This is a genomic window from Actinoplanes xinjiangensis, from assembly GCF_003148685.1.
Lineage (GTDB): Bacteria > Actinomycetota > Actinomycetes > Mycobacteriales > Micromonosporaceae > Actinoplanes > Actinoplanes xinjiangensis.
This window is the reverse complement of record NZ_QGGR01000001.1, coordinates 230,687-692,059: the sequence shown is the minus strand read 5'-3', so window position 1 is coordinate 692,059 and position 461,373 is coordinate 230,687. Positions and strand designations below refer to the sequence as shown.

Sequence of the window (461,373 nt, the reverse complement as noted above, 5' to 3'; positions counted from 1 at the left end):
ACCTGCCCGCCGGAATACTGCAAGGAATCCTGTGATCAACGACCTGACCCAGCTGCTGGACGGCTTCGGGCACGTCCTCACGCCGATGAACCTGCTGGTCGCGTTGATCGGCGTCACGGTCGGCACCGCGGTCGGCGTGCTGCCCGGCATCGGCTCGGCGATGACCGTCGCCCTGCTGCTGCCGCTCACCTACGGGCTGGAGCCGACGCAGGCCTTCATCATGTTCGCCGGCATCTTCTACGGCGGCATGTACGGCGGCTCCACCACCTCGATCCTGCTCAACACCCCCGGCGAGTCGTCCTCGGTGGTCACCGCGATCGAGGGCAACAAGATGGCCCGCTCCGGCCGGGCCGCACAGGCGCTGGCCACCGCCGCGATCGGCTCGTTCGTCGCCGGCCTGATCGGCACCCTGCTGCTGGTGCTGATCACCCCGGTCATGGTGGCGTTCGCGATCGACCTGGGCGCCCCCGACTACCTGGCCATCATGATCCTCGGGTTCATCGCGGTCAGCGCCGTCCTCGGCTCGTCCCGGGTCCGCGGCTTCTCCGCCCTGCTGCTCGGTCTGGTCATCGGCCTGGTCGGCATCGACCGGGTGACCGGCCAGCCCCGCCTCACCATGGACATCCCGCAGCTCGCCGACGGCATCGACGTGATCGTGGTGGCGGTCGGCATCTTCGCCGTCGGGGAGACCCTGTGGGTGGCCGCCCACCTGCGCCGCCGCCCGGTCGAGGTGATCCCGGTCGGACAGCCGTGGCTGGGCCGCGACGACTGGCGCCGCTCCTGGAAGCCGTGGCTGCGCGGCACCGGCCTCGGTTTCCCGTTCGGGGTGATGCCGGCCGGTGGCGCCGAGCTGCCCACCTTCCTCTCCTACGCCCTGGAGAAACGCCTCAGCCGGCATCCGGAGGAGTTCGGGAAGGGCGCCATCGAGGGCGTGGCCGGGCCGGAGGCCGCCAACAACGCCTCCGCGGCCGGGACGCTCGTGCCGATGCTCGCGCTCGGGCTGCCCACCAACGCCACGGCCGCGGTCATGCTGGCGGCCTTCCAGACCTACGGCATCCAGCCCGGCCCGCTGCTGCTGGAACGCGAGGCGACCCTGGTGTGGACGCTGATCGCCAGCCTGTTCGTCGGCAACCTGATGCTCCTGCTGCTCAACCTGCCGCTGGCGCCGGCGTGGGCCCGCCTGCTGCGGATCCCGAGGCCCTATCTGTACGCCGGGATCGTCTTCTTCGCCTCGATGGGCGCCTACGCCGTCAACGCCCAGCCGTTCGACCTGTTCCTGCTGCTCACCCTGGGCCTGCTCGGGTTCGCGATGCGCCGCTTCGGACTGCCGGTGCTGCCACTGATCGTCGGTGTCATCCTCGGGCCGCTGGCCGAACGGCAGGGCCGGATGGCGTTGCAGCTCTCCGGCGGCGACCTGTCCGGCCTGCTCGGCGGCGCGGTGTCGTACGTGGTCTATACGATCGTCCTGATCATCCTGGCGTGGCCCCTGATCCGGCGGGTGCTGCCGGGCGGTGTCAGCAACCGTCGGGGGCGTACTCCGGCCGTACCCCGACCGTGAAACGGCAACCGAATGTCGCGGAAGCCACCGTGCGCCGGTCGAGGATCGCGTCGCCCGCCGGGCGCCGGCCCCGGTCGGTCCAGGCGATCAGGTCGTCGAAGGCCCGGCTGAGTTCGGCCCCGGTGAAGCCGCAGTGCGCCACGGTCCGGATGGCCCGCGAGACGAACAGGCGGGAGCGCCCGTTGGCCCACGCGCGACGGGCGTACTCCTGCTCCATCGAGAACGGCACGAACAGGTCGCCGACGCCGTGCAGCGAGAGGACCGGGACGCCGGGGCGGCCGTCGATGCGGGGGACACCGGCAAGACCGCGATCCGGGTACGCCGTCCGCGCGACCCGCGGGACCGACGCGTTGAGCCGCAGTTCCGCCGCTGTCGGCCACCGGCGGTCGGTCGACCGGTAGACGGTGTGCCGGTTGTCGGTCAGGTTGCCGGGCGCGATGCCGGCCGTTCCGCCGCTGAGCCCGGGGTAGACGCTGAACAGGAACGGCAGCCCACCCTGGCTCGCCGCGTTCCAGTAGGCGAACGCCGCCGGGAAGCCGGGACGCTCCCCACCGCTGCGGCGTTCCAGCACGTCGGACCAGGTCCGCCCGGCCGGCGTGCCGGTGAGCGCGGTGGTGATCCGGGCGACCTGGCCGGCGAACCGGGCCGGATAGGCGGCGTCCGGCTGCAACGGGAACTCGATGCCGACGCCGGCCAGGGCGGCCGCCGTCACGTTCGCGTCCAGGAAGTAGTCGAACAGTTCCGCGTCGCCGAGGACCCCGCAGTACGGCATCGCCCCGGCGAACGCGCGCGGGTACTCCTCGATCGCGACCGCGGTGACGTGCCCGCCCATCGACGCGCCGGAGATGTAGACCTTCCCGGCCGTCCTGCCGGTGACCTGCCGGAACACACCAATCAGCGCGTACGTGTCACGCACCCCCTGACCGACGTCGTAGCCGTTGGTGGCGTAGCTGGACGCCGCCCACGCGTAGCCGCGGTCGACATAGTGCCGCCGCAGCTCGGGATTGCTGACGTAGACCGTCGAACCCGTCCCGCGGTAGCCGTGCGCATAGACGACGAGCCGCCCGTTCCACCGCTGCGGCACCTCGATGCGGTATGCCGCACCCGCCTGGATTCCGGTGTGCACGGTCGCGCCGGGCAGCGCGGTGAACGGGGTTCCGTCCAGCTCACAGTCCGGGTCGGCGACCAGATAGCCGGGTCTGGTGTCACTCGGCACCGGCGCCGCGCACGACGGCGGGGCGGCGGCGGCCGGGGCCCCGGTCAGGATCCCGGCGGTCAGCGTGGCAGCGAGCAGGGCACGGCGGACGATCATCACGTTACCTCCCGGTAACACTCAACGGTCGTCATCGATCCGTGTCAAGTGTCCCCTTCAGCGCCGCCCACTGGAGCAGCATGATCGTCTTGGCGTCGGCGATCTCCCCGGAGTCGACCATCGCCAGCGCCTCGTCGAACGACAGCTCCACCGCCTCGATGTCCTCCCCGTCGTCGGCCAGGCCCCCGCCCACCCCGGTGCGGGACTCCACCGAGTACGGCGCGGCGAAACAGTGCAGCCGCTCGGTCACCGAGCCCGGGCTGGTCCACACGCGGAACACCGGCGTCAGTTCGCCGATCGTGACGCCCAGCTCCTCGGCCGCCTCCCGCCGGATCGCCGCGGCCGGGTCGTCGCCGTCGAGCAGGCCCGCCGCCGTCTCCAGGAACATGCCGTCGGGGTGGCCGTTCACATACACCGGGAAGCGGAACTGCCTGGTCAGCAGCACGGTCCGACGGTGCGGGTCGTAGAGCAGGACGGTCGCGCCGTCGCCGCGGTCGTACGTCTCCCGCTGCTCCCGCGTCCAGGTGCCGTCCCGTCGGCGGTAGTCGTACGTGGTCCGCCGCAGCACGTGCCAGGCGGCCGCGATCAGCTCCACGTCCCGCACGATCACCGACGGGTTCCCGCTCAGGTCGCGGCCCACCCGGTCCAGCCCGGTCCGCCCGCGTGCGTCCGGAACGTCGATGCCCGGCCTTGATTCGCTCATGATCGGGAACTTACACTCGGAAACACGCAACAGTCGACAACAATGAGGAGAAACACGGAATGCTGGCCGCGGAACGTCGTGATCTTCTCCTGGCCCGGCTCGCCGCCGAGGGCAAGGTGGTCGCCAAGGACATCGCGGCCGAGCTGGGCGTCGCCGAGGACACCATTCGCCGTGACCTGCGCGAGATGGCCGCGGCCGGGCTGTGCCAGCGGGTCTACGGGGGAGCGCTGCCGGTCTCGCCGGCCCTCGCCGACTACGCGACCCGGGCCACCGTCGCCACGTCGAGCAAGGAACGGGTCGCGGCCGCCGCCGCCGCACTGATCCGGCCCGGGCAGACCGTCCTGCTCGACGGCGGCACCACGGCACTGGCCGTCACCGCGGCGCTGCCCCCCGGCCTGCGGGCCACCGTCGTCACCCACAGCCCGACCGTCGCCGCGGCCCTCGTCGAGCATCCGTCGGTCGACGTGTTCGTGCTGGGCGGCCGGTTGTTCAAGCACTCGGCGGTCACGTGCGGGGCGGCGGCGGCCGAGGCGGCGCAGGGCGTCACCGCCGACCTGTTCCTGCTCGGCGTGACCGGTGTGCACCACGAGGCCGGCCTGACCACCGGCGACCCCGACGAGGCGGCGATGAAACGCGCTCTGGCCGCCCGCGCCGCCGACACCTACGTCCTGGCCAGCACCGAGAAGATCGGCGCCGCCTCACCGTTCCTGGTCCTGCCCTGCACCGCCGTGACCGCCGTCGTCACCGACGCCCCACCCACCCATCCGGCCCTCGCCGGCATCCCCGTCCACCCCGCCTGACCCCGGTCGGGCAACAGACCTGTGGGGTCGTCACCGCTGTCTCAACGCCCCGGAGACAGCGGTGACGACCCCACAGGGGTCAGCAGCATGACGACCCCGCCGGGTCAGCGTCGTTGACGACCCCGCCGAAGACAGCGGTGACGACCCCGCCGGGGTCGGCGGCGGTGGTCGGTGCGAGTCGGACGTGGGGTGGGCGGGGTCAGGCCCGGCGGAGGCGGAGGGCGACGGTGTCGCCGTGGTGGATCAGGGTCGCGGCGTAGCCGGGGGTGGTCACCACGACTCGGGCGAACCGGCCACGGACCCGGCGGGCCTTGAGCACCGGGACCGGCGAGTCGTACCTGCCGGCCTGCGCCACGGCGACCTTGAGGACCGCGTTCGCGCCGATCACCACGTCGTCGCCCACGGTCAGCGGCGGTGCGCCGTGCGGGCGGACCGTCAGGGACAGGGTGCCGGCGGACAGCCGGGCCGAGCCGCTGACGTGTACCTTCGGCGCGGTCAGGCGCAGGGTGCCGCCGCTCACGGTGACGTCGCCGGCGCCGAGGGCCTTCCGGTGCGCGGCGACCAGCGTGCCCCGCGCGACCGTGGTGCCGCCCCGGTAGCAGTTGTCGCCGGTCAGGGACAGCGTGCCGGTGCCGAGCTTCAGCAGGCCGCCACGGCCGTCGATGTCGTTGCGCCAGGTGTCGGCGGCGGCGAACCCCGTCGCGGCCGCGTCGAGGGTGACGGCGACGGTGGCGTCGAAGGCGCCGTAGCCGTCGGCGGCCGCGAACAGGTTGATCCGGCCCCACTGTTCGGGGCCGTCGAGGATCGGGTTGCCGGCGGCCAGGGCGGTGGTCCGGAGCACTTCCCGGCGCTGGGCGGCGTCCAGGTACGGCAGCCGGGTCTCCAGCAGGACCTCCGCCCCGGTGGGGACCTCGAACCTCAGGTTCGACCGGCGCGCGGGTAGCCCGTACGTCTGCTTGGGTTCGACGATCGCGGCGTTGGCGTCCCGCTCGGCGCCGGACCGCGCGGCGGCGGTGACGTCCGGGCCCACCTTCGCCTGGAAGTAGGCCAGTGCCTGGGCCCGCGCCTCGGTCTTGAGGGTCGCGTTGGCCGGGTCGTTGAGGATCGCCGCGGTGAGCGCGGTGCCGAGGACCCGGCCGCCGATCACGTCGGCGGGGGAGTGCATGCCGCTGACGATCCGGGTGTGCGCCAAGTCGTAGGCGGTGGTGACCAGCTCCTGGAAGCGTTCCGGAACGGCGTACGCGAACGCCAGCGCGGCCATGTACAGCGCGTTGGTGTGACCGCTGACATAACCGCCATCCTCAGCCGGGTTGGTGCTGCGCTGGCGCAGCAGCTGCGGGGTGACGACGACGTCGGAGTCGTAGACCGGGTAGCCGAACTCGTCGACCGCGCCGGTGTCGACGACCGTGCTGTCCCCGGTCATCCGCCACGGCCGCGGGTACTGGTAGGCGAACTTGCTCGGATTGCCGGACGACCAGGTCCCGCGCACCGTGTTGACCAGGGTGACGACCTTGCCGAGGGCGGAGGCCGGACTGCCGGCGCCCAGTGCCGAGCCGGCGGGGGAGCCGGCCGGGACGGTGTCGCTGACGGTGGTCGCCGGGGTGGTCTCCGGTGCGGTGGTGATGCCGGTGACCGCGAGTGCGCCGGCCTTGTAGATGTCGGCGAGCGGGCCGAGGCCGGCGATCACCGAGTGGCTCTGGTGCTGCCGGTCGACGATGAACGACCGGGCGGCCTCGGCGGCGGTGCGGTGGCGTGTGGTCCGCACGACGTAGCGGATGTTCGCCCGCAGGAACGCCTCGTCCCGTGCGGTACCGGTGTTCCAGGCGGTGCCGGTGCTCCACACCTTCGCGAAACCGGAGAGGATGCGGACCGCGGCGTTGGTGTCGGCGGTCAGGTTCGCCGGGAGGTTCGTCCGGTAGGAGTCGACGAACGCCGTGACCGCCGCCGCGGCGGCGGGACCCCCGGAGGAGGCCGATCCGGCGACGAGGCCGGCGGCACCGGCGAGCAGGAGACTGCGGCGGCTGACGTTCACGAGGACTCCACGAGGCGCAAGGGGGCGAGTGCGCCGCCCAGCTTTGGTGGATCAAACGACCTAAAACGTAACGCGCCCTGATGTGAACGTGAACAAAACTCGACGGAGCTTTCGCTAGGCATCGATGGATGACTACTGTCCGGTAACCCGTTCCCTCCGTCCGCCGGAAGGTTCCCCCATGAAACGCGCTCTCGTGGTCCTCGCCACCCTGATGAGCCCGCTCCTGCTGGCCCCCACCCCCGCCCACGCCGCCGACGGCACGTTCACCGTCCTCACCTACAACGTCGCCGGGCTGCCCGACATCATCTCCAGCGCCGAGGTCGACCGGCAGACCGCGCACACCGCGATCGGCCGGCGGCTGACCCCCTACGACGTCGTGCACGTGCAGGAGGACTTCAACTACCACGCCCACCTGTACGCGGCCGACACCACGCACGCCCACCGCACCCCGACCAGCGGTGGCGCCGGCATCGGCTCCGGGCTCAACAGCCTGTCGAAGCTCGCCTACGACACCGACGACTTCGAGCGCGGCGACTGGAATTCCTGCCAGCTGGACTCCGGTGACTGCCTGACGCCCAAGGGCTTCACCTTCGCCCGGCACCGGCTCGCCGAAGGCGCCTACGTCGACTTCTACAACCTGCACACGAACGCCGGGACCAACGCCGGCGACCAGCAGTCCCGGGCCGACAACCTGAGCCAGCTGACGGCGTTCATCGCCACCCACTCGGTCGGCAACGCGGTCGTCGTCATGGGCGACACCAACACCCGCTACACCCGTACGGCCGACACCATCCGTGCCTTCGTGGCGACGAACGGCCTGACCGACGCCTGGGTGAAGCTGGAACGCGGCGGCACCCCACCGGCGGCCGGGTCGGACGCGCTGGTCTGCGACGCGGCCGCGGTCACCGACACCTGCGAGGTCGTCGACAAGATCCTCTACCGGAGCAGCCGGTTCGTCACGCTGAACGCGACCGGCTACCACAACGAGGACGCCGGGTTCCGGACCGACGACGGGAAGATGCTCTCCGACCACTTCCCGATCAGCACCGCGTTCACCTGGTCGACGAACACGGCGTACGCGTTCAGCGACCAGTTCGGCGGCCCGCACGGCGGCCACTACAACGACATCGACGCGATCAGCGGGCGACCCGCCACCGTCGGGCTGCGCGCCGGAACCCGGGTGGACCAGGTCAGCCTCGGCGCCCTGGCGCACGGCGGCACCGGCGGCACCGCGCAGTCGCTGACGCTCGGCTCGTCGGAGTACGTGACCAGCGCGTACCTGTGCCGGGGCCAGTACAACGGGCGTACCCGGATCTTCTATGCCAGGTTCACCACCAACCTGGGCAACAGCATCGCCGGCGGTACGACCACGTCCGACTGCGTCACCCGGACCGCACCGGGTGGGTACCAGCTCGCCGGTTTCCACGGACGTTCCGGGACCGCCGTGGACAAACTGGGCCTCATCTACAGCCGCCGCTGACTCGTAGGTCTCATCTCCGCGTGGGGCGGCATCCGGCCGGGTACCCGGCTGCCGCCCCAATCGAGCGCGGGAGGCGCACATGAAACTGTGGCGGCGGGTATTTCTGACCGGCTTCGCACTCTGGCTGCTGACCGTGGTGGTCACGTTCGCCACCGGCAACCCCAACCTCATCCCCACCCTGGTCCTGCTCGGCAGTTTCCTGGTCCCGGTCACGTTCGTACTCTGGGCGTTCACCAGACGGCACAGCGGCGAGGTCACCTCGGAACTGCTGTTCAGCACGTTCGTCACCGGCGGAGTCCTCGGCGTGCTGGCCGCGTCGCTGCTCGAGACGTACCTGCTGCACCCGAGCCCGCTGTTCTTCCTCGGCGTCGGCCTGATCGAGGAGGCCGCGAAACTCGCCGCCCTCGCCTTCCTCTGCCGCCGCCTACAGCACAAGTACGCGGTCGACGGGGTGATCCTCGGCGCCGCCGTCGGCTTCGGGTTCGCCGCGTTCGAGTCGGCCGGGTACGCCTTCACCGCCCTCTTCACCCAGCAGGGCATGTCGCTGATGACGCTCGTCGAGACCGAACTGCTGCGCGGGGTGCTCGCCCCGGTCGGTCACGGGCTGTGGACGGCGACCCTCGGTGGTGTGCTCTTCTCGGCGAGCGGCCGGCGGCACTTCGCGCTGACCGGGCGGCTGCTGGTCACGTACCTCGGCGTCGCGGTCCTGCATGCCCTCTGGGACGGCTGGCAGAGCATCGCGCAGGTGATCACCGACGTCGCCCGCGACCCGCACCTGTTCACCCTGCTCTCCTGGGGCGGACTGGTCGGCGTCTCCCTGATCGGCGTCGCCTGGCTGCTGGTGGTCCGCCGGCAGGCCGACCGCGAGATCGCCGCGCCGCTCTGGCGGGTCCCGATCACCTACTGAGGCCAGGACCGCCGAAGTGGCCCGCGACGGGCGGCCCGGTCGTCTCCTACCGTGCTGGTGTGACATCACCACTCGCCGACGACCTGGCCGCCCTGCCGGAACTGTTGCAGGCCACCCGTGACTACGCGGTCTCCGTCCTCGCCGGCCTCGACGAACGGCCGGTCGCACCCACCCCGGCCCGGGTACCGGCCGCCCCGCTGCCGGTGGCGGGGGTCGGCACGGCCGGGGCGCTGGCCGCATTCGAACGTCGCTGGGCACCCGGCTTCTCCGGCAGCGCCGGACCCCGCTACCTGGGCTTCGTCACCGGCGGCACGACGCCGGCCGCGCTCGCCGGCGACTGGCTGACCAGCGCCTTCGACCAGAACGTGTCGAACCGGTCCGGCTCGTCGGCGGCCGCGCTGGAGGACGAGACGGTGGCCTGGCTGGGCGAGATGTTCGGCCTGACCGGGCACCACGGCGCGTTCGTCAGCGGCGCCACCATGTCGAACCTGGTCGGCTTCGCCATCGGCCGCGAGTGGATCGGCGCCCGGCGCGGGGTCAGCGTCGCCCGGCAGGGCCTGGCCGCCCTCGGCGAGGTCACCGTGCTCTCCGGCGCCGCCCACTCCAGCGTCCACAAGGCGCTGTCGATCCTCGGTCTGGGCCGCGACGCGCTGCGCCCGGTGGCGACCCTGCCGGACCGGGAGGCCGTCGACGTCGCCGCCCTGGAATCGGCGCTCGCCGCCCTGGACGGCCCGGCGATCGTGGTCGCCAACGCCGGAACGGTCAACACCGTCGACTTCGACGACCTGCGGGCGATCCTCGCGCTGCGGGACCGTTACCCGTTCTGGTTGCACGTCGACGCGGCGTTCGGCGGCTTCGCGGCCCTGTCACCCGAACACGCCCACCTGGTCGCCGGGCTGGCCGGCGCCGACTCGGTCTGCATCGACCTGCACAAGTGGCTCAACGTGCCGTACGACGCGGCGGTCCAGTTCACCCGGCATCGCGATCTGCAGGTCGCCGTGTTCCAGAACTCGGCCGCCTACCTGCCGGCGATCACCGGCGACCCGGACTTCTTCCACCTAACTCCGGAGAACTCCCGCCGCCTGCGCGCCCTCGCCGCCTGGTTCACCCTCACCGCCTACGGCACGGACGGTCACCGTGCGATCGTCACCGGCGCCATCGCCGCGGCTCACCGGCTCGGCGAGCGCCTCACCGCTCTCCCGGGCGTGCGACTGCTCGCTCCGGTACGCCTGAACGTCGTCTGCTTCCACGTCCCCGGCGATCCCGCGGCCGTGGTCCGGGCCATCGCCGACTCCGGTGAGGCCTTCCTGACGCCGACCGTCTATCAGGGGGTTCCGGCGCTGCGGGCGGCCTTCAGCAACTGGCGCACCGCCCCCGCCGACGCCGACCGCGTCCACGACCTGCTCCGCGACATCCTGACCCCCCGCCCATAACCCCACACCCCCACCACCCACCACCCACCACCCGCCGCCCGTCCCCGCCGCCGATCCCGCCCGGCTGGCCCTCACCGCTGTCTCAGCCACGCTGAGACAGCGGTGAGAACCAGCCCAAAAGACCCGGCTGGCTGTCACCGTTGTCTCGCGGCCTCCGAGACAGCGGTGGGAACCAGCCCGAAAGACCCGGCTGGCTGTCACCGTTGTCTCGTGGCCTTCGAGACAGCGGTGGGGACCAGCCCGAAAGATCCGGCTGGCCGTCACCGTTGTCTCAGCCACGCTGAGACAGCGGTGGGGACCAGCCGGGTGGGTTAGGCCGGGCCGGGCCGGAGCACAGGGTGCTCCGGCCCGGTGGGCAGACGGCGCGCGGGAGCCGGGGGACGGTGTCGGCTGTCGTCGGGGACGACCATGGCGCGCACATCTGCGGGAGGGGGTGGCTCCCCGCCTTCGGGTGACGGGGAGCCGGTGGAGGGATCAGGTGGTGATGTTCCACTGCTGGCAGGCGTTGCCCAGGGACGCCCACTGCCGGACTGCGACGCCGTCGGCGGTGCCGCAGTTCGTGACGTCGAGGATCAGCCCGTTGCCGCGGTTGGCGATCAGGTAGCCGCCGTTGACCGGGGTGAGGCTCCACTCCTGGCAGGCGTTGCCGAGCGACGCCCACAGATTGAGTGCCGTGCCGTTGGCGGTGCCGCAGTTGACCGAGTCGAGGACGGTGCCGCTGTTGACGTTGGTGATCCGGTAGTAGTTGCTGGTCGTCTTCGTGAACGTCCATTTCTGGCAGGCGTTGCCGAGCGACGTCCACTGCTGGATGGCGGTGCCGTTGGCGGTGCCACAGTTCTGGGCGTCGAGAACTTTGCCGCCGGCCTGGTTGACCAGGCGGTACTGGGTGCCGGCCACCGGGAAGGAGACCGTGCCGCCCGGGTCACCCGAGGGGGCGGTCAGGGTGGTGGAGAGCTTGTCCGGCGTACCCAGGTTGGGGCTGTCGTCGCTGTTGAAGTTGACCTTCTTGATCCGGGTGGTCCGGGTGCCGCCGCAGCCCTGGGCGGTGGTCTCGTTGGCGTGGTAGGCCATCCACGTCTCGGTGCCGTCGGGCGAGGTGAAGAACGAGTGGTGGCCGGGGCCGTAGACGCTGTTGGCGTCGGAGCGCTGGAAGATCGGGGTGCTCTTCTTCGTCCATGACGAGGCGGCCAGCGGGTTCGAGCCGGTCAGCGTGAGCATGCCGATCTTGTAGTCCGGTGTGTTGCAGGAGCTGGCCGAGAACGTCAGGAACGTCTTGCCGTTGCGCTGCAGCACGTAGGGGCCCTCCTCGGTGTTGCCGCCCTGCTTCTCCCAGTCGTGGGTGGGGTACGAGATCCGCGTGCCGTAGGCGGACACCGTCCAGGGGTTGCTCATCGGCGCGATGAACAGGCTCTGCAGGTCACCGACCCACGACGAGTAGAGGAAGTAGTTGGCCCCGTTGATGGTGGCCACGCTGCCGTCGATCGCCCAGCCGTTGCCGGCCTGCACGTTGAGCTGACCCTTGAAGGTGTACGGCCCCATCGGGTTGTCGCCGGAGCTCTCCAGCACGAACGACCGCTGCCCGTCGCAGCACGCCGCGGTGCCGGCCGAGTAGTAGAAGTACCAGCGGTACCCGTTCGGGCCGTTCAGCCGGTGCATCGACGGCGCCCACACGTTGCAGCAGCTCGCGGCGGCGGTGCCGGTGAAGATGACGTTCTCGGTGGCGCCGGGCAGGGCCGCGACCGAGGTGGCGCGCTTGATGACGATCTGGTTGTTCCAGGTCGTGGCGGCCAGGTAGTAGTAGCCGTTGTAGTACCCCATCCACGGGTCGGCGCCGTAGGGGGCGGACGCGACCGGGTTGGTGAAGGTGGTGGCGGCGCGGGCCGGTGCGGCCGAGCGGGTCTCGACGGCGACGACGATCGCGAGCAGCAGGAGCAGAGCGGCTCCGGCGGATCTGAGGCGTGCAAGAGACATGGCAGTCCCTCCGGGGAAAGGAACGCGGGGTGAGGGGATGTCCGCCGGTGGGCGGGGCACGGCGATCCGTCCTGGACGGTGGGGGATGGACGGCCGGTGACTCACGTGTTGCCGCTATGTTAACGATCACAAATATGGTGTCAAGGGCGCCGGCGCCGCTGGGTGGCCCGGCCGGGATCGCTCCGCACACTCCGACACTTCCGGCAGACGTACGCCACCGGAGGACAGCGGCGGCCCGGACGTACGGGGCACTCCGTCGGGGCCTTACATACCTGTCGGGGGGGGGTTGGGTAATATCGTCGTCCTGCGGCCGGAGTCGACGACACCGGCGCACCAGCGTCAAGCAGCGGCGCAAGTCCGTGGGCCGTCCGGCTCCCGGGACGACACCGATCGACTGGCACGGCCGCCCGGGGTGGCTCGTGTTCCGCTGCGGGGATTCTCTGACGTTGAAGGCGTACGACCCGACCGACGCCGCTGCCGCATTCGCGGAGTTCGGTCGCATCAAGCTGGGTGAGACCGATCTCGACGGGGTGCTGTCCCGGTCGTGGCCCTGGCGGGGCGGACCCTGCCGGGCGCCGCGCAGGTGTCGATCACCCTCCTGCGTGAGCGGGGCGCGGCCACCGCGGCCCACACCGGGGAGGTGGCGCTGCGACTCGACGAGTTGCAGTACGAGCGTGGTGCCGGCCCGTGCCTGGAGGCGGCCGCGACGAGGACCACCGTCGAGGTTCCGGACACCGCGCACGACGGCCGGTGGGACGGCTGGGGCTCCGAGGCGGCCCGGGCCGGCATGGGCAGCGTGCTGTCGCTGAGCCTGCCGATCGGCGAGGCGGTGAACGGCGCGCTGAACGTCTACGCCGAGGTGCCGCGCGTCTTCGGCCCGGCGACGGTCGCGGTGGCACAGACCTTCGTCCGGTACGCGGCGGTCGCGCTGGCCAACGCGCACCTCTACGACGCCACCGCCGACCTCGCCCGGCACCTCCAGGCCGCGATGGAGAGCCGTGCCGTGATCGAGCAGGCCAAGGGCATCATCATGGGCGAGCGCCGGTGCACCGCGGACGAGGCGTTCGCCATCCTCACCCGGGTCTCCCAGGACACCAACCGCAAGCTGCGGGACGTGGCCGCCGCGCTGGTCGAGCGCACCCAGCGCGGCTGACCCGGGCTACGCCGTCACGTCGAGACGGCCGCCGCCGGAGCCGCTCTGCGCCAGGTGGCGCAGCGCCGGCTCCAGGTAGCCGGCGATCGGGTTGCGGCCGGTGGGGCTCTGGTCGTACCGGCGGAACAGATCATTGAGATAGAGCGCGGTGATCTCCTGCGTCGGGGCCAGGCGCCCGCTGGCCCGGTCCGCCGCGATCGCCGCGGCCAGCGAGTTGATCCAGCCGGGGTTCGTCTCACCGGGCCGGATGCGCTGGCCGGTGGCCTGGTAGATCAGCTCCCGGTCACGGTCGGTGAGGGAGGCGGCGTCCTCGCGCGCGTGCTGGTTGCGGTCGCGGGTCACCGGGCGGTTCACGGTGGCAGGCGGGGTGAGCGCCGAGCGGTACGGGTTCAACCGGGGAATGGACATGGGCGGCAGGACCTCCGTCCGGGAGCGTTCGACGTTCTCCAGATCGGTGCCGGACGGGTGCTGCTGAGGGGTTTTCCGGTCTACCAGCGGGTATCCCTCATCACGGCGAACCGTCCCCCGCCGACGGATCAGACGGGACGGATCGGCCCGGTGCGCCCGTCGCACCCGACCGCCGCGATGATGAGGTGAGCGGCATGATCTTCCGCGACCGCGCCGAGGCCGGGCGGGCGCTCGCCGACCGGCTGGCCGCTGATCTCGGCGACCGGGCCGATCCGCTGGTCCTGGCGCTGCCGCGGGGTGGCCTGCCGGTCGCCGAACCGGTGGCGCGGCGGCTCGGCGGTGAACTGGACATCGTGGTGGCCCGCAAGATCGGGGCGCCCGGCCGGCCGGAGTTCGGGGTGGGCGCGATCGCCGAGGACGGGCCACCGGTCTACGACCCGGACAACCTGCTCTGGGCCGGGGTCACCGAGGACGGGGTGGCCGGGGTGCTGGCCGCCGAGCGGCAGGAGTTGCGCCGCCGGATCCGGCTCTACCGGGGCGACCGTCCGCCCCCGCGGCCGGCCGGCCGCACGGTGCTCGTGATCGACGACGGCCTGGCCACCGGGGTGACCGCGCACGCGGCGCTGCGCTGGGTGCGCGGGCATGCCCCGGCCCGGCTGATCCTGGCCGCGCCGGTCTGTGCTCCGCAGGCCCGGGACGCCTTGGCCGGCGAGGCGGACGCGGTGGTGTGCCTGAGCGCGCCCGACCCGTTCCATGCCGTGGGCCGTTGGTACGAGGACTTCGACCAGCTCACCGACGCCGACGTGGGGAATTTCATCATGTGTTGAGTTTGCTGCTTCCCCGCGGCCGGAAACTCATCTAGCGTTGAGTTCAACACTTGATGAGTTTCTGGGAGGCACCATGCAAACCGCGATCGAGGTCCGCGACCTCGTCGTGCGACGCGGAGCGAGAGCTGTTCTCGACGGCTTCTCCTGCGCCATACCGCAGGGCAGCGTCACCGGCCTGCTCGGCCCGAGCGGCAGCGGCAAGACCACCCTGATGCGGGCCATCGTGGGCGTGCAGATCGTCGCGTCGGGCACGGTCACCGTGCTCGGCCATCCGGCCGGGTCGGTGCCGCTGCGCCGCAGCATCGGCTATCTGACCCAGGCGCCGAGCGTCTACGCCGACCTCACCGTCGCGGAGAACGCCCGCTACTTCGCCTCCCTCTACCGCCTCAGGCCCGCCGACGCCGACGCCGCGGTCGAGGCCGTCGGGCTGACCGGGGCACGGCATCAGCTGGTCGCCGACCTCTCCGGTGGCCAGCGCAGTCGTGCGTCGCTGGCCTGCGCGATCGTCAGCCGGCCCGAGGTGCTGATCCTCGACGAGCCGACGGTCGGGCAGGACCCGGTGCTGCGTGACGAGCTGTGGGACCACTTCCGCCGGCTCGCCGCCGACGGGGCCACGGTCCTGGTCTCCAGCCACGTGATGGACGAGGCGAACCGTTGCGACCGGCTGCTGCTCATCCGAGAGGGCACGCTGATCGCCGACGACACCCCGGCCGCGGTGAAGCGGTCGGCCGGCACCGACGACCTCGATCAGGCCTTCCTGACCCTGATCCGCCAGCGGAAAGGTGTGACGGCATGATCCTCGCCAGCACGGTCAGGCGGATCCTGAGTCAGCTGCGGCACGACCCGCGGACCATCGCGATGATCATCGTGGTGCCGACGCTGCTGATCACCCTGATCTACTTCATGTACGAGGGACAGCCCCGGGTCTTCGACCGGATCGCCCTCACCATGCTGGGTGTCTTCCCGTTCATCGTGATGTTCCTGATCACCAGCATCGCCATGCTCCGGGAGCGGACCACCGGCACCCTGGAGCGGTTGTTCACCACCCCGGTCGGCAAGCTGGATCTGCTGTTCGGCTACGGCATCGCCTTCGGGGTGGCGGCCACCGCACAGGCCGCGGTCGCGTCCGGGTTCGCCTACTGGGTGCTGGACATGCACACCGCGGGCGGGGTCGGCCTGGTCATCCTGATCGCCGTGGCGAACGCCGTCCTCGGGGTCGCGCTCGGCCTGCTGTGCAGCGCGTTCGCCCGGACCGAGTTCCAGGCCGTGCAGTTCATGCCGCTCGTGGTGGCACCCCAACTGCTGCTGTGCGGGCTGTTCGTGCCGCGGGACGACATGGCCGGCTGGCTCCAGGCGATCAGCAACGTGCTGCCGATGTCCTACTCCGTGGAGGCGCTGACCGAGGTGGGCATGCACACCGAGCCGACGGGCATCATGTGGCGGGACCTCACCGTGGTGGTGGGCGCGATCGTGGTGGCGCTCATCCTTGGTGCGGCCACCCTGCGCCGTAGGACTGCCTAGGGCGTGGCGGAAACTGCTCAGGACGGACGGGAAGACCGCTCCGGGCGTACAGGAGAATGAGGTTGAAGCGATGGTGCGACGGACCGGACGCCGGCCCGGCAACCCGGACACGCGCGAGGCGATCCTCTCGGCGGCGCGCGGCGCGTTCGCCGAGAAGGGTTACGACGGAGCGTCGATCCGGGCCATCGCGACCGGCGCCGGGGTCGATCCGGCGCTGGTGCATCACTACTTCGGCACCAAGGACAAGCTGTTCCTGGCGACGATGAACTCACCGGTCGATCCGGTGGACCTGATCACCGAGGCGACCGCGGGGGACCGCGACGAGATCGGTGTCCGGTTCGTCCGCGCGTTCCTGGCCATGTGGGACGGCCCCCGGGGCGCCGCGGCGGTGGCGCTGCTGCGCTCGGTGGCCGGCACCGAGTGGACGGCGAAGTTGTTCCGGGAGTTCATCATCACCCAGATCCTGCGGCGGGCCGTGCCCCGGCTGGACCTCGACCCGGACCAGGCGCATCTGCGGATCACCCTAGCCGGCAGCCACCTCGCCGGGCTGGCACTGGCCCGCTACGTGATCAAGGTGGAGCCGCTGGCCTCCACGCCGTCGGAGACGCTGGTCGCGGCGGTCGGCCCGGCGGTGCAGCGCTATCTCACCGGCGACCTTCCCGGTGTCTTCCCCGCATGAAACCGGCCCTTCGGGGGCATGCAGCGTCTCGTGCGACGGGCGACGTTGTTGATCACGATGCTCCTGCTGGCCGGCTGTTCCTCGGTCGAGCAGCGATCCGGCGCTGCCGAGGAGACCGCCCGGCGGTTCCTCCAGGCGGCCGCGAACGGTGACGGGCAGGCCGCCTGCGGCGTCCTCGCCCCGTCAACCGAGGCGGAGATCGACGCACCGTGTGCGGAGGGCATCGTGGACGAGGCGCTCACCGCGCCGTCCGATCAGGCCGAGACGCAGGTGTACGGGCAGCGCGCCCTGGTGCGGTTCGCCGATGACACGGTGTTCCTCGCCGTGTTCCCGGACGGCTGGCGGGTGGTGGCCGCCGGTTGCGAGCCCCGCGGCGAGCGCCCCTACGACTGCACCGTCCAGGGCGGGTGACCATGCGCTTCCAGTATCTGCTGCTCCTGCTGGTGGTGACCGCCGGCCTGCTGTACTTCGCCATGCTGGGGGTGCTGCACCGATGAGACGATTCCTCCGGGAGAACTCGCTCGGGCTGGTCTTCGGCACCCTGTTCCTGGTGGTGCTGGTCGCGCAGGCGTTCGCCGGGCACGCCGACTTCAACCAGCAGCAGCTGGCGTCCGGTATGGAGCCGGTGTCGCTGGGCCGCTATCTCACCTCGGCGTCGTTCGCCGCCGACGTGGCCGAGAACTGGCAGTCCGAGTACCTCCAGTTCTTCCTCTACATCATCCTGACCGTGTGGCTGGTGCAGCGCGGCTCGCCGGAGTCGAAGAAACCGGGTGAACAGGGCCTGGGGTCCGACGAGAAGCAGAAGGTCGGTGCCTACGCCACCGACGAGTCGCCGAGCTGGGCACGGGCCGGCGGACTGCGCCGGAGCCTGCTGTCGAACTCGCTGGGCCTGGTGATGGGCCTGCTCTTCGTGGCGTCCTGGCTCACCCAGTCGATCGCCGGCGCGGCCGCCTACAACGAGGAGCAGCTGCGCGACCTCCAGGAGCCGGTCACGTGGGCGCAGTATCTGACCGAGCCGGACTTCTGGAACCGTACCCTCCAGAACTGGCAGTCCGAGCTGCTGGCCGTCGCCTCGATGGTGATCCTCTCCATCTACCTGCGGCAGCGTGGCTCGCCGGAGTCCAAACCGGTCGGCAGCCCGCACGCCGCGACCGGCGTGGAGGGTTAGACGTCCGCCCCGATCCGCGCCAGGTACCGGTTGATCTCCTCGCGGACGTGGTCGGGCATGCCCTGGAACTCCAGGCCGATCTCGGCGGAGGTGCCACGCTCGACCCGCCGTGCCACCCGGGCGTCGGCCGCCGTGGTCAGGCCGTCGACCGTGATCTCGGCCCGGACCAGGTCGCCGACGACGATCCGGGCGCCGGCCGGTACGTGGCAGCCCAGACCGTCCGAGCTGAGGTCGGCCATGTCGGCGGTGATCTGCGGCCCGGTGGCCGTCTGCAACCGGACCGCGCCGTCGACCCGCAGCCGGTCGTTGCGGCGGCGTTCCAGGCGCTCGGCCACATCGGAGAGGTCGCCGATCTGGGCCATCGTGGCGTCCACACTGCGGTGCAGCTGCCCGACGATGTCGTGCTGCCGGTCGGCGATCCCGCCGAGATGGCGCATCGCGTCCTCGATGTCGCCGACGTCGGAGATGATCGCGCTCATCGTCTGGCCCATCTGCGCCACGTCCGCCTCCAGGACGGCGATCGTGCTGGTGATCTGCTCGGTGGACCGGGCCGTCGTGTCGGCCAGGCTCTTCACCTCGTCGGCGACCACCGCGAACCCGCTGCCGGCGACCCCGGCCCGGACCGCCTCGATGGTGGCGTTCAGTGCGAGCAGCCGGGTCTGTGAGGCGATCCCGGAGATCACGCTGGCGATCCCGGCGACCTGGCGCAGGCTGTCGTTCAGCGCGGTGGCCGCCTCGTCGGCGCTGCGGGCCCGCTGGACCAGGGCGTTCGCCGCGTCGCTGGTGACGCTGACCCGCTCGTGGGTGGCGGCCGCCGCGTCCCGGGCCGCGCCGACCTGCACCACCACGTCCTCGAGCTTGCCGCCGATCACCTCGGCGGTGTCGTCGATCGCCTCTTTGGCCCGGCGCCGCAGCCGCTGATTGAGTTCGCGCTGGTACGCCTGGGTGCTCTCGGCCTGGGCCGCCAGCTCGGCCAGCAGCCGCTCGATCTCGGTGTCCCGCTCCCGCAGCGCGCCGGCGGACGCGCCGGGCTCCCGGCCGTCACCGTCGGCCGGCGGTACGGCGCCGGCGCGGCGGCCCAGCCGGAAGGCCACCAGTGCGCTGAACACCATCGCGATCAGCGTTCCCAGGACAACCAACCAGGTCGGCATAATGCTCAGACCGTACCGCGCCCGGAACGCGCCCGTGCGGCGTTTTATCCCTCCGCCAGCAGGTCGTCGATCTGGCCCATCGCCAGCCGCATACCCTCCTCCATGCCCATCGCGGCCATCCGTTCCAGCTGCTCGGCGCTGCGGAACGTCGACACCGTCGTCATCCGGGTGCCGCCGTCCATCGCCTCGAGGGTGACCACCCCGTGCGTGATGTCCTCCGGGTCGACCGGCTCACCCTGATCGTCGGCGAAACCGTCGTCGAACTCGAGACGGTGCGGCTCCTCGATGTCGGTGATCACCCACCAGGCCCGCGCCTTCGTCCCGTCCGGCCCGGTCATGTGATAGCGCACCGCACCGCCCGGCTTGAACTCGAACCGGTCGACGGTGGCCGGCCACGTCGGCGGGCCCCACCAGCGCTCCAGCTTGCGCGGGTCGGCCCAGACCTGCCAGACCTGCTCGACGGGGGCCGCGAACTCGGCGACGAACGTCAGCGTCAGTGCGCTGACGTCCTTGGTTGAGCTGATGACCGTCATTGCTCCTCCTCGAGGATCCGCTCGATACCGGCGGCACGCTGCCGCCACAGGTGCTCGTATCCGTCCAGCAGCCGCGCCACCAGGCGCAGCGCCCCGACCTCACCCTGCACGATCTGTTCCCGTCCGCGCCGCGTCTTGCTGACCAGCTCGGCACGCTCCAGCACCGCGACGTGTTTCTGCACCGCGGCGAAACTCATCGGGTACGCCCGTGCCAGCTCCGACACCGACTGCCCGGACCGGATCACCCGCATCAGGATGTCCCGCCTGGTCGCGTCCGCCAGCGCGTGGAAGACGGCGTCCGGATCTACAACCATGTGGTTGTACGTTAGTCGCGACCGGGCCGTTCGGCAACCCTTCACACCTTCGAGGGTTCCGCCGGTTTCCTCTTCAGTCCCGGGCCGGGCCGCCGATGGTCGGGGTCAGTAACGCCGCGATCAACACGGAGGGCCTCATGGCCATCAGCATCGGTACGTCGCAGACGCCATCGGTCCGGGACACGCACGCCGCGTGGCTCCGGCTGCGCGAGGACGGCAACCGCCCGGCGGTCGACGCCATGGCCGGGACCGCCGACGGGCCGGCGCACGCGGACCGCACCGCGGTTCTGGAGCGCCGGGACGTCGTCGCGCGGATGATCCCGCGCGGTATCGCGGGCGCCCTGATCTGATCGGGCGGGCCGGCTCGCGTCCGGCCGGCGGCGTCAGTGCAGGACGGTCAGGGCCTCGGCGAGCACGTCGGTGGCGTCCTTGACGTCGACCTCGCGCATCCGCAGCGGCCCGCCGGTCTCGGTGAGCAGGGCGGCGTGCGCCCCGCCGGCGTAGACCGGTGCGAACCCGAGGTCGCGGATGATCATCGAGGTGGCCTCCCGGGCCACCCGGTCGTCGGTGCAGACGTATTCGGTGAGCAGCGGGTCGTGCCCGCGCCGCCGGCTGAGCACGTCGGTCGAGACGGTGTTGAACGCCTTCGCCCAGTGCGCCTCGGGCGCCCAGTCCATCAGGGTCTCCAGTCCCGAGATGTCATCCGGGACGTCCGGGTTCGTCGCGTCGATCATCACCTTGTCGGCGATCACGCCCCGGGTCAGATCGATCGCCTCGTGTGCGGACGACCAGTTCGGGCTGAAGATCACCACATCGCCGAAGGCGGCCGCCTGGGGGACCGACATGACCCGCATGCCGTCCATCTCCGCCCGCAGGCGCTCCGGATGCCGCGAGGTGACCGCGACGTCGTGCCCGCTCTCGGCGCACCACCTGGCGAGTGTGCCGCCGAGCTGACCTGCTCCAATGACACCGATACGCATGCTCCCAGGGTGCGCCCGGGATCACCCGGCCGGGTGGTGATCGCCGAAATCGCCGTAGATCATCCGCAACTCGACCGTGACCAGGTCGTCCACCAGGGCCTCCGGGTCGGCGCTGCCGGCCAGGGCGGCGGTGCGCAGGTCGTCGATCAGCCCGGCCAGCACGCGGGGCTCCGGCCCGTCCGGCGCCAGGCCGGCCGCCCGGTCCCGGGTGATGCGGGCGGCGAGCCGGTCCACGTGCGCCGCGCGCAGTCGTTCGCGCCACTGCGCGAGCGGCGGGCAGCCGGGTGCCGCGGCCAGCGCACCGGCCAGCATGCGGCCGTGCTCCCGCCAGAGCCGGGCGAGCGGGATCAGCGCCTCGCGCAGCGCCGTCGTGTCCGGCCCCGCGCCGTCGAGCCAGGGGCCGGCGTCGCGGCCCAGCTCGCCGGCCATCCCGTGCAGCAGCGCCACCAGCACCGACAGTTTGGAGTCGAAGTAGAAGTAGAAGCTGGACCGGGAGATCTCGGCGCCTGCCGCGAGCTCGTCGATGGTGATGTCGGCGAGCGGCTTGCGGGCCAGCAGGGCCCGTGCGGTCTCCAGGATCGCCCTCTCCCGGCGGTCGCCCTTACTGGGGCCACGGCGCCGGCCCGGAGGTGTGCTCATCCGGACACGGTAACGCGGTGTCGAGTTTATCGACGTACTGTCGAGAAGTAACGACGACTCGTTGGGAGACTTCATGAAAGAGATCCGCCTCGCCGCCCGTCCCGTCGGCTGGCCCACCGCCGAGACCTTCGAGATCGCCGAGACGGCGGTTCCCGAGCCGGGCCCCGGCCAGGTGCTGATCCGCAACGTCTACATGTCCGTCGACCCCTACATGCGGGGCCGGATGAACGACGTGAAGTCCTACATGCCGCCGTTCCAGGTGGGCGAGCCGCTCGACGGCGGCGCGGTCGGCGAGGTCGTCGCGTCCCACGCCGACGCCGTCCCGGTCGGCGCGTACGTCGTGCACAGCCTGGGCTGGCGTGAGTTCTCGGTGACCGACGCCGAGAGGGTGCGCGTGGTCGACCCGGCCGCGGCGCCGTCGCTCTCGGCATACCTCGGCCTCCTCGGCATGACCGGGCTCACCGCCTATGCGGGCCTGCTCGACATCGCCCGGTTCCGGGAGGGCGACACCGTCTTCGTCTCCGGCGCGGCCGGCGCGGTGGGCAGCGTGGTGGGCCAGATCGCCCGCCTGCGCGGCGCGAAGCGCGTGATCGGCAGCGCCGGCTCCGCCGAAAAGGTCCGGCACCTGATCGACGACCTGGGCTTCGACGCGGCGTTCAACTACAAGGACGCGCCGGTCCGCGACCAGCTCAGGGCCGCCGCGCCGGACGGGATCGACGTCTACTTCGACAACGTCGGCGGCGACCACCTGGAGGCCGCGATCAGCGTGATGAACAAGTTCGGGCGGATCGCCATGTGCGGCGCCATCGCGCACTACAACGACGTCACCCCGCCGGCCGCACCGCGCAACCTGGCCTCCACCATCGGCAAGGAGATCAATCTGCGCGGCTTCCTGGTCGCCAACCACTCGCAGCGGATGCCCGACTTCGTGGCCGAGGTCGGCGGCTGGCTCCGGGCCGGGCAGATCACCGCGCGGGAGACGGTCGTCGAGGGCATCGAGAACGCGCCGGACGCGTTCATCGGCCTGCTGCGCGGCGAGAACACCGGCAAGATGGTGGTCAAGCTGCGTTAACCGGGGATTCAGTTCGCCCGGCGACCATTTCGTACGGGTCGCCGGGTATCTCCGGTAACTGAACGGTAACTCAGTAGCTCTGCCGAGTGGACCGGATACGGAACGTACGGATGATCGCCCTCGTCCGTACGGGTGAGGTGACTGACGGAAAGCAGACACTAGCGTTCCCGTGTGGCGAATCGGTTCCCCCTTTGGGGACAAGCGGGCTGGGCTAGTGCCGAAGTGGTCGGCGAGACGCATTACGCGAAGGCGATACGTGCGCTCTTCGGCAGTGACTTCGACCCCCGCGGAACCGACATAACCCTCCCCGTGCAGCTCATCCCCGACCGCAACAACCGGCACGACCGTAACGCCGTCGGGGTCTGGTCCGGGAGCAGCCTGCTGGGACACCTCCCCCGCCCGGAGGCCGCCCGGTACGTCACCGTCCTCACCGAACTCAGCAGCCGCGGCCTGGTCCCCGAGGTCAACGCCCGGATCACCGGCCGCGAGTGGGGCGCCGCCGACGGCCGTCCCGCCGCCTTCGACAGCACCATCCGTCTCGACCTCGCCGAGCCGCACCTGCTGGTCCCGGTGAACGCGGCCCCGGTCCAGGAGCACCGGCTGCTGCCGTCCGGGTCGGCCGTGCAGGTCATCGGCCAGCAGCAGGCCCTCGAGGTGCTCGTCCCGCTGCTGCGCCCGGAGGGTGAGTGCTGGGCGTACGTGACCCTGCACGAGACGGCCGACCACCTGGTCGAGGTCCGCATCGGTGACACCCGGGTCGGCGACCTCAGCCCGAAGATGAGCGGCGAGCTGTCCCCGGTGCTGCGGCACCTGGCCGAACGCGGCCTGGTCACCGCGGCCCGTGCCGTACTCAAGGGCAACAGCGGCAAGACCGAGGTCATGCTCTACATCGCCCGTGTCCAGGACCTGCCGGAGATCTGGCAGGCCGGCCCGAGCCGCCCGGCCACCGCGTCGGCGGCGGGCCGTGGCACGGCGAGCGTCCCGGCCCCCGGCGTGGCCAGTACGGGACCGGTCACGCCGGGCCCCACCCCGATCTCACCGTCGCCGCCGCTCGCACCCGCCGCGACCGGCGGCTCGGCGGTGCCCGGCATGAGCATGCCGGGTGGCCTGATGACCGGCGGCCCGGCCACCGGCGGCCTGGTGCCGAACTGGGTGACCCCCGCCGACGCGCTGCCCAGCTGGGCCTCGCCGCCCTCGTCCATGCCCGCGGTGGCCCCGTTGCCGCCGTCCACCCTGCCGGTCAACCCGGTCTCGCCGGCCGTCCCGGCCCCCGGCTCCCCGGCCGCCCCGCCCGCATGGAACAACGTCAGCCCACCGGCCTGGAATGTCGGCAGCTACCCGGCGCCGTACGTGTCCGGGTCCCGGTTCGAGCCGCCGGCCACCACCCCGGTGCGGCAGACCGAGGGATCGGGGTCGCTGCTCACCGACCCGTCGGTGGGCGCCCGCCCGGTCAGCCCGGCGCCGCCGTCGTACATCGCGACACCGTCGTACACCGAGGCGCAGGAGCAGCAGTCGATCGCCGAGACCACGGTGATCCCGGCGCTCGCCGCGGTGGTGAAGGCGAACTCCGGAGGTCTGAACAGCCTAGCCCCGGTCTCCGCCGCCCCGGCCGAGGGCAACCAGCATCCGCCGATCCCGTCGGCGCCGACCGGCATCCGATTCGTGGTGCCGCCGGGCTGGCCGCTCCCGCCGGACGGCTGGTATCCGCCGGAGGGCTGGCGGCCCGATCCGTCCTGGCCGCTGGCTCCCGCGGGCTGGCAATTCTGGGTCCCGGCCTGGGACTGAGCCCTCTGGTGGGGGCTTTCTGAGCCGGATACGTCGGATTAACCCGGAAAACCACCACGGTGACCCACCTCGCCTTGCTGGAATGGGCGAATGCGGTGGGATGAAGCTGACGGGTTGACCGGCCGGCCGGACGCACGCGTCCGGGGAGTGCTCGAAAGCTGGCGTGCCGGTCTGCTCGACCTCACCGCCTCCAATCCGCTCATCCACGCGGATCCGTGGGGTCCCGGCGTGGTGGCGATCGACAGTCCGTCGCCGCGCGGCGTCCTGGAGGCCCTGCAACAGGGCCGCGAGTGCGGTTTCCTCGGCGTGGAGGAACAGGAGGAGGGCCCGCGCCCGCGGACCGCCAGCGTGTTCCAGACGCACATGACCGACGCCGAGATGGACGCCACGCTGCGGTCGCTGCGCCGCACCGACCACCGCGACCAGCTCGAGTACGGCATGTCCGCGCTCTACCTGGCGCTCGGCACCCTGCACTGGAAGGACGACGAGCAGGAGTACGCCAGCCCGATCCTGCTCATCCCGGTCGACCTGGTCGACTCCGACCCGCTCGACTACCCACGGCTGCGCGCCCGCCCCGACGACCCGCTCGTCAACCCGGCCCTGGCCGTCCGCCTCAGGTCGCACGGCGTCGAACTGCCCGCGGTGGAGGGCCTCACCGGGCTCGACGTCACCGTCTTCTGGGCCCGCCTGGACGCGGCGATCGGCGACCACCCGGAATGGCGTACCGACGAGGCGATCCTGCTGTCCCGGTTCACCGTGCACCGCGAGGTCGTCTATCACGACCTGGTCGACAACGAGAGGCAGATCCTGGCCCACCCGGTGGTCCGCGCGCTGGCCACCGAGGCCCGCTCGCAGATCGACGCGTTCAAGTTCGAGCCGATCACCGCCCGCCGGATCGACGACGTGGCCTCGCCCGACGACATCCCGCTGGTGCTGGACGCCGACGCGGCCCAGCGGTCGTGTGTCGCGGCCGCCCTCGCCGGGCGCAGCTTCGTCATGCGCGGGGCGCCCGGCACCGGCAAGTCGCAGACCGTCGCCAACATGATCGCCGCGCTGATCCACGCCGGGAAGCGGGTGCTGCTCGTCTCCGAGAAGGCCGCCTCCCTCGACGTGGTCAAGGACCGGCTCGCCCACGCCGGGCTCGACGACTACCTGCTCGAACTGCACAGCGACCAGACCGGGCGCGACCACGTGGCGTCCACCCTGGCGGCCGCCCTCGACTTCATCCCGCTGCCACCGCCCAGCCTGTCCACCGACGAGCGCCAGGAACTGCGCGACCACCGGGAACGGCTGAACGCGTACGCCGAGGCGATGAACGAGGTGCGCGAGCCGCTCGGCCACCGGCTGCACGACGTGCTCGGCATGTGCGCGCAGATGACCGACGTGCCGGCCGCCCCGGTGCCGCCGGTCCTGCCGATCCCGCTCACCACCCAGTCCCTCCAGAAGGTCCGGGACGCCGCCGAACGGCTCGGCCGGGCCTGGCGCCCGGCCGTCCAGGGTGACGCCTTCCTCTGGCGTGACGTCGTCGACCGCAACCGGCTCGACGCCCGCCTGCATCAGGCGCAGACCGCCCTGGAGAACCTGGTCGAGGCGGCCGGCGCCGACCCGCTGGCCGCCGCGTTCCGGGCCCGGCACCTGGCCGACGCGATCGCCCTGACCACGCTGATCGGGCACGCCGCCCGCCGGCCGCCGGAGGCCGCCGACGAGTGGCTCACCCTGGACAGCCTGGAACCGGTGGCCCGCGCCGCCGAAGGCCTGCTGCGCCATCTCAAGTCGCTGCACCAGGCCGAGGACGCGGTCCGGTCCCGGGCCGGCGTCACCTGGTCGGCGCTGCCCACCCCGGGCAAGCTGCCGGTCGTACCGAGTCTCGTGCACCTCGACCCGCCGGCGGTGGAACTGCTGCCGCTCACCGCCGCGCAGGCCCGCGGCCTGGCCCGCCGGTTCGCCGACGACGCCGACCGGCTCGAACAGCATCAGCACAGCCTGGACCGGGTCACCGCCCGGCTCGGCCTGCCCAACGTGGTCGCCTTCTCCGACATCGGCCGGGTCGCGGACATCGTCGACCTGCTGTCCCGGGCCGACAAACCGGAGGCCGGATGGTTCGACGCCGCCGGGATGGCCGCCGCGCACACCGCCACCCGGATGCTCCAGCGTGCCGTCGAGGTGGTGAAGACCGCCGAGGCGAAGGCGCGGGAGCATTTCAACGACAGTGCGCTCGCCCACCCGGTGGACGAGCTGGCCGACCGGTTCGCCAGTGTGCACAAGGGCCTGCGCAAGCTGCGGGCGCCGTACCGGCGGGACAAGAAGGCGGCCGCCGAGATCGCCCGGCCGGACGTCAAACGCAAGCAGGCCGTCGCCAACCTCGCCGCCGCGGCCGCCTGGAAGAAGGCCCTCGCCGAACTCGACGAGACCGAACGCGAGTACGGCCGGATCCTCGGCCGGCACTGGCAGCGCCTGGACACCGACTTCGACGCGATCCGCAACGCCCTCGGCACCGCCGAGGAGGTGATGCGGGTGACCCCGCCGGAGGCCCTGCCCGCGGTCATCGAACGGGTCAGCGCACCCACCCCGAACAGCGCGATCATCCGGATCGTCTCGGAGGCCCGCAAGGAGTTCGACCGGTGGACCGCGGCCCTGCGGCCACCACCCGAGCCGGCCCCGCGCCCGCAGCTCGCGGCCGGGCCCGTCCACGACGCGGTCACCTGGCTACGGGCGCACGTCGAGCCGCTCACCGCCACGGCCGAGCTGGTCCAGGCGTACAGCGTCGCCGCCGGACGGGACTTCACGCTCGCCGAGTCGGCCGCCGTCGGGCTGCTCCGGGAGACCGCCGCCGACGCCGCCGCGGCACTGGCCGCCAACGCCACCGAGTACGCCAGGGTGCTCGGGAACGCGTACCGCGGCACCCAGACCGATGTGGAGGCCCTGGCCACCGCGATGGCCTGGACCTCGGAGGCGCGCCGCATCCGGGTCGGCGTCGACACCGCGCTCACCATCGAGCAGGTCGACGCCCTCGGCCGGTCCCGGCCCACCGACCCGCTGCCGTCCCGGGTCGCCGAGTGGCAGGCCGCCCGCGACTGGATCCTGCGCGCCTTCGCGCCGCGCCGGCACGCCCAGCTCACCACCGCCCTCGACGACTACGACCACGCCCGGCAGCTCCTCCAGGCACTCCTCGAGGACGGCCGGGGCCAGCAGGAGTGGTTCGACCACCAGGCGGCCCGTACGATCCTCGCCGAGCACGGACTCGATGCGGCCGTCGACTTCTGTGCCCGCGAGGACCTCGCGGTCGAGCAGATCCTGCCCGTCCTCGGCCGTGCCCTCTTCCAGTCCTGGGCGGACACCGTGATCCGCGAGGACGACCGGCTCCCCCCGCTGGACGCCGTCGCCCGCGACCGGCTCGTCGAGGAGTTCCGGGTGTGGGACGCCCGGCTCCAGCGGGCCGCGTCCGCCGACGTGATGAACGCGGTCGACGAGAAGCAGCCCTCCGGCACCGCCGCCGCCGAGGCCGCGCTGCTCCGGGCGTCCGCCGCCCAGCAGGGCCGCAAGCTGCCGGTCAGTGAACTGATCGGCCGGACCCGGCACGCCACCCTCGCGGTCAAGCCGTGCTTCCTGACCGTGCCCGCCGACGTGAGCCGCCTCGTCCCGGCCGACCTCACCTTCGACGTGGTGATCATCGACGAGGCCTCGCGGGTACCCGTCCCGGACGCCGTCACCTGCATCTACCGAGGCGCGTCGTTCGTGGTCGTCGGTGACGACCGCCAGCTCACCGCGCTGCCCACCCCGGGGGAGGGCCGGTCCGTGCTGGACCTGGCGATCAGCTGCGCCGCCTTCCCGGTGCTCGACCTGACCACCCACTACCGCAGCCGGCACGAGTCGCTGATCGCGTTCGCCAACCACACCTTCTACCAGGGGACACTCAGCACCTTCCCGCCCGCCGGACCGGCCGGCCCGGACACCGGGGTCCAGCTGTTCCCGGCGATCGCGGAGAACGGGGACGCCGGCATCGCCGACCTGGTCGCCGGCCGGGTCGCCCACCACTTCGTCACCCGCCCCGAACTCAGCCTGGGCGTCATCGCCTGCACACCCGACCTGGCGATGCGGATCGAGGCGGCGGTCGCCGACATGGTCGTGCCGCCCGACGACGACCGGCTGCGCGGCTTCTTCGTCAAGGACCTGGAGACCGTGCAGGGCGACGAACGCGACGTGATCCTGCTGGCCATCGGCGCGGACCTGGGCGGGCTGGCCGGGCCGGACGGCTGGCGGCGGCTCAACGTCGCCAGCACCCGCGCCGCGCGCCGCGTCGAGGTGATCTCCACGATCCGCGGCCGGGACCTGCCGGACACCGAGGAACTACGGCCGCTCGCCGCCTACCTCGACTACGCGACCCGTGGCGAGGCGGCGCTCGGGCTCGACGACTCCCGGCCGGAGGCGCAGACACCGTTCGAGGACTCGGTCCGCGACGTCATCCGGGCCTGGGGCTATCGGGTGCGTACCCGGGTCGGCACCGGCGCCTTCCGGATCGACCTGGCGGTCCGCCGCTCGGCCCGTCGCAACGCCCCGTTCGCCCTCGGCATCGAGTGCGACGGCACCAGTTACGACTCGGCGCCCGCCGCCCGCGATCGGGACCGGCTGCGCGAACAGGTGCTGGAGAGCCTCGGCTGGACACTGCACCGGATCTGGGGCACCGCCTGGTACCTGGACCGCGAGCACGAGGAACAGCGGCTGCGCGCGGCCATCGAGGACGCGCTCGCCGAGTTCCCGCCCGAGGAGCAGGCCGCCGAACTGGACGGGTCCGCGATGCCGGCGACCGCCGAGGAGGAGCAGCGCGAGCCGATCACGCTGGTGCAGACCGAGGACGGGTACGCCACCGCCGAGCCGGAACCCGAACGGGAGCCGGAACCCGAGGTGATCCAGGCGGCCGAGACGGTGGAACCGGAGACCCCGGAGGAGATCGCCGAGCCGGAGGAGGAGGTCGTCCCGGTCGACGCGCTGGGAGCCCTCGACGACGAGAACGACGCCTACCTCACCGGTGTCGACGAGGCCGACGCCTACGTCACCGGTGTCGACGAGGCCGACGCCTACGTCACCGGTGTCGACGAGGCCGACGCCTACGTCACCGGTGTCGACGAGGCCGACGCCTACGTCACCGGTGTCGACGAGGCCGACGCCTACGTCACCGGTGTCGACGAGGCCGACGCCTACCTCGCCGGTGTCGACGACGTGCAGGAGCACATCGTCGAGGAGTGGGCGGCGGAGGCCGTACCCGCCGAAGAGGGGGCGGAGGAACCGGAGACCTGGGCGGCGGCACCGGCGTCTCCCGACGCGGACGGGGCGGCACCGGGCGTTTCGGAGGAGGAACACGAACCTCGGGTGCGGACCGCGATCTTCGAGCGGGTGACCAGGACCGAGATCGAGGAGATCGAGGAGGAGGGGCCGCGGGTCACGGCGGCCGTCTTCGAGCGGGTGACCCGGACCGAGCGGGTCGAGGACCCCGAGGAGCCGCGGGTGCGGCCCGCCGTGTTCGAACGGATCACCCGGACCGGAGAGGCCGAGGAGCTCGACCAGTTCGAGGAGTTCGACGAGCCGCGGGTCGTGCGGGCCACGTTCGAACGGCTCAGCCGTGCCGACGTGGAACGCGCCGAAGCCGAGCGGGTCGAAGCGGTCCGCGCCGCGACGGCCGCCGTCGAAGGGCTCCCGATCGCCGAGCCGGTCTTCGTCTCGCCCGAGTTCACCACCGAGGCGCCGCCCGCGCCGAAGCGCACCCGGGCCAAGCCGGCGAAGAAGACCACGACGAGGACCGCCCCGAAGGCCGCCCCGAAGGCCGCCCCGAAGGCCGCCCCGAGCACCGCCCCGAAGGCCGCGCCGTCGCACGGGCCGGAGGAGTGGGCCCAGCCGTACCGGAAGGCCAGACTCACCGCGCTGCCGGACGGGGCCAACCTGGCCGCACCGGACACCACCCGGCGCATCTCCGACGCGATCCGCCGGATCGCCGCGGTCGAGGGACCGGTGCACATCAGCATCGCCCTCCAGCGGATGCGCGAGGAGTGGGCGATCACCCGGATCACCAAACAGGCCCGCGCCGCCATCGACGCCGCCATCACCAGACTGGCCGCCAAGGGTGACGTGACCTGGGCGGACGACTTCCTCGGTGACCCCGGCCAGCTGGTACCCACGGTCCGGCTCCGGGCCGAGGGGGTGGCCCGCAAGGCCGACCAGATCGCCGGCGCCGAGCTGCGGGTCGCGATGGAACACCTGGTCGCCGATGCCGGCGCGATCGATGTGGACGGTCTGCTCGCCGCGACCGGCCGGCTCTACGGCTGGGCGTCCCGGCGCTCCACCGAACTGGACGCGCGGCTCACCGCCCTGATCGCCGACCTGGTCGCCGAGGGCCGGCTGCACCGCCGGGCCGACGGGCTCAGCGCCGCGCACGGCCTGCCCGACCCGCTGACCCTGCCCCGGCACGACACCGCTTCCACGCCGTCCAGGAAAGTGAGGAGCTGACGCCACCACCCGGCCGATCTCCACGGCCGGCAAAGGGGTGGATCACCATTGAGCGGCGCTCCGCAAAGCGCATATGTCCAGCTCACAGCCGGTGAATAAACGAATAGTGAACGAACGGGAAACGATCGGGCGCGCTGTCGCGCAATTGCGGTAATGGCTTACCGTGACGGCGTGCCCGCGATAGAAATCCGGCGCGACACACCCGGACTCCTGCGTTTGTTCACCGCCCTCACCGCCGTCGTGGCGGTCGTGCTGCTGACCGCCCTCACCGTCGTCATGATCAGCGTCCGCGATCAGGTACGGCTCATCGGCCGCGACGCCGCACCGCAGGCCGCCACCGCCGCCGACCTGTACTTCGCCCTCAGCGACCTCGACGCCCAGGTCACCCGGATCCTTCTCGCCGGAGACGGCGACGAGTCGGCGAGCAGCCGGATCGACGCGCTCGGCGTCTACCGCGACCGCGGCTACCAGGCCGACCGGGACCTCCAGAGCTCGACCGCCGACAGCGCCGTCACCCTGCGCCTGATGGACGGGCTGGCCGTCTACCGTCAGCGGGTCGGCCAGGCCCTCGCCGCCCCGTCCGCGGCCGACCGGCTCGGCTACTGGACGCAGGCCACCAACCTGCTGCACCAGCGCCTGCTGCCGGACGCCCAGCGGTTACGGGAGCAGAGCCAGCGGCGCCTCGACGACGCGTACGCCCAGAAATCCGCCACCGAGACCACCGGAACCGCCGTCGCCGTCCTCCTCGGTGGCGCCCTCGTCGCGCTCCTGATCTTCCTTCAGATCTGGATGGCCCGCCGCTTCCACCGCCTCTGGAACCCGGCACTGCTCGCCGCCACCGCGATCAGCCTGCTACTCGCCCTCTCCGCCACGGTGGTGCTGCAACTCCAGTCGCGGCAGCTCGCCGACGGCCGCGACGCCGGGCTGGGCCCGCACCTCGCCCTGTCCGAGTTGCGGGCCCTCGGCTACGACGCCGCCGCCGACACCGGCCGCTACCTGGTGTCGGCCAACCTCTCCTACTACCGCGACGACTTCACCGCCAAGTCGGACTGCCTGACCGGCGACCCCGCCTGCAAGATCCGATCCCTCGACCGGGCTCTGTCCTCCGGCTCCGCATCGGTGACCGCCGCCGCCTCCGCCCGCGGCGGCCTCGCCCAGGTCGCCGGACCCGTCGCCGCCGGCCGCTGGGCCGCCTACCAGGCCGTCCACCAGCGAATCCTCGCCCTCGCCGACAGCGGCAAGACAGCCGAGGCGGTCGGTCTGCTCACCGGAATCCGGCGCGGCGACGCGGCCTTCGACTTCGCGTACTTCGACGCGTCGGTCGCCGACGCCACCGAGACCCGCCGGCAGCACTTCGACCGGTCGCTGCGCGCCGCGGAGACCACGCTGACCGGTTGGTCCTGGTTGCCGACCCTCTTCCTGACGGCGGTCCTCTCCTTACTACCTCTGGCGGTACGCCCACGCCTGGCCGAATACCGATGAGGCGTCCACCCGCTCGGCGCTTCCGCGCAGGCCTCCCTCCCCGTGGCACCTTCCCTTACGCGCCCCCACACCATGCGCCTTCGCGCCGCTGTGGGTTTGCGTGCCACCGTGCGTCTTGGTCGCACCGTCCTTCTTTGCGCCGTCGTCCGCCGGAGTGGCGTCTCGCCTGCCCGCCGCCCGTACCGGTGGTCCGGGAGCCTCTCCGGTCGAGAGCGGGAGGTTCTCCAGTTGAGAGGTAGGAAGGTATGAGGCTGCGAGTTCTGGCAGTCCTGGCCCCGCTCGTCCTCGCCCTGACCGCCTGCGACACCCCCGCCGAGCCGGAGCCGCCGATCGCCTGTGCCTCCGGTGCCGTCTCCGGGCAGGGCTCCTCGGCACAGACGAACGCGGTCAACGCCTGGATCAAGGCCTACCAGATCGCCTGTGCCGACGCCGCCGTCGCCTACACGAGCACCGGTTCCGGCGCCGGCGTCCGCGCGTTCATCGAGGGAACCGGCGACTTCGCCGGCACCGACACCCCGCTCGCCGGGACCGACCTCCAGCGCGCCGGCACCCGGTGCGGCGGCCCGGTCGTACACCTGCCCCTGGTGATCGGCCCGATCGCGCTCGCCTACAACGTCGCCGGAGTGGGCGATCTCCGCCTGACACCGCAGACCATCGCCGGGATCTTCAGCGGAACGGTCACCGCCTGGAACGACCCCGCCATCGCCGGGGACAATCCCGGTACGGTCCTGCCCGCCACGAAGATCCGCACCGTCCACCGCTCGGACGGCTCGGGCACGACCGCCAACTTCCTCCGCTACCTGACCGCGGCGGCCCCGTCCAGTTGGCCGCACGGCTCCGGCAGCGACTGGCCCCTCCCCGGCGGCGACGGCCTGCGCGGCAGCCACCGTGTCGTCGCCGCGATCGCCCGAACCGACGGCGCCATCGGCTACGTCGAATCCTCCTACGCCCGGGTCACCGACCTGCCGACCGTCCGGGTCGGCACCCCGGACGGCAGCTGGGCCCAGGCCACCGACGAGGCGGCCGCCCAGACGATCGCCTCCGCCCAGGTGTCCGACGACCTGCGCCTGGAGATCGACTACACCGCCGCCACCGCCGGCGCCTACCCGATAGTCCAGGTCACCTACGAGCTGGTCTGCCGTACCAAGATCACACCGGTGACCCGCAGCTTCCTGACCTACGCCGCCGGAAGGGCCGGCCAGCAGGCCGCCGAACAGGCCGGATACGCCCCACTGCCACCCGCCCTCCAGACCCAGGTGACCCAGGCGATAGCCACCCTCGGCTGACCCCGCCCCGCTCCCCAGCACCGGCCCACCGCACCCCAGCGCCCGCCCGTTACGCCACAGTCGGCCGAGGGGCAGCGGTGGTGGAAGCGCACAATGCGCGATCGTGTGTCCTGGCCGTCGTGATGACGATGGTGGACGCTCACGCAAGGCCGCCCGTGTGCTCGCATCGCGGTAATGGCGACGGTGCGCGCTCACGATCGCCGATCGTGTGCCCGCATCGTCGCCAGTTGTCGCCTTGCTGGTTCGGCCACGACGAACCGGCTGGCGCTCACCGCTGTCTCGGCACCCGGGAGACAGCGGTGAGCGCCAGCCGGACGAGACCCGCTAGCAGGTGGGACGCCACCCGGCGCAGTTCTGTGGGAGCCGGAAAGCGCGGCTCGGGTTGACGAAGCGCGGGCAGCCGAGCGCTGCGCCTGCGGGCAGGGCCGGGGAACGGCCGAGCGAGGGCCTTCAGCCGGGACATCAGAGCAGTCGCGCCCCGACTGCCGGTACGGTTGCCGGGCCGGATGGGGAGCACACCGAGCGTGGTGCGCCTGCCCGGCCGGGCGGAGGTGCCTTTCCGGACCGGGGTGGGGTCGGGGCAGGTGGGCGTACCCGATGAGGGGTTTAGGGGCGGGGGTTGCCGTAGTAGGCGCCTGGGCCGTGTTTGCGCTTGAAGTGGCGTTCCTGCAGGTGGGCAGGGGTGCTCGCGGTCGGGTTGAGGGCGAGCGTCTTGAGGGCCATCTCGGCGACGGCTTCGAGGATGATGCCGTGTTCGACGGACTTCTGCGGGGTGGCGCCCCACGTGAACGGGCCGTGGTTGGCGACGATGGCCGCGGGCATGGCGGCGGCTGCCTCGTCGTCGCCGATGTGTTCGATGATGACGCGGCCGGTGTTGAGTTCGTAGTCGGTGGCGCACTCCTCGGGAGTGAGGGTGCGGGTCACCGGGACCGGGCCGTTGAACGTGTCGGCGTGGGTGGTGCCGAGGACCGGGATGTCCCGGTTGGCTTGGGCGAAGGCGACCGCGTTCGTGGAGTGGGTGTGGGTGACGCCGCCGATCGAGGGCCAGGCCAGGTAGAACGCGCGGTGGCTCTCGCTGTCGACGGACGGGCGCAGGTCGCCGGCCAGGACCTTGCCGGTCTGCAGGTCGACGGGGACCAGGTGGTCCTCGGTGAGTTCGTCGTAGGCCACCCCGGACGGCTTGATCAGGTAGAAGCCGCCCTCGCGGTCGATACCGCTGACGTTGCCCCAGGTGAGCTGGGCCAGGCCGGCCTTGGGGATGGTCTGGTTGGCCAGCAGCACGGCCCGGCGCAGGGCCGGCGAACCGTAAGTCACGTCGTCTTCTCCTCGACCGCCGGATGTTAGCGCTCACGATAACCGAACCGATGTGCTTCGACACAAGGCCGAAACGCGCCGAACTTGACCGCCGGACGGCATGTTAGCGCCAACAGGCCGGGTCCGTGGGGGCCACCTCGGAACTGACGCTACCCGTAATTCAGTGGCGGGTGGCCTGGGTTACCACACGGACCATGTTGCGCAGGCGGGAGCGCAGACCACCGTCCGCGACCGGTTCCGAGCGGGCGTTGGAGGAGCGGGCCGGAGGCGTACGCAGGTTGCGGGGCAGGCCGTTGGGTGCCGTTCGCTGACGTGGGACGGTGTTGGCCGGGGCGCCCGGGGTCCGCCAGGTGAAGGTCACCCCGTCGAGGACGATCGTCTGGCCGGCGGCGCAGAGCCCGGAGGACAGGTCGGTGGTGCCGCCCCGGCTGGGCGGACCGGTGGTGCGGCCCTGGCCGGACAGGTCGGTGGTGCCGCCCCGGCCGGACAGGTCGGTGGTGCCGCCCCGGCCGTAGATGATCATCAGGCTGGTCTCGGCGGCGGGTGCGGTGGTGTGCACCGCCCACACCTCGCCGTGCCCGCGGAGCCGGGTGGCGCTCGTGGTCAGAAGGGACGCCCGGCCGCGCAGCGGGACCACCAGCTCGCGGCCGTTGGCGTCGCGGATGTGCAGGGTGCCGGAGAGGCGGGGTGATCGTCGGCGGAACCATCCGTTCGATCCGGGAGCCACGTGCTCACCGTCCCTTCACGACCGCGTCATGGGCAGGGGCGCGACGTGACCGCCCGGCACCGGGGCACCGGGAATCCGCGAACGGTGTGTCGTCGTCGAGCACTCCTCGGACTGTAGTGGCGTGACGCCAGAGCGCAATGGGTCTCACCGGCGAGGATGAGCCCGGACGAGGGAGCGGCGGCACGCAAGAAAGACGCGGCGGAGAGGAAGCGCGGCGCGCAAGAAGAGGCGGCGCGCAAGAAGACGCGGCGCGCAAGAAGACGCGGCGCGCAAGAAGAGGCGGCGCGCAAGAAGACGCGGCGCGCAAGAAGACGCGGCGCGCAAGAAGACGCGGCGCGCAAGAAGAGGCGGCGCGCAAGAAGGCACGGCGGGGGAAGGCGGGCCGGAAGAAGGCGCGGCGGGGAAAGGCGCGGCGGGGGAGGAGACGCGGCGGGGGGAAGGCGGGGCCGGAAGGGGGGCGCGGCGTGGACCCGCCCCCGGACCGGGGTGCTGGCGCCGGTCCGGGGACGGGAGTCAGTCCCGAGGGGGTGCCGCGCTGGCCCGGGGGTTCAGGCGGGGCGCCACCACCACGTCCTCGGGCGAGTCCCCGTCCGGCAGGCCGAGGTTGTGCAGCAGCAGGGCGAGGGCCCGCCGGCCGAGTTCGGCGAAGTCCTGGTGGACGGTGCTGAGTGGGGGCATGAAGTAGCCCGAGTCGGGCATGTCGTCGAACCCGACGACGCTGACGTCGTCGGGTATGCGGCGTCCGGCCTCGTGGAGGGCGCGCAGCACGCCGAGGGCGATGCGGTCGTTGGCGCAGAAGACCGCGGTGACCGACGGGTCCCCGGCGAGCTTGCGGCCCTGCTCGTAACCGGCGGCGGCGTCCCACCACCCGGTGGTGATCGGCGGTACGACGGCGCCGGCCGCGTACAGCGTCTCCCGCCAGCCGTCGACGCGGGCCTGGGCCTCCGGCCAGTCGAGGGGGCCGGCCACGTGGTGCACGGTGGCGTGGCCGAGGTCGAGCAGGTGCTGGGTGGCGATGCGGGCGCCGGCGGCATTGTCGACCCGTACCGTCGGGAATCCGGCCTGGCTGTCGCCGCCGACCGCGACGCAGGCCATCCCGGTGGGGGCGTGGGTGAGTGCCGTGGTGACGGCGGGTTTGGGCGCGATCGCGATGATGCCGTCGACGCCGTGCTGGACCAGCCGGTCGACGGCTTCGAGTACGGGCCGGTGCGACAGGTCCCGGACGGTGGCGACGCTGACCAGGTAGCCGGCGGCCCGGGCGGCGCTCTCGATGCCGTAGAGCATCGACTCGGGGCCGAACAGGGTGGTCTCGAAGCCGACGATGCCGAGGGTGCGTGACTCCCGGGTGGCGAGGGTGCGTGCGGCCAGGTTGCGCCGGTAGTTGAGCGACCGCATCGCGGCGAGCACCCGTTCCCTGGTCTCGGCGCGCACGTTGGGATGCTCGTTGATCACGCGCGACACGGTCTGGTGCGAGACGCCGGCGAGTTTGGCCACGTCACGCATGACGCTGCCACGCTCTATGCCGGATCTCGGCCGGGGCGCAGTCGCGGGTGGTTCGGGGGCCGGATCAGTGCTCGGCACCTGTTCAGATGTCGCCATTGGACGATTCCTAGCAGCTTCGGTTCGATCACCACGGGTGAGGAGGGGCGTTCTGCAACAGATCCGAAACGTTGATCCGGATCTCTTGACGAGCGGGATGAGAACGGTAACACTCCAGAAACGCAAGCTGTGACGGCGGTCGCAGAAGGACGCCGATCTCCGCGGATTTGGGCTGGTAGCCCTACCCGCTGCTTAATTTGTGAACGGTAACAGTTTCTGGAGGTTGTAGTGCGTAGGACCTTGTCTGTGGCGGTGTTCGGTGGCCTGCTGGCCGTATCCGCTCTTGCCGGTTGTGGTGACAGCGACGGCGGCGCCGAGGGTGGTGGCGGCGACGACGGTCAGATCGTCCTCGGTTTCTCCCAGGTGGGTGCCGAGAGCGGCTGGCGTACCGCGAACACCGAGTCGATCAAGGCGTCCGCCACGGCCGCCGGGATCAAGCTCCAGTTCTCCGATGCCCAGGGCAAGCAGGAGAACCAGATCAGCGACATCCGTGGCTTCATCACGCAGAAGGTCGACGTCATCGCCTTCTCGCCGGTGGTCACCTCCGGCTGGGACGCGGTGCTCAAGGAGGCCAAGGACGCCGGCATCCCGGTGATCCTGACCGACCGCGCCGTCGACTCGCAGGACACCTCGCTGTACCAGTCGTTCATCGGCTCGGACTTCAAGGTGGAGGGCACCAAGGCCGGCGAGTGGCTGGTCAAGGAGTACGAGGGCAAGACCGGTGACGTCAACATCGTGGAGCTCCAGGGCACCACGGGTTCGGCTCCGGCGATCGACCGGCAGACCGGTTTCGCCGACGCCATCAAGGCCAACCCGAACCTGAAGATCGTCAAGTCGCAGACCGGTGACTTCAAGCGTGCCGACGGCAAGACGGTCATGGAGACCTTCCTGCAGTCGGTCCCGAAGATCGACGTGCTCTACGCCCACAACGACGACATGGGCCTGGGCGCGATCGAGGCGATCAAGGCGGCCGGCAAGAAGCCCGGCCAGGACATCAAGATCATCACCGTCGACGCGGTCAAGGACGGCATGACGGCGCTGGCCGCCGGCGAGATCAACTTCATCGTCGAGTGCAGCCCGCTCCTCGGTGACCAGCTGATGGAGACCGTCAAGGCGGTCAAGGACGGCAAGCCGGTGGAGAAGCGGATCCTCACCAAGGAAGGCACCTTCACCCAGGAAGAGGCCAAGGCGGCTCTGCCCACCCGCAAGTACTGATGGATTGCCCGCAGGTCGCCCCGGTTCGCCGGGGCGGCCTGCGGAGCTCGAAACGGAGCCATAATGGGCGAGCAGTCCCCGGTCCTCGAGATGACCGGGATCAGAAAAGTCTTCCCCGGCGTCGTCGCCCTCGACGGCGTCGATTTCCGTTTGTTCCCGGGTGAGGTTCACGCCCTCATGGGCGAGAACGGTGCCGGCAAGTCCACCCTGATCAAGACGCTGACCGGTGTCTACGAGATCGACGGTGGCGAGATCCGGCTCGGCGGCGAGCCGGTGCGGATCTCCGGGCCGCTGGCGGCCCAGCAGGCCGGCGTCAGCACGGTCTACCAGGAGGTCAACCTCTGCACCAACCTCTCCGTCGCGGAGAACATCTTCATCGGCCGCGAGCCGCGCAGGTTCGGCAAGATCCAGTGGGGCAAGATGCGGCAGCGCGCCGCGGAGCTGCTCGCCCGGCTCGACCTCGACCTCGACGTGTCCGCGCCGCTCAGCTCCTATTCGCTGGCGATCCAGCAGATGGTCGCCATCGCGCGCGCGATCGACATCGACGCCCGGGTGCTGATCCTCGACGAGCCCACCTCCAGCCTGGACACCGCCGAGGTGGCGCAGCTCTTCCGGGTCATGCGCCGGCTCAAGGAGTCCGGCGTGGCGATCCTCTTCGTCTCGCACTTCCTGGACCAGATCTACGAGGTCTCCGACCGGCTCACCATCCTGCGCAACGGCCAGCTGATCAGCGAGCACCGGGTCGACGAACTGACCCAGGTGCAGCTCGTCGAGAAGATGATCGGCAAGGAACTGGCGGCGCTGGAGGACCTCGAGGACAAGGCACAGAGCAACCGCGAGCGGTCCGCCGAGGCCAAACCGGTCCTGGAGGCGAAGGGCCTCGGCCGTACGGGTGCGATCGCACCGTACGACCTCACCATCCACGAGGGTGAGGTGGTGGGGCTGGCCGGCCTGCTCGGATCCGGTCGTACCGAACTGGCCCGCCTGCTCTTCGGCGCCGACCGGGCCGACACCGGCGAGGTGCTGGTGGACGGTAAGCGGATCAACCTGCGGGACCCGCAGGTGGCGATGAAGCACCGGATCGCCTTCTCCTCGGAGAACCGGCGTGCCGAGGGGATCATCGGCGACCTCAGCGTCCGGGAGAACATCATCCTGGCGTTGCAGGCCTCCCGCGGCTGGACGCGCCCGATCCCGCGCAAGAAGCAGGACGAGATCGTCGACAAGTACATCAAGGCGCTGCAGATCCGGCCCGCCGACCCGGAGCGCCCGGTCCGCAACCTCAGCGGCGGCAACCAGCAGAAGGTGCTGCTCGCCCGGTGGCTGATCACCGAACCCCGGCTCCTGATCATCGACGAGCCGACCCGCGGGATCGACGTCGGCGCCAAGGCCGAGATCCAGCGCCTGGTGGCCGAGCTGTCCGACGGCGGCATGGCGGTGCTCTTCGTCAGCGCCGAGCTGGAGGAGGTCCTCCGGCTCAGCCACAAGATCGCGGTGCTGCGGGACCGGCGCCTGGTCGAGGAACTGGAGAACACCGCGGACGTCGACGCCGACCGCATCATGCAGACCATCGCCAGCGGAGCAACCTCATGACGACCATCCTCAAGAACCGGCTGTTCTGGCCGGCGCTGATCCTGGCGGTGATGCTCGGGGTCAACGCCTTCACCTCCAACCAGTTCATCGCGATCCAGGACGGCCACCTCTTCGGCACCCTGATCGACATCCTCCGCGGCAGCGCGCCGCTCATCCTCGTGGCCCTGGGCATGACGCTGGTCATCGCGACCGGCGGCATCGACCTGTCGGTCGGCTCGGTGATGGCGATCTCCGGCGCGGTCGCCTGTCTGCTGATCAGCGACCTGGACAACCAGAACAGCCTCGGTGGCGTGTTGATCGCGATCGGTGCGGCGATCCTGGTGTCGCTGGCCGCCGGTCTGTGGAACGGCACGCTGGTCGCCGTGGTCGGCATCCAGCCGATCATCGCGACGCTGATCCTGATGGTCGCCGGCCGTGGCCTGGCCCAGCTCTTCACCGAGGGCCAGATCATCAACGTGCAGTCCGGGCCGTACTCGACGCTGGCCTCCGGGTTCTTCCTGGCCCTGCCGGTAGCCCTGCTGATCGCCGCCGCCGCGGTGGCGCTGACCGTCCTGCTGACCCGGCGCACCGCCCTCGGCCTGCTGCTGGAGTCGGTCGGCGGAAGCCCGACCGCCAGCCGGCTGGCCGGCATCAGCGCACGCCGGATCACCGTGATGGTCTATGTGGTGGCGGGCGCGTTCGCCGGTCTCGCCGGCCTGATCGCCAGCGCCGACATCAAGAGCGCGGACAGCATCTCGGCCGGCAACCTGATCGAGCTCGACGCCATCCTGGCCGTGGTCATCGGCGGCACCGCGCTCATCGGCGGCCGGTTCTCGATCGCCGGCACCGTGCTCGGCGCGATCATCATCCAGACCCTCAAGGTCACCGTGGTCGCGGTCGACATCCCGGCCGAGGCCAACCTGCTGTTCAAGTCCGTCGTGGTGGTGGCGCTCTGCCTGTCGCAGTCGCCGGACTTCCGGGCGAAGGTCTTCGGGCGTTTCACGTCGCGCCCCGCTGCTGAGAAGGTTGGTATCCCGGCATGACCACCATGGACATGACTCCGGTCACCAAGGACGGTGGCGGCCCCGAGCTGAACAAGCGGCGCCGGGTCTACAAGCCGAACACCAAGTACATCCCGATCCTGGCGACGCTCTTCCTGCTGGTCGTCATGTACAGCACCGGCGTGGCGAACTACCGGAACTTCGACGACCCCAGCGTGATCGTCAACCTGTTCCGGGACAACGCGGTGCTGCTGGTCGTCGCGGTCGGTATGACCTTCGTGATCCTGACCGGCGGTATCGACCTGTCGGTCGGCGCGGTCATCTCGCTGACCACGATCCTGACCGCCACGCTGCTCAAGGCCGACTGGCCGCCGCTGGTCGTGCTGCCGGCGGTGCTCCTGCTGGGCGCGCTGATCGGGGCCGGACAGGGAGCGGTGATCCACTTCTTCAAGGTGGAGCCGTTCATCGCCACGCTGGCCGGGCTCTTCCTCGCCCGCGGCGCGGCCCTGACCATCAACGACGAATCGGTCCCGATCCGCGACGACATGTGGCGGGAGATCTCCGACTTCCGCATCGTGCTGGCCGACGGCGTGGTCACCAAGCCGATCGCCATCATCGCGATCCTGTCGGTGCTGGCCGCGGCCGCGGTGCTGGCGTGGACCCGGTTCGGCCGCAACGTCTACGCGATCGGCGGCAACGCCGACTCGGCGCTGCTGATGGGTCTGCCGGTGGGCCGGACCCGGATCGCCGTCTACACCCTCAGCGGCTTCTGCGCGGCGCTCGGCGGTGTGCTCTTCAGCATCAACTCCACCTCCGGCTGGGCCCTTCAGGGCAACGGCATGGAGCTGGACGCGATCGCCGCCTGCGTCATCGGTGGAGTGCTGCTCACCGGTGGATCCGGCTTCGTGTGGGGCACCCTGCTCGGTGTTCTGGTCACCGGCCTGATCCGGACGATCATCAACTTCCAGGGCGATCTGAACGCGGCCTGGAGCCGGATCATCATCGGTGTGCTCCTCTTCGCCTTCATCGTGATGCAGCGGCTCGTCACGAGGAAAGCGAAATAACGGCATGACCAACAAGTACGAGAAGGGCGACCACATGAGCAACGGGGAAATCTGGTTCCTCACCGGCAGCCAGGGTCTCTACGGGCCGGAGACCCTGGAGCAGGTCGCCTCCCAGTCCCGCGAGATCGCGGGACAGCTGGACGCGCAGCTGGACGCGGACGTGGTCTGGCAGCCGGTGCTGACCAGCGCGGAGCAGATCCTGGAGATCTGCCGGCGGGCGTCGTCGACACCCGGTGTGCTCGGCGTCGTCACGTGGATGCACACGTTCTCCCCGGCCAAGATGTGGATCGCCGGCCTGGACGCGCTGCGCGCCCCGCTGCTGCACCTGCACACCCAGCACAACGTCGAGCTGCCGTGGTCCGAGATCGACATGGACTTCATGAACCTCAACCAGGCCGCGCACGGCGACCGGGAGTTCGGGTTCATCGAGGCGCGTCTGGGCGTACCCCGCAAGACGGTCGCCGGGCACGTCAGCAACCCGGCCGTGGTCGCCCGCATCGCCACCTGGGTCAAGGCCGCCCGCGGCTATGCCGCGATGCGCAGCCTCAAGCTGGCGCGTTTCGGTGACAACATGCGCGACGTGGCGGTCACCGAGGGCGACAAGGTCGAGGCTCAGCTGCGGTTCGGCGTCTCGGTCAACACGTACGGGGTGAACGACCTCGTCGCGGTGGTCGACCAGCAGCCGGACGCCGAGATCGACAAGCTCGTCGAGGAGTACAAGGACACGTACGACGTCGCGCCGGAGCTGCTGGGGGAGCGGCTCGAGTCGCTGCGCTACGGCGCTCGGATCGAGCTGGGCCTGCGGCAGTTCCTCACCGAGGGTGGTTTCCGCGCGTTCACCTCGAACTTCGAGGACCTCGGCGGTCTGCGGCAGCTGCCCGGTCTCGCGGTCCAGCGCCTGATGGCCGACGGCTACGGGTTCGGCGGTGAGGGCGACTGGAAGACGTCGGTCCTGGTGCACACGCTCAAGGCGATGGCCCCGGGTGGCGGTACCTCCTTCATGGAGGACTACACCTACGACCTCACCCCGGGCAACGAGGTGATCCTGGGCGCGCACATGCTGGAGGTGTGCCCGTCCATCGCCTCGGCCAAGCCGAAGCTGGAGATCCACCCGCTCGGCATCGGCGGCCGGGAGGACCCGGTGCGCCTGGTCTTCGACGCCGCCCCGGGCAAGGCGATCGTCCTCGGCCTCGCCGACCTGGGGGAGCGGTTCCGCCTGGTCGCCAACGAGATCGAGGTGGTACCGCCGACCGCGCCGCTGCCGAAGCTGCCGGTCGCCCGGGCCGTCTGGAAGCCGGCGCCGTCGCTGTCCACATCGGCGGAGTGCTGGCTGACCGCGGGCGGCCCGCACCACACCGTGATGTCGTCGGCGGTGGGCGCGGAGGAACTGGCCGACCTGGCCGAGATGGTCGGCACCGAGCTGCTGATCATCGACGAGGCGACCACCACCCGGTCGTTCGTCAAGGAGGTGCGCTGGAACCAGGCGTACCACCGGCTCGCCCGGGGCTTCGGCCGCTGAGTCACCGGTCACCCCGCCCGGATGGTGTACCGGGCGGGGTGACCGGGAATGCTCGTCGGCATGCCCGGTTGGTTGGAGGCGGGCGGTTGGGGTCTGCTGGCCGGTTCCGCGCTGCTGCTCGGCGCGGCGGTCGGCTACCTGGCCGACATCTCGCGACGGATCATCGCGTCGATCATGGCGTTCGGCGCCGGTGTGCTGCTGTCGGCGGTCGCGTTCGAGCTGGTCGGTGAGGCGTACGAGCAGGCCGGTATGGAGTGGACCGCCTCCGGGGCGATTGCCGGCGCCCTGATCTACACCGGGTGCAACGTGCTGCTGGCCCGCCGCGGGGCACGTAACCGGAAACGCTCCGAGGATCGCAAGGACGACGGCTCCGGGCTGGCGCTCGCGCTCGGTGCCCTTCTCGACGGCATCCCCGAGTCGATCGTCATCGGCACCAGCCTGCTCGCCGGCGGCGGGGTCGGTACGGCCACCGTGGCGGCGGTCTTCATCAGCAACGTTCCCGAGGGGCTGTCCAGTGCGGCGGGCATGCGGGCGGCGGGGCGGAGCCGGGCGTACGTCTTCGGGCTCTGGGGCGGGATCGCGCTGATCAGTGGCCTCTCCGCGATCGCCGGCTACACGATCTTCGCCGACGCCCCGGCCGCCCTGCTGGGCTGGATCACCGCGCTGGCCGGCGGCGCGATCCTGACCATGGTCGCCGACACCATGATCCCGGAGGCATTCGAGGACGCCCACCTGCTGATCGGCCTGATCACGGTGACCGGTTTCCTGCTGTCCTTCGCCCTGTCGCACCTCTGATCCCGGCCGGTCCGGTGCATTCGTGGTGACCGGAGGATCCGTCAGGCGGCCTCGATCGTGATCCAGTCCAGGTCGCCGGCGTAGTAGTCACAGCCGACCTCGACCTGGTCGCAGTCCAGCTTGCCGCCGATCGTGACCGGCCAGCCGTTGCCGATCGTGCCGGTCCAGCCCTCCCGCGACGCGGCCGGGAAGCCGTCGATGGTGAGCAGGACCCCCTCGCGCAGCCGGACGCAGCGGACCACATGCCACTCACCATCATTGATCTTGTACGGGGCGCGCAGCTCGATGGTCCCCCGGCTACCGCGGTAGGTGCAGGTGGCGCGGCCGTCGGGGATCTGCACCTTCCAGCTCCCGCCGGAGACGGTGGCCTGTCCCTTCTGGATGACGTTGCCGAACTTGTGGGTGGTCCGCAGCCGGACGGTCACGGCGAAGTTCCGGTCGCCGGGGTCGAGGTCCGAGTGGTCGGCGACGCTGACCAGATGGCCGGGCCGGGCGGGCGGGGTGTCCGGTTCCCGGCGTGCGAACCGGTAGCTCATCTCGTACCCCGCGGACAGACCTGTGCCGACCTCCGGTCCGATCTGCCCGTGGTGCCCGCGGCCGCTGGTGTCGGTCATCCAGGTGCTGCCGGCCGTCTCCTCCATCGGCCAGACCGCCATCCGGAGGTCGTCGCCGCTCGCGGCCGCCGCTTCCGGAGTGGCGGCGACGAGGAAGAGGCAGCTCAAAAGGGCGGTACGCATGGATCGTCCTCCGATGGGCCGGACACAAGATCCAATTCAGGCTAATACGCCATCTGTCGTAATTGGACTCGAATGGCCGAAATGTAATCGTCCGCGGACCCTCGCAAACCGGCAGCTCAGCTTGGTAGCATCCGCCGATCATGGCCACGCGCCGGCCACCCCACTCTGCCGGTCGTCGACCTCACCCCTCGAGTAAGGATCGTGTCGAAGTGCTGCTCAATGGGACGGACAGTCAGACTTCGGAGCACGCGGTGATCGCCCCCAACCCCGGCCTGCCCAACCAGGCTCTACAGGTTCTCGCCCTCGCGCAGCGCACTGCCGAGGAGCACGTCGCGAGCGCGCAGCACCACGCGGACAAGATCCGTACGGATGCGCTCGCGGCGGCCGAGCAGATCGCGCGGGACGCCCAGGCCCACGCCAACAACGTGCGCCGCGAGGCGGACCGGGTGCTGGCCGAGGCCCGTGCCGGCGCCGAGCAGATGGCGCGCGACGCGCAGGCCCGCGCCGAGGAGGCCCGGCGTTCCACGGAGAAGATCGTGGCCGACGCCCGCGCCCGGGCCGAGACCATCGGCGCCGACGCGATCGCCGGTGCCGAGCAGCTCCGGCACCAGGCCCAGCAGCGCTACGACGACGTGGTCGGCAGCCTCGGTGTCAAGCGCGAGGCCCTCCAGCAGCAGATCGAGGCGCTCGAGCAGTTCGACCGCGAGTACCGTGGCCGGCTCACCGCGTTCATGCAGAGCCAGCTGCGCGCCCTGTGGGTCGACGCTCCCCAGATGAACGAGTACGTCGAGGAGGAGCCGGTCGCCGAGGTGATCGAGGCGGCGCCGCGGCACGCGCAGCCGGCCGGCGAGGCCGAGCGTGACGACGACGGCGAGCAGGACGACGAGGACGACAAGAACTGAGGTGAGGGGGCCCGCGGGCCCCCTTTCGTCAGATGTCCTGTCCGGGGACGGCTAGGCCGCGTACACCTGCCGGCCGTCGATCCAGGTGCCGGCCGCGGTCGCCGAGGCGATCTCGGAGGCCGGTGCCGCGAACGGGTCCCGGTCGAGAACCACCAGGTCGGCCCGGTTGCCGGGGCGGATCGTGCCGGTGTCGTCGAGCCGGTTCACGTAGGCCGACCCGGCCGTGTACGCCGTGAGCGCCGTCGCCAGGTCCAGTCGCTGCGCCGGCAGGAACGGCTCGTAGTCCTCGCCCTGGTGCACCCGGTTCACCGCCACGTGGATCGCCTGGAGCGGGTCCGGCGTGCTGACCGGCCAGTCACTGCCGGCCGCCAGGTGCGCCCCGGACCGCCACAGGTCACCGAACGGATACTGCCGTGCGGCCAGCGCCGGATCCAGGAACGGGATCGTCAGGTCGTCCATCTGCGGCTCGTGCGCCGCCCAGTAGGCCTGGAGGTTCGCCGTCGCGCCGAGCTGCCGGAACCGGGGCACGTCGTCCGGGTGCACCACCTGGAGGTGCGCCAGGTGCGGCCGGGTGTCGGTGAAGCCGTTCGCCGCCCGCGCCGCGGCGACCGCGTCCAGCGCGTCGCGTACCGCCCGGTCACCGAGGGCGTGGAAGTGCACCTGGAAGCCGAGTGCGTCCAGGTCGGTGACGTACCCGCGCAGCAGCGCCGGGTCGATGAACGACAGCCCGCGGTTGCCGGTGGCGCAGCCGCACCCGTCCCGGTACGGCTCGGTCATCGCCGCCGTGAAGTTCTCCGCCACCCCGTCGAGCATCAGCTTGACGCTGTCGCAGCGCAGCCGGCCCACGGTGAGCCGCTCCCGGTGGGTCACGATCTCCGGGAGCTGCTCGGGCCCACGGTCCCGGTCCCACCACAGCGCCCCGACCACGGTCGCGGTCAGCCGGCCCGCGGAGGCGGCGGCCAGGTACGCGTCGGACACCTCCGGATAGCCGTTGGTCGCGCACACCATCGCGTCCTGCCAGGCAGTCACGCCGAGGGAGTGCAGCAGTCGCTGGGCCCGCTCCAGACCGGCGATCCGGTCGGCCGTGGTCACCTCCGGCAGGAGCGGGGTGATCAGCTCCATCGCCCCCTCCTGGAGCCCGCCGGAGGGACTGCCGTCCGGGGCCCGGTCGATCCGGCCGTGCGCCGGGTCCGGGGTGTCGGCGGTGATCCCGGCCAGCTTCAGCGCCCGGCTGTTCACCCAGGCGCCGTGATGGTCGCGGTTGGCGAGGAACACCGGACGGTCCGGGACGACCCGGTCGAGCAGCTCCCTGGTCGGCACCCCGCCCGGGAACGTCTCCATCGACCAGCCGCCGCCGACGATCCAGGCCGCGTCCGGGTGCTGCTGCGCGTAGACGGCGACCCGCCGCAGGTACTCGTCGAGGTCGGTGGTCTCGGTCAGGTCGCACTGGTTGAGTTCGACACCGCCCATCACGGCGTGTACGTGCGCATCCTGGAATCCGGGCAGCAGCAGCCGGCCGGCCAGGTCGACCACCTCGGTGGACGGGCCGGCCAGGGCACGCAGATCGTGGCCGACGGCGATGATCCGGCCGGCACGCACCGCCACCGCGGTGGCCGGCCCGCCGCCCGCGGTGAACACCGGCCCTCCGGTGAAGAGCAGGTCGGCGAAGGGGTCAGACATCAGCGCATCCGATCTGTGCGGCAGGGTCGTCGCCCCATTCAATCGTGGCCGGCGCGAGGCGCGGCAGGGGCACATGACGAGGCCTCGGCTACGGTCCGATCCGTACCTTTTGCAGGTTTATTCGGATTGCGCTGGGGAACCAGATTCTCACGTTCCGCATTGTGGGGACCGCCACGGTCCCTGACGGACCAGTCTGGTCCATAACGGTCTACGGTGGTCCGCATGCCCCGTCCCACGAAGCAGCAGATCGATGACGAGATCCTCGAGGCCGCGGCGCACCTGTTCGCCCGGCACGGTTTCAAGGAGACCTCGGTCCAGCGGATCGCGGACACGGTCGGCTACTCCAAAACCGGGCTGCTGCATCGTTTCCCCACCAAAGAGGCGCTGCAGACGGCCGTCATCGACCGGTGCGTGGAGCAGATCCGCGACACCGGCGCGGGCGTCGCCGGGCTCCCGGCCGGCCCGGAGCGGGACCGGGTGGTGCTGACCGGCCTCGCCCACCTGGCCGTCGCCCAGCCCGGCATGGTCGCGCTGCTGCTCTCCTCGATGCTGGCCGAGCCGGAGAGTGAGATCGGCCAGGCCCTCGCGGTGATCGGCCAGGCCCTCGGCGAGGCCTTCGGCGACGACCCGCACCCCGACACCACCCGGGCGCTGCGGGTCACCGGCGCGCTCGGCGCCGTCGCGGTCGCCAGTCTCGCCCTCTGCGACCAGCTCACCACCGACGCCCCGGGCCGCCTCGCCGCGATCGGCTACGACGCCCTCGGCCACTGATCCCTCGGCCCCACCCCTCGGCCGACACCTGGATTCGTACCGAATCCGCTTGTCCGGCATGTCGATTCATTGTGAGAAAAGGACCTCTGATGGCAACGCTGCTGCACCGGCTCGGGCTGGCGTCAGTACGGCACCGGCTACTCGTCACGATCGCCTGGCTGGTCACCCTCGTCGCGGTCGGCGTCGGCGCGGGCACCCTCTCCGGCGCCACCGCGAACAGCTTCAGCATCCCGGGCCAGGAGTCGACCACGGCCCTGTCGCTGATGAAGGAGAGGTTCGGCGAGGCGTCCGCGGGCGCCACCGTGCAGGTGGTGTTCGAGGCCCCGGCCGGCCAGAAGATCACCGACCCGGCGAACGCCGCCAAGGTCGCCGAGATCGTCGCCGGGCTCGGCAGACTGCCCGGCGCGGCCGCCGCCAGCAATCCGCTCGACCCGAAGTCGCCGACCGTCTCCCGGGACCAGGGGGCGGCGTACAGCTCGGTCACCTACCCGGTGCAGCCGTCCGAGGTCACCGACGAGCAGCGCGAGGCCGTCACCGCCGCGGTCACGCAGGCCCGCACGAGTGGCCTCACCGTCGAGGCCCGCGGTGAGGCGCTGAGCAACCCGGCCGACATCGGCGGCGCCTCCGAGATCCTCGGCGTCGTCGTCGCCCTGATCGTCCTGGCTCTCACCTACGGCTCCCTGATCGCCGCCGGCATGAACCTGCTGACCGCGATCGCCGGCGTCGGCATCGGCGCGGCCGGCATCGTCACCCTGACCGGCTTCACCGAGTTGCAGTCGACCACCCCGATCCTCGCCGTCATGCTCGGCCTCGCCGTCGGCATCGACTACGCGCTGTTCATCGTCACCCGCTTCCGGCACGAGCTGCGCCGCGGCCTGTCCGTGGAGGCCGCCGCCGCGATGAGTGTCGGCACCGCCGGCGCGGCCGTGGCCACCGCCGGCCTCACCGTGGTGATCGCCCTGGCCGGACTCTCCGTCGTCGGCATCCCGTTCCTGTCCGAGATGGGCGTCGCCGCCGCGGCGACCATCGTGATCGCCGTCCTGGTCGCGATCACCCTGGTCCCGGCCATCCTCGGTTTCATCGGCCGGCGCGCCCTGCCCCGTAAGCAGCGTTCCCTGCCGCCGGTCGCCGCCACCGCACCGGCCGTCACGCCCTATCCGGCGCCCGCCGCCGCCTCCACCCATTCCGCCGCCACCCCTGCCGTCACGTCCGCCTCCTCCGCCGACGAACTGCCGGTCGGGCGGGGCTTCATCCGTGGCTGGGCGCGGCTGGTCAGCGAGCAGCGCTGGCTGAGCCTGATCGGTGCCGTCGCGATCCTCGCCGTCATCGCGATCCCGTTCTTCTCGATGAAGACGACACTCGCCCAGCGGGCCGCCGAGGGCACCACCCAGGCCCGTGCCCAGGCGATCATCGACACCCGGTTCGGTCCCGGCATCAGCAGCCCGCTGATCGTCCTGATCGACGGCCCCGACGCGGTCCGGTTCGCCCCTCAGGTGCAGAAGCACCTCACCGAGGTTCTGCCCGAGGGCACCCTGGTGCTGCCGCCGCGCCCCGACCGGGCCGGCACCGCCGCCCTCGTCACGGTCATCCCGACGACCGGCCCGGAGGACGCGCGCACCCTCGACGTGGTCCACGACATCCGCGACTCGGTCGACCCCGCGGACGGTACGCGCGTCTACGTCACCGGCAGCACCGCGATCAGCATCGACGTGTCCCAGAAGCTCAACGACGCCCTGCCGGTCTACCTGGGCCTGGTCGTCGGGCTGGCGTTCGTCCTGCTGGTGCTGGTGTTCCGCTCGCTGCTGGTGCCGGTGGTCGGTGTGCTGGGCTTCCTGCTGACCATCGGTGCGGCCTTCGGTGCCACGGTCGCCGTCTTCCAGTGGGGCTGGGCCGCCGACGCGGTGAACGCCGGATCGACCGGCCCGATCCTGAGCCTCGCGCCGATCATCATCGTCGGCATCCTGTTCGGCCTGGCCATGGACTACCAGGTCTTCCTGGTCTCGCGCATGCACGAGGCCCACGCCCACGGCGCCGCACCCCGCGCCGCGATCGTGACCGGCTTCCGCCAGGCCGCCCCGGTGGTCATCGCCGCGGCGACCATCATGTTCGCCGTCTTCGCCGCGTTCGTCCCCGAGGGCAACGACACCATCAAGCCGATCGCCTTCGCCCTGGCGGTGGGTATCGCCTTCGACGCGTTCATCGTCCGCATGATCGCCGTACCCGCGGCCCTGGCCCTGCTCGGCGGCGCCGCCTGGTGGCTCCCGTCGTGGCTGCGCTGGCTTCCGGAACTCGACGTCGAGGGCGCCGCCCTGGAACGCCGGCCCCCGTCGGTGGACGACAACGTCACCCCGTCCGACCAGGTCCCCGCGGGCGTCTGACACCACTCACCCGACCGTACAGAACACCGGCTGTGGGCCCGGCCCGGGGGAACCCGGGCCGGGCCGTGTATCAGGAGGTCACGCGGTCCACCTGATGTGGGGGTTGACCTTGCCGCCCCAGTCGAAGGTGGCCATGTTGTCCCAGCCGTCGCCGGTGCCGTTGATGTTCGCCGGGTCCCAGCCGTTGCCCTTGATGGCGTACCAGGTGGGTTCCCAGTAGAAGACGCCGACGGCGCCGGCGTTGCGGGCCGTGTTCTGCACCCAGGTGAACTGCTGGGCCTGGCCGGCCGAGGTGGCCGGGATGTTGTCGCAGAGCACGGTGCCGGGGATGGAGTTCTTCTCGCTGTCGGCGTCCGCGCTGGTGAACTGGTACGCCGTCTCGACGATCACGACCGGTTTGCCGTAGCGGGTCCGGGCGTCGACGATCACGTTGTACAGGTTCGCGAGCGTGCCGTGCCACATGCAGTAGTACGACAGGCCGGTGAGGTCCCAGGTCACGCCGGCCGCCCGGATGCCGTCGTAGAACCAGCGCATGTTGGACATGCTGTCCGCGTCCGCGACGTGGATGATCACCTGGGTGCCGCTGTTGCAGGCCTTCGTCGCGTTGTAGCCCTGCTTCAGCAGCGACGCCAGCGGGGCGAAGTTGCTGTTCACGACCTGACCCCGGGGCCACAGCATGCCGACGTTGATCTCGTTGCCGATCTGCACGCTGTCCGGGGTGAGCCCGGCCGCCTTGAGGCTGGTGCAGACGTCGTAGGTGTAGTTGTAGACGGCCGTCTGCAACTGGGTGAGCGAGTAGTTCGCCCAGGCGGCGGGGGGATACTGCTTGCCGGGGTCGGCCCACGTGTCGGAGTAGTGGAAGTCGACCATCAGCTTCAGGCCCTTGGCCTTGATCGCCGCGGCCTGCTGGAGCACCTTGGCCTTGTTGTTGTAACCGCTGGCCGGGTTGTTCCAGACGCGCAGCCGGGCGTAGTTGACGCCGGCCGTCTTCAGGATGTCGTAGGGGTTGGCCTGGACACCCGAGGCGTTGTAGTACCTGCCGCCGAGGTCGAGCGTGCGCTGCAGCGACGACACGTCGGCGCCGAGCATGGTGAGGGGGGCTGCTTGTGCGGGGGCGGGTGACACCACCAGCGCGACCGCGAGGACCGCGGCCGAGAAGGCGGCTCGGAGGGACGGTTTCATGGCGCTCCTTCAGGGGATGAGGAACGGGGATTTCCTTCGCGGCGAGGCCGCGAGGCCTGTCAACGGCGCCAGCGGACGTACGGGTTGATCTTCCCGTTGTCGTCGAAGGTCGCCATGTTCTCCCAGGCGTTGCCGGAGTTCTCGATGTCCTCGGTGTCCCAGCCGTTGCCGGCGATGCAGGTCCACGTGGGCTCCCAGTAGAAGACGCCGATCGCACCGGCGGACCGGGCGGTGTCCTGCACCGCGGTGAACGCCTGGGCCTGGCCCTGCTGCGTGGCGGGGATGCCGTCGCAGGGGGCCGCGGACAGCATGATGTTCTCGAGGTGGTCGTAGTTCTCGGTGGTGTACGGGTAGGCGGTCTCGGCGATGACGACCGGTTTGCCGTACCGGGTCTTCACGTCACCGATGACCGTCGACAGGTTCGCCAGGGACCCGTGCCACATGCAGTAGTAGGAGAGCGCGGTGATGTCCCACTTCGCCCCGGCGGCGGTGATGCCGTCGTAGAACCAGTGCGCCGCGTCGATGTTGCCGGCGAGCGCGGTGTGCACCATGACCTGGGTCCGCCGGCTGCACGCCTTGGTGGCGTCGTAACCGGCGTTGAGCAGACCGGCCAGCGGCGTGAAGTCGCTGTTGTTCACGTAGCCGGTGGGCCACAGCATGCCGACGTTGATCTCGTTGCCGATCTGCACGCTGTCCGGGGTGGTGCCCTGCCGCTTCAGGCTGGTGCAGATGCCGTACGTGTAGTCGTAGACGTCCTGCTGGAGCTGCTCCAGCGAGTGCCCCTCCCAGGCCTTCGGGATGAACTGCTTGCCCGGGTCGGCCCACGTGTCGGAGTAGTGGAAGTCGATCAGCAGCTTGTGCCCCGCCGCCCTGGCCGCGCGGGCCTGCTTGAGCACCTTCTCCTTGTTGGAGTAGCCGCTGGTCGGGTCGTTCCAGATGCGCAGCCGCACGTAGTTGACGCCGGCGTCCTCGAGGATCTCGTACGGGTTGGCGCGGCGGCCGCGGGCGTCGTAGAACTTCTGCCCGAGTTCGACCGACCGCTGCAGGGTGGAGACGTCGGCGCCGCGCATGGTGAGGCCCTGGGGATGGGCCTGCGCGGGGGTGGGGGACAGGGTCACCGCGAGAAGGGCGGCGACGACGAGGGGGAGCTTCCTCATGACACTCCTCATGATCTTCCATCACAAAAGGGGTGTTTCATTCGACAGCGCCGGCCTTCGGCCCGATCCGGACGGGGCTTCAGGCAGGCGACGAGGCCCGCACCACCAGGCTGGTGGGCACGGTGATGGAGAGTGGGGTACGCCCGGCGATCACATCCGTGAGCAGCCGGACCATCTCTTCGCTGATCCGTTCCAGCGGATGCCGGACCGTGGTGAGCGGCGGTTCGGTGGTGGCCGCCAGGCCCGAGTCGTCGAAACCGACCACCCGCACGTCACCGGGCACGTCGCGCCCGGCCTCGCGCAGCACCGGCAGGGCGGCCGCGGCCATCGCGTCGGACGCGGCGAACACGCCGTCCACGTCCGGCACCCGGTCGAGCAGTGTGCGCATCCCGTCGGCACCGCTCTTCCGGCTCCAGTCGCCGTGCACCACGTACGCCGGGTCGACGGTGATCCCGGCCGCGGCCAGCGCGTCGGTGTAGCCGCGCAGCCGGAACACCCCGCCGAAGGTGTCCTGCGGACCGGTGATCGTGGCGATCCGCCGGCAGCCGCGGGCGAGCAGGTGCTCGACCGCGGACCGGCCGCCGCCCCAGTCGTCGGCCGACACCGAGCTGATCCGGTCCTCGAAGCCGAGCACCTGGCCGCACGCCACGATCGGCACCTCGGCCTCGACCAGCTGCCGCAGCAGCGGGTCACCGGAGTGCGGCGACACCAGCAGCACCCCGTCGACGTGCCCGCCGGACAGGTAGGCGATCGCCCGGCTGCGCTCGTCCGGGGTCGACGCGATCATCAGGATCAGCGTCAGCTCCCGGTCGGAGAGCGCCTGGGCCACCCCGCGCAGCAGCACCGAGAAGTTGGGGTCCTCGAAGAGCAGGTGCTGCGGCTCGGTGAGCAGGAACGCGATCGACCCGGACTTACCGGTGGCCAGGGACCGGGCGTGCGGGTTCGCCGTGTACCCGGTCCGGGAGATGGCGTCGCGGACGGCCCGGATCGCCTCCGGGCTGACCCAGTCACGTCCGTTGAGCACCCGGGAGACCGTCGCGTACGACACGCCGGCCTCTCGTGCGACATCACGGATGGTGGGCCGTTTGCGCGACACGTTCGGGATCATAGTCGTCAGGCCTTCACGCCACCGGCGGCCAGGTCGACCTGCCAGTAGCGCTGCAACGTGAGGAACAGGGCGATCAGCGGGATGATCGACACCAGCGCGCCGGTCACCACCGAGGTGTACATGGACGGCTGGTTGGCGCCCTGGTTGAGCAGCCCGTTCAGGCCGACCGTGAGCGGGTAGAGGCGGTCGTCGCCCAGCATGATGTACGGCAGCATGAAGTTGTTCCAGATCGCCACGAACTGGAAGAGGAACACCGTCACCAGGCCGGTCCGCATCATCGGCAGCACCACCGTGCCGAAGGTGCGCCACTCCCCGGAGCCGTCGATCCGGGACGCCTCCAGGATCTCGGTGGGCACCGCCGCGGCCGCGAAGATCCGGGCCAGGTAGATGCCGTACGGGCTGATGAAGCTGGGCAGCAGCACCGCCCAGTAGGTGTTGGTCATCCCGAGCTTGGCCAGCAGCAGGTACTGCGGGATGGCCAGGATGACGCCGGGCACCAGGACGCCGGCCAGGATGATGTTGAAGACGGTGGCCTTGCCCCGGAAGTCGAACTTCGCCAGGGCGTACCCGGCCATCGCCGAGATCAGCGTGGAGACGGCCGCGCCGGCCCCGGCGTAGACGACCGTGTTGCCCATCCACCGCCAGTACAGGCCGTCCCGGTAGCCGGCCAGGTCGGCGAAGTTGTCGAACAGGTGGGTGCTCGGCGCCAGCGTGAACGTGGAGAACAGCTCGGCGGAGCTCTTCGACGACGCGATGAGCACCCAGAGCACCGGGAGCAGGCAGTACGCGGCGCCGAGCAGCAGGAGCGTGGTGGCGATCGGGCTGCGCCGCAACGTCGTGGTCATTCAGTCCTCCTGGTTGAAGGCCCGGCGCCCGACGAGCTTGAGGAAGCCGAAGGACAGGATGAACGTGGCGAGCGCGATGATCACCGAGGTGGCGGCGGCCGCGTAGAGGTCGTTGCGGGCGAACGCGTCCCGGTACACCTTCATCAACGGCGTCCAGGTGGTCGAGATCGTGTTGGCCAGCGGCCGCAGCGTCATGGGCTCGGCGAACACCTGCAACGTGGCGATCAGCGAGAACACGAAGGTCATCACCAGCGACGGCATCACGATCGGGATCTTGATGCGCCAGGCGATCGCCAGTTCCGAGGCGCCGTCGATGCGCGCCGACTCGTACAGGCTGGTCGGCACCGCCCGCAGTGCCGTGTAGATGACGATCATGTTGAAGCCGGTGCCGCCCCAGACCGCGATGTTCGCGACCGCCCACAGGGTCAGGTCGGTGGAGAGCAGGTTCGGTGCGGTGAAGCCGAGCGCCTCGATGGCGTCGTTGATCGGGCTGACCCGGGGCAGGTACAGGAAGCCCCAGAGCAGTGACGCGACCACGGCCGGCACCGCATAGGGCAGGAAGATCGAGATCCGGGCGAACTTGCCGATCGACTCACGGGTGCGGTTCGCGTCCAGCAGCAGCGCGAACAGCAGGGCCAGGCCGAGCATGGCCGGGACGACGATCAGGCCGTACGCCCCGACCCGGTACACGCTGGGCAGGAAGTCGGGGTCGGACAGCGACCGGGCGTAGTTCTCGAAGCCGGCCCAGATCTCGGTGCGGGACTTCGCGCCCAGGCCGAGGCCGCTGACCTTGACCTTGCGCAGGCTCAGGTAGCCGGCGTAGACGATCGGCGCGGCCAGGAACGCGGTGAACAGGATCAGCGCGGGAGCGAGGAAGGCGTACGGAGTGCCGGCCTTCCTTCCGGCGCGCCGCCGGGGTGCCGCGGCCGGCGGTGCCGCGGTCCTGGTCGGGGCGGTGGTGGTGAGGGACATCGCCGAACCTCCTTTCCGAACGCTCCGGGCGGGCCGGGGGGCCGCCCGCCCGGAGTCGCACTCATCCGGTGACGTTGAACCCGGCGTTCTTCAGGTCGTCGACGGTCGTCTTCTGCATGGTGGCCAGCGACTCGGTGAAGGCGGTGGCCTTCTTCGCCTCGGCGGCCTTGGCGAAGGCGTCGTTGAACGCGCTGTAGGCGACGTTGACGTTCGGGCCGTAGGTGAACGGCTTCATCGCCTTCGAGGCGTCGGCGGCGATGGTGTAGAAGTCCGGCTGGTCGGCGAAGAAGGCCGGCGGGCTGGTCAGGACGCTCGTCGAGTCGTTCGCGGCCGGGTAGACGAAGGACTCGGTGGCCAGCAGCTTCAGGGCCTCCGGGTCGCTGTTGAGCCACGACACGAACTGGGCGGCCTGCTTCTTGTGCTTGGTCTGGGTGGTGACGCTGGTGGCCGAGCCGCCCCACGCGCCGGTCGCCGGGCTCGCCGCGTCCCACTGCGGCATGGTGGCGGCCTTCCACTTGCCCTTGGTGTCCTTGGCCGAGCCGTCCAGGACGCCCGGCGCCCAGACCGCGCTGACCCAGCCGACCTGGGTGCCGTCGTTGAGGGCGGCGTTCCACTCCGGGGTGTACATCGGCTTGTTGTCGATGACGCCCTTCTCGACCAGTCCACCCCAGTACGCCGCGACCTTCTGCGTGGCAGCGTCGTTGATGTCGACGGTCCAGGAGTCCCCGTTCACGCCCCACCAGGAGGCGCCGGCCTGCTGGGCGAGGCCGGTGAACAGGCCGGCGTCGTTGGCCGAGAAGGTGCCCAGGTACTGCTTGGGGTTCGCCTTGTGGATCTTCTCGGCGGCCGCCGCGTAGTCGTCCCAGGTCTTCGGGGCCGGCAGGCCGTTGGCCTCGAAGACGTCGGAGCGGTAGAAGAACATCAGCGGGCCGGAGTCCTGCGGGACGCCGTAGACGGCCTCGGAGCCCAGGGTCACGCCGTTCCAGATGCCGGCCGGGAACTTGTCCTTGACCGGGCCGACCTCGGCGGCGATGTCGGCGATCGCGTCCGAGGAGACCAGGGTGGGGATCTTCTGGTATTCGGCCTGCATGATGTCCGGCGCGCCGGAGCCGGCCTTGATCGCGGTCAGCAGCTTGGTGACGGCCGGGTCGCCGCCGTCCTGCTTGTTGACGGTGACCTGGATGTTCGGGTTCTTGGCGTTCCAGGCGGCGGTGACCTTGTCCATGTTCGGCGCCCAGGTCCAGTAGGTCAGCTCGACCTTCTCGGTGGGGTCGCTCTGGTTCTCGGTGCCGGTGTCGGAGCTGCACGCGGTGGTGGTGAAAAGGGCCGCTGCGGTCAGAGCCGCCATGAACGGGGCGAATTTAATCTTCATCGATCCTCCTTGATCGGCTTGGCCGGGAAACGCAAAGCCGGGGACGGGAACCGGCCGGGAAGCGTGTGCTCCGGCCAGCCCCTGTGACCGGTTACAGTGCTGGTGTTACGGCCGTGTGTCAAGACCTTGCGTCCCACCCGTTACGCCTGTGTATCGTGCGGGACTGCCGGCCTGTGACCGGTTACAGTCAACACCGCAAGGAGTGACCATGTTGTGGCCCGAGCCGCTCTCCGTTCGCCACCAAGCCTGGGCGACTCCGCTGCGCCGGCCGCGGATGAGCAACGACGAGGACGCGCGGCCCGGCCTCTCGCTGACCAACCGCTACCTGAGCCGCGACGGCGTTCCGGTCATCCCCGTCTCCGGCGAGCTGCACTACAGCCGGGTGCCCCGCGAGCGCTGGGCGGAGCGACTGCGACAGATGAAGGCCGGCGGCGTCACCGTGGTGGCCAGCTACGTCTTCTGGCTGCACCACGTACCGGCGCCGGGCCGGGCCCGCTTCGACGGCGACCTCGACGTCGCCGCCTTCGTCGACCTGGCCGTCGAGACCGGCCTCGACGTGGTGCTCCGGATCGGCCCGTGGTGCCACGGCGAGGCCCGCAACGGCGGCTTCCCGGACTGGGTGCAGCACGCACCGGTCCGGCACCGCACCGACGACCCGGCCTATCTCGCGCTGGTCACCGAGTGGTTCGGCCAGATCGCCGCGGCCGTCGGTGACCGGTTCGGCAGGGTCCTCGGCATCCAGCTGGAGAACGAGCTGTACGACCAGCCGCGGCACCTGGTCACGCTCAAACGCCTGGCCCGCGAGGCCGGCATGTCGGCACCGCTCTGGACGGCCACCGCATGGGGCGGCGCCGACCTGCCCGCGGGGGAGGTCCTACCGCTCTACGGCGGTTACGGCGACGGTTTCTGGGTGGACGCCGACGCCCCGTGGGACCCGACGTTCCGTGACCACTACTTCTTCTCGCACGTCTGGGACGACCCGGGGATCGGTGCCGACGTACGTCGCGCGCAGGCGATCGAGGCGTCGTCCGGCGGCCCGCGCACCCCGTCGGAGGAGTTCCCGCCCGCGACCTGCGAGCTGGGCGGCGGCATGGCCACCGCGTACCACCGCCGGCCCCGGCCGACGGCCCCGGACGTCGCGGCCATCGCCCACTGCAAGATCGGCAACGGGTCGGCGTGGCAGGGCTACTACATGTACGCCGGCGGCACCAACCCCGGCCCCGACCTGCACGAATCGCACGCCACCGGCTACCCCAACGACATCGCCCGTCTCGGCTACGACTTCCACGCCCCGATCGGCGAGGCCGGGACCCTGGCTCCCAGCCATGCCGAACTGCGCCGCCAGCACGCCTTCCTGTCCGCTTTCGGTCACCGCCTGGCGGAGATGCCGTCCAGCCTGCCGGACCAGCGCCCCGCCGATGTCGAGGATGTGACCGCGCTGCGGTGGGCGCTGCGCAGTGACGGCGAGAGCGGATTCCTGTTCCTCTCCTGGCATCAGCCGCACGTCCCGCTGCCCACCTATCGCGGCGCCCGCTTCCGGATCGCCCTGGACCACGGGGACGTCGAGCTCCCGTCGAAGCCCGTCGACATCCCGCCGGGCACGCTGGCCCGGTGGCCGCTCCGGCTGACGGCCGGCGGCACCACGATCACCTACGCCACCGCGTCGGCGCTCACCCTGCTGCCCGGCGACGTACCCACCCTGGTCCTCGTCGCCGAGCCGGGCATCGACGTGGAGATCGCCGTGTCCGAAACAGTTCAGACGGTGACGCCCGGCCTCACGCCGGTCCGTTTCGGCGGCCTCGACGTGCTCGTCCTCCCGGCCGAGACGGCCGCCTCGGTCTGGGTCACCGAGGACGGCGGACGCCGCCTGCTGCTCACCGACGACGAACTCCAGTGGGACGCCTCGGGAACGCTCACGGTCAAGGCGTCGAAGACCGCTGAGGTACGGCTGTACGACCCTACGGCCGGAGCCTTCACCACCCTGACCGTTCCCCAGTCCACGGCACCGGAGCGCCGGCCGGTGACCGTCGAGCGGTTGCGCCCGGCCGCCCCCACGGTCCCGGTCAGCTACGGCAAACACGACGGCCGTCCGTCCGCCCCGGGCCCGGAGACCCTCGACGAGCTGGCCGCCGTCTACCGGCTGCATCTGCCGGAGTTCGCCGCCGACCCGGGCCGTGACCCGCTGCTGCACATCACCTGGGCCGGCGACGTCGGGGAGCTGCGCATCGACGGCCGCCCGGTCACCGACCGGTACTGGGACGGCGCCGTCTGGACGGTCAACCTGACCGACGCCGGTTACCGCCCGGGTGCCCAGGTGACCCTGCACCTGCTGCCCCTGGCCGCCGGCTCCCCGGTGTCGGTGCCGGCCGAGGCCCGTGCCCGGCTCGCCGCGACCGACACCCAGCTGCTCACCCTGGACTCGGTGGAGGTCGTCGCCCGGACCGTCTCCACCGCCGCGATCCCCTGAGAGGGGTGGGGGAGCGCGGCTCCGCCAGGGCCGCGCTCCCCGGTGCGCCACACCGGGGCTCCCGGACCAGGCGTACGACTGCCGGCCGTCGCTCGTTGAGAGTGCGTGACGACGCGGCGCGGACTACCGGACGGGATGGCGCATAGTACTGTCCGATCCATGGGCGATGATCGATCTTCGGCCGGGGCTGCGCAACGCCTGGCCGAGGCGGAGGCCGGGGCGCCCGCCGTGCACTACGACGATGAGGAGCGGCCGGCCCGGCAGCTGAGCGGACGGACCGGGGCCGCCGTGTCGATCGCCGCGTTCGCGGTGGCGCTGCTCGTGCTGTGGCAGGTGTTCCGGCCGCTCGCGCAGGGCAGCCAGTATTACCTGATCATCTTCCTGGCGGGCACGCTTCCGCTCGTCTTCCTGGCGTACCGACCGGGCTGGGGTAAAGGGCGGGAAACGCCCGCCGTGAGTGACTGGATCCTCGCGGCCGCCGCTCTGCTGGTCTGCCTCTATCCGCTGAATCCGTTCGACGGCGGCTACAACGGATTCCTGCTCCGGCAGGGTCTTCTCGCACCGGTCGACGTGGTTCTCGGCGCGATCCTCCTGGTGCTGCTGATCGAGGCGTGCCGGCGCACCACCGGCTGGGCGCTGCCGGTCGTCTGCCTGATCTTCCTCGCCTACGCCTACTACGGCGGCCTGCTGCCGCAGACCTGGCCGATCGCGCATGCGGGGCTCGACTTCGGCCAGATCGTCGATGCCCTCTACAACTCCGGCAGCGGTTTCTACGGCACCCCGCTGGATGTCGCGGCCACCTACATCGTGCTGTTCACCATCTACGGTGCGGTCCTCGACCTGTCCGGCGCGAGCCGGTTCTTCGTCGACCTCTCGGTCGCCGCGTTCCGGCGGTCGCGCAGCGCGGCGGGACGCACGGCGGTCGCCGCCGGGTTTCTTCTGGGCACGGTCTCCGGATCGGGTACGGCCACCGCCGTCAGTGTCGGCGCGGTCACCTGGCCGATGCTCCGCCGCGCCGGATATCCGCCGGAGCAGGCCGGTGGCATGCTGGCCGCGGCCGGGGTCGGCGCGATCCTGTCGCCGCCGACGCTGGGTGCGGCCGCGTTCATCGTCGCCGAGTACCTCAACGTCTCCTACCTGACCGTCCTCGGCTGGGCGATGATCCCGACGGTCCTCTACTACCTGGGCATCCTGCTGGCCGTGGAGATCGACGTGCGCCGGTTCGCGGTCCGCGCGATCGACGCCCCGGAGACGAGCGCGTGGCGGCTGCTGGCCCGGTTCGGCTACCACTTCTCGTCACTGATCGTCATCGTGGTGCTGCTCGCGCTGGGGCAGAGCGCCACCCGGTCGGTGGTGTACGCGACGATCCTGGCCGGCGCACTGTCCTTCCTGGACCGTACCGCCCGGCTCACCCCGCCACGGATCTTCGCGGCGCTGGCCGCCGGGGTCCGCGGGGTGCTGCCGGTCGTCGCCGTCTGCGCCGCGGCCGGCGTGATCACCGCGACCACCACGAAGACCGGGCTCGGCGCACAACTCGCCTCGCTGCTGGTCAACGGGGCGAAAGCGATCACCGACGAGCCGGCCGCGGTGCTCGCCCTGACCGCGGTCCTGGCCGCGTTCGCGCTCGCGCTGCTCGGGCTCGCGGTCCCGGTCACGGCGAGTTTCATCATCGGCTGGGTGATCATCGGACCGGCCCTGCTGGCGCTCGGTGTGCCGGCACCGGCCGCGGCCATGTTCGTCTTCTACTACTCGGTGCTGTCCGAGGTGACCCCACCGACCGCGCTGGCCGCCGTCGGCGCGAGCGCGATCACCGGCGGCCGGACCATCCCGACCATGTGGCAGGCCTTGAAGTACGCGCTGCCCGCCTTCCTGGCGCCACTCGCCTTCGTCCTCACGTCGAACGGCGAGCACCTGCTCGCCCGCGGATCGTTCACCGGCATCGTGTGGACGACGGCGGTCGCCGGGCTCGCGGTGTTCGGGCTGGCGATCGCGACCGGCGGCTGGGTGCCGGGTGTCGGGCCGGCCGGGTGGGCGAGCCGGGTGGCGGCGGGACTCGCCGGCCTGCTGCTGCTCTACCTGGCGCCGGTCAGCATCGTCGCGGGCCTGGTCGCGCTGCTGGTGGCCGTACTCGTGGCCGCCCTGGAGAGAAAACGCAGACCCCCCTTGAAGATTCGCTCCTTGCCGCACCACCCTCCTGGAGGAGAAGCATGAGACGAATAGTGGGAATAGCGCTGGTCAGCACGCTCGCGGCCGCCACCGCGGCGTGCGGCGGCCGGCAGGACACCGCCAGCACCGACACCGGCGGCGCCGTCACCTGCGAGGTGGCCGCCGCCACCCGTGTCGGCATCGCCACCGGCAACGCCATCGGCGTCTACTTCGCCGTCGGCAACGCCTACGCCGAGCAGATCAACTCGGCCGGCAAGAACGTCCAGGCCACCGCGGCCGAGACGGGCGCGTCGGTGCAGAACATCCAGCAGCTGGTCGCGGGCACCTACGACGTGGCGTTCTCGCTGGCCGACACCGCCGCCGACGCGGTGAACGGCACCGGCAGCTTCACCACGAAGCAGCCGGTGCAGGCACTGAGCCGGATCCACACCAACTACACCCAGGTGATCGTCCGCAAAGAGGCCGGGATCATCGATGTCGCCGGGATGAAGGGTAAGCGGATCTCGACCGGCTCCCCGAAGTCCGGCACCGAGGTCATCGCCAACCGGGTGCTGACCGCGGCCGGGCTCAACCCGGAGACCGACGTGCAGGCGCAGAAACTGGATCTGACGAAGACCGTCGACGGGATGAAGGAAGGCACGATCGACGCCATGTTCTTCTCCGGCGGCCTGCCCACGCCGGGGATCACCGACCTGCTCACCACCAATGCCGACAAGGTGCAGTTCCTGGACATCTCGGCGCTGCTGCCGCAGATGCAGAAGATCAACGAGGTCTACCAGGAGGGGGTCGTCCCGGCCGCCGTCTACCAGACGCCGGCCGACGTGAAGACGATCGTGGTCCCGAACGTCCTGCTGGTCCGCGAGAACCTGGACCCGAACGTCGCATGTGTGCTGACCAGGACACTCTTCGACCGCCGGGCGCAACTGGAACAGGCCAACGCGGCGGCCGCGGAGATCAGCCTCGACACGGCCCGTAAGACCAGCCCGGTGGTCGTGCACCGCGGCGCGGCGAAGGCGCTCGACGACCTGGGCGCCCCGAAGTGACCCGCTGAGCGAGAGCGGGGAGGCCGGTCCGGCGGCCTCCCCGCTTTTTTCTGTCCGGGCCGTGCAACCCTGCGGGGTGGTCGCCTCGTGTTTACGCGGACCGACAGGATGGGGGACCGGCATGAGCGACCGCGACAGCGCGTTCGCCGAGTATTTCGCGGCACGGTCATCCGCTATGCGGGCGACCGCCTTTCTGCTGTGCGGGGACTGGCATCGGGCCGAGGACCTGACGCAGAACGCCTTCACGAAGCTCTATCTGCGCTGGAACCGGGTGCAGCGGCACGAGTCTCTGGACCCGTACCTCCGCAAGGTTCTGATCTCGTCCTTCATCGACGAGGGCAGGTGGGGCTGGTGGAAGCGGGAGCGGCCGCACGACACCCGGATCGAACGGGCGGCGGCCCCGGAACCCAGCGAGGACCGGGTGACGCTGATCCGGGCGCTCGCCCAGGTGCCACCCCGGCAGCGGGCCGTGCTGGTGCTGCGCTACTGGCAGGACCTCTCGGTGGAGGACACCGCGGCGGCGCTCGGCTGCACCGCGGGGACCGTCAAGAGCCAGGCGGCGCGCGGCCTGGAGACGCTGCGCACCCTGGTCGCCCATCCCGTCACCGCCGACTGAGGGGAACCGACATGGACGAGAACGAACTGCGCGCCGCGCTACGGGACACCATCACGCACCACCCGGAGCCGCCACCGATGGAGTCGAAGTCCGCGATCGCCGCCGCCCGCCGCAAGGCGTCCCGGCGCAACCTGCTCGCCGGTGTGGGCTCCGCCGCCGCCATCCTCGGCATCACCCTCGCCCTCATCCCGGGGCAGGGCAAAGTCGGCGGGGGTACGGGCATGCAGGTCGCCGCCGAACCGTCGGGCGCGGTGCAGCCGTTCCCGGTCGAGACACCGAGCTGGGCCGGCACGACCCCGTCCGGTCTCGCCAAGACCGAGCCGTCGTGGCCGGCCGAGAACAGCGGCGACGCCACCGCCGACAGCGGGCAGCACTACCAGAACGGGAAGAAGCTGCTCACCTCGGTGCTCGGCGTGGTCCCGGACGGGTACACGGCGAAGTCCGGCAACACCACCGACGGGGTCCCGTTCCGCTCCCACCAGTCCACCATCGAGGGTGACTTCTGGCGCAACATGGCCGCCGTCGCGATCGGCAAGGGCGCCGGTGTCGGCGAACTGCTCGTCGAGGTGAGCGAACCGGGCAACGGCCTGCCGAAGGACGCGTGCGCCCTCACCAAGCAGTTCTGGGGCCGCGGCGGGAACTGCACACCGGTGACCGTCGGCAACGCGAAGGTCGGCGTGATCCACGAGGGCGCCGGGACGGCCTGGGCCGGATACCGGCACTCCGACGGCACGGTGGTCTACGTGATGCAGTCGACGTCGCCGACCTACGCCGACCCGACCGCGAACGGGCTCCGGCCGCTGGCCGGGCTGCCGCTGACCGACGCCGCGCTGGCCGAACTGGCGACCCACCCCAGCTTCCGCTGACCGTCTCCACCCGCCTCGCCTGCCACCGCCCGCCTCCGCTTCCCGGAGGCGGGCGGTGCCGTTCCCTCTGTCGTGAACCGGATGGCGTCGATCCCGGTACAACGCTGAAGATAGGGGTCCATCAGGGGAGACCGTAGTGACTCAGCCGCTCGTCGCGCGCGCCGCGATCGGGACGTTCCTCATCGTCAACCTCACGCTGATCCATGCGATGTTCCTCATCGCCGGACCGCCCGCCCACAACACGTTCGGCCAGGTGGGCCGGCTGCTCGGCCTCTATCTGGCGTTCGCGATGACCGTACAGGCGCTGCTGGTGGCCCGGCTGCCGCTGCTGGACCGGGCGATCGGCATGGACCGCCTGACCGGCTGCCACCGCCTGACCGGCTTCGCCGTCTTCTGGCTGGCCGTCCTGCACCCGACGTTCGTGATCCTCGGCTTCGCCCGATACGACCGGGTCTCGTTCCTCGCCACCGCCGCCACCCTGTCGAAGCAGCTCCCCGTACTCCTGGGCCTGATCGCCGTGTCGTTGATCGTCCTGGTCGTGGCCCTGTCCGTGCGGATCGCCCGGCGCCGCCTGTCCTACGAGGCCTGGCACACCGTCCACCTGCTGCTCTACGTCGTCCTGGTACTCGGCATCGTGCACCAGATCTACGAGGGCACCGCCTTCACCATCACCGTGCTGACGCAGATCTACTGGTGGGGGCTGTGGGCGTGCGCGATCGGCGCCCTGATCACGTACCGCCTGGCCGTCCCGCTGACCCGCAACCACCGGCACCGGATGCGCGTCGCCGCGGTCGTCCCCGAGTCCGGCGACGTCGTCTCGGTCCACGTCACCGGCCGCGACCTGCACCTGCTCGGGGCGAAGGCCGGCCAGTTCTTCCTGTGGCGTTTCCCCGGCCACAACCGCTGGTGGCAGGTCAACCCGTTCTCCCTGTCGGCGGCCCCGAACGGCCGCTCGCTACGGCTCACCGCGAAAGGCGTCGGCACGACCAGCGCCGGTCTGCGGGACCTTCCGGTGGGCGCGCGGGTCTTCGCCGAGGGCCCTTACGGTTCCTTCACCATCGACCAGCGCAGCGGTACGGCCACCCTGCTCATCGCCGGCGGTATCGGCGTCACCCCGATCCGTTCCCTGCTGGAGGACCCGAACCTGGGCCGCGACGTGATCGTCCTCTACCGGGTCCGTTCCGGCGCCGACGCCGTCCTCATCGGTGAACTCCGCAACCTGGCCCGCGAGCGCGGCGCCCGCCTGCACGTCCTGACCGGCCGCACCTCCGACACGAACCAGCCCTTCACCCCGGCGAACCTGCACGCCCTGATCCCGGACATCACCAGCCGTGACGTCTTCGTGTGCGGCCCGGCCGCCCTCACCGACGCCGTCCTGACCACGCTGCGCCACCTCAAGGTGCCCACCCGCCAGATCCACGCCGAACTCTTCCGCCTGGCCCCCTGACCCGCCACCCGGCCCGCCCGCTGGGTCCGCCCGCCCAGTCCCGCCGCTTGGCCCGGCCGCTCGGTCCCGCCGCCCCGTCCTGCCGCCCGTCCCGCCGCCGTCCCGCCGCCGTCCTGCCGCCCGTCCCGCCGCCGTCCCGCCGCCGTCCCGCCCGCCGGCCCGGCCGGCCCGTGCTCGGCCGGGTCCGCCCTTCGGGTTCGGCTGGTTCTCACCGCTGTCTCAGGCGCCCTGAGACAGCGGTGAGAACCAGCCGGATGCGGCGGGGCGGGCTCAGTGCTCGTTCTCGACCAGGGCGATCAGGCCGGCCAGATCGGCGGCGAGCACCTCGCCGAGGCCGGCCATCCCGGCCGCCAGGTCCGCGGCGCGCGGGCCCTCGATGCGGGCGTGCAGTTCCAGGCGGCTGCCCGTGCCGTCGGGGTGCGACTCATGCCGGACGGTCAGCTCGCCGCCGTCGAGCAGGACCGTGTCCTGAAACGCCAGCCCCGGAACCAGGTCACTGACGACGAACGCCGTCTCCTGCCCGGCCCGCGTCTTCATGACCCCGCGGGCTCCCACCCGCAGCGGCCCGTCGAGCCGGAGGTACTCCATTCCCGGCGCCCATTCCGGATGGGTCGCCACGTCACACCAGCGGGCGTGGAAATGCTCCGGAGCAACCCGCGAACTGGCTCTGACCACCGGCAATTCGATCATGCCGGCCATCCTAGGAGCCGCCGCCCGGGGCACTGCCGGGCGGCGGTCAGGGGCGGACCAGGCCGCACTCGTAACCGAGGATGACCGCCTGGACCCGGTCGCGGAGGCCGAGTTTCGCCAGAATGCGACTGATGTGGGTCTTCACCGTCCCCTCGGAGACGCTCAGGTCACCGGCGATCTCCGCGTTGGACAGACCACGCGCGATCAGGACGAGCACCTCCCGCTCGCGGGCGGTCAGCACGGTGAGCCGGCTGTCCGGCCGGGCGGGCGGGACCGTCGGCGCGTTGACGAAATGCGCGATCAGCCGCCGGGTGGCGCTCGGCGCGGTGACCGCCTCCCCGGAGACCACCACCCGGAGCGCGGTGATCAGGTCGTCGGCGAGCGTGTCCTTGAGCAGGAACCCACTGGCCCCGGCCCGCAGCCCGGCGAACAGGTAGTCGTCCAGGTCGAACGTGGTCAGGATGATCACTTTCGGCGCGGGGCAGAGCGCCCGGATCCGCTCGGTGGCGGTGATCCCGTCGACCCCGGGCATGCGGACGTCCATCAGCACCACGTCCGGCCGGGTCCGGGCGGTCACCTCCATCGCGGCGGCCCCGTCCCCGGCTTCCCCGACGACCTCGATGTCCCCCGTCTCGTCAAGGATCATCCGGAACCCGGTCCGCACCAGAACCTGATCATCCACCAGCACCACCCGGATGCTCACGAGTCGCCCCCGGTCCACCCGGACGGACCGTCCCCGGCCCCCGTCGCCGCCCGGATGTTCATGAGTCGCTCCCCGTCCGCGCCGGTGGACTGTCGCCGGAGTCCGTGATGGGGGGTGGGAGGGTGGCCGGCCGGAGCGGAAGACAGGCCAGGACGCGGAAACCGCCGGTGGTGAGCGGGCCGGTCTGGAGGGTGCCGTCGAGGAGCCGGACCCGTTCGGCGATGCCGCGCAGGCCGTTGCCGGTGGCGTCGAACAGGGGGGCCGGTGGCCGGCGGCCGTCGTTGGAGACCTCGATCTCCAGCAGATCGGGGTGGAAACCGAGCCGCACCCGGGCGGCCGCGCCCTCGCCGGCATGTTTCAGGGTGTTGGTCAGCGCCTCCTGCGCGATGCGGTAGGCGGACAGGTCGACACCTGCGGGCAGCGGAGCCGGGTCGCCGTCGACGGTGAACGTGACGGTGGTGCCGGCCGCGCGGATCCGGTCGATCAGTCCGGGCAGAGCGTCGACGCCGGGTTGCGGGGCCAGTTCCGGCTCCTCGCGGACGATGGCGAGCAGGCGCCGCATCTCGGCCAGCGACGACCGGCCGGTGGTGACGATGTCCCGCAGCGCCGTCTCCGTCCGCTCGGGATGCCTTTTCAGCGCCGCCGCCGCCCCCTGTGCCTGGACCACCATGACGGACAGGCCGTGGGCGACGACGTCGTGCAGCTCGCGGGTGATGCGGGCCCGCTCGGCGGCGGTGGCCAGCGCGACCCGCTGCTGCCCCTCGCGTTCGAGGTCGGTGGCACGCCGCTCCAGGGTCCGCAGGTGGATGCGCCGGCCGCGCAGATTGTCGCCGAGCAGATAGGTGACGGCGAGCGCGAGCAGCAGGCCACTGCTCTGCAACAGGCGGTCGCCGATGCCGCGTTCCTCGCGCTCGGTCATCATCACCCGATCACCCTGGACGGCGATGACCCGTGTGTCGATCGGCATGCCGGGCACGTCACCGGCCGGCGACGGCAGTGCCAGGCTCAGCACGGCGACCGCGGCCATCAGGACGCCGCAGACGACCGCACCGGTGCGCCGTCGCCGGTCGTCGGCGGCGGCCAGCGCGAACAGGGCGATCAGCACGGTGAGGTCGAGCGCCTCCACCCCGGTCGGCTCGGGCACGTGGTGGCCGAGAGTGCCGATCGTGGTGAGGACGACCGCGGCGAGCGGCCTGTGCCGGCACAGGAGCAGGCCCACCACCATGAAGAGCGTGAACGTCCACCACCGGTCGACTTCGTCGCGCAGCTCCTCTGCCGACGCGACGGTGAGGACGGTGGCGACCACCAGGTCGACCGCCAGCCACCTGAGGCCCTTCATCCGGGACATTCGTCCAGTTTAGAGACCGCGAGGCCCGCTGCCGTCGGTCCGCGGTATGACCTGCCCGTCATACCGTGGGCATACGGGGGCCGGGGAGAATCCGACCGTTCGCGGACGATCGGGGCCGCCCCGAGGACCAGCCTGACTGCCATGAGAATCGTCATGAGATGCGTGGCGGCCACGATGCTCGTCGCGCTGGCCGCCTGCTCACCCGGTGCGGGCGGGGAACCGTCCGCCGCTGCGTCGTCGTCGATGTCCGATGAGGACCTGCTCGCCCTCGGCAGGCAGATCGTCCAGTGCATGCGTGACAACGGCATCCCGGACGTGCCGGAGCCGTTCGTCGAGGAGCATCGTCTCCAGTTGCCCGCGGGCGAGCAGGAGGCCCTGGAGGAGAAGTACACCGACGAACAGTTCGACGCCGCGCGGACCGCCTGCCAGGGCCTTTACGACCAGGTGCCGCAGGGCGCCATGGGCGACGGGGAGACCGACGGCGGCGAGCCGGATCCGCCGGGCCCGGAGGACGTCGACGCGCTGCGCAAGTTCGCCCAGTGCCTCCGCGACAACGGTGTCGCCGAGTGGCCGGACCCGAACTCGGAAGGCGCATTCCCGTTGGCCGGGACCCCGCTGGAGAAGGAGAACCCGGAGAACTCGCCGAGGCTCAAGGCCGCGTTCGACGTCTGCCGGGAGCACTGGTCGGGCGCGATCATGATCGGGAAATGACGGTGCGGCGCAGAGGCCGGCTGATCGCCGGCTCGCTGACCGGCGTGGTGGTCGCTGCGGGGGTGCTGGTCACCGGCTGGACGCTGACCGCCGAGCCGGAGGCCGCCGCGGGTGCCACGGAGGTGCCGACGGAGACCGCCGAGGTGACCCGCGGATCGGTCAGCGAGCGGTTGCGGCTGTCCGGCACGTACGGCTTCGACGGCTCGTACGACGTCGTGCACCGCGGCCCCGCCGGCGTGCTGACCGCGACCGCCGCGGCCGGTTCGCGGGTGGGCCGCGGCGGTGTCCTCTACCGTGTCGACGGCACGGCGGTCCGGCTGCTGTACGGCACCGTCCCCGCCTACCGTGACCTCGACCGGTGGACCACCGACGGCGAGGACGTCCGCCAGCTGGAACGCAACCTGCGGGCACTCGGCATGGACCCGGATCACGAGATGACCGTGGACACCGACTTCACCGCGGCGACGGCGGCCGCGGTGCGCCGCCTGCAGACGTGGGGCACCACCCGGACCGGCGGCCTGGCCCTCGGGTCGGTGGTGTTCCTCTCCGGTGAGATGCGGGTCGGTGCGACGACGGCATCGGTCGGTACCAGCACCGGGCCGGACCGGTCGGTGCTGACCGGCACCACCACGAGGCGGGTGGTGACGGCGCAGGTGACGGCCGAACGGCAGAACCAGCTGAAGGCCGGCGACGAGGTGGCGGTCACCCTGCCCGGCGGTGTCCGGGCGGAGGGCCGGGTGCTGCGGGTCGGCCGGGTGGCCACCGCGGCGACCGACGACGACGGCAGCGCCCGGCAGGCCACCGTCGACGTGACCATGAGCATCGGGGTACCGTCCGGCTCGCCCGACTGGGACCAGGCGGCCGTGCAGATCAGCCTGGCCACCGCGGTCCGCGACGGCGTGCTCACCGTCCCGGTGTCGGCGCTGCTGGCCCGGCCCGGCGGCGGCTACCGGGTGAAGCTCGCCTCCGGGGCGTACGCGGACGTCAAACCCGGACTGTTCGACGAGGCCACCGGACTGGTCGAGGTGACCGGCGGGGTCCGGGCCGGGGACCGGGTGGAGGTGCCGGAACAGTGACCGCCGCCCTGGAACTGGTCGACGTGCGGAAGACGTACCCGGGAAGCCCGCCGGTCGAATCGGTCCGCGGTGTCGACCTGGCCGTGCACAGCGGCGAGATGGTCGCCGTCGTGGGCCCGTCCGGCTCCGGCAAGAGCACCCTGCTCAACCTGGCCGCCGGCCTGGACCGGCCCACCTCCGGGTCGGTACGCATCGCCGGCGAACCCCTGGAGAAGCTGAGCGAACGCCGCCTGGCCGGCCTCCGCGCGCACCGCCTCGGCGTGGTGTTCCAGCAGTTCTTCCTCCTCGATCACGCCGACGCCCGGGACAACGTGGCGGCCGGGCTGCTCTACCGCGGCATACCGGCCCGGCAGCGCAGGGCCGCCGCCGAGCACGCTCTGGAGCAGGTCGGGCTCGGCCACCGGATGCGGCACCGGGCCCGGCTGCTCTCCGGTGGGGAGCGGCAGCGGGTGGCCATCGCCCGGGCGCTGATCGGCCGGCCGGCGGTCCTCTTCGCCGACGAGCCGACCGGCAATCTGGACTCGGCGACCGGTGACGCGATCCTGGAGCTGCTGTGCGAACTGAACCGGGGCGGCGCGACGATCGTCGTGATCACCCACGACACGCACGTGGCCTCGGCCGCCCGCCGCCGGGTGACCCTCCGGGACGGGCGGGTGGCGCCATGAGACGCCCGCCGGCCGGCCCGCTGTCCCGGCTGCGGCTTGCCGACCTGCTGCCGGTCGCCACCATCGGGCTGCGCACCCGCCCCGGGCGGGCGGCCCTGTCGGTGCTCGGCGTGGCGATCGGCATCGCCGCGATGGTGGCGGTGCTCGGCGTGACCCGGTCGAGTCAGGCCGAGGTGCTCGCCCAGCTGGACCGGCTCGGCACCAACCTGCTGACCGTGGCCAGCTCCGATCCGCGCGGCGGTCAGGAGACACAGCTCCCGGACGGTGCGGCGTCGTCGGTACGCCGTACCGAAGGGGTGCTCGCCGCGTCGGCGACCGCGCAGCTCGACGACCTCGCCGTGTACCGTTCGGACCTGATCCCGGACGCACACGGGGGCGGCCTCGACGTCCGGGCCACCGACACCGCGCTGTTGTCCACCCTGGACGCCAGCCTCCTCAACGGCGTGTTCCTGGACGAGGCGACCGCGAACTATCCGGTGGTGGTCCTCGGGTTCAAGGCGGCGACCGTACTCGGCGTCGCGGATCTCACCGGTGACGACCGGATCTGGCTGGGCGACCGCTGGTTCGTGGTGGTCGGCATCCTGCAGCCGGTGGAACTGGCCCCGGAGATCGACCGCGCGGCGCTGATCGGGTTCGGCGCGGCAGCCTCCGGGCTCGGTTGGGACGGGCACCCCACCAGGGTGTACGTCCGGACCGACACCACCCGCACCGAGGAGGTGGCGAGCATGCTCCCGCGAGCCGCCAATCCCCAGGCCGCGAGCCGGGTGGCGGTCAGCCGGCCGTCCGATGTGCTCTCCGCCCGGCTGACCGTCGCCGACGCCACCACCTCACTCTTCCTCGGCCTGGGCGCGGTGGCGCTGCTGGTCGGCGGTATCGGCATCGCCAACGTCATGGTGATCTCGGTGCTGGAACGGCGCGGCGAGGTGGGCCTGCGGCGGGCGCTGGGCGCGGCCCGGCGGCACGTGGCCGTGCAGTTCGTGGTCGAGTCGGTGCTGCTCGGCGCGGTCGGCGGCGGCGTGGGTGTGCTGCTCGGCGCCGCGGTCACCGTGGTCCTCGCCCAGAACCGGGGCTGGCAGCCGATCATCCCGCCGGCCGCGGCCGGGCTCGGCCTGGCCGCCGCGGTGGTGGTGGGCACGGTCGCCGGCCTCTACCCGGCGCTGCGGGCCGCCCGCATGCCCCCGACGGAGGCCCTGCGGACGGCGTGACCGGGACGGCGGTCAGGGCGAGGCGACACGCTGCGGGACCAGACCGAGCAGCGTGTCGCTGAGCTTGCCGATCAGCGCCAGCAGGATGATGGCCAGCAGCATCACATCGGTACGCCCGGTGTTCTGGCTGTCGATCAGCAGAAAGCCCAGCCCCATCGACGAGGCGATCAGTTCCGCCGCGACGAGGAACAGCCAGCCCTGTGCCAGCCCGAGCCGCAACCCCGACAGGATCGCCGGAGTGGCGGCCGGGAACAGCACGGTGCCGAGGGAGCACCGTGGTCCCGGCCTCGCGCTGCACCTCTGCGAGCAGGTCCTGCATGCGCAGCCGGGTCAACGCGTCCAGTGCCGCGAAAGGCTCGTCGAGCAGCAGTACGCCCGGGTATTTACTAGACTGAGCGGGTCTTACCGGACGGTGACGGAGATCATCCGAAGGAGAGCGCGAGGGCCACCGCGGTCGCCGCGCAGTAGAGGGCGGTCGCGACGCCGACCACCCGCAGGCGCTCCCGCTCCGGCCGGCCCAGCCCGCGCAGGACGGCCGCCAGCAACGGCAGCACCAGCACGGCGTGCAGCGCGACACCGTGCACCGGTTTCAGGAAACCGCCGGTCTCGTACGCCGCCTGCGCGCTCACCGTCCGGACGAGGACCGTCCCACGTGCCACCATCGCGACGCCGGTCGCCAGACTGACCAGGAGCAATGCGCACCCGGCCCGTACCGCCAGCCGCATGTCCGCCGGTCCGCGCACCCGCCCCCGGAGCGCCACCACCGCGTACGCCCCGAGCGTCACCACCAGGACCGCCCCGCCCACCGCGAGGATCATCGCCACCCCCCGGTCGAACGGGGTCTCGGTGTTGAAGTGCGACGGCACCCCGCGCCACGCCTGCAGGGTGATCCCGGCGACCTCGACGACGCAGTCGGCGGTGAACACGCCCAGCAGCCACGCCTGTGCACGGTGCCCGACGAACAGGTACCGGGTGATCCAGGCGACCGTGATCAGGGTCAGCCCGAACGACAGCCCGAAGGTGGCCGGTTTGCGCCACGACACCGGACCGGTCCACGGCACGTCGTCGGCGAGGAACACCCCGAGGTGCACGATCCCGGAGACGATAAGCGCCAGACCGATGCCGTACGCCGCACTCTCCACCGGCTTTCTCATCGTCGGAGCATGCTCCGTGCGGGGTGCCGGTGTCGTCATGTCCCGGTCGTACCGTCGCGTACGCCCGGGGGCGTAGGCGCGGCGAAAACGCGTGGAGTCGCGGGCGCCCGGTGCGCCATGATCAGTGGCGTGAGCGGCAGGTTGCGGGCGATCGCCCAGGAGACGGTGTCCATCGTGGAACGCGGGTGGTACGAGGGTCCCGACGGCGTCGTCGACATCGCCCGGGACGTGGCCCACGCGGTGCAGGGCACCCGGCTGCACCTGCCCGGCGATGTGCTCGCCGAGCCGGTGGCCGTGGCCGGGCCGCTCGCCGTCGAGGTGACCGGGGAGAGCAGCCTCGACGCCGCCCGCCGGCTGGCCGCCGAATCCGGCCGGGTGGCCTGTCTGAACTTCGCCTCGGCGCGCAACCCCGGCGGTGGGTTCCTCAACGGCGCACAGGCGCAGGAGGAGAGCATCGCCCGTGCCTCGGCGATCTACCCGTCGCTGCGGGCGGCCGGCGACTTCTACGCCTTCCACCGGGCGGACCGGGGACTCCTCTACACCGACCGGGTCATCTGGTCGCCGGCGGTGCCGGTGTTCCGCGACGACCGCGGGCGGTTCCTTGCCCGTCCGTACCCCGTCTCGTTCCTGACCTCGGCCGCGCCGAACCGTGCCATGATCGCTCGCGACCAGCCCGGACTGCTGCCCGAGGTGCCCGGCGCGCTGAGGCGCAGGGCGGAGCGGGTGTTGCGGGTGGCGGCCGCGCACGGCTGTCGTGAGCTGGTGCTGGGCGCGTGGGGCTGCGGGGTGTTCGGCAACGACCCGGCGCAGGTGGCCGCCGTCTTCGCCGCGGCGCTGGCCGATGCGCCGTGGTTCAACCGGGTGGTCTTCGCGATCCTGGACCGGCGCGAGACGGTCCGCGACGACTTCCGGGCCGCCTTCGCGATGTCCTGATTTCGCCTCCCGTTGGTGATCTCCCGCACCGGGGTCACGGAAGGTAGGGTGTTGTTCACCACCCGTCCGTGGATCGTGTCCGGCTGGAGTGCGCATGACGACGGCTACCGAGGATCCGTTGATCCGTGTCGGCCGCTGGGCACTCGCCAAGGTGTGGTTCGGAGTGGTGCTGTCCGGCGGCTGGGTGCTCGGCCGGCACTTCGACTGGCCGCAGGCGTTCCTCACCGCGGCGGCCGTGCTGGGCGCGGTCACCCTGGCGCTCGCCTCGTCGTTCCTTCCGGTGTGGACCAGACAGCGGCCCAGCGGCATCCCGGTCGCCGACGTGGGGCTGCGGGTGATGGTCTGGGGCGGCCTGGTCGTCTCGGTGATCGCCCTGCTGGTGGGCATGCCCGCGGTCGGCATGGTGTCGGCCGCGCTGCTGCTCAACACGGCGGCCCGCACGTTCGGTGACCCGTTCGCCCCACTGCTGCGCCGCCTGCGGATCACCCCCGCCGTCCGGCACGCCGTTCCCGGGCGGCGTCTTCGCCCGGAGCCGCCGGCCCGGCCCGCGGCCCGGCCCGATCAGACGCGGTCACGCCGCCCGGCGCCTGCGCGCCGGGCGGCGTGACCTCCCACCCCGCTCAGTCCTTCTGCGACTGCCGCCAGTCGCGGACGGCGTCACGCGTCTTGTCGAAGATCGCCAGCGGCGGACCCGCGATCAGGTTGGCCACCGGGTTCTCTCCGGCGTTCGGATGCGGCCGGGTCGGGGAGACGGCCTCCGCGGCGCGGACCGCCCCGGCCATCCGGACCAGCCGGTCCGGGTCGGTCTTCGTGCGCAGCAGGGGAAACTCCTCCTGCTCCTCGTGCAGGGCATGGCTGAGCACCGCCGCCTCGAACTCGGCGAACCGCGTGTCGAAGTCCGGCGAGTCGACGCCCATGTCGTAGAGGGCGGCGAGGGCGCGTTTGGCCATGTTCTCCTCTTCGAGGCGAGCCTCCACCACCGCGTCGCCGGCATCGTCCCGGGCGGCCGGGTGAACCACCTGCTCCTCGGCGCTCTCGTGCACGGCGAGCAGCCGGGTCAGCTCGTGGAACGCGTCCCGTTTCTGGTCCCCGGTGGACTGGTTCACCCGGGTGAAGAGGGCCTTGATCTGCTGGTGCTGACTGAGCAGCAGCTCGATGACATCCTGTTCCTTCTGCACCGTGGTCATGTCATCGCCACTACCCGGCTAATCCCGCCCGTAACGTCCCTCCGGTGCCTGGCGAGTGATCTGAGTTTTTCCTGGTTCAGGCGGGTTGCTCAGAGGTTGCCCCCAGGTGCCGACCTGAGTAGGTGCGCGCATCGCGTGCCATCCGGACCAGGGGGAACAGGATGACCGAAGTGGCTGCTGAGGTCGGGGGCCGGCGGTTCTGGGCCGATCTCAGCGTGAACCTCAAGATCATGATCGCGATCATGGTGGCAGCCGTGGTCGCGCTGCTGATCGGGATCCTCGGACTGCGTGCACTCGCCTCGGCCAGCGACTCGGCCCAGTGGATCTACCGCAGCAACGTGGTCGGCGTCTCCGCCCTCGGCGAACTGAAGGCCGGCATCAACCAGTCCCGGATCGACATGGTCAGTCACGTCATCTACCCGGACATGGCGACCAAGCAGAAGTACGAGACGGCGTACGAGAAGGATCTCGCCGAGGTCAGCGCGGCGATGGCCGCCTACGAGGCCACCACCCCCGCCGCCTCCGCGGAACTCGTCGCGAGCGTCAAGGACGGCTGGCAGCGGTTCATCGGCATCGCGAACGACCAGCTCTTCCCCACCTCCCGGCGCAACGAGATCAAGGCGTGGGGCGCCATCCGGGATCAGCAGATCGCCCCACTGATCACCGAGCTCCGGCAACAGCTCGAAGACATCGACGCCGCAGAGAACGCCGCGGCCGCCGCCACCGCCGCCGACGCCCGGTCCGCGTACGAGTCCAGCCGTCTCCAGTCGATCCTCCTGCTCGTCCTCGGCATCGCCTGCGCTCTCGGTCTCGGTCTCCTGGTCGCCCGCGGCATCGTCCGCTCCCTCAGCCGCGTCACCACCGTCTGCGAAGGTCTCGCCGACGGCGACCTCACCCAGCAGACCGGCCTGACCAGCCACGACGAGCCCGGCCGGATGGGTCGCGCCCTCGACGCCGCGATCACCCGGCTCCGCGACACCGTCAGCACCATCGGCGGTTCCGCCGTCACCCTCGCCAGCGCCTCCGAGGAACTCTCCACCGTCAGCGCCCAGCTCCAGAGCGGCGCCGCCGATGTCGCCGACAAGGCCGGCTCGGCCAGCGCCGCCAGCGAGAACGTCAACGTCGGCGTCCAGTCGATCGCGGCCGGCGCCGAGGAGATGAGCGCCTCCATCGCCGAGATCGCCTCCAACGCCGCCGACGCCGCCCGTGTCGCCCAGGAGGGCATGGCCGTCGCCGAGCGCACCAACAACCAGGTCGCCGAACTCGGTGCGGCCAGCGCGGAGATCGGTGACGTGGTCCGGCTGATCACCAGCATCGCCGAACAGACCAACCTGCTCGCCCTCAACGCCACCATCGAGGCCGCCCGCGCCGGAGAACTCGGCAAGGGGTTCGCCGTCGTGGCCGGCGAGGTCAAGGAACTGGCCCAGCAGACCGCCAAGGCGACCGAGGAGATCACCGGCCGGATCGGCGCCATCCAGGAGTCCAGCGACTCCGCGGCCACCGCCATCAGCGAGATCACCCACGTCATCCAGCGGATCGGCGACTACACCACCACGATCGCCTCGGCCGTCGAGGAGCAGACCGCCACCACCGGTGAGATGAGCCGATCCGTCGCCGAGGCCGCCACCAGCAGCGGGGACGTGGCCCGTACCGTCTCCGGCGTCGCCGAGGTGGCCACCGCGACCGCCGACGGCGCCCTCGCCACCCAGCAGGCCGCCTCCGACCTCACCCGCCTCGCCGGTGACCTGACCAACCTGGTCGGCGGATTCCGGCACTGACCCCTCGAAACCCGGCCGGGGAGGACCGGCCGGCGGTGCGCCCTCGCCCCGCCGATCCGCGTCACCGGACCCAATCAGCTGTCACTTCTCGCCAAGGAGGCGTCGTGAACACCGACCTGTTCGACCGGCTCGGCGTCCCGGAACGCATCCGGGAGATCGCCGGCTACGACCTCTTCGACCCCGACCTGCGGACCAGCCTCGACGCGATCTGCCAGCGCAGCGCGGGCCTCCTGGAGGCGTCGGTCTCCCTCGTGTCGGTCGTGCTCGACACGTCCCAATTCATCATCGGCTCGCACGGCGTCGCCGGATGGGTCGCCGAGGCCCAGGGCGCCCCCGCCGAATGGGCCCTGTGCACCCACACCGTGCTCACCGGCGAGCCGTACTGCGTGGTCGACGGGATGACCGACCCGCGGCACCTGGACAACCCGTTCCTCCAGATGACCGGGCTGCGCAGTTATCTCGGGGTGCCGCTCATCGGGAGCGGTGGGCACACGCTCGGAGCACACTGTGCGGTCGACGCGCGGCCCCGTATCTTCAGCGACGTGGATCTGGCGGTCCTCACCGACGGCGCGGAGAAGGCGATGAAGCTGCTCTGCGCCTATCGATACCGATAGCCGTACCGCGATCGCCGCCGCCCGGCGCCGTCCGGCCGGCGTCGCGTCCGTCCTTTTCCGGCTGGCGGCGCGCCGGTCCTATTCCGGCCGGGCGCCGCGCCGGTCCTATTCCGGACGGCGCGCCGGTCCTTTCAGGCCGGTGTTCCGTCCCACTTCCAGTCGGTGCGACGGGGGTGGCCCGGCAGGTCGCCACGGCCGGTCGCCCACAGCAGCGTCGGCCAGCGGCCGGTCGTCGTCGGCGCCTCCCGGAACAGGCGGCGCAGCGCACGGTCGCACAGCTCCTCCGGCGGCGCCCACGGCAGATCGAGTGCCACGGCGACGTCGTGCAGATGCACCAGCGTCTCCACCACGCCCATCGCCGCGAACCCGGCCGGATCCGAGGCCCCGTAGGGATGGAACGCCCGGCGCTCCGGCGGCGCGACCGTGACCACGGCCGCGAGCAGCCCACCCGACGACTCCAGCACCTGGACGAGCCCTTCGGCGTTCTTGGTGTCCTCGCTGTAGATCGTCAGCGCCGGCCCGTCCGGCCGGCTGCGCCGCCATCCGATGGGGACATGGCTGTCCGGCGGCGTGTTCTCCGAGGCGACCTGAGCGGCGTACGTGAAGAGGTCGTCGGCGATGTGCTCCACCGTCTCCCAACAGGACCAGGTGAGGCCGTCGGCCGGCACGTGCCAGTCCCGGCCGACGGCCGTCCGGAGGGTGGCGGCAGCGAGAGAGACGGCGGTGCGCACGTCGTCAGCGGTGGTCATGGCGGGAATCTATCCGTACGGGTGACCTGCGGCCCACGCATTTTTGTCATACCCCCGGCGCATCATCGTGGTATGGGAGAACCAGCAACGCCGATACGCCGTCGGATCGAGCTCACGGTCGCTGAGGCTCGCCTGCGGTTCCAGCAACTCGTCCGGGTCACCGGGCTGACCGGCCAGGTCACCGTCGTGGTCGACGGGGGCCGCCCGATCGCCGCGATCGTCCCGGTCTCCGAGGTCCTCGGAAGCGGCCCGGCCGCGCCGGGCGGCGCCTTCCCACCCGCCGGCACCGCTCCACCTGCTGCCCGCACCGTTCCACCTTCCGGCACCGTTCCACCTTCCGGCACCGTTCCAACGTCCGGCATTGCTCCAACGTCCGGCATTGCTCCACCGGCCGGCACCGCTCCTTCCTCCTCGCCCGCGCCGTATTCCCGGTCCGGGGCGCAGACCTCGCCCGCGCCGCATTCCCGGTCCGGGCCGCCATCCCCGTCCGTGCCGGAGCCCCGTGGCCCCGTGCGGCCGGGTGCCGCGCCGCCGGCCGCCAGCGCGGAGGGATGGATGCGGCGGATCGAGAAGGTCCGCGAGGACGTTCGCCGTCAGCACGCCCAGCGGATCGGCGAATTGTCCCAGGCTCTGGACGAGGCCTGGCGTCTGCTCGACACCGTCCGCCCACCGGGCACCGACCGGGCCGTCGACACCCTGCGTGCCACCCACACCGACCTGCGAAAGGCGGGCTGATCAATCACGACTTGGCCGATAGGAGCGGGGCTAAGATCGGACGATGGCGCGACCGCTCGACCTCTTCGTCCCGGGAGTCGTCTATCTCGACGTGATCTTCACCGGCCTTCGTGAGCTGCCCGCCCCCGGCGAGGAGGTGTGGGCGAGCGGCATGGGTTCCTGCCCCGGTGGGGTGGCGAACCTCGCGGTCGCCGCGAGCCGGCTCGGCCTGCACACCGGCCTGGGCACGGCGCTCAGCTCGGATGCGTACGGTGAGTTCTGCCATCGGGTGCTCAGCCACCAGGAGGGCATCGACATGTCCGCGTCCCGCCGGGTCGACGACTGGCACTCCCCGGTGACCGTCTCACTGGCGTATGACCGGGACCGCAGCATGATCACCCACGGGCATCCACTCCCGACCGATGAGGACGGCCTGGTCAACGGCCTCCCGGCGGCCCGCAGCGCGGCGGTGAGCCTGTCGCCGGAGGGCACCGGCTGGGTGCGACGGGCCAGGGCGGCGGGCACGATGGTGTTCGCCGACGTCGGGTGGGACGAGACCGAGCAGTGGTCCGGCGACGTGCTGGGCTACCTGTCCGACTGCCACGCCTTCCTGCCGAACCAGGTGGAGGCGATGCGCTACACCCGCACCGATGACCCGCGTCAGGCGCTGGAGAAGCTGTCCGCACTGGTCCCGGTGGTCGTCGTCACGTGCGGCGGCGACGGGGCGATGGCGGTCGACGGCCTCACCGGTGAGGTGGCGACGGTTCCGGGCGTACCGGTGGAGGCCCTCGACCCGACCGGCGCCGGTGACGTCTTCACCGCCGGTTTCATCGCCGGCACCCTGGGCGGCTGGCCGCTCGCCGACCGGGTCGCCTTCGCCACCCTGGTCGGTGGCCTGTCGGTCCAGCATTTCGGCGGTTCCCTGTCCGCCCCCGGCTGGGGCGACATCGCCGACTGGTGGCAGGCCACCCGCCGGGCCGCCGCCGACCCCGACCTGATCACGCGCTTCGGCTTCCTCGACGACGTCATCCCACCGGGCAGCCGCAACGCCGTCCACCGGGCGACCGCCACGATCGCCCGCCTGTCCGACGCCCAGCCCGACCGCTGACCACCCGCGCCCGGGGCTCCGCTGCACCTCAAGCACCGCGCCACCCTCCCGTACCTTGGCACCCCCAGGCATCTCCGGTGCTGCCGGCAGCTCTCCCGCGCCTCCTGCCCCGCCCCACCCCCGCGCCGCCGGCACCCCCACGCACCGCGGCCCCGCAGCCCTCTCCCGCACCGCTGGCCCACCTCACCCCTACACCCCGGCACGCCCGGCGTCTGCGGATCCGTCTGGTCGTGCCTGCTCCCACCGGCGCCGGTCGGCGTTCCCTCCACGTGCGGTGTCCACCGGCCCACTGGACTGTGATCGGATGGCGGGTAGCAGAGTCAGGGAGACCGAATGCGACTGACGATTCTCGGGGGTGGCGGGTTCCGGGTGCCGCTCGTGCATCGGGCGCTGCTCGCCGACCGACTCCGGACCGGGATCACCGAGCTGGTCCTGCACGACGTCGACCGTGGGCGCCTCGATGCGATCGGCCGGGTGCTCGCCGCCCAGGCCCGCGACGTGCCCGGCGCGCCGGCGCTCCTCACCACCACTGACCTGGACGAGGCGGTGACCGGCGCCGACTTCGTGTTCTGTGCGATCCGGGTCGGCGGACTCCGCGGCCGGGTCGTCGACGAGCGGGTCGCTCTCGGTGCGGGAGTGCTGGGCCAGGAGACCGTCGGCGCGGGCGGCATCTCGTACGGTCTGCGGACCGTCCCCGAAGCCCACCGCATCGCCGCACGGATCGCCCGCTTCGCCCCCGGCGCCTGGACCATCAACTTCACCAACCCGGCGGGTCTGGTCACCGAGGCGATGGCCGCCCACCTGGGTGATCGCGTGATCGGCATCTGTGATTCCCCCTCCGGCCTGGTCGACCGGGTGGTCCGCGCGATCGGCGCCGACCCGGCAGCGGTCCGCGTCGACTACGCCGGTCTCAACCATCTCGGCTGGCTCTACGGCGTCCACCCGCTCGGCGCCGCCGGCCCCGCTGACCCCGCCGACCGCGCTGACCCCGCCGACCGCGCTGACCCCGCCGTCCGCGCTGGCTCCGCCGTTCCCGCCGGCTCCGCTGGCCCAACGCCCCGCCCGGCGGCCGTCGCATCCGGTGGGCCGCAGGGCGCGTCCGCGGAGAGTGGACCCGGCGGTGCGGGGCTTCTCGGCGAGCTGCTCGACGACCCGGAGCGGCTCGCGACGTTCGAGGAGGGGCGACTCTTCGGGGCCGGCCGCCTGCGGGAGCTGCACGCCGTACCGAATGAATATCTGCACTATTACTACGACGCCGCCGGGACCCTGGCCGCGGTGCGGGATGCCGCGCACACGCGCGGTGAGTTCCTGCTCGGCCAGCAGCAACGTTGTTATGCCGAGATCGCCGCCCGGGAGCCGTTGGCGGCCTGGCTGGAGGCGTGGCGGGAGCGCGAGGCCACCTACATGGCCGAGAACCGGGAGCTGACCGGCGCGGGCGACCGCGAACACGACGAGTCCCGCCCGGCAGGCTACGAGGGGGTGGCGCTCGCGGTCATGCGGGCTCTGGCCCACGACGAGCCGGCGACCCTGATCCTCAACGTCCGCAACCGCGGCACGCTCGGTGTCCTCGACGACGATGCGGTGGTCGAGGTGCCCTGCACGGTCACCGCGGCCGGTGCCGCTCCGCAGCGCGTCGCTCCGCTGCCGGCGCACGGCACCGAGCTGATCAGGGCGGTCAAGACGTCCGAGCGGCATGTTCTGCAGGCGGTCGTCTCCGGTTCGAGGACGTCAGCGGTACGGGCGATGGCCGCGCACCCCCTGGTCGGCCCCGAGGTGGCCGCCCGCCTGATCGACGCCTACCGCTCGGAGTTCCCCGAACTGGCGTATCTGCGTCCTGACCAGGCCGGCCAGGCGCCTTGACCAGGCCGGCCAGGCGCCTTGACCAGGCCGGCCAGGTGTCCTGACAGGCGGCGGCCGATGCCGTCGGGCGGGGGCACCGTCGGCCGGGCGGGAATCGTCGTGGGCGGGAAATGCCGCTGCCCGGCCGCAAACGGGCGACCGGGCAGGAGACGGACGGCGGGATCAGCGCCGTCGAGGGCGCGTCAGACGGAGACCTCGGCCGGGTGCCGCGGCGGGACCGCGTGGTCGATCGGGCGCGCCGGCTTGCGGTTCGGGAACGCCAGACGGAAGACCTTGGACCACGCCGAGGCCACCTGCACGACGAACGGCCCGGTTACGTACTTCAGTTCGTACTTCTCGAAGAGCGCCCGGACCTTCGGCGCGATCTCCGCGTAGCGGCTGGCCGGCAGGTCGGGGAAGCAGTGGTGCTCGATCTGGTGCGACAGGTTGCCGGTCATGATGTGCATCAGCTTGCTGCCGGAGATGTTGGCCGAGCCGAGCATCTGGCGCAGGTACCACTCGCCGCGGGTCTCACCGGTGATCGAGGTGCGCTCGAAGGTCTCGACGCCGTTCGGGAAGTGGCCGCACATGATCACCGAGTGGCTCCACAGGTTGCGGACCACGTTGGCGACCACGTTCGCGGCCAGGGTGCCGAAGAAGGCGCCGAACGGGTTACCGAAGGCCAGGCCGACCGGCACGGACAGGGCCGGGTGCGCCACGTAGTCCTTCAGCATCTGGTTGCGGATCTTGCGGCCGACCTGACGCAGCCGGGCCCGGAAGTCGGGGTTGTTGCGGCGCCTCTTGCTCGACAGGTTGCGGCCGAGCTCCAGGTCGTACGCGGCGATGCCGTACTCGAAGAGGCAGGCGTTGATGAAGTTATAGAGCGGCTGGCCGAGGTGCGCGGGCGCCCACTTCTGCTGCTCGTCGACGCGCATGATGCCGTAGCCGAGGTCGTTGTCGCGGCCGATCACGTTGGTGTACTTGTGGTGCAGCTCGTTGTGGGAGTGCTTCCACTGCTCGGCCGGCGCCGCGAAGTCCCACTCCCAGGTGGTCGAGTGGATCTTCGGGTCGCGCATGAAGTCGTACTGGCCGTGCAGGATGTTGTGGCCGATCTCCATGTTCTCCAGGATCTTGGAGATGGAGAGGCCGATCGTGCCGAGGATCCAGGCGGGCGGGAAGACCGAGAACAGGAGCACGGCCCGGCTGCCGACCTCCAGGCGCCGCTGAATGGCGATCACGCGGCGGATGTACTTCGCGTCCTTCTCGCCGCGGACGGCGAGCACCTCGTCCCGGATGGCGTCGAGTTCGCGGCCGATCTGCTCGATGTCCTCGGGGGAGAGGTGGGCGATCGGGTTGACTTCCTTGCGCTGCAGCGTCGTCACGGAACTTCCTCGTCTTTCGTGGAGCCGGCTCGGTGGGGAGCCGTTCGGGCAGGGCTCCGAGGGTTGCGGCCTCGGAGAGGAAATCGGTCTGTGGTCAGGCGTCGATCCGGCACGGGCCGGCGGCGGCCGAAATGCAGGTCTGGATCAGCGGTTTGTCGCCGTCCACCTCGGAGGCAGTGGTGATCGTGCCGTCCCGCAAGTCACGGACGATGCCCTCGCGCATCGGCAGCACGCACTTGTAGCAGATGCCCATCCGGCAGCCGGATTTCATCAGCTGGCCGGCGGCCTCGCCCGCTTCGAGGATCGAGGTGCCGCCGGGGGCGTCCACGACCAGGCCGGACTTCTCGAAGGTCACCGTGCCACCGTCACCGGCGACCAGCACGACCGTCCGGAAACGCTCGATGTGCAGCCGATCGGCGACACCGGCGTCGGCCCAGTGCTCCTCGAGGTCGTCGAGGAGCTGGCCGGGGCCGCACGCCCAGGTCTCCCGCTCGAACAGGTCGGGCACCAGATCGGCTAGCCCGTCCGGCTTGAGCCGCCCGTCGGCGAGGGTGTGTCGCTCGATCAGCCGGATCCGGCCCTGAGCGGCGAGGTCGCGTAGCTCGGCGCCGAAGACGACGTCCTCGGCGGTCCTCGCCGAGTGCACCACGACGACGTCGCTCAGCTCGTGCAGGGCGCTGCGCAGCATGCCCATCACCGGGGTGATGCCACTGCCGGCGGTCACGAAGAGCGCCTTGGCGGGCCGCTGCTCGGGCAGCAGGAATTCGCCGTCCGGCAGGTCCAGGTGGACGAGCATGCCCTTGCGGGCGTTCTTCAGAAGGTACGAGCTGACGACACCGTTCTCGACGGCGTTGACCGTGACCGTGAACCTGCCGTCGGCACGGCCGGCCGCGCTGCTCACCGAGTAGGCGCGCCACAGGCGTACCCCGTCGACGTCCACGCCGAGCCGGACATACTGTCCCGGCCGGTGCGGCTGCCAGCCCCGACCGGGGCGCAGCACCAGAGTGACCGCCTTGGCGGTCTCGGGGCGCACCGCGTCGATCCGGGCACGCAGGACGGTCGGGTTGCGCAGGGGCGCGATCACGTCGAGGTAGTCGGCCGGCACCACCGGGGTGGTGATCAGCTCGACTACGCGCCACGCGCCGTCGCGCACCTTCTGTGTAACAGCCACGTGACCAAGACTGCTGCGCGGCGGCCGCAAAGTCATGACCAAGGGAAGTGAATCCCGAGCCGCATAATTGTTCGGAGAGAACAAGGATGCTGGTTCACGGCCTCTTTAGAGTCCCTGATTGCATGGAAACGTGAACAAGCCTTCCTGATCAAGCGGGACTTACGGCCGGAATGTGAGGTGATCGTGTGAAACAACCGTTGCGCGACGTACGGTCCTATCGCCTGCCGACGGAGGTGATCGGTCCACTCCGGCACGGCCTGCCGCAGGTGTCCGCACAGACCATCGCCGCGATCATCCGGGAGGTGCCGGCGTACGCGGAGCCGTTCTCGGGCGTGCTCGGCCACAAGATCGCACGCGCGGTACGGGCGGCTCTGGGCACCTTCCTCAACCTGGTGTCGCGGCCGGGCGCCGACCCCGGCACCCCGATGTCGTCGGCGATCGAGGCGGCGTACGCACTGGGCCGTGGTGAGGCCCGCTCCGGCCGCAGCCTCGACGCGCTGCTGGCGGCCTACCGGGTGGGCGCCCGCGTGGCGTGGCGCGGACTGGCGGCGATCAGTGTCGAGGCGGGACAGCCGGCCGCCACCATCGCCGACTTCGCGGAACTCGTCTTCGCGTACATCGACGAACTGTCCGCGGCGAGCGTCGCCGGGCATGCCGACGAACTCGCGGCCTCCGGCCGGATCCGCCAGCGGCGGCTCCAGGAACTGGCCCAGGCGCTGGTCGCCGGGGAACCGGCGCACGTGCTCCAGGGCCTGGCGGAGCAGGCCGAGTGGGCGCCGCCGCAGACCCTCACCGCGCTGCTGCTGCCGGAGCGTGCGGCACGCTGGGTGATCGACCTGCTGGATCCGCGTACGTTGCAGCTCGCCGACGCCGTACCCGATCTGCCGGGGTTGACCGTGCTCTTCGTGCCGGACCCGCAGGGTTGCTCCCGGCCGACCCTGAACCGGCTGCTCACCGGTCACAACGTGGTGATCGGCCCGGCCCGGCCGTGGATCGAGGCGCGCAGTTCGCTGGACCGGGCGGTGCGGGTGCACCGGCTCAGCCCGCCGGCGGACGGTGCGGTGACCGACACCGAGGATCATCTCGCCGCCGTGGTGGTGACCGCCGACCCGAGTGCCCTTGCGGACCTGCGCGCCTGGGCGCTGACGCCGCTGGCCGGCGAACGCGGGGCCGCCGCCGCCAAGATGGTCGAGACGCTGCGCAGCTGGCTGCTGCACCACGGCCGCCGCGAGGACATCGCCGCCGAACTGTTCGTGCACCCGCAGACCGTCCGCTACCGGATGGCGCGGCTGCGCGAGCTGTACGGTGAGCGCCTGCGCGACCCGCAGTGGGTCCTCGCGCTGACCATCGCCCTGGCCATCCCCGAGGAGTGACCGGCATATACCAAAGTCTCGAAGGGTCGACTTTCGGCAACTGGCCGGCTCCGGTGAGGCGGGCATAGCGTCGGGGCAGCGGTACGGCGGAACGGGGGCGGGGATGGGCGGCGACACATCGGGCCGGGAGCCGACGGTGCTCGCGTTCTCCCCGGCCGGCCGGCTGCTGGTGCTGCTCGGTCCGGCGCTCGCCGGTGTGGTCCTGGCCGTGCTGGCGCCGATCCTCGCGCGCTGGCTGGTCGACGTCCACTTCCCGGTGCTCGGGGTGGTGTGGCGGGTGGTCGCGTCCGTCGACACCTGGTGGAAGGTCGCTGTCCAGGCGGCCATCCTGGCCGTGCTCGGCGCGCTCGCCAGTGTGGAGATCCTACGCCGCAGCACCCGGGTGACCGTCGGCGCCGGTGAGGTGCGCCTGGAGACCGGTGACCGGGTGGTCGCCCTCACCCGCCCGCAGATCGACTTCGTCTTCATGGACGGCAGCTTCCTGGTGATCCTCGACCGCGAGTCCCGGCAGCTGTTCCACGGCGAGCCCCAGGCCGACAGCGGCCCGCTGGAGCGGACCTTCACGGAGTACGGCTACCCCTGGAGCGACGAGGATCCGTTCACCGGCCTCTACCAGCCATGGGTTCCGGAGACGGGCCTGCTGCCGGTCGCCGTCGAGGCGGTGCTGTCCGCCCGCGCCGTGGCCCTGCGCAAGAAGGCCGCCCGCGAGGCCGCCGAGCTGCGCGACTCGTTGGAGAAACTCGGCTACGCGGTCCGCGACGACGGCGGCCGCCAGCTCTGGCGCCCCCTGGTCCGCTCATGACCACTCCCGACAGCCGCGTCGCCGCTACGCCAGACCTCCCCGCACCCGCATCCGCGCCCACGCCTACGTCCGTGCCCGCATCCGCGCCCACGCCTACGTCCGTGCCCGCATCCGCGCCCACGCCCGCACCCGCGTCCGCACCCACGTCTGCGTCCGCGTCCGCACCCACGTCCGTGTTCGTGCCTGGGGGCACGTCTCGGTCCGGGACCGGGAGCGCCGTGCCGACCGGGAGCCTGACTTCGGCCCGGAGTGTCGCGGTGGCCGACCGGCCCGAGATGGTGCCGGCCGGAGCGGAGCCGGCCGCGGCGACGTCGTCCGGCCGGTGGAGGCGACTGACCAACGGCCGCGCCTGGGATGTGGCGGCGATCCTGGTGTCCTGGTTCGGCGGGCTTCTGCTGATCGGCGACGCCGCGTCGATCCGCGGGCTCTCCGACGACGCCGTCTTCCTGCATTTCGTGGCCGGGTGCGCGCTCTCGCTGGCGCTGTGGTGGCGGCGCAGCCGTCCGATGCCGGTGGCGATCTTCCTGATGGTGGTCTCGGTGGTCGCCGACGGAGCCGGGATCGCCGGGCTGATCGCGCTCTACACCGTGATCTCCCTGCGGCGTGGCCGTCCGGTCGTCGTGATGACCGTGCTCAGCCTGGCCGGCGGGATGGCGTACGCGCTGATCTACCCGGATCCGACCCTGCCGCTCGCGGTCAGCTCGATGGTGAGTTTCGTGCTGAACGTCGCGGTCCTCGCGGCCGTGGTGGCTCTCGGGGTGGCCGCACGATCCCGTCGGGAACTCGTCGAGTCGCTGCGGGAGCGGGCCGTCCGCGCCGAGACGGAGGCGCAACTGCGGGCCGAGCGGCTGCGCGCCCGGGAACGCGAACGGATCGCCCGGGAGATGCACGATGCCCTCGCCCACCGGATCTCCATGGTCAGCCTGCATGCCGGGGCTCTCCAGATCCGTCCCGACCTGACCCCGGAGGAGGTGGCCAAGGCGGCCGCGACCATCCGGGACAGCGCCCACCACGCCCTGGAGGATCTGCGGGAGATCCTCGGCGTCCTGCGAGCCGGCCCCGGTGACGCCCTGCGCCCACAGCCCGACGTGCGTCACCTCGACCAGCTGATCGCCGACGCCCGGGCGGCCGGCATGGACGTGACGGCGGCCGTCCGCCTCGACGGTCCGGCGCTGAGTGCCTCGCTGGGCCGCACCGCCTACCGCCTGGTTCAGGAGGGACTCACCAACGCCGGCAAGCATGCCCCGGGCAGCCCGGTGACCCTCCTGCTGGAGCGGACCCCCGCCGGCGAGCTGCACATCCGGGTCTCCAATCCCCTCGCGCCCGTCAGCCGGCCCCCCGCCGACGGCCGTCCGGGCCTCCGTGGCGGCCGTGGTGCCGAGCCGGGCGACATCGGTTCTGCCGGCCGGGTGTCCCCGGTCTTTCGAGGTGGCCGTGACTCCGGGTCCGATGACGTCGGCTCGGCCGGCCGGGCGTCTCCGGGCGGCGGGGCGGGCACGCCGGTTCCGGGAGCCGGAAGTGGGCTGCTGGGGCTGGCCGAGCGGGTTGAACTCGTGGACGGGCGGCTGCGGCACGGCATCCACGGCGACCCGCGAAACGGGTTCACCTTCGATCTGGAAGCCTGGGTGCCATGGCCGACTCCATCCGGGTCCTGATCGCCGACGACGACCCGCTGGTCCGGGTCGGCCTGTCGCTGGTGCTGGGCGCCGCGCCGGAGGTCGAGATCGTCGGTGAGGCCGGTGACGGCGCCGAGGCGATCGAGATGGCCCGCGGCCTGCGGCCCGACGTCGTGCTGATGGACGTCCGGATGCCCCGGATGGACGGCCTCGCCGCCACCGAAGTGCTGCGCCGCGACGGGCCGGAGCCCGCGATCATCGTGCTGACCACGTTCGACACCGACGAGTATCTGCTCGGCGCGCTCCGGCTGGGCGCCAACGGTTTCCTGCTCAAGGACATCGCGCCCGTCGAGATCCTGAACGCGGTGCGCCGCGCGGCAGCGGGCGAGTCGATCCTCGCCCCGGCCGTGCTGCCCCGGCTGATCGACTACGCGGTCGGCCGCACCGGCACCGGGCGGTCCGGCCCGGCAGGCCACGGTGACGGTGATCCGGCCGGCGGCGCCCAGGCGGGCGAGTCCGCACGGCGGGCTCGTGCCGTGACGACGCTGCGGCGGCTCTCCGAGCGGGAGCGGATCGTCGCCGAGGCCGTCGCGACCGGGCGATCCAACGCGGAGATCAGCGCTGAACTGCACATGAGCGTCCCGACCGTGAAGGCCTACGTCTCCCGGCTGCTGGACAAGCTGGGCTGCGCCAACCGGGTCCAGATCGCGATCCTCGTCCACGAGGCCCGCTGACCATTCGCGCGCCGGCCCGGCATGGCCCGGCCGGATGGCTTGCGCCGTGACTGCGCGGCCGCGGCGCACAGAGCGGGGGCCGGCCCGGGTGTGGCGTGGCGGTTGCATGGCTGCGCCGGGACCGCGGCCGGCAGCGCGCGGAGCCGAAACGGCCCGGTGCCGGTATGGCCCGCGATCCCCGCGCCCGGCGCTGGCTGGCGGATGGGCTCGGCGCTCGCCGGCGCACACGCTCGGCGCTCGCCGGCGCACAGGCTCGGCGCTCGCCGGCGGACGGGCTCGGCGGGTTGTCCGGCGGCAGCTGTCCCCAAGGGACGGTGAAAGTAACGAAAGTCGTGAGGGTCGTTACACGAAGTGGCCTGGAGCCGTAACAGAGGCTAGCGTGGGCCCTGCCGCAAATGCCCACTGAGCCGGTAGGCATTGCGACGCTCGTCACAACTGCTGACCAGGGTGTTTACGTGATTGAAATAAGCGGTCTTCGTAAGACGTACCGCTCCAGGAAGGGTTCCGTCACCGCCGTCGACGGGGTGGATCTGCACGTCGGCGAGGGTGCGGTCTTCGGGGTTCTCGGGCAGAGCGGCGCCGGTAAGAGCACGCTGCTGCGCTGCGTCAACATGCTGGAGCGGCCGGACGCCGGCACCGTGCGCGTCGGCGGCCAGGAGATGACGAGCCTGCGGCGCAAGCAGTTGCGGATCGCCCGGCACGGGATCGGGATGATCCACCAGCATTTCGCGCTGCTGTCGTCGCGGACCGTCGCGGGTAACGTCGCGTTCGCGCTGGAGGTCACCGGAGCCCCGCGGGCCGAGCGCAAAGCCCGCGTCGCCGAGCTGTTGGAGCTGGTCGGGCTGACCGGGCGCGCTGACGCGTACCCCGCTCAGTTGTCCGGAGGCCAGAAGCAGCGGGTCGGTATCGCCCGCGCGCTGGCCGCCCGGCCGAAGGTGCTGCTCTCCGACGAGGCCACCTCGGCCCTGGACCCGGAGACCACCGACTCGATCCTGCGGCTGCTGCTCGACCTCAACCGGCGGCTCGGCCTGACCATCCTGCTGATCACGCACGAGATGACCGTGGTGAAGCGGATCTGCACGTCGGCCGCGGTGATGCGGGACGGGCGGTTCGTCGAGTCGGGTGCCATCGCGGACCTGCTGCGGGCGCCCGGGTCGGAGCTGGCCCGCGACCTGTTCCCGCTGGACGGGCCGACTGCGGTGGACGGCGCGACGGTCGTCGACGTCACGGTCAGCGGGCCGGAGGCGGATGAGCCGATCATCGCCGAGCTGGCCCGGCGGTTCGCTGCGGACGTACGCATCCTGGGTGGGTCGGTGGAGACGCTGGCCGCGACGCGGGCCGGGCGGTGGCGGATCGCCCTGCCGGGCGGCGCCGAGGACAACCGTGAGGCCCTGGAGTTCCTGCGCGAGCGCGGAGTGTTGTCATGACCTGGTCCGAAGTGTTCGAGCTGCTCACCGGTGGCCTACGGGAGACGGCCTGGATGGTGGGGGTGTCCGCGCTGCTCACCGCGGTCGGTGGCCTGCTCCTCGGGGTTCTGCTGGTGCTGACTGACAAGGGCAGGTTGCGGCCGGTCAACGTCGTGCTCGGCGCGATCGTCAACGTGGGCCGGTCACTGCCGTTCATCATTCTGCTGGTCGCGGTGATCCCGTTCACGCGGGCGATCGTCGGGACCACGATCGGGACCGACGCGGCGATCGTGCCGCTGACCATCGGCGCGATCCCGTTCTTCGCCCGGATCGTCGAGTCGGCCCTGCGTGAGGTGCCTCCGGACGTGGTGGCCGCGGCGACCGCGATGGGTGCGACCCGCCGGCAGATCGTCGGCAAGGTGCTGCTGCGTGAGGCGCTGCCGGGTCTGGTCGCGGGCCTGACGATCACGGTGATCGCGCTGGTCGGCTACTCGGCGATGGCCGGGGTGGTCGGGGGCGGCGGTCTGGGTGACCTGGCGATCCGCTACGGCTATCAGCGGTTCGAGACCGAGGTCATGATCGCCACCGTCATCGCCCTGGTGGTGTTCGTCCAGCTCGTCCAGATGGTCGGTGACCTGCTCGTCCGTAGGCTGTCACACCGCTGAGCCGTACGGCGGGCCCGGTCTCCGACCGTCCGAATTCATGCATTGCCCATAGAGATGAAAGGTCCCCGAGAATGCGCCGCCGCTCCTTCGCTGCCGTCCTGACCGCCGCCGCGCTCACCCTCGGCCTGGCCGCTTGCGGCTCGGGTGACGACGGCGAGGCGAAGTCGACCGACACCCTCAAGGTCGGCGTCAGCCCGGTCCCGCACAGCGAGATCCTCAAGTACGTCAAGGACAACCTCGCCGCCGCCGAGGGCTTGAAGATCGAGATCGTCGAGTTCAACGACTACATCCAGCCGAACGTCGCGCTGAGCGAGAAGCAGCTGGACGCCAACTACTTCCAGCACATCCCGTATCTGGAGGAGGAGGTCGCGGCGAAGGGCTACAAGTTCACCGCGCTCAAGCCGGTGCACATCGAGCCGCTCGGCGTCTACTCCCGGACGGTCAAGGCGATCGCGGACGTGCCGGCCGGTGGCGTCGTCGGGATCCCGAACGACCCGTCCAACTCGGGTCGCGCCCTGAACCTGCTCGCCCGCAACGGCCTGATCACTCTCAAGGACGGCGTCGGGGTCAAGGCGACCGAGAAGGACATCACCGCGAACCCGAAGAACCTCCAGTTCAAGGCGCTGGAGGCGGCCCAGCTCCCGCGGAGCCTGGAGGACACCGCGATCTCGGTGATCAACGGCAACTACGCGATCGAGACCGGCCTCAAGCCGGCCACCGACGCTCTCGCGCTGGAGACGGGGGACGACAACCCGTACGCGAATCTGGTCGTCGTCCGCACCGGCGACGAGGCCGACGCCCGCGTGGTCAAGCTGGAGAAGCTGCTGCACTCGGCCGAGGTGAAGAAGTTCGTTCAGGACAAGTACCAGGGCTCGGTCCTGGCCGCGTTCTGAAAGGTGCCGGGGCCGCGCTCGCGGGAGCGCGGCCCCGGGCTTCTCAACAGGCGCCCTGGTCGGCCCATACGTCGGCGGCCCCGGGCGTCTCGCCCTGCGTCCACCACTTGGCCCGCCAGGTGCGGCTGTTGTGCGACGCCAGGTTGCCGTTGACGTAGACGGCGCCGGCGCTCCAGGCCGGTGCCGTGCACGATCCGGTCGGCGGGGGAGTGGTGCCGCCGCCACCGGTGCCACCGATGTTGACGTCGATGCACGAGTAGAACGCGTTGGCCGTGTCGGCGATGGTCCAGACGGCGAGCACCTTCTGCCGCCCGGAGAACCCGCTCAGGTTGACGGTGTGGGACAGCGTCGCCGGCGGCTGCTGGCTGTTGCCGGCGAAGTAGCCGACGCGCGTGCCGCCGATGAAGTACTCCCAGCTCGCGGTCGCGTGGCGGGCCGTGTTGATCCACGTGAACGTCTGCGAGGTGCCGACGTTGGTGGCCGGCCAGCCTTTGCTGTCGTCGTTGAGTTCGGCGAACACCGCGTTGTTGCCGTGGCAGGTCCGCAGGTTCTTGGCGCCTTCGACGCTCTGCGGTTCGTACTTGATCTGGCCGCAGGCGACCCGGCCCTGGGCGCAGAGCGCCTGCCGGCTGGGCGGTGCGGAGACGTAGCCGTGTGCCGAGGCCGGCGACACGACCAGGAGCGATCCGGCGGCGCCCAGCAGGGCTACCGCGAGGAGGGTGATGAGTCTGCGCATGTCACTCCCCAAAGATGAACGTCTATCGATGGATGTGACAAAAATATAAAGCAAGGTTTCCTAATAGAAAAGCGCTCTCGCCATGAAACGGGCGCGCCCTCCGTCATGTGAACAGAAGCCACACGGACGGAGGGCGCGCGGGAGTGGCCGGATCAGGCCAGGACCGAGCTGACGGTCTCGGTGGGGAGCCCGAGGGCGGATCCGACCAGTTCGTTGGTGAGGGTGCCGGCGTGCACGTTGAGCCCGAGCGCCAGTGCCGGGTCGTCCCGCAGTGCTTCCCGCCAGCCCAGATCGGCCAGGCGCAGCACGTACGGCAGGGTCGCGTTGGTGAGCGCGAACGTCGAGGTGTTGGGAACCGCGCCGGGCATGTTGGCCACGCAGTAGAACACCGACTCGTGCACCCGGTAGACCGGATCCTGGTGGGTGGTGGGCCGGGAGTCCTCGAAACAGCCGCCCTGGTCGATCGCGATGTCGACGAGCACCGAACCCGGCTTCATCCGCTTGACCAGGTCGTTGCTCACCAGCGTCGGGGCCTTCGCGCCGGGCACCAGCACCGCGCCGATCACCATGTCGGCGGCGAGCACCGACTGCTCGATCGTGTACGCGTTCGACACCAGCGTCTTGACCCGCCCGCCGAACTGGGCGTCGATCTGCCGCAGCCGCGGGAGGCTCAGGTCCAGGATGGTGACGTCGGCGCCGAGGCCGAGCGCGATGGTCGCCGCGTTCACCCCGGAGACGCCGCCGCCGATGACGGTCACCCGGGCCGGCGCGACCCCCGGGACACCGCCGGGCAGCACGCCGCGCCCACCGCTGTTACGCATCAGGCTGTACGCGCCGACCTGCGGAGCGAGCCGGCCGGCCACCTCGGACATCGGTGCGAGCAGCGGCAGCGATCCGTCGGCGAGCTGCACCGTCTCGTACGCGATCGCGGTCGTCCCGCTGTCGATCAGGGCTTTGGTCCCCTCGGCGTCGGCCGCGAGGTGCAGATAGGTGAAGAGCACCTGCCCGGCGCGCAGCCGGTGATACTCGGAGGCGATCGGCTCCTTGACCTTGAGGATCATGTCGGCCGAGCCCCACACGGCGTCGGCGTCCGGCAGGATCTGGGCGCCGGCGGCCACGTAGTCCTCGTCGGTGATGGCGGATCCCACTCCGGCGCCGGTCTGCACCGACACGGTGTGCCCGTGTCGTACCGCCTCCACCACGCCGGCCGGGGTGATGGCCACCCGGTACTCGTGGTTCTTGACCTCTGCCGGCACGCCGATGTGCATGGGACTTTCCCTCCGTCACCAAGTGATGGCGATAGGGTGGAACGATGTGCAGCAGACCGGCAAGTCGAGCGAAGAAGATTCTGTCCGTAACGGTCATCGGGCAGATCCTTCGCGGCGACGGCCGAAAGTGACCGATCCGCCGAAGGATGTTCGAGGCCTCGACAACATCGATCTGGAACTGCTGAGCCTGCTGCAGGCCGACGGCCGGATGCCCAACAACGCCCTCGCCGACCGGGTCGGCATCGCCCCGTCGACGTGCCTCACCCGCATCCGCCGGCTTCGTGAGCTGGGCGCCGTCCGCGGTTTCCACGCCGACGTCGACCCGGCCTGGATCGGCCGCCCGATCCAGGCGATGATCGCCGTCCGGGTCCGCTCCGACGCCCGCGAGGCGATCGGCCGGTTCGCCGAGTCGCTGGCCGGTATCCCCGCGGTCCGGGACGTCTACTTCGTCTCCGGCTCCTACGACTTCCTGCTGCACGTGGCCTGCGCCGACGTCGACGACCTGCGCGCCGTGATCACCGAACGGCTGAGCGGCACCCGCCTGATCGCCGGCACCGAGACCTACCTGATCTTCGAGCACCGCCGGGGCGGCGCCACCTGAGGCCCGCCTCGACGGCCATCACCCGCTGGCCATGATCATCTATGCTCGGCGCGCCGTGTACGGGGCACGGTGAAGGGGAGGACTCGATGCCCTCAGGTGACCTGCCGGTGTGGACCGGGCGACTGGCGAAGGCGGCGGCGCTGACCGCGGCCCTGACGACGATGGTGTTCTGCTGCGGGTGGGGCGGCCTGGCGTTCGAGTGGCACGGGTTCGGCGGCTCGTCGACGGCGGCGCACCAGGGCGCGGCCACGTTGCCGGCCCGGATCGGCGCCCCGTCGCCGTGGACGCCGGACGCCGCCGAGGCACCGATCGGTGCGGCGTCCGTCCTGTACACCTCCAACACCTGGTACCCCGACGAGTCGGACTGGCTGGCCGGCCTGGTCGCCCGCAGCGACGACACCTACCGGGTGGGGCAGTGGAGCGGCGCGGCCGGCATGTCGTCGGTGCTGTCGCCGGACGGCGCCCGGCTCGCCTTCGACAGCGGGATCGCCGACCTCGCCACCGGCGAGGTCACCGCCTGGGGCGCCCAGTGGGGTGATGACATCCTGGTGGAGCCGCAGGCCTGGGCACCGGACGGCGGCACGGTGGCGCTGCTCGCCGGCGGCTGGCCGGATCCGGGCATGAACAACGGCACGACGGGCCTGTTCCTCTTCGACGTGGCCACCGGGACGCCGCGCGAGGTCGCCCGGCTCGGCCGGGTCGGCGCGCTGAGCGGCTGGACGGCCGCGTTCTCCCCGGACGGCGCCCGGCTCGCCTATCAGAACGGCGACCGGCTCAGCGTTCTCACCCGGGCCGACGGGACGACGGCGGACGTGCCGCTCCCGGCCGGGGCCCGGCTCGCCGGCAAGGGCGCATGGACCCGGGACGGCCGGGGCCTGCTGGTGGTGTCCGGTGCCGAGTGCGACTGCGGCGACCACCCGATCCGCTGGACGGTCACCACGATCTCGGCGACCGACGGCGCGCAGACCGGGACGGCGTACACCCGTGACGGGATCTACGCGCTGCGGGTGCTGGGCTGGTGGCCGTCGGGAGAGCCGGTGGCGGTCGAGTACACACCCATCGAGGACGCCGCGCCGACGGTCTTCGACAAGCCGGACTCGCAATACGACCTGACCAGCCAGAACAACATCGAGGCGGCCCGGCTGATCAACCTGGGCACGGGTGCCCGGCTGACGGCCGGCGACGAACTGGGCCTCGCCGGGGACGTCGAGTCGATCGACGTGGCCGACGACGTCCTGGCCCGCGGCGAGATCCGGCCGGGCTCCCCGCCGCTGCTCGACGTGGACGGGATCGTCCTCGCCCTCCTCGGCATCCTCACCCTGGCCATGCTGGTGCTGCTCTCGCTGGGGACGTGGCAGCTGGCCGCCGGGCGGAGGTCGCGGCTTTGAGGGCGGGACTTCGCGGTCGGCCGCCGGGCGGAGGTCGCGGTGCTGACGGACGGGCCGAAGTGGCCGGACGGCGGGCAGCGGGCGAGCACCGTCCGCCGTAGCATCTGCCGGTGGTTATCAGACGGATCGCTCTGCCCCTGCTCCTCGCCGGTAGCCTGGCCGCCTGCCAGTCCGGCGAGACGCCACCGGCCGATCCGGTCGCCGCGACGCCCGCGCCGGTGACGGAGGGCGCCGCGTCGGCGCAGGCGGCGGCGTCGGCGGGCCCGTCGGTCTCCGCACCCGCGGCGCCGTCCGGATCACCCTCCCCGAAACCGTCGAAGCCCGTCGTCAAGACCCTCCCGAAACCCGGCAACACGTCGGGCCGGGCCGCGATCCCGGCGGCGGCGAAGCCGGTCGACACGAGCGATCCCGACCGTACGATCGGCGACGGCACCCCCGCGAGCTGCACCTCCGCCGCGGTGGTGAAGGCGGTCGCGGCCGGCGGTGTCATCACGTTCGACTGTGGCCCGTCGCCGGTGACGATCACGATGGCCGCGACCGCGAAGGTGCGCAACCCGGTGGCGAAGGTGGTGCTCGACGGCGGGGGCCGGGTGACCCTGAGCGGCGGCGGGAAGCGGCGCATCCTCTACATGAACGTCTGTGACACCGCGCAGGGCGTCAGTTCGGCGAGCGGGCACTGCCACGACAAGGTGACCCCGTGGCTGACCGTGCAGAACATGGCCTTCACCAAGGGCAACGCCACCGACCCGACCGATGAGCTGGGTGGCGGCGGCGCGATCTTCGTCAACGGCGGCGGCCTGCGGGTGATCAACTCCCGGTTCACCGACAACCGGTGCGCGGGTACGGGCCCCGACATCGGTGGCGGTGCGATCCGGGTCCGGCTGCAGGGCGGGAACCAGCCGGTGTACGTCGTGGGCAGCACGTTCTCCGGCGGCGTCTGCTCCAACGGTGGCGCGCTGAGCAGCATCCACGTCTCGTGGACCGTCCTGAACAGTGTCTTTTCCGGCAACGCGGCCGTCGGCAACGGTGCCAACCCGGCCCGCGACGGCACACCCGGCGGTGGTAGTGGCGGGGCGATCTACCAGGACGGCGACACCTATCAGCTGACGCTGAACGGGACCGTGGTGGAGAAGAACCGGGCCAACGAGGGTGGCGGTGCGATCTTCTTCGTCAGCAACGACCGGACCGGCACGCTGACCATCCGCAACTCGACGTTGCGCAGGAACGTGAGCGAGGGCTTCGAGACCGACGGTCTGCCCGGCATCTTCTACCTGGGCAGCGGCGACCCGGTGACGAGCGGCTCCCGGCTCAGCTGAGCCGGGAGCGATCGGCCGCCCCGGCGACGGCTCAGAAAAGACGAGCGACGGGCTCGCGAAAGACGGGCACGGGCTCGCGGAAAGCGAGCGACGGGCTCACGAAAAACGGGCACGGGTTCGCGGAAGGCGAGCCTCTAGCGGTAGCCGGAGGGGCACTGCGGGGAGGCCGGGCGGCGCGGGGGAGGCGGTGGCCGCCGGGGCCGCGACGGGCCGGGGCGGCTGAGGCGGAAGGCGGAAGTCCGGTGCACACGTTCCTCGGGGGCGGGGTGGTCGGGCCGATCGGCCCCTAGTCTCCGCACCGGCCCCCGAGGTTGCCATATTGTGACCGGCGTCACGCCGTCGGATGATGGCCGCCCCGGATCGACGACGACGAGGCCAGCCGGTCGCTGATCACGTGCGCGGCGAACAGGTGGAAACCGATCACCAGCGGGATCGTGGCCGGCACCGACAGCGCCAGGAAGAACGCCAGCACCCCGGCCAGCGCGGGCGCGAGCGCCGACCACAGGCGCTGCGAGGTCCGGCTCCACGACCAGGCGAGAGCGGCCCGCCACGGGGTGCCCGGGTCGCGGCCGACCGCCACCAGGGCGAGCGTGGCCATCCCGGCCAGCAGGCACGCGACGCCGCCGGTGAGCAGCAGGACGGGCGTGCCGCCGGGGACCAGGCCCCGGCTCAGCGCCATCAGATCGACCAGCAGCAGTACGGCCACCAGCACGAACGGGATGCCGGGCAGGATCGAGCGGCCGTACTGGCGCAGCAGCGGCCGGAACGCGGGCAGCCGGCCCTCCCGGTAGCGGTGGTGCACGGCGGCAGACCCGGCGGCGAGCGCGGCCGTGAGGGTCAGCACCGGCAGGGCGGCGACGGTCACCACGACCCCGATCAGGGCCAGGTCGGTGCCGAGGGCGAACCGTTCCCGCCAGTCCGGGCGGTACTCCGGCTCGTCCTCCCGCGGCCAGTCCGGCGCCGCTCCGTCCGTACCCGTGGAGGAGGAGACCGTGAGGGGCGGGCCGCCCGCCGCCGAAGCGGCGAGCGGGCGGCTGAACAGGCGTGTCATCCCTTGAGTCCTGACGTGTTGATGCCTTCGACCAGCAGGCGCTGGAAGGCCACGAAGAACAGGAAGACCGGGGCCAGCGAGAGCACCGACATGGCGAACATCGGGCCCACCGAGGACTGGCCGCTCGAGTCGATGAAGAGCGTCAGCGCCACCGGAGCGGTGTACTTCTCCAGGTCGGAGAGGTAGACCAGCTGGCGGAAGAAGTCGTTCCAGGTCCAGATGAACGAGAAGATCGCCGTCGACACCAGGGCCGGCCGCGACAGCGGCAGGATGACGTGCCGGAACACCCCGAACGGGGTGCAGCCGTCGATGATGGCGGCCTCGTCGAGTTCGCGTGGGACGCCACGCATGAACTGGACCATCAGGAAGACGAAGAACGCCTCGGTGGCCAGCAGTTGCGGGACGATCAGCGGCGCGTAGGGCCAGTCGCCGCCCACCCAGCCGAACGTCTTGAACATCACGAACTGCGGAACGATCAGGACGTGCCCGGGAAGCAGCAGTGTCCCGATCATGATGGCGAACCAGAACCCGCGCAGCTTGAACTTCAGACGGGCGAACGCGTACGCCGCCAGCAGGCAGGAGACGCAGTTGGCGACCACGGTCAGCCCGGCGACGACGGCGCTGTTGACGAAGAACCGCCCGAAGCTGACGTCGAAGTTGCTCCAGCCCGCCGCGTAGTTCCCGGGAGTCCAGACGTTCGGCAGGATCGCCATGTTGTTCAGGACTTCCTCTTGGCTCTTGAACGAGCTGCCGAGCATCCACACCAGCGGGTAGAGCACCACCGCCGAGAGCAGGACCAGCGTGAGAGGCCGGGCCAGGCGCTGGAGGGTCATCAGTCTTCTCCGTCCGAGTAGTGCACCCAGAACCTGCCGGTCCGGAAGACCACGGCGGTGACCAGGCCGATGAAGAGAAGGAACACCCAGGCCATCGCCGAGGCGTAGCCCATCTGGTACTCGTTCCAGCCCTTGATGTAGAGGTGCAGGGTGTACATGAGGGTCGAGTCGACCGGGCCACCGGTGCCGTTGCTCAGCACGAACGCCGAGGTGAAGCCCTGGAAGCCGTTGATCGTCTCGAGCACCAGGTTGAAGAAGATCACCGGGGACAGCATCGGCAGCGTGATGTTGAAGAACTTCCGCCACGGGCTCGCGCCGTCCACCGACGCCGCCTCGTACAGCTCGACCGGCACCTGCTTCAGGCCGGCCAGGAAGATCACCATCGGGGCGCCGAACTGCCAGACCGCCAGCAGGATCAGCGTGCCCAGCGCGAAGTCCGGATCGTTGACCCAGGCCTTGCCCTCGATACCGAACCAGCCCAGGAACGAGTTGAACGCGCCGTCCCGGTTGAACATGTTGACCCAGACGATGGCCAGCGCCACGCTGCCGCCGAGCAGCGACGGCAGGTAGAACAGGCCACGGAACAGGCCGGCACCGGAGAACGGCCGGTTGAGCAGCATCGCCACCCCGAGCGCGGCGGCCAGCTTCAGCGGTGTGGCGACCAGCGCGAACATCAGGGTGGTCTGGACCGCGTGCCAGAAGGACGGGTCCTCGGTGAACATCGTGCGGTAGTTGTCCAGCCCCACCCACTCCATCGACTCCCAGTCGGAGAGGACGTCGTAGTTGGTGAAGCTGAGGTACAGCGACATCAGCATCGGGACGGCGGTGATGGTCAGCAGCCCGAGCAGCCAGGGCGAGAGGAAGAGGTAGCCGGCGATGCCGTCGGTCCGGTGCTTGGCGGGGCGGCCCCGCCGCTGAGCAGCGGCGGGGCCGGCCGGCGGCCGGGTCGACGAGGGCCGGGCCGTTGTTGTTGCCATCGGGCTCACCGCTTGATCGCGGCCTGGCTGGCGGCGAAGAACTGCTCGGCGGCCTGGGCGGGAGTGGCGCGGCCGTACTGGGCCTCCTCAGCCGCCTTGATCAGTTCGGAGCGCACCGTGCTGTGGCCCTTCGGCGGAACCGTCGGCGCCGGGCCGAAGTTCTTGCCCAGCTCGTCCATGACCTGGATGGTCTCCTTCATCGCCGCGTTGTCCGTCGACGCGGCGACCTGGGACCGGATGTCGAGGTTCGACGGCAGACCACGGTCGGTGCCGAGGATCTTGCCCGCCTCCGGGTCGTTGACCAGGAAGTTGAGCACGTCGGCGGCGACGTCCTTGTGCTTGCTGCCGCGGTAGACCGAGAAGTACATCGAGGCGCGGGCCCACTGCTTGGTCGCGTCACCCGGGTAGGCGATCACGGCCAGGTCGTCCTTGGTGTTCTTCTGCAGCTCGGGCAGCTGGTTGGCCCACACCCAGGAGGTGAGCGCCTTGTTGGTCACGACCAGCTGCTTGGTGACGTCGGTGGCGTTGCCCTCGTGGATCACGTCCGGGGTCGGGGTCGACTGGCCGTCGCGGGCGCCCTTCCACAGCTCGAACCAGGCCTGCACGTCCGCCTGGGTGAAGCCGAGCTCGCTGCCGTTGTACAGCTCCTTGCCCTGCTGGCGCAGCCACAGCCAGAACGCCTTGTAGTCGGCGCTCGGGTCCATGGTGCCGGCCACCTTGGTCTTCGCCGCGGCGTCCTTGGCCCAGGCGATGTGCTCCTCCCAGGTCTGCCCGGTGGTGGGCAGCGCGACTCCGGCCGCGTCCAGCTTGGCCTTGTTGTAGACCAGGCCCTGGGTGTTCTCACCGGGTGCCAGGCCGGCCAGCTTCCCGTCGACCGTGCCGTACTCGACCAGGCCTTTCTGGAACTTCGAGGTGTCGATCTTGCCCGACTTGGTGTACTCGGCGAGGTCCGCCGTGACGTTCCGGGTGGCGTACTCGGCCAGGTAGTTGTCGTCGATCTGGAAGATGTCCGGAGCGTCGTTGCCGGCCGTCAGGGTGGCCAGCTTGTCGAAGTAGCCCTGGTTGGCCTGCCACGTCTTCTTGAACGTGACCTCCGGGTGCTTCTGGGTGTAGAGGGCGAGCGCCTGCTCGGTGAGCTGGGCACGGGCCTCGCCGCCCCACCAGAAGAAGCTCAGCTCGATCTTGCCGTCGTCGGCGGCACCGTCGTCGCTGCTACAGGCGCCCAGGGCCAGCGGAAGGGCCAGCATGGCGGCCACGACACCGCTGAGCACACGGCGGCGGGGAAGGGGGTGGTATGCGGTCATGGGGTCTCGTCACTCCTTGACGGTTGCGGCAACCTCAGCGTTGAGCGCGACGGCCGGGGCGTACGGCCCCGGGCCGGTGGAGTTGCGAATGATCAAGTCGGTCCGGAGGGTGACCTGTCCGGCCGGCCCGTCGTCGCCCTGCTGGAGCAGCATGTCGACGGCGGTACGCCCGGCGGTCGCGGTCGGGTTCGCCACGGTTGTCAGCCGTGGCCGGACCAGCCCGCTGTACGCGATGTCGTCGATGCCGACGACACTCACCTGCCCGGGAACGTCGACACCACGGTCCTGCAACGCCTGCAGCAGGCCGATCGCCATCAGGTCGTTGTAGGCGAGCACCGCGGTGGCACCGGTGCGCAGCACGGCCTCGGCGGCCGCGGCACCGGTCTCCTCGACCGGCTGGTTCGGGCCGAGGACGGTCAGTTCCGCGCCGGCTGCCCGGGTGGTGGCCCCGGCGGCCCGGCGGATCTCCCGGTTGGTCCATGAGCCACGCGGCCCGGCCAGGTAGACCAGGTGCCGGTGGCCCAGATCGAGCAGGTGGCGCACGGCTTCCCGGGCACCGTGTCCCACGTCCATGACCACCGCGGGCAAGCCGGTGATCATGCGGTTGATCACGACCAGCGGCACCTCGCGGCGCACCTGTTCTATCTGGTCGTCACTCATCCGGGGACTGCACAGCAGGATCCCGTCGACCTGCTTGGCCAGGGCCTGCACCAGGTCGAGTTCGACGATCGGATCCTCGTCGGTGTCGGCGACGAAGACGTGGTAGTCCCGCCGCCGGGCGTGGGTCTCGGCCGCCTTGATCAGAGGCGGGAAGAACGGATTCGCGATATCGGCCACGATCAGGCCGATGTTGTGGGTACGTCCGGTGATCAGTGCCCGGGCCGCCCGGTTGGGGCGGTAGCCGAGCTGCTCCGCGGTGGCCAGCACCCGGGAACGCGTCTCGGGGTTGACCAGGTGCGGGGCGGAGAACGTGCGCGACACCGTGGAGATGTGCACTCCGGACGCTCTGGCGACGTCCCGGATCGTCACGGCCACGGTGCCCTCCTTGATGGCGATCCGGTGTGACCCGGATCTCTCGGTGAGAGCCATTAATGCAAACGGTTGCGGTGGTGTCAACGCCTCTCTATGTCACTCGTGTTTCTGGATCATGATCGGGGTAGGTCAAACACGGACAAATACGTGTTACGCATTGACTTCGCTCGTGCTTCCGCCGCTAATCTGTTGCAAACGTTTGCCGAATGGAGGCGACGGAATGCCCCCGTCACACCGCCGCCGGTATGCCCTCGTGGGCGCCGGCGCACGGGCCGGGATGTTTCTCCGGGCGATCACAGGCGACCACGCGGACGTGGCCGAGCTGGTCGCCATGGCGGACACCAACCCGGCCCGGCCGGCCGTCCACAACGAACGCCTCGCACGCCTCGGCGTGGAGCCCGTCCCCGTCTACGACGCGGCCGACTTCACCGGGATGCTCAAGCGCGAGCGCGTCGACGTCGTGCTGGTCGCGACCGTGGACCGCTATCACGACCACTACGTGGTGGCCGCGCTCGAAGCCGGCTGCGACGCCATCACCGAGAAACCGATGACCGTCGACGCCGCCGGTTGCCGCCGCATCCTGGACGCGCAGCAGCGCACCGGGCGCGACGTCCGGGTCACCTTCAACTACCGCTACAACCCGCTGCACGAGGCGGTGAAACGGATCCTCGCCTCCGGTGAGATCGGCGAGATCGGCTCGGTCCACTTCGAGTGGCTGCTCGACGTGCGGCACGGCGCCGACTACTTCCGCCGCTGGCACCGCGACAAGCAGAACTCCGGCGGCCTGCTCGTGCACAAGGCCGGCCATCACTTCGACCTGGTCAACTGGTGGCTCGACGATGCCCCCGACCAGGTGTTCGCCGCCGGGCGGCTGTTCTTCTACGGCGACCAGGGACGACGGCACGGGTACGCCCGCGACTACGACCGGGCGCACGGCGCGGCCGACGCCGAGGGCGACCCGTTCGCGCTGCGGATGACCGACGAACCGGCCATGCGCGAGCTGTACCTGGAGGCCGAGAGCCACGACGGCTACCACCGCGACCGCAACGTGTTCGCCCCCGGCGTGACCATCGAGGACGACATGGCGGTGCTGGTCCGCTACGCCGGTGGCGCGTCGATGAGCTACCACCTCACCGCGTACGCCCCCTGGGAGGGCTACCGGGTGATGTTCAACGGCAGCCGGGGCCGCCTCGAACTGGAGGTGGTGGAGAGCGACCACGTCGCCCCGTCCGCCGCCGCCGGTGTGAAGGGCGAGCCGGGCGCCGAGTCGACCGCCGAGAAGGGCTTCAAACGGCTGCTGGTCCGGCCGTTCTGGGCGCCGCCCCGGGAGATCGCCGTGGACGGGCTGTCCCGGCACGGGCACGGCGGAGCGGACGTACGCATGCTCGCCGACCTGATCCGCCCGGACGCACCGCCGGACCCGCTCGGGCGTAAAGCCGGCGCCGTCGACGGCGCCCGCGCCCTGCTCACCGGCCTCGCCGCCAACGAGTCCCTGGTCCGGGGCCAGGCCATCCGCGTGCAAGAACTCCTAGATCTCAAGGACAACAGGTGACCGACGAGAACCATCTCCTCCCCGCCGAGCCGATCCAGCGGCAGATCGCCCGCGAGCTGTACCAGCATGCGAAGGACCTGCCGCTGATCAGCCCGCACGGCCACGTCGACCCGCTGCTGCTCGCCGACGACCAGCCCTTCCCCGACCCGGCCCGCCTGTTCGTGGTCCCCGACCACTACGTCACCCGGATGCTCGCCAGCCAGGGCATCCCGCCGGCCCGCCTCGGCGTGCCCAGTGTGGACGGCTCCGCGGTGGAGACCGACGGCCGCGCGATCTGGCGGCTGCTGGCGGAGAACTGGAAGCTGTTCCGGGGCACCCCGTCGCGGCTCTGGACCGAGAAGGTCCTCGCCGACGTCTTCGGCATCACCACGACCCTCGGCGGGGGTACGGCCGACGAGATCTACGACGAACTCTCCGCCCGCCTGGCCGAACCCGAATACCGGCCGCGTGCCCTGTTCACCCGGTTCAACATCGAGGTCCTCGCCACCACCGAGAGCCCTCTGGACGAGTTGCAGGCACACGCCAAACTCGCCGCCGACGGCTGGGGCGGCCCCGGCGGCCGGGTGATCACCACCTTCCGCCCGGACAACCTGGTCGACCCGGACTGGCCGGGCTGGGCCGAACGCGTCGCCGAGCTGGGCGTCCTCACCGGCCAGGACGTCGGCACGTACGCCGGTTTCCTGGCCGCGTTGCGCAGCCGCCGCGAGGCGTTCATCGCCGCCGGCGCCACCAGCTCCGACCACGGCCACCTCACCGCGAAGACGCTGGTGCTGGACGACGCCGACGCCGCTGTCCTCTACCGCAAGGCCCTCGGCGGCGGCGCGGGCGAGCAGGACGCCGAGGCGTTCCGGGCGCACATGCTCGTCGAGTTCGCCCGGATGTCCCTCGACGACGGCCTGGTCATGCAGTTGCACCCGGGCTCGGTGCGCAACCACAACCGGGACCTCTACCAGCGGCACGGCCGGGACACCGGCGGCGACATCCCGTCGGCCACCGACTACGTGCACGCGCTGCGGCCGCTGCTCGACGCCCACGGCACCGATCCCCGCCTGCGGGTCGTGCTCTACACCCTGGACGAGACCGCGTTCAGCCGGGAACTCGCCCCGCTCGCCGGCGGCTACCCGTCGCTCTACCTGGGTGCGCCGTGGTGGTTCCTGGACAGCCCGGAGGGTCTGCGCCGGTTCCGGGAGACGGTCACCGAGACGGCCGGCTTCTACAACACCTCCGGGTTCGTCGACGACACCCGGGCGTTCTGCTCCATCCCGGCCCGGCACGACGTGGCCCGCCGCGTCGACGCCGGATACCTCGCGAAACTGGTCGCCCAGGGCACCCTCCCGCTCGACGAGGCCGCCGAGACCATCGCCGACCTGGCGTACCACCTGCCGAAGCGGGTCTTCCGGCTGGACGGGCAGGCATGACGGTGACCCACCGCCTCGGCCGCGGTGCCCTGGCGTCGCTGCCCGCCGCGAGCCGGCCGGCCGTCGTGCCCGGCTCGGTGCGGCCCGGCATCGTCCACGTCGGACTCGGCGCGTTCCACCGGGCTCACCAGGCCGTCTTCACCGAGGCCGCGGTCGCCGCGTCCGGAGGTGACTGGGGGATCATCGGGGTGGCGCCGCGGTCCCGCGACATCCTCGACCGGCTGCGCGCACAGGACGGTCTCTACAGCGTCCTGACCGTCGGCGACGGGGCGGACCGGGCCAGGGCCGTCGGCATCCTCGGCGGATTCGGGCACGCGGCCGGCGATCCCTACGGCGTGATCGCGGCGATCGCCGACCCCGGGGTGCGGATCGTGTCGATGACCGTCACCGAGAAGGCGTACCGGCTCGACCCGGACGGGCGGCTGCTGCTCGACGACGAACTGCGGGCCCAGCTGACCGGGCACGCGCCGCCGACGACCGTACCGGCGTTGCTGGTCCGTGGTCTGCTGCGGCGGCAGGCCGCCGGTGGTGGACCGCTGACCGTGCTGTGCTGCGACAACCTGATGGGCAACGGACCGCGCATCCGCGGTCTCGTCGAGCAGGCGCTCGACGTCGCCGGCGCGCAGTTGCCCGGCGGGGTGGCGTTCCCGGCCACCATGGTCGACCGGATCGTGCCGGCCACCAGCCCCGACCACATCCGGCGGGCCGCCGTCGCGCTGGGCGCCGGCGACGAGGCCCCGGTCGTGGCCGAGCACTTCAGCCAGTGGGTGATCGAGGACGACTTCCCCGGCGGCCGCCCGGCCTGGGACGGCGTCGGCGCGATCATGACCGACGACGTCACCGCGTGGGAGAAGCTGAAACTGCGGGCCCTCAACGCGGTCCACTCGGCGTGCGCTTATCTCGGGGCACTGGCGGGCCGCGAGCTGATCGCCGACTCGCTGGAGATCCCCGGACTGCCGGCGGTGCTGCGCCGGTTCATCGCCGAGGACATCGCACCGACCTTCGCCCCTCCGCCGGGCGTCACCGTCGCCGGTTACGGCGAGACGGCCCTCGGCCGGTTCGCCAACCGCGAACTCGGCCACCGCAACCTCCAGGTGGCGATGGACGGCAGCCAGAAGCTTCCGCACCGGCTGCTCGGCACCATCGCCGACCGGCGGAGAAGCGGCGCCACTCCCGGTTGGGCGATCCTGGTCCTGGCCGCATGGATGCGCTTCGCGAGGGGGTACGCCGACGACGGCACCCCGGTGCACCTGGACGACCCGCTGGCCGGCCGGATCCGGACGGCCCTCGCCGCCGCCCCGGACACCGCGCCCGGCGTGGTCGGCGCCCTGCTCGCCCTGCACGAGATCTTCCCACCGCACCTGGCCGCCGACGACGACCTGCGTGCCGAGCTGATCCGCTGGTACGGCGAGCTGGAACGGCACGGGGTCGAGGCGACCATCGCGGGTATCGCACGATGACGAGGGTCGCGCTGATCGGGGCCGGCGGGCACGGGCTGTCGCACCGCCGGGTGCTGCAGCGGCTCGCCGGTGAGGGGCGGATCGAGGTTGCCGGGCTGTGCGACCGGCGGCCGGTGGAGCCGCATCCGGACGCGCCACTGGACGGGGTGCCGTTCTTCACCGACCACACCGAGCTGCTGGCGGTCACCCGGCCGGACGTCGTGGTGATCTGCACGCCACCGCACACCCACCTGGCGATCGCGCTGGACGTGTTCGCCGCCGGCGCGGACCTGCTGCTGGAGAAGCCGCCGGTGATGTCCCTGGCCGAGCACGAGCGGCTGGCCGAGGCGGCGGCCCGTACCGGGCGGATCCTGCAGATCGGCTTCCAGGCCCTCGGTTCGGCGGCGCTCGCCGAGCTGTGTGCGACCGCACCGTCCGGCGACATCGGGGTGACCGGGGCCTGGTGGCGGCCGGACACCTACTACCAGCGGGCGCCGTGGGCCGGGAAACGTGTGGTCGACGGACGGCCGGTGCTGGACGGGGCGCTCGTCAACCCGTTCGCGCACGCGCTGATGCAGGCTCTGGTCGTCGCCGGGGGATTCCGGCCGGTGACCCTGGAGATGGAGCGGTACCGGACCCGCGCCATCGAGACCGACGACACCACGTTCGTACGCCTGACCGGCGAGGACGGCCGCCGGATCACCGCGGCGGTGACCCTCGTGTCGCCGGTCTTCATCGCCGGCGAGATCCGGGTCGGCGACGCCGTCCTGGAATACCCGACCGACCGCCTGCGGCTGCCCGGCGAAGCGGTGCTCCGGCACGTCCCGGGCCGGACCGGGCTGCTGGAGAACCTGCTCGACCACCGGCGGGACCCGGCGGTGCCGCTGGTGGCGCCGCTCGCGCGGACCGCCGGCTTCACGGCTGTGGCCGAGGCGATCGTGGCCTCGCCCGCGCCCGCGGAGATCGGCCCGGCATGGCTGACACCGCACCCGGACGGGAACGGCTCGGTCGTCACGGGCATCGACGCGCTGGTCCGGGAGGTGGCCGATACGGGGCGGCTGCCGTCCGAAGCCAGTGTGCCGTGGGCGCGGCCCGGCCACCGGGTGCCGCTCGGCGGCGTGCCGGCGAGCCGGTGACCCGGGCCGCCCGGCGGGACACCTGATCCAGTCCGCAGACCGCGGGCCGGCCCGGTGTCTCGCCGGGCGCCCGCACGCAAGCCACGGGAGGGACCGGCCCGCGTCGGTGGGCCTTTCCCTGCCGTACCGGAAAGGGTTCGTCATTCAACGAAAGGGATTCTGATGTCAGACAGTGTTCTGCCGGACCGGGAATTGGCCGGGTAGGCCGTGCGTACCGCTCTCGCCGCGACCATCGGCCTCGTCCTCGCCGCCGGTGTCGCCACCGTGCCCGCCTCCGCCGCACCGGTGACAACACCGGCCGGTGCGCGGCAGGTCCTTCCCGCCAATGACGGGTGGGCCGCCTCGACCACCGGAACAACCGGTGGTTCCGCGGCCGACGACGCGCATGTGTTCGTCGTCCGCAACCGCGCCGAATTGGCCGCCGCATTGGCCGGCGGCACCGATCCGACGCCCCGGATCGTGCTGATCAAAGGCACCATCCGGGCCAACGAGGATGACGCCGGTAATCCGCTGACGTGTGCCGATTACGCGGATCCGGCCTACAGCCTGGACGGTTATCTCGCCGCCTACGACCCCGCGGTGTGGGGCCGTGCCACCCGGCCGAGCGGGCCGCTGGAGGAGGCGCGGGTCCGTTCCCAGCGCAATCAGGCGGCCCGGATCCAGTTCCGGGTGGGCGCGAACACGACCGTCTACGGCCTGCCGAACGCGCGGCTGATCGGCGGCAACCTGCTGATCCAGAACGTGGACAACGTGATCGTGCGCAACGTGCGGTTCGAGGACGCGGCCGACTGTTTCCCGGCCTGGGATCCGACCGACGGTTCGCTCGGCAACTGGAACTCCGCCTACGACCTGGTCACCCTGACCGGGGCCACGCACGTGTGGGCGGACCACAACACGTTCAGCGACGGAAACAACGTCGACGCGGATCAGCCGCTGTATCTCGGGCGGCCCTATCAGGTGCACGACGGCGCGCTCGACATCATCCGGGCGTCCGATTACGTCACCGCCTCCTGGAACGTCTTCCAGGAACACGACAAGACGATGCTGATCGGGTCGAGCAACACCGTCGGTGCGGATGTCGGAAAACTGCGCGTCACCCTGCACCACAACAAATTCGCCAATGTGGGCCAGCGGGTCCCGCGGGTGCGTTTCGGTCAGGTCGACGTCTACAACAACTACTACTACCAGACCGATGAGGACGCCTATTCGTACTCATGGGGTGCAGGGGTCTACTCGGCCATTCACGCCGAGAACAACTTCCTGCAGCGCAGTGCGGATCTGGCCCTCGAGGACTTCGTCTACGACTGGGGCGGCACGGCGATCACCGAGATCGGCACGCTGACCCGGGTCGGTACCGGGCCGGTGCGGGCGGTCAGTCTGGTCGGCGAGTACAACGCCACCCATGACCCGGACCTGGGCACCGACGCGGGCTGGACGCCGGCCCTGCGAGCCGGTCCGGTCACCCCCACCGCCGCGGTTCCGGCGCTGGTCGACAGGGGCGCCGGCGCGGGCCGGGCCTGAACCGCCGATTCCCGGCCCGTCGGTGACGGGCCGGGAATCGGTTCCCGCACGGATTCGGGAACACCCGGACCAGCGAGTCGGCCTCGACTACGCTGACGCCTATTCCCGACATTTCCGTATTTGCGGAGTGGTTCTCATGAAATCAGCTGTCCGCCGCCTGGCGGCGGTCCCCGTCGGAATCCTTCTTCTCAGCAGTCCCGCGGAACCCGCCGTCGCGGCCGGTTCCACCGCGCTTCTCACCCCGTCCGGCGGCGGCTCGGCCCCGCTTCTCAGCCCGCCCGGCGGCTCGACCGCGCTTCCCGGTTCGCCCGGCGGCTCCACCGCGCTTCTCACCCCGCCCGGCGGCGGCTCGGCCGTGCTCGAACGGATGCGCCGCGACGTCGCCGCCGTCACCGGAGCGGCCGACGTGCCGTGCTGGCGCGATCTCACCATCAAGTCGACCGCCAACAACCGCTACGTCTCCGCGGAGATCGGCTGGAACGGCGGCGACCACGCCGCCCTGCGGGCCCGTGCGGCGACACCCGGCAAGTGGGAGAAGTTCCTCGTCTGCCGGGACGCCGGCACCGGCGTCACCAAGATCCGCGCCCAGGCCAACAACGAGTTCGTCTCGGCGGAACTCGACTACGCCGGCGCCCGCTACGGCATGCTGCGCGCGCAGGCCGAGAAGGTCGGCGGCTGGGAGCGCTTCTACTCCAACAGCGCCCCCGGTGGCCAGTTCTCCTTCTACACCAAGGACACCAAGCGGTGGGTCGCCGCGGAGACCGGCTTCACCGGCCGGCTGTACGGCGTCCTGCGTGCCCGGGCCACCAGCGTGAGTGCCGAGGAGACCTTCGTATGGTGAGGTTCCTTTAAAGTGGAAGCCCCTGAACCTTAAGTTTTTCTTTATTTCGATCAAGGGTGATCCGCCCCTGGGAGCGTTCCCGTATGGACCGGCGAGAAGGTGGTCCAAGAGGAAGGCACGCAGATGAAGCGGTACCAGAGCTACCGGAGCAACGCCGGGGGATCCAACATCCGACGCTGGCGTGTGGCCGGTGTGGCGGGTGTCGCGGTGGCCCTGGTCGGTGTCGGTCTGGGTGTGGCGGCGGCCGCCGACAGTGCCGTACCGACGGTGAACTGCCCGACGGTCGCGGACAAGCTGGGCGCCGTACCGGCCCAGGCACAGGCGGAGATCTCCCGCAACCTGCAGCTCCTGAACACGCAGATCCAGGAGGCGAACAACCGGATCCGCACCAGCCAGGGGCAGGGCGGCGCCAACTTCGTCCAGAACGCGATCCTCGGCCCGCTGAAGGACAAGCGCTTCGCCACCATCAACCGGATGGAGACGGCGATCGGCCGGACGCTGGCGAAGCCGAACCTGAACGCCGAGGGCCTGTCGGGCTGCTCGCTGAACGCGGGCGGCGGCGGCAACGCCTCGCCGGAGCCGGCCAACGTACCCGCCGCCGCCGTCTCGGCCGGTGCCGCCGCGGTCGCGAACGTCGGCACGGTCAACTGCCCGAACGTCGTCATCAACGTGGTGGTCCCGGCGCAGGCCCAGGCCGAGATCGACCGGAACCTGGCGCTGCTGCAGACCCAGATCAACGAGGCGAACACCCGGATCAAGAACACGGTCGGCCAGGGTGGCGCCAACTTCGTCCAGAACGCGATCCTCGGCCCGCTGAAGGACAAGCGCTTCGCGACCATCAACCGGATGGAGACGGCGATCGGCCGTAACGCCGCCAAGCCGAACCTGAACGCCGAGGGCCTGTCGACCTGCTCGCTCAACGCCGCTGGTGGTGGCGGTGCCGCGGAGACCCCGGCCGCTCCGGTGAACAACGGCAACAACGGTGGCAACGGCAACAACGGTGGCAACGCCGGCGTCAACGACGGCACCGCGACCGTGAACTGCCCGAACGTCGTCATCAACGTGGTGGTCCCGGCGCAGGCCCAGGCCGAGATCGACCGGAACCTGGCGCTGCTGCAGACCCAGATCAACGAGGCGAACGCCCGGATCAAGAACTCGGTCGGCCAGGGTGGTGCCAACTTCATCCAGAACGCGATCCTCGGCCCGCTGGAGGACAAGCGGTTCGCCGCCATCAACCGGATGGAGACGGCGATCGGCCGCAACGCCGCCAAGCCGAACCTGAACGCCGAAGGCCTGGCGCCCTGCTCGCTGAACCAGTGATTCATCCCGCCTGATCCGACGACGGCCCGGCTGCCTGGCAGCCGGGCCGTCGCGGCTTCCGCCGGGTGGCGCCGATCCACCACAATCGACGTCATGGCGAAGCCCGAAGTCCTGGCCAGAGTGGACGCCGATCTCGATCGCGGTCACACCCACCTCGCCACCCAACGGCTCAACAGCCTGATCGCCCAGGACCCGTACGATCTCGGGCTGCGCGCCCGGCTCGCCGCCGTCCACCGCCGCACCGGAAACCATGCCGGAGCCGGCCGCTGGGGATACCTCACCGAGGACGTCAGCGAAGCTGAGCTCACCGCGTTCGCCAAGGCGTACTACTGCTCCGCGGCCGACCAGTTGCGGGCCCTCGTCCTGCGGGGCGAGACACCGCCCGGTCTGGGTCCGCTCGCCGGCGCCCGGCTCGCCGCCCTGACCGCGAAGGCCCGCTCGACGGCGGCCGCCGGGTCGCCCCGCACGACGGCCCGCTCCGGCGCCGCCCCCATCGCGGGCATCGCCGCCTACGTGCCGCCGCCGGCACCCCGCCCGAAGCCGCCGCCACCCGACTCGCCGTCGCCGCGCGGTGACGCCGTCGTCGGCGCGATCATGATTCTGATCCTCCTGGGCTTCACCGTGATCGGAGTGGTCACGGTCATCCGCTGGATCCTCTGAACCCCGGGCGACCGTGGCGCGGGGCGGACGGCGGCGCCCCGCCGGTCACGCGTTCTCCTCCTGGAACAGCTTGTCCAGCGTGGGGCGGGCGGCCTCCCGCGCCTCCCACGCCTCCAGCACGTCCACCTCGGCGTTGTGCGCCTCCTCGACCAGCACCTCGGCCGCCACCGACGCCACGTGCACCTGCTCCCGCGACTGCACGGTGTCGGCCACCGCCTCCTCGTAGGCGCGGCGGGCATCCCGGACCCGCCCGTCGTCGAGCTGCTCCGCCGGCGGGCCGGCGTGATGCCAGATGCCGTTGAGCTGCTCCACCGACAGCTCCCCGCGCCGGTAGGCGGCCAGCGCCGCACGCTGCACCAGCAGATGCGCCTCGTCCGCCGTCGCCACCCGGGCCTCCCAGCGCGCCTCCAGGTAGCGGTCCTCCGCCCGGTCCCGTGCCCCGGCCGCCCGCTCCGCCTCCCGGCGCGCCTCCTCGGCGGCCTCGGCGGCCCGCTCCGCGGCGGCCCGCACCGCTTCGGCGTCGGCCAGTAACTGCTCGACCTCACCCGGGCCGGCCGCCTTCCGCGGCCGCTGCCAGACGGCCACCGCCGCGACGCTCGTCAGAACGGCTACGACGGCCGCGGCCGCGATGGCGGCCCATGTCCAGACCATCGCCTGTTACCCCTCCCCGTGCACGATCCCCATCGATTCGACCGTAGGTGGACGAATGGATCTTCGCCACCCGGGCCCGGAGCACGGGACGACCACCACATCGCAGAGGGATAGCACTATCCGATAGCCTCCACTCCCGCGCGTGGCACTTCGGGTCCGTAACGCGGACGTGGTAGAAAGCCCGCCGACACCGATCGATACGGGGAGGGCCGGCCGTGCCAGGGAGTACACACACGATCACCGACGGCGGGAACGGGGCCGTTCGCGCCGGCGGCAGCGTGGTCGTCTACCTGCCCGTCGGTGTGCGCTCCCGGCTGCGCGAACGCGCCGCGGCCACCGGCCGGTCCCACACCCAGCTGGTGTTCGATGCGCTCAACGCCACCCACACCCGGCTCGCCGAGGTCGTCGGTGGCGCCGAACCCGACGGTGAGACCGACGGCATCTTCCTCAGCCAGCGCTCCGGCCGGCGCCGGCACCGCGAGGACCGGGTGCAGGTGTCCATCCGGCCGCACCCGGCCAACCTCGCCGTCATCGACGAACTGGCGGCACGGCACACTACCGGCAATCGCTCCGCACTGATCGCCGCGGCGCTCGACGAACACCTACCGGCTGTGAAAGGCATCACCTCGTGAAGCAGTTCAACGACATGGTCGCCGGCTTCTGGGGCGACTACGCCGCCCTCGTCCTGCTGGCCGGCGGTGTCCTCGGCATCGTGCTGCTGATCGGCTTCGCGATCTGGGCCAAACGATCCAGGAAGCCACTACGGCCGATCGCCCTGGCCTTCAGCATGAACCTGGCGCTGCTGCTCAACGCCGAAGGCATGTGGGTCATCGCCATCGACCAGCTCCGGCTGCCGCCGATCTTCGCGGTGCTGGTGTTCGCGGTCTTCGAGATCTGCTTCCTCACCGCCACGTCCCTCGCCGCCGAGCAGTACCGGCGCACCTCCACCTATGCCGCCGACGGCACCATCGTCACGCCCGGTCACCCCGGGCCGATGCTGTGGATCGCGGCCCTCATCGCGGGACTCTCCGGTGTCATCGTGGCCAGCAACGCGGTCACCTTCACCGAGAAACTGCTGCGGCTGGCCGTACCCTGCATGATCTTCCTGATGTGGTGGGCGGCGCTCACCGCCGCCGGGCAGCGGGTGCGGCGCGGTCGCTTCGCCTACAGCCCGCGCCGCCTCGCGGAGCGCTGGGGATGGCTCATCCCCGACGACGACCCCGATCTGGTACGGATGGCGGCCGAACGCCAGGTGCGCCGGATGGTCGTCAACTACCACCGGGTCAGCGCCGGGCGGTTCCCCAAGCCGTGGTGGCGCAACCGGCTCCTCAAGGACGCGCGCACCGCCGGGGAACCCGTCGTCGACGAGGTCATCGAACAGCTCGCCCGCATCCAGCGGGTGATGGACCTGCTCGTTCCGGGTGCGGTGCGGATCAGCGTTCCGGTCCGGACCCCGGTGGCCGCGCCCGTGGAGACGCCGGCCACCACCGTCCTCGCCGGAATCCCGGAGCCGGTGCCGTCGCTGGAAACCGTGGCCGCGGTGACCCCGGCGGGTGCCTCCTCGGCGCCGCAGTCCGGGCAGGCCGTCCAGTTCGTGGAACCGGTCCAGTTCGTCCCGCCCGCTCCGGTGATGGCCGACGGGTCCGGCGAAATGGTGGGAGTCAACGGGTCGGCGTCGCAGCGTGAAACCGCGGCTCGGGATGCCGTGGTGAGCCCGAACGGCATCGGGGCCGCCGACCTCGGGACCACTACCGACACCTTGCACGTCATCCGGTCCGCTTCCGTTCCCGCCTTCCCCTCGGATGAGCGGGCCTCGGGTGGGCGTGCCTCCGACGAGCGTGCTTCGGGTGAGCGTGTCTTGGACGAGCGTGTCTCGGGTGAGCGTGTCTTGGACGAGCGTGTCTCGGCTGAGCGGGCCTTGGACGAGCGTGTCTCGGCTGAGCGGGCCTCGGATGGGCGGGCCTCGGATGGGCGGGCCTCGGGTGGGCGTGCTGAGCCGACCTCGCCCGCCGGTGCCGGTGACCCGATTGTCACGGGCCGGGCCACCGTGGTCGAGCGTGCGGTCGCCGCCGGGGCCGGGGTGCTGCCGATCCCCGTCCAGCGTGGAGTCGGCCGCGACGGCGCACCCGTGCCCGGCTCGCCGGCGCCGGCCGCCACCCCCGCCTGGGCGGCCACCCCGACCGGGGCGCGCCCGGCCGTCAGCATCGCCGGATCGCCCTGGTGGCGGCTCGCCGTCGACCGTCTCAGCAAGATGGTCGCCGAGGAGATCACCGCCGAGGACCTGCCCGAGATGAACTACATGCGGCGCACCGAACTGGCCCGCAAGCTCGCCCCGCGCGTCCAGGAACTCGGTGAGGGCGTGGTCCGCACGTTCATCAACGAGTACATCAGCGAACTGGACGGCGAGCACGTCGAGTCGGCCTACCCGTGGCGGGACTTCCTGCCCGCCCCGGCACTCGCCCCCGAAGGCTCCGAGGCCTGGCACAATGCCCTCCTCGACCTGCGCGCCGCCCTCGAAGAGGAACTCGGCGACGGCCAGCCCCTCGACCCGGAGGAACTCGCCGACCTGCTCGCCCCCAGCGCGCCCCGTCTCGACGAGGCCACCATCCGCCGGTTCGTCGGCGACTACGTGCTCGCGCTCAGCGGCATGCTCGCCCCCGGAAGCGGCCAGCCCTGGGCCGAACTGCTGCCCCGCCCGCAGAGCATCCGCCCCGCCAGCGACGAGGACCTGCTCGAGATGCACGGCGCCGAACTCTTCGAACACCTGCGCAGCACCGGCCGGCTGAGCCGCTACAAGGTGCAGGCGGTGACCGGGATCAAGAGCCGCGTCCAGGCCGACCGCATCAAGATCCTCGTCGAGGAACGAGCCGCCGAGACGGCGACCGCCTGACCGTTCCCCGAAACGCACACGGCCGGTTTCCGGTGCTGTCCCGCAGGTCGCGCGGGCGCCGGGAGCCGGCCGTGCACGATCTGGCGGCGGATGGCGATCCAGGCCGACCGGCTGTGATCTAGCGGAGGGTGGCGATCCACGCCGACCGGGTGCTGTGGACCCGGAGGTCCGAGCGGGTGCGCAGGGCACGGGGGCCGTCGTCGGCAAGCAGGTCGTCCAGGGTGGAGGCGTCCTCGGGCGTCAAGCGGTCGGCCAGGGCGGAGCGGATGCGGCTCAGGGTCGCGTAGGCGTAGCGGATCGCGGCCTCCGGAAGCGGTGAAGCCATGTCCACGGTCAGGACCCGGGACTCCAGGATCGTGAAACCGGCGCCGGTCAACCGGGCCGGCCAGTCCGACCCGATGTGCGGCAGATGCTCGGCGCGGGCCTCGTCCAGCAGGACGTGACAGCGGGCCTCCGTGCCGGGACGGCCGAAGCCCAGATCGTCGGGCAGGAAAAGGGGCATCCGCTCCATCTCGATCACGGTGAGCAGGCCGCCCGGGCGCAAGGTGGCGTGGATGTCGCGGAGCACCCGATCCGGGTCGGCCATGTGGTGCATCGACGACGAGGCCCAGACCAGGTCGGCCGGACCGGTGCCGGGCCAGCCCTCGTCGAGGTCGGCACGCAGCGGCCGGATCCGGTCGGCGAGGTCGAGACGGGTGGCGCTGTCCCGGAGGTGCTCCAGCATCTCCTCCGAGGTGTCGATCGCGGTGACGGACGCCTCCGGGAAGCGGCGGAGCAGGGCGAACGTGCCGGTTCCGGTGCCCGCCCCGATGTCCAGGATGTCGCGGACCGGGTGATCGCCGGCCAGCTCGGCGGCCCGGCTGGTCAGCTCGGCCAACTGGGTGGCGGCCACCTCGGCGTCCAGATCGAGCATCTCCTGAAGGCCTTCGCTGTGCCCGTGCCCACCGCCGTGCCCATGGTCTCTGTGCTCGTGCCCGCCGTGTCCTTGGTGGTGATCGCCGTGGCCGTGGCCCTGTTCGGCGTGTCCGTGATCGCTGTGGCCGTGGCTGCTGTATTCGCCTTCCTGCTGACCGTGGTCGGGGAGAGCGCTGTGCGGGGGACCGGGGTGATGAGCTTGTGCCATGGGACGACTGTAGGTCGCGTTTGCGGCTGACGCATACAATCTTGCGTATGACGCAAGATGCTGAGGTGGATGCGATCGTTCGGGCGCGTATCCGGGGGCTACGGATCGCCAAAGGCTGGTCGCTGGATGAGCTGGCGGGGCGGTGTTATCTCAGTCCGTCGACGTTGAGCCGGATCGAGACGGGGCATCGGCGTATCGGGCTCGACCAGCTCACGGCCATTGCCCGCGCCCTCGGGGCGAGCCTCGATCAGCTTGTCGAGACTGCGGGGGACGCTGTCGTCATCAAGCCGCACCACCATCCGGAGCGGGGGATGACGACTTGGGTGCTCAGCGGGGACGACGCGCGCAACGGCCTGACTGTCGCACGGATCAGGGTCGCCCGGCCGGCGTCGCGGCGGCCCGAGGATCAGCGGGTGCATCCGGGGCGTGACTGGTTCACGGTGTTGTCGGGGACCGTCGAGTTGCTGCTCGGGGAGCGGGAGGTGCTGGTCCACGAGGGGGAGGCGGCGTCCTTCTCCACGATGACCCCACACGCGTTCGGCGCCCGGGGCGGGCCGGCTGAGGTGATCGCGGTGTTCGACCCTGACGGCGAGCGCAACCACGTCGACGCCTGACGGTGGCCGAGGGGATGATCTTCGGGTGGCTCATGAACTTCGGCTCTTCGCGGACTATCACCAGATTCACGTCACTGACTCGGCGCTCGCGGGGGACCTCGAAGAGGCGTGGACCGAGGAATCGGTTGCTGATCAGCTGGCTGTCGCCGACGGCGTGGCCGGGGTGGGCACCGTGGTCAACGTGTTCGTGGCGGTGACCGTGGAGATTCTGGAATCGGCGCCGGTTGCCGAGTTCGACGGCTTCGATCATGTGGTCGAGGGGGCGTTCGAAGTGGGCACGGGGCGGGTTCTCGTGCTGGGGTGCACCGATGAGGTGGCCGATGCCGCCGGGTTCGAGGTTGCGGTGGGATGGACCCGGATCCGGGTGTCACGGTCCAACCTGGAGGCGGCCTGGCGTGCGGACATCGACTCCGCTGAGGATCCGGAGACGACCGAGCGCGTGCTGATCCAGTTGTGGCCGGGGGAGCCGGGGCCGGTCACCGTGCTCAAGCGGTGGACCGAACCCGTCTCCTGAAGGAGGCGTAGACACCTCTTGCGCGGATCGGGGCATGCGTGGCCGTATCAAATGAAAAACCGGCCGAGGACGAGCCCGCCGGAAAGCGGAAGTGACGCGGCGTGAACGTGAACGGCTGCGGTGAGCCCGCCGGAAAGCGGAAGTGACGCGGCCTGAAGGTGAACGGCTGCGGTGAGCCCGCCGGGAAGCGGAAGTGCCGCCGGGCCCAGGCGGTGGGTTGACTGCGGTGAGGCCGGGGAATCGGGTGGCGGAACGCGCCGGACGGAGGTCGCCGGCCGGCGTCAGCGAGGCGGCGGCGGTACGCAGGAGGCGCGCCAGGCCAGGGTGGCGTCGGCGGGTTCGGCGTGCGGAACGTGGTCGTCGTCGAGGGCCAGGGCCATGGCCCGTTCGCCCATCTCGACCAGCGGTAACCGCACGGTGGTGAGGGCGGGGGTGACGTCGCGGGCGATGGGCATGTCGTCGAAACCGGTGACCGAGACGTCCTCGGGGACGCGGATGCCCCGCTCGCGGAGGGTGGCCATCGCGCCGACCGCCATCGAGTCGTTGAGGGTGATCAGGGCGGTGAGGCCGGGCTGGGCGTCCATCAGGGTGCCGGCCGCGGCGGCGCCGCCGTCCCGGGTGAAGTCGGAGTAGATGAGACGTGCCGGTGGCAGGTCGACGCCGGTGTCGGCGAACGCGCGGCGGAAACCGGTGAGGCGGTCCGTCGTCGTGGTCAGGTAGCGCGGGCCGGCGATCACGCCGATCTCGCGGTGACCGAGTTCGAGGATGCGCAGGCCCAGCGCGTGGGCGCCGGCCTCGTTGCCGGGCAGGACAGCGGTGCCGACCAGGCGGTGCCGGCCGATCACGGCGACCCGGCCGCCGGCCTGCTGGTACGCCTCCAGCTCCCCGTTGAGGCGGGCGGTGAACTCGTCGTCGTGGTAGCCGGAACCGGCGAGGATCAGTGCGTGCACCTGCTGGGCCCGCAGCAGCGCCACGTAGGCGAGCTCGCGTTCCGGCTCCCGGTAGCTGTTGCAGATCACCAGGAGCCGGTCGTGTGCGCCGGCCTGTCGTTGCAGGCCGCGGGTGATCTCGGCGAAATACGGGTCGGAGACGTCGTGGACGATCACCCCGACCGCGGACTTGCGGGGGCGGGCCACGTTCTGCGCATGCGCGTTCGGCACGTAGTGCAGCTGGCGCACCGCCGCGAGGACCCGCTCCCGCAGGTCCTCGTTGACCTTTTTCGCACTGTCGTTGATGACGCGGGAGACGGTCGCCGGGGACACCCCGGCGAGCCGGGCAACATCCGCCAGGGTGACCGCCATCCGCACAGGTTAACGGGCCAGCAGCGTCAATGTGTCGACGACCCGGTTCGCGAAGCCCCATTCGTTGTCGTACCAGGCCACGACCTTGACGAGGCGGCCGTTCGCGGCGGTCAGCAGCGAGTCGAAGATCGAGGACGCCGGGTTGCCGGTGATGTCCGACGACACCAGCGGGTCGGTCGAGTACTCCAGCACGCCGCGCAGCGGGCCGGCCGCCGCCGCCGCGAACGCCGCGTTGATCTCGTCGGCCGTGACCAGGCGGTGGACCAGCGCGTTCAGTTCGACGAGCGAGCCGACCGGGACCGGCACCCGGACCGAGTAGCCGGACAGCTTGCCGTCCAGGCGGGGCAGGACGGTACCGATCGCGGTCGCCGCTCCGGTCGTCGTCGGGGCGATGTTGACGCCGGCCGCCCGGGCCCGGCGCAGGTCGCGGTGCGGGCCGTCCTGGAGGTTCTGCTCCTGCGTGTAGGCGTGCACCGTGGTCATCGAACCGGCCTCGATCCCGGCCAGGTCGTCGAGCACCGCCGCGACCGGGGCCAGCGCGTTCGTGGTGCACGAGGCGTTGGAGACCACGCGGTGACGGTCGGGGTCGTAGGCGTCGTGGTTCAGGCCGTACGCGATGGTCACGTCGGCGCCCTTCGCCGGGGCGGTGACCAGGACCTTCCGGGTCACGTGCACGCCGGCGCCCGCGGTGAACCGGCCGGTGGACTCGATCGCGACGTCGACGTCCTGCCACGGGAGCCGGGCGGGGTCGGCCTCGGCCGTCACGGCGATCTTGTGACCGTTGACGATCAGGTGATCGCCGTCGGTTTCCACCGAACCCGGGAAGCGGCCCAGAGTGCTGTCGTAGCGGAGCAGGTGGGCGAGAGTCCGGGCGTCGGTCAGGTCGTTGATCGCGACGATCTCGAGATCGTCGCGGCCCGCGGCGGCTCGGAGTACATTTCGCCCGATACGGCCAAAGCCATTGATAGCAGCTCTCATGCCGTCAATTGTTCGCGTTCGACGGGAGTGGCGGCAGGGCCGGCAGCGCCGGATCCCGCAAGTTTTCCGCCAAACGCGCGCCGGTACTCGGTCGGCGTCATGTCCAGGATGCGCTGGAAGTGCAGCCGCAGGTTCGCGCCCGTACCCAGGCCCACCCGGGCGGCGACCTGTTCCACGCTCAGCGCGCTGCCCTCCAGCAGCGAACGCGCCAGATCGATCCGCGCCCGCAGGATCCAGTGCATCGGCGTGTACCCGGTGTCCTCGACGAACCGCCGGCCGAACGTGCGCGTCGACACCCCCGCGTGCCGGGCCAGGTCGGCGACCCCGATCGGTTCGTCCAGCCGGTGCAGGGCCCACTCCCGCGTCGCGGCGAAGACCTCACCCAGCGGCTCCGGCACGGTACGGGGCACGAACTGCGACTGGCCACCACTGCGGTACGGGGCGGCCACGATCCGCCGGGCCACGGCGTTGGACGCCTGCACCCCGTGATCGCGGCGGATCAGGTGCAGGCACAGGTCGATCCCGGCCGCGACCCCCGCCGACGTCAGCACCCGGCCCTCGTCGACGAACAGCACCCGGGGATCGACGGTGACCTTCGGGTACTCCCGGGCCAGCACCGGGGCCATCGACCAGTGCGTCGTCGCCCGCCGCCCGTCCAGAATCCCGGCCGCGGCCAGCGCGAACGCACCCGTGCAGATCGACACCATCCGCGCGCCACGGAACGCCGCCTCCCGCAGGCCGTCGAGGATCCGCCGGTCCAGTCGCCGTAGCGGGGTGTTGTAGCCGGGCACGATCACGGTGTCCGCGTGGTCGAGCGCCTCCGGGCCGTACTCCACCACGAATCCCAGCCCGTCCCGCCCGGTGACCGGCCCGGCCGCCAGCGAGCAGTGCAGCAACTCGTAGGGCAGACCGTGCTTCGGGGCGAAGATCTGCGCGCTGATCCCGACGTCCAGAGGCGCGGCGCCCGGCAGCACCAGGACCGCGATGCGGTGAGGTTTCACGCCGACAACTCTGCCGCAGCGCCGCCACCACCCTGGAAAGCCGCAGGCCGCACGTGTACCGTGGGTCGGTCGCGGAAAGGACGGTTCAGCGATGAATCAAGATCGGAGCCGCTCCACCGGGCGGCCGACTCTGGAAGAGGTCGCGGCCAGGGCCGGCGTCGGCCGTGGCACCGTGTCCCGGGTCGTCAACGGGTCGGCACAGGTGAGCCCCAAGGCGCGGGAAGCCGTCCAGGAGGCCATCGATGCGCTGGGCTATGTCCCGAACCGGGCGGCCCGCGCGCTCGTCACCCAGCGAACCGATTCGATAGCCCTGGTGATCTTCGAATCCGGTGAGCGGTTCTTCGCCGAACCCTTCTTCGGCCGCATCGTGCAGTCCATCTCGTCGGTGCTGGTCGCCCGCAACCTGCAGATGGTCCTGATGATCGCGCAGGCCCCCGAGGAACGCCGCCAACTGGAGGGCTACCTCACCCGCCAGCACGTCGACGGCGCCCTGCTGCTCTCCCTGCACGGCGACGACCCGCTCCCGGCCATGCTCGAGGAACGCGGCGTTCCCACGGTCCGGGCCGGCCGTCCGTATCATCCCGAGCCGGTCAGCTTCGTCGACGCCGACAACCGCGCCGGTGCCCGCGCCGCCGTCGCCTACCTCCGCGACCAGGGCCGCCGCTGCATCGCCACGATCACCGGCCCGCTCGACATGGCCGTCGGCATCGCCCGCTACGACGGCTACCGCGACGTCGTCGGTGAGGGCCCCGCCGCCCGCGGCGACTTCGGCGAACTCTCCGGTGCCGCCGCCATGGAGTGGCTCCTCCAGCAGTACCCGCAGATCGACGCCGTCTTCGCCGCCTCCGACATGATGGCCGCTGGTGCGCTGCGCGTGCTGCGCCGGGCGGGCCGCCGGGTGCCCCAGGACGTCGCCGTCGTCGGCTTCGACGACTCCGTCATCGCCCGCCACACCGACCCGCCGCTCACCAGCGTCTACCAGCCGGTCGAGCAGATGGGCCAGGAGATGGTCCGCCTCCTGCTGGCCAAGATCGACGGCGACGAGCCGTCCGACTTCGAGACCGTCCTGCCCACCCGCCTGATCCTGCGCGGTTCGGCTTAAACCTCCCCTTTCGTACGGTCTACGCCGGCTCCCGTGGCTGTCGGCCGCGACGCAGGCGTCCGGTCCCGCCCGACAGCGCACCTCTCGGGCGGAATCCGCCGCTACCACTTACCGCCACGCCCACCCCGTTCCGCCGCCGCCTGTTCCGCCGCCGCCGGTCCCGCTGCCGCCCGTCCGGTGGCGTCCGCCGCCGTCCGCCTGGTGGCGCCCGCCTGCCGTCGCCCGGTTGCGTCCGCCTGCCGCCGCCCGTCCCCAGTGCCGCCTGTCCCGCCGCCGCCTGTCCCGCCGCCGCCCGTCCCGGTGTCGCCCGCCCTGCCGCCGCCGGTCGCGGTCCCGCTGCCGCTGCCGCCGCCCGCCCCGCCGCCGCCCGCCCCGCCGCCGCCCGCCCCGCCGCCGCCCGCCCCGGCGCCGTCGGTGCCCGGGTATGCCATTGCCGTCGTCGGGTCGGGGACCGTCCGCGTAGCAGTGGATCACGCTCGGCTGGTGCTCACCGCTGTCTAGGGCGCGCTGAGACAGCGGTGACAGCCAGCCGGATCTTCTCGGCTGGTTCCCACCGCTGTCTCAAGGGCCGTGAGGCAGCGGTGGGAACCAGCCACGCAAGATCGGCGGCCACAGGCATACAGGCGCTCCCTCGTGTCGAGGTTGCGCTTTCGGGGTTGCCGTTCGCGGTGGTTGCGGTGGGCTTGCCAAGCGGCGGAGGTGGCGCTCAAGGTCCATGGCGCCGGTCTCGGTGCGATGGACTCCGGGCTTCGGTGCGGCGAGGTCGTTGGGTGACCCGTGGCAGGAGCACACGTTGGGCGATTGTGTGCTCGGGTCGTCGTCATGACGTGGGTGGGAGCGCACGGTCTGCGGATCGTGTTCGTCTGTCGCTGCTATGGCGTGGGTCGGGGCACACGTTGGGCGATCGTGTGCTCGGGTCGTCGTCATGGCATGGGTGGGAGTGCACAGTTTCGGTGCGGTGAGGTCGTTGGGTGACCCGTGGCAGGGGCACACGTTGGGCGATTGTGTGCTCGGGTCGTCGTCATGACGTGGGTGGGAGTGCACGGTCTGCGGATCGTGTTCGTCTGTCGCGGCTATGGCGTGGGTCGGGGCACACGTTGGGCGATCGTGTGCTCGGGTCGTCGTCATGGCATGGGTGGGAGTGCACAGTTTCGGTGCGGTGAGGTCGTTGGGTGACCCGTGGCAGGGGCACACGTTGGGCGATTGTGTGCTCGGGTCGTCGTCATGACGTGGGTGGGAGTGCACGGTCTGCGGATCGTGTTCGTCTGTCGCGGCTATGGCGTGGATAGGAGCACACGTTGGGCGAGCGTGTGCTCCGGTCGTCGCTGCTATGGCGATCGACAATGCCACATGAGATTCGAGGTGACGCCGCGCGCGATTCGACGTGACGCCGCGATTCGAGGTGACGCCTCGGCTCGAGGTGGCAGGGACGACGGTGAGGGGTGCGGCCGGGGGAGGCGGTGCCGGTTCGGGGCGGGAATGGGTGGGGTCAGGGGGTGGAGGCGGTGCGGAGGTCGTTGAGGCGCTGGCGGAGCAGCGTGGCCCGGCCGTCGGTCAGGGCCTCCTCGGCGAGGCGCTGGCGGACCTTGCCCAGCAGTTCGTCGACCTGATCGGTGACGTCGTCGGCGCCCGGATCGATGAGGCGTAGCAGGTTCTGGAAGTCGAGGGCCACGTCCTCGCGGATCTCGCCGGCCTGTTGGCCCTGTTCGACGGTGTTCTTGACGCGGGTCAGGGCGGCCTCGACGGTCAGGATCGGGTCGGTGGGGGTGATCGTGGTCGGTTTCGGTGGGGACGGCGGTGGGGTGGCCTCGGGGCTGGGCCCGGCCGTCTCGTCGGGGATCACCGATGCGGTGCGGGCCGTCGCCGGTGACGAGGCGGGCGGCTGGGCGATCTCGGCCGGCTCGTCGGGGGTGTTGGCGGCGTAGAGGATCGCCACGAAGATGGCGGCGACCCCGGCCAGAGCCGCCCCGAAGGCGACGCGCCGGGCGCCGGGGGAGGTGGCGCGCGGCTGGGCGGGCAGCACCTTGGCGTGGCCGGTGGGCGGGGGCTGGGGCAGCGGGATGGTGAGGCGGGCCGGCGCCGACGGAACCAGGCGGGTGAGGGCGCGGCGGGCCTGGGCGGCGGTGGGGCGGCGGGCCGGGTTGTCGTCGAGGCAGCGGAGGATCAGCTCCCGCAGCCGGTTCGGCAGGGTCTCCGGCAGGGGGGTGGGGCCGTGCGCCTGGGCGGTGGCCAGCTCCTCCCAGGTGTTGACGTCGTACGGCGGCTCCCCGGTCACCATCTCGAACAGCAGCACACCCAGGCCGTAGAGGTCGGTGGCCGGTTCGGCGGGCTTGCCGTCGAGACGCTCGGGCGCGGCGTAGGCGGGGGTGCCGAAGCTGACCCCGGTGTCGTCGTCGTCGGGCTCACCGGCGGCGGCACTGATCCCGAAGTCGAGGAGCTTGACCCCGCCGGGACACAGCATCACGTTGCCGGGCTTGATGTCGCGGTGCACCACCCCGGCGGCGTGGGCGGCGGCCAGCGCCTCGGCGACGGCGGCCCCGATCGATACGGCCTCGCCCCACGGCACCGGGCCGTCGGCGTCGGCCAGCCGGGCCGCGACCGTCTCACCGCTGAGCAGTTCCATCACCACGAACGGGGCGACCGAGCCGTCCGGGCGGACCGCCTCCCGGTAGTCGTGAACTGCGGCGATGCCCGGATGCGACAGCCGGGCCGCGAGCCGCGCCTCCCGCCAGGCCATGTGTGCGGCGCGGGTGTCACCGGCCGGCAACTTGACCGCCACGGGCCGGTCCAGCAGCTCGTCGGTGGCTCGCCAGACCTGCGCCATGCCACCGGTCTCGAGGAGCGTGACGAGGCGGTACCGCGAGGCGAGCAGCACTCCCGAGTCCGGCCAAACTTCGTGCATCCCAGGACATTCGCCCAGTGCGGCACGGCATGTCAACTCCCGCATTCGCGGGGCACGGCGCATCTCACCCTCGGTGAGAAAACCGGTGGCAACTGATCCGCAACCGAGGGTGTCCCGGGCTGAACCCGACGCGGCGAACGATGACATCACCCCCGAGTTGAGGAGTACCCCCGATGCGTATGCGCCGTAGCGCCGCAGCCGTCGCCCTGGCCGTGGCGGTCGCCGTTCCCACCGCGGTTACCGGAGTGGCCGCCTATGCCCAGGGCTCGCCGACGGCCGCCGTGAGTGTGGCCGCCGCCAAGAAGCCGAAGCCGGACAAGAAGAAGACGCCGTTCCAGGCCAGTGGCACGGTCACCGCGGTCGACGCGGCCGCCGGGAAGTTCACCGTCGTGGCGCGCAGCGGCACCAAGGACGTCCGCGGGAAGACCGTGACGATGAGTGTCGCCGCCGGTGCGCGGATCGTGCTCAACGGCAAGAAGGTCAAGCTGGAGGCCCTCGCCGCCGGTCTGAAGGTGTCGGTGACCGGCACCCGGGTCGACACCGTGTACACCGTCGCCAAGATCCAGGCGTCCGGGAAGGCGAAGCCGGCACCCGCGCCGTCCGCCCCCACGACGTCCCCGACCGCTGCGCCGTCGCCGAGCGAGACGTCGGCTCCCGAGCCGTCCGATTCCGCGGAGCCGACCGAGTCCCCTGCGCCGACCGAGTCCCCTGCGCCGACCGGGTCCGCCGAGCCGACCGGCCCCGCGGAGCCCACGCAGGCCCCGGAGCCCTCCGAGGACGACTGAGAAGACCACCGGCGACCGGTACGCCCCACCCGCCATGACAAGCCGGGGCGTGCCGGTCGTCGGCGTTTAAGCCTAAGACCGGGGCCCCGCCAGCCGATTCCTGGCGAGGAGGGACCGGAGCAGGACGGAGAGTGGCATGCCACCAGCGGTGCGCTTGTGGCGCGATCCGGTGCTCATCACGCTGGCCGTGTCGGCCGTGATCGTGGTCGGCGCCTTCCTTGCGGACGTGGGGACGCCCCGGGCCCAGATGATCACCGGCAGCATCGCCACCCTGATCCTGGACTTCGCGCTGTTCTCATTGTCGCTCCGGGTGTGCCGTGTCCCCGGCCTGCCACCGCACGCGCGCCGGTTCTGGGCCGCCGTCGGTGTCGGCGGTCTGCTGTTCTGCACCGGCGACCTGGTGCAGCTGGGCACGGTCGTCGCCGACCCGGCCATCGAGCGGTTGCAGTTCCATCCGGTGCAGTCGGCGTCGATGATGCTCGGCGTCGTGGTGATGATGGGCGGTCTGCTGCTGCCGCAGCGGGTGGTGAGGCGGTCCGGCCGGGAGCGGACCCGTCTGCTCCTGGACGTCGCGATCCTGATGTCCGCCTCGGCGGTGGTCGCGTGGTGCCTGATGACCCGCCCCGGGATGGCGGAAGCCGGTCCCGCGGCGTTGTTCCTGGCGCTGTTCGGCTGCGGTGTGGTGCTCTGCGCGATCTTCGCGGCGGTGCGGGCCGGCCTGACCGGGGTGTCCCCGATGAGCCGGGTCGCCGCCGTCCCGATGGTGATCGCCCCGATCGGCCTGGCGGTGTCCAGCGTGCTGCTGCCCAGCGGCGGTGTGCAGAACACCGGCGTGCAGATGGCGGCGGTGCTGCTGCCGTGCTTCCTGGTGCTGGCCGGTCCACGCCTTCAGGTCCTGCACGGGACGGACGGCCTGGACGGGCGGGAGTGGTTCCACCGCCGCCGCCGGTTCAGTGTCCTGCCGTACACCGGCACGCTGGTCTGCGCGGTCGCGCTGGTTTATGTGCTGACCTTCCGGGGCCTGGGGGTGTCGGCGTGGGGCGCCCTGGCCGGACTGTTGATCAACGTCGGTCTGGTGATCGCCCGGCAGGTGCTGGCGCTGGCCGAGAACGACACCCTGGTCGGTGAGATCCGGCACCGCGAGCATCGCCTCGCGTCCCTGCTGGAACACTCCTCGGAGATCATCTCGATCGCGGAGGCGGACGGCACGTTGACCTATGTCAGTCCGGCGGTCGAGCGGATCCTCGGCTTCCCGGTCGCGGAGGTCCTCGGCCGGTCCTCGCTGGAGATGATGCACCGCGACGACCGGGCGCGACAGATCGCCGCTCTGACGGCCCTGTACGCGACCCCGGGCGCCCGGTTGACCTTCGAGGGCCGTTACCGGCACGCCGACGGGTCGTGGCGCTGGCTGGAGGTGGTGGCGGTCAACCTGACCCGGGAACCGGGCATCGGCGGCGTGGTGTGCAACTCGCGGGACGTCACCGAGTCGCGGGAACTGCACGAGCGGCTGCGCTACCAGGCCGGACACGACGACCTGACCGGGCTGGCGAACCGGCGCGAGTTCACCGCGGCGATGGACGCGTGCCCGGACGAGGCCACCGTGCTGCTGATCGACCTCAACGGCTTCAAGCACGTCAACGACACGTACGGGCATGCCACCGGCGACGCGGTGCTGAGGCATGTCGCGGACCTGCTGCGCGACTGCACCGGTCCCGGCGACGTGCCGGCCCGGCTGGGTGGTGACGAGTTCGCGGTCCTGACAGGTGGCGACCGTCCCGCGGCGGAGCGGATCGTGGCGCGGCTGCGGTCCGCGTTCGCCGCCCCGGCGGTGATCGACGGCCGGGAGCTGACGGTGGGCGCCAGCATCGGCCTGGCGACCGGCCCGGCGGGCGGCGGCGATCACCTGCTCAACAGCGCCGACCTGCTGATGTACGAGGAGAAGCAGCGCAGCCGGACGTTGACGTCATGAGGCGATACGTCGTCACGAACGCCCTGATCTGTCTGGCCGGCACCGTCTGGTACCTGCTGTGGCTGACCGCGGCCCCGGGCCCGGTGGTGCTCGGCTACCTGTTCATGCCGGCGGCGATGGGTGTCGGCGGGCTGGCGGTGCACGCGCTGCGCCGGGCGGTGCCGCTGGCCCCGGCCGGCCGCCGGTTCTGGCTGCTGCTGGAGATCTGCTGCTACCTGTTCGCGGCCGGGTTCGGCGTGCTGGCGGTGGACGCGGTCCGGACCGCCCCGGAGCTGCCGGCGATGCCTCCGCTGGGCGCCGCGCTGATCGGTGCCGGGGTGCTGGTCGCGATGTGGGGCGTGGCGCAGGTCCCGCTCGGGGTGTCGAGCTGGTACGAACGCGGCAAACAGTGGCTGGACCGGACGATCGCGTTCCTGGGCTGCGCGACCGTGCTGTGGCACTTCGGCATCTCGCCGATGTTCTGGGCGCCCGAGCCGTGGACCCCGTCGGCGCTCGCGGTGCTGCTGCTGGCGTGCCTGTTCGCGGCCGGTTCGGTCACCAAGGTGTCGTACATCGCCGGTGGCCCGGTGGACCGCCGGGCGATGCGGCTGGTCGCCTCGACGGGCCTGATCGCGGCCGCGGTGGCGCTGCTGGCGGTCCTCGGCGGCTATCACGGGATCCTGCCCGGCCAGGCGGTGTGCATGCCGGTCAGTGGCCTGCTGATCGCGCTGGGCGCCCGCCGTCAGCTGTCCGCGGCCACGAAGCCGCGGAGCGTGGGCAAGGGCAACGTGTGGCTGCCGTATCTGGCGGTGCTGGCCGTCGACGTGCCGGTCGCCGACGTGCTGATCCGCCCGTGGCACTGGGCCCCCGGCATCTGGGAGGGGCGGCTGGTGGTGCTGGCGGCAGTGGTCGTCACCGCCCTGGTCGCGCTGCGCCAGTACGTGGTCTACCGGGAGAACACCCGGCTGCTGCGGGAGAAGCAGGAGTCGGAGGCCCGGCTACGGCACGAGGCCACCCACGACCCGCTGACCGGCCTGGCCAACCGGGCGCTGTTCCGGTGCCGCCTGGACCGGGCCCTGGAGACCGGCCCGGCGACCGTGCTGCTGGCCGACCTGGACGAGTTCAAGACGGTCAACGACTCGCTCGGCCACGACGCCGGCGACGGCCTGCTGGTGGCGTTCGCGCAGCTGCTGCGGGCGGCCGCCGGCCCGGGCGCCGAGGTGGCCCGGCTGGCCGGTGACGAGTTCGCGGTGCTGCTGACCGGGGACGCCACCGGTGAGGAGCTGGCCGGGCGGATCGCCGCCGCGACCGCCGTGCCGATCAGCGACCAGCGGCTGCTGGTGAAGTTCAGCGCCGGGCTGGCGACGGCCCCGCCGGGCACCCCGGCCAGCGCCGTGCTGCGCCAGGCCGACGCCGCCCTCTACGCCGCCAAGGAGCGTGGCCGCGGTAACTGGCTCCGCTACGCCGACGGCATGGAACGCCCGGCGTCGGCGCACGCGCGGCTCGGTGGTGACCTGCGGCGTGCCCTGGACGAGGGCGAGTTCCGGATCGTCTACCAGCCAATCGTCTCGCTCGACGACGGCGGCATCGTCGGCGTGGAGGCGCTGGTCCGCTGGGAGCACCCGGACCGCGGCCTGGTGTCGCCGGCCGACTTCATCCCGGCGGCCGAGCGGACCGGCCTGATCGTGCCGCTGGGCCGCTGGGTGCTGCGCGAGACGTGCCGGCAGGCGGCGGCCTGGCTCGCCGAGTTCGGCCCGGACGTGCTGGAGAAGGCCGCGCCGAACGTGTCGGTGCGGCAACTGCACGACCCGGACTTCGTCGCCGACGTGGCGGCCGCCCTCGCCGACTCCGGCCTGCCGCCGCACCGTCTCGTCCTGGAGCTGACCGAGTCGGCGGTACTGCGCGGCCAGCACGTCTCCCGGGTGCTGCACGAGCTGCACGACATGGGGGTAAGGCTGGCACTGGACGACTTCGGCACCGGCGAGTCGTCACTGAGCCTGCTGCGGGCCTTCCCGGCCGCGATCGTCAAGCTGGACAAGTCGTTCGTCGACGGCATCGAGCTCGACGAGCCGGACACCCCGGCGGCGCACGCCCGGCAGGCCGTGGCCCGGGCGGTGGCGCAACTCGCCGACGCGCTCGGCCTGGAGACGGTGGCCGAGGGCATCGAGAACCAGGTGCAGGCCGACCGGTTGCTCCGCCTCGGCTACCACGTCGGCCAGGGCTATCACCTGGGACGGCCGATGCCGCCGGAGCGGCTCACCGAGATCTTCGCGGCCCGGCGGGTGCGGGCCGCCGCCTGAAAGCCCGATATCGTACGGCGATGAGCGTGGCCGACGACGGAACAGGAACCGCCCGGTCGCTCACCGAGTGGCTGGAGCGGCTGGCGTTCGCCGACCTGGCGGAGGGCGACGCCGCCACGCGGATCGCCGACTCGGTGTCCCGGTGGGCGCAGTGGCAGGGCTGGCGGGTGTACCGGCGGGCGCCCAGTGTGTTCCCGCTGCCGGCCCCGCTGCGGGGCAACTCGGTCATCGACGTGGCCTGCGCCCGGCCGGACGGCCCGCCGCTGGCGATCGAGATCGACCGCACCGACCGTCAGCGGACCGTCGACAAACTCCTGGCCGAGGCCGCCGCGGGCCGGGTCGCGATCTGGGTGCGCTGGGGGACCGGCCCGTTCCCGCCGCCGCCGCTGCCGGTGCACCTGGTGGTTCTGGAGGCCGCCCGCCGGTCCGGTCGATGGCATACGGTGTCCGCGGCGCCGCCCGCGCCACGCCACTCCGGGGCCGTCGGCTCCGGAGACGCCGTCCACGCCGAGGAGCTGCCGTGGCAGACGTGACCGAGAGCCCGTTCCGACTCGCCTGGCGGGTCACCGAGCCGCTGCACGCGATGATCTACTTCGTGCCGGAGGCTGCGGAGCGTTACGCGGCGTTCGGTATCCGCCCGATGGACGGCTACTTCGCCTCCCGTGGCGCCGCGTTCGGTCCGGTGGGCCCGGCGATCGTGGCCGCCACGTTCTACAACTTCAACCCGGCCCGGGTGGCCCGGGCTCTGCCGGCCGTCTGGTCGAAGGCGTCGCCGGAGCAGCTCCTCGCGGCCCGCCTGGAAGCCGCTGACGCCGCTCTGACCCGTGGCCTGGGTGCGGAGGTGGTGGACGGGCCGGAAATCGCCGAGGCGGCCGCCCTGGCCCGCCGGGCAGCGGAGAAGGCGGCGACCCTGCCGCACGGCCGCCCGCTGTTCGCCGCGCACGCCGCCCTGCCCTGGCCGGACCGCCCGCACCTGGTGCTCTTCCACGCGCAGACGCTGCTGCGCGAGTTCCGCGGCGACGGGCACGTGGCGGCACTGCTGGCGAACGGGATCAGCGGCCTGGACGCGATCGTGATGCATGACGCGAGCGGCCAGTCGCCGGCGGGCTTCCTGCGGGGCTCCCGCGGCTGGAGCGCCGAGCAGTGGGCCGAGGCCGAGGACGACCTGCGCCGCAGCGGCCTGCTGGACGCCGACGGCCGGCTGACCGAGGCCGGGGTGGCGCTGCGGGCCCACGTCGAGGACCGCACCGACCAGGTGACCGCGGTGGCCTACCGGGCGATCGGCGAGGAGGGCTCCCGCCGGCTGGCCGAGCTCACCCGTCCGTTGAGCCGGGCCGTCGTGAAGGCGGGTCTGCTCGATCCCAAGACGCTTGTCACACATTCCTCTCGGCCGAATCATTTGCCGGAGAGTGATCGGTAGGTCACGCTGGGTGCGTGACACAACAATTGCGGAGACACCCGGCGTCCTGGTGGGCGCAGTTCCAAGAGGCCTCCGAGCGGTTCGACACCGCGTACCTGACCGAGGGCCTGGGCGACCTGATCAATCCGAGGATCGGGTCACCGCTGCTGCGGCGGGAGGCGGAGATCGCCACCGACATCGTGGTACGGCACCTCAACAAACCGCAGGCCGACGAGCTGGCGGACCGGGCTCGCAAGAGCACCCAGCGGCTCGTCGAGACGGTGGCGCGGCTGGAGGAGCGCTCCGGTGACGGCTTCTCGCTCACCGAGGCGTACGCGGTCTGTCATCTGCTCGAGGGCCGCTTCGGCGAGGCTGCCAACGCGGCCGAGGAGTTCGTCAAGACCCAGCAGATTCTGCGGATCTTCGTCGGCGCGATGCGGATGGAGCGGTTCGACGCGGACCTGGCGGTCAAGATGCTCGCGGCCGGGCACCAGCCGGCCGCGGCGATGCAGTCCGGGCTGGTCGTCGGCAAGTACAGCTGGTGGCCGAGCTGGCTCGTCAAGATCGTCACGGAACGGGCGATGGACGGGCAACTGGATCAGGAGACCGTCGAGGCGCTGGACAAGTGCGCGTACGCGGAGCTGAGCCCGGCCCAGTCGCGGATCGCACGCCGCCTGCTGTCCGGGGAGGACGCGCTGATCGACGCCTCGGCCGTCCGCCTGGAGGGCCTGGGCGAGACCGACGCGGCGCAGAAACTGCGCAAGGGCGACCTGACCGCGGTCGCCCTTGCGGCTCGTCTCATTCCCGTGTGACTCAGGCGCCGCCCTCGGTGAGCGTCACCGTGGCCGGCTGGAACCCCGATCCCGTCACGTCCACGCCCGCGGCCCTGGCCTGCTCGATCGCCTGGTTGATGTAGTCGTTCGTGTAGGCCAGGCCCTCCGGGGCCGCCTTCAGGACCGTGTCACCGGTCTGGTTCTTCGTGGTCTGCGAGATCTCCACGGTCTGTTTCCAGGCCGCGTCGTCGATCACCCCGACGCCGGCGCCGGCGGCCGGCCAGACCAGCTTGTTGACCTCGTTCATCTGCCACAACTGGTGGCTCTTGCCGAGCTTGGAACCCTTGGCGACGACCAGGTCACGGCACTTCTCCGCGTTGTCCCGGCAGAACGCCCAGCCCTTGATGGTGGCGGTCAGGAACTTCACCGTCTGCGCCTGGTAGTTCGGGTCGCCGAGCTTCGCGGTGTTCGCCCACACCGCGTCCTGGAGCATCGACGAACCCTCGGTCTTCCAGTCGATGATCACGAAGTCGTCGGCCGTGTAGAGCTGCCCGGTCGCCGGGTTCTTCGCTTCCAGGAGCTGGGCGTACTCGTTGTAGCTCATCGCCTGGGCGGCGTCGATCTCCTTCTTCAGCAGCGCCTGCATGTCGAACTGCTGCTGCACCAGGGTGACGTCCTTGCCCGGGTCGATCCCGGCCTTGGTCATCCCGGCGAACAGCTCGAACTCGTTGCCGAATCCCCAGTTGCCGACCTTCTTGCCCGCAAGGTCCGCGGCCTTGGTGATGCCGCTGTCCTTCCAGGCGACCTGGTAGGTGCCGGAGCGGGCGAAGATCTGCCCCACGTCGGTGATGCCGGCGCCCTGCTCGCGTGACGCCAGGGCCTTGGGCACCCAGGCGATCGCGTAGTCGGCCTTGCCGGTGGCGAGGACCGTCTGCGGGACGATGTCGACGCCGCCTTCGAGCAGTTCGACGTCGAGGCCCTGTTCCCGGTAGAAGCCCTGGTCGACGGCCGCGATGTAGCCGGCGAACTGGGCCTGGAAGAACCACTGGAGTTGCAGCTTGACCGGGGTGAGGGCGCCGCTCGCGCCGGGGGCGGGGGTGCTGGGCGTATCGGCGGTGCCGCAGGCGCTCAGAGCGAGCACCGAAGCGAGAAGGATGCGGGAGAGCTTCAAGGCGAACCCCTTAACTGACTAACTGATCAACCGTTGTTTCCAGGGCATGGCCAGGCGCTCCAGCAGGAGCGTGACCAGGTAGAAGGTGAGTCCGAGCAGGCAGGCGCCGGCCACGAAGGCCCAGGCGCGGGGGTAGGCGGTGAACGCCGCCGCGGAGGTGATCCGAGCGCCGAGCCCGTCCTGGAGCCCGCCGAAGTACTCGGCGACGACCGCGGCGATCACGGCCAGCGACGAGGCCTGCCGCAGGCCGGTGAAGAGGTGGGGGAGCGCACCGGGCAGCCGTACCTTGCGGGCGAAGGTCCAGCCGGAGGCCGCGTACGTGCGCATCAGCTCCTGATGCACCGGGCTGACCTCGCGCAGCCCGCGCAGCAGGTTGAGGAAGACCGGGAAGAACACCACGATGCCGGTCACCAGCCGGCGCGGGACACTGCTGGTCGACTCGAACATGTTGTTGAGAATCGGGGCGAGCGCGATGATCGGCAGCGCGTTGACCACCGCCGCGAACGGGATCGACACCTCGCCGAGGAACCTCGACCGGCTGGCGGCCAGGGCGGCCAGGACCGCCAGAAGTGTGCCGCCGATCAGTCCGGCCAGCGCGTTGGCACCACTGGCCAGCGCCGAGTCCCAGATGTTCTGCTTCTGCTCCAGGATCTGCGCCCCGATCGCCGAGGGGGCCGGGAGGATGAACGGGGCGACCCGGCCGAGCGTGACGAACAGCTCCCACAACCCGAGCGCGAGAACCCCGAAGAGCACCGGCGGGAGTACGCGTCTCATGCGCGCAGCGCCTGTCGTACCTCGGTGATCTTCTCGAAGTAGGCCGGCGCCTGCCGTCCCGCCTCGTCCCGGGAGGGCAGGCGTACCTCGATCGACGCCGTGATCCGGCCGGGCCGGGCCGACATGACGACCACCCGGTCGGAGAGGAACACCGCCTCGGAGATCGAGTGCGTGACGAACACCGCGCTGGTCCCGGTCGTGGCGCAGATGCCGAGCAGTTCCGACTGGAGGCGTTCCCGGGTCATCTCGTCGAGCGCGCCGAACGGCTCGTCCATGAGCAGCAGTGGCGGCTGGACGGCCAGGGCCCGGGCGATCGCGACGCGCTGCTGCATGCCACCGGAGAGCTGGCCGGGGTAGTGACCGGCGAAGTCGGCGAGACCGACCAGCTCCAGCATCCGCTCGGCCCGGGCCCTACGGTCGGCCCTGGACATGCCGCGCAGTTCGAGGGGGAGTTCGACGTTGCGCCGCACGGTCCGCCACTCGAAGAGGCCGGCCTGCTGGAAGGCGATGCCGTACTCCTGGTCGCGGCGGGCCTGCGCGGCCGGCTTCCCGGCGACGGTGACCGTGCCGGTGGTCGGCTCGATCAGGTCGGCGATCAGCCGCAGCAGGGTGCTCTTGCCGCAGCCGGACGGCCCGATCAGCGACACGAACTCCCCGTCCCCGACGGTCAGGTGCACGTCGGACAGGGCCGTGACCTCGTCCGGCCGGCCCCGGTTGAAGACCTTCGTCACGCTGTCGACGACCACCGAGGCGGTGCCGCCGCGCTCCGGTACCGGGACGACGTCCGGGCTTGCGAGCTCGCTCACAGGGTCACCACCTCCACGTGGCGCCGGTGCCGCATCAGCGGCAGTTCGAGAAGGGAGACGGTGCCGGCGACGAGTAGACCGAGCAGGGCCGCGCCGAGCATCGCCGTGTAGACCTTGGCGGGATCCGAGGTGGCCTCCCGCGAGTATTCGATGATCAGCCGGCCGATGCCGCCGCGGGTGCCGGTCGAGATCTCGCCGACCACCGCGCCGACCACCGCCGCCGCCCCGGCCAGGCGCAGTGCCGGGAACAGGTAGGGCAGCGCCGCCGGGAAGCGGAGTTTCATCAGCGTGCGCCACCATCCCGCCGCGTAGCTGCGCATCAGTTCGGCGCCGGCCGCCGACGGCGACTGGAGCCCGCGCAACATGCCCACGGCGACCGGGAAGAACGCCAGGTAGGCGGCGATCACCGACACGCACGCCCAGGGCGGCATCAGGGTGCCGCCCCAGCCGGCGATCAGCGGCGCGAGCGCCACCAGCGGCACGGTCTGGGAGAGGATGACGTACGGCAGGAGCCCGCGCTCGACGATCCGGAACCGTTGCATGGCCGCCGCGAGGACGAGCCCGATCGCCGTTCCGGCCAGGAACCCGGCCGCGGTGATGCCGAGCGTGAACAGGCAGGCGTCGAGTACCACGATCCACACCGGCCGGCCGCCGGTCATCTCCGGGTCGGCCAGCCGCTGCACGATCGCCGAGAGGTGTGGCATGGAGAGGTCGTCGGCGCGCGGGAGCACCCGCACGCCGAACAGCACCGTCCCCTCGGGATCACCGGCCGCCTTGTAACCCTCCCAGGCGAGGGCGGCCGCGATCAGTCCGGCGATCACCGAGAGGACGCGCCTCACGAGAACGCCGGGATGATGTGCTCGCCGTACGCGGCGAGCGTCGATGCCTTGCCGTCGTGCTGGAGGTAGACCGCGAACTGGTCGACGCCCAGTTCCCGCAGCTCCTTCAGCTTCTTGACGTGGCTCTCCACGGGACCGAGGACACAGAAGCGGTCCACGATCTCGTCCGGCACGAACGTGGTGTGACTGTTGCCGGCCCGTCCGTGCTCGCTGTAGTCGTACCCCTGCCGTGCCTTGATGTAGTCGGTGAGGGCCTGCGGCACCGCACCGCCGTCGCCGCCGTAACGGGCCACGATGTCGGCGATGTGATTGCCGACCATCCCGCCGAACCACCGGGTCTGCTCCCGCTGGTGCGCCAGGTCGTCGCCGACGTAGGCCGGGGCCGCCACACAGAACCTGATCGCGTCCGGGTCCCGTCCCGCCCGGACCGCCGCGGCACGGACCGCCGTGATCATCCATTCGGCGATGTCCGGGTCGGCGAGCTGCAGGATGTACCCGTCGCCCACCTCACCGGTGATGGCCAGCGCCTTCGGCCCGTACGCCGCCACCCAGACCTCCAGGCGGCTGTCGGCCGCCCAGGCCAGTTGCAGCTCCCGGCCCCGGACCGTGACCTTCTCGCCGTTGCCGAGGCCCTTGATGGCCAGGACGCTCTCGCGCAGCTGGCCGAGGGTCTGCGGGGTGAGCCCGAGCACGCGCAGCGCCGAGTCGCCCCGGCCGATGCCGCAGACGGTCCGGTTGCCGTACATCTCGTTGAGGGTCGCGAAGGTCGAGGCGGTGACCGTCCAGTCCCGGGTGCCCGGGTTGGTCACCATCGGGCCGACGATGATCCGTTCGGTCGCGGCCAGGATGGCCGAGTAGACGACGAACGGTTCCTGCCAGAGCACGTGCGAGTCGAACGTCCAGAAGTGGCTGAAGCCGGCCGCCTCGGCCTTCTTCGCCCACTCGACGATCTCCAGCGCGGGTGGGTCGTTCTGTAGCACTACACCGATGTCCAAGTGGCCCACCCCTTTCTAGATCAGGTAGTCGCTGAGGCCGCGCTTCAGATACCGGCCGCGGCCGGCCCGCCCGGTGTACTCGCCGCCGGCCGCGATCACCTCGCCGCGGGACAGGACGGTGTCGACCTTTCCGGCGATCTCCCAGCCCTCCCAGGCGGAGTGGTCCATGTTCATGTGGTGCGTCTCGGCGCTGATCCGGGTGCGCCCGTTCGGGTCGTAGAGCACGATGTCGGCGTCCGAGCCGGGCGCGAGGACGCCCTTGCGCGGGTAGAGGCCGAACATCCGGGCCGGGGTGGTGGCGATCGTCTCCACCCAGCGGGCCAGCGACAGCTTCCCGTCGACGACACCCTGGTAGAGCAGGTCCACCCGGTGCTCGACGCTGCCGATACCGTTCGGGATCTTCGAGAAGTCGCCGAGGCCCAGCTCCTTCTGATCCTTGAAGCAGAACGGGCAGTGGTCGGTCGACACCACCGACAGGTCGTTGGTGCGCAGGCCCTGCCACAGGTCGGCCCGGTGCGTCTCGTGCCTACTGCGCAACGGTGTCGAGCACACCCACTTGGCGCCCTCGAAACCGGGCGCGCCGAGCTGGTCCTCCAGGGTCAGGTAGAGGTACTGCGGGCAGGTCTCGGCGAACACGTTCTTACCCAGGTCCCGGGCGTTGCGGACCTGCTCGAGAGCCTTCGACGCGCTCAGGTGCACGATGTAGAGCGGGCAGTCCGCGGCCACACTCGCCAGCCAGACGGCCCGGCTGGTGGCCTCCGCCTCCAGCTCCTGCGGGCGGGTCAGACCATGGTGGATCGGGTCCGTCTCGCCGCGTTCCAGAGCCTGCTTGACCAGGACGTCGATCGCGGGACCGTTCTCCGCGTGCATCATGATCATGGCGCCGTTGTCGCGCGCCTTCTGCATCGCGCGCAGGATCTGGCCGTCGTCGGAGTAGAAGACGCCGGGGTACGCCATGAACAGCTTGAAGCTGGTGATGCCCTCGTTGTTGACCAGGTGGTCCATGGCCTTGAGGGACTCGTCGTCCACGCCGCCGAGGATCTGGTGGAAGGCGTAGTCGATGTGGCAGTTGCCGTCGGCCTTGCCGTGCCAGGCGGCCAGGCCGTCCTGCACGACCTCGCCGGTCCGCTGCACCGCGAAGTCGATGATCGTGGTGGTGCCGCCGATCGCCGCCGCCCGGGTGCCGGTGTCGAAGGTGTCACTCGCGTGGGTGCCGCCGAACGGCAGTTCCATGTGGGTGTGCGCGTCGACGGCGCCCGGGATCACGTACTTCCCGGTGGCGTCGATGACGTCGGGTCCGTCCGGGGCCCGGCCGGGAGCGAAGATCGCGGCGATGGTCTCGCCGTCGACCAGCACGTCCGCCTTGATCGCCCCGGTGGGACCGACGACGGTCCCACCCTTGATCAGCAGGCTCACGGCGCCACCAGCCCGTCGTAGCTGTCCGGCCGGCGGTCCCGGTAGAACTGCCACCGGTCGCGGACCGTGCCCAGCAGGCTCAGGTCCAGGTCACGGATGATCAGCTCGGGGTTGTGGGTGTCCGCGACGTCCCCGACGAACTTCCCCTCCGGGTCGACGAAGTACGTCTGCCCGTAGAAGTCGTTCTCCCCGAGGTCCTCGACGCCGACCCGGTTGATCGCGCCGATGAAGTACTCGTTCGCGACGGCGCTGGCCGGCTGCTCCAGCTGCCACAGGTAGGAGGAGAGGCCCCGGCTCGTGGCCGACGGGTTGAACACGATCTGCGCCCCGTTCAGGCCGAGCGCACGCCAGCCCTCCGGGAAGTGCCGGTCGTAACAGATGTAAACGCCCACCTTGCCGACCGCGGTGTCGAAAACCGGATAACCCAGGTTTCCCGGACGGAAGTAGAACTTCTCCCAGAAACCCTTCACCTGGGGAATGTGGTTCTTCCGGTATTTACCGAGGTATTTGCCGTCGGCGTCGACCACGGCGGCGGTGTTGTAGAGGACTCCGGGCTGTTCCTGCTCGTACATCGGCAGGACCATGACCATTCCCAGTTCCGCGGCGAGCGCCTGGAAACGCTCGGTCGTCGGGCCGGGGATGCTCTCGGCGTACTCGTAGTAGGCGGCGTCCTGCACCTGGCAGAAGTACGGGCCGTAGAACAGTTCCTGGAAGCAGATCACCTTCGCCCCCTGGGCGGCGGCCTCACGAGCGTAATCCTCGTGCGCCTTGATCATCGATTCCTTGTCGCCCGTCCAGGTGGTCTGGACGAGGGCGGCACGGACGACTCCGGTCGTCATTGCGGCCCCTCTCTTTTTGATCTTCTACGCACGCGCAGTGCGCCGGGAAGCGCCTGTGATCGTGTGTTTACTCCTCGTTATAGGTCCTGCGCCAGGTCTTGCTTGTCGGCGCCGGATGCCGTAGGACACTAACGACACAGATTGAGGCGAACAATTGCCCGTACGTTACGGAATGTTTCGGAGACGATAATTTGCTGACCCTGATCACCGGGGCGGTTCAGGACAGAAGCGCCCGCGGCATAGCGGCGGCGGTGAGCCGGTTGATCACCTCCGGTCACCTGGCCGCCGGCGCACGCCTGCCCACCGTCCGGTTGGTCGCCGGCTCGCTCGGCGTGAGCCCGACGACGGTCAGCGAGGCGTGGCGCAACCTGATCCTCGCCGGAGCGATCCAGACCCGTGGGCGTTCCGGCACCTTCGTGTCGGGGCCGCTGCCACCCCGGGCCCGGCTGCGGTACGCCCAGCTCAGCGGCGCCCGGGTGGACCTGCCGCAGGACCTGTCCACCGGCGTGCCCGACCCGCTGCTGCTGCCCGACCTGACCCCGGCGCTACGGCGGATCGGGGACGGGCGATGGGCCGGCAGCTACCTCGACGCCCCGGTGCTGCCGGAGCTGGAGGCGCTGCTGCGGGAGCGGTGGCCGTACCGGCCGGAGAGACTGACCGTCGTCGACGGCGCGATGGACGCCCTCGACCGGGTGGCCGGGGCGGTCCTGCGGTTCGGCGACCACGTGCTCGTCGAGAACCCGGCCTTCCCGCCCCTGCTCGACCTGCTCCAGGCCGTCGGCGCCACCGTCGTCGGCGTGCCGATGGACTCCGCCGGCATCGTCCCGGACGCCCTGCGGCAGGCCATCCGTGACTACCGGGCGGTCGCCCTGTTCCTCCAGCCGCGTGCCCACAACCCCACGGGTACCAGCATGGACGCCTCCCGCGCGGCGCTACTGGCGAATGTCCTCCTGGACGCGCCGCACCTGCTCGTGGTGGAGGACGACCACGCCGGCGGCATCGCCACCGCCCCGCCCGTCAGCATCGGCCGCTACCTGCCGGAACGCACCGTCCACGTGGCCGGGTTCTCCAAGAGCCACGGGCCCGACCTGCGGCTCGCGGCGGTCGGCGGCCCGGCCCACGTCCTCGACGCGCTCGCCGACCGGCGCCTGCTCGGGCCCGGCTGGTCCAGTCGGCTGCTCCAGGGCGTACTCCTCGATCTGCTGACCGACCCGCAGGCCGTGGCGCGCGTCGCGGCCGCCCGGGACGCCTACGCCGCGCGCCGGTCCGCCCTGCTCCAAGCCCTGCACGAGCGCGAGGTGGTGGCCACCGCCGCGGACGGCATCAACCTCTGGATGTCGGTCCCCGACCAGCAGAACGCCATGGTGGCGCTCGCCGCCCACGGCGTCGCGGCCGCGCCCGGGGCCCCGTTCTGCGTCACCCCGCTCGACGGCGATCACCTCCGCGTCACCGTCGGCCTGGTCGCCGGCGGCTACGGCGAACTGGCCGACGTGCTGGCGGTCGCCACCGTCCCGAACACGCTGCGAATCCGAAGGAGAACCCCGTGAGCGAACTGCTGGACCGGCACCGCGCGGTCATGCCCCACTGGATGCCCGTCTACTACGGCGACGACGCGCTGGAGATCGTCTCCGGCAGCGGGCGCCGGGTGACCACCGCCGACGGCCGCACCTACCTCGACTTCTTCGGCGGCGTGCTGACCACGATGATCGGTTACGACGTGGCCGAGATCAGCGACGCGGTCCGCCGGCAGATCGGCACCGGCGTCGCGCACACCTCGACGCTCTACCTGATCCGGCAGCAGGTCGAGCTGGCCGAGAAGATCGCCCGGCTCTCCGGCATCCCGGACGCGCGGGTGTTCTTCACCAACTCCGGCACCGAGGCCAACGAGTCCGCCCTGCTCATGGCCACCAACGTGCGGCGGTCCAACCAGATCCTGGCGATCAAGAACGGCTACCACGGGCGGACCTTCGGCACCATGGCGATCACCGGTCACCGGACCTGGTCGTCGAGTTCGCTGAGCCCGTTCACGGTCAACTGGCTGGCGTCGGCCGACCGGCTGCGCGGGCGGATGGCCCGGCTCGGTGACGCCGACCTGATCGACGCGGCCGTCGACGACCTGCGCGAGGTGCTGGCCACGGTCACCGCCGGGGACGTGGCCGCGCTGATCGCCGAGCCGATCCAGGGGGTGGGCGGGTTCGTCCACGGGCCGGACGGGCTGCTCGGGGCGTACCAGAAGGTCCTCGGGGAGCACGGGATCCTGCTCATCGCCGACGAGGTGCAGACCGGCTGGGGGCGCACCGGCGACCACTTCTGGGGCTACCAGGCGCATGACGTCACCCCGGACCTGATCACGTTCGCCAAGGGGATCGGCAACGGGTTCGCCCTCGGCGGGGTGGTCGGCAGCGCCTCGGTGATGAACGCGGTGCCGGCGATCAGCTTCTCCACCTTCGGCGGCAACCCGATCAGCGCGGCGGCCGGCAACGCGGTCCTCGACTACGTGCTCGACCACGATCTGCAGGGCAACGCGCGGCGGGTGGGCGCGATCCTGCTGGGCAGATTGCGGGCCCTGACCCACCGGATCATCGGCCAGGTCCGCGGCCGGGGACTGATGATCGGCGTCGAGTTCGTCCGTCCCGGTACGACCGAACCTGATCCGGCCGCCACGCTGCGGGTCTTCGACCTCTGCCGGGCCGGCGGTCTCCTGGTCGGCAAGGGTGGACTGCACGGGAACGTCCTGCGGATCGGGCCGCCGCTGACCCTCACCGAGGAGGAGGCGCGTGAAGGTTTGACCGTTTTAGCCGATGCCATCGCCGCCGCTGACACGGAGAGTGTTTTCTAGGTGTTAGCTGTTCATCCGCCGTTTGTTGACGACTACTCTAAGTAGTTACCTGACTACTATGTGGTGATGTTTGGGAAACGGGAGGTTAACGAGGGCGGAACCTTGTACATGTCCCGTTCCGCCTATGGCAGTGGGCGTCCAACTCGGTCACGATCACGGCGTGACAGAAACATCCGTGATCTTGGCGCTGGTGGTCATCACTGCCCTGGCCTTCGATTTCACCAACGGGTTCCATGACACCGCCAATGCGATGGCGACCTCCATCGCTACCAAGGCGCTACGGCCCAAGACCGCCGTCGCCCTGTCCGGTGTGCTGAACCTCGTCGGCGCGTTCCTCTCGGTGGAGGTCGCGCTGACCGTCACCAACGCCGTTGTCAAGATCCAGGACAAGACCGGCGCCCCCAAGGCGGAACTCCTCGCCGGCGGCGGCAGCGTCCTGTTGCTGATCATCCTGGCCGGCCTCGTCGGTGGCATCGTCTGGAACCTGGCGACCTGGCTCCTCGGCCTGCCGTCCAGTTCCTCCCATGCCCTCTTCGGCGGCCTGGTCGGCGCCACCCTCGCCGGCCTGGGTGTGGCCGGCGTCAACTGGAACGGCGACGGCTCGAAGCTCGACGGCGTCGTCGGCAAGGTCCTGCTCCCCGCCGTGATCTCGCCGGTCATCGCGGGCGTCGTCGCCGCGGCCGGCACCTGGATCATCTTCAAGATCACCACCGGGGTCGCGGCCCGCTTCACCGAGCAGGGCTTCCGCTGGGGCCAGATCGGCAGCGCCTCCCTCGTCTCCCTGGCGCACGGCACCAACGACGCGCAGAAGACCATGGGTGTCATCACGCTCGCGCTGATCGCCAGCGGTCACTGGAACGACCTGGAGAACATCCCGCTCTGGGTGAAGGTCTCCGCGGCCGTCGCCATCGCGCTCGGCACCTACCTCGGCGGCTGGCGCATCATCCGGACCCTCGGCAAGGGCATCACCGACATCAACCCGCCGCAGGGCACCGCCGCACAGTCCGGCGCCGCCGCCGTCATCCTCGCCTCCAGCCACCTCGGCTTCGCGCTCTCCACCACCCACGTCGCCACCGGCTCGGTCATCGGCTCCGGCCTCGGCCGGCCCGGCGCCACCGTCCGCTGGGCCGTCGCCGGCCGCATGATCCTCGCCTGGCTGATCACCCTGCCCGCCGCCGGCCTCGTCGGCGCGGTCATGTTCTGGGTCGGCGACGCCGTCGGCGGCATGGCCGGCGCCCTCGTCGTCTTCACCCTGCTGGTCCTCGCCTCCGGAGCCATGTACCTCCGCTCCCGCACCGGCCGCATCGACCACGAGAACGTCAACGACGACTGGGACGCCGAGACCGCCCCCGTCGCCCCCACCCCCGTCCCCGCCGCTGCGGCGAACTGAAAGGGCCCCCGACCATGCACAACCTCGGTTTCGCCCTCGACGGCGCCTGGCAGGTCCTCCTCGCCGGCCTCGCCCTCGGCGCCGGCCTGCCCGTCCTGTTCGCCCTCGGCATCCGCTCCCTCGCCTGGGCCTCCGGCGGTGTCGGCGTCCCCGCGACCGTCACCGGCCCCTCCGCCGCCACCGGCCCGCGCCGGCCGATCGGCGCGGTCGTGGGCTACGCCCTCTTCACGGTGGTCGTCGTCGGCGTCCTGCTCGGCCTCACCTTCATCGTGGCCAGCGGGTTCGGCTACAAGCTCGACTTCTCCCACGTCTATCCGACGCTGATCGCGAAGTAGAACCAGCAGGTCTGCGGACGGGTCCGGCGCCTTCGGGGTGCCGGGCCCTTCTTTTCTGTACGGCCACACCTTCCACCACCGCAACCACTTCGTCCGCACCTACGGCGCGGCGCAGGCTTCGGGTCCCGCCCACCAGTGCGTCTCTCGGGCGGAAGCCGCTGCCCACCGACCCGCGCCGCTGCCGGCCGTTGCCCACCGTCCCGTGCATTCTTTGCCGCTGCCGGATCGGCCGTCCGTGCCCGTTCCTACCCGTCGCCCGCCCTCCCGCCCGCTCCCCACGAGCGGACGGGCCGGGCCGGGACGGGGGATCAGAGCAGCGAGCGGGCCAGCACGCCGATGTCCGGGTTGTCGGTGAACAGACCGTCGATGCCGGTGCGCAGGAACGTCACCTGCTCGTCGATCGACCGGCCGTAGGCGGTGGCGTCGGCGCCGACCCGGAGTTCCGCCGGCAGGAACGAGTTCTCCGCCCGGAAGGTGTACGGGATCACCTTGAGACCGACCGCATGCGCGTCGGCGACCAGGCGAGTCGGGGAGCCCAGGGTGCCGTCCGCCGTACGCGGGATGATCTGCCCCTTCTCCGGTCCGATACCGTCGACGAACGTCGACAGCTCCTTCAGCCCGGCCGGGGTCAGGTAGTCGGCGTACGTCCGCGGGTCGTTGAACGGCGTCCCGGCGACGCTGCTCAGGAAGACCAGCGGCACCTCGACCCGGTGACGGTCGGCGAGGTCACGCAGGTTCGCCGCCTCGAACGACTGCACGAACACCCGGGCGCCCCGCCTGTCGAGACCGTTGCGGCGCAGCGTGCGCACCAGCGGCGTCTCCAGCTCCAGGCCGATGCTCCGGAAGAACGTCGGATGCTTCGTCTCCGGGAACACGCCCAGGTCACGCCCCAGCTCCCGGGAGAGCCGCTTACGCAGGTCCAGCACCTCCTGGAAGGTCGGGACCTCGAAGTAACCGTCGTACACGGTGTTCTGCTGCCGGATCGCCGGGATCCGCTCGGTGGCACGCAGCGTCTTCAGCTCGGCGAGGGTGAAGTCCTGCGTCCACCAGCCGGTGACACTCACCCCGTCGAGGATCACGGTCCGCCGGCGCGACGCGAACTCCGGCCGGGACGCGACATCGGTGGTACCGCCGATCTCCGGCTCGTGCCGGCACACCAGGACACCGTCCTTGGTGATCACCAGGTCCGGTTCCAGATAGTCGGCGCCCAGTCGCGCGGCCAGCTCGTACGACGCGAGGGTGTGCTCCGGCCGGTAGCCGGAGGCGCCCCGGTGGCCCACCACCAAGGGCCTGGTCCGGCCCCCACCGTGCCCACCGGCCCAGGCGGGCGCGGAAACGGCCCCGGCCAGCGCCGGAGCGGCGGCGGCGACAGCGCCGAAGCGCAGCACCTGACGGCGATCTGCCACGTCTTCCTCCAGAATGCTCGGATCCGGCGGCCATCACCGGACGTCCGCACAGAGTCGACGTGACCGAACCGACCCGCAGGCGACGCTTCCATGGCGTTTCCGCGAACGAGGGGTCAATGATCTTTCCTCGCCCCGGGTGGCCGGCCGCCCCTTCCGTATCGCCCGGCGCCTGTCCTTCGGCTCTACCCACCCGGTTCGGTTTCTCTCCGCGGTGGTGCACCGCTCACCCGGACGGATTCGGCTGACCGTTCGCATCCGTGGCAGCTCTCTCCCGTGCCTCACGGGTGAAGACGGCCTTCTCCGTCCTTCAGCGGGAGGCTTCTTCCGCCTTCGGCGGGGTCTCTTCTGCCTCCGACCGGGATGGGGCCTCCTCTGCCCCCGGTCGAGGGTGACGCCTCTTCTGCCTTCGGCCGGGGATGGGGCCTCTTCTGCCTTCGGCCGGAGGTGGGGCCTCTTCTGCCTTCGGCCAGAGGTGGGCCCTTGCTGCCTTCGGCGGCGGTGGGGCTCTTCTGCACTTCAGTGCGAGTGAGGGAGCCTTTCGTCCTTCAATGGGCGAGGACGGCCTGGAGGCGTTTCGCCTCGCGGACCAGGCGTGTGCCGCCACCGCGGGCGGCCACTTCCGGCAGACCGGGCACGGCGTCCCGGGCGTGGATGGCGGAGGCGACGCGGGTCGCGAGTTCCAGCAGGTCGGGCAGGCCCCGGGGAACTGCCGGCAGGAGCGGGGGCAGCGCCGCCCGGAGTACCTCCCAGACCGTGGCGGAGGCACCCGCCTGGTGGGCGTCACGTAGGGCGGGCACCACCCGGGCCAGTTTGATCGTGCCGTCGGCGGCCAGGTCGCCCAGTTCGGTGCCGAGCGCGGCGGCGAACGATTCGGTACCGGCGGCGAAACCCAGGAACGCGTCCACGGCGGCCACCCGGTCCGCCTCGTGGCGGGCGGCCAGACCATACGTCAGCGCGAGGACGGTGGCCGGGCCGATCGGCCCGCCCGCGTCGGCGAGCAGGGGGAGCAGACGCGCGTCGCGACTGTCCTGATCGGCCAGCGCCACCAGATCGGTGAGCGCCCACGCCGCCACGGCCTCACGGTGATGCGGCAGCACCATCGCCAGGACGTCCGGCTGGAAGTTGGTGATCACGTGATACTCCGGGCGGGACCGCGGAGTGAGGTTGACCAGCGCGTCCTCGAGGATGATCCGGTCACCGCCGGCACGCCCGGACTCCAGGGCGGCGACGACCCGGCGGGCGACGACCTCTCCGGTGGAGTCGCGGCTCTGCTGTTCGAATCGGGTACCGACCGGGTCGGGCAGCCCTCCGGACCGGAGCCAGCCGGCCACCGGTTTGCCCGCCGGAAGGGTCAGTGCCTCGGCCCGGGCCAGCACGCCTGCGTCGACGTCGCGGCTCACCCGGATCATCGCCTGCTGGAGGTCGAGCGGCCAGGGATCCACGCCCACCTCCTCATACCGGGCGAGCCGGTCGACGAGCTCACCGGCATCGATGCTCCCGGTGACGCTGGTCGGGGTCGCCAGCAGCACCGGAACCGGCGCCTGCGTGACGTGCACGGCCGCCTCAGCGACGCGCAGGCTGAGGATTCCGGAGGGCGTGCTGACCAGGGACCGGTCCATTCCGCCGCTGACGTCGGTGAGACTCCGCCAGACCGCGGCCCGGAGCCGCTCCCGCATGACGTGGCCACGCTCGCGGCCGAGCCGGGCCGCGATCACCTCTCCGAGGAACGGGAACCGCCCCCACCGGTCGCCGAAGACACCCGGATGCCGGTCGAGCACGGGTGCCAGCGACTCCGCGAAGCCCTCGTCCGGCAGCGCGACCAGGGCGGCCAGGATCCGTTCCCAACGCACAGCGGCCGGGTCCTGGATGAGCGCGGTCACCTCCTCCGCCAGCTCCGCGGCGCCACCGATCGCCGGTGGCATCATTGCCGTCGCCGACTGCCCCGGCGACGCTGGTCGCCGTGGCGACAGCGTCTGCCCGGACGGTGGCGATTGCCGTGGCGACAGCGTCTGCCCGGACGGTGTCGATTGACGTGGCGACAGCGTCGGCCCCAACGGTGCCGATTGCCCGGGTGGCTCTGCTGGCCCCGGTGGGATTGGTCTGTGCGGCCCCTCCGCCGATATCGGTGAGGCTGGTTGCCGCGGCGACTCTGGCCGTCGCACCGGGATCGCCCGGCCGGCGGGGGTCGGCGTCATGGGGTCGCCGGGTGCCGGGCCGGGCGAGGCACCCCGTTCGGCGGCCACCCGTGCCGCCACCTCGGCGGGCGCGTGGGCCAGATGGTGGCCGACCACGGTGATCGCGTGCTCCTGGATGTCCAGCGACTGGTGATCGAAGGCCGTCGCGATCGTCGTCAGGATCTCGCCGGCCTGCTCCGGCGAGCGGCGGGCCGTCTCGTCGAGCCAGGTCAGCGCGGCCATCACCAGGCCCTTCTCCTTGCGGGCGAGCGCTCCGGCCCCCGCCTCGAGCGCCGTCGGCACATCCAGAAGGTCGCCCTCGCCGAGGGTGCGCAGCGCGGCGAGGGCGATCCGGGCGACGGGCGACGGCGCGTCGCCGGCCAGCCGGGCATAGGCCGACGCGTGCCGGGACAGCTCGGTGGGGGTGGGCGCGAGCGCCTCGTGCAGCAGCGCGAACGGCCGCAGGGCGCCCGGCCGGTCACCGCGGGCCAGCCGGTCGACGGTCGCGTCGACGACGGCCCGGCGCTCCAGGCGACCCTCGGCCACCAGGCGTGCGATCGCCGCCGGGAAGGACGTCTCCTGATCACCGAAGTCGGCCGAGGGCAGCTCACTGCCGAGACCGTCGATCTCGAACACCGACGGCAGCAGCAGGTCCAGCCAGGGGCTGCCGCGGAGGGCGTCGGCGAGCGGAACGCTCCACGAGTGCTCCTGGACGGCCTGCACCCAGCCGCGGACCACACCCTCGGTGACCGGCGGCCCGGCGCCGCCCTCGATCAGAAGGGCCTCGACGAACCGCCAGTCGCCTCCCCAGACGTCGCGGGGCGACAGGCCCCGGGCCAGCCGGACCCCGAGGTCACCGATCCAGGGCAGCTGCCGGATCCGGGCGATCCGAAGGAAATGGGCGGTCGAGATACCGTTCCAGCCCCGCATGTCCCTGCGGTTGAGCAGGGTGGCCGCCCGCGCCGCGGTGGAGACGCAGGCGATCACGAGGAGCGCGAACAGACCGGCCGGACTGTACGACCCGGCGGCCCACCCGCCGGCACCACTGCGGACCCGCCGCTCCACCTCACCGGCGAACTCCAGCCGCTCCTGCTCGGTCGCGTCGAGCAGGAGCGTCGTCAGCGCGGCGCTGTCGGCGCGGCGCAGCGGCCCGGCGAGCCCGTCCCAGCTGAGTGGCATGGGCACACCCTAGGAGCGGGGTACGACAGAACCTCACATCCGCAGGTGGTCCCAGTCGAGCAGCCCCGTTCCGATGTCGCGGACCGTCGCGAGCAGACCCAGCCGGGCGGCCCGCAGCACCGGGTCCTCGTCCATCACGAACACCTCGTCGAAGAACCGCCCGACCGGCTCGACCAACGGCCGTACGGCGGTCACGAACCCGGCCACGTCGGAGAACCCGGAGACCGCGGTCACCGCCTCGTGCAGGGCCACCTCGGCGGGCTCCTTGAGAACCGCCGGGTCGTAACCGGCCACGGTGCCCGCGGGCACGATCCGGCGCGCCCGCTGGATGGCCGCCGCGACCGCCCGGAACCCCGGGTCGGTCACCGCCGTGCCCAGCTGCGCCAGCAGGACGTCGACGAGTGCCGGCCGGCCCGCGTGCGGCAGGACCGCGCGTACCCGGTCGACCGGTTGCCCCTCCTCGACGAGCAGTTGCTCCAGCCTCCGGGCCAGGAACTCCCGGCTGTCGGCGAGGACCTGTTCGGGTACCGGCACCGGCTGCTCCGCCAGCGACAGCCCGTCGAACAGGTCGAACGCCGCCAGCGCGGGTGTGGCCCGGTGCACCGCGAGCAGGCCGAGCACCGCCCGCCGTACCGCGAAAGGGTCGCTCGACCCGGTCGGCAGCCCGACCGTCGCGGCGAGACCGGCGACCAGGTCGAGCCGGTCGGCCAGGGACAGCACGGCGCCCGCCACCGAGGCGGGCAGGGCGTCGCCGGTGTTGCGGGGCAGCTCGGCCTCGTAGACGGCCTGCGCCACCGGCCGGTCCTCACCGGCGTGCAGCGCGTAGTCGCGGGCCATCACCCCGGCCAGGCTGGTCATCTCCGTGACCAGCTGCGACCCGAGGTCGAATTTGACCAGCTCAGCTGCCCTCTTCAAAACAGGTGAACCGATTCCGAGGCGCTCGGCGATAGAGAGTGCAAGGGCCTCGATCCTCCGGGCCCGGTCAGCCATCGAGCCGAGTCTGTCGGTGAAGGTGAGGCGGTCCAGATGGGCTTTCATCTCCGCGAGCGACTTCTCGCGGTCCGCGCGGTAGAAGAACGCCGCGTCCTCGTAACGGGCCCGCAGCACCCCCTCGTTGCCTGCCCGCACCAGCTCCACGTCGACCGGCCCGTTCGCCACGGTGACGAACATCGGCAGGAGGGCCCCCTCCTCGTCACGCACCGGGAGGTAACGCTGGTGTTTGCGCATCACCGTGGTGAGCACCGCGTCCGGCAGCGACAGGTATCCCTCGTCGAAGGTGCCGAGCAGCGGCAGCGGCTGCTCGACCAGGTCGGTGATCTGGTCGATGAGTGCCGCCTCGCCCTTCACGTCGATCCTCCCGTCCGGGTAGACGAGGTCCTGGGCGCCGATGACGATCAGCTCACGGCGGTCCTCGTGGTCGGCGACGATCCCGTTCACCCCGAGCGTCTCGAGGAAGGTCTCGGCCGACGCGATCTCGATGACCGGCTGCTCGGCGGTGCGCAGCAGTCGGGTGCGGCGCCCGGCGGCGAGCGTGGAGACGGCCACCGGCACGACGTCGTCACCCCAGAGGGCGGTCAGCCAGCGGACCGGCCGGCTGAAGGCGAGTTTCGGGTCGTTCCACCGCATGTTCTTGGCCGCGCGCAGACCGGTGACGACCTGCCCGAGTACGGCGGCGAGCACGGCAGGCGCCGCGCGCCCGGCTTCATGCTTCCTGACCACCACATGGGGTGTGCCGGCAAGCTCTTCCGTCTCCACGTCGGCGAGCGTGACGCCCTGCCCACGGATGAAGCCCTCGAGGGCTCTCGTCGGCGTGCCGTCCGGGCCGTATGCCTGCTGGACCTTGGGGCCCTTGACCGTGCGGACGTGGTCCTCCTCGCGGGCGGCGACCGCCGGCACGACGGCGATGAGCCGGCGCGGTGTGCCGAAGACCCGGACCTCGCCGTGCCCGAGCCGGGTGGCCGCGAGCCCTTCGGTGACCAGCCGTCCGACCTGTTCGCGGGCGGAGCGCAACTCGGCCGGTGGCAGCTCCTCGGTGCCGATCTCGAAGACCAGGGTGCGTTCGCCGTCACCGGTCTGGACCGTGGCGGCGGGGCGGGCCGGTGCGAGCGGGTCGACGGTGCCCAGCGGCAGGCCGAGTTCGGTTCGGCGGTCGATCCAGAGCTTGGCGACCTCGCCGGCGAGCCGCCGCATCCGGGCGAATTCGGCGGCGCGTTCGGCGGTGGAGACCGCGCCACGGGAGTCCAGGACGTTGAAGGTCTGCGAGCATTTCAGTACGTAGGAGTGGGCCGGCACGGGCAGCCCGATGTCGATCATGCGCTGGGCCTCGGCGGCGTAGATCTCCAGCAGCCGCCGGTGTGCCTCGACGTCGGCGTCGTCGAGGTAGTAGCGCGACATCTCGTACTCGGACTGGCCGAAGACCTCGCCGTAGCTGACCCCCGGGGCGTACTCGATCTGCTTGAAGTGGGTCTTCTCCTGAAGCGCCATGATGATGCGCTCGATCCCGTAGGTGATCTCCACACTGACCGGATCGAGGTTCACCCCGCCCACCTGCTGGAAGTAGGTGAACTGGGTGATCTCCAGCCCGTCCAGCCAGACCTCCCAGCCCAGACCCCACGCGCCGACGGCCGGGGCGGCCCAGTTGTCCTCGACGAAACGCACGTCGTGCGCGGCCACGTCGATACCGAGCGCGGCCAGGCTGCCGAGGTAGAGCTCCTGCGGATTGCCGGGGTCGGGCTTGAGGATCACCTGGAGCTGGGTGTGGGTCTGCAAGCGGTTCGGGTTCTCGCCGTAACGGGAGTCGTCGGGCCGCACCGACGGCTCGGCGTAAACGACCCGCCACGGCTCCGGCCCGAGCACGCGCAGGAGGGTCGCCGGGTTGAGGGTTCCGGCGCCGACCTCGGTGTTCATCGGCTGGACCACCAGGCAGCCCTGATCTGTCCAATACGCGGTCAACCGGGTCAGCGCGTCCTGCATGGTGAGCATGGGTCCGAAGTCTAGGTGTGCCCACACGGGGGTAGGTACGCAAATATGCTCGTCGGAGATCTTTACGCCTTTCAGGACCTCCTATCGGATGAGGAGGCCGCGACCGTCCACCGGGTACGCGAGTTCCTCTCGGCCGAGGTCGTGCCGATCGCCAATGAATACTGGGCGCGGGCCGAGTTCCCGTCCCACCTGATCAAGCGGTTCGCCGGGCTCGGGCTGGCCGGGGAGGAGCGGTCGTCGCTTCTGGACGGCTGGCTGGCCCTGGAGATGGGCCGCGCCGACGCCTCGATGGCCACCTTCTACGGGGTGCACGCCGGCCTCGCGATGGGCAGCATCCAGGAGTGCGGCTCACCCGAACAGAAGGAACGCTGGCTGCCTGCGATGGCGTCGTTCGACCGGATCGGGGCCTTCGCGCTGACCGAGCCGACCGGCGGCTCGGATGTGGCGGCCGGCCTGCGCACCACCGCGCGGCGCGAGGGCGACACCTGGGTGCTCAACGGCAGTAAACGCTGGATCGGTAACGCCACCTTCGCCGATCTGATCGTCGTGTGGGCCCGCGACGAGGCCGACGGCCAGGTCAAGGGTTTCGTGGTGGAGAAGGACACACCCGGGTTCACCGCCGTCAAGATCGAGAACAAGATCGCGCTGCGGATCGTGCAGAACGCCGACATCGAGATGGTCGAGGTGCGGGTGCCGGAATCCCACCGGCTGCAACTCGGTCACTCCTTCAAGGACACCGCGCGGGTGCTGCGGGCGACCCGGGCGGGGGTGGCCTGGCAGGCGGTCGGGTTGATGATCGCCGCCTACGAGATCGCGCTGCGCTACGCCGGGGAGCGTCAGCAGTTCGGCCGCCCGATCGCCAAGTTCCAGCTGGTCCAGGACCTGCTGGTGCGGATGGCCGGCAACGCGACCGCGTCTCTGGGGATGTGTGTGCGTCTGGCCCAGTTGCAGGACGCCGGGGTTTACAAGGACGAGCACTCGGCGCTCGCCAAGGCGTACTGCACGACCCGGATGCGCGAGGTGGTCGGCTGGGCGCGGGAACTGCTGGCCGGCAACGGCATCGTCCTCGACTACGACATCGGCCGTTTCGTGGCCGACGCCGAGGCCCTGTACTCCTACGAGGGCACCCGCGAGATCAACTCGCTGATCGTGGGCCGGGCCATCACCGGCCACGGAGCCTTCGTCTGACCCCCCACCACCTGCCCGAAAAGCAGACCCGCGGCGGCCGTCCGGAGGCCGGTGGCCCTCCCCGAAGCGGCGGCCGTCCGGGAGCGGTGGCCGCCTGGAAACGGTGGCCGCCTGGAAACGGTGGCCGCCTGGAAACGGCGGCCGCCTCGAAACGGCGGCCGCCCGGCGATCGCGCCGGGCGGCCACCAGCTGTGCTCAGACGTACTTGCGCTCGATGTGCTGCTGGGTGGCGCTGAAGGCCAGATTGCAGGCGGTGAGTTCCATGTCGCTGGCCGGCGCCCCGCTGGTCCACTCCAGGTAGAAGTGGCCACGGGTGATGCCCGGTTTCAGTTCGAACTCGGTCGGGCCCTCGCCGTTGGGGAAGTCACGCCAACCGGCAGCGCCCGCCTTGTAGGTGTTCGCGGCATCGTTGGTGAAACCGATCCGGCCGCCCGACTGGGGACGCAGGCACTCCCGGGTCAGCTTGACCTTGATCGGCCCGGTGCCGACGAACTGTTCCGGCCCCGCGGTGCTGCATGTCGGCAGGCAGGACAGATTCTCGGCGGTCCACGAGTAGAGGAACCGGTCCACCGGCCGGTCGACGTAGACGTTCAGGGAATCGGTGCCGTCCGCGGTGATGTCGAGTTTCCGGTGCTTGTAGTGGGCGGTGTACTCGCCGCTGACGGTCGCCTTCGTCGTGTAGCGGAATTTGCCCGAACTGCCGGCCTCGGTCGAGCCGATGACCACCGCCTTGTCGGCCGGGGTCTTGCGGAACCGGAATTCCACCCGGCCGGCGTTTCCGGTGTCGCGGCCCTCGATGCCGGCCCAGCCGCTGAGGACGACCTGGCCGCCCGGTGTCGTCTCGTCCGGGCCTGCCGCGAACTGCATGCCGGTCTGGAGTGCCGTCTTCGGCGGCGGCGGTGGTGGCGCCGCCGCGGCCGGAACCGAGCCGGCCAGCGTGGCGACCAGCGCGGTGCCGATCGTGAGCAAGCGGGTACTGCCCACCGTGCCTCCCCCTGGGATAGTTTTCGTGACGTTTCAGCACGAAAACTACCAGTCCACGATGGGGCTTTCGTCGCTTCTGACGGGTTGGCGGCGCGTCCCCGCGAAAGGCGGTACGGCCAGACCCGGAACACGACGGCAGCCGACGCCCCGAGACGGGACGTCAGGCAGGTTCCCGGCGGGCGGCGCCGGATGAGGGTGGACCCGCCGGATCGGGCCCACCCTCAGCTACCGGCCAGACGAACTCCGCCGCCGCCACGTTTCGCCTGGTACATGTAGGCGTCCGCCTCACGCATCAGGACGGCGAAGTCGGTGCCGTGGTCGGGGAAGAGGGCGACCCCGATGCTGGCGCCGATCCGTACCGGCTCGCCTTCGATGTCGAACGGCTCGCGGAGCCGTTCACAGATGCGGTCACCGACGGTGATCGCCGCCCGCTCGTCCGGGTCACCGGTGAGCAGAACGGAGAACTCGTCGCCGCCGAGACGCGCGACCAGGTCGGGCCGTCGGACGAGGCCTTGCAGCCGCTTGGCCACCAGCTGCAGCAGTACGTCACCGGCGTGGTGCCCGACGGTGTCGTTGACCTGCTTGAACCCGTTGAGGTCGAGCAACAGCAGGGCCATCCGGGTGCCGGTGGCGGCGGCGATCTCGACGGCGGTGGTGGCCCGGTCGAGGAGCATCTTGCGGTTGGGCAGGCCGGTGAGCGAGTCGTGGAACGCCTGCCTGGTGAGTTCGTTCATGTGCACCTCGGCGGCCTGCCGCATCCGGGCGCTGTCCATGATCAGGGTGCCTTCGACGGCGAGCTGCTGGGCCAGGATCCGGTCCTGGGCGGTCCAGTCGCGGGTGCGGCTGGAGTCGCCGCACATCACCATCCCGACCGGCCCCTGCGCGGAGAGCAGCGGCATCGCGATGAACGACTGGAGCCCGATGGTCTGGGTGAGCCCACCGGTCCGTACCTTCGCCGTGCTGGCGTCGGCGACCAGCATCGGCTCACCCTTCTCGGCGCTGTTGCGCCAGACCGGCGATTCGGCGGCCGGCTTGCCGAGCAGGTTGTCGGTGAGGGCGCGGTGGATCTCGTCGGAGAAGCCGACCCCGTGCACGTACCGGATCCGTCCCTCACCGTCGATGAGGTGCATCGCGGCGTGTTCGGTGCGGAACGCGGTGGCACACGACCGGGCCAGCAACTCGGCGGCGGTCTCCACGTTCCCGGCGGACATGCCCTGTTCGAACAGCTCCCGGATGGTGGCGCTGCTGTGCGCGACGAACTGCCGCTGCTTCTCGGCGGCCAGCCCCTGGAGGGTGGTCGCGAAGTGCAGGGCCATGGTCGAGATGGTGTCCAGCTGGAGCTCGGCAAGGGCGGTGCCGGTCAGCAGGAGCACGCCGACGGTCTGCCCGCCGATGCGCAGGCGGACCGACATCTGGTCGCCGTTGACGACGGGCTTGCCGCCGGCCGGGGCGCGGAACACCTTGCCGGCGACCAGGTGGTCGCGCCGGCCGGGCTCACCGACGCGGGCGCTGACGGTCATCATGCCGGTCTCCGAGTCAAGCTCGAAGACGGTCGCCGCGGTCAGTCCGGCGACCTCGGCCAGGTGCGGTGCCGTCAGATCCAGCACGTGCTGGACCGAGGGGGTGTCCTTCGTCATGAACGCCACCAGCTCGGCCAGAATCAGCCCCTGCCGGTCCGGCGTCATTCCCTCGCCGGCCCCTTCCAACCCGGGACCGGCTGTGTGCATCTCGCTGCCCACGCTCATGGCACTAGGGTCGGCACGCCAGGGCCCCGGTTGAGCCGCCGACGGCCGGTTCGAGGTCGCAAATCGGGTGCGCTCGGGTGCCGTTCATAATCCCCGGATGACGATCAAGGCGTTGATCTTCGACTTCGACGGTCTGCTGATGGACACCGAGACCACCCTGCTCGACAGCTGGCGTGCCGAGTGGCGCCGGCACGGCCTGGAACTCGACGAGTCGACGTTCTTCGCCGACCACGGCGGCGACACCACCGACGAGAAGTATGAGCTGCTCGCGGGCGCGGTGGGACCCGGCTTCGACCGTGCGGCCAGCCACGCCCGGCGTACGGCGTACCGCGATGAAAGACATCGCACGCTGGGCCTGACCGCCGGGCTGGACGCCTGGCTGAGGGAGGCCGAAGGCCTCGGATTGCGGCTCGCGGTGGCGAGCAGCTCACGGCGCGACTGGGTGGCGGGCAATCTGGCGCGGACCGGCGATCTGGCCCGCTTCGAGGTCCTGGCCTGCGGCGACGAGGTGCCGGCGCACAAACCGGACCCGGCGGTCTACCGGCTGGCTCTGCAACGTCTCGGCCTGCCGCCAGAGGCGGCGGTGGCCTTCGAGGACACCTCGCACGGCGTTTCGGCCGCGGTGGCTGCCGGGTTGCGGTGTGTCGCAATCCCCAATCTGTACGCCCACAACGCCCGTTTCGACCAGGCGACCCTACGGCTCCCGTCCGCAGCCGGAACCACCCTGACCGAGGTGCTGACCCAGGTAGAAGCCGCCCCCATCTGACCTCCCCCCAAGGGCCGCGCGTCCATCCACCCCGCTAGCCCTCAGCCCCCGCCCGGATGCGCTGAGCCCGACGGCAGTACTGAGCCGGCCCGCCCGGCAGTGCTGACCCCCACGGGCCGCAGCGTTGAGCGCCGGGCGCAGGTGCGTGATCAACCCGGCTGGATGTCACCGCTGTCTCGGGCCGCCCGAGACAGCGGTGACGACCAGCCGGTCACGGGTTCCAGGCCTGGGCGGGCAGGCAGTCCCCGTCCGGAACGCCGGGGGAGCCGCCCGGATCCGGTGCGGTGTCGACGGCGGGATAAACGACGTTTCCGGCGGGATCGGCCCAGCACCGGCTCGGACCCGGCGCTCCGAAGAACGGCCGCCGCCAGATCTCCGTGCCCCGCGCGTCGTAGGCGACGAGCGCCGCGTCTGGTCCCACTTCGGTCGTGCTGAGCAGGCCGAACGTTCCGCCCACGATCCGGGCCCGGGTGGTCCCGCCGTCGCCGTGTTCCAGTTCCACCCGGGAGACGCGCGGGCTGACCCGGCCGGACGCGTCGACGGCGCCCGAGTCGATCTCGGTGGACGTGCGCATCAGGAGCTGGACCGGACCGGGCAGCCAGTCCCGGGTGCCGTTCCATTCCTGGATGGAGAACCCACCCGTGGGCTCGTCGCCGGGCAGCAGCCCCTCGGTCCGTTCACACGCCAGGTAGCCCTCCTCGGTGAGGAACACGGCGGTGGTACGGCGTTCGTGGTGGACCGCAACGGCCAGGTCGTCGTCGGTGACCGGGAACCGCGCCCCGTCCCGGAACATCGGCCCGTCCGGGTAGCCGTTCAGGCAGGCGGCGACCTCCCTGCTCAGCGGCCGGTTCAGCTCACCCGGCCCCATCGCCACGGTGTCCGGCGCCTCGGCAGGCCGCAGAAGGGGGACGGCAGCGACCGCCGCGACGGCCACGGTCGCCACACCGGCGAGAGCGAATCGGCGGGCGCGGCGCGGGCGAACCGGCGCGGCCATCTCCCGGCGCAGGCGGGCCCGCATACGGGCGGCGCGGGCGGGCGGCAGGTCGCGCTCGGCGGGCGGCTCCAGCAAGTTGATCATTTCTTCTCCTCAGAGGTACGGCCGGAGACACCAGCCGCGGCGGCGGAGGTACGGACGGGGGCGTCGGCCGCGGCGGTGGAGGTACGGACGGAGGCGCCAGCCGTAGTGGTGGAGGTGCGGCCGGAGACACCGGTCTCGGCGGCGGAGGAACGGACAAGGGTGCCGGTCTCAGGGGCGGAGGTGCGGACAGGGGCGCCGGTCACGGCGGCGGGGGAGCGGACCTGACCGGCCGCGGCGTTGCCGGGCGCGCTGGTCGAGACGGCTGGGGCGCCGCCCGGACCGGCCGCGGCGGGAAAGCCGTCCGGCCCCGGCGCCGCCGGTGGACCGGGGCCGTCGAGTTGGCGGGACAGGCGGGCGCGGGCCCGGCTGACCCGGCTGCGGACGGAGGACTCGGCCACGCCGAGGATCGCGGCGGCCTCGGGGTAGGACAGGCCGGACCAGAGGCAGAGGGCGACGGCCTCGCGTTCGGCGCGGGGCAGGCGGCGGACGGCCGTGAGTACCTCCCGCATGCGGGTCTCGTCGTCGAGGCGGCCGGCCACGTCGTCGGCCGGGTCGGCGACCGTGTCGTCGGTGGGGGCGCGGAACAGGCGGTGACGCCAGCGGGTAAGGGTGCGCTGTTCGGTGCGGGCGTGGTGGCCGGCGGTGACGAGCAGCCAGGGCAGTGGCGAACCGTCGACGAGGCGCACGTCGGCGCGCCGCCGCCACGCGGTCAGGAAGGTCGCCGATGTCACGTCCTCGGCCACCGACCAGGAGCCGGTCAACCGGAACGCGTGGTTGTAGACGGCCCGGGAGTGGCGCTCGAAGACGGCGGCGAAATCGTCCTCGTCGCCGTCCCGCCAGGGGGTCTCGCGGTGGATCATCACGCCTCACTATGGCCGTGACCGGCCACGATGTTGCGTCATGAACTCCGGGTTGCCCTGCTGTTTCGGAATGATTGCGCTGGGAGCGCTCCCATGGAATGCTGTCCATATCGTCCAACGATCCCCACCGATGTGTTGGGCGACCGTTCCCCGGCGTGCTCCCACGCCGTCCCCGTCTCGAGGAGCCCTCATGAGACCCATCCCCACCCGCGCTCGCGCCCTGACGGCAGCCGCCGCCGTGGGTGTCGTCGCCGCCACCGGTGCCGTCGCCGTCGCGACCAGCGCCAGTGCCGCCGCCGGCTGTAGCGTGTCCTACTCGGCGAATTCCTGGAGCACTGGTTTCACCGGCAACGTGACCGTCACCAACCTCGGCGACGCGATCTCCGGTGGCTGGCGCCTGACCTGGACCTGGCCGGGCAACCAGCAGGTCACCCAGGGCTGGAGCGCCACCATCGCCCAGTCCGGTGCGAACGTCACCGCCACCAGCCCGAGCTGGGCCGGCTCGCTGGCCACCAACGGCACGGCGAACTTCGGCTTCAACGCCAACTACTCGGGTACGAACACCGCTCCGGCGTCGTTCTCGCTCAACGGCACGGTGTGCAACGGCTCGACCGGCTCGCCGTCGCCGTCGACGTCCACCTCACCGTCCACGTCGACGTCCCCCTCGCCGTCGACCTCGGTGCCGCCGGGCGTCAAGGTCGACAACCCGTACGCCGGGGCCAAGGGCTACGTGAACCCGGAGTGGAAGGCCAAGGCCGAGTCGGTGGCCGGCGGCAGCCGGGTGTCCAACAACCCGACCGCGGTGTGGATCGACCGGATCGCCGCCATCAACGGCTCCACGGACAGCAGCTCGAACGGCGCGATGGGCGTGCGTGCCCACCTCGACGCGGCTCTGGCCCAGGGTGCCGGCTACATCCAGTTCGTCATCTACAACCTGCCGGGCCGGGACTGCGCGGCGCTCGCCTCCAACGGTGAGCTCGGCCCGAACGACCTGCCGAAGTACAAGACCGACTACATCGACCCGATCGCGGCGATCCAGTCCGACGCGAAGTACGCGAGCCTGCGGATCATCAACATCGTCGAGATCGACTCGCTGCCGAACCTGGTCACCAACGTCGGCAGCAACCCCGGCGCCACGGCGACCTGCGACACGATGAAGGCCAACGGCGGGTACGTCCAGGGCATCGGTTACGCCCTGAACAAGCTCGGCGGCCTCGCCAACACCTACAACTACGTCGACGCCGCCCACCACGGCTGGATCGGCTGGGACTCGAACTTCGGCCCCACCGCCGACATCATGCTGCAGGCGGCCCAGGCCTCCGGCAACGTGAAGAACGTGCACGGCTTCATCACCAACACGGCCAACTACTCGGCCCTGAAGGAGACCTTCTTCACGGTCGGCACGACGGTCAACGGCACCTCGGTGCGCCAGTCGAAGTGGGTGGACTGGAACCAGTACGTCGACGAGCTCTCGTTCGCGCAGGCCTTCCGGGCCAAGCTGGTCTCGGTCGGCTTCGACTCCGGCATCGGCATGCTGATCGACACCTCCCGTAACGGCTGGGGCGGCTCGGGCCGGCCCACCGCGGCGAGCACCAACACCAACGTCGACACCTTCGTCAACGAGTCCCGCATCGACCGCCGGATCCACGCCGGCAACTGGTGCAACCAGTCCGGCGCCGGTCTGGGCGAGCGTCCCACCGCGGCCCCGGCCGCCGGTATCGACGCCTACGTCTGGGTGAAGCCGCCGGGCGAGTCCGACGGCTCCAGCAAGCTCATCCCGAACAACGAGGGCAAGGGCTTCGACCAGATGTGCGACCCGGCCTACACCGGTAACGCCCGTAACGGCAACAGCCTCTCCGGCGCGCTGCCCGACGCCCCGATCTCGGGCGCCTGGTTCGCCGCACAGTTCGCGCAGCTCATGGCGAACGCGTACCCCGCTCTCTGAGTGGTGTGACACAGCTGCCGGCCGGTGCTCAGCACCGGCCGGCAGTGCTATTGCAATACAAGTGCATCGTGACCTACCGTGGTGCCCGTGATGAAGGTATGGGGTCTCGCGCGTTTCGTGGTGGTCTATGAGCTGCGGCTCTGGGCGGCGCTGTTCCGCTGGGTGTTCCGGCGGCCGGTTCCGGTCGAGCCGGGCACGAGCCGGTTCGGGTACATCGGCGCGGTCCGGATGATCCTCATCGCGTTCATCGCCGTCTCCGCGATCGAGATCCCGATCCTGGAGCTGATGATCCCGTGGGAGCCGGTCGCGAACGTCCTGCTCTTCGCCGGTGTCTACGGCCTGATCTGGATGTTCGGCCTGTACGCCAGCATCGTCGTCCACCCGCACCTGGCCGGCCCGTCCGGACTGCGCATCCGCAACAGCCTCACCCTCGACGTCGGCCTCGCCTGGGACCGGATCGCCGCGATCGAGGTACGCCGCCGGTCGATGCCACCGGGCGGCCAGACCCAGCTCGAGGACGGCGTGCTCTCCCTCGGCATGGCGAGTCAGACCAGCATCGACGTACGCCTCACCGAGCCCCTCGTGCTCCCGGTGCGCAAGGCGAAGGGGCAGCCCGTGACCACCGTCCGCTTCCACGCCGACGACCCGGAGGCCCTGGTCGGGGCGGCCCGGGAGTTCCTCGGTCAGGCCGCGACGAAGAACCGGTAGACCGCCCGGTACGGCACCGCGACCGTCCCGTCCGTGCATGCCCGGGCCGGCGCGAGACCGCCGACGGTGTCGATCCGCTGTACCCAGGTGACCCTTCCGAACGTACCGGTGCCGCGGGTGCTCTTCGCCCGGATGCGCAGCTGCTGGATGCTGCCCGGATGCTCGGACGGCACCCGTACGGCACCCTCCGGGTCGCCCTCCAGCAGGGAGCCGTCCTGGTCCGACTGCCAGCTCGGGCCCCGGAGGTGCAGGGCACTCACCTTCTTGACCGGGCGCACCGTGACGCCGATGAGCGAGGCGGCCGGTTCGAGCAGCGCCCAGGCGCCGGACCGGCACTCGTAGACCTGCACACCACGGGCCTTGAGGACGGCGTGCAGCACGTGACCGGCGGGCGGGGCCAGCTCGTCGGGGACCCGCGGGTCGACGCCGTAGCCGCCGTCCGGCGCGGCGGGCCTCTCCGGTGCGGCCGGGACCCGGTCGGTCCCGGCGAACGAGACCCCGGCCGGCACGGCGACCGACACGACGGCCAGAGCGCCGACCGCGGCGGCGATCCGGGCGTGGCGCTGGACGAGAAAGCGTACGGCGGGCTGGCGCTGAGCCACGGAGTCCTCCCCTATGGACGGTGACGCTGCGCCATCACGCTAATCGGCGCAGCGTCCCATCCGGCCCGTCGTGCCCGGATTTCACCCGGAGGAAGTGCTCCTATCGGCGGTGTGGCATCCGGTAGAAGCCGGTCGGCAGGGTCTGCTCCTCGACCCGGGCCACCCGCGACCGGACCCGCAGCCGGAGCAGCAGCAGGACCCCCAGGAACACGCAGATGCCACCGATGACCAGGCCCGGCCCGAGCAGCGAGGTCTGATCGGCGACCAGGGCGGTCTGGGTGTCGCCTCCGGCCTGGTCGATCACCTTGTCGTCGTCGCCGGCCGCCCCGCCGTCGCCCGCGTCCTCGTCCTGCTCGTCCGTGCCGTTGCCGGCCGGCGACTCGGACGGCTCGGGCGACGGGCTCGCGGTGCGCTGACCGCGGACCGTGGCCGATGCGCCGGCGGTGGTCAGGAGCGTCTCCTGATCGTCGAACGCCTGCGCCTCGAACCGCACGTCGCCGCCGTCCGGGCCGTCGAAGGTGATCTGCCAGCGGCCGGTCACCGTACGGCCCCGGCACAGCGTGCCCGGGTCGAGCGCCTCGTCGATGATCGTGGTGGTGTCACCGTCGGTGTCGGTGCTCGTGTCGAACTCGCCGTCCTCCTCCACGCGGGTCACCCGCAGCTGGCCGGGGTCGACCTCCGAGCGCACGATCAGCACCCAGCGGACCTTTCGGCAGCGGCCGCTCTCCGAGGTGACCACCGCGGTCACCGTCTCCGCGGACCGGGCCGCCGTGAACGTGTCCGGCGCCGTCACCCGCACACTGAATCCCGGCACGTCGGCGGCGGCCGGCGCCGCCCATGTCGGCGCGCTCAGCACCGCACCCGCGACGACCGCGCCGATGAGCGCGGTGATCCGGTGACGCATGACGATCCCCCTTCCCGAGTCGTGCTCTCGAAACGTCATCACTACTTAGTTCGCCCGCCAGGCGAGAATGGTTCACCGGGTGGCCCGCGTCACCCACCCCGCGATCCTTATTTTTTCCTTACGCGAGCAACGTTTCTGTTATTCGTGCAGCTCAGCGGGCCTGCGCGGACCGTAGCCGCGCGGCTACGGAAAATTTTGAGCGAGCGTTCATCCGATCCCGCCCCCGGCACGTAATCCGGGGAGGACACCGACCGGAGCACGCAGGGGAAAGCACCGCCGAGGACCGGGTCCAGCAGCAGCGCTTGAGCGCGGGGCGTTCCCCACGGACGCCGGCGTCCCACCGCCCACGGGACGTGACCGCACCAAGGAAAACGAGGAGTCCATGGCCCGCTCGAAGAACAACAAGGCGACCGCCGCCCCCCGGGTGGCGGTCGACGTCGGATCCACCGGCACGCGTCCGGCGTCGAGAACATCGGTGGCCCTGCTCATCCTGAGCATCCTGGCCGCCCTGTGGGCAGTGGCGATGATGACCGCTCCGGGTCGCGTCGCCTACTACTACTTCTTCGCCTACGCCGACTACTACGTCGGCGTCATCAGCCTGGTGTCGCTCTCCATCACGATCATGGTGGGCCTGGTCGCCACCGACCGCCTGGTCCTCAGCATCCGCCAGCGGGTGCTCCTGCAGTCCGCGCACCGCACCACCGGCGTGATCGCGGTCGGCGCGCTGTTCCTGCACGTGTGGACGAAGTTCGCCAAGGACTTCATCACCGCGATCGACATCTTCGTCCCGTTCCTGGTGGAGGGGAACAACCTGTACGTCGGCCTCGGCACCATCTCCGGCTGGATCATGGTGCTGGTCATGTGGTCGGGTATCGCCCGTGCCCGCTTCATCGGCCGTGGCCGGCCCTGGATGTGGCGCGGTATCCACGCCATCTCCTACCTGATGTGGCCGATCGCCCTGACCCACGGCCTCTCGGCCGGCCGGCCCGCCGACGCCTGGGTCACCGTCAGCTACGTCGTCTGCGTGCTCGGCGTACTCGTCGGCCTCGCGGTCCGCCTGTCGGTCAGCCTGAACCGGCGCAAGGACTTCGCCTCACCGGCCGGTGTCGGCGCGGTCAAGTCGCAGGAGACCGGCGCGCTGCTGCCCACCGCCTCGGCGCCGATCCGGCGTACGTCGCGTCAGCCCGCCGTCGACCTGCTCGCCCCGGCCGGTGCCGAACCCGCCACCATGGCACCGCCGGCCTGGAACCAGCCGACCGGCGGCCCGTCCGCTCCGGCCTGGAACCAGCCGTCGGCGCGTCCGGTCAGCCCGGCGGCCGCCCCCGCCGCCCGTCCGGTCAGCCCGGCCCCCGCGCCGATCGAGGACGACTACCCGCCCCGCCGCCGGCCCGAGCTGGAGGCGCCCGCGCCCCGGCCGCGCCGGGCCGTCGAGGACGACGAGCGTTACGACACCCAGACCCGGATGTCACGGCGCGACGTCGAGGACGATCGCTACCGGTACGACGAGGAGCCGGTCCCGCGTCCCCGTGCCCCCCGTGCGCAGGAGATCTACGACGACGGCCGTGCACGTGGCCGCCGCTTCGAGGACGACGAGCCGGCCCCGCGGCCCCGCCGCGGTGACGACATCGAGACGACCGGCGCCCGGATGCGCCGCGACGACCTGGAGGCCACCGGCACCCGGATGCGCCGCGACGACCTCGAGACGACCGGTGCCCGGATGCGCCGCGACGACCTCGAGACCACCGGCGCCCGGATGCGCCGGTTCGAGGACGACGAGCCCACCCCCCGGGCCCGGCGCCGCGAGCCGGAGTTCGACGAGCGCCCCCGTGGCCGCCGCCGTGCCGAGGACGAGTACGAGGAGGTCCCGCGCGGTTACGAGGAGACTCCGAGCGTCTACGAGGACGCCCCGCGCGGCCGTGGCGGCCGCTACGAGGAGGAGCCCGCCCCGCGTACCCGGGCCGAGCGCTACGATGAGCCCCGCTACGAGGAGCCGCCGGCCCGGCGGCCCAGCCGCAGCGAGTTCGTCGACTTCGCCGAAGGCCCCGCCTACCCGGTCGACGACACGCCGACGCTGGTGGACAGCGGCACGCGCCGCAACCGGCGCGGCGAACCCGGCCCCGCCCGCGGTGCCGGCCGCCGGGGCCGCGACGAGACCGACGACGGTTACTTCTCCCAGCTCCGCGGTGACACTAGGGACACGAATTGAGCACGGCACAGGTTCCACCGGTCACGGCCATCGGTACGCCCCGCATCACCGCCGGCTTCGACGAGTACGGCCGTCTCGACCTGCTGGCCCACCAGGAGGTGCACGGCGGGTTCGCGGCGCTCTCCTCCGGTGAGCTGATCGGCCTCGCCGACCGTATCGAGCTGCGCGGCCGCGGCGGCGCGGGCTTCCCGTTCGCCCGTAAGGTGCGCGCGGTGGTCGACTCCTGCCGCCGTCAGGACCTGCCCCCGGTGATCGTGGTCAACGCCACCGAGGGTGAGCCCCCGTCGTGGAAGGACAAGGCGGTCCTGACCCGTGGCCCGCACCTGATCCTGGACGGCGCGGCCCTGGCCGCCGCCGCCCTGGACGCAGAGGAGATCGTCATCGGCGTGGCCGACGACGGCGTCGGGCAGAACTCGCTGGCCGCCGCCCTGGCCGAGCGGAAGATGCCGTGCCCGACCCGGATCGTCGTGGTACCGCACCGGTTCATCTCCGGTGAGGGTGGCGCGCTGGTCCGCGGCATCAACGGCGAGGCGCACATCCCGCCCGGCCGCAAGGTCCGGTCCAGCGACAACGGTGTGATGGGCCTGCCCACCCTGCTGTCGAACGCGGAGACGTACTCGCAGCTGGCGATCGCGGCCCGGCTCGGCCCGTGGGAGTACAACTCGGTCGGCATCCCGGAGGAACCGGGCACGGTCATGCTGACCGTCGGCGGCTCCGCGACGGCGCCGGCCGTGGTCGAGGCACCCACCGGCACCCCGCTCATGGAGGTGCTCGAGATGTGCGGCGCCGACCTGGGGCCGGGCCTGCTGGTCGGCGGTTACCACGGCAAGTGGGTCACCGCCGAGCAGGCCAAGACCATCAACATCTCCCGCAAGGGTTTCGCGAAGGTCGGCGGCACCCTGGGCGCCGGCATGCTCATCCCGATCGGCTCGAAGACCTGCCCGGTCGGCGAGGTCGCCCAGGTCGTGCAGTATCTGGCCGGCGAGTCGGCCGGCCAGTGCGGCCCGTGCCGGATCGGCCTGCCCGACCTGGCCCGCGCGGTCACCCTGGTGTCGCTCGGCGGCAACGCGGTCGAACAGGTACGGCAGGCGGCCGGCATGGTCAAGGGCCGCGGCGCGTGCAGCCACCCGGACGGCAGCTCCCGTTTCGCGCTGTCCGCGCTGGAGGTCTTCCAGGACGACGTGCGGGCACACGCCAACGGCGAAGGCTGCGGCAAACAGGTCCGTGGCATCCTGCCGCTGCCCTACACGGCCGAGAAGGGCGCCCGCAAACTCGCCCTCGACTGGTCGCGGTGCGACGGGCACGGCCTGTGCTCGGCGGTCGCCCCGGAGATCATCCGGCTCGACCACAACGGCTTCCCGGCGTTCCCGCAGACGCCGCTGCCGCCATGGCTCGAGGACGGCGCCCGCAAGGCGGTCAACGTGTGCCCGGCGCTCGCGCTGCGGCTCACCGAACCCACCCCGAGCACATGATCGGCGGGCCCCGCGTACCCCGGCTGCTGTTGCCCCTCGCCCTGACCGCCGTGCTCGCGGCAGCCGGGTGTGGCAGCACGCCGGCCGCGTCCCCGGAGGCGCCGGCGGCCGGACCGTCCCCGGCCGCTGCCGCGCCTCCGGCCTCCGGGGCGGCCACCGCGGAAGCGGTGACCGTCCCGAAGACGCTGACCTTCACCGGAACCACGCTGGACGGCGAGAAGTTCGACGCCGCGTCGATGGCCGGCAAGCCGGCCATCCTCTGGTTCTGGGCGCCGTGGTGCGCGACCTGCGCCAGCGAGGCGCAGTCGCTGTCCGACATCCACGACGAGTACGCCGACCGTCTGGGCATCCTCGGCATCGCGAGCCTCGGCAGCGTCCCGGAGATGGACGACTTCGTCGCCGACTTCGGGCTGGCCAAGATGCCGCATCTCAACGACAAGGCCGGCAAGCTGTGGAAGCGGTTCGGCATCGCCCAGCAGAGCTGGTACGTGATGCTGGACCGCACCGGCAAGGTCGTCTACAAGGGCTACCTCGACGACCTGCAGCTGACCGGGAAGGTTCGGGAGCTGACCGCCTGAGCCGGCCGCTCAGGCGGGAGCGGTCAGAGGGTGGTCGGGGCGGGAGCCTGCCAGGCCGGCTTCTCGGCCGGCATCAGGATCCAGGCCAGCGGGTAGACGAGGATCTGACTGCCCGGGACGACGAAGAGGATCAGCACGAACAGCATCCGGGCGATCCACGGGTCGATGCCGAAGCGGCGGCCGAGGCCAGCGCACACGCCGGCGATCATCCGGCCGTCCTGCGGGCGAACCAGGCCCTGACGGGCGAGCGAGTCGTGCACGGCGTTCATGAGGGAATCCCTGCCTTCACTGGTGGTGAACTGATGACTCCATGGTGTCGCCGGACAGGGGTCGGTCGCATCGGGCATGGCCCGGATCCTTATCTCGGGGATCTCCATGAGGCCGCCACCTGTCGGGGGAGAGACGCGGCCCTATACAGTGCGAGCGCATACGTAAGGGGGCGCTCCGGGGGGCAGCGGAATGGTCGACGGCGCAGTGCCGGGTGAGCGGACGCAACCGCTGCGCACGGGCGATCCGCAGACCCTCGGCGACTACCGGCTGATCGGGCGGCTCGGTGAGGGCGGAATGGGTACGGTCTATCTGGCCCGTACCGCCGGCGGGGTGCTGGTCGCGGTCAAGATGGTGCGCGCCGACCTGGCCCACGACGACGAGTTCCGGCGGCGGTTCCGCAGCGAGGTCAACCGGGCCCGGCAGGTACCGCCGTTCTGCACCGCCGAGGTGATCGACGCCGATCCGGACCACGAGTCGCCCTACCTGGTCGTGGAGTATGTCGACGGTCCCACCCTGGCCGAGGTGGTCGAGCAGCGCGGGCCGTTGACCAGCGCCAATCTGCACGGTGTGGCGATCGGGGTGGCGACCGCGCTGACCGCGATCCACGGCGCCGGGGTGATCCACCGCGATCTCAAGCCGCGCAACGTGCTGCTGGCGCCGGGCAGCCCCAAGGTGATCGACTTCGGGATCGCCCGGGCCATGGAGGCGACCAGCGCGAACACGCGGACCGACCAGATGGTCGGCACGGTGGCCTACATGGCGCCGGAGCGGTTCTCCTCGGACGAGGACACCCCGCTCACCCCGGCCGCGGACGTGTTCGCCTGGGGCGGTGTGGTGGCGTACGCGGGGACCGGGCAGACCCCGTTCTGGGCCGACTCGCCGCCGGCCATGGCGGCCCGCATCCTCACCCAGCCGCCCCGGCTGGACGGGCTGAGCGGCCCGCTGCGCGACCTGGTGGCGCACGCCCTGGAGAAGGATCCGGCGAACCGGCCGAGTTCCCGTGAGCTGCTCGACCTGCTGATCTCCGGCAAGCAGCGCCCGACGGCCACCGCCGCCGCCTTCGCCGACCAGCCGGACCTGCGCAACGCCGCGGTCGAGGCGCAGGCGGTCACCGGTGTCGCCCCGGAGCCCTCGGTGAGCCTGCCGACCCTGGCCATCCCGCCGGGGCTGGTCGGTTACGACGAGAACTCGATCGTCACGGTGCCGATCTCCTCGGTGCCGGCGGACCCGGCACCCGCCGGGGAACCCTTCGCCCAGGGCCGCCGCTGGGCGATGCCGGCCCTGCTCGCGGTGTTCGTGACGGCCCTGGTCGTCGGTGCCGTCCTGGTGGCCCTGGAGTTGCGCAACGACGACGGCCGCCGGGCCGGGGCCGTGCCCCCGCCGTCACCGACGCCGGTGGTCACCATCAGTACGCCGACCGGCCCGGCCCGGCTCCAGGACACCCTGCACCGGCAGGGGCTGTGGACCGCCAAGGACTACCCGGAGGAGACGGCGAAGTGCTACTTCGCCGGGAACGCACTGGTGGCCCGCCGGGAACGGGCCGGCGTCTTCAAATGCTCGGGCCCGCTCGACGAGATCCCGGCGGACATGCGTGTCGAGGTGACGGCGCGGCTCAACACGCCGGGCAGTTGCGCGGCCATCTGGTTCCGCAACAGCGGGCAGGTCGGCTATCAGGCCCGGGTGTGTGAGAGCGACATCTACATCGGGCTGCACAACCGGGACGGCGACGGCAAGATCAAGGTGATCAAGACGCTTTCGCTGGGTGACACCCCGATCGGGCTGGCCCCCGCCTCGGCCCGGATCGGGCTGATCGCCAAGGGCGACACCGTCGAGGTGTACCGGGACGGGATCCTGGTCGGTACGGCCGCGCTGGCCGAGAAGCGGCTCCAGGAGGGCCGGGTGCTGCTGGGCGTCTACAACGCCCGCGACATGCCGGAGGTCGGGCCCTACGAGGTGGCCTACAACGACATCAAGATCTGGGACGTGAAGTGAGGAGGCCCGGGCCGCCGCCCGGGCCTCGTCACGTTCAGTCGCGGGTCAGCCCGGCCCGGCGCAGGGCGTCGGCCATGGCGCTGTTGCCGAAACTGTTTCCGCCGCCGCCCTGACCGCCCCGCTGGCCGCCGCCCTGCCGGGGCTGCCGCTGAGCGCCCTGGCCGCCCTGGCGCTGGCCGCCCTGACCGCCGCCGCCCTGGCGCTGGCCGCCCTGGCCGCCCTGACCGCCGTCCTGGCGCTGCCCCTGGCCGCCGCCCGGCCGGCCCTGACCGCGGTCCTCCCGCGGCTGGCGGCCCTTGTTCGGCTCGTCGCTCAGGCGCATGGTCAGCGAGATCCGCTTACGGACCGGGTCGACCTCCAGGACGCGGACCTTCACCACGTCACCGGACTTCACCACCTCGCGCGGGTCCTGCACGAACTTCTCGGAGAGCGCCGACACGTGCACGAGCCCGTCCTGGTGGACGCCGATGTCGACGAACGCGCCGAACGCCGCCACGTTCGTCACCTGGCCCTCCAGGATCATGCCCGGCTTCAGGTCGGCGATCTTCTCGACGCCCTCGGCGAAGGTGGCCGTGGTGAACGCCGGCCGCGGGTCACGGCCCGGCTTCTCCAGCTCCTTGAGGATGTCGGTGATGGTCGGCAGGCCGACGGTGTCGGTGACGAACTTGTCCGGCCGGATGCCCTTGAGCAGCGGGCTGTTGCCGATCAGCGTCTTCACGTCCGATCCGGCGTCCGCCGCGATCGTCCGGACCAGCGGGTACGACTCCGGGTGCACGCTGGAGAAGTCGAGCGGGTCCTCGCCGTCCCGGATCCGGAGGAAGCCGGCGCACTGCTCGAACGCCTTCGGGCCCAGCCGGGCCACGTTCCGGATCTCCTTGCGGTTGCGGAACGGGCCGTTCTGGTCGCGGTGCATCACGATGTTCTCGGCGAGACCGGCGGTGATCCCGGAGACCCGGGTCAGCAGCGGCGCCGAGGCGGTGTTGACGTCGACGCCGACGCCGTTCACACAGTCCTCGACCACCGCGTCCAGCGAGCGGGCCAGCTTCACCTCGGACAGGTCGTGCTGGTACTGGCCGACGCCGATCGACTTAGGGTCGATCTTCACCAGCTCGGCGAGCGGGTCCTGCAGGCGGCGGGCGATGGAGACCGCGCCGCGCAGCGACACGTCCATGCCGGGCAGTTCCTGCGATGCGTACGCCGACGCCGAGTAGACCGACGCCCCCGCCTCGGAGACGACCACCTTGGTCAGCTTGGCGTCCGGGTGCCGCTTGATCAGCTCGGTGGCCAGCTTGTCGGTCTCGCGGGACGCGGTGCCGTTACCGATCGCGATCAGCTCGACCTGGTGCTTGGAGGCCAGCGCCGCCAGCCGGTGGATCGACTCGTCCCACTTGTTCTGCGGCACGTGCGGGTAGATCACGTCGGTGGCCACGCATTTTCCGGTCGCGTCCACGACGGCGACCTTCACCCCGGTGCGGAAACCGGGATCCAGACCCATCGTGGTACGGGTGCCGGCGGGCGCCGCGAGCAGCAGGTCACGCAGGTTGGCGGCGAAGACGCGGACCGCCTCGTCCTCGGCCGCCTCCCGCAGCCGGACCCGCAGGTCGGCGCCGAGGTGGATGAGGATCCGGGTGCGCCACGCCCAGCGGACCGTGTCGACCAGCCACTTGTCGCCGGGCCGGCGCAGGTCGGTGATCCCGTTGCGGAAGGCGATGCGGCCCTCGAAGTAGCCCTCGTCCTCCTCCGGGTGCGGCTCCATGGTGAGGTCGAGGACGTCCTCCTTCTCCCCGCGCAGCATCGCCAGGATGCGGTGCGAGGGCAGCTTGGAGTACGGCTCGGCGAAGTCGAAGTAGTCGGAGAACTTCGCGCCGTCGGTCTGCTTGCCGTCGCGGACCTTGGCGACCAGCCGCCCCCGCGTCCACATCTGCTCCCGCAGCTCGCCGATCAGGTCGGCGTCCTCGGCGAACCGCTCGATCAGGATCGCCCGCGCGCCGTCCAGGGCGGCCTGTGGATCGGCGACCCCCTTCTCGGGGTCCACGAACGCCGCTGCGGCCGCTTTCGGGTCGACCGTGGGGTCGCCCAGCAGACCGTCGGCGAGCGGCTCCAGGCCCGCCTCACGGGCGATCATCGCCTTGGTCCGCCGTTTCGGCTTGAACGGGAGGTAGATGTCCTCCAGGCGGGCCTTCGTGTCGGCCTCGAGGATCTGCTGCTCCAGGGCGTCGTCGAGCTTGCCCTGGGAGCGGATCGACTCCAGCACCGCGGCCCGCCGGTCCTCGAGCTCCCGCAGGTAACCCAGGCGCTCCTCGAGGGTCCGCAGCTGGGCGTCGTTCAGGGTGCCGGTCACCTCCTTGCGGTAGCGGGCGATGAACGGCACCGTGGCCCCGCCGTCGAGCAGCTCGACCGCGGCGGTGACCTGCCCTTCCCGTACCCCGAGCTCCGAGGCGATGCGCTGATGGATAGCTGTCGTCACGTCGACGATTGTTACCGAGCCCGCGCCGCCGTGTCGCCCCACCCCGCACTGTCACCCTCGCGCGACCGTCCGGCGGGCCTCCGGCCGCGTGCCGGCGAACGCGGGGTACCGCTTGCGAGGGACGCCCGGAACGTCCCGTGAACCGTGCGCCGGGCCCGCCCGTACCCCGATGTCGCGAATGTCACGTCGGTCTTGCACGGCGTGTCGCGGTGGCGCGGGCGCCGCCGATCGTGACCGCGCACGCCAAGATCCGGCGCCGGACCGCCCGGAAACCCGGCCGCAAGGGCTGTGACCTGCGCCATCATCCCGTCGAGGGGGGTTGCCGCCCGGGTCGGCCTCACAGTGGCATACCAGGGATCCGCCGACACTTGGTAGGAGGTACTAGAGACAACGGATTTGGGCTTTGGCACAGTTGTCACATGACGCTTGCTGTCCGGGCGGTCGCCGCCACTGATCAGGGCCTGGTCCGGTCCAACAACGAAGACGCCGTCTTCGTCGGTAATCGACTCTTCGTGGTGGCGGACGGCATGGGTGGGCTCCCCGCCGGAGAGCTGGCGAGCGACATCCTGGTGCAGAGCCTGAGCGTCGTCGACACCGCTCCGGACAACGGCGAGCCGCTCCAGGATCTGATCAACGCCCTCCAGACCGCCAACCAGCGGATCGAGGCCTCCGTCGCCGAGGACGACGCCCGTGACGGCATGGGCACCACGGTGACCGCCCTGCTGCTCTCCGGCGACCGCCTGGCCGCCCTCAACGTCGGCGACTCCCGGTGCTATCTGCTGCGCGACGGCGACTTCCAGCAGCTCACCCGGGACGACACCTACGTGCAGGCCCTGGTCGACCAGGGTGTTCTCACCCCCGACGACGCCCGCCGCCACCCGCAGCGGGCGCTGGTCACCCAGGCCGTGCAGGGCGGCCCGTTCCGCCCGGCCGGCCGGATGATCCCGGCCCGGGTCGGCGACCGCTACCTGCTGTGCAGTGACGGGCTCTCCGACTACGTCGAGGACACCGTGATCGCCCAGACACTGCGCGACGTCGCCGACCGCAAGAGCTGCGCCGCCGAATTGGTCAACCGCACCCTCGAGAACGGGGCGCCGGACAACGTCACGGTCATCATCGCCGACGTCGTCGAAGCCTGACGACGATGATCAGCCGCCGCGTCCCCACCGGCGCGGCGGTTGCCGTCCGGCATCCGGCCCGCGCCGCCGCCCGCCTTCGCGCCGCCACGGTGGCCGCCGGCCCGGCCGTGTGCCGCGCCGGCCGTCGTCTGCTCGCGGGAGCGGCGGCTGCGGGCCTGGTCGTGTGCCGTGCGGGCCTTCGTCTGCTCGCGGGAGCGGCGGCCGTTGGCCTGGTCGTGGCGCTCGGCGGCTGCGGTGGTGGCAGTGCTGAGCCGCCGTTGCCGGAGTTGCGGTTGCGGGCCACCGCCGAGCAGTGGCGGCAGGACGAGGTGGCCCGGCAACTCGGGATCGCTCTGCACAACGACGGTGCCGCGCCGGTCTGGGTCTCCCGGGTCGAACCGGACCTGCCGTCCTTCGAGGGCGAGGCCCCGGTCGACACACCGGCCCTCCTGCCGCCGAACGGGCTCCGGGTGGACGTCACCGTGCCCTACGGCACCGGAGGCTGCACAGCGGCCGCTGAGCCGTCCTACGTGACCGTCGTGGCGCGCGCCGAGGGCGACACCCGCACCCAGCGGGTCCGTCTGGCCCTGCCGCACCCCAACGAGCTGCTGAACCGGCTGCTCGCCGACGACTGCGCCGCCGAGACCGTCCGCAACAGCGTGACGCTGCGCTTCGGCGACTGGACCGACCTGGGTGCCGACGGGGTCCGCGGCAGCCTCGTCGTCGAACGGACCGGCGCGGCCACCGGCACGGTCCGCCTGCACTCCTTCGACGGCAACGTCATGTATCGCCTCACCTACCGCCAGGCCACCCCGCTGGCCGAGGTCACCGCCGCCGCCCCGGCCGCCACGCTGCCGTTCGTCGCGTCGCCCCTGCGCTGCGACCTGCACGCCTTCGCCGAGGTGAAGAAACCCTTCGAATTCCCGGTACGGGTCTCGCTGGACGGGGGCAGCCGGCTTTACACGACCGTCCCGGTCGACGACGACGACCGCACGGCATTGGACACCATGCTGCGCCGCAACTGCGGCGTCCCGCCCGCCGGATCCTGACCGGCGCTCAGCTCCCGGCCTCGTCGAGCCGGGCGAGCAGTGTCTTCGGGGCGACGGCGCGGAAGGCGTCGGTGCAGAGCTCGGCGATCTCGGACCAGTCGGGGTCCCGGTCGAGACGGACGCCGACCCAGCCGCGGTGGCCCACATAGGGTGGCCGGAAGAAACGGGCCGGATCGGCGGCGATCAGCTCCGCCTGGGCGCCCGGTGGGGCCGCGCACCACAGATGCGGGAAGTCGTCGTCGTGGTGGCCGTCCGGCCAGAGCATCACGAACTGCTTCGCACCCCGGACGAAGAACGCCGGAGCGCCGTGGCTCAGGCGCTCGGTCGCCTCGGGCAGGCGCAGGCAGACGGCCCGGATCCGCTCGGTCGTCGAGTCCATGCCCCGCATTCTGCACCCGGGGTGTGACATATTCTCGGGCGCGTGCTGATGGCTACCGAACGGCTGATCCTGCGGCGGTTCCGGGCGTCCGACGCGCCGGCGCTGGCGGCCTACCGATCCGATCCCGAGGTGGCGCGCTACCAGTCGTGGGACGCGCCCTTCCCGATCGAGAGGGCGCGGGTCGCGGTCCGCAACTTCGCGGCGAGTTCACCGGCGGCGGCGGGCTGGTTCCAGTACGCGATCGAGCTCGCCGCCGAGCAGCGCCTGATCGGGGACGTGGCGGTGCGGCTGCACGACAACCTGCTCCAGGGGGAGATCGGGTTCACGCTGGCCACGGCGTACCAGCGGAGGGGTTTCGCGACCGAGGCGGTGGGCGCCGTGCTGGACCGGCTGTTCCGGGTGCAGGGCCTGCACAAGGTCACCGGGGAGTGCGACGCGCGCAACATCCGGTCGGCGGCGCTGATGGAGCGGCTGGGATTCCGCCGCGAGGGCCTGCTGCGGCAGCAGACCTACATCAAAGGCGAGTGGACCGACGACCTGCTGTACGGCCTGCTGTCCACCGAGTGGACCGGCCGCTGATCGGGCGCAGCCCTTCGGGAGAAGGCCGGGGGAGTGGCGGTTCCCCGGCTGCGCGTGCTGTCTCCGCACAGCCGGGGAGGAAACGGTGGTCAGCTCTCGTGGCGCAGCCAGACGGCGCCCAGCGGCGGGATCCGCAGGGACACCGAGGCGTCGAAGCCGTGCCAGGCGAGGTTCTCCGCCTCGACCTGGCCCAGGTTGCCGACGCCGGAGCCGCCGTAGAGCTCGCTGTCGGTGTTGATCACCTCGGTCCAGCGGCCGGCCCGGGGGAGCCCGATGCGGTAACCCTCGTGCGGGACGGCGGCGAAGTTGACGATGCACGCCAGGGTGTCGCCGTTCGGCGCGAACCGGACGAACGAGAAGGTGTTGTGTTGCGAGTCCTCGCTGGTGATCCACCGGAAGCCGGACGGGCTGGTGTCCTGCGTCCACAGGGCGGGCGTCTCGCGGTAGACCCGGTTGAGGTCCTTGACCAGGCCGCGGATACCGCCGAACTGCGGGTCGTCGAGCAGTCCCCAGTTCAGGCCGCTGCCCTCGTTCCACTCGGCCAGGTCACCCATCTCGGCGCCCATGAAGATCAGCTGCTTGCCGGTGAACGCCCACATGAAACCGAGCAGCGCCCGCGTGTTGGCGAGTTTCTGCCACAGGTCGCCGGGCATCTTGCCGGTCAGCGAGCCCTTGCCGTGCACCACCTCGTCGTGGCTGATCGGCAGGGTGTAGTTCTCGCTCCACGCGTAGACGGTGGCGAAGGTCATCTGGTGGTGGTGCCACTGCCGGTGGACCGGCTCCTTCTCCATGTAGGAGAGGGTGTCGTTCATCCAGCCCATGTTCCATTTGAAGCCGAAACCGAGCCCGCCGAGGTGGGTGGGGCGGGTGACGCCCGGCCACGCGGTGGACTCCTCGGCGATCGTCATGACCCCTGGGTGGTTCTTGTAGACGGTCGCGTTCATCTCCTGGAGGAAGCTGATCGCGTCCAGGTTCTCCCGGCCGCCGTACTGGTTCGGGGTCCACTCGCCCTCCTTGCGCGAGTAGTCCAGGTAGAGCATCGACGCGACGGCGTCGACCCGCAGGCCGTCGGCGTGGAACTCCTCGCACCAGTAGAGCGCGTTGGCGACCAGGAAGTTGCGGACCTCCTTGCGGCCGAAGTCGAAGACGTACGTACCCCAGTCGGGGTGCTCGCCGCGCCGCCAGTCGCCGTGCTCGTAGAGCGGGCTGCCGTCGAACCGGGCCAGCGCCCACTCGTCCTTCGGGAAGTGGGCGGGCACCCAGTCGAGGATCACGCCGATGCCGGCCTGGTGCAGCTTGTCGACCAGGTGCCGGAACTCGTCAGGGGAGCCGAACCGGGAGGTCGGCGCGTAGTAGCCGGTGACCTGGTAACCCCACGAACCGCCGAACGGGTGCTCCATGACCGGCATCAGCTCGACGTGGGTGAAACCCGTCTCGACGACGTAGTCGACCAGCTGGGTGGCCAGCTCGGTGTAGGACAGGCCGGGCCGCCACGAGCCCAGGTGCACCTCGTAGACGCTGATCGGCTCCTGGTGCCACGACTTACGGGCCCGCTCACGCATCCACTGCTCGTCGTGCCACTGGTACGACGACTGGTAGACGACCGACGCGGTGGCCGGCGGCACCTCGGTGTGCTGGGCCAGCGGGTCGGCGTGCTCGCGCCACACCCCGTCCCGGCCGAGGATCTTGAACTTGTACTTGGTGCCGATGTGCGCGCCCGGGATGTACAGCTCCCACACGCCGCTGGAGCCGAGTGACCGCATCGGCCATCCGTCGTACGGCCCCCAGCCGGCGAAGTCGCCGACCACCTGCACGCCGCGGGCACCCGGCGCCCACACCGCGAAGCCGACACCGGCACCCCGCGGCTGTGCGCCGAGCACCTTCCACAGCTTCTCGTGCCGGCCCTCGCCGATCAGGTGCAGGTCGAGTTCGCCGAGCGTGGGCAGGTGCCGGTACGGGTCGTCGCACTGCGTCCCGTCCACGTCGATCCGGTAGTCGAGCACGGTTCCGGGCAGCTCGGCCGCGAAGATGCCGCCGGGGTGCACCTGGGTCGCCTCGTATCGCTCGCCCTCGTGCAGGACGGCCACCGCCGTGGCGCCCTTGCGCAGCGTGCGGACGACGGTGCGGCCGCCGTGCGGGTGTGCACCGAGGACCCCGTGCGGATCGTGGGAGTCCCCGGCGATCACGCTGTCCATGGCGCGTTTGTCGGCGGCGAGCCGTGCGGTGGTGGTCTGACCGATCATGGTGTTGGGGTGCCCTCCGGGATTCATCCGACGAGCCGGGCGATCGACCGCAGGGGGATCCGCAGCCAGCCGGGCCGGTGTCGGGCTTCGTAAGCGGCTTCGTAGACCGCCTTGTCCAGTTCGTATGCCGCCAGCAGCGCCGCCCGGTCACGCGGGTCGGAGCCCGCGACGTGCGTGTACCCGTCGCAGAACGCCGCCCGGTTGCGGTCCACCCACTCGCGGGCCCGCGCCGCCAGGGGCTCGTCGTCGTCCTGGTCGACCAGCAGCTGGTAGGCCGCGTACTCGTAGGAGCGCAGCACCCCGGCCACATCGCGCAGCGGCGAGTCGGGCAGCCGCCGCTCGTCCAGCGGCTGGCCGGGCTCACCCTCGAAGTCGATCAGCAGCCAGCTCTCCGGGGTGCGCAGCACCTGCCCGAGATGCAGGTCGCCGTGGATGCGCTGGACCTCGACCTGCTCGCCGGTGAGAGAGTTGAACCGGTCGGTGATCGCCGGGACGTACTGCTGGAGTTCCGGCACCGCGTCGGCGGCGGTCCGCAGCCGGGCCAGGACCGCGTCCAGCGGGAACGGCGCCGGGCCGCTGCCGAGTTCCTCGGCGAGCGTCAGGTGGACCGAGGCGACCGCCTCGCCCAGCCGGTACGACTCGCCCTGGAAGTCGCCGCCCACCTCGTCCGCGGCGAACGCGGCGTCGGCGAACAGGTCCCGTGCCGAGGCGGTGGCCATCGCCCAGCCCTCGGCCGAGTTGACCGCGTACTCGGTGACCATGCCCAGCGAGCAGTCGTCGGCGGCCTGGAACGACCCGAGCAGCCGGGCCACGTGCGAGTTGCCGGCCCGGCCGAGGACCCGGTTCAGCTCGATGTCCGGGTTGACCCCGCACGTCACCCGCCGGAACAGCTTGAGAATGGCGTCCTGGTCGAAGATCACGCTGGTGTTGCTCTGTTCCGCGTCGAACACCCGCGGCCAGGCCTCCAGGGGCAGTGTGACGTCCGGTTCCTTCTCGAAGGTGATGTCACCGGCCGTCTCCGACCGGTCGACCAGGCCCAGCAGGTGCCGGGCGGCCGCCGGATCGTAGAGGGCGTCGTAGCCCACCCGGCCGTCGTCGGCGGTGCCGATCGTGGCGACCTGGCTGTACTCCGGGATCGGGCCGGCACCCCAGCCGACCAGGACCTGGTATCGCTCTGAGCTACCGTCGGTGTACTCCGCGTCGACGAGGATCAGCTCGAGATCCTCGCCGAGCGTGGTGGCGGACGCCTCCTTGACCGAGGACAGGACTCGGCTGCGCCCGGCGTACCAGCGCTGTTTCGGTAACCACTCGGCGAAAGGCAGCGTCATTGCTTCTCCTCCGACCCGCACAACTGGAACCAATAGAACCCGTGCCCCGGCAGCGTCAACAGATACGGCAGTTGACCGATGCGGGGGAAGTTGACGTGCCCGGTCAGCTCCACCGGGGTGTACCCGTTCCAGTGCTGCAGGTTCAGCTCGATCGGTTGCGGGAAGCGTGACAGGTTGTTGACGCACAGCACCACGTCGTCGCCGTGTTCGCGCAGATAGGCGAGAACCGACGGGTTCGAGCCGCCCAGCTCGCGGAACGTGCCGACGGCGAACGCCTCGTGTCTGCGGCGGACGGCGAGCATGGTGCGGGTCCAGTTGAGCAGCGACGTCGCGCTGTCCCGCTGGGCCTCCACGTTGACCGCCTGGTAGCCGTACACCGGGTCCTGGTTGACCGGCAGGTAGAGCCGGCCCGGTGTGGCCGTGGAGAAGCCGGCGTTACGGTCCGGGGTCCACTGCATCGGGGTGCGCACACCGTCACGGTCACCGAGCCAGATGTTGTCGCCCATCCCGATCTCGTCGCCGTAATACAGCACCGGCGAGCCGGGCAGCGACAGCAGCATGGCGGTGAACAGTTCGATCTGGTTGCGGTCGTTCTCCAGCAGCGGGGCGAGCCGGCGGCGGATACCGACGTTCGCCTTCATCCGCGGATCCTTGGCGTACTCCGAATACATGTAGTCGCGTTCTTCGTCGGTCACCATCTCGAGCGTCAGCTCGTCGTGGTTACGCAGGAAGATGCCCCACTGGGTGTTCTCCGGGATCGGCGGCGTCTGGGCCAGGATCTCCGAGATCGGGAAACGCGACTCCCGGCGTACGGCCATGAAGATGCGTGGCATCAGCGGGAAGTGGAACGCCATGTGGCACTCGTCGCCGCCACTGCGCGGATCGCCGAAGTACTCCACGACGTCGGCCGGCCACTGGTTCGCCTCGGCCAGCAGGACCCGGCCCGGGAACTCGTCGTCGATCACCTTGCGGCAGTGCTTCAGGAACGCGTGGGTGGCCGGCAGGTTCTCGCAGTTGGTGCCCTCCTCCTCGAAGAGGTACGGCACCGCGTCCAGCCGGAACCCGTCGATGCCGAGGTCGAGCCAGAACCGCAGCACGTCCAGCATGGCCTCCTGCACCTTCGGATTCTCGTAGTTGAGATCCGGCTGGTGCGAGAAGAACCGGTGCCAGTAGAACTGCCGCCGCACCGGGTCGAACGTCCAGTTCGACTCCTCGGTGTCGACGAAGATGATCCGCGCGTCCTGGTACTTCTCGCTGGTGTCGTTCCAGACGTAGAAGTCGCCGTACGGACCCTCCGGGTCGTGCCGCGACGCCTGGAACCAGGGGTGCGAGTCGGACGTGTGGTTCATGACCAGGTCGGTGATCACCCGGATGCCGCGCTTGTGTGCCGCGTCCAGCAGGGCCACGAAGTCGTCGACCGTCCCGAACTCCGGCAGCACCTTGTAGAAGTCCCGGATGTCATACCCGCCGTCGCGCAGCGGCGAGTCGTAGAAGGGCGGCAGCCAGAGACAGTCCACACCGAGCCATTGCAGGTAGTCGAGCCGCTCGATGAGACCTCGCAGGTCGCCACCGCCGTCGGAGCCCGAGTCGTAGAACGCCCGCACCAGCACCTCGTAGAACACGGCCCGCTGGAACCAGGTCCGGTCCGCCGGAAGCGCGCGGGCGTGCCCGAAGTCATCGGAGGTCGGATGCTCGACCACCCCGCCCTCGTTGTGGCTTCCCTCGGCCGGGTCGTGCTCGCTCGACAGCTCCATCTGTTCCCCCTACCCCGCCTTGACGACGAAGATGCCTGTCCCGTCTTGACGACGAAGTGCCTTATCCCGCCTTGACGACGAAGTGCTTTTACCCCGTCTTGACGACGAAGATGTGGGCCGGCTCGACGAACGGGTCGATCCGGACCGGGTTGTACTGACCCCACTCGTAGGTGGCGCCGGTGATCTGGTCGACCACCGTGAACCGGTCGTGCCAGTCCAGGCCCAGCGCCGGCATGTCCAGAGTGGTGTTGCCCCACTGCACGTTGTGGCTGTCGAACGAGCAGATGACCAGGACCGTGTTGCCGGTGTCCGGATCACGCTTGGAGAAGCAGAGCAGCGCGCCGTTGTCGACCTCGTGGAACCGCAGGTTCCGCAGCCAGTGCAGTGCCGGGTTCTCGTCCCGGGTGCGGTTCAGCTTGGTCAGGTACGGCGCGAGCGAACGGCCGGCCCGCTCGGCGGCCGCCCAGTCGCGCGGCTTCAGCTCGAACTTCTCGTTGTCGATGTACTCCTCGGCGCCCGGCCGCGGCACGTGCTCGAACAGCTCATACCCGGAGTAGAGGCCCCACGACGGGGTGAGCATCGAGGCCAGCACCGCGCGGATCTTGAACATCGGCGGGCCGCCGACCTGGAGCGACTCGTGCAGGATGTCCGGCGTGTTCGGCCAGAAGTTCGGCCGCATCCAGTCGATCGAGGTCAGCAGCTCCTGCATGTACTGGCGCATCTCCTGCGCGGAGGTGCGCCAGGTGAAGTAGGTGTACGACTGGGTGAACCCGATCTTGCCGAGCCCGTTCATCATCGCCGGCCGGGTGAACGCCTCGGCCAGGAACAGCACGTCCGGGTCGGTCTCCTTGACCTTGGGGATCAGCCACTGCCAGAAGTTGATCGCCTTGGTGTGCGGGTTGTCCACCCGGAAGATTTTGATGCCGTTGTTCACCCAGTGCATCACCACGCGATAGACCTCGTCGCGCAGGGTGCGGTAGTCGTTGTCCCAGTTGATCGGGTAGATGTCCTGGTACTTCTTGGGGGGATTCTCGGCGTACGCGATGGTGCCGTCCGCCTTGGTCGTGAAGAACTGCGGGAACTGCTTGACCCACGGGTGGTCCGGGGCGGCCTGGAGGGCGAGGTCCATCGCGACCTCCATGCCGAGCTCCTCGGTCCGCGCGATGAACGCCTTGAAGTCGTCGAGCGTGCCCAGCTGCGGGTGGATCGCGTCGTGACCGCCCTCGTCGGAGCCGATCGCCCAGGGCGAGCCGACGTCCTCCGGCCGGGCCACCAGCGTGTTGTTGCGGCCCTTGCGGTTGATCTTGCCGATCGGGTGGATCGGCGGCAGGTAGACCACGTTGAAGCCCATCGCCGCGACGGCCGGCAGGCGCTCCGCGGCCGTGGCGAAGGTGCCGTGCCGGATCGGGGTCGCGTCCGGGCCGACCTCGGCGCCCTCGGAGCGCGGGAAGAACTCATACCACGCCGAGTAGAGGGCCCGGACCCGATCCACCCAGATCACGAACGACCGGGTCGTCGTGACCAGGTTGCGCACCGGGTTGTGCCAGAGCAGCTCCTCCAGGTCGAGTGCCGGGGTGACCCGGGCGAACAGCGACCGCTGCTCGTCGCGCAGCGCCGCCGCGGCCTCGCGGACCCGCTCCTCCTGCTCGGCCGGGACGATCTTGGTGGCCAGATCGAGCACGTCCGCGCCCTCGGCCAGGTCGTTGAAGAGATCCTCCGAGCCCTGCCCGGCGCCGATCTTCTTCACCACCGCGTCGCGCCACGTCCGATACGGATCATCGAACGCCTCGACGGTGAACGTCCACCGGCCGACCGAGTCCGGCCGGATCGCGGCATGCCACTGGTCGAGGCCGGGCTCGCCCGGGGTCATCCGGGTGAACGGCTTCGTCTCCCCGTCGGGGCCACGCCATACCACATTCACGCCGAGCGCGTGGTGACCTTCGCGATAGGACACCGCCGAGACCGGGACAAGCTCGCCGACCACCGCCTTCGCGGGGTAGCGGCCACCGGAAACAGCCGGTGTCACGTCTTCGATGGGGAAGCGACCGGTCATGATCTCCACCGTAGTCAGAGGGGCGCAGGAGGACTCGGCGACCGGGAAAACCACCGCCGGCGTCTCTATGACTTCTCCGCAGTGGAGGTTTTGAAACGGCCGATCGCCGCTGTGTCCCAACCTACCGGAGGGGCTGCCCCGCGGCGCATCCGGACGCGGCCGCGCGCCGCCGGAGAACACGACAATTTCACCTGTTCGCAACAGGCGGTCATCTGGCGCCGGTCGCATCGCCGGAACCGCCGTCCCCGATCCGGCGAGCAGGATCACATTCCCGGCCGGTCAGCGGGGCCGCGCCGTGCCGGTGGTGATCGCCGCGCCCACGGGAGTGTGACGGTTGCACTGCGTTGCCATCGAGGAACCCTGCTCAAGAGCGCGCCCGAGCCACCGAGTTAATCCTCGACGCGAGCCGACGACCCGGCAAGCGCACGAAGGGAGGAGCACGATCGTGGCCGGACCGTCGACCGCATTGTCCCCGGTGATCGCCGCCAGCACCCACTGGCTGGCACGGGCCTACCCGGGCGGGGAATCCAACACGGTGGCGCACACGCTCGCCGAGCTCCAGGCCCGGCAGGCCATCACGGTCGCCGCCTGGCTGCGCTACCCCACCGAGATCGACGCCGCGCTCGTCGCCATCGCCGGCCCCGGCGGCTCCGCCATCCTCGACTGGAAGGCCGGCAGTGAGCCCGACGACGAGTTCGCCGACGGCGAGGGCTGGCGCACCTGGGTCGACGAGGTCGTCGTGAGCTGGGCCGCCTGCCTGCTCGCCGACCCGCTCCTGGCCCGCCGCGGCGTCGACGCCGTGGTCGCCGCCCTGCCCGTTCCCGATCAGCGGCCCCGCCCGCACTCGCGGCGCACCGCCACCACCGGCATGCCCGCCGAGTTCCGCCGCCTCCTGCAGCCCGACGCCCGCGACCGCGAGGCCGCCGCCCTGCTGCGCCACCCCGACCTTCTCGAGCCCATCGCGGCCATGCACCGCGACACCCTTCTCTACCTCCTCGACGCTGAGCAGGAGCGCGCCCCCCTCGCGGCCTGACCTCAGCAGACCCCTCCCGAGGGGCCGGGCACACGCGGGCCCGGCCCCGCCGGAACGGGAGGGTACGAAGGCCGCAAGGCCGGCACCTCCCATGTCCTCCTGGGTGCCGGCCTTGCGGCCTCACCTCGTCTGCGGCCGGGCCCGGTCAGTCGGCCAGGCGGGCCGGGAAGCCGCCGGTGGCGATCGGCCCCCAGGACTCGATCGTCACGCGGATCAGGCATTTGCCCTGGTCACGCATCGCCTGACGGTACTCGTCCCAGTTCGGGTGCTCGCCGGAGATGCAGCGGAAATACTCGACGAGCGGCTCGACGGCGTCCGGCAGGTCGATGACCTCGGCCACGCCGTCGACCTGGACCCACGGACCGTTCCAGTCGTCGGACAGGACGGTGACGGTGACCCGCGGGTCGCGGCGGATGTTGGCGACCTTGGCCCGCTCCGGATAACTGGAGATGACGATCCGGCCCTCGGGGTCGACGCCGCACGTGTTCGGCGAGGACTGGGGACGGCCCTCCTTACGGGTGGTCAACAGGATCGCGCGGTGCCGCGGCCGCAGGAACTCGACCAGCTCCGCCCGGCTGACGCGGTTGTTCGTAGCGATGCTCCGTGCCATGACGGTGATCCTCTCAGGCCTGGCCGGCCGGTGCGGCGGCGTCGACCGGGATGGCGCCCGGGTCCTGCCCGCCCGGGCCGGCGGCAGCCTGGCCGGCGGCGATCGCGGCACCGATGATGCCGGCGTTGTTGAGCAGTGTGGCCGGGACGATCGGGGTCCGGATGTCGAGCAGCGGGAAGAACTTCTCCGACTTCTTGCTGACCCCGCCGCCGACGATGAACAGGCGCGGGGAGAGCAGCATCTCGACGTGGCGCAGGTAGCGCTCGACCCGGGCCGCCCACTGCTCCCAGCTCAGGTCCTCGGTCTCGCGGGCGCGGTCCGAGGCGAGCAGCTCGGCGTCGGCGCCGGCGATCTCCAGGTGGCCGAACTCGGTGTTGGGCAGGAGCGTGCCGTCCAGGAAGAGGGCACTGCCGATGCCGGTGCCGAAGGTCAGCATCATGATGAGCCCGGACTGGTCGCGGCCCGCGCCGAACGCCACCTCGGCCACCCCGGCCGCGTCGGCGTCGTTGAGCACCGTCACCGGCTTGCCGAGCCGCTCGGTGAACAGGCGGGCGGCGGGTGCGTCGAGCCAGGACTTGTCGACGTTGGCGGCGCTGCGGGTCACACCGTCGACGACCACGCCCGGGAACGTGACGCCGATGCTGTCGAACCCGTCGAACCGGGCCGCCACCTCGGCGACCGCCTCCACGACGCTGCCCACGTCGGCGGGCTGTGGGGTGGGCACGCGGAACCGCTCGGCGAGTAGCTCGCCGCCGGCCGTGTCGACCGGCGCTCCCTTGACTCCGGAGCCGCCGATGTCGATGCCGAGGATGGTCATCCGTCTTCCTTCTTCAGGTTTCGTTCGCTGTTGGTGTGTACCACGTGGGGCCGACATCGAATCCAGCGTCTCCCGGTGGCCGTCGGGCGGACACCATAGGATGAATTCGCAGCGTGATTGCGTCGTTCACGCAATGTCACTCATCCTTTCAGCTAGGCATCGCTAGGCTTTCCGGTTAGCGTTGCACTTCAGAACGGTCGCCGCGTGCGGGCACGGCTCTCTGCCCGTCTGATGGAGGACCACTCATGACCCTGTTGGAATCACCTACCGTCGATACGTTGCCGACCGGCCCCCGGCATCCCGCGTATGCGGTGCCCGCGGCCAGTGCGTCCGATCTGCTCACGGCCATGGCCGCGGCGCCGTCCGGACGACAGCGTTCCCTGCTCCGAGACCGGGCGATCGAGGCGTGGCTGCCGCTCGCCCGCCACCTCGCCCACCGCTACTCCGGCCGCGGCGAACCCACCGACGACCTCGTGCAGACCGCCACCGTCGGCCTCATCAAAGCCGTCGACAAATTCGACCCCGAACGCGGCGTCGACTTCGCCGGCTACGCCATCCCCACCATCATCGGCGAGATCAAGCGCCACTTCCGCGACCGCACCTGGTCGGTCCGCGTCCCCCGCCGCCTCCAGGAACTCCGCCTCGCCATCACCGAGGCCAACGCCACCCTGACGCACTCCCTGGGCCGCTCCCCGCAGGTCGCCGACATCGCCGTCCACCTCGGCATCACCGAGGAAGAAGTCCTCGAAGGCCTGGAAGGCGCCCGCGCCTACAACGCCACCTCACTCTCCACCCCGATCAGCGCCGACGGCACCACGGAACTCGGTGAGACCCTCGGTGGTGAGGACCACGAATACGAGATCGCCGAGACCCGCGTTGCCCTCGGCCCCGCCCTGGCGACCCTCGACGAGCGCGAGCAGAAGATCCTGACGCTGCGCTTCTACGGCAACCTCACCCAGAGCCAGATCGCCGAGGAGATCGGCATCTCTCAGATGCACGTCTCCCGCCTGCTCACCAAGGCGCTGACCAAGCTGCGCCGCCAGATGGCGGACTGAAGGCGATCCTGCCGGGCTGGCTGTCACCGCTGTCTCGGGTGCGTTGAGGCAGCGGTGGGGACCAGCCGGGATTTGTCGATCTTGTCCGGCTGGCTGTCACCGCTGTCTCGGGTGCGTTGAGACAGCGGTGTGGACCAGCCGGGGTTTGTCGGTCTTGTCGGGCTGGCTGTCACCGCTGTCTCGGATGGGTTGAGACAGCGGTGTGGACCAGCCGGGGTTTGTCGGTCTTGTCGGGCTGGCTGTCACCGCTGTCTCGGATGGGTTGAGACAGCGGTGGGGACCAGCCGGGGTTGTGGGGTGAGGGTTACCGATCGCCTCGGCCCGGCGGTCGCGTTTCGGTCGTGCGCCGGGATCGCCTCGCGCGGGAGCCACGGGACGCCGTGGTGCTGCCGGGGGCGGTCCGGTGCGTACGAGATGAGGTTGAAAAGGGCCCGCGAACCGGGAGGGTCCGCGGGCCGGGCCGTTACTGGGCGCCGCTGGCGCGCCAGTTCAGGCTGATCAGAAGGGTCCGGGCCTCGTCGGCGACCTCGCTGTCGGCGTGGACCTCGTAGGTGGCGGCCTGGAGCGAGCTGCGGGACGTGAAGTCGCGGCGGCCGCCGGTCGCGGCGTGGGCGATGGCGCCGAAGATCGCGCCCCAGATCGCGCCGATGATGACCGTGGTGAACAGGACCGCCAGCCAGCTCGAGTCGCTGAAGATGCCGAAGAAGAGGCCGATCAGCAGACCGAACCAGGCGCCGCTGGCCGCACCCGCGCCGGCTGCCCGGGTGACGGTGAGGCGGCCCAGGACGTTCTCGACCAGGCGCAGGTCGGTGCCGACGATCGACGTCCGCTGCACCGGGAACTTGTTGTCCGACAGGTGATCGACCGCCTGCTGGGCCAGCGCGTATTCGGGGTAGGTGCCGACGACGACGGTGGGGCCGGTCGCGAACCCGGTCCCGGTGGTCTGGGCCGGCAGCGAGGGCACCGAGCCGCCGGGCCCGGGCGGGACCGCGGTGCCGGCCGGACCGGCGGCCCCGCCGGCGGCCCCGCCGGCGGCCGGGTCCACGGGCGGCGGCGTGGCGGGTGCGACGGCGTGGCCCGCCGGGGCGATCGAGCCGGTCGGACCGGGCTGCGGCGGGATCGGCGCCGTCGGGGACTCGGCCGGGGCGATCGGCGCGGTCGGGAAGTCGGTCGGGTCGGTCGGGGACTCGCCCGCGGGAATCCGGGTGGTGGGCGAGTCGCCCGCGGGAATCCGGGTGGTGGGGGAGTCGCCCGCCGGGATCCGGGTGGTGGGGGAGTCGCCCGCCGGGATGGGGGCCGTCGGGGAGTCGTGGGGTGACGTGCTCATTCGGTGCCTCCCTGAAGGGGTGCGGGCCGGTCCGCGGGCTCCGCGGCGGTCAGCCTCACCCAGACGATGAACGTTGCGGCCGTGGCGGCCACGATGCCGGCCGTGCCGGTGAGAAATGCGAAACGCTCGGACACCAGGTCGGGAAGGGCGCGTTCGGAGAGGGCCACCGAGGCCATCCCGAACACCCCGGCCGCGGTGGCGAGCAGGCCGCCGACCCACAGGGCGACGATGACCACGCGGTTCGGCAGGTGGATGGCGCGGTACGGCCCGGTGCGGCGCAGGCGCACCGCGAAGACGGCGAGCGCACCGCACGCCAGCACGATCAGCAGGGCGGCGATGACGTCGCTGGGGCGGTGCCACTCGGCCCACACGGTGGCCACCGCGACGATCGCCACATAACCGGCGCCGACCAGGCCGACCATGCCCCGCAACGCCCGCGGGAAGACCAGGACCAGCACGAACGCGACGGACGCGGCGGCGGTGGCGTGGCCGCTGGGCCACGAGTTGGGTGCCGGGAAGTCGTCCAGCAGCGGCCGGTCCAGGTTGGCCTTGAGCTGCTGGGTGATCAGGTTGGCGGCGACGACCACGAACACCGACGCGAGCGCCAGGTCGAGGCGGCGGCGGATCGCGCCGAAGGCGGCGGCGAGGACGCACACCAGCGCGAGCGAGGCCAGACGGGTGGCGTCGAGGGTACGGGTGAGCACCTCACTGACCCGCGGATGGTCGAAGTCACCGCCCCGTAGCGCCGCCGTGTCGATGGCCTGACCCAGTGGTGTGCCGATGAACAGGCGGTGCACGGCGTACACCCCGCCGGCGGCCAGCGCCGCGACGAGAAGTGGGCTGACGGTGTGCCACGTGCTCCCCGGTGGGCGTCTGGTGGGTTCGGTGGGGACCGGGCGGGACGCGACGGCCGTCATCTGGGACCTCCTGCGGGCTGGCGATGCGGACACGCCTTTCCCCGTCCGGCCGGTTTCCAAGCACACCCGCAACGAGAGCGCACCCGATCCGCCCCGGCGGGCGCAACGACCAGGGCGGACCTTCGAATCCGATGCCGACGGATAACTCCGGCTCTGCCGGAACGAAGGGGACGTCTTCATGAGGCACACGACCCGACGACTGCTCACCGGCACGCTGCTGGTGCTTGCCGCCGGGGCCGGGCTGGCCGGTTCACCCGCCGCCGCACAGGCGGCCGGGATCTCCGCGACGATCGACGTGCACAGCGAACTCAAGGTGCGGTCGGCGCCGAGCTGGAGCGCGAGCGTGGTGGGCACGCTGAAGGACGGCCGGAAGGTCAGCGTCGACTGCGCGGTGACCGGTCAGAAGGTGAGCGGCAAGGTCCGTACCACCACGCAGTGGGACCGGCTGACCGACGGCCGCTACGTGTCCCACGCCTACGTCCGGACCTCGGCGGCCGTCCCGGCGTGTGACACGACGGCCGGCTCCCGGGCGTACGTCTCCGGGAAGATCCGGACCGGCGACGGCGCGGTGAACGTGCGCAGCGGCCCGTCGACGTCGAGCACCGTGGTCCGCAGGGCCGCCGACGGCTCACCCGTGAAGATCGTCTGCGCGGTGACCGGGCCGAAGGTGAAGGGCACCGTGCGCACCACCGCACTGTGGGACCGGCTGACCGACGGCCGGTACGTGTCGCACGCCTACGTGATCTCCGGAACCGTGCGGGCCTGCCCGCCGGCGGCGCCCGCCCCGGCCGTTCCGGCGCAGACGCCCGAGCAGTTCATCGCGGCCGCCGTGCCGGGTGCCCAGCAGGGCTGGCGGGAGTACGGGGTGCCGGCGTCGGTCACCATCGCCCAGGCCGTCCTGGAGTCGGGCTGGGGCCGCAGCAGCCTGTCCGCGGTGGACCGCAACTACTTCGGGATCAAGTGCCAGAACGGCGCGTTCGGGCCGCACGCCACCGGCTGCCACGTCTACGAGACGACCGAGTGCGACAAGGCCGGCAAGTGTTTCGCCACGTCGGACGCGTTCCGTACCTACGCGTCGATGGCCCGCTCGTTCCGCGACCACGGTCATTTCCTGCGCAGTAACAAGCGGTACGCCCCGGCGTTCACGCACACGAAGGACGCGAACAAGTTCATCATGGCCGTGTGGAAGGCCGGGTACGCCACCGACCCGAAGTACTACACGAAGGTCACCGGGATCATGACGAACTACGATTTGTACCGGTACGACACCTGGAAGTAATTCGCGGCTTACGCTCCCTATGGTGGAGCAACGGGAGAACGGAGCGCGGCGGGCCACCGGTCCGCTGCTCTCCGTCTCCGTGCTTCTGATCGGCCTGGTCGCCACCGTCCTCACCGCGGCAGGCCTGTACTCGGCCCAGCAGGACAGCGCCGCCCGTGAGATGACCAAGCGGCACGAGACGGCCCTCGCCGCGATCCGCACCGAGACCCAGCGGTACCGCGGCCTGATCGAGACCCTGGCCGCCGGGATCGTCAACGACCCCGACCTGACCTGGGAGGACTTCGACACCGCAACCGGACCGCTGGCCGAGGCCGACCTGCTCGGCGCGGCACCGGTGGCGTTCGTCGTCGCGGTACCGACCGCCGAGCTGGGCCGGACCCAGCGGTTCTGGCGCGACCACGGCGCCCTCGGCCTGACGTTTCGTCCCGATCCGTCCGTCGACGAGCACTTCTTCGCGGTGTTCGTCCGCAAGCTCGACGAGAACGAACAGGGCATGCGCTCCGGGGCCGACGCGGGTGCCGTCGAGCCGCTGGCGACCACCCTGCGTACCGCGCGCGACAGCCACCGGCTGACCGTGTCGGACGCCTACGTGCTGATGCGTGACCGGCAGAAACCGGTCGCCGAACAGCAGCAGTCGTTCATCTTCGCGGCCCCGGTGTGGACCCGCGAGAACACGCCGAGATTCCGCGGCTGGGTCGCCTCCGGACTGCGCGGTGGCACGTTCCTGGACCGGATCCTGGGCCCGCTCGGGCAGATCTCCGGCGAGCTGATCTCGGTCGACGCGGATCAGACCCGGCACACCGTCGCCGAGTGGACCGGCGAGGGCGACCGGGACCTGACCCGTACCGGCACGGTCGAGGTCGGCCCGGACCGGAACTGGATCCTGGAGACCCACGGCGACTCCCGTCAGCTGGCCGGCAGCGGGTGGTACCTGCCGGCCGTCGCGCTCGGCGGCGGGCTCGCCCTCACCGCGCTGCTGGCCTGGCTGGTGCACGTGCTGGCGACCGGCCGGGCTCGCGCCCGCGCCCAGGTCGAAGCGGCCACCGCCGACCTGCGCGAGACCGAGGCCGCCAGCCGGCGCCAGGCCGAGCTGCTCGGCGCGATCATGCTGACCATCAGCGACGGTGTCACCGTGGTGGACTCGCGGGGCTCGGTCCTGCTGGAGAACCCGGCGGCGCGCCGGCTGCTCGGCGTCACGCAGCAACCCGACGGCCCGCACGCCTGGCAGGAGCACTACGGCGTCTACCGGCCGGACGGCCGGACACCGTTCCCGCTGGCGGAGATGCCGCTGATCCGCGCCCTCGACGGCGAGTCCACCGACGGCGTCGAGGTGGTCATCCGCAACCCGAGCCGGCCGGAGGGGGTGCTGCTCAGCATCGACGGGCGGCCGCTGGACCCGAGTGCGGGCGAGCACGGTGCGGTCGCGGTCTGCCGGGACATCACCGACCTGCGCCGCTACGAGTCCGACCTGGCGATCTTCGCGGGTGTGGTGGCGCACGACCTCAAATCGCCGCTCGCCCTGGTCCGCGGGTACGCCGAACTCGTCCTGGCGGACGTGCCGGACGGATGGCCGGAGGCCGCCGAGATCCGCGACGGACTGCACCGGCTCGTGCGCGCGGTGGACCGGATGGACGTGCTGATCGAGACGATGCTGGCGTACACCACGGCCCGGGACGCGCCGCTACGGCCGGTCGCCGTGGACCCGGCGGCGATGATCCGGGAGATCATCGACGAGCGGATCGCCGGGCTGGGCACCGGCCGGCCGGCACCGGACTGGTCGCTGGGCCCGTTGCCGCCGGTCCACGCCGACCCGGCGATGCTGCGGCACGTCCTGGACAACCTGATCGGCAACGCGATCAAGTACGTCCGGCCCGGCGGCACACCACGGGTCGAGGTGACCGGCGGCCCGGCCGGCCCGGGACAGGTCCGGATCGAGATCGCCGACTCCGGCATCGGCATCCCGGACGCCGACAAACCGCACGTCTTCGAGACCTTCCACCGTACCGAGGCGGCCGCCGGCTATGCCGGAACCGGCCTCGGTCTCACCATCTGCCGGCGCATCGTCGACCGCCACGGCGGCGAGATCGGCGTCCAGGACAACCCCGGCGGGGGTACGCGCTTCTGGTTCACCCTCCCCGCCGCCGAGACCATGGAGGACAGTGACATGACCGGTGACGACACCAGTGGGCCCCAGGACGACGAGGCCGTCCGCGAAGCCCTGGAACGTGCCCTGGCCGAACGGGCCGCGCTGATGGAGGCGGCCCGCCTGCCCGGGCTCGCCCTGCCGACCGGCCCGGCACCGTCCAGTGAGCCCGCACCCGGCCGGCTGCGCGCCCCCATCCCGGAACGGCAGCGCCAGGACCAGGGCTGATCAGCTCTCGGACGGCACCCGGGGTGGCAGCAACCGGGCGATCAGCGCCAGCAGTTGCGCCGGGACGAACGGTTTGAGCAGCGTGGCGGAGGCACCCGCGTCCTCGGCCAGGTTGTCGCCGGGCATCAGCGAGCCGCTGGCCACCACGATCGGGATGTGCCGCAGCGCGTCGTCGGCGCGGATCGCCCGGCACAGGTCGAGGCCGGTCATGTTCGGCATGTCGACGTCGGTGACGACCAGGTCCGGCTGGTGCTCGCGGATCGCCGCCAGGGCGGTCCGCCCGTCAGCCGCGGCCACGACCCGGTGCCCGGCCCGTTCCAGGGAACGTTTGAGCACGTAGCGGATGTCGTCGTGATCCTCCGCAACTACGATCACTGTCGGCCCCGTTCTCTCATCCTGCGTGTGGCGTCCATCCGATATATCGAGACACGGTGGCCCCGGGACACGGGGCGGCGTTAATCACCAGGCGTTCCCGGCCGCTTGCGCCTATCCTTGGCCCGCCATGTCGATAACGCCTGTCGCCACCCTGCGTGCCCAGATCTCCGAGCTGCTACCCCGTGACCAGCGGCGGCTCCAGCGCCGCCTCGACGGGACCAGGCGCATCCGGGACGACGACGCCCGGTCGGCGGCGCTCGCCGAGATCGCCGCCGAGACCGAGCGGGCCCGGTTGCGGCTGGACAGCCGCATCGCGTCGGTGCCGCGCATCACCTACCCGCAGAGCCTGCCGGTCAGCGCCCGCAAGGACGACATCGCCGCCGCCATCCGTGACCACCAGGTGGTCGTGGTGGCCGGCGAGACCGGGTCCGGCAAGACCACCCAGATCCCGAAGATCTGCCTGGAGCTGGGGCGGGGGATCCGCGGCCAGATCGGGCACACCCAGCCGCGGCGGATCGCGGCCCGCACGGTGGCCGAGCGGATCGCCGAGGAGGTGGACCGGCCGCTCGGGTCGACGGTCGGCTACAAGGTGCGGTTCACCGACCAGGTGAGCGACGACACCATGATCAAGGTGATGACCGACGGCATCCTGCTGGCCGAGATCCAGACCGACCGGATGCTGTACCGGTACGACACGCTGATCATCGACGAGGCGCACGAGCGCAGCCTCAACATCGACTTCATCCTCGGCTACCTGCGTGACCTGCTGCCGAAACGGCCCGACCTCAAGCTGATCATCACGTCGGCGACGATCGAGACCGGCCGGTTCGCCCAGCACTTCGCCGCGGCCGGGGGCGAGCCGGCGCCGGTGATCGAGGTGTCCGGGCGGACCTACCCGGTCGAGGTGCGCTACCGGCCGCTGGTGACGGTGACCGAGGACGACACCGAGGAACCGCAGGACCAGATCGACGGGATCGCGGCCGCCGTCGACGAGTTCCCCACCGACGGCGACATCCTGGTCTTCCTCTCCGGCGAGCGGGAGATCCGCGACACCGCGGACGCCCTCAACAAGAAGAACCTCAGGGGTACGGAGGTGGTCCCGCTCTACGGCCGCCTCAGCGCCGCCGAGCAGCACCGGGTGTTCGAACGGCACAGCGAGCGCCGGATCGTGCTCGCCACCAACGTCGCCGAGACCTCGCTGACCGTCCCCGGCATCAAGTACGTGATCGACCCCGGTACCGCCCGGATGAGCCGGTACAGCCACCGGCTCAAGGTGCAGCGCCTGCCGATCGAGCCGGTCTCGCAGGCCAGCGCCAACCAGCGCAAGGGCCGCTGCGGCCGGACGTCGGACGGCATCTGCATACGCCTCTACTCGGAGGAGGACTTCGAGCAGCGGCCCGAGTTCACCGAGCCGGAGATCCTGCGGACCAACCTCGCCTCGGTCATCCTCCAGATGACCAACCTGGGGCTCGGTGATCTCCAGAAATTCCCGTTCATCGACCCGCCCGACCGGCGCAACATCACCGACGGCGTCAAGCTGCTCGAGGAACTCGGCGCCCTCGACGACCGGAAACTCACCCCGATGGGCCGCCAGCTCGCCCAGTTGCCCGTCGACCCCCGGCTCGCCCGCATGGTCATCGAGGGCGACCGGCAGGAGTGCGCCGCCGAGGTGATGGTCATCGCGGCCGCCCTGTCGATCCAGGACCCGCGGGAACGGCCCGCCGAGAAACAGCAGCAGGCCGACGAGAAACACGCCCGGTTCGTCGACAAGGAATCGGACTTCTTCAGCTATCTCAACCTGTGGCGCTATCTGCGGGAGAAACAGCAGGAGCTGTCCGGCAACCAGTTCCGCCGGCTGTGCCGCAGCGAATTCCTGAACTATCTGCGGGTACGGGAGTGGCAGGACATCTACTCCCAGCTGAAGCAGGTCGCCCGTACCCTCGAACTCTCTCTCAAGGAGGACTGGGAGGCGGGAGTCGCGGCACAGGCGGTGCACACCGCCCTGCTCGCGGGCCTGCTCAGCCACGTCGGCATGAAGGACCAGGAGAAACGCGAATACATCGGCGCCCGCGGCGCGAAGTTCGCGATCTTCCCGGGTTCGGCGCTGTTCAAGCGGCAACCGCGCTGGGTGATGTCGGCCGAACTGGTCGAGACCAGCCGGCTGTGGGGCCGGGTGAATGCGCGGATCGAGCCGGAATGGGCCGAGAAACTCGCGCCGCACCTGGTGAAACACAGTTACAGCGAACCGCATTGGGACCGCAAGATGGGCGCCGTCATGGCGTTCGAGAAGGTGACCCTCTACGGTCTGCCGATCGTGCCGCGCCGCCGCGTCGGATACAGCCGGGTCGATCCGGTCGCCTCCCGGGAGTTGTTCATCCGGCACGCGCTCGTCGAAGGCGACTGGGAGACCCATCACAAGTTCTTCGCCGAGAACAGACGGCTCCTCGAACGCATCACCGAGATCGAGAACCGGGCCCGCCGGCGGGACATCGCCGTCGACGACGAGACGGTCTACGCCCTCTACGACGCGCGGATCCCGGGCGACGTCGTCTCATCGCGGCACTTCGACGGCTGGTGGAAGAAAGCCCGCGTCGAGACCCCGGACCTGCTCACGTTCACCCGCGACGACCTGGTCAACGCCGGGCGGGACACGATCGATCCGCAGCAGTTCCCGGACGCCTGGCTGTCCAACGGCGTGAAGATGCCGCTCTCCTACACGTTCGAGCCCAACACCGCGGCCGACGGCGTCAGCGTCCGCATCCCGCTCGACCTGATCAACAAGGTCGACGCCGACGACTTCGGCTGGTCGGTACCCGGCTTCCGCAAGGAGGTCGTGATCGCGCTGATCCGGGCCCTGCCCAAACATCTGCGCACCAGCTTCGTGCCCGTGCCGGACTGGGCCGAGGCCGTCCTCGACCGGGTCCCGGCCCGGCGCGGCCCGCTGCCCGACGCCATCGGCAACGAGCTGCGGCGGCTCACCGGCACCGTGGTCCCGCGCGACGCGTGGCGGCCCGACCAGGTGCCCGACCACCTGCGGATGAACTTCCGGATCGTCAACGAGGCCGGCGAGGTCGTCGCCGAGGGCCGCGACCTGGAGGTGCTGCGCCGTCAGCTCGCCCCCAAGGTGCAGGCCACCATCTCCCGGGCGGCCGGCAACATCGAACGGCGCGGCATCACCGCCAACGACTTCGGCGCGATACCCCGGCGGGTCGCCCAGGTGCGCGGCGGCTACGAAGTCAACGTGTGGCCGGCGCTCGTCGACGAGGGCGACAGCGTGGCGATCCGCGTGTTCGAGGACGAGGCGTCCCAGCGGGTCGCGATGACCGCCGGGACACGCCGGCTGCTGCTGCTCACGCTGCCCCCGGCCGCCCGGTTCCTCCAGGGTCGGCTCGACAACCGGGCCAAGCTGGAACTGTCCCGGGCCAACCCGTACCGGTCGATCGCCGAGCTGCTCGACGACTGCGCGGGCGCGGCCGTGGACCGGCTCGTCGCCGAGGCCGGTGGACCGGTGTGGTCGTCGGTCGAGTTCGCGTCGCTGCGCGACACCGTCCGGCAGGACCTCGTCGACGCGGTCGCCAACCTCGTCGGCCAGGTGCAGGCGGTGCTGTCCACGGCGTACGACGTCGAGCAGCGCCTCAAGCAGCTGCGCGACCCGGCGATGCTGCCCGCCCTCGCCGACGTGCGGCAGCAGCTCAAGGGACTGGTCCATCCCGGGTTCGTCACCGAGACCGGGTGGCGGCAGCTGCACCACATGCCCCGCTACCTGCGCGGCATCGTGCACCGGCTGGACCGGCTCGGCGGCAGTCTCGGACGCGACCGGCAACTCACCACGCAGATCCACGAGATCGAGGCGGAGTACCGCGAACTGAGGAACTCGGCACCCGCGAACGGTCCCGCCGAGGAGGGTCTGCGGGAGATCCGCTGGATGATCGAGGAGTTGCGGATCAACTACTTCGCGCAGGCTCTCGGTACCGCGTACGCCGTCTCTGACAAGCGCATATTCAAGGCCATGGACGCTCTTCCGCTGTAGTCGGTTGCGGTTCGGTGCGCCCCCGGTGCCGTTCGGTCACGCCCCTGTCGTGGCCGAACGGCGCACATTAGGTTTCTCGGCATGACGAATTTCGCCGCCCCGATCGCCGCCGTTTCCGCCGTCCGTTCCGCCGGTGCCTACCTCGACGAGATGATGGCCCGGGTCGGCGTCGACGGTCTCACCGCCGCGTTCACCGAGCCCGCCCTGCTCGCCCGCCTCGACCAGCACGCCGCCGCGATCCGGGAGGCCCTCCGCGGCGCCGGCCGGATCGCCGACGCCGGCGGTCTGGCCTCCTACGCCCGGTCGATCGCCGCCGGGAGCATCCGGGCGGGCCGCCCGCTGCCGGAGCCCGGCTTCGCCCCGATGTCCGGCGCCGAGTGGCTGGCCGCCGGTTTCCCGCTGCTGCGCCTGGTCGCGGTCTGCCTGATCGCCGAGTCCGAGGGTCTTCTCTGACCCCGTTAGATCTACTTTTTCAGGCAGTTAATGCACCAAAACGCCCAATAGTCCATCTTTCTCTCATGAAGATCCTCAGGCTCTCGACCCTGACCGCACTGTTCACCATGCCTCTGCTCGCCGCTCCCGCCATGGCGGCCGTCGAGCCCACCGGCCCCGCCCTCGTCGCCCGCTACAACTTCGACGGTGGCGTCACCGCCGGCAAGATCTCCGACCTCTCCGGTCGCGGCGCCGCCCTGCTGATCCGCGGTGCCGCCAACGGCCAGATCGCCATCGCCTCCGAAGGCGTCAACCGGTACGCGACCTTCCCCGGCGTCTGCGCCGCCACCACACCCACCTGCGCCAAGGCCCTCCTCGAAGCACCCGACGACGCCGACCTCGACCCCGGCACCCGCAACTTCAAGTGGGCCGCCAGCGTCCGGGTCACCACCGCCCAGCTCAGCGGCAACGCCAACATCATGCAGAAGGGCGTCGCCAACACCGAGAGCCAGTGGAAGATGCAGGTCACCGGCCGCAGCGGGCGCGCACAGTGCGTCCTGGTCGCGCGTACCACCAAGCAGACGTTCTCCGTCCTGTCCGCCCGCCCGGTCGCCGACGGCAACTGGCACCGCATCGTCTGCGAGCGCACCAACGGCACCCTCTCCGTCTCCGTCGACGGCACCGCCGGCGGCCGGACCGCCGTCCCGGCCACCGTCACCATCGACAACGCGATGCCCCTGCGCGTCGGCGGCCCGAACCTCGCCAAGGACGGCGACATGTACCACGGCCAGCTCGACGACGTGTACGTCCAGCTCGGCTGACCCCACCCGCACCGATACCCGGCACCGCTTCGCCTCGATGGCGCTGTCCGGTGCCGGTACCGGTTTCTCATGCAGATGCCCGGCGCAGCTCTCGCGGCGCCGGGCATCGGGGTGGGTCGGCTCAGCTGCGGCGGAACGCGTAGGAACGGCCTCCGGACGCATTGCCGGCCCGGCCGGCGCGATCGCGGCCGGAACGGTCCCGGGCAGCCTGGCGGGCGTCCCGCGCACCGTGATGCGTCGCGGCGGGAACGGTCTGCTGATCGTCCGCGGCACCGGAACCGGCGGCCGGGCGCAGCGCGGCGGCGATGTCCCGCTGCGCGATCTCGTCGAGGTTCAGGTGCACAGAAAACGGTTCGGCAGGCATGAAGCGACTCCTTGCGGCTCCCACGGGGGAGCGGGAAGCGACCGCGCGCCACGGGCACGGCCGGTATGAATGCGCATTTCGGTGACGGCGGAGAACCGCGACGTCGACCCGGGCACCCGAATGACGAGTGCCGTCGGACGGCGGATCATCGGCCGTGGGCCCGGGCGAGCGGAAAGCCGCTGCCCGGACGTGCCACAACCGGAACGGGGAACCTGTGGACCATCCCACTCCGGCCGGGCTCGGCATGCGGAGAGCAACGCGGCCCGCGGCCCCGGCACGAATGCGACGGGCTGCAGGCGGCGGTCGGGATGTCATCACAGCATGGCGCTCACGGTAATCCGGCCCTCTCCCGACCACCACCCATTTATTCGTACGCTCGCCGCCACCCCGACCGCAACCATCCCGCCCCGGACTACGACGCGACGTCCGCCCAGCTCACGACCGCACCGCGCCGCACGGGCGAGGCCCCCGCCCACCACCCTCCCCGCCAGCCACCATCCGAGCCCCCACCCCGACGGCGACTGCCACCGCCCACCCCACCCACCGTCACCGCCCCATCGCACCCACCCACGCCGACCGTTACCGGTCCGTCCGGCCGCCCGTCGCTGATTTGTCACGCCCGTCGTCGCCGAGCGCTCGCGCCTATCGGCGCCGGTCCGCCCCGCCGACCGTCGCCGATACGGGACTGTCCAGGCCGTGGATCATGTCCGGCTGGTCCTCACCGCTGTCTCGGGTCCGTTGAGAGAGCGGTGACAGCCAGCTGGATCTACCCGGCTGGTCCTGACCGCTGTCTTGGGACCGTTGAGACGGCGGTGGTAGCCAGCCGGATCTTCCGGGCTGGTCCTGACCGCTGTTTCGGGTCCGTTGAGACGGCGGTGGTAGCCAGCCGGATCTTCCGGGCTGGTCCTGACCGCTGTTTCGGGTCCGTTGAGACGGCGGTGGTAGCCAGCCGGATCTTCCGGGCTGGTCCTGACCGCTGTTTCGGGTCCGTTGAGACGGCGGTGGTAGCCAGCCGGATCTACCCGGCTGGTCCTGACCGCTGTTTCGGGACCGCTGAGACAGCGGTGGGAGCCAGCTGCACCAGAGCGGCCATGTGGCCGGCCGAGAGTGGCGTTTCGGTCGTGAGGTCGCATGTGCCTGGCGGTGCCGTCGGGTCTGCAGGGACACGCGCTGTGGGCGGCGGGGCCGACGGGGACGAGGCGTCGCCGGGGGCGGCGGGGCTGGTGGGTGCGGTTGGGGGAGCGGTGGCGCGTACCGGGGGAGGAGGGGTGAGGGTGGGCGGCTCGCCTGTCAGGTGCGGGGGAGGGTCCGCAAGGCGGTGTCCAGCATCGTCGTGGCGGCGGGGAAGTCGATCAGCTGGTCGCGGATCAGGGTGAGGCCCAGGCGCAGCGCGGTCGGTGGGACGCCGCGGGAGCCGAGGACCGCGGTGGTCCAGGTGATGAAGTCGAGGAAGACGTCGGGTTCGCCGACGTAGAGGGCGGACGCCAGGAAGTCGGCGATGTGGCCCATGTCCTCGCTGGTGGCTTCGGCCTGTGCCTGGTCGTAGTCCCGGGCCGGCGGGTAGATCTCGGGGAGCCGGTCCATGGCGGTCGCGATCAGCTGGGGGCGGGAGCGGACCAGGTGGGTGTACTCCTCGTCGCCGATGAAGGCCTCGCCGTCGGGGAGGGGGAGGTCGGTGACGTTGCGGGGTGGCCAGTCGGTCGCCAGCCGGGTGACCGCCTCCTCGCCGGTGGCGGCCCAGGCGTGCGCGCCCAGACGCTGGGCCCAGCGGCCGCCGGGGCCGAAACCGGGGCCGCCGGCGATCACCGGGAGGCCGGCGGCGCGGCAGGCGGTGATCGCGGCGTGCGCCCGGGGCAGGCGGGTGGGGAGCATGCAGCTCAGCGCCACCGCGTCGGGACCGGTCTGGTGCAGGTGGACGATCAGGTGCCGGCCGGGGACGCTCGCGCCGAGGAAGTCGACCCGCCAGCCGTCCAGGCGCAGGAGTTCGGCGAGCATGCGGGCGGGCAGGCCGTGCCATTCGCCGTCGACGCAGGCCAGGGCGATCCGGCCGCGGCGGGGACGGACCGCGGTGCGGGCGGCCACGGCGGCCAGGGCGCGTTCGCCGACGGCGGTGGCGGCGTGCTCGCGGGCCACCGACCACTCGTTGGCCGCCCACAGTTCGCCGACACGCCGCTGGGCGCCGCCGATCAGGTCGACGATGATCCGCTGGGCGGGTACGCCGTCGTCGAGGAGGGCACCGACCAGCTCGGTCGCACCCACCTCGTCACCGTCGGCGACCAGCTGAAGGTAGTCGTCGGAGAGGTGCGCGGTGATCGGCGTGAGGGTGCCGGCGGGCGCCGTCATGATCGGTCTCCACGGGATACCGCCCGTCGGGGGCGCGGTGCGGAGGCGGTCATGAGCGGTTCCGGGGGCGGCGGTCGGCGCGGCGGGCGGCCGCCACGTACGGCGACGGGGTGGGCGCACCACCACCGCGCAGGCTCAGCGGGGTACGGGAGGGGGCACGGACCGCGAGCATCGCGATGTCGTCGGAGTTGCCGCCGCGCACCCAGTCGGCGACGAGCTGGCGGATCCGGTCGACGGTGGCGGCGCCCGGCATGCCCCGGCACTCGGCGAGCGCCTGGTGCAGCCGGGCCTCGCCGAACTGCTCAGTGCCGGACGGGCCGCCGCGCGCCTCGGTCAGGCCGTCGCTGTAGAGCAGGCACAGCTCCCCGGGGGCCAGCTCGACGGTCGCCGGGCGCACCACCGTACGCGGAAGCACACCGATCAGGGTGCCGCTGGTGGGGACCTCCTCCACGCGGCCGTCGGTGCGCAGCACCAGTGGGGCCGGATGGCCGCCGCTGGCCAGGTCGAGCCGGACCCGGCCGTGGTCGGTACGCCGGACCGAGCCGACCACCATCGTCACGAACCGGGGCTGCCGGGCGGACTGGAGCAGCGCCTCGTTGAGCACCGTGAGCATCGCCGCCGGCTCGGTCCGCACCAGGCACAGCGCGCGCAGCGTCTGGCGCACCTTGCCGGTGAGGACGGCCGCCTCGGGGCCGGTGCCGCAGACGTCGCCGAGGGCGATGACCGTGTCGGCGCCCGCTCCGGCCGGGGCGAACACGTCGTAGAAGTCGCCGCCGACCCGCAGCGCGTCGCTGGAGGCCTGGTAGGAGCCGGACAGCTCGAAACCGTCGGTCTGCGGCAGCTCCGGCGGCAGCAGGTCGGCCTGGAGCACGGCGGCGGTGTCGACCTGCTCGCGGTAGAGCGTGGCCGCGGAGATCGCCGCACCGGCGCGGGCCGCGAACATCCGGGCCAGCGTCTCGTCCTCGGTGCTGAACACGGCGGACGGACCGCAGCGGGCCAGGATCAGCGCCCCGGCCGGCTCGGCGTTGCCGGGCAGCGGGATCACCAGTAGCGCACCGACCGGCCCGAATCCGGCCGGCACCAGCCAGGCCGGCGCCTGTGCCGGGTCGAGCCAGCGGCTCGGGATGGGCGGGAAGCCGCCGAGCGCCTCGATCAGGCCGGGCACCTCGCCGAGGGTGGGCTCACGCAGCGTGCCCTCCTCGGCGGGCAGGCCGGGCAGCAGCCGCACCCATTCGCTGTGCCGCCGGTGCGGGGGCAGCACCACCATGGCGGCGTCGGCCAGGTGCGCGGCGGCCAGCTCGACCGTGGTCCGCACGCAGCGGCGCACGTGCAGCGACGCGGACAGCCGGCGGCCCGCCTCGGCCAGGAACGCCGTCCGGGAACGCTCCAGCTCCAGGGCGGCGGACTCGGTCCGGTCCCGCAGATACCAGGCGTAGTGCCCGTCGCCGACGGGGCGGCGCATCCCGTACAGCCGGCGGCCCTCGTGCTCGGTCTGGAAGGAGTCGGCGCCGTCGGCGGGCAGCGGGGCGGCGACCGGCCCGCCGGGTTGCATGCCGGGCAGCAGACTCCGGGCCGCTTCGTTGGCCAGCACCACCGTGTCGTCGGCCGTGGCGCACAGCACCATGGCCTCCGAGGCGGCCTCGAAAACGGCCGTGAGCAGTGCGGGTGCCGGCGCGATCGCCGGTGTCGAAGCCGCTGTCATCGCCGCCTCCCCTCTCACCCCGTGTAACCGTCAGAGCCCCGTGTAACCGCCAGAATCGACACCAGCCTACGTGCATTCATGGTCAGTCGGTCAGGTCGACCACGATCGGGGCGTGGTCGGAGGGCCCTTTGCCCTTGCGGGCCTCGCGGTCGACGTAGGCGTCCGACACCCGGCCGGTGACGTCGGCGCTGCCGTAGACCAGATCGATGCGCATGCCCTTGTTCTGGTGGAACATCCCGGCACGATAGTCCCAGTACGTGAACGGGTGGTCGCCCTTGAGCGGCCGGGCCGGGACGTCGGCCAGACCGAGGTCGCGGATCGCGGCGAGCGCGGCCCGTTCCGGCGGGGTCACGTGGGTGGATCCGGCGAAGAGGGTGACGTCCCACACGTCGGCGTCGGTGGGTGCGACGTTGTAGTCGCCGGCGACCACCAGCGGGCCGGCCTCCAGGTCCGGGATCAGGGCGTCGCGGAGGGCGGCCAGCCACTGCAACTTGTACGTGTAGTGCGGGTCGTCCGGGGTGCGGCCGTTCGGCACGTACACCGACATGAACCGGATGCCGCCGCACCGTGCGCTGATCGCCCGCGCCTCGGGATCGGGGAACCCGGGCTCCCCGGCGAAGCCGCGGCGCACGTCGTCGAGGCCGATCCGGGAGAGCACGGCGACGCCGTTCCAGCGGCCCTGGCCGTACGCCGCCGTCGCGTACCCCAGCTCGGCGACCTCCCGCTCGGGGAAGCCGTCGGCGGTGACCTTGGTCTCCTGTAGGCACACGACGTCGGGGGCGGTGCCGGCCAGCCAGTCGAGCAGACGGGGCAGCCGGGCCTTGACCGAGTTGACGTTCCAGGTGGCGAAGCGCATACCCGCTTTCTACCCGGTGAATTGCCGGAGTTGCCCGCACGGGGCCGGGCGTCCTGACAGGTTTGTCTGCGGAGAGAGGGGGCGACCAGATGCGCTTGGAGATCATGCCCGAGCTGCCGGCCGAGCTGTTGGACGAGTCGTGGGACTTCTACCAGGACTGCTTCAGCGACCTGCAATATCTCGCGGTCAACCGGCATCTCATGTACCGGAGCGAGTTCGACGAGGTGATGGCCGACAGACGAATCGGCAAGTACGTGGCGCTGGACGACGAGGACGGCGCGGTGATCGGCATGGGCACGCTGACCAACGACCTGGAGTCGATCCCGCTGATCTCCGCGGAGTACTTCCGCTACCACTTCCCGGAGATGTACGAGCAACGCCGCCTGTTCTACTGCCTGTTCGCGGGCTCCGCGCTGGGCCACCGCGGCCAGGGTGTGTTCGTCGCGCTGCAACGGGCCATGTACGCCCCGATCGGCGAGGTGGACGGCAAGGTGTTCTTCGACATCTGCTCGTACAACGAGGAGCGCCACCAGCTGCCCCGGATGATCGCGGTGATCCTGAGCCGGGCCGCCGAGGCCGGGCGGGCGCAGCCGACCCGGCTGGACGCCCAGTCGTTCTGGATGTACGAGTTCCCGAAGAGCGACGCCCCGTTCCGGCGGGAGGAACGGCGTTCCGGGTTCAACCGGGGGCGCCCGGACGGCGGGGACGACCGCCGGGGTTCGCGGGTCTGACGAGGATCTCAGTCGGGCCGGCGGTGCCGGCCCGACGGGTCCGAGAGGATCGCCGGGAGATGCGAGGACCGTACGATGGCGTCCCGCCAGCGATGGGCGAACTCGGCCGCCGGTACCGCCGCGCCCCAGAGCCAGCCCTGCCCGTTGACCACACCGACCGCCCACAGCGCCTCCCGCTGCAGCGGCGTCTCCACGCCCTCGGCGATCACCGACAGGCCCAGGGCGTGACTCATCGCCACGACCGCGCGGACGATCTCGTCGTCCTCGTGGTTGACGCCGAGACCGGTCACGAACGACCGGTCGATCTTGACGCCGGTGACCGGGAAACGGCGCAGGTAGCCGAGCGCCGAGAAGCCGGTGCCGAAGTCGTCGACGAGCAGTTTCACGCCGAGTTCGCGCAGTTCGAAGAGGACCCGTGAGGTGACGCTGGACCCGTCGACCATCACCGACTCGGTCATCTCCAGGGCCACGCACTGCGATGGCACCCCGTAGCGGAGCATCTCGCCGGAGACGATCAGCGGCAGCTCCGGGTCGGACAGCTGACGTGGCGAGACGTTGATCGACAGGTAGAAGTCGTCGGTGACGGTGCCGTCCGACCGCCAGACACCGAGCTGGCGCAGTGCCTCCTTGCGCACCCAGGTGCCGATCGCGTTGATCAGGCCGGCGTCCTCGGCGATCGGGATGAACGTCATCGGCGGGATCGGGCCGCGTTCCGGGTGCACCCACCGGACCAGCGCCTCGGCCCCGACCGGAACCCCGGTCTCCAGGCGGACCAGCGGCTGGTACGCGACGTACAGCTGATCGTCGGCCAGGGCCTGCCGCAGCGCCACCTCCAGCTCGATGCGCTCCCGGACCTGGGCGTGCATGCTGGTGTCGAAGATGGTGGACCGGCCGGGCCCCTCGCCCTTGGCCCGGTACATGGCGGTGTCGGCGTCGCGCATCAGTGCCTCGGCGGTGACGGCGGCGTTGACCGGGTCGGCCGCGGCGTGCGAGATGCCGATCGACGCGCTGATCACCACGTCGTGGTCGCGCACCGGGAACGGCCGGGCGAAACAGCCGCGGATGTCGTCCACCAGGCGCAGTGCACCGCTCTTCTCACCGATGAAGCCGAGCAGGAACTCGTCGCCGCCGACCCGGGCCACCGGGATGTTCATCGGTACGGCCGCCCGCAGCCGCCGCCCCACCTCGATGACCAGCTGGTCGCCGGTGTCGTGGCCCCACGAGTCGTTGACCCACTTGAAGCCGTCCAGGTCGAGCATGTAGACCCAGACCCGGTCGTGTCCCTCCGGGTCGACCACGGTGACCAGGCGTTCCACCTCCGACGACATCGACTGCCGGTTCGGCAGCCCGGTGAGCGGGTCGTGGGTGGCCTGGTGCTCCGAGCGCAGCTGCGCGGCGACCTGGGCACGGACCGCGGAGATCGCCCGGATCAGCAGCAGCGCGACGGACAGGGCACCGGCCACCGCGATCAGGACCCGGCCGGTGATCGACTCCGAGACCGGGGTCGGCAGCAGGGCGAACGGTACGGCCAGGGCGGGCAGCAGCAGCGACAGGCGGGGCCACGACCAGGCCTGGGCCGGCGGTTTCGCGGCCCGGCCCATGTCCACCACGGACGGGTGCAGCGCGGCCACCCCGAGTGCCGTGTAGGCGAGCATGAACGGCACGTTGAGCATCGGTGACGCGTAGACGTGGCCCTCCACGCCCTCGATCGCGTAGGCCAGGTCGCCGGCGAAGATCCCGATCATCATGCCGATCAGCGCGATCAGGCTGACCGGCCAGTGCTTCGCGGTGAAGGTGAGGTTCACCATCAGGAGCACCAGCATCACGTCGACGAGCGGGTACATCCCCTGGATCACGGAGAGCAGCCCGGGCCGGCCGGGGACCTCGGCGGCGGGCAGGGCCAGCAGCAGGGCGCTGGCGACGCCGGCGGAGAGGCAGACGGTCAGCCCGTCCAGTGCGGCGTGCCGGTCCAGGCTGCCCCGGCGGTGCAGCAGGATCAGCACGAAGGCGGCGAGCAGCAGGTAGCCGCTGAACGAGGCGACGTCGGCGAGCAGCGGCCAGGGCATGGCCATCTCGGAGACCGTCGGGCGGATCAGTACGCCGACCATGAAGAGGATGGCGGCCGCGGCCATCGACCGCCAGGCCGACGGCGGTTCGGCGTCCCAGCGCAGCGGCCCGATCACGCAGGCGGCCATCACCGTGACGGCGAGCAGCGCGAACGCCGTGTCAGCGGTCGTCGTGGACGGGAAGATCGCGTAGAGGATCGTGGCGATGACGCCGACCACGGCCATGATCTGCCAGAGTCGGCGGGCGATTCCCGGCGGGAGTACCGATCGCACCGGGCATTCCTCCCGTATAGCCCGAAGACCTATGTAGGCGTCAACGGTAGCAATACGGGCACCTCGTCACCGGGCTTCACGAAACCTGCCGGGTGGCGCACACCGTGCACGAACACCGCCGGACCGGCCGCCCGGCGCAGCACCTCGTCGGCCACCGTGCCGAGCCGTGCGGAGGTGTGCCCACCGCGCGGCCCGAGCACCAGCAGACCGGCCCGGCGCGACACCCCCACCAGCGTCGCCCCCGGAGACCCGATCAGGAGCCGGCGGCGTACGGCCGTCGCGCCCGCCCGCGCCGTCACCTCGTCGAGCACCCGCTCCCCGTCGGCCTCCCGCCCCGGCTCGGTCACGTGCACCGCGTGCGCCGTACCGCCCCGCCGGCCGGCCGTCTCGACCGCGAACCGCAGCGCCAGCACCGCGTAAGGCGAGGCGTCCACGGCGGCCACCACCGGCCCGGACGGCGTCCGCTGGGCGCGGGTCACCGCCACCGGGCACCAGGCCCGCGCCACCACCTCGACCAGTGGGCCGCCCAGCACCACCAGGACGGCACCCCGGCTCAGGCGCAGAAGAAGCCGCCCGGGGGATCCATCCACCAGATGCGGCCGCGCGTCGACCCCCGGTGTGGAACGCTGAGCCGTGGAGACCGCCTCGTCGACCAGCTGGGCGGCGATCCGCCGGGCCGGGCCCCAGCCCGCGTCGCCGGGCCCGGTGAAAGCGTGCACGACCTGCAACACCCGCCCGCGGGAGCGCGCCTCCCGCGCGGCGAGACGGACCGCGGCCGCGTCGGTCACCGGGTCACCGACCCCCACGACGACGGGTCCCTGACTCGGGATCTGCATGGGCCCTCCCGTAACGAAGTCGCAATATACCGACCATTGTCTATGGCGCAACGACCCATACGTACTGGTGACCAATGCCTCAACAGGTGGCCACCTGATGACCCATTCAGGTTGAGGGTTTACGGTGAACGGCAAAATCCTTGGGACATCTGCCGGTGAAGTGAGGGAAATACATGACGGATGTCAAGCTCGACCACCCTGGTGGTCAGTTGTCGATGGCGGTCCGCAAGGCCGTCGACGGGCCGGGCGGCATCGACGTCAGTGCTCTGCTGAAGGAGACCGGTTACGTAACCCTGGACCAGGGTTTCGTGAACACCGCGTCGACCACCTCGGCGATCACTTACATCGACGGTGACCAGGGCATTCTGCGCTACCGGGGCTACCCGATCGAGCAGCTTGCCGAGAAGAGCACGTTCCTCGAGGTCTCGTACCTGTTGATGAACGGGGAGCTGCCCACCGCGGCACAGCTGCAGGACTTCGCGGACAAGATCCGGGTCCACACGCTGCTCCAGGAGGAGATGCGCACGTTCTTCTCCAGCTTCCCGCGTAACGCGCACCCGATGTCGGTGCTGTCGTCGGCGGTCACCGCGCTGTCCACGTTCTACCAGGACGCGCTCGACCCGCTCGACTCCGAGCAGGTCGATATCTCCGCAATCCGCCTGATGGCGAAACTTCCGACGATCGCGGCGTACACCTACAAGAAGTCCATCGGCCACCCGCTGCCGTACCCGGACAACTCGCTGGACTACGTTGAGAACTTCCTGCGCCTGACCTTCGGGCTGCCGACCGTCCAGTACAACGTCGACCCCAAGGTCGCCAAGATCCTGGACATGCTCTTCATCCTGCACGCCGACCACGAGCAGAACTGCTCGACCTCGTCGGTGCGCCTGGTCGGCTCCTCGCAGGCCAACCTGTTCGCCTCCATCTCGGCCGGCATCGGCGCGCTCTCCGGCCCGCTGCACGGCGGCGCCAACGCGGCGGTCCTCGAGATGCTCGAGCAGATCCGCAAGGACGGCGGAGACGTCAACTCGTTCGTCACTCGCGTGAAGAACAAGGAAAAAGGCGTCAAGCTGATGGGCTTCGGCCACCGGGTCTACAAGAATTACGACCCGCGTGCCGCCATCGTGAAGAAGGCCGCCCAGGAGATGCTGTCGACTCTCGACAAGCCCGACCCGCTCCTGGAGATCGCCTTCAAGCTCGAGGAGATCGCGCTCTCCGACGAGTACTTCATCTCGCGCAAGCTGTACCCGAACGTCGATTTCTACACCGGCCTGATCTACAAGGCCATGGGATTCCCCACCGACATGTTCACGGTCCTGTTCGCGATCGGCCGGCTCCCCGGCTGGATCGCCCAGTACCGCGAGATGATCGCCGACCCGGCCAACAAGATCGGCCGCCCGCGGCAGATCTACACCGGCTCGCCGGTGCGCGACTTCGTCCCGGTCGAGCAGCGCTGATCCACCGCACGTCCGCGAACACCCCGCCGTTGTCCCCGGCGGGGTGTTCGCGTCTTGCGGGCTCGCCGGCGTCGGCGGGGGTGTTCGCGTTTGCGGGCTCGCCGGCGTCTCCGGCGGGGGGTTCGCGTTTGCGTCCCGCCGGGAATGAAAGGCTCGCAGCAGCAGGCGGGACAGCGGAAGGACACACATGGACGTCGTGATCGGCATCGACACCGGGACCACCTCGACCAAAGGGATAGCGGCCGGGCCCGACGGTGAGATCCGCGCCCTCACCAGCGTCCACTACCCGCTGTCGGTGCCCGGTCCCGGCCGCGCCGAACTCGACCCGCGGCAACTCACCGACGCTGCCGTCCGGGTGCTCACCGACGTCGCCACCGCCTGCCGCGACCGGGGTGACCGGGTGATCGGGATCGGTCTCAGCTCGTTCCTGCACGCACTGGTCCCGATGGACGCCGACGGCAGACCGCTCGGCCCGGTGGTGACCTGGGCCGACAACCGGTCCGCCGCCCAGTGCGAGCGGATCGTCGCCGACGGCCACGCCAAGCGGCTGCAATCGCGGACCGGCACGCCCGTGCACCCGATGTCCCCGCTCACCAAGCTGGCCTGGTGGGCCGAGGACGACCCCGCCGCACTGCGCGCCACCGCCCGCTGGGGTGGCGTCAAGGAGCTGCTCGTCGCGGCGCTGACCGGCGGGCCGTTCCTGGTCGACCTGTCGATCGCCTCCGGGACCGGCCTCTACGACATCCACTCCCGCCGCTGGGACGACGAGGCCCTGGGACTCGCCGGGGTACGCCCGGAACAGCTCGCCGAGGTGGTGCCCACCACACACGCGCTGCGGCTGCACGCCGACGTAGCCAGCGCCGCCGGACTGCCGGCCGACACCCCGCTGATCATCGGCGCCGCCGACGGACCGCTCGCCAACCTCGGGGTCGGCGCCACCCCGGCCGGCGTCGGGGCGGTCTCGCTCGGCACCAGCGGCGCGCTGCGTACCGTCGTCGCAAGCCCCACCAGCGACGAGGCCGGCCGCTTGTTCTGCTACGCCCTCACCGAGGACCGCTGGGTGATCGGCGGCGCGGTCAACAACGCCGGCTCGGTGGTCCGCTGGGCCGGCCAGACGTTCTTCCCGGACGCTGCCGGCGGTGAGGACGCCGACGACCGGGACGCCCAGCTGCTGGAGGAGGCGGCCGGGATCACCGCGGGCAGTGAGGGCCTGCTCTGCCTGCCGTACCTGCTCGGCGAGCGCGCCCCCTGGTGGCGGTCCGGCCTGCGCGGCGGCTACCTCGGGCTGCGCCGCGAACACGGCCGGCCGCACCTGGTCCGCGCCGCCGTCGAGGGCGTCTGCCAGCAACTGGCCCTGGTCCGGGACTCGTTCGACGCCGAAGGACACCCGCTCACCGAGATCCGGGCCACCGGCGGGGCCGCCGCCTCGAAACTGTGGATCACCGTTCTCGCGTCCGCTCTCGACCTTCCGGTGACCGTCGCCGACGTACCCGAGGGCACCGCGCTCGGCGCCTGCCTGCTCGCCCGGCACGCCCTCGGTGAGCTGCCCGACCTGGACCGGGCCGCCGCCCTCGTCCCGACCGGCGAGCCGACCCGGCCCGACCCGCGCGACGCCGACTTCTACCGGCGGCTGCGCCCCCTGGTGGAGAAGTCCGCCCTGGCCGTCCTGGACGTGGTCAGCGAACTCGACCGGCTCGCCCCCGAGCCGCTGCCCGGCACCGAGAAGGCGGTCGGTGCCTGACCGGACGCCGCCGGCGGTGCCCCGCGCCCGCCTGTCCGGCACCGGGACGGCGGGTCCGTGCCTGACCGGACGTCGCCGCCGGTGCCCCGCGCCCGCCTGTCCGGCACCGGACGGCGGGCCGTGACCGGCCGGCCGTCGCCGGCGAGGGCGCGGACGAGCGTGACGGACCCCGCGTTGACGGGTCACCGGCCGGTAGGAAAGAGTGACCGCGAGCGGTAGCGGAGGAACCCGGTGCGAATCCGGGACGGTCCCGCCACTGTGACCGGACGCGATCCGGGAGCCAGGAACTCCGGCCGCTCGTGACAACCGACGCGCGGGCGTGGACACCCGCCGGAAGGGATCCTCTTGACGACTCCGTACCCGTTCTCGGCCGTCGTCGGCCTCGACGACCTGCGCCTCGCCCTGCTGCTGACCTCGGTGTCACCGGCTGTCGGCGGGGTCCTTGTCCGGGGCGAGAAAGGCACCGCCAAGAGCACCGTGGTCCGCGCCCTGGCCGGCCTGTTGCCGCAGGTGGAGGTCGTGCACGGCTGCCGGTTCGCCTGTGACCCGGCGGCACCCGACCCCGGCTGCCCCGACGGCCCGCACACACTGGGCGGGCCGTCGGTGGCGCGACCCGCGAGCCTCGTCGAGTTGCCGGTCGGCGCCACCGAGGACCGGGTCGTCGGCACCCTCGACCTCCAGCGGGCCCTCAGTGACGGCGTCAAGGCGTACGAGCCGGGCCTGCTCGCCGCCGCCCACCGCGGGGTCCTCTACGTCGACGAGGTCAACCTGCTCCCCGACCACCTCGTCGACCTTCTGCTCGACGCCGCCGCGATGGGCCGCGCCCACGTCGAACGCGACGGCGTCTCGGTCAAGCACGCCGCCCGCTTCCTGCTCGTCGGCACCATGAACCCGGAGGAGGGCGAACCCCGCCCCCAGCTCGTCGACCGGTTCGGCCTGGTCGTCACGGTCGCCGCACCCCGCGACGCGCGGCTGCGGGCCGAGGTCGTCCGCCGGCGGCTCGCCTACGAGGCCGGCCCGGACGCGTTCGCCGCCCGTTTCGCCGAGCACGAACGTGACTACGCCGCCCGGATCGCCGCGGCCCGTGCCGTGCTCCCGTCGGTCCAGCTGCCCGACGCCGAACTCGACCGCATCGCCCGGGTCTGCCTCGCCTACGGCGTCGACGGCATGCGCGCCGACATCGTCGTGGCCCGCTGCGCCGTCGCCCTCGCCGCCTGGCACGGCCGCGACCGGGTCACCGCCGGTGACGTCGCCGACGCCGCCCGCCTCGCCCTGCCGCACCGCCGCCGCACCGACCCGCTCGACCCGCCCGGCACCGACGAGCAGAAACTCGACGAGGCCCTCGCCGAAGCCGAACGCCAGGCCGAAGAGGACCGGGCCGCCGGAGACCCACCCGATTCCTCCGGTGAGGATGACGACGACCCGGATCCGGGCCCGGACGGACCCGCCGGTGGTGACGGCCCGAGAGACGGCGGCGGCCCCTCCGGCGGTGACAACCCCTTCAGCGGTACGGACCAGAGCACGCCCCCGCCCGGCGGCTCCCCGTCACCGCCCGGCCCCGGTGGCGGGTCCACCGACGCGCTGCCCGACGACGGCGCACCGTCCGACCCGCGCGAGGCCGGCGCCCAGCCCTCCGGCGACGCCGCCCAGTCCGGTGCGATCGCCGTCGCCGGGCCCGCCTACCGCCCCCGCACGCTGCGCATCTCCGCCCGCGGCGAGGGTGGCCACGCGGGCCGCCGTTCCCCGGCCTTCGCCCGCCGCGGCCGCGTGGTCGGAAGCCGCCCTCCGCAGGGCAAACTCACCGGCGCCCCGCACCTCTTCGCCACCCTCCGCGCCGCCCTGGACCGTGCCGCCCTGGACCGTGCCGCCCTGGACCGTGCCGCCCTGGACCGTGCCGCCCTGGACCGCGCCGCCCTGGACCGCGCCGCCCTGGACCGCGCCGCCGTGGTGCCCGGTGGGTGGCGGGCCGGTGACGTGCCGGGGAATGCGGTGCCGGAGCGGGGGATCCGGGTGCTGCCGCGGGACCTGCGGGAGTCGGTTCATGTGGGGCGTGAGGCGAATCTCGTGCTCTTCGTGGTGGACGCCTCCGGCTCGATGGCCGCCCGCAAGCGGATGACCCTGGTCAAGACGGCGGTGCTGTCGCTGCTGCGGGACGCCTACCAGCGGCGCGACCGGATCGGGATGATCACCTTCCGGGGTGCCGGCGCCGACGTGGTGCTGCCGCCCACCTCCAGCCACGAGGTCGGCGTGCAGCGGCTCGCCGCCCTGCGCACCGGCGGTCGCACTCCGCTGGCCGCCGGACTGCGGGCGGCCGCCGCCACGATCGCCACCGAACGCCGCCGCGACCCCCGTCGCCGCCCCCTCCTGATCATCGTCACCGACGGCCGGGCCACCAGCGGCCCCGACCCGCTGCTGCTGGCACCGGCCCTGTCCGGTGTCGCGAGCGTCGTCGTCGACTGCGAGTCGGGCCCGATCCGCCTGGGCCTGGCCCGTAGGCTGGCCGCCGCCCTGAACGCCGACGTCATGCCCCTGGACCAGCTGGAGGCCGCCACCGTCCGCCCCGGTTCGTCCCCGGCCCCCGGATCCGCCCCGGCCCCCACCACCGATCGCGCCTACCGGCGCGCTGCGTGACGTCCCCCGGCCGAGCCCGGGCCGTGGGGAACGCCCCGACCGCCGCCGGTGGGCCGCCCACCGACCGCGAGCCGCTGCGCGACGGCCGCTGGGAGCCGGGTGTGGGCGACGTGGTGGGTGACGGCGGGCGCCGAGGGCGGTGAGAGGCGGGAGCCGCGCCGGGACCGTATGCCGGATGGGACGGGACCGGGTCGGCTTCGGCGGGAGCAGTGGGCCGTACCGGAAAGGGAGGTTTTCGTGCCGCAAGGGAAAGTGACAAGCGTGCCCGCTGACGGGCTGACGACACGGCAGCGGCGGCGGCAGGCGGTGTTCGCCGTGCACACCGGGCCGGGTAAGGGCAAGTCGACGGCCGCGTTCGGGATGGCGCTGCGGGCGTGGAGTGCCGGGTGGCCGATCGGGGTGTTCCAGTTCGTCAAGTCGGAGAAGTGGAAGGTGGGGGAGGAAGCCGCCCTCAAGGCGCTCGGTGACCTGCAGAAGACCCCGGTCACCTGGCACAAGATGGGCGAGGGCTGGTCCTGGATCCAGCGGGCCGGAACCGAGCGGGACCACGCCGTGGAGGCCGCCGAGGGCTGGGCGCAGATCAAGCGGGATCTGGCGGCCGAGACGTTCCGGTTCTACGTGCTGGACGAGTTCACCTATCCGATGAAGTGGGGCTGGGTGGACGTCGCGGACGTGGTCGAGACGCTCGCCAACCGGCCGGGTACGCAGCATGTGGTGATCACCGGACGGGACGCGCACCCGGATCTGATCGCCGCGGCCGACCTGGTGACCGAGATGACCAAGGTGAAGCATCCGATGGACGCGGGCCGCAAGGGGCAGCAGGGGATCGAGTGGTGAACCGGGTCGTCATCGCGGCGCCGGCCAGCGGGCACGGGAAGACGACGGTGGCGACCGGGCTGCTGGCGGCGTTCGCGCGGCGCGGGCTGCGGGTGGCGCCGTTCAAGGTCGGGCCGGACTACATCGACCCGGGCTATCACGCGCTCGCCGCCGGCCGGCCGGGCCGCAACCTGGACCCGGTGATGGTGGGGGAGCATCTGGTCGGGCCGCTGTTCGCGCACGGCTCGGCGGGTGCCGACCTGGCGATCGTCGAAGGCGTGATGGGTCTCTACGACGGGCGGACCGGAGCCGGTGAGGCCGGATCGACGGCGCAGGTCGCCGCACTCCTGGACGCCCCGGTGATCATGGTGGTGGACGCGGCCGCGCAGGGCCGCTCAATCGCGGCGCTGGTGCACGGCTTCCGCAGCTTCGGCAACGTGCGGATGGCGGGCGTGATCCTCAACCGGGTCGGCTCGGACCGGCACGAGCAGATCCTGCGGGACGCCTGCGAGGAGGTCGGCACACCGGTGCTCGGCGCGTTGCGGCGGGCCGACGCGGTCGCCGCGCCGTCCCGGCACCTCGGGCTGGTTCCGGCGGCCGAACGCCGGGCCGAGGCGCTGGCCTCGGTGGACGCGCTCGCCACGCTGATCGCGGCGTCGGTCGATCTCGACGCGGTCGCCGCGGTGGCACGGTCGGCGCCGTACTCCACGACGACGGCATGGTCGCCGAGAACGCAGGACCCGGTGCCGGGCCGCCCGGTGGTCGCGGTCGCCGGTGGTCCCGCCTTCTCCTTCTCGTACGCCGAGACGACCGAACTGTTGACCGGGGCCGGGGCGACGGTCGTCCCGTTCGACCCGCTGCACGACCGATCCCTGCCGCCGGGCACACGCGCGCTCGTGGTCGGCGGCGGTTTCCCCGAGGTGCACGCCGGTGCTCTCTCCGGCAATGCGGAACTGCGGGCCGATGTGGCGCGATTCGCCGCGGCCGGCGGCACCATCGCCGCCGAGTGCGCCGGGCTGCTCTGGCTGTGCCGCACCCTCGACGGGCTGCCGATGTGCGGGGTGATCGACGCCGAGGCGGTGATGACACCGTCGCTGACCCTCGGCTACCGGGACGCGGTGGCGCTGTCGGACAGTCCGCTGGCCCCGGCCGGCACCCGGGTCACCGGGCACGAGTTCCACCGTACGACGGTGCACCCCCGGTCGGGTCTGCTGCTGTCCCCGGCGGGCGGCGCGGCCTGGGCGTGGCGCGGCGCCGACCCGGAGGGCTTCGCGACCGGCTCGGTGCACGCGTCGTACCTGCATCTGCACTGGGCGGGCGTACCGGCCCTGGCCCGCAACCTGGTGGCCGCGGCGGCCCGGTGATCGTGCTGGGTCTCGGCGCCCGCAGCGGTGTCCCGGTGCGGGCGCCGGTTCTCGCCGTACTGGCCGCGGCCGGGGTCCGGCCCGCTGACATCACGGTGCTCGCCACCCTGGACCGGCGGCTGGCCGAGCCCCGGGTCCGGGAGCTGGCCACCGAGTTCGGGTGGCGGCCCGCCGGGTTCACCGCGGCGCAGCTGGCCGCCTGCCCGGTCCCGCATCCGAGCCCACGGGTGGCCGCCGCGACCGGCACCCCGGGCGTCGCCGAGGCCGCGGCACTGCTGGCCGCCGGCCCGGAGGCGGCGCTGCTCATGCCGAAGACCGCCCGGGACGGGGTGACCGTGGCGATCGCCGCGTCCCGGGCGGACCGAGTCCGCGGTCAGGCCTTCGCGCCGGCCGGCCACTCGTGTACGGGGATGTTGTCGTGCATCAGCGGCAGGTAGCGGCGGACCATCTCGTGCAGGGCGCGGTCCCGGTCGTACCCCTCCGCCTCCAGGGCGTGCAACGTCTCGATCTGCCAGGCCGCGCCGTTGCGGTGCCGTAGGCAGCGTTGCTCGATGATGCCGAGCAGCCGGTCCCGCTGGGCCGGGGCGACGCCCCACAGGTCGAGACCGGCGGACGCCTGAGGCAGCAGCCACCGCAGCACCAGCTCGGTGACCGGCAGGGTGCCGTGACCCGGCCAGAAGACGGTCGCGTCGATGCCGTGCCGGGCGCAGTTGTGGAAGTTCTCCTCGGCCGCCCGGAAGCTCATCTGTGTCCAGAGCGGCCGTTCCGCCTCGGCGAGCGTGCGCGTCAGCCCGTAGTAGAACGCGGCGTTCGCGATCGTGTCGGCGACCGTCGGCCCGGCCGGCAGCACCCGGTTCTCCACCCGCAGGTGCGGCCGCCCGTTGACGACGGCGTAGATGGGCCGGTTCCACCGGTACACCGTGCCGTTGTGCAGTCGCAGTTCGCTCAGCTCCGGGATCTCCCCGCGTTCCAGTATCTCGGCCGGGTCGTGGATGTCACAGATCGGCAGGAGTGCCGGGAAATACCGGACGTTCTCCTCGAACAGGTCGAACACACTGGTGATCCAGCGTTCCCCGAACCAGACGCGGGGGCGTACCCCCTGCGCCCTTATCTCCTCCGAGCGGGTGTCGGTGGCCTGCTCGAACAGCGGGATCCGGGTCTCCCGCCAGAGTTCCCGGCCGAACAGCAGCGGCGAGTTCGCGCCCAGCGCCACCTGGATGCCGGCGACGATCTGTGACGCGTTCCAGTACGGGGCGAACTGTGCCGGGCTCACCTGGAGATGGAACTGGGTGCTCGTGCACGCCGCCTCGGGCGCGATGGTGTCGGTGGTGACGGCCAGCCGGTCCACCCCGTCGATGCGGATGTCGAGGTCCTCGCCGCGCGCCGCGAAGATCTGCTCGTTGAGCAACTGGTAGCGCGGGTTCACGGTGAGCGCCTCGCCGGTGAGGTGCTCGCGCCGCAGCGTCGGCAGGATGCCGATCGTGATCATGTGCGCGCCGGCCGCCCTGGCCCGCCGCTCCGCCTGGTTCAGGCTGGACCGCAGGCCGCGCTCCAGCTCGGCGAAGTCGTCGCCGGCCAGCCGCCGCGGTGGCAGGTTGATCTCGATGTTGAACTGTCCCAGCTCGGTCTGGAAGTCCGGATCGGCGATCGCCCCCAGCACCTCGGCGTTGCGCATCGCCGGGTCGGCGTTGTCGTCGATCAGGTTGAGCTCGATCTCCATACCGGTCAGCGGGCGTTCGAACTCGAAGCGTGCCTCGCGCAACATCGTCGCGAACACGTCGAGGCTACGGCGGATCTTCTGCCGATACCGGGTCCGGTCCTCGCGGGTGAAATTGGTCTGGTCGACTTTCTCGCCCACCGCGCACCACCTTTCGAGCCGTCAGAGACGCCAGGGGAGCGCGCGGCGCCGTAGCCGCCGTCCCCCATCGTCATGATGACGGCTGTCGATGGCGGAGCGCCCCGTGCGGACCGTCCATTCTCGCCAGATGTCCAAACGATCTTTCATGGGCGCAGTTCGTACCCCGCTGGGCGCAAAATCATCCCAGCCAGACGGCCATCACGGCGCCGAAGATCGTCACACCCACGGCGGCCTGCAGCAGCAGTGCCGGTCCCAGGTGCGACCACTGGGTCGGGATGCGCGGGGTCAGCGGCTGCATGGTCGTCAGGTTCACCAGCTGCAACAACCGCACCGGAAGGGTCGGGTCGGACTGCGGCTCGGTGCGCACCTGAACCAGATCGCCGCGGTGCAGCGCCGACTGCGGCAGCTGCCCGTGCATCTCGATCTCGTAGGTCTGCCCCAGATCGTCGCGCAGCCGGACCGGCGTGACCAGGAACTCCGGGCCCTTGCGCAGTTCCTTCAGCGTGCGCCGGGCCGGGCTCATGCGCAGCAGTGCGCCGATCATCTGGGCGATGCCGGCCAGCACGAAGACGGTGAGGGCGACCGGCCGGCCGATGCGCACCTCACGGGTGTAGGACGTCTGGAAACCGACGAAACGGCCGGTGATGATCGGACTGACGTGCCGGAGGATCCGCTCGCGATGCAGCTCGGTGTCGTCCATGGGGGGTCACCTCCTGGAAGTACCTTCATGCTACGGAGCGAACACGGCTCAATACCGTGAGTGAATTTCCTCTCACTCATACCGCCTGTTCCGGCAACCCGTCCCGATTTCCGCCTACCCGCCCCCGGATCCGCACTGATCTGGGGAAATCCACCCTCCGGGGACCCCCGAAGGGGTGAACTGGAAGGGAGCCGAGACAACCGGCGGGGCCATCGTGTCGTCCCGGCAGGTGGACAGGCCGGGATGGGGGCGACAGGGCGATGGCATCGACTTACGTCAAACCGGAGAGTGTGCTGGCCCGTACCGCGACCAAGATGGTCGAGGCACACGGCGGCGGACTAGGCCCCCACGACGGGATCACCGAATGCCCCGCCTGCGGCGAGCCGCTGCCCTGCCGTACCGCCCAGGCCGCCGCCGAGGTCCTCGAGGCCGCCGGCCTCGCCGAAGCCTCCGGCCTGGTCGCCGCGACCCGCCCCGCCTGGACCGAATCCACGACCGGCCTCATGCCGCCCGGCACACCCACCCCACCGCCGCCCTGGGTGGTCCAGGAGTCGTCATATGGCGAGACACCCGCCGGTCCGGCTTCCCACCCCTCCTCCGGTACGCCCACCGGCCCCCGCGAATCCGCACCGCCCTTCGGTGACGCGGCGCCCGGTGCCCCCGGCGGAACGCCGTTCGGCCCGCCCTACACGCCCGGCGCGTCCGGTGGCTCTGCCGGTGTCGGCTTTCCTGGCGGTTCCACGGCTTCTTCGGGCAGTTCCCCGGCAGGCCCCGCCGGTCACCGGGCGGCCCCTGATCAGCCCGCATTCGGGAGGCCTTCGTTCGGGGACGATCCGGGCGGCTCTGCACCGGGCTACGGAGGCGCCATCTCCGAAGGGGCCGGTCCCGGGTCTGTCTCGTCTGCGCCGGGTGACTTCGCCTTCGGGAATACCTTCGGTGGGGATGCTGCCGGGTCCGGGTCCGGCGGATCCGCGCGGGGAACGGTCCCGATGCCCCCGCCGCCGGGGCCGATGCCTCCACCGCCGACCGACCTCCTCGACGGGATATCCCGCGCAGCCGGCGGATGGCCGCCGCCCGGCACGGGCGGTACCCCCGGAACGCCGGCCGGCACCGCAGAGGGACTCCGGCCCTGGCCGGAGGCCGAGCCGCGTTCCCCGTTCACCGAACCGTCCACGCCTAGTTGGGCCACCGAGGAGACCGGCTCCTGGCAGACGGGCGGCTCCGGGCCACCCGAGGGCTCCCGCCCACCGTGGCTGATCGCCGAGAACGAATCCGCAGCCTTCCCGGCGTCCGAGGCCGACCTGTCCGCGCCCGGCGTGAGCCGCGCGGCTTCCGGTCTGGCCGGCGACACGGCCCCGGGAATCCCCGCAGGCCCCTTCGGTCTCGGTGCGCCGGGCTTCCGGGCTCCTTCCTCCGGTACGACGGGACAGTCCGACTCGGCCCCCTCCGAAGCGGTTTCGGGTGCCGCTCAGGGCGGTCCCGATGCAGAGCAGGGTGGGCCGGGTTACGGCGGTTCCGGTCCGGGTGAGGGCGGCCCAGGTTACGGCGGGTCCGGCTCGGGCTACGGCGGTTCCGGCTCGGACCAGGGCGGCTGGGGTAACGGCGGTTCCGGTCCTGGGCAGGGCGGTGGCGGATCGGCCCAGGGCGGTGGCGGCTCCGCCCAGGGCGGCGCGTCGTTCTCCGGCTCGGCTTCGCCACGGACCGGTCTGGCAGCTCGTGCCGGGCTCACCAGCCCTGGTACCGATTCTCCTGTCCAGGCCTCCGGTAGCCCGTCGGCTTTCCCGCCGCGTGTCTTCCCCGGCGACCAACCGCATGGCGCAGCCACACCCGGCGGAAGCGGGCCGTTCCCGGGCGCCTCGCCGGGTGGCGCCCCGTTCTCCGGGAACTTCTCCGGTGGCGCTTCGTTCTCCGGTCCGACTTCGGGCACCGCCTCGGTTCCGGGCAGTGCTGCCGGAGTCGCCGCTGTTCCCGGCGCCTATCCGGGCGGTGACCGGGACGGCGGGATGGGCGCCGGGCAGGGCTTCCCCTCTTCGGGCAGCGGCGGTCCCGGCGGCACGTTCCCAGGTGGACCGCTCCCGGCAGGCGGATTTCCCGGTAGCGGCCCCGCAGACAGCGGCGGGCCGGGTGGTGCGATCCCCGGCAGCGGCTTCTCAGCCGGCTCCGGTCCGGCCGGTGCGGCTCCGGACATCCGTGCCCCGTTCGGCCAGACCGGCATGACTTCGGCCGACCCGCAGCAGGGCGAGGCGGTCCAGGGCGGCTACGGCCAGGGTGGTTACGGCCAGGGGCCTTCTGCTCAGGGCGGTTTCGGTCAGACCACTCCAGGCCGAGGCGGTTCCGGTCAGGGCGTTCCGGGCTATGGCGGTCCGGACCAGGCGGCTGCGAATTACGGTGCTCCGGGCCTCGACGGTCTGGGCCAGAGGGCTGCGAATTACGGTGCTCCGGGCCCCGGCGGTCCGGACCAGGTGACTCCGAATTACGGCGCTTCAGGCCCCGGCGGTCTGGGCCAGGGCACTCCGAATTACGGCGGTCCGGGTCAGGGCGTTCCGGGCTATGGCGGTCCGGGTCAGGGGGCTTCGGCTTACGGCGGCCCTGATCAGGACACTCCGGGCCCCGGCGGTCCGAATCAGGCGGCTCCGTCTTACGGCGGTCCGGGTCAGGGTGTTCCAGCCTATGGCGGTCCGGGTCAGGGAGCTCCGACGTACGGCGGTTCGGACCAGGGAGTTCCGACTTACGGCGGTCCGGGTCAGGGATCTCCGAATTACGGCGGTCCGGGCCATGCTGTCTCGGGCTACGGCGGTTCGGGCCAAGGGGGTCCGGGTTACGGCGGTTCCAGGCAGGACGTTCCGGATTACGGCGGTTCCGGGCATGGTGCTCCGGGTTACGGTGCGCCTGCCGAGAGCGGGTTCGGTCCGAACCGGATGATGCCCGGTGACCAGGGCATGCCGGGACAGGGTGGCTTCGAACCGGGTCGATCGGAATATGGCGGGTTCCCGCAAGGCACGCCGAGCCCCGGCGAGGCGCCTCAGGGCGGTTTCGGTCAAGGCGGACCCGGCCAGGGCACGCCGAGTGGATCGTTCCCCACGAGCGGGGTTCCCGACGGCATGTATGGCGCTGACGTTCCAGGCGGCGCCGCCCCCGCCGGACCGAACAGCCCGGCCGACGGTGGTTTCCCGGGCGTTGCCGCTCCCGCCGCGAGCCTGCCCGGTGGTTTCGACGCCACCGGGATGATGCCGGCCGTACCGGTGACACCGGGACCGGGCGGCCCGCCGCCTTACGGTCCAGGACCGGCGGCATACGGCGCGATGCCGCCTCCGGCCACGCCGCTCACCGATGACGTGGACGAGTTGATGCGGCGGCCTCCGCTCTACAGCCAGCAGAACAGCCCCCTCGACGCGCCCCGGTTCACCCGTTCGGCCCGCCCGGCATCGCAGGCCGCCGCATCGCAGCTCCCGCCGGTGCCCGGCACGTTCGGGGCCGTCCCACCGTCCACTCCGCCGGAGCGGGCCGCAAGCTTCGCACCGCCGGCCATACCGGCACCGCAGGGCGGCGACGCCCACACCATGCCGCCGTTGCCCTCACCGAACGCGTCACAGTTCAGCGCTGCCCAGCCCGCAGACACCCCGCAGCCCCAGCCCGCGTCCCTCCCACCGAGGCAGGCGCCGGACACGGGCCAGCCGGCCGCTTCCGTTCCACCCGCCGGGACAGCGCAGCCACCGGCCGCCGCCCGCTCACCGCTTCAGGCTCCGGACATGGGCCAGCACAATGCGCCGCGCCCGTTGCAGGCCCCGGACATGGGTCAGCACAATGCCGCGCCGCAGGCCGTATCGCGGTCGCCGTTGCAGGCGCCGGACATGGGTCAGCACAACGCGGCGCCGCAGGCCGTATCGCGGTCGCCGTTGCAGGCGCCGGACATGGGCCAGCACAACGCGGCGCCGCAGGCCGCATCCCGTTCGCCGTTGCAGGCGCCCGACATGGGCCAGCACAACGCGCCGATGCCACCCGCGGACGGCGCTCAGCCTCCCGCCGCGCCCCGGTCACCCTTGCAGGCGCCGGACATGGGGCAGCACAACGCGCCGCGCCCGTTGCAGGCCCCGGACATGGGTCAGCAGAATGCGCCGCGCCCGTTGCAGGTGCCGGACATGGGCCAGCACAACGCGCCCCCGCCGGCGTCCGGTGAGAAGGCGCCGGGTGACGGGGCCCCGGCGGACGAGAGCAGAGCTCCGTCAGGTCTCCCGTCCCGAGCCGGGACGGGCACGGCCCGCTCGGCTCCCGCCGGCGTTCCGGAGGTGCTGAACGACCCGTCGCAAGCCCCCAGTGGCCTCCCTGGTCGCCGCCCGCAGCAGTAGGCCGTCCCGTCACCACCGAAATCGCCGGTCGATCAGGTCAGGCGACGACAACCGTCGCCGGGAGCAGCCGACCCGGCACCGGCACCGGTCCCGCTTGCTGCCCCACCACTGAGGGACCGAGAGCCGCGACGACGGGCGGACCCGAGGGCTGTTGTCGCGCTTTGGGCTGACGTTGCCGATCCCGGCCCCCGGAAGGACCGGACCGCGCAAAACTGGAATCACGACCCGGCGAAGGGCATCCGGAGCGGTACGCCGCAACCGCGGTGCCGCTGGACACGGGATATGCCCGGACTGGGTGAACGAGGTTTGGAGTGGGGGCGGAACGGGCAATAGCTTCCGCTGGCGGGGCGGTGGCCGGGTCGGCCGTGCTGCCCCGGGACCGCTTCCGGAAGGGGTGACATGCCCTCGCGAGGTCAGGTCGGGGAACCGGCCGACAGCATGCTGGAGGATCTCGACGTGGCCGCGCTCGCCTACGCGGACCGGCGGGAAGGTGCGACGCCCGCGGAGGCCGAGGCATCGCGGGAGCAGTTGATCCGCTACTGCCTGCCGTTCGCGGCGCGGCTCGCCCGCCGCTACCGCGGCCGGGGCGAGTATCTGGAGGATCTGGAGCAGGTTGCCCGGCTGGGGCTGGTCAAGGCCATCGATCGGTACGATCCGGAGCGCGGTTCCTTCACGGCGTACGCGGTGATCACGATCTCGGGTGAGTTGAAGCGCCACTTCCGGGACCGCACCTGGGGTGTGCACGTGCCACGCCGGGTGCAGGATCTGAGTCTGGAGGTCGGTCACGCCGCGATGCTGTTGACGAGCACCCTGGCCCGTACCCCGACGACGGGGGAGCTGGCGGAGCGTCTGGGGGTCTCGGAGGCCGCGGTGCAGGAGGCGGTGGAGTCGGCCGCGGGTTATTCGCCGGCGTCGCTGAACGTTCCGGTCGCCGAGGACGGGGCGATGGAGTTCGGTGACCTGCTGGGCGATGTGGACGCCGATCTGGAGTCGTTGACCGACAAGCTGACCGTCACCGATCTGCTGTTGCGGATGCCGATGCGGGAGCGCCGGATGCTGGCGATGCGTTTCTACGGCAACCGCACGCAGGCGGAGATCGCCGACGAGCTGGGTATCTCGCAGATGCACGTGTCGCGCCTGCTGAGCCGGGCGCTGACCTGGCTGCGGGAGGCGATGCTGAGCGACGAACCGCCGCACTGGGACGGCGAGTCCCGGGGCAGCCGGCCGGGCATGCAGGTGTCGGTTGCCCGGGAGGGTGACGGCCTGGTGGTGCGGGTGCGCGGCGAGGTGGACCGGGACACCGCGGATCGGCTGCGGATCGGTCTGCGGCACGCGATCGCCGGCAAGGGTGTGCCGTCGGTGCTGGTCGACCTGACGGCGGTCCCGCTGGTGGACGCCGCCGGGGTGTCGGTGCTGCTGGAGTCCGCGCAGACGGCGGCGACGGCAGGGGTCGGATTCGGGGTGACGGGCGCTCAGCCGTACGTCGCGAGGATCCTGGCGGTGTCGGGTCTGGCCGGCGTGCTGCGCCGCGCCTGACCGCGTCGGGCGAGGCCGGGTCAGGTGCGGCGCAGGGCCGCCCAGACCACCTTGCCGCCGTTCGACGGCAGATGACCCCAGCGGTACGCGAGTTCGTCGATCAGGAGCAGTCCGCGTCCACTCGCGATCTCCGGCCGTAGCCCGGCCGCCGACACGGGCGGGTGCGGCGATCCGTCGCGGACCGCGATGTTGAGGTAACGCTGCCGCAGTGACAACCGCAGCGTCATCATCGTGTGCGCGTGGTCGATGACGTTGGCGACCAGTTCGGTGACGATGAGGCTGGCGGGGGCGACCAGGCCGGGTAGTTCCCAGCGGGCGCAGGCCTCGGTGGTGACGTCGCGGGCGTGCCGGGTGGAACCGGTGACCGGGAGCAGGTCCTCGCTGATCGACGGCACGGTACGGGGCTCGCCGTCCAGGTGGGCGAGTGCCGCCTCGACGGTCGGGTAGAGCGGCAACCGGCCGTCGGCGGTGGACAGCAGTTCCCGCGTGCGGGGGCGGGGCGCGCAGAACAGGACCGGCGTGCCGGGCCACTGGGCGGCCTGCCGCAGCACGACCGTGAAGCTGGACAGGGCGGGCGGCTGGTCGACCCACATCGCCGACAGGTCAACGAGCAGTGCCTCGGGCTGGTCGGCCAGGCACTTGAGCAGCTGTTCCTGGAGGGCCGGACGGTCGGTCAGCCGGAGACCACCGGCGAGCGAGGCGACCAGATTGGCGCCGTCGACGCTCACCGCACATTGGATCGCCATGGCACCGCCTTCCGACGAGAGGCGGTTTCCCCGCTTGGGACGTGGCAAACGTCAGGCCGACGCCATCACGATGATGGCCCGGCCGGACCCTCGGGGCCACCGTCCGGGCGGTCAGAGTGCCGCGCCGGTGGCGAGTTGCGTCCACACCACCTTGCCGTCGGTGACCGGGAGGACGCCCCACGCGTCGGAGAGGTCGCGGACCAGGCGCAGTCCGCGGCCGCCCATGTCGGTGACGGCCGGGTCGAGGGCGCGGGGCATCAGCCGGCTGCCGTCCCGCACGGCGACGACCATCCGGCCGTCGCGCAGCCCCATGGTGAACTCCATGGTGGTGTGCGCGTGCCGGACGACGTTGGCCACCAGCTCGGTGGCGACCAGGGTGGCGGTGGCGGTGACGTCGCCACGCTGCCACGTGGTGCAGGCCTGGGTGACCAGGTGCCGTACCTGCCGGCACGCCTCCGGGACGGGCCGCAGCCGGACCCGCACGGTGGGCCCGCCGGGTTCCGCCTCGGCCTCGGTCAGTGCCTTGTCGCAGTCGTCGGCGAACTCCAGGCCGGCGCAGTCCCGGTCGGTGGCCAGGGCGTCCCTGGTCCGGGGGTCGGCGCCGCACACCACGATCGGCACGGCCGGGAACTCCTCGGCCTGACAGACCACGGTGCCCAGCCCGGCCAGGGCTACCGGGTCGCCGACCCGTAGCCGGGTCATGTCGAGCAGGACCTTGGCCGGCTGCACGGCGAGGCTGCGGCGCACCGCCGCGCCGAGCGCCCCACCGGTCTCCCGGTCGAGGGTGCCGCTGACCCGCAGGACCGCCACCGGAAGATCGCGCTCCGGCCGGCAGACGAGTTGGCTGGGCATGCCACTCCCTCCGGCGGTCCGCGACGCCCGGCGGACGTCAGGCACACTGGTGCCCGGCGTCCGGCCGGGGCAAACGTCAGCGGAGCCGTTCGTAGAGACGTAGGTACTCCGAGGCCATCACGGCGGGGGTGAAACGGCGTTCGGCCTCCGCCCGGCATTCCGCCGGATCGATCGTGCCCGCCTTGTGCACCAGGTCGCCGAGCGCCTCCTCGTCAGTGGTGAGCAGCCCGGTACGGCCGTCCTCGACCAGCTCGGGCAGACAGCCGCGGGCGATGCCGACCACCGGCGTGCCGAGGGCCAGCGACTCCACCATGGCGGTGCCGCCGGGCTCCTCCCACCGCAGCGGGAACAGCGCGACCCGGGCTCCGGCCACCAGCAGGTCACGGTCGCGGCCGGTCACCGTACCGACCCAGCGCACCCGCACCCCGTCGACGTGCGGCGCCACCTGTTCGTCCCAGAACCGCACGTCCGGGTTCTCCCGGTCGGCGCGGGCGAGAGCGGCGGCGTCATGGTACGGCCCGACCGGCCCCGCGAGCACCAGATCGAACCCGTGCTCGTGTGCCAGCCGGACCGCCAGGTCCTGTCCCTTGCCCGGGTGGATCCGGCCCAGGACCACGGCGTACGACCCGCGGCTCACCTCCGGCAGCGGCTCGGCGGCCAGCGGCGTGGCCAGGTGGACGTGCCCGATCGAGTGCCGCCGCAGCGCCTCCGGGGCACGGGCCACCTGCGACGCCGACACCCCGTTCACGCGTACCCGGTCGCCGCCGTCGAACGTCCCGTACAGCTCGGGGTGTTTGTGCAGGTCCCAGTGCAGGGTGTGGAGCACCGGCGGCGCGCCGTCGCCGAGGGCGGCGGCGGTGACCAGCCCGGCCGCCTCGACGTGGTCGTGGATCAGGTCGATGTCGCCGCGCGCGGCGATCGCCCGGGTCACCGCGTGCTGGTGCGCCTGGACCACGCCGACCGCCTGGTTGTACGGCCGCTGGATGTGCGCGAACTGCCCCTGCTCGAAGACCGACACCCGTCCGTCGGCCTCGATGGTGCTCTCGCCGACGCTGGCCAGGATCACCTCGACGCCGAGGGCACGCAGTTCCGGGACGAGGGTGGCGATGACGTTCTCGATCCCGCCGTATCCCGCGGGCGGCACCGGCAGCCAGGGGCCGGCGTTCATCAGTACCCTCATGCCGCGACGGCCCGCTTCAGGGAGGCCAGCGGCGGCCGCTCGGTGACGCCCGCGTCGGTGACCGCGATCTGCCGTTCCAGGTTGGGCAGCGCCTCCTGCCCGCCCCGGCGGAACTGGGTGAGCAGCGTCGACGGCGGCATCGCCTCGGTGGCCAGGCCGCGCCGGTGCATCCGTGACCAGGCGGTCACCATGATCTGCGCGGCCATCCGGCCGAGCGCCTCGGTGCCCTGGTGCCGGTGCTTGCGCTCGCCGAGGTCCACCTGGGCGAGCGCGTCCAGGCCGACCAGGTCCACCAGGTCGATCAGCATGCCGATCTCCACCCCGTACCCGGAGACGAACGGGATGCTCTCCAGGGTGCGGCGGCGTCCGGCGTATTCGCCGGCGAGCGGTTGCACGAACCCGGCGAGCTCGGGGAAGAACAGGTTGATCAGCGGCCGCGCGGCCAGCTCGGTGACCCGGCCACCGCCGTCGGTCTCCACGGCCGCCGGTCCGGCCAGCGGCCGGTGGTAGAAGCCCTTGACGTACTCGACGGACTGGTCGGTCAGCAGTGGGCCGAGCAGTCCGGTGACGAAGTGTGAGGAGAACTCGTGCAGGTCGCCGTCGACGAAGGCGACCACGTCTCCGGTACTGGCCGCGAGCCCGGCCCAGAGTGCGTCGCCCTTGCCCTCCATCCGGGGCAGCCCGCGGGTCATCCGGTCCTGCCCGACGACCCGGGCGCCGGCCTGGCGGGCGATCAGTGCCGTGGCGTCCGACGAGCGGGAGTCCACCACCACGATCTCGTCCACCAGCGGTACCCGTTCGACCAGGTCACGGCGGATCGTCGAGACGATCGCGCCGATGGTGGCCTCCTCGTTGCGGGCCGGGATGACCACGCTCACCGTGCCCCGGCCCTTCGCGGTGGTCAGTTCTTCGGCGGTCCACCTGCCGGCGTGGCCGGTGCGGTAGGTCGTCCACGCCTCGACGACCGGTGAGACGGTCGCGTGCGAGTGCCACATCGGCTTACCCCCCAGTTTCGCGATCTTGTCGACGCGGGCAGCTTTCCCCATGTTGGCGTCCGTCAATCCGACTGGAACGTGATGAAGCCCATGTTTGTGTTTCGGGCACCGGGTTACAGAACCGGCCGACGGCACGATCGACAGGGGAGCGGATGAGTACGACGAGGATCGGCCTGATCGGTGCGGGCGGGGTGGCGGCCCGGCATGCGCGGGTGCTGTCCGGACTGCCGGGTGTGCAGGTCAGCGGGGTGACCGACGTGGTTCCCGAGGCGGCGCAGCGGCTCGCCGGCGAGCACGGGGCGCAGGTGTACGCCGACACGGCCGCCCTGCTGGACTCGGCTCCGGACGCCGTCTACGTGTGCGTTCCGCCGTTCGCCCACGGCGACACCGAGCGGGCTGTGATCGCGGCCGGCCTGCCGATGTTCGTGGAGAAGCCGATCGCCATCGACCACGGCACCGCGACCGAGATCGCCGGCCTGGTCGAGAGCGGCAAGGTCCTCACCGCGGTCGGCCACCACTGGCGCTACCTGCCAGTGGTGGAGAAGGCCCGCGAGGTGCTGGCCGGCCGCCCGGTCCGGCTGGTCACCGGCTCGTGGCTGGACAAGACGCCGCCGGTGGCCTGGTGGCCGATCGGTGCGCGGTCCGGCGGCCCGGTCGTCGAGCAGGCGGCGCACGTCCTGGACCTGGCCCGGCACCTGGCCGGCGAGGTCGACGAGGTGGTGGCCTACGGCAACGGCACGCCCCCGGCGGTCGAGGGCGCGGACGTCGACGGGGCCACCACGGCGGTGCTGCGGTTCGCGAGCGGCGCGGTCGGCAACCTGGCGGCCACCTGCGTGCTGGGCTGGAAGCACCGGGCCGGGCTGGAGGTCTACGCCGACGGGCTGGCGCTGGCGCTGACCGAGACCGAGCTGGTGATCCGCGACGCCGACGGCGTCGAGACGGTCCGCTGCGAGCCCACCGACGGGCACGTCGGGGTGGACCGGGCGTTCGTCCGCGCCGTCCGGGGCGAGGAGGACGACATCCGGGTGCCGTACGCGGAGGCTCTCCGTACCCATGAACTCGCCCTTGCCGTCGCGCTCTCCGCGGCCGAGGGCCGGGCGGTGACCCCGGGTGCCGTCCGTGTCTGACCGCAATCTGATCGTCGCCGCCCCCGGCCGTGTCGAGATCGCCGACGTCGCCGACGTCGACGTGCCGGCCGGTGGCTTCCACGCCCGCACCCTGTTCAGCGGGGTGTCCGCCGGTACCGAGCTGACCTTCGTGAAGGGCACCAACCCGGCGCTGCACGCCGGCTTCGACACGGCGCTCGGCCTGTTCGGCGCTCCGCCGGAGCAGGCGTGGCCGGTCACCCGCGTCGGCTACATGGAGGTGGCCCGGGTCGAGCGCAGCCGGACGCCGGCGTTCCCGGACGGCACGGTGGTCGCGATGACCTACGGGCACCGGACCGGCTGGCCGGCCGACCCGCTGCGGGACCGGGTGGTGCCGTTGCCGCCGGAGCTCGACCCGGTGCTCGGCGTCTACGTCGCGCACATGGGCCCGATCTGTGCCAACGGCCTGCTGCACGCGGCCGCCGACCGGTTCGGACCGGACGTCCGCTCGCTCGCCGACGGCGTGGCGGGGCTGCGCGTGGCGGTCGTCGGCGCCGGTGTGGTCGGGCTGCTGACCGCTCTGTTCGCCCGGCGGCACGGCGCCGCCTCGGTGGTCGTCGTCGACCCCACCGCGGAACGCCGCGCGGTCGCCGAGGCGCTGGGCCTGGCGACCCTCGACCCGGAGGCGGACGATCCCGCGGTCGTCCTGAAGACCCGGTGGCGCCACGCCGACGGCGACCGCGGCGCCGACGTGGTCTTCCAGTGCCGTGGTCAGGCCGCCGCCCTGCACCTGGCGCTGCGCCTGCTCCGTCCCCAGGGCACGGTGATCGACCTGGCGTTCTACCCGGGCGGTGCGGACGCGGTGCGGCTCGGCGAGGAGTTCCACCACAACGGCCTGGCGGTACGCTGCGCGCAGATCGGCCGGGTGCCGCGTGGACTGGCGCACGCCTGGGACCGCGAGCGGCTGTCCGCGGCCACTCTGGACCTGCTCGGCGCCGACGGCGACGCCATCCGGAAACACCTGATCACCGCCCTGGTGCCGTTCGATGAGGCGCCCGCTCTGCTCACCGATCTGGCCGAGCGGCGGCGGCAGGAGTTGCAGGCGGTCATCACCTTCTGACGGTCCGGTGGGAGTCCGTCGCCTGGGATCGGGCAAAATGAAGTACCGTTGCGCGCCATGGGTGTGTCGCAGCGGCTGAAGAGCCGGTTCCGCAAGTTTCTCCAGCGTCCGGGCACGACGGTGGACCTGGGCCCGTTGTCGAGGCGGCTCGGCTCGATCGAGGCGCGTGAGGATTCTCTGCAGGAGCTGGACGACGCGGCCCTGACCGAGGCCGCGCGCGAGGCTGACGACTACGTCGAGATCTGTGCCGTCGGCCGTGAGGCGGCCCGACGCGCGATCAGTCAGCGACCGTATGACGTCCAGCTCCTCGGCGCCATGGCACTGCTCGACAAGCGGGTCGCCGAGATGGCCACCGGTGAGGGCAAGACGCTCACCGCGGCCGTCGCGGCGTACGGGCACTGCCGCCTCGGCAACGGCCCGGTGCACGTGCTCACCGTCAACGACTACCTCGCCAAGCGCGACGCCGAGTGGATGGAGCCGATCTACACGCTCCTCGGCCTGACCGTCGCCTCGGTGACCGAGCTGATGACGCCGGAGGAGCGCCGCGAGGCGTACGCGGCGGACGTCACCTACGTCTCGGTGAGCGAGGCCGGCTTCGACTACCTGCGTGACCAGCTGGTCACCGACGTCGCCGACCGGGTCCAGCGCGATCTGGCCACGTGCATCGTCGACGAGGCCGACTCGATCCTGATCGACGAGGCCCGGGTGCCGATGGTCCTGGCCGGCAGCACCTCGGTGGAGAGCGACCCGGTGCACGAGGCCGCCGCCCTGATGCGCACGCTGCGCAGGGGCAAGGACTACGAGGTGGCCGAGGACGGCCGTTCGGTGGCCTTCACCGAGGACGGCCTGAAGAACGTCGAGGAGCAGCTCGGCGGCATCGACCTGTACGCCGACGACCAGGTCGAGAAGCTGTCGGCGATCAACGTGGCGCTGCACGCGCACGCCCTGCTGCGCCGCGACGTCGACTACATCGTCCGCAACGGCGGTGTCGAGCTGATCGACGAGATGCGCGGCCGGGTCGCGCAGCGCCGTCGCTGGCCGGACGGTCTGCAGGCGGCCGTGGAGGCCAAGGAGGGGGTGTCGGCCACCGCCGAGGGCGAGGTGCTGGACACCATCACCGTGCAGGCGTTCATCGCCCTCTACCGGACGGTCTGCGGCATGACCGCGACCGCCGTGCACGTCGGTGAGCAGCTCCGCGAGTATTTCAAGCTCGAGGTCGCGGTCATCCCGCCGAACACGCCGAACATCCGTGAGGACGACGTCGACCGGATCTATTCCGCGCACGACATGCGCGACGAGGCCCTGGTCGAGGAGATCAAGATCGCCCACGAGTCGGGCCGGCCGGTGCTGATCGGCACGCTCGACGTGAAGGCGTCCGAGCGCCTGGCCCGGCAGCTCGCCGACGCCGGCGTCCCGTCCCACGTGCTGAACGCGAAGAATGACGCGGAGGAGGCCTCGATCATCGCCGAGGCCGGCGCGCTCGGCGCGGTCACCGTCTCCACCCAGATGGCCGGCCGTGGTGTCGACATCCGCCTCGGCGGCAGCGACGAGAAGGACCGCGACGCCGTGGTCGAGCTGGGCGGCCTCTACGTGATCGGCTCCGGCCGGCACGACAGCCGCCGGGTCGACGACCAGCTGCGTGGCCGGGCCGGCCGGCAGGGTGACCCGGGACGCTCGGTGTTCTTCGTCAGCCTGGAGGACGAGCTGGTCCAGCGGCACGCGGGCGACATCATCCCGGCCTCCCCGCGGATGGACATCGACGGCGTCGTGCACGACTCCCAGGTGGAGTACGCGGTGGAGCACGCCCAGCGGGTAGCCGAGGGCGTGAACCACGAGATCCACAAGAACACCTGGCGCTACAGCGTGGTCATCGAGCAGCAGCGCCTGCTGCTGGCCGAGCGCCGCGAGCGTCTGCTGACCTCCGAGGTCGCCGCGATCATGCTGCTGGAGAAGTCCCCGGAGAAGGCCAAGGAGACCGACGAGGACGTGCTGTCCGACGCGGCCCGGGCGATCGCCCTCTTCCACCTCGACAAGCTCTGGGCCGACCACCTGGCGTACCTGTCGGAGGTCCGGGAGGGCGTGCACCTGCGTGCTCTGGGCAAGCTGGACCCGCTGGACGAGTTCCACCGCTCGGCCGTCCCGGCGTTCCAGGAACTGCTGACCCAGGTCGAGACCAAGACGATCGAGACGTTCGATGAGGTCGACCTCACCGACGGCTGGGAGCCGGACCGGGCCGAGATCGTCCGGCCGAGTGCCACCTGGACCTACCTGGTGCACGACAACCCGTTCGGTTCCGAGTTGGACCGGCTGATCGCGGCGGTCGGCCGCCGCCTCACCTCCGGCGGCTGAACTCACACTTAAAAATCGTTTCACACCGGGGGTGTCGCCTTGACGGCGGCACCCCCGGTTGTCTTCTCATGCCCATGACGTTCGGCAATGTTTAATGAGGCTGACAGAAAGCGTTCCCGGAATGAATTAGCGGCCCACGACAATATGGAACATCTTTCCCACAGTGTGGTTGGCGACTTGACCCGCTCACCGGCGTACCGGAAATATCGTTCGGGCAATTACGCAGAGTGAAAAATCGTATTCGCTTGCTGCAGCAAATTCTGGGGGATGAATCAATGCCGGTCAGCGCATTGTCGCCGCGTGCCGATCGTCGTTCTGCCGGACCGGGTCGGAGTTCCGGTCGCCGAGCCGCCGAACCCGCGCTGACCGTGACGCTCGCCATTCCACTCACCGGGGACGTGGTGTCCCCACAGGCGCACCGGCTGCTCGCCGCCGTCCGTGAGCTGGTCGAGATGAGCCGGGGGACGGTGACCGTCGAGCAGGCCCCGGCGGTTGAGCCCGAGACGGGCGAGGAGGCCGCCGAGACCGCGCTGGACGGCCCGGAGGTGCGTCTGCTCACCTCGTCGCGCCAGGCGCTGCTGGAGGGCGAGACGCTGCCGCTGACGCGGCTGGAGTTCGACCTCCTCCAGTATCTCGCCGAGCGCCCGCGACGGGTCTTCACCCGGGCGCAGCTGCTCGCCGCCGTCTGGGGCTACGAGCGGGCCGGGGAGCGCACCGTGGACGTCCACGTGCGCCGGCTGCGGCTCAAGCTCGGCGGGCACCTGCCGCTGATCACCACCGTCTACGGTGTGGGCTACCGGCTGGCCGACGACGCGCGGATCAGCATCCTGCCGCACGATTGATCCATGCGGGTACGACCGGTCTCCTTTCCCCTGCTCGTCGAGGACCTCGCCGACCGGCTGGCGAGTCGGGAATCCGACAGCCGGCTGCGGGTGGCCGTCGACGGCGCCGACGCGGCCGATCCGCGCCGTCTCGCGGACGCCCTCGTCGGCCCGCTGCGGGTCCGCGGGCGCCCCGCCATACGTGTCGACACCAGCGATTTCCTGCGCCCGGCGTCCCTGCGGCTGGAGTTCGGGCGCACCAATCCGGACTCTTTCTACACCGGCTGGTTCGACGAGGCCGGGCTGATCCGTGAGGTTCTGGCCCCGGCGGGTCCGGACGGGTCGGGGCGCATCCTGGAACGCCTCTGGGACGCCGGCATCGACCGGGCCGCTCGCGCGCCGTACCGGGAGCTGCCGCCGGGTGCGATCGTGCTGGTCAGTGGCCCGTTGCTGCTCGGTTCCGGGCTGCCGTTCGACTTCTCCGTCCATCTTGAGCTGTCCTCGGCGGCGCTGGCCCGCCGCACGCCCGCCGATCTCGCGTGGACGCTGCCGGCCTACCGGCGCTACACCGGCGAGGTGGCCCCGGAAACCTTCGCTGACGTGGTCGTTCGTCTCGACGACCCGCGCCGTCCGGCCCTCGTCGTCAGCGGCTCGTGACGCTCGGCACAAGACCCGCGTGCCGAGTCCGTGGCGGATTCGAACACCGACAGTTATGCTCCGGTTACTTTTTCGCGGGGGTCCCGTTTGGGATCTCCGGCGGTGGGTATCGTCCGGCTCCACATGCCGAGCCGGCCGGGACGAGGGTGACCCGGGGATGGCCACCGGTCGGGGCTTAGTGAAGGGCAGGGGGACTGCATGCTCGTCAACGGAGCGGTTGTTGCGGGTAAGGGCGCGAGCACGGCCAAGGGGCGCTCGGCCGAGGAGTTCGAGCAGATCCGGGTGATCCTCCAGGGCCGGTTCGAGGATCTCGACCGCGAGTACGAGGAGGCCGTCGCTCAGAACACCCGGCTGCGGCTGGTCGAGATCGGCGACGCCGCCGGTGACGACCAGGCCGACAGCGGGTCGAAGACGGCGGAGCGCGACGCTGCGACCTCACTGCTGAGGACCCTGCTGGACAGGCGCACGCAGGCGGAGCACGCGCTCCAGCGCCTCGACGACGGGACGTACGGCAACTGTGAGGGTTGCTCCAATCCGATCCCGGTGGAGCGGCTCGAGGTCTTCCCGTCGGCCACCACGTGTGTGCACTGCAAGCAGGTGCGCGAGCGCCGGGCCAGTTGAGGTCCACCGGGCCCGCCTCGCCGGACGGGCCCGGTTATCGCAATTCGGCGCGTGGAGCGAGACGCGCGCCACATATTCATTACTGAACAATTGTTTTATCCGGCCCGGCGGACGGCGAATTCCGCCGGGACCGAATCCGGGGGACCGGCCCGATCGGGATGCCGCGACGGTCGGCCTCCGCCGCCATCACACCGGCGTCGATCACCGCGGCGCCACCCGGGTCATTGTTGAAGAAGACGAGCATTTCCGGTATGCCGCTGCGATCGAGCCACGATCGCAGCGCCGCCCTTCCGTAGCGCGGCCACGGTTTTCCGGCTCCCTCGTGCAGTCGCAGGTAACCGAAATCGGCGGTCCGCCACAACGGAGTCACCGGCCGGCCGCGCCGATCCGCCCAGCAGAGTGCCGCCTGATGCCGGCGCAACAGTTCCTCGCACTCGGGCGTGAACCAGCTGGGGTGCCGCGGTTCGACGGTGACCCGTACCGTTTCCGGGAACTCCCGCAGGGTCGCGTCCAGCGCCGCCAGGTCGGCGCGCAGCGTCGGCGGCAGCTGCAACAGCACCGGCCCCAGCTTGTCGCCGAGCGCCTCGGCCCGGCTCAGGAACCGGGCCACCGGCTCGGCCGGCTCCCGCAGCCGCTTGATGTGCGTCAGGTAGCGGCTCATCTTCACCGCGAACCGGAACCCGTCCGGCGTCTGATCCCGCCACCTGGCGAACGTGTCGCGCTCCGGCAGCCGGTAGAACGCGTTGTTGACCTCCACGACGCCGAACCGGGCCGCATAGTGCTCCAGCCAGGCCCGCTGTGGCAGCCCCGCCGGATACAGGTATCCCGTGCCGTCGGCGTCCCGTCCCGGCCGCCAGTCCCGGTACTGCCACCCCGATGTGCCGATTCTCAGCATTCCGATGCCATACCCGGGTACAACCGATCCATGACCGACACAGCGGACGAGCCGCGCGAGGACGACCGTGCCGACGACTACGAGTACGACGAGGCCCACGGCGGTGGTGACAGCGGGCCCGGTGTCCCGGCCGCCCTCGAGGACGAGGCCCGGCGGATGAAGGACCTCAGCCCGCACTGAGGTCCACCGGAGCCCGGACAGCTCACCGGGGCTGGGCGACCAGCACCGCGGTGAACAGCAGGCCGGCCGTGACCAGGCCGGTCGCCAGCACCGTCACGACCGCCGAGGTGTCCAGCGGGGCGTCCCGGCGGTCGGCGATGAGTTTCGCCGTCACCACCGCCAGCACCGGGAACAGCAGCATCACCAGCAGTGCCACCACCGGCGCCGCCTGCTGCCAGTCCCCGCCCGCGGCCGTACCGGTCCGCCGGACCATCAGGTTGGCGATCACGCCGAGCAGCCCGCCCGCGAAACCGAGCATGCCGAAGAGGATCTTCGTGCCGAGGGTGATCGGCCGGGCCGGCGGCGTGTACCGCACCCGGTTCTCCACCTCTTTCAGGTAGTCCTCGGCATCCCGGTCCGGCGGGTCGTCGCCGCGCTGCCGGGGAATGCTGGCCGGCGGCAGGGTCCGCCCGAACCGTTCGGCCACCGGGCCGACCCGGTGCACGAAGTCCGACCACAGGCCGGCCGCCCGCGCGTCCACCTCCTCCAGGCCGCGCTGGGCGGCCCGGACCGACCGCTCGGCCGCCTCCAGCCGGCCGGCCGCCTCCTGGACGGCGACGTCGGCGGCGGACAGCCGGTCGGCGTACCAGCGGCGCGCCTCCTCCCGGAGCTCGGCCGCCTTCGCGTCCAGGCTGGTCAGCCGGCGCAGGACGGTACGGTAGTCGGCGCGCTCGAAGTCGGCCGGTTGCAGTTCGCTCATGAGGTTCCGTAGGGGATGATCACCTCGGCGCCGCGATGCACCGAGCGGTCGAAGTGCAGGGCACGCCACGGCCGCGGATACCAGTTCGGCGCCCCCTGCCCGGGGTAGTACGGCGTCAGTTCGCTGCCGTGCACGTCCAGGGCCACCCACGCGCCGATCGGGTCGGTCCGTGACGCGTGCCCGCCGAGCGAGTCGCGCAGCAGCCCGGCCCCACGCCACCAGCCCAGCACGTGCAGGCGCCGCTCCGGGCCCTGGCGCAGCACGGTCCGCAACTGGTCGGCGGCCTCCCTGCCGCCGGGCAGCGCGTCCGCCGCGTAGATCAGGATGAAATGCGGCCGGTCCGCCGGCCACGACGCGGTCGCCTCCGCGGCGGCGTCCTCCAGCAGCCAGTACACGTCGTCCGGCAGATAGAAGCCGGACCCCGGGATGCGGGCGTGCAGCGCCTCCGCCGCGGCCCGGGCGTCGGTGTCCAGGCAGACCACCGAGAACCGGGCGCCCGTCGGGGTGAACTGCGCCGCCAGCGAGCGGCCCGCCGTCGCCAGGATCGCGCACGCCTCGTCCGTACGGGTGCCCAGCACCGCCAGGTTCCGGCCGGGCGCACGCCGCAGCACCGTCTGTGCCGACCGCGACGCCACGTCGATGGTCTGCCCCAGCAGCATCACCGGCGCCGTGGTCGACTCGCCGGCCCGCAGATCCCGGTAGTCGGGGCTGTCCGCGAGCCGCGGCACCACGTCACCGTCGAACAGCCGCGGCGGCCCCAGCTCCGGCGGCCGCCGCCGCCACAGCCGGTGCTGCAGCGAACTCCACTGCTCCCGGTCGCCGGCGGCCGGCACCCGGACGATCCGGTTCGCCTCCGGCGCACCCGAGTCGGCGTTGACCACCGCGTGATAGCGGGGCAGCGAATCGGCGGCCGCGTTCGTCTCGGCCAGCACCCGCCGCGCCCGGGGCAGGGCGATCCGCAGGCTGAACTGGGCGACGAGCGCGGGCCGGCCCCACAGCGCCTCGATGCCGGACACGTCCTGACTGGCCAGCACCAGGTGGATGCCCTGCGACCGGCCGCGCCGGGCCAGGTCCTCCAGCAGGTCGACGGCCTCGGCGGTGACCGAGTCCCGCCCGCCCAGCAGCACCTGGAACTCGTCGACCACGGCCACGATCCGCGGCCACGACCCGTCGGGATCCTCGGCGCGCAGCTCGGCCAGGTTCGTCACCTCATACTGCTTGGCGGCGTCGGCCCGGCGTTTCAGCTCGGCACCGAGGAACCGCAGCAGCGCCAGCCCGAACTCACGGTCGGTGTTGACGTTCACCCCGACCAGCCGGACGTGCGGCAGCCAGCTCGGGTCCCGCCGGCCCGGAGCGAACCGGGCGAACGACACCCCCTCCTTGAAGTCGAGCAGGTAGAACGCCAGCTCGTCGGGGGAGTAACGGGCGGCCAGCGCCCCCATCCAGGCGTAGATGAAGTTGGTCTTGCCGGTCCCGGACGGCCCGGCGATCAGCGCGTGCGGCGGATAGTCGCTCAACGTCACCTGCACGCGCGGCCCCTGTGGGCTGTCGCCGAGCGGCGCGGTCAGCCCCGCCGCGGAACTCTCCTGCCATTCCGCGCCCGCCTCCGGCAGGAGACTGTCCAGCGCCACCGGCGCCGGCCCGGCGGCCACCGCCTCGGCGATCTGCCGGCACGTCGCGGTCACCACACTCGGCGTCGGAGCGGGATCCAGCCGTACGGGCAGATCACCCGCACTCTCGATGCGGGCACCGTCGCCCGGCGCCGCCACCACGAACTCGATCCCCGGCCCCGGCTCCACCGACTGCCCCCGGATCACCAGGTGCACGCCACACGCCGCCCCGGTCCGCAGCAGCCGGTCCAGCTGGGTCCGCTGATGACGGGACAGCTCCCCACCGCCGAGCAGGACCGCCACCCGCCACGGCTCCGGCCGCCGTTTCGTCGCCGCGTGCAGCTCCCGCACCGACGAGTACTCGCCGGCCAGCACCGTCTCGTTGATCCGCCGGACATGCCCGACCAGCTCGTCGAGCAGCTTGTCCAGGTCACCCGGCCCGACGAAGGTGAGCACACCCGCGGTCGCCAGCGGCGCGAACCCGGCCAGCCCGCCACCGAGGTTCTCCGGGTCGTACCCGATGATCTGCACCTGCCCCGGCACACTCGTGCCCAGCGCCCGCAGCAGCAGCCCCGCCAGCACGTCGTCACCGGTCCGCCGGTCGCCCTCGATCACGATGTGCCCGTGGTCGAGCAGCCGCACCAGCGCCGGCACCTCCGGCGTCGCCTCGTCGACGACCGGCCCCGCGGCGCTCTCCGGCGGCTCGCTGTCCGGCCCGGCCCACGCCTCGGTGACCTCACCGGGCGCCCCGGCCCACGCCCCGCCGATCCGGTCGTCCCCGCCGCCGTCGCGGTGGGCGGACGGCCGCTCGGCACGCGCCGGCGCCGGCAACGGCGCCTCCGGCAGCATCAGCCGCCCGATCCGCAGCTCGGCGGCCCGCTCCAGGGGGGTCGGCTCCCAGCTGTGCCAGGGCTCGCCGGCCGCCCCGGGCGCCGCCCGGTCAGCCGCACCCGCCGCCGCACCGGCCAGCGCCGCCAGCTCGGTGTCGTGCCACGCGTCGATCTCGTGGATCCGCTCGTCCCGGGCCACGGCGAGTTTCCGCCGCCGGGCCGTCGCCGCCGCGACCATCCGCCGGTACCGCGCCTCGGCCGCCTCCCGGGCGTCGAGCGCCCGCTCCAGGGCGATCTGCGCGGCACCGAGCGCGTGCGACAGCCCGGCCCGGATCTCCATCACCCGGTTTCTGGTGGATTCAGCCATGACCCGCCGGCATCGTCGCAGTTGTCATCGAACTCTCGCTCCGCCCCCGAACAGCCCGGCCCGCCCCGGCACGACCGCTGCCGGCCGCCTCCCCCCAGCTCCGCCGCGCCACCGTCCCGGCCCACCTCAGACGCACCACGAAGGGCACCCCGCCGTCCCGGCCCCCGATGGCGCCGGCAGGCGCCGGGCGCGCTTCCTGGATCCCGGACGGCGTTCCGCCGTTCAGCCCCGCGGTGGCGTCGGTGGGTGCCAGGAGCGCCTTCTGGATCGCGGGCGACTTTCTGTGGTTCAAGCCCGCGGTGGCGTCGGTGGGAGTCAGGAGCACCCGCTGGGTCGCGGGCGGCCTTCCGCCGTTCCGGCCGTCGGCGGGCGCCGGGCGTGCCCCGGGCGTCATCAGCGGTCCTCCGCGGTGTCGGGGCGGGGCCGCACCGGCTCCGGGGCGTCCGGGTCCAGCGAACCGGCGTCGCGGCCCAGCCGGGCGAGGAGCACCCCGGTGAGCACGCTGGCGGTGACCGCGGTGTCGGCCGGGTGACCGGCCGGCTGGTCACCGCGCCGCTCCTGCTGCCGGTGCAGCGGAACCCGGCAGATCCGGTCGAGCAGGGTCTCCAGCACGTCCGGCCGGGTGCCCGGCAGCAGCGCCTTGACCCGGCCCTCGGCGGCGGTCCGCAGCCTCGGCACGTCCTCCGGGCGCGGCTCGTGCCCCAGCAGGTCACCGGCGAGCCGGTGCAGCAGCTGCGGGGTCACCGCGGACAGCCCCAGCCCGGTCGAGGCGTTGACGGCGTGCAGCTCCCGCCCCAGCCGCGCCCGGTCACCGGCACGCACCCCGGCGGCGATCCGCCGCAGCAGATCGGAGGGGTCGGCCTGCTCACCCATCTCCGGACGGTCCGCACCACCCGGCGGTGACTCGCCGGTCAGCTGCGTCACCCGCTGCTGCCACCACGGGCCGAGGCTCTCCACCGTCTCCCGGGCCGGCTCGTCCGGCTCGGCCGGACGCTCCGGCTTCTCCTCGCGCCGCATCTCGGTGCGCCACTCCTGGCCGGGCGCGGCGCCGGGCGTGCCGGAGAGACCGAGGACCATGAGGTACGCCTCGATGGCGTCCTGCGTGACACGCAGCGCCGCGGCCGCGGTCTCGGCGTGCTCGGTCGCGTGGCCGAGACGCAGCACGCCGAGATCCTTGCTGGACTCCTCCTGCACCCACCGGAGCAGGTCGGTGGCACTGCGCAGCTTGTCCATCGCCGCGGCGACCAGCCCCGTGGGCAGGTCGTCGGAGGTGGCGCGAAGCTGGGCGCCGAGTTCCTGCAGCAGCGACATCGCGTCAGAGGCTCGCCGTGTAGGTGTGGGCCTGCTCGACGGCGGCGAGGGTCGCGCTCATCGAATCCTCTAACTGCTGGTCGGCCTGTGACAGCGAGGCGTGCGCGGCCCCGACGGCGTCGTTGGCGCTGCCGTCGAGAGCGGCGGCCAGGCTCTGCTGCGCCTCACCGATCTTCTCCCGCGCCGCCTGTATCGCCTGCTGTCCCTCGGTGACCTGCTGGAGCGCGGCCTCCACGGCGGCTCTGAGTTCGGCGACACTGGCCACCCGGGCAGCCTCCTGAACGGGGTCTACGTTGCGGCTCCAGCCTAGCGTCCGGTTCCCGCCCGGCCGTCCTCGCATGCCCCGTTTTATCAGAGCCTGCCAGGCCCGGCACGACAAGGTTTTCCCGACGACGGCCGAAGATCGCCCTGGTGAGATCCTATCCGAAGCCCGTCCACAGTGGATCTTCGGGTTCCCCCTGCTCGGCGGGTGAATGTGCCATCGGGTGACGAAACGCCCTCGGCAGAGGGTCAGCCCCGCGGGTAATCCGCCCATGATCGCCGGCCGGTCATGGGCGGTAGGGTCGTAGTCGGAGAGCGCTCCGCCCGTCGCGCGAGCCGTGCATTCGGGGCGGAGCGTCCATCGGCGGTCTCGTCTGACCTCTTTGCCCAGGTCAGGCGGGACCGTTCTCCATCAGGGCCGCGATCAGTGACGCCACCGCTGCCAGAAGCGTCGCGACGGCGATGATCGTCGCGTTGCCGGGCACCCACTGCGGGCGGCGGCGCCGGTTCTCCTGCGACATGTTGCAACCTCCCCATCCGGAGCCGGGGTGGCCCCTGCAGGAAGTCACCTGCCTCCGGGGTGGGTCGTGCTCTGCCCACAACGTACCGCCCGGAAATCGCCCGGCCGTCCAGCCATGCCCGTTTTCGGCGGCCCGTCGACCCGCTTGCACGCCACGTTCCTGAACGTCATGGCGAGCGTGGCGGCGGATACCCACGCCAGTCGATCTACGGGAAGGTCGCCGCGGTGAGATCGTGGCCCCGGCAGGTCCACTCCGGATCGCCGGCGAGCCGGTCCTCCCGCAGGGCGCGCTCCGCGCGAAGGCCTCCGCCAACCCCGTTCCCAGAGGAGTGGCGCCTGTCAGCGGGGGACCACGGAGGGGCCACGGACCTCGGCGCCCAGGGCGGTGACGCGCTCCCGGAGACCACGATCGGCGGTGACGACGATGGTCCGGCGGGTCGCGGCGGTGTCCCGTACCAGATCAACGATCTTGTCGTCGCCGGAGCCGGGCGCGCGCTCCACCCGCACGCCCCCGGGGTCCTGCGGGATGTCGCGGGCCTTGCCCTCGACCACCAGGACCACCTCGACCGGCGCCGGAACGTCGGGGAGGCCGGCGGCGGGAACCGCTGCCAGGCTGTCGCGGAGCCGCACCGCAGCGCCGGCCCGATCGCGCCACCACCCGTCCGGCACCGAACCGACGACGTTCGCGCCGTCGACGATCACCAGCACCAACGCGGCGGAGGCGCCGGACGCAGCCGGTTGCGAGGTGCCGGAGACCCCCGGGCTGACGGTGTCAGAGGCCACCGGGTGGGGAAGGCCGGAGGCCGGGGCGCCGGGATGGCCGTCAGCTGCCGGGTCGGAAGAGCCGGAGGGCGGCGAGAAGGCGAGGTCGCCGGCCGGCGGGCGGGCGCGGCCGGGGTCTGCTGAACGGACCGGCTCGGGCGGTTCCGGCTCCTGGAAGAGCGGCGTGAGGGAGGGTGGATCGGGAGGCGCGACCATGAAGTTGAGTGTAGTCGTGTCAACTTTTTCGGCGATTCGGGAATCGGCAGGGGGTTCCGCGCGCTGTTGACATGCGGACGGCTCACGTTTGCCGCCCACCAGGCCGGGTAGCCCCCGAGGGCGACCCCGGCCCGAGGTACCAGGAGAAGGAAGACAGATGAGCATCGGACCGTTCGGGCCGGCGGGGCCCGGTCAGTGGGACGACCTGTTCGCGCGCTTCTTCGGTGCGGCCGAGCCGCGCCGTCAGGCGCAGCGTTTCGACATCGCGAGATACATGAGCAACGACGCCCGGCAGGTGCTCGCCGATGCGGCCCGCCGGGCCGCCGAGGTCGCCGACGGCGACCGGCCGCTCGCCGACCTCGACACCGACCACCTGCTGTGGGCGCTGCTCCAGCAGGAGCAGATGAAGGAGACGGTACGCCGTGCCGGCGCCGACCCGGACCGGCTGCTGACCGAGTTGGGCCGGCCCGCGGCCGTGGCTCCCGACCTGCCGGAGAGCATCGCGCTGACCCCGGCCGCCAAGCGCGCGCTGCTGGACAGCCTGCAGATCTCCCGGGCGGTCGGCGCGTCGTACATCGGGCCGGAGCACATCCTGATGGCGCTGGGCATGAACACCGACTCGGCGGCGGGACGCCTGCTGGCCGGGCGGATCGTCGACCCGCGCACCATCCCGCACCACAGTGAGCTGCCGAAACCGAATCAGAGCGGACCGGGCGGGCCACGGCCCAGCAGCGCGCCGACGCCGACGCTGGAGCAGTTCGGCGTCGACCTGACCGAGTCGGCGCGGCGCGGTGAGATCGACCCGGTGATCGGGCGTGCCGACGAGATCGAGCAGGCGATCGAGATCCTGTCCCGGCGTACCAAGAACAACCCGGTGCTGATCGGCGAGGCGGGGGTGGGCAAGACCGCCGTGGTCGAGGGGCTGGCACAGCGCATCGTGGACGGTGAGGTGCCGCTGACCCTCCAGGACAAGCGGGTGATCCAGCTGGACCTGGCCGGCCTGGTGGCCGGCACCAAGTACCGCGGCGACTTCGAGGAGCGGCTGAAGAAGGTGATCGAGGAGATCCAGGCGTCCGGTGACGGCCTGATCGTGTTCCTCGACGAGATCCACACCCTGGTCGGCGCCGGTGGTGGCGGCGAGGGCGGCGGTATGGACGCCGGCAACATGCTCAAACCGGCTCTGGCCCGCGGGCGGTTGCGGGTGATCGGCGCGACCACCCTCGACGAGTACCGCAGGCACATCGAGAAGGACGCCGCCCTGGCCCGGCGGTTCCAGCCGGTGCTGGTCGGCGAGCCGAGCGTCGAGGACACCGTGGCGATCCTGCGCGGGCTCCGCGACAACTACGAGGCTCACCATCAGGTACGGATCACCGACGCGGCCCTGGACGCCGCGGCGGTGCTGTCCGACCGTTACATCACCGACCGCTACCTGCCGGACAAGGCGATCGACCTGATCGACCAGGCCGGGGCGCGGGTCCGGTTGCGCACCAAGACGCCGGACGCCAACCGGCGCGAGCGGGAGCGCCGTCTGGAGCAGTTGTCCCGCGACCGTGACCAGGCGGTCGCGGCGGAGCACTACGAGCAGGCGTCCGCGCTGCGCGACGAGATCAACGCGCTGCGGTCGCAGTTGGCGGGTACCGGTTCGTCCGCCGATGGGGTGCCGCAGGTGACCGAGGAGGAGATCGCCGCGGTGGTCTCCCGGACCACCGGCATTCCGGTCGCCCAGCTCACCGAGGCCGAACGGGACCGCCTGCTCCGGCTGGAACAGAACCTGCACGGGCACGTGATCGGCCAGGACGACGCGGTGACCGCGGTGGCCGAGGCGGTGCGCCGGGCCCGCGCCGGGCTGGGCGACCCGGACCGGCCGGTCGGCAGCTTCCTGTTCCTCGGCCCCACCGGGGTCGGCAAGACGGAGCTGGCCCGGTCGCTGGCGGAGGCGTTGTTCGGCGATTCGGACCGGATGATCCGGCTCGACATGAGTGAGTTCCAGGAGCGGCACACGGTGTCCCGGCTGGTCGGGGCGCCCCCCGGATACATCGGTTACGACGAGGCGGGGCAGCTCACCGAGGCGGTGCGGCGGCGACCGTACAGTGTGGTGCTGCTCGACGAGATCGAGAAGGCCCACCCGGACGTCTTCAACATCCTGCTGCAGGTGCTCGACGACGGGCGGCTCACCGACAGTCAGGGGCGCACGGTCAGTTTCCGCAACACGGTTCTGATCATGACGAGCAATCTGGGCTCCGACCTGATCAACGGCAGCACCCGCAGTGTCGGGTTCGCCGGAGCCGAGAACGGGCGCTCCCCGGACGAGGAGCTGCGCGACCGGCTCGACCGCCGGCTCAAGGAGCAGCTGCGGCCGGAGTTCATCAACCGGATCGACGAGATCATCATCTTCCGGCAGCTGGAGGACGACCAGTTGCACCGGATCACCGAGATGATGCTGGAGGAGACCCGCCGCCGGCTGCAGGCCCAGGACGTCGCCCTGGACATCACCCCGGCCGCGGTGGACTGGCTGGCCGAGCGCGGGTACCAGCCCGAGTTCGGGGCACGGCCGCTGCGCCGGACCATTCAGCGGGAGCTGGACAACCGGCTGTCCACGATGCTGCTCGCCGCTGATCTGGCGCCGGGCCGGACGGTCCGGGTCGACGCCCAGGACGGCGCGCTCGTCTTCGACGTGGAGATGACCGCCGCCGCGCGGTGATCACTTTTGTGGAGGGGGCGCCCGGCGCCCCCTCCGCGAGTCTCAGGCCGCGGCCAGGTGGCTGCCGCCGGCGCCGGGCAGGCTCTGCGCCCACTGTGTGTAGTGCTCGTTGCGGGCCAGGATCTCCTGGTACGCCTCCTGCGCGTGATCCATCAGCTTGGGTGCGCTGCGGGAGGCCTGGGAGTCCGGGTGCCAGCCGAGCACCAGCCGCCAGCGCAGCGGGGCACCGCGCAACGGCCGGCTGGTCAGTCCCGCCGGTGGGCGGAACGTGGGCTGGCACAGGCCGATGGCCAGGCCCAGCTCGACCATGTCGACACAGTTGCGCACGTCCGACTCCAGGACCCGCCGGGGGGCGAAACCGGCCCGGGCACACGCCGCGGCGAAACAGTCGCCGAAACAACCGTCACCGGCGCCGGCCACCCACTGCTCGTCGGCCAGCTCCGCCAGATCGACCGACAGGTTCTTGGCCTGCGGGTGGTCGTCCGGCATCAGCACACAGACGGCGTCCATGCCGATGGTCTGCCAGACCAGTCCGTACTCCGCCGACGGCAGCGCATCGCCGCAGACGCCGACCTGGGCGTAGTCCAGCTTGCCGGCCATCACCATGCCGGACAGCTCGGAGATGTAGTAGGACGCGTGGGTGGAGATCTGCGCCTCCGGCTGGGCAGCCGACAGACGGTGCACCAGATGGGCGACGACGGGTCCGCCGACCGCTCCGATCCGGTACCTGCTCAACGTGTCGTGATCGCCGCCGGCGGCGAGCCGGGCCGCTTCGTCCTGCAGGCCCTTCATCGCGGGCAGCAGCACTCTGGCGCGGGACAGCACCAGCTCTCCCAGGGCCGTGGGGCGCGCGCCCCGGCGGTCACGGTCGAACAGCGGGCCACCCAGTGTGCGCTCGATCCGCTGAAGTTGGGCGGTGAGTGCAGGCTGGGCAAGGCCGAGTTGTGACGCGGCCTTGGTCACGCTGCCGGTCTCCGCGATGGCGCAGACCACCTTCAGATGCCGCAGCTCGAGGTTCATAGCGTGACGTTAGGACTAGAAAGGGATCGAACGCTAGTCCACAAGCCGTGGAATGATCGGCAACCTGTGACAAACGTATGAACGAACAGGACGTTCGTCGCTTACTTGCCGTAACTAGGATTTAGTTACAGATCGCGCGCGTATGTGGCACGCGAACCGATCACATCACGAATCTTGTCGGCCACTCCGACCAGCGGATCCACCACCTTGTTCCAGGGTGGCGTCGACGGCGTGGACGGGTGCGGACGGGTCGGTGCCGCCTCCTCGGCCGTCTCGAAGCGATTGCCCAGCCGGACCAGATCCTCCGCCGGCACCATCTGCTCCAGCAGCGGCAGCAACTCCTCGGCGTCGGCGGCCACGTGCCGGCGTACCGCCTCGGCCAGCCCGTCGCGGCCGTCACCGGTCCGCTCCAGATCACGCAGCCGCTCCAGGATGGCCTGGTCCTCGGCCAGCTCCCGGTCGGCGAGCTGCTCGCCGCCCGGCACCGCGGTCCGGACCGCGGGGTAGAGGTACTGCTCCTCGGCGCACAGGTGCCGGGACAGCGTGGCGACCAGCACCGACGCGACGTCACGGTCCTCCGGGGACTCGGTCAGGCGCTCGGTCAGGCGGAGCAGCTCGCGGTGCTGGGCGGCGACCACATCGACGATGCTGCGCCCAGGGATCTCGCCGCCGGTCGGCGGCAGCGGGGGGAGATTCACGTCAGACACGGCCCCGAGGTACCCACCGGCCGGTTCCGATCAAACCCCGCCCCCGCCGGGCGGGTTCCTCCGGCTGGTCGTCACCGCTGTCTCAGCGCCGCCGCTGAGACAGCGGTGACGACCAGCCGGTGACCGCCTTTCCCCTCCTGCTGATAAGAAGGGCGGATGGAGAACACCGCCGAGAGCGAGGTCGTGGACCTGTGCCGCGACCTGCTCCGCATCGACACCACCAACACCGGCGACCCGCGGACCACCGTGGGGGAGCGGGCCGCCGCCGAGTACGTCGCCGAGCGGCTGGGTGAGGTCGGCGTCGAGACCCGTCTCCTCGAGTCCGCGCCGACCCGGGCCAACCTGATCGCCCGGATCCCCGGAGCCGACTCCTCCCGCGGCGCACTGCTCGTCCACGGCCACCTCGACGTCGTCCCCGCCGACGCGAGCGAGTGGTCGGTCGACCCGTTCAGCGGCGAGATCAAGGACGGCTACCTGTGGGGCCGCGGAGCCGTCGACATGAAGGACTTCGACGCGATGGTCCTCGCCGTCGTCCGCGAGTGGCGGCGCACCGGCTACGTGCCGCCGCGCGACATCGTCCTGGCGTACACCGCCGACGAGGAGGCCGGCATGGAGTACGGCTCCCAGTGGCTCGTGCAGAACCACCCCGACGCGTTCGAGGGCTGCACGGAGGCGATCGGCGAGGTCGGCGGGTATTCGTACACGGTCAATGACGATCTTCGCCTGTATCTCGTGCAGACCGCCGAGAAAGGGCTCGACTGGCTGCGCCTGCACGCCACCGGCCGGCCCGGCCACGGCTCCTTCATCCACGACGACAACGCGGTCACCACCCTGGCGGAGGCCGTCGCCCGGGTCGGCCGGCACCGTTTCCCGACCGTCCTCACCCCGACCGTGCGCTCCTTCCTGGAACAGGTCAGCGACGCCCTCGAGATCGAGCTCGACCCGGACGAGCCGGAGCTGGCGGTGTCCAAACTCGGCCCGATCGCCAACCTGATCGGCGCCACCCTGCGCAACACCGCCAACCCGACCCGTCTCGCCGCCGGCTACAAGGACAACGTGATCCCCGGCCGGGCGTCGGCCACCATCGACTGTCGCACCCTGCCCGGGCACGCCGACGCGTTCCTGCGCGAGCTGCGCGAGGTGATCGGGCCAGACCTGGAGATCGAGCACGTCCACCAGCAGCCGGCCGTGGAGACCGCCTTCGACGGCGACCTGGTCGACGCCATGGGGGCCGCCCTGCGCGCCGAGGACCCGGGAGCGCGTACCGTGCCGTACCTGATGTCCGGTGGCACCGATGCCAAGGCCTTCTCCACTCTCGGCATCCGGTGCTTCGGCTTCGCGCCGCTGCGGCTCCCGCCCGACCTCAACTTCAGTGCGCTCTTCCACGGCATCGACGAGAGAGTTCCGGTGGAGGGACTAAAGTTCGGCGTGCGTGTGCTCGACCGCTTGCTCCGAAACAGCTGAGATCGGAAGGACCCCCAATCCCATGACTGACCAGAACGCCGAACTCGACGTCGCCCTCGACCGGGTGATCGAGGCGGCGCGGGCGCACCTCGCGGCCGTCAAGGCGGCCGCCGGCCGCATCGACGACGACGACGTCTGGCAGGCGTACGTCGACCTGAACAACGCCTCTTTCGCGTACGACGAGCAGCTGCTCGACGCTTTCGGCGAGGTGACGCCCTGGGACGTCGAATCGATCGACCCGGACGAGGCGGACCGCCGGTTCGGCCAGCACACCGAGGCCGGCGGCGCGGCGGGCGCCGACCCGTACCCGCAGGTCGTGTCGGTCCGGCAGCGCCGTGACTACCGGGTGCCCAGCGTGTCCGCCCTGCTGCGGGTCGCCGAGACCGCCCGGCGCAGCTCGGTGCCGGAGGACGAGGACGCCGGCCCGGTCGAGTCGGTCGGCGAGGCCGTGCTGGAGCTGCTGCAGGCCGGCGACGGTTCGCTCGCCTCGCTGGACGTGCCCGAGCTGGAGCCGCTCGACGGCCTGCTCACCGTCACCGAGGTCGCCGAGCCCCTCGATCTGGAGGCCTTCGACGACGCCGACGGCGACGGCCCGTTCGCCCCGGTCGAGACCGACGTTCTGGTCGGCCGTCTCGACGAGCACCCGTTCCTGCCCGACGAGGACGACCACGACCACGATCACGCCGGTCACCAGCACCACTGACCCGCGCAAACTGAAAGGCCCGTCCGCGACTGCGGGCGGGCCTTTCAGTAACTGAGGCCGGGCTGGGGTGTCGCCTGGACCCGGCGGCGGAGCATCACTTTCCGCGTGCCGTCGGCGAAGAGCTGAACCCTGGCCAGCTCCCACCCGGAGAACTCGGCCGCAATGGCGAGCTGCGCCGCCGCGGTCAGGCGATCGACATTCGAAGGCAACCGTAGCGGCGCGTATTCGTAGTCCATGCCGACCAATATGCTCTTCGGCAGCGACCATCGACAAGCCCGGTGACCAGTGCTTATTCACTCCGTAGCGGATTTTGGCTGGTCACGCGAACTGCACTGTCTCCCGAACCCAGTGAACGCCGAGGCTCAGGACGATGAACAGCGCGACCGTCCCCATCCGGCGCCAGGGAAGACTCTCCAGGTCACGATCAAACCCGATCGAGATGCCGATCCCGGCGCCGATGACGTGCATGAGGCACAGGAACACCGTGAGCACCCGCCACGCGGCACTGTCGACGGCCGACCAGGCGATGTACGCGCCGCCCACCGTCGCCACCAGGAACATGCCCGGGAAGAAGATGAAGGGCGAGGCTATCTGCCACCGGAGCCAGGTGCTCACGACGTCGCACCACCCTCACCGGCACCGCGGTCCCGGTGAAGCCGGGCCGCCCCGTCCTCGAGCATCGCGAGCTGCTCCGGTGACATGCGGCGCAGCTCCGTCTGTCCGGCCTCCACGGCTCCGGCCAGGCCTTCGCCGAACCAGCTGTCACGGAGAAGTTCCTGCGGCGACGCCTCGCCGCTGATGAGCGCCCGCGCCAACTCGCCGACCGGGTCGTCCGTGCCGCGAACGTCGGCGAGGTGCTGGAGCAGCGATCGTGCAACCGGGTCGTCAGCGATCTCGCTCATCGAGCCCATCCTCCTGAGTCGGTCTAGTTGCCGGGATGCTGGTAGGGCTCCATAGCCGGTAGTTCCATGAGCTCGGTGGAGGCCTCGACACCGGCCGCCGCGCCGGCGATGGCCTTGAGCGCGTTCTCGGCATGAGTGAACGCCTTCGACATGTCGTTATACAGATCGATGGCATAGAGCGCGTAGCTCAAGGCCACGGAATAGCCGATCACCGACCCGGCGAGTGTCGCGATGAGTGCCGTTCCACCGGCGAGGCCGATACTGACCATCAGCAGAGCATCGAACATCTTGACGATGAACCCGCTGATCACCTCGTAGAAGTTCTTCACACAGTCAGCGGACTGCCGGTAGGAGCCATGGAGGATCCTCCCGAGCTCGTTGATCGACCTCGCGGCGGTCGCCAGTCTCAGTTCGTACTCCTGAAAGTCCTCCGCCGCGTTCCCACGCCAGACCAGCGGCACCGAGACTGCGCCTGCGGCCAGGTTGTCCCCGATGGTTCCGGCCGCGGCGCCGGCCCTCGCCACGGCGTCTCCCGCTTTGATGTAGGAATCCCAGTCGCCGGCGAGCCATTCCGTCCAGAGTTCGAACGGGTCGTGCTTGAACACCCAGATCGCGGCCTGCCGTAGGTAGGCGAACGGGCTCAGAAGATCGACCATCGGGTTGAACGACCAGAACTCGGCTTCCGGATCCCGGGGTGGGGTCAGGTGACTCTTCGGGTCCCCGACATCCGACAAGGGGGAGTGGCCGGCGGGTAGACGCAGGCGCTCCCGGGTCAGATCCTTCGACAGGACATCCGGGTCGGTGGCGCCGTGGTGACCGGCGTCCAGGTCGACGGCCGCGCGAAAGTCCTCCCGCGAGTACGCCACCTGTGCGATGTTGACCTGGGTGGCCGCGCTGTGACTCAGAAGCTGCAGCCGTGACAGCGCCGTCGTCATCCGGTGGTAGGCGATCTCGTGCGGCGTGAGAGCCTGCACCATGAGGCCCTGCCGGACCGGGTTCAGATCGCCGTGACGTCGCACGTACCCCAGCGCGTGTTCGGCGTCGTCGCCGGCATCACGCAGCTGGTTGTAGAGCGCGTTGATGCCGGCGACATCGATGAACAGCTCACCCGCCACGGTCCCCCCATTCTGCGCCGGCGCCGTCACAGCGCTGTACACCCGGCGGGCGCGGGGGGTTCACCTCAGCCGAAGTAGGTGTCGGGGTAGCCGACTCCCTCGCGTTCCGGGTAGCCGACCTCGATCGCCGACACGTCGTCGAGGGCGTAGGCGATCTCGGCGGGCAGGGTCAGCTGCTCGCTGCGCAGCGAGCCCTGCAACTGGCCGGACGTACGGGCGCCGAGGATCACCGAGGAGATGCCGGGCCGGTCGCGGATCCAGGCGAGGGCCACCTCGAGGGGGGAGACGCCGAGTCCGGCGGCCGCCGTCACCAGTGCTTCGACGATGCTGGAGCTGCGTGGTTCGAGGTACGCCTGCACGAACGAGGCCATGTGGTCGGAGGCGGCCCGGGAGTCGAGCGGGCGCCCGTTGCGGTATTTGCCGGTGAGCACGCCCCGGCCCAGCGGTGACCAGGCCAGCACCCCGAAGCCGAGGGCCGCGGCGGCCGGCAGGATCTCCCGTTCGATGCCGCGTTCCAGCAGCGAGTACTCCATCTGGGCGGCCACGATCGGGGCCCGCCCGGGATATGCCGACTGCCAGGTCGCGGCCCGCGCGGTCTGCCAGGCCGAGAAGTTCGACACGCCGACGTAGCGGACCCGCCCGCTGGTGACGGCCTGGTCGAGGGCGGCGAGGGTCTCCTCGAACGGGGTCTGCGCGTCGTAGCCGTGGACCTGCCACAGGTCGACGTAGTCGGTGCCGAGCCGCCGCAGTGACGCGTCCAGGGAGCGCAGCAGGTTGCCGCGGGAGGCGTCGCGCGGGCGGTAGCGGTGCGGGGTGAGGCCGGCCTTGGTGGCGATGACGATCTCGTCGCGGGGCGCGAGGTGGTCGAGCAGGGAGCCGATCACCGCCTCGGCGTCGCCGTCGCCGTACACGTCGGCGGTGTCGATCAGTGTGCCGCCGGCCTCGAGAAAGATCTTCAGCTGGTCCGCCGCGTCGTCGGGGTCGGTGTCCCGTCCCCAGGTCATGGTGCCGAGCGCGAGCCGCGAAACCGCTAGCCCGCTTCGGCCGAGCGGTCGCTGATGCATGAGTGAACCTTATTCAGAGTCCCTGCTCAGCGAAATGCCACGGCCTCAGCCGGGTGGGTCGGTTACCGGACCGAAACGGTCATGGAACCGATCAGTAGGCTTGCTGCTGACACCTCATGATCTGCGGGAGGGCAACACTCGTGCGGCTCGGACTCAACCTCGGATATCAGGCAGCGTGGAGCACACCCGCCGATCACCTCGCGATGGCACGGGAGGCGGACCGGCTCGGCTACTCCGTGCTCTGGGTCGCCGAGGCGTACGGCTCGGACACGGTCAGCATGCTCGGCTGGTTCGCCGGCCAGACCGAGCGGATCGACCTGGGCGCCGCTGTCATGCAGATCCCGGCGCGCACGCCGGCGATGACTGCGATGACCGCTGCCACGCTCGACACGCTCTCCGGCGGCCGCTTCCGTCTGGGCCTCGGCGTCTCCGGGCCCCAGGTCTCCGAGGGGTGGCACGGTGTGCGGTTCGCCAAACCCCTCGGGCGTACGAGGGAGTACGTCGACGTGGTGCGGCTGGCGCTGTCCCGCGAACCCGTGTCGTACGAGGGCGAGCATCACCGGCTGCCGCTGCCCGGCGGTGCCGGTAAGGCCCTCAAGCTGGGTTTCCGTCCGCTGCGTTCGGACATCCCGGTCTACCTGGCCGCGGTCGGCCCGAAGAATCTGGAGCTGGCCGGTGAGGTCGCCGACGGCTGGCTGGCCATCTTCCTCGCCCCGGACGCCGCCGCCGAGCAGCTGGGGCACATCGCCGCCGGCCGGGCGAAGCAGGGTAGGGACCTGACCGGTTTCGACGTGGTGGCCTCGGTGCCGGTGGTGATCGGCGACGACCTGGACGCGTGTGCCGACGTGGTCCGGCCGTACGCGGCGCTGTATGTCGGTGGCATGGGCAGCCGGGAGCAGAACTTCTACAACGGCATCGCGGTCCGGATGGGCTACGCCGACGAGGCGAAACTGATCCAGGACCTCTATCTGAGCCGGCGGCCGGCCGAGGCGGCCGCGGCGGTGCCGCGTGACTTCATTCAACGAACTTCGATCATCGGTACGCGCGAGCACGTCATCGAACGCATCCGGGAGTACGCCGCGGCCGGTGTCGGGACCCTGTCGATCAGCCCGTATGTCGGTGACCTGAACAGTGGCCTGGAGACGCTGCGGATCGTCGCCGAGGCGTACGCCGAGTCGGGTGTGGCGAGCTAGTGGCCACCGTTCTGCTGCTCCGGCACGGCCGGACCACCGCGAACGCGTCCGGCGGGCTCGCCGGACGGCAGCCGGTCGAGCTCGACGACACCGGCCGCGCCCAGGCCGCCCGCGCCGGGGAGCGCCTGAAGGAGCTGCCGCTGGTCGCGGTGGTGAGCAGCCCGCTGATCCGCTGCCGGCAGACCCTGGAGCTGGCGACACCGGGGACGGAGCCGGTTCTGGAGGACGGGCTGATCGAATGCGGGTACGGGGACTGGGAGGGCCGTCCGCTCAAGGAGCTGGCCAAGGAGCCGCTCTGGCCGGTCGTCCAGCATCATCCGAGCGCCGTGGTCTTCCCGAACGGTGAGGCGATGGCCGCGATGTCGGCGCGTGCGGTCGCCGCGGTGCGGTCCTGGGATGCCCGGGTGACCGAGGAGCACGGGCCGGAGGCGGTCTGGCTGGCCTGCAGTCATGGCGATGTGATCAAGGCCATCGTGGCCGATGCGCTCGGTCTGCACCTGGATCAGTTCCAGCGGATCGTGGCCGACCCGGCTTCGATCACTGTCATTCGGTACACGCCGGGCCGCCCGTTCGTGGTGCGCGTCAACGAGACCGGTGAGCTGGCGTCGCTCGTACCCCCGAAATCGGACGGCCGGGAGAAGGCCGCGGACAGCGACGCGGCGGTGGGTGGCGGCGCCGGCGGCGGTGTCTGACGACGCTCCGTGATCGGTGTATCGCCGCAGCGTGCACCCCTTTGCGCCCTCGGCGAACCCGGGTCCTTGGCCCGCGCGCTCGTCCGCTTGGATGGCTAGGGTTGTCTGCATGACCCACCAAGTGCATGCCTTCGAGCCGCCCGAGCGATTCGTCGCCGGGACGGTGGGCGAGCCGGGGGACCGCACTTTCTATCTCCAGGCCCGCGGTGGCGGCCGGGTGATCAGCGTGGCGCTGGAGAAGGTCCAGGTGTCGCTGCTCGCCGAGAAGCTCGAGGAGCTCCTGCTGGAGGCCAGCAAGAGGTTCGGCGTCTCGCTGCCGGAGGAGCCGGTGCTGGCGGTGCACGACAACGAACCGCTCGACACCCCCGTCGACGAGGAGTTCCGGGTCGGCACCCTGGGTCTGGCGTTCGACGTCGACACCAGCACCGTCGTGATCGAGGCGATCGAGGCCGGTGAGCCGGAGCCCGACCTGATCGGCGAGTCCCTCGGCGACGAGGACGAGGACGACGAGGATGACGACGACGAGGACGACGAGCCCGACGACGACCTCGACCGGCTGCGGGTGCGGCTGACCCCCGACGCGACCCGCGCGTTCATCGACCGGGCCCGTCGCGTGGTGGCCGCCGGCCGCCCGCCGTGCCCGCTCTGCGGTCAGCCGCTCGACCCGGCCGGCCATCTCTGTCCCCGGCACAACGGTTATCACCGGTGACGGCGGAGCCCACACACGTGCTGGCCGAGGCCGATGCGCTGGCGCTGCTCGAGCGGGGGCGCATCGAGATCGAGGGCCGGCTGGCCGACGCCTCCAACACCACCCTGCGCGCCGAGATCACCCTGGACGGGCTGACTCGGCGCTGTGTCTACAAGCCGGTCCGCGGCGAGCGCCCGTTGTGGGATTTTCCGGACGGCACCCTCGCCGGGCGTGAGGTGTCGGCCTATCTGGTGTCCCGGGCCACCGGGTGGGACGTGGTGCCGCCGACCATCCTGCGGGACGGGCCGCTCGGGCCGGGCGCGTTGCAGCTCTGGATCGACGAGCCCGATCAGGTGGGCGCGCTGATCGGTTTCGTCCCGGCGTATGACGTGCCCGACGGCTGGTTCCCGGTCGCCGCGGCCCGCGACGACGACGGTGACGCCTACGCGCTGGCCCACGCCGACGACCCGCGGCTGGCCCGCCTGGCCGTCTTCGACGCCGTGATCAACAACGCCGACCGCAAGGGTGGCCACGTGCTCTACCCGGCGAGCGGCGGGGTGCACGGCGTCGACCACGGCGTCAGCTTCCACGTGGAGAACAAGTTGCGCACGGTCCTGTGGGGCTGGACCGGCAAGCCGCTGCCCGCCGACGCGTGCGAGGTTCTCGTCCGGCTGCGCGAGCAGCTGTCCGGGCCGCTCGGCGCGGAGCTGGAGGAGCATCTCACCGTCTCCGAGGTGCAGCATGTCGGCCTGCGGGTGAAGCGCCTGCTGCGGGCCGCCCGCTTCCCCCGGCCGCCGACCGACTGGCCGGCCATCCCCTGGCCACCGATCTAGCCACCAGCCCGAGCCTCTCCCAGAGTTGCGCCTCTCCCCGGCCGGAACCTTGAGGTTTAGCTCACGCCCCCGCTCGTGGGTCTGGGGTGCCGTTTAGGCTCCGAGCATGGATGCTTGGACCGGTCACGACGTACCTGCCCTACCGGACACGCCGGGGCGTGGCCCGCTGCGGCTCTACGACACGGCGCGGGCGTCGGTGCAGCCCAGTGCCCCCTCCGGCAGCGCCTCGATGTATGTCTGCGGCATCACGCCGTATGACGCGACGCACCTCGGCCACGCCGCGACGATGATCACGTTCGACCTGGTCAACCGGATGTGGCGGGATCAGGGTCTCGACGTCCGCTACGTGCAGAACGTGACCGACATCGACGACCCGCTGCTCGAGCGCGCGTCGCGTGACGGCGAGGACTGGCTGGTCCTCGCGATGCGTGAGACCGCCCTGTTCCGGGAGGACATGGAGGCGTTGCGGATCATCCCGCCGGCCCACTACGTCGGGGCGGTCGAGTCCATCCCGTCGATCGTCACCCACGTCCAGGACCTCGTGGAGCGCGACGCGGCCTACAAGCTCGGCGACGGCACCGGCGACGTCTACTTCGACCTGACGGCCGCACCGCGTTTCGGGTACGAGTCGCACCTGTCACGTGCGGAGATGCTCGTCCTGTCCGCCGAGCGTGGCGGCGACCCGGACCGCGCGGGCAAACGTGACCCGCTCGACCCGCTGCTGTGGCGCGGCGCCCGGGACGGCGAGCCGGTGTGGGACGGCGCGGGCCTCGGGCCGGGCCGTCCCGGCTGGCACATCGAGTGCGCCACCATCGCGCTGAACCTGCTGGGCGACACGATCGACGTGCAGGGCGGCGGCAATGACCTGCTCTACCCGCATCACGAGTGCTCGGCCGCCCACGCCGAGGTGCTGACCGGCGCGGAGCCGTTCGCCGCCCACTACGTGCACGCCGGGATGATCGGGCTGGACGGCGAGAAGATGTCCAAGTCCCGCGGCAACCTGGTGTTCGTGTCACGGCTGCGCGGCGACGGTGTGGACCCGATGGCGGTGCGGGTCGGCCTGCTCGCCGGCCACTACCGCAGCGACCGGGACTGGACCGATGACGTGCTCAAGACCGGTCAGCAGAGGCTTGCGCGCTGGCGGGAGGCGGCGGCCGCGCCGTCCGGCCCGTCGGGCGCCGGCATGCTCGGCGCGGTCCGGGAGGCGCTCGCCGCCGACCTCGACACGCCGGCCGCGCTGGCGGTGGTGGACGCGTGGGCGGACGCGGCGCTTTCCGGCGCGGGTGACGACGCCGAGGCCCCCGACCTGCTGGTCAAGACGGTGAACGCCCTGTTGGGTGTGCGCTTGTAGGAGTCTCCACAGTGCCCCCGCCCGGTGTTCCGGGTGGGGGCTTTCTGCATGGAGGAGAGAGGGCCCCGCGGGACCCTAGCCCGCTCGCAAGGTCTTTTGGTGTGAAACCACGAAATGGTGAAAGAAGGCGTTTTATTCGACCAAATACCCGCGAACGGGATTCTTGGGGTTCAGAATTTTCCCCAAGCAACCAACCGTTGAAAGGAACCATCATGCGTCGCGCTCTGTATCTCGGTGGCATCTTCCTGGCCACCGGCGCCGCTGTCGCCCTGGCCGCTCCCGCCCAGGCCGGCGGCTACCCGTGCGCGGACGACTACTTCGTCGCAAGCTGCGAGTCCGGGCACGGTGACGTGTACTCGTACTACTCGGACGAGTCCATCAACCAGTACGGCGTGCTGAACATCGGTGCCATCGACCTCCTCTGAGGGATTCGATACGGCCGGGCCTGAACCTGGCCTGACACCGTGAACGACTGATGCCCGAGGCGCCGTAAGGTGCCCCGGGCATCAGTCGTTTCTGTCTCCTCGCCGACCAACGCCGCGGCGTTCCCTTGAGCGAGCCGGCCCGCATGCTGGCGCATCGCTCATGCATCGCTTCCGCTGAGCGAGCCGGCCGGGCGACCGCGAGGTCACGGGAGCCGAGCCGGCGACGGTGCCGGTCAGATCAGTTCGGCCGGGCCACCGCGAGGTCACGGGAGCCGAGCCGGCGACGATGCCGGTCAGATCAGTTCGGCGTCGTGGACCAGCAGGGCGATCTGCACCCGGTTGTTGAGATCGAGTTTGCTCAGCAGCCGCGACACGTGGCCCTTGACCGTCGGCAGGCTCATACCGAGTTCGGCGCCGATCCCCGCGTTGGACCGGCCCCGCCCGACCAGGACGGCGACCTCGCGTTCCCGATCAGTGAGGTCGGACAGGCGGGTGCGGGCCCGGGCCCGTCGTGTACCGGCTTCGGGATCGGCGACGTGATCGATCAGCCGGCGGATGACGGTGGGGGACAGGGTCCCGGCTCCGGCCGCGACCGACCGCACCGCCGCCAGGATCTCCCGCGGAGGGGTGTCCTTCAACAGGAAGCCACTGGCCCCACCGCGCAGCGCCTCGAGCACATACTCGTCGGCGTCGAACGTGGTCAGCACGATGACCTGCGGTGCACGCTCCCGGCTGCGGATCCGGCGGGTCGCGATCAGGCCGTCGACCCGCGGCATCCGGATGTCCATGAGCATGATGTCCGGCCAGTGCGCGTCAGCGACCACGACGGCCTCGGCGCCGTCGCCCGCCTCCGCCACGACCTCGATGTCCGGCGACCCGCCGACCAGGATCCGCAGCCCCGCCCGGACCAGCGGATCGTCGTCGACGATGGCCAGCCGGATCGGCCGTTCCCCGGTGGTCGTGTCACCGTCGCCGGGCACGGTGTGCTCCGGATCGGGCACCCCCGTCGCCGCACCCTCCCGCGCGGGGTTCAGCCCGGCCACGGCAGCTCGGCCTCGAGACGGAACGAGCCCCGCGCCGGCCCGTGGGTGACGCGCCCGCCGGCGAGGGCGACCCGTTCCCCGATGCCGACCAGCCCACGGCCACCACCGGCGCCGTCGCCCGGGGACGGCGCCCGCACCGTACCGGAGAAGGGGTTGATGATCGTGATGCGCAGTGCCCGGCCGGCCTCACCGGCCAGGAGGACGGACGCGGCCGGCCCCGATCCGTGCTTGCGCGCGTTCGTCAGTCCCTCCTGGACGATCCGGTACGCCGTACGCCCGAGCTGCGCCGGTGGACCGTCCACCGGCACCCCGTTGACGTAGTCGACCGTCATGCCGGCGTCCCGGGCGCTGCCGATCAGGTCGGCCATGTCGGCGAGGCCCGGCTGGGGTGGCTCCGGCCGGGCACTCGGCACACCGATCACCGACCGTAACTCCTCCAGAGCCTCGTGGGCACTGCTGCGGATCGCCCCCGCGGCGGTCGACAGCTCCTCCGGGGAGACGCTGGCCCGCACCTCGAGCGCCCCGGCGTGCAGGCTGATCAGGGACATCCGGTGGGCCAGCACATCGTGGGTCTCCCGGGCGATGCGGGCCCGCTCGGTGAGCCGGGCCTGCTCCTCACGCAGCACCTGCTCGGCCTCCAGCCGAGCGGCATGCTCACGCAGCGAAGTGGTGAGCCGCCGGTAGGCCTGCACGAACAGCCCCCAGCCCAGCGCGGCCGCGGTGATCACCGAGCGCACCAGCAGATCCATCCACATCCCGAAGGCGGGATGGTCGTGCAGCAGGAAGTAGACCGCGCCGGTGCCCACGTTGATCGCGCCGAGCAGCAGCAGCAGAGGTGGCCGGCGCCGGATCGCCAGGGTGAACAGCGCCACGATGATCGGCCCGGTGGCGGTCACCGACACCGCCCCGAACGGCAGCAGTGCCACCGCCACGGCCGACGGATGCCGCCGGCGGACGAGCAGCGCGGCGGCACACAGGACACCGATCGCCAGGTCGGCCTGCCACACCAGGATCGCGCCCGGCCGGGTGGCGTCGCCGAGCAGCATCATCGCCGAGCCGTAGGCCAGCGCCAGGACGACGGCGACGGTGTCGGCCAGCCGGTCCCGGGCCGCGGCCCGGTGAGCACCGGGGTCGGGCACCAGGAGCGCGAAGAACATGCCGCAAGACTAGGTCTGACGAAGGTCTTCCGGCAGCTACCAAAGTATGTTCCCGAGCGATTCCTTCGGCCGCTGCCGACCGGTCCACCTGCGGCGGATGCTTCCCGGCATGACGCTTCCCGGCACACCGGCGATCCGCATCGCCGCCCTTCTCCTGCCCGCCGCCGTCTGGGGCGTGATCGTCGCACTGTGGACCCCGCGCGGCCCGCTGACCGGCGCGGAAGCGCTCTGGTCCGTCGTCATCAGCGCCGGCGTCGGCGTTCTGGCCGGCCGGGCGGCGCGGTCCCGGTGGGCCATACCCCTGACCCCTCTGGTGTACGTGACCGCGCTCGAACTGACCAGGATGACGGTGTCCGGCCCGTCGGTGGACCTCCCGCACGCGACCCCGATCGGGATCCTCGTCCTGATCACCGGCCGTGGCGTGCACGGCCTGTTCTCGGTGCTTCCGATGGCGGTCGGTGCCGCGTACGGCCACCGCCGCCCGGCCCGCACCCGGTGGCGGCGGGTCACCGGCCGGGTGCTGACCGGGCTGGCCACGGTGCTGGCGGCCGGTGCCGCGGTGGCCGTCGCCGTTCCGGCCCGTACCCCCGCGATCCCCGGCGGTGTCGCCGAGCTGAGCCGGGCCGGCGATCTCGCCGTGATGATCCGGGGCCGCTCCCCGGACCTGCCGGTGCTGCTGTACGTTCCCGGCCCGCCCGGCGGCTCGGAGACGTCGATCATGCGGACCCGGGTGTCCGGCCTGGAGGATCACTTCGTGGTGGCCACCCTGGACCGGCGTGGTGGGGGAGCGTCGGCGGGGGCGCTGGGCCGTGCCGGGTCGCTGTCGCTGGACAGCGAGGTCGCCGACGTTCTGGCCGTCACCGACCACCTGCGACAGCGGTTCGGCCGGGACCGCATCGTCCTGCTCGGCCACTCCGGCGGATCGATCCCGGCCGTCGTGGCCGCGCAGCGGCACCCGGAGAAGTACCGTGCCTACATCGGCACCGGCCAGGCCGTGAACCTGCGGGACTCCGACCGGATGTTCTACGCCGACGTGCTGTCCTGGGCGCGGGCCGGCGGCCGCACCGATCTGGTGGAGCGGCTGGAGCGCCAGGGCCCCCCGCCGTGGCCGGACGCTTACGACTACGAGCCGTTCCAGCTCCATGCCACCCGGGCGTACGGGCTGCCGGACCCGCCGTTCGAACTGAACGTCCCGGAGTACACGCTGTTGCAGAAGGCCCACTTCATGACCACGATGCTCGACGCGTGGGACAGCCTCTACCCGCGGCTGCAGGAGGTGGACCTGCACCGGGACGTGCCGAGCCTGTCGATCCCGGCCTATTTCGTACAGGGCGGCCGGGAGATGCGCGGCCTGGCCGTGCCGTTCGCCTCCTGGTATGCGGCGCTGCGGTCGCCGGACAAGCGCCTGGTCACGTTCCCGGAGGCGGGCCACCGGCCGATGGCCGAGGACCCGGGCCGTTTCGTCGAGACGCTCGCCGCCCTGGTGCCGGCCTGACCCGAACCCGCGCCGCCTCGTGATCCGGCGCCACGCCGGGTCACGGTGAGGGTCGGCGGCGGCGTGATGCCGGTCGTGGCGTGATGCCGATTGGCTCCCGATCGGCCGGCCGGAGTGGGGGGCGGTGATCAGGCCAGGGCCAGACCGGGGTCCGGCTCGGGTTCGGGGGCCGGGCCCGGGATCCGGTACTCCTCGGTGAGTGTGGTCATCGGTCCCGGCCAGGTCGCCTGTGCCACCTCGATCGGTTTACGGGTCTCGTCGAAAGCGACATGTAGCAGATGAAGCACCGGGGTGTCCGGCCGGATCTGGAGGATCTCGGCCTCCTCCCGGCTCGGCTGCCGGGCGCTGATCGTGTCGGTGGCTGAGGTGTAACGGCGGTCCAGCACCTCCTCCGCCTCCTGATAGAGCGGCCGGCCGAAGGCTTCGAGGCGTTCCAGCGAGGTGCCGCTCGCGTCGGTCACCCGGAACCAGGAGGCACCGACCTCGACGGTGGCATCGTCGGTACGCACCACATGCCGCCTGACCAGCATCTCCGTGCCGTCGCGCACCCCGAAGGCGTCGGCCACCTCGGGCGGCGCGGCCTCCCGGCCCACGGCGGTGAGCTGCTGGCGGTACCGGGCGGCGAGGTCGGCGTGGTAGCCACGGTGCGCGCCGTACCGGCCGCGCGAGAGACGGTTCAGGCGGCGGCGGGTGCCACGGACGTACGTACCGGAGCCGGGTTTGGTGATCAGGATGCCCTCGACCCGCAGCTGGTCGACGGTGCGCTGCACGGTCTGTTTGGCGACGCCGAACATCTCCGCCATGGCGGGGATGGACGGCAGCCGCTCGCCCGGCTGCCAGTCACCGCGCCGTATGCGTTCCCGCAGCTGGGCCGCGATCTGCCGATGCGGGAACTCGGCGGCGCCCGGATTGATGCTCATGACCGGCTCCTTCCAGCTAGGTTCCTAGGATGTCCTAGAAAGCGCGAGGTCAGCGAGTCGACACGCGCACGCGTCCATGAATGAATTCGTCTATCAGCTATAAGGCTGCCAGGCACCTGGCGGGCATGCCCCGCTTGACCCCATACTGAATCGACGTTAAGGGATGTGGGGTCACAGAAAGAGGCGGCGACCAGTAGCCGCTGGCCGCCGCCCAGGCCTCTCGTCCATGGAGGAGGAGAGCCGTGTCAACCGCTATCTTCATGCAGGCCTCCTCCGGCTCGCAAGCCGAGGGGAGGGATGGGAATTGCCGGTCTTCTACCGAGGTCCACGCGCCGTCATCACGCACCATGTCGTCGAGGTGTCGAAGGACCACCGCCGGCTGTTCATGGTGGCCGAGATGAGCGATGTCCACATCGTTCGGTTCGACCCCGGCCCGGACGGTGCCGGCCGGCACCTCGCCGGAGTGTCGTCGCTGGTGGCGGCGGTGATCGCGGTGCCCGTGGTGGGTCCCGCATCGATGCTTCTCACCGTCGTGGTCGCCGGCGCCCTGAGCGCCGGGGCGATCGTCTGCCTGCGGTCGCGCCACGCCGGCTGGTGGCAGCTGCGTGCCGGGTACCGGGGCGCCGTGGTGGAGGTCTTCTCGTCCGGGGACGAGAAGGAGTTCGCCGAGTTCTGCCGGGGTCTGGTGCGATCGCTCGAGTACGGGGAGGTCTGACCGGGCGGTGACGATACGGTCTGCGGTATATTTCGGCGGACTTTGAGCAGTACCGCACTTTGCATCGTCGCAATCAAGGGCGATTGGCGGCTTTTAAGGGTTTAGTGAGGGCTGAATGGCGGTCGCGCGTGACGACCTTCCCGCAGTGTCGCGACGGCGGGTGCGGTTGGCGTTGCGCGCGGCCCGGGAGCGCACCGGTCTCAGCCAGAGCGAGGTCGCCAAGAAGCTGGGCTGGTCACTCTCCAAGGTGCAGCGCATCGAGCTGGGCGAGGTCACGATCTCGCCCACCGACCTGCGTGCCCTCCTGGTAGACATCTACCAGCTCACCGATCAGGGCCGGATCGCCGAACTGGCGGAGGAGGCGCGCGTCGCCCGCCGCGAGCGGTACTGGACGGCTCCCGAACACCGCGACCACCTGCCCCCCGGTCTGGTGCAGTTGCTCCAGTTCGAGCTGGCGGCGACCACGATCAAGGAGTATCAGTCCACCCTGGTGCCCGGTCACCTGCAGACGCCGGCGTTCGCGGAGGCCACGCTCGCCTGGTATGAGGTGACATTGAGTGAGGAGGCGCGCCGGGTGCGCCGGGACGTGCGCCTGGCCCGGCGTGAGCGCGTGATCGAGCGCGGCGGCTCACCGGAGTATCGACTCCTACTCGACGAGTCCGCGCTCTGGCGGATAATCGGCGACATGGCGATCACCGCCGACCAGTTCGAAGACCTGGTCACGGCGGCTCAGCGACCGAATGTGCACGTGCGTGTCCTGCCGATGGACAACGGCGCGGTGATGGGCATGTTCGGCGGGTTCTCGGTGCTCCACCTCGGCGCCGACTCGGCTGACGCGGTTCTGTACCGAGAGTCCTACACCCGGGATGAGCTGGTCGAGGACCCGGCCGAGGTGGACTACCACCGGCTGGTGTTCGATCGCTTCTGGGACCGTTCCCTCGATGAGGCCGCGAGCCGCGCGCTCGTGCTGGCGCGGCTCTACGACCTACGGGCCAAGATCGCCCGTATGTCCGGCAATGATCAGGGCACGGAGCCGTGATCGAGTGGGAGAAAGGTTCACGATGAGAGACACCACAACGGCGTGGCAGCGCAGTTCCTACTGTGCGACCTCGGGATGTGTCGAGGTGGCACAGGTCGACGGCACGGTCCGGCTTCGCGACAGTAAGAATCCGGAACTGCCGGCACTGATCTTCACTCCAGCCGAATGGAACGGATTCCAGGATCGCGTCCTGGCTTCCGGTGAGACTTCCTGAATGATTCGCGGCGGGCGCCCCTCACGGAGTCGCCCGCCGCGACACGCTCACCAGGAGCCGGCTGTCGGGCCCGCTGATCCGCCGCGCCGCCGCAGGTACTTCTCGAACTCGCTGGCGATCTCGTCGCCGGTGAGGGGCTGGATGCCCGCGTCGCCGACCCGCTCCTCCAGCTCGCGCACATACTCTCCGAGCTCCGCGTCCTGCTCGGCGGCGGCCCGGACCCGCTTCTCCCACTCGTCGGCCTGCTCGGCCAGGTCGGCCATCGGCACCGGCAGGTCGAGGACGTCCTCGATGCGGCTGAGTAGCGACAGGGTCGCCTTGGGGCAGGGTGGGTTGTTGGCGTAGTGGGGCACGTGCACCCAGAACGACAGCGCGTCCAGTTCGGCGCGGGTGGCGGCCTCCTGGAGGACCCCGACGATGCCGGTCGGGCCGTCATACCGGGTGGGCACGACCTTGTACTTCTCCGCGGTGTCGCGGTCGCTGGCGGTGCCGCTGATCGGCAGGGGCCGCGTGTACGGCACGTCGGCCAGCAGCGCGCCGAGCAGCACGATCCGGCTGACCTCCAGGCTGTGGCAGATCTCCAGCACGTTCTCGCAGAAGGTGCGCCACCGCATGCTCGGCTCGATGCCGCGGATCAGGACGACGTCACGGTCGGCGCCGGGCGGGCTGGCCACGGTGAATCGGGTGGTGGGCCATTCGATCTTCCGCGTCTCGCCCTCGGCCATCGTGATGGTGGGCCGGCTGACCTGGAAGTCGTAGAAGTCCTCGGGGTCGATGCTGGTGACCTCGCGGGACTCCCAGACCTGCTCGAGGTGTTCCACGGCCGCGGTCGAAGCGTCCGCAGCATCGTTCCAGCCCTCGAAGGCGGCGATGGCCACGGGGGAGCGGAGCAGCGGAAGGCCGTCGAACTCAGTCATGGAACACAGCCTACGTGCGGGTGCGGGAACCTACCCGGCGGCCGCGCCGGGCCACCTGAGGCATCGATAAGGCTCTTCGTTGATACCACCCACAAAGTCGCATTTATACGGGCATAATCGTCATATGGCCGATCATGTGGATCAGGTGCTCGGGCCCACCGACGACACCGTCAGCTTCTTCCAGGCCCGCGGCATGTTCTATGTGACCGCGCTCTGGGTCCTGGCCGCCGCCTGGCTCCCGATGCTGCTGATCACGCTGGGCGTGCGGGCGGCCGCCGGCTACCGTCCGGACGCCGGCGACATCGTGGTCTTCGTCGAGTTGACGCTCGTGGTCCCGGCCGTCGTCGCCGCGGCCCTGATGCTCGCCGTCTGGCGCCGTCTCGGCTGGCTGCACACGTCGGTGCACGGTCTGGACTTCGCCGCCACCGGCCGGCGCGGGATCCACCTGCCCTGGTCCGGCATCGCCGCGGTGGGGCTGCACGGCCGCGGTCCGTTCACCGAGCTGGTGATCACCCCGATCGCCGAGGACTACGCCTCCGAACTGCCCGGCAAGGGCGGGCCGCCTCGTGTGCGACGGCGGGGTGGCGAGTTCGCGTACATCATCGATGTGGGTCTGATGTCGCCCGGGCCGGAGGTCCTGCTCGCGGAGCTGCACCGCCGCGTGCCCAGCAAGGTTTGACAGGCGCCGCGGGCGCGGCTAGGTTCTTAACGTCTTCGTTAATTAACCGATAGGTTAAGTGCGTGCCTGAACGGCCGAGCTCCGACCGGCTGGATTCGGATCGGCTCAGCTCTGGACGGCTGAGTTCGGACCGGCTCAGCGTGATCTTCGCGGCGCTGGCCGACCCCACGCGCCGCGCCATCCTGACCCGTCTCGCCGAGGGCGAGGCCACCGTGACCGAGCTCGCCGAGCCGTTCGACATCAGCCTCCCGGCGATCTCCCGCCACCTGAAGGTCCTGGAGAACGCGGGTCTGATCTCACGCAGCCGTTCCGCGCAGTGGCGGTCCAGCCGTCTCGAGGCGGCGCCGCTGCGCGAGGCCACCGCGTGGATGGAGCACTACCGCCGCTTCTGGGACGACAACTTCACCCGCCTCGACGCTCACCTCAAACGCCTCCAGGAGGACGACAAGTGACCGACCTCGTCATCACCCGCATCTTCGACGCCCCGCGCCACCTGGTGTACCGGGCGTTCACCGACCCCGATCAGCTGGCCGCCTGGTTCGGCCCGGTCGGCTGGTCGGTGCCCCGCGACACCGTCGACCTCGACGTACGCCCCGGCGGCCGGCAGGTCTTCACCATGGTCAACGACGCCGACCCGTCGATGTCCTCCCCGGTGAACGCGACGTTCGTCGAGGTCGTCGAGAACGAACTGCTGGTCGGCGAGGAGGACGTCAGCCACATCCCCGACTTCGGCGCCGACAGGCTGCGTATGACCGTCGAATTCCACGACGAGGAGGACGGCCGCACCCGGTTGGTCCTGACCCAGAGCCCGTTCCCCACCGAGATGGAGTCCGGCGCTCGCGAGGGCTGGGGATCGAGCTTCACCAAGCTCGACAAGATCCTCTCCTGACGAGCCGTCGGCGCAGGTCACTCCCGGTCGGCGCGGACCGTTGTCTCGCAGCGTCCGAGCCAGCGGTGAGATCCAGCGGTGAGATCCAGCGGGATGGGGCCGGGCCGGGCCGGCTTCACCCGGCTGTCTCGGAGTCGCCGGATGTGACCGGGCGGCCGGCCCCAGGGGGACGCGGCCGCCCTATGGCTGTCAGTCGTGGGCGATGGCGTTCAGGACGTTGAGGCGGGCGGCGCGGATGGCCGGCACGACCGCCGCGATGACGCCTACCAGGGCGGCCAGCGCCAGGTAGGTGGCCATCCGGTCCCAGGGCAGGACGATCTGGGTGATGCCGTCGTCCTTCAGGGCGCGGGCGACCGCGCTGCCCATGCCGGCACCGACCGTCACGCCCAGCAGGGCGCCGAAGACCGCGATGACCACGGCCTCGACGGTGATCATCCGCATGGTCTGGGCACGGCCCAGGCCGACGGCGCGGAGCAGACCGAGTTCTCGGGTGCGCTCCAGGACGGACAGGGCCAGCGTGTTGATCACGCCGAGGACGGCGATCAGGATGGCCAGGCCCAGCAGGATCTGGATCATCGTGATGATCTGGTCGAAGACCGCGACCTGGCTGTCGACGAACGTCTGCTGGTCGGTCGCCGAGACCTCGGGACTGTCCGCGACCAGTGCCTTGACCTGCGGCAGCACCGCCGACACCGGGACGCCGTCGTCGAGCCGGACGAACCCGAGGACCGGCTGGGTGATCCCGAAGCCCTTGATCGCCTCGGCCGGGAGGATGATGCTGCCGGGCAGCGCGTTCTCCGCGAAGATGAGGGCGACCGTGTAGGTGCGGGCCTCGCCGCGGGCCGTCTGGATCGGCACCCGCGACCCGGTCTGCCAGCCCCGCTCCTGCGCCTCGGGCGCGCTCACCGCGACCTGGTCGGCGCCGAGCTTCGGAGCCGTCGTGCCGTACGCCTCGGCCATCCGGGACAGGTCCTCGGTGGCGGCCACGTACGACCGGTCGTCACCGATCGCCACCAGGTCGTTGTAGAGGCCGGCGGCGGCTCGCACGCCCGGAACGGCGGCGGCCCGGTCGATGACCGCCGGATCGTAGGTCGGCGGACGCGGCCCACCCTGATCGCCACTGATCATGATGTGGGCCTTGAGGATGCGGGCCGCCTCGGCCTTGAGGCTGCTCTTCGCCGAGTCCATCACCACGGTCACGCCGGTGACCAGGGCGATGCCGACCATCAGCGCGGCCGCGGTGATCGCGGTACGGCGCGGGTTGCGGCCCGAGTTGAGCCGCCCCAGCCGGCCCGGCACCGACCAGGAGAACAGCCGGCCCAGCAGGGCGACCACCGGGCGGCTGATCAGCGGGGTGAGCAGGGCGACGCCGATGAACGTGACGAGCACCCCGCCGAGGATCAGGTAGAGCGCGGTGTTGCCGGTCGCCACGAACAGGCCGCTGCCCAGTGCCGCCGCGCCGGCCGCGGTGACCACCGTCCCGGCGACGGTGAGCCTGGTGAGTGGGCGATCCGGAGTGGCCACGTCCTGCATCGCGGCGACCGGGGCGATCCGGGACGCGCGCAGCGCCGGCATCACCGCGGCCACCACGGTGACCAGGATGCCCACCGTGAACGAGCTGATCACCGCGGACAGCGGCACCCCGATCGGGGCGAGGTCCATCCCGCCGCTCATGTTGCTGAACAGCGCGCCCAGCCCGGCACCCGCACCGACCCCGGCGAGCAGCCCGAGCACCGAGGCGATCAGGCCGACCACCACGGCCTCCACCAGCACCGAGTTGATCACCTGGCGGCGGGAGGCGCCGATCGCACGCAGCAGCGCCAGCTCACGGGTGCGCTGGGCGACCACGATCGAGAACGTGTTGAGGATCAGGAAGATGCCGACGAACAGCGCGATCCCGGCGAAGCCCAGCAGGATCTGGTTGAAGAAGCCCATGCCCTCCTTCAGGTCCGCCGAACTCTCCGCCGACAGCTGATCGCCGGTCTTCACCTCGTAGGCGCCGCCGAGGACCGGGGTCAGCCGGTCGCGCAGCTGGTCCGGGGTGATCCCGTCGGCGGCGGCGACCGTCACCGACGTGAACACGTCCTTCTCGCCGAGCATCAGCTCCTGCGCCACCGGCGTGGTGAACGCGACCTCCTGCACACCGCTGATGCTGTCCCGGCCGCCGGTGTAGCCCCAGATGCCGACCAGGGTGAACTCACGTTTCGGCTGCTGGGTCAGCACGGGCACCCGATCGCCCACGGCGTAGCCGGCCAGTGTCGCGGTGGTCGCGTTCATGGCGATCTCGTCCGCCGACTCCGGACCGCGGCCGGAGCGGATCTCCATCAGGTCGTCGGTGCCGGTCCAGTTCGAGCCGATCCGCGGGGGACCGAACGAGGTGAGCACCTTGCCGTCGGTACCGATCACGCGGGCCCCGTCGGCATCGACACGGCCGGTCGCCGACCGTACCCCCGCCTGGGTTGTGATCGTCTCCACGACGGACGCCGGAAGCGGCGCGGAGACCTCCTCACCGTCCATCTCGCCGACCTCGACCTTGGGTTTCGCGGTGACCGAGACGTCGGTCGCCGCGTAGACGTCGGAGAAGATCGAGTCGAAGGTCCGGTTGAGGGTGTCGGTGAGCACCAGCGCGCCGGACACGAACATCACACCCAGGATCACCGCGAGGCCCGACAGGACCAGCCGCAGTTTCCGGGCGAGCAGACTCTTCAGGGTCGCGCGGAGCATCAGAGCATCACCGAGTCGGACGGGGCGTCCAGTCGCTTCATGGTGTCGAGCACCGTCTCGGCCGTCGGGTTCGCCAGCTCGTCGACGATCGAACCGTCGGCCAGGAACACCACCCGGTCGGCGTAGCTCGCCGCCACCGGGTCGTGGGTGACCATCACGATCGTCTGCCCGTGCTCACGCACACTGGAGCGCAGGAATCCCAGCACCTCGGCACCGGACCGCGAGTCCAGGTTGCCGGTCGGCTCGTCCGCGAAGATCACGTCGGGGCGGCCCACCAGGGCCCGTGCGCAGGCCACCCGCTGCTGCTGGCCGCCGGAGAGCTGGCTGGGCCGGTGGCTGAGCCGGTCGGCGAGGCCGACCGTGCCGATCACCGTGTCCCACCACTGCGGGTCGGCCTTGCGGCCGGCGATGTCCAGCGGCAGCCGGATGTTCTCCGCGGCGCTGAGCGTCGGCAGCAGGTTGAACTGCTGGAAGATGAAGCCGATCCGGTCCCGGCGCAGGCGGGTCAGCGCCTTGTCGCCGAGCGTGCTGATCTCCGTGCCGCCGATGTGCACGGTGCCCTCGTCCACCGTGTCCAGACCGGCGAGGCAGTGCATCAGTGTCGACTTGCCGCTGCCGGACGGCCCCATGATGGCCGTGAACCGGGCCCGGCCGAACTCGGCGCTGACCCCCCGCAGCGCTGCCACCCGGGCCTCGCCCGAACCGTAGACCTTCCAGATCCCGTCCGCGCGCGCCGCTACCGGCCCGCCGGCATTCGTCGCTGCCACTGTGTCTCCCCCTGTGGTCCGAATATCCGTCCGGCTCAGTGTCGGGGCGGGAGCGGCCCGCGGCGTCCGCCCCACGGGTGATGCCGACGCGGAGAAATCCCTGAGGAGGGCACTGAGGAACTTCTCAGGGACTTCCCTGACAACGTTGATGTTGGTGGATCCGGTCTAACGTGGTAACCCCGTCCTGGAGGACCGCATGCGTGTTCGATCCGCACCGCTCCTGGCCCTTCTCGCCGTGCTGCTCACCGCCGGCTGCCTGCCCGTGCAGGAGCCGCCGCCCGGTGCCCGGCAGCCCGGCGTACCGAGAGCCACCGGCAGCGCCGACCTCGGCCCCGAGGGCACCGACACACCCGAGGAGTTCATCCGCGACATGCGGGGCGCCCAGCTCGTCGCCGAGCAGTACTGGTCACAGCGGCTGGGCGCGGGCTTCCAGCCGGTCGCCGAGATCATCGCGTACGAGCAGGAGGGCGAGGTGTCGTGCGGCGGGCAGCCGCTGCCCCGCAACAACGCCGTCTACTGCTCCGACGGGGACTTCATCGCCTACGACGTCAACTGGGCGTTCGCCGCGTTCCGGCAGCTCGGTGACGCCTTCGTGTACTACCTGCTCGGCCACGAGTACGCCCACGCCGTCCAGGCCCGGCTCGGCATCCGCAAGGAGTTCACCATCGAGCAGGAGCTCCAGGCCGACTGCATGGCCGGGGCGTACATCGGTGACCAGGTCCGCGAGAAGAATCTGAGTATGGACGACAACGACACCCAGGAACTCGCCGACGGTCTCGAGGCGGTCGGCGACGACCCCGACCAGCCGTGGTTCGCGCCCGGCGCGCACGGCTCGCCCCAGCAGCGGTTCCAGTCGTTCGCCAACGGCTACCAGGACTCGCTGGAGCCGTGCGGGCTCTGAGGGCACCGTCACATCCGCTCGGCCGCCGGCCCGGTGGCGAACCACAATGGGCCGGTGAATCCTGCCGCCGTGCTCTTCGACATGGACGGGACACTGGTCGACAGCGAGCGGCTCTGGGGCATCGCCCTCGGTGAGCTCGCCGTCCACGCCGGTGGCGCCCTCTCCGAGACCGCCCGCCTGGCCATGGTCGGCACCAGCATGGCCCGCAGCATGCAGCTCTTCCGCGACGACCTGGGGCAGCCCGGCCGTCCCGAGGCGCCCGACGTCGAGTGGCTCACCGTCCGCGTCCAGGAGCTGTTCGCCGACGGCCTGGTGTGGCGGCCCGGCGCCATGGAGCTGCTGCACGCGGTCCGCGCGGCCGGCATCCCGACGGCGCTGGTGACGTCGACCGGGCGCCGGCTCGTCGAGGTCGCCCTCCGCACCCTCGGCCCGGAGAACTTCGACGTCGTCGTCTGCGGCGACGAGGTCCAGCGGCCGAAACCCGACCCCGAGCCGTACCGGACGGCGGCCGCCCTGCTCCGCGTCCCGATCGGGGCGTGCGTGGCGATCGAGGACTCACCCAGCGGCGTGGCCAGCGCGGCCGCCGCCGGTGCGGTGGTGCTCGCGGTGCCGGCCGAGCTGGAGCTGACCCCGGTCGACGGTGTGCACCTGAGGCCGACGCTCGCCGGCGTGGACCCGGCATTCCTGGCGGCCCTGCTCGTCTGAGCCCCGCGGGGTGCGTCACCCTCTTGCGTTGACGTCACTATGACGTCATAGTGGTGTCATGGACCTGACGCCGTACCTCGACGGGCTTCGCGCCGACCTCACCGCCGTCGCCGCGCCCGCCGGCCCGGACACCGTCCGCGCCGCCGACCTCCTCGGCGGCGCTCTCGAATCCTCCGCCCGCCTGGCTCTGCTCGAAGCCCTCTCCGACGCCGCCGCCGAGATCACCACCCGGCTCAGCGGCCCCGTCGTCGAGGTCCGGCTGCGCGGCCGCGAGGCCGACCTCGTCGTCACCGGTGCCACCCCCGAAACGCCGCCCCCGCCGCCGCCCGCCTTCACCGAAACCGGCGGCGACCTGGCCCGGCTCACCCTTCGCATGCCGGAAAGCCTCAAGGCCCACGTCGAACAGACCGCGGCCGCCGAAGGCGTCTCCGTCAACGCCTGGCTCGTCCGGGCGATCACCACCGCCATCAGTCCCGGCACCCCGGGCGGCTCGGGCGGCTCGGGCGGTCGCCGGGTCACCGGGTTCTTCCAGGCCTGAGCCGCCTTCCCCGCCCGCCACGGCCGCGGCGGTCCCTTTTCTCCCGGTCCCGGCCCGGCGCTCCTCCCGGTCTCCGGGCCCCGCACCCCTCGTCTATCAAGGAGACACCGCAGATGTACGAGTACGCGCGCACCGAACCCGTCACCGTCTCGCTCCGTGCCCTCAGTGGCCGGGTCGACGTCGAAGCCGGGCCCCACGAGACGATCCAGGTCGACGTCACCCCGCTGCGCGACAGCAGCGCCGCCCGTGACCTGGCAGCCGAGGTCAAGGTGGCGCTGGAGGGCGACACCCTGGTGGTGCACGTCCCCGACCGGAGAGGCGCCCTGTGGCGGCGCGGCCACAGCCTCGCCATCACCATCAGGGTCCCGGAGGGAAGCACCCTGACCGGCCGCAGTGCCGCCGCCGGCATCCGCGCCGCCGGCCGCTACGCCCAGGTCGACCTCAAGCTGTCCTCCGGCGACTCCGAGGTCGAGAACGTCGACGGGGAAGCCCGCATCACCACCGCCAGCGGTCACCTCACCGTGGGCCGGGCGGGCGGTGCGGTGGCTCTCAAGACCAGCTCCGGCCACCTGACCATCGGTGACGTCACGGGTGACGTCACCGCGGGCACGTCGAGTGGTGACATCCGGCTCGCCTCCGCCGGCGCCTCCGTCGAAGCCACCAGCGCCAGCGGCGAGATCGAGGTCGGCCGGCTGCGCCAGGGCCGGGCCAGGATCCGCACCTCCTCCGGCGACGTCCGCGTCGGAGTCGCCACCGGCACCGGCGTCTGGCTCGACCTGAACACCTCCTCCGGCCGCAACGTCAACAACCTGGCCTCCCCCGGCGACGACATCCCGTCGACCGGCGCCACCCTCGAACTGAAGGTCCGCACCGCCTCCGGCGACATCCACATCCAGCGAGCCGCCTGACCCGACGCCCGATGCGCGCTCACCCGCTCGCTGTCGGGCCCGATTCGCCCGCTGTCAGGCCGCTGTCGGGGCGATCCGCCCGCCGTGGGGATGGTGAGGTAATTCGCCCGCCCTCGGGATGATGAGGCGATCCACTCGCCTCGGAGCGATCAGGGATCAGGCGATCGGCACGTCGCTGCCACTTCGGGCACTTTTGCGCCATTTGGCGCCCCTCAGGTCGCCGCGTTACCCGGCACCCCGGCCGTTGCGGCGGTGAGACGATCCGTCCGCTGTCTGCAGGCGGCCGGGAAATCCCCCGTCGGATCGGTGAGGTGATCGCCACGTCTGCCGCGGCGATCCGCTCGCGTCGGGCCACACGCCGTTGCGGTGATGACGGGCGGACACGCGACGCGATGGCATGCACCCGGCCGCCGTCGTGACGGTGGGGTGATGCCGGTGCGGTGATGGCGCCGGCGGACCCGCGGGGCGGTGCCGGGCGGTGCCGGCGGGTGTCAGGTGCCGGGGCGGACGAGGCCTGTCTCGTAGGCGAGGACCACGGCCTGGGTCCGGTCGCGAAGGCGCAGTTTGGTGAGTACATGGCCGACGTGGGTCTTCACCGTGGTCTCACTGACACCGAGGATCGCGGCGATCTCGCTGTTGCTCCGGCCCCTGGCCACGTGGACCAGGACCTCTCGCTCCCGGCCGGTGAGCGGGGACAGCTTCGCGGCCGCGGCGATGCCGGTGTCTACCAGGAGGGTTCCGGCCAGCCGGGTCACCATCCGGGCCAGGACCGGCGGGGTGATCACCGCTCCGCCGGCGGCCACGGCGTGCACCGCGGCGACGAGTTCCGTCTGTGGAGCGTCCTTGCAGAGGTACCCGGCAGCACCGGCACCGATCGCGGCGACCACCTCCTCATCGGTGTCGCGGCCGGTCAGGATCAGCACCCGCACGGCGAGCCGGGCCTCGGTGATCGCCCGGGCCACGGCGAGGCCGTCCAGGCGGGGGAGTGCGACGTCGGTGATCAGTACGTCCGGCTGCAACCGCCGGGCCAGATCGAGAGCCTCCACCCCGTCACCGGCCTCCCCGGCGACGACGATCTCCCGTTCGCCCGGTCGGCCACCGCCGTCCGGCGCATCGGTTCCGCGGCCGGTGAGCACGGTCCGCAGCCCGGCCCGTTGCAGCGACGCGGCATCCGCGAGCAGAACGCGAAGTGGCCCGCTCACGTCACCACCGCTGCCCGGCATGGTCGGCGCCACTTGTTGCCGGACCACCTTCCGGCACGGTCGGCCCCACGGCGGCCCTCCGGGTGCCGTGTGCCTCGATGCCGGAGGGCAGGTGCCGCGCCCGATGAGCGGGTGCCGCCGTCCGGCGCCAAGCGCCGGACGACCTGGTGACCGTGGTAGGAGGGCGGGTGATGGCCTCCCGGTCGTGAACCTGCCGCGACGGTGGCGGTTGGCCCGCTGCTCGTGGGCGTGGCGCCGGTGGGGCCGGCGGCCGTGGGCGTGGCGCCGGTGGGTTCGAGGGCGGTGGGCGTGGCGCCGGTGGGTTCGAGGGCGGTGGGCGTGGCGCCGGTTAGTTCGGGGGCGGTGGGCGTGGCGCCGGTGGGTTCGGGGGCCGTGGACCTGCCGGGATGGCGGCGGTCTGGCACGGCGGTCGTGGATGTGGCGAAACGGTGCGCGACGGCCTGCCGGTCGTGGACCTGGAGGGACGGCGCGGGACGACCTGCCGGTCGTAGGCGTGGCGGTGGGCCCGCCGGTCGTGAGCGTGGCGGTTGGCCTCGGCGGTCGTGGGCCTGGCAGGACGGCGGCGGAGGGGCCGCCGTGAGCCGGGTGGCGGCAGACCGGCCGAGGTCAGCCAAGGGGGCGAACCGGCCGAGGTCAGCCAAGGGGGTCGTCCCGGAGGAGTGCGCCCACCCGGTCGGGATCGGTGTCGGGGCTGACGGTGCTGATCAGGGGCAGTTCCGGGAAGGGCGGCGGGGTGCCGCCGAATTCCGGGCACAGGGCCTGGTGGCTGCACCATCCGCACAGGCGGCTGGGCTTGGGGCGGAAGTCGCGGTCGCGTTTGGCGCGTTCGATCGCGGTGGACAGGGCGATCAGGGTGCGTTCGAAGCGTTCCAGCTCGCCGGCCTCGGGGCTGTAGTCGAGGGCCTCGGCATCCTTCAGGTAGAGCAGGCGCAGGGCGCGGGGGACCACGCCCCGGGCGCGCCACAGGACCAGGGCGTAGAACTTCAGCTGGAACAGCGCCCGGCCCTCGAAGGCCTCGCGGGGGGCGCCGCCGGTCTTGTAGTCGACCACGCGCATGTCACCGGCCGGTGAGACGTCCAGGCGGTCGATGTAGCCGCGCAGCAGCAGGTCGTCGCCGATCGTCGTGGAGATCAGGGTCTCCCGCTCGGCGGGCTGGAGCCGGCGTGGGTCCTCCACCGCGAAGTAGCCGGCGAGCAGGTCGCGGGCGCCGGCCAGGAAGGCGGCGATCCGGGCCGCCTCGGCGGCGCCGTCCGGGAGGTCGATCAGCGCGGTCTGGCCGGTGGCGTCGATCTCGGCCGCGACCGCGGCCGGATCCCGCATCAACCCGTCGACGGCAGCCGGGCCGGACCCGGCGCCGAGATCGGCGTCCGGCCGGGCGCCGGCGGTCGGGCCGGCGGCGGCGGCGGTCGGGCCGGCGGCGGCGGCGGTCGGGCCGGCGGCGGCGGCGGTCGGGCCGGCGGCGGCGGGGGCTGAGCCGGCGCCGGGGGCGGAACTGGTACGGGCCGGGCGGCCCCTGGGTGGTGGGTCGGCGGCGAACACCTCGGCCAGCTCGGGCTCCTCCGTGACCAGGCGCTCCCACTCGGGGGCGACCAGCGCGGCCGCCGCCTCGGGGGTGCGGTCGGCGGCGGGCAGGTCGAACAGGTGCTCCAGGACGGCGTGGACCAGGGTGCCGCGGATCTGGTCGGCGGACGGCGTCTCCGGCAGCTTGTCGATGGTGCGGAAGCGGAACAGCAGGGGGCAGGTCTTGAAGTCGGCCGCCCGGGAGGGTGACAGCGACGGGCCGGCCGGGGTCTCCGGTCGCCGGGCCCGTCCGGCGGACACGGCCGGATCGCCGGCCTGCGGAGAGTCCGCCTGCCGGGGGCCGGACTGCGGGGAGACCGGCTGCGGGGGGACCGGCTGCGGGGTCGGGGACACCGGCTGGGCCGCCATGGGAGAGAGCGCCGTCATGTCACAGAGGCTAGGCCAGGGGTACGACGAAAAACGCGGGGTGGGTCCCGCGCGGGCGTGTCCGTAGCATCGATCGCGTGGAGCAGAGCCGAGCAGCGCAGGGGCCGCAGGGCGGTCCGCAGCCGGGGCCACCGCCCGTCGCGGGGCGGCCGGTCGGGCACGTGGCCGGCATCCCGGTGCATGCGAACGGGTCGATGCTGCTGCTCGCGGTGCTGGTCACGGTGGTTTATGGCAACTACGCACGTACCGAACTGGATCTGGAGCAGCCCTGGGCGTACCTCATCGGCCTGGGATTCGTGGGGTGTCTGCTGGGCTCGGTGCTGTTGCACGAGCTGGGGCACGCGCTGACCGCCCGCCGGTTCGGCATCGGCGTGCGCCGGATCACTCTGGAACTGCTCAGCGGCTGGACGGAGATGGACCGCGACGCACCGGCCCCGCGGGTGGACGCTCTGGTGTCGCTGGCCGGCCCGGCGGTGTCGCTGCTGCTGGGCGCGGTGGCGACGGCGGCGGCGCTGGTGTTCCCGAGTGACACGGTGGCCGGGCAGATCGCCTTCCAGCTGGCGCTGAGCAACGTGCTGGTGGCGTTCTTCAACGTGCTGCCGGGTCTGCCGCTGGACGGCGGCCGGGCGTTGCGGGCGCTGCTGTGGGCGCTGATGAAGGACCGGAACCGGGCGACGGTGGCGGCCGGCTGGTCGGGCCGGGTGCTGGCGCTGCTGACGGCGGCGGCGGCGGTCGTGCTGTTCCGGTTCGACCTGCTGACCGCGCTGGGGCTGGTGTTCGTGCTGCTGGTGGTGCTCACCCTGTGGCAGGGTGCCGGGCAGTCGATCCGGCTGGGCCGGATGACCGGGCGGTTCCCGCTGGTGGATCTGGGCGCGCTGGTCCGGCCGGTGCTGGCGGTGCCCGCCGGGACGCCGCTGGGTGAGGCGCAGCGCCGCCGGGCGGAGGACCCCCGACCGGACGTGGTGCTGGCGGTCTCCGACTCGGCGGGTAGCCTCACCGCACTGGTCGATCCGGTCGCCGCTGAGCGGATTCCGGTCGACCGGCGGCCCTGGGTGAGCGTGGAGAGCGTGGCCCGGTCCCGTGACGCGCTGACCACGCTGCCGCTCGGCTTGACCGGTGAGCAGGTGGTTCGCGCGCTGCAGGCACACCCTGGCGCGCAGTACCTGGTGACCGCAGGCGAGGATGTCGTGGGCGTCCTGCGGGTCGCCGACGTGGCCGCCGTGCTGGAACCCCGGCGCGCGAGCCGGAATTAGCGACCACCTGAGAGAAGAGCAGTGACCACAACCCCAGCCACCGCCGTCGACGACGTTCCCGCGCACCGTGGGCCGTTCCGGGTGGGCGACCGCGTTCAGCTCACCGACCCGAAGGGCCGGATGCACACGATCGTGCTGGAACCCGGCAAGGCGTTCCACACGCACCGCGGCGCCATGTCGCACGACGAGCTGATCGGCCTGCCGGACGGCAGCGTCATCACCGCCGCCAGCGGTACCGCCTACCTGGCGCTGCGCCCCCTGCTGTCGGACTATGTGCTGTCGATGCCGCGCGGCGCGCAGGTGATCTACCCGAAGGACGCGGCGCAGATCGTCGCGATGGGCGACGTCTTCCCGGGCGCGAAGGTCCTCGAGGCGGGCGCCGGCTCGGGCGCGCTGACCTGTTCACTGCTGCGGGCCGTCGGCAGCTCCGGCGAGGTGCACAGCTACGAGCTGCGCGACGACTTCGCGGCGATCGCCCGTAAGAACGTGGAGGCGTTCTTCGGCGGGCCGCACCCGGCGTGGCACCTGCACAACGGTGACGTGGCGGGTAACGACATCACCGGTTTCGACCGGATCATCCTGGACATGCTGACCCCGTGGGAGGCCCTCGACATGGTCGAGAAGGCGCTGATCCCGGGTGGCGTCTTCATCGGTTACGTGGCGACGACGCCGCAGCTGTCCGAGCTGGTCGAGGCGCTGCGGGAGCGGGGCGGCTGGACCGAGCCGCGGGCCTGGGAGTCGCTGGTCCGCGACTGGCACGCCGACGGCCTCGCGGTCCGGCCGGATCACCGGATGATCGCGCACACCGCCTTCCTGGTGTCGGCCCGCAAGCTCGCCCCGGGAGTCACCGCTCCGCCGCGGCGGCGCAAACCGAGCAAGGGCGCCGAGGCGTACGCGATTCGCAAGGCCACCCAGGCGGCGCTGGCGGCTCAGGCCGTGGATGCGGCCGGGGAGTGACCGTCGTGTCTGGAATCCGGTAGGTTCCCTGATGGTTTCCCGTCGGGAGGACAGGAGTGGGCGCGGTGAGCGAGCTCGCGAGCGAATCTGCCAGCACAGGTGAAAGCTCATCGCGCCGCCGGAGTGCAGCGGAGACGGCGCGATGAGCTCTCCGCCGTTCGGTGGCAGCAACGAGATGCCGGCGGTCTTCCCGGACTGGTCGCCGTATCCGGACCTGGATTCGGCCGCCCGTGCCTACCTGCGTGACCCGGAGGTGGCCCTGGAGGCGCTCTTCGGGGTGCTGCGGGGCGCACAGGTGTTGTGTTTCACGCTGGAGCGTTTCGTCAACGAGGTGAACGGGGTGTGGCAGGAGGTCGTCGTCTGCGACGGCAGCCGCCTGGTCCTGTGGCACGGCGAGGACGTGGCGCCCGGGGACGGCCCGGTCGGTGCGATGACGTCGTCACTGCGTGTGGTGCCGTTGTCGACGGTGACCGAGGTGGGCTGCCGGCGGCGGCTGACCCGTACGCCGAACGGGCAGGCCCGGGTCGACAGTATCGACGTCTACCTGCTGCTCAGCTCGGTCGACGACGCGGTGCCGCCGCCCGGGGTGGGTGAGGACGAGGGCCGGGCCCCGCTGCGACACGACGCGCTGCGGTTCGGCAAGACGCTCGACGACGGCGGCGCCGGGCAGATCGCCCGCCTCGAGGAGTTCTCCCGGGTGGTGGCCTCGCTGGTCGGCCGCCCCACCCTCTGAGCTCAGCCGGACCGGCCCCGGCCGGACCGGGTCCGGGTCAGTCGGATTCGCTCAACGGGCCGGCGACGGCGACGCCGTCGGCGGCCCGCACCACGTGGATGCAGTCGCCGGGGCACTCCTTGGCCGAGTCGATGACCTCGAGCAGAAGTTGCCGCGGAACGTCGGCGCGCACGCCGGGGGCCTGCAACAACTCACCGGTGTGGTCTTTCACATAGGCGAGGCCGTCGATGTCCAGTTCGAACACCTCCGGGGCGTACTGAACACAGAGTCCGTCACCGGTACAGAGATCCTGATCGATCCAGACCCGCAGCTCATCAGTGTCAGCCGACACATCCACCTCCCGCAACCCGTCGGGGCCGACGGTACCCGAACTATGTCCGACCGGCTCAGCCGCGGTCGCACCAATCGATCAAGAGTCGGTGACGAGGGTGTTGCATGGGTCGAAAACCGCTTCGCAACGGTTAGTGTTAACCCAAGACGTTCGAGCCCCCCGGGGAGGTGGGACGTGGCACGTAGCGACGAAGCGGACTCCCGCGCCGCGCGAGCGGAGAAGGAAGTCAACGAGCTCTCGAGTCAGGTCGCGTTCTTGCAGGAAGAACTCGCTCTGGTCCGGCGGAAGTTGACGGAGAGCCCCCGACACGTCCGGCAGCTTGAGGAACGGCTCGCGGCAACGCAGGCGCAGCTGGCCCGAGTGACCGAGAACAACGAGCGGCTCGTGGCGACCCTCAAGGAAGCCCGGGCCCAGATCGTCACTCTCAAGGAAGAGATTGACCGGCTCGCCCAGCCGCCCAGCGGCTACGGCGTGTTCCTGGCAGCACACGAGGACGGCACGGTGGACGTGTTCACCGGTGGCCGCAAGCTGCGGGTGGCGGTCTCACCGTCGCTCGCGGCCGACGAGCTTCAGCGTGGACAGGAAGTCCTGCTGAACGACGCGCTCAACGTCGTCGACGCGTTCGGGTTCGAACGCACCGGCGAGGTCGTCTCGCTCAAGGAGGTGCTGGACAACCCGTCCGGTGGCCCCCGCGACCGGGCACTGGTGATGTCGCACGCCGACGAGGAGCGCATCGTCTTCCTCGCCGACTCGCTCGACGTGACCAAGCTGCGCGCCGGCGACTCGCTCATGATCGAGCCCCGCTCGGCGTACGCCTATGAGCGGATCCCGAAGAGTGAGGTCGAGGAGCTCGTCCTGGAGGAGGTCCCCGACGTCGACTACAGCGACATCGGTGGCCTGCACTCGCAGATCGAGCAGATCCGCGACGCGGTCGAGCTGCCGTTCCTGCACGCCGACCTGTTCCGGGAGCACCAGCTGCGCCCGCCGAAGGGCATCCTGCTCTACGGCCCGCCCGGCTGTGGCAAGACCCTGATCGCCAAGGCGGTGGCCAACTCGCTGGCCAAGAAGATCGCCGAGCGGCGTGGTGAGGAGAAGCACACCAGCTACTTCCTCAACATCAAGGGCCCGGAGCTGCTCAACAAGTATGTGGGTGAGACCGAGCGGCACATCCGCCTGGTCTTCCAGCGGGCCCGTGAGAAGGCCGGCGAGGGCACCCCGGTGATCGTGTTCTTCGACGAGATGGACTCGATCTTCCGGACCCGTGGCTCGGGTGTCTCCAGTGACGTGGAGAACACGATCGTTCCCCAGCTCCTCAGCGAGATCGACGGCGTCGAGGGCCTGGAGAACGTGATCGTCATCGGCGCCTCCAACCGGGAAGACATGATCGACCCGGCCATCCTGCGCCCCGGACGACTCGACGTGAAGATCAAGATCGAGCGCCCGGACGCGGAGGCGGCGAAGGACATCTTCGCCAAGTACATCCTCTCGGAACTGCCGCTCAGTGGGGACGACCTCACCGAGCACGGCGGCAACCGGGACGCCACGGTCGCGGCCATGATCGAGGCCGTCGTCCTGCGGATGTACACGGAGACCGAGGAGAACCGCTTCCTGGAGGTCACCTACGCCAACGGTGACAAGGAGGTCCTGTACTTCAAGGACTTCAACTCCGGCGCGATGATCCAGAACATCGTCGACCGCGGCAAGAAGATGGCGATCAAGGAGTTCCTCACCTCCGGCAAGAAGGGCCTCCGACTGCAGCACCTGCTCGACAGCTGCGTCGACGAGTTCCGGGAGAACGAGGACCTGCCGAACACCACGAACCCGGACGACTGGGCCCGGATCTCCGGCAAGAAGGGCGAGCGGATCGTCTACATCCGCACGCTCGTCTCCGGCGGCAAGGGTGCCGAGGCAGGCCGGTCCATCGAGACCGCGACCAACACCGGTCAGTACCTGTAGGACGTACCACGACCGGGGCCGGAGGGGTTTCCCTCCGGCCCCGGCCTCGTTCAACCCCGTATGATCACCCCCCGCCTGGCCTGGCTGGACGCGCTCCGTGGCTGGGCCGCGGTCGTCGTGGCCGCCTTCCATGTCAGCCCGCTCGTGCTCGGCACCGGACGGCACCTGCGGATCTTCGAGATCATCGACCTCGGCAAGTACGGTGTGCTGCTGTTCTTCCTGGTCAGCGGCTATGTGATCCCGATGTCACTGGAGCGGCACGGCGACCTGCACCGGTTCTGGACCGGGCGGCTGCTCCGGATCTATCCGGCCTATCTGTTCGCCGTCCTGGTCACGATCGGACTCGGGGCGGCCGGGATCATGCGGATGCCCGGCCAACTGGCCGGGGAGACCACGGCCAGCGTCCTCGGCCACGTGACCATGCTCCAGGACCTGATCGGCACCCGCGGCGTACTCCGGCCGTTCTGGACGCTCTCCTTCGAGATGGTCTTCTACCTGATGGTCGCGGGCCTCTTCGTCTGGAGCCGGCACCACGACAGCGCCGGGCGGCGGGAGCATGGCAGCGCCGGGTGGCGGGGCCGTGACAGCGCCTGGTGGGCGGCCGGGCTCACGATCGTGGCGGTGTGCGGTCTGCCGGACGACCTGCTGGGCGCGACGGCCGCGAACCGCCGGATCACCGCGGTCGCGGCGCTGGTGCTCCTGGGGTGCGTGCTCGGCGCGTACCGCATCGGCCTGAGGCCCCTGACCCTCGCCGCCGGCCTGGCCGGCATCGGCGCCGTCACCCTGCCTCTGCTCAACGGCCACGCCACCGATCAGGTGACCAGCGCGTCGTCCGGGCAGGCCACGCAGATGCTGGCGGTGATGTTCGCCGGCACCGTGGTCCACCGGGCCCAGCAGGGACACCTCGGCCGGCTTCCCGCCGCGGCGGTGCTGACCCTGGTAGCGGTGGGGGTTGCGGTGCAGGTGAGCCCGACGGTGGCGGTCGCTGTCGTGGCCACGTTCGCGATCGCGTTCCTCCTGCGGCACCGCCGGCTTCCGGGGGTCCTCGTCCGGCTCGGCACGATCAGCTACTCGCTCTACCTGCTGCACATCCCGGTTCTCGCGGTGATCCGCCACCACACGCAGCAACCGCTGCTCACGCTGGTGGCCTTCGCCGCCGGGTCGCTCGCCGCGGCGTGGGCCGGGCACCGCTGGGTGGAACGGCCCGCGCAGGCACTCGCCCGCCGGGCGCGGGTGACGGCCGGTGTGAAGGCGGGCACGGGTACGACCGGCCGGGTGCCCGTCCGGGCCGGCCGCATTCTGTGATCAGCTTGTGATCCCGGCGACGGGAGCCGTTCCTGCGGCGTCGTTAACGTCGCCGTCCGTGACAACGATCTTGGATGTGCCCGGCGGGCACGCCACCACCCGCCCGGCGGTACCCCGTATGGCCTGGCTCGACGCGATGCGCGGCTTCGCGGCCGTCGTCGTGGCGCTCTTCCACCTCGGCCCCTACGTGATCGGCCGGGAGAATCATCTGCTGATCTACCAGCACTTCGACCTGGGAAAGTACGGTGTCCTGCTGTTCTTCCTGGTCAGCGGCTACGTGATCCCGATGTCGCTGGAACGGCACGGTTCGCTGCGCCGGTTCTGGATCGGCCGCCTGTTCCGCATCTACCCGGCCTACCTGTTCACCATCGCCCTCGTCGTGCTCCTCGTCGTGACCGGTGTCACCGAGCCGCACCCGGGGGTACGGGAGGACCCCCTCGGTGCCGCACTGGGCCAGATCACGATGCTCCAGGACCTTGTGGGTGTGAGCGGGATGATCACACCGTTCTGGACGCTCTCCTTCGAGATGGCCTTCTACCTGATCGTCGCGGGTCTCTTCGCCTGGAACCTGCATCGCCTCAGTGCCTGGTGGGCCGGCGGTCTCACCCTGGCCGCCGTCGTCGGCGGCCCGATGCTGCCGGACGCGCTGCTGGGCGGCACCGTCGGCCGGCGGCACCTGCTCGCCGCCGGGCTGGTGCTGGTGGTGACGGCGTGCCTGGCCTCCCAGATCAGCGGCCGGCGCCCGTTCGTGCTGGCGGCCGGCGCGGCGGGGATCGGGCTCGTGGTGCTGCCGGCGGTGAACGGTCACGCCACCCGGTGGGTCGTGGCGACCTCCTCCTGGCAGGCGCTGCTGATGCTGGGCGTGATGTTCGCCGGTACGGTCGTCTACCGGCTGGAGTACAACGAGATCCGGCGCCGGCCCGCGGTCGCGTCGCTCGTGCTGGTGTTCCTCGGCTGCGTGGTCACGAACTGGCTGCACACCGGGCAGACGGCCGAACTGGTCCGCTGGGGCGCCGTCACCGCCGCCGTCACGGCGACCTTCCTGCTGGCCTGGGCGCTGCGCGCACGCCGTATGCCGGCCGCGCTCACCTGGCTCGGTGCGGTGAGTTTCTCCGTCTACCTGCTGCACGTGGTAGTGGTCGGCCTGCTCAAACGGGTCGTCCCGGTCGAGACCGACGGCTCGCTGACCAACCGGATCGTGTTCGCGGCGGGGTTCGCCGCCGGGACGCTGCTGCTCGCCTGGTTCGTCCACCGGTTCGTCGAGCGACCGGGCCAGACGCTGGGCCGGAGCCTGCAACGGCGGGCCATGACCGTTCTCGGTCCGGAGGAGCCGCTGCGGCCGCGCGGCACCACCGAAGGTTCCGACGCGGGCACGGGGAGTCTCGGAAAGGCCGGGCGGAGCGTCTAGGCTCGATGCATGAGCAGGCGCAGCTTCGTGGCGGACAGGGTGGTCGCATGAGCGTTCGACGGATTATGGGGACCGAGGTCGAGTACGGCATCTCGGTTCCCGGTCAGCCCGGTGCCAATCCGATGGTCACGTCCTCGCAGGTGGTCAACGCCTATGGCGCCCGCCCCGAGCTCAGCAGCAAAGGCCGCGCCCGCTGGGACTACGAGGAGGAGTCGCCGCTGCGGGACGCCCGTGGCTTCACGTACTCCGGCGCCGCCTACGACCCGGCCGAGGCACTCGCCGACGAGGACCTCGGCCTGGCCAACGTGATACTGACCAACGGCGCCCGTCTCTACGTCGACCACGCCCACCCGGAGTACAGCACTCCCGAGGTGACCAACCCGCTCGACATCGTCAAGTGGGACAAGGCCGGCGAGCGCGTCATGGCCGAGGCCTCGCGCCGCGCCGCCACCATCCCGGGCGCCCACCGGATCCAGCTCTACAAGAACAACACCGACAACAAGGGCGCGTCGTACGGGGCGCACGAGAATTACCTGATGCGCCGGCAGACCGCGTTCGCCGACATCGTCGCCCACCTCACGCCGTTCTTCGTGACCCGGCAGATCTTCTGCGGCGCCGGTCGCGTCGGTATCGGTCAGGACGGCAGCGGCGCCGGTTTCCAGATCTCCTCCCGTGCCGACTTCTTCGAGGTCGAGGTGGGCCTGGAGACGACCCTCAAACGGCCGATCATCAACACCCGTGACGAGCCGCACTCCGACGCCGACAAGTACCGCCGCCTCCACGTGATCATCGGCGACGCGAACCTGTCGGAGATCTCCACCTACCTCAAGGTCGGGACGACCGCCCTGATCCTCAACATGATCGAGGAGAAGGTGTTCACCGGCGAACTCGGCATCGCCGACCCGGTGAGCGAGCTGAAGGCGGTCAGTCACGACCCGACGCTGAGCCACCTGATGCGGCTGCGCGACGGTCGCCGGCTCACCGCCCTGGACCTGCAGTGGGCCTATTTCGAGCGGGCCCGCCAGTTCGTCGACGAGCGGTACGGCACCGACGTCGACGAGCAGACCGCCGACGTCCTGGACCGGTGGGAGGACGCTCTCGACAAGCTGGGCCGTGACCCGATGCTGCTCTCCGACAGCCTGGACTGGGTCGCCAAGCTGCGCCTGCTCGAGGGCTACCGGGAGCGGGAGAGCCTGGGCTGGTCCTCGCCCAAGCTGCAGCTCGTCGATCTCCAGTATTCCGACGTGCGCCCGGAGAAGGGCCTCTACCACCGCCTGGTGGCGCGCGGGTCGATGAAGACCCTGCTCGACCCGGAGACCACGCAGCGCGCCATGTACGAGCCGCCGGAGGACACCCGGGCCTACTTCCGGGGCCGCTGCCTCGCGCAGTACGCCTCCGAGGTGGTCGCCGCCAGCTGGGACTCGGTGATCTTCGACGTGGGCCGCGAGTCGCTGGTCCGGGTGCCCATGATGGAGCCGGAACGCGGCACCAAGAAGCATGTCGGCGCGCTGTTCGACAAGTGTGAGAGCGCGAAGGATCTGCTCGAGGTGATCACGAGCCGGTAATAAAACACCCGTTCCGGCGGGCCGTTTCGTCATAGGCGCGAGGTAGGTTTTTCCCAACCCGATGTTGCAGGACTTCGGGGACGGCTGAGAAGGGGGACATCCATGGCAACCCGAGACACAGGTGGTCAGTCGCAGAGCGGGAAGGGCCGCAGCGACCAGGAGATCGAGGACGTCACCGTCGAGGCCAGTCCCGAGGTAGCGGAACGGCACGCCGAGATCACCGAGGACGTCGACGACCTCCTGGACGAGATCGACTCCGTCCTGGAGGAGAACGCCGAGGAGTTCGTGAGGGGATACGTCCAAAAGGGCGGTCAGTGACCTCTTTGTCCGTTTCTGAATGATCGGGCGCCGCCGTTTCGGCGGCGTCCGCCATTTCCTCAAGACATGTCGATGATGTTGATCGCACCCGCACGCTCCGGCGGGATAGTGTGCTTCAACTGCACGTACCTGAAAGGAACCACGTGGCGACGGGCTTTGATCCATCCGGGCGTCTACCGGATTTCTTCACCAGCACTTCGACGTCCTCCTTCACGCAGTTCCTGAGTCAGGCCGCCCCGGAGCTGCTTCCGGGCCGCCGGCCGCTGCCACCGGGTCTGTCCGCCGACATCGCACCGCACGGCACCACGATCGTCGCGATCGCGACGACCGACGGTGTGGTGATGGCCGGTGATCGCCGGGCGACCATGGGCAACCTGATCGCCAGCCGGGACATCAGAAAGGTGCACCCCGCCGACGCGTATTCGCTGATCGGCATCGCCGGGACGGCAGGTATCGGCATCGAGCTGATCCGCCTGTTCCAGGTCGAGCTGGAGCACTACGAGAAGATCGAGGGCGCCATGCTGTCCCTCGACGGCAAGGCGAACCGCCTGGCCGCGATGGTGCGTGGCAACCTGGGCGCGGCCATGCAGGGCCTGGCCGTGGTGCCGCTGTTCGCCGGGTTCGACCTGGCCCCCGCCGAGGGAGTGCGTCCCGGCCGGATCTGGAGCTTCGACGTGGCCGGCGGCATCTACGAGGAGACCGGCTACGAGGCGATCGGCTCGGGTTCGCTGTTCGCGAAGTCGGCGCTGAAGAAGCGCTACCGGGCGGGCGTGAGCACCGAGGACGCGATCACCCTGGCGGTCGAGGCGCTGTACGACGCGGCCGACGACGACACCGCGACCGGCGGACCGGACGTCATCCGCAAGATCTACCCGGTGGTGATGACCGCGACGGCGGCCGGCACGCACCGGCTGAGCGACGAAGAGATCACCACGGTGGCCGAGCGGGTCGTCGCGGGGCGTCACGAGAACCCGGGCGGCTGACCCGCACTTCAAGGAAGAGAGGTAGCCACCCGTGGCCATGCAGTTCTACGCATCACCCGAGCAGGTTCAGCGGGACCGTTCGGAGTACGCCCGGAAGGGCATCGCCCGCGGCCGGTCGGCCGTGGTGCTCACCTACGAGGGCGGCGTCCTGCTGGTCGCCGAGAACATCACCACCCTGCGGAAGATCAGCGAGATCTACGACAAGATCGCGTTCGCGGCCGTCGGGCGGTACAACGAGTTCGAGGCGCTGCGGCGCGGCGGTGTGCGGATGGCCGACATGGTCGGCCTGAGCTACGACCGGCGCGACGTGACCGCCCGGGCGCTGGCCAACACGTACACCCAGACGCTCGGCGCGATCTTCTCGGAGACGCAGAAGCCGTATGAGGTGGAGATCTGCGTCGCGCAGGTCGGCGCGACGCCCGCGGCCGACGAGCTGTACCGGATCACCTACGACGGCTCGGTCATGGACGAGCCCGGCTTCATGGCGATGGGCGGCCAGGCCGAGGCGATCGGGAACGTGCTGCGGGACCGGCACGACCCGACCGCCGAGCTGACCGTGGCACTGTCCCTGGCGTCGGAGGCACTGGGCAGCATCGGCGGGGAGAACGGCCAGCCGCGCCAGCTGACCGACAAGCAGCTCGAGGTGGCGGTCCTGGACCGGCGGCGGCCGGGCCGGGCGTTCCGGCGGCTCACCGGGGCGGCACTGACCACCCTGCTCGGGCACGAGGCGGTGTCGGACGCGGATCTGGGCGAGGTCGACGCGGCTCCGCCCGCCCCGGCCGAGGGCAAGCCGACCGAGTCGGCGGCCTCGGAGGACACCGAGAAGTAATCGGCGTGACGATTGCGGGGCGTGGTCATCATGACCACGCCCCGCAATCATGTAAAGGGGCGGTTGTGGGTGCCGCTGAACCGGTTTCTGCCGGTAGTGTTCTGACATGGAACGGCGAATTTTCGGCCTCGAGACCGAGTACGGAGTCACGTGCACCTATCGGGGGCAGCGGCGGCTGTCGCCCGACGAGGTGGCCCGCTACCTGTTCCGCCGAGTGGTCTCCTGGGGACGCAGCAGCAACGTGTTCCTCCGTAACGGCGCCCGCCTCTACCTCGACGTCGGTTCCCACCCCGAGTATGCGACCCCCGAGTGCGACTCCGTCACCGATCTGGTCGCCCACGACCGGGCCGGCGAGCGGATCCTGGAAGGCCTTCTCGTCGACGCGGAGAAGCGTCTGCACGACGAGGGCATCGCGGGGGAGATCTACCTCTTCAAGAACAACACCGACTCCGCCGGTAACTCGTACGGCTGCCACGAGAACTATCTGGTGAGCCGGCACGGCGAGTTCGGCCGGCTCGCCGACGTGCTCATCCCGTTCCTGGTGACCCGGCAGCTGATCTGCGGTGCCGGCAAGGTGCTGCAGACCCCGCGCGGTGCGGTGTTCTGCCTGTCGCAGCGTGCCGAGCACATCTGGGAGGGCGTCTCCAGCGCGACGACCCGGTCCCGGCCGATCATCAACACCCGCGACGAGCCGCACGCCGACGCCGAGCGGTACCGGCGGCTGCACGTGATCGTCGGCGACTCGAACATGAACGAGGTCACCACCCTGCTGAAGGTGGGCAGTGCCGACATCGTGCTGCGCATGATCGAGGCGGGCGTGGTGATGCGCGACCTGACCCTGGAGAACCCGATCCGGGCGATCCGCGAGGTCAGCCACGACGTCACCGGCCGCCGCAAGATCCGGCTGGCCAACAACAAGGAGGTCTCCGCGCTGGAGATCCAGCAGGAGTATCTGGCGAAGGCGACCGAGTTCGTCGAGCGGCGCGGGGGCGACCCGGTCGCCAAGCGGGTCGTCGAGCTGTGGGGCCGGGTGCTCAACGCGATCGAGTCGGAGAATCTCGACCCGGTGGCCCGCGAGATCGACTGGGTGTCGAAATACAAGCTGATCGAGCGTTACCAGGCCAAGCACGAGATCCCGATGTCGCATCCGCGGATCGCCCAGCTCGACCTGGCCTACCACGACGTGCGCCGGGGCCGTGGCCTCTACGCCCTGATGGAGAAGCGTAAGACGGTCGACCGGATCGCCAACGACCTGCAGATCTTCGAGGCGAAGGAGACGCCGCCGCAGACCACCCGGGCCCGGCTGCGCGGCGAGTTCATCAGGCACGCCCAGGAGAAGCGGCGTGACTTCACCGTCGACTGGGTGCATCTGAAACTCAACGACCAGGCGCAGCGGACCGTGCTGTGCAAGGACCCGTTCCGTGCCTACGACGAGCGGGTGGAGCGCCTGATCGCCAGCATGTGATCGCTCCAGCGGGGCGGGCGCCGGTGCGCGGGTGGCCGGCGCCGGTGCCGTGCGGGCACGGGCCCGGCGACGATCTCCTCCTCGTCGGTGCGCCGGCTGGCGACGAGGAGCAGCAGCGCTCCGACCACGCCGGTGACGGCCACCTTGCGGTGCTCGCCGACGCCGTGCCAGTAGACCGGCAGCCCGATGTAACGGACCAGCAGCCGGGGCCGCCCGACCACCGAGGCGGCGGGCACGGGCGTGGAGTCCTCGGACGGGTTCGCGTCGCCCTTGGTCACCAGCGAGCCGTCGGTGTTGCGGCGGATCACCCGGTGCAGCAGCAGCTTGCCGGGGCGGACCGGGTTGTCGGCCAGTACCGGCTGCCCGGGGACCATCTGCACACCGGTCGCCGGTGAGGCGATGGCCACGTCACCGCTGCGCAGCCGCGGGCCCATCGAGCCCGACGTCACGACCACGCTGGTCCAGCCGAACGCGACCGGGATGACCGACCACAGCACGGCCACGACGGCGGTGCCGATGGCGATCCGGGCGGCGAGGACCGTCACCAGGCGGGCCCAGGCGGGCCACTCGCTGTGTCCTGCCTGATGATCGCTCAATGCTTCTGCGTCGCTACCGATTGTGGCCATCGTAGTCATCGGTACCCCGAAGGAGACAAGACATGACGCAGTCAGCCGACGGACCCCGTCGACGTCGCCGTGTCACCGGCGTGGCGGTACCGCTGAGCATCCTGCTCGGCTCGCTGCTGGTCTGGCAGTCGTCGCAGGCCGCCTACTCGGCCACCACGAACAGCTCGGTCAACACGTGGAACTCGGGCTCGGTCACGAACATCACCAACACCATGACCGGCGGCGTGAACTGGACGGTCAGCAACATCCGGCCGGACAGCGCGGACACCACGATCGCCTACCCGGGGTTCGCCCCGGACAACGTCTACACGGGTGAGACCCGGTGCGTGGAGGTCGTCTACACCGGCGGCGCCGCGAAGATCCGGATGTACGCGACCCTCGGCGGGAACGCCGCCCTGCAGGGCGCGCTGATCGTCAAGGTGGACCGGGGCAGCGGAGCCACCAACTCGGCCTGCGCGAGCTACACCACCGCCGCGGACGTCTACAACACACCCGGCACGACGGCCGGCGGTGTCCTCAGCGGATTCCCGGCCACGTTCACCACCGCCTCGGCCACCGAGTGGACGGTGACCGGCAACGACAGCGCCTGGTACCGGATCTCCTGGCTGATGCCCGCCGGCACCGGCAACGCCTCGTCCGGTCTGTCCGCGACGGCCACCTTCACCTGGGAGGCGCAGGTCAACTGAGCGGGGTGTCCCGGGCGGGCCAGGTCCGCCCGGGACACTAACGCCATCGCCGGAGCGGCCAAACGGAAGGGCATGGCGAGAGCGAGGTGGCCGCACGCCCTGGTGCTGGCCGCGGTGGCGGGCCTGCAGGTGCCGCTGGTGGACGCCGCCTACGTGCGGACCACGTCCTCGGCCGGCAACAGCTTCACCGCCGGAACCGTCGCGATCACCGCCGCCGCACCCGGCAGCAAGGTCTTCGCGGTGACCGACGCCATCCCCGGCAGCAACCCGGTCACCTGCGTGATCACCCAGTACACCGGATCGATCCCGGCAACCGTCCGGATGTACTTCCCGGCGGTCGGCGGCGGTCTGCCCGCCAAACTGATCGCCCGCGTCCACTACGGCACCGGCACACAGACCGACTGCGGCGACTTCAGCTCCGCCGGGGTGCTGTACAACGCTTCCGGCACGCTGAAACTCGATGCGTACCTGGCCGCGCACACCGACTGGGCCACCGGCGACGGCGCCTGGGCGGCCACCCAGAGTGACACCCGGGCCTGGCGGTTCGAGCTGCTCCTGCCCTCTGACGACACCGCCGCCGGGCTGAGCGGCACGTTCACCGCCGTGTGGGAAGCGCGGAGCTGACCGTGCGCAAGGTGCTGCTGGTCGTGCTGACCGGCGTTCTGCTGGCATCCGGCCCGTGGCTGTGGAGTTCGGCCGGCGGCGTGTGGACCGCGACCGCGTCGGCGCCGGCCACCGTGGCGGCGTCGGCCGGATTCCCCGGCGTGCCGAAGATCGTCACCGATGGAGGGCCGGTCTTCTACCACCGCGGTGAGGACGCCCAGTCCGGAGCGGTCACCTCGGTCGCCACCGACTCGTCGGGCAACAGCCAGAACGGCACCTACGCCGGCCCGACGAACGGGTCGTCGATGTGGTGGCGGATGGACGACGGTGCCGCGGCCACCAGGTTCGCCGACGCGTCGGGGGCGACCAACACCGGCCAGCACACCGGCAGCGGGATGACGATCACCGCGAGCCCGGGGCCGACCGGTGGGGCGTACATGCTGGGTGCCTCGTCGAACGCGACGTTCGCCCAGGCCGCCCTGTCGTCGGTGCTGTCACCGTTCCGCGCCGACCGTGGTTTCACCGTCTCGGTGTGGGCGAACCTCGGCGACACCGCGCCGACGGTGAGCGGGACCAGGGCGGCCGTCGCCCACCTGACCAACAGCTCCTACCCGCGCAGCGACGTGGCCCTGGTCGCCGACCACAGCGCCTCCTGCACGACGCCGCCGTGCTGGACCTTCACCATGGCCAAGGATCCGAGTACCCTGACCGGCGTCACCGGCTGGGACACCGTCCACGGCCCGACCGCGGTAGTCAACACGTGGGCGCTGCTGACCGGGGTCTTCCACGCCGGCACCGGCACGATGACGCTCTACGTCAACGGCACCGCGGCGGCGCCGACCGCCGCGCACACCGTCCCGGTCAACGCCGCGACCGGCCGCAACATCGGCTTCGGGCGCTACCGGATCGCCAATGCGTGGTCGTCGTACGGCGGCCGGGACACCGGCACCGGCATGCTCATCGGAGAGGCGCGGACCTGGCGGCGGGCGCTGTCCGCGGCCGAGGTCGCCGAGCTCCCGGTACGCGCCACCGCCCGCTGGTCCTTCGACGAGGTGTCCGGCACACCCGGCTGGACCGGCAGTGCGTCCAGCACCGGCGGAGGCACGGTCACCGCCCGGTCGGCAGCCGGTGTCACCCTCGGCGGCGCCGCCGCCCTCGCCACCGGCCGTACCGGCAACGGCCTGAGCATCCCCACCGCCGGCCCGACCGGATATCTGCAGGGCCCGGCCGGGCAGGTGAACACCAACGGCAGTTTCTCGGCCGGCGCCTGGGTCAAACTGACCAGCGCGGCTGCCGACCGGACGATCATCTCGCAGAACGGGACCAACACCACCGCCTTCACGATCGGCTACGACCAGTCCCAGAACCGGTGGGCGATGCGGTTCTGGCCCAGCGACTCGGGCGCGGCCACACCGACGGTCACCTACAGTGCCGCCAACTCCGTGGTGCTCAACCAGTGGACCCATGTGGCCGGCGTCTACGAGGCCGGCAGTCAGATCCGGCTCTACGTCAACGGGCGCTCCTCCGGCACGGCGGCCACACACACCACCCACTGGGCGTCGTCCGGGGCGGTACAGATCGGCCGGCGCCTCACCGGCGGCGCCACCGCGGCCGGCTGGCAGGGACAGCTCGACGACCTGCGGATCTTCAACGGGTACGACCTGGTCACCGCCACCCTCACGCCACTGCTCGGCGGCATCGCGGTCGAGGAGTTCGGCGGCCTCGACGGCACCACCAAGACGGGTCACGCCAACTCGACAGCGGTCGCGTTCGGCGGTGTCACGAACGGCTGGAACGGCAGGTACTCGTCCACCCCGGCTCCGTCGGCGTTCACCGTCGAATGCCTGATCCGGGTCGCGCCCGGCGACCGCGGGGTGATCGCCGGGTTCGCCGACACCGGCAGCGGCCCGGACGGCATCTCCGCCGACCGGCTGCTCTACGTCGACACCGCCGGCAGGGCCCGGTTCGGGGTGATCAGCGGCGGCGTGCCGGTCACCCTGGCCGGTGCCGCGGCGGTCGACGACGGTGCCTGGCACCACGTGATGGGCAGCGTCGGCGCGGACGGCCTCAAGCTCTACGTCGACGGCGTGCGGACGGCGAACACCGCGGTCACCGGATCGGCGTCGGCGAACGGGTACTGGCGGTGGGGTGGTCTGCCGCTGCCACCGCCGGCCGGGTGGCCGTCCGAACCGCCGAACCCCTACCTCACCGGGACGATCGACGAACTCGCCGCCTACAGCCGGCAGCTCACCGACCAGGAGAACCTGTGGCGGGTGTACGCCAATTACTAGGCAGGCTACGCTGGCCCCGCTATGACGACACCTGACCTGCCCGAACCATCCGAGCGCACCGAGTCCGAGGTCCGCCTGAACCGGCTGGACCGTCGCCGGGAGAAGATCCGCCGTGAGATCCAGGACAATCGGGAGGGCAATCACCGGGTCCCCACCTGGGTTCTCGCCGCGATCCTCGTCCTGCTCCTCGCCGGCTGGGCCTATCTGATCTTCAGCGCCTGAGTCCGCCTTCGAGACAGGCGGTGGCATGCGTGGCCGTACCATCGCCGGATTTTGATCCCCGCGGGCTGACGCGGGCGTCGGGTTTGCGGAAAGCTGTCCGGTATGGCTGACATCATCGATCCCGCAGTCGGCGACTACCTGCTCACCCATTGCACACCCGCCGACGACGTGCTGCGCGACCTGGCCGCCGAGACCAGGGCGAAATACCCGCCGGCCGCCGGCATGCAGATCTCGCACGACGAGGGCGCCCTGCTCACCATGCTGGTACGCCTCACCGGCGTCACGAACGCCGTCGAGGTCGGCACGTTCACCGGCTACTCCTCGATCTGCATCGCCCGCGGCCTGCGCCCGGGCGGGCGGCTGCTGGCCTGTGACGTCTCCGAGGAGTGGACCGCGGTGGCCCGCGACTACTGGCAGCGGGCCGGGCTGACCGACCGGATCGAGCTGCGGATCGCCCCCGCGCTCACCACGTTGCGGGCGCTCCCGCCGGACCCGGTGATCGACTTCGCGTTCGTCGACGCGGACAAGACCGGCTACCCCGACTACTACGACGCGCTCGTGCCCCGGCTGCGGCCCGGCGGGCTGATGGTCTTCGACAACGTGCTGCGCGGCGGCCGGGTCCTCGACCCGGGCGACGAGTCGGACCGGGCGGTGGCCGGCCTCAACGACCGGATCGTCACCGACGACCGGGTCGACTCGGTGATGCTGCCGGTCCGCGACGGGGTCACCCTGATCCGCCGGCGCGGCTGAACAACCCGATCGCACCCGCCCGGTCACCCGCGTCGTCCCCGCCGTGACGTCTCCTGGACAGCGTGTCGGAACAGCGCGCACGGGCCGGACGGCCCGCGACGGTCTTCGCGGCGATGGCGGCTCTCGCCATCGCCGTGTACCAGTTCCTCCCGGACCTGGGGTGGTGGCGCACCGGCTGGCAGGTCGGGATCGGCTGGGCCGGTGTCGCGGCGCTGCTGGTCGGCGCCCACCGGCTGCCCCGCCCGGAACGGCTGCCGTGGTGGCTTTTCGCGGCCGGTGTGTTCAGCAACTCCACCGGGATCGCCGTCGGCGACGCCGCCGAGGCCTGGTTCGGGCTGGTCGACCTGCCGACCCCGGCCGACCCGTTCTTCCTCGGCCTCTACCCGGCCTGCGCGGCCGCGCTGGCCGTCCTGATCCGGCGGCGGGACCGGCGGCCCGACGGGGCGGCACTCGTCGACGCGGCCACCATCACCACCGGGTTCGGCCTGCTCGCCTGGGTGTACGTGATCTCCCCGGTGGGCTTGGGCGACCCGATGGACCGGCTGGCGCACGCGACGCAGGTGGCGTACCCCATCGGTGACCTGCTGCTGATCGCGATGACCACCCGCCTGTTGCGCAGCGGCGGCAGTCGCGGTGCCCCGTTCTGGTGGATCACCGGCTCGCTGGGCGCCTTCCTGGTCGGCGACAGTGCCTGGGTGGTGCTGGACAACATGGGCGGGACCGGCGAGGCGCTGCTCGCGGAGCCGTGGTTCTCCAGCGGCCTGGAGTCGGTGTTCCTGGTGGCGTTCACGCTGTTCGGTGTCGCCTGCCTGCACGGCGGCGCCCGTGAGGTGGCCGCGCCCGCCGACGCCCGCCCCGCCGGGCTCGGCAAGGGCCTGCTGGCGCTGCTCGCCGGGGCCTCGCTGATCGCCCCGGCGGTGCTGGCCGCACAGACCGCCGGTGGGCAGGTGACCGACGGGTGGAGCATCGCGGCCTGCTCGGCCGTACTGTTCCTGCTGGTGGTCACCCGGATGGCGCTGCTCCTCCGGCACGTCGAACGGCAGGCCCGGCAGGTCCGTGAGCTGGCCCGCTGCGACGAACTGACCGGACTGCCGAACCGGCGCGCCTGGAACGACGAGCTGCCCCGGGCCCTGGAACGGGCTCGCCGCAACAACGAGCCCGTCGCCATCGCCATCCTCGATTTGGACCACTTCAAGCGGTACAACGACACGTACGGTCACCCGGCCGGTGATCAACTGCTCAAAGCGGCCAGCGCGGCCTGGCACGCGGCGCTGCGCGACATCGACGTGATCGCCCGCTTCGGTGGCGAGGAGTTCGTGGTCCTGCTGCCGGCCGCCGGGGCCGGCGACGGGCACCGGGCGCTGACCCGGGCCCTGGAAGCCACCCCGCTCGGGCAGACGTTCTCCGCCGGGCTGGCCGTCTGGGACGGTGCGGAGACCTCCGACGAGCTGCTCGCACGGGCCGACACGGCGCTCTACGCGGCGAAGGCGGCCGGCCGCAACCGGGTGGAGGTCGCCGGTCAGTCCAGCAGACTCGCGGCGTGACGGCCGGCGGCCGCCGCCGCCAGGAAGTAACCGTGGTCCTGATCCAGCTTGCGGCCCATCGTCGACAGCGGCACCGGGCACTCCCGCAGCGCCCGGTCCAGGCCGTCGGAGGGCACGCGGACGATGCGGTGCCGTGCGGCCAGCGGCGCGAGCGCGGCGTCGACCGACGCGGCCAACGGTTGCGGCAGGCCGTCCGGCACCGGCAGGTCGGCGGGGACGAGGGCGACTCTTCCGTACGCCGTGAGGCTGTGATGTGACACCCCGCGGTGCCGGTCCCGGCCGTCACCGTCGGAGATCCGCAGCGAGCCGACCGGCCGCCCGCCGAGCACCGCGATCGCGTTGACCGCCTCGCCCAGCGCCACCCCGGAGAAACCCCAGGTCGTGCCGGTCCCCAGATTGCCCGGCCCCTGCGCCACGATCGTCACGTCGGCGTGCAGCACGTGCCGGGCGGCCAGCAGCCCGGTGTGCACGGTGCTCGCTTCCAGATCACCGCCGAACGCCTGCCCGGTGGTGACCGTCCCGGCGAGGTGCCCGCGCAGCCCGTCGAGCGTGCGGGAGAACCACGCCGGCAGCGCCCCGCCGTCGGTCATCACATACGCCACCCGGGCACCCGGCCGGTCGGCGTGGATCCCGGCCAGGATCGCCGGCAGCGCCGAGTGCAGGTCGGCGGTGATCACCGGCATGCCGTCGACCGACTCGGCGGCGGCCATCACCGCCCGGTGCGGGGAGGCCTCCTCGTCGACGCCGAGACGGATCGGCTGCAACGGGGTGTACCGCGCCTTGACCAGGTGGCCGGCGTCGCGGGTGGAACCGTCGTCGACCGGGTCGGCGGGCAACCGGTCCGGGATCGCCACGACCAGCGCGTAGCCCCCGGTGCCCAGCCCCATCACCAGCGCACCCACGTTGAGCAGCACCCGGTCGCCGGGCTCCGGGGCACCGACCAGATCGGGGTAGGCGAGCGCCCGCAGCGGCCCGTCGTCGGTGACCACGTCCAGCTCGACCGCGCCGTGCCAGCTGCGCCGTACCGACTGGACCGTCCCGGACCGCCATCGCACCATGGCCGCGACCCTATCCGCCGCTGCGGCTCCCGCCCCGCGTCGGGTCCAGGAACACGTACCGGATCCCGGGGAACGTCGCCCGCAGCCGCTGTTCCGCCTCGTCGCAGGCCGCCTCGATGTCACCGGCCGGCACCTGGTCGGCGAAGTCGACCTTGGCGGCGACCAGGATCTCACCGGGCCCGATCCGCATGGTGAACAGCGTCGGGACCGCGGTCACCACGTCGATGCCGGCGATGTCCGCGGCGATCCGGTCGTGGATCCGCTCCGGCACCGCCTGCCCGACCAGCAGCGACGCGTTGTTGTGGGCCAGGACCGCCGCCACCACCAGCAGGAGCAGGCCGATCAGGATCGACGCGACCCCGTCCCAGACCTCCGAGCCGGTGACCTGCGCCAGGCCCAGCCCGGCGGCGGCCAGCACCAGCCCGGCCAGCGCCGCGAGATCCTCGAAGAAGACCGCCTTCACCGTGGTGTCGGAGGTGTGCCGCAGGTACCGGCGCGGCGTGACGTCCCACCGGCGGGCCGCCCCGCGCACCTGCTTGAGCGCCTTGGCGAACGAGACGCTCTCGGCCGCGAACGCGACGGCCAGCACGATGTACGACACCAGATAGTCCCCGGTGTGCTCGCCCTCGACGATCGTCACGACACCGTGGTAGATCGAGAACCCGGCACCGGCCACGAACGTGAAGATCGCGGCGATGAACGCCCAGACCCAGCTCTCCTTGCCGTACCCGAACGGGTGGTGTTCGTCGGCCGGCCTGGTGCCGCGCCGCAGCGCCACGTACAGGAACACCTCGGTGACGGTGTCGGCGAGCGAGTGCGCCGCCTCGGACAGCATCGCGGCCGACCCGGAGAGCAGCCCGGCGACCAGTTTCGCCACCGAGATGGCCAGATTGGCGGCACCGGCGACGAGGACGGTGCCGACACTCTCCGACTCGGCGGGTGGCTCGGCGGGCGCGGGGACGAACGTGTCAGCGGAGGTCACGGATGCGGTCTTCCCCGGCACCGTGACGGATAACCGTCGTCCCCGGGCGCCTGCTAGCGTTGCGCCCGTGTCGCGCACTCGTACCGAGCGCCTGGTAAACCTGGTCATCTGCCTCCTGTCCACGCGACGGTTCCTCACCGCCGCGCAGATCGCCGCGACCGTGCCCGGTTACGAGCACGACCCGTCGGACCCACGCGATCACGAGGCGTTCCAGCGCAAGTTCGAGCGGGACAAGGCCGAGCTGCGTGACCTGGGTGTGCCGCTGGAGACCGGGACGGCCAGCATCTTCGACCAGGAGCCCGGCTACCGGATCGCGCAGCGGGAATACGCGCTGCCCGACATCCTGCTCGAACCGGACGAGGCCGCGGCCGTCGGCATCGCCGCCCGCCTGTGGCAGCATGCCGGTCTGGCCGCCGCCGCCTCGTCCGGACTGGCCAAACTCCGTGCCGCCGGCGTCGAGGTGGACCCGCAGGCCACCCTCGGCGTCGAGCCGGTCGTCACCGTCGACCCGGCGTTCGGCCCGCTCACCTCGGCCGCCCGGGAGCGCCGCGCGGTCACCTTCAAGTACCGGGTGCCCGAGGTCGACGAGCCCAGCACCCGCCGCCTCGAACCGTGGGGCGTGGTCTGCTGGCGCGGCCGGTGGTATGTGGTGGGACACGACCGCGACCGGGCCGCGACCCGCTGCTTCCGGCTGTCGCGCATCGTCGGCGACGTGCGCGCCACCGGCCGGGGCGGCGCTTTCGAGCCGCCCGCCGGTGCCGACCTGATCAGCCACGTGGCCCGCTCGTCCGGTCCGATCGCCCGCAACGGCCGGGCCACCGTCACGGTGCGCCACGGCCGGGCCGCCGGACTGCGCCGGCTCGCCGCCGACGTCACCCCGGGTCCGGACGGCGACCGTCTGACCATCGTGTACGGCGACGTCGAGTGGCTGGCCGCCCGGATCGCCGGGTACGGTCCGGACGCCCGCGCCGACGGCCCACCGGAGCTGCGGGACGCCGTCATCCAGCACCTCAAGGAACTCATCGTCCGCCACGAGGTCCCGGCGGTGACGGCATGAGCGCCGTGCGGACGCCGTCCGGGGACCGGCTCGGCCGCCTGCTCAACCTGGTGCCCTACCTGCTGGCCCGGCCCGGCATCCTGATCTCCGAGGCGGCCGCCGACCTGGGCGTGACCGACAAGCAGCTCCGCGAGGACCTGGAGCTGCTGTGGGTGTGCGGGCTGCCCGGCTACGGCCCCGGCGACCTGATCGACATGGCCATCGACGGTGACCACGTGACGATCAGCCACGACGCCGGCATGGACAAGCCGCTGCGCCTCAACCCGGACGAGGCGCTCGCCCTGGTGGTGGCACTGCGGATGCTCGCCGAGACCCCGGGTATCGGCACCCGGGACGCCATCGAACGGGCCCTCGCCAAGATCGAGAGCGCGGCCGGTGACCTGGCCGACGCCCCGGTCGCGGTCCGGCTGCCGGCGAACCAGAAGAAGCTGGCCGCCGTCCGCGGGGCGGTGGACTCCGGGCACGCGCTGCGGCTCACCTACTACACCGCGGCCCGCGACGAGACGACCGACCGGGTCATCGACCCGATGCGGATGCTGATGGTGGGCGGCTTCAACTATCTGGAGGCCTGGTGCCGGCGGGCCGAGGCGACCCGGCTGTTCCGGATCGACCGGATCGACGGGTTCACCGAGCTCGACGAGCCGTCCGCGCCACCGGTCGGGGCGGTCCCGCACGACGTCACCGCCGGCGTGTTCCGGCCCGGCCCGGAGCTGCCGCTGGTCACCCTGCGGGTCGGCCGCGGCGGCCGGTGGATCACCGAGTACTACCCGGTCGAGGAGGTCGTCAAGGACACCACCGAGTGGCTGGTCACGATGCGGGTCACCGACCTCGGCTGGGCGCAGCGCTTCCTCACCGGGCAGGGCCGCGACGTCACCGTGATCGGCCCGCCGGAGCTGCTCGACCGAATCCGGGCGCAGGCCGCGACGGCCCTCGATCAGTACGCCGCGCCGACCGGCCTCGGCGCGGACCCGCTCACGGCCGGATAGGGTGGGCCGCGTGCTGATGTGGGTCTGGATCGCCGTGGTGGTGATCGCGCTGTTCGTCCTGATCTTCGCCGCGTCGCGGGTGCTGGGCCGGCTGCCGGCGCTGCGCCGGGCCGCGGGCAAGCTGGAACGCCGTCGTGACGAGGCGCTCGTGCTGCAACAGAGCGCGGAGCGGTTGCAGACAACCGTGCAGGGCCTTCAGGAGCGGGCCGAGCGTGCGCAGGAGAAGGTCGAGGAGATCAAGGCGGGCCGCGGCCGGTGACGGGCAGTTACCGCCCTGTTGTCCTGGGCTTACCAAGATCATAAGAAACCTGAGGGATCCGGACGGCAGAATCGTCAGGATCCACACGTACGATGGACCCCGCAAACTGATCCGACCGACTGGAGTCATCCCATGGGCGCCCTCAAGCCATGGCACATCATCGTTCTCGTTGTTGTGCTGATCCTGCTCTTCGGCGCGAAGCGACTGCCGGACGCCGCACGGTCCCTCGGCCGTTCGCTGCGGATCATCAAGGCGGAGACCAAGGGCCTCGTCGACGACGACAACAACAACGTCGCGGAGAAGGCGGAGCCGCAGCACAGCCGCACCCCGTTGCAGGGTGAGGTGCAGCAGCCCTACCAGCAGCCCGGCTACCAGCAGGCGCCCCCGCCGCCGGCCGGCTACCAGCAGCCCGCGCCGCAGGGCTACCAGCAGCCCGCGCCGCAGGCTCAGCCCTACGTCGACCCGGTCCAGCACCGCACCAACGACCGCTGACCCGGGCCGATGGCACTGAGCCTGCGTAAGAAAAAGGGACCCAGCAAGTTCCAGCAGGCTTCCGACGGCTCCATGACGCTCATCGAGCACGTCCGGGAGTTGCGTAACCGGCTGTTCTTCGCGTCCTGCGGCATCGTGGTCGGCCTGATCGTCGGCTTCATCCTCGCCGAGTGGGTCTTCGACCTGCTCGCCGCGCCCTACTGCGGCCTCGACACGTCGTGGACGGGAGGGGCGGTCGGCCAGGGCAAGTGCAACTGGCTGACGCTGGGGGTGGCTGACCAGCTGATCCTGAAGCTGAAGATCGCGCTCTGGGTCGGTCTGATCGTCGGCGCGCCGGTCTGGCTCTATCAGCTGTGGGCGTTCATCGCGCCCGGCCTGCACCGGCACGAGCGCAAATGGGCATACGTGTTCGTCGCGATCGCCGCGCCCCTGTTCGCCGGCGGCGCGACGCTGGCCTACTTCGTGGTGAAACACAGCCTCCAATTCATCATGAGGGCCGGTGTCCTCGGCGAGACCACCCAGCTCGAGGTCACCGCCTACACCGGCTTCGTGACCAGCATGATCATGATCTTCGGTGCGGCGTTCGAGTTCCCGCTCGCGCTGCTCATGCTCAACTTCACCGGTGTGGTCACCGCCAAGCGGCTGCTCAGCTGGTGGCGGACCGTGGTCTTCCTGTCGTTCGCGTTCGCCGCGATCGCCACCCCCGACCCCGGGCCGTTCGGCATGACCCTGCTGGCCGCCTGCCTGTCCCTGCTGTATTTCATCGCCGTCGGGGTGGCCTTCCTCAACGACAAGCGCAAGGGCCGTGGCAAGGAGATCTACGCCGGGCTCGACGACGACGCGATCTCCGAGCTGCCGGAGGAGCGCGTGCCGGTCGGTGCCTCCGACCCGATCGAGGGGCCCACCGCGATCGACTCGCCGGCGCCCGTGGCCCAGCCGAGACCCATCGAGCGCAGGTTCGACGACATGACCTGATCTAATTCCGGATCGTGACTGACTTCATCGCGGTGCTGGCCAACCCCTCGGCGGGGCGCGGCCGGCACCGCGGTCTGCTTCCCGGGGTCGTGGAGGCTCTCGGGACGGCCGGGCACGACGTCCGGATCCTGACCGCCGGCAGTGGGATCGAGGCCGAGGAGGCCTGCCGTGCCGCGGTCGGGGACGGGGCGGCGGCCGTCGTCGCGGTCGGTGGGGACGGCACGGTGCACCGGGCCCTGCAGTCGGTCGCCGGGCGGCCGGTCGGGTTCGGGGTGGTGCCGGCCGGGACCGGCAACGACTTCGCGAGCGCGGTGGGCGTACCCGATGATCCGATGAAGGCCGCGGAGGGGATCGCGGTGGCGCTGCGGGACGGCCGTGACCACCGCTTCGATCTCGCCCGGACCTCCGGCGCCCACGGTGAGCGGCGCTGGTTCGGGGCGGTCCTGGCCGCCGGCTTCGACGCGCTGGTCAACGAGCGCGCCAACCGGATGCGCCGGCCCGCCGGGCCGCGCCGCTACGACCTGGCCATCCTGCTGGAACTGGTCCGGCTGCGGGCGCGGTCCTACACGGTGACGCTGGACGGCGCCGAGCACACTTTCGCCGCGGAGATCGTCGCGGTGGGCAACTGTGCGAGCTACGGCGGTGGGATGCGGATGCTGCCGGACGCCGATCCGGCCGACGGCCTGCTCGACGTGGTCTTCGCGGCGCCGCTGGGGCGGCTCGACCTGATGCGGCTCAAGCCGCGGCTGCGCCGGGGCACCCACGTGCGTGATCCGCGGGTCACCGTGCTGCGGGCGCGCGAGGTGCGCATCGCGGCCGAGGGCATCGTGGCGTACGCGGACGGCGAGCGGCTCGGCCCGCTGCCGGTCGAGGTGAGCTGTGTGCCGGGTGCGGTCCGGTTGCTCCGCTGAGTTGAGGGTCAGTTTCCCGTGGACGGGGGCGAACGGTAGGGCATGACGAACTCGATCGGCCCCCGCGCCACCTCGCTCCTCGGTAACGCCACCTCTGTCCTGGGCAGCGCCAAGGAGGCCTTCAAGGCGATGGCCGAGGCCGCCGTCAACACCCAGGGCGAGTCGCCGGCCGCGATCGCCGAGACCGCCGCCCGCAAGGGCCGCCGCGGAACCGTCCTGGACCGTTACGCCTGACCCGGCAGGGCCAGGGAGAGCACCGCGGACAGACCGTTCGGCTTGCCGGCGTCGGCGGCCGGCACGATGTACGCGGCGCAGCCGGCCTTGACCGCGCCCGCGTCGGCCGGGGTGTCACCGACCATCAGCGCCCGCTCCGCCTCCACGCCGAGCATGCCGCACGCGCGCCAGAAGATCGCCGGGTCCGGTTTGATCCGCCCGACCTCGTAGCTGAGCGCGAACGCGTCGACCAGCCCGTCCATCCCCCAGGCGGCGAACAGCGGCCGCACGTCGAACGCGATGTTGCTGACCACCGCCACCTTCACCCCGGCCTCGTGCAGTTTGCGCAGCGTCGGCTCGGCATCCGGGTACGGCACCCAGCCGTCCGGGACGAGCAGCCTCTCATACAGCGCGTCGGCCAGACCCTCCACGTCGGTCGGCACGCTCGCGGCCAGTCCGGTGTAGGCGGCCCGGTGGCTGTGCGCGTAGAGATCACGATCGGCCCAGTGCTCGGCCAGATGTGGCGGAATCCGGTGCGGCAGCGGCCCACCGGCGCGGCCAGCGGTGGTCAACCGGTCGGCCAGGATGGTCGCCCGGCCCCGGTCCAGCTCGGCCCCGCACGCGGCCGCCGCGGCGAGAACCCAGGCCAGCGCGTCCTCCACCTGTGCCAGTGTGCCGTGGAAGTCGAACAGCACGGCCTCCACGGGCCGCACCGGAGGGGCAGGAGGATTCGAGGCATGCGGCACGTCGTGCACCTTACCGACCCGTCGCACCGTCCCTGACGGCCCCATAACCGTGCTGCGTTTTGTCATACCGACGAACTAGCCTGGTGTTCATGACGAGTCCCGCCGAGAAATATGCGGCATCCAAGCGGCGGGCGGCGCGGGTCGCCACCTACCCGGCCCTCGAGGACTTCATGGCCGACGTGGGCTTCGACCTCGACGACTTCCAGCGCGAGGCCTGCCAGGTCCTGGAGCGCGGCAGCGGCGTGCTGGTCTGCGCCCCGACCGGCGCGGGCAAGACCGTGGTCGGCGAGTTCGCGGTGCATCTGGCGTTGCGCTCGGGGGAGCGTAAATGCTTCTACACCACGCCGATCAAGGCGCTGTCCAACCAGAAATATCACGACCTGGTGTCGCGCTACGGCGCCGACAAGGTCGGCCTGCTCACCGGTGACAACGTGATCAACGGTGATGCCCCGGTGGTGGTGATGACCACCGAGGTGCTGCGCAACATGCTCTATTCCGGCTCCGGCCAGCTGCGCAATCTGGCCTACGTGGTGATGGACGAGGTGCACTACCTGGCCGACCGGTTCCGCGGCGCGGTCTGGGAAGAGGTGATCATCCACCTGCCGGCCTCGGTCACGCTGGTCTCGCTGTCGGCGACGGTCAGCAACTACGAGGAGTTCGCCGACTGGCTGGTCACCGTCCGCGGCCAGACCGAGGTGGTGGTGAGCGAGCACCGGCCGGTTCCGCTGTGGCAGCACATGCTGGTCGGCCGGCGCATGTTCGACCTGTTCCACGACGCCGACGCGGCGCGCAAACACGACGTCCACCCCGAGTTGCTGCGCTACACGCGCGAGATGGACCGGCGGATGGAGTTCACCGACCGGGCCGCGTCCGGCTGGCGCGGTGGCCGGGGCAAACGCTGGCAGCCGCCACCCCGCGCCGAGGTGGTCGACCGGCTGGAGCGGGCCGGTCTGCTCCCGGCGATCCTGTTCATCTTCAGCCGGGCCGGCTGCGACGCCGCCGTCCAGCAGTGCCTCAACGCCGGGCTGCGGCTCACCGACCCGGACGAGCGGGCCGAGATCCGGCGCATCGTGTCGGCCAGGGTGGCGCACCTGCCGGCCGACGACCTGTCGGTGCTGGGCTACTGGGAGTGGCTCGACGGCCTGGAGCGCGGGGTCGCCGCCCACCACGCCGGCATGCTGCCCGCCTTCAAGGAGGCGGTCGAGGAGTGCTTCGTCAAGGGCCTGGTCAAGGCGGTCTTCGCCACCGAGACGCTGGCGCTGGGCATCAACATGCCGGCCCGCTGTGTGGTGCTGGAGCGGCTGGTCAAGTTCAACGGCGAGGCGCACGTCGACCTGACCCCCGGGGAGTACACCCAGTTGACCGGCCGGGCCGGGCGCCGCGGCATCGACGTCGAGGGCCACGCCGTGGTGCTGTGGAGCCCCGACGTGGACCCGCGGCACGTGGCCGGCCTCGCCTCCACGCGCACCTATCCGCTGCGCTCGTCGTTCCGGCCGTCGTACAACATGGCGGTCAACCTGGTCGGCACGGTCGGCGCGGAGAAGTCGCGTGAGCTGCTGGAGTCGTCGTTCGCCCAGTTCCAGGCGGACCGGTCGGTGGTCGGCCTGGCCCGCCAGGTGCAGCGCAACGTCGAGACCATGCAGACGTATGGCGAGGACGCCGCCTGCCACCACGGCGACTTCGACGAGTATTTCGCGCTCCGGGTGGCCATCGCCGACCGGGAGAAGTCGCTGTCCCGCCAGGGCGTCCAGCAGCGCCGCTCGGCCGCGGTCTCGTCACTGGAGAAACTGCGGATCGGCGACGTGATCCGGGTGCCGCAGGGCCGCCGTGCCGGGCTCGCCGTGGTGCTGGAGCCGGCGGCCGTCGGGTTCGGTGAGCCGCGGCCGCTGGTGCTCACCCAGGACCGCTGGGCCGGCCGGGTCAGCCCCGGCGACTTCGGCGGTGAGGTGGAGGTGCTGTCCCGCGTGCGGGTGCCGCGCAACTTCAACCACCGTTCGCCGGGCGCCCGCCGCGATCTCGCCGCCGAGATCAGTGCCACCGGCCTGGACCGCCACCCGGACCGCCGGCGCGGTGGCCGTAGCCGCGCCAACCCCGGTGAGGACGCCGAGGTCGCGCTGCTCAAGGTGCAGTTGCGGCAGCATCCGTGCCACGCCTGCCCGGAACGGGAAGACCATGCCCGCTGGGCCGAGCGCCGGCACCGGCTGCTGCGCGACACCGACGCGCTGCGCGACAAGGTGGCCGGGCGGACCGGTTCGCTCGCCCGCGTCTTCGACCAGGTGTGCGCGGTGCTGGCCACCCGCGGCTACCTCTCCGCCGACGGCGAGGTGACCGAGGCCGGCCGGATGCTGGGCCGCATCTGGTCGGAGGCCGATCTGCTGGTCGCCGAGTGCCTGCGCCAGGGCGTGTGGGACGGTCTGGCTCCGGACGAGCTGGCCGCGGCGGTGTCGATGGTGCTCTACGAGTCGCGGCGTGAGGGCGACGACCGGGCCTCGGTGCCGAAGGGCCCGGTCAGCGCCGCGGTCGACGCCTGCGCGAAGCTGTGGGCCGAGATCGCCGCCGACGAGAGCGAGCACGGCCTGTCGCTGACCCGCGAGCCCGACCCCGGGTTCGTCTGGCCGATGTATCGCTGGGCCCGTGGTGAGCCGCTGGCCCGCGTCCTGGCCAGCGGGCATAACGACGCGGACATGCCGGCCGGTGACTTCGTCCGCTGGGCCCGGCAGGTCCTCGACCTGCTCGGGCAGATCAGGGAGGCGTCGGCGGCCTCACCGAGCGTCAAGGACACGGCGCGCAAGGCGATCACGGCGGTCCACCGGGGGGTGCTGGCCCTGCAGAGCGCCCTCTGATCGTCGCGGATGGTGAATCTTGGTTGACGCTGTCATTCGCCTGAATCAAGAATTGCGGCGGCGGCATTGACAGGTTTCATTCTGTTCGCGGCGTACCGCGAGACACCGGAGGTCCGGGAGTAGGGGAGATGGGCGCGGGCTCACCGCATCTGATCGGGTGGTCCGGTGACGCGGTGGCGGACTCGGTGCTGGCGGTCATCGACGCCGACACCGCGGTCATCGAGCTCTCGGTGTGGGGTGGGTGGGACCGGCGGCTGGCCGCGCAGGCCCGGAGGGTGCTCGACAAATGTCTTGCCGGGCATCCCACCGGTGTCATCGTCGACCTGCACCATCTGCGGGACCCGCACGCGGCGAGCGCCCCGCTGTGGCTGACCGCCTGCTCCCAGGGTGCCGGCATGGAACCGCCGATCGCCGTCGCGGTCTGCGTGCCGGCCCACACGCCGCTGGCCCGCCGGCTGCGGCGGCTCGGTGCCCGGGACTGGCTGGTGCTGTATGCGACGGTGCCGCAGGCCCGGGCCGCGCTGTCCGGCAGGCACCCGCTGCCGGACCGGATGCATCTGGCACTGCCGCCCGATGCGGCGGCGGCGCTGCAGGCCCGCTCACTGGTGACCGAGGCCTGCACCGGCTGGGGCCTCGGTCATCTGTGTGAACGGGCGAGGCTGGTCATCTCCGAGCTGGTGGTGAATGCCGCCGAGCATGCGGGTACCGATATCGAAGTGATCGTCTCGTCGCGCGGCGGCGGTTCGGCGGCGGCTCTGCACCTGGCCGTCTACGACGGTGACATGGTGCTTCCCCGGGTGCGTGACCCGGTTCCGGGGCTGCTCGGGCCGTCGCTGTCCGACCGTGGCCTCGGTCTGCGGATCGTCGGTGCGGCGGCCTCGTCGTGGGGCGCCCTGCCGGCCCGCGGCGGCAAGCTGGTGTGGGCCATCGTCCGTTCCCGGCCGGAGGAGGCACCCTGGTGAACGGGACCCGCATCGACGGGGCACGCGACGGCGACCGTCTGCTGATCACCCTGCACGGCAGCCTCGACGCGATGTCGGTGGAGGCGCTGCAGAGCCAGCTCTACGACCTGACCCGGCTGCACGATCTGATCGGGCTGACCGGCCCGGTCCGGCAGATCCACATCGACGTGGCCGGGGTGGACTTCTGCGACGCGGCGGGGCTGCGCATGCTGGTGGCGGCCCGGCGGGTGGCCGAGGCCCGGCAGGCGACCTGCCACCTGCTCGGTCCGCAGCCGCACCTGCGGTGGCTGCTGCAAGCCACCCGGGCCGCCGACCTCTTCGACAGCTGACCCGCCGCCTCCCGCGACGCCGCGACGCCGCGGTGGAAGGCGGAGGAGTGCCGCGGTGGAAGGCGGCGGAGTCAGTCGTAGTAGAAGTCCATCGCCTCGCCGAAGTCGGACGGCTTCTTGATGCCGGACGCCTTGCCGTGGCCGCTCAGGGTGGTGGTCATGTGCAGCGTGCCCTTGCGGTTCTTGAGCGACACCTTGATCGAGGTGACCCAGCCGGCCGGGTTCGTGGTCGCGGTGAAGGTGGCGCCCGCACCGCCGCTGGACATCACCCAGATGGCCGGGGTGCCGACCGGCAGGAAGCCCTCGTTGAACCGGCCGTTCTCGATGTCCAGGGTGCCGCTGTACGTGTTCGGCCCGGTGCCGGTGACCCTGCCGACCGACTCGACGAACCGGGACAGGCCGGTCGGGTCGGTCATGTCGAAGGCGTACAGCGAGTCTTTCTTGATCTTCTTCAGGTTGAGGTGGACCCAGGTCTCGCCGTCCTTCTGGCGGGAGTAGAGGTCGGTGCCGACCACGATCCGCTGGGTCGCCACGGCCTTCTGGCCACCGCCGGTCATCCGGACCTTGACCGAGATCCGCCGGGCCTTCGGGTCGTAGCTCCCGGAGCCGCTGATCTTCTTGGCGTCGGGGACGTCACCGCTGGTCGCGAAGCGGTAGGTGGTGTTCCTGGACTTCTCCAGCGCGGCCAGCAGCACGGTACGGGCGTCCGGTCCGGTCGGGCTCGGTGACGCCGAGGGCGGGGCCGAGGTCTCGGTGGACACCGCCGTCGGGGCCGCGTCGGGTGGCGACGCGGACGAGGTGGTGCAGCCCGCGGTGAGCAGGACGGCGACGGCCGCCGCCAGGGCAGGGTGGTACGACTTCACGACTTCCCCCATGATCGATTCGCGGCGGTGAGCCTAATCGATCTACGGCCAGGTACGCGCGGTGGTTTCGAACAGGTGCTGGTCGCTCTGCACCGGCACCACGCAGAGCAGGTGACCCCCGGGCGCGCGCAGCGTCTTGTGGCCGCCGTGGTCGGCCACCATGGTCGCGCCGAGCGCCAGCAGCCGGGCGGTCTCGGCCGGGACGTCGTCGGTCTCCATGTCCACGTGGTAGCGGGGTGCGTCGTCGACCGACTGCACGTCGACGGCGAGGCCGGGCAGGGCTCCGACCAGGGCGATGAACTCCTCCTCGCCGGGCACCGGGGTGGCGGTGGCGCCGAACGCACCGGCCCAGAACGACGCGGCGGCGGGCGTCTCGGCGGAGGGGGTGTCGATGAAGATGCCGAAGAGGCGACTCCGATGCATGATCACACCCTACTGATAGAGACTGTCCAGTTGCGACCGGTAGCGTTCCTCGGCGGCGCGCCGGCGGATCTTCATGGACGGGGTCAGGATGCCGCCCTCCACGTCGAGGTGGTGGTCGAGGATCACGAACTTCTTGATCGTCTCCCAGGAGTTGAGGCCGGCGTTCAGCTCGTCGATCGCGCGCGAGACCTCGCCGATCACCTCCGGCGACCGGACGAACGCCGGGTAGTCGTCCGAGCCGGGCCGTTTGGCCGCCTCGTCGGCGTCCAGGTCGATCAGGGCGGTGATGTACCTGCGGTTGTCGCCGTGCACCACGATGTGGCCGGCGAGCGGGCACAGCGCCTTGAACCGGGCCTCCACCGCCTGCGGCGCCACGTATTTGCCGTTCGACGTCTTGATCAGGTCTTTCTTGCGGTCGGTGATCCGCAGCGAGCCGCGCTCGGTGATTTCGCCGATGTCGCCGGTGTGCAGCCAGCCGTCGACCAGGACGTCACCGGAGTCCCGCTGGTGGTAACCGCTCATCAGGCCGGGGCCGCGCAGCAGGATCTCACCGTCCTCGGCGATCCGCACCCGGGTGCCGGGCAGCGGGCGGCCGACGGTGCCGTACTCCGGGTCGTCCGGCCGGTTGAAGATGGTGGTGGCGCACGACTCGGTCAGGCCGTAGCCCTCGGCGACCGGCAGCCCGATCGCGCCGAACCAGGCCGCGATGTCGGGGGAGAGGGCGGACGCGCCGGAGATGAAATACCGCATCCGGCCACCGAAGCGGGCCCGCACCTTCGCCAGCACGAGCCGGTCGGCCAGCGGGTTGCGGTGCCCGGCCCGGACCGCCCACGCGAACAGCCGGCCCTTGAGCCCGCCGCCGACGGTCGCACCGACTCCGGCGTACACCTTCTCGAAGATCCGCGGCACGGCCGGCATGATGGTCGGCCGCACCTCGGCGAGACGCTGCACGATCCGGCTCACGTCGCCGTCGACCGCGAACTCGAACCCGACCGACAGCTGGCAGGACAGCAGGGCCTTGCCGAACGCGTGCGACAGCGGCAGCCACAGGTAGCCGACGTCGTCGGGCCGGACGATCCCCATCGCCTGGATCGCCAGCCCCTGGTAGACCCACGCGTCGTGGGCGATCCGCACCCCTTTCGGCTTCCCGGTGGTGCCCGAGGTGTAGATCAGCGTCGCCAGGTCACCCGGCCGGACCGCGGCGGTGGCCCGGTCCACCAGCCGCGGGTCACCGCCGAGGGCGTCGCGGCCGCGGGCGCGCAACTCGTCCAGGTCCTCGAAGCTGATCACCTGCTCGACGTGCGGTGCCACCTTCGCCCGGTGCGAGTCGTCCTCGACGAACGCGAAGCGGCTGCCCGAGTCGGTGAGGATGTGCTCGACCTCGTCCGGTGACGACGACGGGTAGACGGTGGTGGTGGCGCCGCCCGCACACATCACCGCGAAGTCCGCCTCGATCCACTCGACACGGGTGGCGGAGACGATCGCGACCCGGTCCTCCGGCCGCAGACCCATCGCGATCAGGCCGGCGGCGATCTCCCGGACCGCCCGCGCGGTCTCGGCCCACGTCTGCGGCCGCCACGGTCCGCCCGCGGCTCCCGGCCGGCGATAGGCGACCTGCTCGGGGGTACGGTCGGCGCGCACCAGGAACATCGCGCCGAACGACGGCGGACCGTCCCGCCGCAACTCGGCGAGCAGGGCCTCCTCGGCCGGGGGAGCGGTGCACTCGGTCACGGGGTCTCCTCTGCACAGGGTGACTCGACCATCCGGCACAGCCAGCCGGACAGCTCGGGGACGAGGGCGGACAGGTCGGGTTCCGGTGCGGTGTCGAGGGCGTCCGCGGCGATCTGGCGCAGCGCGTGGATCGCCCCGAGGTAGGCGCTCAACGGGACCCGGTCACCCGTACCCGGAAATCGCCGTCGTCTGAGGTCGCGGACGAAGACCGCGAGCCGGGTGAGTGCCGTGCGCCGTCGCTCGCGGGCCGCCCGGCCGAGGGCGTCCATCTCGACGCCGAAGGCGCGGGCCGCGACCAGGTCACTCTCCAGGGTCGAGAGGTACGACGCCACGAAGTCCCGCACGCAGCCGGGCCAGTCGTCGCCGCCGGCGGCGGCCAGCCGGTCCAGGAAGACGGCGATGAACCGGTCGTAGGCGGCGAAGACGCAGGCGTCCTTGTCGGTGAAGCAGGCGTAGAAGACGGCCCGGGACACCGCGGCGCGGGCGCAGATCTCGCGCACTCCGAACCCGCGGTAGCCGTCGGCGGCCAGCAACTCGGTGGCCGCGATCAGCATGCGCTCGCGCTGGGCGTCGACGATCTGCTCACGCGCCAGCGCGTGCCGCCCGCGGGGCAGCCCGGCCGGGACGGTGAAGACGATCCCGCTGGTTATCTGAGTACGCATTGTTACTTCGATGTTCTCATGAACTTCTCGGGTCACCGGACTACCCCCGCGGGGTGCCACGGGCAGGATGGGTGCGTGGCCTACACCCTTGATGATCTGGAACTCGCCCAGGAGGCCGCGCTCGCCGGCGCCGCCGAGGGCCTGCGGCACTTCGCGGCACTCGCCGGGCTGCCCCGGGAGCTGAAACAGGACGGCAGTGTGGTGACCGCCGCCGACCGGGCCGTCGAGGACCGGATCCGGGACGTCCTGACCGGTGCCCGCCCCGCCGACACCATCCTCGGCGAGGAACACGGCGAGACCGCCGGACAGGGCGGCCGCCGGTGGATCATCGACCCGATCGACGGCACCCACCTGTTCGTCGAGGGTGACGACCGCTGGCTGGTGCTGATCGCGCTGGAGGAACAGGGCGAGATCACCGTCGGCGTCGCGGCGCTGCCGGCCCAGGGGCTGATCTTCTGGGCGGTGCGCGGCGACGGCGCCCGGCAGGCCGCGATCCTCGACGGCCGGATCACCGGCGAGCAGAAGATCGCGGTCGCCGGCGGCGCGCCGGAGCTGGCGTCCAGCCGTCTCGGCGTGGTCCCCGACTGGGACCGTGACGACGTCGCCGCCCTCATCGGCGCCGCCGACGAGCTGCCCTGGTCGCTGCACCCCGGCCTCCTGGTCGCGCGTGGTGACCTCGACGTGGCGGTGCAGACCAGCGGCAAGATCTGGGACTTCGCTGCCACGTCGCTGATCGTCACCGAGGCCGGCGGCGACTATCGCGGCCTGGACGGGCGGACCACACCCGGCCCGGGGGCGTCGCTCTACAGCCGCAGCGCGGAGATCGGCGACGCCGCCCTGGCCGTGCTGCGCTAGACCGCCGGGGAGTGCAGGGTGATCGTGGTCCACGCGCCGACGTGGACCTGATCGCCGTCCTTCAGGGTGCGTGACTGGCCGGTGCCGAGCGGCTGGTCCTCGTCGTTGATCCAGGTGCCGTTCGACGAGCCGACGTCGGACACCAGCCACGCCCCGTCGGTGCTGAACGTGAGCAGCGCGTGGTTGTGCGACACCCCCGGGTCCGACGGCGCGGCACCCAGGTCGATCTCCGGTGTGGTGCCCTTCGACGCGCTGTGCCGCCCGATCCGCACCTGCGGCGGCACCAGCTCGAACGTCTGCGGGATCGCGCCGGCCGGGAACGTCACGCCCTGGATGTCGTTGAGCGCGAAGTACTCCGGGTCGGCGGCGACCGTCGCGGTCCACGGGCCGGCCGGCGTGGCCACCGGCGGTGCCTCGATCTGCGGGACCCGGCCGGTGCTGTGGTCGTACCCGCAGTCCTCACAGAACCGGAACGGGCCGCTGCGCGGATAACCGCAGTTCGGGCACTTCTCCTTGGGCGGGGCGGGCGCCTCGGTGACCGGTGCGGAGATCAGCGGCACGGCCGGGGCAGCACCGTCGATGCGCGCCCCGCACGTGTCACAGAAGTCGCCCTCCGCCGACGCGTGCCCCTTCGGGCAGGTGTACATGGTCACTGCCCGCGTCCCACCCGCACGGTCTTGGTGGAGCGGGTGTCCAGGGCCATCTCGTCCTCGGCCGCCACCTTGCGCCGCAGCCGGACGGTGCCGGTCACCGCGTCCTCGATCTCCACCACCTTGGACAGCAGCTCCTCGGTCGCCGAGTTGCCACTGGCGTGCGCGAGCTGCGCGGCCCGCCCGAACTTGATCGTCGCGGTCCGGTCGTCGCCGGCCTCCCGCGCGGCCAGCCCGGCCTGGATCACGTCGGCCAGTTCGGCCTGCCCGGTGTAGTGGGCGACCTGCCGGTTGATCCGGGTGGACAGCGCGGTGTCGTCGGTCCACACCGCCCGGACCAGCGCGCGGGCGTGCTCGGTGTCGCCCTCCATCAGATGCACCCGGGCGGCCAGCATCTCGTCGCCGGATCCGCCGGCCGGCACGTCGACGCAGATGTGGTAATCACGGCTCTCCTGGCCCCACGAGCCCAGCGGATAACGACCGGCCCGCGGCCCGTCCTCGACACGCTTGCCGGTCAGGTCGGCGACCTGCGGCTCCACCTGCTTGACGAACCGGATCGAGGCGTTCACCGGCGTCCACACCTTCAGCTGCACGTCGGCGGAGGTCTTGCCCATCGCCGCGGTGATCATCTGCTGGAAGGCGGCGGTCAGCTCGGTGGGGCGGGCCACGATGTCCACGGTGCCGAGCATCTTGTCGGCGATCTTGCGGAGTTCGGCGACCTTCCAGTTCGCGCCGACACCCCGGCAGTCGCAGACGAACTGCTCCTTGATCTGCTCCAGGACGCTGTCGAGGTAGCCGTACCGCTCGCCGTTGTCGCCGTCGGTGAGCAGGATGGCGTGCTTGATGTCGCCCGGCCGCTGCGTGAACAACTGCGCGGCGAGCAGCAGCCACGCACCCATCGCGGTGCCGCCGTTGGCCTGGAGCCGGTCGATGGCCTGCGAGGCCGCCGCCCGGGTCTGCGGTGAGGCCACCGCCAGCCGTCCGGGGTCGGGGAACAGCTGCTGGGCGGTGCTGACACCGGCGATGATCGCGAAATGCACGCCGTCGTCGATGCACTCGACAGCGGTCTTGGCGGCCTGCCGGGCGGCGCCGATCCGGCCCTCGGCCTGCATCGACCCGGACGCGTCGACGATGATGATCTCGGTCGCGCCACCGGTCCGGCGGCCGCCCTCGCCACCGGTCGACGTGACGGTCACGATCGCGTTGACTTCGCTCGCACCCAGGGCGAGGTACTCGTTCTGGAAGGCCTCGGCGGTGTACGACACTCTCGGGACTCCTTACGCGTTGGTGGTGTCGAGGTCGGTGGTCTCGGGTTCCGGCTCGGTGACCGCCGGCCGGACCGGGATCACCGCGACCGTGATGTTGTCGGCGCCGCCGGCCGCGTTCGCGTACGCGACCATCGCCCGCGCCGCGCCGAGCAGGCTGTTCGCGGCGGTCAGGCACTCCCGTACCAGGTCGCCGAACTCGGCCGGATCGACCAGGTAGTTCCACAGGCCGTCACTGCACAGCAGCAGGTGCCCCGGTTCGGTCGCGGTGAACGACCGCACCCGCGGGCGGACCGGTCCGGCGTCGGCACCCAGCCAGGCGGTGATGGCGTGTGCCTTCGGGTCGTTCATCGCGCTCACCGGGTCGGCACCGAGCGCGATCACGTGGGTGGCCCACGAGTCGTCCTCGGTGAGCTGCTCGGCCGGGCCCTCGGGGCCGAGCCAGTAGACCCGGCTGTCACCGACCCAGCCGTAGCCGACGTGCGGGCCGCGCACCGCGGCGGCCACGATCGTGCAGGCCGGGTTGGCGGCGGCGCGGCGCGGGTCGCCGGTGTGCGCCAGCGAGGCGACCGCGGCGGCCGCCCCGGTGATCGCGTGCGCGACCGCACCGGCCAGCCCGACCGCGCCCGGCGGCCGTTCCAGCTGCTCCCGGTCGACGGTCTCGTCCGGGCCGTCGGCGCCGGGCAGCACGTCCGGATGCCGGGCGCCGGCCAGCAGCTCGCCGGCCGCCCGCACGGCGATGTCCGACGCGGCGTCCGGGTCGAACGACGCCGACACGCCGTCGCAGACCACCACGTCGGCGGCGTCCTCACCGACGGCCAGCCACATGGCGTCCTCGTTGCGGTGGTGCCGGCGGCCGCGGTCACTCACCGCGGCTCCGGCCGTGCCGCCGTCGGCCTCCAGATGATCGCGGGACCGGCCGGCCATCATGCCGCACTCCTCGCAGTAACCGTCGTCGCCCACGGAGCCCGCCGCTCCGCACCGTGCACAATCCTTACGAGCCGTCGCCGGGGCCGCTTCAGGGACCGGCGGTTCGGCGAGCCTACGCCCGCACACCTCGCAGAAGGTAGCGCCGGAGGCCAGCTCGTCCTCACAGGAGGCGCAGTCGGTCATCAGGGTCATGAGCGCGGTTCCGCCCCTCTCACGTACGCGTCCGCGGCCGCACCGCGTTCGCCAGGTCCACCAGGCGGATCTTCTCCGTGCCGTGCGTCGCCCGGGCCATCTCCCGGTACGCCGACTCCAGCGCGAACCGCACGTCTCGTTCCGGCTGCCGCTCAGCCGGTTCGCCGCCGATCACCGTGGCCAGATCGACCCCGGCGATCTTGGCGCCGCCGCCGAGCGTACGCAGTACCTGCTCGAGCAGTTCGGCCCGGAGGGTGGCCAGTTGCGCCGCCTCCACCTCCAGCCGCGAGATCAGGCCGGCCGCGGTGGTCAGCGAGTCCACGTCGACGACCGTCGTCCCCGACCGCACCAGCGCCCGGATCGCGCCGATCTGCGAGATCGGGTAGGCCGACGACGTCCCCGGAACCCGGTTGTACGCCTCGACCGCCCCGGCCCGGTCGCCGCTCTCCAGCCGGCACCGGGCCAGCCCGGCCGCCGCCGTCGTGTAGGCCGGGTCGGTGCGGCTGACCACGTCGTAGTACCCGCACGCGGTGGCGGCGTCGCCGGCCAGCTCGGCGGTGATCCCGAGGGCCAGCTGCGGGGCCAGTTCGCCGGGCAGTGCCGACCACACGGCGTCGAACCGCTGCCGGGCCCGCGCGTGGTCGCCGGCGGAGAGCGCGAGCAGCCCGTCGTACCAGTCCACCCGCCAGTCCGGCTCCAGCGCGTCACGGACCCGCCCCGCGGACTCGGCGTCACCCTGGTCGATGTGCGCCCGCATCCGCCGCAGCCCCACCTCGACGGAGTCCTGCGGGGCGCTCGCCAGCTGGGCCAGCACGGTCTTCGGGTCGGCCGCGGTGATCGAGGCGATCACGCCGGCGGCCGGGTCGCTCAGGTCGATCAACGGCGTCGGCAGGTCCTGCCAGCGGGCCCGGTCGTCGCGCAGATCGGTGCGCAGCTCGCCGGTGAAGTGCCGGGAGATCGCCGGATGCGGGGTGCCGTCCACGGCCAGGACCTGCCGCAGCACGCCCAGCATCTGCTCGGCCATCTCGGCGGCGTCGGCGAACCGCTCGTCCGGGTCGGTGTGGGTGGCCTGCCGCAGCAGCCGGTAGAAACTCTCGTGCCGCTGGTAGACGTCGAACTCGCCGCGGTCCGGCAGGCTGTGCGCGAACGTGCTCTGATAACCGCGGAAGTCGGTGGTGAGCACCGCCAGGGTCCGGCCGATCGTGTACAGGTCGGACTGCGGCGACGGCCCGTCGGTGGCCATCTCCGGCGCCTGGTATCCGACCGTGCCGTAGATCGCCGCCTCCTGGTCGTCGACGTGCACCACGCCGCCCAGGTCGATCAGCCGCATCTGGTCACCGGACTGGATCACGTTGTCCGGCTTGAAGTCACAGAAGATCAGGCCGCGGTCGTGCAGGTAACCGAACGCCGGCATGATCTCCAGCACGTAGGCGAGCGCCTGGTCGACCGGCAGCGGATCGACCGCCCCGTTGCCGCGGCGCTCCTTGAGCAGGTCCTTGAGCGACTTGCCGCCGACGTACTCCATGACGATGTAACCGGCGCCGTCGTGCTCGACGAAGTTGTAGATCTTGACGATGTTCGGGTGCTCGACCTCGGCCAGGAACCGCCGCTCGGCCACCGCGGCGGCCAGCGCGTCCTCGTCTCCTGAGTTGAGCAGGCCCTTGAGCACCACCCAGCGGTCCGACACGTTCTTGTCGACGGCTAGATAGACCCAGCCCAGACCGCCGTGCGCCAGCGGGCCGACCACCTCGTACTGCCCGGCCACCAGGTCGCCCTTGACCAGCTTCGGGGTGAAGTTGAACGCCTCGCCGCAGTTCGCGCAGAAGCCCGACGAACGGGCCGGCCGGTCACCGCGGGCCCGGCCGACCGGCTTGCCGCACTTGGCGCAGTACCGCTTCGACTCCGGCACCTCGGCGACCGACATCACCGCGGTCGCCGGATCCGCGGTGCGGATCGGCGCGATCTCCACCAGGCCACCGCCGAAACGGCGGGCCGATCCGGTCCGGGAACTTCCCGAGGTACGGCCACTTCCCCGGGTACGGGTGGAGAGCGCGCTGCTCCTGCCGCTGCCACGGGTCGAGGCCGCCGTCGCCGACCGGGGTGCCGCCGTCGCCGGAGCCGCCGTAGCCGGAGCCGCCAGTCCGCACTCGTTGCAGTAACCGTCCTCGAACGTCCCGTCGCAGCCGTTGCGGCCACACCGGCCCGAGGCGCCGGCCGCGACGGGAGCGGCCGCGACGGGGACGGAGGTGGCCGGGACCGGGGTGGGCGCGGCGGCCGGCGCCAGGCCGCACGTGTCGCAGTACCCGTCCTCGATCGTGCCGGAACAATTCCTACGCTGGCAGGTCATCGGGCCTCCCGGGCGGCGATGGTGGCGGAGAGCGCGTCCTGGTATTTCCCGACGGCGGCCCGAGCCGCGGCGAGGTCACAGGGCGCCTGGTGCAGGGTGTCACGTGCGGTCTGGGCGAGCGGGCTGAGCACCGCGTCCTCGCCCAGACCCCGGCTCAGCGCCTTGGCCCGGAAGGCGTCCAGGCGACCACGCAGCTCGTTGCGCTCGGCGAGCAGGGCCGCGTGGTGCGCCTGGGCCGACCGCAGCGCGGCCAGCCGCTCCCGGGCCTGCCGGTTCCAGGCCGACAGGCGGGGGCTGATCAGCGCCCAGTGGCCCGCGGCGGCCAGCGCGTCGATCGCCGCGAGCTCGGGGCAGGGGTCGGTACCCCGTACCGTAATGATCTTGTCCGGGGGGAAACGCCCGGCGACCGCGTCGTGGGCCGCATCGGCGGACCGCTGCGCCGCGTCGATCTCGGCGACCAGCGTCCGGGCGTCCCGCAGCCGTTGCGACAGCGAGGCCCGCAGCTCGGCCGCGGAGGTCCGCTCCGCGTCCGCCCGCGCGATCAGCGCCCGCACCCGCTCCAGGCCGGACACGTCGGCGCCCAGCGGATCCGACAACAGCGTCCCGGTCAGATCGCCGAGCCGCCGGTCGGCCTCGTCGAGCAGCCGGTCCGTCTCGGCGGCCAGGCCACCCGCGGTCTGCCGGGTGAGGTCGCGCACGTGCAGCAGCGCGTCGGCGGCCTCCGCGGCCGCCGGTGTCGCCCGCCGCCACGCGTCCCCGGCGCCGGTGACGACCGCGACCGCGGTGGCGAACGCGGACTCCATCGCGGCCAGCAACTCCGCCGGGGTGCAGGTGGAGATCACCTGGCCGGCGCCGAGCAGCCCGCGTTGCGCCAGCGGCACCGTCGCGGTGGACAGGGTGATCGAGCTGCCCAGCACCTCCTGCTGGAAGGCGGCCCGGTCGGCGTCACTCATCCGCCGCTGCGAGCGCAGCGCCCGCGCCCGGTCGATCACCTCGCCGAGCTGGCGGTGCCCCTGCCAGAGCCGGGCCAGAGCGTCACCCGCGTCGGCCCACGCGGCGGCGGTCCGGCCGGTCAGCCTGATCCGGCCCAGCTCCTGCCGGTCCGGGTTCTGGTCCAGCTCGACCAGGTTCGCGGCGATCGCGGCGACCGCCTTCTCCAGACGGGCCAGCTCGGTGTCGGCGGCCTGCATCGTCGTCATCGGTACCGCGCCGCGGGGGGTTTCGGCGCCGGGCCGGAGTCACCCAGCCAACGGTCGTGGATCTTCGCCCAGGTGCCGTCGGCGCGCATCCGCTCCAGCACCGCGTTGACGAACTCGGTGAAGTCGCGGTGCGTGCCGGCGATCGCCATCGCGTACGGCTCCTCGGTGAACCGCGGTCCGACCACCTTCGCGTACGGGTCCTGCGCGGCCAGCCCGGCCAGGATGGTGTCGTCGGTGGAGATCGCCTGCACCTCGCCCAGCTGGAACGCGACCAGGCAGGCCCCGAAGTCGGTGCGGGCCACCGCGAGCGGCGGCGGGTCCACGTTCACCCTGCCGATGTTCTCCAGGCTGGTCGAACCGGCCGCCGCGCAGACCCGCTGCCCACCCAGATCCTCGATCCGGGTCGCCGGTGAGTCCTTGCCCACCAGCAGCCGCTGCCCGGCCTCGTAGTAGACGGTGGAGAAGTCGACCTGCTGCCACCGGGTGCAGTTGGTGGTCATCGTGTTGATCGCGAGGTCGACGGTGCCGCGATTGACCGCGTTGATCCGCTCGGAGCGGGGGATGACCCGGATCTCCAACCGGTCCGGGTCGCCGAAGATCGCCTTCGCGATCTCCCGGCCCATGTCCACGTCGAAGCCCTCGATCTTGGCGGTGAACGGGTCCCGCGAACTGAACAGCAGCGTGTCCTGGCTCATCCCGACGATCAGCCGGCCACGATCCCGGATCGTCTGCATGTAGCTGCCGGCCGGGATCTGCAGTCCCTTCGTCGGCCGCCAGCTGGCCCGCGCGTCGCAGGACGGTGGTGCCGGCGCGCCCGCGGACGAGGACGCGCTCGCCGCCGGCTTCGCCGCCTCCTTCTCGGACGGCGCCGCGTCGGTGCAGGCGGTCAGCCCGGCGACGGCGAGCAGCAGGGCAACAGCCATGGGGGTACGCCTCACCGGTACTCCTCCAGCCGGGCCCGCAGCCCCAGAGCCGCGAGCACGCCGATCATCAGCGCCAACAGGGGGCCGAGGACCGCCAGCGCACCCAGGCCGAGCCCCGCCGAACGGATCTCGTCGTCGAACGCCGCCCGCCGGCCGGTGAGCGCCTCGTCGAGCACCGTGGTCACCCCGTCGAACGCCGACCGGGTCTCGGGGCTGACGGCCAGCTTCACCGCGGCCTCGTAGTCGCCGTTGTCGTCCAGCTTGCGGATCTCGTCGTGCAGGGCGAGGTAGGCGTCGTGCCGCTCGGCGGCGGTCGTCGCCAGCCCGCGCACCTCGTCGAACTCCTCGCCGGAGACCACGAACCGCTTCCGCAACAGCGTGAAGTCGTCCTCCAGCGCACCGCGCCCGGCCCGGGCCGCCAGGGTGAGCGCCTCGTCGGCCCGCTCCCGCAGCACCAGCATCCGGGTCTCGGCCAGCGCCTGCGCCGGTGTGGAACCAGCCCGCTCCGCGCTCTCCAGCCCGGAGCGCTGGTGCGCGAAGAGCCCCGCGCAGACCAGCGCCAGCAGCACCGTCAGCGCCGTGGCGGCCACCAGCGGCACGTTGAACGTGCGCCGGGTGGTACGGCTCAGGTGCGCCTGCGTCGCGATCAGCGCCACCCCCAGGCCCACCAGCACGACCAGCAGCAGAATCAGCCACCAGGAGCTGCGGGCGTCGGTGTAGCCGGCCGACGCCTCCCGCCGTGCCTGCTGGAACAGCGCCTGCGCCTGCGGCTGCAACGTGCCCCGGTTGAGTTGCGAGGCGGTCGACAGATAGGCCGCGCCGACCGGTTTGCCCTGCCGGTTCAAGGCCCGGGCGGTCGCGACCAGCGCCGTGTAGTCGCCGAGGCCCGCCGAGATCGCCCGGATCGCCTCGGCGCCCGCGCTGTCCTCCGGAACGCGGCGGGCGGCCGAGGTCAGAGCGGTCGCGGCGGCGGTGAGCTTCTCGTCGTACCGGCTGGTCAGCTCGGGCGGCTCCAGGCCGCCGCTGATGAACGCCTGCGCCGCGGTGGCGTCGGCGTCGGCCAGCGACGACCAGACCGTCTCCGCCTCGGCGAGCAGCGGCTGGGCCCGGTCGCGCAGGTCGGTGGTGCCGGCGGCGGCCGACGCCGCGGTCAGCCCGGTGACCAGGCCGGCCAGGGTGGTGAGGACGAGCAGGACGACGAGCAGCAACTGCAGGCGGCCGGGCGAGGTGTGCCGCATCCCGGCGAGGCGGGTCAACGCCGCCCGTGGGGGCGCCTGAACTGCTGTCACGCTATGTCGCCTCTCGCTGTGGGACCGCACGTCCACTGTGCGTTACGGGCGCAAGCTTCGTCGTGCTGCTTCGTCGGGCGGTTTCTGCTGCGCGAGGCGCCCGGCGGGAATCCCCGCCGGGCGCCTCGCGCAGGAGCCGATCAGCTCAGTTCGCGCTTGAGCAGCTTGCCGGTGGCCGTCATGGGCAGCGACTCGACGATCTTGACGATGCGAGGGTACTTGTAGGCCGCCATCTGCTCCCGGCACCAGGCCACCAGTCCCTCCTCGGTGGCCGAGGCGCCCGGCTTCAGGATCACGAACGCCTTGATCTCCTCGCCGTGGCTCTCGTGCGGCACGCCGATCACCGCGGACAGCGACACCGCCTCATGCGTGAGCAGGACCTCCTCGACCTCCCGCGGGTAGACGTTGAAACCACCCCGGATGATCATGTCCTTGGCCCGGTCGACGATGTAGTACCAGCCATCGGAGTCCCGGCGGGCCAGGTCACCCGTCCGGAACCAGCCGTCGCGCATCACCTCGGCGGTCGCCTCCGGCCGCCCGATGTAACCGCGGAAGATGTTGTGGCCCCGGATCGCGATCTCGCCGATCTCGTCCGGGTTGTCGATGCTGTTCCAGTCCCCGTCGATCAGCTTCACCTCGACACCCCAGATCGGGATGCCGATCGACCCGGGACGCGGCTCGCTGCCCGGTGCGCTGAACGTCGCCACCGGGGACGTCTCGGACAGGCCGTACCCCTCCAGGATGGTGACGCCGAACCGCTCCTTGACCGCCTTGATGATCTCCACCGGCATGCTGGAGCCGCCGGAGACCGCGACCCGCATGTTCGCCGCGATCCGCTCGACGTCCACGCCCTCGGTCTCGCCCAGCGCGTTCAGCAGACCCCAGTACATCGTCGGCACACCGGCGAAGAACGTCACGTTCTCGGTCTGGAGCAGCTGGACGGCGGCCTGCGGCTCGAAACGGGGCAGCAGCACCAGCGTCGACGCCGTGGAGAAACCGGCGTTCATGTTGACCGTCGAGCCGAACGAGTGGAACAGCGGCAGCACCAGCAGATGCGTGTCGGTGGCCGGCTGGGTGCCGAACAGCCGGTTACAGGTCAGCGCGTTCAGCACCAGGTTCGAGTGGGACAGTTCGGCGCCCTTGGCCTGACCGGTCGTCCCGCTCGTGTAGAGGATCACCGCCGCGTCCGTCTCGGCCCGCTGCACCGTCTCGAAGACCGGCGGCTGCCCGGCCAGCCCCGCGCCCATCGTCTCCGCGCCCTCGATCGGCGACGCCGCCGCCGGATCCGCGGTGATCAGGAAGAAGTGCTCGGCGCTGTCGACCTCGTTGAAGCCGGCGAAACCCTCGGCGCCCATCGGCAGCTCCGGGGTGCCCTGGAAGCAGAAGTACGCCCGCGCGCCCGAATCCCGCAGGTGGTAGGCGATCTCCCGGCCCTTGAGCAGCACGTTCAGCGGCACCACGACCGCGCCGGCCTTGAGGATGCCGTAGTACACGATCGGGAAGTAGGGGAGGTTGGGACAGGTCAGGGCGACCTTGTCACCCGGCTCGATGCCCCGCGCCCGGAGCAGCCCGGCGACCTGGTTCGCCGCGGCGTTCACCTGCGCATAGGTCAGGCGCTGCGGACCCAGCACCACAGCGGCGCGCTCCGGGTGGTTACGGGCGCTGTCCTCCAGAAGAACGGAGAGGTTGAGCATGTGGTGGGACCCTTCTCACCGGTGAGTCGTGACGGCAGTCTCATCCCAACATGCGCGCCCGTACGCGTGGAAGGCTCCGTTTCGCCTTTGTTTCCTTGCGTCTTTCTTTAGGTCGGCTGGTTGTCTGCCGAATGCACCGGCGTGGGAATCCCGGTGTTGGATGCGGTACACGTGGGACGTCAGCCGATCTTCGACGTCCATGGCGTCGTCGTGGCTTACGAACTGCTGTTCCGCGGTCGTATGGACGACGTCGCGTCAGGGCGGCAGGATACATACGCCACCAGCGCCGTCATGGTGAACGCGTTCACCGAATTCGGCATAGCCGAAGTGGCCGGCACCCGGCCGTGCTTCATCAACCTCACCCGTGAGTTCGTGACCGGGCGGCTCCCGTTGCCGTTCGGCCCCGAACAGGTGGTGCTCGAGGTGCTGGAGACGGTCCAGGTCGACGACGAGGTGATCGCCGGGCTCACCGCACTCTCCGAGGCCGGATACAAGATCGCCCTGGACGACTTCGTGTGGGGCTCCGGTCACGAACAACTCCTCGGCCTCGCGTCGTACGTCAAACTCGACCTCCTCGACGGCGACCTCAGCCGCCTCGACGAGATCGTCGCGGCCTGCCGCGAATACCCCGGCATCGAGCTGGTCGCCGAACGCCTCGAGACCGAGGCGCAGGTCGCCATCGCCGACCATCACGGCATGGAACTGCGGCAGGGGTACGCGCTGAGCCGCCCCCAGGTCCTCAGCACCCCCAGCCTGTCCCCGTCCCGGCTGCGCCGCCTCGAACTCGTCGCCGCCCTGATGTCCCCCGACGTGCCACTCGAGAAGATCACCTCGATCATCGTCAGCGACCCGGCCCTCGCCCTGCGGGTGCTGCGGGTCAGCAACTCGGTCGCCGCCGGCGTGGTCAGCCGCATCTCCTCGGTCCGGCAGGCCGTCATGCTCGTCGGCCTCAACCGCATCCGCCGCTGGGCCACCCTCATGGTCGTCGACGACGTCGCCGAAGCCCCCGAGGAACAACTCCTCACCGCTCTCGCCCAGGCCCGCCTGTGCGAGAGCCTGGCCCCGCGCTTCCGCGCCGACCCCGGCGCCGCGTTCGTCGCCGGACTGGTCACCGGAATGGCCCGCCTGATGGCCATGACGCCCGCCACCATGGCCGAGCAACTGCCCCTGACCGCCGAGGTCTCCGAAGCCCTCACGGTCGGCACCGGCCGCCTCGGCGACGTGCTCCGGGCGGTCCGCGCCTACGAGAACGGCGAGTGGGGGACCGGCGACCTGGCCGGCCTCTCCCTCGACGCGATGCGCTGGTCCACCCGGACCCTCACCGCCGCTCATCGCTTCGCCCCGGGCACCTCCAAGCGCCGCCGAGGCCCGGCGGCGCCCCGCCCGGTCTGACCGCCGCCCCGCCGCCCCGCCGCCCCGCCGATCCGCCGCCCCGCCGATCCGCCGCCCCGGCCGCCCCGGCTGTCCCACTCGCCGCGCCGCAGCCGCTCCGGCGGGTGCCGTCCCCGGCGCTTCGCCGGGTGCCGTCCCGGTCGCTCTGCCGGTCGCGGTGCTGTTCCGTGCCTCGGTTCCTCTGCCGGTCGCGGTGCTGTTCGGTGCCTCGGTTGCTCTGCTGGTTGCTTTGCCCGTCGGTGTCCCGGTCGCTTCGCCGGCTCGTCCTGTCTGCCGTCGTCTGGCCGAAGGAGCATTCGAGCAACGGCCCCCGCATCCCGGGCCGCCTTCCCTCGGCGTTCGTCGGACGGCGGCCTTTTCTCCGGCCGAGGCTGGTCACGCCGGAGTGCCCCTGCTCTTCAGGAGGGGGAACGCGGAGGCGACGACCGCTAGGACGGCACAGACGGTGGTGACCGCCGCGGTCGCGCCCCACGGAAGGACGAGCGCGATGTCGCGGCCGATCTCGTCCTCCACGGCTGCTCGGACGCCGACGAGGGAGACGACCGCGACCAGCCCGCCGAGGACCGCACCGATCACCACCGCGAGCAACGCCTCCGCGGTGACGACCCGCAGCACCTGGCCGGTCCCGGCACCGGCGAGCCGGAGCGCCCGGAATTCACCACGGCGGGCAGCGGTAGCCATCAGCAGCGTGTTACCGACCGCGATGGCGGTGTACCCCGCGGTGAGCCCGATCAGCGCCACCAGGAACAGGTCGATCAGCCGGCCCTCCTGATCGATCTCCTCCATGACGAACTCGTGGATCGGGAGGCTGCGCGCCCCGGGAACCGCCACGGCCGGCTTCCTCAGCACCAGCATGCCGGTCAGCGCGTCCGGGTCGTGCTGCCGGACCAGACGCCGCGGAATGCTCGTCTCATCCCCCACGGCTGCGACCGGCAGTTTCGTCTCGGCGCCGTCGACGAACCGGATCGTGACCGTGTCACCGACTCCGGCGCCCAACTCCCCCGCGCTGAGGCGGTCGAGGGCCAGGGCGTCGCCGCGACCGGTCGCGGACCGGCCGGCGGTCCGGTCGCCATGGGTGATCAGCAGCCGGGTGGTGAGTTCCGGATGGGCACCTTGGGCGGTGACCGCGGCCGCCGACAGACCCGGCGTTCCGTCCGGGACCAGCACGTCGGCCGCCGGATACCGGGCGGTCTCATCGATGCCGGTGGCCACCTCGATCGTCGCGACCGTGCCGGCGAGCAGAACCGTCAGCCCGACGGTCGCCAGCACCGGCGCCGCCGTGGACGCGACCCGGCGAACCCCGGTCAGCGTGCCCTCCCGGACCAGCATCCCGGTGGGGGTGCCTTGCCACGGCCGGACCACCACCCGCACCAACGGCACGATGAGCACCGGCGACAACAGCGCGGCCGACGACAACAGCAGCATCGCGGCGCCCATCCCAGCGCTGCTGCGTGTCGCCAGGGGCAGCGACGGCATCGCCGCCAGCAACGCCCCACCCGCGGCCCCGCAGAGCAGCCCCACGACCCAGCGGGCCGGCGTCATCGCGCGCGGATCGGCGGCCGCCTCACGCAGCGCCTCGAGTGGCGGGATCCGGCTGGCCCGCCGTGCCGCCGCGGTCACCCCGGCAAGCGCCACGAACAGACCGAGCACGATCGCACCGACCAGCGCGACGGGCTGCCAGGTCACCGTGAAGCCCGCGGGCTCCAGACCGGTGCTGATCATCGGATCAGCCAGCAGCGGAGCCGCCGCCATACCGGCGGGCGCACCGAGCAGCCCGGCGAGCAGGGCGATCAGCGCCGTCTCGGCATACATCATCCGCTGTACCTGCCCCGGAGTCGCGCCGACCGCGCGCAGCAGCCCCAGTTCGCGCCGTCGCTGCGCCGCACTCAGCGCACACGTCGACGACACCACGAACACGGTCGCGAACGCCCCCAGCGTGACGAGCGCGATCAGCAGCTGCGCGCCGATCCACCGGATCCGCGTGATGGAACCCGGCTCAAGCGCGTCCCGCTCCGCTCCGGACCTCACCACGCCCTCCGCCCCGACGACTGCGCCGGCCGCGTCGGCCACCCGCTGCGGGTCTCCACTGACGGTCAGGCCGATCACCTGGACGCCGGACGCCCGTTCCGCCGCATCCCGATCCGTCACGTAGAACCCCGGCCCATCCACGGTCCCCGTGACCCGCCACTCCTCCGGCCCGGCCGAGGTGAGGACCACAACCGTCCCCATGGCCGAAGCCGTCGCCGTCCCAGCCCTCGTCCGAGATGCCCCGTTCCCTGCGCCGCCGTTCCCCGTGCTGTTGCTCGCTGGCCCGCTGTTCCCTGGGCCGCCGCTTCCCGTCTCGCCGGTCGTTGTGCTGCCGCTCCCTGCGCTGCCGTTCGTGGGGGCGCCGGAGGTATTGGGTGTGGTGATTAGTGCCTTCCCGGCGGCGCCGGTGCCGGACGTGCTCTCGTTCGTCGAGGCGCGGGACTCTTTGCCTGTGCCCTGTGGGGCTTTGTCCGACCTGTCGGTTTCCGATGGCCGGCTATCTGTCTTGATGGCTGACGTCGTCTTGGTGGAGGAGGGCCTGGATGGGGTGTCGGAGGCTGCCGTGGTGCCGATGACGACCTCGCCGGTGGCGGTGGGGGCGCGGCCGCTGGTGAGCCGGTAACCGCCGAGGGCCGCGGATGACCAGGCGTGCCCGTCGAGCAGGGACGCCTGAGCGTCGCCTGTCGGCCGGCCGGCATCAAGCCGCTGCACGTAGAACCACGGATCCGGGACGGCCGCTGTCACCCCCTCCAACGCGTCGAGGCGGGCGGCGAGCGCGGCTGCCTGTGCCGATGTCCAGGATTGCCGGTCACGGTCGTCGCCGGTGCCCGGGTCAGGCGGTGTGACGAGCACCGGCGCCTGGTCGTAGCGGGCCGGAGCCTGTGGCCGCGAGCTCAGATGGAGCGTCGCCGACCCGGCGACGACGGCCACTCCCAGGAACACCGCCACGAACGTGCCGGCGAAACTGGCGAACCGGTGCCGGACCATCGCCCACGCCGCCGTCATCGGGCCACCACCGTGTGCTGCGCGTGAGCGATGTGCAGGGCGATCCGCTCCGCGCCGGCCGCTCCGGGCAGCTCGTCGAACACTCGGCCGTCGGCCAGGAACAACACCCGGTCGGCGGTCGCCGCGGCCAGCGGATCGTGGGTCACCATGACGATCGTCTGCCGATGACGGTCCACCGCCTCGCGCAGCAGCCGCAGCACCGCGGCGCCGGACGCCGCGTCCAGCGCGCCGGTCGGCTCGTCGGCGAAGAGCACCGCCGGCCGGGACACCAGCGCGCGGGCGATCGCCACCCGTTGCTGCTGACCGCCGGAGAGCTCGGATGGTCGATGTCCCTCACGGCCGGCCAGACCCACCTCGGCCAGCATCGCCGCCACCGCGCCCGGCTCCGGACGGCGCCGGGCCAGCCGCAGCGGTAACGCCACATTCTGTGCCGCGGTCAACGCCGGAACCAGGTTGAACGCTTGGAAGACGAAGCCGACGCGGCTGCGGCGCAGGCGGGTCAGCGCACGCTCACTCATGCCCCCGACCGGCACGCCGTCGATGACGACCTCGCCGTTGGACAGCCGGTCCAGCCCGGCCGCGCAGTGCAGCAGGGTGGACTTGCCCGACCCGGAGGGGCCCATGACCGCGGTGAAGGTGCCCGGCTCGAACCGGGCGTCCACCCGGTCCAGGGCGGTGACCGCACGCTCGCCGGTCCCATACGTCCTGGTCGCCGCCCGCAGCTCGACCGCTGGAGTTCCGTGATCCGTCATGCCGACCAGCAAACCGTTTCGGAGGGCCCGGCACAGTCACGCAGAGTCCACACTCGAAGGTAACGACAGCACTACCGACACCGGCCCGCCCGGCCGGTAGCGTGCCGGGCATGCAGCCCCGCAACGCGCTCGAAGCGCTCACTCTGCGGCCGGCCGCGCTGTTGCGATCGTCCTGGCCATGGCGCTCCGTCGCCTATCTGGCGAGCGGCTCCCTACTGGGCGCCGCCACCATCGCGGCGGTGGCGGTGATGCTCGTCGTCGGCACTCTCCTGGCGGCGGTGATCGTCGGCGTCGCCGGTTACGTGGGGTGTCTGCTGTCCGGCATCGTGGTGGCCCGCGTCGAGCGGCGGCGGCTCCGGCTGGTCGACCGCGATGAGCTGCCCGATCCGCATCTACCACCGCCGCGGGCCGGCCTTCGTGCGTGGGTCACCCTGCGGCTGCGGGAAGAGGCGACCTGGCGGGAGCTGTTCTACGCGGCGCTGGCGGCGGCGATGTTGAGCTGGATGGACCTGCTCGTCCTGATCGGCGTCACCTACACGCTGATGATCTCGATCGGCGCGCCGTGGACCATCGCTGACGAGCCGCTGTCCTCGACTCTGCCGGCCGTCTTCGCCGGGCTGCTGCTGGGGCCGATCCTGGCGTATCCGGTGATCGCCTGGGCCGGCGCCCGCGCGGCGATGGCTCGCGCCATGCTCACACCGCCCGACGACGCCCGCCTGAAAGAACTCACCCGGTCACGGGCACGGCTCGTCGACGCCTTCGAGGTGGAGCGCCGGCGCATCGAGCGTGACCTGCACGACGGCGCACAACAGCGACTCGTCGCGCTCAGCATGCAACTCGGCATGGCACGTCTGGAGGTGCCGGCCGGGGCGCCCGGAGCGGAGCCGCTCGCCGCCGCTCATCAGCTGGCAAAGCAGGCACTCACCGACCTGCGGGAGTTGATTCGGGGCGTCCATCCGAAGGTCCTGACCGACCGTGGCCTGGCCGCGGCCGTGGGTGAGGCCGCTTCCATCGCACCGCTGCCCGTCGACCTCGATCTGCGCCTACCCGGGCGCTTGCCGTCGGCCGTGGAGGTGACTGCCTATTTCGTGGTGTCCGAGGCGCTCACCAATGTGGCCAAGCACGCCGGGGCCGAGCGGGCCCGGGTCGAGGCGTTTCTGACGGGGGATCGGCTGATCGTGCAGGTCCGCGACGACGGGCGCGGCGGGGCCGACCCGGCGGACGGTTCCGGCCTGATGGGGCTCGCCGACCGGGTGGCGGTCCTCGATGGGACGGTGAACCTGTCCAGCCCACCCGGGGGTCCTACGCTGTTGCGCGTGGAGATCCCGGTTCCGGAGGAAGCCGCATGAGGGTGGTCATCGCGGAGGACGGCGTGATCGTCCGGGAGGGGGTGGCCGGGATGCTGCGCCGGTTCGGCCACGAGGTGGTCGCCGCTGTCGGGGATGCGGTCGCGTTGCGAGAGGCGGTCGCCGAGCACCGGCCGGACGTGGTCGTCACCGACGTTCGGATGCCCCCGGGGTTCAATGACGAGGGTCTCCAGGCAGCGATCGAGATGCGGAAAGCCGATCCGGAACTGCCGGTTCTGGTGCTCAGTCAGTATGTCGAGCAGACCTACGCCGCGGAGCTGATCGACTCCGATCATGGGGCGGGCGTCGGCTATCTGCTGAAGGACCGTATCGGTGAGGTCACCGAGTTCGTCGAGGCACTGGAGGGGGTGGCGGCCGGTCGCACCGTGGTCGACCCGGAGGTGGTTCGCCAGTTGCTGGGCCGGCGTCGCGATCCACTGCACCGGCTCACCGTCCGCGAGCGGGAGGTCCTGGCGCTGATGGCCGAGGGCCGTTCCAACACGGGCATCGCCCGGGAAATGGTCGTCACCGAGGCGATGGTCGCCAAACACATCAACAGTCTGCTCGCCAAACTCGAACTGCCACCGGACAGCGACGACCACCGCCGGGTCCGTGCCGTCCTCGCCTATCTGCGCGGCTGACCGCACAGCCGGGCCAGCCCAGCCGCGGCGCCCTTCGGGCTGCTCGTCGTGTGGCTCGGTCGGGTTGCGTTGAGTTCCGGGCTGGTTGCGTGCCCTTCGGGCTGCTCGTCGTGTGGCCTGGTCCGGTTGCGTTGAGTTTCCGGGCCGGTTCGTGCCCTTCGGGCTGATGCCCGTGCGGTCTGGTCCGGTTGCCTTGAGTTTCCGGGCCGGTTCGTGCCCTTCGGGCTGATCCCCGTGCGGTCTGGTCCGGTTGCCTTGAGTTCTGGGCCGGTTCCGCGCGGTTCGGAGGGTTCCGTGCTTTTCGGGGTGACCGTCGTTCTGTTGGAGGCACCCACTGGCGCCAACGAAGCGGACGAGCGTGACAGGTCGGTCCGCTGGGAGACGGCCAGTTGACGGCGAAGACGGACGTCGATCATCGGCGCCCGTCGAGGGGGCGGTTCGCGGTGAGCGGCGGCGTGTGTCGGCTGGGAAGGGGTGTTTGCCGGGAAGGGTGTTTGCCGGGGCGTGCACTGATGCGAGTGGCGCCTCGATGCGAGAAGCCGGAGTCAGTCGCCGACGGTGACGGTGATCGTGGCCAGGAGGCCTGCGGTCAGGTCGAATCGGTCGCGGGGGACGACGTGGAGAGGGCCACCGGCGGTGGAGTGGAGGGGGCCGCCGCTGTTGGGCTGGGGGTCTTCGGTGGGAGGAAGGCCGGCGGTCACCTGGCCGGCGATCTGTTCCGGGACGTACAGGGGGCCGCAGTAGGTCGTCGTTCGGCCGCCTGCCAGGTACCCGCCCACGTGGACCGAGGCGGTGATCTGGACCGGTTTTCCGGGTTCGCGGCCGGGATGGACGGTGCGGAACTCGGCGTAGCCGTCGGTGTCGGTGACCTGGGCGCCGCGCAGTTCGCCGTTGCCGGTGGGTTCGCGGTGGCGGAGGTCCACGACGGCCGCGGCGACAGGGGTGGCGTCGAAGGCGTCCAGGACGCGAATTCGCAGCATCAGCGGAACGCCAGGGCGGTCGCCGGCGATGTCACGGCGGACGAGTTCCAGGGGGAGGGTGTCGGTTCGGCCGGGTTCGGCGAGGGGGAGGCGGGCCGGTTCGGGCCCTCTGGTGACCGGTCGCGGCACCTGCCTGCTGATGACCGGCGTGCTCCGGCTCTCCTCGTTGCGCACGGCAAACCCCCGCTGTAGATCACGTCAACGAGTTGATCTTCGCAGGAGAAATGCCAATCCCGGGGGTTTTTGAATCATTTGTCCGCTGTGGCAGGAGTGGCTTTCCGTAACAGGAGACGCGCACACTGCCTGGCAAGGCGTGGCCACGCTCACCGCCCTGGGCGTGGTCGATCCGGACCGCCTGGCCGGAGTGCGGTCCCACCGGGACGCTTCCACCCGAGTGTCCCGGAAACGCTGCGGGCGGGCGGGGCGTTGCCGCGCCCGCCCGCCTGCAGCGCATTCGCCACGACGAGCCGGCCTGCCACCGCCAGGCTGAAGCGAAATCCGCCGGCTGGTCCGAAGCGAAGTCCGCCGGGTGGGAGAGGAAATCGCCGTGTAGTCACGGGCGATTCGCAAGAGGACCCCGATACGGAGACCCGAGACGGCGGTAAAGCTGTAAATCGCCTTACAGGAGAACCGCACCGAGCCGCCGAGCCGCGTGGCCGCGGACGCCGAGCCGGGTCGGATGTTGAACTGGCCGGACGTTGAGCTGGCCGGATGTCGAGTCGAGCCTGATGCCGAGCCAGCCGGTTCTCGAGCCAGGCCGGATCTCGAGCCAACCAGCCAGCCAATGGCGCCCTGCAGGCTGGCCGAAGACGTCGACCGAGACGCATCGTCGGAAACAAATACCGCGTCAGCTGATCACGCCGCGCGGGAGTAGACGCACGCGGCGCTTGCCGCACGCACCGCACCGCACCGCACCGCACCGCACCGCACCGCGCCGTGCCGTGCCCGATGCAAACGCCGGGCGGGATCGAGAGGGGAGCCTGAGCAATGACTGAGCGGCCCGGCCCCGGCCTCGGCAACGTCGCGCCGGGGGCGGGGCCGGGGGAGTGTCATTGGCCGAGGCGGCGGTACAGGCGGACGGACAGTGGGCCGAAGACGGCGATCAGGGCGACCGGCCAGGCGACCGCCAGGAGCAGCGCGTGTTCGGCCGGCCAGGAGTCGGAGCCGAGTCCGGGGTTGCCGAACAGGTCGCGTAGGGCGGTGGTGGTCGCGGAGATCGGGTTCCACTCGGAGACGGTGCCGAGCCAGCCGGGCATCAGTTCGGGGGCGACGAACACATTGGAGACGGCGCTGAGCGGGAACGCCAGCGGGAACACGATCATCGAGACGGTGTCCGCGTTCGGGGTGGACAGGCCGAGGGCTACGCCTACGCAGCTCAGGGACAGGCGCAGTAGGAGGAGCAGGCCGATCGCGGCCAGGACGTTGCCGAGCCCCAGATGCCAGCGCCAGCCGACGAGGAGGCCGCAGACCACGAGGACGGAGGTCTCCAGCAGAGCCCGCGCCAGGTCGGCCGTGACCCGGCCGGTGATCAGCGCGGATCTTGCCATCGGCATCGACCGGAACCGGTCCAGTACGCCACGGCCCACGTCGACGGCGATGCCGGTGGCGGTCGCGCCGATGCCGTACAGCATGGTCATCACGAAGACGCCGGGGATCAGGAACTCTCGATATCCGCCGCCGCCCGGCACCGACATGCCGCTACCGAACACATAGCCGAACACCAGCACGAACATGATCGGCAGGCTGAAATAGATGACGATCTCCTCGGGCGCCCGCACCACATGCCGCAGGTAACGCCCGGCCATCACCCGGCCATCGGCGATCGCCGCACTCATGCCGCCACCTCCGAAGACGAAGAGGCGGAGGACGAGGGGGAGACGGACTGCGAAGGAGAGGCGGACGACGAAGGCGAGGACGCGGACGGCGCGGGGGAGGAGGCAGTGGAGGGTGAGTACCCGGCGAGCGGTGTGGACCCGGCGGCGGTCGGGGGGCGCGGAGGGGCCGGCGGCGCAGGTGGGCGGTCGGCCGGGTGGCGGGCGGTCAGATGGAGGAAGGCCTCGTCCAGGGTGGGACGGTGCAGGCCGATGTCGGCCACGGTGATTCCGGCCTCCTGCATGGCGCGGACGGTTGCGGTCAGCGTTTCCACCCGGTCCTTGAGCAGGGGTACGCGCAACCGCCGCTGATCCGGGTCGATGTGTGGCGGGGCGCCCGTGATGCGGGTCAGAACGGCTGCCGCGTCGCCGAGGAGGGCGCCGTCGCGGATGACGACTTCGAGGCGGTCCGCGCCGAGGGCCGACTTGAGTTCGTCGGGACTGCCCTCGGCGACGACCCGGCCGGCGTCGACGACCGAGATCCGGCCGGCCAGCTGGTCGGCCTCCTCCAGATACTGGGTGGTGAGGAGCACCGTGGTGCCGTCGGCGACCAGGCCGCGGACGGCGTCCCACACCTGGTTGCGGCTGCGCGGGTCGAGGCCGGTGGTGGGTTCGTCGAGGAACAGCACCTGGGGGCGGCGGATGAGGCTGGCCGCCAGGTCGAGGCGCCGCCGCATGCCGCCGGAGTAGTCCTTCGCGGAGCGGCCGGCCGCGTCGGTGAGGCCGAACCGTTCGAGTAGTTCGTCGGCGCGGGTGCGGGCGTCCCGGGGGCGCAGGTGGTGCAGGCGGCCGAAGAGGACGAGGTTCTGCCGGCCGCTGAGCAGTTCGTCGACGGCCGCGTACTGACCGGCCAGCGCGATCCGCTCGCGGACCAGGCCGGGCTGGCGGGAGACGTCGGCGCCGGCCACCTCCGCCCGGCCGGCGTCGAAGCCGAGGAGGGTGGACAGCACCCGTACGGCGGTGGTCTTCCCGGCCCCGTTGGGGCCCAGCAGCCCGTGCACGATGCCGGCCGGTACCTCCAGATCGAACCCGTCGAGAGCGGTGGCACCCTGTCCGCCCCGATAACGTTTGTGCAGCCCGGAGGCCACGATCGTGGATGTCATGGAGCCAGGCTGGCGGGTCGCGCTGACCGGGCGCGCACCGTGCGCTGACGGGGCGCTGACCATCCGTCCCGATATCGGTGAGAGCGAATCGAGAGCGTATCGACAGCCGTCGTCCCTAACGTTCGGCTACCGGCCGGTCACCCCGGCGGTCTGCGGCGACATGGGGGACGACGACATGGGACATCTCTCTGCGCTGGTGGCGCTCCTCGGGGCGCTGACCCTCCTGAACCTGCTGCTGACGTTCGGGATCATCCGCCGGCTGCGGACCCGCCCGGCGAACCCGATCGTCACCACGCCGGGGTTCCTGTCGCCCGGCACGCTGATCGGTGACTTCACCGGCCACGACCTCGACGGCCGGCCGGTGTCCCGGAGTGCGCTGTCCGGCCGTACCCTCGTCGGGTTCTTCTCTCCCGGATGCGACGCCTGCCGGGACATGCTCCCGGACTTCGTCGCCGCGGCCGCGGCCTTCGGGCGGGATCGGACGCTCGCGATCGTGATGTCCGGCGTCGCGTCGGCGTCGGACTACCTGCCGGCGCTGACCCCCGTCGCCCGAGTCGTGCCCGACGACCCGGACGGGCCGCTGATCTCGGCGTTCGCCATCACCGCCTTCCCGTCGTTCTTCGTGGTGGCCGCCGACGGCCGGATCGTCGCCGGCGGGGTCGCCCTCGACGACCTGCCGATCGCGGCGGTGGCGTGACCGGCCCGGAACCCGGCGCGCACGGCACCGTCGCCCTGCTGCGGGCGGCGTTCACGCTGGCCTGGCGTGCGTCGCGGTGGCTGCTCGCGGCCCGTGCCGGGACCGCGCTGATCGGCGGGCTCGCCCCGGTGGCCGTCGCCTGGCTGACCAAGATGCTGCTCGACCACCTGGTCGGGGCCGGTACGGACGCCGAGGTGCTGGCCGTCGTGCTCGCCCTGGCTGCAGCCGGACTGGTCGGCGCGCTGATGCCGTCGGCCGGGGAGTTCATCGACGCCGAACTGAGCCGGCGCACCCAGCTCGCCGGGCGGGAGCAGCTGTTCCGGGCGATCGGCGGGTTCGGCGGCCTGGGCCGGTTCGAGGACCCGGACTTCCAGGACCGGCTCCAGGTGGCCGTCTCCGGCGGGCCCGCCACCCCGGCGCAGGTGACCGCGAACGGCCTGGCCATCGCCCAATCCACGGTCACCATCGCCGGGTTCGTGGCCGCACTGGCGCACCGGCTCAGCACCGTCCGCGACGCCGACACCATCGCCGTGCTGTCCGGCGGTGTGGTCACCGAACTCGGTGACCACGCCACCCTCCTGGTCGCCGGGGGGATCTATGCCGGCCTCTACACCCGGCAGGCGTCCGGTTATGCCGAGGAGCTTCGCCCGCCGACCGGTGGGTGAGAGTCAGCCGGCCGGTCACCCACCGGCCGGCGATTACCAGGGAGTGAGCACATGAGCATGTTGGGCAAGCTCGCCGATCGCCTGCTGGCGACCGTCGCTCCGACCGCCGAGGTCGACGCCGCCTGCATCCTGCTGCGCAGGACGACCGTCCAGGCCGGCTGGTGCCGCGGCAGCGTCACGGGGGACCGCATCCCGCGCTACCGGTACACCTACATCTACGACAACTGCGCGGACCGGGTCACGTACAGCTGCCCCGCCGCCTGATCCCGTTCCGCCCTGCCGCCGGGTGGTCACCCGGCGGCAGGGTCTTCTCTGTCCACGAGAGGGCCGCTCATGCTGATCGCCGCGGCCGGTGCCGTAACCCTGTGGATCCGTGCCGCCGTGCTGCTCCAACCCGGCTTCAGGGTGAGGTCAGGGGCAGGTTGACGGCCTCGTCCGGGGTGAGGGCGGCGCCTGCGGCGAGTGCCGCCGCGAACCGTTGCGGGCCGAGAACCGCCCGCGCGGCCCCGGCGGTGGTCCGAGCCGGTTCGGCGGCCTCCGGATCGGAACGCAGACCCAGAGCCTGGACCGCACCGAGCAGCCGGGCGGCCCGCTCCGGCCGGCCGGCGGCGACGGCCAGCCCGGCGAGCCGGTCCAGTGCCTCCGCCATCACCTGGAACCCGAGCATCCCACCGCGAACGGTGAACACCTCCCGATAGCGGGCCTCGGCGGTCACCGGGTCACCGGACATCTCCGCGATCCGGCCCAGGATCACCAGGATCGTCATCCGGGTCCCGTCGGCGCTGTACCAGCCGGCCGGGCACGCCGCGAGCGCCTCGAGGCCGTACCGCGACGCCTCCGCCAGCGCATCCCGGTCGATGTTGCCGTTCGGCGAGCCCGACCCCGCCACCGACGGGTCGTCGATACCGCCGTTCGGCGGGTCGGAGGGAGCCGGGACGGCCCGGGTCAGCGCCAGCGAACCCAGCCCGAGCAGGGCGGCCGCCAGCAGTTCGGGGGCGCCGGCGGCGCGGGCCTGTTCGGCGGCACGGGTGAAGTCGGCGGCGGCGCCCCCGAGGTCGCCGGTGTCCATCCGGGCCTGGGCCCGGCCGCGCAGCAGATCGGCGACGTCGACCGCCGAGCCGAGTTCACCGGCCAGGCGCAGCGCCTCCGCGGTGGGGGCGATGGCGGCGGCCGGGTCACCGCGCCAGGAGGCGAGTTCGGCCAGGCCGGACAGGGCGAGCATGGTGCCCCACCGGTCGCCGAGAGCCCGGAAACCGTCGAGCGAGGTACGGAACTCGGGTTCGGCGAGCGCCGGATCCGCGCCGGAGAACAGCACCATCCAGCCGGCGCCGATGCTGCCGAGGGCCCGGCTCCACGGGTCACCGGCGATCTGGGCGCGCAGCCGGCGGTTGAGTTCGACGATGTCGCCCGGGTCGTCGGAGGGCGGGCCCACCGCCATCGCCGACAGGTACAGCAGGAACGGGTGCGCCGGCGCGGCGGTCAGCGTCCGCATGTAGTCGGCCCAGCGCGCCACCGGGCGATCGGCGGCAGCACGGTTGCTGAGGGCCGCGTTGAACACGCTCAGCACGTACTCCTCGGTGTGTCCCGGCGGCGGCTCCGGGCCGGCCTCGCGCAGGGCGAGCCCGGAGAGGGTCGCGGCCTCGTTGCGCAGCCCGCGCAGCCACCAGTAGAACGAGAGCGCGGCGACCAGCCGCAACCCGGTTCCGGTCGCGCCGTGCGCGACGCTGCGGCGCAACGCGGCGTGCAGGTTGTCGCGGTCGGCGTCGAGGCGGTCCAGCCAGACGATCTGATCCCGACCTCGGAGGTACGGGTCAGCGCGCTCCGCGAACTCCAGGAAGTACGCGGCGTGCCCCCGGTGCCATCGATCACGTTCCCCGGACTCGGCCAGCCGCTCCGCGCAGAACGCCCGGATGGTCTCCAGCATCCGGTAGCGGTCCCCGTCCCGTTCGATCAGCGACTTCCCGACCAGCCCCGCGAGCACGTCGACGACCTCCGGCCGCAGCCCGGTGACGTGCACCGCCGCCTCCGCCCGTGGCCTGGCGCCCGTGGTCGCGAAGCCGGTCCCGGCCTCTGACGGTGGCCTGGCGCCCGTGGTCGCGAAGCCGGTCCCGGCCTCTGACGGTGGCCTGGCGCCCGTGGTCGCGAAGCCGATCGCGGCCTCTGACGGTGGCCTGGCGCCTGTGGTCGCGGAGGCGGTTCCGGCCTCTGACGGTGGGCCGGTGCCCGTCGCGGGTTCCGGTCCGGGTGGGGTGCCGAAACCGCAGATCCGCTCCACGGCGTCGAGGGTCGCGCCGCCGGTGAAGACGGTGAAACGGCGGGCCAGGACGCGTTCCGGTTCGGTGAGCAGGTCCCAGCTCCAGGCGACGACCGCCTGCAGCGTCCGGTGCCGGTCGGCGGCGGTGCGGCTGCCGGCGGACAGCAGCCGGAACCGGTCGCCGAGCCGGGCGGCGATCTCGGTGACCGGCAGCGCGTGCAGGCGGGCCGCCGCGAGTTCGACGGCGAGCGGCAGGCCGTCGAGGGTCCGGCAGAGCCGCCGGATCGCGCCGGCGTTCGCGGCGGTGACGGCGAACCCGGGTACCACGTCGGCGGCCCGGTCCAGGAAGAGCCGCACCGCCGGGAACCCGGCGAGGTCCGCGACCTCCGGACCGCCCGGGAGAGCCGGCCCCGAGGGAGCAGCGCCGGGTAGCGGGTCGTGGGGAGACGCGCCGGGGACCGAGCCGGAAGAAGAGGCGCCGGGGATCGGGCCGGTGGGAAGGACGGCGGGGGCGCCGGGGATCGGGCCGGCGGGAAGGACGGCGGGAGCGCCGGGGGACTCCGGGGGGACCGGGAGGCCGCCGACCGGGAGGAGGGCCTCGCCGGTGATGCCGAGCGGCTCCCGGCTGGTGGCGAGGATCCGCAGGCCGGGAGCACCCGCCAGCAGGCGCCCGGCGAGTGCGGCGGCCGCGTCGATGACGTGTTCGCAGTTGTCCAGCACCAGCAGGAGGTGCCGGTCGGCGAGGGCGGCGACGAGCCGGTCGACGGCACCGGGTGCGGCGACCGCCGGGGACTGCCAGTGTGCGGGGGCGGCGGGCGGGTTGACGAGGACGTCGCGGAGGCCGAGGGCGGCCTGGACGGCCGACGGCACACCGTCGGGGCCGGCGCCGGCGAGTTCCACGAACCAGACGTCGCCGTCGTGGCGGGACGCGGCCTCCGCGGCGAGCCGGGTCTTCCCGGCGCCGCCGGGTCCGTGCAGGGTGACCAGGCGGCGGGTACGCAGCGCGCCCGCGACCCGGGACAGTTCGCCGTCGCGTCCGACGAAGCTGGTCAGCTGGCTGGGGACGCCGTGCCGGGCCGGACCGGGCCGGGGGCCGGGGTGATGGCGCAGCAGGCCGGTGTGCAGGGCGGACAGCTCGGGGGAGGGGTCGGCACCGAGTTCGTCGGCCAGGGTGCGGCGGGCGTCCTCGAACGCGGTGAGCGCCTCCGCGGGCCGGCCCTCCGCCGCGAGGGCCCGCATCAGCAGGGCGCGGGGGCGTTCGCGGAGCGGGTGCGCGGCGATCAGGTCGCGCAGTTCGGTGATCGCGTCGGCCGGGAGCGGGGCCGGCAGGGCGAGTTCGGCGTCGTACCGGTTCTCCAGGGCGGTGAGCCGCAGCTCGCCGAGCCGGGCTGCCTGGGCCTGCGCGAACGGCGCGTCCCGTACGTCCACGAGGGGTTCACCCCGCCAGAGACCCGCCGCCTCGCGCAGCAGGGTGACCGCCCGCTGTGGCTCGCCGGCCGCGAGAGCCCGGTGCCCGTCGGCGGCGAGTGCGGCGAACCGGTGGACGTCGACGTCGTCGGGCGCCGCCGCCAGACGGTATCCGGCCGGGCCCAGCTCGACCGGCAGCGACTGCCGCAGCCGGGACACCTGCGACTGGAGCGCATTGGCGGCCCCGGCCGGTGGGGTGTCGCCGTAGAGACCGTCGATCAGCCGGTCGATCGGCACCGCCCGGCCGGCGTCGAGCAGCAGCATCGCGAGCAGCGCGCGCAGGCGGGGGCCACCGAGCGGGATCGGGGTCCCGTCCGGTCGCTCCGCCCGGACGGGACCCAGGATGCCGAACCGCATGCCGACGATTCTGCCGCCCGGGGTCCGTCCAGCGAGGACCCGGGCACCGAGCCGCCCCGGACAGCGCCGCCGGCCACCGGAAACGTGCCGGGAAGCACCACCGGCGGCGCGCCGGGAACCACCGCGGACGGCGCGTCAGGAGGGCGCCGCCGACGCGCGCCGGAAAAGGTGCCGCCGGAAAGGTGCCGCCGCAAGGGCGCCGCAAGCGGAGCGGCGAACCGATCAGGCCACGGCGCTGGCGACCCGGTTACGGCCGGCGTTCTTGGCTGCGTAGAGCGCCCGGTCCGCCGCCAGCACCAGCTCGTCGGTGGTTCCGGCGGCCGGCATCCCGGCGATACCGACCGAGACGGTGACGGTGAGCAGACGCGACTCGTCGACGGCGATGGGCGCGGCGCCGACACCACGGCGGATGCGTTCGGCGACCTCGCCGGCCTGCTCGGTGCTGGTGTCCGGCAGCAGGACCGCGAACTCCTCGCCGCCGTAGCGGGCGACCACGTCGCCGGGCCGGACGAGTTCCCGCAGACGGTGGGTCACCTCGACGAGGACCCGGTCGCCGCCGTTGTGGCCGTACGTGTCGTTGACGCTCTTGAAGTGGTCGATGTCGAGCAGTAGCACGCTGACCGGCACGCCGTTCTTGGCCGAGCGTTCGCCCTGGTTGCCGAGGGCCTGTTCGAAGAACCGGCGGCTGCGCAGCCCGGTGAGCCCGTCGGTGACGGCCGCGTGCCGCTGCGCCTGGACGAGTCCCGCCATCCGCAGCATGACCAGCAGGAACACCAGGTTGCAGACGACCGCTGCGGCGACCACGTGCTCTTCGCCGCCGGTGTAGTGCTGGATGACGATCGACGTGGGGGCGGTGACCGCGGCGATCGCCAGGACCGCGAGCCGGCCGGGGGTGGCGTCCGGGGTGACGGCGTTGGAGGTGCTGATCATCTTCGGGATCGACGGGTGCAGAAGCCCGGCCGCGATGATGAGGCTCGCGCCCATCCAGAGCGCGTCGAGGAAGTTTCCGGCCTGGTAGGTGCCGGCCTGCGTCTGGTAGCCGTAGAACGCGTCGGCGACCAGGACCAGGCCGAGGTAGCCGCCGACGAACCGCAGCGCCGCGGTGCGGGGCCCGGCGCCGAGCATGAGCCGCGCGCCGACCACGATGATCATCAGGTCGCCGACCGGGTAGGCGACCGACACCAGCGAGGTGAACTTGTCACCGAAATCGACCAGCGGCACGATCAGGAACTGGAACACCAGGTAACCGGCCCCGATGGCGACGATCGCCGCGTCGATCATGCTGGCGCTGTCCCAGCCCGGGGTCCGCCGCCGGACGATCAGCAGCAGCCCGACCGCCATCAGCGGGTAGGCGAGCAGGTAGAACAGGTCGGGGACGCCCGGGTACGGCGGTTCACCGTGCACGAGCGCGTCGACGTAGAACAGCACGTCCCCGGTGACGCCGGCCGCCGCGGAGCCGGCGAGCAGCAGCATGATCGTCCGCATCGCCGGTTGCCGCCGGGCGGTGACCAGCGCCGCGACGGCGAAGGCGCTGTTGGCACTGACGTAGAGCGCGACCTGGGCGCCGGGCCAGATGCCGGTGTGGGCGAGCAGGTAGTAGGCACCGATGAGCAGGGGAGCGGCGGCGAGGCAGACATGCCAGGCCGCCACACGACGGGGGGTCATGTGCCCAGATTGATCACCCGCGGGTGCCGGCCGGCTGTGGTTCGGTTGCGATCGGGGTGCCGGTCTCCGCGGGCCGGCGGCCGAAGACGAACAGCCGCTGGACGGCGAACCCGGCGAGGAACAGGGCCGCCTCGGTGACGACCTTGCTGACCGCCAGCGAGCCGGTCACCGGTGTGAGCAGTTCGAGGAGTGCCACGTTGGCGGTCAGCGACACGAGCGCCAGGGCGGCGTAGCGGGGTGCGGCCTGCCGGTGCGGGGTCCGGCCGTCGCCACCGAAGACGGCGGTGCGGTTGACCGTGTAGTTGAGGGTGGCACTGATCAGCCGGGCGGCGATCGCGGACGTGACGAGCTGCCCGGTCCAGGAGACGAGCATCGCGAGCAGGGCGGCGTCGACGGCGAACGCGAGCAGGGACGACCCGGCGAAGGCGAGCAGCGGCCCGTAGATCCGCGCCGAGTCGACGACCGGCCGGAAGTGCGAGGAACTGTTGCCGTCGAGGTAGACGGTGGCGATGCCGACCTCCTCGACGGGCAGGCGCTCCCGGGCGGCGCGCAGCAGAAGCCTCAACTCGTACTCGAAGCGGTCGCCGGGCACCCGGCCCAGCCAGCCGAGCATCCGGGCGGGGTAGCCGCGCAGCCCGGTCTGGGTGTCGCTGACCGCGAGCCCGGTGATCATCCGGAACAGGATCCGGGTGGCGGCGTTGCCGTACCGGCTGCGGGCGGGCACCGGCCCGGTGAACCGGCGTACCCCGAGCACCATGGCGGCCGGTGAGGTGCGCAGCCGGCCGGCGACGGCCTCGATGTCCTCGGCCCGGTGCTGCCCGTCGCTGTCGGCGCAGACCACGTCCACGCCCGGATGGCGGGCCGCGATGTGCGCGAAGCCGGTCTTGAGGGCGAAACCCTTACCCCGGTTGCCGGCCAGGGTGATCACGTCGGCGCCGGCCTGGCGGGCCTCTTCGAAGACATGACGGTACGAGCCACCCGAGCCGTCGTCGACGATGAGGATCCGGTGGCCGCCCAGCCGTGAGACGAGGCGCACGAGCCGCTGGTCGGGCTGGTAGGCGGGGATCAGCACGATCATCGTCATCACCCGGCCACGTAGAGGATGTCGCTGGTGCCGCGTTCCCGGCCCTTGCCGAGCGGGTTGTTGACCAGCCTGTCCTGGAAGACCATCGCCGAGGACCCGCCACCGTCGAGGTTGTAGGCGACCTGTGCCCCGAGATCGGTGAAGATCTGCGCGAACTCCGGCATGGTCACGCCCCGGCTGTAGCCCTTGCTGCGCCCGTCGACGACCACGAACAGCAGGTGGTTGCCGTCGACGATGCCGATCCCGGTGCGGGGCTGCTGCCCCTGGATCGAGTGGTTGCCGAAGTTGGTGTCGACCTCGATCCGGTCGATCCCGGCGATCACCGCCCCGTCCTGGACGAGCCCGGGCCCGAACGACAGCGTGTTCCACACCCCGTCCTCGATCAGCTCGCCGGCGCTGGTCGTCGTCTCGTCGTAGAGCCTCATCGACCCGTCGGCGTACAGCGCCAGTCCCTGCCGGGCACCGGAGTCACGGAACGTCACCCCGTTGCGGATGACGATGCCGGTGTCCCGGAACCCGTAGTAGTCGCCGTTGATGGCGAGGACCGCGCCGACGGAGGCGGCGATCTCCGACGGGTTCGCGATGATGTTCTCGCCGAACCGGTCCTCGGCGAACGCCGACTTCACGATCGTCGCGTCGGTAACCTGCACGTCGGCCACGTAGTAGGTGACCTTGTCGTCGCCCGAGCCGGTCGCCACGCTTCTGATCTTGATGGTGGCGGTGTCGCTGGCGTAACTGCTGGCAGTTGCCGTGCCGGTGCCGTCCGCCTCGGCCGCGACCACGTTCTGTGCGGCCAATTGAGAGGCACCGGAGACTTCGACGTGGTCGAGGACGTAGCGGTCGAGAGCCCAGGCACTACCGCCGCCGGCGGCGGCGAGCAGGCCCAGACCGCCGGCGACCAGGCCGCGGCGGCTGATCCGGTGGGGCTGCGGGGGTACGGGGTTCGTCGTCACGCATCGCAGTCAACCGGCGGATCTTGTGGGCCTGCTGTGGCCGGCCCATGGGCGGACCGTCAGTTACAGGCGGGCCAGATGCTCCCGCAGGATCTCCGGCGTACGGCCGGGCAGCTCCGCCTCGATGAACAGCCGGCCGATCGCCGCCGCATACCGGTCGACCTCCTCACGCCGCTCCAGATAGAGGCCGCTGGTGAGGTGTTCGATGTAGACGACGTCGGGCAGTTTCTCGTGCGGGAACCGCAGGATGCTGAACGCCTGCCCGGCCGCCGCGTGCCCGCCCTTGTCGAACGGCATCACCTGGAGCCGGACCCGCGGCGACTCGCAGATGGCCAGCAGATACTCGATCTGCTCACGGAGCACCGCACGGCCACCGATCGGCCGGCGCAGCACCGCCTCGTCGAGGACCGCCCACAGGCGGGGCGCGTCCGGCCGCTGGAGCACCTGCTTACGGGCCATCCGCAGCTGGGCACGCCGGGTGATCTCCTCCGGCCCGCCGTCCTCGTGACCGAGCCTGATCACGGCACGCGCATAGGCGTCGGTCTGCAGCAGGCCGGGCACGAACTGGATCTCGTAGGTGCGGATCAGCTCGGCTGCCTGCTCCAGATCCAGATAGTTCTGGAACCACGTGTCGAGCACGTCGCCGTAGGCCTGCCACCAGCTGGGTGCGTTGGCCTCGCGCATCATCGCCAGGACCCGCCGGTGCTCGGCCGGGTCGTCGACACCGTAGAGTTTCAGCAGGTCGGTGACGTCACGTTCCTTGAAACTGACCCGCCCCAGCTCCATCCGGCTGATCTTCGACTCGCTGGCGCGGATCGTGTAGCCGGCCTGGTCCCGGGTGAGGCCCTTGGCCCGTCGCAGCGCACGCAGATGCCCGCCGAGCTGTAGCCGGCGCACCGTCGCTCCGCTGTTGTGGCTGAAGCCGTTGTCGTCGTTGTCGGTCACTTCGTCGGGCACGTGGACCTCTTCGAGAGTCCTGTGTGGATCCTGAGATGGCGATCGGCATCAGCATACTCACGCCCGCGGTCACCTCGCGCCGGAGGTCAACTCGAAGAGCGACGATTCGGTCACAGCGAAGACGCCCGGGACCGGTGACGGTCCCGGGCGCCACCCGAGGAGATGAGAAATGGTCAGCGGTTGCCGCGCCGGCCCTGCCCTCCACCGGCCGGAGCCTGCCCGGCGGTCACCGTGGCGACCTTCGTGGCCGAGCCGAGCGTGCCGGAATCGGCCAGACCACCGGTGCCCGCGCCGGTCGCGGTCCCTCCGGTGTGGACCGTGTACGACTCCCCGCTGGTGATCTTCGCCGAGGAGTACGTGATGTTCTGCACGCTCTTGGCGGTCACGAAGGTGGCGACGACCGTACCGCCGCCGTCGGTGATCTGCACCGTGGTGCCCGCCGCGATCGCGCTGTCCAGCGTCGCCGAGATCCAGCCCTGCCCGGAGTCGGTGCCCGGCGTGACCACCATGCCGGCACTGCCCGCGGCGAGCAGCGTGCCGCCACTGACCGTGAACGTCCCGTTGACGTCGAGCGCCCCGTTACCGTTGCCCTCCGGCCCGTTCACCACGACCGTGCCACCGGTGATCGACGCGACCCCGTTGGAGTCCAGACCGTCACCCTCGGAGTCGATGACCAGGGTGCCGCCGTTGATCGTCACCGAGAAGTCGCCGACCTGCTCACCGCCGCCGGGGCCGCCGCCCTGCCGTCCGCCCTGGTCAGCGGTGCCGGTGCCGGTCGTGGTGCCACCGGCGCCGTTGATGCCGTCGTCGCTGGAGACCACGTGCACCGTGCCGTCGTTGAGCACGAACGTGGCCGCCTCCAGCCCCTCGACCGCCGCGGTCACCTCCAGCGACCCGCCGTCGACGATCTGCGCGCCCTCCGCGTGCACACCGTCGTCACCACTGGCCACGCTCACCGTCGCACCGTTGAAATGCACCGCGCCGTCGGTGTGCACCGCGTCGTCGGACGCGTCGACGGTGACGGTGCCGCCTTCGAGAACCGTGATCACCCCGGACTTGAGGCCCTTCGCGGACGTGTCGTCGGCGGGCTCGACGGTGTGCCCCCCGCCGGCCGCGACCGTCAGCGTGCCCTTGGTGACCACGATGTCGGTGGCCGCGTCCACACCGTCGCCGTCACTGGTCACGGCGACCGTCCCGCCGGACACCGACACGTACCCGGAGCCGGCGTCCTCGGCGTTGTCGGCCTTGACCCCGTCGCCGCCCGCGGTGACCGTGATCGTCCCCCCGGCGACGGCGACGTAGTCCTTACCGCGCAACCCGTCGTCCTTCGCCGTCACGGTGATCGTGCCGGACACCACCAGCAGGCCGTCCTTGCTCGCGATGCCGTCGTTGCCGTTGCCGGTGACGGTCAGCTTCCCGCCCCCGGTGACGGTCAGGTCGCCGGCACTGAACAGGGCGGCGTTGACGTCCGCGTCGTCGGCGTAGGAGGACGCGTCGGACAGCGTGTTGCTGCTGCCGTCGGCGAGCTGGACGACGAGCTCCCCGACCTCGGTGGCGGCGATCGCCGCGGTGGTGGTGCTGGTGATCGCGGCGCCGTCGAGGATCAGCGTCACGGTGGCGTCCGGCGCGTTCACCACGATCTGCCCGGCCAGTTCCCCACTGATCGTGTAGGTCCCGGCGGCCGTGATGGTGACGGTCGCGCCGTCGATCGTGACGCCCTCGGCGGATGACGTGGCCGAGTCACCGGTCAGCTCGACGGTCCCGGTCGTCCCGGCGTCGTCGCTGCCGGCGGTGTGGACCTCCTTGTTCGCGGCGAGAACGGCGGCGGCGTCCTGGGCGCCGTCGACGGTCGCGGCGTCGATCGCGCTGGTGGCGGCCACCTGGGTGGCCGCGGTGCCGGCGTCGGAGGAGGAGGAGCAGCCGGCCAGCACGGCGGTGGCCAGGACCAGGGAGCTGACGGCGGCGAGGACCTTCTTGCGGAGTCTCATCAGAACCCTTTCGCGGTGGAGAAGTGCCGGCGCAGGACGGGGTGCCAGCGGTTGGCGGGGAGATCCGGGCGCAGGGCGGCGAGCCCGGTCGCGTACTTGGAGATGGCGGCGGGGCGGTGGCCCAGCGACCAGAGCAGCCGGTCGACGTCGGAGGCGGCCCGGCCGGACTTGGTCTCGACGATCACCGAGTGCGGCATGTGGACGGTCGAGCCGTCCGGGAGCTGCCAGGCGAGGCCGGTGTCGATGGTGACCCGGCTGCCGGTGGACGGGACGTACAGGGTGTTGCGGCGGTAGTAGGTGGCCAGCACCGGGCGCAACCCGTCCACGTCGGGGCGGAGGCCGGCCTCGGCGAGGACGGCGGCCGCGTACGCCCGCCCGTCCGCGCCCAGGTCGGAGCCGTCGCCGGCGTACGGGACGCGTTCCTTGACGGTGACACCCCGCGAGCCGCGCGTCTTCACCTCGACGAAGTCGAGACCGCTGTCCAGATAGGTGCGGACCCGCACCTTGAAGCGCCGGCGCCGCTGGTGTGCGGTGGCCCGGAAGCTGTCCAGGGCGGCCGTGTCGAAGTAGACCGACCGGTAGCCGAAGGTGCGCTGCTGCCCGATCTCCAGGGCCCGCACCTCGGCCGGCATCCGGTCCAGCAGCGCCGGCAGGGCGTCCGCGGGGAGCACGTACTTGCGGTCCAGGCGGGTCAGCAGGGCGGCCTCGCCGACCAGCTGTTCCAGACAGATGGGGGCGAACCGGTGGAAGAGCGGAAGCTCGGTGGTCACGGTCATCGGGCGTTCACCCGCTCCATCCGCGGGCCGAGCGGCGCGGCGGCGCGGCCGCGGCCGGGCCCGGCGATCCAGCGGACCTCGACCAGCGTGCTGTCGTTGACCATGTCGATCTGCTTGATCACGACGGTCGTCACCTGGCCGCCGAGCACCTGTTCCAGGTGGGCGCGCAGCGCGGCCTCGTCGCTGAGGGCGACGTCGAGCCGGATCAGCTGGTTGCGGTGCCGGCGGAACAGGGCCGGGTGGTCACCGATGAAGAGCGCGGCCACGACCAGCGCCATCAGGCCGATGTGCAGGAGGTCCATGACGTTGCCGAGTCCGGCGATCAGGCCGAGGGCGAGAGCGGCGAAGTAGTACGCGATCTCGTGCTGGCTGATCTCGTCGGAGCGGAGCCGGATGATCGACAGGACGCCGAAGAGGCCGAGTCCGAGGCCGGCGCCGACGCTCGACGAGCCGAGGACGGTGGCGACCGCGAGGACGCCGATGTTGACGCCCAGGAAGGCGGTGACCAGGTCCCGCCGCCGGTGGCGGGGGAAGTAGACACCGAACGTCAGGACGATGATCGCGACGAGATCCGCGGCGACGGCGAGCAACGTGGTCACTAGGGGCTTCCTTCAGGAGGTGTTCATCAGGTGTTTCCATTTCGCCGGAACACCCTGTCCGCATCCTGTGGAGCCTCTGTGCCGCAGGTCTGAGACCCGCCCAACGTGGCGCGGGTCACCATCGGGCCGCGTGAAGCGCCGGTGGTGACCCGCGTACGTGAACCGTCTAGGGGCGGCCGACCACGCCGGCGCGCAGACTGCCCGCCATGACGTCGACCGTCAGGTCGAAGCGCGGCATCGACTTCTTCCGGGTCTGGAAGTCGGTCGTGGCCTTGTAGTCCTGGGCGTTCAGCCAGGTGCCGACCTCGGCACGCTCGGACTGCTCCAGCGCCGGAGCGAGGCAGTCGTTCACCACGCCGTCCAGCAGCTTCCGGTCGACCTTCTTCGTGCCGTGCTCGAGGATGCACCGCACGGACTCCGCCTCGGCGCCGTCGACGGTGGTGGTGATGACCAGGTGGAGCCGGCCGCCGCCCGCGGGGTAGTCGACGATCGTCGACTGCTCATGCGTCTCCGCGTTCTTCTTCAGGGCCACCTTCCAGCGCTTCTCCCAGGCGCCGGCCACCGCCTGGACGTCGATGCCGCGGATCGCCCCCAACGGCGGCATCGTGTAGACGAGACGCGCGGGATCGCTCTCGCTCGTCCCGGGAACCATGACGCCCCCGCCTTCCGGGGTCTCCACCGAGCCCGCGCCGCCCTTCCGGTCCTCGTCGGCGCCACCGAACTGCCTCATCGCCAGAGCGGCCACGGCCAGCAGAAGCAGGGCAGTGAAGATCACCGCCATCGTCCGTCGTCTGTTCGAACGGTTCGGCGGGTGTGTCTCGGGCGTCGACATGTGGTCCTCAGCAGCTCGCGGGGTCCGGGAAGGCAGCGAAGCCTATCAACGTGCCTGGGTTCGGCATCTTCGAAACCATCGTCCTACCGGGCCGTTCACCGCCCGCCGGGCTCTTAGCGAACCCTTAGAAGCCACCCTCGGGCGTCTTAGAAGATCGCGTCAGGGTTGGCGCTCATGACCGCAACCACTGCTCCCGCCGCCGTCCGGCGCCGGCTGCCCGTCACCCCCTCGTGGTGGCCGGGCGCCGGTGCGGCCGCCGCCGCGCTGAGCCTTCTGATCGTCACCGTGCTCTGGGTGGGCAACGGCGGCGTGTCCGATCTGACCGGTGGCGACGCGGTCACCGCGATCGGACGGCTCACCGGCCTGTACGCCTCCGACCTGCTGCTGCTCCAGGTGCTGCTGATGGCCCGCATCCCGCTGGTGGAGCGGGCCTTCGGCCAGGACCGGCTGGCCCGCTGGCACCGGTGGACCGGATTCACCTCGTTCTGGCTGATGGTGCTGCACATCGTCACGATCACCATCGGGTACGCAGCCGGCGCGAACCTCCTCACCACGCTGTGGGAGCTGGTCCTGACGTACCCGGGGATGCTGCTCGCCGCGGCCGGCACCCTCGCGCTGGTGATGGTCGTGGTCACGTCGATGCGGGCGGCCCGGCGGCGGCTGCGCTACGAGTCGTGGCATCTGCTGCACCTGTACGCGTATCTGGGAGTGGGTCTGGCGCTGCCGCATCAGATCTGGGCCGGCGAGGACTTCACCGGCACGGCGTGGGCGCGCGCCTACTGGTGGACCCTCTACCTGGCCGCGGCGGGTGCCGTTCTGGCGTACCGCATCGGTCTGCCGGTGATCCGTAACCGCAGGCACCGCCTCACGGTGAGCCGGGTGGTCGCCGAGGGACCGGGTCTGACCTCGGTGTATCTGACCGGTGAGCGACTCGCCGAGCTGCCGGCGCGGGCCGGGCAGTTCTTTCACTGGCGGTTCCTGGACGGACCCGGCTGGACCCGCGCGAACCCGTTCTCGCTGTCGGCGACGCCGCACGGCGACGGCCTGCGGATCACCGTGAAGGACTCCGGTGACGGCAGCTCCCGGGTCGCGGGTCTCAAGCCCGGCTCCCGGGTGCTGTTCGAGGGGCCCTACGGCAGGCTGACCGGCGAGTCCTACGCCGGTGAGCCGGTCGTGCTGATGGCCTGCGGCATCGGCATCACCCCGCTGCTGTCGCTGCTCGGCGAGCTGCCCTACCGCGACGGCGAGGCCACCCTGATCTACCGTGCCCGCACCGATGCCGACCTCGCCTTCCGCGGGGAGCTGGAGTGGTTCGCCGCACGCCGCGGGGTGCGGGTGGTGTACCTGACCGGCTCCCGGGCCCGCAGCGCCTCCTGGTTGCCGGGCAGCCTCGCGGGCACCGGCGACGCCGAGGCTCTGCGTCAGGTGGCGCCCCGGATCGCGGCCTCCCGCGTGTACGTCTGCGGCCCGGAGGACTGGGCCGGCACGGCGAGGGCCGCGGCGATCGCCGCCGGGGTCCGCGCCGACCGCGTCCACACCGAGCTGTTCGCCTGGTAAGGGGATTCTTCGATGCGACGTATCAGTCTGTGGATGCTCTCCACCGTGGCGGCACTCGTGCTGCTGTTCAGCTACCGCACCAGCACCGGTCCCTCGCCGGCTCCCGCCACGGTCGCGGCGACCCCGGCGGGGGAGGGGCAGAGCTTCTCCGGGGAGGTCGCGCGCACGCAGGAGGGCGACGTCCAGGTGGTGATCACCGTCGCGGGCGGGCGGATCACCTCGGTGGCGGTGCCGGTGTACCCGACCGGTAGCCAGCGGCACGACGAGATCAGCGCGCGGGCCGTCCCGGAGCTGGTCGCGGCGACCCTGGCGGCGCAGAGCGCGGACGTCGACTCGGTGTCGGGGGCCACCTACACCAGTGGCGGCTACCGGGAGTCCCTGCAGTCGGCGATCGACGCCGCCGGGCTTTAATGGGCCCTATGCGGATCCTGGTGGTGGAGGACGACACGGCCGTGCGTGACTCGCTGGCCCGTACCCTGCGGTTCCAGGGCTACCAGGTGGACACCGCGCAGGACGGCCTGGCCGCCCTCGACGTGGTGCGGGCCGGCGAGCCGGACGCGATGGTCCTCGACGTGAGCATGCCCCGGATGGACGGCCTGGAGACGTGCCGGCAGCTGCGGGCCGGCGGCGTGGTGGTGCCGGTGCTGATGCTGACCGCCCGCGACAGTGTCGGCGACCGGGTCGCCGGGCTCGACGCGGGCGCCGACGACTACCTGGTGAAACCGTTCGCCCTCCAGGAACTGCTGGCCCGGATCCGGGCGCTGCTGCGCCGTTCCGCCCTCTCCACGGTTGCCACCGAGGAGGAGGCCGGGGAAGACCTTCTGACCTTCGCGGATGTACGGATGGACCCGGCCACCCGGGAGGTGTGGCGGGGCGGGCGCGCCCTGAAACTGACCCGTACCGAATTCGGGATCCTGGAGGCGTTCCTGCGCCATCCCCGGCAGGTGCTGACCCGGACCGCACTGTTCGAGCAGGTCTGGGGCTACGACTTCGGCGAGGGGTCGAACAGTCTGCACGTCTATCTCGGCTATCTTCGGCGCAAGCTGGAGGCCGAGGGCGAGGCACGGTTGCTGCACACCGTCCGCGGTGTCGGATTCGTGCTGCGGGAGGAGCCGCTGTGAGAGCGTGGTGGCGGGCCCGGCCCCTGCACGACCGGCTGTCGCTGCTGGTCACCGGCGCGGTGGCGGCCGCGGTGCTGCTCGTGTCGGGTGGTGCGTGGGTGAGCGTGCGGGCGATCCAGCAGAACAAGATCTCCGCGGAGCTGCTGGCCGACGCCCGTACCATCGCCGAGAATCCCTGGCAGTGGCTGAAGTCGCAGGGTGCCCGCCCGGACCCGGACGACAAGGAGATCGGGCCCTGCTGGCAGGTCCTCGACCCGTCCGGGGCGGTGATCGGCGGCAGCGCCGTCCGGCTGCCGGTCACCGCGACGGCCGTCGCCATCGCCACCGCCGGCCAGCCGGGGACCCGGGAGCAGGTCACCATCGGTCCCGGCGAGTATCTGATGCTGACCGTCCCGATCGAGGGCGGCGGAGCGGTCCAGGTCGGTCTCGACCCGAGCCCCGACGAGCGGGTGCTGGCCGCGTTCGCGGTGCTGCTCGCGCTCGGCTGCGCGGTCGGTATCGCCGGGGCGGCGGTCCTCGGGCGCACCGTGGCCCGGGCCGGGCTCGGCCCGGTCGACCACCTGACCGAGGCGGTCGAGGACGTCGCCGTGTCGATGGACCTGACCCGGCCGATCGAGGTGTCCGGCAACGACGAGATCGCCCGCCTGGGCCGCTCGGTGAACGCCATGCTCACCGCCATCGACGCCTCCCGGCAGGCGCAGCGGGCCCTCGTCGAGGACGCCGGCCACGAGTTGCGCACCCCGCTGACCAGCATCCGGACGAACGTGGAGCTGCTCGTCGCGGTGGAGCGCCAGCCCGACCTGGCGCACCGGCTGCCTGCGGAGGAACGGGTCAAACTGCTCGACGACCTGGACGCCCAGGTCCGGGAGCTGGCCACGCTCACCACCGAGCTGGTCGAGCTGTCCCGCGAGGAGGGCAGCCGGGAGACCATCGAGCAGGTGGAGTACGCCGAGGTGGTGACGGCCGCGATCAACCGGGTGCGGATCCGCGCGCCGGGGCTGAGCTTCGACACCGGTCTGGAGCCGGTGACCGTGCTGGGCCGGCCCGGCGAGCTGGAGCGGATGGTGGTGAACGTGCTGGACAACGCGGCCAAGTGGAGCCCGCCCGGCGGCACCGTCACCACCCGCCTGGCCGGTGGGGTGCTGACCGTCGCCGACAACGGCCCGGGGATCGCCGACGAGGACCTGCCGCACGTGTTCAACCGTTTCTACCGGGCGCCCGCGGCCCGCTCGATGCCGGGTTCCGGCCTGGGCCTGGCGATCGTCGCGCAGATCGCCAACCAGCACGGTGGCTGCGTCACCGCCGGGCCGAACGATCCGCGGGGCACGGTCGTCACCGTCCGGCTGCCGGGGGCTCAGCCCGCCGGATAGTTCCACGGCCGGCCGCCGATGCGGTTCTATATCAAGGTCAAGAACCCCGCCATCGACTCCGGTAGCCGAGATGGCAGCATCAGAGAGGCAGCACCTGTGGCGGACGAGATCATCGGGATCATCGGAGCCGGCATCGTCGGCCTGGCCATCGGCCGGGAGATCAGCCTGCGCCGGCCCGGCACCCGGGTCGTGGTCGTCGAGAAGGAGTCCGAGGTCGGGCAGCACCAGACCGGCCACAACTCGGGCGTCGTGCACGCCGGTATCTACTACACCCCGGGCAGCCTCAAGGCGGAACTCTGCACCCGCGGGCGGCTGCTGCTGCGCGAGTACTGCGGGGAACGGGGGATCGCGTACGACGAATGCGGAAAACTCGTCGTCGCGGTGCGGGAGGACGAACTGGGGCGTCTGGACGACCTGGAGAAGAGGGCGCGCGAGAACGGCGTACCCGGTCTGCGCAGGGTCGACCCGAGCGGGATCCGCGAGATCGAACCGCATGCCGCCGGCCTGGCCGCGCTGCATTCGCCGGAGACGGCGATCACCGATTTCCCGGGCGTCGCGAAGGCGTTCGCCGAGGACATCCGGCGGGCCGGCGGAGAGGTACGCCTGAACTTCCCGGTCACCGCCGTCAAGCGGAACGTCGGGTCGATCCGGATCGAGTCCGGCGAGCAGAGCGTCACCGTCGACCAGGTGATCGTCTGCGCCGGCATCCACACCGACAAGGTCGCCCGGCTGGCCGGTGACGAACCCGCGCCGCGGATCATCCCCTTCCGTGGTGAGTACATGCGGGTCAGCGACGAGAAGACCGACCTGGTCCGGGGCATGATCTACCCGGTCCCGGACCCGCGGTACCCGTTCCTGGGCGTGCACTTCACCCGCCGGGTCACCGGGATCGTCGAGGTCGGCCCGAACGCGGTCCTGGCCACCGCCCGGGAGGGCTACACCCGCACGACGTTCTCCCTCCCCGACCTGGCCGGCATCGCGACCTGGCCGGGCACCTGGCAGATGGCCCGGAAACACTGGCGGACCGGAATCAAGGAGGTCCGCGGCTCGCTGTCGAAGAGCCACTACATGGCCGAGGCGATGCGGTACGTCCCGGAGATCGGGGCGGCCGACGTGGTGCGGGCCGGCGCCGGGGTGCGCGCCCAGGCCCTGGACCGCGACGGCAGCCTCGTCGACGACTTCCGGATCCACCGGCTGGGCCCGGTCACGGCCGTACGCAACGCTCCGTCACCCGCGGCGACGTCGTCCCTGGCGATCGCCGCACACGTGGTGGCCGAGATCTTCGGGTGAGTCGCCCGCCGGCGCCGGTGGTCAGACCGGAGCGCCCGTCGAGCGGCGGGCGGCCGGGATGACCAGCGGGGTGCCGGTCTCCGGGTCGTCGATGACCCGGCACGGCAGCCCGAAGACCTCCTCGACCAGTTCGGCGGTGAGCACCTCGGAGGGCGGCCCGGACCGGGCCACCCGGCCGGACCGCATGGCGATCAGATGGGTGGCGTACCGGGCCGCGTGGTTGAGGTCGTGCAGGACCGCGACGAGGGTCCGGCCCTGGCGTTCGTGCAGCTCGGCGCAGAGGTCGAGCACCTCGATCTGGTGGGCGATGTCCAGGTAGGTGGTCGGCTCGTCGAGCAGCAGCAGCGGCGTCTGCTGGGCGAGCGCCATGGCCAGCCACACCCGTTGCCGCTGGCCGCCGGAGAGTTCGTCGACGTGCCGGTCGGCCAGGTCGGCCACCCCGGTCGCCAGCATCGACTCCTGCACGACGTTCTCGTCCTCGGCGGACCAGCGGCGCAGGATGCCCTGATGCGGGTAGCGGCCCCGGGCCACCAGCTCGGCCACGGTGATGCCGTCCGGCGCGGTCGACGACTGCGGCAGCAGGCCGAGGGTTCTGGCGACCGTGCGGGTGGGCTGCGAGTGCACATCCCGGCCGTCCAGCAGCACGGTGCCGGCGGTCGGCTTGAGCAGCCGGGCCAGTGCCCGCAGCAGGGTCGACTTGCCGCACGCGTTCGGCCCGATGATCACGGTGAACGAGCCGTCCGGGATCTCGACGCTCAGGTTCTCGGCGATGACCCGCTTGTCGTAGGCGAGCGTCATCCCGCTGCCACTGAGCCGGGACGTGTGACCCGTCATCTGTTCTCCTGGTGCGTTGTCGGTCATCGGGTCCTCAGATCCGTCCCGGTCCGGCGTGGGAGGGGAGGCGGGCATCAGATCCGCCCGGCACGGCGTTCGGTGGTCAGGAGCCAGACCAGGTAGGCGCCGCCGACCAGACCGGTGACCACGCCGACCGGCAGCGCCCGGTCCTCGAGCAGGTGCTGGGCGATGAAGTCGGCGCCGGTGAGCAGCAGCGCGCCGACCGCGATCGACGGCAGCAGGTTGGGGCCGGGCGCCCGGGTGAGCCGTTTCGCCAGGTGCGGGGCGATCAGGGCGACGAAGTTCACCGGGCCGGCGCTGGCCGCGGCGAACGACACCAGCAGCGCGGCGGCCAGCAGGGACCCGTTGCGCAGCAGGGACACCGGAACGCCGAGCGCGGACGCCGAGTCGTCACCCATCTCCAGCATCCGCAGCCCCGGGCCGCAGACCAGCAGCAGGACCGGCAGGGTGACACCGAGCACGATCAGCATCGGGACGGCCTGGCCCCAGTCGCGCCCGTCGAGGCTGCCGGTGAGCCAGAGCAGCGCCCGCGCATTCTCCATCTGGACGCCGCGGGTGAGCAGGTAGCCGCTGATGCCGGTGAGGATGGCGGCCATCCCGATGCCGACCAGGATGAACCGGAAACCGTGCAGGGCCCGGCCGGCGATCAGCTGGATGAGCAGGGTGGCGGCCAGGCCGCCGGCGACCGCGGCGATCGACAGTTGGGTGCTGGTGCCGCCGAGGATCACCACGGTCAGCGCCGCGGTGCTCGCGCCGTTGGTGACACCGAGCATGTCGGGGCTGCCGAGCGGGTTGCGCACCAGCGACTGGAAGACCGCGCCGCCGGCCGCGAGGGCCGCGCCGACGGCCAGCGCGGTGACCAGGCGGGGCAGCCGCAACTCGCTGATGATGAACTCGTGCGCCGGGTTGCCCTCGCCGAACAGGGTGGTCACCACGTCGGCCGGGGCGATCGCGAAGTCGCCGGTGCCGAGACTGAACACACTGATCACGAACGCGCCGAGCGCCGCGACGGCGCCGACCACGACGGCCCGCGGGCGGATGCCGACCCGGCTGCCGATCGACCGGTTGCGGACCGCGGGTCTCTCCAGGGTGGTCATTTGGCGGCTCGCACGAGATAGAGGAACAGGGGACCGCCGAGGACCGCGGTGACCGTGCCGACCTGCAACTCGCCGGGGCTGCCCAGGATGCGGCCGAGCACGTCGGCACCGAGCAGCAGCACCGGCGCGAGGATCGCCGTGTAGGGCAGGAGCCAGCGCAGATCCGGGCCGGTGAACGGGCGGACCATGTGCGGGATGAGCAGTCCGATGAAGACGATCGGCCCGCACGCCGCGGTGGCGCTGCCACAGAGCAGGGTGACCGCCACGATGACCGCGGTGCGGATCACCGACGGATTGGCGCCGAGAGCCCGGGCCGCGTCGTCGCCGAGCGACAGCGCGTTCAGCGGGCGGGCCACCAGCAGGCCGGTGAGCAGGCCCACCACGAAGAACGGCAGCAGCCGCTCGACGGTCGCGAAGTCGGCGCTGGCCAGGGAACCGGCGGTCCAGAACTTCATCTTGTCGATGGCCTGCGTGTCGGACAGCAGCACGGCGGACACGTAGGAGAGCAGGGTGGCGTTGAGTGCGGCACCGGCCAGCGCGAGCCGTGCCGGGGTGGCCGAGCGCCCGCCACCGACCGCATACACCATCGCGGTGACGATTGCGGCGCCGGCGAGGGCGAACCACACGTACCCGAAGAAGGTGCCGACACCGAAGAAGACGGCGGCCGTGGCCACCGCCGCCGAGGCGCCCGCGTTGATGCCGAGCAGGCCCGGGTCGGCCAGCGGGTTGCGGGTCAGCGCCTGCATGATCGCGCCGGCCAGGCCGAGCGCCATGCCGACCATCAGCCCGAGCAGCGTCCGCGGGAGCCGCATCTCGTGGACGATCCGGTAGTAGGGCGAGTCCGGGTTCCACAGTCCGGCCCAGACCTCGCCGGGGGAGAGGAACCGCGCGCCGAATCCGATGCTCAGCATGACGACCGCGACGAGCATCACCACGGCGAGGACCAGACCGAGCAGGCGTACGGACGGCCGCCGTCCCGCCCGCGGCGGCACGGTCGTGTGTACCCCCTGGTCAGCGAGGGTGTCATAGGTGGACAGTGCGGCTCTCCCGTCCCGGGTGTGCTGGATCCTGTTGACGCGCGATCGGTTCGTTAGGTTAGCCTAACCATCGCACGCGGTCGAAGGGCCGGTCGTACCCCAGAAAGACTTGAAGATGAAGTACTCACAGCTTTCTTTGTCCCGTCGTGGCCTGCTGGCCGCCGGTGGCGCCGCCGGTGCCGGCGCGCTGCTCGCCGCCTGTGGTGGCAGCAAGGACGAGACCGGGTCGACACCGGCCGCCTCCGCCACCGCCGCCGCCGGTCCCTGGGCGTTCACCGACGACCAGCCGAAGGACCTCAAGGCCGACAAGACCCCGAAGAAGATCGTCGCGTTCACCGGCACCGCCGCGGCGCTCGTCGACCTGGGCCTCCAGGACTCGATCGTCGGCGTGTTCGGCGAGACGAAGAAGGCCGACGGCACCGCCGAGCAGCAGGCCGGCTCGCTGGACGTCAACAAGGTGCAGATCGTCGGCAACGCCTGGGGCGAGTTCTCCGTGGAGAAGTACGCCGCTCTCACCCCCGAGCTGCTGGTCACCCACATGTTCGACCCGGGTGCCTACTGGTACATCCCGGACGAGAGCAAGGACCAGATCCTCAAGCTCGCGCCGACCGCCACCATCACCGTCGGCCGGGTGCCGCTGACCAAGCCGATCGAGCGGTACGCCGCGCTGGCCGCGTCGCTGGGTGCCGACCTGAACGCGCCGAAGGTCGTGGCGGACAAGGCCCGCTTCGAGAAGGCCGCCGCCGACCTGTCCGCGGCCGCCAAGGCCAGCGGTGGCATCAAGGTGCTCGCCGGCTCCGGTGCGGCCGACATCTTCTACGTGTCGAACCCGAAGGTGTCGTCCGACCTGATGTACTTCAAGGAGCTCGGCGTCGACGTCATCGTCCCGGAGAAGACCGACGGCGGTGACTACTACGAGTCCCTGAGCTGGGAAAACGCCGACAAGTACCACGCCGACATCATCTGGCTGGACTCTCGTACCGGCACCCTGCAGCCCAATGACCTGGCGTCGAAGCCGGGCTGGAGCGCGCTGCCCGCGGTCAAGGCCAACCAGGTGTTCCCGTGGCAGGCCGTGCCGATCTACTCCTGGGCCGGTTCCGCCCCGCTGCTCGAGGCGCTGACCGCCGCGATCAAGAAGTCCAAGAAGCTCGCCTGACCCCTGCGCCGCCGGAGGCCCCGGCACCGCCGCGACGTGCGGTGGTGGGGCTCCCGGCGCCGGTCACAGCGTGATGCCGAAGTGTGAGCGGTAGGCGCCGGCCAGGTCCTCCGGCTCGGTCTCGGTCCGGGCGCCGCCGGAGGTGACGATCAGGGTGCGATCACTGATGGTGACGCGGCCGTCCTCGGTGAGCCGCGAGCAGATCGTCTTGCGGGTGAAGTGCGAGTCCGGTGAGGTCTGCTGATACCAGCAGGTGGCGGTGAAGTCGGACAGCTCCCGGGGCCGGGTCTCGATCAGATAGCGCGGCTTGCCGTCGCGCAGCACCCACACGTCGCCGTCGGTGGTGTCGGTGAGCTGGAAGCGGCCGCCCGGGTCGTCCTGGTCGGTTCGCGAGTCCCAGCGCAGCGGATAGGTGCTGTGGTCGCCGAACCCGACGTCGACCAGCCACTGCCCGTCGACGATCAGGGCCAGGTGGTCGAACGGCGGGCCGAGCCGTTCGCCCCCGTCCACCCGTGCGGCGACCCGGGTCACCGAGTGGCCCAGCTCTGTCAGCAGCAGCGCGAACAGCCCGTTCAGTTCGTAACAGAAGCCGCCGCGCCGGCGCCGGACCACCTTGTCGACGAGGTCGTCCGGGTCGAGTGACACGTGACCCATGCCCAGGTTCTCGAACGGCACGGTGAGCAGGTGGGCCCGGTGCAGCTCGGGCAGGCCGGCGGGCGCGTCGAGCCCGATCCGTCGCAGGTATGCGGTGACGTCCATGCGTTCCAGCATCCGACCTCAACGGCGGTTCAGGTCAAGGGCGGTCCTTCTTCGGCAGGGTGGCCACGACGGCGTCGTAGGAGGCGTCCACCGCCTCGTAGATCTCGTCGTCCGGGATGGCGCCGCCGAGCCGCAGCGTGTTCCAGCCGTGCCGGCCGATGTAGGCGCTGGCCGAGGCGTCGTCGGGGTAGCGGGCCAGCCATTCGTCGGCCGGGTCGCGGCCCTTGCCGCACTTGACGCCGACGGTGGCGCCACCACCCAGGAACGCGAAGATCTTGGCGCCCACCTTCGCCACCGTGTCGCCCTCCCACGGCTCGTCCGGCCACGCCCCGGGCTTGGCGAGGCAGTACCGAAGCAGTTCATCACCGGTCATCAGGGCTCCCAATCGTCACGTTTTTTGCAAAACGGACAATCCATATCTTACCGTGTAAGACATGTCTGACCGCCCGATCTTCGTCGTCGGCTGCCCGCGTTCGGGCACGACCATGCTTCAGCTCATGCTGCACGCGCACCCGCGGATCGCGCTGCCCCCGGAGAGCCGGTTCCTGCTGCCGGCCTACGAGCGCCGCCACGAGTTCGGCGATCTCGGCGACCCGGAGCGGCGACGGGCGCTCGGTGAGTGGATCACCGGCACCACGCACTTCGGTGACCTCGGCCTGGAACCGGAGGCGGTGGTCGCGGCGATCACGTCGGCGCCGCCGACGCTCGGCTCGGCGCTCGGCACGGTCTTCAAGATGTACGCCGCGCGCTTCGGCAAGCCCCGCTGGGGTGACAAGCGGCCGCTCTACCTACGGCATCTGCCGACGATCCGGCGGCTGTTCCCGGGCGCGCAGATCATCACCATCATGCGCGACGGGCGCGACTGCGTGGCGTCGCTCAAGGAGACCCCGTGGGGCCCGCGTGATCTCGGGGAACTGATCGACATCTGGGCGCGCTCGGCCGACAACGCGCTGCGGGCCGCGCGCACCCTTCCCGGCGATTCCTTCCATCAGGTCCGCTACGAGGACCTGGTCGCCGACCCGGAACCACACCTGCGCCGGATCTGCGCGTTCCTGGGCGAGGAGTACGACCCGGCGATGGCCCGCCCGTCCGAACTGGCCCCGGTCGCGGTCCCGGAATACAAGACGTGGCACGCGCTGACCCGGTCGGATGTCACCACGGCCCGGGTCAGCAGCTGGCGGCAGCGCCTCACGGCGGAGGAGACCGCCCGGTGTGAGGCGGTCTTCGGCGACCGGCTGATCCGCTTCGGTTATCAGCCGGCCACCGCGTGCCGCCGGACGCCCCGGGTGCGGGCCACCCGCACCTGGCTGACCGTGCGGGACCGCCTGGCCCCGGCCCGGGACCGCGCGGAGGCCGTTCGCGGCCTTCTACGCGGCCCGGCGCTCCCGGCCCGCCTGTAGAGGCGTCACTCCTGGCCGGTGTACGCCTTGAGGGTGTTCGCGGCCTGGCGGCGGGCCTGCTCGGGATCGGTGCCGAACGCGATGTCCGCCTCGGTCCACGCGTCGGCGCTGAGCCGCAGGAAGGTGATGCCGTCGGGCGACATCGACCACTCCATGGCGGCCTCCGGGGTGATCGTCGCCTCGGGGGTCGCCAGGTGGTTGGCCAGGCCCCAGAACGCACCCTCCCAGCCCAGGCCGACAGCTCCCGGACCGTACTGCTCCCAGTGCTCGTCGTCGACGTGCGCCACGTGCTCCAGCTCGAACCGGGTCCGGCCGTCGCCCTCCGGGGTGAGCCGCACCTCGACCCAGCTCATCCCGCCGTTCATCTCCCAGGTGGCGGCGACCCGGTGCGGCCGCTCACACGTCGTGATGGTGCCACCGGCGTTGCCCTCGAACTGGTATTTCCCGCCCTCGCGCAGCTCACCGGAGACCGGCAGGAACCAGCGCGGGATCCGCTCCGGGTTGGTGACCACGTCCCACAGGTCGTCCTGATCGGTGTCGTAGGCCTGGCTGATCGTCATCACCCGTGCCTCACCGGCCTCCAGCACGCGGGTGCCGATGCTCCGCCGTACGTTGCTGATCTGCTCTTTGACCTCGATCATCGCGCGCTCCTCGCATCGTTGGTCCCGACGCCCTCGCCGAGTCGCCGAAGGCGTTTGCCGCGGGCCACCTCGGTGGCCATCGCGGACAGGTGCGGCGTCCAGAACCTCCGGAAGGGGGCCAGCCACTCGTCCACCTGCCGCAGCGCGGTGTGGTCGACCGCGTAGAGGCGGCGTGCGCCGTCGGGCCGCACGGTGGCGAAACCGTTGTCGCGCAGCACCCGCAGGTGCTGGGACACGGCCGGCTGGGTGATGCCGAACTCCGCCCGGATGACGGCGGTGACGGCACCGGAGGTCTGCTCGCCCTCGGCGAGCAGCTCGAGGATCCGGCGCCGGACCGGATCGCCGAGTACGTCGAACGCATGCACGAGAGGACCCTATCAGATACGGCTTATATAAGCGCTGCCTATTTAAATAGACCGCCGGGCCCGCCCGGTGGAAGGGGAGCGGGCCCGGCGGGGTTCGCGGGTCAGGCGCGGATGCGGTTGCGCAACAGCGCGCCCGACTCGGTGAGCGAGCCGGTGCCGGCGAAGCTGCCGGCGTTGCAGGTGCCCGGCCGGAAGGCGGCACTGCCCTCGCTCGCGTCGGAGTACGTCCAGTTGGCGTAACCGATCTTGAGCCGGTCCAGCAGGTCGAACCAGGCGTTGCTGCTCGCCACGTCGACCGCGCCGTCACCGGTGTAGGTCACCGTGCCGAACTCGGTCACGAACAGCGGCAGCGAGGCCGCGGCCCGCTCCACCTCGGCCCGGTAGTTGTCCTTGTGCGAGGCCGCGTAGTAGTGGAACGCGTACATCACGTTCGAGGCGCTGACCGGGTTGTTCACGATCTCCGAGGAGTTCGAGCCCTCCGAGACGCCCAGCGACGACCAGCCGCGGGTGCCGACGATCACGACGCCGTCCGGGTCGTTCGCCCGGATCACCGGGATGACCTGGTCGGCGTAGTTCTTGATCTGCGCCCAGCTCACGCCGTTCGGCTCGTTGGCGATCTCGTAGATCACGTTCTTCTTGTTCGCGTGCCGGGCCGACACCTGGGCGAAGAAGGTCTTGGCGCGCTCCAGGTTGAACGCCGGGTCGCCCGGGGTCAGGATGTGGAAGTCGATCAGCGCGTACATGCCGCGCTCGGTGGCCTCCTCGACCAGGTTGTTCACCCGGGTGGTGAAGCCGGCCGGGTCGGTCTCGTAGCCCTGCTCCTGCACGTACATCGAGATCCGGAACAGGTCGGCGCTCCACTCGTTGGCGAGCACGTCGAGCGAGGCGTCGGTGTAGCAGTTCGGGAACCACTGGATGCCGTGCGTGCTCATGCCCTTGAGCTGGACCGCCTGGCCGTGCTCGTTGCACAGCTTGGTGCCGCAGACCCGGAGCTGCCCGTTGACCTGCACCGGCGTGCCCGTGGTGGGCGGCGTGGAGGTGCTCACGGAGGTGGAGGGGGAGGGTGACGGATTCGTCGTCCCGGTACACGCCTGCCCGTTGACCAGACAGCTGGTCGGGCGGCCGGTGCCGTTGACGATGAAGCCGAAGCTGGTGGAGGCCCCGGCCGCGATCGTCGCGTTCCAGTTGACCGGCGTGAACGTGTAGGTGTTCCCACTGGCGGCCTGCGCCGCGTTCCAGGACTGGGTGATCGTCGTGCCGGCCGGGAGGGTCAGCTCGACCTTCCACGTGGTGATCTGCGACGACGTGTTGTTGTTGACGGTCACCTGGGCCTGGTAGCCGTTGTTCCAGGAGCTCTGCACGGCGAACGTCGCCGTCTCCGCGCTGGCGGGCAGGGCGAAGAAGGCGGCGGTCGACGCGGCGGCCACGGCAAGTACCGTGGTCAGGACTGCTGCTGTCCGGCGTTTCACGAAAGCATCACCTCGGGGGATGGGTGCGGGCTGCCGCTGGGGACCGGCAGTGGGGGAAACCCGCCCTGGGAGCGCTCCCAGGATCTCCGACTGTAACGCCTGCGTTGACCCGCGTCTATTCCAGGGCGACCGCCACCGGCTGGATCGTGATCCGGACCCCGGTGCCCGGCGTCAGTTCCGGCAGCCGTCCGCTCGGCACCTGGGCGATCACCAGGTGATCGCCGACGGTCACCGTGACCCGGCTCGTCGGGCCGAGGAAGCTGCTGGTCAGCACCTTCGCGCCGGCCTCGGCGTCGGGGGTCACCTCGACCGCCTCGGGCCGGACCAGGGCGGTCACCGCGCCGCCGGCGTGCGGGCTCACCAGCGGCAGCCGGTTGCCGAGCACCTCCACGACGTCACCGGTCACCGTTCCCGGCAGCCGGTTGCTGGTTCCCACGAAGTCGGCCACGAACGCGGTCGCCGGCCGCAGATAGACCTCCGACGGGGTGGCCAGCTGCTCCAGCCTCCCGGCCCGCATCACACCGACCCGGTCGGCGATCGCGAGGGCCTCCTCCTGGTCGTGGGTGACGAACAGCGTGGTGGTGCCGACCTCGGTCTGGATCCGGCGGATCTCGTCGCGCAGCTGCACCCGTACCTTGGCGTCCAGCGCCGACAGCGGTTCGTCGAGCAGCAGCACCTGCGGCTCGATGGCCAGCGCCCGAGCCAGGGCGACCCGCTGCTGCTGCCCACCGGAGAGCTGGTGCGGGTAACGGCTGCCGAAGGTGCCGAGACCGACCAGCTCCAGCATCTCCGCGGCCCGTGCCCGGGGAGCACGGCCCTTCCTCAACCGCAGACCGAACTCCACGTTCTGCAGGGCGTTCAGATGCGGGAAGAGGCTGTACGCCTGGAACACCATCCCCATGTCCCGGCGGTTGGCCGGCAGTCGCGTGACGTCCTTCCCGCCGACCAGCACCCGCCCGGCGGTGGCCTCCTCCAGCCCGGCCAGGATCCGCAGCGCGGTGGTCTTGCCGCAGCCGGACGGCCCGAGCAGCGCGATCAGCTCACCCGGCTCGATCGACAGGTCCAGGTCGTCGAGGGCGTGCACGCTGCCGAACGTGCGGCGCAGCCCGTCGAGATGTACGGCGACGCCGGTCATGACGTTCGTCCCTTCTTGGAGTTGCCCGCCAGCGAGAGCACCAGCAGCAGCACGAAGGCGAGCAGCAGGGCGGCCAGCGACACCGCCACCGACACCCCGGCGCTGCTCTTGCCCAGGAATTCGATGGCGACCTGAAGATTGGTGCGGTGCAGCAGCGACGCGATGGTGAACTCACCGAGCACCAGCGCCACGGTCAGGAACGCGGCGGACAGCACCGCCGAGCGGATGTTCGGCAGCACCACCCGCAGGATCACCGTGGCCCAGCCGGCGCCGAGACTGCGGGCCGCCTCGGCGAGCGTCTTCACGTCGATCGCGGACAGACCGGCGTCGATCGCCCGGTACGCGTACGGCAGCACCAGGATCGTGTAGGCGAACACCAGCGTCAGCGACGAGCCGCCGAGGAAGTAGTTGACCCAGGCGTACACCGGGGCCAGGCCGACCACCAGCACGATCGCCGGGATGGTCAGCGGCAGCAGGCAGAGGAACTCGACGAGCCGGCGCAGCCGGGGCAGCCGCAGCCGTACCCAGACCGCGGTCGGCACCAGCAGCGCCAGCATCAGCAGCGAGGTGAGCGCCGCCTGGGCCAGCGAGGCCACGATGCCCTCGGCCAGCGCCGGGTACTCCGCACTGAGGCGGGGCCAGTCCAGCAGCAGCGGCCACGTCTTCGCGTCCCGGGTGCTGAACTCCACCATCGCGACCAGCGGCAGCAGGAAGAACACGCCCATCACCGACAGCACGGTCCAGCGGAAGATCACCCGAGCCATTTCGCGGTCCTCTTCTGCAGCAGCGAGTAGAGGGTCATCACCACGGCCACCACGACCACCATGCCGAGCGCCATCGCCTTGCCCAGGTTGGCCTGGCCGAGCACGACCTCACTGCTCAGAGCGCCGCGGATCTGCAACGGGACGATCGGGCTGCCCTGGCTGACCAGGGCGGCGGCGGTCGCGTACGCGGAGAAGGCGTTGGCGAACAGCAGCAGGGTCGAACCGAGGAACGCGGGGGCGAGCAGCGGCCCGGCCACCCGGGTCCAGTACTGCCAGGTGTTGCCGCCGAGACTGACGTGCGCCTCCCGCCACTGTGGCCGGATGCCGTCCAGCGCGGGCAGGAACACGATCACCATCAGCGGGATCTGAAAGTACGTGTACACCAGCGTCAGTCCGGGCAGCTCGAACAGCCAGACCCCGTTCGCGTACGGGTCGAGGCCGTGCTCCTGCAACCACAGCGTGACGAAGCCGGACAGGCCGATGGTCGCCAGGAAGGCGAACGCCAGCGTGACACCGCCGAACTGGGCGAGCACCCCGGCCGCCGCGGTGACCAGCCGGCGCAGCAGGCCGTCCGGTTTCGCGGTGACCAGCGCGTACGCCAGGATCGCGCCGACCACCGCGCCGATCAGCGCACTCGACGCGGACAGCGTGATGCTGCGGCCGAACGCGGCGACGATGTAGTCGTCGGTGAGAGCACGGACGTTGGCCAGGGTGAAGCCGCGCCCGCCGTCGCCGGTGAACGCGCCGATCACCACCGTCAGCGTCGGGACGACCAGGAAGATGGTCACGAACGCGAAGAACGGGACCGTGCCGAACAGGGCGGCACCCCGCAGGCGTGGCCGTCCGGCCACGCGCTGCGGAGCGTCCGCGACGATCTCAGCCAATGGCCTTGGCCCAGTTCGCGGTCAGGTATTCCTTGGCCTTGGTGCTCTGCGCCTCGGTCGGGATGACCGGGGTGCCCTCGACGGCCGGCAGCGCGGCGAACGCGGTGGCGTCGATGGTGCCGGCCTTCTGCATGGCGTCGGCGCGGACCGGGCGGGCGCCACCCTTGAGCCACAGGTTCTGGCCCTCGTCGGAGTAGAGGAACTCCTGCCACAGCCGGGCCGCGGCCGGGTGCGGGGCGTCCTTGTTGATCGCCTGCACGTAGTAGGAGCCCAGGACCGCATCGGACGGCACGAAGACCTTCCAGGTCGGCAGCTTCTTGGACTGGGCGGCGTTCAGGTAGTCCCAGTCGAAGACGACCGGCGTCTGGCCGGACTCGATGGTGGCCGAGGTCGGGTCGACGGGCAGGAAGTTACCGGCCTTCTTCAGATCGGCGAAGAACTGGACACCCTTGGTGATGTCCTCGACGGTGCCGCCGTTGGCCAGCGACGCCATCTGCACGCCACCGAACGCCGCGCCCGCCTGGGTCGGGTCGCCGTTGAGCGCGACCTTGCCCTTGTACTCCGCCTTGAGCAGGTCGGCGACGCTGGTCGGGGCGGGCACCTTGGCGCTGTCGTACCCGATCGACATGTAGCCGCCGTAGTCGTTGACCCAGGTGCCGTTGGCGTCCTTGAGGCCGTCCGGGATGTCGGCGAACTTCTCCACCTTGTACGGCGCGAACATCGCGGTGTTCGCGGTGGCCACCGAGACGCCCAGGTCGAACACGTCCGGCGCGGTGTCCTGGCCCTTGAGCTGGGTGGCGGCGTTGATCTCGTCCTGGCTGTTGCCGTCCGGCTGCGCCGAGTTGACCTTGATGCCGTACTTGGTGCCGAACGCCTTGATGATCTCGCCGTAGTTGGCCCAGTCCGGCGGCAGCGCGATGACGTTGAGCTGGCCCTCCTTCTTGGCCTCGGCGATCAGTGCGTCCAGGCCGCCCAGGTCGGCGGCGCTGGTGGCGGTCCCGGCCTTGCTCGTGGCGGCCTCGGACTCCTTCTCCGGGGGCGAGCATGCGCCGGCGAAGGCGATCATCGCGGCAGCCGTCAGGGTGGTGACTGCGGATCGGGCAAGGGTGGTGCGCACTGTGTTCCTCCTTCTGCGGCACCGGCGACCGGTGCGCGCTGGTGGATCATGAAAGTGCCGGGTGGAGGACAGGCGTACGGCAGGAGACCTCGGGGCGAATTCGGCCCTTCCGCCGTCGCCTGGGGTTTCCCTGCACTTTCCCACGGCCCGTTGATGATCGAAAGCAGTCGTTGGCCGACCGTTATGAATCTCTGTGGCAGACTCTGCGCAGTATGGCGATGCGACTGACGTTCGACGGCGAGATCATCTACTGGCGGGGTCCCGCCCCGCACCACTTCGTCGCCGTCCCCGAGGGTGAGGCGGCGGCCCTGGCCGATGCGTCGGCGCTGGTCACGTACGGCTGGGGGATGATCCCGGTGACGGTTCGGATCGGGTCGTCGGAGTGGACCACGTCGCTGTTCCCCAAGGACGGCGGCTATCTGGTCCCGATCCGCGCCGCGATCCGCAAGGCGGAGTCCCTGGACGCCGGCGACCCGGTGACCATCGAGCTGCGGGTCGACGTCTGAACCTCAGCGGGCCGACTCCAGCACCTGCTTGAGCCGGGTCAGGTCGGCCTGCACCAGGCCGGCGTCCCGGTCGAAGTCCTCGTCGGTCATGCCGGGCAGCCGCCGCAGCGTGAACATGATCTCGGCGCCCTCGCCGTCCGGGATGACCCGCATCGGCGCGTACACCTCGTCGCCGTCCGGTGGCCGCACCCAGTGGTCCAGCACGCCCAGCTCGTTACGGGGTGTGAAGATCAGCTCGGCCCCGTCGTCGCCGATCAGCCAGCGGCCGTCCTCCCGGGCCACCGAGGTCGCCAGCCCGGGTGCCCAGGCGGGCAGGTTCGCCGGGTCGGCGGTGAAGGCGTACACCTCATCGGCCGGAACGTCGATGTGCTCGCTGAGGTAGCGCGATGCCGAAGTCACTCCGGCATCGTCGCAGAAAAAGCCGGCGCCCGGCGGCGTACCGATCGCTCGGGTGCGGCCCCGGCCACCGGGTTCACCCGGGTGTCATCGTCGGCCGGGGGTGTTCGCCACGGCCATCAGATGGGCGCTCACCGAGACCACGTCGGCCTCGGTGCTGTAGAGCCGGGCCAGGGCCAGCGCGCCGTCCAGGACGGTCCGCTCGGACGGGGTGCCGGTGGCGGCCTCCGCGGCCGGCCAGGCGGGGCCCTCGATGCCGTGCACCGTCACCTCGGTGAGCCCGGCGTCCCGGAACTCCCCGGCCAGTTCGGGCACCCGGTGGAAGTACGCGTGGGTGAACCCCAGCCCCGGATGGTTGCGGCCGTCGGCGAGGATCTGCCGCGCCTCCGCGTACAGGCGCTCGGAGGTGAACCGGCCGTTCGCCGCGAAGTCCAGCGGCCCCGCGAACCGGGTGATCGCCGCGGCCAGCACCACACCGCCCGGCCGGGTGACCCGCACCGCCTCGCGCAGCGCCTGCACCCGGTCGGCGCGGTCCATCAGGTGATAGAGCGGCCCGAGCAGCAGAGTCGCGTCACACGACCGGTCCGGGACGGGCAGCGACCGGGCGTCACCGACGATCGCGTCGATCGGCGGCTGCCCGGCCCGGGCCTGCTCCACGTGCGCCGGCACCAGGTCGACGATCCGCACCCGATAGCCGGCGGCGAGCAGCGGGCGCGCGTACGCCCCCGGCCCGCCACCGACGTCCAGGATCGAGGCCGGCGCCGGTGGCAGGTGCTGCTCCAGCAACTCGCGGGTACGGATCCGCTCCAGCTGGAACGACGCCCGCCGGTCCAGGCGCCCGGCCTCGTCGTATCCGGTGTAGAAGTCGACGATCTCGCTCGTGGTCTGATCCATCATGGAATCGTGGCCGCCGCGCGCGGGGCGGACCAGCGGATTTCTCAGCCCGGAACGGTGTCGCCCTCCCCGGTCCGCTTCTGCGCCTCGTCCACACCCCGGTCGATGTGCTCGGAATACTTGTTGCCGGTCCGCTGGTCGATCTGGTCGCCGCCCTTCTCCATCGCCTGATCCACCTGCTCGTCGTGCTGGTCGGCGAAACTCTTGGCCTTGTTCATGAAGTCGCTCATAGCAGGCGGAATGCCCGCCACCGGCCCGGTCAAACAGCCGGGCATGCGATCGCGTGTCACGCTGGGGTGGTACCTCCTGAACGCGATCCCGGCGGGAGACGACCCATGACCGACGCGAGCTCCACCCGACCGCAGACCGAGACCTTCCAGCATGCGGGGGCGATCGTCGAGCTGGTCGACGCCGGCACCCTGCTGGCCGCCGCCCGGGTCAACCCGGTCGACCTGCTGCAGCGGGCCACCTGGCCGGAGCCGGTGCACCGGGTCGACCTGACCGTCGACGGCACCGGCGGCACCGAGCACGTGTTCACCGCCCGGATCAGGACCCTTAGCTCGCCGGAGGCCACCCAGCAGAGGATGCGCGGCATCGTCCTCGACATCGACCCGCTCGGCCGGCTCCTGGCCCGGCGTATCGCCGCCGGGGACCAGGTGGTGACCCGCATCGTCGACGGCGTGGGCATGGCGGCGGCCGTCGCGTACCGCACGCTGGGTCTGGAGAAGCCGGTGGACCGCGAACCCGGGCTGCTCGCCGACGCCGCCGCCGGCATCGAGGCGACCATCACCTACGCCGACGGCGTCGCCCGGCTGGAGTCGCGGATCGCCCGCGACGCCGTCGGCGTCGCCCACCTGCGCGCCTTCGTCACCCTCACCCTCCAGGCGGTCGCCGATCTGGCCGGCGCCGACGCGCTGACCGGCCGCCGTTACGTGGTCGGCCGGCACCTGGCCACCCCCGCCACCACGCAGTCGGTCACCCTCGACATGGTCGGCGGCCTCGCCGACGTCGTCGCCGAGCTGCGCCAGATCGCCGTCTCCTTCCGGCATCCCGAGGCGATGGCACGGTGGGGCGCCCGTCGCCCTCAGGGCCTGCTGATGTACGGGCCACCCGGCACCGGCAAGACCATGCTGTCCCGCGCTCTCGCCAACGAGATCGGCGCCGACTTCCGGGAGATCCGCACACCGGAGATCCTCGACAAGTACCTGGGCGGCTCGGAACGCAACATCAAGCAGATCTTCCGGGACGCCCGCCGCTACCGGACGCCCACACTCATGCTGTTCGACGAGTTCGACTCCATCGTCAGTTACGCCGGCATGGGCGGGGACGCCGCCAGCCAGGCTCTGAACGCGGTGGCCGGCATCTTCAAGCAGGAGATGAACGACCTGATCGAAGAGAACCCGAACGTCATCGTCGTCGCCACCACCAACTTCCCGCACCGCGTCGACGAGTCCCTGATCCGGTCCGGCCGCTTCGACGTCAAGATCAGCGTGCCGAAGCCGGACGAGACGTCCCGCGCCGAGATCTTCCGCAAGATGATCCGCGGCCTGATCAGCGCCCACGAGACCCCCGGTTTCCGGATGTTCGCCGACGACCTCGACCCGGCCGCCCTGGGCGTCGCCGCCACCGGCATGACCGGCGCCGACATCAAGGAGGTGCTGCGGCGGGTCCAGCTGACCAAGGCCATGCAGGAGGCGCGCGGGGTGCAGGTGACCCCGATCTCCCAGGCCGACCTGCTGGCCGCGATCCGCGCCCTCCGCGGCGGCCCGGCACCCACCCCCTGACCGGCGTCTCCCTTCCGGCCGTCATCCTCCGCCAGGGTCGCCCGGCGCCCGCCGCCCGCCGCCCGCCGTCTTGGGCGTCGTCTTCCGGCCGTCGTCTTCCGGCCGTCGTCTTCCGGCCGTTCTCTTGCGGCGGCGTCGTCTTACCGTGGCGTCGCCTGGCGGCCGTCGTCTTGCGGCGTCGTCCTCCGGCCGTCGGCCGGGAAAACGGTGGCGGCGGATCGGTGGATATCTAGGGTGGACGGATGGCGATCATCGAGTTTCCGGAACCGCCGTCCCCCAACGGTTACAGCCACACCGTCGTCGTCGCGCCGGGCAGCCGGCTCGTGTACATCTCCGGGCAGGTGCCCGTCGACGCGGACGGCAGGGTCCCGGAGGGCTGGGCCGACCAGACCCGGCTGACCTTCCGCAACGTGGAGGCCGCGCTCGCCGCGGGCGGTGCCGGCTGGGCCGACGTGATCAAACTGACGTACTTCGTGACCGGCACCGGGGAACTGCCGGCGATCCGCCGGATCCGGGACGAGTTCGTCGACACCGCGCGGCCGCCGGCCAGTTCGCTGGTGCAGGTGGCCGGGCTGTTCCGGCCCGACGTGCTGATCGAGATCGAGGCCGTCGCCGCGGTGCCGGCATGACCGGTGAGGTCCGGTTCACCAAGTGGGGCGGCCGGCGGCACTGGGAGTGTGATCTGGAACCGCTCGGCGAGGACGGGCACGGGCTGTGGCTCGGCGGGCGCGCCGGGATCAGCATGCGCCGCGGTGACGGCGAGATGTTCCCGCAGCTACACGACTTCGTGATGCTGGTACCGGCATCCGGCTGCTGGATCGCCTCGGTCAACGCCCCGTCGGCGGCGTCGTCGATCGCCGTCTACATCGATATCACCGACCGTCCGCGCATCCACGACGGGGTCGTGCACGCCGTCGACCTGGACCTGGACGTGATCCGGCACTGGGACGGCTCGGTGGCGGTACTCGACGAGGACGAGTTCGCCGAGCACCAGATCCGCTACGGCTATCCGCCAGAGGTGATCGCCGAGGCCCGGGCCACCTGCGACGACCTGTTCACCAGGCTCTCCGCGGCTACCCAGCCGTTCGAGACCGAGGCCCGCCGGCGCCTGGACGCCTACCTCACCTGAGGGTTTTCGGCTGGTTCCCACCGCTGTCTCAGCGCCGCTGAGACAGCGGTGGGAACCAGCCACCCTTTCGGGCGCCGCGCCCTTTTCGGGTGCGGCGGCGCTTTCGGGCGCGTGACTTCTTCGGCCGTGGCCGAAAAAGCGGCCGCGGTGTTCCTTTCGGAGGGGCTGGCGTCAGGCGCGGCGCTCCAGGAAGTCGTAGACGTCGCGGTTGTCGACGCCCGGGAAGGTGCCCGGCGGCAGGGCGGCCAGCAGGTGGGAGTGGACGCGGGCGCTGGGCCAGGCGTTGCCCGCCCACCGGTCCACCAGGGCGGCCGGCGGGCGGCGGCAGCAGTCCGGGTCGGGGCAGGTCGACACGGTACGCCCGGGCACGTCACCGCCACGGAACCAGCGGGCGTGCTCGTACGGCGTACCGACGGTCACCGAGAACTCGCCGGAGCGGGTCGACTCGACGTGGACGGTGCACCAGTACGTCCCGGCGCCGGTGTCGGTGAACTGGTAGAACGACGAATACGGGTCCTCGGCCTCGAAGACGGTGCGCGACGCCCACTTGCGGCACACCGGCTGGCCCTCGATGGCTCCGGTCACATCCGACGGGAAGCGGACGTTGTCGTTCTCGTACGCCTTGTAGACGATCCCGGTCTCGTGCACCCGCGCGAAGTGCACCGGGATCCCGAAGTGGTGGGTGGCCAGGTTGGTGAACCGGTGCGCGGCCGTCTCGTAGGACACCCCGAACGCGTCCCGGAAGTCGTCGATCGCCAGGGCCCGGTCGGCCTTGGCCTCGGCGAGGAAGTCGACGGCGAACTTCTCCGGCATGAGCAGCGCCGCCGCGAAGTAGTTGACCTCGACACGCTGCCGCAGGAAGTCGCCGTAGTCGGACGGGTCGTTGTGACCGAGCACGAAGTGCCCGAGGGTCTGCAGGACGACCGCCCGCGGGTCGTGGCCCTTTCCGCTGGCGACCTGCGGGAGGAAAATTCTGCGGTTCTTCAGGTCGGTCACCGACCGGGTGGAGGCCGGCAGGTCGTTGACGTAGTGCAGGGTGAACCCGATCTGCGCGGCGATGTCGAGGATGCCGCGCTGTGACAGCGGGCCGGTCGTGTGCCGTACCGATTGAAGAACCCTGGCCGCCGCCTGCTCGATCTCGGCGAAGTAGTTGTCGCGGCGCCGCATGTCGGCGCGCAGCTGCGCGTTGGCGCGCCGTGCCACCTCGGGGGTCGCGGTCTGTTCGGTGAGCACCCGGTTGAGCTCGCGATGCATCCCGATGAGAGCTTCCAGGGCGTCGGCCGGCAGCCGCCGGCCGGCCCGCACCGCCGGCAGGCCGAGCGCCTGGTAGGCGGGGTTCTGCTGGAAGTGGGCGAGTTCGATCTCGAGGCCGGCCCGCCGGCTCGGCGCCTCCGGGCGCAGAAGATCCTGCATGGGTACGCCCAGAGCACTCGCGATCGCCTGGAGCACCGACAGTTTGGGCTCGCGTTTGCCGTTCTCGATGAGCGACAGCTGTGACGGCGCCCGGCCGACGGCGTCGCTGAGCTGGTCGAGGGTCAGGCCGCGGGTGCGCCGGAGATGCCGGAGGCGCTGCCCGAGGGTGACGAGGTCTACCGATGGCTCTACAGAAGGCGAAGCGGTCACGGGTTTGACCCTAACAGAATTTCTTCACTTCTTTCCTCACGGAGGGCCTTCAGTGGGGCTGGTGCGATCCCTGAGAGTGAAGTTCTTCCACACGGAAGAACGCGACAGGGCAGGAAAGGGATTCTTCTGATGACTGAGAACCAGAACCGTGGCGGTACCGCTGAGGACCTCACTCGGGAATGGGCCAGTAACCCCCGCTGGGCCGGTGTCAAGCGTGACTACACCGCGCAGGACGTCGTGCGGCTGCGGGGCACGCTCCAGGAACGGCACACCCTGGCCGAGCGCGGCGCCGCGAAGCTGTGGGACCTGCTGCACACCGAGGACTACATCAACGCCCTCGGCTCGCTGACCGGCGGCCAGGCGACCCAGATGGTGCGCGCGGGCCTCAAGGCGATCTACCTGTCCGGCTGGCAGGTCGCCGCCGACGCGAACCTGTCCGGCCACACCTACCCCGACCAGTCGCTCTACCCGGCGAACTCGGTTCCCGCGGTGGTCCGGCGGATCAACAACGCGCTGCTGCGCGCCGACCAGATCGACACCGCGGCCGGCCGGTACGAGCGCGACTGGTTCGCCCCGATCGTCGCCGACGCCGAGGCCGGCTTCGGTGGCCCGCTGAACGCGTTCGAGCTGATGAAGGGCATGATCGCGGCCGGTGCCGCCGGTGTGCACTGGGAGGACCAGCTCGCCAGCGAGAAGAAGTGCGGCCACCTCGGCGGCAAGGTGCTCATCCCGACCCAGCAGCACGTCCGCACGCTGAACGCGGCCCGCCTCGCGGCTGACGTGGCCGGTGTGCCGACCCTGGTGATCGCCCGTACCGACGCTCTCGCGGCGGACCTGCTGACCACCGACGTCGACCCCCGTGACCAGCCGTTCGTCACCGGCGAGCGGACCTCCGAGGGCTTCTTCCGGGTCACCCCGGGCGACGACGCCGCCATCGCCCGCGGTGTCGCCTACGCCGACTACGCCGACATGCTGTGGGTCGAGACCGGCAAGCCGGACCTCGACTTCGCCCGCAAGTTCGCCGAGGCCGTGCACGCCAAGCACCCGGGCAAGCTGCTGTCGTACAACTGCTCGCCGTCGTTCAACTGGAAGAAGAACCTGGACGACGACACGATCGCGCGCTTCCAGAAGGAGCTCGGCGCGATGGGCTACAAGTTCCAGTTCGTGACGCTGGCCGGCTTCCACGCGCTCAACCACTCGATGTTCGAGCTGGCCCGCGGCTACGCCCAGACCGGCATGAGCGCCTACGTGAAGCTGCAGGAGGCCGAGTTCGCGGCCGAGGCCGACGGCTACACCGCGACCAAGCACCAGGCCGAGGTCGGCACCGGCTACTTCGACGCCGTCTCCACCGCTCTCAACCCGGACAGCTCCACCACGGCGCTGTCGGGTTCCACCGAGGCCGAGCAGTTCTGAGCCGAGCAGTTCCTTAGAAGCGACAGGTAGGTAGAGACATGGGCGCCGAAGAGATCACCATCACCGGTACGACCGCAGGCCGTTACTCCGAGATCCTGACCGCTGAGGCCGTCGAGTTCATCGTGGCGCTTGACCGCGAGTTCGGCGCCCGCCGGGTTCAGCTGCTGGAGCGCCGCCGGCGCCGCCGGGCCACCCGTACCACCGACCTCGACTTCCTCGCCTCCACGGCGTACATCCGGGACGACCTGTCGTGGCAGGTCGCCCCGGCCGCCGCCGACCTCACCGACCGGCGGGTCGAGATCACCGGCCCGCCGGAACGCAAGATGACCATCAACGCCCTCAACTCCGGTGCCAAGGTGTGGATGGCCGACTTCGAGGACGCGACGTCGCCCACCTGGGACAACGTGATCCTCGGCCAGCTCAACCTGCGCGACGCGCTGGACGGTGCGCTCGACTTCACCGCCCAGGACGGCAAGCGGTACGAGATCGGCGCGCAGATGCCGACGATCATGGTCCGGCCGCGCGGCTGGCACCTGCCGGAGTGTCACCTGCGCATCGGCGGCCGGGCCGTGTCGGCGTCGCTGTTCGACTTCGGCCTGTACCTCTACCACTGCGGGCAGCGGCAGATCGACCGGGGCAGCGGCCCGTACTTCTACCTGCCGAAGCTGGAGTCGCACCTGGAGGCCCGCCTCTGGAACGACGTCTTCGTCTTCGCCCAGGAGTACCTCGGCATCCCGCGCGGCACGATCCGGGCCACCGTCCTGATCGAGACGATCAACGCGGCGTTCGAGATGGAAGAGATCCTGTACGAGCTGCGCGAGCACTCGGCCGGCCTGAACGCGGGCCGCTGGGACTACCTCTTCAGCATGATCAAGAACCGTCCGGACGTGGTCCTGCCCGAGCGGTCCCAGGTCACCATGACCGCGCCGTTCATGCGGGCGTACACCGAACTGCTGGTCAAGACGTGCCACAAGCGCGGCGCCCACGCGATCGGCGGGATGGCCGCGGTCGTGCCCAGCCGCGACCCGGTCGCCGCCAAGCGGGCCCTCAACCAGGTGCGCCAGGACAAGCGGCGCGAGGTCGGCGACGGCTTCGACGGCTCCTGGGTCGCGCACCCGGGGCTCGTCGAGACCTGCCGTGAGGTGTTCGACCAGTGGCTCGGCGACGAGCCGCACCAGATCGTGCGCAAGCGCGACGACGTGCGGGTCGGCGCGTCCGATCTGCTCGACATCAAGGCCACCTCGGTCACCGTCAGCGAGGTCGCGCTGCGGACCAACGTGAGTGTGGCGCTGCGCTACATCGCCGCCTGGCTGGGTGGCCGGGGCGCGGTGGCGCTCGGCGGCCTGATGGAGGACGCGGCGACCGCCGAGATCTGCCGGGCGCAGCTCTGGCAGTGGATCTCGTCGGGTACCCCGACCGACTACGGCGTGCCGGTCACGGCGGGCCTGGTCGCCCGGATGCTGCGCGAGGAACTGGACGTGCTCAGCGAGACCGGCGCCCTGGACGAGGAGGCGGCCCGGTGCTTCGGCCAGGCACGGACGCTGCTGACCGTCCTGCTGTCGGAACGGACCTGCCCGGAGTTCCTCACCCTGCCGGCCTACCTACGGCACCTGTCCGGTGGCGTGGCGGCTCCGGTCACCGCTCAGGCTCCTGTCGCGGCCTGATCGGATGAGGGCGGGGCGGCGTGGTCTCGGTCCACGCCGCCCCGCTCGTCGTACTCCGGCTGGTTCTCACCGCTCTCTCACGGCACCTGAGACAGCGGTGGGAGCCAGCCGGTTCGGTTGGTATTCGGGCTGGTTCTCACCGCTGTCTCACGGCACCTCAGACAGCGGTGAGAACCAGCCGGTTTGTCATGTGCGGCCCTGCCAGGTGCACAGGCAGACCCTGTTGCCCTCCGGGTCGGCCAGGACCCAGAAACTCGGCGCACCGGCATCACTGACCAGCGTCCCCCCGGCCGCGAGCGCCGCCTCGATCCGCGGCCCCACCTCGGTCGGGGCGACCCACAGGTCCGGGTGCCAGCGCTGCCGCGGCTCCTCGTCGCCGGACCGCTGGAACCAGATCAACGGCACCTTGCCGTACGGGTCGAGCAGATCACCGTCGGCGTCGCCCGGACAGCCCAGCACCGCCTCCCAGAAGCCCAGCTGCTCCGGGAAGCCCGGACTGTCCAGCGCCAGCTCCAGGATGGTCAGGCCGTCCGCGCCCAGCCCCACCCCGGCCTCCGCGGCCAGCTCCGTGATCGTCGCCGCCAGCCGCAGGTCCCGCCCGGTCACCGCGCCCACGTCGTGGCTGCTCAGCCGTACGTCGACCCAGGTGTACCGCAGGTCCAGGTCCGGATGGTGATCGACGGCCTCGGCCGCCGCACCGATCGCGTTCACCAGTGCCAGTCCCGTCGCGAAGTCGCCGGTCCGCAGCCGGGTCCGCAGCGCGTCACGCAGGTAGACCCAGCCCTGCGGCGCCCGCTCGGTGATCTGCCGTCCGGTCAGCTTCGTCATGCCCACATGCTCGCACCGCGGAACGTGCCGCGACGCCCACCCGGCCGGCCCGGGGACACCCGCCCCCGGGCCGGCGCGGACGTCAGGGCAGGTACCAGCCGGTGGCGTAGGTGTTCCACGCCAGCCGGTACTTGTTGATCGTCGAGAAGTGCCGGTAGGTGCACTGGTTGTACCCGGGCGTCGAGACGGCGACCACGCCACTGGCGCCCGCGTCGAACCGGCCGGTCACCACGTAACCGTCCGAGTGGTAGTCGCAGACCGAGATGTCCCAGCCGGCGCCGCTGTTGGCGGTGACGACGATCCGGCCCACCAGGACGGTTCGCGCGTCGTTGTAGAGCGACAGGGTGCTGCCCGCTCCGTAGGGCTGGTAGTCCGGTGCGACCGCGAGTGCGGGCGAGGCCACCGCCGCGGCCCCGAACATTCCGGCCAGGACCACCGCCACCACTCGTTTCGACAGGCCACTGATGCGCATCCGAATCCTCCTTCGCGGCCGCTCCCTCGGCGGCCGACGGACTCCACGGTGGATTCCGGCGGCCGCCCCCGGCAATGCGTAAATGTCCCTGACCTGGGCGTATCTGTCCCCACAGACAGATAGACGTCAGGTCGGGGTGGGCGGCCGGAGCTTCGCGGGCCAGCGCAACGGGCAGCACGAGGAGGGTGTCGCGGACGGCCGGGGCACCGATGAACAGGGAGCGGCCCACGAAACCCACGAGTGCACACCACACCAGGGCCAGCGGAATGAGCTGGACGGCGAGGAGAAAGCGGGCGGACGGCAACCAGGCGAACCCGCCCTCGAGGCGGCCCCCGCTGCCGTGTCAGCGCTGAGGTACCGGCTCGGCTGCCCGGGTCCGTGCGAAGATCCGCGCGGTGAGCAGCGGCACCGCGACGCCGAGCAGCAGGCCGGCGATGACGTCGCTGGTCCAGTGCACGCCCAGATACACCCGGCTGAGCGCGGTCAGCACCGGGATCAGCCACAGCGCCCGCCAGCCCTGGAAGATCATCAGGGCGATCGTCACGGCCAGGGCGCTGTTCAGCGCGTGCCCGGACGGGAACGCGTAACCGACCGTGGACGCCACCGGGTCCAGGAAGTCCGGGCGGGCCCGGCAGAACAACAGTTTCAGCAGGCCCCCGAGGACGCCGCCGGCGATCATCGTCACCGCCACCCAGATCGCCGTCCACCGCTCCCCGCGCCGGACCAGCCAGATCACCAGGATCAGCGCGGCCACCCGGAAGACGTTCGGCTGGAACAGGTGTGTCACCCAGGTCATCAGGGTGGTGAGGGGCGGTGCGGCGTGCGCGGCCTCGTGCATCCGGTCGGCGACCGCCCGGTCGAACGCGCGCAGTGGCTCCCAGCCGGTGCTGACGAACGCCGCGAGAACGGCGACCGGCACCAGCAGCATGACCGTCAGGCCGGCTCGGACGACCGGTGGTTCAGACCGCATGACGAACCATTACCCCAGACCCAACCTGCGAAGCACCTGTCAGTGGCCGATCAGAACAGCTCCAGTCCGCGACCTCCGCCGGCCTGACCGGTCAGGCGGGTGCGGTCGGTGGAGAAGTCGTTGATCTGGCCGATCGCGTTCTGCACCTGGTCGACCAGGCCGCTGATGTTGGCCTGCTGGTCGTCGGCTACCGCCCGAACCTGGCCGATCGCCGCCCGTACACTCTCGATCGTGTCCGTCATCGTGGCGACCGCCCCTGAGACGTCGGTGGCCGTGCTGGTCAGCGTGTTCAGGGTCGCGGTGATCCGCTCGGTCGACTCGGCCGTGTCGTCGGCCAGCTTGCGCACCTCGTCGGCGACGACCGCGAAGCCGAGACCGGCATGACCGGCCCGGGCCGCCTCGATCGTGGCGTTCAGGGCCAGCATCCGGGTCTGCCCGGCGATCGACGCGATCATCGCCACCATCTCCCGGGTCGCCGGCAGGCTCACCGTCAGCGCCTCCGCCGCCTGATCGGCCCGCTCCGCGTGATCGGCCATCTGCTCGGTCGCGATGTGCGCCGTCACGGCGCCGGAGGTGATGTCCTGCACCGATGCCTTCACCGCGTCCACCCCGCGGACCGCGTCGCCCAGCTGGTAGGCGACACCCCCGATGATCTGCTCGGACTCGGCCTCCACCCGGCGCAGCATCTCCTCCCGCTGGGCCTCCCGCTGCCGGATCTCCCGCTCCCGTTCGCGTTCCTCCCGTTCGCGCATCCCGGCCAGCTCCGCGGTGTGCCGGTCGATCGCCTCCAGCATGTCGTTGACGGCGCCGGCCACCGCGTTGATGTCGGCGTCGTCGGACGGCGGTACCCGCAGCGCCAGATCCCGGGAGCTCATGATCTTCTCGATGGTGCGGCGCAGCGGCTTCACGTGGTGCCGGACGGCCCGGCGCATCGCCATGCTGATCGCCGCGCCGGCGATCAGCACCGCCGCCAGCACCACCCCGGCCAGCTGGGCCAGCGTGGCCTGCGCCTGCGCGTGGATCGGCCGGTCGCTGAGCCCCTCGAAGGTGACCGGCACCCCGTCCGCGCCGGTCAGGGTGCAGGCCACCGCGATGTCCTCGCCGGCCTTCGCGGTCGTCACCGAGATGGTGCCGAACCCACTGCTCAGCTCCCGCAGTGGTTGTGCGCCCTCCCTCGGTGCCGGCCGCAGGACGATCTCGTCGTCGGTCTGCCCGGCCAGGGCCGCCACGCCCGCCTCGTCCAGCTCCCGGAAGACCAGCAGGAAACCGTTGGAGTCACCGGTGCCCCCGTCGCGGTAGACCGGAAACGAGCAGAACTCCGTCGGGGTGCCCGTCACGCTGGTCAGCCCACAGAAATGGGTGCCGGCCGCGCCGTCACGCAGATAGCCGGCCAGGGTCGCCGGATCGTCCAGCGGCGCGGGCATCGCCTGATAGGCCGGGCCGGCGATGCGGCCGCCCGCCCGGATGCCGCCGTGCCGGTCGACGGCCAGGGCGCCGGAGAAGCCGTACTGGGTGGCCAGCACGTCCGGTGGCACGTCGACCGCGAACTGCCGGGTGTCCCGGTTCGCCAGATCGTCGTACAGGGCGGTCCAGATCGAGTTGGTCACCCCGAAATCCCGCAGCCGCTGCGCGTGGGCGCTGATCGCGACCCGCAGCTCCTCCGCCTCCCGGCCCGCCTGGCCGCGCTCCACCCGTTCGAACGCGGACACCGTCACCAGATAGACCGGTACCCCCAGGATGACCAGCATGATCGCCACCAGGCCGAGGACCGGCAGCAGTTCACCCCGGTGCAGGGCCGCGGCCGGCCGGAATCGCCACACACCGGTATGTTCCACGATCCCGCGGACCCACTGAGGCCGGATGGCTCAACCGGCCGCGCGGGCCGACGATTGCGCCGGGTGTGCTGATGCGGGTGCCGGGGTGGGCGGCGTGGCTGGTGGTGGCGGCCGTCGCCGCGCTGTGCTTTCCGCTCGTACCCGACGACACGCTGCCCGCCAAGATCTACGTCAACACGGTCGGGCTGTCGTCCGTGGCGGCCATGGTCGTCGGCATCGTGCGGAACCGGCCGGAACACTGGCGGGCGTGGGCGCTGTTCGCGGCCGGCGTGCTGACGTTCGTCTCGGGGGACATCACCTACGACGTCACCGAACTGCGGCTCGGCGAGTACCCGTACCCGTACTGGGCGGATCTGCTGTACCTGTCGGCGTACCCGCTGCTCTGGGCGTCGCTGTCGAGACTCGGCAACCCCCGCGGCGACCGGGAGCGCGGCGCCCTCATCGACGCCGCGATCATCTCCACCGGGATCGGCCTGATCTTCTGGGTGTGGGTGGTCGGGCCCACCCTCCAGGACACCGGGGCGCCCCTGCTGGAACGGGTCGTCACCATCGGGTACCCGCTCGCCGACGTCCTGCTCACCACCGCCGTCGCCCGGATGCTGACCCGCGCCGGCAACCGCACCCCCAGCATGCGGCTGATGACGGCCGGGGCGGTCATCATGCTGGCCGGCGATCTGATCTACACCACGATGTCGAGCACGGCCGAGTACACCGGCGGCTTCGTCGACTCGGGTTTCCTCATGGCGTACGCCTGCTGGGGTGCCGCGGCCCTCCATCCGAGCATGCGCCGCCGCCCCGACACCGTCCTCGACGTGCACCGGATCGGCCGTACCCGGCTCGCCGTGCTCACCGCCTTCGTCCTCATCGCGCCCGGTCTGCTGTTCTTCCAGGGCGCCGGCGACCCCGCCGCGATCGCCTGGGCGGCCCTCGGCACCGGCGCGGTGGTGCTGTGCCTGCTCGTGGTGATGCGCATGTGGGGGCTGGTGCAGCAGGTCAAGGTGCAGGCGTCCCGGCTCGGTGACCTCGCCATGCACGACCCGCTCACCGGCCTGGCCAACCGGCGCGCCTTCGAGGAGCGGCTGGGGGCCGCCGCCACCGGCACCCCCACCGTGCTGCTGCTCGACCTCAACGGGTTCAAGGCCGTCAACGACCGGTTCGGGCACGCCGTCGGTGACGAGCTGCTCACCGCCGTCGCCGGCCGGATCAGCGACCGGATCCCGGCCGGAGCGGTCGCGGCCCGGATGGGCGGGGACGAGTTCGCCGTCCTGCTGCCCACCGACGTCGACGACGATCTGGCCGACCGGCTCCGTACGGCCATCCACCAGCCGATCCACGCCGGCGGACAGGACCTGCTGATCGGCGCCAGCATCGGCATCGCCGGCGGCGCCGACCCGGTCGAGGTGCTGCGCCGCGCCGACGTTGCCATGTACGCCGCCAAGGCCGACGGCGGCCGGCCCCGCCGCTACACCGCCGATCTCGACACCAGCACCGACGAGGAGGCCCGCCTCGGCGCCGAGCTGCGCTCCGCCCTGGACCGCGGCGAGTTCCATCTCGTCTACCAGCCGATCGTGGAACTGCCCACCGGCCGGGTCGTCGCCGTCGAGAGCCTGGTCCGCTGGTGGCATCCCGACCGGGGCCATGTCGCCCCCGACGTGTTCATCCCGGTCGCCGAGCGCACCGGCCTCATCGTCGAACTCGGCGAGTGGATCCTGCGTACCGCCTGCCTCCAGTTCGCCGACTGGTGGCGGCACGGGGTCGCCCCGGACCGTTTCGGTGTCAACGTCTCCGCCCGCCAGCTGGCCGAACCGGGTTTCGTCGGGCTCGTCGCCGCGATCCTCGCCGAAACCGGTGTCCACCCCGCCCGGCTCATCGTCGAGGTGACCGAGACCGCCGTGTTCGGCGGGGGTGCCGCCGTCCGGGCCGTCCACGAACTCACCGAACTCGGCGTCGAGATCGCCCTGGACGACTTCGGCACCGGCCACTCGTCGCTCGGCCTCCTGCAGACGCTCCCGGTCCGCATCCTCAAGGTCGACAAGTCCTTCGTCGACAACGTCACGATGGCCGGCCGGCACGCCGTCATCGCCACCTCGCTGATCCAGGTCGCCAACGGCTTCGGCCTGGTCGCCGTCGCCGAAGGCGTCGAGACCGCCGAGCAGGCCGCCGAGCTGTACCGTCTCGGCTACCGCCGGGCGCAGGGCTACCACTTCGGCCGCCCGGCGCGGGCCGAATACCTCCCGGCCATCGTGACGGTCCGGGCGGGCGACCCGGCCTGAGGTCGCGTCCCCTCCCGGCCACCGCGACGGTCCCGGCGGGGAGAGTTCCAGCCCCCCACCAGCGGGGCCCCGGCAGGGCGAGGGTTTCAGCCCACCACCAGCGGGGCGGCCTGGACCGCGAGCAGCCGGCCCCAGATGCGATAGGCGGGCGGGGCCGGGTGGAAGCCGTCCGGGGCGAACAGCCCGGGATCGTCCATCGGCAGGTCGCCGACCGGGAGGTGGTGGGTGGCCGGGAGTTCGGTGGCGACCGCGGCGAGCCGGCGGTCCAGGCGGCGGGCGTGGGCGCCGAACACCAGCCGGGCCACCGCGGGCAGGGCCGGGAACCGGTGCACCGGCGGCAGGCCGGACAGCAGCACCGGGACCGGTCCGAGGGAGTCACGCAGCGCCGTGACCAGACCGGTGACGTCGCGATGGAAGGCGGCCGGGCGGCGCAGGCGGGTGGTGTCGTTGACGCCGACGGCGACGGCCACCAGCTCGGGGCGCCATCCGGTGGCCGGGTCGGTGAGGTGGGGGAGCAGGGCGGTGACGGTGCGCGCGGTGGCGCCGCCGCGGGCCGCGACCCGCCAGGAGACGGCCCGGCCGAGCCGGGCGCCGAGAGCGGTGGCGAGTTGGCCGGCCAGGGCGCCGGCGTGGTCGGGCGCGCCGAACCCGGCGGCGGACGAGTCGCCGAGCAGTGCCAGGCGGAGAGCGGGGCCGGGCCCGGGGGTCTCGCCGTGCCGGGGACCGCTCGCCGGTCGCACCTTCGCCATGGTCGCCTCCATAACAGGTGTTATTCCATAACAGTCATTATCGTAGGCGGATGGTGCAGCGCGGTCGAGACCCCCGGGCGGAACTCGTCGAAGCCGGCGCGCGGGTGCTGGCCGAGCAGGGACCCGGCGCCCTGTCGGCGCGGTCGCTGGCCCGTGCCGCGGGAACGTCGACGATGGCGGTGTACACGTACTTCGGCGGCATGCCCGCGGTGGTTCGGGCGATCATCCACGAGGGGTTCGCCCGGCTGGCCGCCGAGCTGGCGGAGGTGCCGGAGACCGCCGATCCGGTCGCCGACTGCGCGGCCCTGGCCCTCGCCTACCGCCGGGCCGCCCACCGGGCCCCTCATCTGTACCGGGTGATGTTCGGCGCCACCGGTTTCGACCTGACCGACGAGGACCGGGGGATCGGCGCCTACACCCTGCGGGTCGCCCGCGACGCCGTCGCCCGCTGCGTCGCGTCCGGACGGTTCCGCCCGGCGGAGCCGTGGACGCTGACCCGCCAGTCCTGGTGCCTGGCGCACGGCCTGGTCAGCCTGGAGTTGGCCGGCTTCTACCCGGATCCGGCCGGTGCGGACGCTGATTTCCGCACCCACCTGACGAATTTCGCCACCGGCGCCGGCGACGACCTCACCCGCGCCGGGGTCTCGGTCGCGACCGCCTTCGAGGTCTGAGCCCGCGCGGCCTCACAGGTCGAGCAGTTCGACGGTCACGGCGATGACGGCGCCTGCCGTGAGGGACTCGGCGGTGCGGATCGCGCGTTTCACCGGCAGCACATACGCGTTGCGCCCGCTGTCCGGGAAGACCGAGGTCGTCCACGAACTGCGGCCGACCGTCGCGCGGACCCGCAACGACCCGAATCCGCGCCGCAGCCCGCCGGATCGTGCCCGGATCTCCTCCGACGCGTCCACCGGCAGGCTGACGAAAGTCCAGCTCTCGTCACGCCGGGCAGCCCAGATCCACAACTCACTCGCGAACTCCACCAGCACGACGGCAGCATCGCATCCGGGTACGACATTCCCGTCCGACAATGACCGTAAAAATTCCTTAACACTGTTTACTGTTAGGAGTCCTTAATTTACGTTGGTGAACACGCAGCCCTTGACAAGGAGCAATGCATGCGACGCAGGTTCACCTTTCCCGCGCTGACCGTCGCCGCGGTCAGCGGATCCCTCTTCGTGGCCGCATCCCCGGCGTCCGCGCACGGTTACATCTCCTCCCCGCCCAGCCGTCAGGCCAACTGCGCCAGCGGCGCGGTCTCCGGATGCGGTGACATCGTCTACGAGCCGCAGAGTGTCGAGGCCCCCAAGGGTTCGACCCAGTGCAACGGCGGCACCAGCCGGTTCACCGTCCTCAACGACACCGGCCGGAGCTGGCCGGCCGCTAACGTCGGCACCAGGGTCACCTTCAACTGGGTACTGACCGCCCGCCACGCCACCTCGACGTGGGAGTACTTCATCGGCAACCGGTTGGTCGCGTCCTTCAATGACAACGGTGCTCAGCCGGGGGCGACCAAGTCGCACACGGTCGACTTCGCGGGCTACACCGGCAGGCAGACCGTGCTCGCCCGGTGGAACGTCGCCAACACGATCAACGCGTTCTACTCGTGCGTCGACCTGAACTTCGGTGGGACCGGCACGCCCTCGCCGACCCCGACCACGCCGGGCCCGACGCCGACCACCCCGGCGCCGTCGCCGACCAGCCCGGCGCCGACCCCCACCACGCCGACCAACCCAGGTTCGACCACGTGGGCGGCCGGTACGGCGTACCGGGTGGGTGACCGGGTCACTTACAACGGCGCCGCCTACCAGTGCCGGCAGGCGCACACCGCGCTGGCCGGCTGGGAACCCCCGTACGTCGCGGCGCTGTGGGCCGCCGTCTAGCAGGAACGGGCGGCCCGGTCTGCCGGGCCGCCCTCACCCTGCTGCTGCTCGGCGTGCTGGCGGCCTGTGGTGCGCCGAAGCCCGCGGCCGCCGCCTTCAACGACACCGACGTGATGTTCCTCCAGATGGGCCTGACGCAGATCACCGAGGGCGACCGGGTCGCGGAGATCGCCGAGGGCCGGGCGGGCAACCCGGAGATCCGGGCGGTCGCCGCGGAGTTGCGCGGCCAGTGGCGCACCGAGCAGGACACCATGCGCGGCTGGCTGGAGCAGTGGGGGCGGCCGCTCGTGGCGGACCCGTCGGCCGGCCTGCACGCCGGGCACGGGGACCTGCACTCGCTGCGTGAGGAGGACTTCGAGGGACTGCGCGGATTCTCCGGCGCCGAGTTCGACCGGGCCGCGGTGGCGCTGCTGCTCGGCAACCTGCACAACGCGATGGAGACCATCCGGATGGAGGCGACCGGTGGGTCGTACCCCCAGGCGGTTGATCTCGCCGCACGCATGACGGAGGCGCGGCAGGGCCAGATCCAGCGGCTTCTCGCGCTGGCGGCGGGCTGAAAAATCAATGGCCCGGGCGCGGTACGGTCGGCGCATGCCCGCATTGATCGCGCCGACCGCCGCGCTGCACGCCTCCTGGCTCGAGTCCCGTGACGAGTGGGGCCGCGGCGTCCACCAGGACGGCGCGGGCCTGCGCGAGGCCGACGACGTCGACTCGCCGGACGGGTTCGCGGCCTGGGTGACCCGGCTGAACGAGGCGGAGAAGCAGGCGCCCGAAGGCTGGGTGCCCTGCTCGTTCCGCTGGATGGTCGAGGGTGACCGCTATCTGGGCGCGATCGCCCTGCGCCACGAGCTGAACGACTTCCTGCTGGAGGCCGGCGGTCACATCGGTTACGGCGTGCGCCCATCGGCCCGCGGCAACGGCCTGGCGGGCTGGGCGCTCGCCGCGATCCTGCCGGAGGCCCGTGCGCTGGGCCTGCCACGGGTCCTGGTGACCTGCAACCCCGACAATGCCGCCTCGGCCCGGACGATCGAGCGCAACGGCGGTGTCCTGGAGGACGTCCGGGACACCGAGCTCGGCACGGTCCGGCGCTACTGGATCACGCTGTAGCCAGCGGGCCGGCGGGCAGCGCGGCCACGGTGTCGCGCAGTTCGCCGAGCATGGCGGCGACCAGGGGGTCGGTGCGCCGCCGCCGGGCGGTGGCGACGCCGACGTAACGGCACGGGCCGGGCGGGGTGAGCCGGGCCGCGGTGAGCCCGGACGCGTCGGTGGTGAGCGCCACCTCGGGGATCATCGCGATGCCCACCCCGGCCCGGACCAGCGACTGCGCGAACTGGTAATCGGTGCCCCGGCAGGCGGTGATCACCTCGAACCCGGCCATCGCCGCGTAGTGATCGAGCATCTCGCCGACCGACATGCAGCCGTGCACCCAGCGTTCCCCGGCGAGTTCGGCGATGGTCAGCGCGGTCCGGCCGGTGTGCCGGTGCCCGGCCGGCAGCACGATCCACATCGGGTCGTCGAGCAGCGGGGTGAAGTCGAGGCCGGGCGGCACCATCGGCGGCCCGTCGAAGTGGTAGACGAGTGCCATGTCGGCCGCCCCGGAGCGGACCAGCGCCAGGCTCTCCTCGGGCTCGGCCTCGATGACGGTCAGCTCGACCTCGGGTCGCACCGTGGTGAACCGGGTCAGTGCGTGCGGCAGGATCCGCTGGCCACCGCTGGTGAAGGTGGCCACGGTGAGGCGCTCGGCGCCGACGGTGGCCAGCCGGGCGATCTCCCGCTCGGCGGTGAGCAGCTCGGCGGCGATGGCGGCGGCGGTCTCGGTGAGCACCCGGCCGGCGTCGGTCAGCTCGACACCGCGGGTGCTGCGCCGGACGACCGGGGTGCCGACGGTCCGTTCCAGGGCACTGATCTGCTGGGACACCGCGGACGGGGTGAGGCGCAGCTCCGCGGCGGCGCGGTTGAAGCTGCCCTGCCGGGCGACGGCGGTGAGGACCTGGAGGCGACGCGGATAGATCATCAGTTTTCCTTAACACGGCATCAGCAAGTCACTGGTTCCGCTTACTACCCTACGGGTCCAGGCTGTGGGGGTGAATCGTCTCGCCTGGTCGCTGTTCGTGCTGTGCTCGGTCCTCTGGGGCCTCCCGTACTTCCTCATCAAGATCGCCATCGAGGACCTGTCACCGGTGCTCGTGGTGGCCGGCCGTACGGCCATCGCCGCCGCCGTGCTGATCCCGTTCGCCCTGATGCGCGGGACGCTCGGTGCCCTGCGCGGCCGGGGCCGGGTGATCGCCCTGCTCTCGACGGTGCACATCGTCGTGCCGTTCCTGCTGATCACCTATGGCGAGCAGCACATCACGTCGTCGCTGACCGGCATCCTGATCGCGGTCGAGCCGGTGCTCATCGCGCTGCTGATGGCCCGGGCCGAGCCGCTGACGACGGGCCGGATCGTCGGCCTGGTGCTCGGCTTCGCCGGCGTGGTCGTCCTGGTCGGCCTCGACCTGTCCGGCGACCGGTACGGCCTGCTCGGCGCGGCGATGGTGCTGGCCGCGGCGGTGAGCTACGCGGTCGCCACGATCCTCGTCCAGCGCCGGGCCGCCGACCTGCCGCCGGAGACGCTGACCGTCGGCACCACCGTGACGACCACGATCGTGCTGGCACCGGCCGCCCTGCTGAACCTGCCGCACGAGCCGGTGAGCGCACGCTCCTGGGGCGCGCTCGCGGTGCTCGGGGTGCTCTGCACGGCGGTGGCCCTGCTCGCCTTCTACCGTCTGATCGCGCTGGCCGGGCCCAACCGGGCCGGTCTCATCACCTACGTCAATCCGGTGGTGGCGGTCCTGCTGGGCGTGATGCTGCTCAACGAACCGATCGGGCCGGGCACGATCGGCGGTTTCGCCCTGGTGGTGGCGGGCTGCTGGTTCTGCACGCGGCCAGCCGCGCGCCGGAGCGGGGAGAAGGTTCTCGAGCCGTCCCGGTGAAAAGATCTTCACCAGGCAGGCCCTGACCAGGTCCTTTGTGTAACGTCCCGGAGAACGGTGTGAGCCGGTCAGGAAAACTTGCAGTCAATTCACAGGTGAGGGACAGCCGACGCCCCTTGGCTGCACAGACTTTTTGCGAAATCTTTGCCAGGTCATCAAGATCAGAGGGATGACCTGGAGAGGAGCGAAATGACAGCGCTGGGGAATTCAGACCGCCCGATCTTCGTCGTGGGCTGTCCCCGGTCCGGTACGACGATGCTTCAGCTGATGCTGCATGCACACCCACGGATCGCGCTGCCCCCGGAGACCCGCTTCCTGCTCGCCGCCTATCAGAAGCGCGCCGAGTTCGGTGACCTCACCGGCGCGGCCCAGCGGCACGAGTTGGCCAGGTTCATCGTTGAGTCGTCACAGTTCGAAGATCTCGGCCTGGACCCCGACGAGACGACCGAGGCGATCGTGGCCGGCCCGCCGACCCTGGGCTCGGCGTTCGGCATCGTCTTCCGGATGTACTCGTCCCGGTTCGGCAAGCCCCGTTGGGGCGACAAGCGGCCGCTCTACCTGCGGCACCTGCCGACCATCCTGCGGCTGTTCCCGGACGCCCAGATCATCAACATCATGCGGGACGGGCGGGACTGCGTGGCGTCGCTCAAGGAGACGCCGTGGAAGCCGTCCGACTTCGACACGCTCATCGACTACTGGGCGCAGTCGGCGGACGCGTCGCTGCTGGCCGCCCGGCGCTACCCCGAGGACGTCTACCACCAGGTCCGCTACGAGGACCTGGTCGCCGACCCGGAACCGCACCTGCGCCGGATCTGCGCATTCCTCGACGAGGAGTACGACCCGGCGATGAGCGCTCCGAACAAGCTGGCGTCGGTCGCCGTCCCGGAGTACAAGACGTGGCACACGCTCACCCATCAGGCGCCCACCACCGAACGGATCCAGAGCTGGCGTACCCGGCTCACCGACGAGGAACTGCGCCGGTGCGAGGAGGTCTTCGGTGAGCGGCTGGCGAAATTCGGCTACCAGTCGTCGACGCCGGTCGCGCGCAGCGCCCGGATGCGCTCGGACGCCCGGCTGATCGCCCGTCACCGGCTCGGCCCGGCCAAGCAGGCCGCGCGGAACCTGTGGACCCAGATCCGCACCTCCGAGCAGGCTGAGCCGCCGGTCGCCGCGCTGCTCACCTCGGGCCAGCTCCGGGCCCGCTGAAGGGGCGGCCCTAACTCACCAGGCGGCGTTCCCACGCCCAGGCGGCGATCTCCACCCGGTTCCGGGTGCCCAGCTTGGCGTGGATGCTGCCGAGATGCGTCTTCACCGTGCCGACCGAGATGAACAGCTCGCCGGCGATCTCCGCGTTCGTCTGGCCGCGGGCGGTCAGGCGGACCACCTCCAGCTCCCGGGGGGACAGCCCGCCGTCACCGCCCGCGGGCGCCGGCGCGGACAGGTGCTGCAACAGCCGGACCGTGATCGACGGGCTGATCAGCGCGTCCCCGGAGGCGGCCGCCCGCACCGCCTCCACCAGCAGCGCCGGGCCGGAGTCCTTGAGCAGGAAACCGGCCGCGCCGCCGAGCAGCGCCTGATGCACGTACTCGTCGAGGTCGAACGTCGTCACCACGACCACCTTGACCGGGTCGGTCACGTCCGGGCCGGCGAGCAGCCGCAGCGCCTGGAGGCCGTCCATCCGCGGCATCCGGATGTCCATCAGCGCCACGTCCGGCTTCAGCCGGCGGGCCTCGGCGACCGCGTCCACCCCGTCGGCGGCCTCACCGACCACCTCCATGTCCGGCTGAGCGCCGATGATCATGCCAAAACCGGTGCGGACCATCGCCTGGTCGTCGGCGATCAAAACCCGGATCAAGAGACACTCCACTCCAGCGGCAGCACCGCGTCGACGATCCATCCGCCGCCGACGCCCGGCCCCGCCGTGATCCGGCCGCCCACGGCGCGGACCCGTTCGGTGAGGCCGACGAGACCGTACCCCGGCCGTTCCCGGACGGTGGGCGTGCGGGCGGCGGGTCCGTCGTTTCTCACCCGGACCATCAACTGCAGGGGGGTACGGGTCACCCACACGTCCACCGACGAGGCGTCCCGCGCGTGCTGCCGCACGTTCGTCAGCGCCTCCATCACCACCCGGTAGGCCGACGTCGACACCTCCACGGGCATCCCGGCCAGCTCCCCGTCCACGTGCAGGCGGGCCGCCGGGCCACCGGCCGCGTCGAACTGCCCGACCAGCGTCTCCAGGTCGGCCACCCCGGACACCGGGGCGAGCGGCGCGTCCGGTTTCGAGTCCGGGTCGCGCAGCACACCGACCATCCGCCGCATCGACGCCATCGTCTCCGCACCGGCCTGCTCGATCTGCTCCAGCGCCAGCAGCACCCGCTGCGGGTCCTGCTCGGCGATGAACCGGGCACCCTGCGCCTGCACCACGATCCCGGTCACGTGGTGGGCGATGAAGTCGTGCAGGTCGCGGGCGAACTCGGTGCGCTGCTCGGCCCGGATCGCGTCGACCGCCCGCTGCCGGTTGCCCTCCAGCGTGCGCAGGTAGATGCCGACGCCGATGGCGGCCGCCCCGGCCAGCGCCTGGATCAGGCCGAACGTGATGACGATGCTCTCCGACCCGGCCCGCAGCGGCATCGCGCCGACCGCCAGCAGCACCACCGCCACCGCCGGGAGGGCCCAGCCGGATCTACTCCGGCGGGACACCACCATCAGCACGCCGAGCAGCGCCGACGACTCGGCCAGCCCCCACAGCGAGTTGTATTCCGACCCCCCGAAGATGAACAGGACCGAGGTCAGCAGCAGCGAATGCAGGCCCAGCACGATCGCGGCCACCGGCAGGCGGGTCGAACCCTGCCGGTGCGCCGGAAGCCAGACCGCGGCCGCGGCGACCGCGGCGGCGACCCGCCACAGGGTCACCTCCGAGTTGTCCGAGGCCATACCGCCCCGGAGGTCGAGGATGCCGAGCAGGGCCAGCGCGCCGAGAGCGGCGAGCTGACCCATCCGGAGCAGGGCGAGGTTCATCATCGTGACCCAGCGTAGGCGGACCGGTGACGGTCACCATCGGCCGAAAGTAAGACCCGGCCCCCTGACAGCGGGCGGATGTGCCGTACGCATCGATCGGACAATATCCGTCACGTCCGATTCGTTCGACGAGCTTGGAGCTCACATGCAGAGGCAGTCCTCACCCGTGACGGACCGCGACGGCCTGGCGGCGGTCGCGGCCGTCGACCTGGTGAAGGTGTACGGCTCCGGCGACACCGCGGTCCGCGCGCTCGACGGGGTCACCGTGGGCTTCGACCGTGGCCGGTTCACCGCGATCATGGGGCCGTCCGGGTCCGGCAAGTCCACGCTCATGCACTGCCTCGCCGGACTGGACACCGCCACCTCCGGCCAGGTGCTGCTCGGCGGCACCGACCTGACCAAGCAGCCGGACAAGGTGCTCACCAAGGCCCGGCGCGAGCGGATCGGCTTCGTCTTCCAGTCGTTCAACCTGCTGCCGCAGCTCACCGCGGCCGCCAACATCACGCTCCCGCTCGACCTGGCCGGCCGCAAACTGGACACCGAGTTCCACGACCAGCTGATCACCACGCTCGGACTGTCCGGGCGGCTCAACCACCGGCCCGCCGAGCTCTCCGGCGGCCAGCAGCAGCGCGTCGCCCTGGCCCGCGCGCTGGTCTCCCGGCCCGAGGTGGTCTTCGCCGACGAACCGACCGGCAACCTCGACTCCCGCTCCGGCGCCGAGGTCCTCGCGCTGCTCCGCGACTCGGCCCGCAACCTGGGCCAGACGATCGTCATGGTCACCCACGACCCGGGTGCCGCGGCGTACGCCGACCGGGTCGTCATGCTCGCCGACGGCCGCCTCGCCGGGGAGATCCACCAGCCGGACATCGCCGCCGTCACCGACGCCCTCCAGAGCCTGGCGGCCGGCCGGTGAATCCCGTTCTGCGCACCCAGCTCGCCGGGGTCGGCAAGCGACCGGCCCGGCTGCTGCTCACCGGCTTGGCCGTGCTCGTCGCCTCATTCGTCGTCTACGCCACCGTCCTGGCCCAGCAGATCACCGAACGCAGCGTCCTCAACGGGCTCAGCGGCACACCGGAGGCCGTCGACCTGGTCGTCCAGAACGGCGGGCTCAAGGCGGCGGACCTCAACACGATCAACGCGACACCCGGTGTCGCCGAGACCGCCGTCCGCACCTCGATGGGTGTCCGGCTGCCGGCCGGTGACCTGGTCCTCGCCACCGACCCGGGCAGCGGGCCACTCAGCACCGTCCAGGTCACCGAGGGCCGCTACCCGACGGCGGCCGGCGAGATCGCGGTCACCCCGCGCACCGTCGAGCGGATGGCGCTGACCGTCGGCTCGAAACACACCGTCGACCTGGGTGAGGGCAAGAAGGCCACCCTCAGCGTCGTCGGGGTGGTGCAGCCGCGCGACGACATCGGCTTCCTGGCGTACGGGCTGCTGCCGACCGTGAGCTCGCCCGGCTACGACTGGATCGAGCGCGTCGACATCCGCCTCGACGCCGGCGCCGACGCGACAGCCGTACAGGAGAAGATCGCCTCGCAGGTCGAGGGCGAGGCCCCGCCGGAGATCACCACCGGCGACGACACCCGGATCGCCGAGGCCCGCGAGGCCGCCGAGGAGGTCGACCAGGTCTTCATCGTGGTCAAGGTGTTCGTCGCGGTGGCCGTGCTCGCGGCCGGGCTGATCGCCGCCTCCACGTTCCGGATCGTCTTCGCCCAGCGGATGCGCCAGCTCGCCCTGCTTCGCGCGGTCGGCGCCGGCCGGGGTGCGCTGACCCGGGCGCTGGCCGCCGAAGGGCTGCTCACCGGGGTGGTCGCCGGGCTCACCGGGGTACTCGCCGCCCTCGCCGTCGGTCACCTGCTGCCCCCGGCACTGTCCGCGTTCGGCTTCGAGGTCGCCGGGCCCGGGTTCCCGCTGGCCGAGGCCCTCGGGACCGTCGCGCTGGCGGTGCTGATCACCGTCGTCGCCGTCCTCGCCCCGGCCCTGTCCGCGGCCCGGGTCGCGCCGCTGGAGGCGCTGCGGTCGGCGTCGACGACCGGCGCCCGGCAGGGCATCGGCCGATTGCGGGCGATCACCGGCCTGCTCCTGGCCGTGGCCGCCGCCGGTGCCGCCGCCCTGGTCTGGACCGGCCTGCCGAAGACCCCCGAGGATGATGTCGACGTGCAGACGCTGCTGCTCGGCATCGTGGCGTCCGGCGGCCTCGCGTTCGTGGCGCTGATCGCTCTCGGCCCGGTCCTGGTCCGCCCGGTCCTGGCGCTGGCCGGATGGCCGCTGCGCCGGCTGGGCCCGGTCGGCCGGCTCGCCGTCGGTGGTGTCGGCGGCAGTGCCCGGCGTGCCGCCGCCGTGTCGGTGGTGGTCGCGCTCGGCGTCACCCTGCTCACCGGGGTGCTGGTCGGCGGCGACTCGATCCGGATCCTCGCCGAACGTGAGGCGATCGCGGCGGCGCCCGCCGACTTCGAACTCAAGGGCAACACCGGCACCACCCTCAAGGACGGCGTCGCCGACCGGGCGAAGCAGAGCACCGAGCTGACCCGGGTCACCCCGTACCGGTGGGCCACCGGGATCACCGTCGGCGACTTCCAGGACGCCGGGGCCACCGACCTGTCGATGGCCGCACTGCCCCGCCTGGCCGGTCTCGACACGGTCTCCGGCGACGTCACCGCACTCGCCCCCGGCAGCGCGATCATCGCCGGGTACGTCGCCGAGGGCGGCGGGATCACCACCGGCGACCAGATCACCCTCACCCGCGCGGGCAAGCAGGTACGCCTGACCGTCGCGGCCGTCCTCGGCGGTCCGACCCCGCTGCACACCGAGGCGCTGCTCGACCCGTCCGACCTGTCGAAGCTCGGTGTCCCGGCCGCACCGACCGGGCTCCTGGCCGACGCCGCCGGCACCGGTGAGGAGGGCCGGACCGCGGGTCTCCAGGCGCTGCGGGCGGCCGCCGGTACCCAGCCGGAGATCAGTGTCGAGGTTCTCGCCGACCAGCGCGACCAGGTCCAGTCGGCGCTCGCGACGGTGATGGTGATCGGGCTCGCCCTGATCGGCCTGACCGTCCTGATCGCGATCGTCGGCGTCGGCGCCACCACCGCGCTGTCGGTCGTCGAACGGGTCCGCGAGTCCGGCCTGCTCCGTGCGGTCGGGATGTCGCGCGGCGGACTGCACGCCATGCTCACCACCGAGTCCGCCCTGTACGGGGTGATCGGCGCGGTCCTCGGGCTGGTGCTCGGTGTCCCGTACGCCTGGCTCGCGGTCGCCGCCCTCGCCGACGACGCGCCGCTCACCCTGCCGGTGTGGCAGCTCCTGGCGGTCTTCGTCGTGCTGGTGGCGCTGACCGCCCTGGCCGGGGTGATGCCGGCCCGCCGGGCGGCCCGGGTGAGCCCGGTGACCGCACTCGGCACCGACTGACCGCCGTCTGGCCCCACAGCCCGCCGACCGCTCCCGGTCGGCGGGCCGTCCCCGTCCCCGGCTGGTCCCCACCGCTGTCTCGGCGCCGCCGAGACAGCGGTGACGTCCAGCCGCGGGCTTCTGGCTGGTTCCCACCGCTGTCTCCGGGCGCTCGAGACAGCGGTGGGAACCAGCCGCGGGTTGTCGGTGGCACGTCACGATTCGCTTGTGGGGGACGGGACGGGGGTGGATCGTCCGGTAGGTTCACCGCCGCGAGTGAATCTTTCTCACCACGGGGGCCACGGGGATGCGGCGCAAGCTGGCTATAGGTATCGGCACGGCGGTCGCCGTGCTCGCGGCGGGGGGCGGCGTGGCCGTCCTGACCTCGCCGTCCGGGACGGCACCGGCCGAGGCCGCACCGGCGGAGGCCGCACCGGCGGAGGCCGCACCGGCGGCGACGCCGACCGAGCTGCCACCCGACCCGGCCGCCGCGCCGCCCCGCATCCGGACCGCGCTGAGCAGCGTCGACCTCACCGCGGGCGGCCGCCCCGCGCAGATCGCCCAGCGCGACACCCGCCGGTTCAGTCTGCTCGGGGTGAGCTGGCCGGATCCGTCGGCCGTGCCGGACGGCACGATCGAGGTCCGCACCCGCGGCGCCGCCACCGGTGAGTGGTCCGGCTGGCAGGCACTGGAGAAGGCGGACACCGGCCCGGACGCCGCCGAGGCGGCCGCCTCCGGCCGCCGGGGCGCCACCGAACCGCTCTGGGCCGGCCCCTCCGACGGGGTGGCGGTCCGGATCGGCGGGAAGGCCGGTCTCACCGCGGGTTTGCGGCTGGACCTGATCGACCCGGGTGCGGAGAGCGGCGGCCGCGGCGGCGGTGAGCCGTCACCGGGCGCCTCGGCCGACCCGTCGCCGTCACCCACGCCGTCGCCGTCGGCGAGCACGACGGTGCCCGGGGACACTCCGATCGAGGGTGACGGGCCGGTCGACGAGACCGTGGAGGAGCCGGCCGAGGCGCCCCCCGCGGTCGAGGAGCAGGCCCCGCCGGTGGTCGGGCAGGACACCGGCACCGGTGTCGACTCGGTGGTCCAGGAGGTCGCGCCGGCCGCCGCGGCGAGTGTGCCGACCGTCGCGCCCACCTCGACGGCGCCGGTGAAGGCGCAGTTCCCGGTCTACTACACGCGCACCGCATGGAGCGCCGACGAGACGATCGTCGGCAGTGTCACCGACGCCAAGGTGGTCAACGCGGTCTGGGTGCACCACACCGGCACCACCAACGACTACGACTGCTCGGAGTCGGCGGCGATCGTCCGCGCCATCCAGAGCAACGACGTGAACGTCAAGGGCCTGTCCGACCTCGGCTACAACTACCTGGTCGACAAGTGCGGGCGGCTGTTCGAGGGGCGCCGGGGCGGCGTGGAGAACGCCATCGTCCCGGCCGCCACGGTCGGCTTCAACACCGGGTACGCCGCGATCGCGGTGATCGGCAACTACGAGACCGCCGCGTCGTCCGCCGCGGTCGAGACGATTCTCGCGCAGGTCGGCGCGGCCCGTCTCGGCAGGTACGACTTCAACCCGGCGAGCCAGGGCACGTTCACCGCCGGGGTGGCCAACGACAAGCTGGCCAAGGGCGCGCAGATCACGGTGCCCCGGCTCTCCGGCCACCGCGACGCCGACGCCACCGTCTGCCCGGGCGCCAACCTGTATGCCCGGCTGGCCGACATCCGCGCGAGGGCGCAGCAGATGGTGACCGGCCTGGCGCTGACCTCGGTGACCGGCGGCGGCTACTCCGGTGGCGCGTACTACGTGCGGTCCTCGGCGAAGCTGAACTGGAACATCGCCACCCCGCCGGCCGACCTGGCCCGGTTCGAGGTGCTGGTCGACAGCACGGTGGTGAGCACCCTGACCGGCGACGCCCGCACCGCGACGGTGCCGATCCCGGCCGGCCGGCACGGCGTCACGGTCCGCGCCGTGCACGACTCCGGCAGCACCGCCCGGGTCGGCGTGACCGTCTACGGCGACCCCACGGCACCCACCTATCGCGGTGCCCTGCCGCTGAACCTGATCACCGGCACCTACAGCACGACCTCGGTGCCGGTGCGGCTCGGCCTGACCGGGACCGACAACCTCAGGTTCGCCGGCTACACCGTGACCAGCCCGCGTTCGGCGACGCTGGGCCCGGCCGCGAGCTGGGCCACCACGGTCCGGCCCGGCACGTCGACGTGGCGACTCACCGCCCGCGACGTGGCCGGCAACAGCCGGGCCGCATGGATGTCGCGCAGTGTCGTGCTGTCCGCCGAGACCGCCGCCAAGAGGTCCGGTACGTGGTCCCGGCGCACCAGCGGCTCCTACCTGGGCGGTAAGGCGCTCGCGGCGACGGCGAAGAACGCGAAGCTGACGTACACCTTCACCGGGCGGTCGGCGGCGCTGATCTTCTCCCGCGGATCCAGGACCGGCAAGGCGTACGTCTACCTCGACGGCCGGAAGGTGGCCACCATCGACACCCGCGCCACCGCCACGAAGTACCGCCAGGCGCTGTGGGTGTCGTCGACGGCCGTGAAGAAGCACACCGTCACGATCGTGGTGGCGGGCACGGCCGGCCGGACCACGGTGGTGTCCGACGGGCTGGCCTACATCCGCTGACGCTCCTCAACCCGGGCGGCGTGGCGTGCCGCGCCGCTCGGGTCCACTGTGTTCCGGCGAGGGCGGCAGGGTGAACCAGAACGTGGCGCCCCGGCCCTCCTGGCTCTCCGCCCAGATCTCGCCGCCGTGCCGTTCGACGGCCCGGTGCACGGTGGTCAGGCCGATGCCGGTGCCGGGGAAGTCGCGGGCGTCGTGCAGCCGGGCGAACGGCCGGAACAGCTGGCCCGCCTGATCGGCGGGGAACCCGGCACCGTTGTCGCGGACGTAGAACCGGCCGTCGTCGGCACCGACCTCGACGACCGGGCGGTCCACCTTGCGGGTGAACTTCACCGCGTTGTTGATCAGGTTCTCCAGGATCACCCGGACCAGGCCCTCGTCGGCGTCGGCGGTCATTCCCTCCCGTACCGTGAAGGTCACCTGCCGCTCCGGGTCGCGGGCCGCGACGTCGCTGATCACCTGGCAGGCCGTCGTCGTCATGTCGAAGAGTTCCCGCCGCAGGTCACCGCGGCTGGCGCGGGCCAGGATCAGCAGTGACTCGACCAGGTCGGCCATCCGCATCGCGGCCGCGTGCACCCGGGTCAGGCGGTAGCGGGTCTTCTCGCCGAGCGGCTCCTCGTCCTCCTCCAGCATGTGCTCGGCGAAGCTGCTGATCACCTGGAGCGGGCCGCGCAGGTCGTGCGACACCGACCCGGAGAACGCCTCCAGCTCCCGGTTGCGCCACTCCAGCTCCTCGACCAGCGCCGCCCGGGTCTCGGCCAGCTGCCGGGCGGCCCGCTCCTCGGCGGCGTCCAGCTCCCGGCGCATCAGCTCCTCACGGATCCGGCGGGCGTCGTCGTGCGACTGCTTGCGGCGGATCTGCGCGCGTACGTGCACCCGCAGCCCCTCCGGCACGTCGGTGTCGCGGACGTAGTCGTCGGCGCCGGCCGCCAGGCAGTCCAGCATCCGCTCCTCGGCGCCGGTCATCACCAGCGGCAGGTCGGCGACCTCGGGAACCTCCCGCAACCGGCGGCAGTCGTCGCGGGCCCGGTCGACGTCGCCGTTCAGGGCGATCACGATGCAGTCGACCGGCTGGGCGGCGAGCAGGTCGAGGGCGTCGTCGATGCCGGTGGCGTGCACGATGTCGTACCCGTCGACGCGCAGTGCCTCGCCCCATCTGTCGAGTTCGGCGCGGTCCGGGCCGACGGTGAGCACCTTGCCGGGACCGTGCGGGCCGCCGAGCGCCTCGATCGGCAGCTGTTCGGCGCTCTGCCGCAGCACCGCCGCCAGTTTCGCCAGCACCACCGCCAGGTCCTGCTGCTTGCGCACGAACGCGTCGGCGCCGGCGTCGAGCATCTGCATCTCGGTGGCGTAGTCGTCGGCCGCGGTCATCAGCAGGCAGGGGGTGTCGCGCAGCGCCGGGTCGAGACGGATCCGGCGGATCACGGTGGCGCCGTCGATGCCCGGCATCACCCCGTCGACGATCACCGCGTGCGGTCGGCGGTCGGCGGCCATCCGCAGGCCCTCCTCGCCGCCGGTCGCGGTCAGCACCGCGTAGCCCTCCGGTTCGAGCAGGTCGCGCAGCCGCTCCCGGAAGGTCATGCTGTCGTCGATCACCAGGACCGTGGTGCGGTCGGCGTCCCGGTCGGACGTCTCTCCGAGCAGCTGGCGGGTACGGGCCACCACGTACCCGACGTCGTAGGGTTTGCCCACGTATTCGTCGGCGCCGATGCGCAGCCCGGCCAGCCGGTCGGTGACCTCGCTCTCGCTGGACAGCAGCATCGTCACCACCCCGTCCCGGCCGGGTGTGCGCCGCAGTTCGGTGAGCAGTTCCAGGCCGTCGGCGTCGGGCAGGAGCACGTCCAGGACCGCCGCCTGGAAAGTCTCCCCGGTGAACGCGGTGCGGGCCTCCGCCCCGGTGGCGCAGAGGATGGTGGCGAACCCGTCGCCGGAGAACGCCTCGTGCAGGTCCATCCGTACGGTCAGGCTGTCGTCGACGATCAGCACGGTCGGTGTCATCGGCGCACCGTTGCCGGGTGCAGCTCGCTCAGCCGGGCGGCGATCCGGGACGGTGGCAGGACGTGGACGGCCGCTCCCATCAGCGCCGCCTCCCGCGGCATGCCGTAGACGGTGCAGCTGTGCTCGTCCTGGGCGAACGTGACCGCCCCCCGGTGGCGCATCTGGAGCAGCCCGGACGCGCCGTCCCGGCCCATCCCGGTGAGCAGGCAGCCGGCCGCGCCCGCCCCGTAGTCGTCGGCCACCGATTCGAACAGCACGTCCACCGACGGCCGGCAGGAGTGCCGGGGTGGCCCGGAGCTGAGCCGCAGCAGCCCGTCCCGGACGTACAGGTGGCGGTCCGGGGGAGCGAGCAGGATCTGCCCGGCGGCCCGGCTGATCGGGGTGCCGTCCCGGGCGTACCGCACGTCCCGGCGGGTCTGCCCGGCCAGCCAGTCGGAGAACGCCTCGGCGAACTGCTCGCTGGCGGCGATGTGCTGCACCGCGAGCACCGGTGTCGAGAAGCTCGGTGACAGGCCGCGGATCAGCTCGGTGAGGGCGGCCGGCCCGCCGGTCGAGGCGCCCACCGCGACGACGGCCAGCCCGCCGCTGGAGGGCACCCGCACGGGTACGGGCACCGGCGCGGCCGGCGTGGGCGGGACGTCCCGGCGGCCCAGCCTCGCCCGCGGATGGGTGATCACCCGGATCCGGGCGACCATCCGCAGCGACGTCCGCAGGCGGACCGCCCAGTCCGCGTCGGAGTCGTCGCCGCGTGGTTTCTCCATCACGTCCACCGCTCCCGCGGCCAGCGCGTTGTACGTGCTGAACAGTTCCTCCCGGTCGGCCGACGACACCACCAGGATCGGGGTCGGGTGCTCCGCCATGATCTGCTCGGTGGCGGCCAGCCCGCTGATCCCGGGCAGCATCATGTCCATGGTGATCACGTCCGGGCGCAGGCGGGCGACCATCTGCACGGCCCGTTCCCCGTCCGCGGCCTCGCCGACGATCTCCAGCTGCGGGTCCGCCTGCAACGCCTCGCGCAGGTGGTACCGCATGGTCGCGGAGTCCTCGACGATCAGCACCCGGGTCACGGCAGCGCCTCCTGAGCCGTGCTTCCCGGGCTTCCGGCCGCGGCGTGGCGGCCGGTCACGACCGGACCACCAGACGCCGGATGTGGTCGAGCAGCTGCTCCTGATCGAACTCGCCCTTCACCACGTAGGCACTGGCACCGACGGCGCGCCCGCGGTCCCGGTCGGCGGCGCTGGCCCGGGAGCTGACCAGGATCGCCGGGACGCCGGCGAGCTGCGGGTCGGCGCGGGTCCGCTCGACGAAGGTGAACCCGTCGATGCCGGGCATGTCGATGTCGGTGAGGAACAGGCCGTACCGCCCGGACCGGGCCTTCTCCAGGCCCTCCTCACCGGACGCGGCCAGGTCCACCTCGTAGCCGGCCGACTCCAGGATGCTGCGTTCCAGCATCCGGGTGGTCAGCGAGTCGTCGACCACCAGGATCGGCAGCGGCTCGGCGGCGGCGGCGACCATCGGCCGGGCGCCGTGATGGCTGCGCAGCACCTCCTCGGCCAGGCCGGCCGGGTCCAGCACCAGCCGCGGGGTGCCGTCGGCGTCGACGGCGACGCTGCCGATCACCGGGGAGGCGGGGGCGAGTTCCGGCAGCGGCCGGGCGACCAGGGCGGACGTGCCGGCCAGCCGGTCCACGCCGATGGCGAAGACACCGTCCGGCCCGTTCACCACCACGGCGGCGCCGACGCCGGGGGAGTCGGGGACGGTCGACCCGGCGTAGAGGACCTCGGCCAGCGGCAGGAACGGGGCCGCGGCGTCCTCGTGGACCAGCCGTCCACTGGCGGCGGCGGCCACGGCCTCGTCGCCGCCGAGCCGCACACAGGCCCGTACCGCGTCCAGCGGCAGGGTGGCCACGGTCCCGCCGGCCTCGACGATCAGGCCGGTCATCGCCAGCAGGGCCAGCGGGATGATCAGTTCCACCGTGGCGCCGTGGCCGGGGGTGCTGCGGACCCGTACCTCGCCTTGGAGCTGGGCGCCGACCTCACGGACCGCGTCCATGCCGATGCCGCGGCCGGCCACCTCGGTCACCGACGGCGAGGTGCTGATGCCGCCCTGAAGGACCAGGCGGAGCAGGGCGTCGACGTCCGGCGGCGGAGCGCCGGGCGGCAGCAGGCCACGGGCCTCGGCGGTACGCCGCAGCGCGTCCAGGTCGAACCCGCGCCCGTCGTCGGAGCACCGGAACACCGCGAACCGCCCGCGCCGTTCGACCTCGACACTGACCGTCCCCTCGGCCGGTTTCCCGGCCGCGAGCCGTACGTCCTCCGGTTCGATCCCGTGCACCACCGAGTTGCGGACCACGTGCAGGAACGCGCCGCTGACCGGGCCGAGCAGGTGCGCGCCCATCCGGATCCCGCCGCCCTGCGCGACGAACCGGACCCGCCGTCCCTCGGCGTCGGCGGCGTCCCGGACGGCCCGGCGCAGCGTGGTGAAGACCGATCCGACCGGCACCAGCCGCAGCCCCTCGGCCCGGGCCCGGACGTCGTCGAGCTCGCGTTCGATCTGGTCGACGGCGTCGGTGAACCGGCGGGCGGCCGAGCCGAGGTCCCCGGCGAGCCGTGCGGCGGCGGCACGGGCGGTCCCGCTCGCCGTCCCCCGGTCCAGGCGCAGCTGGTCGACGAGGCTCTCGGCGGACCGGTGCAGGCGCTCGACGGTGGCGCAGCCGGCCCGCAGCGGCGCCATCCGGGTGTTGGTCTCGCCGATGGCGTCGAGCAGTTCGTCGAGGTCCTGGGTGGAGGCCCGCTGAGTGGCCGTCTCGAGGTGCTCGGGAGCCGGCGCGGGTGCCGGTTCCGGTTCCGGCGCGGGTGAGGGCGAAGGCGGCGGCGGAGGTGAGGGTGACGGCGGAGGCGCGGGCGCGGGTGTGGAGGCGGGCGCGGGCGGCTGTTCCATCAGCGAGACGTACGCCGCGATCTCGTCGTTGAGGCGCAGCAGCTCGCGCATCTCCTCGGCGGCCAGCGGCGCCTCCCCGGTCCGGTGCGGGACCAGGACCTCCTCGAACGCGTGCGCCCGGTCGGCGATGTCCTTCTGTCTGACGACCCGGGCCGCGCCCTTGAGCGTGTGCGCGAAGCGGAGCAGCTTCGCCACCGGCTCCGGCCCGGCCCGCTGGTCCAGGTCGAGCACACCCGCGCTGATCTGGTCGATCAGCTCGCGCGCCTCGATCCGGAAGTAGCGCAGCGGATCCTTGCCCTCGGCCATCAGTGCCGACCGGTGCCGACCATTTCCAGCAGGTCACTGGAGAGGTTGCTGAGATGGGCGGCGGTCTGTTTGGTCTGCACCGCGCTGGCCTCGGTCTCCCGGGACACCCGGGCGGTGTCCGAGGCGGCCACGTTGACCTGTTCGACGGCGGTGGTCTGCTGCTTGGTGGACAGCTCGATCTCCCGGGTGGCGTCGTTGGTGGTGGCGACCAGCTGCACGATCTCCCGGAACGAGTTGGTGGCGTCGTCGAACTTGCGGGCCCCGGCGTCGACCGCCTTCGCCCCGATCTCGGTGGCCATCACCGTGGTGTTGACCGCACCCCGGACATCCTCGATGAGCGTCCGGATCTCCTTGGCCGACCCCGCGGTCCGGTCGGCGAGCTTGCGGATCTCCTCGGCCACCACCGCGAACCGCCGTCCCCACTCGCCGGCCCCGCTGGCCTCGATGGTGGCGTTGATGGCCAGGATGTTGGTCTGTTCGGCCAGCTCCGACACCAGATCCACGACCTGGCCGATCTGCTGGGACTTCTCGCCCAGCGCGAGCATGTGCTGGACGATCTGGTCGACCTGGGAGCGGATCGTCTCGATCGACGCCCGGGTCTCGCCGATGGTGGCGTCGCCGTTCCGGGCCGCCGCCTCGGTGTCCTCGGCGATCTTCGACACCCGCTGGGCGGTGTCCGCGATCTGCCGGGAGGTGATCAGCAGCTCGCTGATCGTCGTGGTGATCTCGCTCATCGCGCTGGCCTGGTCCCGGCCCCCGTTGACCTGCTGGGCGGCGGCCGCCTCCAGCTGGGCCGAGGAACTCTGGATGTGCCCGACCGCGGTGCCGACCTCGCGTTTGAGGTCGCGGCTCAGCCGCAGGGCGACGAGGACGGCGCTGATCGTGGTGAGCACACCCAGGCCGATGACCAGCGCGATCGCCTGGGTGGCGCGGGTCGAGGCCGCCTCCCGGTCCGCGGCGACGTCGCCGCGGACCAGTTCGATCAGGTCGGTGATCGCCTGTTGCAACTGCTCGCGGGCCGGCACGACCGTGGTGTCGTTGATCCGGTCGATGGCCGAGGTGTCGTCGGTGGTGCGCCGGGCGGCCATCACCTCGGCGGTCGCCGCCGCGTGCCCGTCGTCCAGATCCGCGATCTGGTCCAGCTTCGCCAGCACCTCCGGATCGTCGATGCTGCGGCGGAGGTCGTCGAGCATCCGGCGGAACGCCTGATGGTGGTCCTCGGTCAGCCGGGCGCTCTCGGCCGACTTGTTGAACAGGTACGTCCGGTAGTCGGCGATCCGGGTCTCCATGGTCCGGCTCAGGTTCCCGGCGCCGGTCAGGTCCTCGGTCGCCGACGTGATGGCGGCGTCCTTGGCGTTGACCACGAAGACCAGGCCGACCACCGACGTGACGATGGTGAGCATGGTGAACAGGACGGTGATGCCGACGCCGATCGCCAGCTTCCCGCCGTAGGTGCGTCCGGCCATCATCGGGACTCCTCGGAGACGGGCCGGTGGCCGGCCAGCTGGTGTACGAGCTCGCGGGTGGCCGGCACGTCCACGATCGGCCGGTTGCCGTCGGCCAGCCGGACCATGCCGTGCAGGCAGCCGTGCCGGCCGGCGCTGTCGACGGTCCCGGCGATCACGTCGGTGGCCGGCACCCGCAGGTGCCGCTCCAGTTCATGGAAGGCGAGGGTCAGGGGCGGGGCGCCGGCGGTGAGCAGCAGCCACCGCGGCCGCTGCGGGATCGGGTGCCCGAGCAGCGCGGCCAGGTCGTAGACCGGGACCACGACGCCGGCGTACCCGGCCACGCCGAGCAGCGCGCCGACCGTGGTGGGCAGCGCGGTCACCGGCCGCTCCGGATGCACGCCGGAGGCCTGGGCCAGACGGATGGCGTACGGCCGGTCGCCGGCCCGTACCGCCAGCAGTTCGATGTTCTCGTCGTCGAAGACGCGTGCGGGTTCGGCGAAGGACCGGTCGAAGTCGTCACGCAGGCGGGTCACCCGCTCGGCCACGGTCTCCGGCCGCGTCATCGGCGGACCCCGCACGCGTCGAGTTCGGTGCGGCACAGCGTGGTCAGGGCGATCCGCCCGAACCCGCCGCCGAACAGCACGATCCGCTCGTCCTTCTCCCCGATCAGCAGTTCGAGCGCGGCGCACAGGTGGTCGGCGGCGCCGCGGTCGTCGCCGCGCCGCCGGGCGAGCAGGCCCATCCGGAGGCGGGGCATCGCGAACCGTGGATCCAGGTAGGCGGCGAGCCGGTACTGCCCGACCGCCAGGTCCGCGCAGTCCAGTTCGTGGCAGACGCCGAGCAGATGGTGGGCGTCGGCCTGCGGCCCGCCGGCGTGCAGCAGCCGGTTCGCGGTGTCGCGGGCCTCGCCGACCCGGCCGACCTGGGCCAGCAGCACGCCCCGGATGAGCGAGTCGGCGTCCCCGGCGACGTCGAGGGCCTCGGCGAACCGGTCGTCGCGCATCAGGCCGAGCACCCGCCGGGGGTCGTCGCGGACGACGGCGGGTGCCGGTGGCTCGGCCCGGACCCGCCGGGGTGGCGGGGCGGGAGCCGGGTCGCGGGGTGGGGCGACGACCCGCCGCTGGTAGTAGACGGTGCCGTCGGCGTGGCAGACGTCCAGGCCGTCCGGGCGGCTGCCGAGCGAGTCGGTGTGCCCGAGGAAGAGGAACCCGCCGTCGGTCAGGGCCCGGGTCATCCGGCGGATCAGCTCGGCGGCGACGTCCGCGGTCAGGTACATCAGCAGATTGCGGCAGAAGATCACGTCGTAACGGGCCGGGTGCCACAGCTGCGGGTCGTCGGCGGCCACGTTGTGCTCGACGAACCGGGCCGCCGCCGCCACCTCGTCGGTCACCCGGAAGCCGTCCTCGACGGGCCGGAACCACCGGCGGCGTACGTCGTCCGGGGTGTCGCGCAGGGACCAGGACGAGTAGACCGCGGCGCGGGCCCGGCGCAGCATCTCCCGGTTGGCGTCGACGCCGGTCACCGTCACGATCCAGTCCGGTCCCGGCCGCGCCTGGATCGCCGCGACGGCCAGCGAGTACGCCTCCTCCCCGGACGAGCAGCCGACCGAGAGCAGCCGCAGCACCCGCTGCCCGGACCGCGTCTCGATCAGCTCCGGCAGCACCCGTTCGCGCAGCACCCGGAACTGCTCGGCATGCCGGAAGAAGTAGGTCTCGGTGATGCTCAGTGCACCTGCCAGCTCGGCGACCTCGGCCGTCCACCGTCGTCCGGCCAACCGGTCCAGATACTCCCGGTCGCTGAGCCCGTGCGCCCGTGCGCGGGCGGCCAGCACCTCGGCGGTCTGTCCCACGTCGTTGTCGGCGAACGTCCAGCCCAGGCGTCGCTGGAGCAGCTCCCGGAACCGGCTCAGCGACACCGCGCTGATCATGACGCGACCTCCGGTGGCGGGCCACCGGCTGCCTCCCACACCTCGTCGGGCACGGCGGCGATGCTGTGCAGCAGCAGCAGCGGTTCCGTCCCGACCGTCCCGACCGCCGCGATCAGGGCCTTGGAGACGCCGGTGAACAGGGCGGCCGGCCCCTCCGGCGGCGCCACCTCGACGTCGCGCACGCCGAGCACCGGTCCGGTGGCGCAGGCGACCGGGCCGCGCCCGGCACGCACCGCGACGTACCGGTCGACGGGTGCCTCGACACCGGTCAGCAGCCGGGTCATGTCGATCACCGGGGCCGGGGCGCCGCGCAGGATGGTCAGCCCGCGCACGTAGGACGGGGTCCCGGCGAGCGGCCGGGTGTGCAGCGGGCGCATGGTCTCGATGACCTCGCCGAGCGGCAGCGCGCAGTAGAGCGGTCCGGCGCGGAAGACCAGCGCGGGCACTCCGGCGGCAGGCGCCGGAGTCAGCACACCACCCGGCAGCCCCCCCACGGCCCCAGGCTAGCCACCGTTTTGCGAGCTTCGCTCGTTTTCAAAGCATTTCTGGGGTACGCCGTATACGTCCCGTCCGTCCCGGCCGGCGAGGCGTCTGGTGGGGCGCCCGGTGGAGACGGCCGGTGGGCGTCCGGTGGGGTGGCCGGTGGACGGCCGGTCCCGGCGCGCGGCCGCCCTCCGCGCGCCGGGCCGGCCTGCTCAGGGGGCGCCGTCCTGCCCGGTGAACCGCAGCGGCAGGGATGGCCGGCCCGGCTGGGGGACGGTGTTCCCGGCCCACGGCACACCCTCGTGCCCGCCGGCCCGGCCCGGTGGCCGCCCGGCCACCGGCATGTCCCGGACGATGCGCTGGGTGACCGGCTCCCCGGAGGCGTGACGGCGCCCCTGCTGCGGGGGACGCGGGGTCTCCGGCCGCCCGGCCGGAACCGGTGCGGCCGGCCGTACGTCCCGGACGAGTTGTTCGGTGATCGGCTCTACCCCGGCCGCCGGCACGGTGGTGGCGGCGGGCTCCGGAACGGGTGGTGCCTCGCCGGGCGGCCGGTAGGCCGGCCACAGCCGCGGCACCCGGCCCGCCGCCAGGTCCTCGACCCAGCCGAAGGCGAGCACCGCCACCCCGGTGAGCAGGAACGTCATCGCGAGGGTGACCGGCTGTTCCAGACGGCCCAGGTCGTCGTGGCCGGTGAGCTCCAGCACCGGCCAGATCGCCGCGATGGCGATGTTGTGCCACAGATAGATGGTGACGGCCCGCCCGGTGAGCAGGCTGATCAGGCGGTCCAGTGGCCGGATCCGGGAGAACCGGGTCATGTCCGGCTGCCAGCGCAGCATCAGCAGCACGAACGCCAGCGACCACAGCGCCTGCGACTCGGGCACGTCGTTCAGGTCCCAGGCGGCCGCGCCCTGGTGGCCGTTCTGCCAGTAGAGGGCGGCCGCGCCGAGCCCGATCGCCGCACCGGCCACGACCGACGGCCGCAACCGGGCCAGCCGGCCGTCGCGGTGCGCGAACCCGGCGATCCAGCAGGCACCGTAGGTGACCAGGTCCCACATGACGGAGTCGGCCGCGGCCGGCAGCGTGAACCCGGTCCGGTCCAGAACCGCGAGCCCGGCGACCGGCAGCAGTACGAGCACCCAGCCGATCCGCTTCCACAACGCGTACAGCAGCGGTGTGAGCAGCACGAACCACAGATAGGCGCGGATGTACCAGAGCGGCTCCCACGCATCGATCGCGGCCTCGCTGCCGGGCGGGTCGGCCAGTGGCAGCACCCAGAGCAGGATCCGGGCCGGTTCCACCGTCCAGCCGGTGGTGATCATGGCCGGGACCACGACCACACCGAGCAGCCACAGTGGAGGCAAGAGGCGGCGCAGGCGGGACACGACGACCGGGCCGGCCGGGCGCCGCTCCAGGGACGCCGCGGTCAGCGAGCCGGCCACCGCGAACATGATGCCCATCGCCGGCAGCGCGAGCGACAGCCACGCCCACCCGAAGTGGTGATAGACGACGACCCGGACGATCGCCGCGGCACGAAGCGTGTCCAGGTATCGGTTGCGCACCGCGAAACCGTAGCGACGGCGAACCCACGGCGGGGACCACCGCGGGGACCGGGAGATCGGACTGAGTGGATTACCCCGATAGGCGGAAGAGCGCCGGAACCCGGTGCGGCTGTGCGACATGCATGATCCGGGTTCCGTTCCGTTTCCCCTGGCCGTGCCGTTGGTCATCACTGAGCGCCCCGGAGCGGCCGGGACGCGTGAGCAGAGGGATCGACGGCGACATGCGCAAACCTTCGGTGGGGCTCGGGCTGGCTGTGGCGACGCTGGCGGTGGGCGGCTGCGCCACTCCCGCGCTGGCGTACGGGCCACCGGGCACACCGGACACCGCGGCGACCGGACGGCCGCCCGTCGCGGGCTGGGGCGACGCACCGCTGCGGCCGTCCCGGCCCGTCCGGTCCCGGGTGGAACGCCCGGGTGGCCGGGCCGCCGTGCCGGGCGCCGACCCGATCGTGGCGTCGCGGACCGCGGTGACCGCCGCGTCGGCCGGGCCCGGCGCGCAGTCGCCGGTTCAGCAGCAGATCCTCGCGCTGGTCAACCAGCGCCGCCGGGAGGCCGGCTGCGACCCGATCACCCTGGACCGGCGGCTGATCGAGGCCGCCAACCGGCACGCCGCCGACATGGCGCGGCGCGGCTACTTCGACCACGAGTCACCGTCCGGTGAGAAGGCCGGCAGCCGGGTGCGCGACGCCGGGTACGTGTGGCGCCGTTACGGCGAGAACATCGCCAAGGGCCAGGCCAGCCCCTTCCGGGTGATGGCCGACTGGATGAGGAGCCCCGGCCACCGGGAGAACATCCTGGACTGCCGGCTCGACCAGATGGGTGTCGGCCTGGCGCTGGCCGCCGACGACACGCCCTACTGGGTGCAGGAATTCGCCACCCCCCCGTAGCTGAATCACCTCAAGCCGGTGGCTCCGGATGCCGATGGCATACCGGTTTCGTGTCACCGGCCTTCCCCCTACGCCACAGGTGGTCCGGCTGTGCTTCGATGTGCGGACATAACTCCTGGGGAGGAACGTTGGCAAGGGGACGGGTTTCCGCTCGCCTCATCGGTGCGGTCACGGCCGCACTGGTCGGCAGCGGTCTCGGCGCATTCGCGCTGACGCCGGCGAGCGCCGGTGCGTCCGCGCCGGTGACCGCGGCCGTGACCACCACGGTGGTCACCAAGGCGGCCGCCGCGTCGTGCGCGACCGGCAAGTACCAGAAGCAGGTCGAGGGTTACCTGAAGCAGCTGGGTGGATACGGCACGGTGACGGTCGACGGCAAGCAGTCGCCCGCCGACTGCACCGCGATCGTCAAGTTCCAGAAGCGCTTCGGCATCCAGCCGGCCAAGGGCCTGGCCGGCCCGACCACCTACGACGTCGCCAAGCGACTGGCGGCGACGAGGACGGCGGCCTGCAAGGCCAAGAAGAAGGGCATCACCTTCTGCATCGATCTGACCAACCAGACGACGTGGGTGATGAAGAACGGCGCGGTGCACGTCAAGCCGACCATCACCCGCACCGGGTACAAGGGCTACCGGACCCCGGCGGGCACCTTCACGATCAACAAGCGGACGAAGAAGGAGTGGTCCGACCCGTACGAGGTGTGGCTGCCGTACTGGCAGCGCTTCATCGGCGGGCGGGGCTTCCACCAGACCACGACCTACATCCACGACAAGTGGCGCGGGTCGCACGGCTGCGTGAACCTCCTCCAGTCCGACGCGCAGAAGTACTGGAGCATCGGCAAGATCGGCATGACCGTGAAGGTCTTCGGCCGTCGCCCCGGCACCTGATCGTCTCGTCACAGTGAAGCGGGCCGTCCCTGCGGGGACGGCCCGCTTCGTCGTCGGCGGCATAGAGTGGCGATCGTGTATCGCTCCCGTGCAGTGGTGGTCGCCGCCGGCGTCCTGGTGCTCCTGCCGATGACCGCGGCGTCCTGCGACGACGCGCCCGACCCGGTCCGGCTGGGCAACGCCGAGGTCGGCACGGTCGACGAGATCGTCGAGGCGCCCGGCACGGTGACCGCGCGGACCGCGGCGACCCTGACCGCGCCCGCCTCCGGCACCCTCCGCGAACTCCACGTCGAGCCCGGCCAGCGGGTCCGCAAGGGTGACGTGCTCGCCGTCATCGACTCACCCGAGCTGTCCCGCCGTCGCGACGCCGCCGCCGAGGCCGTCGAGCAGGCCCCGTCCGGCGGCACGGTGGGCACCGGCGGCACGGCCGAGTTCGCGGCCGTGCGGGCACGCACCGACCGGCAGGCCGCGGACGCCTTCGAGCAGGCCCGCACCGCCGCCGCACAGATCACCGACCCCCAGGTCAAGAAGACCCTGTTGCATCAGGTCGACGCCGCCGAACGCAACTACGAGACCGCCTCGGCGGCCTCGGCGACCGCGCTGCGGTCGGTGCAGCGCGGCGTCGCCTCCCTCAGCCGTGCCATGGGCGCCCTCTCCGCCGCCCAGCGGTTGCAGGCCGAGCAGGCGTACGAGCTGGCCGACGCCGCCGTCGACGCCCTCACCCTGCGGGCCCCGGTGGCGGGTGTGGTGCAGCTCGGCGGCCCGCCGCAGGCCGGCGGCAGCTCACTGGCCGGGCTCCTGGGGAGCGGGCAGGCCCCGTCCGGTTCGTCCGGTGCGGTGTCCGGGGTGGACGCCGCGGTCCCCGAGGGCGGCTGGATCACCGCCGGCACCCCGGTCGTGACCGTCGTCGACACCGGCCGCCTCGGTCTCTCCGCCGAGGTCGACGAGACCGACGTGCTCCTGGTCGGCGAGGGCGTCGAGGCGGAGGTCGAGCTGGACGCCGCCCCCGGTGCCGGCTATCCGGCCACGGTCCGGGCCGTCGACCTGCTGCCCACCACGTCGGCCCGCGGCGGCGTCTCGTACCGGGTGCGGCTCGAGCTCGGCGAGGGATCGTTCGCGGACAGCGGCGAGGCCGCCCCGGTCCCACGGCCGGGCATGAGCGCGGTCATCCGCCTCAAGGTGCGGCAGGCCGCCGGCGCCGTCACCGTGCCCGCCTCGGCGGTGGTCCGCGCCGACGGCCGGGACACCGTCTGGACCGTCCGGGACGGCCGTTACACCGCCGTGCCGGTTCGGCTGGGCGTGCAGGGCGAGGACACCGTGCAGATCGTCTCCGGCGTGAGCGCGGGGGACCGGGTCGTGGTCGCGGGCGCCGACCAGGTCGGCGCCGGCGAAGAGGTGCCGTGACCGCCGCGATCGTCGCCGACGACGTGAGCCGCACGTACGACCTGGACGGAGTCTCGGTGCAGGCGCTGCGCGGGGTGTCCCTGACCGTCGAGCCGGGCGACTACGTGGCGATCGTCGGCACCTCCGGCTCCGGCAAGTCGACCCTCATGCATCTGCTCGGCGGCCTCGACCGCCCGACCGGCGGCACCCTGCTGATCGGCGGCCGGGACGTCAGCACGCTCAGCCCCGACGAGATGGCCGAGCTGCGCAACACCACCATCGGCTTCGTCTTCCAGTCGTTCCACCTGCTCGCCCGGACCACCGCGCAGGACAACGTCGGCCTGCCCCTGGTCTACCGCGGTGCCGGCCGCCGGGAACGCCGGGAACGCGCCGCCGCGATGCTCGAACGGGTCGGTCTCGCCCACCGGATCACGCACCGCCCCAACCAGATGTCCGGCGGCGAGCAGCAACGCGTCGCGATCGCCCGCGCCCTGGTGACCGGCCCGTCCGTGCTGCTGGCCGACGAGCCGACCGGCAACCTCGACTCGGCCACCGGCCAGTCGGTGCTCGCCCTGCTCGAATCGCTCGTCGACGACGGCGTCGCGGTCGTCCTGGTCACCCACGACCGGGACGTCGCCGCCCGCGCCCGCCGGCAGATCGTGATGAAGGACGGGCTGATCAGTGAGACTCGCTGAGGCCTGGCGGGTCGCCCTCGACGCGCTGCGCGCCAACCGGCTGCGCAGCATGCTCACCATGCTCGGCGTGATCATCGGCGTGGCCGCGGTCGTCGCCCTCGTCGCCATCGGCACCGGCACCAAACAGCAGATCGAGAACCAGGTCGAGGGCCTCGGCTCCAACCTGCTGCTGGTCGTCCCCGGGCGTCTCCAGGCCGGTTCGGCGCCCACCTCCTCGCCGCTCACCCTCGACGACATCGAGGTGATCAACCGGGTCGTCGGGGACCGCAGCCGGGTCGCCGTCACCATCGCCTCCGGCGAGACCGTGCGCGCCGGGTCGCGCAGCGGGTTCGCCAGCATGCAGGGCGTCCTGGAGACCACGCCGACCGTCTTCGTCCGCCGCCTCGACCGGGGCACCTACCTGACCAGGACCGACGTCAGCACCGGCCGCCGGGTCGCGGTCCTCGGCGCCGGCCTGGCCCGTGACCTGTTCGCCGATCGTGATCCGGTCGGCCGGCAGGTCACCATCGGCGGCGTGCGGTTCCGGGTGATCGGCGTCTTCGAACCGCTCGGGCAGAGCCTCGGCGTCGACCGGGACGGCGAGGTCCACGTTCCGGTCACCGCCGCCCAGCGCCTGCTCGGCACCGAGCGCATCGACGGCCTCGCCATCCGCGCCCCCGACCGCGAGCGGATCGGCGAACTCTCCGCCGCCGTCGTCGCCGCCCTGACCGAACGCCACCCGGACACCGACTTCTCCGCGGTCACCCAGGAACAGATCCTCGGCGTACTCGGCGACATCCTCGGCGTGCTCACCGGCGTCCTCGCCGCGATCGCCGGGATCAGCCTGCTCGTCGGCGGCGTCGGCGTCTCCAACATCATGCTCGTCTCGGTCCGCGAACGGACCAGGGAGATCGGTCTGCGCAAGGCGGTCGGCGCCCGGCCCCGCGACATCGGCATCCAGTTCCTTCTCGAGGCGGTGCTGCTCACCACCACCGGCGGCATTCTCGGCATGCTCCTCGGCGGCGCCACGGCGCTGCTCGTCGACCGGCTCAGCCCGGTCCCGGCGGCCCTCACCTGGTGGTCGATGGCACTCGCGTTCGGGGTGTCCGCGGCCGTCGGCATCGTCTTCGGTGTGGTTCCGGCACAGCGGGCCGGCCGGCTCGATCCGGTGGTCGCGCTGCGTACCGAATAAGTCCCCGCCGGGCCATCGGGCAACGCCTCAGGTGACGCCCCCCGGAACCGAATGATGGTTTCGGACCGGACCCGGAGGAGAACGCCTTGGCCCATCAGTTGCGCGACATGCACGGCGCCGCCCGTGCCGTCGCCTACCTGATGCTGGCCGCCGGACCCTACAACTTCGTCACCGGCGTCCTGATGAAGCTCGGCAACCCGCTGCCCGAAGTCGTCGCCCTCGCCCTCACATCGATCGTGCTCTTCATCGTCGGCCTGATCTGCCTGCGCCGCCCGGAGACCATGCCCCGGCTGTTCTGGCCGCTCATGCCGTTCCTCGGCGCGGGCGTGATCTCGGCGCTCAACGTCGCCACCCGGGACGCCACCCTGGGACCCCAGCTGTTCTACCTGTGGCCGCTGCTCTATGCCGCGATGTTCCTCAACCGCCGGATCATCACCCTCACCGTCGTGCAGATCTCCGCCGGGCACGCCCTCACCGCGTTCCAGTTCCAGGAGGGTGGCCAGGCACTCCTCGACTGGATCGCGATCACCGTGGCCATGTCGATGACCGCCGTCGTCGTCGTCGGCCTACGCGAACGCAACGACCGGCTGCGCGGCGTCCTGGAGGCCCAGGCCACCTCCGACTCCCTCACCGGCGCCGCGAACCGCCGCGCCTTCGACGCCGAGATCAGCCACGCCGTCGCCGTCGCCGGCCCCGACGATCCGCTCGCCCTCGTCATGATCGACGTCGACCACTTCAAGAGGATCAACGACACCTGGGGACATGCGGTCGGGGACCTCGCCCTGCGTACCGTCGCCGACGCCCTCCGCGACGCCGCCGAGGACCGCCGGCACATGGTCGCCCGCCTCGGCGGCGACGAGTTCGCCGTCCTCCTCCAGGCCGCCCCCTACGCGGCCGTCCGTTTCACCGAACTCGCCCGCGCCCGCGTCGCCGCCGCCACCGGCCTGCCGTCCGGCCCGCCGAGCCTCAGCATCGGCATCGCCGTCGTCCCCGACCACGCCGTCGGCGCCGACGAACTCCAGAGGGTCGCCGACGCTGCCCTCTACCGGGCGAAGGAGGGCGGCCGCGGGCGCAGCATGATGGCCCAGCCGGCCGGCCCGCTCCCCGCCACCGCCTGACCGCTACCGCTGCGGCCGCACCACGGGCTGCTCCGCCGTCGTCTCCGTGAACGCGTCGGCCACCACCGGCCCCTGGTCACCGTCGGCGGCCGGCCTCCCGCCCAGCGGGGTCAGGATCTCCGGAGACCTGCGGGGGTACGGACCCCAGCCGTCCCGCAGCACATGGATGTAGACGGCCTCCAGGCACACGCCGATGCGCTCCACCAGATCGGTGTCCTCCGCGGCACCCAGCCGGATCGCCCGCGCGAAGTGGTCCAGCGCCTCCATGTGCCGCCCCTGGTCGAAGCAGCTACGCCCGGCGTTCTCGTGCACGACACTGCGCACCGCCGGCGACACCTCCGCCTCGACGGCCTTCTGGAACAGCCGGTCCGCCTCCATGTAGTCACCCCGCAGCCGCAGCACGTGCGCCAGCTCCGCCTGCGCGATCACCATCGACTGGAGGTCGTGCGCCGACTCGGCGTGCGCCAGCGCCAGCCGGCTCGCCGCGGCGGCCATACCCAGCTCCCCGAGGAGGCGGTACACCTCCGCGCGTACGCTCAGCAGCCCCGCCTTGACGATGTTGTCCGCCTCGTCGGTGAGCGGCCCGTCGAGCCGCTCGCCGAGCGCCCGCAGAGCGTCCCGGTTGTCGACCACCTCCCGCAGGGTGGCCCCGTCCAGCCGCCACCGGATCGCCGACAGTTCGGCCGCCGTCAACGGCAGATGCGGCGCCAACTCGGGCCCTATCGGCACGGCGGCCGGTGCCGGTCTCCCGGCCCCACCGGCCTTCGCCGCGCCGTTTCCGGCCCACTCGGCGCTCCGCTGTCCGGCGTCCGGCGCCTGGTGCCGGGCCTCCCCGGCGGTTCTCGTTCCGCTGCCGTTCTCCCCGCCGTCGCCGACCCCGTTGCCGTTGGCGGTCTCGGGGCCCTGGCCAGTCCCGTTCGCGTCGCCAGTCGCATTGCCGTCACCGGGTCCGTTCCCGTCGCCGGTCTCGTTGCCGTTGCCGGTTCCGCTACGGTCGCTGGTCTCGTTGCCGGTCCCGTCGGCGGTTCCCCTGCCGTCGGCCGGGCTACCGCTGCCGGTCCCGTCCGTGCCGGTGCCGCCGTGCGACGGGGCCACGTCGGTGTCGGCCTTTGAGGCGTGCCGTCCGGCGCTGCCCGTGGTGCCGCCCTCGGATCCCGTCGTCGTTCCGAACCCGCCGTCGGCGCCCACACCTGGTTCCGCGGCCGCGTGCGTACCGCTCGTGACCGTGCCGTCCGGTGATCCCGCGGTATCCCCGCCGTCGGCGCCCGCAGCCGAGCCCGTCCCCGTGTCCGCAGCCGAGCCCGTTCCGGTTCCCGCAGCGGGGCCCGTCACCGTAGCCTCGGCACCGTCCGGCCCCGTGCCCGCAGCCGCACGGTCCCCGGCGGGCTTCGCACCGGCCTTCGAGACGAACCATCCGCCACCGAACGCCGTGTCCGCGTACCGCCGCGGCTCGGTGTCCGGCCCCGACGTCTCCAAACGCCCGATCGGCCGCAGGTTGTGCAGAGACCCGTCCGCATCCATGTACGGCCGGTCCACCTCAGCCTGCCCCGGCCGGCTCAGCGGGAACCCGATCTTCTCCCGCCCGGCCCCGCTCGGCGCCCCTGATCCCGGCCGCACGCCGGGCTGCGGCAGCGCCACCGTGGGCCGCGCACCGGTGGCCGCCTGCCATCCGTCGCCCGGCGTCGCCACCGCGGGCGCCCCGGAGACCGGCGTGGTCCCGTTCTGCAGGGTCTGACCGCTCTCACCCGCGGACACCGGCGCCGGCGAGACCCCGTCCCATCCGGAGCCCGCCGCCGGAGTCCCGAGCCGCTGCCCGTCGGGTGCGGGGGAGACCGGAGCCTCCGTCCGGCGCCCGTCGGCCGCAGAGGCGGAGACGGGTGCCGGTGAGACCGGCGTGGCCGCGTCCCATCCGGAGCCCGCCGCCGGCGACACCGGAGCCCCCCGCCGCTGCCCGTCGGAAGCGGGTGCCGGCGAGACGGGTGTGGCCGCGTTCCATCCGGCGGCCGCCGGTGACACCGGAGTCCCCGGCCGCTGCCCGTCCGGCGTGGAGCCCGGTGTGGCCGCGTTCCATCCGGAGGTCGCCGGTGAGACCGGGGCTTCCGGCCGCTGTCCGTCGGGCGCGGAGGCTGGTGCCGGTGCGCCCGGTGTGACCGCGTTCCATCCGGAGGCCGCCGGTGACACCGGGGTTCCGGGTCGCTGTCCGTTCGGCACGGAGGCGGGTGCCGGCGCGGCCGGACCACCCGGCTGCCGTCCGTCCGGTGCCGGGGCGGTGTTGCGCCCGCCGGGGGTTTGCTGCGTGCCGAAACCGTTCCGCGAGTCCGTGCCGACTCCGTGCGCACCGTCAGTGCCGGTGGCGGGCGGAGCCGACCGCGGCGCACTGCCGCCGGGCGCCTGTCCTGCCGGTGCCCCGTCCCACGCGCCGCCCGGCAGGGGTGCCCCACCGGTTCCGGCGGCCCCTTGTTGCCCGAAGCCGTTCCACGAGGACCCCATGCCACCGGGATTCTGCGCAGGCGGCGCCGATCGCGGCGTGGTGCTGTTCCACCCGTTCGCGGGAGCCGGCTGCGGGCCGGCGGGCGGCGCCGAACGGGGAACGACACCATCGGCCGCCTGCCCGTTCCATGCCCCACCCGCTTGCGGGCCGCCGTTCCGGGTGACCTCGTCCGAACCCGCGAATCCCTGCCGTTGATCGCCGGGCCGAGCGGGACCCGTCCCCTGCGGCTGACCAGTCGGCTGGACGGCCGGTGCCTGTCCCGGCCCCGAGAGCCGGGCAGCCTCCGGCGAACCGGGTGCAGGCTGCGAAACCCTGGGTGCGGATTGCGGAAGACCGGCACCGGGATGCGGAAGACCGCCACCGGGATGCGCGAGATCAGCACCGGGATACGGAAGACCGGCAGCTGACGGCGGCAGACCCGCATTCGGCTGCGGCTGACCGGCAGCGGGATGCGGGCCGCCGGTAGCGGGATGCGGGGCGCCGGGCCCGGACTGCGGCGTGGCCGAGGGGGCCCCGGCAACCTGCCCATCCGGAGCGGTCCGGGTCGCGGGCGGCCAGGCCGCCACAGCCGACGGATGACCGGCCGGGGCCGGGTTCCCACCCTGAACCGGGTTCCCGAGGTGACCGGCATCGCCCCCAGCCGTCTGCGGCCGGACCGCCGGCGGCCATGCCGAGCCAGGCGTGGCCTGACCGGCCGTCCCCACGGTGACGTCCCCGGGAGCGGACGGCGAGACCGGCGGAGCACCGGGAGCCGGCTGAGCCCCGTCCGCGACCATGGCCCACGGCCCGTCCCCTTCGGAGAGGAACACGTGTGCGGTCCGAGGCGTTCGCCGCGCCCGCTGCTGCGGAACATCCGAACGCTCAAAGCCCCCGGTCACATCGGGTCGTCCGCCGGTTCCGCCCCATCGTGTGTCGCCGGGGGCGGTGGGTCGGTCGAAGCCGCCGGTGGCGTCGGGTCGTCCGCCGGTTCCGCCCCATCGTGTGTCGCCGGGGGCGGTGGGTCGGTCGAAGCCGCCGGTCGCATCCGGGCGTCCGCCTGTTCCGCCCCATCGGTTGTCTTCGGCAGTGGCAGGCCGGTCGAAGCCGCCGGTGGCGTCGGGTCGTCCGCCGGTTCCGCCCCATCGTGTGTCGCCCGGGGCGGTGGGTCGGTCGAAGCCGCCGGTGGCGTCGGGTCGTCCGCCGGTTCCGCCCCATGGTGTGTCGCCGGGGGCGGTGGGTCGGTTGAAGCCGCCGGTCGCATCCGGGCGTCCGCCGGTTCCGCCCCATCGGTTGTCTTCGGCAGTGGCAGGCCGGTCGAAGCCGCCCGTGACGTCGGGGCGTCCGCCGGTTCCGCCCCATCGATTGTCGTCGAGTGTGGTCGGCCGGTCGAAGCCGCCGGTGACATCGGGACGTCCGCCGGGCCCACCCCATCGGGCATCGGCGGAACCGGCCGCCGGATCCACATTCCCGTATCCAGGTGCCGCGCCCTGCCCAGGCACCGTCCCGGGCATGCCCTGGCCGGGCATCTGGCCGGGAACGCCCTGGCCGGACCCCGAGCCGGCAGCGTGCTGTCCGGGTGCCGCCACCGGGACACCCGCGGGGGGTGCCGCCATGGCGCTGTCACGACCGAACGGCCGGCCGCCCTCTGTGCCAGGGGCGCCGGGAACGCCACCGGCCATGCCGTTCCCGGACGACGCGTCGGCGCCCGCGCCGCTTGTCGGGGCCGCAGTCCCGTCCGGGCGTGCCGATTCGCCGCCCGGTTGCGGTCCGTTCGGACCGATCACCCGTGCCGGCGCAACCGGCGCCGGTGCGGCGACGACACGCGGCGTCACCGGCGGGTCAGCCTTGATCACGCGGGGTGCGGGCGGCGGGGTGGCCGTGTTGACAACCCTCGGCGGTACGGGAGGCTCAGCCCGCCGAACCACCCGAGGTCCACCGTCCGCATTCTCACCCGGTGCACTGGGCCCCTGCTCGTTCCCGATACCCGGATTCTGAACCGACTCCGCACCCGTGCCGCGGCCGGCGCCGGAACCAGTTCCGTCCCGACCATTGGGATCCACGGTCGACTCAGTGGGCGTCTCCGCTCCGCCGCGCTGACCGGGGACGAGCCGCGCGACCGCCGATCGCCAGCCCCCGCGCCGCTCAGACCCTTTCTTGTCGGCCTTGCCGGAAGAGTCCCGCCCGGTACCGTCGGCGTCCCCAGGACCGGAAGAAGGCTGCCCGGTCGCTCCTGGCGCCATCGCCGGACCCGGAACACCACGATCCACCGGACCGGACGACCCGCCCCAGCCGCTCGCCGCTCCCTGAGCCTGTGCGGGCCATTCACCTTGGCCCTGAGCCTGTGCGGGCCAGTCACCCTGGCCCTGAGCCTGCGCCAGCCACTCGCCCTGGCCCTGCTGCGCTCCGGATTCCGACTCGTGCCCTACCGGCGCGGTGGCGGACCCGCCGGTGCGGTACTCACCGAGGTCCCGACCCACCACCGGTGGCCCGGAACGTTCCGGGCCCGCCGTTCCGGCGCTGCCACGTCCGGTCTGACCGGTCGTGGCGGGCGTACCGGCGCTCCCGCGTCCGGTCTCCGGGTGGGGCGCTGCCGTGCCGGGTCGGTCGGCGGCGCTGCCGCGTCCGGTTGCGGTTCCAGGATGGGGCGCTGCCGTGCCGGAGTGGTCGGCGGCGCTGCCGCGTCCGGTTGTGGTTCCAGGGTGGACTGCCGCCGTGCCGGAGTGGTCGCCGGCGCTGCCACGGCCGGTCTGACCGGTCGTGGTGCCGGATTGCGGTGCGGGCGTACCGGCGCTCCCGCGTCCGGTCTCCGGGTGGGGCGCCGCCATGCCGGTGCTGCCGTTCCCGGCCGTGGTTCCGGGCAGCGGTGCGGTCGTGCCGGGTCGCTCGGCGGCGCTGCCAGATCCGGCCTCGGCCTGGCGTGGAACGGCACGGCCGTCGGCGGGCTCCACGCGGCCGGGGAGTCCGCCCGCCTGGACGTCGTCGCCGGTGCTCGCGGGGTCGGAACGGCGCGGGTCGTCGCCCGCGGCGACGTCGCGTTCCGGACGGGAGGCGGTCGCGTCACCGCTGAGAACGGTGAAGTCGTCGGCCCACGCGCCGGCCGCGGTGGGGCGGTGTTCGGCCTGGTCGCCGGTTCCCGGCTCGGCCGGGGTGCGGGAGTCCGCCGCCGCTGGCAGCGCTGTGTCCCGGCGGAGGTCGGCCTCTCGGCGAGGGTCGCCCACCAGGCGGGGGTCGCTCTCCCGGCGAGGGTCGCCCACCAGGCGGGGGTCGTTCTCCCGGCGGGGGTCGCCCTCCAGCCGGGGGTCGCCCTCCGGACGGTAGCGATCGTAGGACTCGTCACCCACCGGGCTGTCGGCGCGCTCGGAACCCGGAACGGGGACCTGCGCACGCCCGGTGACCACATGGTCGTCGCGGCGGATCGGCCCGGACTGCCGGACGTCCTCGTCGCGTCGCGACCGGCGTCCGCCGGGTGGCCGGATCGGCCCGAAGTCGTCGTCCTCCCACACTTCACCCGCGCGGGCACGTTCACCGCCGGGACGTGCCGGTCGCCGCCGGTCGTCGCCGTCGCGGGAGCGGCTGGGCTCCTCCCAGTATTCGTCGGCGCCCAACTCGATGGTGCGGCCGACGGCGGGACGGTCGTCCTCGGGTTCGATGCGGCCGTCGTCGTCCCACATCTCGTCGGCGCGGATCTCCATCGCCCGGTGGGCGCGGCTCCGGCGTTCGTCGCGCGGATCCCGGCGGTCGTCGCCGGCCACCATCGGATCACGGCCATCGCGACCCGCACCGGGCGCCGCGCGAAGATCGTCACGCGCGCCACGGCCATCGTCACGCGGGCCGCGCAGGTCACCGCGCTGGTCCCGCGCATCACGAAGGTCGCTACGCGGGTCAAGAATGTCACCGCGGGTATCACGGACGTCACCCCGGGCATCACGGATGTCACCGCGGGTGTCGCGGACGTCAGCCCGCGGGTCGAGGGGACCACCGCGCGGGTCCAGGGCGCCACCGCGCGGATCCAGGGCGCCACCGCGCCGGTCGCGGCCGTCACGGACACCACCGGGATCGCGCACATCACCGCGGGGCTCACGGGCATCCCGGACGTCACCACGGGAGTCGCGCGGATCGCGGAGATCACCGAGCGGGTCGCGCGGGTCGACGCGGGGCTCACGGGGATCCCGCAACCCGCGAGAATCCCGCGGGTCGCGACCATCACGCGGTTCCCGGACATCACGGGCGTCGGCCGGCTCACGCAGGTCACCGGCATCGCGGCCGGCACGAGGATCGCGGACACCGCGGGGGTCGGCGGGCTCGAGCAGTTCGCGTCCATCACGGACACCGCGGGGCTCACGGAGGTCGCGAGGGTCGCGGGGATCGCGCGGGTCACGGGCCTCATGCAGCCCGCGGGGATCGCGCAGCTCACCGCGGGTATCACGCCCGGCACCGCGCCGATCGCGGTCGTCCCAGCGCCCGTCCACCTCATCGCGCCGTGCGGGCCCGGCGTCGCGGCGCTCGTCCCGTCCACGGTCGCGGCGCCCGAGGTCGTCGACCCGCCCGTCGCCGCCGTCGCGGCGGTCCCCGCGCTCATCACGGCGTCCCGGGGCCTCGTCCCGGTAGCGGGGTGACGGCCCGTATCCGCGGTCGTCGTCGCGGCGCGGGTCGGTCGTACCCTCATAGCGGTTGTCTCCGCCGCGGCGCCGGTCGGCGGAACCACGCCGCAGTTCCGGGCGCGCCGCGGGGTCGACGATCGGGAAGTCGGGTTTGTCAAAGTCGACGCCGAGTTCGGGGCGGTTGAAGTCGACGTCGGCGAAGTCGTCGCCGACGAGGTTGTCGACGGACGTGTCGATGGGCTCGAAGTCGGGGTCGTCGAGCCAGCTGGGCCGTTCGGCGTCGAAGGCGGCCTTCTGGCGCACGGTGCCGTCGTCGGCCTCGCCCCCGCGGCGGCGGGTCGGCATGACCGGGTCGGGAGCGGTGCGTTTGCTGTAGTGCTTCTCCTGTTTGACCGCGGAACTGGGCATGAAGGAGTACTCGTCGTACTCGTCCGCCCAGTACTCGTCGTCTTCGAAGCTCATGACGCGGCCCCGAATCGGCTGGGGAAGGACCCAACGCCCCGACGCCGCATCCGTGCCACCGTCCTCACCCTGTACCACCTCCGCACCCCGGTGCCGCCCCCTGCGTCCCGCGATCAAAACCTGCCACGTGGTGGATGTGGAAGGTTAACCACGGATTTGCGCAGTGCGCCACCGCCCTGCGGGTCCCCGTCACCGGCCTCGCGGCCGGCCCGCGAGCGTCGACCGCATCGGCGCCGCAGCCCGCCGATGGTGCGCGATCAACGGGGTATACGTCCTGCGGGCGGCCCCGGTTCAACGGGTTGAGCAGTCACTATGACAGCGTTCCGGAGGGGGCGCCGACGGGGGGTCGGGTGCTGCCCCGATCAACGGATCTCACCGTCGCCAGGTGACGGGCCCGGTGTCGACTTAAGGACTTTTTAAGCTCTCCTTCAGGAGAACCAAGGACTAGCGGGTGACCCTGAACAGGTGACGGGGTGTATCGGGTCGCGGGGGACCGGACGGTGTCTCGCGGGTGGTGAAGGACACGCTCCGTGTTCGCGGATCATGGACCGGTGATCTGTCACGGTGGATACGCACCCCGCCGCGGTCGAGGAAGTCCCGGCGGGTTCACTGCGGTCCCGACTTCCCGGTCCACGGCCGCCGCCCCCCGGTTTCATGGCGGCCGCATCACGCCCGAGACGTTCCGCTGAGACGGCGCCCCCTCGTCTTCTCGCGGTCGGCGGTTCACGGCGTGGGGCCGGGGCGGGAGGCAGCGGCGGGAGCCCATCTTCCGCCGCTGTCCTTCCCGGGCGAGCCGAAGGGCTCCCCCGGACGAGCCGGACAGCCACCCGGCCCGGCGGCCACCCACCCCCAGCAGGGTGGCCGCATCGTGCCCCGGAGCACCCGCGGGGAGGAGCCCCCTCGAATCCCTCGCGGTGCGAGTCCCGGGTCAGCGGGCCGGGACGGAGGCGGCGGCGGAATCCAGTCATTCCGTCGCCGTCCTCCCATCACCGATCAGCCGATCGCGGCGATGCCCGCCCAGCCACCCTCGCCGACCTGGGTACGCTCCCCGTCGACCGGGTTCCCCGAGCTGTCGGTGCCGCCGGCGTAGAACTGCAACGTCCCGTCACCCGCGGTCGCCCACAGGTCGGCGATCCCGTTGCCGTCGGCGTCCCCGGCGGCCAGCAGCGGCCGGTTGCCCGGCGTCCAGCCCCCGGTGCCGTAGACGCTGCGGTCGTGGAAGGACCCGTCGGCCTGCCCCCGGTAGAGGTACAGGATCCCGGTGGTGGTGGCGCGTACCAGAAGGTCGGGTCGTCCGTCCCGGTCGGCGTCGCCGGGCGCGGTGAGGGTCATCGGTGTCCAGCCGGACCGCCCGATCACCCGGCCGGGCAGCAGCCCCGGCCGGTTCGCCGGATCCCCGGGGTAGAGGTACAGCTGGTCACCGCGGACGGCGGCCACGTCGGGCAGCCCGTCGCCGGTGACGTCGCCGACCGACAGGACCTGGCTGACGCCGGCCCAGCCGCCGGTCCCGCCGACCGCGACCCGTTCGCCGAGCCGGCCGTACCCGCGGTTGGGGTAGACCCACAACTGGTCGCCGATGCGGGCCAGCAGGTCCTCGGTGCCGTCGCCGGTGAGATCGCCCCGGTGACTGATCACCGCCCCGGACCAGCCGCCGGTACCGATGACGCCGTACGGCCAGACGACCCGTCCGTCACCCACTCCGGCATAGAGGCGCAGCTGTCCGGCCGCGTCGACGGCGACCAGGTCGGGGTGGCCGTCGGCGGTCAGGTCACCGGCGGTGGCCGGCGCTTGCGGGGTACGGGTACGCAGGTGCGCGATCAGCGGCGCGTGGTCCGACCACCCGTGGGATCCGCCGACCCCGTACCAGCTGGTGTCCACCCGCGACTGGTCGGCGTCGCACCGGCTGAACAGCGTGCCGCTGCCGGGGAGCGACGCGAAGATGTGGTCGCGTTTGCTCCAGTTCTGTTCCTGCGCCGCCGTCCAGGCGAGATGGGTCGTCTCGTTGACGACGTCACCGCTGCCGTAGGACCGCCGGTCGCACTCGTCGAACGCGGTGGCGATCGGCTGGAGCGCCGCCGAGGTGGGGAAGTGGTTGAAGTCGCCGCCCAGCACGACGTCGTGCCGGTCCGGCCAGACCAGGTCCCGGACGGTGTCGAGTTGCGCCTGCCGCCGGGGGTCGTCGGCGGCGGCGAGGATGTGGACGGTGCAGATGCGTGTGGTCCACTGCGCGGTCCGTACGCACAGCAGGGGCAGTTGCTGTTGGTTGTAGGTGCCCTCCGGCACGGTGGGCACGTCCGTCGTCGCGGTCACCTCCGCTTTGACCGCGATCGCCGCGCCCAGTTCGCCGGTGAGCGGGTCCCGGCAGTCGCTGCGCCCGTCGGGCCGTCTCGCCACGGCGTGCCGGATCGACCAGTCCGGGCCGAGTGCCGCCGCGAGCAGTGCCGTGTGGCTGCCGTCGGCGCCGCCGCAGATCTCCTGGAGCAGCAGTACGTTCGCGTCGTTCTCGGCCGTGAGCCGGGCGATCTCGTCGATCTTGGACTGCGGCGAGTTGCGGAACGGACAGTAGGCGCCGCTGCCCGGAGCACCGCCGGCCTCACCGCAGATGTTCCAGCTGATCACGCGTAACCGTGGTGGCTCGGCCGCGGCGGACGCCGGCCGGGGGAGCACCGTCAGGGCGACGGCCGTGATGGCCAGCGCGATGACGGCGCGGAGCAGATTTCTCATGACGCCGATTTTCGATCATGTTCGATGCGCTGTGGGGGCGGGCGTCACAGGCGGCCGTCGGTGGTGAAGCCGCCGACCCGGGCGGGCAGCACCAGGCCGGCCCGGGCCAGGGCGGTGAGCAGGGCGGACAGCTGGGTGCGGGTCAGCGTGGCGGCGCGGTCCGGGTGGGGGTGCGGCACCCCCAGCGCGGTGGCCGCCTCGACGGCACGCGTGCCGATGGCGGCCTCGACCGCCCACAGCCGGTGGGCGCAGAACGCCGAGTGTGCCGATTCGGCGAGCCGGCCGTGCAGGTGCAGCAGCCGGCGCAGGTCGGCGGCGAGCTGTTCGATCGGCGGGCCGTAGGGCGCGGGCGGCGGGCGGCGGCGCCCGGCCAGGGCGGCGCACCACCGCGGCAGATAGCGGCATCCGGCGACCACCGCGCCCGGCGCGGCGAGGATCAGGATGACGCGGCTGGCGTCGAGGAGTGTCACGGTTCCCTCCGCCGGTGTCTCGGTCGGTCTACCCTCGACCTTCCGCCGCGCCCGGCGGCCCGTCAACGGACTTTGTGCGACTCGCCGAATAGCGCAGCAGCGCCGCCTCGAACGCGGGATCGGGCACCCCGGCGCGATGCCCGGGGAAGTCGGCGCCGGCTTCGGCGCGCGGCCCGCCGGGTGCGCAGAGACCGGCGAGGGAGGCGATCGCCCGGGCCACCGCGCCCGGCGCGGCGATCATCGGCACGGCGAGAGCCTCGACGGTACGCACACCGCGTCCCGCCGGATCGTCCACGGTGAGCAGGTACCAGCCGCGCTCCTCGGACCAGCCGGCTCCGGCCTCGTCGTGGTCCCACACCGGCCGTCCGTGCAGTCGCACCTGCCGGGCCAGGTCGAACGGGATCCACCCGTCACGGGGTGAGCCGCTGTCGGCCCGCCAGTCCGCGACCGGTACCCCGGCGGCCTCCAGCGCGGCGGCGACCGCCCTGAGGTAGCCGCTGTGCGCCGAGCGGGTGCCGTCCACGGCCGCGTCACCGTCGGGCGTCATCGGGTGATCATGACGGCCGGCGGCGGGAATGTGAAGCGTCGGGTCAGTGCGTGTGGCCGTGCCGGTCGCGCGCCTTCAGCCGTACCGAAGGAAGCTCGGGAGCCGGAAGGGGACCGGCGTCGCAACCGTCGACGATGCCGAACCTCTCGGTGCCGTAGGGTTCCCCGGCCATCCACTGCGCCCGCGCGCGGACGATGTCGTCGTGGCTGCGGCCGACGAAGTTCCACCACATGACCAGCGGCTCGTCGAACGGTTCCCCGCCCAGCAGGAACAGCCGGGCCGGTCCGGTGACCGCGATGTCGAGACGGTCGCGGCCGCCGCCGACGTAGAGCAGCGATCCCGGTGACAGCGGCGTGCCCGCGACCGTGGCCCCGCCGGACATCACCAGCACGCCGTGTTCGAAGGCCGGGTCCAGGTCGAGGGTGTACGCCGTCGCCGCCCGATGGACCAGCTCGGCCCCGAGCAGCGGCGAGTGCACGCCGGCCGGCGACCGCATGTCGCCGAACCCGCCGATCACCACCGTCACCGTGACGTCACCGTCCTGCCGGGAGGGCAGGGCGGCGTGGTGCTCGAACCGGGCCGGGCCGTGCCGGGCCTCCTCGGGCAGCGCGATCCACAGCTGGAGGCCGTGCATGCCGTCCGGGTGCTCGGGCGGCGTGTGCTCGGCGTGGGCGATCCCGTGCCCGGACGTCATCAGGTTGAGCTGCCCGGGCGCGATGACCTGCTGGCTGCCGAGGCTGTCGCGGTGCTCCACGAGACCCTCGGCCAGCCACGTCACCGTCTGCAGGCCGGAGTGCGGGTGTGGGGGCACCTGCATGCCTGGGCGGCCGCTGACGTCGTCGGGCCCGAAATGGTCGACGAAGCACCAGGCGCCGATCATGCGCCGCTCCCGGTGCGGCAGCAGCCGGCGGACCGTGGTGTACCGGCCGAGCGGTACGTCGTGACCGGGCAGCAGCACACTGTCGGCGAATTCCGGCGCGGTGCCCATGTCGTCAGGAGCCCGACAGGGACGCGGAGCCGAGGACCCGGGTGATCTTCACCTCGATCACCACCCGGGCCGGGTTGGGGCGGGGCTGCCGGTAACGGGCGGCGTACCGCTGCTCGGCGTCGGCGACCGAGGCCGGGTCGTCCCGGATCACCGCGAGGCCCTCGATCGTGCTCCACCGGGCGCCGTCGACCTGGCAGATCGCGACCCGCTCCCGGCCGCGCAGCACGTTGCGGACCTTGGTGGACGTTCCGGAGGTGATCACCCGGGCCAGGCCGGCGACCGGGTCGAGGGTGGCGCCGACCGCGACCACGTGCGGTGAGCCGTCGGCACGCAGAGTGGTCAGGCTGCACAGGTGGCGTTCGGCCCAGAAGGCGGCCAGTGCGGGGGAGTCGAGGGGAACGGTGCCGCTCACGGGCGTACCTCATCGGGGGTCGTGGTCATCGGGTGGTCAGGCCGGCTCGGCCGGCAGCTCGCCGCGGCGGACCGCGGCGACCAGGGCTTCATGGTCGTGTTCGACCTGGTCGGCGTAGGCCCGGGCGAAGCGGGCCAGGGATTCGTCGAGCTTGTCGCCGCTGCCGGCGTACCCGGCGATCATGGATGCTCCACTGGTCCGGGCGTGCGACTTGGCGAGCAGATATCCGCAGATGGCGGCGTAGTCGGCGAGCGCACCGGCGTTGACGTCATCGACGACGATGGCGCCCTTCATGTCGCGGAACTGGCGCACGTAATACTGGTGGTCCCCGACCGTGGTCCAGCCGAGCAGCGGATCGCTGACCGTCTGCAGCGCCTGCTGGTACTCCACGACACGCTGTCCCTGGTGCCGGTGCCAGGCGAGCGCGCCGTGCTGGTGTTTCGCCACGACCGAGCGGCGGGCCTGCTTCAGCTGGAGGAAGAGCACGTCGTCGGGGCTGCTGCCCTCGCACAGCGCGACGTACGCCCGCAGGCCGACCGAGCCGACGCCGACCACCTTGTGCGCGATGTCGACGATCCGGTAGCCACCGAGGATCTGCGCCCAGTGCGGTTTGAGGGTGCTCAGATAACCGTCGAGGGCCTCGGCGAGCTGCTCGCGCTCCTCCGCCGGGAGCCGGGTGATCAGCGGTGGCTCCTCGACCAGGCGCATGGCGCCGTCGTTGCGCTCGGTGAACCGGGGCAGCGCGCGGTCACTGGTGCGCCGGCGGGCGCGGCGGGCGGCGCGCTCGATCTGCTCACGGAAGCTGGCCTGGGTGGTCGCCGAGCGCATGCCCTCGACGTCGAGCCGGCCGAAGGAGCGGGCGAGCAGCGGTTGCTCGGCGAGATGGGCGATCTGCTCGCGGTACGACGCGACGCAGTGCTGCACGGCCTCGGAGCAGGAGCTCTCCCGGAAGCCGTTGACCCGGCCGGCCACGTGCACGCTCACCGTGAGGCGGCGCAGGTCCCACTCCCACGGGCCGGGGTGGGCCTCGTCGAAGTCGTTGAGGTCGAAGACCAGCTCCCGCTCGGGGGAGGCGTAGAAGCCGAAGTTGCCGAGGTGGGCGTCGCCGCAGATGACCGGGGTGATGCCGGTGCGCGGCAGGCCGGCGAAGTCGTCGGCCATCAGGCCGGCGGTGCCGCGCAGGAACGTGTAGGGCGAGGCCATCATCCGGCCGATACGGACCGGGACGAGGCGGCTCAGGCGACCGTCGTGCGTGGCCACGACCTGGGCGACCGGGTCGGGCCGGCGGTCGGGCTTCTTCCAGTGGGCCATGTCGGAACGGGGGGACCGTTCCCGCAGCGACCGGCCGGTCTCGTAGCGTTCGGCGCGGGGTGCGGCAGCCCGCCGTAACGAGGTGAACCCCTCGTCGGCTAAGCTGCCGAGCACAGCCGGCCCGGTGTTCCCTGACGGTTCCATCGTTGCCGAGCGTACGTGCCACCAAAGATCGTCCGCGCGGGGCTCGTGAAAAGCCGATGTTATCGATAACATTTCTGAGTCTGTGAGCGCGTGCGGGGTCCCGCTACGCTCCATCAGAACTGGACTTTCTTCACCGTGGCGAGGTCCCCGGCTGCCCGCCACCAGGCGACGTCGCCGGACCGGTGCCAGGTGGGAGACGGTTCACCGGATCGGACGAGGTGCGCAAGTGGACAAGGGATCACGTAGCCCGGCGATGACGGATGTGGCCCGGTTGGCCGGGGTCTCCCACCAGACCGTCTCGCGCGTCCTCAACGATCATCCCAACGTCAAGGAGCAGACCCGGATCCGGGTTCGCGCCGCCATCGCCGAGCTGGGTTATCGCCCCAACCGCGCCGCGCGTGCCCTGGTCACCGGGCGGTCGCAGCTGATCGGTGTGGTAGCGCGCAACAGCACGCTCTTCGGCCCGGCCACCATGCTCAGCGAGTTCGAGCAGGCCGCCGCGGACTCGGGCTTCGCGGTCAGCGTAGGCAGCGTCCGCGAGCTGGACCGCTCGTCCATCTCCGCGGTCGTCGACCGGCACCTGGACCAGCGGGTGGCCGGCCTCGTGGTGATCGCCAACACCGCGTCGGCCACCGAGGCGCTCGCCGAGATCCCCGAGGACCTGCCGGTCGTCTTCATCGACGGCGACCCGGCCAGCGGGCGCCCGCTGGTGACCGTGGACCAGGTGGCCGGCGCGCGTGCGGCGACCCGGCATCTGCTCGACGCCGGTCACGAGACGGTCTGGCACGTGTCCGGCCCGACCGACTGGTTCGACTCGGCCGGCCGGATCCAGGGGTGGCGGCAGACCCTCGAGGAGGCCGGTGCCGAGGTGCCGCCGCTGCTGTCGGCGGACTGGTCGGCCGCGGAGGGTTACCGGACCGGTCAGATGCTGGCCCGGATGCCCGAGGTCACGGCCATCTTCACGGCGAACGATCACCTCGCTCTGGGCATCCTGCGGGCGCTGCACGAGCGGGGCCGGCGGGTGCCGCACGACGTGAGCGTGGTCGGCTTCGACGACGTCCCGGAGGCCGCCTACTTCATCCCGCCGCTGACGACCGTCCGGCAGGCCTTCGGAGACGTGGCCCGGGCGGCGTTGAGCCTGCTCCTGGGCCAGATGCGGGACTACACCGGGATGGCCGACCAGATCGTCGTTCCGCCGCAGTTGATCGTGCGGGAAAGCGCACCCCGTCGCATCTGACCGGCTACTCTCCGCCCTCGTTAATGGGCCGTTACCTCGTTGTTGCCGACTGGCGTTGACACGCTATTTGTTAGCGATAACACTGAGGTTCTCCCGCCGGATCGTGGTCGTGGCCACCTGCCGGCCCTCCCTCGGAGGTACACCCCATGCCCGGGTATGGCGTGACGTTTGGTGACGCTGGCCCCGTTTCCAGACGTAAGATCATTGGGTTGCCGGCGTGCTCATGCCCGGCGACCGGATGAAGACGTGCCTGCCCCTGCCGCCGCGAGAGCCGGTTCCGGCGATCGTGTGCCGCGCTGTCGCGAGCGCCTGAACTTCTTCGACCAAAGGAACAACCGATGAACCCGCAGATCTGGTTCCTGACCGGTAGCCAGCATCTCTACGGCCCGGAGACTCTGCAGCAGGTCGCCGACCAGTCCGCCGAGATCCAGCGGACCCTGGCCGCCGGCGGCCTGCCCGCGGAGATCGTCGGCAGACCGGTGCTCACCGACTCCGGGGCCATCAAGCAGGTCATGCTGGACGCCAACGCCGACCGGAACTGCATCGGCGTGATCGCCTGGATGCACACGTTCTCGCCGGCCAAGATGTGGATCGGCGGGCTGGACGCGCTGCGCAAGCCGCTGCTGCACCTGCACACCCAGCACCACCGGTCCCTGCCGTGGGCGACCATCGACATGGACTTTATGAACCTCAACCAGGCCGCCCACGGCGACCGGGAGTTCGGGTACATCCAGGCCCGCCTCGGCGTGCCGCGCAAGGTGGTCGCCGGGCACGTCGCCGACCCGACGGTGGTGAAGCGGATCGACGCCTGGTCCCGGGCCGCGATCGGCCTGCAGCACCTGCGCAGCCTGCGGGTGGCGCGCTTCGGCGACAACATGCGCGACGTCGCGGTCACCGAAGGCGACAAGGTCGAGGCCGAGCTGCGGTTCGGCGTCTCGGTCAACACGTACGGGGTGAACGACCTCGTGGCCGTCGTGGACCAGGTTCCCGACGCCGAGATCGACAAGCTGATCGCCGAGTACCGCGACGTCTTCGAGATCGCCCCCGAACTGCTCGGGGACCGGCTCGACGCGTTCCGCTACGCCGCCCGCATCGAGGCCGGCCTGCGGCGGTTCCTGACCGACGGCGGCTTCGGCGCGTTCACGACCAACTTCGAGGACCTCGGTGGTCTGCGGCAGCTACCGGGACTCGCCGTCCAGCGTCTGATGGCGGACGGTTACGGCTTCGGTGGCGAGGGTGACTGGAAGACCTCGGTGCTCGTGGCCACCGTGAAAGCCATGGGCGCCGGAACCGGACGCGGCACCTCATTCATGGAGGATTACACCTACCACTTCGGTCCGGGTGAGCCTAAGATCCTCGGCGCGCACATGCTCGAGGTCTGCCCGTCCATCGCGTCGGCCAAGCCGCGCGCCGAGATCCACCCGCTGGGGATCGGTGGCCGGGAGGACCCCGTGCGCCTGGTCTTCGACGCGGCCCCCGGCCCGGCGGTGGTCATGGGCATGGCCGACATGGGAGACCGGTTCCGCCTGGTCGCGAACGAGATCGAGGTGATCCCGCCGGACGAGCCGCTGCCGAACCTGCCCGTGGCCCGCGCGGTGTGGAAACCCGCACCGTCGCTGTCCACCTCCGCCGAATGCTGGATCACCGCCGGCGGCCCGCACCACACGGTGCTCACCCAGGCGGTCGGCGCGGAGACACTGCGAGACTTCGCCGAGATGGCACAGACGGAACTTCTACTGATCGATGAGCGCACCACACCGGCCGATTTCTCTGACCGGGTGCGCTGGAACCAGGCGTACTTCCGCCTGGCCCGCCCCCTGTAACACCCGTTCTCAAAGAGGAGATCCACCGTGAAATATCCCCGGCTCGCGGCCGTTCTGACCGCTGCCACCATGGTCGCCACGATGGCTGCCTGCGGCAACGCCGAGAAGACCACCGACAAGGAGGCCGCCAGCGGTGACACCGCCGGTGCGCTGATCGGCATCACCATGCCGACGCGTTCCTCCGAGCGCTGGATCCACGACGGCGACAACCTCAAGTCGCAGCTCGAGGGCCTGGGTTACAAGGTCGACCTCCAGTACGCGGAGGACGACATCCCGACCCAGACGCAGCAGCTGGACAGCCAGATCACCAAGGGCGCGAAGCTGCTGATCATCGCGTCGATCGACGGCGAGGCGATCACCAGCCAGCTGGAGAACGCCAAGACCGCCAACATCAAGGTCATCGCGTACGACCGGCTCATCCGCAAGAGCCCGAACGTGGACTACTACGCCACCTTCGACAACTTCAAGGTCGGCGTGCAGCAGGCCACCTCGCTGCTGACCGGCCTGGGCGTGGTCGACGCCACCGGCGCCAAGACCGACAAGAAGGGCCCGTTCAACGTCGAGCTCTTCGCCGGCTCGCCGGACGACAACAACGCCACGTTCTTCTTCAACGGTGCCAAGAGTGTCCTGGACCCGTACATCGCTGACGGCACCCTGGTGATCAAGAGCGGTCAGAAGGACTTCGACACCGTCTCCACGCTGCGCTGGGACCCGGCGACCGCGCAGAAGCGCATGGAGAACCTGCTGACCTCGGCCTACAAGGACGGCGCGAAGGTCAACGGTGTCCTCTCGCCCTACGACGGCATCTCCATCGGCATCCTCTCCGCGCTCAAGTCCGGCGGTTACGGTGTCAACGGCCAGCCCTACCCGACCGTCACCGGTCAGGACGCCGAGCTCGCCTCGGTCAAGTCGATCATCGCGGGTGAGCAGTACTCCACCATCTACAAGGACACCCGTCAGCTGGCCAAGGTCACCGGCGAGATGGCCGACGCGGTTCTGAAGGGCCAGACCCCGAAGACCAACAACACCACCGACTACAACAACGGTGTGAAGGTCGTCCCGGCCCAGCTGCTCGAGTCGGTCATCGTCACCAAGGACAACTACGAGAAGGAACTGGTCGCCGGCGGCTACTACACGGCTGACCAGCTGAAGTGATGTAGGTTCCGTGCCCCGCCCGTCCCCCGGCGGGCGGGGCACGGCCTCATCGGCTCACAGCCCATAGGAGGGCTCCATGACCGACACGATCCTGCGCATGAGCGGCATCACCAAGACGTTCCCGGGCGTCAAGGCGCTGCAGGACGTCAATCTCGAGGTCCGCAGGGGAGAGATCCACTCCATCTGCGGCGAGAACGGGGCCGGCAAGTCGACCCTGATGAAGGTCCTCTCGGGCGTCTACCCGCACGGTACCTACGAGGGTGACATCCAGTACGACGGCGAGCTGTGCCGCTTCTCCGGCATCCGTGACAGTGAGCATCGTGGCATCGTCATCATCCATCAGGAGCTGGCGCTCGCGTCGAATCTCTCCATCGCCGAGAACATCTTCCTCGGCAACGAGCAGGCCAAGAACGGCTGGATCGACTGGAACCGCACCAACGCCGCCGCGGACGCACTGCTGCGCCGGGTCGGCCTTGCGGAGAGCGCTGTCATTCCGGTCGTCAACCTCGGCGTCGGCAAGCAGCAGCTGGTGGAGATCGCCAAGGCCCTCTCCAAGGAGGTCCGGCTGCTGATCCTCGACGAACCGACCGCGGCGCTCAACGACGAGGACTCGGCACACCTGCTGAACCTGCTGCGCGGGCTGCGTGACGAGGGCATCACCTGTGTGATCATCTCGCACAAGCTCAACGAGGTCATGGGAATCTCGGACCGGGTCACCATCCTGCGGGACGGGCGCACCATCTGGACCGACGAGACCGCGAACCTCACCGAAGAGAAGATCATCGCGAGCATGGTCGGCCGCGACATGGAGCACCGGTACCCGGAGCACACGCCGAAGATCGGCGAGGAGGCCCTGCGCATCGTCGACTGGACGGTCCACAGCCCCACTCAGCCCGACCGTGCCCTGGTCCGCAAGGCCAACCTGACGCTGCGCCGCGGCGAGATCGTCGGGCTGGCCGGCCTGATGGGCGCGGGCCGCACCGAGCTGGCGATGAGCGTCTTCGGCCGGTCCTACGGCGTCAACATCTCCGGCCGGCTCTTCAAGGACGGCAAGGAGATCCAGGCGCGCAACGTCCGCGAGGCGATCGACCACGGCATCGCGTACGCGACCGAGGACCGTAAGAGGTACGGCCTGAACCTGATCGAGGACATCAAGCGCAACGTCTCGGCGGCCGGGCTCAGCAAGCTCGCCAGGGGCGGCTGGGTTGACGGCAACGAGGAGTTCAAGGTCGCCGACGAGTTCCGGACCAGCATGAACATCAAGTCGCCGACCGTCGAGGCGGTCGTCGGCAAGCTGTCCGGCGGTAATCAGCAGAAGGTCGTACTCTCCAAGTGGATCTTCACTGACCCGGACGTGCTCATCCTCGACGAGCCGACCCGAGGGATCGACGTCGGTGCGAAGTACGAGATCTACACGATCATCAACCGGCTCGCCGACGAGGGGAAGGCCGTCCTGGTCATCTCGTCCGAGCTGCCCGAACTTCTCGGGATCTGTGACCGTATCTATACCCTTTCGGCCGGCCGGATCACCGGCGAGGTGCCACGCGCCGAGGCCACGCAGGAGAGCCTGATGACCCTGATGACGAAGGAAGTACAGGAGGTAGCGCCGTGACGGCCGCACCCGTGCAGGTCGGCAAGGGCGTGGCCGCGCCCGGGCGCGACAGGGCTCCCCGGAAGGTCAACTTCGACCTGAAGCAGAGCGGCATCTACATCGCGCTCGCCCTGGTCGTCGTGCTGTTCGCGGTGCTGACCGGCGGCGATCTGCTCGGTCCGCAGAACCTCAGCAACATCATCGTGCAGTTCTCGTACATCCTGGTCCTGGCCATCGGCATGGTGCTGATCATCATCGCCGGGCACATCGACCTGTCGGTCGGCTCGGTGGTGGCCGCGACCGGCGCCTTCGCCGCGGTGATGATGGTCGACTGGGGCCTGCCCTGGCCGCTCGCGGTGGTCGCGACGCTCATCTTCGGCGCGGTGATCGGGGCCTGGCAGGGTTACTGGGTCGCCTACTTCGGCATTCCCGCCTTCATCGTCACCCTGGCCGGCATGCTGCTCTTCCGCGCGGTGACCATGTGGATCCTCGGCAACGAGGGCAAGGGCCCGTTCCCCGACGAGATCCGTACGCTCGGCAACGGCTTCATCCCCGGATTCCTCGGCAACATCGGTCTCGGCGAAGCGCTGGGCGGAGCCGACCTCTTCAGCATCATCCTCGGTGTCGCCGTGGTCGTGGGTATGGCGATCGTGCAGGTCCGGGCCCGTGCCGGCCGGATCCGCTACAGCCAGGCCGTCGACCCGATGTGGCTGTTCGCGCTCAAGGTGGCGGTGCCGGCCCTGCTGGTGCTGTTCTTCGTCGTGCAGCTCGCCCGATTCCGCAACCTGCCCTGGGTGCTCGTCCTGCTCGCCGTGCTGGTGGTCGGCTACACCCTGGTCACCAACCGGGCCGTCTTCGGCCGGCAGATCTACGCGGTCGGTGGCAACCTGCAGGCCGCGACGCTCTCCGGCGTCAAGGTCAAGTCGGTGGTGTTCTGGCTGTTCGTCAACATGGGCGTGCTCTCCGCGGTCGCCGGAATCATCTTCGCCGGCCGGCTCAACCTGGCCGGCCCGACCGCCGGTAATGCGTTCGAGCTGGATGCCATCGCCGCGGCGTTCATCGGTGGCGCCGCCGTTCAGGGCGGTGTCGGCAAGGTGGTCGGCGCGATCACCGGCGGCATGATCATGGCCGTGATCAACAACGGCATGAGCCTGCTGGGTGCGGAGCCCAAGGAGGTCATGCTCGTCAAGGGTGGTGTCCTCCTCGCCGCCGTCGCCTTCGACGTGTGGAGCAAGCGCCGCACCGCGACCGCCAAGTGACGGTCTTCCCCTGATCGGACCGAATCAGGCTCGGCGGGTACACGAGTACCCGCCGAGCCTTTTTCGTGTCCGGCGGGGTCGTCGGTGCGGTGGCCGCGGAAGTCCTCGCCCGGTCCCGGAATCCGGCGGCTCAGCGAGCGACGGCCAGGCCGAACGAGGACGGCTTGACCTTCGGGAAGACGGTGTCCAGGGCGCCGAGGCCACACCGCTTCTGGAGCACCTCGCCGATCACCGAGCGGTAGTCGGTCGTCGCCGCCAGGTCACCGGCGACCAGTGCCCCAGGATCCAGGCCGGGCCAGGTGCCGTACACCTTGCCGCCGCGGATCCCGCCGCCGAGCAGCATCATCGCGTTGCCGTGCCCGTGGTCGACACCGCGGGAGCCGTTCTCCTTCACCCGGCGGCCGAACTCGCTGATCGTCAGTACGGTCACGTTCTTCATGCCCGCCTCGCCGAGGTCGGTGACGAAGGCGGCCAGCGCGGTGGAGAAGTCGAGCAGGTTGTCATACATCCGCTGACCGGCCACCGCCGGGCCGAGACCCTGGTGCATGTCCCAGTCACCGCAGTCCACCGCGGCCGTGACCAGGCCGGACTTCGCCTTGATCAGCCGGGCCACGTCACGCAGCGCGCCACCGAGGTCGGAGTCGGGGTAGACCGCGCCGTTGGCCGGGGTGTACAGGCCCTTCGCCGCGGCGGTGCCGGCCAGTGCCCGGTCGGCGGCCAGGGCGGGCGCGGCCAGTACGGTCGGCGCGTCGGCGTACATCGCCCGCAGTGCCGCGGCCATCGGCTTCTTGCCGTCGGCGGCCAGCATGAACTCGTCCAGGCCCTTCATCGACACGTCGGGTGACGGGCCGGCCAGCAGCCGGGCCGGCATCGCGTCGCCCATCGACACCGCGGCGAGCGGGCCGGACGCACCGGTCAGGCCGAGCATCCGGTCCAGCCAGCCGCTGCGGATCGAGGTGCCGGGGGCGGCGTTCTCCATCGCCTCCATGGCGGCGAAGTGCGACCGGGTCGGGTCGGGCTGCCCGATCGCGTGCACCGCGGCGAGTTTGCCGGCCTTCCACTGCGGCAGCAGCGGGGCGAGTGCCGGGTGCAGCCCGAACATGCCGCCGTCGCCGCCGATCACCTTCGCCTTCGGCACCGCGATGCCGGGGCGCGCCTTGTAGTAGTCGGCGTCCCCGATCGGCGCGAACGCCGACAGGCCGTCGAATCCGCCGTGCATCGACACCACGACCAGAACGTCCCCGGTGTACGCCCCGGCGGCGAAGGCCAGGCTCGTGCTCAGCGCCTCGCCGGCCAGGCCGGTCAGCGCCGCCCCGGCGCCGACGGCCAGCCCGCGGCCGAGTACACCCCGGCGGGTGAGCTGCAGCTTCTCGTTCTCGTCACAGCAGAGCAGTGGTGCGGTCATCGGTCACCTCAGCTGGAAGGACGGCGAGTCAAGAACAAGGGCGATGAGGTACGGCGCGGCGCCGGCCAGCGACTTGTCCTTGGCGGTCAGAGGACTGGTCGGCACCTTCCCGGCGACACTGAGCACGGCGGCGGTGTGGCCGGCCGGCAGTTTCGCCCCGATCAGCCGCAGCGCGAGCGCGTCGACAAGCGCGCCGTAGGTGCCCGGCAGCACCGGGACCAGGGACTTCAGCAGGTCGGCGGGCCGGGCCAGCTGCTTGGGGTACCAGCCGGCGGCCAGGTTCAGGTGCAGGTTGCAGCGCAGCAGGAACGCCGACGGTGACGCCCAGGCGGCGGCCACGTCCGGGTAGCCGTTCGGCGGGCTCCAGCGGAACGGGGCGTTCCCGGCCTCCACCAGGTGGTTGTAGAGGGCGTCGAGTGACTTCACGCCGGAGGCGTCCGGGCCGAGGCCGAGCGCCCGGACCGTGGCGACGGTGTCCTCGAACGGGGTGCGCGCCTTCTGGCCCACCGAGGCGGCGAACTCGGGCGACAGGAACAGCGCCCGCAGCACCGGCACGATCGCGGTGTCGTTGTCCAGGTAGACCTTCTTCAGCTTCGTGACAAGCGTCTCCGGGGCCACGTCGGCGACGAACCGGATGCACAGCTTGCGGGCGATCCGCTCGGCGGTCTTCGGGTGACGGGCCAGGTGGTCGATGAAGGCGAACGCGGCGGCCTCACCGTCGGGGGCGGCGTTGGCGTGTGTGAACCCGAGGATCTCGACCTTGCCGGTGGCGTGCAGCGAGGCGTCGTAGACGTACGCCCGCGACGACTTGCCGACCGTCATACCGGTGAGCAGCCGGGCCGCGGCCAGCACGTCGGGCTCGGTGTAGTCGCCGACGCCGACGGTGTGCAGCTCCATCAGCTCGCGGGCGTAGTTCTCGTTCGGGTGGGCCTTCGTCGACGACCGCTGGTCCAGGTAGGTCAGCATGGCCGGGTGGCGGGCGCTGGCCCGCAGCATGTCGGCGAACCTGCCGAGCGCGTGCTTGCGGATGACCGTGGTGTCGTAGTCGGCGCGGGTGTCCCAGATGCCGCTGGACGGGGCGGCCACGTGCAGGTGGTTCGCCCAGAACGCGACGGCCTGCTCGAACAGCTGCCGCTCGCTCCACGCGGCGCGGGCCACGGCGGCCCGGCCGAGCTGCTTGAACGCGTCGTAGGAGTCCTTCGGCAGCTTCGCACGGACGGTGACCGGGTCGGCACCGGCCATCGGCAGGCGCTTGAGGACCTCGTCGCACCGGGGGTCGCTGATCCGCGCCGGGTCGAGCTGCCGGTCCAGCCAGCCGCTCACACCCAGCCAGCGGGCCTCGGCCAGCGACGCGGGCGTGACGCCGAAGGTGGCGCGGCGCAGCAGGTGGGCGATCGGGTCGTCGCCCAGCGTCCGGGCCAGGTCGACGGCGGGCGCGGCCTGTGCGGCGGCGGGCGTCTCGACGGCCAGACCGGTGACGGTGAGGGCGGCGGTGGCGACGGAACCGGCGAGCACGGTACGGCGGGTCGGCTTGGTCATGCCAGACGGTTCGGCCCGCAACGCCGGTCGAGTCACGGCTGCAACCGTGACTAACGGATCCGCAATCCGGACGCACCCGTGACCGGAAACCAGGTGCTGACCTAGTCTCAAGACCGTGGATCAGGCTGAAACCGTACGTACCCCGTCCTCCTGGGTCGTCGTCGGGCTCGACAACGGCGGCACCTGCAACAACGCCACCGTTCTCGACGCGACGGGACAGTTCCTCGTCAACAACCTCGTGGAGAACCCGAGCCGGGTGCTCGACGGGCCGGAGTCGGCCGTCGAGGCCCTCGCCGACGCGTTCGCCAACATTCTGGAGCTGACCAGCACACCGCTGTCGCTGGTCCGCGCCGTCGGGCTGGACACTCCGGGCCCGGCCAGCGCGCACGGGGTGATCTCGTCGAAGGGCGCGACCAACTTCAATCAGGTCTCCTGGCACGGCTTCGACATCCGGGGCGCCCTGGAGACCCGGCTCGGTATGCCGGTGGTCTACAACAACGACGGCAACGCGGCCGCCCTGTACGCCCACCACCAGCACTTCGGCGCGGACGCGGCGGCGCACTCGTCGGTCGCCGCGATCGTCGGCACCGGCCTCGGCGGTGGTGTCGTCGAGGCCGGCCAGGTGGTCCGTGGCGCGGCCGGGATGGCGGGGGAGCTGGGCCACGTCCAGATCCCGCTGCACGGGGTCCTCGAGGACGGCCAGCCCGTCCCGCAGTGCAACTGCGGGTTCGCCGGCGACGTGGAGAGCATCGCCTCCCTCACCGGGATCAGGAACAACCTGCTGCCGTACTGGCTGACCCGGTTCCCGGACCACCCGCTCGCGAGCGAGCCGATCGCGACGGCGGCCAAGGCGCTGCGCGGCTACGGCGAGAAGGAGGACGCGCTCGCGATCGCCGTCTTCGGGCAGCAGGCCAAGGCGATCGGCAAGCTGTTCACCATCGCGGCGAACTTCACCGACCCGTCGGCGTACTTCCTGGGCGGCGGTGTGGTCGAGGCGGCGCCGCACTTCCGGCAGTGGTTCCTCAACACCGTCCGGGAGAACACCGACCTCCGGGACGAGCAGAAGGCGGTGGCCACCTTCGCACTGGTCCCGGACCGGGACATGGCCGGCGCCCGGGGAGCCGCCGTGGCCGCCCTCAAGACGGTCGGGGGCTGATCACTCCTCCTTCAGCGCCGCCGCGACGTCCGGGAACATCGGCAGATAGTCGCTGAGCCCGAGGGTGTCGAAGAGCCGGCGCAGGAAGCCCGACGGGGCGGCGAGACGGACCCAGCCGCCCCGCTCGGCGGCCCTGCCGTGGGCGGTGACCAGCACGCCGACGCCCATCGAGTCGCAGAAGTCGAGGCCGGAGACGTCCACCACCACGCGGGGGGCGGGCCGTTCGACGAGTCTGGTCAGGTTCGCCTTGAGAGCCGGCGCGGTGTCGATGTCGAGTGATCCGCGCAGAACCAGCACGGCCGTGTTCGGTGGATGGTGCGCGACCGAGACCTGCATGTCGGTGTGTCCTTTGCGGTGGTACGGGCTCGCCGGGGATCGATGAATACCCTATGCGAGCCCGTCACGACACGCAGGTTGCGCCACTCAGGACGCGTTGCGCCACTTGCGGCCGTTGCGGCCGATGAGCCGGTCGGCGTCGGTCGGGCCCCAGGACGCCGCCTCGTACGTCGGGATCGGCGAGGTGTCCTTGTTCCAGTGTTCGATGATCGGGTCGACGATGCGCCAGCTGTGCTGCACCTCGTCGCTGCGGATGAACAGTGACGCGTCACCGATCAGCGCGTCCAGCAGGAGCCGCTCGTACGCCTCCGGGGACTCCTCCACGAACGTCTGATCGTACGAGAAGTCCATGCTCGCCGTGCGCACCCGGAAGGAGTGACCGGGCACCTTGGCGCCGAACCGCAGCGAGATGCCCTCGTTGGGCTGGATCCGCAGGATCAGCGCGTCGGCCTCCAGGCCGGTGAGCTGGTCGGTCGGGATCGGCAGGTGCGGCGGCCGCTGGAACTGCAGCGCCACCTCGGTGAGCCGGGCCGGCAAGCGCTTGCCGGTCCGCACGTAGAAGGGCACCCCGGCCCAGCGCCAGTTGTCCACGTTGAGGCGCATCGCCGCATACGTCTCGGTACGCGACAGCGGGTCGACGCCGACCTCCTCGCGGTAGCCGGCCATCAGCTCCTCACGGGTGCCGCCCCGGGTGTACTGCCCGCGCACGGCGGCGTCGGCGATGTCGCGGTCGGTGGGGAGCCGGATCGCCTGGAGCAGCTTCACCTTCTCGTTGCGCAGGCCCTCGGCCTCGAACGACGCGGGCGGCTCCATCAGGGCCAGGGCGAGGACCTGGAGCACGTGGTTCTGCACGATGTCGCGCATCGCACCGGCGTGCTCGTAGAAGCCGCCGCGGGTGCCGACGCCGAGGGTCTCGGCCACGGTGATCTGCACGTGGTCGACCCAGGACCGGTCCCAGATGGGCTGGAAGATCGAGTTGGCGAAACGCAGCGCCAGCACGTTCTGGACGGTGTCCTTGCCCAGGTAGTGGTCGATCCGGAAGACCTGGTGCTCCTCGAACGCACCGTGCACGATGCCGTCCAGCTCGCGGGCGGTGGCCAGATCCCGCCCGTACGGCTTCTCGATGACCAGCCGGGCGAACGAGCCCTCGCGCGCCTGGTTGAGGCCGGCGCCGGCCAGACCGTTGATCACCGGCTCGAACGCGTTCGCCGGGGTGGACAGGTAGAACAGCCGGTTACCCGAGGTGCCGCGGACCGCGTCCAGCTCGTCGAGGGCCTCGGCGAGGCGCTTGTAGGTCTCCGGGTCGTCGTAGCCGCCGGCCACGTAACGGACCCCGCCCGCCAGCTGGCGCTTCTCGGTGAGGCTGCGGCCACCGAGCGCGCTCTCGGCGAACTGGTCGTCGCTCATCGGCGTCCGCGCGACGCCCACCAGCGCGAACTGGTCGGGCAGGCGGCCGTGCCGGGCCAGGTTGTCCACCGCGGGCAGCAGCTTGCGGCGGGTCAGGTCGCCGGACGCGCCGAAGATCACCAGCGTGGCTGGCGGGGCGCTGCGCTCCTGGATGAGCTGAGGTGCGTGGTCCATGGTCTGCGAGTCCTCCGACCGGGTCGTAACCGTCCGTTTGAACCTTACGGCCGGTAACCCCCGCAGGGTTCATCCGCTTCCTGCAAAGCGGGACAACGTGGCGGTGAACACGTCCGTCAGTCGTTGCGCCCGGACCATTACGAAAAAAGTGGCAAACTGGGTTCAAAGGTCTGGCAACCGAGGGGGACCCTGTGAAGTACCGGCTCGTGACCCGTAGCGACTTCGACGGTCTCGTGTGTGCCGTACTACTGCGCCATCTCGACATGATCGATGACATCCTCTTCGTGCACCCCAAGGACGTCCAGGACGGCGTCGTCGACATCACCGACCGGGACATCCTCACCAACGTGCCGTACGACTCGCGCGCCAACATGGTCTTCGACCACCACCACTCGGAGACCCTGCGCAACACCGGTGGCCTGGACAACCACGTGATCGACGCGGACGCCCCGTCGGCGGCCCGGGTGATCTACGAGCACTTCGGTGGCCGGGACCGGTTTCCGAAGGTCACCGACGACCTCATGCGCGCCGTGGACCAGGCCGACTCGGCCGACTACACCCTCACCGACATCCTCAGCCCGACCGGCTGGACGCTGCTGAACTTTTTGATGGACAGCCGCACCGGCCTGGGCCGGTTCCGCAACTTCCGGATCTCCAACTACCAGCTGATGATGCAGCTCATCGACGCCTGCATCGAGCACAACGACGTGGGCGAGATCCTCGCCCTGCCGGACGTGATGGAACGCTCCGAACTGTTCCACGAGTGCTCACAGCGGTTCGTCGACCAGTTGCACCGGGTGTGCCACATGGAGGGCGACGTGGTGATCGTCGACCTGCGCGACGAGGAGGTCATCGAGGCGGGGAACCGGTTCATGGTGTACGCGCTGTTCCCCGAGTCCCGGGTGTCGGTGCACATCATCTGGGGCCGGCAGAAGCTCAACACCGTCTTCGCCTGCGGCAAGTCGATCCTGGACCGGACCTCCCCGGTGGACATCGGCGAGGTGATGCTGCGCTACGGCGGCGGCGGTCACCTCGCGGCCGGCACCTGCCAGGTCCCGCACGACGAGTCGGACCGGGTGCAGCGCGAGATCATCGACGCGCTGCGCACGGAGCGGGTGGTCCCGGTATGACCGTGCGGGCGGAACCCGAGGGTCCCGCCCGCACAGCACGCGGATCACGGGCCTTGCCCGGGCCCCACCCGCCGGTCGTGGTTTTGCGCCCCACGCGCTGGCCACGACGTTTCCCTCACACCCACCCGCGTGAGGGCCTTCCCAGATTGCAGGCCCGGCCTGCATGGGAGTTCCTCAATCCTTGTAGCTCCACTTGCTGCCGACGCCGACCGGCTCCTTCTCGTCCTCGGCCGGCTCCTTCTCGTCCTCCACCGGCTTCTCGTCCTCGACGGCCCGGTGGCGGTTGCGCAGCATCGTCCATCCGGCGCCGAGCAGCGCCAACGCCGCGACGATCCAGCCGGAGATCGACAGCCACGACGGGCCCTCGGTCGCCTCGGAGACGAGGGCGGTGAACATCGCGTCCTCGATCGCTGCGGCGTCCGACTCCGTGGTGACGGCCGCACCGTGGTGCGACACCGGGATGCCGCCGTTGGACGGGGTCAGCGCCATCGTGGCGGGCATGACCGGGCCGGCCTTCCCGTCGGCGTACTTCGTCTCGACCATGAATCGCATCGTGCTCAGCGCCGGCATGGGGCCGATCGCCACGGTCAGGTCGGCGGAGCCGCCCGGCGCGATGGCGGTGCCGTTCACCGCGATCCAGGTGATCGAGTCGGCGGCCTGCTCCGCCGGGGTGCCACCGTGGATGGTGGTCAGTGGCACCTTGAGGTCCTGGTACGTGATCTTCGGTGCCCAGTCGTCGACCGACAGCGGGTACACCTCGGCCACCGGGGTGTCCGCCGGGATCTTCAGCGTCACCTCGGTGACCGGAGCAGCGCCCTCATTGGTCACGTGGAAGCTCAGATTCGCTCCACTGCCCTGCGGCGCGCTCGCCGGATTCACCGTCACGTCCGCCATGGCCGGGCCGGCGGCGAAAAGTACGCCGACGGCGGTCACAGCGGTCATCGTGCCCGCACGGCGGGCCAGCAGGAGATGCCTCACGACATGTAGTTCGGATCACCGGCCCCGATGGTTCAACCCGGACCCAGAAGATTTCCGGCAGATCTCGTGACGGATGATGAGGCCATGCGTGACGTGCCCATCGACGGCGACATGATCCGGCTCGGCCAGTTCCTCAAACTGGCCGATCTCATCGACACCGGCGGCGAGGGCAAGATCCTCATCGCGTCCGGGGACGTGAGCGTCAACGGCGAGATCGACGTGCGCCGCGGCCGGCAGCTGCACCCCGGTGACGTGGTCGAGGTTCAGGGCCGCCGGGCCCGGGTGGTTTCTTAGCGCCGGCCGGAACCTCGGTGGGGCCCGTCTCGTCGTACCGGTCATGACCACCAACCGCGGTCTGCTGACCGCCGTCGCCGTCCCCCTTCTCCTGCTGGGCGCCTGCGCCCGGCCCGGCGTCGCCGGCGAGGCCGGCGAGGCCGGCGCGCCGGCCTCCGCCGCTCCGGTCACCGAGAGCGCCACCACCGATCCGACGATCGCCCTGCGTGTCGAGTACCGCGGCGGCTTCGTCCCGGCCGAGACCATCCCCTCCCGGATCCCGCTGTTCAGCATCTACGCCGACGGCCGCGCGATCAGCGAGGGCCCGGTCACGCTCATCTATCCCGGCGCGGCCCTGCCCAATCTGCGGGAGATCACCCTCAGCGAGGCCCAGCTCCGGGACCTGACCGCCGGGGCGGTCGCCGCGGGCGTCACCTCCGGCGTCGATTTCGGTACGCCGGGAGTCGCCGACATCCCCAGCACGAGGATCACCGTCGTCACCGCCGGTGGCGAGCAGGTCGTCGAGGTGATGGCCCTGAGCGAGGCCCGCCCCGACGACGCCTCCCTCACCGCGCAGCAGCAGGCCGCCCGTAAGAAGCTCAGTGATTTCGTGGCGTCGCTGCACGCCCTGTTCGCGGAGGCGGCGAGCCCGGCCGCGAAGCCCTACCCGGCGCAGCGGCTCGCCGTTCTGGCCACGCCCTATCAGGACGCCGGCGACGGTCTGGCCGGCGCTCCGGTCAAGTGGCCGGCCGCGGACCTGCCCGGCGGCTTCCTCAACGAGGAGCTGCGGATCAACTGCCTGACCGTCGAGGGTGCGGTGAAGGACGAGGTGCTGGCGCTGGCGGCCAAGGCCAACGAGCGGACCCCGTGGGAGTCGGCCGGCAAGAAGTGGCAGATCAAGTTCCGGCCGCTGCTGCCGGACGAGAAGGAGTGCGCCGACCTCCGGAGGCAGGCATGAACCCGATCGGCGAACCGGTCCACGACGGTGTACCAGTAGTACACCCTGCTAGTACACTTCGGCTTCATGGGCATCGTGACGAGGATCGCCGGTACGTCCTGCGTGACGATCCTGCTGACCTACCCGATGTGGGCCCCGCAGTGGGGCGACGGCCTGCTGGGGGAGATCGCGGGGCAGCCCCTCTGGGCTAGCGCCGCCATCATCGCCGGGTTCCTCGGCCTGGTCGCCCTCTACTGCCGGGCCCTCCAGCGCACCCTGACCCTGATCCGGCCGGCCGCGCGCCGGGCCCGGCCGGGCTCGGTGTGGTGGATGTTCGCCGTCCCGCACAACTTCGTCGAGGACTTCTTCATCGTCCGGGCGGTGGCCGGTTCGCTGGCCGCCGCCGGGACCCCGGCCCGCGAGGTGCGCCGATGGGAACTCCTCGGGTACGGCTGGTGCACCCTGCAGATCGTGTCGCTGCTACCCGGCGTGCCCGGGCTGGCCGGGGGAGTGGGGGCACTGCCGCTCTGGGCCGCGCACTGGGCGCTGACCACCCGCCTCAACCGCCGCCTGGCCCGCCACGCCGCCGCTCCGGACGCGGCTGGTCCGGGTGCGGCTGGTTCCCACCGCTGTCTCAACGCCGTTGAGACAGCGGTGGGAGCCAGCCACCCAACGTCCGCGTCGGTGAAACCGGGCGGCCGGCGGCCGGGCCGGTAGGGTCCTGACGATGCCGCTGCCCCGATTCGACCGGCTCGCGCCGGACGCCCGCGCCGCGATTCTTGCCGTGGCCCGGTCGCACTTCGCTCGCGACGGCCGGGACGGTGCCTCGCTCAATCGGATCATCGCGGATTGCGGCATCTCCAAGACCAGCGCTTACCACTACTTCGACGGCAAGGACGACCTGTTCGCCGCCGTCGCCGCGGACACCGCGGCCCGGGTGTTGGCGGTGCTCGGCCGCTGGACATCGGTGCGGACCGCGGACGACCTCTGGGAGCAGTTCGCCGCCGGGTCCGCGCGGCTGTCCGGGCACCTGCGGGAGCACCCGGACGATCGCGCGGTGCTGGCCGCCGCCCCGCCCGCTCCCGGGCAGGGTGGAGAGTGGATCGCCGCGATGGTGGCCGACGGTGTTCGGATCGGCCTGATCGACGCGGGTCCCGGACTGGAACTGATCACCGCGGCGACCGCGGCGGTGATCGGCGTGGCCGACGCGCAGGCGCTCGCCCGGCCCGGGCCGGCACTCGACCATCCGGGCGAGGGGGTCCCGCTGCGGACCCTGCTCGAACGGCTGTGGACCGCCCGCTGACCAGGACCGCTGTGCCGTCCCGACGTTGTGGAGTTCCGCGATGACAGCGTGTCGGAATCCAACAGGATCGCGGCCGGGCAGCGGCGCGAGGCCAGCAGCGGCCAACAGTGAGAGGTCCGGCCGCGGGAAGGCGGTGAGAGTCCCAGAGGCTGCGGGAAGGCGGCGGGCGCCTGTGGCGAGTGGCCCGGCCGCTGGGAGTCGGTGAGAGCCCTCGGGGCTGCGGGAAGGCGGCGGGCGCCAGCGGTGAGAGGCCCGGCTGCTGGGAGGCGGTGAGAGTACCCGGGGCCGCGGGAAGGCGGCGGGGGCGGGGGAAGCGTCCGGGGAAGGGCGCGGGAGGGGCGGCGGGTTACCAGACGTCGCCGTCACGCCAGTCGCAGGTGAGGGTGCCGGTGAGGGCGAGGCCGGGCGTGGGGCGTACCAGGGTGCTGTCGTCGTCGTCGGGGGTGCGGGTCACTCCGGACGGGGTGAGCACCGCGGTCGGGCCGGTCCACGGCACCCAGCCGCGGGCCAGGTACAGGCCGCGTCCCTCCGTCGAGGCGGAGAGTGCGCCGAGGTCGTACCCGCCGTCGATGAGTCGTTCGGCCTCGGTCATCACCGCGGCGGCCAGGCCGTGCCCACGCCATCGTGGGTGTACCGCGACCGCCTCGACGTAGCCGCAGCGCAGTGACCGGCCGTCGAGCAGGAAGCGGCGCTGGACCACGGCGCCGTGTGCGACCGGCAGGCCGGCCCTGGTGACGATCAGGTGCAGGCCGCCGAGTGTGTGGTCCCAGTCGTGGACGTCGAAGCCGCCGTCGAAGGCCAGATCGAGCAGGTCACGGACGGCGGCGCGCTCGTCCGGGGGCAGGTCGGCGGTGGGCGCGACGCGTACCGTGGTCACTCCGGGGTTCTCCATCGGCTGCATGGTCGTCTTTCGGGACGGAGCCGGGTGCCGGCCCTCTGTCGTTCGCTCTCGGCGGCCGCGTCGCCATCGCGGGACGCGGCCGCCGCGAGCGGTGTCTCAGTGGACCTCGAGCAGGTCCACCACGAAGACGAGGGTCTCGTTGGGCTTGATCGCGCCGGCCGCGCCCCGCGCGCCGTAACCCAGGTGCGGCGGGATGATCAGCTTGCGGCGGCCGCCCACCTTCATCCCGGCGACGCCCTGGTCCCAGCCGGCGATGACCTGCTGGCCGGCCACCCGGAACCCGAACGGCTCGCCCCGGTTGTAGGAGGCGTCGAACTCCTTGCCCGTGGACTGGGCGACACCCACGTAGTGGACGCTGACGAAGTCGCCGGCCTTCGCCTCCTGGCCCTCGCCCTGGACGATGTCCTCGATCAGCAGTTCGCTGGCCGGAGCATCGGGAATGGGGCCGACATCGGGCTTGTGCATGAATCCTCCTGGTTTCTTACCTGACTCGGCCATGCAATCACAGGTCGATGGCCGGTGAACGAGCGGTGCCTGAACTCCGTACCCCCGGGTGGCTCTGCACTGCCGTACCCGGGAGATCTCATGTTTGTCCGTCGCATCGCCGCCGTCGCCCTGGTCGCCGCGGCGACCGTCCCCGCCGCGCCCTCGCCCGCGAATGCGCACGGGGCGCCGATGACGCCGATCAGCCGCAGCGCCGCCTGCGCCGGAAACGGTGTCCAGCGGGGCGCCGCGGCCTGCAGGGCGGCCCTGAAGGCCACCGACGGGTTCCTCGGCGCCTACGACAACCTGCGCCTGGCGAACGTGAAGGACGACCGGGACCGGGTGCCCGACGGGAAGTTGTGCAGTGCCGGCATCGACCTCTACCGGGGCCTCGACCTGGCGCGCGACGACTTCCCGTCGACCGCGGTGAAGTCCGGGCAGAACCTGAGGATCACCTACCGGGGGACGATCCCGCACCAGGGCTCGTTTCGGATCTTCCTCACCCGGGCGGGGTACGACCCGGCGCGGAAGCTGACCTGGGGCGACCTGGGTGACCCGCTCACCGAGGTCAAGGATCCGCCGTTGACCGACGGTGCGTACCGGATGAGGGTGACGCTGCCGAAACGGACCGGCCGGCACATCCTCTACATGGTGTGGGAGACGTCCAGCACGCCGGACACCTACTACTCCTGCTCCGATCTGGTGTTCCCCGCCGCCGCCGCACCCGCTGTCACGCCGTCGGCCACGAGGAGTGCCGCCCCGGTGGTCAAGCAGACGGCGGCGGTCAGGCGGACGTCGGCGGCCCCGGCAACGGTCGCGCCCACGGCGACGCCGAGTGCCGTACCGGAGCTCGCCGCCGGTCTGTCGGCGGCCGATGAATCAATGATCGGTCTCGGTCACTGGCTCGTCGGCGGCGCATTGGCCGTCGCCGTGCTGGTGGGGGCCGGTGCGGGCCTTTCCCGACTGCGGCGCCGCGAAACCCGTTGAGGGTCTTCGAAAATTTTTGTTGAACCGCCGGCTTCTGGATCTCGTACTGACGGGCGTCGACGATGCATTGCCTGTCAGGCCCCCCCAACGACGAAAGGCCAAGCATGAGTCGTGTTCGTTACCGCGCACCGGGCCGCACCTCGTGGCTGTCCCGCCGCCGCGTGCTGGCCCTCGCCGCGACAGGTGTGGGCGTCTCCGCCGCCGGTGTGGCCGGTCTGAGTCTCGCCGGCACGGCGGACAGCGATGACGACGGTGCGCCGCTCGTCATCTCGCTGCGCGATGTCAAGAAGGGCACGATCGATGTCTTCTCCGGCGAGAAGGTCAAGACGATCACCGACAAGAAGCTCGTGGCCAGCCTGCTCAAAGCCGCCGGCCGCTGACTTCCGACGTTTCGACGTTTCGACCTAAACGTTTCCGACAGGAGATCCCCCGAACATGTCTTCACATCGCGAAGCGCCGGAGATCAGCAAGGACCCGGTTGCCGACAGTTCAGACCTGTACGCGTTCGTCAGCCCCGACGATCCGGACACGGTCACGATCATCGCCAACTATGTGCCTCTGCAACTCCCGTCGAGCGGCCCGAACTTCTTCGAGTTCGGCGACGACGTGCTGTACGAGATCCACATCGACGCGAACGGTGACGCCCGCCCGGACATCACCTACCAGTTCCGGTTCCGCACCGAGCTGCGCAACGACAAGACGTTCCTGTACAACACCGGTCAGATCAAGTCGCTCGACGACGAGAACTGGAACCGTCGCCAGTTCTACTCGGTGACGAAGGTGGACAGCCACGGCAAGAGCACGGTGCTGGCGAGCAAGCTGCCGTGCCCGCCCTGCAACGTCGGCAAGATCTCGATCCCGGACTACGCCAAGCTCGCCGAGGACGCCGTCCACAAGCTGAAGAGCCGCGAGAAGGTCTTCGCCGGCCAGCGCGCCGACGCCTTCTTCGTCGACCTGGGCTCGATCTTCGACCTGGGTACGCTGCGCCCGTTCCAGGACAAGCACCTGGTCGGCTCGCAGCTGTTCAACTACGCCGGCAAGGCGGTCAACGCCACCGACAAGACCAACGTGCACAGCATCGCGATCCAGATCCCGCTGGACATGGTCCGCCGCGAGGGCAAGAAGCGGGTTCGGGCCAAGGACGCCGGCGCCGTGATCGGTGTGTGGACCTCCGCCAGCCGCCGTCAGGTCGAGGTGCGCGGTGAGAAGGGCGGCGGCGACGTCGTGGTCGGGCCGCAGGTGCAGGTCTCCCGTCTGGGTAACCCGCTGTTCAACGAGGTCATCGTGCCGATGGCACAGAAGGACAAGTGGAACAGCCTGCCGCCGAGCGAGGACAAGCGGTTCGCCGAGTTCGTCGCCACGCCCGAGCTGGGAGCGCTCCTGCCGGCGCTCTACCCGGGCCTCTTCGACAACCTGGCCGCGTTCAACAAGACCAAGGACGCCCGTGCCGATCTGCTGGCCATCCTGCTGACCGGTATCCCGGACGGCGTGATCGAGGGCTTCCAGAACAACACCGGCGCCCTTCAGGCCGACATGCTGCGCCTCAACACGGCCATCCCGCCGGCGAAGAAGGAGAACGCCTTCGGTGTCGTCGGGGGTGACCTCGCCGGCTTCCCGAACGGCCGCCGGATCGCCGACGACGTGGTCTCCATCTCGATCAAGGCGATCGCCGGTGCCACGCTGCCGCTGGTGAACAAGGAGTTCAAGGCGGACGCCGCGTCCGGGCTGGTCGAGCAGGGCCTGAGCATCAAGGATGTCAGCGCCTCGCTGCTCAAGAAGTTCCCCTTCCTGCCCACCCCGTTCGACGGCTTCAACAACCCGTCCTGACGCGACCCTCGAGGGAGTTTCGGCATGAGCCTCGGACATGGCGACCACCACCATCACCACCACACCTACGCCCCGTCCGGGCAGGGCACGGTGATGCTGAACATCGGCGGCACGATCGGCGCGCTGATCATCCACACGCCGGGCACGCTGCACGGCCACGAGATCGAGGTGTCCCCGGTCGGCGACACCGGAAACCGGACCCACGCCGCGGTCCGTGCCCGGTACGTCCGGTCGGGTGTCACCTTCTGCGTGGTCATCGACAGTCTTCCGGAGGGCCGTTACGTGGTCTGGCAGGACGACGACACCCCGCTCACGCAGGTGGAAGTCCACGGCGGGGCGGTCGCCGAGGTCACCTGGCCGGCGAATCTGACTGCGGGACGGACACCGGTGGCGGTCTAGTCTGGACGCCATGGCAGGCGGTCGGCTCCCGGGCCCGGCATCGCCGGGCGCGGACGTCCCGGTTCATGTCGGCCTGCGCACCTCCGACATGGACGAGGCCCGGGAGTTCTGTCGCAAGCTCTACTACGGACCACTGCGGATCGATCCGGTCGGTGACCCCGGCCGGATGCGGTTCGCCGCCGACGTGGTCACGATCGGCCCGATCACCCTCGGCGAGGTGCGGTACGGGACCGACATCCGTATCACGATCGCCGCGCTCGAGACGGCGTACCACGTGCTGGTCCCGCTCAGCGGCGCGGTCCGCTCCCGGCACCGCGGCACGGTGGTCCGGGCCGACTGCACCCGGGCGGTCGTCTACCGGCCGACCGGTGACATCGAGCTCGACTGGCCCGGCGACAGCCGGCTGCTGAGCGTCAAGGTCGACCGCGCCGCCCTGGAACGCGAGGTGGACGCGGCCCTCGACCACCGGGTCGTCTCGCCGCTGCCGCTCGGGGCGAGCTTCGACCTGGTCGACGGCCCCGGCCGGACCTGGGCCGCTCTGACCCGTCTACTGCTGCACGAGTTGCGCTGCCCGGACGCCCTGGCCAGCCGCCCGCGGATGGCGGCCCGCTGGCGCGACATGGTGGTCAGTGGGCTGGCCCTCACCGTCGAGCACCCCTACGGCGAGGAGCCCGCCGGTCTCCAGGGCCCGCACCGGCCGCGCACCGTGAAACGTGCTCTCGACGCCATCCACACCGAGCCGTGGCGGCCCTGGACCATCCACGATCTGGCGGCTCTGGCCGGTGTCGGTGTCCGCGTCCTCCAGGAGTCGTTCCGCCGGCACGTCGGGATCCCGCCGCTCGCCTACCTGCGCCGCTGCCGCCTCGACGAGGTGCACGCCGAACTGTCCCGATCCGATCCGGGGCAGGTCAGCGTGAGCGAGGTCGCCTACCGGTGGGGGTTCACCCACCTGGGCCGCTTCGCGGGTGCCTACCGCGACCGGTTCGGCACCTCACCGTCGCAGACCCTCCGGGACCGCCGCTGAATCCGGCACGGCCGTCGCGGGCGGGTCAGAGCTCGACGCGCTGGCCCTTGCCGATGACGACCACCCCGTTGTCGCTGACGGTGTAGAGCTTGCGGTCGCGGTCCAGGTCGACACCGATCTGGGCGCCCTCGGGGATCACCACGTTCTTGTCGATGATGGCGTTGCGGATGACCGCGCGCCGGCCGACCGAGACGCCCTCCATGATGACCGCGCCGTCGACGTGGGCCCACGAGTTGACGCGGACGTTCGGTGAGATGATCGAGCGTTCCACCAGGGCGCCGGAGACGACCACGCCGGGGGAGATCATCGAGTCGATGGCGCGGCCCTGCCGGTCGTCGTAGCCGTGCACGAACTTGGCGGGCGGCCAGGAGCCGTAGTTGGTGAAGATCGGCCAGTCGTGGTTGTAGAGGTTGAAGATGGGCAGGGTGGCGATGAGGTCCATGTGGGCTTCGTAGAAGGAGTCGAGCGTCCCCACGTCGCGCCAGTAGCCGCGGTCCCGGTCGGTGGCGCCGGGCAGCTCGTTGTCGCGGAAGTCGTAGACGTTCGCCTCGCCCTTCTCCACCAGCATCGGGATGATGTTGCCGCCCATGTCGTGCTTGCTGTCCGGGTTCTGCGCGTCGGCGGAGACCGCCTCGCACAGGGCCCGGGTGGTGAAGACGTAGTTGCCCATCGACGCGTAGACCTCGTCGGGGGAGTCGGGCAGGCCGACCGCGTCCTTCGGCTTCTCCCGGAACGCCTTGATCTTCCGGCCGTCCGGCCCGACGTCGATGACACCGAACTGGTCGGCCAGCGACAGCGGCTGGCGGATGCCCGCGACGGTGACCGCGGCGCCCGAGGCGATGTGGTCGTTGACCATCTGCTTCGGGTCCATGCGGTAGATGTGGTCGGCGCCGAACACGATCACGTAGTCGGGTGACTCGTCGTTGATCAGGTTGAGGCTCTGGTAGATCGCGTCGGCGGAGCCGGCGAACCAGCGGGGCCCGAGTCGCTGCTGCGCGGGGACCGGGGTGACGTAGTTGCCCAGGAGCGTCGACATGCGCCACGTCTTGGAGATGTGCCGGTCGAGCGAGTGCGACTTGTACTGCGTCAGCACGACGATCTTGAGATATCCCGCGTTCGCGAGGTTGGACAGCACGAAGTCGATCATGCGATAGATGCCGCCGAAGGGCACACCGGGTTTGGCCCGGTCAGCCGTCAACGGCATCAGGCGCTTGCCTTCTCCACCAGCCAGAACGATCGCAAGCACCTTGACTGCCATGGGGAGGACGCTAATATTCCGGCCGCCCCGGCGCCACCCGAAAGGGCGGTTCGAAATATCTTGCTGGTGCTGCCGCCTTCTTACCGGTCAGACCGGGGCGTGGAAAGCATACTCACGCATCAGCGTGTCGATCGTGTCGGCATCGGCCGGGCGGCCGAAGTGGTACCCCTGCACGAGCGGGCATCCCAGGTCGCGCAGCAGCTGCGCCTGGCCCGCCGTCTCCACGCCCTCGGCCACCGCGAGCAGGTCCTGGCCGCGGGCCAGCTCCAGGATCGCCCTGGTCAGGCTTACGTCCTGGGCCCGCGGCGGGTCCTGGTGGCGGCGGATGAACGACTGGTCGATCTTCAGGATGTCGACCGGCAGGGCGTGCAGGTACGCCAGCGACGAGTACCCGGTGCCGAAGTCGTCGATCGCGATCCGGATGCCGTGCGCCCGCAACTCACCCAGCACCGGGGTGTCCGCGGCGTCGATGAGGACCGATTCGGTGATCTCCAGCACCAGCGCCGCGGCGGGCAGCCCGGTGTCGGCGAGGGTCTCCAGCACCGTCGCGGTGAAACCGGGGTCGCGCAGCTGGTGGGTGGAGACGTTGACGGTCAGGTAGAGGCCGTGCTCGCGGTGCCAGGCGGCGGCCTGCGCGCACGCCAGCCGCAGCGCCCGGGCCCCGATCGCCCCGATCAGGCCGGTCTGCTCGGCGACCGGGATGAACACGCCCGGCGGCACCAGCTCGCCGTCGCGGCGCCAGCGCATCAGGGCCTCCACCCCGGTGGCCCGGCCGGTGCCGGTGTCGACGACCGGCTGGTAGTGCATGAACAGGGTGCCGTCGGCGAGGGCCTGCCGGAGCCCGGCGGCGATCCGGGCCCGTTCCGACTGCTCGGCGCGCAGCGATTCGTCGAACCGGGCGGTACGGGCCCCACCGGCCTGCTTGGCGGCGCGCAGGGCCAGGTCGGCGTCACCGAGGACGGCGTCGTTGCCGGGCGTTCCGTCGGCCAGTCCGGCCCGGGCGGTCAGGGGGATGCGGCGCTCGTCGACGGCGTACGGCGCCGCCGACACCGCCGTCACGACCCGGTCGGCCAGCTCGCCGGCGTCGGTGCCGGAGGTGACCAGGAACCCGAACTCGTCCCCGCCCAGCCGGGCCACCAGCTCCACCTCGGGCGCGAACAGCAGCAGCCTCCCGGCCACCTGGCGCAGCACGGTGTCGCCGACGTGATGCCCGTACGTGTCGTTGATCTCCTTGAACCCGTCGAGCGCGCAGAGGATCAGCGCGTACGGGCGGTCCCCGGCGACGGCCCGGCCCAGGTGGTCCAGGAGCAGGTCGCGGTTGGCCAGTCCGGTCAGCGAGTCGTGCCCGGCCCGGTAGGCGAGCCGCCGCTGGAGCACCTGCTGCTCCTGCAGGGCCTCCCGGGCCTGCCGGGCCCGGCGCTCGGCGAGCCGGGCCAGCACCACGATCCGCAGCAGCAGGAGCCCGCACAGCGCGGCGGTCAGCACCGCCGGCACGACGACCACCGCCGAGGGGGCGGCGACGGCCGGCAGCAGCGGGCCGGCGACGGCGACGGTGTACATGACGGCGAGGGTGGACCGGCCGGGCGCCAGGTCGGTGGCGAGCGGCTGGGCGGCCCGCGGGTGCACCGACGCGGCGACGATCAGCACCCACCAGAGCTGGATCAGCAGGTGCGGCCCGCCGCCGGACAGGAACGGGCGGGTGCCCTCGGCCGACGTCGCGGCGTAGAGGAGGTGGGCGCCGAGCAGCATCGACCCGGCGCCGGCGACCAGGATGCCGGGCACCCGGCGGGAGTCGGCCGCGGTCCGCAGCACGGTCGCCAGGATCGCCAGGTCGAGCAGCGCGTAGAAGGCCGCCAGCGCGTCGTCGACCAGCCGGTACCCGGGCTGCCCCAGATAGGGCAGGACGACGAAGGACCAGGCCAGCATGGCCACGGCCAGCACCACGGCCCCGGCCTCGGCGGCGCCGCCGGGCTTGCGGCGGCGGGTGAACTGGACGGCCGCGGCCGCGTGCAGGGTGTACTGCAGGGCCAGGGACAGGCCCATCGGCGTGATCGCCGGTTCGCCGCCCCGGATGCTCCACCAGAGGGACGTGGCGGTCCCGGCGGCGCTCGCCGCGAAGAACAGCCACCAGCCGCACCGGTGCCGGCGCGCGGCCCGGAACAGGATCGCGGTCCCGGCCGCCTGCATGATCAGCCAGGCGTGGTCGCCGCCCACCAGATGGAGGACGAGCACGGCGGCGGCGCCACCCGCGAGGGTGAGCTGCCAGGCCGGGATGCGAGGGATGGGCACGTCGCCATGTCATCCGACTCCGGTTGCGGTCCGGTTGCCGTGGCGGTCACTTTCCGGAGCGTGCACCCGATAGCAACCACGGCCGGCGGCCTTCGCGGCGTAGAGGGCCACGTCCGCGTCGCGCAGCGCGTCGGCGCAGGTGTGCACGTCGTCGAGGGCGAGCACGCCGATGCTGGCCGAGACCCGGACCGGGTGGCCGCCGAGCGTCCGGTCGCGGGCGGCGGCGTGCAGCAGCGTGTCGGCGGTGTCCAGGGCGGCACCGGGCACGATCACCGCGAACTCGTCACCACCGAGCCGGGCCACCAGCCCGTCCGCGGCGAGCCGCCGGAACTCGGTACCGAGAGCCACCAGCAGTTCGTCGCCGACCGGATGGCCCAGGGTGTCGTTGACCTCCTTGAAGCCGTCCAGGTCCAGCAGCAGCAGCCAGCCGCGTGCCCCGGGTGGACGGCCGACGGCCACGGTGAGGGCCTCGGTGAGCGCGGCCCGGTTGCCGAGACCGGTCAGCGGGTCGTGGGTGGCCCGGTGCTCCAGCTCGGCGCGCAGCGCCTCCTGCTCGCGCAGGGCGGCGTCCAGGGCCCGGGCCCGGCGCTGGGCCAGGTTGCCGAGCATGCCCATGCGCAGCACCAGCAGCACACTCACCCCGACGCCGAGCAGCATCGGGAGTACGAACATGTGCAGCCCGCTCTCCCCGGGCGGCGGCCCGTCCGGCGGCGGTCCGCCGGCCATTCTCGGCAGCGCGTTCAGCCCGGTCATCAGCGGGTAGAACGCGGTCAGCACGGCGAACAGGCCGAGCCGGGTACGGGACAGGGTCTCCGGGTCGGCGCCCCGCTCGGCGCGGGCCATCGACGGGTGCAGGGCGGCCGCCCCGATCATCAGATGCCCGGCCATCCAGGCCAGGATGTGCCAGACGGTCGGCGGGCGGTCCGAGACCGCGAAGGTGGCGTCCGCGGCGAACAGCAGGAACGTGCTGGCCACGACCAGCTGATGGGCCCGGTTGCGCGGGTCGCCGGCCAGCAGCAGGACCGCGGCTCCGGCGACCCGCAGCAGCATGAGGATCGTGCAGAAGCCGAACACGGCGGCCGGTGTCGGGTGATTCCAGCGTTCGGCCAGCACCGGGCCGATCACCACCGGCCAGGTGCCGGCCATCACACCGAGCACCACCATGGCGCCGTCGAGGACGTTGGCCCGATGGTGGCCGGGCCGCGAACAGGCCCGTACCCGCACCAGCATCGCCACGGTGACCAGCAGGAAGGCGCCGCTCAGGGCGAGCAGGGAGCCGGGGCCGTGCGAGCCGGCCAGGTGGGTCAGGGCGAAGAGGAACAGCCCGCCCGCCAGCAGTCTCCAGAACAGCGCACCCTCCGGCCGGTGCCGGCGGATCCCGGCCAGGACGGCCAGGCCGGCGCCCACCTCCACCCCGGCCAGTGCCCATCGGGCGGCGGGTGCGGGCAGCACCAGGGCGACGGCGGCCGCCGCGGCACCGCCGAGCAGGAAGCCGTACCACAGCCGGCGGTCGAGGCGTCTCACGCCCGCACTCATCGTCACCGCCACGGGCCGACCTGAGGGACGGCGGCTAAGCTCCAGTCGTGACGGACTCCCGACTGCGCGCCGACCTGATCACCCGTGAGTACCCGCCGGAGGTCTATGGCGGCGCCGGGGTCCACCTCGAATATCTGGCCCGTGACCTGCGCGGGCTGGCCGACGTGCGGGTGCACTGCTTCGGCGCCCCGCGCGACGAGGCCGGTGTCACGGCCTACCCGGAGCCCGCCGAGCTGGCTAAGGCCAACGCCGCGCTGCGCACCATGGGGGTCAACCTGGCCATCGCCCAGGGCTGCGCCGGCGCCGACGTGGTGCACAGTCACACCTGGTATGCGAATTTCGCCGGCCACACCGCGAAACTGCTGCACGGCGTCCCGCACGTGGTGACCACGCACAGCCTGGAGCCGCTGCGCCCGTGGAAGGCGGAGCAGCTCGGTGGCGGCTACGCGCTCTCCTCGTTCTGCGAGCGGACCGCGATCGAGAACGCCGACGCGATCATCGCGGTCTCCGGCGGGATGCGGCGTGACGTGCTCCGGGCGTACCCGTCGGTCGACCCGGACCGGATCCACGTCGTCTACAACGGCATCGACACCGAGCTGTACCAGCCGGATCACGGCACCGACGTGGTCGACCGGCTCGGCATCGACCGCAACCGGCCGAGCGTCGTGTTCGTCGGCCGGATCACCCGGCAGAAGGGCCTGCCCTACCTGATGCGGGCCTGCCGTCAGCTGCCCGCCGAGGCGCAGATCATCCTGCTGGCCGGCGCACCGGACACGCCGGAGATCGCCGCCGAGGTGGAGTCGCTGGCCCGGGACCTGCGCGGGACGCGTGACCCGCAGGGCGTGATCTGGGTGCAGGAGATGCTGCCGAAGCAGGAGGTCATCCAGGTCCTCACGCACGCCACCGTCTTCGTCTGCCCGTCGATCTACGAGCCGATGGGCATCGTCAACCTGGAGGCGATGGCCTGCGAGACCGCGGTGGTCGCCACCGCGACCGGCGGCATCCCCGAGGTGGTCGCGGACGGCGAGACCGGCCTGCTGGTCGGCATCGACCAGGTCCAGGACGGTACGGGTACGCCCGTCGACCCGGAGCGGTTCGTCGCCGACCTCGCCGCCACCCTGACCCGCGTGCTGAACGACCCGCAGCTGGCCGCGGAGATGGGCCGGGCCGGCCGTCGCCGTGCCGTGGAGATGTTCAGCTGGTCCCGGATCGCCGAGGACACCCTAGAGATCTACCGGTCGGTGCGGTGAGTCTGCTGCGCCGGCCACCGGTGCGGGTGGCGATGCTGCTGTCGGCGGTCCTGTTCGCCGGAGCGGTGCTGGGGATCGGCCTGGTCCGGGCCGCGTTCTACGAGCCGCCCGCGCGGACCGGCGAGGCCGACACCGTGGCGGTGGCCGACGCACCCACGCAGACCGTGACCGGGCTGTGCGGGGCCGTGCCGGTGTCCGCCCCGCGGGAGCTGCGCGGCATGTGGCTCACCACGGTCTACAACATCGACTGGCCGAGCCGGCCGGGGTTGCCGCAGGAGCAGGTCCGCGCGGAATATCTGCGCTGGCTGGATCTGGCCGTCGCGCAGAACCACAACGCGATCTTCGTGCACGTGCGCCCGAGCGGCGACGCGTTCTGGAAGTCCGACTACGCCCCCTGGTCGAACTGGCTGACCGGCCGGCTGGACGGCGCGGACCCCGGCTGGGACCCGATGGCGTTCATGGTCGACGAGGCCCACCGGCGCAACCTGGAGTTCCACGCCTGGTTCAACCCCTACCGGGGCACCCAGTTCGCCCCGTCCGGCGCGGGCACCGACCTGTCGAAGCTGCCCGCGAACCATCCGCTGGTGGTGCACCCGGAGTGGCGCATCGCGCACCCGTCCGGTGCCAAGGGCCGCTTCTACTACGACCCGGGCAACCCGGAGGCCCGCAAGTTCGTCGAGGACGCGATGCTGGAGGCGGTCGCGAGGTACGACGTCGACGGTGTCCACTTCGACGACTTCTTCTACCCGTACCCGGGTGACGGCAAGGGGCAGGAGTTCCCCGACGACGCGTCGTTCGCGAAGTACGGCGGCGGGAGGAGCCGCGCCGACTGGCGCCGCGACAACGTCAACACCCTGGTCCGCGAGATGAAACAGCGGATCGCCGAGGTCAAACCGTGGGTCAAGTTCGGGATCAGCCCGTTCGGCATCTGGCGCAACGGCGGCGAGGGCTCGGACACCAGCGGCCTGGAGAGTTACAGCGCCATCTTCGCCGACACCCGTACCTGGGTGCGCGAGGGCTGGCTCGACTACATCGTGCCGCAGCTGTACTGGACGGTCGGATTCGACAAGGCCGACTACGCCAAGGTGCTGCCCTGGTGGGCGAAAACGGTCAAGGGCACCGGCGTGCAGCTCTACATCGGGATGGGCGACTACCGGGTCGGTGAGAAGGGCGACTGGAGCGATCCGGCCGAACTGGACCGGCAGATGGTCCTGAACGACAGGTTCGGCGTGCAGGGCCAGGTCCACTACAGTGCCGCGTCGGTGCGCTCCGACCGGCTCGGCGCGACCACCCGCTACCGGGCGAAGCACTACGCGACGCCGGCGCTGCTCCCGCGGATCGCGCGGCTTCCGGCCGCACCACCGGCGGCGCCGCGGATCACCGCGGCGACCAGGTCCGGGACGGGCGCGGTGACCCTGACGGTCGCCGACGGTGGCGGCGCGAGCTGGGCCCTCTACCGTACGGACGGCAACACGTCCGCCCTCGTCGCGACCGGCCGGGCGGGCACCGCCGTGGTCGACCCGAAGCCACCGGCCGGTCCCGCCACCTACTGCGTCAGCGGCCTCGACCGGTCCGCCAACGAAGGTCCGCTGAGCAGCCCGTTCACCACCGCTGGATAATCCGGCGTTCGGTCGGCGAAGGTGCGGTCCACGGAGATAGCGTGAGCCGTGCCCCGAATGATCACGCTCACGGCCGCCGTCACGCTCGCCACCGTGCTCGCCCTGCCGTCCGCGGGACTCGCCGTCCCGCCCGGTGCGACGGCCGTGCGGCCGGGCGGTGCCGGCGTCCTGCCGCCGCCACCCGACGATCCGGCCGGCGCGCGGCTCACCGCGGCGCTGCTGCCCGCCGGTGAGGTGCCGGCCGGGTTCGCACCGCAGGCGGACACCACCGACGATCTGTTCGCCCGGATCCCGGCGGAGATCGCGGCCTGCGGCAACGGTGCCCGGGTACCGGCCGGGACGGTGTACCGCGAGTACGTGCGCGGCCCCGGCGACGAGGAACTGCTGGTGGAGACCCTGGCCGAGCCGGGAGCCGACGCGGCGCGTGCGGCGGTCGCCAAACTCGCCGGGCTGCTGCCGGGCTGCTCGTCGTTCACCCGGGCGGCGGGGGAGCTGCCGATGGACATGGGGTTCGCGCTCAGCCCGTACCCCCTGGCTCCGAAGATCGGCGACGCGTCGGCGGCCGTGAGTTTCGTGATGACCGTGCCCACCATGAAGCTGACCGTGAAGGGGCGCCTCCTGGCGGCCGCCGCCGGGAAGGCCTACGTCACCGTCCTGCTGATGAGTGAGACCGACCTGAAGGTCGCCGACCTGGAGGCCGCGGCCCGCAAGGCCGTCGCCAGGCTCGCGCCGGCCGGCCGGTGACTCAGCCGGTGACCCGGCCGTCGGCGACCTCGAGGCGGCGGTCGGTGGCGACCGCCTCCAGCATCCGGCGGTCGTGGGTGACCAGCAGCAGCGTGCCGGTGTAGGAGGCCAGCGCCGACTCCAGCTGCTCGATGGCCGCCAGGTCGAGGTGGTTGGTCGGCTCGTCGAGGACCAGCAGGTTGACCCCGCGGGCCTGGAGCAGCGCCAGGGCGGCACGGGTGCGCTCGCCGGGGGAGAGGGTGACCGCCGGGCGCAGCACGTGCTCCGAGCGCAGGCCGAATTTCGCCAGCAGGGTGCGCACCTCGGCGTCCGGCCAGTCCGGCACGGCGGCGCCGAACGCCCGGGCCAGCGGCTCGCCGCCGAGGAACAGGCCGCGTGCCTGGTCGACCTCGCCGACCACGACGCCGGGGCCGAGGTGCTGCGTGCCCGACTCCAGGGAAGTCCGGCCGAGCAGGGCCGCCAGCAGAGTCGACTTGCCGGACCCGTTGGCGCCGGTGATCGCCACCCGGTCGGCCCAGTCGATCTGCAACGTCACCGGGCCCAGTGTGAAGTCGCCGCGGCGGACCACGGCGTCGCGGAGGGTGGCCACGATCGCGCCGGCCCGGGGCGCGGTGGCGATCTCCATCCGCAGGTCCCACTCCTTACGGGGCTCCTCGACCACCTCCAGGCGCTCGATCATCCGGTCGGTCTGGCGGGCCTTCGCGGCCTGCTTCTCGCTGGAGTCGGCCCGGAACGCCTTGATGTTCTTGTCGTTGTCGGTGGCCTTGCGGCGGGCGTTGCGCACCCCCTTGTCCGCCCAGCCACGCTGCATCCGGGCGCGTTCGAGCAGGTCGTCCTTCTTGTCGGCGTACTCCTCGAACTCCTCGCGGGCGTGCCGGCGGGCCCGGTCGCGTTCCTCGAGATAGGAGTCGTAGCCGCCGCCGAACAGGTTGACCCGGTTCTGTGCGAGATCGAGTTCGAGCACCTTGGTCACGGTCCGGGTGAGAAACTCGCGGTCGTGACTGACCAGCACGGCACCAGCGCGCAGCCCGGCCACGAACGCCTCCAGCCGGGCCAGCCCGTCCAGGTCGAGGTCGTTGGTCGGCTCGTCGAGCAGGTAGATGTCGTAGCGGCTGAGCAGCAACGACGCCATTCCGGCGCGGGCCGCCTGGCCGCCGGAGAGTGCGGTCATCGGCAGGTCCAGCGCGAACCCGAGGTCGGCCTCGGCGATCCGCTCGTCCAGGTCGGCGCCGCCGAGGTCCAGCCAGGTGTCCAGCGCCGCGGCATAGCGGTCGTCGGAGCCCGGCACCTCCCGGCTCAGCTCCTCGGCGGCGGCGTCCATCGCCTCCTGCGCCGCGGTGACGCCGGTGCGGCGGCCCAGGAAGTCGCGCACACTCTCGCCGGGCCGGCGCTCCCGCTCCTGCGGGAGATATCCGACGTTGGCGGTGGGCGGGCTCAGCGAGACGCTGCCGCTCTCCGTGGGGATCGACCCGGCGAGGGTACGCAGCAGCGTCGTCTTGCCCGCGCCGTTCACCCCGACCAGGCCGATCACGTCGCCCGGCGCGACGACCAGGTCGAGCTCGGTGAAGAGGGTGCGGTCCCCGTGTCCCGCCGCGAGTTGCCGGGCGATCAGTGTGGCGCTCATCCGACCATCCTCTGATATTCACGCATGACGATATGGTGTGCCGATGCCACTGCTCGCCAGAAGCCTCACCGTGCTGATGGTTCTCGCCGGCTCCGCGGTCACCGCCGCGACGCCGGCCCACGCCGCGACCGGGACCCGGCCGGACCACGACTACGCCGCCGCCATCCGGGAACAGGTCTGGGTGCAGACCCCGGTCGACAGTGACTCCGACGGCCGGCCGGACCGGGTCGCCGTGCGGATCATCCGGCCCGCCACCACCCGCAAGGTGCCGGTGATCTTCCAGCCCAGCCCGTATTACGCGGGCCTCAACGACATCCCGAACCACGACGACGTCGACCGCGACGGCGGTGCGTCGGCACGGTCCTCGACAGTGGACCGCGCCGGAGTGATCACGTTCGCCGGTTACCTGGACAACTACTTCGTGCCCCGCGGCTACGCCGTGATCTTCGCCGACAGCCTGGGCAGCGGCGGCTCGGACGGCTGCCCGACCTCCGGCGGCCGCAACGAGACCCTCGGCATGAAGGCCGTGATCGACTGGCTGAACGGGCGGGCGCCCGGCTTCGACGCCGCCGGGGCACCCGTGCGGGCCGGCTGGACGACCGGGCGGACCGGCATGATCGGCGTCTCCTACAACGGCACCCTGCCGAACGCGGTCGCCGCGACCGGGGTGCGCGGCCTGGAGACGATCGTGCCGATCGCGGCGATCTCCAGTTGGTACGACTACTACCGCGCCAACGGCGGTGTCGTCGCGCCCGGCGGATTCCAGGGCGAGGACACCGACATCCTGGCCAAGGCCGTCCTGACCCGGGCCGACCCGGAGAGGTGTGCCGGGGTGACGGCCGAACTGGAACGGGAGCAGGACCGGGAGACCGGCGACTACAGCCGCTACTGGAACGAGCGGAACTACCTGCGCGACGCCGACCGGGTGCGGGCCAGTGTGCTGCTGGTGCACGGGCTGCACGACTTCAACGTGCGGACCCTGCACGCCGGACAGTGGTGGGACGCGCTCGGCCGCAACCACGTACCCCGC

404 protein-coding genes and 1 riboswitch (2 of these 405 only partly in view) are annotated in these 461,373 nt (G+C 71.6%); of the genes, 217 read left to right on the top strand and 187 right to left on the bottom strand.

All coding sequences use genetic code 11. The features are described 5' to 3' along the window. Positions 1-35: the 3' end of a tripartite tricarboxylate transporter TctB family protein gene (locus BC793_RS03090; protein WP_109588965.1), read on the top strand. It extends 529 nt beyond the left edge of the window; only the last 35 of its 564 coding nucleotides appear in the window; its start codon lies off the left edge, out of view; it ends in the stop codon at positions 33-35. Further along, positions 32-1,558: a tripartite tricarboxylate transporter permease gene (locus tag BC793_RS03085; protein WP_239169752.1), complete on the top strand. Its 1,527-nt coding sequence runs from the start codon at positions 32-34 to the stop codon at positions 1,556-1,558. The genes BC793_RS03090 and BC793_RS03085 overlap by 4 nt, the downstream gene beginning before the upstream one ends. Here BC793_RS03085 and BC793_RS03080 read toward each other — a convergent pair. Then, positions 1,515-2,870, bottom strand: a complete 1,356-nt coding sequence (locus BC793_RS03080; protein WP_109588964.1) for an alpha/beta hydrolase family protein — start codon at positions 2,868-2,870, stop codon at positions 1,515-1,517. The genes BC793_RS03085 and BC793_RS03080 overlap by 44 nt on opposite strands. A 31-nt stretch (positions 2,871-2,901) precedes the next feature. Then, positions 2,902-3,573 (bottom strand): NUDIX domain-containing protein, encoded by a 672-nt coding sequence (locus BC793_RS03075; protein ID WP_109588963.1) that lies wholly within the window; start codon positions 3,571-3,573, stop codon positions 2,902-2,904. 59 nt (positions 3,574-3,632) lie between these two features. Here BC793_RS03075 and BC793_RS03070 point away from each other — a divergent pair, with 59 nt between their 5' ends. Continuing rightward, positions 3,633-4,373: a DeoR/GlpR family DNA-binding transcription regulator gene (locus tag BC793_RS03070; RefSeq protein WP_109588962.1), complete on the top strand. Its 741-nt coding sequence runs from the start codon at positions 3,633-3,635 to the stop codon at positions 4,371-4,373. Positions 4,374-4,572: 199 nt separating this feature from the next. On the opposite strand, the gene BC793_RS03065 is transcribed toward BC793_RS03070, so the two are convergent. Next, positions 4,573-6,405, bottom strand: a complete 1,833-nt coding sequence (locus BC793_RS03065; protein WP_109588961.1) for a phosphatase PAP2 family protein — start codon at positions 6,403-6,405, stop codon at positions 4,573-4,575. Between the two features lie 178 nt (positions 6,406-6,583). Here BC793_RS03065 and BC793_RS03060 point away from each other — a divergent pair, with 178 nt between their 5' ends. The 3 genes from BC793_RS03060 (at position 6,584) to BC793_RS03050 (ending at position 10,225) form a co-directional block, all read left to right on the top strand. Then, positions 6,584-7,885, top strand: a complete 1,302-nt coding sequence (locus BC793_RS03060) for a jacalin-like lectin (RefSeq protein WP_109588960.1) — start codon at positions 6,584-6,586, stop codon at positions 7,883-7,885. Between the two features lie 79 nt (positions 7,886-7,964). Further along, a complete protein-coding gene (locus tag BC793_RS03055; RefSeq protein ID WP_109588959.1) occupies positions 7,965-8,792 on the top strand; it encodes a PrsW family intramembrane metalloprotease in 828 nt (275 codons plus the stop codon). A gap of 59 nt (positions 8,793-8,851) precedes the next feature. Next, complete coding sequence (locus tag BC793_RS03050) at positions 8,852-10,225, top strand: pyridoxal phosphate-dependent decarboxylase family protein (protein WP_109588958.1); 1,374 nt, start codon at positions 8,852-8,854, stop codon at positions 10,223-10,225. A gap of 474 nt (positions 10,226-10,699) precedes the next feature. On the opposite strand, the gene BC793_RS03045 is transcribed toward BC793_RS03050, so the two are convergent. Then, complete coding sequence (locus tag BC793_RS03045; RefSeq protein WP_109588957.1) at positions 10,700-12,196, bottom strand: family 43 glycosylhydrolase; 1,497 nt, start codon at positions 12,194-12,196, stop codon at positions 10,700-10,702. 544 nt (positions 12,197-12,740) lie between these two features. On the opposite strand from BC793_RS03045, the gene BC793_RS03040 reads away from it, so the two are divergent. Beyond that, complete coding sequence (locus BC793_RS03040) at positions 12,741-13,349, top strand: GAF and ANTAR domain-containing protein (RefSeq protein ID WP_307784562.1); 609 nt, start codon at positions 12,741-12,743, stop codon at positions 13,347-13,349. Between the two features lie 6 nt (positions 13,350-13,355). On the opposite strand, the gene BC793_RS03035 is transcribed toward BC793_RS03040, so the two are convergent. Then, positions 13,356-13,757 carry a hypothetical protein gene (locus tag BC793_RS03035; RefSeq protein WP_109588956.1) on the bottom strand — a complete coding sequence of 134 codons (402 nt, stop codon included), beginning with the start codon at positions 13,755-13,757 and terminating at the stop codon, positions 13,356-13,358. A gap of 194 nt (positions 13,758-13,951) precedes the next feature. On the opposite strand from BC793_RS03035, the gene BC793_RS03030 reads away from it, so the two are divergent. The 6 genes from BC793_RS03030 (at position 13,952) to BC793_RS03005 (ending at position 17,952) form a co-directional block, all read left to right on the top strand. Continuing rightward, the gene (locus tag BC793_RS03030; protein ID WP_109588955.1) at positions 13,952-14,584 is read left to right on the top strand and encodes a phosphoribosyltransferase; all 633 of its coding nucleotides are present in this window, start codon (positions 13,952-13,954) and stop codon (positions 14,582-14,584) included. A 73-nt stretch (positions 14,585-14,657) separates the two neighbouring features. Beyond that, positions 14,658-15,380: an ABC transporter ATP-binding protein gene (locus tag BC793_RS03025; RefSeq protein WP_109588954.1), complete on the top strand. Its 723-nt coding sequence runs from the start codon at positions 14,658-14,660 to the stop codon at positions 15,378-15,380. Next, entirely contained in the window at positions 15,377-16,105 is a 729-nt protein-coding gene (locus BC793_RS03020; RefSeq protein ID WP_109588953.1) for an ABC transporter permease, read from the top strand. The genes BC793_RS03025 and BC793_RS03020 overlap by 4 nt, the downstream gene beginning before the upstream one ends. 70 nt (positions 16,106-16,175) lie before the next feature. After that, complete coding sequence (locus tag BC793_RS03015) at positions 16,176-16,784, top strand: TetR/AcrR family transcriptional regulator (protein WP_109588952.1); 609 nt, start codon at positions 16,176-16,178, stop codon at positions 16,782-16,784. Positions 16,785-16,802: 18 nt separating this feature from the next. Further along, positions 16,803-17,195: a hypothetical protein gene (locus tag BC793_RS03010; protein WP_109588951.1), complete on the top strand. Its 393-nt coding sequence runs from the start codon at positions 16,803-16,805 to the stop codon at positions 17,193-17,195. Positions 17,196-17,277: 82 nt separating this feature from the next. Further along, complete coding sequence (locus BC793_RS03005) at positions 17,278-17,952, top strand: DUF6766 family protein (protein ID WP_109588950.1); 675 nt, start codon at positions 17,278-17,280, stop codon at positions 17,950-17,952. On the opposite strand, the gene BC793_RS03000 is transcribed toward BC793_RS03005, so the two are convergent. From BC793_RS03000 to BC793_RS02990, 3 genes are read right to left on the bottom strand one after another with little or no spacing between them, the layout of a single operon-like run. Continuing rightward, positions 17,949-19,103: a methyl-accepting chemotaxis protein gene (locus BC793_RS03000; RefSeq protein WP_170167187.1), complete on the bottom strand. Its 1,155-nt coding sequence runs from the start codon at positions 19,101-19,103 to the stop codon at positions 17,949-17,951. The genes BC793_RS03005 and BC793_RS03000 overlap by 4 nt on opposite strands. Before the next feature lie 44 nt (positions 19,104-19,147). Continuing rightward, positions 19,148-19,636: an SRPBCC family protein gene (locus tag BC793_RS02995; RefSeq protein WP_109588949.1), complete on the bottom strand. Its 489-nt coding sequence runs from the start codon at positions 19,634-19,636 to the stop codon at positions 19,148-19,150. Beyond that, on the bottom strand, positions 19,633-19,950 hold the full coding sequence (locus BC793_RS02990) for an ArsR/SmtB family transcription factor (protein WP_109588948.1): 318 nt from the start codon (positions 19,948-19,950) through the stop codon (positions 19,633-19,635). The genes BC793_RS02995 and BC793_RS02990 overlap by 4 nt, the downstream gene beginning before the upstream one ends. A 137-nt stretch (positions 19,951-20,087) precedes the next feature. Between BC793_RS02990 and BC793_RS02985 the strand changes: the two genes are divergently transcribed. Beyond that, positions 20,088-20,300: a hypothetical protein gene (locus BC793_RS02985; protein ID WP_146246173.1), complete on the top strand. Its 213-nt coding sequence runs from the start codon at positions 20,088-20,090 to the stop codon at positions 20,298-20,300. A 33-nt stretch (positions 20,301-20,333) separates the two neighbouring features. On the opposite strand, the gene BC793_RS02980 is transcribed toward BC793_RS02985, so the two are convergent. Both BC793_RS02980 and BC793_RS02975 read right to left on the bottom strand, forming a co-directional pair. After that, the gene (locus BC793_RS02980; protein ID WP_109588946.1) at positions 20,334-20,930 is read right to left on the bottom strand and encodes an NADPH-dependent F420 reductase; all 597 of its coding nucleotides are present in this window, start codon (positions 20,928-20,930) and stop codon (positions 20,334-20,336) included. Positions 20,931-20,951: 21 nt separating this feature from the next. Further along, positions 20,952-21,569, bottom strand: coding sequence for a TetR/AcrR family transcriptional regulator (locus BC793_RS02975; protein WP_109588945.1), 618 nt, complete (start codon positions 21,567-21,569; stop codon positions 20,952-20,954). A gap of 73 nt (positions 21,570-21,642) precedes the next feature. Here BC793_RS02975 and BC793_RS02970 point away from each other — a divergent pair, with 73 nt between their 5' ends. The 5 genes from BC793_RS02970 (at position 21,643) to pstS (ending at position 33,692) form a co-directional block, all read left to right on the top strand. Continuing rightward, on the top strand, positions 21,643-22,641 hold the full coding sequence (locus BC793_RS02970; protein WP_109588944.1) for an NADP-dependent oxidoreductase: 999 nt from the start codon (positions 21,643-21,645) through the stop codon (positions 22,639-22,641). 309 nt (positions 22,642-22,950) lie between these two features. Continuing rightward, positions 22,951-24,426: a hypothetical protein gene (locus BC793_RS02965; protein ID WP_146246172.1), complete on the top strand. Its 1,476-nt coding sequence runs from the start codon at positions 22,951-22,953 to the stop codon at positions 24,424-24,426. 90 nt (positions 24,427-24,516) lie between these two features. After that, entirely contained in the window at positions 24,517-30,924 is a 6,408-nt protein-coding gene (locus tag BC793_RS02960) for a DUF4011 domain-containing protein (RefSeq protein ID WP_109588942.1), read from the top strand. A 171-nt stretch (positions 30,925-31,095) separates the two neighbouring features. After that, positions 31,096-32,406, top strand: a complete 1,311-nt coding sequence (locus BC793_RS49450; protein ID WP_158319187.1) for a hypothetical protein — start codon at positions 31,096-31,098, stop codon at positions 32,404-32,406. A gap of 245 nt (positions 32,407-32,651) precedes the next feature. After that, complete coding sequence (pstS, locus tag BC793_RS02950) at positions 32,652-33,692, top strand: phosphate ABC transporter substrate-binding protein PstS (protein WP_239169754.1); 1,041 nt, start codon at positions 32,652-32,654, stop codon at positions 33,690-33,692. A gap of 606 nt (positions 33,693-34,298) precedes the next feature. Here the strand turns inward: pstS and araD are convergent. The 3 genes from araD to BC793_RS02935 form a co-directional block, all read right to left on the bottom strand. Further along, entirely contained in the window at positions 34,299-35,006 is a 708-nt protein-coding gene (gene araD, locus BC793_RS02945; RefSeq protein ID WP_109588941.1) for an L-ribulose-5-phosphate 4-epimerase AraD, read from the bottom strand. 160 nt (positions 35,007-35,166) lie between these two features. Next, positions 35,167-35,733: a hypothetical protein gene (locus BC793_RS49445; RefSeq protein WP_158319186.1), complete on the bottom strand. Its 567-nt coding sequence runs from the start codon at positions 35,731-35,733 to the stop codon at positions 35,167-35,169. A 513-nt stretch (positions 35,734-36,246) separates the two neighbouring features. After that, a complete protein-coding gene (locus BC793_RS02935; RefSeq protein ID WP_109588940.1) occupies positions 36,247-37,236 on the bottom strand; it encodes a LacI family DNA-binding transcriptional regulator in 990 nt (329 codons plus the stop codon). A gap of 342 nt (positions 37,237-37,578) precedes the next feature. Here BC793_RS02935 and BC793_RS02930 point away from each other — a divergent pair, with 342 nt between their 5' ends. The 6 genes from BC793_RS02930 (at position 37,579) to BC793_RS02905 (ending at position 44,495) form a co-directional block, all read left to right on the top strand. Then, positions 37,579-38,547, top strand: coding sequence for an ABC transporter substrate-binding protein (locus tag BC793_RS02930; RefSeq protein WP_239169755.1), 969 nt, complete (start codon positions 37,579-37,581; stop codon positions 38,545-38,547). A 63-nt stretch (positions 38,548-38,610) separates the two neighbouring features. Next, entirely contained in the window at positions 38,611-40,137 is a 1,527-nt protein-coding gene (locus tag BC793_RS02925) for a sugar ABC transporter ATP-binding protein (RefSeq protein ID WP_109588938.1), read from the top strand. Then, positions 40,134-41,159: an ABC transporter permease gene (locus tag BC793_RS02920; RefSeq protein ID WP_109588937.1), complete on the top strand. Its 1,026-nt coding sequence runs from the start codon at positions 40,134-40,136 to the stop codon at positions 41,157-41,159. The genes BC793_RS02925 and BC793_RS02920 overlap by 4 nt, the downstream gene beginning before the upstream one ends. Beyond that, entirely contained in the window at positions 41,156-42,181 is a 1,026-nt protein-coding gene (yjfF, locus tag BC793_RS02915) for a galactofuranose ABC transporter, permease protein YjfF (RefSeq protein ID WP_170167186.1), read from the top strand. Before BC793_RS02920 ends, yjfF begins: the two co-directional genes overlap by 4 nt. 34 nt (positions 42,182-42,215) lie before the next feature. Next, a complete protein-coding gene (gene araA, locus BC793_RS02910; protein WP_109589112.1) occupies positions 42,216-43,700 on the top strand; it encodes an L-arabinose isomerase in 1,485 nt (494 codons plus the stop codon). 60 nt (positions 43,701-43,760) lie between these two features. Beyond that, positions 43,761-44,495, top strand: a complete 735-nt coding sequence (locus BC793_RS02905) for a ZIP family metal transporter (RefSeq protein WP_109589111.1) — start codon at positions 43,761-43,763, stop codon at positions 44,493-44,495. A 41-nt stretch (positions 44,496-44,536) separates the two neighbouring features. Here the strand turns inward: BC793_RS02905 and BC793_RS02900 are convergent, their stop codons facing one another. Beyond that, the gene (locus tag BC793_RS02900) at positions 44,537-45,232 is read right to left on the bottom strand and encodes a laminin G domain-containing protein (RefSeq protein ID WP_109588936.1); all 696 of its coding nucleotides are present in this window, start codon (positions 45,230-45,232) and stop codon (positions 44,537-44,539) included. Between the two features lie 251 nt (positions 45,233-45,483). Here BC793_RS02900 and BC793_RS02895 point away from each other — a divergent pair, with 251 nt between their 5' ends. Continuing rightward, positions 45,484-46,134, top strand: coding sequence for a hypothetical protein (locus tag BC793_RS02895; protein ID WP_239169756.1), 651 nt, complete (start codon positions 45,484-45,486; stop codon positions 46,132-46,134). Between the two features lie 51 nt (positions 46,135-46,185). On the opposite strand, the gene BC793_RS02890 is transcribed toward BC793_RS02895, so the two are convergent. Then, entirely contained in the window at positions 46,186-47,814 is a 1,629-nt protein-coding gene (locus BC793_RS02890; RefSeq protein ID WP_109588934.1) for an amidohydrolase, read from the bottom strand. Between the two features lie 222 nt (positions 47,815-48,036). Here BC793_RS02890 and BC793_RS02885 point away from each other — a divergent pair, with 222 nt between their 5' ends. Both BC793_RS02885 and BC793_RS02880 read left to right on the top strand, forming a co-directional pair. Further along, positions 48,037-48,585 (top strand): TetR/AcrR family transcriptional regulator, encoded by a 549-nt coding sequence (locus BC793_RS02885; RefSeq protein ID WP_109588933.1) that lies wholly within the window; start codon positions 48,037-48,039, stop codon positions 48,583-48,585. An 89-nt stretch (positions 48,586-48,674) separates the two neighbouring features. Further along, positions 48,675-50,963 carry an MMPL family transporter gene (locus BC793_RS02880; RefSeq protein ID WP_109588932.1) on the top strand — a complete coding sequence of 763 codons (2,289 nt, stop codon included), beginning with the start codon at positions 48,675-48,677 and terminating at the stop codon, positions 50,961-50,963. Positions 50,964-51,041: 78 nt separating this feature from the next. Here BC793_RS02880 and BC793_RS02875 read toward each other — a convergent pair whose 3' ends face one another. The 6 genes from BC793_RS02875 to BC793_RS02850 all read right to left on the bottom strand — a co-directional run bounded on the left by BC793_RS02875 (position 51,042) and on the right by BC793_RS02850 (position 57,599). After that, entirely contained in the window at positions 51,042-52,145 is a 1,104-nt protein-coding gene (locus tag BC793_RS02875; RefSeq protein ID WP_109588931.1) for a glycoside hydrolase family 53 protein, read from the bottom strand. Positions 52,146-52,204: 59 nt separating this feature from the next. Continuing rightward, complete coding sequence (locus BC793_RS02870; protein ID WP_239169757.1) at positions 52,205-53,302, bottom strand: glycoside hydrolase family 53 protein; 1,098 nt, start codon at positions 53,300-53,302, stop codon at positions 52,205-52,207. A gap of 79 nt (positions 53,303-53,381) precedes the next feature. Then, complete coding sequence (locus BC793_RS02865) at positions 53,382-54,398, bottom strand: LacI family DNA-binding transcriptional regulator (RefSeq protein WP_239169758.1); 1,017 nt, start codon at positions 54,396-54,398, stop codon at positions 53,382-53,384. A gap of 17 nt (positions 54,399-54,415) precedes the next feature. Continuing rightward, on the bottom strand, positions 54,416-55,255 hold the full coding sequence (locus BC793_RS02860) for a carbohydrate ABC transporter permease (RefSeq protein ID WP_109588928.1): 840 nt from the start codon (positions 55,253-55,255) through the stop codon (positions 54,416-54,418). After that, positions 55,256-56,227, bottom strand: coding sequence for a carbohydrate ABC transporter permease (locus tag BC793_RS02855; protein ID WP_109588927.1), 972 nt, complete (start codon positions 56,225-56,227; stop codon positions 55,256-55,258). A gap of 61 nt (positions 56,228-56,288) precedes the next feature. Further along, positions 56,289-57,599 carry an ABC transporter substrate-binding protein gene (locus BC793_RS02850; protein ID WP_109588926.1) on the bottom strand — a complete coding sequence of 437 codons (1,311 nt, stop codon included), beginning with the start codon at positions 57,597-57,599 and terminating at the stop codon, positions 56,289-56,291. Between the two features lie 208 nt (positions 57,600-57,807). On the opposite strand from BC793_RS02850, the gene BC793_RS02845 reads away from it, so the two are divergent. The 6 genes from BC793_RS02845 (at position 57,808) to BC793_RS02820 (ending at position 66,204) form a co-directional block, all read left to right on the top strand. Next, positions 57,808-60,066 (top strand): beta-galactosidase, encoded by a 2,259-nt coding sequence (locus BC793_RS02845; RefSeq protein WP_239169759.1) that lies wholly within the window; start codon positions 57,808-57,810, stop codon positions 60,064-60,066. Positions 60,067-60,225: 159 nt separating this feature from the next. Continuing rightward, positions 60,226-62,277, top strand: coding sequence for a TRAP transporter permease (locus BC793_RS02840; RefSeq protein ID WP_109588924.1), 2,052 nt, complete (start codon positions 60,226-60,228; stop codon positions 62,275-62,277). After that, positions 62,274-63,275 (top strand): TAXI family TRAP transporter solute-binding subunit, encoded by a 1,002-nt coding sequence (locus BC793_RS02835; RefSeq protein WP_109588923.1) that lies wholly within the window; start codon positions 62,274-62,276, stop codon positions 63,273-63,275. Before BC793_RS02840 ends, BC793_RS02835 begins: the two co-directional genes overlap by 4 nt. A gap of 121 nt (positions 63,276-63,396) precedes the next feature. Then, entirely contained in the window at positions 63,397-63,891 is a 495-nt protein-coding gene (locus BC793_RS02830) for a SigE family RNA polymerase sigma factor (RefSeq protein ID WP_109588922.1), read from the top strand. 11 nt (positions 63,892-63,902) lie between these two features. Next, a complete protein-coding gene (locus BC793_RS02825) occupies positions 63,903-64,757 on the top strand; it encodes a hypothetical protein (RefSeq protein WP_109588921.1) in 855 nt (284 codons plus the stop codon). A gap of 136 nt (positions 64,758-64,893) precedes the next feature. Then, entirely contained in the window at positions 64,894-66,204 is a 1,311-nt protein-coding gene (locus tag BC793_RS02820) for a ferredoxin reductase family protein (RefSeq protein ID WP_239169760.1), read from the top strand. A 270-nt stretch (positions 66,205-66,474) separates the two neighbouring features. On the opposite strand, the gene BC793_RS02815 is transcribed toward BC793_RS02820, so the two are convergent. The 3 genes from BC793_RS02815 to BC793_RS51025 form a co-directional block, all read right to left on the bottom strand. After that, the gene (locus tag BC793_RS02815) at positions 66,475-66,894 is read right to left on the bottom strand and encodes an SRPBCC family protein (RefSeq protein WP_146246171.1); all 420 of its coding nucleotides are present in this window, start codon (positions 66,892-66,894) and stop codon (positions 66,475-66,477) included. Between the two features lie 46 nt (positions 66,895-66,940). Beyond that, on the bottom strand, positions 66,941-67,585 hold the full coding sequence (locus BC793_RS51030) for a response regulator (protein WP_428839513.1): 645 nt from the start codon (positions 67,583-67,585) through the stop codon (positions 66,941-66,943). A gap of 70 nt (positions 67,586-67,655) precedes the next feature. Continuing rightward, the gene (locus tag BC793_RS51025) at positions 67,656-68,945 is read right to left on the bottom strand and encodes a sensor histidine kinase (RefSeq protein ID WP_109588918.1); all 1,290 of its coding nucleotides are present in this window, start codon (positions 68,943-68,945) and stop codon (positions 67,656-67,658) included. Between the two features lie 141 nt (positions 68,946-69,086). On the opposite strand from BC793_RS51025, the gene BC793_RS02800 reads away from it, so the two are divergent. Genes BC793_RS02800 through BC793_RS02785 form a run of 4 tightly spaced genes read left to right on the top strand, consistent with a single transcriptional unit; the run spans position 69,087 to position 72,602 of the window. After that, positions 69,087-69,656, top strand: a complete 570-nt coding sequence (locus BC793_RS02800; RefSeq protein ID WP_146246170.1) for a hypothetical protein — start codon at positions 69,087-69,089, stop codon at positions 69,654-69,656. Beyond that, entirely contained in the window at positions 69,653-70,732 is a 1,080-nt protein-coding gene (locus BC793_RS02795) for a peptidoglycan-binding protein (protein ID WP_109588916.1), read from the top strand. The genes BC793_RS02800 and BC793_RS02795 overlap by 4 nt, the downstream gene beginning before the upstream one ends. Then, the gene (locus BC793_RS02790) at positions 70,729-71,397 is read left to right on the top strand and encodes an ABC transporter ATP-binding protein (protein ID WP_109588915.1); all 669 of its coding nucleotides are present in this window, start codon (positions 70,729-70,731) and stop codon (positions 71,395-71,397) included. Before BC793_RS02795 ends, BC793_RS02790 begins: the two co-directional genes overlap by 4 nt. After that, positions 71,394-72,602, top strand: coding sequence for an ABC transporter permease (locus BC793_RS02785; protein WP_109588914.1), 1,209 nt, complete (start codon positions 71,394-71,396; stop codon positions 72,600-72,602). Before BC793_RS02790 ends, BC793_RS02785 begins: the two co-directional genes overlap by 4 nt. Before the next feature lie 12 nt (positions 72,603-72,614). Here the strand turns inward: BC793_RS02785 and BC793_RS02780 are convergent, their stop codons facing one another. Both BC793_RS02780 and BC793_RS02770 read right to left on the bottom strand, forming a co-directional pair. Then, a complete protein-coding gene (locus BC793_RS02780; RefSeq protein ID WP_109588913.1) occupies positions 72,615-72,860 on the bottom strand; it encodes an ABC transporter permease subunit in 246 nt (81 codons plus the stop codon). 164 nt (positions 72,861-73,024) lie between these two features. Next, positions 73,025-73,756: a hypothetical protein gene (locus BC793_RS02770; RefSeq protein WP_146246169.1), complete on the bottom strand. Its 732-nt coding sequence runs from the start codon at positions 73,754-73,756 to the stop codon at positions 73,025-73,027. 129 nt (positions 73,757-73,885) lie between these two features. Here BC793_RS02770 and BC793_RS02765 point away from each other — a divergent pair, with 129 nt between their 5' ends. Both BC793_RS02765 and BC793_RS02760 read left to right on the top strand, forming a co-directional pair. Next, the gene (locus BC793_RS02765) at positions 73,886-74,689 is read left to right on the top strand and encodes a TIGR02452 family protein (protein WP_109589109.1); all 804 of its coding nucleotides are present in this window, start codon (positions 73,886-73,888) and stop codon (positions 74,687-74,689) included. 94 nt (positions 74,690-74,783) lie between these two features. Beyond that, the gene (locus BC793_RS02760) at positions 74,784-75,296 is read left to right on the top strand and encodes a hypothetical protein (protein WP_109588911.1); all 513 of its coding nucleotides are present in this window, start codon (positions 74,784-74,786) and stop codon (positions 75,294-75,296) included. Between the two features lie 13 nt (positions 75,297-75,309). On the opposite strand, the gene BC793_RS02755 is transcribed toward BC793_RS02760, so the two are convergent. Then, complete coding sequence (locus BC793_RS02755) at positions 75,310-75,876, bottom strand: hemerythrin domain-containing protein (RefSeq protein ID WP_109588910.1); 567 nt, start codon at positions 75,874-75,876, stop codon at positions 75,310-75,312. Between the two features lie 161 nt (positions 75,877-76,037). On the opposite strand from BC793_RS02755, the gene BC793_RS02750 reads away from it, so the two are divergent. Together BC793_RS02750 and BC793_RS02745 are read left to right on the top strand one after the other, a co-directional pair. Continuing rightward, complete coding sequence (locus BC793_RS02750; protein ID WP_109588909.1) at positions 76,038-77,654, top strand: methyl-accepting chemotaxis protein; 1,617 nt, start codon at positions 76,038-76,040, stop codon at positions 77,652-77,654. A 104-nt stretch (positions 77,655-77,758) separates the two neighbouring features. Further along, positions 77,759-78,268 (top strand): GAF domain-containing protein, encoded by a 510-nt coding sequence (locus BC793_RS02745; RefSeq protein WP_109588908.1) that lies wholly within the window; start codon positions 77,759-77,761, stop codon positions 78,266-78,268. 131 nt (positions 78,269-78,399) lie between these two features. Here the strand turns inward: BC793_RS02745 and BC793_RS02740 are convergent, their stop codons facing one another. Then, on the bottom strand, positions 78,400-79,017 hold the full coding sequence (locus BC793_RS02740) for a DinB family protein (RefSeq protein ID WP_109588907.1): 618 nt from the start codon (positions 79,015-79,017) through the stop codon (positions 78,400-78,402). 555 nt (positions 79,018-79,572) lie between these two features. Here BC793_RS02740 and BC793_RS02735 point away from each other — a divergent pair. The 3 genes from BC793_RS02735 to BC793_RS02720 all read left to right on the top strand — a co-directional run bounded on the left by BC793_RS02735 (position 79,573) and on the right by BC793_RS02720 (position 82,699). Further along, on the top strand, positions 79,573-79,752 hold the full coding sequence (locus BC793_RS02735) for a hypothetical protein (RefSeq protein ID WP_239169762.1): 180 nt from the start codon (positions 79,573-79,575) through the stop codon (positions 79,750-79,752). 43 nt (positions 79,753-79,795) lie between these two features. Continuing rightward, complete coding sequence (locus BC793_RS02730; protein WP_109588906.1) at positions 79,796-80,839, top strand: carbohydrate kinase family protein; 1,044 nt, start codon at positions 79,796-79,798, stop codon at positions 80,837-80,839. A 333-nt stretch (positions 80,840-81,172) separates the two neighbouring features. Further along, positions 81,173-82,699, top strand: a complete 1,527-nt coding sequence (locus BC793_RS02720) for a family 4 glycosyl hydrolase (RefSeq protein WP_239169763.1) — start codon at positions 81,173-81,175, stop codon at positions 82,697-82,699. Between the two features lie 182 nt (positions 82,700-82,881). On the opposite strand, the gene BC793_RS02715 is transcribed toward BC793_RS02720, so the two are convergent. Together BC793_RS02715 and BC793_RS02710 are read right to left on the bottom strand one after the other, a co-directional pair. Further along, a complete protein-coding gene (locus BC793_RS02715; protein ID WP_203896068.1) occupies positions 82,882-84,060 on the bottom strand; it encodes a fatty acid desaturase family protein in 1,179 nt (392 codons plus the stop codon). 94 nt (positions 84,061-84,154) lie between these two features. Then, on the bottom strand, positions 84,155-85,267 hold the full coding sequence (locus BC793_RS02710) for a ferredoxin reductase (protein WP_109588905.1): 1,113 nt from the start codon (positions 85,265-85,267) through the stop codon (positions 84,155-84,157). 149 nt (positions 85,268-85,416) lie between these two features. Here BC793_RS02710 and BC793_RS02705 point away from each other — a divergent pair, with 149 nt between their 5' ends. From BC793_RS02705 to BC793_RS02665, 7 genes are all read left to right on the top strand, one after another. Beyond that, positions 85,417-86,604: a PucR family transcriptional regulator gene (locus tag BC793_RS02705; protein ID WP_109588904.1), complete on the top strand. Its 1,188-nt coding sequence runs from the start codon at positions 85,417-85,419 to the stop codon at positions 86,602-86,604. 103 nt (positions 86,605-86,707) lie between these two features. Continuing rightward, positions 86,708-87,406, top strand: a complete 699-nt coding sequence (locus BC793_RS02700) for a YqeB family protein (RefSeq protein ID WP_109588903.1) — start codon at positions 86,708-86,710, stop codon at positions 87,404-87,406. A gap of 257 nt (positions 87,407-87,663) precedes the next feature. Next, positions 87,664-89,061, top strand: coding sequence for a sensor histidine kinase (locus BC793_RS02695; RefSeq protein ID WP_239169765.1), 1,398 nt, complete (start codon positions 87,664-87,666; stop codon positions 89,059-89,061). Next, a complete protein-coding gene (locus BC793_RS02685) occupies positions 89,037-89,756 on the top strand; it encodes a response regulator transcription factor (RefSeq protein WP_109588902.1) in 720 nt (239 codons plus the stop codon). The genes BC793_RS02695 and BC793_RS02685 overlap by 25 nt, the downstream gene beginning before the upstream one ends. A 455-nt stretch (positions 89,757-90,211) precedes the next feature. Beyond that, the gene (locus BC793_RS02675) at positions 90,212-91,183 is read left to right on the top strand and encodes a methionine ABC transporter ATP-binding protein (protein ID WP_203896069.1); all 972 of its coding nucleotides are present in this window, start codon (positions 90,212-90,214) and stop codon (positions 91,181-91,183) included. Then, positions 91,180-91,827, top strand: a complete 648-nt coding sequence (locus BC793_RS02670; RefSeq protein WP_109588899.1) for a methionine ABC transporter permease — start codon at positions 91,180-91,182, stop codon at positions 91,825-91,827. Before BC793_RS02675 ends, BC793_RS02670 begins: the two co-directional genes overlap by 4 nt. 71 nt (positions 91,828-91,898) lie before the next feature. Then, entirely contained in the window at positions 91,899-92,720 is an 822-nt protein-coding gene (locus tag BC793_RS02665; protein WP_109588898.1) for a MetQ/NlpA family ABC transporter substrate-binding protein, read from the top strand. Positions 92,721-92,763: 43 nt separating this feature from the next. Here BC793_RS02665 and BC793_RS02660 read toward each other — a convergent pair whose 3' ends face one another. Further along, positions 92,764-93,456 (bottom strand): lytic polysaccharide monooxygenase, encoded by a 693-nt coding sequence (locus BC793_RS02660; RefSeq protein ID WP_109588897.1) that lies wholly within the window; start codon positions 93,454-93,456, stop codon positions 92,764-92,766. A 152-nt stretch (positions 93,457-93,608) separates the two neighbouring features. Further along, positions 93,609-94,724, bottom strand: a complete 1,116-nt coding sequence (gene ald / locus BC793_RS02655) for an alanine dehydrogenase (RefSeq protein WP_109588896.1) — start codon at positions 94,722-94,724, stop codon at positions 93,609-93,611. 127 nt (positions 94,725-94,851) lie between these two features. On the opposite strand from ald, the gene BC793_RS02650 reads away from it, so the two are divergent. From BC793_RS02650 to BC793_RS02640, 3 genes are all read left to right on the top strand, one after another. Continuing rightward, on the top strand, positions 94,852-95,325 hold the full coding sequence (locus BC793_RS02650) for an Lrp/AsnC family transcriptional regulator (RefSeq protein WP_109588895.1): 474 nt from the start codon (positions 94,852-94,854) through the stop codon (positions 95,323-95,325). 86 nt (positions 95,326-95,411) lie between these two features. Next, positions 95,412-96,713, top strand: coding sequence for a TolB-like translocation protein (locus tag BC793_RS02645; RefSeq protein ID WP_146246168.1), 1,302 nt, complete (start codon positions 95,412-95,414; stop codon positions 96,711-96,713). A gap of 116 nt (positions 96,714-96,829) precedes the next feature. Beyond that, the gene (locus tag BC793_RS02640) at positions 96,830-98,029 is read left to right on the top strand and encodes a hypothetical protein (protein ID WP_373871194.1); all 1,200 of its coding nucleotides are present in this window, start codon (positions 96,830-96,832) and stop codon (positions 98,027-98,029) included. Positions 98,030-98,360: 331 nt separating this feature from the next. Here BC793_RS02640 and BC793_RS02635 read toward each other — a convergent pair whose 3' ends face one another. Genes BC793_RS02635 through BC793_RS02615 form a run of 5 tightly spaced genes read right to left on the bottom strand, consistent with a single transcriptional unit; the run spans position 98,361 to position 103,229 of the window. Then, positions 98,361-99,080, bottom strand: a complete 720-nt coding sequence (locus BC793_RS02635) for a hypothetical protein (RefSeq protein WP_203896070.1) — start codon at positions 99,078-99,080, stop codon at positions 98,361-98,363. Then, positions 99,077-99,913, bottom strand: coding sequence for a carbohydrate ABC transporter permease (locus BC793_RS02630; protein ID WP_109588892.1), 837 nt, complete (start codon positions 99,911-99,913; stop codon positions 99,077-99,079). Before BC793_RS02630 ends, BC793_RS02635 begins: the two co-directional genes overlap by 4 nt. Beyond that, positions 99,913-100,890: a carbohydrate ABC transporter permease gene (locus BC793_RS02625; RefSeq protein WP_109588891.1), complete on the bottom strand. Its 978-nt coding sequence runs from the start codon at positions 100,888-100,890 to the stop codon at positions 99,913-99,915. Before BC793_RS02625 ends, BC793_RS02630 begins: the two co-directional genes overlap by 1 nt. A 5-nt stretch (positions 100,891-100,895) precedes the next feature. Beyond that, complete coding sequence (locus tag BC793_RS02620) at positions 100,896-102,194, bottom strand: ABC transporter substrate-binding protein (RefSeq protein ID WP_109588890.1); 1,299 nt, start codon at positions 102,192-102,194, stop codon at positions 100,896-100,898. Between the two features lie 9 nt (positions 102,195-102,203). Then, a complete protein-coding gene (locus BC793_RS02615) occupies positions 102,204-103,229 on the bottom strand; it encodes a LacI family DNA-binding transcriptional regulator (RefSeq protein ID WP_109589106.1) in 1,026 nt (341 codons plus the stop codon). A 217-nt stretch (positions 103,230-103,446) separates the two neighbouring features. Here BC793_RS02615 and BC793_RS02610 point away from each other — a divergent pair, with 217 nt between their 5' ends. From BC793_RS02610 to BC793_RS02575, 8 genes are all read left to right on the top strand, one after another. Further along, positions 103,447-104,778, top strand: a complete 1,332-nt coding sequence (locus BC793_RS02610) for a Gfo/Idh/MocA family protein (protein WP_109588889.1) — start codon at positions 103,447-103,449, stop codon at positions 104,776-104,778. Then, positions 104,775-106,196, top strand: a complete 1,422-nt coding sequence (gene uxaC, locus BC793_RS02605) for a glucuronate isomerase (RefSeq protein WP_109588888.1) — start codon at positions 104,775-104,777, stop codon at positions 106,194-106,196. The genes BC793_RS02610 and uxaC overlap by 4 nt, the downstream gene beginning before the upstream one ends. Next, entirely contained in the window at positions 106,193-107,656 is a 1,464-nt protein-coding gene (locus tag BC793_RS02600) for a mannitol dehydrogenase family protein (protein ID WP_109588887.1), read from the top strand. The genes uxaC and BC793_RS02600 overlap by 4 nt, the downstream gene beginning before the upstream one ends. Then, positions 107,653-108,771, top strand: coding sequence for a Gfo/Idh/MocA family protein (locus BC793_RS02595; protein WP_109588886.1), 1,119 nt, complete (start codon positions 107,653-107,655; stop codon positions 108,769-108,771). The genes BC793_RS02600 and BC793_RS02595 overlap by 4 nt, the downstream gene beginning before the upstream one ends. Positions 108,772-108,978: 207 nt before the next feature. After that, entirely contained in the window at positions 108,979-110,292 is a 1,314-nt protein-coding gene (locus BC793_RS02590; RefSeq protein ID WP_109588885.1) for a pectate lyase family protein, read from the top strand. A gap of 136 nt (positions 110,293-110,428) precedes the next feature. Further along, positions 110,429-111,133 (top strand): fascin domain-containing protein, encoded by a 705-nt coding sequence (locus BC793_RS02585; RefSeq protein WP_109588884.1) that lies wholly within the window; start codon positions 110,429-110,431, stop codon positions 111,131-111,133. Positions 111,134-111,256: 123 nt separating this feature from the next. Then, positions 111,257-112,453 carry a hypothetical protein gene (locus tag BC793_RS02580; RefSeq protein ID WP_109588883.1) on the top strand — a complete coding sequence of 399 codons (1,197 nt, stop codon included), beginning with the start codon at positions 111,257-111,259 and terminating at the stop codon, positions 112,451-112,453. A 93-nt stretch (positions 112,454-112,546) separates the two neighbouring features. Then, positions 112,547-113,113 carry a DUF6584 family protein gene (locus BC793_RS02575; protein ID WP_146246167.1) on the top strand — a complete coding sequence of 189 codons (567 nt, stop codon included), beginning with the start codon at positions 112,547-112,549 and terminating at the stop codon, positions 113,111-113,113. Positions 113,114-113,158: 45 nt separating this feature from the next. Here the strand turns inward: BC793_RS02575 and BC793_RS02570 are convergent, their stop codons facing one another. After that, entirely contained in the window at positions 113,159-113,764 is a 606-nt protein-coding gene (locus BC793_RS02570) for a hypothetical protein (RefSeq protein WP_158319185.1), read from the bottom strand. Between the two features lie 215 nt (positions 113,765-113,979). Between BC793_RS02570 and BC793_RS02560 the strand changes: the two genes are divergently transcribed. Then, positions 113,980-114,396, top strand: coding sequence for a hypothetical protein (locus BC793_RS02560; protein ID WP_146246166.1), 417 nt, complete (start codon positions 113,980-113,982; stop codon positions 114,394-114,396). Further along, the gene (locus BC793_RS02555; RefSeq protein WP_109588879.1) at positions 114,393-116,654 is read left to right on the top strand and encodes a polycystic kidney disease 1-like 3; all 2,262 of its coding nucleotides are present in this window, start codon (positions 114,393-114,395) and stop codon (positions 116,652-116,654) included. The genes BC793_RS02560 and BC793_RS02555 overlap by 4 nt, the downstream gene beginning before the upstream one ends. Positions 116,655-116,772: 118 nt before the next feature. On the opposite strand, the gene BC793_RS02550 is transcribed toward BC793_RS02555, so the two are convergent. Beyond that, a complete protein-coding gene (locus BC793_RS02550) occupies positions 116,773-117,777 on the bottom strand; it encodes a class I SAM-dependent methyltransferase (RefSeq protein ID WP_109588878.1) in 1,005 nt (334 codons plus the stop codon). A gap of 47 nt (positions 117,778-117,824) precedes the next feature. Here BC793_RS02550 and BC793_RS02545 point away from each other — a divergent pair, with 47 nt between their 5' ends. Beyond that, a complete protein-coding gene (locus BC793_RS02545) occupies positions 117,825-118,391 on the top strand; it encodes a helix-turn-helix domain-containing protein (RefSeq protein ID WP_109588877.1) in 567 nt (188 codons plus the stop codon). A gap of 25 nt (positions 118,392-118,416) precedes the next feature. Beyond that, positions 118,417-118,905: a hypothetical protein gene (locus BC793_RS02540; RefSeq protein ID WP_109588876.1), complete on the top strand. Its 489-nt coding sequence runs from the start codon at positions 118,417-118,419 to the stop codon at positions 118,903-118,905. Between the two features lie 281 nt (positions 118,906-119,186). Here BC793_RS02540 and BC793_RS02535 read toward each other — a convergent pair whose 3' ends face one another. From BC793_RS02535 to BC793_RS02525, 3 genes are read right to left on the bottom strand one after another with little or no spacing between them, the layout of a single operon-like run. Further along, on the bottom strand, positions 119,187-120,206 hold the full coding sequence (locus BC793_RS02535) for a LacI family DNA-binding transcriptional regulator (RefSeq protein ID WP_109588875.1): 1,020 nt from the start codon (positions 120,204-120,206) through the stop codon (positions 119,187-119,189). A gap of 9 nt (positions 120,207-120,215) precedes the next feature. Beyond that, the gene (gap, locus tag BC793_RS02530; RefSeq protein ID WP_109588874.1) at positions 120,216-121,184 is read right to left on the bottom strand and encodes a type I glyceraldehyde-3-phosphate dehydrogenase; all 969 of its coding nucleotides are present in this window, start codon (positions 121,182-121,184) and stop codon (positions 120,216-120,218) included. Further along, positions 121,181-122,185, bottom strand: coding sequence for a GlxA family transcriptional regulator (locus BC793_RS02525; protein WP_109588873.1), 1,005 nt, complete (start codon positions 122,183-122,185; stop codon positions 121,181-121,183). The genes gap and BC793_RS02525 overlap by 4 nt, the downstream gene beginning before the upstream one ends. A gap of 91 nt (positions 122,186-122,276) precedes the next feature. Between BC793_RS02525 and BC793_RS02520 the strand changes: the two genes are divergently transcribed. After that, positions 122,277-123,287: a LacI family DNA-binding transcriptional regulator gene (locus BC793_RS02520; protein WP_109588872.1), complete on the top strand. Its 1,011-nt coding sequence runs from the start codon at positions 122,277-122,279 to the stop codon at positions 123,285-123,287. Between the two features lie 1,489 nt (positions 123,288-124,776). Here BC793_RS02520 and BC793_RS02510 read toward each other — a convergent pair. Then, the gene (locus BC793_RS02510) at positions 124,777-126,189 is read right to left on the bottom strand and encodes a serine/threonine-protein kinase (RefSeq protein ID WP_158319184.1); all 1,413 of its coding nucleotides are present in this window, start codon (positions 126,187-126,189) and stop codon (positions 124,777-124,779) included. A gap of 173 nt (positions 126,190-126,362) precedes the next feature. Between BC793_RS02510 and BC793_RS02505 the strand changes: the two genes are divergently transcribed. The 6 genes from BC793_RS02505 (at position 126,363) to BC793_RS02480 (ending at position 133,433) form a co-directional block, all read left to right on the top strand. Beyond that, complete coding sequence (locus tag BC793_RS02505; protein WP_109588870.1) at positions 126,363-126,974, top strand: hypothetical protein; 612 nt, start codon at positions 126,363-126,365, stop codon at positions 126,972-126,974. Between the two features lie 136 nt (positions 126,975-127,110). Beyond that, a complete protein-coding gene (locus BC793_RS02500) occupies positions 127,111-128,943 on the top strand; it encodes a diguanylate cyclase domain-containing protein (RefSeq protein WP_109588869.1) in 1,833 nt (610 codons plus the stop codon). Further along, positions 128,940-131,222, top strand: coding sequence for a putative bifunctional diguanylate cyclase/phosphodiesterase (locus BC793_RS02495; RefSeq protein ID WP_109588868.1), 2,283 nt, complete (start codon positions 128,940-128,942; stop codon positions 131,220-131,222). Before BC793_RS02500 ends, BC793_RS02495 begins: the two co-directional genes overlap by 4 nt. Positions 131,223-131,242: 20 nt before the next feature. Continuing rightward, positions 131,243-131,755 carry a hypothetical protein gene (locus BC793_RS02490; protein ID WP_109588867.1) on the top strand — a complete coding sequence of 171 codons (513 nt, stop codon included), beginning with the start codon at positions 131,243-131,245 and terminating at the stop codon, positions 131,753-131,755. After that, positions 131,743-132,642 carry an SCO6745 family protein gene (locus BC793_RS02485; RefSeq protein WP_146246165.1) on the top strand — a complete coding sequence of 300 codons (900 nt, stop codon included), beginning with the start codon at positions 131,743-131,745 and terminating at the stop codon, positions 132,640-132,642. Before BC793_RS02490 ends, BC793_RS02485 begins: the two co-directional genes overlap by 13 nt. Positions 132,643-132,656: 14 nt before the next feature. Next, complete coding sequence (locus BC793_RS02480) at positions 132,657-133,433, top strand: hypothetical protein (protein WP_109588865.1); 777 nt, start codon at positions 132,657-132,659, stop codon at positions 133,431-133,433. 1 nt (position 133,434) lies between these two features. On the opposite strand, the gene BC793_RS02475 is transcribed toward BC793_RS02480, so the two are convergent. From BC793_RS02475 to BC793_RS02445, 7 genes are read right to left on the bottom strand one after another with little or no spacing between them, the layout of a single operon-like run. Beyond that, a complete protein-coding gene (locus BC793_RS02475; protein WP_109588864.1) occupies positions 133,435-134,565 on the bottom strand; it encodes an ABC transporter substrate-binding protein in 1,131 nt (376 codons plus the stop codon). Positions 134,566-134,583: 18 nt separating this feature from the next. Beyond that, positions 134,584-135,339: an ABC transporter permease gene (locus BC793_RS02470; protein WP_109588863.1), complete on the bottom strand. Its 756-nt coding sequence runs from the start codon at positions 135,337-135,339 to the stop codon at positions 134,584-134,586. Next, on the bottom strand, positions 135,336-136,145 hold the full coding sequence (locus BC793_RS02465) for an ABC transporter ATP-binding protein (protein WP_170167185.1): 810 nt from the start codon (positions 136,143-136,145) through the stop codon (positions 135,336-135,338). Before BC793_RS02465 ends, BC793_RS02470 begins: the two co-directional genes overlap by 4 nt. Further along, entirely contained in the window at positions 136,142-136,984 is an 843-nt protein-coding gene (locus BC793_RS02460; RefSeq protein ID WP_109588862.1) for an ABC transporter permease, read from the bottom strand. The genes BC793_RS02465 and BC793_RS02460 overlap by 4 nt, the downstream gene beginning before the upstream one ends. Further along, the gene (locus BC793_RS02455; RefSeq protein ID WP_239169768.1) at positions 136,981-137,988 is read right to left on the bottom strand and encodes a TIGR03842 family LLM class F420-dependent oxidoreductase; all 1,008 of its coding nucleotides are present in this window, start codon (positions 137,986-137,988) and stop codon (positions 136,981-136,983) included. The genes BC793_RS02460 and BC793_RS02455 overlap by 4 nt, the downstream gene beginning before the upstream one ends. Before the next feature lie 6 nt (positions 137,989-137,994). Continuing rightward, positions 137,995-139,395, bottom strand: a complete 1,401-nt coding sequence (gene hydA, locus BC793_RS02450; RefSeq protein WP_109588861.1) for a dihydropyrimidinase — start codon at positions 139,393-139,395, stop codon at positions 137,995-137,997. Next, a complete protein-coding gene (locus BC793_RS02445) occupies positions 139,392-140,234 on the bottom strand; it encodes a nitrilase-related carbon-nitrogen hydrolase (protein ID WP_109588860.1) in 843 nt (280 codons plus the stop codon). The genes hydA and BC793_RS02445 overlap by 4 nt, the downstream gene beginning before the upstream one ends. A gap of 191 nt (positions 140,235-140,425) precedes the next feature. Here BC793_RS02445 and BC793_RS02440 point away from each other — a divergent pair, with 191 nt between their 5' ends. The 4 genes from BC793_RS02440 to BC793_RS02425 all read left to right on the top strand — a co-directional run bounded on the left by BC793_RS02440 (position 140,426) and on the right by BC793_RS02425 (position 144,798). Then, positions 140,426-141,781, top strand: coding sequence for an aminotransferase class I/II-fold pyridoxal phosphate-dependent enzyme (locus tag BC793_RS02440; protein WP_109588859.1), 1,356 nt, complete (start codon positions 140,426-140,428; stop codon positions 141,779-141,781). Positions 141,782-141,810: 29 nt separating this feature from the next. After that, the gene (locus tag BC793_RS02435) at positions 141,811-143,073 is read left to right on the top strand and encodes an aspartate aminotransferase family protein (protein ID WP_109589102.1); all 1,263 of its coding nucleotides are present in this window, start codon (positions 141,811-141,813) and stop codon (positions 143,071-143,073) included. A 160-nt stretch (positions 143,074-143,233) separates the two neighbouring features. Beyond that, positions 143,234-144,463, top strand: a complete 1,230-nt coding sequence (locus BC793_RS02430; RefSeq protein WP_158319183.1) for an inorganic phosphate transporter — start codon at positions 143,234-143,236, stop codon at positions 144,461-144,463. 14 nt (positions 144,464-144,477) lie between these two features. Then, on the top strand, positions 144,478-144,798 hold the full coding sequence (locus BC793_RS02425) for a hypothetical protein (RefSeq protein WP_109588857.1): 321 nt from the start codon (positions 144,478-144,480) through the stop codon (positions 144,796-144,798). A gap of 308 nt (positions 144,799-145,106) precedes the next feature. Here BC793_RS02425 and BC793_RS02420 read toward each other — a convergent pair whose 3' ends face one another. The 3 genes from BC793_RS02420 to BC793_RS02410 form a co-directional block, all read right to left on the bottom strand. After that, complete coding sequence (locus BC793_RS02420) at positions 145,107-146,204, bottom strand: glycerophosphodiester phosphodiesterase (RefSeq protein WP_109588856.1); 1,098 nt, start codon at positions 146,202-146,204, stop codon at positions 145,107-145,109. Between the two features lie 545 nt (positions 146,205-146,749). Beyond that, the gene (locus BC793_RS02415) at positions 146,750-149,557 is read right to left on the bottom strand and encodes a DUF6493 family protein (protein WP_109588855.1); all 2,808 of its coding nucleotides are present in this window, start codon (positions 149,555-149,557) and stop codon (positions 146,750-146,752) included. A 33-nt stretch (positions 149,558-149,590) separates the two neighbouring features. Then, complete coding sequence (locus BC793_RS02410) at positions 149,591-152,539, bottom strand: glycine--tRNA ligase (protein ID WP_109588854.1); 2,949 nt, start codon at positions 152,537-152,539, stop codon at positions 149,591-149,593. Positions 152,540-152,584: 45 nt separating this feature from the next. On the opposite strand from BC793_RS02410, the gene BC793_RS02405 reads away from it, so the two are divergent. After that, positions 152,585-153,727 carry an acyl-CoA dehydrogenase family protein gene (locus tag BC793_RS02405; protein WP_109588853.1) on the top strand — a complete coding sequence of 381 codons (1,143 nt, stop codon included), beginning with the start codon at positions 152,585-152,587 and terminating at the stop codon, positions 153,725-153,727. Positions 153,728-153,922: 195 nt separating this feature from the next. Here BC793_RS02405 and BC793_RS02400 read toward each other — a convergent pair whose 3' ends face one another. Beyond that, positions 153,923-154,711 (bottom strand): hypothetical protein, encoded by a 789-nt coding sequence (locus BC793_RS02400; RefSeq protein WP_109588852.1) that lies wholly within the window; start codon positions 154,709-154,711, stop codon positions 153,923-153,925. A 221-nt stretch (positions 154,712-154,932) separates the two neighbouring features. Next, a complete protein-coding gene (locus tag BC793_RS02395) occupies positions 154,933-156,456 on the bottom strand; it encodes a sensor domain-containing diguanylate cyclase (RefSeq protein WP_109588851.1) in 1,524 nt (507 codons plus the stop codon). 97 nt (positions 156,457-156,553) lie between these two features. Between BC793_RS02395 and BC793_RS02390 the strand changes: the two genes are divergently transcribed. Next, on the top strand, positions 156,554-157,222 hold the full coding sequence (locus tag BC793_RS02390; RefSeq protein WP_109588850.1) for an HAD family hydrolase: 669 nt from the start codon (positions 156,554-156,556) through the stop codon (positions 157,220-157,222). A 211-nt stretch (positions 157,223-157,433) separates the two neighbouring features. On the opposite strand, the gene BC793_RS02385 is transcribed toward BC793_RS02390, so the two are convergent. Together BC793_RS02385 and BC793_RS51020 are read right to left on the bottom strand one after the other, a co-directional pair. Next, positions 157,434-158,300 carry a hypothetical protein gene (locus tag BC793_RS02385; protein ID WP_109588849.1) on the bottom strand — a complete coding sequence of 289 codons (867 nt, stop codon included), beginning with the start codon at positions 158,298-158,300 and terminating at the stop codon, positions 157,434-157,436. Next, complete coding sequence (locus BC793_RS51020; RefSeq protein WP_239169770.1) at positions 158,297-159,160, bottom strand: RNA polymerase sigma factor; 864 nt, start codon at positions 159,158-159,160, stop codon at positions 158,297-158,299. The genes BC793_RS02385 and BC793_RS51020 overlap by 4 nt, the downstream gene beginning before the upstream one ends. Before the next feature lie 190 nt (positions 159,161-159,350). On the opposite strand from BC793_RS51020, the gene BC793_RS02375 reads away from it, so the two are divergent. Together BC793_RS02375 and BC793_RS02370 are read left to right on the top strand one after the other, a co-directional pair. Continuing rightward, positions 159,351-161,105 carry a glycoside hydrolase family 6 protein gene (locus tag BC793_RS02375; RefSeq protein ID WP_109588848.1) on the top strand — a complete coding sequence of 585 codons (1,755 nt, stop codon included), beginning with the start codon at positions 159,351-159,353 and terminating at the stop codon, positions 161,103-161,105. A gap of 87 nt (positions 161,106-161,192) precedes the next feature. Further along, a complete protein-coding gene (locus BC793_RS02370; RefSeq protein WP_146246164.1) occupies positions 161,193-161,813 on the top strand; it encodes a hypothetical protein in 621 nt (206 codons plus the stop codon). Here the strand turns inward: BC793_RS02370 and BC793_RS02365 are convergent. Beyond that, positions 161,789-162,415 carry a DUF3455 domain-containing protein gene (locus BC793_RS02365; RefSeq protein WP_158319182.1) on the bottom strand — a complete coding sequence of 209 codons (627 nt, stop codon included), beginning with the start codon at positions 162,413-162,415 and terminating at the stop codon, positions 161,789-161,791. The genes BC793_RS02370 and BC793_RS02365 overlap by 25 nt on opposite strands. Positions 162,416-162,515: 100 nt before the next feature. Continuing rightward, positions 162,516-163,319 (bottom strand): hypothetical protein, encoded by an 804-nt coding sequence (locus tag BC793_RS02360; RefSeq protein ID WP_109588845.1) that lies wholly within the window; start codon positions 163,317-163,319, stop codon positions 162,516-162,518. Positions 163,320-163,701: 382 nt separating this feature from the next. On the opposite strand from BC793_RS02360, the gene BC793_RS02355 reads away from it, so the two are divergent. From BC793_RS02355 to BC793_RS02345, 3 genes are read left to right on the top strand one after another with little or no spacing between them, the layout of a single operon-like run. Next, positions 163,702-165,525 carry a translation initiation factor III gene (locus BC793_RS02355; RefSeq protein ID WP_109588844.1) on the top strand — a complete coding sequence of 608 codons (1,824 nt, stop codon included), beginning with the start codon at positions 163,702-163,704 and terminating at the stop codon, positions 165,523-165,525. Next, positions 165,522-166,997, top strand: a complete 1,476-nt coding sequence (locus tag BC793_RS02350; RefSeq protein ID WP_109588843.1) for an NADH-quinone oxidoreductase subunit NuoF family protein — start codon at positions 165,522-165,524, stop codon at positions 166,995-166,997. Before BC793_RS02355 ends, BC793_RS02350 begins: the two co-directional genes overlap by 4 nt. After that, positions 166,994-167,575 carry a redoxin domain-containing protein gene (locus BC793_RS02345; RefSeq protein ID WP_109588842.1) on the top strand — a complete coding sequence of 194 codons (582 nt, stop codon included), beginning with the start codon at positions 166,994-166,996 and terminating at the stop codon, positions 167,573-167,575. The genes BC793_RS02350 and BC793_RS02345 overlap by 4 nt, the downstream gene beginning before the upstream one ends. 23 nt (positions 167,576-167,598) lie before the next feature. Here BC793_RS02345 and BC793_RS02340 read toward each other — a convergent pair whose 3' ends face one another. Beyond that, entirely contained in the window at positions 167,599-167,844 is a 246-nt protein-coding gene (locus BC793_RS02340; RefSeq protein WP_109588841.1) for a PspC domain-containing protein, read from the bottom strand. 190 nt (positions 167,845-168,034) lie between these two features. Between BC793_RS02340 and BC793_RS02335 the strand changes: the two genes are divergently transcribed. Next, positions 168,035-169,837: a serine/threonine protein kinase gene (locus BC793_RS02335; protein WP_109588840.1), complete on the top strand. Its 1,803-nt coding sequence runs from the start codon at positions 168,035-168,037 to the stop codon at positions 169,835-169,837. Positions 169,838-169,871: 34 nt separating this feature from the next. Here BC793_RS02335 and BC793_RS02330 read toward each other — a convergent pair whose 3' ends face one another. Continuing rightward, on the bottom strand, positions 169,872-172,304 hold the full coding sequence (locus BC793_RS02330) for a Tex family protein (protein ID WP_109588839.1): 2,433 nt from the start codon (positions 172,302-172,304) through the stop codon (positions 169,872-169,874). Positions 172,305-172,723: 419 nt separating this feature from the next. On the opposite strand from BC793_RS02330, the gene BC793_RS02325 reads away from it, so the two are divergent. Both BC793_RS02325 and BC793_RS02320 read left to right on the top strand, forming a co-directional pair. Continuing rightward, positions 172,724-173,443: a PP2C family protein-serine/threonine phosphatase gene (locus tag BC793_RS02325; RefSeq protein WP_109588838.1), complete on the top strand. Its 720-nt coding sequence runs from the start codon at positions 172,724-172,726 to the stop codon at positions 173,441-173,443. Between the two features lie 5 nt (positions 173,444-173,448). Continuing rightward, positions 173,449-174,471, top strand: a complete 1,023-nt coding sequence (locus BC793_RS02320) for a hypothetical protein (protein ID WP_109588837.1) — start codon at positions 173,449-173,451, stop codon at positions 174,469-174,471. A gap of 7 nt (positions 174,472-174,478) precedes the next feature. Here BC793_RS02320 and BC793_RS02315 read toward each other — a convergent pair whose 3' ends face one another. Next, positions 174,479-174,850 carry an MmcQ/YjbR family DNA-binding protein gene (locus BC793_RS02315; RefSeq protein ID WP_109588836.1) on the bottom strand — a complete coding sequence of 124 codons (372 nt, stop codon included), beginning with the start codon at positions 174,848-174,850 and terminating at the stop codon, positions 174,479-174,481. A gap of 48 nt (positions 174,851-174,898) precedes the next feature. Between BC793_RS02315 and BC793_RS02310 the strand changes: the two genes are divergently transcribed. Continuing rightward, positions 174,899-175,429: a GNAT family N-acetyltransferase gene (locus tag BC793_RS02310; RefSeq protein ID WP_109589101.1), complete on the top strand. Its 531-nt coding sequence runs from the start codon at positions 174,899-174,901 to the stop codon at positions 175,427-175,429. Positions 175,430-175,518: 89 nt separating this feature from the next. Here the strand turns inward: BC793_RS02310 and glgB are convergent, their stop codons facing one another. The 4 genes from glgB to BC793_RS02290 all read right to left on the bottom strand — a co-directional run bounded on the left by glgB (position 175,519) and on the right by BC793_RS02290 (position 182,807). Continuing rightward, positions 175,519-177,624 (bottom strand): 1,4-alpha-glucan branching protein GlgB, encoded by a 2,106-nt coding sequence (gene glgB, locus BC793_RS02305; RefSeq protein WP_109589100.1) that lies wholly within the window; start codon positions 177,622-177,624, stop codon positions 175,519-175,521. A 71-nt stretch (positions 177,625-177,695) separates the two neighbouring features. Beyond that, positions 177,696-179,000, bottom strand: coding sequence for a maltokinase N-terminal cap-like domain-containing protein (locus BC793_RS02300; protein WP_109588835.1), 1,305 nt, complete (start codon positions 178,998-179,000; stop codon positions 177,696-177,698). Continuing rightward, on the bottom strand, positions 178,997-180,754 hold the full coding sequence (treS, locus tag BC793_RS02295) for a maltose alpha-D-glucosyltransferase (RefSeq protein ID WP_109588834.1): 1,758 nt from the start codon (positions 180,752-180,754) through the stop codon (positions 178,997-178,999). Before treS ends, BC793_RS02300 begins: the two co-directional genes overlap by 4 nt. 88 nt (positions 180,755-180,842) lie before the next feature. Beyond that, positions 180,843-182,807, bottom strand: coding sequence for an alpha-1,4-glucan--maltose-1-phosphate maltosyltransferase (locus tag BC793_RS02290; RefSeq protein ID WP_109589099.1), 1,965 nt, complete (start codon positions 182,805-182,807; stop codon positions 180,843-180,845). 445 nt (positions 182,808-183,252) lie between these two features. Here BC793_RS02290 and BC793_RS02285 point away from each other — a divergent pair, with 445 nt between their 5' ends. After that, positions 183,253-183,840: a hypothetical protein gene (locus BC793_RS02285; RefSeq protein WP_109588833.1), complete on the top strand. Its 588-nt coding sequence runs from the start codon at positions 183,253-183,255 to the stop codon at positions 183,838-183,840. A 145-nt stretch (positions 183,841-183,985) separates the two neighbouring features. On the opposite strand, the gene BC793_RS02280 is transcribed toward BC793_RS02285, so the two are convergent. Both BC793_RS02280 and ppgK read right to left on the bottom strand, forming a co-directional pair. After that, positions 183,986-184,450 carry a PPOX class F420-dependent oxidoreductase gene (locus BC793_RS02280; protein ID WP_109588832.1) on the bottom strand — a complete coding sequence of 155 codons (465 nt, stop codon included), beginning with the start codon at positions 184,448-184,450 and terminating at the stop codon, positions 183,986-183,988. A 13-nt stretch (positions 184,451-184,463) separates the two neighbouring features. After that, on the bottom strand, positions 184,464-185,267 hold the full coding sequence (gene ppgK, locus BC793_RS02275; protein ID WP_109588831.1) for a polyphosphate--glucose phosphotransferase: 804 nt from the start codon (positions 185,265-185,267) through the stop codon (positions 184,464-184,466). Positions 185,268-185,614: 347 nt separating this feature from the next. Here ppgK and BC793_RS02270 point away from each other — a divergent pair, with 347 nt between their 5' ends. Further along, a complete protein-coding gene (locus BC793_RS02270) occupies positions 185,615-186,322 on the top strand; it encodes a SigB/SigF/SigG family RNA polymerase sigma factor (RefSeq protein WP_239169773.1) in 708 nt (235 codons plus the stop codon). Between the two features lie 463 nt (positions 186,323-186,785). Here the strand turns inward: BC793_RS02270 and BC793_RS02265 are convergent, their stop codons facing one another. After that, a complete protein-coding gene (locus BC793_RS02265) occupies positions 186,786-187,367 on the bottom strand; it encodes a YflT domain-containing protein (protein ID WP_109589098.1) in 582 nt (193 codons plus the stop codon). A 278-nt stretch (positions 187,368-187,645) separates the two neighbouring features. Then, positions 187,646-188,566 carry a phosphatase PAP2 family protein gene (locus BC793_RS02260; RefSeq protein ID WP_109588829.1) on the bottom strand — a complete coding sequence of 307 codons (921 nt, stop codon included), beginning with the start codon at positions 188,564-188,566 and terminating at the stop codon, positions 187,646-187,648. Positions 188,567-188,744: 178 nt separating this feature from the next. Here BC793_RS02260 and gsmA point away from each other — a divergent pair, with 178 nt between their 5' ends. Beyond that, positions 188,745-189,845: a sporangiospore maturation cell wall hydrolase GsmA gene (gsmA, locus tag BC793_RS02255; protein ID WP_109588828.1), complete on the top strand. Its 1,101-nt coding sequence runs from the start codon at positions 188,745-188,747 to the stop codon at positions 189,843-189,845. Positions 189,846-189,867: 22 nt separating this feature from the next. Further along, complete coding sequence (locus BC793_RS02250) at positions 189,868-192,216, top strand: ATP-binding protein (protein ID WP_428839512.1); 2,349 nt, start codon at positions 189,868-189,870, stop codon at positions 192,214-192,216. On the opposite strand, the gene BC793_RS02245 is transcribed toward BC793_RS02250, so the two are convergent. Next, on the bottom strand, positions 192,217-192,591 hold the full coding sequence (locus BC793_RS02245; RefSeq protein ID WP_109588827.1) for a response regulator: 375 nt from the start codon (positions 192,589-192,591) through the stop codon (positions 192,217-192,219). A 127-nt stretch (positions 192,592-192,718) separates the two neighbouring features. On the opposite strand from BC793_RS02245, the gene hrpA reads away from it, so the two are divergent. The 3 genes from hrpA (at position 192,719) to BC793_RS02230 (ending at position 197,874) form a co-directional block, all read left to right on the top strand. Next, complete coding sequence (hrpA, locus tag BC793_RS02240; RefSeq protein WP_109588826.1) at positions 192,719-196,621, top strand: ATP-dependent RNA helicase HrpA; 3,903 nt, start codon at positions 192,719-192,721, stop codon at positions 196,619-196,621. A gap of 81 nt (positions 196,622-196,702) precedes the next feature. Continuing rightward, positions 196,703-197,074: a DUF6401 family natural product biosynthesis protein gene (locus BC793_RS02235; protein WP_109588825.1), complete on the top strand. Its 372-nt coding sequence runs from the start codon at positions 196,703-196,705 to the stop codon at positions 197,072-197,074. Between the two features lie 65 nt (positions 197,075-197,139). Then, positions 197,140-197,874, top strand: coding sequence for a LamG-like jellyroll fold domain-containing protein (locus BC793_RS02230; protein WP_109588824.1), 735 nt, complete (start codon positions 197,140-197,142; stop codon positions 197,872-197,874). A gap of 121 nt (positions 197,875-197,995) precedes the next feature. Here the strand turns inward: BC793_RS02230 and BC793_RS02225 are convergent, their stop codons facing one another. The 4 genes from BC793_RS02225 to BC793_RS02210 all read right to left on the bottom strand — a co-directional run bounded on the left by BC793_RS02225 (position 197,996) and on the right by BC793_RS02210 (position 203,139). Beyond that, on the bottom strand, positions 197,996-198,238 hold the full coding sequence (locus BC793_RS02225; protein WP_109588823.1) for a hypothetical protein: 243 nt from the start codon (positions 198,236-198,238) through the stop codon (positions 197,996-197,998). A gap of 1,290 nt (positions 198,239-199,528) precedes the next feature. After that, positions 199,529-200,581, bottom strand: a complete 1,053-nt coding sequence (locus BC793_RS02220; RefSeq protein ID WP_109588822.1) for a cobalamin B12-binding domain-containing protein — start codon at positions 200,579-200,581, stop codon at positions 199,529-199,531. Positions 200,582-200,630: 49 nt separating this feature from the next. Beyond that, complete coding sequence (locus BC793_RS02215; protein WP_109588821.1) at positions 200,631-202,283, bottom strand: PP2C family protein-serine/threonine phosphatase; 1,653 nt, start codon at positions 202,281-202,283, stop codon at positions 200,631-200,633. Positions 202,284-202,365: 82 nt separating this feature from the next. Next, the gene (locus tag BC793_RS02210; RefSeq protein ID WP_109588820.1) at positions 202,366-203,139 is read right to left on the bottom strand and encodes an exodeoxyribonuclease III; all 774 of its coding nucleotides are present in this window, start codon (positions 203,137-203,139) and stop codon (positions 202,366-202,368) included. 89 nt (positions 203,140-203,228) lie between these two features. Between BC793_RS02210 and BC793_RS02205 the strand changes: the two genes are divergently transcribed. Continuing rightward, entirely contained in the window at positions 203,229-203,870 is a 642-nt protein-coding gene (locus BC793_RS02205; RefSeq protein ID WP_109588819.1) for a hypothetical protein, read from the top strand. A gap of 8 nt (positions 203,871-203,878) precedes the next feature. On the opposite strand, the gene BC793_RS02200 is transcribed toward BC793_RS02205, so the two are convergent. Together BC793_RS02200 and BC793_RS02195 are read right to left on the bottom strand one after the other, a co-directional pair. Then, positions 203,879-206,209, bottom strand: a complete 2,331-nt coding sequence (locus BC793_RS02200; RefSeq protein WP_109588818.1) for a putative bifunctional diguanylate cyclase/phosphodiesterase — start codon at positions 206,207-206,209, stop codon at positions 203,879-203,881. Between the two features lie 29 nt (positions 206,210-206,238). Next, entirely contained in the window at positions 206,239-207,045 is an 807-nt protein-coding gene (locus BC793_RS02195) for a universal stress protein (protein ID WP_109588817.1), read from the bottom strand. 173 nt (positions 207,046-207,218) lie between these two features. Between BC793_RS02195 and BC793_RS02190 the strand changes: the two genes are divergently transcribed. The 6 genes from BC793_RS02190 (at position 207,219) to BC793_RS02165 (ending at position 215,491) form a co-directional block, all read left to right on the top strand. Further along, positions 207,219-208,502, top strand: a complete 1,284-nt coding sequence (locus BC793_RS02190; protein ID WP_109588816.1) for a citrate synthase — start codon at positions 207,219-207,221, stop codon at positions 208,500-208,502. Between the two features lie 187 nt (positions 208,503-208,689). Continuing rightward, complete coding sequence (locus tag BC793_RS02185) at positions 208,690-210,243, top strand: gluconokinase (protein ID WP_109588815.1); 1,554 nt, start codon at positions 208,690-208,692, stop codon at positions 210,241-210,243. Positions 210,244-210,439: 196 nt separating this feature from the next. Continuing rightward, positions 210,440-210,555: riboswitch (cobalamin riboswitch) on the top strand. A gap of 33 nt (positions 210,556-210,588) precedes the next feature. Further along, positions 210,589-212,874 (top strand): VWA domain-containing protein, encoded by a 2,286-nt coding sequence (locus BC793_RS02180; protein WP_203896074.1) that lies wholly within the window; start codon positions 210,589-210,591, stop codon positions 212,872-212,874. A gap of 237 nt (positions 212,875-213,111) precedes the next feature. Further along, positions 213,112-213,711 (top strand): cob(I)yrinic acid a,c-diamide adenosyltransferase, encoded by a 600-nt coding sequence (cobO, locus tag BC793_RS02175; RefSeq protein WP_109588813.1) that lies wholly within the window; start codon positions 213,112-213,114, stop codon positions 213,709-213,711. Next, positions 213,705-215,054, top strand: coding sequence for a cobyrinic acid a,c-diamide synthase CobB (locus BC793_RS02170; RefSeq protein WP_109588812.1), 1,350 nt, complete (start codon positions 213,705-213,707; stop codon positions 215,052-215,054). Before cobO ends, BC793_RS02170 begins: the two co-directional genes overlap by 7 nt. Continuing rightward, the gene (locus tag BC793_RS02165; RefSeq protein WP_158319181.1) at positions 215,051-215,491 is read left to right on the top strand and encodes a cobalamin biosynthesis protein; all 441 of its coding nucleotides are present in this window, start codon (positions 215,051-215,053) and stop codon (positions 215,489-215,491) included. The genes BC793_RS02170 and BC793_RS02165 overlap by 4 nt, the downstream gene beginning before the upstream one ends. Here BC793_RS02165 and BC793_RS02160 read toward each other — a convergent pair. Both BC793_RS02160 and BC793_RS02155 read right to left on the bottom strand, forming a co-directional pair. After that, positions 215,428-216,912, bottom strand: coding sequence for a glutamate-cysteine ligase family protein (locus tag BC793_RS02160; RefSeq protein ID WP_109588810.1), 1,485 nt, complete (start codon positions 216,910-216,912; stop codon positions 215,428-215,430). The genes BC793_RS02165 and BC793_RS02160 overlap by 64 nt on opposite strands. A 178-nt stretch (positions 216,913-217,090) precedes the next feature. Continuing rightward, entirely contained in the window at positions 217,091-217,612 is a 522-nt protein-coding gene (locus BC793_RS02155) for a hypothetical protein (protein WP_109588809.1), read from the bottom strand. A gap of 3,101 nt (positions 217,613-220,713) precedes the next feature. Between BC793_RS02155 and BC793_RS48690 the strand changes: the two genes are divergently transcribed. Further along, positions 220,714-221,958: a hypothetical protein gene (locus BC793_RS48690; RefSeq protein ID WP_146246163.1), complete on the top strand. Its 1,245-nt coding sequence runs from the start codon at positions 220,714-220,716 to the stop codon at positions 221,956-221,958. Positions 221,959-222,357: 399 nt separating this feature from the next. Beyond that, positions 222,358-223,494 (top strand): SigB/SigF/SigG family RNA polymerase sigma factor, encoded by a 1,137-nt coding sequence (locus BC793_RS02135; protein WP_109588805.1) that lies wholly within the window; start codon positions 222,358-222,360, stop codon positions 223,492-223,494. A 20-nt stretch (positions 223,495-223,514) separates the two neighbouring features. Here BC793_RS02135 and BC793_RS02130 read toward each other — a convergent pair whose 3' ends face one another. The 4 genes from BC793_RS02130 to BC793_RS02115 all read right to left on the bottom strand — a co-directional run bounded on the left by BC793_RS02130 (position 223,515) and on the right by BC793_RS02115 (position 227,267). Beyond that, positions 223,515-224,240, bottom strand: coding sequence for an ATP-binding protein (locus BC793_RS02130; RefSeq protein WP_109588804.1), 726 nt, complete (start codon positions 224,238-224,240; stop codon positions 223,515-223,517). Positions 224,241-224,351: 111 nt separating this feature from the next. Next, entirely contained in the window at positions 224,352-225,092 is a 741-nt protein-coding gene (locus tag BC793_RS52190; protein WP_109588803.1) for an ATP-binding protein, read from the bottom strand. A 76-nt stretch (positions 225,093-225,168) separates the two neighbouring features. Continuing rightward, positions 225,169-226,272 carry a glycosyltransferase gene (locus BC793_RS02120; RefSeq protein WP_109588802.1) on the bottom strand — a complete coding sequence of 368 codons (1,104 nt, stop codon included), beginning with the start codon at positions 226,270-226,272 and terminating at the stop codon, positions 225,169-225,171. Continuing rightward, on the bottom strand, positions 226,269-227,267 hold the full coding sequence (locus BC793_RS02115) for a glucosyl-3-phosphoglycerate synthase (RefSeq protein WP_109589096.1): 999 nt from the start codon (positions 227,265-227,267) through the stop codon (positions 226,269-226,271). Before BC793_RS02115 ends, BC793_RS02120 begins: the two co-directional genes overlap by 4 nt. Positions 227,268-227,419: 152 nt before the next feature. Between BC793_RS02115 and BC793_RS02110 the strand changes: the two genes are divergently transcribed. From BC793_RS02110 to BC793_RS02085, 6 genes are all read left to right on the top strand, one after another. After that, positions 227,420-228,394, top strand: coding sequence for a Gfo/Idh/MocA family protein (locus tag BC793_RS02110; RefSeq protein ID WP_109588801.1), 975 nt, complete (start codon positions 227,420-227,422; stop codon positions 228,392-228,394). Then, positions 228,387-229,472, top strand: coding sequence for a zinc-dependent alcohol dehydrogenase (locus BC793_RS02105; protein ID WP_109589095.1), 1,086 nt, complete (start codon positions 228,387-228,389; stop codon positions 229,470-229,472). The genes BC793_RS02110 and BC793_RS02105 overlap by 8 nt, the downstream gene beginning before the upstream one ends. Positions 229,473-229,529: 57 nt before the next feature. Next, positions 229,530-231,821 (top strand): accessory Sec system translocase SecA2, encoded by a 2,292-nt coding sequence (gene secA2, locus BC793_RS02100; RefSeq protein WP_109588800.1) that lies wholly within the window; start codon positions 229,530-229,532, stop codon positions 231,819-231,821. A gap of 275 nt (positions 231,822-232,096) precedes the next feature. After that, a complete protein-coding gene (locus BC793_RS02095) occupies positions 232,097-232,663 on the top strand; it encodes a winged helix-turn-helix domain-containing protein (protein WP_109588799.1) in 567 nt (188 codons plus the stop codon). A 3-nt stretch (positions 232,664-232,666) separates the two neighbouring features. Next, positions 232,667-233,299: a nucleoside/nucleotide kinase family protein gene (locus BC793_RS02090; RefSeq protein WP_109588798.1), complete on the top strand. Its 633-nt coding sequence runs from the start codon at positions 232,667-232,669 to the stop codon at positions 233,297-233,299. 198 nt (positions 233,300-233,497) lie between these two features. Beyond that, positions 233,498-233,920, top strand: a complete 423-nt coding sequence (locus BC793_RS02085) for a TraR/DksA family transcriptional regulator (RefSeq protein WP_109588797.1) — start codon at positions 233,498-233,500, stop codon at positions 233,918-233,920. A gap of 79 nt (positions 233,921-233,999) precedes the next feature. Here BC793_RS02085 and BC793_RS02080 read toward each other — a convergent pair whose 3' ends face one another. Next, positions 234,000-234,815 carry a DUF72 domain-containing protein gene (locus BC793_RS02080; RefSeq protein WP_109588796.1) on the bottom strand — a complete coding sequence of 272 codons (816 nt, stop codon included), beginning with the start codon at positions 234,813-234,815 and terminating at the stop codon, positions 234,000-234,002. Positions 234,816-234,845: 30 nt separating this feature from the next. On the opposite strand from BC793_RS02080, the gene BC793_RS49440 reads away from it, so the two are divergent. Beyond that, positions 234,846-234,995 (top strand): hypothetical protein, encoded by a 150-nt coding sequence (locus BC793_RS49440; protein ID WP_158319180.1) that lies wholly within the window; start codon positions 234,846-234,848, stop codon positions 234,993-234,995. Between the two features lie 22 nt (positions 234,996-235,017). On the opposite strand, the gene BC793_RS02075 is transcribed toward BC793_RS49440, so the two are convergent. The 6 genes from BC793_RS02075 to BC793_RS02050 form a co-directional block, all read right to left on the bottom strand. Beyond that, the gene (locus BC793_RS02075; RefSeq protein WP_109588795.1) at positions 235,018-235,734 is read right to left on the bottom strand and encodes a hypothetical protein; all 717 of its coding nucleotides are present in this window, start codon (positions 235,732-235,734) and stop codon (positions 235,018-235,020) included. Next, positions 235,731-238,541, bottom strand: a complete 2,811-nt coding sequence (locus BC793_RS02070) for an FtsK/SpoIIIE domain-containing protein (protein WP_109588794.1) — start codon at positions 238,539-238,541, stop codon at positions 235,731-235,733. Before BC793_RS02070 ends, BC793_RS02075 begins: the two co-directional genes overlap by 4 nt. A 393-nt stretch (positions 238,542-238,934) precedes the next feature. Beyond that, on the bottom strand, positions 238,935-239,852 hold the full coding sequence (locus BC793_RS02060; RefSeq protein ID WP_109588792.1) for a hypothetical protein: 918 nt from the start codon (positions 239,850-239,852) through the stop codon (positions 238,935-238,937). Positions 239,853-239,856: 4 nt separating this feature from the next. After that, positions 239,857-240,117, bottom strand: coding sequence for a hypothetical protein (locus BC793_RS02055; protein ID WP_093612004.1), 261 nt, complete (start codon positions 240,115-240,117; stop codon positions 239,857-239,859). Positions 240,118-240,505: 388 nt separating this feature from the next. Then, positions 240,506-240,634, bottom strand: coding sequence for a hypothetical protein (locus BC793_RS52185; protein WP_275416127.1), 129 nt, complete (start codon positions 240,632-240,634; stop codon positions 240,506-240,508). Positions 240,635-240,972: 338 nt separating this feature from the next. Next, positions 240,973-241,344 carry a hypothetical protein gene (locus BC793_RS02050; protein WP_109589094.1) on the bottom strand — a complete coding sequence of 124 codons (372 nt, stop codon included), beginning with the start codon at positions 241,342-241,344 and terminating at the stop codon, positions 240,973-240,975. Positions 241,345-241,768: 424 nt separating this feature from the next. On the opposite strand from BC793_RS02050, the gene BC793_RS02045 reads away from it, so the two are divergent. Continuing rightward, positions 241,769-244,312, top strand: coding sequence for an ATP-dependent Clp protease ATP-binding subunit (locus BC793_RS02045; RefSeq protein ID WP_109588791.1), 2,544 nt, complete (start codon positions 241,769-241,771; stop codon positions 244,310-244,312). Positions 244,313-244,354: 42 nt separating this feature from the next. On the opposite strand, the gene BC793_RS02040 is transcribed toward BC793_RS02045, so the two are convergent. Together BC793_RS02040 and BC793_RS02035 are read right to left on the bottom strand one after the other, a co-directional pair. Beyond that, positions 244,355-245,332 carry a LysR family transcriptional regulator gene (locus tag BC793_RS02040; protein ID WP_109588790.1) on the bottom strand — a complete coding sequence of 326 codons (978 nt, stop codon included), beginning with the start codon at positions 245,330-245,332 and terminating at the stop codon, positions 244,355-244,357. A 125-nt stretch (positions 245,333-245,457) separates the two neighbouring features. Then, positions 245,458-246,039, bottom strand: coding sequence for a hemerythrin domain-containing protein (locus BC793_RS02035; RefSeq protein WP_307784563.1), 582 nt, complete (start codon positions 246,037-246,039; stop codon positions 245,458-245,460). 156 nt (positions 246,040-246,195) lie between these two features. On the opposite strand from BC793_RS02035, the gene BC793_RS02030 reads away from it, so the two are divergent. After that, entirely contained in the window at positions 246,196-247,503 is a 1,308-nt protein-coding gene (locus BC793_RS02030; protein ID WP_109588788.1) for a M20/M25/M40 family metallo-hydrolase, read from the top strand. 22 nt (positions 247,504-247,525) lie between these two features. Then, a complete protein-coding gene (locus BC793_RS02025) occupies positions 247,526-248,206 on the top strand; it encodes a hypothetical protein (RefSeq protein WP_109588787.1) in 681 nt (226 codons plus the stop codon). Between the two features lie 44 nt (positions 248,207-248,250). Here BC793_RS02025 and BC793_RS02020 read toward each other — a convergent pair whose 3' ends face one another. From BC793_RS02020 to BC793_RS02000, 5 genes are all read right to left on the bottom strand, one after another. Next, positions 248,251-248,442: a DUF5703 family protein gene (locus BC793_RS02020; protein WP_109588786.1), complete on the bottom strand. Its 192-nt coding sequence runs from the start codon at positions 248,440-248,442 to the stop codon at positions 248,251-248,253. A gap of 82 nt (positions 248,443-248,524) precedes the next feature. Beyond that, complete coding sequence (locus tag BC793_RS02015; RefSeq protein ID WP_109588785.1) at positions 248,525-248,821, bottom strand: hypothetical protein; 297 nt, start codon at positions 248,819-248,821, stop codon at positions 248,525-248,527. Further along, positions 248,818-249,108, bottom strand: a complete 291-nt coding sequence (locus BC793_RS02010) for a hypothetical protein (protein ID WP_146246162.1) — start codon at positions 249,106-249,108, stop codon at positions 248,818-248,820. The genes BC793_RS02015 and BC793_RS02010 overlap by 4 nt, the downstream gene beginning before the upstream one ends. 23 nt (positions 249,109-249,131) lie before the next feature. Then, positions 249,132-250,223, bottom strand: coding sequence for a hypothetical protein (locus tag BC793_RS02005; protein ID WP_109588783.1), 1,092 nt, complete (start codon positions 250,221-250,223; stop codon positions 249,132-249,134). Between the two features lie 65 nt (positions 250,224-250,288). Further along, positions 250,289-251,287 carry an aldo/keto reductase gene (locus tag BC793_RS02000; RefSeq protein WP_109588782.1) on the bottom strand — a complete coding sequence of 333 codons (999 nt, stop codon included), beginning with the start codon at positions 251,285-251,287 and terminating at the stop codon, positions 250,289-250,291. A gap of 140 nt (positions 251,288-251,427) precedes the next feature. On the opposite strand from BC793_RS02000, the gene BC793_RS01995 reads away from it, so the two are divergent. The 6 genes from BC793_RS01995 to BC793_RS01970 all read left to right on the top strand — a co-directional run bounded on the left by BC793_RS01995 (position 251,428) and on the right by BC793_RS01970 (position 256,469). Next, positions 251,428-252,480: an LLM class F420-dependent oxidoreductase gene (locus BC793_RS01995; RefSeq protein WP_109588781.1), complete on the top strand. Its 1,053-nt coding sequence runs from the start codon at positions 251,428-251,430 to the stop codon at positions 252,478-252,480. Then, positions 252,480-253,172: a histidine phosphatase family protein gene (locus BC793_RS01990; protein ID WP_109588780.1), complete on the top strand. Its 693-nt coding sequence runs from the start codon at positions 252,480-252,482 to the stop codon at positions 253,170-253,172. The genes BC793_RS01995 and BC793_RS01990 overlap by 1 nt, the downstream gene beginning before the upstream one ends. Positions 253,173-253,281: 109 nt before the next feature. Continuing rightward, a complete protein-coding gene (locus BC793_RS01985) occupies positions 253,282-253,881 on the top strand; it encodes a DUF3090 domain-containing protein (RefSeq protein ID WP_109588779.1) in 600 nt (199 codons plus the stop codon). Further along, complete coding sequence (locus tag BC793_RS01980; protein WP_109588778.1) at positions 253,878-254,693, top strand: SCO1664 family protein; 816 nt, start codon at positions 253,878-253,880, stop codon at positions 254,691-254,693. Before BC793_RS01985 ends, BC793_RS01980 begins: the two co-directional genes overlap by 4 nt. A 106-nt stretch (positions 254,694-254,799) precedes the next feature. Next, a complete protein-coding gene (mshC, locus tag BC793_RS01975; protein WP_109588777.1) occupies positions 254,800-256,044 on the top strand; it encodes a cysteine--1-D-myo-inosityl 2-amino-2-deoxy-alpha-D-glucopyranoside ligase in 1,245 nt (414 codons plus the stop codon). A gap of 212 nt (positions 256,045-256,256) precedes the next feature. Further along, positions 256,257-256,469 (top strand): hypothetical protein, encoded by a 213-nt coding sequence (locus BC793_RS01970; RefSeq protein WP_109588776.1) that lies wholly within the window; start codon positions 256,257-256,259, stop codon positions 256,467-256,469. A 293-nt stretch (positions 256,470-256,762) separates the two neighbouring features. Here BC793_RS01970 and BC793_RS01965 read toward each other — a convergent pair whose 3' ends face one another. Then, positions 256,763-257,470: a response regulator gene (locus BC793_RS01965; protein ID WP_109589093.1), complete on the bottom strand. Its 708-nt coding sequence runs from the start codon at positions 257,468-257,470 to the stop codon at positions 256,763-256,765. A gap of 29 nt (positions 257,471-257,499) precedes the next feature. Next, positions 257,500-258,669 (bottom strand): sensor histidine kinase, encoded by a 1,170-nt coding sequence (locus tag BC793_RS01960; RefSeq protein WP_109588775.1) that lies wholly within the window; start codon positions 258,667-258,669, stop codon positions 257,500-257,502. A gap of 109 nt (positions 258,670-258,778) precedes the next feature. Between BC793_RS01960 and BC793_RS01955 the strand changes: the two genes are divergently transcribed. Next, the gene (locus BC793_RS01955) at positions 258,779-260,164 is read left to right on the top strand and encodes an alpha/beta fold hydrolase (RefSeq protein WP_109589092.1); all 1,386 of its coding nucleotides are present in this window, start codon (positions 258,779-258,781) and stop codon (positions 260,162-260,164) included. 128 nt (positions 260,165-260,292) lie between these two features. On the opposite strand, the gene BC793_RS01950 is transcribed toward BC793_RS01955, so the two are convergent. Beyond that, positions 260,293-261,084, bottom strand: a complete 792-nt coding sequence (locus tag BC793_RS01950) for a GntR family transcriptional regulator (protein ID WP_109588774.1) — start codon at positions 261,082-261,084, stop codon at positions 260,293-260,295. A 304-nt stretch (positions 261,085-261,388) separates the two neighbouring features. Here BC793_RS01950 and BC793_RS01945 point away from each other — a divergent pair, with 304 nt between their 5' ends. The 3 genes from BC793_RS01945 (at position 261,389) to BC793_RS52640 (ending at position 263,052) form a co-directional block, all read left to right on the top strand. Beyond that, positions 261,389-261,799 (top strand): DUF6232 family protein, encoded by a 411-nt coding sequence (locus BC793_RS01945; RefSeq protein ID WP_109588773.1) that lies wholly within the window; start codon positions 261,389-261,391, stop codon positions 261,797-261,799. A 115-nt stretch (positions 261,800-261,914) separates the two neighbouring features. Next, complete coding sequence (locus BC793_RS01940; RefSeq protein ID WP_109588772.1) at positions 261,915-262,838, top strand: helix-turn-helix domain-containing protein; 924 nt, start codon at positions 261,915-261,917, stop codon at positions 262,836-262,838. Further along, positions 262,741-263,052, top strand: coding sequence for a DUF397 domain-containing protein (locus tag BC793_RS52640; protein WP_346265283.1), 312 nt, complete (start codon positions 262,741-262,743; stop codon positions 263,050-263,052). Before BC793_RS01940 ends, BC793_RS52640 begins: the two co-directional genes overlap by 98 nt. 47 nt (positions 263,053-263,099) lie before the next feature. On the opposite strand, the gene BC793_RS01930 is transcribed toward BC793_RS52640, so the two are convergent. After that, a complete protein-coding gene (locus BC793_RS01930) occupies positions 263,100-263,969 on the bottom strand; it encodes a PAC2 family protein (protein WP_109588770.1) in 870 nt (289 codons plus the stop codon). A gap of 124 nt (positions 263,970-264,093) precedes the next feature. Here BC793_RS01930 and BC793_RS49435 point away from each other — a divergent pair, with 124 nt between their 5' ends. From BC793_RS49435 to BC793_RS01910, 3 genes are all read left to right on the top strand, one after another. After that, positions 264,094-264,648 carry a hypothetical protein gene (locus tag BC793_RS49435; RefSeq protein ID WP_158319179.1) on the top strand — a complete coding sequence of 185 codons (555 nt, stop codon included), beginning with the start codon at positions 264,094-264,096 and terminating at the stop codon, positions 264,646-264,648. Positions 264,649-264,767: 119 nt separating this feature from the next. Beyond that, positions 264,768-265,100 (top strand): ArsR/SmtB family transcription factor, encoded by a 333-nt coding sequence (locus tag BC793_RS01915; RefSeq protein ID WP_109589091.1) that lies wholly within the window; start codon positions 264,768-264,770, stop codon positions 265,098-265,100. Further along, the gene (locus tag BC793_RS01910; RefSeq protein WP_109588767.1) at positions 265,097-265,537 is read left to right on the top strand and encodes an SRPBCC family protein; all 441 of its coding nucleotides are present in this window, start codon (positions 265,097-265,099) and stop codon (positions 265,535-265,537) included. Before BC793_RS01915 ends, BC793_RS01910 begins: the two co-directional genes overlap by 4 nt. Positions 265,538-265,726: 189 nt before the next feature. Here the strand turns inward: BC793_RS01910 and BC793_RS01905 are convergent, their stop codons facing one another. Beyond that, a complete protein-coding gene (locus tag BC793_RS01905; protein WP_109588766.1) occupies positions 265,727-268,261 on the bottom strand; it encodes an ABC transporter permease in 2,535 nt (844 codons plus the stop codon). After that, complete coding sequence (locus BC793_RS01900; protein WP_109588765.1) at positions 268,261-269,028, bottom strand: ABC transporter ATP-binding protein; 768 nt, start codon at positions 269,026-269,028, stop codon at positions 268,261-268,263. The genes BC793_RS01905 and BC793_RS01900 overlap by 1 nt, the downstream gene beginning before the upstream one ends. A 196-nt stretch (positions 269,029-269,224) precedes the next feature. Here BC793_RS01900 and BC793_RS01895 point away from each other — a divergent pair, with 196 nt between their 5' ends. The 4 genes from BC793_RS01895 (at position 269,225) to BC793_RS01880 (ending at position 272,080) form a co-directional block, all read left to right on the top strand. Then, on the top strand, positions 269,225-269,929 hold the full coding sequence (locus tag BC793_RS01895) for a neutral zinc metallopeptidase (protein ID WP_109588764.1): 705 nt from the start codon (positions 269,225-269,227) through the stop codon (positions 269,927-269,929). A gap of 69 nt (positions 269,930-269,998) precedes the next feature. After that, entirely contained in the window at positions 269,999-270,634 is a 636-nt protein-coding gene (locus BC793_RS01890) for an HAD family hydrolase (protein ID WP_109588763.1), read from the top strand. Between the two features lie 58 nt (positions 270,635-270,692). After that, complete coding sequence (locus tag BC793_RS01885) at positions 270,693-271,172, top strand: toxin-antitoxin system HicB family antitoxin (protein ID WP_109588762.1); 480 nt, start codon at positions 270,693-270,695, stop codon at positions 271,170-271,172. A 113-nt stretch (positions 271,173-271,285) separates the two neighbouring features. Then, positions 271,286-272,080 (top strand): DUF4097 family beta strand repeat-containing protein, encoded by a 795-nt coding sequence (locus tag BC793_RS01880; protein ID WP_109588761.1) that lies wholly within the window; start codon positions 271,286-271,288, stop codon positions 272,078-272,080. Positions 272,081-272,571: 491 nt separating this feature from the next. On the opposite strand, the gene BC793_RS01875 is transcribed toward BC793_RS01880, so the two are convergent. After that, positions 272,572-273,303 (bottom strand): response regulator transcription factor, encoded by a 732-nt coding sequence (locus tag BC793_RS01875; RefSeq protein ID WP_109589090.1) that lies wholly within the window; start codon positions 273,301-273,303, stop codon positions 272,572-272,574. 633 nt (positions 273,304-273,936) lie between these two features. Then, positions 273,937-275,124, bottom strand: coding sequence for a RecB family exonuclease (locus tag BC793_RS01870; RefSeq protein WP_249037371.1), 1,188 nt, complete (start codon positions 275,122-275,124; stop codon positions 273,937-273,939). A 320-nt stretch (positions 275,125-275,444) separates the two neighbouring features. On the opposite strand from BC793_RS01870, the gene BC793_RS01865 reads away from it, so the two are divergent. From BC793_RS01865 to BC793_RS01855, 3 genes are all read left to right on the top strand, one after another. Then, positions 275,445-276,503: a site-2 protease family protein gene (locus tag BC793_RS01865; protein WP_239169787.1), complete on the top strand. Its 1,059-nt coding sequence runs from the start codon at positions 275,445-275,447 to the stop codon at positions 276,501-276,503. 21 nt (positions 276,504-276,524) lie between these two features. Beyond that, entirely contained in the window at positions 276,525-277,460 is a 936-nt protein-coding gene (locus BC793_RS01860; protein WP_109588758.1) for a tRNA (adenine-N1)-methyltransferase, read from the top strand. A gap of 142 nt (positions 277,461-277,602) precedes the next feature. Further along, positions 277,603-278,193 (top strand): hypothetical protein, encoded by a 591-nt coding sequence (locus tag BC793_RS01855; protein WP_093611934.1) that lies wholly within the window; start codon positions 277,603-277,605, stop codon positions 278,191-278,193. Positions 278,194-278,230: 37 nt separating this feature from the next. Here BC793_RS01855 and BC793_RS01850 read toward each other — a convergent pair whose 3' ends face one another. Next, positions 278,231-278,524, bottom strand: a complete 294-nt coding sequence (locus tag BC793_RS01850; RefSeq protein WP_109589089.1) for a ferredoxin — start codon at positions 278,522-278,524, stop codon at positions 278,231-278,233. 174 nt (positions 278,525-278,698) lie between these two features. Between BC793_RS01850 and arc the strand changes: the two genes are divergently transcribed. The 8 genes from arc (at position 278,699) to pafA (ending at position 288,353) form a co-directional block, all read left to right on the top strand. Continuing rightward, positions 278,699-280,480, top strand: coding sequence for a proteasome ATPase (arc, locus tag BC793_RS01845; protein ID WP_109588757.1), 1,782 nt, complete (start codon positions 278,699-278,701; stop codon positions 280,478-280,480). 60 nt (positions 280,481-280,540) lie between these two features. Next, entirely contained in the window at positions 280,541-281,785 is a 1,245-nt protein-coding gene (locus BC793_RS01840) for an acyltransferase family protein (protein WP_109588756.1), read from the top strand. Positions 281,786-281,843: 58 nt separating this feature from the next. Beyond that, complete coding sequence (locus BC793_RS01835) at positions 281,844-283,193, top strand: acyltransferase family protein (protein ID WP_146246160.1); 1,350 nt, start codon at positions 281,844-281,846, stop codon at positions 283,191-283,193. A 47-nt stretch (positions 283,194-283,240) separates the two neighbouring features. Further along, positions 283,241-284,758 carry a depupylase/deamidase Dop gene (gene dop / locus BC793_RS01830; protein WP_109588754.1) on the top strand — a complete coding sequence of 506 codons (1,518 nt, stop codon included), beginning with the start codon at positions 283,241-283,243 and terminating at the stop codon, positions 284,756-284,758. Between the two features lie 102 nt (positions 284,759-284,860). Next, positions 284,861-285,076 carry a ubiquitin-like protein Pup gene (locus BC793_RS01825; protein ID WP_109588753.1) on the top strand — a complete coding sequence of 72 codons (216 nt, stop codon included), beginning with the start codon at positions 284,861-284,863 and terminating at the stop codon, positions 285,074-285,076. A 143-nt stretch (positions 285,077-285,219) separates the two neighbouring features. Continuing rightward, positions 285,220-286,059 carry a proteasome subunit beta gene (gene prcB, locus BC793_RS01820; protein ID WP_109588752.1) on the top strand — a complete coding sequence of 280 codons (840 nt, stop codon included), beginning with the start codon at positions 285,220-285,222 and terminating at the stop codon, positions 286,057-286,059. A gap of 31 nt (positions 286,060-286,090) precedes the next feature. Continuing rightward, entirely contained in the window at positions 286,091-286,888 is a 798-nt protein-coding gene (gene prcA / locus BC793_RS01815; protein ID WP_109588751.1) for a proteasome subunit alpha, read from the top strand. Between the two features lie 106 nt (positions 286,889-286,994). Continuing rightward, a complete protein-coding gene (gene pafA / locus BC793_RS01810) occupies positions 286,995-288,353 on the top strand; it encodes a Pup--protein ligase (protein ID WP_109588750.1) in 1,359 nt (452 codons plus the stop codon). Here the strand turns inward: pafA and BC793_RS01805 are convergent. After that, a complete protein-coding gene (locus tag BC793_RS01805; protein ID WP_158319178.1) occupies positions 288,314-288,949 on the bottom strand; it encodes a signal peptidase I in 636 nt (211 codons plus the stop codon). The two genes, pafA and BC793_RS01805, sit on opposite strands and share 40 nt — an antisense overlap. 62 nt (positions 288,950-289,011) lie before the next feature. On the opposite strand from BC793_RS01805, the gene BC793_RS01800 reads away from it, so the two are divergent. From BC793_RS01800 to BC793_RS01775, 6 genes are all read left to right on the top strand, one after another. Continuing rightward, on the top strand, positions 289,012-289,665 hold the full coding sequence (locus BC793_RS01800) for a helicase (protein ID WP_146246159.1): 654 nt from the start codon (positions 289,012-289,014) through the stop codon (positions 289,663-289,665). Between the two features lie 72 nt (positions 289,666-289,737). Continuing rightward, the gene (locus tag BC793_RS01795) at positions 289,738-290,289 is read left to right on the top strand and encodes a hypothetical protein (protein ID WP_109588747.1); all 552 of its coding nucleotides are present in this window, start codon (positions 289,738-289,740) and stop codon (positions 290,287-290,289) included. Between the two features lie 2 nt (positions 290,290-290,291). Beyond that, on the top strand, positions 290,292-292,559 hold the full coding sequence (locus BC793_RS01790; RefSeq protein ID WP_146246158.1) for a LamG domain-containing protein: 2,268 nt from the start codon (positions 290,292-290,294) through the stop codon (positions 292,557-292,559). A 21-nt stretch (positions 292,560-292,580) separates the two neighbouring features. Continuing rightward, on the top strand, positions 292,581-292,781 hold the full coding sequence (locus BC793_RS01785; protein WP_109588745.1) for a hypothetical protein: 201 nt from the start codon (positions 292,581-292,583) through the stop codon (positions 292,779-292,781). A gap of 102 nt (positions 292,782-292,883) precedes the next feature. Then, positions 292,884-293,531, top strand: a complete 648-nt coding sequence (locus tag BC793_RS01780) for an O-methyltransferase (protein ID WP_109588744.1) — start codon at positions 292,884-292,886, stop codon at positions 293,529-293,531. A 62-nt stretch (positions 293,532-293,593) separates the two neighbouring features. Then, positions 293,594-295,075: a GGDEF domain-containing protein gene (locus tag BC793_RS01775; RefSeq protein WP_239169776.1), complete on the top strand. Its 1,482-nt coding sequence runs from the start codon at positions 293,594-293,596 to the stop codon at positions 295,073-295,075. Here BC793_RS01775 and BC793_RS01770 read toward each other — a convergent pair. After that, positions 295,051-296,133, bottom strand: coding sequence for a DUF3866 family protein (locus BC793_RS01770; RefSeq protein ID WP_109588743.1), 1,083 nt, complete (start codon positions 296,131-296,133; stop codon positions 295,051-295,053). The two genes, BC793_RS01775 and BC793_RS01770, sit on opposite strands and share 25 nt — an antisense overlap. A 10-nt stretch (positions 296,134-296,143) precedes the next feature. Next, a complete protein-coding gene (locus tag BC793_RS01765; RefSeq protein WP_239169777.1) occupies positions 296,144-297,115 on the bottom strand; it encodes a cation diffusion facilitator family transporter in 972 nt (323 codons plus the stop codon). Between the two features lie 67 nt (positions 297,116-297,182). On the opposite strand from BC793_RS01765, the gene BC793_RS01760 reads away from it, so the two are divergent. The 7 genes from BC793_RS01760 (at position 297,183) to BC793_RS01730 (ending at position 302,029) form a co-directional block, all read left to right on the top strand. Then, positions 297,183-298,172, top strand: coding sequence for a helix-turn-helix transcriptional regulator (locus tag BC793_RS01760; protein WP_109588741.1), 990 nt, complete (start codon positions 297,183-297,185; stop codon positions 298,170-298,172). Further along, complete coding sequence (locus BC793_RS01755; RefSeq protein ID WP_109588740.1) at positions 298,169-299,158, top strand: helix-turn-helix transcriptional regulator; 990 nt, start codon at positions 298,169-298,171, stop codon at positions 299,156-299,158. The genes BC793_RS01760 and BC793_RS01755 overlap by 4 nt, the downstream gene beginning before the upstream one ends. 16 nt (positions 299,159-299,174) lie before the next feature. Continuing rightward, positions 299,175-299,417 carry a hypothetical protein gene (locus BC793_RS01750; RefSeq protein ID WP_109589087.1) on the top strand — a complete coding sequence of 81 codons (243 nt, stop codon included), beginning with the start codon at positions 299,175-299,177 and terminating at the stop codon, positions 299,415-299,417. A 132-nt stretch (positions 299,418-299,549) separates the two neighbouring features. Further along, positions 299,550-299,909, top strand: coding sequence for a Sec-independent protein translocase subunit TatA (gene tatA, locus BC793_RS01745; protein ID WP_109588739.1), 360 nt, complete (start codon positions 299,550-299,552; stop codon positions 299,907-299,909). A 9-nt stretch (positions 299,910-299,918) separates the two neighbouring features. Then, on the top strand, positions 299,919-300,884 hold the full coding sequence (gene tatC, locus BC793_RS01740; RefSeq protein WP_109588738.1) for a twin-arginine translocase subunit TatC: 966 nt from the start codon (positions 299,919-299,921) through the stop codon (positions 300,882-300,884). Positions 300,885-300,895: 11 nt separating this feature from the next. Next, positions 300,896-301,795: a diacylglycerol kinase family protein gene (locus BC793_RS01735; RefSeq protein ID WP_109588737.1), complete on the top strand. Its 900-nt coding sequence runs from the start codon at positions 300,896-300,898 to the stop codon at positions 301,793-301,795. A gap of 42 nt (positions 301,796-301,837) precedes the next feature. Continuing rightward, positions 301,838-302,029 carry a hypothetical protein gene (locus BC793_RS01730; protein ID WP_109588736.1) on the top strand — a complete coding sequence of 64 codons (192 nt, stop codon included), beginning with the start codon at positions 301,838-301,840 and terminating at the stop codon, positions 302,027-302,029. On the opposite strand, the gene BC793_RS01725 is transcribed toward BC793_RS01730, so the two are convergent. Beyond that, complete coding sequence (locus tag BC793_RS01725; RefSeq protein ID WP_109588735.1) at positions 302,020-302,799, bottom strand: HAD family hydrolase; 780 nt, start codon at positions 302,797-302,799, stop codon at positions 302,020-302,022. The two genes, BC793_RS01730 and BC793_RS01725, sit on opposite strands and share 10 nt — an antisense overlap. Positions 302,800-302,843: 44 nt before the next feature. Between BC793_RS01725 and BC793_RS01720 the strand changes: the two genes are divergently transcribed. The 3 genes from BC793_RS01720 (at position 302,844) to BC793_RS01710 (ending at position 306,888) form a co-directional block, all read left to right on the top strand. Further along, entirely contained in the window at positions 302,844-305,597 is a 2,754-nt protein-coding gene (locus tag BC793_RS01720) for a DEAD/DEAH box helicase (protein WP_109589086.1), read from the top strand. Between the two features lie 128 nt (positions 305,598-305,725). Continuing rightward, complete coding sequence (locus BC793_RS01715; RefSeq protein ID WP_109588734.1) at positions 305,726-306,559, top strand: ATP-binding protein; 834 nt, start codon at positions 305,726-305,728, stop codon at positions 306,557-306,559. Continuing rightward, positions 306,556-306,888: an STAS domain-containing protein gene (locus BC793_RS01710; RefSeq protein ID WP_239169778.1), complete on the top strand. Its 333-nt coding sequence runs from the start codon at positions 306,556-306,558 to the stop codon at positions 306,886-306,888. Before BC793_RS01715 ends, BC793_RS01710 begins: the two co-directional genes overlap by 4 nt. A gap of 71 nt (positions 306,889-306,959) precedes the next feature. Here the strand turns inward: BC793_RS01710 and BC793_RS01705 are convergent, their stop codons facing one another. The 4 genes from BC793_RS01705 to BC793_RS01690 are packed head-to-tail and all read right to left on the bottom strand — an operon-like array spanning position 306,960 to position 310,567. After that, positions 306,960-307,763: a hypothetical protein gene (locus BC793_RS01705; RefSeq protein ID WP_146246157.1), complete on the bottom strand. Its 804-nt coding sequence runs from the start codon at positions 307,761-307,763 to the stop codon at positions 306,960-306,962. Between the two features lie 30 nt (positions 307,764-307,793). Further along, positions 307,794-308,174: a VOC family protein gene (locus tag BC793_RS01700; RefSeq protein ID WP_109589084.1), complete on the bottom strand. Its 381-nt coding sequence runs from the start codon at positions 308,172-308,174 to the stop codon at positions 307,794-307,796. A gap of 9 nt (positions 308,175-308,183) precedes the next feature. Beyond that, on the bottom strand, positions 308,184-309,905 hold the full coding sequence (locus tag BC793_RS01695; RefSeq protein ID WP_239169779.1) for an AMP-dependent synthetase/ligase: 1,722 nt from the start codon (positions 309,903-309,905) through the stop codon (positions 308,184-308,186). Continuing rightward, complete coding sequence (locus BC793_RS01690) at positions 309,902-310,567, bottom strand: TetR/AcrR family transcriptional regulator (protein ID WP_109588732.1); 666 nt, start codon at positions 310,565-310,567, stop codon at positions 309,902-309,904. The genes BC793_RS01695 and BC793_RS01690 overlap by 4 nt, the downstream gene beginning before the upstream one ends. Before the next feature lie 75 nt (positions 310,568-310,642). On the opposite strand from BC793_RS01690, the gene BC793_RS01685 reads away from it, so the two are divergent. Beyond that, positions 310,643-311,422 (top strand): inositol monophosphatase family protein, encoded by a 780-nt coding sequence (locus BC793_RS01685; protein ID WP_239169780.1) that lies wholly within the window; start codon positions 310,643-310,645, stop codon positions 311,420-311,422. On the opposite strand, the gene BC793_RS01680 is transcribed toward BC793_RS01685, so the two are convergent. The 8 genes from BC793_RS01680 to BC793_RS01645 form a co-directional block, all read right to left on the bottom strand. After that, a complete protein-coding gene (locus BC793_RS01680) occupies positions 311,419-312,069 on the bottom strand; it encodes a double zinc ribbon and FHA domain-containing protein (RefSeq protein WP_239169788.1) in 651 nt (216 codons plus the stop codon). The genes BC793_RS01685 and BC793_RS01680 overlap by 4 nt on opposite strands. Before the next feature lie 2 nt (positions 312,070-312,071). Next, positions 312,072-313,337 carry a vWA domain-containing protein gene (locus tag BC793_RS01675; protein WP_109588729.1) on the bottom strand — a complete coding sequence of 422 codons (1,266 nt, stop codon included), beginning with the start codon at positions 313,335-313,337 and terminating at the stop codon, positions 312,072-312,074. 12 nt (positions 313,338-313,349) lie between these two features. After that, complete coding sequence (locus BC793_RS01670) at positions 313,350-314,300, bottom strand: PP2C family protein-serine/threonine phosphatase (RefSeq protein ID WP_239169781.1); 951 nt, start codon at positions 314,298-314,300, stop codon at positions 313,350-313,352. A 178-nt stretch (positions 314,301-314,478) separates the two neighbouring features. Beyond that, entirely contained in the window at positions 314,479-316,806 is a 2,328-nt protein-coding gene (locus BC793_RS01665) for a serine/threonine-protein kinase (RefSeq protein WP_109588727.1), read from the bottom strand. Beyond that, a complete protein-coding gene (locus tag BC793_RS01660; RefSeq protein ID WP_109588726.1) occupies positions 316,803-318,005 on the bottom strand; it encodes a hypothetical protein in 1,203 nt (400 codons plus the stop codon). Before BC793_RS01660 ends, BC793_RS01665 begins: the two co-directional genes overlap by 4 nt. Further along, positions 318,002-318,943 carry a glutamate ABC transporter substrate-binding protein gene (locus BC793_RS01655; RefSeq protein WP_239169782.1) on the bottom strand — a complete coding sequence of 314 codons (942 nt, stop codon included), beginning with the start codon at positions 318,941-318,943 and terminating at the stop codon, positions 318,002-318,004. Before BC793_RS01655 ends, BC793_RS01660 begins: the two co-directional genes overlap by 4 nt. After that, positions 318,940-320,217 (bottom strand): hypothetical protein, encoded by a 1,278-nt coding sequence (locus BC793_RS01650; protein WP_239169783.1) that lies wholly within the window; start codon positions 320,215-320,217, stop codon positions 318,940-318,942. The genes BC793_RS01655 and BC793_RS01650 overlap by 4 nt, the downstream gene beginning before the upstream one ends. A gap of 140 nt (positions 320,218-320,357) precedes the next feature. Then, positions 320,358-321,911: a long-chain-fatty-acid--CoA ligase gene (locus tag BC793_RS01645; protein WP_109588723.1), complete on the bottom strand. Its 1,554-nt coding sequence runs from the start codon at positions 321,909-321,911 to the stop codon at positions 320,358-320,360. Positions 321,912-322,121: 210 nt separating this feature from the next. Between BC793_RS01645 and BC793_RS01640 the strand changes: the two genes are divergently transcribed. After that, on the top strand, positions 322,122-323,303 hold the full coding sequence (locus BC793_RS01640) for an EAL and HDOD domain-containing protein (protein WP_239169784.1): 1,182 nt from the start codon (positions 322,122-322,124) through the stop codon (positions 323,301-323,303). A 375-nt stretch (positions 323,304-323,678) separates the two neighbouring features. On the opposite strand, the gene BC793_RS01635 is transcribed toward BC793_RS01640, so the two are convergent. Next, on the bottom strand, positions 323,679-325,532 hold the full coding sequence (locus tag BC793_RS01635; RefSeq protein WP_109588722.1) for an ABC transporter permease: 1,854 nt from the start codon (positions 325,530-325,532) through the stop codon (positions 323,679-323,681). On the opposite strand from BC793_RS01635, the gene BC793_RS01630 reads away from it, so the two are divergent. After that, positions 325,531-325,953 (top strand): hypothetical protein, encoded by a 423-nt coding sequence (locus BC793_RS01630; protein ID WP_109588721.1) that lies wholly within the window; start codon positions 325,531-325,533, stop codon positions 325,951-325,953. The genes BC793_RS01635 and BC793_RS01630 overlap by 2 nt on opposite strands. 379 nt (positions 325,954-326,332) lie before the next feature. Here the strand turns inward: BC793_RS01630 and BC793_RS01625 are convergent, their stop codons facing one another. Further along, the gene (locus tag BC793_RS01625) at positions 326,333-327,088 is read right to left on the bottom strand and encodes an ABC transporter ATP-binding protein (RefSeq protein WP_109589081.1); all 756 of its coding nucleotides are present in this window, start codon (positions 327,086-327,088) and stop codon (positions 326,333-326,335) included. Between the two features lie 110 nt (positions 327,089-327,198). Here BC793_RS01625 and BC793_RS01620 point away from each other — a divergent pair, with 110 nt between their 5' ends. Both BC793_RS01620 and BC793_RS01615 read left to right on the top strand, forming a co-directional pair. After that, entirely contained in the window at positions 327,199-328,437 is a 1,239-nt protein-coding gene (locus BC793_RS01620; protein WP_109588720.1) for a sensor histidine kinase, read from the top strand. Beyond that, positions 328,434-329,075, top strand: a complete 642-nt coding sequence (locus tag BC793_RS01615) for a response regulator transcription factor (RefSeq protein ID WP_109588719.1) — start codon at positions 328,434-328,436, stop codon at positions 329,073-329,075. The genes BC793_RS01620 and BC793_RS01615 overlap by 4 nt, the downstream gene beginning before the upstream one ends. Positions 329,076-329,620: 545 nt before the next feature. Here the strand turns inward: BC793_RS01615 and BC793_RS01610 are convergent. The 3 genes from BC793_RS01610 to BC793_RS01600 form a co-directional block, all read right to left on the bottom strand. Continuing rightward, a complete protein-coding gene (locus BC793_RS01610; RefSeq protein WP_109588718.1) occupies positions 329,621-330,229 on the bottom strand; it encodes a peptidase associated/transthyretin-like domain-containing protein in 609 nt (202 codons plus the stop codon). A gap of 875 nt (positions 330,230-331,104) precedes the next feature. Further along, complete coding sequence (locus BC793_RS01605; protein ID WP_109588717.1) at positions 331,105-331,890, bottom strand: ABC transporter permease; 786 nt, start codon at positions 331,888-331,890, stop codon at positions 331,105-331,107. Next, complete coding sequence (locus BC793_RS01600; protein ID WP_109589080.1) at positions 331,887-333,029, bottom strand: ATP-binding cassette domain-containing protein; 1,143 nt, start codon at positions 333,027-333,029, stop codon at positions 331,887-331,889. Before BC793_RS01600 ends, BC793_RS01605 begins: the two co-directional genes overlap by 4 nt. 175 nt (positions 333,030-333,204) lie before the next feature. Between BC793_RS01600 and BC793_RS01595 the strand changes: the two genes are divergently transcribed. The 3 genes from BC793_RS01595 to BC793_RS01585 are packed head-to-tail and all read left to right on the top strand — an operon-like array spanning position 333,205 to position 334,655. Continuing rightward, positions 333,205-333,726 (top strand): TlpA disulfide reductase family protein, encoded by a 522-nt coding sequence (locus BC793_RS01595; protein WP_158319177.1) that lies wholly within the window; start codon positions 333,205-333,207, stop codon positions 333,724-333,726. Continuing rightward, entirely contained in the window at positions 333,723-334,391 is a 669-nt protein-coding gene (locus BC793_RS52180; protein ID WP_109588715.1) for a P-loop NTPase family protein, read from the top strand. The genes BC793_RS01595 and BC793_RS52180 overlap by 4 nt, the downstream gene beginning before the upstream one ends. A gap of 51 nt (positions 334,392-334,442) precedes the next feature. Next, a complete protein-coding gene (locus BC793_RS01585; RefSeq protein WP_109588714.1) occupies positions 334,443-334,655 on the top strand; it encodes a hypothetical protein in 213 nt (70 codons plus the stop codon). 136 nt (positions 334,656-334,791) lie between these two features. Here BC793_RS01585 and BC793_RS51005 read toward each other — a convergent pair whose 3' ends face one another. The 9 genes from BC793_RS51005 to BC793_RS01540 form a co-directional block, all read right to left on the bottom strand. Further along, entirely contained in the window at positions 334,792-338,469 is a 3,678-nt protein-coding gene (locus BC793_RS51005) for a BTAD domain-containing putative transcriptional regulator (RefSeq protein WP_109588713.1), read from the bottom strand. Between the two features lie 222 nt (positions 338,470-338,691). Then, positions 338,692-340,134, bottom strand: a complete 1,443-nt coding sequence (locus BC793_RS01575) for a GGDEF domain-containing protein (RefSeq protein WP_146246156.1) — start codon at positions 340,132-340,134, stop codon at positions 338,692-338,694. 13 nt (positions 340,135-340,147) lie between these two features. Continuing rightward, on the bottom strand, positions 340,148-341,212 hold the full coding sequence (locus tag BC793_RS01570; protein ID WP_109589079.1) for a bifunctional glycosyltransferase family 2/GtrA family protein: 1,065 nt from the start codon (positions 341,210-341,212) through the stop codon (positions 340,148-340,150). A gap of 5 nt (positions 341,213-341,217) precedes the next feature. Further along, positions 341,218-342,171 (bottom strand): phosphodiester glycosidase family protein, encoded by a 954-nt coding sequence (locus tag BC793_RS01565; protein ID WP_170167184.1) that lies wholly within the window; start codon positions 342,169-342,171, stop codon positions 341,218-341,220. Positions 342,172-342,234: 63 nt separating this feature from the next. Beyond that, positions 342,235-343,128, bottom strand: coding sequence for a helix-turn-helix domain-containing protein (locus tag BC793_RS01560; protein ID WP_239169790.1), 894 nt, complete (start codon positions 343,126-343,128; stop codon positions 342,235-342,237). 173 nt (positions 343,129-343,301) lie between these two features. Next, a complete protein-coding gene (locus BC793_RS01555; protein ID WP_109588711.1) occupies positions 343,302-345,116 on the bottom strand; it encodes a carbohydrate-binding domain-containing protein in 1,815 nt (604 codons plus the stop codon). Next, positions 345,116-345,892 (bottom strand): polyphosphate polymerase domain-containing protein, encoded by a 777-nt coding sequence (locus BC793_RS01550; protein ID WP_109588710.1) that lies wholly within the window; start codon positions 345,890-345,892, stop codon positions 345,116-345,118. Before BC793_RS01550 ends, BC793_RS01555 begins: the two co-directional genes overlap by 1 nt. Next, positions 345,889-346,491 (bottom strand): DUF4956 domain-containing protein, encoded by a 603-nt coding sequence (locus BC793_RS01545; protein ID WP_109588709.1) that lies wholly within the window; start codon positions 346,489-346,491, stop codon positions 345,889-345,891. The genes BC793_RS01550 and BC793_RS01545 overlap by 4 nt, the downstream gene beginning before the upstream one ends. A gap of 166 nt (positions 346,492-346,657) precedes the next feature. Beyond that, a complete protein-coding gene (locus BC793_RS01540) occupies positions 346,658-347,266 on the bottom strand; it encodes a hypothetical protein (protein ID WP_146246155.1) in 609 nt (202 codons plus the stop codon). Between the two features lie 231 nt (positions 347,267-347,497). Between BC793_RS01540 and BC793_RS01535 the strand changes: the two genes are divergently transcribed. The 5 genes from BC793_RS01535 to lhgO all read left to right on the top strand — a co-directional run bounded on the left by BC793_RS01535 (position 347,498) and on the right by lhgO (position 352,661). Beyond that, on the top strand, positions 347,498-348,880 hold the full coding sequence (locus tag BC793_RS01535; RefSeq protein WP_109588707.1) for a ferredoxin reductase family protein: 1,383 nt from the start codon (positions 347,498-347,500) through the stop codon (positions 348,878-348,880). 12 nt (positions 348,881-348,892) lie between these two features. Next, positions 348,893-349,291 carry an FMN-binding protein gene (locus BC793_RS01530; protein WP_109588706.1) on the top strand — a complete coding sequence of 133 codons (399 nt, stop codon included), beginning with the start codon at positions 348,893-348,895 and terminating at the stop codon, positions 349,289-349,291. 8 nt (positions 349,292-349,299) lie between these two features. After that, the gene (locus BC793_RS01525) at positions 349,300-350,001 is read left to right on the top strand and encodes a response regulator transcription factor (protein ID WP_109588705.1); all 702 of its coding nucleotides are present in this window, start codon (positions 349,300-349,302) and stop codon (positions 349,999-350,001) included. Further along, positions 349,998-351,371 (top strand): sensor histidine kinase, encoded by a 1,374-nt coding sequence (locus BC793_RS01520; protein WP_109588704.1) that lies wholly within the window; start codon positions 349,998-350,000, stop codon positions 351,369-351,371. The genes BC793_RS01525 and BC793_RS01520 overlap by 4 nt, the downstream gene beginning before the upstream one ends. A gap of 96 nt (positions 351,372-351,467) precedes the next feature. Further along, entirely contained in the window at positions 351,468-352,661 is a 1,194-nt protein-coding gene (lhgO, locus tag BC793_RS01515) for an L-2-hydroxyglutarate oxidase (RefSeq protein ID WP_109588703.1), read from the top strand. A gap of 21 nt (positions 352,662-352,682) precedes the next feature. Here lhgO and BC793_RS01510 read toward each other — a convergent pair whose 3' ends face one another. The 3 genes from BC793_RS01510 to BC793_RS01500 form a co-directional block, all read right to left on the bottom strand. Continuing rightward, positions 352,683-353,495 carry an ABC transporter ATP-binding protein gene (locus tag BC793_RS01510; protein ID WP_203896079.1) on the bottom strand — a complete coding sequence of 271 codons (813 nt, stop codon included), beginning with the start codon at positions 353,493-353,495 and terminating at the stop codon, positions 352,683-352,685. Between the two features lie 74 nt (positions 353,496-353,569). Next, positions 353,570-354,613 carry a FecCD family ABC transporter permease gene (locus BC793_RS01505; RefSeq protein ID WP_109588701.1) on the bottom strand — a complete coding sequence of 348 codons (1,044 nt, stop codon included), beginning with the start codon at positions 354,611-354,613 and terminating at the stop codon, positions 353,570-353,572. Then, positions 354,610-355,542 carry a FecCD family ABC transporter permease gene (locus tag BC793_RS01500; protein ID WP_109589076.1) on the bottom strand — a complete coding sequence of 311 codons (933 nt, stop codon included), beginning with the start codon at positions 355,540-355,542 and terminating at the stop codon, positions 354,610-354,612. The genes BC793_RS01505 and BC793_RS01500 overlap by 4 nt, the downstream gene beginning before the upstream one ends. A gap of 223 nt (positions 355,543-355,765) precedes the next feature. Here BC793_RS01500 and BC793_RS01495 point away from each other — a divergent pair, with 223 nt between their 5' ends. After that, entirely contained in the window at positions 355,766-356,806 is a 1,041-nt protein-coding gene (locus BC793_RS01495) for an ABC transporter substrate-binding protein (protein ID WP_109588700.1), read from the top strand. A gap of 63 nt (positions 356,807-356,869) precedes the next feature. Here BC793_RS01495 and BC793_RS01490 read toward each other — a convergent pair whose 3' ends face one another. Both BC793_RS01490 and BC793_RS01485 read right to left on the bottom strand, forming a co-directional pair. After that, complete coding sequence (locus BC793_RS01490) at positions 356,870-357,565, bottom strand: arylamine N-acetyltransferase family protein (RefSeq protein ID WP_109589075.1); 696 nt, start codon at positions 357,563-357,565, stop codon at positions 356,870-356,872. Between the two features lie 34 nt (positions 357,566-357,599). After that, the gene (locus BC793_RS01485; protein ID WP_109588699.1) at positions 357,600-357,938 is read right to left on the bottom strand and encodes an MmcQ/YjbR family DNA-binding protein; all 339 of its coding nucleotides are present in this window, start codon (positions 357,936-357,938) and stop codon (positions 357,600-357,602) included. 61 nt (positions 357,939-357,999) lie between these two features. Between BC793_RS01485 and BC793_RS01480 the strand changes: the two genes are divergently transcribed. Continuing rightward, complete coding sequence (locus BC793_RS01480; protein WP_109588698.1) at positions 358,000-358,965, top strand: sulfotransferase family protein; 966 nt, start codon at positions 358,000-358,002, stop codon at positions 358,963-358,965. 5 nt (positions 358,966-358,970) lie between these two features. On the opposite strand, the gene BC793_RS01475 is transcribed toward BC793_RS01480, so the two are convergent. The 7 genes from BC793_RS01475 to BC793_RS01445 form a co-directional block, all read right to left on the bottom strand. Beyond that, the gene (locus tag BC793_RS01475; RefSeq protein ID WP_109588697.1) at positions 358,971-359,606 is read right to left on the bottom strand and encodes an SRPBCC family protein; all 636 of its coding nucleotides are present in this window, start codon (positions 359,604-359,606) and stop codon (positions 358,971-358,973) included. Continuing rightward, the gene (locus BC793_RS01470; protein WP_109588696.1) at positions 359,603-359,971 is read right to left on the bottom strand and encodes an ArsR/SmtB family transcription factor; all 369 of its coding nucleotides are present in this window, start codon (positions 359,969-359,971) and stop codon (positions 359,603-359,605) included. The genes BC793_RS01475 and BC793_RS01470 overlap by 4 nt, the downstream gene beginning before the upstream one ends. Before the next feature lie 101 nt (positions 359,972-360,072). Further along, entirely contained in the window at positions 360,073-361,440 is a 1,368-nt protein-coding gene (locus BC793_RS01465) for a cellulase family glycosylhydrolase (RefSeq protein WP_109588695.1), read from the bottom strand. Between the two features lie 115 nt (positions 361,441-361,555). Continuing rightward, positions 361,556-362,575 carry an ABC transporter ATP-binding protein gene (locus tag BC793_RS01460; protein ID WP_109588694.1) on the bottom strand — a complete coding sequence of 340 codons (1,020 nt, stop codon included), beginning with the start codon at positions 362,573-362,575 and terminating at the stop codon, positions 361,556-361,558. Beyond that, complete coding sequence (locus tag BC793_RS01455) at positions 362,572-363,339, bottom strand: ABC transporter permease (protein WP_109588693.1); 768 nt, start codon at positions 363,337-363,339, stop codon at positions 362,572-362,574. Before BC793_RS01455 ends, BC793_RS01460 begins: the two co-directional genes overlap by 4 nt. After that, positions 363,327-364,223 (bottom strand): ABC transporter permease, encoded by an 897-nt coding sequence (locus BC793_RS01450; RefSeq protein WP_203896080.1) that lies wholly within the window; start codon positions 364,221-364,223, stop codon positions 363,327-363,329. Before BC793_RS01450 ends, BC793_RS01455 begins: the two co-directional genes overlap by 13 nt. After that, on the bottom strand, positions 364,216-365,340 hold the full coding sequence (locus tag BC793_RS01445) for an ABC transporter substrate-binding protein (RefSeq protein WP_239169792.1): 1,125 nt from the start codon (positions 365,338-365,340) through the stop codon (positions 364,216-364,218). The genes BC793_RS01450 and BC793_RS01445 overlap by 8 nt, the downstream gene beginning before the upstream one ends. Positions 365,341-365,552: 212 nt before the next feature. On the opposite strand from BC793_RS01445, the gene BC793_RS01440 reads away from it, so the two are divergent. Beyond that, entirely contained in the window at positions 365,553-365,846 is a 294-nt protein-coding gene (locus BC793_RS01440; protein ID WP_239169793.1) for a DUF1905 domain-containing protein, read from the top strand. Positions 365,847-365,849: 3 nt separating this feature from the next. Here the strand turns inward: BC793_RS01440 and BC793_RS01435 are convergent, their stop codons facing one another. From BC793_RS01435 to BC793_RS01425, 3 genes are all read right to left on the bottom strand, one after another. Beyond that, the gene (locus tag BC793_RS01435; RefSeq protein ID WP_109588690.1) at positions 365,850-366,245 is read right to left on the bottom strand and encodes an SRPBCC family protein; all 396 of its coding nucleotides are present in this window, start codon (positions 366,243-366,245) and stop codon (positions 365,850-365,852) included. An 84-nt stretch (positions 366,246-366,329) separates the two neighbouring features. Next, complete coding sequence (locus tag BC793_RS01430) at positions 366,330-367,136, bottom strand: class I SAM-dependent methyltransferase (RefSeq protein ID WP_109589073.1); 807 nt, start codon at positions 367,134-367,136, stop codon at positions 366,330-366,332. Positions 367,137-367,180: 44 nt separating this feature from the next. Further along, complete coding sequence (locus BC793_RS01425; protein ID WP_109588689.1) at positions 367,181-367,366, bottom strand: antitoxin; 186 nt, start codon at positions 367,364-367,366, stop codon at positions 367,181-367,183. A gap of 105 nt (positions 367,367-367,471) precedes the next feature. On the opposite strand from BC793_RS01425, the gene BC793_RS01420 reads away from it, so the two are divergent. The 3 genes from BC793_RS01420 to BC793_RS01410 all read left to right on the top strand — a co-directional run bounded on the left by BC793_RS01420 (position 367,472) and on the right by BC793_RS01410 (position 370,049). Further along, a complete protein-coding gene (locus tag BC793_RS01420; RefSeq protein ID WP_109588688.1) occupies positions 367,472-368,920 on the top strand; it encodes an ATP-binding protein in 1,449 nt (482 codons plus the stop codon). A gap of 242 nt (positions 368,921-369,162) precedes the next feature. Beyond that, positions 369,163-369,549 carry a RidA family protein gene (locus tag BC793_RS01415; RefSeq protein ID WP_109588687.1) on the top strand — a complete coding sequence of 129 codons (387 nt, stop codon included), beginning with the start codon at positions 369,163-369,165 and terminating at the stop codon, positions 369,547-369,549. Continuing rightward, positions 369,546-370,049, top strand: coding sequence for a DUF402 domain-containing protein (locus BC793_RS01410; RefSeq protein WP_109588686.1), 504 nt, complete (start codon positions 369,546-369,548; stop codon positions 370,047-370,049). The genes BC793_RS01415 and BC793_RS01410 overlap by 4 nt, the downstream gene beginning before the upstream one ends. Before the next feature lie 171 nt (positions 370,050-370,220). Here BC793_RS01410 and BC793_RS01405 read toward each other — a convergent pair whose 3' ends face one another. Further along, positions 370,221-371,672: an XRE family transcriptional regulator gene (locus BC793_RS01405; RefSeq protein ID WP_109588685.1), complete on the bottom strand. Its 1,452-nt coding sequence runs from the start codon at positions 371,670-371,672 to the stop codon at positions 370,221-370,223. 129 nt (positions 371,673-371,801) lie between these two features. Between BC793_RS01405 and aceA the strand changes: the two genes are divergently transcribed. Together aceA and aceB are read left to right on the top strand one after the other, a co-directional pair. Further along, the gene (aceA, locus tag BC793_RS01400; RefSeq protein ID WP_109588684.1) at positions 371,802-373,085 is read left to right on the top strand and encodes an isocitrate lyase; all 1,284 of its coding nucleotides are present in this window, start codon (positions 371,802-371,804) and stop codon (positions 373,083-373,085) included. Between the two features lie 38 nt (positions 373,086-373,123). After that, entirely contained in the window at positions 373,124-374,749 is a 1,626-nt protein-coding gene (gene aceB, locus BC793_RS01395; RefSeq protein ID WP_109588683.1) for a malate synthase A, read from the top strand. Between the two features lie 186 nt (positions 374,750-374,935). On the opposite strand, the gene BC793_RS01390 is transcribed toward aceB, so the two are convergent. From BC793_RS01390 to BC793_RS01375, 4 genes are all read right to left on the bottom strand, one after another. Continuing rightward, complete coding sequence (locus BC793_RS01390) at positions 374,936-375,577, bottom strand: 4a-hydroxytetrahydrobiopterin dehydratase (protein WP_109588682.1); 642 nt, start codon at positions 375,575-375,577, stop codon at positions 374,936-374,938. An 82-nt stretch (positions 375,578-375,659) separates the two neighbouring features. Then, positions 375,660-376,049, bottom strand: a complete 390-nt coding sequence (locus BC793_RS01385; RefSeq protein WP_146246154.1) for a hypothetical protein — start codon at positions 376,047-376,049, stop codon at positions 375,660-375,662. 343 nt (positions 376,050-376,392) lie between these two features. Beyond that, the gene (locus BC793_RS01380) at positions 376,393-377,019 is read right to left on the bottom strand and encodes a phosphatase PAP2 family protein (RefSeq protein ID WP_109588680.1); all 627 of its coding nucleotides are present in this window, start codon (positions 377,017-377,019) and stop codon (positions 376,393-376,395) included. 50 nt (positions 377,020-377,069) lie between these two features. Further along, positions 377,070-378,839 carry a methyl-accepting chemotaxis protein gene (locus tag BC793_RS01375; RefSeq protein ID WP_109588679.1) on the bottom strand — a complete coding sequence of 590 codons (1,770 nt, stop codon included), beginning with the start codon at positions 378,837-378,839 and terminating at the stop codon, positions 377,070-377,072. An 86-nt stretch (positions 378,840-378,925) separates the two neighbouring features. On the opposite strand from BC793_RS01375, the gene BC793_RS52175 reads away from it, so the two are divergent. Further along, positions 378,926-381,127 (top strand): putative bifunctional diguanylate cyclase/phosphodiesterase, encoded by a 2,202-nt coding sequence (locus tag BC793_RS52175; protein WP_109589072.1) that lies wholly within the window; start codon positions 378,926-378,928, stop codon positions 381,125-381,127. Positions 381,128-381,213: 86 nt separating this feature from the next. On the opposite strand, the gene BC793_RS01365 is transcribed toward BC793_RS52175, so the two are convergent. Further along, entirely contained in the window at positions 381,214-381,876 is a 663-nt protein-coding gene (locus BC793_RS01365; RefSeq protein WP_203896081.1) for an SGNH/GDSL hydrolase family protein, read from the bottom strand. Between the two features lie 50 nt (positions 381,877-381,926). On the opposite strand from BC793_RS01365, the gene BC793_RS01360 reads away from it, so the two are divergent. After that, positions 381,927-382,547: a TetR/AcrR family transcriptional regulator gene (locus BC793_RS01360; RefSeq protein WP_109588677.1), complete on the top strand. Its 621-nt coding sequence runs from the start codon at positions 381,927-381,929 to the stop codon at positions 382,545-382,547. Positions 382,548-382,559: 12 nt separating this feature from the next. On the opposite strand, the gene BC793_RS01355 is transcribed toward BC793_RS01360, so the two are convergent. Further along, entirely contained in the window at positions 382,560-382,862 is a 303-nt protein-coding gene (locus tag BC793_RS01355; protein WP_109588676.1) for a DUF1905 domain-containing protein, read from the bottom strand. Positions 382,863-382,991: 129 nt separating this feature from the next. On the opposite strand from BC793_RS01355, the gene BC793_RS01350 reads away from it, so the two are divergent. The 3 genes from BC793_RS01350 to BC793_RS01340 are packed head-to-tail and all read left to right on the top strand — an operon-like array spanning position 382,992 to position 384,863. After that, on the top strand, positions 382,992-383,756 hold the full coding sequence (locus BC793_RS01350; protein ID WP_109588675.1) for a lytic polysaccharide monooxygenase: 765 nt from the start codon (positions 382,992-382,994) through the stop codon (positions 383,754-383,756). Next, on the top strand, positions 383,741-384,313 hold the full coding sequence (locus BC793_RS01345; RefSeq protein ID WP_239169794.1) for a DUF305 domain-containing protein: 573 nt from the start codon (positions 383,741-383,743) through the stop codon (positions 384,311-384,313). The genes BC793_RS01350 and BC793_RS01345 overlap by 16 nt, the downstream gene beginning before the upstream one ends. Before the next feature lie 34 nt (positions 384,314-384,347). After that, a complete protein-coding gene (locus tag BC793_RS01340; RefSeq protein ID WP_109588674.1) occupies positions 384,348-384,863 on the top strand; it encodes a GNAT family N-acetyltransferase in 516 nt (171 codons plus the stop codon). On the opposite strand, the gene BC793_RS01335 is transcribed toward BC793_RS01340, so the two are convergent. Beyond that, a complete protein-coding gene (locus BC793_RS01335; RefSeq protein ID WP_109588673.1) occupies positions 384,853-385,770 on the bottom strand; it encodes a LysR family transcriptional regulator in 918 nt (305 codons plus the stop codon). The two genes, BC793_RS01340 and BC793_RS01335, sit on opposite strands and share 11 nt — an antisense overlap. A 70-nt stretch (positions 385,771-385,840) precedes the next feature. On the opposite strand from BC793_RS01335, the gene BC793_RS01330 reads away from it, so the two are divergent. After that, a complete protein-coding gene (locus BC793_RS01330; protein ID WP_109589070.1) occupies positions 385,841-386,728 on the top strand; it encodes a DMT family transporter in 888 nt (295 codons plus the stop codon). Positions 386,729-386,917: 189 nt separating this feature from the next. Beyond that, on the top strand, positions 386,918-387,934 hold the full coding sequence (locus tag BC793_RS01325; RefSeq protein WP_109588672.1) for a sulfotransferase family protein: 1,017 nt from the start codon (positions 386,918-386,920) through the stop codon (positions 387,932-387,934). 10 nt (positions 387,935-387,944) lie between these two features. Here BC793_RS01325 and BC793_RS01320 read toward each other — a convergent pair whose 3' ends face one another. Further along, entirely contained in the window at positions 387,945-388,583 is a 639-nt protein-coding gene (locus BC793_RS01320; RefSeq protein WP_109588671.1) for a response regulator transcription factor, read from the bottom strand. Next, on the bottom strand, positions 388,580-389,749 hold the full coding sequence (locus tag BC793_RS01315) for a sensor histidine kinase (protein ID WP_109588670.1): 1,170 nt from the start codon (positions 389,747-389,749) through the stop codon (positions 388,580-388,582). The genes BC793_RS01320 and BC793_RS01315 overlap by 4 nt, the downstream gene beginning before the upstream one ends. Before the next feature lie 142 nt (positions 389,750-389,891). Between BC793_RS01315 and BC793_RS01310 the strand changes: the two genes are divergently transcribed. From BC793_RS01310 to BC793_RS01300, 3 genes are all read left to right on the top strand, one after another. Further along, the gene (locus tag BC793_RS01310; protein ID WP_109588669.1) at positions 389,892-390,659 is read left to right on the top strand and encodes an ABC transporter ATP-binding protein; all 768 of its coding nucleotides are present in this window, start codon (positions 389,892-389,894) and stop codon (positions 390,657-390,659) included. Further along, positions 390,656-393,151 carry an FtsX-like permease family protein gene (locus BC793_RS01305; RefSeq protein WP_109588668.1) on the top strand — a complete coding sequence of 832 codons (2,496 nt, stop codon included), beginning with the start codon at positions 390,656-390,658 and terminating at the stop codon, positions 393,149-393,151. The genes BC793_RS01310 and BC793_RS01305 overlap by 4 nt, the downstream gene beginning before the upstream one ends. 286 nt (positions 393,152-393,437) lie before the next feature. After that, a complete protein-coding gene (locus BC793_RS01300) occupies positions 393,438-395,774 on the top strand; it encodes an N-acetylmuramoyl-L-alanine amidase (RefSeq protein WP_146246153.1) in 2,337 nt (778 codons plus the stop codon). Between the two features lie 6 nt (positions 395,775-395,780). Here BC793_RS01300 and BC793_RS01295 read toward each other — a convergent pair whose 3' ends face one another. The 8 genes from BC793_RS01295 to BC793_RS01260 form a co-directional block, all read right to left on the bottom strand. Further along, positions 395,781-397,769, bottom strand: coding sequence for a response regulator (locus BC793_RS01295; protein WP_109588666.1), 1,989 nt, complete (start codon positions 397,767-397,769; stop codon positions 395,781-395,783). Beyond that, on the bottom strand, positions 397,766-398,836 hold the full coding sequence (gene cheB, locus BC793_RS01290; protein ID WP_109588665.1) for a chemotaxis-specific protein-glutamate methyltransferase CheB: 1,071 nt from the start codon (positions 398,834-398,836) through the stop codon (positions 397,766-397,768). Before cheB ends, BC793_RS01295 begins: the two co-directional genes overlap by 4 nt. Positions 398,837-398,891: 55 nt before the next feature. Next, positions 398,892-401,015: a hybrid sensor histidine kinase/response regulator gene (locus BC793_RS01285; protein ID WP_109588664.1), complete on the bottom strand. Its 2,124-nt coding sequence runs from the start codon at positions 401,013-401,015 to the stop codon at positions 398,892-398,894. Further along, complete coding sequence (locus BC793_RS01280; RefSeq protein WP_109588663.1) at positions 401,015-402,484, bottom strand: methyl-accepting chemotaxis protein; 1,470 nt, start codon at positions 402,482-402,484, stop codon at positions 401,015-401,017. The genes BC793_RS01285 and BC793_RS01280 overlap by 1 nt, the downstream gene beginning before the upstream one ends. Then, positions 402,481-403,026: a chemotaxis protein CheW gene (locus BC793_RS01275; RefSeq protein WP_109589069.1), complete on the bottom strand. Its 546-nt coding sequence runs from the start codon at positions 403,024-403,026 to the stop codon at positions 402,481-402,483. The genes BC793_RS01280 and BC793_RS01275 overlap by 4 nt, the downstream gene beginning before the upstream one ends. Continuing rightward, on the bottom strand, positions 403,023-404,390 hold the full coding sequence (locus tag BC793_RS01270) for a CheR family methyltransferase (RefSeq protein ID WP_109588662.1): 1,368 nt from the start codon (positions 404,388-404,390) through the stop codon (positions 403,023-403,025). Before BC793_RS01270 ends, BC793_RS01275 begins: the two co-directional genes overlap by 4 nt. Beyond that, positions 404,387-404,884, bottom strand: coding sequence for a chemotaxis protein CheW (locus BC793_RS01265; protein WP_239169796.1), 498 nt, complete (start codon positions 404,882-404,884; stop codon positions 404,387-404,389). The genes BC793_RS01270 and BC793_RS01265 overlap by 4 nt, the downstream gene beginning before the upstream one ends. A gap of 201 nt (positions 404,885-405,085) precedes the next feature. Further along, positions 405,086-406,432: an acyltransferase family protein gene (locus BC793_RS01260; protein WP_109588661.1), complete on the bottom strand. Its 1,347-nt coding sequence runs from the start codon at positions 406,430-406,432 to the stop codon at positions 405,086-405,088. A 221-nt stretch (positions 406,433-406,653) separates the two neighbouring features. Here BC793_RS01260 and BC793_RS01255 point away from each other — a divergent pair, with 221 nt between their 5' ends. The 6 genes from BC793_RS01255 (at position 406,654) to BC793_RS01230 (ending at position 412,570) form a co-directional block, all read left to right on the top strand. Beyond that, on the top strand, positions 406,654-407,319 hold the full coding sequence (locus BC793_RS01255) for a CAP domain-containing protein (protein ID WP_158319176.1): 666 nt from the start codon (positions 406,654-406,656) through the stop codon (positions 407,317-407,319). Positions 407,320-407,447: 128 nt separating this feature from the next. Beyond that, entirely contained in the window at positions 407,448-408,203 is a 756-nt protein-coding gene (locus BC793_RS01250; RefSeq protein ID WP_239169797.1) for a L,D-transpeptidase family protein, read from the top strand. Positions 408,204-408,278: 75 nt separating this feature from the next. Beyond that, complete coding sequence (locus BC793_RS01245; RefSeq protein ID WP_307784564.1) at positions 408,279-409,607, top strand: efflux RND transporter periplasmic adaptor subunit; 1,329 nt, start codon at positions 408,279-408,281, stop codon at positions 409,605-409,607. Further along, positions 409,604-410,281 (top strand): ABC transporter ATP-binding protein, encoded by a 678-nt coding sequence (locus tag BC793_RS01240; RefSeq protein ID WP_109588658.1) that lies wholly within the window; start codon positions 409,604-409,606, stop codon positions 410,279-410,281. The genes BC793_RS01245 and BC793_RS01240 overlap by 4 nt, the downstream gene beginning before the upstream one ends. Next, entirely contained in the window at positions 410,268-411,452 is a 1,185-nt protein-coding gene (locus BC793_RS01235) for an ABC transporter permease (RefSeq protein WP_109588657.1), read from the top strand. The genes BC793_RS01240 and BC793_RS01235 overlap by 14 nt, the downstream gene beginning before the upstream one ends. Positions 411,453-411,538: 86 nt before the next feature. Continuing rightward, positions 411,539-412,570, top strand: a complete 1,032-nt coding sequence (locus BC793_RS01230) for a GGDEF domain-containing protein (protein WP_109588656.1) — start codon at positions 411,539-411,541, stop codon at positions 412,568-412,570. 3 nt (positions 412,571-412,573) lie between these two features. On the opposite strand, the gene BC793_RS01225 is transcribed toward BC793_RS01230, so the two are convergent. Then, a complete protein-coding gene (locus BC793_RS01225) occupies positions 412,574-414,502 on the bottom strand; it encodes a hypothetical protein (protein WP_146246152.1) in 1,929 nt (642 codons plus the stop codon). Between the two features lie 3,348 nt (positions 414,503-417,850). On the opposite strand from BC793_RS01225, the gene BC793_RS48675 reads away from it, so the two are divergent. After that, positions 417,851-419,656, top strand: coding sequence for a hypothetical protein (locus tag BC793_RS48675; RefSeq protein WP_146246151.1), 1,806 nt, complete (start codon positions 417,851-417,853; stop codon positions 419,654-419,656). Positions 419,657-421,096: 1,440 nt separating this feature from the next. Here the strand turns inward: BC793_RS48675 and BC793_RS01210 are convergent. From BC793_RS01210 to BC793_RS01185, 6 genes are read right to left on the bottom strand one after another with little or no spacing between them, the layout of a single operon-like run. Continuing rightward, positions 421,097-422,827, bottom strand: a complete 1,731-nt coding sequence (locus BC793_RS01210; protein WP_109588653.1) for an FG-GAP-like repeat-containing protein — start codon at positions 422,825-422,827, stop codon at positions 421,097-421,099. Positions 422,828-422,871: 44 nt separating this feature from the next. Next, a complete protein-coding gene (locus BC793_RS01205; protein ID WP_239169799.1) occupies positions 422,872-423,297 on the bottom strand; it encodes a hypothetical protein in 426 nt (141 codons plus the stop codon). Positions 423,298-423,325: 28 nt separating this feature from the next. Continuing rightward, positions 423,326-423,844 (bottom strand): DUF6292 family protein, encoded by a 519-nt coding sequence (locus tag BC793_RS01200; RefSeq protein ID WP_109588652.1) that lies wholly within the window; start codon positions 423,842-423,844, stop codon positions 423,326-423,328. 43 nt (positions 423,845-423,887) lie between these two features. After that, on the bottom strand, positions 423,888-424,832 hold the full coding sequence (locus BC793_RS01195; protein WP_109588651.1) for a pirin family protein: 945 nt from the start codon (positions 424,830-424,832) through the stop codon (positions 423,888-423,890). A gap of 4 nt (positions 424,833-424,836) precedes the next feature. Then, positions 424,837-425,244 (bottom strand): PPOX class F420-dependent oxidoreductase, encoded by a 408-nt coding sequence (locus BC793_RS01190; RefSeq protein WP_109588650.1) that lies wholly within the window; start codon positions 425,242-425,244, stop codon positions 424,837-424,839. Between the two features lie 36 nt (positions 425,245-425,280). Then, a complete protein-coding gene (locus BC793_RS01185; protein WP_239169800.1) occupies positions 425,281-426,669 on the bottom strand; it encodes a DUF2252 domain-containing protein in 1,389 nt (462 codons plus the stop codon). A gap of 283 nt (positions 426,670-426,952) precedes the next feature. Between BC793_RS01185 and BC793_RS01180 the strand changes: the two genes are divergently transcribed. From BC793_RS01180 to mmsB, 5 genes are all read left to right on the top strand, one after another. Further along, a complete protein-coding gene (locus tag BC793_RS01180; protein WP_109589065.1) occupies positions 426,953-427,936 on the top strand; it encodes a LacI family DNA-binding transcriptional regulator in 984 nt (327 codons plus the stop codon). A 338-nt stretch (positions 427,937-428,274) separates the two neighbouring features. After that, positions 428,275-429,759 carry an L-arabinose isomerase gene (gene araA / locus BC793_RS01175; RefSeq protein ID WP_109588648.1) on the top strand — a complete coding sequence of 495 codons (1,485 nt, stop codon included), beginning with the start codon at positions 428,275-428,277 and terminating at the stop codon, positions 429,757-429,759. A 27-nt stretch (positions 429,760-429,786) separates the two neighbouring features. Next, positions 429,787-430,914 (top strand): multiple monosaccharide ABC transporter substrate-binding protein, encoded by a 1,128-nt coding sequence (gene chvE / locus BC793_RS01170; protein ID WP_109588647.1) that lies wholly within the window; start codon positions 429,787-429,789, stop codon positions 430,912-430,914. A gap of 76 nt (positions 430,915-430,990) precedes the next feature. Then, entirely contained in the window at positions 430,991-432,526 is a 1,536-nt protein-coding gene (gene mmsA / locus BC793_RS01165; RefSeq protein ID WP_109588646.1) for a multiple monosaccharide ABC transporter ATP-binding protein, read from the top strand. Next, entirely contained in the window at positions 432,523-433,764 is a 1,242-nt protein-coding gene (gene mmsB, locus BC793_RS01160; RefSeq protein WP_109588645.1) for a multiple monosaccharide ABC transporter permease, read from the top strand. The genes mmsA and mmsB overlap by 4 nt, the downstream gene beginning before the upstream one ends. A gap of 130 nt (positions 433,765-433,894) precedes the next feature. Here mmsB and BC793_RS01155 read toward each other — a convergent pair whose 3' ends face one another. Together BC793_RS01155 and BC793_RS01150 are read right to left on the bottom strand one after the other, a co-directional pair. Next, entirely contained in the window at positions 433,895-435,169 is a 1,275-nt protein-coding gene (locus BC793_RS01155; RefSeq protein ID WP_109588644.1) for a DUF1501 domain-containing protein, read from the bottom strand. A gap of 3 nt (positions 435,170-435,172) precedes the next feature. Beyond that, complete coding sequence (locus tag BC793_RS01150) at positions 435,173-436,708, bottom strand: DUF1800 domain-containing protein (protein WP_109588643.1); 1,536 nt, start codon at positions 436,706-436,708, stop codon at positions 435,173-435,175. A 115-nt stretch (positions 436,709-436,823) separates the two neighbouring features. Here BC793_RS01150 and BC793_RS01145 point away from each other — a divergent pair, with 115 nt between their 5' ends. Beyond that, positions 436,824-437,864, top strand: coding sequence for an ROK family protein (locus BC793_RS01145; protein WP_109588642.1), 1,041 nt, complete (start codon positions 436,824-436,826; stop codon positions 437,862-437,864). Here the strand turns inward: BC793_RS01145 and BC793_RS01140 are convergent, their stop codons facing one another. Continuing rightward, a complete protein-coding gene (locus tag BC793_RS01140; RefSeq protein WP_093611709.1) occupies positions 437,865-438,200 on the bottom strand; it encodes an STAS domain-containing protein in 336 nt (111 codons plus the stop codon). An 87-nt stretch (positions 438,201-438,287) separates the two neighbouring features. Then, positions 438,288-439,781 carry a glucose-6-phosphate dehydrogenase gene (gene zwf, locus BC793_RS01135; RefSeq protein ID WP_109588641.1) on the bottom strand — a complete coding sequence of 498 codons (1,494 nt, stop codon included), beginning with the start codon at positions 439,779-439,781 and terminating at the stop codon, positions 438,288-438,290. Positions 439,782-439,972: 191 nt separating this feature from the next. Between zwf and BC793_RS01130 the strand changes: the two genes are divergently transcribed. After that, a complete protein-coding gene (locus tag BC793_RS01130) occupies positions 439,973-440,911 on the top strand; it encodes a DHH family phosphoesterase (RefSeq protein WP_109588640.1) in 939 nt (312 codons plus the stop codon). 174 nt (positions 440,912-441,085) lie between these two features. Here BC793_RS01130 and BC793_RS01125 read toward each other — a convergent pair whose 3' ends face one another. Next, positions 441,086-441,889: a DUF1775 domain-containing protein gene (locus tag BC793_RS01125; RefSeq protein WP_109588639.1), complete on the bottom strand. Its 804-nt coding sequence runs from the start codon at positions 441,887-441,889 to the stop codon at positions 441,086-441,088. An 84-nt stretch (positions 441,890-441,973) separates the two neighbouring features. Between BC793_RS01125 and BC793_RS01120 the strand changes: the two genes are divergently transcribed. From BC793_RS01120 to BC793_RS01105, 4 genes are all read left to right on the top strand, one after another. Next, positions 441,974-442,183 (top strand): RNA-binding S4 domain-containing protein, encoded by a 210-nt coding sequence (locus BC793_RS01120; protein ID WP_109588638.1) that lies wholly within the window; start codon positions 441,974-441,976, stop codon positions 442,181-442,183. 43 nt (positions 442,184-442,226) lie between these two features. Further along, entirely contained in the window at positions 442,227-443,120 is an 894-nt protein-coding gene (locus BC793_RS01115) for a hypothetical protein (protein ID WP_109588637.1), read from the top strand. A 66-nt stretch (positions 443,121-443,186) separates the two neighbouring features. Next, on the top strand, positions 443,187-443,816 hold the full coding sequence (locus BC793_RS01110; RefSeq protein WP_203896084.1) for a hypothetical protein: 630 nt from the start codon (positions 443,187-443,189) through the stop codon (positions 443,814-443,816). A 10-nt stretch (positions 443,817-443,826) separates the two neighbouring features. After that, positions 443,827-444,402 (top strand): TetR/AcrR family transcriptional regulator, encoded by a 576-nt coding sequence (locus BC793_RS01105; RefSeq protein WP_109588636.1) that lies wholly within the window; start codon positions 443,827-443,829, stop codon positions 444,400-444,402. A gap of 346 nt (positions 444,403-444,748) precedes the next feature. On the opposite strand, the gene BC793_RS52170 is transcribed toward BC793_RS01105, so the two are convergent. Together BC793_RS52170 and BC793_RS01095 are read right to left on the bottom strand one after the other, a co-directional pair. Next, the gene (locus BC793_RS52170) at positions 444,749-445,303 is read right to left on the bottom strand and encodes a GNAT family N-acetyltransferase (RefSeq protein WP_109588635.1); all 555 of its coding nucleotides are present in this window, start codon (positions 445,301-445,303) and stop codon (positions 444,749-444,751) included. A 96-nt stretch (positions 445,304-445,399) separates the two neighbouring features. Further along, on the bottom strand, positions 445,400-445,768 hold the full coding sequence (locus BC793_RS01095) for an FKBP-type peptidyl-prolyl cis-trans isomerase (RefSeq protein ID WP_109588634.1): 369 nt from the start codon (positions 445,766-445,768) through the stop codon (positions 445,400-445,402). Between the two features lie 120 nt (positions 445,769-445,888). On the opposite strand from BC793_RS01095, the gene BC793_RS01090 reads away from it, so the two are divergent. From BC793_RS01090 to BC793_RS01070, 5 genes are all read left to right on the top strand, one after another. Beyond that, positions 445,889-446,773, top strand: coding sequence for a lytic polysaccharide monooxygenase (locus BC793_RS01090; protein WP_109588633.1), 885 nt, complete (start codon positions 445,889-445,891; stop codon positions 446,771-446,773). Positions 446,774-446,877: 104 nt separating this feature from the next. Beyond that, positions 446,878-447,153, top strand: coding sequence for a hypothetical protein (locus BC793_RS01085; RefSeq protein WP_109588632.1), 276 nt, complete (start codon positions 446,878-446,880; stop codon positions 447,151-447,153). A 55-nt stretch (positions 447,154-447,208) separates the two neighbouring features. Continuing rightward, a complete protein-coding gene (locus tag BC793_RS01080; RefSeq protein WP_109588631.1) occupies positions 447,209-448,600 on the top strand; it encodes a DUF4331 domain-containing protein in 1,392 nt (463 codons plus the stop codon). A gap of 24 nt (positions 448,601-448,624) precedes the next feature. After that, positions 448,625-448,999 carry a phospholipase gene (locus BC793_RS01075; RefSeq protein ID WP_109588630.1) on the top strand — a complete coding sequence of 125 codons (375 nt, stop codon included), beginning with the start codon at positions 448,625-448,627 and terminating at the stop codon, positions 448,997-448,999. Positions 449,000-449,009: 10 nt separating this feature from the next. Next, positions 449,010-450,023 (top strand): AraC family transcriptional regulator, encoded by a 1,014-nt coding sequence (locus BC793_RS01070; RefSeq protein ID WP_239169801.1) that lies wholly within the window; start codon positions 449,010-449,012, stop codon positions 450,021-450,023. 25 nt (positions 450,024-450,048) lie between these two features. Here BC793_RS01070 and glgC read toward each other — a convergent pair whose 3' ends face one another. The 3 genes from glgC to BC793_RS01055 form a co-directional block, all read right to left on the bottom strand. Next, the gene (gene glgC / locus BC793_RS01065; RefSeq protein WP_109588628.1) at positions 450,049-451,281 is read right to left on the bottom strand and encodes a glucose-1-phosphate adenylyltransferase; all 1,233 of its coding nucleotides are present in this window, start codon (positions 451,279-451,281) and stop codon (positions 450,049-450,051) included. Positions 451,282-451,368: 87 nt separating this feature from the next. After that, entirely contained in the window at positions 451,369-453,570 is a 2,202-nt protein-coding gene (locus tag BC793_RS01060; protein WP_109588627.1) for a putative bifunctional diguanylate cyclase/phosphodiesterase, read from the bottom strand. 9 nt (positions 453,571-453,579) lie between these two features. Continuing rightward, on the bottom strand, positions 453,580-455,094 hold the full coding sequence (locus BC793_RS01055; RefSeq protein WP_146246150.1) for a GGDEF domain-containing protein: 1,515 nt from the start codon (positions 455,092-455,094) through the stop codon (positions 453,580-453,582). Positions 455,095-455,153: 59 nt separating this feature from the next. Between BC793_RS01055 and glgA the strand changes: the two genes are divergently transcribed. From glgA to BC793_RS01035, 3 genes are read left to right on the top strand one after another with little or no spacing between them, the layout of a single operon-like run. Then, a complete protein-coding gene (gene glgA, locus BC793_RS01050; RefSeq protein WP_109588625.1) occupies positions 455,154-456,356 on the top strand; it encodes a glycogen synthase in 1,203 nt (400 codons plus the stop codon). After that, positions 456,353-457,975: a glycoside hydrolase family 10-like protein gene (locus tag BC793_RS01045; RefSeq protein ID WP_239169802.1), complete on the top strand. Its 1,623-nt coding sequence runs from the start codon at positions 456,353-456,355 to the stop codon at positions 457,973-457,975. The genes glgA and BC793_RS01045 overlap by 4 nt, the downstream gene beginning before the upstream one ends. 57 nt (positions 457,976-458,032) lie before the next feature. Further along, complete coding sequence (locus tag BC793_RS01035) at positions 458,033-458,719, top strand: hypothetical protein (RefSeq protein WP_158319175.1); 687 nt, start codon at positions 458,033-458,035, stop codon at positions 458,717-458,719. Between the two features lies 1 nt (position 458,720). Here BC793_RS01035 and BC793_RS01030 read toward each other — a convergent pair whose 3' ends face one another. Then, a complete protein-coding gene (locus BC793_RS01030) occupies positions 458,721-460,343 on the bottom strand; it encodes an ABC-F family ATP-binding cassette domain-containing protein (protein ID WP_109588622.1) in 1,623 nt (540 codons plus the stop codon). A gap of 43 nt (positions 460,344-460,386) precedes the next feature. On the opposite strand from BC793_RS01030, the gene BC793_RS01025 reads away from it, so the two are divergent. Beyond that, positions 460,387-461,373, top strand: partial view of a Xaa-Pro dipeptidyl-peptidase gene (locus BC793_RS01025; RefSeq protein WP_109588621.1) — the 5' portion only. The gene runs 822 nt beyond the window's last position; 987 of the gene's 1,809 nt are visible here — the first part of the coding sequence; it begins with the start codon at positions 460,387-460,389; its stop codon lies beyond the right edge, outside the window.

What these genes read in the sequence shown, in the direction of transcription:
- gsmA (WP_109588828.1), top strand. Translation starts at nt 188,745, where the DNA reads ATGAGGCACACGACCCGACGACTGCTCACCGGCACGCTGCTGGTGCTT.
- BC793_RS02155 (WP_109588809.1), bottom strand. Translation starts at nt 217,612, where the DNA reads ATGGACGACACCGAGCTGCATCGCGAGCGGATCCTCCGGCACGTCAGT.
- BC793_RS02835 (WP_109588923.1), top strand. Translation starts at nt 62,274, where the DNA reads ATGAGACGAATAGTGGGAATAGCGCTGGTCAGCACGCTCGCGGCCGCC.
- BC793_RS02550 (WP_109588878.1), bottom strand. Translation starts at nt 117,777, where the DNA reads ATGGCACAAGCTCATCACCCCGGTCCCCCGCACAGCGCTCTCCCCGAC.
- BC793_RS01620 (WP_109588720.1), top strand. Translation starts at nt 327,199, where the DNA reads ATGCAGCCCCGCAACGCGCTCGAAGCGCTCACTCTGCGGCCGGCCGCG.
- BC793_RS01750 (WP_109589087.1), top strand. Translation starts at nt 299,175, where the DNA reads ATGTGGGTCTGGATCGCCGTGGTGGTGATCGCGCTGTTCGTCCTGATC.
- BC793_RS01825 (WP_109588753.1), top strand. Translation starts at nt 284,861, where the DNA reads ATGGCAACCCGAGACACAGGTGGTCAGTCGCAGAGCGGGAAGGGCCGC.
- BC793_RS01630 (WP_109588721.1), top strand. Translation starts at nt 325,531, where the DNA reads ATGGCCGAAGCCGTCGCCGTCCCAGCCCTCGTCCGAGATGCCCCGTTC.
- BC793_RS02425 (WP_109588857.1), top strand. Translation starts at nt 144,478, where the DNA reads ATGCACAACCTCGGTTTCGCCCTCGACGGCGCCTGGCAGGTCCTCCTC.
- BC793_RS02585 (WP_109588884.1), top strand. Translation starts at nt 110,429, where the DNA reads ATGAAATCAGCTGTCCGCCGCCTGGCGGCGGTCCCCGTCGGAATCCTT.
- BC793_RS02315 (WP_109588836.1), bottom strand. Translation starts at nt 174,850, where the DNA reads ATGGACTCGACGACCGAGCGGATCCGGGCCGTCTGCCTGCGCCTGCCC.
- BC793_RS02630 (WP_109588892.1), bottom strand. Translation starts at nt 99,913, where the DNA reads ATGACCCTCCAGCGCCTGGCCCGGCCTCTCACGCTGGTCCTGCTCTCG.
- BC793_RS52175 (WP_109589072.1), top strand. Translation starts at nt 378,926, where the DNA reads ATGCGGGTGCCGGGGTGGGCGGCGTGGCTGGTGGTGGCGGCCGTCGCC.
- BC793_RS01415 (WP_109588687.1), top strand. Translation starts at nt 369,163, where the DNA reads ATGGCGATCATCGAGTTTCCGGAACCGCCGTCCCCCAACGGTTACAGC.
- BC793_RS01660 (WP_109588726.1), bottom strand. Translation starts at nt 318,005, where the DNA reads ATGACGACGATGCAGGCCGCCGACACCGAGCTGGCCCGTCTGGAGAAG.
- BC793_RS02110 (WP_109588801.1), top strand. Translation starts at nt 227,420, where the DNA reads ATGAGTACGACGAGGATCGGCCTGATCGGTGCGGGCGGGGTGGCGGCC.
- BC793_RS01780 (WP_109588744.1), top strand. Translation starts at nt 292,884, where the DNA reads ATGGCTGACATCATCGATCCCGCAGTCGGCGACTACCTGCTCACCCAT.
- BC793_RS01530 (WP_109588706.1), top strand. Translation starts at nt 348,893, where the DNA reads ATGCGACGTATCAGTCTGTGGATGCTCTCCACCGTGGCGGCACTCGTG.
- BC793_RS01605 (WP_109588717.1), bottom strand. Translation starts at nt 331,890, where the DNA reads ATGAGTGCGGCGATCGCCGATGGCCGGGTGATGGCCGGGCGTTACCTG.
- BC793_RS02700 (WP_109588903.1), top strand. Translation starts at nt 86,708, where the DNA reads ATGGGCGGCGACACATCGGGCCGGGAGCCGACGGTGCTCGCGTTCTCC.
- BC793_RS02090 (WP_109588798.1), top strand. Translation starts at nt 232,667, where the DNA reads ATGCGGGTACGACCGGTCTCCTTTCCCCTGCTCGTCGAGGACCTCGCC.
- BC793_RS02870 (WP_239169757.1), bottom strand. Translation starts at nt 53,302, where the DNA reads ATGAGGAAGCTCCCCCTCGTCGTCGCCGCCCTTCTCGCGGTGACCCTG.
- BC793_RS01440 (WP_239169793.1), top strand. Translation starts at nt 365,553, where the DNA reads ATGGCGATGCGACTGACGTTCGACGGCGAGATCATCTACTGGCGGGGT.
- BC793_RS01645 (WP_109588723.1), bottom strand. Translation starts at nt 321,911, where the DNA reads ATGCTCAACCTCTCCGTTCTTCTGGAGGACAGCGCCCGTAACCACCCG.
- BC793_RS01200 (WP_109588652.1), bottom strand. Translation starts at nt 423,844, where the DNA reads ATGACGCCCGACGGTGACGCGGCCGTGGACGGCACCCGCTCGGCGCAC.
- BC793_RS01080 (WP_109588631.1), top strand. Translation starts at nt 447,209, where the DNA reads ATGTCTTCACATCGCGAAGCGCCGGAGATCAGCAAGGACCCGGTTGCC.
- BC793_RS01595 (WP_158319177.1), top strand. Translation starts at nt 333,205, where the DNA reads ATGGGACATCTCTCTGCGCTGGTGGCGCTCCTCGGGGCGCTGACCCTC.
- BC793_RS02735 (WP_239169762.1), top strand. Translation starts at nt 79,573, where the DNA reads ATGCGGCGGATCGAGAAGGTCCGCGAGGACGTTCGCCGTCAGCACGCC.
- BC793_RS02335 (WP_109588840.1), top strand. Translation starts at nt 168,035, where the DNA reads ATGGTCGACGGCGCAGTGCCGGGTGAGCGGACGCAACCGCTGCGCACG.
- BC793_RS49435 (WP_158319179.1), top strand. Translation starts at nt 264,094, where the DNA reads ATGGCCGATCATGTGGATCAGGTGCTCGGGCCCACCGACGACACCGTC.
- BC793_RS01985 (WP_109588779.1), top strand. Translation starts at nt 253,282, where the DNA reads ATGACCCACCAAGTGCATGCCTTCGAGCCGCCCGAGCGATTCGTCGCC.
- BC793_RS01770 (WP_109588743.1), bottom strand. Translation starts at nt 296,133, where the DNA reads ATGGTGCGATGGCGGTCCGGGACGGTCCAGTCGGTACGGCGCAGCTGG.
- BC793_RS02520 (WP_109588872.1), top strand. Translation starts at nt 122,277, where the DNA reads ATGAATCAAGATCGGAGCCGCTCCACCGGGCGGCCGACTCTGGAAGAG.
- BC793_RS01895 (WP_109588764.1), top strand. Translation starts at nt 269,225, where the DNA reads ATGCGTGTTCGATCCGCACCGCTCCTGGCCCTTCTCGCCGTGCTGCTC.
- BC793_RS51020 (WP_239169770.1), bottom strand. Translation starts at nt 159,160, where the DNA reads ATGATCCACCGCGAGACCCCCTGGCGGGACGGCGACGAGGACGATTTC.
- BC793_RS02510 (WP_158319184.1), bottom strand. Translation starts at nt 126,189, where the DNA reads ATGCACGAAGTTTGGCCGGACTCGGGAGTGCTGCTCGCCTCGCGGTAC.
- BC793_RS01955 (WP_109589092.1), top strand. Translation starts at nt 258,779, where the DNA reads ATGACGCTTCCCGGCACACCGGCGATCCGCATCGCCGCCCTTCTCCTG.
- BC793_RS01150 (WP_109588643.1), bottom strand. Translation starts at nt 436,708, where the DNA reads ATGACCAAGCCGACCCGCCGTACCGTGCTCGCCGGTTCCGTCGCCACC.
- BC793_RS01570 (WP_109589079.1), bottom strand. Translation starts at nt 341,212, where the DNA reads ATGATCGTGCTGATCCCCGCCTACCAGCCCGACCAGCGGCTCGTGCGC.
- BC793_RS02845 (WP_239169759.1), top strand. Translation starts at nt 57,808, where the DNA reads ATGTTGTGGCCCGAGCCGCTCTCCGTTCGCCACCAAGCCTGGGCGACT.
- BC793_RS02720 (WP_239169763.1), top strand. Translation starts at nt 81,173, where the DNA reads ATGCGACTGACGATTCTCGGGGGTGGCGGGTTCCGGGTGCCGCTCGTG.
- BC793_RS01575 (WP_146246156.1), bottom strand. Translation starts at nt 340,134, where the DNA reads ATGACCCCCCGTCGTGTGGCGGCCTGGCATGTCTGCCTCGCCGCCGCT.
- BC793_RS01475 (WP_109588697.1), bottom strand. Translation starts at nt 359,606, where the DNA reads ATGATCGAGGTCAAAGAGCAGATCAGCAACGTACGGCGGAGCATCGGC.
- BC793_RS02570 (WP_158319185.1), bottom strand. Translation starts at nt 113,764, where the DNA reads ATGGTCTGGACATGGGCCGCCATCGCGGCCGCGGCCGTCGTAGCCGTT.
- BC793_RS02375 (WP_109588848.1), top strand. Translation starts at nt 159,351, where the DNA reads ATGAGACCCATCCCCACCCGCGCTCGCGCCCTGACGGCAGCCGCCGCC.
- BC793_RS01855 (WP_093611934.1), top strand. Translation starts at nt 277,603, where the DNA reads ATGAGCTCTCCGCCGTTCGGTGGCAGCAACGAGATGCCGGCGGTCTTC.
- BC793_RS02320 (WP_109588837.1), top strand. Translation starts at nt 173,449, where the DNA reads ATGATCAGCCGCCGCGTCCCCACCGGCGCGGCGGTTGCCGTCCGGCAT.
- BC793_RS01270 (WP_109588662.1), bottom strand. Translation starts at nt 404,390, where the DNA reads ATGATCAGCGCGGTGTCGCTGAGCCGGTTCCGGGAGCTGCTCCAGCGA.
- BC793_RS02850 (WP_109588926.1), bottom strand. Translation starts at nt 57,599, where the DNA reads ATGAAGATTAAATTCGCCCCGTTCATGGCGGCTCTGACCGCAGCGGCC.
- BC793_RS02010 (WP_146246162.1), bottom strand. Translation starts at nt 249,108, where the DNA reads ATGAGCGAGATCGCTGACGACCCGGTTGCACGATCGCTGCTCCAGCAC.
- BC793_RS01905 (WP_109588766.1), bottom strand. Translation starts at nt 268,261, where the DNA reads ATGCTCCGCGCGACCCTGAAGAGTCTGCTCGCCCGGAAACTGCGGCTG.
- dop (WP_109588754.1), top strand. Translation starts at nt 283,241, where the DNA reads ATGAGCGTTCGACGGATTATGGGGACCGAGGTCGAGTACGGCATCTCG.
- BC793_RS02575 (WP_146246167.1), top strand. Translation starts at nt 112,547, where the DNA reads ATGGCGAAGCCCGAAGTCCTGGCCAGAGTGGACGCCGATCTCGATCGC.
- BC793_RS01430 (WP_109589073.1), bottom strand. Translation starts at nt 367,136, where the DNA reads ATGGATCAGACCACGAGCGAGATCGTCGACTTCTACACCGGATACGAC.
- mshC (WP_109588777.1), top strand. Translation starts at nt 254,800, where the DNA reads ATGGATGCTTGGACCGGTCACGACGTACCTGCCCTACCGGACACGCCG.
- BC793_RS01325 (WP_109588672.1), top strand. Translation starts at nt 386,918, where the DNA reads ATGACAGCGCTGGGGAATTCAGACCGCCCGATCTTCGTCGTGGGCTGT.
- BC793_RS01280 (WP_109588663.1), bottom strand. Translation starts at nt 402,484, where the DNA reads ATGATGGCCGGACGCACCTACGGCGGGAAGCTGGCGATCGGCGTCGGC.
- BC793_RS02795 (WP_109588916.1), top strand. Translation starts at nt 69,653, where the DNA reads ATGACGGTGCGGCGCAGAGGCCGGCTGATCGCCGGCTCGCTGACCGGC.
- BC793_RS01690 (WP_109588732.1), bottom strand. Translation starts at nt 310,567, where the DNA reads ATGCGTACTCAGATAACCAGCGGGATCGTCTTCACCGTCCCGGCCGGG.
- BC793_RS02095 (WP_109588799.1), top strand. Translation starts at nt 232,097, where the DNA reads ATGCCGGTCAGCGCATTGTCGCCGCGTGCCGATCGTCGTTCTGCCGGA.
- BC793_RS01510 (WP_203896079.1), bottom strand. Translation starts at nt 353,495, where the DNA reads ATGACGGGTCACACGTCCCGGCTCAGTGGCAGCGGGATGACGCTCGCC.
- BC793_RS01095 (WP_109588634.1), bottom strand. Translation starts at nt 445,768, where the DNA reads ATGCACAAGCCCGATGTCGGCCCCATTCCCGATGCTCCGGCCAGCGAA.
- BC793_RS03020 (WP_109588953.1), top strand. Translation starts at nt 15,377, where the DNA reads ATGATCCTCGCCAGCACGGTCAGGCGGATCCTGAGTCAGCTGCGGCAC.
- BC793_RS02825 (WP_109588921.1), top strand. Translation starts at nt 63,903, where the DNA reads ATGGACGAGAACGAACTGCGCGCCGCGCTACGGGACACCATCACGCAC.
- BC793_RS02755 (WP_109588910.1), bottom strand. Translation starts at nt 75,876, where the DNA reads ATGACCACGGTGCAGAAGGAACAGGATGTCATCGAGCTGCTGCTCAGT.
- BC793_RS01535 (WP_109588707.1), top strand. Translation starts at nt 347,498, where the DNA reads ATGACCGCAACCACTGCTCCCGCCGCCGTCCGGCGCCGGCTGCCCGTC.
- BC793_RS01070 (WP_239169801.1), top strand. Translation starts at nt 449,010, where the DNA reads ATGGCAGGCGGTCGGCTCCCGGGCCCGGCATCGCCGGGCGCGGACGTC.
- BC793_RS01380 (WP_109588680.1), bottom strand. Translation starts at nt 377,019, where the DNA reads ATGCGGTCTGAACCACCGGTCGTCCGAGCCGGCCTGACGGTCATGCTG.
- BC793_RS01615 (WP_109588719.1), top strand. Translation starts at nt 328,434, where the DNA reads ATGAGGGTGGTCATCGCGGAGGACGGCGTGATCGTCCGGGAGGGGGTG.
- BC793_RS01350 (WP_109588675.1), top strand. Translation starts at nt 382,992, where the DNA reads ATGCGACGCAGGTTCACCTTTCCCGCGCTGACCGTCGCCGCGGTCAGC.
- BC793_RS03035 (WP_109588956.1), bottom strand. Translation starts at nt 13,757, where the DNA reads ATGTCCATTCCCCGGTTGAACCCGTACCGCTCGGCGCTCACCCCGCCT.
- BC793_RS02905 (WP_109589111.1), top strand. Translation starts at nt 43,761, where the DNA reads ATGCCCGGTTGGTTGGAGGCGGGCGGTTGGGGTCTGCTGGCCGGTTCC.
- BC793_RS01555 (WP_109588711.1), bottom strand. Translation starts at nt 345,116, where the DNA reads ATGAGACTCCGCAAGAAGGTCCTCGCCGCCGTCAGCTCCCTGGTCCTG.
- aceA (WP_109588684.1), top strand. Translation starts at nt 371,802, where the DNA reads ATGACTGAGAACCAGAACCGTGGCGGTACCGCTGAGGACCTCACTCGG.
- BC793_RS01105 (WP_109588636.1), top strand. Translation starts at nt 443,827, where the DNA reads ATGCCGCTGCCCCGATTCGACCGGCTCGCGCCGGACGCCCGCGCCGCG.
- BC793_RS02070 (WP_109588794.1), bottom strand. Translation starts at nt 238,541, where the DNA reads ATGGCTGAATCCACCAGAAACCGGGTGATGGAGATCCGGGCCGGGCTG.
- BC793_RS02750 (WP_109588909.1), top strand. Translation starts at nt 76,038, where the DNA reads ATGACCGAAGTGGCTGCTGAGGTCGGGGGCCGGCGGTTCTGGGCCGAT.
- BC793_RS01960 (WP_109588775.1), bottom strand. Translation starts at nt 258,669, where the DNA reads ATGTTCTTCGCGCTCCTGGTGCCCGACCCCGGTGCTCACCGGGCCGCG.
- BC793_RS03075 (WP_109588963.1), bottom strand. Translation starts at nt 3,573, where the DNA reads ATGAGCGAATCAAGGCCGGGCATCGACGTTCCGGACGCACGCGGGCGG.
- BC793_RS02970 (WP_109588944.1), top strand. Translation starts at nt 21,643, where the DNA reads ATGAAAGAGATCCGCCTCGCCGCCCGTCCCGTCGGCTGGCCCACCGCC.
- BC793_RS02880 (WP_109588932.1), top strand. Translation starts at nt 48,675, where the DNA reads ATGGCAACGCTGCTGCACCGGCTCGGGCTGGCGTCAGTACGGCACCGG.
- BC793_RS01495 (WP_109588700.1), top strand. Translation starts at nt 355,766, where the DNA reads ATGAAGTACTCACAGCTTTCTTTGTCCCGTCGTGGCCTGCTGGCCGCC.
- BC793_RS01800 (WP_146246159.1), top strand. Translation starts at nt 289,012, where the DNA reads ATGACGCAGTCAGCCGACGGACCCCGTCGACGTCGCCGTGTCACCGGC.
- BC793_RS02500 (WP_109588869.1), top strand. Translation starts at nt 127,111, where the DNA reads ATGCCACCAGCGGTGCGCTTGTGGCGCGATCCGGTGCTCATCACGCTG.
- BC793_RS02190 (WP_109588816.1), top strand. Translation starts at nt 207,219, where the DNA reads ATGACGGATGTCAAGCTCGACCACCCTGGTGGTCAGTTGTCGATGGCG.
- BC793_RS01795 (WP_109588747.1), top strand. Translation starts at nt 289,738, where the DNA reads ATGGCGAGAGCGAGGTGGCCGCACGCCCTGGTGCTGGCCGCGGTGGCG.
- BC793_RS02030 (WP_109588788.1), top strand. Translation starts at nt 246,196, where the DNA reads ATGGAGAACACCGCCGAGAGCGAGGTCGTGGACCTGTGCCGCGACCTG.
- BC793_RS02235 (WP_109588825.1), top strand. Translation starts at nt 196,703, where the DNA reads ATGACGAATTTCGCCGCCCCGATCGCCGCCGTTTCCGCCGTCCGTTCC.
- BC793_RS01115 (WP_109588637.1), top strand. Translation starts at nt 442,227, where the DNA reads ATGACCACCAACCGCGGTCTGCTGACCGCCGTCGCCGTCCCCCTTCTC.
- BC793_RS02840 (WP_109588924.1), top strand. Translation starts at nt 60,226, where the DNA reads ATGGGCGATGATCGATCTTCGGCCGGGGCTGCGCAACGCCTGGCCGAG.
- BC793_RS02470 (WP_109588863.1), bottom strand. Translation starts at nt 135,339, where the DNA reads ATGAGACGCGTACTCCCGCCGGTGCTCTTCGGGGTTCTCGCGCTCGGG.
- BC793_RS02040 (WP_109588790.1), bottom strand. Translation starts at nt 245,332, where the DNA reads ATGAACCTCGAGCTGCGGCATCTGAAGGTGGTCTGCGCCATCGCGGAG.
- pstS (WP_239169754.1), top strand. Translation starts at nt 32,652, where the DNA reads ATGAGGCTGCGAGTTCTGGCAGTCCTGGCCCCGCTCGTCCTCGCCCTG.
- BC793_RS02645 (WP_146246168.1), top strand. Translation starts at nt 95,412, where the DNA reads ATGCCCTCAGGTGACCTGCCGGTGTGGACCGGGCGACTGGCGAAGGCG.
- BC793_RS01625 (WP_109589081.1), bottom strand. Translation starts at nt 327,088, where the DNA reads ATGACGGATCACGGAACTCCAGCGGTCGAGCTGCGGGCGGCGACCAGG.
- BC793_RS01255 (WP_158319176.1), top strand. Translation starts at nt 406,654, where the DNA reads ATGCGCAAACCTTCGGTGGGGCTCGGGCTGGCTGTGGCGACGCTGGCG.
- BC793_RS01360 (WP_109588677.1), top strand. Translation starts at nt 381,927, where the DNA reads ATGGTGCAGCGCGGTCGAGACCCCCGGGCGGAACTCGTCGAAGCCGGC.
- BC793_RS01505 (WP_109588701.1), bottom strand. Translation starts at nt 354,613, where the DNA reads ATGACCACCCTGGAGAGACCCGCGGTCCGCAACCGGTCGATCGGCAGC.
- BC793_RS48690 (WP_146246163.1), top strand. Translation starts at nt 220,714, where the DNA reads ATGTATGGCGCTGACGTTCCAGGCGGCGCCGCCCCCGCCGGACCGAAC.
- BC793_RS02120 (WP_109588802.1), bottom strand. Translation starts at nt 226,272, where the DNA reads ATGAGGGTACTGATGAACGCCGGCCCCTGGCTGCCGGTGCCGCCCGCG.
- BC793_RS02920 (WP_109588937.1), top strand. Translation starts at nt 40,134, where the DNA reads ATGACGACCATCCTCAAGAACCGGCTGTTCTGGCCGGCGCTGATCCTG.
- BC793_RS01410 (WP_109588686.1), top strand. Translation starts at nt 369,546, where the DNA reads ATGACCGGTGAGGTCCGGTTCACCAAGTGGGGCGGCCGGCGGCACTGG.
- BC793_RS02280 (WP_109588832.1), bottom strand. Translation starts at nt 184,450, where the DNA reads ATGGCACGGAGCATCGCTACGAACAACCGCGTCAGCCGGGCGGAGCTG.
- BC793_RS02310 (WP_109589101.1), top strand. Translation starts at nt 174,899, where the DNA reads ATGGCTACCGAACGGCTGATCCTGCGGCGGTTCCGGGCGTCCGACGCG.
- BC793_RS02600 (WP_109588887.1), top strand. Translation starts at nt 106,193, where the DNA reads ATGACGGTGACCCACCGCCTCGGCCGCGGTGCCCTGGCGTCGCTGCCC.
- BC793_RS02595 (WP_109588886.1), top strand. Translation starts at nt 107,653, where the DNA reads ATGACGAGGGTCGCGCTGATCGGGGCCGGCGGGCACGGGCTGTCGCAC.
- BC793_RS02025 (WP_109588787.1), top strand. Translation starts at nt 247,526, where the DNA reads ATGACTGACCAGAACGCCGAACTCGACGTCGCCCTCGACCGGGTGATC.
- BC793_RS01525 (WP_109588705.1), top strand. Translation starts at nt 349,300, where the DNA reads ATGCGGATCCTGGTGGTGGAGGACGACACGGCCGTGCGTGACTCGCTG.
- BC793_RS01210 (WP_109588653.1), bottom strand. Translation starts at nt 422,827, where the DNA reads ATGAGAAATCTGCTCCGCGCCGTCATCGCGCTGGCCATCACGGCCGTC.
- glgB (WP_109589100.1), bottom strand. Translation starts at nt 177,624, where the DNA reads ATGGACAGCGTGATCGCCGGGGACTCCCACGATCCGCACGGGGTCCTC.
- BC793_RS03060 (WP_109588960.1), top strand. Translation starts at nt 6,584, where the DNA reads ATGAAACGCGCTCTCGTGGTCCTCGCCACCCTGATGAGCCCGCTCCTG.
- BC793_RS02405 (WP_109588853.1), top strand. Translation starts at nt 152,585, where the DNA reads ATGCTCGTCGGAGATCTTTACGCCTTTCAGGACCTCCTATCGGATGAG.
- BC793_RS02975 (WP_109588945.1), bottom strand. Translation starts at nt 21,569, where the DNA reads ATGAGCACACCTCCGGGCCGGCGCCGTGGCCCCAGTAAGGGCGACCGC.
- BC793_RS52190 (WP_109588803.1), bottom strand. Translation starts at nt 225,092, where the DNA reads ATGCCCAGCCAACTCGTCTGCCGGCCGGAGCGCGATCTTCCGGTGGCG.
- BC793_RS02435 (WP_109589102.1), top strand. Translation starts at nt 141,811, where the DNA reads ATGCCCCACTGGATGCCCGTCTACTACGGCGACGACGCGCTGGAGATC.
- BC793_RS02415 (WP_109588855.1), bottom strand. Translation starts at nt 149,557, where the DNA reads ATGCCACTCAGCTGGGACGGGCTCGCCGGGCCGCTGCGCCGCGCCGAC.
- BC793_RS02885 (WP_109588933.1), top strand. Translation starts at nt 48,037, where the DNA reads ATGCCCCGTCCCACGAAGCAGCAGATCGATGACGAGATCCTCGAGGCC.
- BC793_RS01970 (WP_109588776.1), top strand. Translation starts at nt 256,257, where the DNA reads ATGCGTCGCGCTCTGTATCTCGGTGGCATCTTCCTGGCCACCGGCGCC.
- BC793_RS02670 (WP_109588899.1), top strand. Translation starts at nt 91,180, where the DNA reads ATGACCTGGTCCGAAGTGTTCGAGCTGCTCACCGGTGGCCTACGGGAG.
- tatC (WP_109588738.1), top strand. Translation starts at nt 299,919, where the DNA reads ATGGCACTGAGCCTGCGTAAGAAAAAGGGACCCAGCAAGTTCCAGCAG.
- BC793_RS02985 (WP_146246173.1), top strand. Translation starts at nt 20,088, where the DNA reads ATGGCCATCAGCATCGGTACGTCGCAGACGCCATCGGTCCGGGACACG.
- BC793_RS01085 (WP_109588632.1), top strand. Translation starts at nt 446,878, where the DNA reads ATGAGTCGTGTTCGTTACCGCGCACCGGGCCGCACCTCGTGGCTGTCC.
- BC793_RS02080 (WP_109588796.1), bottom strand. Translation starts at nt 234,815, where the DNA reads ATGCTGAGAATCGGCACATCGGGGTGGCAGTACCGGGACTGGCGGCCG.
- BC793_RS01865 (WP_239169787.1), top strand. Translation starts at nt 275,445, where the DNA reads ATGCTGCTGCTCGCGGTGCTGGTCACGGTGGTTTATGGCAACTACGCA.
- BC793_RS02395 (WP_109588851.1), bottom strand. Translation starts at nt 156,456, where the DNA reads ATGAGCGTGGGCAGCGAGATGCACACAGCCGGTCCCGGGTTGGAAGGG.
- BC793_RS02740 (WP_109588907.1), bottom strand. Translation starts at nt 79,017, where the DNA reads ATGACCACCGCTGACGACGTGCGCACCGCCGTCTCTCTCGCTGCCGCC.
- tatA (WP_109588739.1), top strand. Translation starts at nt 299,550, where the DNA reads ATGGGCGCCCTCAAGCCATGGCACATCATCGTTCTCGTTGTTGTGCTG.
- BC793_RS02445 (WP_109588860.1), bottom strand. Translation starts at nt 140,234, where the DNA reads ATGACGACCGGAGTCGTCCGTGCCGCCCTCGTCCAGACCACCTGGACG.
- BC793_RS01485 (WP_109588699.1), bottom strand. Translation starts at nt 357,938, where the DNA reads ATGACCGGTGATGAACTGCTTCGGTACTGCCTCGCCAAGCCCGGGGCG.
- BC793_RS02085 (WP_109588797.1), top strand. Translation starts at nt 233,498, where the DNA reads ATGCTCGTCAACGGAGCGGTTGTTGCGGGTAAGGGCGCGAGCACGGCC.
- BC793_RS01885 (WP_109588762.1), top strand. Translation starts at nt 270,693, where the DNA reads ATGGACCTGACGCCGTACCTCGACGGGCTTCGCGCCGACCTCACCGCC.
- BC793_RS02995 (WP_109588949.1), bottom strand. Translation starts at nt 19,636, where the DNA reads ATGACGGTCATCAGCTCAACCAAGGACGTCAGCGCACTGACGCTGACG.
- BC793_RS03045 (WP_109588957.1), bottom strand. Translation starts at nt 12,196, where the DNA reads ATGTCTCTTGCACGCCTCAGATCCGCCGGAGCCGCTCTGCTCCTGCTG.
- BC793_RS02770 (WP_146246169.1), bottom strand. Translation starts at nt 73,756, where the DNA reads ATGAGAAAGCCGGTGGAGAGTGCGGCGTACGGCATCGGTCTGGCGCTT.
- BC793_RS01880 (WP_109588761.1), top strand. Translation starts at nt 271,286, where the DNA reads ATGTACGAGTACGCGCGCACCGAACCCGTCACCGTCTCGCTCCGTGCC.
- BC793_RS01120 (WP_109588638.1), top strand. Translation starts at nt 441,974, where the DNA reads ATGCGTGACGTGCCCATCGACGGCGACATGATCCGGCTCGGCCAGTTC.
- BC793_RS01500 (WP_109589076.1), bottom strand. Translation starts at nt 355,542, where the DNA reads ATGCTCGTCGCGGTCGTCATGCTGAGCATCGGATTCGGCGCGCGGTTC.
- BC793_RS02830 (WP_109588922.1), top strand. Translation starts at nt 63,397, where the DNA reads ATGAGCGACCGCGACAGCGCGTTCGCCGAGTATTTCGCGGCACGGTCA.
- BC793_RS02730 (WP_109588906.1), top strand. Translation starts at nt 79,796, where the DNA reads ATGGCGCGACCGCTCGACCTCTTCGTCCCGGGAGTCGTCTATCTCGAC.
- BC793_RS02045 (WP_109588791.1), top strand. Translation starts at nt 241,769, where the DNA reads ATGAGCATCGGACCGTTCGGGCCGGCGGGGCCCGGTCAGTGGGACGAC.
- BC793_RS02135 (WP_109588805.1), top strand. Translation starts at nt 222,358, where the DNA reads ATGCCCTCGCGAGGTCAGGTCGGGGAACCGGCCGACAGCATGCTGGAG.
- BC793_RS01310 (WP_109588669.1), top strand. Translation starts at nt 389,892, where the DNA reads ATGCAGAGGCAGTCCTCACCCGTGACGGACCGCGACGGCCTGGCGGCG.
- BC793_RS02890 (WP_109588934.1), bottom strand. Translation starts at nt 47,814, where the DNA reads ATGTCTGACCCCTTCGCCGACCTGCTCTTCACCGGAGGGCCGGTGTTC.
- BC793_RS03080 (WP_109588964.1), bottom strand. Translation starts at nt 2,870, where the DNA reads ATGATCGTCCGCCGTGCCCTGCTCGCTGCCACGCTGACCGCCGGGATC.
- BC793_RS02710 (WP_109588905.1), bottom strand. Translation starts at nt 85,267, where the DNA reads ATGACTTTGCGGCCGCCGCGCAGCAGTCTTGGTCACGTGGCTGTTACA.
- BC793_RS02355 (WP_109588844.1), top strand. Translation starts at nt 163,702, where the DNA reads ATGGCCCGCTCGAAGAACAACAAGGCGACCGCCGCCCCCCGGGTGGCG.
- BC793_RS03025 (WP_109588954.1), top strand. Translation starts at nt 14,658, where the DNA reads ATGCAAACCGCGATCGAGGTCCGCGACCTCGTCGTGCGACGCGGAGCG.
- BC793_RS01940 (WP_109588772.1), top strand. Translation starts at nt 261,915, where the DNA reads ATGGCGGTCGCGCGTGACGACCTTCCCGCAGTGTCGCGACGGCGGGTG.
- BC793_RS02980 (WP_109588946.1), bottom strand. Translation starts at nt 20,930, where the DNA reads ATGCGTATCGGTGTCATTGGAGCAGGTCAGCTCGGCGGCACACTCGCC.
- BC793_RS01460 (WP_109588694.1), bottom strand. Translation starts at nt 362,575, where the DNA reads ATGACCGGCGTCGCCGTACATCTCGACGGGCTGCGCCGCACGTTCGGC.
- BC793_RS52185 (WP_275416127.1), bottom strand. Translation starts at nt 240,634, where the DNA reads ATGTCGCAGGAGAACCGGCGCCGCCGCCCGCAGTGGGTGCCCGGCAAC.
- BC793_RS02270 (WP_239169773.1), top strand. Translation starts at nt 185,615, where the DNA reads ATGGCCGCGGCGCCGTCCGGACGACAGCGTTCCCTGCTCCGAGACCGG.
- BC793_RS01950 (WP_109588774.1), bottom strand. Translation starts at nt 261,084, where the DNA reads ATGAGCATCAATCCGGGCGCCGCCGAGTTCCCGCATCGGCAGATCGCG.
- BC793_RS03030 (WP_109588955.1), top strand. Translation starts at nt 13,952, where the DNA reads ATGATCTTCCGCGACCGCGCCGAGGCCGGGCGGGCGCTCGCCGACCGG.
- ald (WP_109588896.1), bottom strand. Translation starts at nt 94,724, where the DNA reads ATGCACATCGGCGTGCCGGCAGAGGTCAAGAACCACGAGTACCGGGTG.
- BC793_RS02495 (WP_109588868.1), top strand. Translation starts at nt 128,940, where the DNA reads ATGAGGCGATACGTCGTCACGAACGCCCTGATCTGTCTGGCCGGCACC.
- BC793_RS01075 (WP_109588630.1), top strand. Translation starts at nt 448,625, where the DNA reads ATGAGCCTCGGACATGGCGACCACCACCATCACCACCACACCTACGCC.
- BC793_RS01730 (WP_109588736.1), top strand. Translation starts at nt 301,838, where the DNA reads ATGACGAACTCGATCGGCCCCCGCGCCACCTCGCTCCTCGGTAACGCC.
- araA (WP_109588648.1), top strand. Translation starts at nt 428,275, where the DNA reads ATGAACCCGCAGATCTGGTTCCTGACCGGTAGCCAGCATCTCTACGGC.
- BC793_RS02210 (WP_109588820.1), bottom strand. Translation starts at nt 203,139, where the DNA reads ATGCGCTTCGCCACCTGGAACGTCAACTCGGTCAAGGCCCGGCTGCCC.
- BC793_RS02535 (WP_109588875.1), bottom strand. Translation starts at nt 120,206, where the DNA reads ATGGCGGTCACCCTGGCGGATGTTGCCCGGCTCGCCGGGGTGTCCCCG.
- BC793_RS02230 (WP_109588824.1), top strand. Translation starts at nt 197,140, where the DNA reads ATGAAGATCCTCAGGCTCTCGACCCTGACCGCACTGTTCACCATGCCT.
- BC793_RS02635 (WP_203896070.1), bottom strand. Translation starts at nt 99,080, where the DNA reads ATGACACGCCTGTTCAGCCGCCCGCTCGCCGCTTCGGCGGCGGGCGGC.
- BC793_RS01335 (WP_109588673.1), bottom strand. Translation starts at nt 385,770, where the DNA reads ATGATCTATCCGCGTCGCCTCCAGGTCCTCACCGCCGTCGCCCGGCAG.
- BC793_RS03070 (WP_109588962.1), top strand. Translation starts at nt 3,633, where the DNA reads ATGCTGGCCGCGGAACGTCGTGATCTTCTCCTGGCCCGGCTCGCCGCC.
- BC793_RS02860 (WP_109588928.1), bottom strand. Translation starts at nt 55,255, where the DNA reads ATGACCACGACGTTGCGGCGCAGCCCGATCGCCACCACGCTCCTGCTG.
- BC793_RS51025 (WP_109588918.1), bottom strand. Translation starts at nt 68,945, where the DNA reads ATGTCCCGGATGAAGGGCCTCAGGTGGCTGGCGGTCGACCTGGTGGTC.
- zwf (WP_109588641.1), bottom strand. Translation starts at nt 439,781, where the DNA reads ATGGACCACGCACCTCAGCTCATCCAGGAGCGCAGCGCCCCGCCAGCC.
- BC793_RS02115 (WP_109589096.1), bottom strand. Translation starts at nt 227,267, where the DNA reads ATGTGGCACTCGCACGCGACCGTCTCACCGGTCGTCGAGGCGTGGACG.
- yjfF (WP_170167186.1), top strand. Translation starts at nt 41,156, where the DNA reads ATGACCACCATGGACATGACTCCGGTCACCAAGGACGGTGGCGGCCCC.
- ppgK (WP_109588831.1), bottom strand. Translation starts at nt 185,267, where the DNA reads ATGACCATCCTCGGCATCGACATCGGCGGCTCCGGAGTCAAGGGAGCG.
- BC793_RS02925 (WP_109588938.1), top strand. Translation starts at nt 38,611, where the DNA reads ATGGGCGAGCAGTCCCCGGTCCTCGAGATGACCGGGATCAGAAAAGTC.
- BC793_RS01725 (WP_109588735.1), bottom strand. Translation starts at nt 302,799, where the DNA reads ATGGGGCCGTCAGGGACGGTGCGACGGGTCGGTAAGGTGCACGACGTG.
- BC793_RS49440 (WP_158319180.1), top strand. Translation starts at nt 234,846, where the DNA reads ATGACCGACACAGCGGACGAGCCGCGCGAGGACGACCGTGCCGACGAC.
- BC793_RS02290 (WP_109589099.1), bottom strand. Translation starts at nt 182,807, where the DNA reads ATGACCGGTCGCTTCCCCATCGAAGACGTGACACCGGCTGTTTCCGGT.
- BC793_RS51005 (WP_109588713.1), bottom strand. Translation starts at nt 338,469, where the DNA reads ATGCGGTTCGGCATCCTGGGTCCCGTCCGGGCGGAGCGACCGGACGGG.
- BC793_RS01700 (WP_109589084.1), bottom strand. Translation starts at nt 308,174, where the DNA reads ATGCATCGGAGTCGCCTCTTCGGCATCTTCATCGACACCCCCTCCGCC.
- BC793_RS01340 (WP_109588674.1), top strand. Translation starts at nt 384,348, where the DNA reads ATGCCCGCATTGATCGCGCCGACCGCCGCGCTGCACGCCTCCTGGCTC.
- BC793_RS02220 (WP_109588822.1), bottom strand. Translation starts at nt 200,581, where the DNA reads ATGACGGCGCCCGCCGGCACCCTCACGCCGATCACCGCGCACCTCTCC.
- BC793_RS01600 (WP_109589080.1), bottom strand. Translation starts at nt 333,029, where the DNA reads ATGACATCCACGATCGTGGCCTCCGGGCTGCACAAACGTTATCGGGGC.
- BC793_RS01035 (WP_158319175.1), top strand. Translation starts at nt 458,033, where the DNA reads ATGATCACGCTCACGGCCGCCGTCACGCTCGCCACCGTGCTCGCCCTG.
- BC793_RS01295 (WP_109588666.1), bottom strand. Translation starts at nt 397,769, where the DNA reads ATGACACCGACCGTGCTGATCGTCGACGACAGCCTGACCGTACGGATG.
- BC793_RS01425 (WP_109588689.1), bottom strand. Translation starts at nt 367,366, where the DNA reads ATGAGCGACTTCATGAACAAGGCCAAGAGTTTCGCCGACCAGCACGAC.
- BC793_RS02195 (WP_109588817.1), bottom strand. Translation starts at nt 207,045, where the DNA reads ATGCAGATCCCGAGTCAGGGACCCGTCGTCGTGGGGGTCGGTGACCCG.
- BC793_RS02260 (WP_109588829.1), bottom strand. Translation starts at nt 188,566, where the DNA reads ATGACGGCCGTCGCGTCCCGCCCGGTCCCCACCGAACCCACCAGACGC.
- hrpA (WP_109588826.1), top strand. Translation starts at nt 192,719, where the DNA reads ATGTCGATAACGCCTGTCGCCACCCTGCGTGCCCAGATCTCCGAGCTG.
- BC793_RS01195 (WP_109588651.1), bottom strand. Translation starts at nt 424,832, where the DNA reads ATGGGCACCGCGCCGGAATTCGCCGACAGTGTGCTGCTGCCCGGTCAC.
- BC793_RS01315 (WP_109588670.1), bottom strand. Translation starts at nt 389,749, where the DNA reads ATGATGAACCTCGCCCTGCTCCGGATGGGTCAGCTCGCCGCTCTCGGC.
- BC793_RS01585 (WP_109588714.1), top strand. Translation starts at nt 334,443, where the DNA reads ATGAGCATGTTGGGCAAGCTCGCCGATCGCCTGCTGGCGACCGTCGCT.
- BC793_RS02490 (WP_109588867.1), top strand. Translation starts at nt 131,243, where the DNA reads ATGAGCGTGGCCGACGACGGAACAGGAACCGCCCGGTCGCTCACCGAG.
- treS (WP_109588834.1), bottom strand. Translation starts at nt 180,754, where the DNA reads ATGGAGCTGTCGAGCGAGCACGACCCGGCCGAGGGAAGCCACAACGAG.
- BC793_RS02215 (WP_109588821.1), bottom strand. Translation starts at nt 202,283, where the DNA reads ATGACAGCGGCTTCGACACCGGCGATCGCGCCGGCACCCGCACTGCTC.
- BC793_RS01930 (WP_109588770.1), bottom strand. Translation starts at nt 263,969, where the DNA reads ATGACTGAGTTCGACGGCCTTCCGCTGCTCCGCTCCCCCGTGGCCATC.
- BC793_RS02785 (WP_109588914.1), top strand. Translation starts at nt 71,394, where the DNA reads ATGAGACGCCCGCCGGCCGGCCCGCTGTCCCGGCTGCGGCTTGCCGAC.
- BC793_RS02020 (WP_109588786.1), bottom strand. Translation starts at nt 248,442, where the DNA reads ATGGACTACGAATACGCGCCGCTACGGTTGCCTTCGAATGTCGATCGC.
- BC793_RS02225 (WP_109588823.1), bottom strand. Translation starts at nt 198,238, where the DNA reads ATGCCTGCCGAACCGTTTTCTGTGCACCTGAACCTCGACGAGATCGCG.
- BC793_RS01875 (WP_109589090.1), bottom strand. Translation starts at nt 273,303, where the DNA reads ATGCCGGGCAGCGGTGGTGACGTGAGCGGGCCACTTCGCGTTCTGCTC.
- BC793_RS02610 (WP_109588889.1), top strand. Translation starts at nt 103,447, where the DNA reads ATGCCCCCGTCACACCGCCGCCGGTATGCCCTCGTGGGCGCCGGCGCA.
- BC793_RS01665 (WP_109588727.1), bottom strand. Translation starts at nt 316,806, where the DNA reads ATGACCTGCCAGCGTAGGAATTGTTCCGGCACGATCGAGGACGGGTAC.
- BC793_RS01180 (WP_109589065.1), top strand. Translation starts at nt 426,953, where the DNA reads ATGACGGATGTGGCCCGGTTGGCCGGGGTCTCCCACCAGACCGTCTCG.
- BC793_RS02960 (WP_109588942.1), top strand. Translation starts at nt 24,517, where the DNA reads ATGCGGTGGGATGAAGCTGACGGGTTGACCGGCCGGCCGGACGCACGC.
- gap (WP_109588874.1), bottom strand. Translation starts at nt 121,184, where the DNA reads ATGAGAGCTGCTATCAATGGCTTTGGCCGTATCGGGCGAAATGTACTC.
- BC793_RS01275 (WP_109589069.1), bottom strand. Translation starts at nt 403,026, where the DNA reads ATGACGCGGCCGGAGACCGTGGCCGAGCGGGTGACCCGCCTGCGTGAC.
- BC793_RS52640 (WP_346265283.1), top strand. Translation starts at nt 262,741, where the DNA reads ATGAGGCCGCGAGCCGCGCGCTCGTGCTGGCGCGGCTCTACGACCTAC.
- BC793_RS02685 (WP_109588902.1), top strand. Translation starts at nt 89,037, where the DNA reads ATGGCCGACTCCATCCGGGTCCTGATCGCCGACGACGACCCGCTGGTC.
- BC793_RS01455 (WP_109588693.1), bottom strand. Translation starts at nt 363,339, where the DNA reads ATGGCTCGGGTGATCTTCCGCTGGACCGTGCTGTCGGTGATGGGCGTG.
- BC793_RS02545 (WP_109588877.1), top strand. Translation starts at nt 117,825, where the DNA reads ATGACGCAAGATGCTGAGGTGGATGCGATCGTTCGGGCGCGTATCCGG.
- glgC (WP_109588628.1), bottom strand. Translation starts at nt 451,281, where the DNA reads ATGGCAGTCAAGGTGCTTGCGATCGTTCTGGCTGGTGGAGAAGGCAAG.
- mmsA (WP_109588646.1), top strand. Translation starts at nt 430,991, where the DNA reads ATGACCGACACGATCCTGCGCATGAGCGGCATCACCAAGACGTTCCCG.
- BC793_RS02360 (WP_109588845.1), bottom strand. Translation starts at nt 163,319, where the DNA reads ATGCGTCACCGGATCACCGCGCTCATCGGCGCGGTCGTCGCGGGTGCG.
- BC793_RS01720 (WP_109589086.1), top strand. Translation starts at nt 302,844, where the DNA reads ATGACGAGTCCCGCCGAGAAATATGCGGCATCCAAGCGGCGGGCGGCG.
- BC793_RS01755 (WP_109588740.1), top strand. Translation starts at nt 298,169, where the DNA reads ATGAGCGCCGTGCGGACGCCGTCCGGGGACCGGCTCGGCCGCCTGCTC.
- BC793_RS02800 (WP_146246170.1), top strand. Translation starts at nt 69,087, where the DNA reads ATGAGAATCGTCATGAGATGCGTGGCGGCCACGATGCTCGTCGCGCTG.
- araA (WP_109589112.1), top strand. Translation starts at nt 42,216, where the DNA reads ATGAGCAACGGGGAAATCTGGTTCCTCACCGGCAGCCAGGGTCTCTAC.
- BC793_RS02900 (WP_109588936.1), bottom strand. Translation starts at nt 45,232, where the DNA reads ATGCGTACCGCCCTTTTGAGCTGCCTCTTCCTCGTCGCCGCCACTCCG.
- BC793_RS01090 (WP_109588633.1), top strand. Translation starts at nt 445,889, where the DNA reads ATGTTTGTCCGTCGCATCGCCGCCGTCGCCCTGGTCGCCGCGGCGACC.
- BC793_RS01155 (WP_109588644.1), bottom strand. Translation starts at nt 435,169, where the DNA reads ATGACCGCACCACTGCTCTGCTGTGACGAGAACGAGAAGCTGCAGCTC.
- BC793_RS01140 (WP_093611709.1), bottom strand. Translation starts at nt 438,200, where the DNA reads ATGCAGGTCTCGGTCGCGCACCATCCACCGAACACGGCCGTGCTGGTT.
- BC793_RS01285 (WP_109588664.1), bottom strand. Translation starts at nt 401,015, where the DNA reads ATGGCCGAGGGCAAGGATCCGCTGCGCTACTTCCGGATCGAGGCGCGC.
- BC793_RS02000 (WP_109588782.1), bottom strand. Translation starts at nt 251,287, where the DNA reads ATGCATCAGCGACCGCTCGGCCGAAGCGGGCTAGCGGTTTCGCGGCTC.
- BC793_RS02185 (WP_109588815.1), top strand. Translation starts at nt 208,690, where the DNA reads ATGGACGTCGTGATCGGCATCGACACCGGGACCACCTCGACCAAAGGG.
- BC793_RS01030 (WP_109588622.1), bottom strand. Translation starts at nt 460,343, where the DNA reads ATGAGCGCCACACTGATCGCCCGGCAACTCGCGGCGGGACACGGGGAC.
- BC793_RS03010 (WP_109588951.1), top strand. Translation starts at nt 16,803, where the DNA reads ATGCAGCGTCTCGTGCGACGGGCGACGTTGTTGATCACGATGCTCCTG.
- BC793_RS02620 (WP_109588890.1), bottom strand. Translation starts at nt 102,194, where the DNA reads ATGACCGCATACCACCCCCTTCCCCGCCGCCGTGTGCTCAGCGGTGTC.
- BC793_RS01365 (WP_203896081.1), bottom strand. Translation starts at nt 381,876, where the DNA reads ATGGCGAAGGTGCGACCGGCGAGCGGTCCCCGGCACGGCGAGACCCCC.
- BC793_RS01715 (WP_109588734.1), top strand. Translation starts at nt 305,726, where the DNA reads ATGGGCGCGGGCTCACCGCATCTGATCGGGTGGTCCGGTGACGCGGTG.
- BC793_RS52170 (WP_109588635.1), bottom strand. Translation starts at nt 445,303, where the DNA reads ATGCAGCCGATGGAGAACCCCGGAGTGACCACGGTACGCGTCGCGCCC.
- BC793_RS02390 (WP_109588850.1), top strand. Translation starts at nt 156,554, where the DNA reads ATGACGATCAAGGCGTTGATCTTCGACTTCGACGGTCTGCTGATGGAC.
- BC793_RS02410 (WP_109588854.1), bottom strand. Translation starts at nt 152,539, where the DNA reads ATGCTCACCATGCAGGACGCGCTGACCCGGTTGACCGCGTATTGGACA.
- BC793_RS02625 (WP_109588891.1), bottom strand. Translation starts at nt 100,890, where the DNA reads ATGGCAACAACAACGGCCCGGCCCTCGTCGACCCGGCCGCCGGCCGGC.
- BC793_RS02935 (WP_109588940.1), bottom strand. Translation starts at nt 37,236, where the DNA reads ATGCGTGACGTGGCCAAACTCGCCGGCGTCTCGCACCAGACCGTGTCG.
- BC793_RS02325 (WP_109588838.1), top strand. Translation starts at nt 172,724, where the DNA reads ATGACGCTTGCTGTCCGGGCGGTCGCCGCCACTGATCAGGGCCTGGTC.
- BC793_RS02990 (WP_109588948.1), bottom strand. Translation starts at nt 19,950, where the DNA reads ATGGTTGTAGATCCGGACGCCGTCTTCCACGCGCTGGCGGACGCGACC.
- BC793_RS02660 (WP_109588897.1), bottom strand. Translation starts at nt 93,456, where the DNA reads ATGCGCAGACTCATCACCCTCCTCGCGGTAGCCCTGCTGGGCGCCGCC.
- BC793_RS02205 (WP_109588819.1), top strand. Translation starts at nt 203,229, where the DNA reads ATGCGCTTGGAGATCATGCCCGAGCTGCCGGCCGAGCTGTTGGACGAG.
- BC793_RS03005 (WP_109588950.1), top strand. Translation starts at nt 17,278, where the DNA reads ATGAGACGATTCCTCCGGGAGAACTCGCTCGGGCTGGTCTTCGGCACC.
- BC793_RS03015 (WP_109588952.1), top strand. Translation starts at nt 16,176, where the DNA reads ATGGTGCGACGGACCGGACGCCGGCCCGGCAACCCGGACACGCGCGAG.
- BC793_RS02665 (WP_109588898.1), top strand. Translation starts at nt 91,899, where the DNA reads ATGCGCCGCCGCTCCTTCGCTGCCGTCCTGACCGCCGCCGCGCTCACC.
- BC793_RS03000 (WP_170167187.1), bottom strand. Translation starts at nt 19,103, where the DNA reads ATGCCGACCTGGTTGGTTGTCCTGGGAACGCTGATCGCGATGGTGTTC.
- BC793_RS03055 (WP_109588959.1), top strand. Translation starts at nt 7,965, where the DNA reads ATGAAACTGTGGCGGCGGGTATTTCTGACCGGCTTCGCACTCTGGCTG.
- BC793_RS02130 (WP_109588804.1), bottom strand. Translation starts at nt 224,240, where the DNA reads ATGGCGATCCAATGTGCGGTGAGCGTCGACGGCGCCAATCTGGTCGCC.
- BC793_RS02815 (WP_146246171.1), bottom strand. Translation starts at nt 66,894, where the DNA reads ATGATCGAATTGCCGGTGGTCAGAGCCAGTTCGCGGGTTGCTCCGGAG.
- BC793_RS01385 (WP_146246154.1), bottom strand. Translation starts at nt 376,049, where the DNA reads ATGCGCATCAGTGGCCTGTCGAAACGAGTGGTGGCGGTGGTCCTGGCC.
- BC793_RS01390 (WP_109588682.1), bottom strand. Translation starts at nt 375,577, where the DNA reads ATGACGAAGCTGACCGGACGGCAGATCACCGAGCGGGCGCCGCAGGGC.
- BC793_RS02345 (WP_109588842.1), top strand. Translation starts at nt 166,994, where the DNA reads ATGATCGGCGGGCCCCGCGTACCCCGGCTGCTGTTGCCCCTCGCCCTG.
- BC793_RS01550 (WP_109588710.1), bottom strand. Translation starts at nt 345,892, where the DNA reads ATGACCGTGACCACCGAGCTTCCGCTCTTCCACCGGTTCGCCCCCATC.
- BC793_RS01840 (WP_109588756.1), top strand. Translation starts at nt 280,541, where the DNA reads ATGATCACCCCCCGCCTGGCCTGGCTGGACGCGCTCCGTGGCTGGGCC.
- BC793_RS01420 (WP_109588688.1), top strand. Translation starts at nt 367,472, where the DNA reads ATGACCGACGCGAGCTCCACCCGACCGCAGACCGAGACCTTCCAGCAT.
- BC793_RS02760 (WP_109588911.1), top strand. Translation starts at nt 74,784, where the DNA reads ATGACGACGGCTACCGAGGATCCGTTGATCCGTGTCGGCCGCTGGGCA.
- BC793_RS01705 (WP_146246157.1), bottom strand. Translation starts at nt 307,763, where the DNA reads ATGGGGGAAGTCGTGAAGTCGTACCACCCTGCCCTGGCGGCGGCCGTC.
- BC793_RS02580 (WP_109588883.1), top strand. Translation starts at nt 111,257, where the DNA reads ATGAAGCGGTACCAGAGCTACCGGAGCAACGCCGGGGGATCCAACATC.
- secA2 (WP_109588800.1), top strand. Translation starts at nt 229,530, where the DNA reads ATGGGTGTGTCGCAGCGGCTGAAGAGCCGGTTCCGCAAGTTTCTCCAG.
- BC793_RS02855 (WP_109588927.1), bottom strand. Translation starts at nt 56,227, where the DNA reads ATGTCCCTCACCACCACCGCCCCGACCAGGACCGCGGCACCGCCGGCC.
- BC793_RS02060 (WP_109588792.1), bottom strand. Translation starts at nt 239,852, where the DNA reads ATGTCGCTGCTGCAGGAACTCGGCGCCCAGCTTCGCGCCACCTCCGAC.
- BC793_RS02385 (WP_109588849.1), bottom strand. Translation starts at nt 158,300, where the DNA reads ATGATCAACTTGCTGGAGCCGCCCGCCGAGCGCGACCTGCCGCCCGCC.
- BC793_RS02340 (WP_109588841.1), bottom strand. Translation starts at nt 167,844, where the DNA reads ATGAACGCCGTGCACGACTCGCTCGCCCGTCAGGGCCTGGTTCGCCCG.
- aceB (WP_109588683.1), top strand. Translation starts at nt 373,124, where the DNA reads ATGGGCGCCGAAGAGATCACCATCACCGGTACGACCGCAGGCCGTTAC.
- BC793_RS02075 (WP_109588795.1), bottom strand. Translation starts at nt 235,734, where the DNA reads ATGAGCGAACTGCAACCGGCCGACTTCGAGCGCGCCGACTACCGTACC.
- BC793_RS02300 (WP_109588835.1), bottom strand. Translation starts at nt 179,000, where the DNA reads ATGACGCTGCCTTTCGCCGAGTGGTTACCGAAACAGCGCTGGTACGCC.
- pafA (WP_109588750.1), top strand. Translation starts at nt 286,995, where the DNA reads ATGGAACGGCGAATTTTCGGCCTCGAGACCGAGTACGGAGTCACGTGC.
- BC793_RS02505 (WP_109588870.1), top strand. Translation starts at nt 126,363, where the DNA reads ATGCGTATGCGCCGTAGCGCCGCAGCCGTCGCCCTGGCCGTGGCGGTC.
- BC793_RS01785 (WP_109588745.1), top strand. Translation starts at nt 292,581, where the DNA reads ATGACGACACCTGACCTGCCCGAACCATCCGAGCGCACCGAGTCCGAG.
- BC793_RS02875 (WP_109588931.1), bottom strand. Translation starts at nt 52,145, where the DNA reads ATGAAACCGTCCCTCCGAGCCGCCTTCTCGGCCGCGGTCCTCGCGGTC.
- BC793_RS01680 (WP_239169788.1), bottom strand. Translation starts at nt 312,069, where the DNA reads ATGTACACCTGCCCGAAGGGGCACGCGTCGGCGGAGGGCGACTTCTGT.
- BC793_RS01490 (WP_109589075.1), bottom strand. Translation starts at nt 357,565, where the DNA reads ATGGACGTCACCGCATACCTGCGACGGATCGGGCTCGACGCGCCCGCC.
- BC793_RS01480 (WP_109588698.1), top strand. Translation starts at nt 358,000, where the DNA reads ATGTCTGACCGCCCGATCTTCGTCGTCGGCTGCCCGCGTTCGGGCACG.
- BC793_RS01300 (WP_146246153.1), top strand. Translation starts at nt 393,438, where the DNA reads ATGCGGCGCAAGCTGGCTATAGGTATCGGCACGGCGGTCGCCGTGCTC.
- BC793_RS01635 (WP_109588722.1), bottom strand. Translation starts at nt 325,532, where the DNA reads ATGGGGACGGTTGTGGTCCTCACCTCGGCCGGGCCGGAGGAGTGGCGG.
- BC793_RS01110 (WP_203896084.1), top strand. Translation starts at nt 443,187, where the DNA reads ATGGGCATCGTGACGAGGATCGCCGGTACGTCCTGCGTGACGATCCTG.